At 68.1% G+C, this 455845-nt stretch carries 410 protein-coding genes, 7 tRNA genes and 4 pseudogenes (2 of these 421 running past the window's edge); 193 read left to right on the forward strand and 228 right to left on the reverse strand.

Going from position 1 to position 455845, the window contains the following annotated elements; all coding sequences use genetic code 11:
• Window positions 1–2653 carry the 5' portion of a TonB-dependent receptor domain-containing protein gene (locus tag K8940_RS12755; protein ID WP_223390336.1) on the reverse strand. Its footprint begins 314 nt before the window's first position, so 2653 of the gene's 2967 nt are visible here — the first part of the coding sequence; the start codon lies at window positions 2651–2653; the stop codon falls past the left edge of the window.
• Between the two features lie 277 nt (window positions 2654–2930).
• Between K8940_RS12755 and K8940_RS12760 the strand changes: the two genes are divergently transcribed.
• Window positions 2931–3884 (forward strand): LysR family transcriptional regulator, encoded by a 954-nt coding sequence (locus tag K8940_RS12760; protein WP_223390337.1) that lies wholly within the window; start codon window positions 2931–2933, stop codon window positions 3882–3884.
• Between the two features lies 1 nt (window position 3885).
• Here K8940_RS12760 and K8940_RS12765 read toward each other — a convergent pair whose 3' ends face one another.
• Window positions 3886–5112 (reverse strand): serine hydrolase domain-containing protein, encoded by a 1227-nt coding sequence (locus tag K8940_RS12765; RefSeq protein ID WP_223390338.1) that lies wholly within the window; start codon window positions 5110–5112, stop codon window positions 3886–3888.
• 228 nt (window positions 5113–5340) lie between these two features.
• Here K8940_RS12765 and K8940_RS12770 point away from each other — a divergent pair, with 228 nt between their 5' ends.
• Window positions 5341–5961: a glutathione S-transferase family protein gene (locus K8940_RS12770; protein ID WP_223390339.1), complete on the forward strand. Its 621-nt coding sequence runs from the start codon at window positions 5341–5343 to the stop codon at window positions 5959–5961.
• Here K8940_RS12770 and K8940_RS12775 read toward each other — a convergent pair.
• From K8940_RS12775 to K8940_RS12785, 3 genes are read right to left on the reverse strand one after another with little or no spacing between them, the layout of a single operon-like run.
• Window positions 5958–7250, reverse strand: coding sequence for a M28 family peptidase (locus tag K8940_RS12775; RefSeq protein WP_223390340.1), 1293 nt, complete (start codon window positions 7248–7250; stop codon window positions 5958–5960). The two genes, K8940_RS12770 and K8940_RS12775, sit on opposite strands and share 4 nt — an antisense overlap.
• Window positions 7251–7275: 25 nt before the next feature.
• Window positions 7276–8898, reverse strand: a complete 1623-nt coding sequence (locus K8940_RS12780) for a TonB-dependent receptor (protein WP_223390341.1) — start codon at window positions 8896–8898, stop codon at window positions 7276–7278.
• On the reverse strand, window positions 8841–9551 hold the full coding sequence (locus K8940_RS12785; protein WP_223390342.1) for a Plug domain-containing protein: 711 nt from the start codon (window positions 9549–9551) through the stop codon (window positions 8841–8843). Before K8940_RS12785 ends, K8940_RS12780 begins: the two co-directional genes overlap by 58 nt.
• A 289-nt stretch (window positions 9552–9840) precedes the next feature.
• Here K8940_RS12785 and K8940_RS12790 point away from each other — a divergent pair, with 289 nt between their 5' ends.
• Both K8940_RS12790 and K8940_RS12795 read left to right on the forward strand, forming a co-directional pair.
• The gene (locus K8940_RS12790) at window positions 9841–10557 is read left to right on the forward strand and encodes a GntR family transcriptional regulator (protein WP_223390343.1); all 717 of its coding nucleotides are present in this window, start codon (window positions 9841–9843) and stop codon (window positions 10555–10557) included.
• A gap of 23 nt (window positions 10558–10580) precedes the next feature.
• On the forward strand, window positions 10581–11600 hold the full coding sequence (locus K8940_RS12795) for a serine hydrolase domain-containing protein (protein ID WP_223390344.1): 1020 nt from the start codon (window positions 10581–10583) through the stop codon (window positions 11598–11600).
• 31 nt (window positions 11601–11631) lie between these two features.
• Here the strand turns inward: K8940_RS12795 and K8940_RS12800 are convergent, their stop codons facing one another.
• The 7 genes from K8940_RS12800 to K8940_RS12830 form a co-directional block, all read right to left on the reverse strand.
• The gene (locus tag K8940_RS12800) at window positions 11632–12924 is read right to left on the reverse strand and encodes an MFS transporter (protein WP_223390345.1); all 1293 of its coding nucleotides are present in this window, start codon (window positions 12922–12924) and stop codon (window positions 11632–11634) included.
• A gap of 51 nt (window positions 12925–12975) precedes the next feature.
• Complete coding sequence (locus K8940_RS12805; RefSeq protein WP_223390346.1) at window positions 12976–14154, reverse strand: DUF3089 domain-containing protein; 1179 nt, start codon at window positions 14152–14154, stop codon at window positions 12976–12978.
• A complete protein-coding gene (locus tag K8940_RS12810) occupies window positions 14154–15326 on the reverse strand; it encodes an acetyl-CoA C-acyltransferase (protein ID WP_223390347.1) in 1173 nt (390 codons plus the stop codon). Before K8940_RS12810 ends, K8940_RS12805 begins: the two co-directional genes overlap by 1 nt.
• Window positions 15326–16219, reverse strand: a complete 894-nt coding sequence (locus tag K8940_RS12815) for an SDR family NAD(P)-dependent oxidoreductase (protein WP_223390348.1) — start codon at window positions 16217–16219, stop codon at window positions 15326–15328. The genes K8940_RS12810 and K8940_RS12815 overlap by 1 nt, the downstream gene beginning before the upstream one ends.
• 103 nt (window positions 16220–16322) lie before the next feature.
• Window positions 16323–16958, reverse strand: a complete 636-nt coding sequence (locus tag K8940_RS12820) for a TetR/AcrR family transcriptional regulator (RefSeq protein ID WP_411675601.1) — start codon at window positions 16956–16958, stop codon at window positions 16323–16325.
• A gap of 101 nt (window positions 16959–17059) precedes the next feature.
• Window positions 17060–18619: an AMP-binding protein gene (locus K8940_RS12825; RefSeq protein WP_223390350.1), complete on the reverse strand. Its 1560-nt coding sequence runs from the start codon at window positions 18617–18619 to the stop codon at window positions 17060–17062.
• 11 nt (window positions 18620–18630) lie between these two features.
• Entirely contained in the window at window positions 18631–20283 is a 1653-nt protein-coding gene (locus tag K8940_RS12830) for a carboxylesterase/lipase family protein (protein ID WP_223390351.1), read from the reverse strand.
• A 176-nt stretch (window positions 20284–20459) separates the two neighbouring features.
• Between K8940_RS12830 and K8940_RS12835 the strand changes: the two genes are divergently transcribed.
• Window positions 20460–21794 carry a spinster family MFS transporter gene (locus tag K8940_RS12835; RefSeq protein WP_411675555.1) on the forward strand — a complete coding sequence of 445 codons (1335 nt, stop codon included), beginning with the start codon at window positions 20460–20462 and terminating at the stop codon, window positions 21792–21794.
• Between the two features lie 3 nt (window positions 21795–21797).
• Here K8940_RS12835 and K8940_RS12840 read toward each other — a convergent pair whose 3' ends face one another.
• The gene (locus K8940_RS12840; protein ID WP_223390352.1) at window positions 21798–22472 is read right to left on the reverse strand and encodes a TetR/AcrR family transcriptional regulator; all 675 of its coding nucleotides are present in this window, start codon (window positions 22470–22472) and stop codon (window positions 21798–21800) included.
• A 202-nt stretch (window positions 22473–22674) separates the two neighbouring features.
• Between K8940_RS12840 and K8940_RS12845 the strand changes: the two genes are divergently transcribed.
• Window positions 22675–25719: a TonB-dependent receptor domain-containing protein gene (locus K8940_RS12845; protein WP_223390353.1), complete on the forward strand. Its 3045-nt coding sequence runs from the start codon at window positions 22675–22677 to the stop codon at window positions 25717–25719.
• Window positions 25720–25823: 104 nt separating this feature from the next.
• Here K8940_RS12845 and K8940_RS12850 read toward each other — a convergent pair whose 3' ends face one another.
• From K8940_RS12850 to K8940_RS12860, 3 genes are all read right to left on the reverse strand, one after another.
• Window positions 25824–28361, reverse strand: coding sequence for an HAD-IC family P-type ATPase (locus tag K8940_RS12850; protein ID WP_223390354.1), 2538 nt, complete (start codon window positions 28359–28361; stop codon window positions 25824–25826).
• Between the two features lie 33 nt (window positions 28362–28394).
• On the reverse strand, window positions 28395–29237 hold the full coding sequence (locus K8940_RS12855) for a universal stress protein (RefSeq protein WP_223390355.1): 843 nt from the start codon (window positions 29235–29237) through the stop codon (window positions 28395–28397).
• 222 nt (window positions 29238–29459) lie between these two features.
• Complete coding sequence (locus K8940_RS12860) at window positions 29460–31088, reverse strand: ABC-F family ATP-binding cassette domain-containing protein (RefSeq protein WP_223390356.1); 1629 nt, start codon at window positions 31086–31088, stop codon at window positions 29460–29462.
• Window positions 31089–31272: 184 nt separating this feature from the next.
• Between K8940_RS12860 and K8940_RS12865 the strand changes: the two genes are divergently transcribed.
• Complete coding sequence (locus K8940_RS12865) at window positions 31273–31941, forward strand: Crp/Fnr family transcriptional regulator (RefSeq protein WP_223390357.1); 669 nt, start codon at window positions 31273–31275, stop codon at window positions 31939–31941.
• Window positions 31942–31947: 6 nt separating this feature from the next.
• Here the strand turns inward: K8940_RS12865 and K8940_RS12870 are convergent, their stop codons facing one another.
• From K8940_RS12870 to K8940_RS12880, 3 genes are read right to left on the reverse strand one after another with little or no spacing between them, the layout of a single operon-like run.
• Window positions 31948–33474 (reverse strand): hypothetical protein, encoded by a 1527-nt coding sequence (locus tag K8940_RS12870; protein ID WP_223390358.1) that lies wholly within the window; start codon window positions 33472–33474, stop codon window positions 31948–31950.
• Between the two features lie 52 nt (window positions 33475–33526).
• Window positions 33527–34141, reverse strand: a complete 615-nt coding sequence (locus K8940_RS12875) for a nucleotide synthetase (RefSeq protein ID WP_223390359.1) — start codon at window positions 34139–34141, stop codon at window positions 33527–33529.
• Entirely contained in the window at window positions 34138–35724 is a 1587-nt protein-coding gene (locus K8940_RS12880) for a toll/interleukin-1 receptor domain-containing protein (RefSeq protein ID WP_223390360.1), read from the reverse strand. The genes K8940_RS12875 and K8940_RS12880 overlap by 4 nt, the downstream gene beginning before the upstream one ends.
• Window positions 35725–35892: 168 nt before the next feature.
• Between K8940_RS12880 and K8940_RS12885 the strand changes: the two genes are divergently transcribed.
• The 3 genes from K8940_RS12885 to K8940_RS12895 are packed head-to-tail and all read left to right on the forward strand — an operon-like array spanning window position 35893 to window position 39419.
• The gene (locus K8940_RS12885) at window positions 35893–37113 is read left to right on the forward strand and encodes a hypothetical protein (RefSeq protein ID WP_223390361.1); all 1221 of its coding nucleotides are present in this window, start codon (window positions 35893–35895) and stop codon (window positions 37111–37113) included.
• Entirely contained in the window at window positions 37110–37649 is a 540-nt protein-coding gene (locus tag K8940_RS12890; protein ID WP_223390362.1) for a hypothetical protein, read from the forward strand. Before K8940_RS12885 ends, K8940_RS12890 begins: the two co-directional genes overlap by 4 nt.
• Window positions 37650–37688: 39 nt before the next feature.
• A complete protein-coding gene (locus K8940_RS12895; RefSeq protein WP_223390363.1) occupies window positions 37689–39419 on the forward strand; it encodes a peroxidase family protein in 1731 nt (576 codons plus the stop codon).
• 273 nt (window positions 39420–39692) lie between these two features.
• Here K8940_RS12895 and guaA read toward each other — a convergent pair whose 3' ends face one another.
• The 7 genes from guaA to K8940_RS12930 all read right to left on the reverse strand — a co-directional run bounded on the left by guaA (window position 39693) and on the right by K8940_RS12930 (window position 47441).
• Window positions 39693–41252, reverse strand: coding sequence for a glutamine-hydrolyzing GMP synthase (gene guaA / locus K8940_RS12900; RefSeq protein ID WP_223390364.1), 1560 nt, complete (start codon window positions 41250–41252; stop codon window positions 39693–39695).
• Window positions 41253–41283: 31 nt separating this feature from the next.
• On the reverse strand, window positions 41284–42561 hold the full coding sequence (locus K8940_RS12905; RefSeq protein WP_223390365.1) for an RsmB/NOP family class I SAM-dependent RNA methyltransferase: 1278 nt from the start codon (window positions 42559–42561) through the stop codon (window positions 41284–41286).
• Entirely contained in the window at window positions 42561–42956 is a 396-nt protein-coding gene (locus K8940_RS12910; protein ID WP_223390366.1) for an MAPEG family protein, read from the reverse strand. The genes K8940_RS12905 and K8940_RS12910 overlap by 1 nt, the downstream gene beginning before the upstream one ends.
• Window positions 42957–42959: 3 nt before the next feature.
• The gene (guaB, locus tag K8940_RS12915) at window positions 42960–44423 is read right to left on the reverse strand and encodes an IMP dehydrogenase (RefSeq protein WP_223390367.1); all 1464 of its coding nucleotides are present in this window, start codon (window positions 44421–44423) and stop codon (window positions 42960–42962) included.
• A 158-nt stretch (window positions 44424–44581) separates the two neighbouring features.
• Window positions 44582–45628, reverse strand: a complete 1047-nt coding sequence (locus tag K8940_RS12920) for a potassium channel family protein (protein WP_223390368.1) — start codon at window positions 45626–45628, stop codon at window positions 44582–44584.
• The gene (locus K8940_RS12925; protein ID WP_223390369.1) at window positions 45625–46335 is read right to left on the reverse strand and encodes an RlmE family RNA methyltransferase; all 711 of its coding nucleotides are present in this window, start codon (window positions 46333–46335) and stop codon (window positions 45625–45627) included. The genes K8940_RS12920 and K8940_RS12925 overlap by 4 nt, the downstream gene beginning before the upstream one ends.
• On the reverse strand, window positions 46332–47441 hold the full coding sequence (locus K8940_RS12930; protein ID WP_223390370.1) for a Ppx/GppA phosphatase family protein: 1110 nt from the start codon (window positions 47439–47441) through the stop codon (window positions 46332–46334). Before K8940_RS12930 ends, K8940_RS12925 begins: the two co-directional genes overlap by 4 nt.
• Before the next feature lie 170 nt (window positions 47442–47611).
• Here K8940_RS12930 and hspQ point away from each other — a divergent pair, with 170 nt between their 5' ends.
• Both hspQ and phhA read left to right on the forward strand, forming a co-directional pair.
• Window positions 47612–47941 (forward strand): heat shock protein HspQ, encoded by a 330-nt coding sequence (hspQ, locus tag K8940_RS12935; protein ID WP_223390371.1) that lies wholly within the window; start codon window positions 47612–47614, stop codon window positions 47939–47941.
• 82 nt (window positions 47942–48023) lie between these two features.
• On the forward strand, window positions 48024–48908 hold the full coding sequence (phhA, locus tag K8940_RS12940; protein WP_223390372.1) for a phenylalanine 4-monooxygenase: 885 nt from the start codon (window positions 48024–48026) through the stop codon (window positions 48906–48908).
• Here phhA and K8940_RS12945 read toward each other — a convergent pair.
• A complete protein-coding gene (locus tag K8940_RS12945; protein ID WP_223390373.1) occupies window positions 48863–50077 on the reverse strand; it encodes an acyltransferase family protein in 1215 nt (404 codons plus the stop codon). The two genes, phhA and K8940_RS12945, sit on opposite strands and share 46 nt — an antisense overlap.
• A gap of 135 nt (window positions 50078–50212) precedes the next feature.
• Here K8940_RS12945 and K8940_RS12950 point away from each other — a divergent pair, with 135 nt between their 5' ends.
• Window positions 50213–51007: a LytTR family DNA-binding domain-containing protein gene (locus tag K8940_RS12950; protein ID WP_223390374.1), complete on the forward strand. Its 795-nt coding sequence runs from the start codon at window positions 50213–50215 to the stop codon at window positions 51005–51007.
• Here the strand turns inward: K8940_RS12950 and K8940_RS12955 are convergent.
• The 7 genes from K8940_RS12955 to K8940_RS12985 all read right to left on the reverse strand — a co-directional run bounded on the left by K8940_RS12955 (window position 51004) and on the right by K8940_RS12985 (window position 62614).
• A complete protein-coding gene (locus tag K8940_RS12955; RefSeq protein ID WP_223390375.1) occupies window positions 51004–51498 on the reverse strand; it encodes a GNAT family N-acetyltransferase in 495 nt (164 codons plus the stop codon). The genes K8940_RS12950 and K8940_RS12955 overlap by 4 nt on opposite strands.
• Complete coding sequence (gene astB, locus K8940_RS12960) at window positions 51495–52835, reverse strand: N-succinylarginine dihydrolase (protein WP_223390376.1); 1341 nt, start codon at window positions 52833–52835, stop codon at window positions 51495–51497. Before astB ends, K8940_RS12955 begins: the two co-directional genes overlap by 4 nt.
• Window positions 52832–54283 carry a succinylglutamate-semialdehyde dehydrogenase gene (gene astD / locus K8940_RS12965; RefSeq protein ID WP_223390377.1) on the reverse strand — a complete coding sequence of 484 codons (1452 nt, stop codon included), beginning with the start codon at window positions 54281–54283 and terminating at the stop codon, window positions 52832–52834. Before astD ends, astB begins: the two co-directional genes overlap by 4 nt.
• Complete coding sequence (locus K8940_RS12970) at window positions 54280–55284, reverse strand: arginine N-succinyltransferase (RefSeq protein WP_223390378.1); 1005 nt, start codon at window positions 55282–55284, stop codon at window positions 54280–54282. Before K8940_RS12970 ends, astD begins: the two co-directional genes overlap by 4 nt.
• Window positions 55285–56529 carry a hydrolase gene (locus K8940_RS12975; protein WP_223390379.1) on the reverse strand — a complete coding sequence of 415 codons (1245 nt, stop codon included), beginning with the start codon at window positions 56527–56529 and terminating at the stop codon, window positions 55285–55287.
• 101 nt (window positions 56530–56630) lie between these two features.
• Window positions 56631–60758, reverse strand: coding sequence for a translocation/assembly module TamB domain-containing protein (locus K8940_RS12980; protein ID WP_223395852.1), 4128 nt, complete (start codon window positions 60756–60758; stop codon window positions 56631–56633).
• A gap of 71 nt (window positions 60759–60829) precedes the next feature.
• Window positions 60830–62614, reverse strand: coding sequence for an autotransporter assembly complex protein TamA (locus K8940_RS12985; RefSeq protein ID WP_223390380.1), 1785 nt, complete (start codon window positions 62612–62614; stop codon window positions 60830–60832).
• A 257-nt stretch (window positions 62615–62871) separates the two neighbouring features.
• Between K8940_RS12985 and K8940_RS12990 the strand changes: the two genes are divergently transcribed.
• From K8940_RS12990 to K8940_RS13000, 3 genes are read left to right on the forward strand one after another with little or no spacing between them, the layout of a single operon-like run.
• Window positions 62872–64401: a circularly permuted type 2 ATP-grasp protein gene (locus tag K8940_RS12990; protein ID WP_223395855.1), complete on the forward strand. Its 1530-nt coding sequence runs from the start codon at window positions 62872–62874 to the stop codon at window positions 64399–64401.
• Between the two features lie 34 nt (window positions 64402–64435).
• Window positions 64436–65383 (forward strand): alpha-E domain-containing protein, encoded by a 948-nt coding sequence (locus K8940_RS12995; RefSeq protein ID WP_223390381.1) that lies wholly within the window; start codon window positions 64436–64438, stop codon window positions 65381–65383.
• Between the two features lie 11 nt (window positions 65384–65394).
• Complete coding sequence (locus K8940_RS13000; protein ID WP_223390382.1) at window positions 65395–66381, forward strand: transglutaminase N-terminal domain-containing protein; 987 nt, start codon at window positions 65395–65397, stop codon at window positions 66379–66381.
• Window positions 66382–66385: 4 nt separating this feature from the next.
• Here the strand turns inward: K8940_RS13000 and K8940_RS13005 are convergent, their stop codons facing one another.
• From K8940_RS13005 to K8940_RS13025, 5 genes are all read right to left on the reverse strand, one after another.
• Complete coding sequence (locus tag K8940_RS13005; protein ID WP_223390383.1) at window positions 66386–66742, reverse strand: PilZ domain-containing protein; 357 nt, start codon at window positions 66740–66742, stop codon at window positions 66386–66388.
• A 113-nt stretch (window positions 66743–66855) separates the two neighbouring features.
• Window positions 66856–67875, reverse strand: coding sequence for a sulfate/molybdate ABC transporter ATP-binding protein (locus K8940_RS13010; protein WP_223390384.1), 1020 nt, complete (start codon window positions 67873–67875; stop codon window positions 66856–66858).
• Between the two features lie 17 nt (window positions 67876–67892).
• Complete coding sequence (gene cysW, locus K8940_RS13015) at window positions 67893–68744, reverse strand: sulfate ABC transporter permease subunit CysW (RefSeq protein ID WP_223390385.1); 852 nt, start codon at window positions 68742–68744, stop codon at window positions 67893–67895.
• A complete protein-coding gene (cysT, locus tag K8940_RS13020; RefSeq protein WP_223390386.1) occupies window positions 68744–69628 on the reverse strand; it encodes a sulfate ABC transporter permease subunit CysT in 885 nt (294 codons plus the stop codon). The genes cysW and cysT overlap by 1 nt, the downstream gene beginning before the upstream one ends.
• A 290-nt stretch (window positions 69629–69918) precedes the next feature.
• Window positions 69919–69993, reverse strand: a tRNA-Lys gene (locus K8940_RS13025).
• Between the two features lie 127 nt (window positions 69994–70120).
• Here K8940_RS13025 and K8940_RS13030 point away from each other — a divergent pair.
• Window positions 70121–70870 carry a hypothetical protein gene (locus K8940_RS13030; protein WP_223390387.1) on the forward strand — a complete coding sequence of 250 codons (750 nt, stop codon included), beginning with the start codon at window positions 70121–70123 and terminating at the stop codon, window positions 70868–70870.
• A 9-nt stretch (window positions 70871–70879) separates the two neighbouring features.
• Here K8940_RS13030 and tgt read toward each other — a convergent pair whose 3' ends face one another.
• Both tgt and queA read right to left on the reverse strand, forming a co-directional pair.
• A complete protein-coding gene (gene tgt, locus K8940_RS13035; RefSeq protein ID WP_223390388.1) occupies window positions 70880–72001 on the reverse strand; it encodes a tRNA guanosine(34) transglycosylase Tgt in 1122 nt (373 codons plus the stop codon).
• On the reverse strand, window positions 72001–73101 hold the full coding sequence (gene queA, locus K8940_RS13040) for a tRNA preQ1(34) S-adenosylmethionine ribosyltransferase-isomerase QueA (RefSeq protein ID WP_223390389.1): 1101 nt from the start codon (window positions 73099–73101) through the stop codon (window positions 72001–72003). Before queA ends, tgt begins: the two co-directional genes overlap by 1 nt.
• 132 nt (window positions 73102–73233) lie before the next feature.
• Between queA and K8940_RS13045 the strand changes: the two genes are divergently transcribed.
• Window positions 73234–73926 (forward strand): hypothetical protein, encoded by a 693-nt coding sequence (locus K8940_RS13045; protein ID WP_223390390.1) that lies wholly within the window; start codon window positions 73234–73236, stop codon window positions 73924–73926.
• Window positions 73856–74206: an endonuclease/exonuclease/phosphatase family protein gene (locus tag K8940_RS13050; RefSeq protein ID WP_223390391.1), complete on the forward strand. Its 351-nt coding sequence runs from the start codon at window positions 73856–73858 to the stop codon at window positions 74204–74206. The genes K8940_RS13045 and K8940_RS13050 overlap by 71 nt, the downstream gene beginning before the upstream one ends.
• A gap of 55 nt (window positions 74207–74261) precedes the next feature.
• Here the strand turns inward: K8940_RS13050 and K8940_RS13055 are convergent, their stop codons facing one another.
• The 6 genes from K8940_RS13055 to gyrA all read right to left on the reverse strand — a co-directional run bounded on the left by K8940_RS13055 (window position 74262) and on the right by gyrA (window position 83131).
• The gene (locus K8940_RS13055) at window positions 74262–74729 is read right to left on the reverse strand and encodes a peptidylprolyl isomerase (RefSeq protein WP_223390392.1); all 468 of its coding nucleotides are present in this window, start codon (window positions 74727–74729) and stop codon (window positions 74262–74264) included.
• Between the two features lie 92 nt (window positions 74730–74821).
• On the reverse strand, window positions 74822–75682 hold the full coding sequence (locus tag K8940_RS13060; protein WP_223390393.1) for a peptidylprolyl isomerase: 861 nt from the start codon (window positions 75680–75682) through the stop codon (window positions 74822–74824).
• A gap of 1 nt (window position 75683) precedes the next feature.
• A complete protein-coding gene (locus tag K8940_RS13065) occupies window positions 75684–76514 on the reverse strand; it encodes a peptidylprolyl isomerase (protein ID WP_223390394.1) in 831 nt (276 codons plus the stop codon).
• A gap of 214 nt (window positions 76515–76728) precedes the next feature.
• Window positions 76729–79452, reverse strand: coding sequence for a TonB-dependent receptor (locus K8940_RS13070; RefSeq protein WP_223390395.1), 2724 nt, complete (start codon window positions 79450–79452; stop codon window positions 76729–76731).
• 401 nt (window positions 79453–79853) lie between these two features.
• Window positions 79854–80345, reverse strand: coding sequence for a pantetheine-phosphate adenylyltransferase (coaD, locus tag K8940_RS13075; protein WP_223390396.1), 492 nt, complete (start codon window positions 80343–80345; stop codon window positions 79854–79856).
• A 29-nt stretch (window positions 80346–80374) separates the two neighbouring features.
• On the reverse strand, window positions 80375–83131 hold the full coding sequence (gyrA, locus tag K8940_RS13080) for a DNA gyrase subunit A (protein ID WP_223390397.1): 2757 nt from the start codon (window positions 83129–83131) through the stop codon (window positions 80375–80377).
• Between the two features lie 124 nt (window positions 83132–83255).
• Here gyrA and sodC point away from each other — a divergent pair, with 124 nt between their 5' ends.
• Window positions 83256–83795 (forward strand): superoxide dismutase[Cu-Zn], encoded by a 540-nt coding sequence (gene sodC, locus K8940_RS13085; protein WP_223390398.1) that lies wholly within the window; start codon window positions 83256–83258, stop codon window positions 83793–83795.
• A gap of 313 nt (window positions 83796–84108) precedes the next feature.
• Window positions 84109–84333 carry a hypothetical protein gene (locus tag K8940_RS13090; protein WP_223390399.1) on the forward strand — a complete coding sequence of 75 codons (225 nt, stop codon included), beginning with the start codon at window positions 84109–84111 and terminating at the stop codon, window positions 84331–84333.
• Here the strand turns inward: K8940_RS13090 and K8940_RS13095 are convergent.
• Window positions 84330–85235: a DMT family transporter gene (locus tag K8940_RS13095; protein ID WP_223390400.1), complete on the reverse strand. Its 906-nt coding sequence runs from the start codon at window positions 85233–85235 to the stop codon at window positions 84330–84332. The two genes, K8940_RS13090 and K8940_RS13095, sit on opposite strands and share 4 nt — an antisense overlap.
• Window positions 85236–85278: 43 nt before the next feature.
• The gene (locus tag K8940_RS13100) at window positions 85279–86541 is read right to left on the reverse strand and encodes an adenosylmethionine--8-amino-7-oxononanoate transaminase (RefSeq protein WP_223390401.1); all 1263 of its coding nucleotides are present in this window, start codon (window positions 86539–86541) and stop codon (window positions 85279–85281) included.
• Window positions 86542–86616: 75 nt separating this feature from the next.
• Between K8940_RS13100 and bioF the strand changes: the two genes are divergently transcribed.
• Window positions 86617–87768: an 8-amino-7-oxononanoate synthase gene (gene bioF, locus K8940_RS13105; RefSeq protein ID WP_223390402.1), complete on the forward strand. Its 1152-nt coding sequence runs from the start codon at window positions 86617–86619 to the stop codon at window positions 87766–87768.
• On the forward strand, window positions 87765–88424 hold the full coding sequence (gene bioD, locus K8940_RS13110; RefSeq protein ID WP_223390403.1) for a dethiobiotin synthase: 660 nt from the start codon (window positions 87765–87767) through the stop codon (window positions 88422–88424). The genes bioF and bioD overlap by 4 nt, the downstream gene beginning before the upstream one ends.
• 3 nt (window positions 88425–88427) lie before the next feature.
• On the opposite strand, the gene K8940_RS13115 is transcribed toward bioD, so the two are convergent.
• Window positions 88428–89282 (reverse strand): NAD(P)-dependent oxidoreductase, encoded by an 855-nt coding sequence (locus K8940_RS13115; RefSeq protein ID WP_223390404.1) that lies wholly within the window; start codon window positions 89280–89282, stop codon window positions 88428–88430.
• 115 nt (window positions 89283–89397) lie between these two features.
• On the opposite strand from K8940_RS13115, the gene K8940_RS13120 reads away from it, so the two are divergent.
• Together K8940_RS13120 and K8940_RS13125 are read left to right on the forward strand one after the other, a co-directional pair.
• Window positions 89398–90300, forward strand: coding sequence for a flagellar motor protein MotB (locus tag K8940_RS13120; RefSeq protein ID WP_223390405.1), 903 nt, complete (start codon window positions 89398–89400; stop codon window positions 90298–90300).
• A gap of 125 nt (window positions 90301–90425) precedes the next feature.
• A complete protein-coding gene (locus K8940_RS13125; protein WP_223390406.1) occupies window positions 90426–91265 on the forward strand; it encodes an arginyltransferase in 840 nt (279 codons plus the stop codon).
• Window positions 91266–91289: 24 nt separating this feature from the next.
• Here K8940_RS13125 and K8940_RS13130 read toward each other — a convergent pair whose 3' ends face one another.
• Genes K8940_RS13130 through K8940_RS13145 form a run of 4 tightly spaced genes read right to left on the reverse strand, consistent with a single transcriptional unit; the run spans window position 91290 to window position 95330 of the window.
• Window positions 91290–92057, reverse strand: coding sequence for an SDR family NAD(P)-dependent oxidoreductase (locus tag K8940_RS13130; RefSeq protein WP_223390407.1), 768 nt, complete (start codon window positions 92055–92057; stop codon window positions 91290–91292).
• Window positions 92058–92068: 11 nt separating this feature from the next.
• Window positions 92069–93007 (reverse strand): NAD(P)H-dependent flavin oxidoreductase, encoded by a 939-nt coding sequence (locus K8940_RS13135; protein ID WP_223390408.1) that lies wholly within the window; start codon window positions 93005–93007, stop codon window positions 92069–92071.
• Window positions 93004–93981, reverse strand: coding sequence for a zinc-binding alcohol dehydrogenase family protein (locus K8940_RS13140; protein WP_223390409.1), 978 nt, complete (start codon window positions 93979–93981; stop codon window positions 93004–93006). Before K8940_RS13140 ends, K8940_RS13135 begins: the two co-directional genes overlap by 4 nt.
• Window positions 93982–94022: 41 nt before the next feature.
• Window positions 94023–95330: a serine hydrolase domain-containing protein gene (locus tag K8940_RS13145; protein WP_223390410.1), complete on the reverse strand. Its 1308-nt coding sequence runs from the start codon at window positions 95328–95330 to the stop codon at window positions 94023–94025.
• 203 nt (window positions 95331–95533) lie between these two features.
• Here K8940_RS13145 and K8940_RS13150 point away from each other — a divergent pair, with 203 nt between their 5' ends.
• Window positions 95534–96976, forward strand: coding sequence for a bluetail domain-containing putative surface protein (locus tag K8940_RS13150; RefSeq protein WP_223390411.1), 1443 nt, complete (start codon window positions 95534–95536; stop codon window positions 96974–96976).
• Window positions 96977–97042: 66 nt separating this feature from the next.
• On the opposite strand, the gene K8940_RS13155 is transcribed toward K8940_RS13150, so the two are convergent.
• From K8940_RS13155 to era, 7 genes are all read right to left on the reverse strand, one after another.
• Entirely contained in the window at window positions 97043–97624 is a 582-nt protein-coding gene (locus K8940_RS13155; RefSeq protein WP_223390412.1) for a hypothetical protein, read from the reverse strand.
• Window positions 97625–97682: 58 nt separating this feature from the next.
• The gene (locus K8940_RS13160) at window positions 97683–99086 is read right to left on the reverse strand and encodes a serine hydrolase domain-containing protein (RefSeq protein ID WP_223390413.1); all 1404 of its coding nucleotides are present in this window, start codon (window positions 99084–99086) and stop codon (window positions 97683–97685) included.
• A 10-nt stretch (window positions 99087–99096) separates the two neighbouring features.
• Entirely contained in the window at window positions 99097–101376 is a 2280-nt protein-coding gene (parC, locus tag K8940_RS13165; protein WP_223390414.1) for a DNA topoisomerase IV subunit A, read from the reverse strand.
• A 61-nt stretch (window positions 101377–101437) separates the two neighbouring features.
• On the reverse strand, window positions 101438–103024 hold the full coding sequence (locus K8940_RS13170; RefSeq protein WP_223390415.1) for an alkaline phosphatase D family protein: 1587 nt from the start codon (window positions 103022–103024) through the stop codon (window positions 101438–101440).
• 52 nt (window positions 103025–103076) lie between these two features.
• Window positions 103077–103808 carry a DNA repair protein RecO gene (recO, locus tag K8940_RS13175; RefSeq protein ID WP_223390416.1) on the reverse strand — a complete coding sequence of 244 codons (732 nt, stop codon included), beginning with the start codon at window positions 103806–103808 and terminating at the stop codon, window positions 103077–103079.
• The gene (locus K8940_RS13180; protein ID WP_223390417.1) at window positions 103809–104678 is read right to left on the reverse strand and encodes an arylamine N-acetyltransferase family protein; all 870 of its coding nucleotides are present in this window, start codon (window positions 104676–104678) and stop codon (window positions 103809–103811) included. It abuts the gene before it with no gap.
• On the reverse strand, window positions 104671–105621 hold the full coding sequence (gene era / locus K8940_RS13185; RefSeq protein WP_223390418.1) for a GTPase Era: 951 nt from the start codon (window positions 105619–105621) through the stop codon (window positions 104671–104673). Before era ends, K8940_RS13180 begins: the two co-directional genes overlap by 8 nt.
• A 217-nt stretch (window positions 105622–105838) precedes the next feature.
• Here era and K8940_RS13190 point away from each other — a divergent pair, with 217 nt between their 5' ends.
• Window positions 105839–108022 (forward strand): TonB-dependent receptor, encoded by a 2184-nt coding sequence (locus tag K8940_RS13190; RefSeq protein WP_223390419.1) that lies wholly within the window; start codon window positions 105839–105841, stop codon window positions 108020–108022.
• Window positions 108023–108045: 23 nt separating this feature from the next.
• Here the strand turns inward: K8940_RS13190 and rnc are convergent, their stop codons facing one another.
• The 5 genes from rnc to pyrE all read right to left on the reverse strand — a co-directional run bounded on the left by rnc (window position 108046) and on the right by pyrE (window position 111458).
• Window positions 108046–108741: a ribonuclease III gene (gene rnc, locus K8940_RS13195; protein ID WP_223390420.1), complete on the reverse strand. Its 696-nt coding sequence runs from the start codon at window positions 108739–108741 to the stop codon at window positions 108046–108048.
• A 9-nt stretch (window positions 108742–108750) separates the two neighbouring features.
• A complete protein-coding gene (gene lepB, locus K8940_RS13200; protein ID WP_223390421.1) occupies window positions 108751–109596 on the reverse strand; it encodes a signal peptidase I in 846 nt (281 codons plus the stop codon).
• Window positions 109597–109695: 99 nt separating this feature from the next.
• A complete protein-coding gene (acpS, locus tag K8940_RS13205) occupies window positions 109696–110118 on the reverse strand; it encodes a holo-ACP synthase (RefSeq protein ID WP_223390422.1) in 423 nt (140 codons plus the stop codon).
• Window positions 110115–110870 carry a pyridoxine 5'-phosphate synthase gene (locus K8940_RS13210; protein ID WP_223390423.1) on the reverse strand — a complete coding sequence of 252 codons (756 nt, stop codon included), beginning with the start codon at window positions 110868–110870 and terminating at the stop codon, window positions 110115–110117. The genes acpS and K8940_RS13210 overlap by 4 nt, the downstream gene beginning before the upstream one ends.
• A 3-nt stretch (window positions 110871–110873) precedes the next feature.
• Window positions 110874–111458, reverse strand: a complete 585-nt coding sequence (gene pyrE, locus K8940_RS13215) for an orotate phosphoribosyltransferase (RefSeq protein WP_010919429.1) — start codon at window positions 111456–111458, stop codon at window positions 110874–110876.
• An 81-nt stretch (window positions 111459–111539) separates the two neighbouring features.
• On the opposite strand from pyrE, the gene K8940_RS13220 reads away from it, so the two are divergent.
• The gene (locus K8940_RS13220) at window positions 111540–111950 is read left to right on the forward strand and encodes an NUDIX domain-containing protein (RefSeq protein ID WP_223390424.1); all 411 of its coding nucleotides are present in this window, start codon (window positions 111540–111542) and stop codon (window positions 111948–111950) included.
• Here K8940_RS13220 and K8940_RS13225 read toward each other — a convergent pair.
• The 5 genes from K8940_RS13225 to folK all read right to left on the reverse strand — a co-directional run bounded on the left by K8940_RS13225 (window position 111947) and on the right by folK (window position 118525).
• Window positions 111947–113011: an alpha/beta hydrolase gene (locus K8940_RS13225; RefSeq protein ID WP_223390425.1), complete on the reverse strand. Its 1065-nt coding sequence runs from the start codon at window positions 113009–113011 to the stop codon at window positions 111947–111949. The two genes, K8940_RS13220 and K8940_RS13225, sit on opposite strands and share 4 nt — an antisense overlap.
• 72 nt (window positions 113012–113083) lie before the next feature.
• Window positions 113084–115294: a RelA/SpoT family protein gene (locus tag K8940_RS13230; RefSeq protein WP_223390426.1), complete on the reverse strand. Its 2211-nt coding sequence runs from the start codon at window positions 115292–115294 to the stop codon at window positions 113084–113086.
• A 110-nt stretch (window positions 115295–115404) separates the two neighbouring features.
• Entirely contained in the window at window positions 115405–115764 is a 360-nt protein-coding gene (rpoZ, locus tag K8940_RS13235; RefSeq protein ID WP_047413437.1) for a DNA-directed RNA polymerase subunit omega, read from the reverse strand.
• Between the two features lie 135 nt (window positions 115765–115899).
• The gene (locus K8940_RS13240) at window positions 115900–117954 is read right to left on the reverse strand and encodes a M13 family metallopeptidase (protein WP_223390427.1); all 2055 of its coding nucleotides are present in this window, start codon (window positions 117952–117954) and stop codon (window positions 115900–115902) included.
• A gap of 82 nt (window positions 117955–118036) precedes the next feature.
• The gene (gene folK / locus K8940_RS13245) at window positions 118037–118525 is read right to left on the reverse strand and encodes a 2-amino-4-hydroxy-6-hydroxymethyldihydropteridine diphosphokinase (RefSeq protein ID WP_223395856.1); all 489 of its coding nucleotides are present in this window, start codon (window positions 118523–118525) and stop codon (window positions 118037–118039) included.
• Window positions 118526–118573: 48 nt separating this feature from the next.
• On the opposite strand from folK, the gene K8940_RS13250 reads away from it, so the two are divergent.
• Together K8940_RS13250 and K8940_RS13255 are read left to right on the forward strand one after the other, a co-directional pair.
• Window positions 118574–119170 (forward strand): NYN domain-containing protein, encoded by a 597-nt coding sequence (locus K8940_RS13250; RefSeq protein ID WP_223390428.1) that lies wholly within the window; start codon window positions 118574–118576, stop codon window positions 119168–119170.
• A 1-nt stretch (window position 119171) separates the two neighbouring features.
• Entirely contained in the window at window positions 119172–119849 is a 678-nt protein-coding gene (locus tag K8940_RS13255) for a uracil-DNA glycosylase (protein ID WP_223390429.1), read from the forward strand.
• 2 nt (window positions 119850–119851) lie between these two features.
• Here the strand turns inward: K8940_RS13255 and K8940_RS13260 are convergent, their stop codons facing one another.
• The 4 genes from K8940_RS13260 to glpK form a co-directional block, all read right to left on the reverse strand.
• On the reverse strand, window positions 119852–120691 hold the full coding sequence (locus K8940_RS13260) for an alpha/beta hydrolase (protein WP_223390430.1): 840 nt from the start codon (window positions 120689–120691) through the stop codon (window positions 119852–119854).
• Window positions 120688–121890, reverse strand: a complete 1203-nt coding sequence (locus tag K8940_RS13265) for a Gfo/Idh/MocA family protein (protein ID WP_223395857.1) — start codon at window positions 121888–121890, stop codon at window positions 120688–120690. The genes K8940_RS13260 and K8940_RS13265 overlap by 4 nt, the downstream gene beginning before the upstream one ends.
• Window positions 121800–122849, reverse strand: coding sequence for an SMP-30/gluconolactonase/LRE family protein (locus tag K8940_RS13270; protein ID WP_223390431.1), 1050 nt, complete (start codon window positions 122847–122849; stop codon window positions 121800–121802). Before K8940_RS13270 ends, K8940_RS13265 begins: the two co-directional genes overlap by 91 nt.
• An 85-nt stretch (window positions 122850–122934) precedes the next feature.
• Complete coding sequence (gene glpK, locus K8940_RS13275; RefSeq protein WP_223390432.1) at window positions 122935–124425, reverse strand: glycerol kinase GlpK; 1491 nt, start codon at window positions 124423–124425, stop codon at window positions 122935–122937.
• Between the two features lie 165 nt (window positions 124426–124590).
• Here glpK and K8940_RS13280 point away from each other — a divergent pair, with 165 nt between their 5' ends.
• The 3 genes from K8940_RS13280 to K8940_RS13290 all read left to right on the forward strand — a co-directional run bounded on the left by K8940_RS13280 (window position 124591) and on the right by K8940_RS13290 (window position 127122).
• Window positions 124591–125676, forward strand: coding sequence for a DUF2336 domain-containing protein (locus tag K8940_RS13280; RefSeq protein ID WP_223390433.1), 1086 nt, complete (start codon window positions 124591–124593; stop codon window positions 125674–125676).
• A 71-nt stretch (window positions 125677–125747) separates the two neighbouring features.
• Entirely contained in the window at window positions 125748–126530 is a 783-nt protein-coding gene (locus tag K8940_RS13285; protein ID WP_223390434.1) for an NAD kinase, read from the forward strand.
• 106 nt (window positions 126531–126636) lie between these two features.
• Complete coding sequence (locus K8940_RS13290) at window positions 126637–127122, forward strand: Hpt domain-containing protein (RefSeq protein ID WP_223390435.1); 486 nt, start codon at window positions 126637–126639, stop codon at window positions 127120–127122.
• A 4-nt stretch (window positions 127123–127126) separates the two neighbouring features.
• Here the strand turns inward: K8940_RS13290 and K8940_RS13295 are convergent, their stop codons facing one another.
• The 3 genes from K8940_RS13295 to folD are packed head-to-tail and all read right to left on the reverse strand — an operon-like array spanning window position 127127 to window position 129802.
• Window positions 127127–128533, reverse strand: coding sequence for a D-arabinono-1,4-lactone oxidase (locus K8940_RS13295; protein WP_223390436.1), 1407 nt, complete (start codon window positions 128531–128533; stop codon window positions 127127–127129).
• A 16-nt stretch (window positions 128534–128549) separates the two neighbouring features.
• Window positions 128550–128909, reverse strand: a complete 360-nt coding sequence (locus K8940_RS13300) for a c-type cytochrome (protein ID WP_223390437.1) — start codon at window positions 128907–128909, stop codon at window positions 128550–128552.
• On the reverse strand, window positions 128909–129802 hold the full coding sequence (folD, locus tag K8940_RS13305; protein WP_223390438.1) for a bifunctional methylenetetrahydrofolate dehydrogenase/methenyltetrahydrofolate cyclohydrolase FolD: 894 nt from the start codon (window positions 129800–129802) through the stop codon (window positions 128909–128911). Before folD ends, K8940_RS13300 begins: the two co-directional genes overlap by 1 nt.
• Window positions 129803–129910: 108 nt before the next feature.
• Here folD and K8940_RS13310 point away from each other — a divergent pair, with 108 nt between their 5' ends.
• The 6 genes from K8940_RS13310 to K8940_RS13335 all read left to right on the forward strand — a co-directional run bounded on the left by K8940_RS13310 (window position 129911) and on the right by K8940_RS13335 (window position 133460).
• Window positions 129911–131434: an aldehyde dehydrogenase family protein gene (locus tag K8940_RS13310; protein ID WP_223390439.1), complete on the forward strand. Its 1524-nt coding sequence runs from the start codon at window positions 129911–129913 to the stop codon at window positions 131432–131434.
• An 86-nt stretch (window positions 131435–131520) separates the two neighbouring features.
• Window positions 131521–131595 (forward strand) — tRNA-Thr (locus K8940_RS13315).
• A 24-nt stretch (window positions 131596–131619) separates the two neighbouring features.
• Window positions 131620–132081 carry a YaiI/YqxD family protein gene (locus tag K8940_RS13320; protein WP_223390440.1) on the forward strand — a complete coding sequence of 154 codons (462 nt, stop codon included), beginning with the start codon at window positions 131620–131622 and terminating at the stop codon, window positions 132079–132081.
• Window positions 132078–132503 (forward strand): alternative ribosome rescue aminoacyl-tRNA hydrolase ArfB, encoded by a 426-nt coding sequence (gene arfB, locus K8940_RS13325; RefSeq protein WP_223390441.1) that lies wholly within the window; start codon window positions 132078–132080, stop codon window positions 132501–132503. Before K8940_RS13320 ends, arfB begins: the two co-directional genes overlap by 4 nt.
• A gap of 73 nt (window positions 132504–132576) precedes the next feature.
• Window positions 132577–132882: a PadR family transcriptional regulator gene (locus K8940_RS13330; protein WP_223390442.1), complete on the forward strand. Its 306-nt coding sequence runs from the start codon at window positions 132577–132579 to the stop codon at window positions 132880–132882.
• On the forward strand, window positions 132882–133460 hold the full coding sequence (locus K8940_RS13335; protein WP_223390443.1) for a hypothetical protein: 579 nt from the start codon (window positions 132882–132884) through the stop codon (window positions 133458–133460). Before K8940_RS13330 ends, K8940_RS13335 begins: the two co-directional genes overlap by 1 nt.
• Here K8940_RS13335 and K8940_RS13340 read toward each other — a convergent pair.
• The 3 genes from K8940_RS13340 to K8940_RS13350 all read right to left on the reverse strand — a co-directional run bounded on the left by K8940_RS13340 (window position 133432) and on the right by K8940_RS13350 (window position 134984).
• Window positions 133432–133959 carry a MarR family winged helix-turn-helix transcriptional regulator gene (locus K8940_RS13340; protein ID WP_223390444.1) on the reverse strand — a complete coding sequence of 176 codons (528 nt, stop codon included), beginning with the start codon at window positions 133957–133959 and terminating at the stop codon, window positions 133432–133434. The genes K8940_RS13335 and K8940_RS13340 overlap by 29 nt on opposite strands.
• A 243-nt stretch (window positions 133960–134202) precedes the next feature.
• Window positions 134203–134418 (reverse strand): hypothetical protein, encoded by a 216-nt coding sequence (locus K8940_RS13345; protein ID WP_223390445.1) that lies wholly within the window; start codon window positions 134416–134418, stop codon window positions 134203–134205.
• A 65-nt stretch (window positions 134419–134483) separates the two neighbouring features.
• The gene (locus K8940_RS13350) at window positions 134484–134984 is read right to left on the reverse strand and encodes a GcrA family cell cycle regulator (RefSeq protein ID WP_223390446.1); all 501 of its coding nucleotides are present in this window, start codon (window positions 134982–134984) and stop codon (window positions 134484–134486) included.
• 278 nt (window positions 134985–135262) lie between these two features.
• Between K8940_RS13350 and K8940_RS13355 the strand changes: the two genes are divergently transcribed.
• From K8940_RS13355 to K8940_RS13365, 3 genes are all read left to right on the forward strand, one after another.
• Entirely contained in the window at window positions 135263–135748 is a 486-nt protein-coding gene (locus K8940_RS13355; protein WP_223390447.1) for a c-type cytochrome, read from the forward strand.
• A gap of 158 nt (window positions 135749–135906) precedes the next feature.
• A complete protein-coding gene (locus K8940_RS13360) occupies window positions 135907–136644 on the forward strand; it encodes a nuclear transport factor 2 family protein (protein WP_223390448.1) in 738 nt (245 codons plus the stop codon).
• Window positions 136641–136997 carry a nuclear transport factor 2 family protein gene (locus tag K8940_RS13365; protein ID WP_223390449.1) on the forward strand — a complete coding sequence of 119 codons (357 nt, stop codon included), beginning with the start codon at window positions 136641–136643 and terminating at the stop codon, window positions 136995–136997. The genes K8940_RS13360 and K8940_RS13365 overlap by 4 nt, the downstream gene beginning before the upstream one ends.
• 11 nt (window positions 136998–137008) lie before the next feature.
• Here the strand turns inward: K8940_RS13365 and K8940_RS13370 are convergent, their stop codons facing one another.
• The 5 genes from K8940_RS13370 to K8940_RS13390 form a co-directional block, all read right to left on the reverse strand.
• Window positions 137009–139375, reverse strand: coding sequence for a transketolase (locus K8940_RS13370; RefSeq protein ID WP_223390450.1), 2367 nt, complete (start codon window positions 139373–139375; stop codon window positions 137009–137011).
• Window positions 139376–139390: 15 nt separating this feature from the next.
• Entirely contained in the window at window positions 139391–142534 is a 3144-nt protein-coding gene (locus K8940_RS13375) for an efflux RND transporter permease subunit (RefSeq protein WP_223390451.1), read from the reverse strand.
• Window positions 142534–143667, reverse strand: a complete 1134-nt coding sequence (locus K8940_RS13380) for an efflux RND transporter periplasmic adaptor subunit (RefSeq protein ID WP_223390452.1) — start codon at window positions 143665–143667, stop codon at window positions 142534–142536. The genes K8940_RS13375 and K8940_RS13380 overlap by 1 nt, the downstream gene beginning before the upstream one ends.
• Before the next feature lie 118 nt (window positions 143668–143785).
• Entirely contained in the window at window positions 143786–144496 is a 711-nt protein-coding gene (locus K8940_RS13385; protein ID WP_223390453.1) for a hypothetical protein, read from the reverse strand.
• A gap of 74 nt (window positions 144497–144570) precedes the next feature.
• Window positions 144571–145344, reverse strand: coding sequence for a class II aldolase/adducin family protein (locus tag K8940_RS13390; RefSeq protein WP_223390454.1), 774 nt, complete (start codon window positions 145342–145344; stop codon window positions 144571–144573).
• 149 nt (window positions 145345–145493) lie between these two features.
• On the opposite strand from K8940_RS13390, the gene K8940_RS13395 reads away from it, so the two are divergent.
• The 4 genes from K8940_RS13395 to K8940_RS13410 are packed head-to-tail and all read left to right on the forward strand — an operon-like array spanning window position 145494 to window position 148321.
• A complete protein-coding gene (locus K8940_RS13395) occupies window positions 145494–146153 on the forward strand; it encodes a DUF969 domain-containing protein (RefSeq protein ID WP_223390455.1) in 660 nt (219 codons plus the stop codon).
• Window positions 146150–147088 carry a DUF979 domain-containing protein gene (locus K8940_RS13400; RefSeq protein ID WP_223390456.1) on the forward strand — a complete coding sequence of 313 codons (939 nt, stop codon included), beginning with the start codon at window positions 146150–146152 and terminating at the stop codon, window positions 147086–147088. The genes K8940_RS13395 and K8940_RS13400 overlap by 4 nt, the downstream gene beginning before the upstream one ends.
• On the forward strand, window positions 147085–148080 hold the full coding sequence (locus tag K8940_RS13405; RefSeq protein ID WP_223390457.1) for a DUF2891 domain-containing protein: 996 nt from the start codon (window positions 147085–147087) through the stop codon (window positions 148078–148080). Before K8940_RS13400 ends, K8940_RS13405 begins: the two co-directional genes overlap by 4 nt.
• Window positions 148073–148321, forward strand: a complete 249-nt coding sequence (locus K8940_RS13410) for a hypothetical protein (RefSeq protein ID WP_223390458.1) — start codon at window positions 148073–148075, stop codon at window positions 148319–148321. The genes K8940_RS13405 and K8940_RS13410 overlap by 8 nt, the downstream gene beginning before the upstream one ends.
• A gap of 4 nt (window positions 148322–148325) precedes the next feature.
• Here K8940_RS13410 and smpB read toward each other — a convergent pair whose 3' ends face one another.
• Together smpB and dapA are read right to left on the reverse strand one after the other, a co-directional pair.
• Window positions 148326–148784 (reverse strand): SsrA-binding protein SmpB, encoded by a 459-nt coding sequence (smpB, locus tag K8940_RS13415; RefSeq protein WP_223390459.1) that lies wholly within the window; start codon window positions 148782–148784, stop codon window positions 148326–148328.
• Entirely contained in the window at window positions 148784–149668 is an 885-nt protein-coding gene (gene dapA / locus K8940_RS13420; RefSeq protein WP_223390460.1) for a 4-hydroxy-tetrahydrodipicolinate synthase, read from the reverse strand. Before dapA ends, smpB begins: the two co-directional genes overlap by 1 nt.
• Before the next feature lie 254 nt (window positions 149669–149922).
• Here dapA and K8940_RS13425 point away from each other — a divergent pair, with 254 nt between their 5' ends.
• Window positions 149923–152016, forward strand: coding sequence for a lytic transglycosylase domain-containing protein (locus K8940_RS13425; RefSeq protein ID WP_223390461.1), 2094 nt, complete (start codon window positions 149923–149925; stop codon window positions 152014–152016).
• Here the strand turns inward: K8940_RS13425 and K8940_RS13430 are convergent.
• The 4 genes from K8940_RS13430 to K8940_RS13445 are packed head-to-tail and all read right to left on the reverse strand — an operon-like array spanning window position 152013 to window position 155191.
• Window positions 152013–152765, reverse strand: a complete 753-nt coding sequence (locus K8940_RS13430; RefSeq protein ID WP_223390462.1) for an ABC transporter ATP-binding protein — start codon at window positions 152763–152765, stop codon at window positions 152013–152015. The genes K8940_RS13425 and K8940_RS13430 overlap by 4 nt on opposite strands.
• Window positions 152762–153802, reverse strand: a complete 1041-nt coding sequence (locus K8940_RS13435; protein ID WP_223395858.1) for a FecCD family ABC transporter permease — start codon at window positions 153800–153802, stop codon at window positions 152762–152764. The genes K8940_RS13430 and K8940_RS13435 overlap by 4 nt, the downstream gene beginning before the upstream one ends.
• Window positions 153745–154551 (reverse strand): ABC transporter substrate-binding protein, encoded by an 807-nt coding sequence (locus K8940_RS13440; RefSeq protein ID WP_223390463.1) that lies wholly within the window; start codon window positions 154549–154551, stop codon window positions 153745–153747. The genes K8940_RS13435 and K8940_RS13440 overlap by 58 nt, the downstream gene beginning before the upstream one ends.
• Window positions 154552–154555: 4 nt before the next feature.
• Window positions 154556–155191, reverse strand: a complete 636-nt coding sequence (locus K8940_RS13445; protein WP_223390464.1) for a TetR/AcrR family transcriptional regulator — start codon at window positions 155189–155191, stop codon at window positions 154556–154558.
• Between the two features lie 208 nt (window positions 155192–155399).
• Here K8940_RS13445 and K8940_RS13450 point away from each other — a divergent pair, with 208 nt between their 5' ends.
• From K8940_RS13450 to K8940_RS13460, 3 genes are read left to right on the forward strand one after another with little or no spacing between them, the layout of a single operon-like run.
• Window positions 155400–156818 (forward strand): glycosyltransferase, encoded by a 1419-nt coding sequence (locus K8940_RS13450; protein ID WP_223390465.1) that lies wholly within the window; start codon window positions 155400–155402, stop codon window positions 156816–156818.
• A 17-nt stretch (window positions 156819–156835) separates the two neighbouring features.
• Window positions 156836–157747: a class I SAM-dependent methyltransferase gene (locus K8940_RS13455; RefSeq protein WP_223390466.1), complete on the forward strand. Its 912-nt coding sequence runs from the start codon at window positions 156836–156838 to the stop codon at window positions 157745–157747.
• A gap of 5 nt (window positions 157748–157752) precedes the next feature.
• Window positions 157753–158544, forward strand: a complete 792-nt coding sequence (locus K8940_RS13460; RefSeq protein WP_223390467.1) for a TrmH family RNA methyltransferase — start codon at window positions 157753–157755, stop codon at window positions 158542–158544.
• Between the two features lie 15 nt (window positions 158545–158559).
• Here K8940_RS13460 and K8940_RS13465 read toward each other — a convergent pair whose 3' ends face one another.
• A complete protein-coding gene (locus tag K8940_RS13465) occupies window positions 158560–159042 on the reverse strand; it encodes a hypothetical protein (RefSeq protein ID WP_223390468.1) in 483 nt (160 codons plus the stop codon).
• A gap of 93 nt (window positions 159043–159135) precedes the next feature.
• A complete protein-coding gene (gene hrpB / locus K8940_RS13470; protein ID WP_223390469.1) occupies window positions 159136–161592 on the reverse strand; it encodes an ATP-dependent helicase HrpB in 2457 nt (818 codons plus the stop codon).
• Window positions 161593–161773: 181 nt separating this feature from the next.
• Between hrpB and K8940_RS13475 the strand changes: the two genes are divergently transcribed.
• The 5 genes from K8940_RS13475 to K8940_RS13495 all read left to right on the forward strand — a co-directional run bounded on the left by K8940_RS13475 (window position 161774) and on the right by K8940_RS13495 (window position 167452).
• A complete protein-coding gene (locus K8940_RS13475; RefSeq protein WP_223390470.1) occupies window positions 161774–163339 on the forward strand; it encodes an amino acid permease in 1566 nt (521 codons plus the stop codon).
• Window positions 163340–163413: 74 nt separating this feature from the next.
• Complete coding sequence (locus K8940_RS13480; protein WP_223390471.1) at window positions 163414–164127, forward strand: MBL fold metallo-hydrolase; 714 nt, start codon at window positions 163414–163416, stop codon at window positions 164125–164127.
• Between the two features lie 195 nt (window positions 164128–164322).
• Window positions 164323–165087, forward strand: coding sequence for a response regulator (locus K8940_RS13485; RefSeq protein WP_223390472.1), 765 nt, complete (start codon window positions 164323–164325; stop codon window positions 165085–165087).
• Entirely contained in the window at window positions 165084–166496 is a 1413-nt protein-coding gene (locus K8940_RS13490) for an ATP-binding protein (RefSeq protein WP_223390473.1), read from the forward strand. The genes K8940_RS13485 and K8940_RS13490 overlap by 4 nt, the downstream gene beginning before the upstream one ends.
• A 152-nt stretch (window positions 166497–166648) precedes the next feature.
• A complete protein-coding gene (locus tag K8940_RS13495) occupies window positions 166649–167452 on the forward strand; it encodes a hypothetical protein (RefSeq protein ID WP_223390474.1) in 804 nt (267 codons plus the stop codon).
• On the opposite strand, the gene K8940_RS13500 is transcribed toward K8940_RS13495, so the two are convergent.
• Window positions 167449–168117, reverse strand: coding sequence for a DUF1345 domain-containing protein (locus K8940_RS13500; RefSeq protein ID WP_223390475.1), 669 nt, complete (start codon window positions 168115–168117; stop codon window positions 167449–167451). The two genes, K8940_RS13495 and K8940_RS13500, sit on opposite strands and share 4 nt — an antisense overlap.
• Window positions 168118–168235: 118 nt before the next feature.
• Between K8940_RS13500 and K8940_RS13505 the strand changes: the two genes are divergently transcribed.
• Window positions 168236–168370 (forward strand): hypothetical protein, encoded by a 135-nt coding sequence (locus tag K8940_RS13505; protein ID WP_223390476.1) that lies wholly within the window; start codon window positions 168236–168238, stop codon window positions 168368–168370.
• Between the two features lie 46 nt (window positions 168371–168416).
• On the forward strand, window positions 168417–168623 hold the full coding sequence (locus tag K8940_RS13510) for a general stress protein (RefSeq protein WP_223390477.1): 207 nt from the start codon (window positions 168417–168419) through the stop codon (window positions 168621–168623).
• 84 nt (window positions 168624–168707) lie between these two features.
• On the opposite strand, the gene egtB is transcribed toward K8940_RS13510, so the two are convergent.
• From egtB to K8940_RS13525, 3 genes are all read right to left on the reverse strand, one after another.
• Window positions 168708–170870, reverse strand: coding sequence for an ergothioneine biosynthesis protein EgtB (gene egtB / locus K8940_RS13515; protein ID WP_223390478.1), 2163 nt, complete (start codon window positions 170868–170870; stop codon window positions 168708–168710).
• A 318-nt stretch (window positions 170871–171188) separates the two neighbouring features.
• A complete protein-coding gene (locus K8940_RS13520; protein ID WP_223390479.1) occupies window positions 171189–171824 on the reverse strand; it encodes a cysteine hydrolase family protein in 636 nt (211 codons plus the stop codon).
• Complete coding sequence (locus K8940_RS13525) at window positions 171821–172885, reverse strand: LLM class flavin-dependent oxidoreductase (RefSeq protein ID WP_223390480.1); 1065 nt, start codon at window positions 172883–172885, stop codon at window positions 171821–171823. The genes K8940_RS13520 and K8940_RS13525 overlap by 4 nt, the downstream gene beginning before the upstream one ends.
• Window positions 172886–173060: 175 nt before the next feature.
• Here K8940_RS13525 and lptC point away from each other — a divergent pair, with 175 nt between their 5' ends.
• From lptC to spt, 7 genes are all read left to right on the forward strand, one after another.
• A complete protein-coding gene (gene lptC / locus K8940_RS13530) occupies window positions 173061–173693 on the forward strand; it encodes an LPS export ABC transporter periplasmic protein LptC (RefSeq protein WP_223390481.1) in 633 nt (210 codons plus the stop codon).
• 1 nt (window position 173694) lies between these two features.
• The gene (locus tag K8940_RS13535) at window positions 173695–174822 is read left to right on the forward strand and encodes a glycerophosphotransferase (protein ID WP_223390482.1); all 1128 of its coding nucleotides are present in this window, start codon (window positions 173695–173697) and stop codon (window positions 174820–174822) included.
• Window positions 174819–176222 (forward strand): lipopolysaccharide biosynthesis protein, encoded by a 1404-nt coding sequence (locus K8940_RS13540; RefSeq protein WP_223390483.1) that lies wholly within the window; start codon window positions 174819–174821, stop codon window positions 176220–176222. The genes K8940_RS13535 and K8940_RS13540 overlap by 4 nt, the downstream gene beginning before the upstream one ends.
• Complete coding sequence (locus K8940_RS13545) at window positions 176185–177903, forward strand: fatty acyl-AMP ligase (RefSeq protein WP_223390484.1); 1719 nt, start codon at window positions 176185–176187, stop codon at window positions 177901–177903. Before K8940_RS13540 ends, K8940_RS13545 begins: the two co-directional genes overlap by 38 nt.
• Entirely contained in the window at window positions 177896–178840 is a 945-nt protein-coding gene (cerR, locus tag K8940_RS13550; RefSeq protein ID WP_223390485.1) for a ceramide reductase, read from the forward strand. Before K8940_RS13545 ends, cerR begins: the two co-directional genes overlap by 8 nt.
• 78 nt (window positions 178841–178918) lie before the next feature.
• Complete coding sequence (locus K8940_RS13555; protein ID WP_223390486.1) at window positions 178919–179170, forward strand: acyl carrier protein; 252 nt, start codon at window positions 178919–178921, stop codon at window positions 179168–179170.
• A 3-nt stretch (window positions 179171–179173) separates the two neighbouring features.
• Window positions 179174–180388, forward strand: a complete 1215-nt coding sequence (gene spt, locus K8940_RS13560; protein ID WP_223390487.1) for a serine palmitoyltransferase — start codon at window positions 179174–179176, stop codon at window positions 180386–180388.
• 58 nt (window positions 180389–180446) lie between these two features.
• On the opposite strand, the gene K8940_RS13565 is transcribed toward spt, so the two are convergent.
• The 3 genes from K8940_RS13565 to K8940_RS13575 are packed head-to-tail and all read right to left on the reverse strand — an operon-like array spanning window position 180447 to window position 183297.
• Complete coding sequence (locus tag K8940_RS13565; RefSeq protein WP_223390488.1) at window positions 180447–181328, reverse strand: hypothetical protein; 882 nt, start codon at window positions 181326–181328, stop codon at window positions 180447–180449.
• Window positions 181325–182320 carry a diacylglycerol/lipid kinase family protein gene (locus tag K8940_RS13570; RefSeq protein WP_223390489.1) on the reverse strand — a complete coding sequence of 332 codons (996 nt, stop codon included), beginning with the start codon at window positions 182318–182320 and terminating at the stop codon, window positions 181325–181327. The genes K8940_RS13565 and K8940_RS13570 overlap by 4 nt, the downstream gene beginning before the upstream one ends.
• Window positions 182239–183297: a CDP-alcohol phosphatidyltransferase family protein gene (locus K8940_RS13575; protein ID WP_223395859.1), complete on the reverse strand. Its 1059-nt coding sequence runs from the start codon at window positions 183295–183297 to the stop codon at window positions 182239–182241. The genes K8940_RS13570 and K8940_RS13575 overlap by 82 nt, the downstream gene beginning before the upstream one ends.
• A gap of 158 nt (window positions 183298–183455) precedes the next feature.
• Between K8940_RS13575 and K8940_RS13580 the strand changes: the two genes are divergently transcribed.
• Window positions 183456–184358, forward strand: coding sequence for a metallophosphoesterase family protein (locus tag K8940_RS13580; RefSeq protein WP_223390490.1), 903 nt, complete (start codon window positions 183456–183458; stop codon window positions 184356–184358).
• Here the strand turns inward: K8940_RS13580 and K8940_RS13585 are convergent.
• A complete protein-coding gene (locus tag K8940_RS13585) occupies window positions 184348–184818 on the reverse strand; it encodes a DUF2141 domain-containing protein (protein ID WP_223390491.1) in 471 nt (156 codons plus the stop codon). The two genes, K8940_RS13580 and K8940_RS13585, sit on opposite strands and share 11 nt — an antisense overlap.
• A 109-nt stretch (window positions 184819–184927) precedes the next feature.
• Between K8940_RS13585 and K8940_RS13590 the strand changes: the two genes are divergently transcribed.
• From K8940_RS13590 to K8940_RS13610, 5 genes are read left to right on the forward strand one after another with little or no spacing between them, the layout of a single operon-like run.
• Complete coding sequence (locus K8940_RS13590; protein ID WP_223390492.1) at window positions 184928–185365, forward strand: HIT family protein; 438 nt, start codon at window positions 184928–184930, stop codon at window positions 185363–185365.
• 11 nt (window positions 185366–185376) lie between these two features.
• Window positions 185377–186582 (forward strand): LptF/LptG family permease, encoded by a 1206-nt coding sequence (locus K8940_RS13595; protein WP_411675602.1) that lies wholly within the window; start codon window positions 185377–185379, stop codon window positions 186580–186582.
• Complete coding sequence (locus K8940_RS13600; protein ID WP_223390494.1) at window positions 186579–187640, forward strand: LptF/LptG family permease; 1062 nt, start codon at window positions 186579–186581, stop codon at window positions 187638–187640. Before K8940_RS13595 ends, K8940_RS13600 begins: the two co-directional genes overlap by 4 nt.
• Window positions 187640–188794, forward strand: a complete 1155-nt coding sequence (bcerS, locus tag K8940_RS13605; RefSeq protein ID WP_223390495.1) for a ceramide synthase — start codon at window positions 187640–187642, stop codon at window positions 188792–188794. Before K8940_RS13600 ends, bcerS begins: the two co-directional genes overlap by 1 nt.
• Window positions 188698–189564, forward strand: a complete 867-nt coding sequence (locus tag K8940_RS13610; RefSeq protein ID WP_223390496.1) for a nucleotidyltransferase family protein — start codon at window positions 188698–188700, stop codon at window positions 189562–189564. The genes bcerS and K8940_RS13610 overlap by 97 nt, the downstream gene beginning before the upstream one ends.
• Here the strand turns inward: K8940_RS13610 and K8940_RS13615 are convergent.
• Window positions 189561–190322, reverse strand: coding sequence for an NTP transferase domain-containing protein (locus tag K8940_RS13615; RefSeq protein ID WP_223390497.1), 762 nt, complete (start codon window positions 190320–190322; stop codon window positions 189561–189563). The genes K8940_RS13610 and K8940_RS13615 overlap by 4 nt on opposite strands.
• 439 nt (window positions 190323–190761) lie before the next feature.
• On the opposite strand from K8940_RS13615, the gene K8940_RS13620 reads away from it, so the two are divergent.
• The 6 genes from K8940_RS13620 to K8940_RS13645 all read left to right on the forward strand — a co-directional run bounded on the left by K8940_RS13620 (window position 190762) and on the right by K8940_RS13645 (window position 197269).
• Entirely contained in the window at window positions 190762–191916 is a 1155-nt protein-coding gene (locus tag K8940_RS13620) for a glycosyltransferase family 4 protein (RefSeq protein ID WP_223390498.1), read from the forward strand.
• 14 nt (window positions 191917–191930) lie between these two features.
• Window positions 191931–192923, forward strand: a complete 993-nt coding sequence (locus tag K8940_RS13625) for a flippase-like domain-containing protein (RefSeq protein WP_223390499.1) — start codon at window positions 191931–191933, stop codon at window positions 192921–192923.
• Between the two features lie 99 nt (window positions 192924–193022).
• Window positions 193023–194246: a rhamnogalacturonan acetylesterase gene (locus tag K8940_RS13630; protein ID WP_223390500.1), complete on the forward strand. Its 1224-nt coding sequence runs from the start codon at window positions 193023–193025 to the stop codon at window positions 194244–194246.
• Window positions 194236–195198, forward strand: a complete 963-nt coding sequence (locus K8940_RS13635; protein ID WP_223390501.1) for an alpha/beta hydrolase — start codon at window positions 194236–194238, stop codon at window positions 195196–195198. The genes K8940_RS13630 and K8940_RS13635 overlap by 11 nt, the downstream gene beginning before the upstream one ends.
• Window positions 195195–196583 carry a glycoside hydrolase family 28 protein gene (locus K8940_RS13640; RefSeq protein WP_223390502.1) on the forward strand — a complete coding sequence of 463 codons (1389 nt, stop codon included), beginning with the start codon at window positions 195195–195197 and terminating at the stop codon, window positions 196581–196583. The genes K8940_RS13635 and K8940_RS13640 overlap by 4 nt, the downstream gene beginning before the upstream one ends.
• The gene (locus tag K8940_RS13645; RefSeq protein ID WP_223390503.1) at window positions 196580–197269 is read left to right on the forward strand and encodes a DUF6250 domain-containing protein; all 690 of its coding nucleotides are present in this window, start codon (window positions 196580–196582) and stop codon (window positions 197267–197269) included. Before K8940_RS13640 ends, K8940_RS13645 begins: the two co-directional genes overlap by 4 nt.
• Here K8940_RS13645 and K8940_RS13650 read toward each other — a convergent pair.
• On the reverse strand, window positions 197249–199942 hold the full coding sequence (locus tag K8940_RS13650) for a Tat pathway signal sequence domain protein (RefSeq protein ID WP_223390504.1): 2694 nt from the start codon (window positions 199940–199942) through the stop codon (window positions 197249–197251). The two genes, K8940_RS13645 and K8940_RS13650, sit on opposite strands and share 21 nt — an antisense overlap.
• A 16-nt stretch (window positions 199943–199958) precedes the next feature.
• A complete protein-coding gene (locus K8940_RS13655) occupies window positions 199959–203096 on the reverse strand; it encodes a TonB-dependent receptor (protein ID WP_223390505.1) in 3138 nt (1045 codons plus the stop codon).
• Window positions 203097–203387: 291 nt separating this feature from the next.
• On the opposite strand from K8940_RS13655, the gene K8940_RS13660 reads away from it, so the two are divergent.
• On the forward strand, window positions 203388–205367 hold the full coding sequence (locus K8940_RS13660; protein ID WP_317846994.1) for a rhamnogalacturonan lyase: 1980 nt from the start codon (window positions 203388–203390) through the stop codon (window positions 205365–205367).
• The gene (locus K8940_RS13665; RefSeq protein WP_223390506.1) at window positions 205364–206689 is read left to right on the forward strand and encodes an oligogalacturonate lyase family protein; all 1326 of its coding nucleotides are present in this window, start codon (window positions 205364–205366) and stop codon (window positions 206687–206689) included. The genes K8940_RS13660 and K8940_RS13665 overlap by 4 nt, the downstream gene beginning before the upstream one ends.
• A gap of 25 nt (window positions 206690–206714) precedes the next feature.
• Here the strand turns inward: K8940_RS13665 and K8940_RS13670 are convergent, their stop codons facing one another.
• From K8940_RS13670 to K8940_RS13695, 6 genes are all read right to left on the reverse strand, one after another.
• On the reverse strand, window positions 206715–208433 hold the full coding sequence (locus tag K8940_RS13670; protein WP_223390507.1) for a PAS domain S-box protein: 1719 nt from the start codon (window positions 208431–208433) through the stop codon (window positions 206715–206717).
• Window positions 208434–208562: 129 nt separating this feature from the next.
• On the reverse strand, window positions 208563–211604 hold the full coding sequence (locus K8940_RS13675) for a DUF4982 domain-containing protein (protein ID WP_223390508.1): 3042 nt from the start codon (window positions 211602–211604) through the stop codon (window positions 208563–208565).
• A 276-nt stretch (window positions 211605–211880) separates the two neighbouring features.
• Window positions 211881–212651, reverse strand: a complete 771-nt coding sequence (locus tag K8940_RS13680; protein WP_223390509.1) for a rhamnogalacturonan acetylesterase — start codon at window positions 212649–212651, stop codon at window positions 211881–211883.
• Window positions 212648–213790, reverse strand: coding sequence for an FMN-dependent L-lactate dehydrogenase LldD (gene lldD, locus K8940_RS13685; protein WP_223390510.1), 1143 nt, complete (start codon window positions 213788–213790; stop codon window positions 212648–212650). Before lldD ends, K8940_RS13680 begins: the two co-directional genes overlap by 4 nt.
• A gap of 4 nt (window positions 213791–213794) precedes the next feature.
• Window positions 213795–214556 (reverse strand): SDR family NAD(P)-dependent oxidoreductase, encoded by a 762-nt coding sequence (locus K8940_RS13690; RefSeq protein ID WP_223390511.1) that lies wholly within the window; start codon window positions 214554–214556, stop codon window positions 213795–213797.
• A 22-nt stretch (window positions 214557–214578) separates the two neighbouring features.
• Window positions 214579–215400 (reverse strand): IclR family transcriptional regulator, encoded by an 822-nt coding sequence (locus tag K8940_RS13695; protein ID WP_411675556.1) that lies wholly within the window; start codon window positions 215398–215400, stop codon window positions 214579–214581.
• A gap of 232 nt (window positions 215401–215632) precedes the next feature.
• Here K8940_RS13695 and rhmD point away from each other — a divergent pair, with 232 nt between their 5' ends.
• The 8 genes from rhmD (at window position 215633) to K8940_RS13735 (ending at window position 226319) form a co-directional block, all read left to right on the forward strand.
• A complete protein-coding gene (rhmD, locus tag K8940_RS13700; protein ID WP_223390513.1) occupies window positions 215633–216811 on the forward strand; it encodes an L-rhamnonate dehydratase in 1179 nt (392 codons plus the stop codon).
• A 23-nt stretch (window positions 216812–216834) separates the two neighbouring features.
• Complete coding sequence (locus K8940_RS13705) at window positions 216835–217698, forward strand: fumarylacetoacetate hydrolase family protein (protein ID WP_223390514.1); 864 nt, start codon at window positions 216835–216837, stop codon at window positions 217696–217698.
• Window positions 217695–218462 carry an SDR family NAD(P)-dependent oxidoreductase gene (locus K8940_RS13710; protein ID WP_223390515.1) on the forward strand — a complete coding sequence of 256 codons (768 nt, stop codon included), beginning with the start codon at window positions 217695–217697 and terminating at the stop codon, window positions 218460–218462. The genes K8940_RS13705 and K8940_RS13710 overlap by 4 nt, the downstream gene beginning before the upstream one ends.
• 13 nt (window positions 218463–218475) lie before the next feature.
• On the forward strand, window positions 218476–219384 hold the full coding sequence (locus tag K8940_RS13715) for an amidohydrolase family protein (protein WP_223390516.1): 909 nt from the start codon (window positions 218476–218478) through the stop codon (window positions 219382–219384).
• Window positions 219385–219412: 28 nt separating this feature from the next.
• Complete coding sequence (rhaM, locus tag K8940_RS13720) at window positions 219413–219748, forward strand: L-rhamnose mutarotase (RefSeq protein ID WP_223390517.1); 336 nt, start codon at window positions 219413–219415, stop codon at window positions 219746–219748.
• A gap of 2 nt (window positions 219749–219750) precedes the next feature.
• The gene (locus K8940_RS13725; RefSeq protein WP_223390518.1) at window positions 219751–223533 is read left to right on the forward strand and encodes a beta-galactosidase; all 3783 of its coding nucleotides are present in this window, start codon (window positions 219751–219753) and stop codon (window positions 223531–223533) included.
• Window positions 223534–223556: 23 nt separating this feature from the next.
• On the forward strand, window positions 223557–224666 hold the full coding sequence (locus tag K8940_RS13730) for a glycoside hydrolase family 105 protein (protein WP_223390519.1): 1110 nt from the start codon (window positions 223557–223559) through the stop codon (window positions 224664–224666).
• A gap of 84 nt (window positions 224667–224750) precedes the next feature.
• Complete coding sequence (locus K8940_RS13735) at window positions 224751–226319, forward strand: MFS transporter (RefSeq protein WP_223390520.1); 1569 nt, start codon at window positions 224751–224753, stop codon at window positions 226317–226319.
• Between the two features lie 4 nt (window positions 226320–226323).
• Here K8940_RS13735 and K8940_RS13740 read toward each other — a convergent pair whose 3' ends face one another.
• From K8940_RS13740 to K8940_RS13765, 6 genes and pseudogenes are all read right to left on the reverse strand, one after another.
• Complete coding sequence (locus K8940_RS13740; RefSeq protein ID WP_223390521.1) at window positions 226324–226929, reverse strand: response regulator transcription factor; 606 nt, start codon at window positions 226927–226929, stop codon at window positions 226324–226326.
• Window positions 226926–228089 carry a sensor histidine kinase gene (locus tag K8940_RS13745; RefSeq protein WP_223395861.1) on the reverse strand — a complete coding sequence of 388 codons (1164 nt, stop codon included), beginning with the start codon at window positions 228087–228089 and terminating at the stop codon, window positions 226926–226928. The genes K8940_RS13740 and K8940_RS13745 overlap by 4 nt, the downstream gene beginning before the upstream one ends.
• Window positions 228090–228091: 2 nt before the next feature.
• Window positions 228092–228829 (reverse strand): ABC transporter permease, encoded by a 738-nt coding sequence (locus K8940_RS13750; protein ID WP_223390522.1) that lies wholly within the window; start codon window positions 228827–228829, stop codon window positions 228092–228094.
• A gap of 1 nt (window position 228830) precedes the next feature.
• Window positions 228831–229828 (reverse strand): annotated as a pseudogene (locus K8940_RS13755) (ABC transporter ATP-binding protein).
• A 49-nt stretch (window positions 229829–229877) separates the two neighbouring features.
• Window positions 229878–230804 carry a pyridoxamine 5'-phosphate oxidase family protein gene (locus K8940_RS13760; protein WP_223390523.1) on the reverse strand — a complete coding sequence of 309 codons (927 nt, stop codon included), beginning with the start codon at window positions 230802–230804 and terminating at the stop codon, window positions 229878–229880.
• A gap of 1 nt (window position 230805) precedes the next feature.
• Window positions 230806–231441: a glutathione S-transferase gene (locus K8940_RS13765; protein ID WP_223390524.1), complete on the reverse strand. Its 636-nt coding sequence runs from the start codon at window positions 231439–231441 to the stop codon at window positions 230806–230808.
• Window positions 231442–231544: 103 nt separating this feature from the next.
• Here K8940_RS13765 and K8940_RS13770 point away from each other — a divergent pair, with 103 nt between their 5' ends.
• The 4 genes from K8940_RS13770 to K8940_RS13785 all read left to right on the forward strand — a co-directional run bounded on the left by K8940_RS13770 (window position 231545) and on the right by K8940_RS13785 (window position 238211).
• The gene (locus tag K8940_RS13770; protein WP_223390525.1) at window positions 231545–232444 is read left to right on the forward strand and encodes a LysR family transcriptional regulator; all 900 of its coding nucleotides are present in this window, start codon (window positions 231545–231547) and stop codon (window positions 232442–232444) included.
• A 71-nt stretch (window positions 232445–232515) separates the two neighbouring features.
• A complete protein-coding gene (locus K8940_RS13775; protein ID WP_223390526.1) occupies window positions 232516–234843 on the forward strand; it encodes an acyl-CoA dehydrogenase in 2328 nt (775 codons plus the stop codon).
• An 80-nt stretch (window positions 234844–234923) separates the two neighbouring features.
• Complete coding sequence (locus K8940_RS13780; protein ID WP_223390527.1) at window positions 234924–235871, forward strand: UDP-glucuronic acid decarboxylase family protein; 948 nt, start codon at window positions 234924–234926, stop codon at window positions 235869–235871.
• Between the two features lie 117 nt (window positions 235872–235988).
• Entirely contained in the window at window positions 235989–238211 is a 2223-nt protein-coding gene (locus K8940_RS13785) for a TonB-dependent receptor domain-containing protein (RefSeq protein ID WP_223390528.1), read from the forward strand.
• Window positions 238212–238217: 6 nt separating this feature from the next.
• Here the strand turns inward: K8940_RS13785 and K8940_RS13790 are convergent, their stop codons facing one another.
• Together K8940_RS13790 and K8940_RS13795 are read right to left on the reverse strand one after the other, a co-directional pair.
• Window positions 238218–239327 carry a pectinesterase family protein gene (locus tag K8940_RS13790; protein WP_223390529.1) on the reverse strand — a complete coding sequence of 370 codons (1110 nt, stop codon included), beginning with the start codon at window positions 239325–239327 and terminating at the stop codon, window positions 238218–238220.
• A gap of 61 nt (window positions 239328–239388) precedes the next feature.
• On the reverse strand, window positions 239389–242340 hold the full coding sequence (locus tag K8940_RS13795; RefSeq protein ID WP_223390530.1) for a TonB-dependent receptor: 2952 nt from the start codon (window positions 242338–242340) through the stop codon (window positions 239389–239391).
• A gap of 52 nt (window positions 242341–242392) precedes the next feature.
• Here K8940_RS13795 and K8940_RS13800 point away from each other — a divergent pair, with 52 nt between their 5' ends.
• Together K8940_RS13800 and K8940_RS23950 are read left to right on the forward strand one after the other, a co-directional pair.
• Window positions 242393–242680 (forward strand): hypothetical protein, encoded by a 288-nt coding sequence (locus tag K8940_RS13800; protein ID WP_223390531.1) that lies wholly within the window; start codon window positions 242393–242395, stop codon window positions 242678–242680.
• A pseudogene (locus K8940_RS23950) lies at window positions 242646–242795 on the forward strand (DUF6894 family protein); the annotation flags it as partial. The gene K8940_RS13800 and the pseudogene K8940_RS23950, both read left to right, overlap by 35 nt.
• 57 nt (window positions 242796–242852) lie before the next feature.
• On the opposite strand, the gene K8940_RS13805 reads toward K8940_RS23950, so the two are convergent.
• On the reverse strand, window positions 242853–243374 hold the full coding sequence (locus tag K8940_RS13805; RefSeq protein WP_223390532.1) for a MarR family winged helix-turn-helix transcriptional regulator: 522 nt from the start codon (window positions 243372–243374) through the stop codon (window positions 242853–242855).
• Between the two features lie 567 nt (window positions 243375–243941).
• Here K8940_RS13805 and K8940_RS23855 point away from each other — a divergent pair.
• The 13 genes from K8940_RS23855 (at window position 243942) to K8940_RS13870 (ending at window position 258576) form a co-directional block, all read left to right on the forward strand.
• Window positions 243942–244565, forward strand: coding sequence for a lytic transglycosylase domain-containing protein (locus tag K8940_RS23855; RefSeq protein ID WP_263285775.1), 624 nt, complete (start codon window positions 243942–243944; stop codon window positions 244563–244565).
• Entirely contained in the window at window positions 244565–244873 is a 309-nt protein-coding gene (locus tag K8940_RS13815; protein WP_223390533.1) for a TrbC/VirB2 family protein, read from the forward strand. Before K8940_RS23855 ends, K8940_RS13815 begins: the two co-directional genes overlap by 1 nt.
• Window positions 244874–244876: 3 nt before the next feature.
• Window positions 244877–245164, forward strand: coding sequence for a type IV secretion system protein VirB3 (locus tag K8940_RS13820; RefSeq protein WP_223390534.1), 288 nt, complete (start codon window positions 244877–244879; stop codon window positions 245162–245164).
• Complete coding sequence (locus K8940_RS13825) at window positions 245143–247527, forward strand: VirB4 family type IV secretion/conjugal transfer ATPase (RefSeq protein ID WP_223390535.1); 2385 nt, start codon at window positions 245143–245145, stop codon at window positions 247525–247527. Before K8940_RS13820 ends, K8940_RS13825 begins: the two co-directional genes overlap by 22 nt.
• A complete protein-coding gene (locus K8940_RS13830; RefSeq protein WP_223390536.1) occupies window positions 247524–248714 on the forward strand; it encodes a type IV secretion system protein in 1191 nt (396 codons plus the stop codon). The genes K8940_RS13825 and K8940_RS13830 overlap by 4 nt, the downstream gene beginning before the upstream one ends.
• Complete coding sequence (locus tag K8940_RS13835) at window positions 248711–249469, forward strand: TrbG/VirB9 family P-type conjugative transfer protein (RefSeq protein WP_223390537.1); 759 nt, start codon at window positions 248711–248713, stop codon at window positions 249467–249469. Before K8940_RS13830 ends, K8940_RS13835 begins: the two co-directional genes overlap by 4 nt.
• Window positions 249466–250581: a TrbI/VirB10 family protein gene (locus tag K8940_RS13840; protein ID WP_223390538.1), complete on the forward strand. Its 1116-nt coding sequence runs from the start codon at window positions 249466–249468 to the stop codon at window positions 250579–250581. The genes K8940_RS13835 and K8940_RS13840 overlap by 4 nt, the downstream gene beginning before the upstream one ends.
• Window positions 250578–251576, forward strand: a complete 999-nt coding sequence (gene virB11, locus K8940_RS13845) for a P-type DNA transfer ATPase VirB11 (protein ID WP_223390539.1) — start codon at window positions 250578–250580, stop codon at window positions 251574–251576. The genes K8940_RS13840 and virB11 overlap by 4 nt, the downstream gene beginning before the upstream one ends.
• A 79-nt stretch (window positions 251577–251655) precedes the next feature.
• On the forward strand, window positions 251656–253383 hold the full coding sequence (locus tag K8940_RS13850) for a DUF1800 family protein (RefSeq protein WP_223390540.1): 1728 nt from the start codon (window positions 251656–251658) through the stop codon (window positions 253381–253383).
• Window positions 253384–253388: 5 nt separating this feature from the next.
• Window positions 253389–254753, forward strand: coding sequence for a DUF1501 domain-containing protein (locus tag K8940_RS13855; protein WP_223390541.1), 1365 nt, complete (start codon window positions 253389–253391; stop codon window positions 254751–254753).
• Window positions 254754–254929: 176 nt separating this feature from the next.
• Window positions 254930–255874, forward strand: a complete 945-nt coding sequence (gene kdgD / locus K8940_RS13860; RefSeq protein ID WP_223390543.1) for a 5-dehydro-4-deoxyglucarate dehydratase — start codon at window positions 254930–254932, stop codon at window positions 255872–255874.
• A gap of 150 nt (window positions 255875–256024) precedes the next feature.
• Window positions 256025–256933 (forward strand): LysR substrate-binding domain-containing protein, encoded by a 909-nt coding sequence (locus K8940_RS13865; RefSeq protein WP_223390544.1) that lies wholly within the window; start codon window positions 256025–256027, stop codon window positions 256931–256933.
• A 62-nt stretch (window positions 256934–256995) separates the two neighbouring features.
• A complete protein-coding gene (locus K8940_RS13870) occupies window positions 256996–258576 on the forward strand; it encodes a carboxylesterase/lipase family protein (RefSeq protein WP_223390545.1) in 1581 nt (526 codons plus the stop codon).
• Window positions 258577–258698: 122 nt separating this feature from the next.
• Here K8940_RS13870 and K8940_RS13875 read toward each other — a convergent pair whose 3' ends face one another.
• The 3 genes from K8940_RS13875 to K8940_RS13885 are packed head-to-tail and all read right to left on the reverse strand — an operon-like array spanning window position 258699 to window position 263407.
• Window positions 258699–260222, reverse strand: a complete 1524-nt coding sequence (locus K8940_RS13875; RefSeq protein ID WP_223390546.1) for a right-handed parallel beta-helix repeat-containing protein — start codon at window positions 260220–260222, stop codon at window positions 258699–258701.
• An 18-nt stretch (window positions 260223–260240) separates the two neighbouring features.
• The gene (locus tag K8940_RS13880; protein ID WP_223390547.1) at window positions 260241–262085 is read right to left on the reverse strand and encodes a hypothetical protein; all 1845 of its coding nucleotides are present in this window, start codon (window positions 262083–262085) and stop codon (window positions 260241–260243) included.
• Between the two features lie 5 nt (window positions 262086–262090).
• The gene (locus tag K8940_RS13885) at window positions 262091–263407 is read right to left on the reverse strand and encodes an MFS transporter (protein ID WP_223390548.1); all 1317 of its coding nucleotides are present in this window, start codon (window positions 263405–263407) and stop codon (window positions 262091–262093) included.
• 349 nt (window positions 263408–263756) lie between these two features.
• Between K8940_RS13885 and K8940_RS13890 the strand changes: the two genes are divergently transcribed.
• Together K8940_RS13890 and K8940_RS13895 are read left to right on the forward strand one after the other, a co-directional pair.
• Window positions 263757–266567 (forward strand): TonB-dependent receptor, encoded by a 2811-nt coding sequence (locus K8940_RS13890; protein WP_223390549.1) that lies wholly within the window; start codon window positions 263757–263759, stop codon window positions 266565–266567.
• A 190-nt stretch (window positions 266568–266757) separates the two neighbouring features.
• Window positions 266758–267963: an ROK family transcriptional regulator gene (locus tag K8940_RS13895; protein ID WP_223390550.1), complete on the forward strand. Its 1206-nt coding sequence runs from the start codon at window positions 266758–266760 to the stop codon at window positions 267961–267963.
• Here the strand turns inward: K8940_RS13895 and K8940_RS13900 are convergent.
• From K8940_RS13900 to K8940_RS13920, 5 genes are all read right to left on the reverse strand, one after another.
• Window positions 267960–268868 (reverse strand): ROK family protein, encoded by a 909-nt coding sequence (locus tag K8940_RS13900; RefSeq protein WP_223390551.1) that lies wholly within the window; start codon window positions 268866–268868, stop codon window positions 267960–267962. The two genes, K8940_RS13895 and K8940_RS13900, sit on opposite strands and share 4 nt — an antisense overlap.
• A gap of 94 nt (window positions 268869–268962) precedes the next feature.
• Window positions 268963–270168, reverse strand: coding sequence for an alpha-galactosidase (locus tag K8940_RS13905; protein ID WP_223390552.1), 1206 nt, complete (start codon window positions 270166–270168; stop codon window positions 268963–268965).
• Window positions 270149–271708 (reverse strand): tryptophan halogenase family protein, encoded by a 1560-nt coding sequence (locus tag K8940_RS13910; RefSeq protein ID WP_223390553.1) that lies wholly within the window; start codon window positions 271706–271708, stop codon window positions 270149–270151. Before K8940_RS13910 ends, K8940_RS13905 begins: the two co-directional genes overlap by 20 nt.
• Before the next feature lie 96 nt (window positions 271709–271804).
• Entirely contained in the window at window positions 271805–275047 is a 3243-nt protein-coding gene (locus K8940_RS13915) for a TonB-dependent receptor (RefSeq protein ID WP_223390554.1), read from the reverse strand.
• Window positions 275048–275942: 895 nt separating this feature from the next.
• Window positions 275943–276254: a hypothetical protein gene (locus K8940_RS13920; RefSeq protein WP_223390555.1), complete on the reverse strand. Its 312-nt coding sequence runs from the start codon at window positions 276252–276254 to the stop codon at window positions 275943–275945.
• Between the two features lie 272 nt (window positions 276255–276526).
• Between K8940_RS13920 and K8940_RS13925 the strand changes: the two genes are divergently transcribed.
• Window positions 276527–277240 carry a glutathione S-transferase gene (locus tag K8940_RS13925; protein WP_223390556.1) on the forward strand — a complete coding sequence of 238 codons (714 nt, stop codon included), beginning with the start codon at window positions 276527–276529 and terminating at the stop codon, window positions 277238–277240.
• Window positions 277241–277279: 39 nt separating this feature from the next.
• Here K8940_RS13925 and K8940_RS13930 read toward each other — a convergent pair whose 3' ends face one another.
• Both K8940_RS13930 and K8940_RS13935 read right to left on the reverse strand, forming a co-directional pair.
• Window positions 277280–279598, reverse strand: a complete 2319-nt coding sequence (locus K8940_RS13930) for a TonB-dependent receptor (RefSeq protein ID WP_223390557.1) — start codon at window positions 279596–279598, stop codon at window positions 277280–277282.
• Between the two features lie 103 nt (window positions 279599–279701).
• Entirely contained in the window at window positions 279702–282230 is a 2529-nt protein-coding gene (locus K8940_RS13935; protein ID WP_223390558.1) for a TonB-dependent receptor domain-containing protein, read from the reverse strand.
• 281 nt (window positions 282231–282511) lie between these two features.
• Here K8940_RS13935 and K8940_RS13940 point away from each other — a divergent pair, with 281 nt between their 5' ends.
• The 5 genes from K8940_RS13940 to K8940_RS13960 all read left to right on the forward strand — a co-directional run bounded on the left by K8940_RS13940 (window position 282512) and on the right by K8940_RS13960 (window position 287856).
• The gene (locus tag K8940_RS13940) at window positions 282512–283087 is read left to right on the forward strand and encodes an RNA polymerase sigma factor (protein ID WP_223390559.1); all 576 of its coding nucleotides are present in this window, start codon (window positions 282512–282514) and stop codon (window positions 283085–283087) included.
• Between the two features lies 1 nt (window position 283088).
• Entirely contained in the window at window positions 283089–284072 is a 984-nt protein-coding gene (locus tag K8940_RS13945) for a FecR family protein (RefSeq protein ID WP_223390560.1), read from the forward strand.
• Window positions 284073–284793: 721 nt separating this feature from the next.
• Entirely contained in the window at window positions 284794–286278 is a 1485-nt protein-coding gene (locus K8940_RS13950) for an amidohydrolase (protein WP_223390561.1), read from the forward strand.
• Window positions 286279–286377: 99 nt separating this feature from the next.
• Window positions 286378–286587, forward strand: coding sequence for a hypothetical protein (locus K8940_RS13955; protein ID WP_223390562.1), 210 nt, complete (start codon window positions 286378–286380; stop codon window positions 286585–286587).
• Between the two features lie 246 nt (window positions 286588–286833).
• Window positions 286834–287856: a helix-turn-helix domain-containing protein gene (locus K8940_RS13960; RefSeq protein ID WP_223390563.1), complete on the forward strand. Its 1023-nt coding sequence runs from the start codon at window positions 286834–286836 to the stop codon at window positions 287854–287856.
• Between the two features lie 411 nt (window positions 287857–288267).
• Here the strand turns inward: K8940_RS13960 and K8940_RS13965 are convergent, their stop codons facing one another.
• From K8940_RS13965 to K8940_RS13975, 3 genes are read right to left on the reverse strand one after another with little or no spacing between them, the layout of a single operon-like run.
• Window positions 288268–288945, reverse strand: coding sequence for a hypothetical protein (locus K8940_RS13965; RefSeq protein WP_223390564.1), 678 nt, complete (start codon window positions 288943–288945; stop codon window positions 288268–288270).
• A gap of 39 nt (window positions 288946–288984) precedes the next feature.
• Window positions 288985–290136 (reverse strand): hypothetical protein, encoded by a 1152-nt coding sequence (locus K8940_RS13970; protein WP_223390565.1) that lies wholly within the window; start codon window positions 290134–290136, stop codon window positions 288985–288987.
• Between the two features lie 22 nt (window positions 290137–290158).
• A complete protein-coding gene (locus tag K8940_RS13975; RefSeq protein WP_223390566.1) occupies window positions 290159–291196 on the reverse strand; it encodes a DUF4450 domain-containing protein in 1038 nt (345 codons plus the stop codon).
• A 335-nt stretch (window positions 291197–291531) separates the two neighbouring features.
• Here K8940_RS13975 and K8940_RS13980 point away from each other — a divergent pair, with 335 nt between their 5' ends.
• Window positions 291532–292854, forward strand: a complete 1323-nt coding sequence (locus K8940_RS13980; protein WP_223390567.1) for a mannose-1-phosphate guanylyltransferase — start codon at window positions 291532–291534, stop codon at window positions 292852–292854.
• 87 nt (window positions 292855–292941) lie between these two features.
• On the opposite strand, the gene K8940_RS13985 is transcribed toward K8940_RS13980, so the two are convergent.
• On the reverse strand, window positions 292942–294438 hold the full coding sequence (locus K8940_RS13985) for a phosphomannomutase/phosphoglucomutase (protein WP_223390568.1): 1497 nt from the start codon (window positions 294436–294438) through the stop codon (window positions 292942–292944).
• A 266-nt stretch (window positions 294439–294704) separates the two neighbouring features.
• Here K8940_RS13985 and K8940_RS13990 point away from each other — a divergent pair, with 266 nt between their 5' ends.
• The 3 genes from K8940_RS13990 (at window position 294705) to K8940_RS14000 (ending at window position 297807) form a co-directional block, all read left to right on the forward strand.
• The gene (locus K8940_RS13990; RefSeq protein ID WP_223395862.1) at window positions 294705–296069 is read left to right on the forward strand and encodes a DUF1800 family protein; all 1365 of its coding nucleotides are present in this window, start codon (window positions 294705–294707) and stop codon (window positions 296067–296069) included.
• The gene (locus tag K8940_RS13995; protein WP_223390569.1) at window positions 296066–297340 is read left to right on the forward strand and encodes a DUF1501 domain-containing protein; all 1275 of its coding nucleotides are present in this window, start codon (window positions 296066–296068) and stop codon (window positions 297338–297340) included. The genes K8940_RS13990 and K8940_RS13995 overlap by 4 nt, the downstream gene beginning before the upstream one ends.
• Window positions 297341–297733: 393 nt before the next feature.
• Window positions 297734–297807 (forward strand) — tRNA-Cys (locus K8940_RS14000).
• A gap of 512 nt (window positions 297808–298319) precedes the next feature.
• Here K8940_RS14000 and K8940_RS14005 read toward each other — a convergent pair.
• The 16 genes from K8940_RS14005 to K8940_RS14080 form a co-directional block, all read right to left on the reverse strand.
• Window positions 298320–299348, reverse strand: coding sequence for an acyltransferase family protein (locus tag K8940_RS14005; protein ID WP_223390570.1), 1029 nt, complete (start codon window positions 299346–299348; stop codon window positions 298320–298322).
• A gap of 202 nt (window positions 299349–299550) precedes the next feature.
• A complete protein-coding gene (locus K8940_RS14010; protein WP_223390572.1) occupies window positions 299551–300702 on the reverse strand; it encodes a glycosyltransferase family 4 protein in 1152 nt (383 codons plus the stop codon).
• A 7-nt stretch (window positions 300703–300709) separates the two neighbouring features.
• Window positions 300710–301816 (reverse strand): Coenzyme F420 hydrogenase/dehydrogenase, beta subunit C-terminal domain, encoded by a 1107-nt coding sequence (locus K8940_RS14015; protein WP_223390573.1) that lies wholly within the window; start codon window positions 301814–301816, stop codon window positions 300710–300712.
• Window positions 301817–301878: 62 nt separating this feature from the next.
• The gene (locus tag K8940_RS14020) at window positions 301879–303078 is read right to left on the reverse strand and encodes a polysaccharide pyruvyl transferase family protein (protein ID WP_223390575.1); all 1200 of its coding nucleotides are present in this window, start codon (window positions 303076–303078) and stop codon (window positions 301879–301881) included.
• A complete protein-coding gene (locus tag K8940_RS14025; RefSeq protein WP_223390577.1) occupies window positions 303062–303652 on the reverse strand; it encodes a CatB-related O-acetyltransferase in 591 nt (196 codons plus the stop codon). The genes K8940_RS14020 and K8940_RS14025 overlap by 17 nt, the downstream gene beginning before the upstream one ends.
• Before the next feature lies 1 nt (window position 303653).
• Window positions 303654–304844, reverse strand: a complete 1191-nt coding sequence (locus K8940_RS14030) for a hypothetical protein (protein ID WP_223390578.1) — start codon at window positions 304842–304844, stop codon at window positions 303654–303656.
• Window positions 304834–305865, reverse strand: coding sequence for a hypothetical protein (locus K8940_RS14035; protein WP_223390580.1), 1032 nt, complete (start codon window positions 305863–305865; stop codon window positions 304834–304836). The genes K8940_RS14030 and K8940_RS14035 overlap by 11 nt, the downstream gene beginning before the upstream one ends.
• 8 nt (window positions 305866–305873) lie before the next feature.
• Entirely contained in the window at window positions 305874–306920 is a 1047-nt protein-coding gene (locus K8940_RS14040) for a glycosyltransferase (RefSeq protein WP_317846995.1), read from the reverse strand.
• Entirely contained in the window at window positions 306886–307644 is a 759-nt protein-coding gene (locus tag K8940_RS14045) for a glycosyltransferase family 2 protein (RefSeq protein WP_317846996.1), read from the reverse strand. The genes K8940_RS14040 and K8940_RS14045 overlap by 35 nt, the downstream gene beginning before the upstream one ends.
• A gap of 1 nt (window position 307645) precedes the next feature.
• Window positions 307646–308527 (reverse strand): glucose-1-phosphate thymidylyltransferase RfbA, encoded by an 882-nt coding sequence (gene rfbA, locus K8940_RS14050; protein ID WP_223390582.1) that lies wholly within the window; start codon window positions 308525–308527, stop codon window positions 307646–307648.
• Window positions 308524–309426 carry a dTDP-4-dehydrorhamnose reductase gene (gene rfbD / locus K8940_RS14055; protein WP_223390583.1) on the reverse strand — a complete coding sequence of 301 codons (903 nt, stop codon included), beginning with the start codon at window positions 309424–309426 and terminating at the stop codon, window positions 308524–308526. The genes rfbA and rfbD overlap by 4 nt, the downstream gene beginning before the upstream one ends.
• The gene (gene rfbB / locus K8940_RS14060) at window positions 309419–310480 is read right to left on the reverse strand and encodes a dTDP-glucose 4,6-dehydratase (protein WP_223390584.1); all 1062 of its coding nucleotides are present in this window, start codon (window positions 310478–310480) and stop codon (window positions 309419–309421) included. Before rfbB ends, rfbD begins: the two co-directional genes overlap by 8 nt.
• A 12-nt stretch (window positions 310481–310492) precedes the next feature.
• Window positions 310493–311068 carry a dTDP-4-dehydrorhamnose 3,5-epimerase gene (rfbC, locus tag K8940_RS14065; protein WP_223390585.1) on the reverse strand — a complete coding sequence of 192 codons (576 nt, stop codon included), beginning with the start codon at window positions 311066–311068 and terminating at the stop codon, window positions 310493–310495.
• A 46-nt stretch (window positions 311069–311114) separates the two neighbouring features.
• Window positions 311115–312083 carry an NAD-dependent epimerase/dehydratase family protein gene (locus tag K8940_RS14070; protein ID WP_223390586.1) on the reverse strand — a complete coding sequence of 323 codons (969 nt, stop codon included), beginning with the start codon at window positions 312081–312083 and terminating at the stop codon, window positions 311115–311117.
• A 3-nt stretch (window positions 312084–312086) separates the two neighbouring features.
• On the reverse strand, window positions 312087–313394 hold the full coding sequence (locus K8940_RS14075) for a UDP-glucose dehydrogenase family protein (RefSeq protein ID WP_223390588.1): 1308 nt from the start codon (window positions 313392–313394) through the stop codon (window positions 312087–312089).
• Between the two features lie 166 nt (window positions 313395–313560).
• Window positions 313561–314211 (reverse strand): sugar transferase, encoded by a 651-nt coding sequence (locus K8940_RS14080; protein WP_223390589.1) that lies wholly within the window; start codon window positions 314209–314211, stop codon window positions 313561–313563.
• Window positions 314212–314722: 511 nt separating this feature from the next.
• Between K8940_RS14080 and K8940_RS14085 the strand changes: the two genes are divergently transcribed.
• Both K8940_RS14085 and K8940_RS14090 read left to right on the forward strand, forming a co-directional pair.
• A complete protein-coding gene (locus tag K8940_RS14085; RefSeq protein ID WP_411675603.1) occupies window positions 314723–316087 on the forward strand; it encodes a DUF1800 domain-containing protein in 1365 nt (454 codons plus the stop codon).
• Window positions 316084–317358 (forward strand): DUF1501 domain-containing protein, encoded by a 1275-nt coding sequence (locus tag K8940_RS14090; RefSeq protein ID WP_223390590.1) that lies wholly within the window; start codon window positions 316084–316086, stop codon window positions 317356–317358. The genes K8940_RS14085 and K8940_RS14090 overlap by 4 nt, the downstream gene beginning before the upstream one ends.
• A gap of 27 nt (window positions 317359–317385) precedes the next feature.
• On the opposite strand, the gene K8940_RS14095 is transcribed toward K8940_RS14090, so the two are convergent.
• The 3 genes from K8940_RS14095 to K8940_RS14105 all read right to left on the reverse strand — a co-directional run bounded on the left by K8940_RS14095 (window position 317386) and on the right by K8940_RS14105 (window position 320076).
• On the reverse strand, window positions 317386–318453 hold the full coding sequence (locus K8940_RS14095) for an endonuclease/exonuclease/phosphatase family protein (protein WP_223390592.1): 1068 nt from the start codon (window positions 318451–318453) through the stop codon (window positions 317386–317388).
• A 114-nt stretch (window positions 318454–318567) separates the two neighbouring features.
• Window positions 318568–319809 (reverse strand): tyrosine-type recombinase/integrase, encoded by a 1242-nt coding sequence (locus K8940_RS14100; protein WP_223390593.1) that lies wholly within the window; start codon window positions 319807–319809, stop codon window positions 318568–318570.
• 176 nt (window positions 319810–319985) lie between these two features.
• A tRNA-Ser gene (locus K8940_RS14105) sits at window positions 319986–320076 on the reverse strand.
• 132 nt (window positions 320077–320208) lie between these two features.
• On the opposite strand from K8940_RS14105, the gene K8940_RS14110 reads away from it, so the two are divergent.
• A complete protein-coding gene (locus tag K8940_RS14110; RefSeq protein WP_223390594.1) occupies window positions 320209–321723 on the forward strand; it encodes an exopolysaccharide biosynthesis polyprenyl glycosylphosphotransferase in 1515 nt (504 codons plus the stop codon).
• A gap of 329 nt (window positions 321724–322052) precedes the next feature.
• Here the strand turns inward: K8940_RS14110 and K8940_RS14115 are convergent, their stop codons facing one another.
• Both K8940_RS14115 and K8940_RS14120 read right to left on the reverse strand, forming a co-directional pair.
• Window positions 322053–322331 carry a sel1 repeat family protein gene (locus K8940_RS14115; RefSeq protein ID WP_223390595.1) on the reverse strand — a complete coding sequence of 93 codons (279 nt, stop codon included), beginning with the start codon at window positions 322329–322331 and terminating at the stop codon, window positions 322053–322055.
• A gap of 171 nt (window positions 322332–322502) precedes the next feature.
• Entirely contained in the window at window positions 322503–323228 is a 726-nt protein-coding gene (locus K8940_RS14120; RefSeq protein WP_223390596.1) for a glutathione S-transferase N-terminal domain-containing protein, read from the reverse strand.
• Between the two features lie 199 nt (window positions 323229–323427).
• Between K8940_RS14120 and K8940_RS14125 the strand changes: the two genes are divergently transcribed.
• Both K8940_RS14125 and K8940_RS14130 read left to right on the forward strand, forming a co-directional pair.
• Window positions 323428–323946, forward strand: coding sequence for an RcnB family protein (locus K8940_RS14125; protein WP_223390597.1), 519 nt, complete (start codon window positions 323428–323430; stop codon window positions 323944–323946).
• A gap of 193 nt (window positions 323947–324139) precedes the next feature.
• A complete protein-coding gene (locus K8940_RS14130; RefSeq protein ID WP_223390598.1) occupies window positions 324140–324490 on the forward strand; it encodes a proteophosphoglycan 5 in 351 nt (116 codons plus the stop codon).
• Window positions 324491–324568: 78 nt separating this feature from the next.
• On the opposite strand, the gene gatB is transcribed toward K8940_RS14130, so the two are convergent.
• Window positions 324569–326065: an Asp-tRNA(Asn)/Glu-tRNA(Gln) amidotransferase subunit GatB gene (gene gatB / locus K8940_RS14135; protein WP_223390599.1), complete on the reverse strand. Its 1497-nt coding sequence runs from the start codon at window positions 326063–326065 to the stop codon at window positions 324569–324571.
• Between the two features lie 240 nt (window positions 326066–326305).
• Between gatB and K8940_RS14140 the strand changes: the two genes are divergently transcribed.
• The gene (locus K8940_RS14140; protein WP_223390601.1) at window positions 326306–326905 is read left to right on the forward strand and encodes a hypothetical protein; all 600 of its coding nucleotides are present in this window, start codon (window positions 326306–326308) and stop codon (window positions 326903–326905) included.
• A gap of 63 nt (window positions 326906–326968) precedes the next feature.
• Here K8940_RS14140 and gatA read toward each other — a convergent pair.
• Window positions 326969–328437, reverse strand: a pseudogene (gene gatA, locus K8940_RS14145) (Asp-tRNA(Asn)/Glu-tRNA(Gln) amidotransferase subunit GatA).
• Window positions 328437–328724, reverse strand: coding sequence for an Asp-tRNA(Asn)/Glu-tRNA(Gln) amidotransferase subunit GatC (gene gatC, locus K8940_RS14150; protein WP_223390602.1), 288 nt, complete (start codon window positions 328722–328724; stop codon window positions 328437–328439). The pseudogene gatA and the gene gatC overlap by 1 nt, the downstream one beginning before the upstream one ends.
• 82 nt (window positions 328725–328806) lie before the next feature.
• Between gatC and ruvX the strand changes: the two genes are divergently transcribed.
• The 7 genes from ruvX to K8940_RS14185 all read left to right on the forward strand — a co-directional run bounded on the left by ruvX (window position 328807) and on the right by K8940_RS14185 (window position 335864).
• Window positions 328807–329277, forward strand: coding sequence for a Holliday junction resolvase RuvX (gene ruvX, locus K8940_RS14155; RefSeq protein ID WP_223390604.1), 471 nt, complete (start codon window positions 328807–328809; stop codon window positions 329275–329277).
• A 748-nt stretch (window positions 329278–330025) separates the two neighbouring features.
• Complete coding sequence (locus tag K8940_RS14160) at window positions 330026–331021, forward strand: aspartate carbamoyltransferase catalytic subunit (RefSeq protein WP_223390606.1); 996 nt, start codon at window positions 330026–330028, stop codon at window positions 331019–331021.
• Window positions 331018–332319 (forward strand): dihydroorotase, encoded by a 1302-nt coding sequence (pyrC, locus tag K8940_RS14165; RefSeq protein ID WP_223390607.1) that lies wholly within the window; start codon window positions 331018–331020, stop codon window positions 332317–332319. Before K8940_RS14160 ends, pyrC begins: the two co-directional genes overlap by 4 nt.
• Before the next feature lie 64 nt (window positions 332320–332383).
• Window positions 332384–332821: a hypothetical protein gene (locus K8940_RS14170; protein ID WP_223390608.1), complete on the forward strand. Its 438-nt coding sequence runs from the start codon at window positions 332384–332386 to the stop codon at window positions 332819–332821.
• A gap of 79 nt (window positions 332822–332900) precedes the next feature.
• Window positions 332901–333557 carry a glycerol-3-phosphate 1-O-acyltransferase PlsY gene (gene plsY / locus K8940_RS14175; RefSeq protein ID WP_223390609.1) on the forward strand — a complete coding sequence of 219 codons (657 nt, stop codon included), beginning with the start codon at window positions 332901–332903 and terminating at the stop codon, window positions 333555–333557.
• Window positions 333554–334651 (forward strand): DNA-processing protein DprA, encoded by a 1098-nt coding sequence (gene dprA, locus K8940_RS14180; protein ID WP_223390610.1) that lies wholly within the window; start codon window positions 333554–333556, stop codon window positions 334649–334651. The genes plsY and dprA overlap by 4 nt, the downstream gene beginning before the upstream one ends.
• A 25-nt stretch (window positions 334652–334676) precedes the next feature.
• On the forward strand, window positions 334677–335864 hold the full coding sequence (locus K8940_RS14185; protein WP_223390611.1) for a methyltransferase: 1188 nt from the start codon (window positions 334677–334679) through the stop codon (window positions 335862–335864).
• Here the strand turns inward: K8940_RS14185 and K8940_RS14190 are convergent.
• Together K8940_RS14190 and K8940_RS14195 are read right to left on the reverse strand one after the other, a co-directional pair.
• A complete protein-coding gene (locus K8940_RS14190) occupies window positions 335861–336655 on the reverse strand; it encodes a hypothetical protein (RefSeq protein ID WP_223390612.1) in 795 nt (264 codons plus the stop codon). The genes K8940_RS14185 and K8940_RS14190 overlap by 4 nt on opposite strands.
• A 101-nt stretch (window positions 336656–336756) precedes the next feature.
• Window positions 336757–336927, reverse strand: a complete 171-nt coding sequence (locus K8940_RS14195; protein ID WP_223395868.1) for a hypothetical protein — start codon at window positions 336925–336927, stop codon at window positions 336757–336759.
• A gap of 161 nt (window positions 336928–337088) precedes the next feature.
• Here K8940_RS14195 and topA point away from each other — a divergent pair, with 161 nt between their 5' ends.
• From topA to rnr, 3 genes are all read left to right on the forward strand, one after another.
• Window positions 337089–339788, forward strand: a complete 2700-nt coding sequence (gene topA, locus K8940_RS14200; protein WP_223390613.1) for a type I DNA topoisomerase — start codon at window positions 337089–337091, stop codon at window positions 339786–339788.
• A gap of 38 nt (window positions 339789–339826) precedes the next feature.
• Window positions 339827–340198, forward strand: coding sequence for a hypothetical protein (locus K8940_RS14205; RefSeq protein WP_223390614.1), 372 nt, complete (start codon window positions 339827–339829; stop codon window positions 340196–340198).
• A 68-nt stretch (window positions 340199–340266) separates the two neighbouring features.
• A complete protein-coding gene (gene rnr, locus K8940_RS14210) occupies window positions 340267–342564 on the forward strand; it encodes a ribonuclease R (protein ID WP_223390615.1) in 2298 nt (765 codons plus the stop codon).
• A 17-nt stretch (window positions 342565–342581) separates the two neighbouring features.
• On the opposite strand, the gene K8940_RS14215 is transcribed toward rnr, so the two are convergent.
• Window positions 342582–343613 (reverse strand): SGNH/GDSL hydrolase family protein, encoded by a 1032-nt coding sequence (locus K8940_RS14215; RefSeq protein WP_223390616.1) that lies wholly within the window; start codon window positions 343611–343613, stop codon window positions 342582–342584.
• A gap of 55 nt (window positions 343614–343668) precedes the next feature.
• Between K8940_RS14215 and K8940_RS14220 the strand changes: the two genes are divergently transcribed.
• Window positions 343669–344811 (forward strand): pyridoxal phosphate-dependent aminotransferase, encoded by a 1143-nt coding sequence (locus K8940_RS14220; protein WP_223390618.1) that lies wholly within the window; start codon window positions 343669–343671, stop codon window positions 344809–344811.
• A gap of 35 nt (window positions 344812–344846) precedes the next feature.
• Here K8940_RS14220 and K8940_RS14225 read toward each other — a convergent pair whose 3' ends face one another.
• Window positions 344847–346145, reverse strand: a complete 1299-nt coding sequence (locus K8940_RS14225; protein ID WP_223390619.1) for an amidohydrolase — start codon at window positions 346143–346145, stop codon at window positions 344847–344849.
• A gap of 75 nt (window positions 346146–346220) precedes the next feature.
• Here K8940_RS14225 and K8940_RS14230 point away from each other — a divergent pair, with 75 nt between their 5' ends.
• From K8940_RS14230 to rpmG, 3 genes are all read left to right on the forward strand, one after another.
• Window positions 346221–346949 (forward strand): NUDIX hydrolase, encoded by a 729-nt coding sequence (locus K8940_RS14230; RefSeq protein ID WP_223390620.1) that lies wholly within the window; start codon window positions 346221–346223, stop codon window positions 346947–346949.
• A 46-nt stretch (window positions 346950–346995) separates the two neighbouring features.
• Window positions 346996–347460 (forward strand): DUF6265 family protein, encoded by a 465-nt coding sequence (locus K8940_RS14235; protein ID WP_223390621.1) that lies wholly within the window; start codon window positions 346996–346998, stop codon window positions 347458–347460.
• A gap of 94 nt (window positions 347461–347554) precedes the next feature.
• A complete protein-coding gene (gene rpmG, locus K8940_RS14240) occupies window positions 347555–347722 on the forward strand; it encodes a 50S ribosomal protein L33 (RefSeq protein WP_010920317.1) in 168 nt (55 codons plus the stop codon).
• Between the two features lie 99 nt (window positions 347723–347821).
• On the opposite strand, the gene K8940_RS14245 is transcribed toward rpmG, so the two are convergent.
• The 5 genes from K8940_RS14245 to divK form a co-directional block, all read right to left on the reverse strand.
• Window positions 347822–348070, reverse strand: a complete 249-nt coding sequence (locus K8940_RS14245; RefSeq protein WP_223390622.1) for a hypothetical protein — start codon at window positions 348068–348070, stop codon at window positions 347822–347824.
• 82 nt (window positions 348071–348152) lie between these two features.
• Window positions 348153–349805 carry an alkaline phosphatase family protein gene (locus tag K8940_RS14250; protein WP_223395870.1) on the reverse strand — a complete coding sequence of 551 codons (1653 nt, stop codon included), beginning with the start codon at window positions 349803–349805 and terminating at the stop codon, window positions 348153–348155.
• A 129-nt stretch (window positions 349806–349934) separates the two neighbouring features.
• Entirely contained in the window at window positions 349935–351320 is a 1386-nt protein-coding gene (locus K8940_RS14255) for a glycoside hydrolase family 28 protein (protein WP_223390623.1), read from the reverse strand.
• 101 nt (window positions 351321–351421) lie between these two features.
• Window positions 351422–352804: a PleD family two-component system response regulator gene (locus K8940_RS14260; protein WP_223390624.1), complete on the reverse strand. Its 1383-nt coding sequence runs from the start codon at window positions 352802–352804 to the stop codon at window positions 351422–351424.
• Window positions 352801–353178 (reverse strand): cell-cycle response regulator DivK, encoded by a 378-nt coding sequence (gene divK, locus K8940_RS14265; RefSeq protein ID WP_223390625.1) that lies wholly within the window; start codon window positions 353176–353178, stop codon window positions 352801–352803. The genes K8940_RS14260 and divK overlap by 4 nt, the downstream gene beginning before the upstream one ends.
• A gap of 121 nt (window positions 353179–353299) precedes the next feature.
• On the opposite strand from divK, the gene K8940_RS14270 reads away from it, so the two are divergent.
• The 5 genes from K8940_RS14270 to clpA all read left to right on the forward strand — a co-directional run bounded on the left by K8940_RS14270 (window position 353300) and on the right by clpA (window position 359003).
• Window positions 353300–353947 carry a hypothetical protein gene (locus K8940_RS14270; RefSeq protein WP_223390626.1) on the forward strand — a complete coding sequence of 216 codons (648 nt, stop codon included), beginning with the start codon at window positions 353300–353302 and terminating at the stop codon, window positions 353945–353947.
• Window positions 353944–354834 carry an ROK family protein gene (locus K8940_RS14275; protein ID WP_223390627.1) on the forward strand — a complete coding sequence of 297 codons (891 nt, stop codon included), beginning with the start codon at window positions 353944–353946 and terminating at the stop codon, window positions 354832–354834. Before K8940_RS14270 ends, K8940_RS14275 begins: the two co-directional genes overlap by 4 nt.
• 10 nt (window positions 354835–354844) lie before the next feature.
• Window positions 354845–356101: a DNA polymerase IV gene (locus tag K8940_RS14280; protein ID WP_223390628.1), complete on the forward strand. Its 1257-nt coding sequence runs from the start codon at window positions 354845–354847 to the stop codon at window positions 356099–356101.
• Between the two features lie 229 nt (window positions 356102–356330).
• On the forward strand, window positions 356331–356660 hold the full coding sequence (gene clpS / locus K8940_RS14285) for an ATP-dependent Clp protease adapter ClpS (RefSeq protein WP_013079900.1): 330 nt from the start codon (window positions 356331–356333) through the stop codon (window positions 356658–356660).
• A 12-nt stretch (window positions 356661–356672) separates the two neighbouring features.
• The gene (clpA, locus tag K8940_RS14290; protein WP_223390630.1) at window positions 356673–359003 is read left to right on the forward strand and encodes an ATP-dependent Clp protease ATP-binding subunit ClpA; all 2331 of its coding nucleotides are present in this window, start codon (window positions 356673–356675) and stop codon (window positions 359001–359003) included.
• 94 nt (window positions 359004–359097) lie between these two features.
• Here clpA and K8940_RS14295 read toward each other — a convergent pair whose 3' ends face one another.
• Window positions 359098–359508: a BLUF domain-containing protein gene (locus K8940_RS14295; protein ID WP_223390632.1), complete on the reverse strand. Its 411-nt coding sequence runs from the start codon at window positions 359506–359508 to the stop codon at window positions 359098–359100.
• A gap of 105 nt (window positions 359509–359613) precedes the next feature.
• The gene (locus K8940_RS14300; RefSeq protein ID WP_223390634.1) at window positions 359614–360048 is read right to left on the reverse strand and encodes an HIT family protein; all 435 of its coding nucleotides are present in this window, start codon (window positions 360046–360048) and stop codon (window positions 359614–359616) included.
• A gap of 53 nt (window positions 360049–360101) precedes the next feature.
• Here K8940_RS14300 and K8940_RS14305 point away from each other — a divergent pair, with 53 nt between their 5' ends.
• Both K8940_RS14305 and K8940_RS14310 read left to right on the forward strand, forming a co-directional pair.
• Entirely contained in the window at window positions 360102–360686 is a 585-nt protein-coding gene (locus K8940_RS14305) for a DUF4287 domain-containing protein (protein WP_223390636.1), read from the forward strand.
• Window positions 360687–360747: 61 nt separating this feature from the next.
• Window positions 360748–361236, forward strand: coding sequence for a pyridoxamine 5'-phosphate oxidase family protein (locus tag K8940_RS14310; RefSeq protein ID WP_223390637.1), 489 nt, complete (start codon window positions 360748–360750; stop codon window positions 361234–361236).
• 7 nt (window positions 361237–361243) lie between these two features.
• On the opposite strand, the gene K8940_RS14315 is transcribed toward K8940_RS14310, so the two are convergent.
• The 4 genes from K8940_RS14315 to K8940_RS14330 all read right to left on the reverse strand — a co-directional run bounded on the left by K8940_RS14315 (window position 361244) and on the right by K8940_RS14330 (window position 364216).
• Window positions 361244–362404 (reverse strand): GNAT family N-acetyltransferase, encoded by a 1161-nt coding sequence (locus K8940_RS14315; RefSeq protein ID WP_223390638.1) that lies wholly within the window; start codon window positions 362402–362404, stop codon window positions 361244–361246.
• Window positions 362401–363174 (reverse strand): glycerophosphodiester phosphodiesterase, encoded by a 774-nt coding sequence (locus K8940_RS14320; RefSeq protein WP_223390639.1) that lies wholly within the window; start codon window positions 363172–363174, stop codon window positions 362401–362403. Before K8940_RS14320 ends, K8940_RS14315 begins: the two co-directional genes overlap by 4 nt.
• Window positions 363174–363635: a RidA family protein gene (locus tag K8940_RS14325; protein ID WP_223390640.1), complete on the reverse strand. Its 462-nt coding sequence runs from the start codon at window positions 363633–363635 to the stop codon at window positions 363174–363176. The genes K8940_RS14320 and K8940_RS14325 overlap by 1 nt, the downstream gene beginning before the upstream one ends.
• Window positions 363636–363781: 146 nt before the next feature.
• Entirely contained in the window at window positions 363782–364216 is a 435-nt protein-coding gene (locus K8940_RS14330) for a phasin family protein (protein WP_223390641.1), read from the reverse strand.
• A 308-nt stretch (window positions 364217–364524) separates the two neighbouring features.
• Between K8940_RS14330 and K8940_RS14335 the strand changes: the two genes are divergently transcribed.
• Window positions 364525–365838, forward strand: a complete 1314-nt coding sequence (locus K8940_RS14335) for a D-alanyl-D-alanine carboxypeptidase family protein (RefSeq protein ID WP_223390642.1) — start codon at window positions 364525–364527, stop codon at window positions 365836–365838.
• Between the two features lie 145 nt (window positions 365839–365983).
• Here K8940_RS14335 and K8940_RS14340 read toward each other — a convergent pair whose 3' ends face one another.
• The 4 genes from K8940_RS14340 to K8940_RS14355 form a co-directional block, all read right to left on the reverse strand.
• Window positions 365984–367228 carry a PLP-dependent aminotransferase family protein gene (locus K8940_RS14340; protein WP_223390643.1) on the reverse strand — a complete coding sequence of 415 codons (1245 nt, stop codon included), beginning with the start codon at window positions 367226–367228 and terminating at the stop codon, window positions 365984–365986.
• Window positions 367229–367303: 75 nt separating this feature from the next.
• Window positions 367304–367363 carry a hypothetical protein gene (locus tag K8940_RS14345; RefSeq protein WP_106907314.1) on the reverse strand — a complete coding sequence of 20 codons (60 nt, stop codon included), beginning with the start codon at window positions 367361–367363 and terminating at the stop codon, window positions 367304–367306.
• A gap of 14 nt (window positions 367364–367377) precedes the next feature.
• Window positions 367378–367812 (reverse strand): J domain-containing protein, encoded by a 435-nt coding sequence (locus tag K8940_RS14350; protein ID WP_223390644.1) that lies wholly within the window; start codon window positions 367810–367812, stop codon window positions 367378–367380.
• Window positions 367813–367884: 72 nt separating this feature from the next.
• Window positions 367885–368721, reverse strand: coding sequence for a division plane positioning ATPase MipZ (locus tag K8940_RS14355; RefSeq protein WP_223390646.1), 837 nt, complete (start codon window positions 368719–368721; stop codon window positions 367885–367887).
• A 196-nt stretch (window positions 368722–368917) separates the two neighbouring features.
• On the opposite strand from K8940_RS14355, the gene panC reads away from it, so the two are divergent.
• Window positions 368918–369775, forward strand: a complete 858-nt coding sequence (gene panC / locus K8940_RS14360; protein ID WP_223390647.1) for a pantoate--beta-alanine ligase — start codon at window positions 368918–368920, stop codon at window positions 369773–369775.
• 7 nt (window positions 369776–369782) lie between these two features.
• Here panC and K8940_RS14365 read toward each other — a convergent pair whose 3' ends face one another.
• From K8940_RS14365 to K8940_RS14395, 7 genes are all read right to left on the reverse strand, one after another.
• A complete protein-coding gene (locus tag K8940_RS14365; RefSeq protein WP_125159375.1) occupies window positions 369783–369869 on the reverse strand; it encodes a hypothetical protein in 87 nt (28 codons plus the stop codon).
• 78 nt (window positions 369870–369947) lie between these two features.
• Complete coding sequence (locus K8940_RS14370; protein WP_223390648.1) at window positions 369948–370346, reverse strand: DUF1489 family protein; 399 nt, start codon at window positions 370344–370346, stop codon at window positions 369948–369950.
• Between the two features lie 129 nt (window positions 370347–370475).
• Complete coding sequence (locus K8940_RS14375; RefSeq protein ID WP_223390649.1) at window positions 370476–370787, reverse strand: energy transducer TonB; 312 nt, start codon at window positions 370785–370787, stop codon at window positions 370476–370478.
• A gap of 136 nt (window positions 370788–370923) precedes the next feature.
• Window positions 370924–372885, reverse strand: a complete 1962-nt coding sequence (locus K8940_RS14380; protein WP_223390650.1) for an acetyl/propionyl/methylcrotonyl-CoA carboxylase subunit alpha — start codon at window positions 372883–372885, stop codon at window positions 370924–370926.
• 10 nt (window positions 372886–372895) lie between these two features.
• Window positions 372896–374209, reverse strand: a complete 1314-nt coding sequence (locus K8940_RS14385; RefSeq protein ID WP_223390651.1) for a DUF3667 domain-containing protein — start codon at window positions 374207–374209, stop codon at window positions 372896–372898.
• 23 nt (window positions 374210–374232) lie between these two features.
• On the reverse strand, window positions 374233–375072 hold the full coding sequence (locus tag K8940_RS14390) for an enoyl-CoA hydratase-related protein (protein ID WP_223390652.1): 840 nt from the start codon (window positions 375070–375072) through the stop codon (window positions 374233–374235).
• 24 nt (window positions 375073–375096) lie between these two features.
• Window positions 375097–376689 carry a carboxyl transferase domain-containing protein gene (locus tag K8940_RS14395; RefSeq protein ID WP_223390653.1) on the reverse strand — a complete coding sequence of 531 codons (1593 nt, stop codon included), beginning with the start codon at window positions 376687–376689 and terminating at the stop codon, window positions 375097–375099.
• Window positions 376690–376859: 170 nt separating this feature from the next.
• Between K8940_RS14395 and K8940_RS14400 the strand changes: the two genes are divergently transcribed.
• Window positions 376860–378635, forward strand: a complete 1776-nt coding sequence (locus K8940_RS14400) for a patatin-like phospholipase family protein (protein WP_223390654.1) — start codon at window positions 376860–376862, stop codon at window positions 378633–378635.
• On the opposite strand, the gene K8940_RS14405 is transcribed toward K8940_RS14400, so the two are convergent.
• The gene (locus K8940_RS14405) at window positions 378613–379386 is read right to left on the reverse strand and encodes a methyltransferase domain-containing protein (RefSeq protein ID WP_223390656.1); all 774 of its coding nucleotides are present in this window, start codon (window positions 379384–379386) and stop codon (window positions 378613–378615) included. The genes K8940_RS14400 and K8940_RS14405 overlap by 23 nt on opposite strands.
• A gap of 138 nt (window positions 379387–379524) precedes the next feature.
• Between K8940_RS14405 and K8940_RS14410 the strand changes: the two genes are divergently transcribed.
• Together K8940_RS14410 and K8940_RS14415 are read left to right on the forward strand one after the other, a co-directional pair.
• A complete protein-coding gene (locus K8940_RS14410; protein WP_223390657.1) occupies window positions 379525–379674 on the forward strand; it encodes a hypothetical protein in 150 nt (49 codons plus the stop codon).
• A gap of 88 nt (window positions 379675–379762) precedes the next feature.
• A pseudogene (locus K8940_RS14415) lies at window positions 379763–379848 on the forward strand (hypothetical protein).
• Between the two features lie 116 nt (window positions 379849–379964).
• Here the strand turns inward: K8940_RS14415 and K8940_RS14420 are convergent.
• From K8940_RS14420 to K8940_RS14440, 5 genes are all read right to left on the reverse strand, one after another.
• Window positions 379965–381125, reverse strand: a complete 1161-nt coding sequence (locus K8940_RS14420) for an isovaleryl-CoA dehydrogenase (protein WP_223390658.1) — start codon at window positions 381123–381125, stop codon at window positions 379965–379967.
• A gap of 84 nt (window positions 381126–381209) precedes the next feature.
• A complete protein-coding gene (spmX, locus tag K8940_RS14425; RefSeq protein WP_223390659.1) occupies window positions 381210–382475 on the reverse strand; it encodes a lysozyme-family localization factor SpmX in 1266 nt (421 codons plus the stop codon).
• Window positions 382476–382567: 92 nt separating this feature from the next.
• Window positions 382568–384022 (reverse strand): magnesium transporter, encoded by a 1455-nt coding sequence (gene mgtE / locus K8940_RS14430; RefSeq protein WP_223390661.1) that lies wholly within the window; start codon window positions 384020–384022, stop codon window positions 382568–382570.
• A gap of 148 nt (window positions 384023–384170) precedes the next feature.
• Window positions 384171–384255 (reverse strand) — tRNA-Leu (locus K8940_RS14435).
• Between the two features lie 85 nt (window positions 384256–384340).
• Window positions 384341–384625 carry a FliM/FliN family flagellar motor switch protein gene (locus K8940_RS14440; protein ID WP_223390662.1) on the reverse strand — a complete coding sequence of 95 codons (285 nt, stop codon included), beginning with the start codon at window positions 384623–384625 and terminating at the stop codon, window positions 384341–384343.
• 37 nt (window positions 384626–384662) lie between these two features.
• On the opposite strand from K8940_RS14440, the gene lipB reads away from it, so the two are divergent.
• Window positions 384663–385388: a lipoyl(octanoyl) transferase LipB gene (gene lipB / locus K8940_RS14445; RefSeq protein ID WP_223390664.1), complete on the forward strand. Its 726-nt coding sequence runs from the start codon at window positions 384663–384665 to the stop codon at window positions 385386–385388.
• Window positions 385389–385398: 10 nt separating this feature from the next.
• Here the strand turns inward: lipB and K8940_RS14450 are convergent, their stop codons facing one another.
• Window positions 385399–385803: a DUF805 domain-containing protein gene (locus tag K8940_RS14450; RefSeq protein WP_223390665.1), complete on the reverse strand. Its 405-nt coding sequence runs from the start codon at window positions 385801–385803 to the stop codon at window positions 385399–385401.
• Between the two features lie 85 nt (window positions 385804–385888).
• The gene (locus K8940_RS14455) at window positions 385889–387886 is read right to left on the reverse strand and encodes an acetyl/propionyl/methylcrotonyl-CoA carboxylase subunit alpha (RefSeq protein ID WP_223390666.1); all 1998 of its coding nucleotides are present in this window, start codon (window positions 387884–387886) and stop codon (window positions 385889–385891) included.
• A 22-nt stretch (window positions 387887–387908) separates the two neighbouring features.
• On the opposite strand from K8940_RS14455, the gene K8940_RS14460 reads away from it, so the two are divergent.
• Together K8940_RS14460 and K8940_RS14465 are read left to right on the forward strand one after the other, a co-directional pair.
• Complete coding sequence (locus K8940_RS14460; protein ID WP_223390667.1) at window positions 387909–391826, forward strand: LamG-like jellyroll fold domain-containing protein; 3918 nt, start codon at window positions 387909–387911, stop codon at window positions 391824–391826.
• On the forward strand, window positions 391823–392326 hold the full coding sequence (locus K8940_RS14465; RefSeq protein ID WP_223390668.1) for a GlcG/HbpS family heme-binding protein: 504 nt from the start codon (window positions 391823–391825) through the stop codon (window positions 392324–392326). Before K8940_RS14460 ends, K8940_RS14465 begins: the two co-directional genes overlap by 4 nt.
• Here K8940_RS14465 and K8940_RS14470 read toward each other — a convergent pair.
• Complete coding sequence (locus K8940_RS14470) at window positions 392319–392897, reverse strand: type 1 glutamine amidotransferase family protein (protein ID WP_223390669.1); 579 nt, start codon at window positions 392895–392897, stop codon at window positions 392319–392321. The two genes, K8940_RS14465 and K8940_RS14470, sit on opposite strands and share 8 nt — an antisense overlap.
• Before the next feature lie 53 nt (window positions 392898–392950).
• Here K8940_RS14470 and msrB point away from each other — a divergent pair, with 53 nt between their 5' ends.
• Window positions 392951–393430, forward strand: a complete 480-nt coding sequence (gene msrB / locus K8940_RS14475) for a peptide-methionine (R)-S-oxide reductase MsrB (RefSeq protein WP_223390670.1) — start codon at window positions 392951–392953, stop codon at window positions 393428–393430.
• A gap of 138 nt (window positions 393431–393568) precedes the next feature.
• On the forward strand, window positions 393569–394180 hold the full coding sequence (locus tag K8940_RS14480; RefSeq protein ID WP_223390671.1) for an alpha/beta hydrolase: 612 nt from the start codon (window positions 393569–393571) through the stop codon (window positions 394178–394180).
• A gap of 18 nt (window positions 394181–394198) precedes the next feature.
• Here the strand turns inward: K8940_RS14480 and K8940_RS14485 are convergent.
• The 6 genes from K8940_RS14485 to K8940_RS14510 all read right to left on the reverse strand — a co-directional run bounded on the left by K8940_RS14485 (window position 394199) and on the right by K8940_RS14510 (window position 397132).
• Window positions 394199–394283: transfer RNA gene (locus K8940_RS14485), tRNA-Leu, on the reverse strand.
• A 72-nt stretch (window positions 394284–394355) separates the two neighbouring features.
• Complete coding sequence (locus K8940_RS14490) at window positions 394356–394901, reverse strand: MarR family winged helix-turn-helix transcriptional regulator (RefSeq protein ID WP_223390673.1); 546 nt, start codon at window positions 394899–394901, stop codon at window positions 394356–394358.
• Window positions 394902–395234: 333 nt separating this feature from the next.
• Window positions 395235–395474, reverse strand: a complete 240-nt coding sequence (locus tag K8940_RS14495; protein ID WP_223395871.1) for a hypothetical protein — start codon at window positions 395472–395474, stop codon at window positions 395235–395237.
• A 46-nt stretch (window positions 395475–395520) separates the two neighbouring features.
• Window positions 395521–395769, reverse strand: a complete 249-nt coding sequence (locus K8940_RS14500) for a DUF3297 family protein (protein WP_223390674.1) — start codon at window positions 395767–395769, stop codon at window positions 395521–395523.
• A 104-nt stretch (window positions 395770–395873) separates the two neighbouring features.
• Window positions 395874–396338, reverse strand: coding sequence for an EF-hand domain-containing protein (locus K8940_RS14505; protein WP_223390675.1), 465 nt, complete (start codon window positions 396336–396338; stop codon window positions 395874–395876).
• An 8-nt stretch (window positions 396339–396346) separates the two neighbouring features.
• Complete coding sequence (locus K8940_RS14510; protein ID WP_223390676.1) at window positions 396347–397132, reverse strand: DUF4198 domain-containing protein; 786 nt, start codon at window positions 397130–397132, stop codon at window positions 396347–396349.
• A gap of 155 nt (window positions 397133–397287) precedes the next feature.
• Between K8940_RS14510 and K8940_RS14515 the strand changes: the two genes are divergently transcribed.
• The 6 genes from K8940_RS14515 (at window position 397288) to K8940_RS14540 (ending at window position 403959) form a co-directional block, all read left to right on the forward strand.
• Window positions 397288–399531, forward strand: coding sequence for a TonB-dependent hemoglobin/transferrin/lactoferrin family receptor (locus tag K8940_RS14515; RefSeq protein ID WP_223390677.1), 2244 nt, complete (start codon window positions 397288–397290; stop codon window positions 399529–399531).
• A 190-nt stretch (window positions 399532–399721) separates the two neighbouring features.
• A complete protein-coding gene (locus tag K8940_RS14520) occupies window positions 399722–400330 on the forward strand; it encodes a YqaA family protein (RefSeq protein ID WP_223390678.1) in 609 nt (202 codons plus the stop codon).
• Window positions 400327–400878, forward strand: a complete 552-nt coding sequence (locus K8940_RS14525) for a disulfide bond formation protein B (RefSeq protein WP_223390679.1) — start codon at window positions 400327–400329, stop codon at window positions 400876–400878. The genes K8940_RS14520 and K8940_RS14525 overlap by 4 nt, the downstream gene beginning before the upstream one ends.
• Window positions 400878–401438, forward strand: a complete 561-nt coding sequence (locus K8940_RS14530) for a demethoxyubiquinone hydroxylase family protein (RefSeq protein ID WP_223390680.1) — start codon at window positions 400878–400880, stop codon at window positions 401436–401438. Before K8940_RS14525 ends, K8940_RS14530 begins: the two co-directional genes overlap by 1 nt.
• Window positions 401439–401546: 108 nt before the next feature.
• Window positions 401547–403304, forward strand: coding sequence for a M1 family metallopeptidase (locus K8940_RS14535; RefSeq protein WP_223390682.1), 1758 nt, complete (start codon window positions 401547–401549; stop codon window positions 403302–403304).
• Window positions 403305–403446: 142 nt separating this feature from the next.
• A complete protein-coding gene (locus tag K8940_RS14540; protein ID WP_223390683.1) occupies window positions 403447–403959 on the forward strand; it encodes a VanZ family protein in 513 nt (170 codons plus the stop codon).
• A 16-nt stretch (window positions 403960–403975) separates the two neighbouring features.
• Here the strand turns inward: K8940_RS14540 and K8940_RS14545 are convergent, their stop codons facing one another.
• The 5 genes from K8940_RS14545 to K8940_RS14565 form a co-directional block, all read right to left on the reverse strand.
• A complete protein-coding gene (locus K8940_RS14545) occupies window positions 403976–404260 on the reverse strand; it encodes a hypothetical protein (protein WP_223390685.1) in 285 nt (94 codons plus the stop codon).
• Window positions 404261–404503: 243 nt separating this feature from the next.
• A complete protein-coding gene (locus tag K8940_RS14550; RefSeq protein WP_099576605.1) occupies window positions 404504–405067 on the reverse strand; it encodes an HNH endonuclease in 564 nt (187 codons plus the stop codon).
• Between the two features lie 173 nt (window positions 405068–405240).
• Window positions 405241–405882: a DNA-3-methyladenine glycosylase family protein gene (locus tag K8940_RS14555; RefSeq protein WP_223390686.1), complete on the reverse strand. Its 642-nt coding sequence runs from the start codon at window positions 405880–405882 to the stop codon at window positions 405241–405243.
• Between the two features lie 53 nt (window positions 405883–405935).
• Window positions 405936–406418 (reverse strand): transcription elongation factor GreA, encoded by a 483-nt coding sequence (greA, locus tag K8940_RS14560; protein ID WP_223390687.1) that lies wholly within the window; start codon window positions 406416–406418, stop codon window positions 405936–405938.
• A gap of 195 nt (window positions 406419–406613) precedes the next feature.
• Window positions 406614–406721: a hypothetical protein gene (locus tag K8940_RS14565; protein WP_223390688.1), complete on the reverse strand. Its 108-nt coding sequence runs from the start codon at window positions 406719–406721 to the stop codon at window positions 406614–406616.
• Window positions 406722–406894: 173 nt separating this feature from the next.
• On the opposite strand from K8940_RS14565, the gene K8940_RS14570 reads away from it, so the two are divergent.
• Together K8940_RS14570 and gluQRS are read left to right on the forward strand one after the other, a co-directional pair.
• Window positions 406895–407518 carry a TetR/AcrR family transcriptional regulator gene (locus K8940_RS14570; protein WP_223390689.1) on the forward strand — a complete coding sequence of 208 codons (624 nt, stop codon included), beginning with the start codon at window positions 406895–406897 and terminating at the stop codon, window positions 407516–407518.
• A gap of 8 nt (window positions 407519–407526) precedes the next feature.
• Window positions 407527–408366 carry a tRNA glutamyl-Q(34) synthetase GluQRS gene (gene gluQRS / locus K8940_RS14575; protein ID WP_223390690.1) on the forward strand — a complete coding sequence of 280 codons (840 nt, stop codon included), beginning with the start codon at window positions 407527–407529 and terminating at the stop codon, window positions 408364–408366.
• On the opposite strand, the gene K8940_RS14580 is transcribed toward gluQRS, so the two are convergent.
• From K8940_RS14580 to K8940_RS14600, 5 genes are all read right to left on the reverse strand, one after another.
• The gene (locus K8940_RS14580) at window positions 408363–408677 is read right to left on the reverse strand and encodes a winged helix-turn-helix domain-containing protein (protein ID WP_223390692.1); all 315 of its coding nucleotides are present in this window, start codon (window positions 408675–408677) and stop codon (window positions 408363–408365) included. The two genes, gluQRS and K8940_RS14580, sit on opposite strands and share 4 nt — an antisense overlap.
• Before the next feature lie 7 nt (window positions 408678–408684).
• The gene (locus K8940_RS14585) at window positions 408685–409317 is read right to left on the reverse strand and encodes a hypothetical protein (protein WP_223390693.1); all 633 of its coding nucleotides are present in this window, start codon (window positions 409315–409317) and stop codon (window positions 408685–408687) included.
• Between the two features lie 35 nt (window positions 409318–409352).
• Complete coding sequence (locus K8940_RS14590) at window positions 409353–410570, reverse strand: acyltransferase family protein (protein ID WP_223390694.1); 1218 nt, start codon at window positions 410568–410570, stop codon at window positions 409353–409355.
• Window positions 410571–410699: 129 nt separating this feature from the next.
• A complete protein-coding gene (locus tag K8940_RS14595; protein ID WP_223390695.1) occupies window positions 410700–411440 on the reverse strand; it encodes a GNAT family N-acetyltransferase in 741 nt (246 codons plus the stop codon).
• A gap of 11 nt (window positions 411441–411451) precedes the next feature.
• A complete protein-coding gene (locus tag K8940_RS14600) occupies window positions 411452–412075 on the reverse strand; it encodes a TlpA family protein disulfide reductase (protein WP_223390696.1) in 624 nt (207 codons plus the stop codon).
• Here K8940_RS14600 and argH point away from each other — a divergent pair, their 5' ends adjacent.
• The 3 genes from argH (at window position 412076) to lysA (ending at window position 415225) form a co-directional block, all read left to right on the forward strand.
• Window positions 412076–413494 (forward strand): argininosuccinate lyase, encoded by a 1419-nt coding sequence (gene argH, locus K8940_RS14605; RefSeq protein WP_223390697.1) that lies wholly within the window; start codon window positions 412076–412078, stop codon window positions 413492–413494. It abuts the gene before it with no gap.
• The gene (locus K8940_RS14610; RefSeq protein WP_223390698.1) at window positions 413473–413796 is read left to right on the forward strand and encodes a hypothetical protein; all 324 of its coding nucleotides are present in this window, start codon (window positions 413473–413475) and stop codon (window positions 413794–413796) included. The genes argH and K8940_RS14610 overlap by 22 nt, the downstream gene beginning before the upstream one ends.
• A 163-nt stretch (window positions 413797–413959) precedes the next feature.
• On the forward strand, window positions 413960–415225 hold the full coding sequence (gene lysA, locus K8940_RS14615) for a diaminopimelate decarboxylase (protein WP_223390699.1): 1266 nt from the start codon (window positions 413960–413962) through the stop codon (window positions 415223–415225).
• Here lysA and K8940_RS14620 read toward each other — a convergent pair.
• From K8940_RS14620 to K8940_RS14630, 3 genes are all read right to left on the reverse strand, one after another.
• A complete protein-coding gene (locus K8940_RS14620; RefSeq protein WP_223390700.1) occupies window positions 415222–416118 on the reverse strand; it encodes a beta-1,6-N-acetylglucosaminyltransferase in 897 nt (298 codons plus the stop codon). The two genes, lysA and K8940_RS14620, sit on opposite strands and share 4 nt — an antisense overlap.
• A gap of 548 nt (window positions 416119–416666) precedes the next feature.
• On the reverse strand, window positions 416667–417248 hold the full coding sequence (locus K8940_RS14625; RefSeq protein WP_223390701.1) for a phosphoribosyltransferase: 582 nt from the start codon (window positions 417246–417248) through the stop codon (window positions 416667–416669).
• A complete protein-coding gene (locus K8940_RS14630) occupies window positions 417190–418158 on the reverse strand; it encodes an MJ0042-type zinc finger domain-containing protein (RefSeq protein WP_223390702.1) in 969 nt (322 codons plus the stop codon). The genes K8940_RS14625 and K8940_RS14630 overlap by 59 nt, the downstream gene beginning before the upstream one ends.
• Before the next feature lie 58 nt (window positions 418159–418216).
• Between K8940_RS14630 and ftsE the strand changes: the two genes are divergently transcribed.
• The 4 genes from ftsE to K8940_RS14650 are packed head-to-tail and all read left to right on the forward strand — an operon-like array spanning window position 418217 to window position 421153.
• Complete coding sequence (ftsE, locus tag K8940_RS14635; RefSeq protein WP_223390703.1) at window positions 418217–418936, forward strand: cell division ATP-binding protein FtsE; 720 nt, start codon at window positions 418217–418219, stop codon at window positions 418934–418936.
• Window positions 418933–419826 carry a cell division protein FtsX gene (locus K8940_RS14640; protein WP_223390704.1) on the forward strand — a complete coding sequence of 298 codons (894 nt, stop codon included), beginning with the start codon at window positions 418933–418935 and terminating at the stop codon, window positions 419824–419826. The genes ftsE and K8940_RS14640 overlap by 4 nt, the downstream gene beginning before the upstream one ends.
• Complete coding sequence (locus K8940_RS14645; protein ID WP_223390705.1) at window positions 419823–420446, forward strand: YdcF family protein; 624 nt, start codon at window positions 419823–419825, stop codon at window positions 420444–420446. The genes K8940_RS14640 and K8940_RS14645 overlap by 4 nt, the downstream gene beginning before the upstream one ends.
• The gene (locus K8940_RS14650) at window positions 420443–421153 is read left to right on the forward strand and encodes a lysophospholipid acyltransferase family protein (RefSeq protein WP_223390706.1); all 711 of its coding nucleotides are present in this window, start codon (window positions 420443–420445) and stop codon (window positions 421151–421153) included. The genes K8940_RS14645 and K8940_RS14650 overlap by 4 nt, the downstream gene beginning before the upstream one ends.
• Here the strand turns inward: K8940_RS14650 and K8940_RS14655 are convergent.
• Window positions 421150–421698, reverse strand: coding sequence for a gamma-glutamylcyclotransferase (locus tag K8940_RS14655; RefSeq protein WP_223390707.1), 549 nt, complete (start codon window positions 421696–421698; stop codon window positions 421150–421152). The genes K8940_RS14650 and K8940_RS14655 overlap by 4 nt on opposite strands.
• A 29-nt stretch (window positions 421699–421727) precedes the next feature.
• Here K8940_RS14655 and K8940_RS14660 point away from each other — a divergent pair, with 29 nt between their 5' ends.
• The 9 genes from K8940_RS14660 (at window position 421728) to K8940_RS14700 (ending at window position 433050) form a co-directional block, all read left to right on the forward strand.
• The gene (locus K8940_RS14660; protein WP_223390709.1) at window positions 421728–422738 is read left to right on the forward strand and encodes a DUF2125 domain-containing protein; all 1011 of its coding nucleotides are present in this window, start codon (window positions 421728–421730) and stop codon (window positions 422736–422738) included.
• A gap of 104 nt (window positions 422739–422842) precedes the next feature.
• Complete coding sequence (locus K8940_RS14665; RefSeq protein WP_223390711.1) at window positions 422843–423643, forward strand: chorismate mutase; 801 nt, start codon at window positions 422843–422845, stop codon at window positions 423641–423643.
• Window positions 423644–423673: 30 nt separating this feature from the next.
• Window positions 423674–424795, forward strand: a complete 1122-nt coding sequence (hisC, locus tag K8940_RS14670) for a histidinol-phosphate transaminase (protein ID WP_223390712.1) — start codon at window positions 423674–423676, stop codon at window positions 424793–424795.
• Window positions 424796–425734, forward strand: a complete 939-nt coding sequence (locus K8940_RS14675) for a prephenate/arogenate dehydrogenase family protein (protein WP_223390713.1) — start codon at window positions 424796–424798, stop codon at window positions 425732–425734.
• 97 nt (window positions 425735–425831) lie between these two features.
• Window positions 425832–426248 (forward strand): nuclear transport factor 2 family protein, encoded by a 417-nt coding sequence (locus tag K8940_RS14680; RefSeq protein ID WP_223390714.1) that lies wholly within the window; start codon window positions 425832–425834, stop codon window positions 426246–426248.
• A gap of 609 nt (window positions 426249–426857) precedes the next feature.
• The gene (locus K8940_RS14685; RefSeq protein ID WP_223390715.1) at window positions 426858–427298 is read left to right on the forward strand and encodes a hypothetical protein; all 441 of its coding nucleotides are present in this window, start codon (window positions 426858–426860) and stop codon (window positions 427296–427298) included.
• Between the two features lie 334 nt (window positions 427299–427632).
• A complete protein-coding gene (locus K8940_RS14690) occupies window positions 427633–430521 on the forward strand; it encodes a TonB-dependent receptor (RefSeq protein WP_223390716.1) in 2889 nt (962 codons plus the stop codon).
• Between the two features lie 125 nt (window positions 430522–430646).
• The gene (locus K8940_RS14695; protein WP_223390717.1) at window positions 430647–430994 is read left to right on the forward strand and encodes an EF-hand domain-containing protein; all 348 of its coding nucleotides are present in this window, start codon (window positions 430647–430649) and stop codon (window positions 430992–430994) included.
• A gap of 163 nt (window positions 430995–431157) precedes the next feature.
• Window positions 431158–433050 carry a glycoside hydrolase family 9 protein gene (locus K8940_RS14700; RefSeq protein ID WP_223390719.1) on the forward strand — a complete coding sequence of 631 codons (1893 nt, stop codon included), beginning with the start codon at window positions 431158–431160 and terminating at the stop codon, window positions 433048–433050.
• On the opposite strand, the gene K8940_RS14705 is transcribed toward K8940_RS14700, so the two are convergent.
• Window positions 433047–433688, reverse strand: a complete 642-nt coding sequence (locus K8940_RS14705; protein WP_223390720.1) for a transcriptional regulator — start codon at window positions 433686–433688, stop codon at window positions 433047–433049. The genes K8940_RS14700 and K8940_RS14705 overlap by 4 nt on opposite strands.
• Before the next feature lie 155 nt (window positions 433689–433843).
• Here K8940_RS14705 and K8940_RS14710 point away from each other — a divergent pair.
• Both K8940_RS14710 and K8940_RS14715 read left to right on the forward strand, forming a co-directional pair.
• Window positions 433844–433918: transfer RNA gene (locus tag K8940_RS14710), tRNA-Gly, on the forward strand.
• A 77-nt stretch (window positions 433919–433995) separates the two neighbouring features.
• Complete coding sequence (locus tag K8940_RS14715; RefSeq protein ID WP_223390721.1) at window positions 433996–434589, forward strand: HD domain-containing protein; 594 nt, start codon at window positions 433996–433998, stop codon at window positions 434587–434589.
• 3 nt (window positions 434590–434592) lie between these two features.
• On the opposite strand, the gene K8940_RS14720 is transcribed toward K8940_RS14715, so the two are convergent.
• The 7 genes from K8940_RS14720 to K8940_RS14750 form a co-directional block, all read right to left on the reverse strand.
• Window positions 434593–435471: a TraB/GumN family protein gene (locus tag K8940_RS14720; protein ID WP_223390722.1), complete on the reverse strand. Its 879-nt coding sequence runs from the start codon at window positions 435469–435471 to the stop codon at window positions 434593–434595.
• Window positions 435472–435535: 64 nt separating this feature from the next.
• Complete coding sequence (locus K8940_RS14725) at window positions 435536–436417, reverse strand: alpha/beta fold hydrolase (protein ID WP_223390723.1); 882 nt, start codon at window positions 436415–436417, stop codon at window positions 435536–435538.
• Window positions 436418–436504: 87 nt separating this feature from the next.
• Complete coding sequence (locus K8940_RS14730; protein WP_223390724.1) at window positions 436505–436699, reverse strand: helix-turn-helix transcriptional regulator; 195 nt, start codon at window positions 436697–436699, stop codon at window positions 436505–436507.
• Window positions 436696–437280: a hypothetical protein gene (locus tag K8940_RS14735; protein WP_223390725.1), complete on the reverse strand. Its 585-nt coding sequence runs from the start codon at window positions 437278–437280 to the stop codon at window positions 436696–436698. The genes K8940_RS14730 and K8940_RS14735 overlap by 4 nt, the downstream gene beginning before the upstream one ends.
• 115 nt (window positions 437281–437395) lie before the next feature.
• The gene (locus K8940_RS14740) at window positions 437396–437692 is read right to left on the reverse strand and encodes a hypothetical protein (protein ID WP_223390727.1); all 297 of its coding nucleotides are present in this window, start codon (window positions 437690–437692) and stop codon (window positions 437396–437398) included.
• 148 nt (window positions 437693–437840) lie between these two features.
• Window positions 437841–438719, reverse strand: coding sequence for a TraB/GumN family protein (locus K8940_RS14745; RefSeq protein ID WP_223390728.1), 879 nt, complete (start codon window positions 438717–438719; stop codon window positions 437841–437843).
• Window positions 438720–438831: 112 nt separating this feature from the next.
• Window positions 438832–439857, reverse strand: a complete 1026-nt coding sequence (locus tag K8940_RS14750; protein WP_223390729.1) for a 2'-deoxycytidine 5'-triphosphate deaminase — start codon at window positions 439855–439857, stop codon at window positions 438832–438834.
• 180 nt (window positions 439858–440037) lie between these two features.
• On the opposite strand from K8940_RS14750, the gene metZ reads away from it, so the two are divergent.
• From metZ to K8940_RS14775, 6 genes are all read left to right on the forward strand, one after another.
• Entirely contained in the window at window positions 440038–441222 is a 1185-nt protein-coding gene (gene metZ, locus K8940_RS14755; protein ID WP_223390730.1) for an O-succinylhomoserine sulfhydrylase, read from the forward strand.
• Window positions 441203–441667 (forward strand): Co2+/Mg2+ efflux protein ApaG, encoded by a 465-nt coding sequence (apaG, locus tag K8940_RS14760; protein ID WP_223390731.1) that lies wholly within the window; start codon window positions 441203–441205, stop codon window positions 441665–441667. Before metZ ends, apaG begins: the two co-directional genes overlap by 20 nt.
• 164 nt (window positions 441668–441831) lie before the next feature.
• Window positions 441832–441960, forward strand: a complete 129-nt coding sequence (locus tag K8940_RS23860) for a hypothetical protein (RefSeq protein WP_263285776.1) — start codon at window positions 441832–441834, stop codon at window positions 441958–441960.
• 185 nt (window positions 441961–442145) lie between these two features.
• The gene (locus tag K8940_RS14765) at window positions 442146–442478 is read left to right on the forward strand and encodes a helix-turn-helix domain-containing protein (RefSeq protein WP_223390732.1); all 333 of its coding nucleotides are present in this window, start codon (window positions 442146–442148) and stop codon (window positions 442476–442478) included.
• Between the two features lie 172 nt (window positions 442479–442650).
• Window positions 442651–443304 carry a hypothetical protein gene (locus K8940_RS14770; RefSeq protein WP_223390733.1) on the forward strand — a complete coding sequence of 218 codons (654 nt, stop codon included), beginning with the start codon at window positions 442651–442653 and terminating at the stop codon, window positions 443302–443304.
• A 110-nt stretch (window positions 443305–443414) separates the two neighbouring features.
• The gene (locus K8940_RS14775; RefSeq protein WP_223390734.1) at window positions 443415–444260 is read left to right on the forward strand and encodes a hypothetical protein; all 846 of its coding nucleotides are present in this window, start codon (window positions 443415–443417) and stop codon (window positions 444258–444260) included.
• Window positions 444261–444310: 50 nt separating this feature from the next.
• Here K8940_RS14775 and K8940_RS14780 read toward each other — a convergent pair whose 3' ends face one another.
• The 6 genes from K8940_RS14780 to K8940_RS14805 all read right to left on the reverse strand — a co-directional run bounded on the left by K8940_RS14780 (window position 444311) and on the right by K8940_RS14805 (window position 449895).
• Window positions 444311–445222 carry an Hsp33 family molecular chaperone gene (locus tag K8940_RS14780; RefSeq protein WP_223390736.1) on the reverse strand — a complete coding sequence of 304 codons (912 nt, stop codon included), beginning with the start codon at window positions 445220–445222 and terminating at the stop codon, window positions 444311–444313.
• A gap of 200 nt (window positions 445223–445422) precedes the next feature.
• A complete protein-coding gene (gene argF / locus K8940_RS14785) occupies window positions 445423–446358 on the reverse strand; it encodes an ornithine carbamoyltransferase (protein WP_223390737.1) in 936 nt (311 codons plus the stop codon).
• Window positions 446359–446427: 69 nt separating this feature from the next.
• Window positions 446428–447642, reverse strand: a complete 1215-nt coding sequence (locus K8940_RS14790; protein ID WP_223390739.1) for an aspartate aminotransferase family protein — start codon at window positions 447640–447642, stop codon at window positions 446428–446430.
• Between the two features lie 153 nt (window positions 447643–447795).
• On the reverse strand, window positions 447796–448314 hold the full coding sequence (locus K8940_RS14795) for a hypothetical protein (protein ID WP_223390741.1): 519 nt from the start codon (window positions 448312–448314) through the stop codon (window positions 447796–447798).
• A 4-nt stretch (window positions 448315–448318) separates the two neighbouring features.
• Window positions 448319–448975, reverse strand: a complete 657-nt coding sequence (locus tag K8940_RS14800) for a TetR/AcrR family transcriptional regulator (protein ID WP_223390742.1) — start codon at window positions 448973–448975, stop codon at window positions 448319–448321.
• Window positions 448976–449073: 98 nt separating this feature from the next.
• Window positions 449074–449895, reverse strand: a complete 822-nt coding sequence (locus K8940_RS14805) for an ABC transporter permease (protein WP_223390743.1) — start codon at window positions 449893–449895, stop codon at window positions 449074–449076.
• Window positions 449896–450133: 238 nt separating this feature from the next.
• Between K8940_RS14805 and gcrA the strand changes: the two genes are divergently transcribed.
• The 5 genes from gcrA to K8940_RS14830 all read left to right on the forward strand — a co-directional run bounded on the left by gcrA (window position 450134) and on the right by K8940_RS14830 (window position 454030).
• Window positions 450134–450655 (forward strand): cell cycle sigma 70 cofactor GcrA, encoded by a 522-nt coding sequence (gene gcrA / locus K8940_RS14810; RefSeq protein WP_223390744.1) that lies wholly within the window; start codon window positions 450134–450136, stop codon window positions 450653–450655.
• A 97-nt stretch (window positions 450656–450752) separates the two neighbouring features.
• Window positions 450753–452279 (forward strand): exodeoxyribonuclease VII large subunit, encoded by a 1527-nt coding sequence (gene xseA / locus K8940_RS14815; protein WP_223390745.1) that lies wholly within the window; start codon window positions 450753–450755, stop codon window positions 452277–452279.
• A 28-nt stretch (window positions 452280–452307) separates the two neighbouring features.
• The gene (locus K8940_RS14820; RefSeq protein WP_223390746.1) at window positions 452308–452523 is read left to right on the forward strand and encodes a DUF2093 domain-containing protein; all 216 of its coding nucleotides are present in this window, start codon (window positions 452308–452310) and stop codon (window positions 452521–452523) included.
• Entirely contained in the window at window positions 452508–453374 is an 867-nt protein-coding gene (locus K8940_RS14825) for a M23 family metallopeptidase (protein ID WP_223390747.1), read from the forward strand. The genes K8940_RS14820 and K8940_RS14825 overlap by 16 nt, the downstream gene beginning before the upstream one ends.
• Before the next feature lie 137 nt (window positions 453375–453511).
• Window positions 453512–454030, forward strand: coding sequence for a response regulator (locus K8940_RS14830; RefSeq protein ID WP_223390748.1), 519 nt, complete (start codon window positions 453512–453514; stop codon window positions 454028–454030).
• Here K8940_RS14830 and K8940_RS14835 read toward each other — a convergent pair.
• Window positions 454027–454977, reverse strand: coding sequence for a lysophospholipid acyltransferase family protein (locus tag K8940_RS14835; RefSeq protein WP_223390749.1), 951 nt, complete (start codon window positions 454975–454977; stop codon window positions 454027–454029). The two genes, K8940_RS14830 and K8940_RS14835, sit on opposite strands and share 4 nt — an antisense overlap.
• 184 nt (window positions 454978–455161) lie before the next feature.
• Between K8940_RS14835 and K8940_RS14840 the strand changes: the two genes are divergently transcribed.
• Entirely contained in the window at window positions 455162–455548 is a 387-nt protein-coding gene (locus K8940_RS14840; RefSeq protein WP_223390750.1) for a helix-turn-helix domain-containing protein, read from the forward strand.
• Between the two features lie 41 nt (window positions 455549–455589).
• Window positions 455590–455845, forward strand: partial view of a histidinol-phosphatase gene (hisN, locus tag K8940_RS14845; RefSeq protein ID WP_223390751.1) — the 5' end (the start) only. Its footprint extends 581 nt past the window's final position; the window shows 256 of its 837 coding nt (coding positions 1–256); it begins with the start codon at window positions 455590–455592; its stop codon lies off the right edge, out of view.

Below are 455845 nucleotides of genomic sequence, written 5' to 3' on the forward strand. Positions count from 1 at the left end.
CGCGCGAGGTCCAGTCGGCGACCAGACGGTGACGCCATTCGGGGATCGGCTGGCCGCAGGTGACGCCGAAATGGCCGTCGCAGCTGTACGGGGCCAGGCCCGGCAGGATCTGGACCTCGTACTTGTCGGTCTTGGTGCCCGCGAAGTTCAGGCCGACGCGGCCCATGTCCTTGCCGAACAGGTCCGGCAGGCCGTGCGAATAGCTGACCGCGACATCCAGGCCCTTGGTCTTCAGGTAGCCGGCGTTGACGCTGGTGGTGATCACGTAACCGCTGGTCACCAGTGAGCCGGTGGCCGCGTTGCGCTTGATCAGGTCGCAGGCGATGCCGGCGTTGAGGCACTGGTTCAGCTCGATGCTGGCCGGCACGGTGGTGATCAGCTTCTTCACGTCGATGTCAAAGTAGTCGATCGAGATGCTGAGGCCTTGCACGAAGCGCGGCGTGAACTGGACGCCGAACGACTTGGTGTTCGAGGTCTCGGGATCCAGGTTCGGGTTGCCGCCGACCATGGCGCCGGACTGCTGGCCGGCCGCCGGGGCGATCGAGCCGTACTGGGTGGCCGTCACACCCGACAGCGCGCACTGGGCGGCGGTCGCCTTCGGCGTCGTCCCTTCGCAGGGGTCGCTGATCGCGGCGGTCACGACCCGCTGGGGACCGAACAGCTCGACGAGGTTGGGGGCGCGCACCGCGCGCTGGTAGCTGGCGCGCAGGCGGATGTCGCTGATCGGCGTCCATTCGCCGCCGCCCTTGTAGGCCCAGGTGTCGCCAGCGGTGCTGTAGTCGGAGTAGCGGAAGCCGCCCTCGGCCGACAGGCTCTTGAATAGCGGCTTGTTCTCGACCAGGGGGACCCGGATCTCGCCGTAGACTTCCTTGACGTCGAACGAGCCGGCGATCGGGAATTCGCCGCCCGAATTCCCCGCCACGTCGCGGCTGCTGTAGTAGCTGTCAGGCTGGAAGCTGATCTTTTCCTTGCGGTACTCCGCGCCGATGGCCACGCCGATCGGATACGAGGCCAGCGGGCTGGTCAGGCCCAGGTCGCCGGTCAGGGCGCCGCTAAGGATGCTCTCCTCGGTATAGCCCTTCCGGTAGACGACGTTCTGCACGTAGTTCAGCGCCGCCGAGGTGATGCCGTCGGCCTGGAACAGGTTGATCGGCACGCACGACGGGTCGGTCCCGTTGACGACCGACTCGCAGACGATCTTGCCGCTGCTGTCGGTCACCGCGCGCAGGGCCTTGGCGAACTTGGCCAGCGAGTAATCGCCGGTCAGACGCGAGCTGTAATCGGTGCGGCCGTACTGGGCGTAGACGTCGTAGCGCCAGTGCGAGGTCAGGTCCCCGCGCAGTCCGGCCACGCCGCGATACGAGGTGTGGTCGCTATAGTCATGGCGCGAACCGCCCAGGGCGTTGCGTTGCGAGACGATGACATTGGCGCTCTGCGCGTCGGTCAGGCCGACCGACGTACAGATCAGGTTCTTCTCCTGCGCCGACATCAGCGGGTTGTTGCAGTTGATCTTCTCGGAGACCGTGAACACGGCGGTCGGCGACAATTTGATGTCGGCCTCGTCGTGCATGTACATCAGCTCGCCATAGGCCTCGACCTTGTCCGAGATCCGGTAGCGGCCGAAGAGGTCGGCGTTGTAGCGCTTGTCGGGCGACTGCAGGTCGTAGGTGTTGCCGTTGTTGAAGCCGTCCGTGCTGCGATAGGTGCGCAGCGTATTGCCTTCCAGGGCGTAGCTCCCCCGGGTCGCGCCCGTGGTCGGGTTGGTCAACTGGAACTGCACAGGATAGGTGGCGCTGGACAGCGAGCACGCATAGCCGGTGGCCGTGGCCGACAGGTTGCAGGTCGAGAAGTCGCGGTCCTTGGTGCCGACGCCGTCGATCTTCTTGTAGCTGAAGAAGCCGGTAACATTGCCGCGACCGTCTCCGAAGTTCTTGCCGGCGGTGATCGAATAGCTCTGCTGGCCGCCGTCCAGGCCGCGACCGACCGCCGGGGCCTGGCCCGCCGCCTTCGCCACCGAGGCGATGCTGTTGCGGTTCTCGTGCATGTAGAGGCCGCCCTGCACGTCCAGCTGCACGCCCTCGAAGTCGCGCTTGAGCATGAAGTTGACGACGCCGGCCAGGGCGTCCGAGCCATAGACGGCCGAGGCGCCGCCCGTGACCACGTCGATGCGCTGGATCAGGGCCGCCGGGATGTTGTTGATGTCGGCCGCCTGGGCCGCCGAGCGGGCCGGGTCGCCCTGCATCAGGCGACGGCCGTCGATCAGGACCAGGGTTCGCTGGTTGCCCAGGTTGCGCAGGTTGATGGTCGCCGTGCCGCTGGCGCCGACGGTGCCGCCGCGGTTGCCGCTGCCCTGGTCGGCGAAGGCCTGTGGCAGGGTGTTGATCAGGTCCTCGACCCGCACGACGCCGCGACGGGAGATTTCCTTGTCCCCGACCGTGCTGACCGGGCTGACGCTGGTGGCGTCGGGGCTCTTGATGCGCGAACCGGTGACGACGATCGCCTCGACCTGGTCCCCCGAGGCGTCCTGGGCGCTGGCGACGCCGCCGCAGGCCAGGGCCGCCAGGACGGCGGTGGAAGCGATGCCCAGCCACGACGCCTTGGTGCGATGGCGGACGAGAACAGGATCAGGCGCGAGACCAACTACGGACGACATCGAAGAACCCCCTTGGTTGTTGGCGCGCCTCGCCGACAGCCCTCCCGGCCTTTTCTCTTTATCGTTGTTCACCCCAATAAGTAGAGATGATCAAAATTCGCACTTCTTTGTGCGTAACTTCGACCTTCCCTGCCTTCTATTTATACTGCTGGGTGGAAGCGCGATGAAGGCACGCTAGCGAGCCCCATTAGAAAGGGAAATTCTTTGTAATTATCTCGCTATAGATCGCGCTTATAGCCGTTTCACGGGCGCGATCCAGGCCTTCTGGAACCTTGCCGTGCAAACCTTTTCGACCGCCGCCCTTCCCCGACCGACCGCCCGCACCCAGGCCATTTCGCTCCGCCAGCTGAGGTTCTTCACGGCCCTGGCGGAGTCGGCCAATTTCAGCCGCGCCGCCGAACGGATGACCGTGTCGCAGCCGGCGCTCAGCGCGGCGATCCGGCAGATCGAGGAGCATATGGGCCTGCGCCTGTTCGATCGCAGCACCCACCACGTCGCCCTGACCGAGGCCGGCGCGGCCTTCCTGCCGCACGCCCGCCGCCTGCTGACCACGGCCGAGAACGCCTTCGTCGACATGAGCGACGCGGCCACGCGCGGCAAGTCGGTGGTGCGGGTCGGCGTCATCCCCTCGGTGGTGCCCGCCGCGGCCGAGGCGATCGCGCGCCTGGGGCAGGCGCGACCCGACGTCTGCTTCCACCTGTGCGACGGCAAGAACGACAGCCTGATGGCCGACCTGCGGTCGGGACGGCTGGACATCGTCGTCGGCGTGCTGGGCCGCGTCGAGGACGACGTCGAGGCCAGCCTGATCACCGAGGACGAGATGATGCTGGCCGCCCCCGTCGGCCATCGCCTGGCCTCGCGCGCCGAACTGCCGTGGAGCGCGCTCGAGGACGACGAGATCGTCCATTTCACCGGCGGCAGCATCGGCGAGCTCAGCTCGGCGGCCATGCGCCAGAACAATCTCTCGCCGTCGCAGCGCTTTCGGGTCGACCAGGTCGGCTCGCTGTTCGGGCTGGTCGGGGCTGGCATGGCGCTGGGCGTCATTCCCCGCCTCTACGCGCGCGGCTACGAGACCGACAAGATCCGCCTGATCCCGCTGACCGCGCCTACCATCCGGCGCAAGCTGATGCTGTTCCAGCGCGCCAAGCTGCGCGAAGAGCACCCCACCGCCTCGGGCCTGGTGTCGGCGCTGGCGCCGGCCCTGGCCGGCATCTTGTCGCCCAGCGCTTAGCTCAGGTCAGCGCCGAATAGATCAGGGTCTTCAGCTCGCGGCGGATCGGATAGGTCCACGAAGGGCTCATCTGGGTCATGAACACGACGTGCAGCTTCTCGACCGGGTCGATGAAGAACGAGGTCGAGAACATTCCGCCCCAATAGTACTCGCCCACCGAGCCGGGGATCATCGCCCGGGCGGGATCCTGGGTCACCGCGAAGCCCAGGCCGAAGCCGGTCCCGCCGTTCTGGGTCTCGCTGAACAGCGACCGCGACAGGCTGGACAGGTCGCCCTTGCCTGGCAGGTGGTTCAGGGTCATCAGCTCCAGCGTCTTGCGACCCAGCAAGCGCACGCCGTCCAGTTCGCCGCCATTGGCGCACATCTGGCAGAAGCGGTGATAGTCCAGCGCGGTCGACACCAGGCCGCCGCCGCCCGACAACAGCTTGGGCTGGCGCAGCCACGTACTCTCCTCGGCGCGGTCCAGCATGCCCAGCGGCTTGCGCGGCCCCGTCCACACCCGGCAGTCGGTCAGGCGATCGACCTTGTCGGCCGGCACGACGAAGCCCGTGTCATGCATCTTCAGCGGCGCGAAGATCTTCTCGGCGAAATAGCGGTCCAGCGGCATGCCCGACACCCGCTGGATCACCGCGCCCAGCACGTCGGTCGACACCGAGCAGTTCCACGCCTCACCCGGCGAGAACTCCAGCGGCAGCTTGCCCAGTTCGCCGACGAAGCCGTCCAGGTCGAGATTGTCGTGCCACTCCTCGATCTTGCCCTTGCGATAGGCGGCGTCGACATTGGTGCGGTTCTGGAAGCCGTAGGTCAGACCCGAGGTGTGGCGCAGCAGGTCCAGCATGCGCATCGGCTCGGACGTCGGCCTGGTCATGAACGGCGCGTCCCCGCCGCCGCCGGCATGGACGCCGATCCCCTTGAACTCGGGCAGGACCTGGGCGACGGGCGTGTCGACGGCGACCTTGCCCTGCTCGACCAGCATCATGAAGCCGACCGAGGTGACCGGCTTGGTCATGCTGGCGATGCGGAAGATCGAGCCCTCGTCGATCGGCTTGGCGGATCCGTCGCGCGCCGCGCCCTGGCTGCTGAAATGGACGATCTCGCCATGGCGGCTGATCAGCAACTGGGCGTGGGGCAGCGCGCCCGTGTCGAGGTAGCGTTCCTTCAGGAAGGCGTCGATAGTGTTGAGCCGCGCCGCGTCGAAGCCGTGCTTCTCGGGTGATCTGACCTGCATCGTTCCCTCCGTGGATGTGTCGAAGCCCCTAGCGCGGCCGGCCACCCTTCCTCCGACCCTAGGGCGTACGGCGATCGAGAGGCAAGACGTTTGTCGACCTATCGAAACAGGATTGTTGGACAATCTGTTTGACGCAGCGGCCACCGTGCCGTCTGATCACCCTGGCTCTACAGTGACGACCAAGCGCGACGCCGAAGTTCGCGCCAGCCAGGCGGGAGACGGCCGGGAATGATTGAGCTCTATCACTGCCACGACGCCCGGTCGTTCCGCGCGCTGTGGGCCCTGGAGGAGATGGGATTGCCCCATCGCCTCCACCTCCTGCCCTTCCCGCCCCGCATCCTCCAGCCCGACTATCTGCGGGAGAACCCGCTGGGCACGATCCCGCTGATGGTCGACGGCGACGTGCGGATGACCGAGTCCGCCGCGATCCCGCAGTACCTGGCCACGCGCTATGGGCCGACGCCGCTGGCCGTCGACGTCGACGAGCCGGACTACGGGCTGTGGCTGGACTGGCTGCACCGCAGCGAGGCGACCCTGACGTTCCCGCAGACGATCGTCCTGCGCTACACGAAGCTGGAGCCCGAGGGGCGCCGGCTGAAGCAGGCGGCCGACGACTACGCCCAGTGGTTCCTGTCGCGCCTGCGTCACCTGACCCGCGCCCTGGCTGACCGCGAGTGGCTGTGCGCCGGACGCTTCACCATGGCCGACATCTGCGTCGGCTACGCCCTCCTGCTCGCGCGGGACCTGGGGTTGGACCACAAGTTCAGCCCGGAAATCTCCGCCTACTGGGAGCGTCTGGCCGCCCGTCCCGCCTTCCTCGCGGCGAAGGCGGCGCAGAAGCCGGACTAGGCTTTCAGCGCCGCGTCGATCGCCGCCCGGAACGCCTTGGCCACCGGCGCCACCAGCTCGCCCGACACGCAACGCATGTCATCGCCCGCGGTGTGGAAGAAGCGGTGCCCGCCGTAGAGGCCGATCGCCGAGCCGTAACCCGCCTCGATCACGTTCACCAGCTCGCCGCCAGCATTGGCCTTGTTGGCCTCGTAGACGGCCTCCAACCCGTTCAGGCCCTTGAACGCGGCTCGCGTGCGGTCCAGCAGGTCGGGCGTGGCGGTCAGCACCCGCTGGGAGTCGGCGCTGGGCAGAGGGCGCAGAGTGGCCAGCTCGTGCCAGTCCCGCGCCGCCGCGCTGGCGCCGATATGGACCCAAAGGCGGGTGTCGGCGGGCTTGGGCGCGTGGTGCTCCAGGTACTGCTCGCCGCCGAGATAGATGTACTCGTGCCCGCTGGTGGCGACGAACTCCAGGTTCACGCCGGGCTTGGCCGCCGCCAGCGCGTGGGCCAGCGAAAGCCACACGGCCACCCCCGCCCCGCGCTCGGCCGCGCAGCCGAACCAGCCCGAGCGCGGCGTCGTGACGATCAGCGTCTTGGCGGCGCCGCGATCCAGCCGCCCGATCAGGTTGAAGGTCGGCCGGCGGCCGACCTCCGCATCGACCGTCAGGGTCACCGTCGCGCCGGCCTTGGCGGCGGCCACGAACGGCTCGGCGTCCTTGGGGGCCAGGATGACGACGGGCTTCTGGAAGCCGGGCTTGGTCGCGCTGACATTGAGGCCGATCGCCTCGCCCGTCGGACCGGTGGTGACGACCACGGCCGCCGCCGCGCCGCGATCGAAAACGTCCTTCAAGGCCAAATCCACGGGAGGCTGGGCCATGCTGACCCAGCGGCTGAACGGTAGCACGACCAGGGCGATGGCCCCGTCCAGGCTCCCGCCGGCGTTCGCCGGCTTGAGCGGCAGGGTCAGGCCCTCCACGCCCGTGGTCTTGACGATCGCTTGCGGGAACACCGTCGCCACGCGGTCGCCCGCCGCCACGGTCGCCTTGCGGACCTCGGCATAAGGGACCTCGAACGTCTGGCGCTCGCAGCGATAGCCCAGGGCCGTCAGGTCGCCCTCCAGCCACGCCCCGCTGGCGGTGTCGCCCGACCCGCCCGAGGCCTTGATCCCGAAGCCGGCGAAGCGCTCCAGCACGGCCTGCAGCCAGGCCGCGTCGGGCGGCGCGACGGCCGGAGCCGCCCGCGCCGCGGTCGCCGCGCCCGCCGCGAGCACGCCCCCCCCCAGAAGAAGATCTCGACGCGACGCGCTCATACCGGCTTCTCCCAGGAACCTACGCTTACCAACGATAGACGATGTTCGCCCCAACCGTGCGCGGCGCGCTGTAGCGGTTGGCCAGCGGCTGGCCGGCGGTCTGGAACTGCAGGAGCGCGATCGACTTGTCCGTCAGGTTCTGCACGAACACCGCCACCTGCACCTGCTTGATGTCGACGCCCGCCCGCAGGCCGACCATATCGATATCGTTCAGATAGATCGCCGGCGTGGCCGCCGTCACCGTATCCTGCACGCCGCCGGTCTGGCCCTGGTAGGAGATGTTGCCGAAGGCGGACACGGCCTCGGTCAGGCGATGGCGGTAGTCGATCGTGGCCGACGAGGTCCATTTAGGGATCTGCGCCACCGACGAGCCGATCAGCGGCAGGCCCGAATAGTTGGCCGGCGTCGAGACGTAACGCGCCCGCTGCCGCGCGCCGTTGACGGCCACCGTCAGGAGACCGCCGCCGACCTGGAAACGACCATCGATGGCGGCCGAGACGCCCCGCGCGTGGACACTACCGCCGTTGATGTTGAAGTTCGTGCCGCCCTGCTGGCAGGCGTTCACCACGGTGCAGCCGTCGGTGATGACGGTGATGGCGTCCTCGGTCGTCGACCGGTAGGCGGCCAGCCGCACATAGATGTTCCGCGTCGGATTGCCCTTGAAGCCCACCTCGTAGCTGGTGGTGTCCTCGTTGTCGTAGGTCGGGCGGAACGGGTTCGGCGCGAACGGCGAGGACGTCCGGGCGTTGACGCCGCCGGCGCGATAGCCGGTGCCTGTCTTGGCGTAGACCAGCGCGGGGATCGGCCCGTCGAACTTGTAGCTGGCGGTCAGGGTATAGTTCAGGCGATCGGACTTGAAGACATAGGACGCCGGCGCCACCGACAGGGTGTCGGTATAGAGATTGACCGTCCGCTGGCTGGCCTTCTTCTTGTCGCGCGAATAGCGCAGCTCGCCCGCCAGGGTGAAGGGGCCGGTCCGATAGCGCATCAGGCCGTAGACCGAGTTGGACTGGTTGCGCAGCGGCGCGCGCGACGAGGTGCCGAACACCGCCGGGAACGTCGCCGGACAGGCCGTCGAGGTCGGCAGCGGCAGGTAGCACAGCGGCGCGGTCGGCGTGCCGGCGCAGATGCCCGCGCCGAGTCGGAAGGTGCACGGCGAGGTCGAAAGATCCGTGCCGTTCAGGTCGTGCTGCAGCAGGTAGCCGACGCCGCCCAGCCAGTCGAGGTCGCCGTCCATGGCCTGACCGGCCAGGTGGAAGTCCTGGTAGAAGGTGCGGTCCTTGGCCACGGTCGTGCTCTGGCCGAACGGATAGAGACCCAGCTGGCCCTGCTTCTGCAGCGCGGCCTCGGTCGCGAGGTCGACGGCCGCCGCGTAGTTCTGGCGCGAGATCCAGTGCGAGGCCATGGTGGTCGAGGTCAGCTTGCCCCAGCCCAGGTCATAGTCGGCCAGGATCATGGCGCGTTGCGCCTGCTGGTGGACACCGTCCTTGCCGTCGTGCGGCACGACGTACCTGTCCTGGGTGAACCCCAGGGGCAGCGCGGCGACAAGGCCCGGCTTCACGACATAGCTGTTCAGGAAGCTCGGCAGGTTCAGGTCCTGGCCGTCGACCAGAACGTCGAGATCCAGCGGCCCCTTGCGGTAGCGCACCTGGCCCCGGGCGATCCAGCCGTCGGTGTGGTCGTAGTACTTGCCGCTGTTGGGGTTGTAGACCGGCCCTTGCCCTGGCCGATCGACTGGAAGCCGATCCGCGTGGCGACCTCGTCGGTCAGCTGCTGGTTGACCACGGCCGAGACCTTGGTCTGCTGCAGCTGCTCGGTGTAGTTGGCGCTGACATAGCCGGAATCATTGAACTTCGGCTTGGCCGAAACGATGTTGACGATCCCGTACTCGGAGTTGCGGCCGTAGAGCGCGCCCTGCGGGCCCTCCAGCACCTCGACCCGCTCCAGGTCGAAGAAGTCCATGTGACGGAAGTTGCCGCCGCCCAGGGTGCTAGAGCCCACATAGGCGCCGTTGACGAACAGGCCCACGCCCGAGTCCGCGCCGGTCGCGCGCTGGGTGCCCGAACCCCGGATCGAGATTTCGCTCAGATTGTTGGATTGCAGGTCGTTGAAGCGCACGCCAAGCATGGTGCGCAGCAGGTCGCCAGTGCCGTTGACGGGACCCATGGCGTTCAGCTGGTCGGCGGTGACGGCCGAGATCGTCGCCGCCACGTCCTTGAGGCTTTCCTCTTTCCGCTGCGCGGTGACGACGATCTCCTCGATCGCCGGAATCTCGTTGGACGGAGCCTTCGTCTGGGCCATCGCCGGCGCGGACACCGCCAGCGCGACCGCCGGCGGACATGAACAGGTATCGCACGAAACCCTCCCTTTCGACGCTTTCTTTGGTGCGCCTTTTGACGAGAGGACACACGCGACGTCCGGTAGTGTCAACGAAATTGTACAACAATCTTAAATGAATTATTGGAATATTCTTATTCCATTGAACGGCAATATGATCACTATCCGCTTTCGCGAACCGGATTTCGCCGCCAAGATGGTCACGTCGCCGACAAGCGATCCTCAGCCACAAGACCCAAGGGTTTCCTGCGCCATGCCCGAGCCGCTCGCGCGCTCCCCCACCGCCCCGACGCTCGCGGACTCGCTCCGCCGCCAAATCCAGGACGGCCTGCTCTCGCCGGGCGAATGGCTGCGCGAGGCGCGGATCTGCAACGAGTTCGGCGTCGGGCGCACCATCGCCCGCAAGGCGCTGCGCACCCTGGCCGACGACGGCCTGGTGGTGATCGAGGAGAACCGCGGCGCCTATGTCGCGGCGACCTCGGTGCAGGAGGTGTTCGACCTCTACGAGGTGCGCGCCGCCCTCTACGGCTGCGCCGCCCGCTTCGCCTGCATCCGCGCCACGCCCAAGCACATGGGCGAGACGCTGGACCTGGTCGACAAGCTGATCACGGCGTCGGAGACCGGCGCCTCGGCCGAGGACCTGATCCACCAGAGCGAGGACATCTTCAGCCGCCTGGCCGGCGTCTCAAGCCAGGACGCCCAGAAGATGATCGAGTCCATCCGGCGCAAGACCCGCTGGCACTATTCCTATGTCAGCCTGGCCGAAAGCACCGATGGCGCGCCGTTCAATCACTGGCGCGTCGTGCGCGCCGGCCTGGCCAAGCGCGACGGAGCCATGGCTTCGGAAGGCGCGCGCAACATCCTCTACCACATGCAGAACGAGGCCATGCGCCTGATGATCTCGCGCGGCTACGGCCTGATGCCGACCGAGGACACCCGGCCCGCGCGCGCTCGAAAGGCCTCCGCGTAACCCACAGAAGCGGGACAACCGACATGACCTTCGCGATCTCACGCCGCCGCTGCCTCGCCGGCGCGGGCGCCCTGGCGGCCACCCCGGCCCTGGCCGCCGCGACGCCGCCGGATCTCCAACCCGTGTTGGACTATGTCCAGGGCCAGAGGACGACAGGCTTCCTGATCGTCCAGGACCGGCAGATCCTGGCCGAACGCAACTGGCCCCTGCCGGCCGACGCCGCCGACTTCCGCCTGGCCTTCACCTACGGCCCCGCCCCGGACGGCGCGCTGCTGGAGGACGTCGCCTCGCAGCAGAAGAGCTTCGTGGCCGTGCTGGCGGCGATCGCGATCGACAAGGGCCTGCTGGACGTCGAGAGGCCGGTCGCCGACTACATCGGCGCGGGCTGGTCCAAGGCCTCGCCGGAGCAGGAACAGGCGATCCGCGTGATCCACCTGCTGACCATGTCCTCGGGCCTGAACGAAGCGTTTGGTTATGTCGCCCCGGCGGGAACGCAGTTCTTCTACAACACCCCCGCCTACGCCGTGACCAAGCGCGTGCTGGCGGCGGTCGCCAAGACCCCGCTGGAGACCATTACCCACGACTGGCTGACCAAGCCGACGGGCATGACGAACACCGCCTGGCGCCAGCGCCCCGCCGCGCTCGTTGTCCCGGGCAACGCCACCGGCCTGGTCACCACGCCGCGTGACATCGCCACGTTCGGCCAACTGGTGCTGGATGGCGGCAAGGCCCGCGACGGCCGCCAGGTCGTGTCGCAGGCGTCTCTCTCGACCCTCTTCGCCCGCTCGGCGACCAACTCGGCCTACGGGCGGCTGTGGTGGCTGAACGGCGGCGCCGAGACGGTCCGCGCGGGCGGCGTCCGCACGCCGGGCCAGCTGATCCCCGCCGCCCCGGCCGACCTGGTCGCCGCGCTCGGCGCCATGGACCGTCGCCTGTATGTCGTCCCAAGCCGCAAGCTGATCGTCGTGCGCACGGGCCAGGCGGCGCTGGACAAGGACTTCGACCAGCAGCTGTGGTTGCGCCTGTCCAAGGCCCTGGGCTAGCGGCGGCGGCTCGGGCCGCCGCCGCTCCCCTTCAGGTCTTCTTGGCCCGCCGCGCCAGCGCGATCGTGCTGATCAGCGACACCATGCACATGGCGAACAGGTAGACCGCGATCGAGCCGCTGGACTTGAAGCGCTCGAACAGCGCCGTGGCGATGATCGGCGCGAAGCCGCCGCCGAACACCGAGCCGATCTGATAGCCCAGCGAGGCCCCGGAATAACGGACCTCCACCGGGAACAGCTCGGCGAACAGCGCCGCCTGCGGACCGTACATCAGGCTGATCAGCACCAGGGCGACGCCGATCGCCGTGGTGATGGCCACGGGCGAGCCGGTGTCGATCAACGGGAACATGGCGAAGGCCCACAGGCCGCACAGCACTGCGCCCGCCATGAAGATGCCGCGCCGCCCGAACCGGTCCGAGGCCGCGCCGCACGCGACCAGCACGGGGACCATCACCACGCTGCCGATCATCACCGCCGACAGCATGGTCTCCTTGGGGATGCCGACGGTGGTCGCGCCATAGGCCACCGCATAGGTGATGGCGACGTAGAAACAGGTGTTGTTGGCCACGAACGCCCCGCCGGCCAGCAGGACGTCGGCGGTGTGCTCCTTCAGGATCCGCACCAGCGGCGGCGCCCTGGGATGATCCGCCGCCTCGGCCTTGGCGGCTTCGAACGCCTCGGGCTCCTCCAACACGAACTGGACGTAGAGACCGATCAGCACCAGGGCCAGGCTCAACAGGAACGGAACCCGCCAACCCCAATCGAGGAAATGGTCGGCCGGCAGCAGCACGCCCGCCAGCAGGAAGACGACATTGGCCAGGACCACGCCCAGCGGCACGCCGATCTGCACGAAGCTGCCGTAGAAGCCCTGCTTCCCCGGCGGCGCGCTTTCGATGGCCAGCAGCGCCGCCCCGCCCCACTGCCCGCCCACGGCCAGGCCCTGGACAAAGCGCAAGGCGACCAGCAGCAGCGGGGCCAACGCTCCGACGCGGGCATAGGTCGGCAGCACGCCGACCAGAGCCGTGGCCACACCCATGATCAGCAACGCGACAGCCAGAGCTCGCTTGCGGCCGAACAGGTCGCCGAAATGGCCGAACAGCAGTCCGCCGATCGGCCGGGCGACGAACCCCACCGCGAAGGTGCTGAAAGCCGCGATCTGGGCCACGAACGGCGGCAGATCGGCGGGGAAGAACAGCTTGGGGAACACCAGCGCCGCGGCGGTGCCGTAGATGAAGAAGTCGTACCACTCGATCGCCGCCCCGGCCGAGGCCGTCACGGCGATCTTGATGATCGATGAGCCCGTAGGCGCCCTCTGTCGGGCCATGATGTCCTCCCCGCGCTCTGTCGGCGCGTCGTTGCGTGATGGGCGGCCGGATCAGTTCCGGCGGCGCTCGTAGGTCTCGGCCTGCTGGCCGACGATGCGGATCAAGGCGCCGATCGAATGGTCGACATCGATCAGGTGCAGGCCCCACGCCAGGTCCGGCCCCGCCTTGCGGACGATCTCGCCGCCCAGTTCGTCGGTGCGCGGATCGGCGGGATCGGCGTTCACGTGCAGGGCCAGGTAGTCGAAGTCGCCCCGGCGGACACACTGGGTCGTCACCAGGCCCGGCGTCTTCACGAACGGCGTGCCGATCGGCCGCATGGGCCGCACCCAGTCCGTCGGACGATCGCCGCCCGAGCCGTTCAGGAAGCCCCTGGTCAGGAAGTACGACTCCGGCTGTCCAGGCCCGCCCGCCAAGTTCGCCGGATTGACACAGGCCGCGCGCAGACCGTCCCGAGCCCGGCCAAAACGCGCGGTCTCCGGCGGCGGCAGGCGATCGCGGAAGGTGACATAGGTGATCACGCAGCCGATCTGGCCGGCGTCATGGCAGAGCGGCGTCGACTTGAAGGAGCCGCCGACGTCCTTGTCCGGCGGCACGGCGACCAGGCCGCCCATCAGCAGGGCGGAGACCAGCTGCTTGTGAACCGGCTTGCCCTCGATCTCCTCGGCCAGTAGGCGGGTCAACATGACCGTCCCCTGGCTGTGACCGATCAGGACGACGCCCCGCCCCTTGTTCTCATGGGCGAGGTACCAGGCCCAGGCGTCGAGGACGTCGGCATAGGCTCCGACGCCGGGCGGCGGCGGATCGCCCTCGGGCGCGGGTCCGCCGCTGGCCACGCGCAGGCGGCGCAGCGTGCCCTGGCGATACAGCGGCGCGAACTGACGACACACCGAGCCGAAACGGGCGAATTGCAGCTTGATGTCGTCCCACTCGTCGGCGTTCGGCGAGAAGTCCGAGATCCAGCCCGGATCGTTCGACACGGTCGGATAGACGAAGAAGCAATCGACCTTCGGCGCCTTGGCCGGAACATGGCGTTCGACCGTCAGCTTGCCGCTGGGCGCGACGATGGTGGCAGTCAGGTCGACCTTGCAGCGGTTGTCCTTCAGGTCTGGCCGGCACAGCCACAGCGCCGTGTCGGCGTAGTCGGCGTGCGCGACCGTGGGATCGGGCGCCCGGGCCAGGGCGGCGCCGTGCGCGGCCATCAGCGCCGCCAGCCCGAGCAGCCACCGCATCACAGGACCTCGAAAAGACCCGCCGCACCCATGCCGCCGCCGACGCACATGGTGACGACGACGTGCTTGGCGCCCCGGCGCTTGCCCTCCAGCAGCGCATGACCGACCAGACGCGAACCCGACATGCCGTAGGGATGACCCATCGCGATCGCGCCGCCGTTGACGTTCAGGATCTCGTCCGGAATGCCCAGGTGGTCGCGGCAATAGACGACCTGGCAGGCGAAGGCCTCGTTCAGCTCCCAGAGGCCGATATCGTCCATCGACAGCGCGAAGCGCTCCAGCAGCCGTGGGATCGCGAAGACCGGGCCGATGCCCATCTCGTCGGGCTTGGTCCCAGCGACCGCCATGCCGACATAGCGCCCCAGCGGTTCCAGGCCGCGCTTCTCGGCCAAGCCCGCCTCCATGACCACGCAGGCCGAGGCGCCGTCCGACAGCTGGCTGGCGTTGCCGGCGGTGACCACGCCGCCCGGCCGCACGGCCTTGAGGGCGGCCAGACCTTCCAGCGTCGTCTCGGGTCGCACGCCCTCGTCGCGCTCCAGGGTCACCTCACGATGCGAGATCGCCTGGGTGGCCTTGTCGACGACCTTCATCGTGGCGGTCATCGGCGCGATCTCGGCGTCGAGCCGGCCGGTCTGCTGGGCGGCGGCGGCGCGGTACTGCGAAGCCAGGCTGTAAAGGTCGCAGGCCTCACGGGTGATCCCGTAGCGCGCGGCGACGGTCTCGGCGGTGTCCAGCATCGGCATGTAGGCGTCGGCATGCAGAGCCACGAGACCTGGATCCTGGTCGACCCGCAGCTCGGGCGTCTGGACCAGCGAGATCGACTCCACGCCGCCGGCGACGATCACGTCCATGCGGTCGACGATGATCTGCTTGGCCGCCGTGGCGATGGTCATCAGGCCCGACGAGCACTGACGGTCCATGGTCATGCCGGGGACGGTGACGGGCAGGCCCGCCCGCAGCGCCGCCATGCGGCCGATGGTGTGCTGATAGCCTTGCGGCAGCGAACAGCCGAGGATGCAGTCCTGGACCTCGTCCGGCGCCACGCCCGCGCGCTCGACGGCGGCGGACAGGGCGTGGGCGGCCAGGGTCGGCGACGGGGTGTCGTTGAAGGCTCCGCGATAGGCGCGGCCGATCGGCGTGCGCGCCGTGGAGACGATGACGGCCTGACGCATCACGCGCGCCCTCCCGCGACCTTGGCGACCAGACCGGCGCTGGCCACCTCGCGCTCGGCCTGGGCGAAGCCGTAGGCCGGCACGGTCTCGCCAGCGCGATCGGTGACCTCGTCCCACTGGCGGATCAGCACCTCGCCCGCGTCCGCGCCGCCGCCGATGTAGCGGCCCTCGGTCAGGGTCACGTTGGCGGTCGCGAAATGGCCAGCGCCGGCGCACAGGATGGCGCGGGTCGGGGCGTCGTCATGCACCAGAGCCAGCAGGCCCGGGCTGACCAGGGCCGGGTCGAGGCGTTGCAGGCTGTCCTCCGACAGCACGCCCTCGGTCATGCCCGTCGCCGCCGTCGGGGCCAGGCAGTTGACCCGCACATTGTACTTTTCGCCCTCGATGGCCAGGGTCTGCATAAGCCCGACCAGCGCCATCTTGGCCGCGCCGTAGTTGGCCTGGCCGAAATTGCCGTAGAGGCCCGAGGACGAGGTCGTCATGACGATGCGGCCATAGCCCTGCTCGCGCATGATCCCCCAGACGGCCTTGGCGCAGACCGCCGCGCCCATCAGGTGGACGTCGACCACCAGGCGGAAGTCGTCGAGCGTCATCTTGGCGAAGCTCTTGTCGCGCAGGATGCCGGCGTTGCTGATCAGGATGTCGATCCGGCCCCAGCGGGCCACGACCTGTTCGACCATCGCCCCCACCGCCGTCTCGTCGGTGACCGAGGCCGCCACGCCGATCGCCGCACCGCCGGCGGCCGCGATCTCGGCGGCGACGCGGTCGGCCGCCTCTTGGGTCAGGTCATTGACGACCACCTTGGCGCCCTGGCTGGCAAGATACAGCGCGTGGGCGCGGCCCAGCCCTCCGCCCGCTCCAGTGACGATCGCGACACGTCCGTCCAGCAACATCGAAAATCCCCTTCAAACTCGCGAACCGACGTTCGCATACTTTTTCACTAACTCGACAGTGAGCATCTTAAATAGACCGCCGGCCCGTGAGCGGCGCCCACTTCTAGGTCTTCTCCGGCTCCTCGCGCCCGCAGACGGACAGGAAGCCGGCGGCCATGAAGGCGGCCATCCGCGCCTTCACGGCGGCGAAGTCGTCGGACTGGCAGGCGCCGCGCGACAGCTTGTCGATGCGCCCCGTGCGGGCCAGGGTCAGCATCAGCGCGCCGGTGACGAAGTGGTAGCCCCAGAAGATGTCGGCCTCCGAACACTGCGGCAGCGCCCGCTTCAAGAGATCGATCAGCCGCAGCACCACCGGATCGAAATGCTGGTCCATCAGGGCCGCGCCCCATTCGGGCGTGTTGGCCACCTGGGCGCCGAGGGCGGCGTAGTTTTTCCATCCCTCCCCGCCCTGGATGTAGAGGTCGAGATCGGTGTCGAGAAAGGCGCGCAGCGCGCCCTCCACGGTCGGCGCGCCGGCGCAGGCCGCCTCGTAGTCGTCCAGCGCCTGCATCCGCCGCTCGCTGGTGACCACCGCCCGGCGGGCGAAGACCGCGTCGAACAGGGTCTTCTTGTCCGCGAAGTAGTAGTTCATCAGCGTGTGGTGGACGCCCACCCGCTTGGCGACGTCCTTCAAGGTGACGCCATGCAGGCCGTGCCGCGAGAATAGCTCCTCGGCCGCGTCGAGGATCTGCTCCATCATCTCGGCGCGCTGGTCGGCCTTGGTGGTGCGTCGACGCGGGGTTTCGGACACGGGATGGATTCCCTTTCCTGCCGGCGCGGGAGGCGTGGACGAATGAAGCATCAGCTCCCGCCGTACTCCGACCTCAGCCGCATCTTGTCGATCTTGCCGGTCGCCGCCAGGGGCATGCGTTGCAGGCGGAAGACCGCATCCGGGATCCACCACGAGGCCACGCGGCCGCGCAGGCAGGCCAGCAGCGCCTCGTCGCTGACCTCGCCTTGCGTCTCGACCAGCAGGATCGGCCGCTCGCCCCACTTGTCGTGGGCCCGGCCGATCACGGCGGCCAGCGACACCTCGGGCAGCGCCCCGACCACCGCCTCGATCTCGGCGGGGTTGATCCACTCGCCGCCGGACTTGATCAAGTCCTTGGCCCGACCGGTGATCATCAGATTGCCTTCGCGGTCGATGCGCGCCAGGTCGCCGGTCGCGAACCAGCCGCCCGTGTCGGTCGCCGGCGTGTCGAAGCCGAAATAGCGCTCGATCACCGCCGCGCCGCGCACCCGCAAATGGCCCTCGACGTCGCGCTGCTCCGGCAGGGCCACGCCGTCAGCGTCGGTCAACAGGAAGTCCACGCCCACGGCCGGACGGCCCGACACGGCCGCCTCGCGCGGCGCGCTGAGCGGCGCGACGGTGCCGACGGGCGACAGCTCGGTCATGCCCCAGGTGGTCTGGACGGTGACGCCCAGGCGGCGCTCGATCCGCTCCATCAGGGCCGGCGCGGTCGGGGCGCCGCCGACGACGATGCGCTTCAGCGACGGCAGCTCGCCGCCGTTCGCCTCCAGATGCTCGACCAGGCCCAGCCAGACGGTCGGCACGCCCACGGCGACGGTCACCTCCTCGGCGGCGATCAGGCGCGCCAGGCTGGCGCCGTCGGTGTGACGCCCGGGCAGGACCAGCTTGGCCCCCACGGCCGTGGCGGCGAACGGCAGCCCCCATGCGTTGGCGTGGAACATCGGCACCACCGCCAGCACGGCGTCCGCGCCCGAGATCGCCAGCCCGTCGACCTGCAGAATCCGCAGCGCGTGCAGGTAGCTGGAGCGGTGCGTATAGGTCACCCCCTTGGGCGCGCCCGTGGTGCCGGACGTGAAGCACAGGCCGCACGGCGCGGTCTCGGCGAAGTCGCCCCAGACGACCCCCGTCCCGTCGGCTGTCTCGACCAGGGGCGCCAGCGGCTCGCCCTCGACGGCCTCGCCGTCGATGACCAGCAGCCGCCCGACGCCTGGCGCGATCGCCTGGACCTTGGCGGCCAGCGGTGCGAGGTCGGCCGAGGCGATCAACACGCGGGCTTCCGACTGGACGACCATGTCGGCCAGTTGCTCGGCGGTCAGGCGCGGATTCAGCGTGTGGCACACCGCGCCCATGCCCATGATCGCGTACCAGACCTCGACGTGATCCTGGCTGTTCCAGGCCAGGGTCGCGACCCGATCGCCGGCCCTGACGCCCAGGCCCGCCAGCACGGCCGAGACGCGCCGGGCGCGCTCCATCAGCGCCGCGTAGCCGATCCGGTCGATCCGTCCGTCGCCGCGCGCGGTCGCCACCTCCCTGTCCGACCGCCACTTGGCGGCGTGCTCCAGAAACTTGTCCAGCGTCAGCGGGAACGCCTGCATTTCACCGTCGATCATCGGCACGCAACTCATCGGCATTGGGAGACGGGAGCCGGCAGCGGCGGCGAGACGACGCCCACATTCCAGTTCCAGGAAAGGTCGCCTTGGGCGCGGCGGCGGCAGACCACCGCCTCGTTCAGCTCGTACATGCCGGGCCGCAGGCGGACGCCCGGAGACGGCGCCTCGGTGAAGGCCATGTAGGCGCGCGCGGCGCCGTAGGGCTTCCAGTCCGGCCGGCCGGCCGCCTTGGGCGCGCCCGAACGGGCGAAGGCGGTCCAGTAGTCGATCATCGCGATCGACAGCCCGGCCTCGACCGGCGTGTCGGGGATCTTGGGCCAGGCGGGCGGCGTCTTGTCGGTCGTGCCGAAGACGTAGGGGATCTCGCTGGCGTGGAAGCCGTGCAGTCCCGCCGCCTCGGCCGCCGGATAGCCATGGTCGAAGAGGTAGAAATAGCTAGGCGCGCCGGCAGCGGTCTGCGTGGCGACCAGCCGCTCGGCGGTCCAGCCGTAGAGGGCGTCACGCGTCGTCAGCAGCACGCTCTCGGCAATATCCGTGGACGGATAGAGCTTCAGGAAGTCCTCGGCAAGGTCGCCATAGCGCTTGTGGATCTCGGCCTCATAGGTCGCCGCGTCGGCGGGCGGCGGCGGGGCCAGGATGCGCAGCGAGCGGATCTCGCCGCTGTTGAAGCCGGCCAGGATCGGAACCTTGGCCTGCTCGCCGCGATCGAAGGTCTCGACCAGCTGACGCGGCAGCACCTTGCCGTCGACCGCGCCGAAGGTCTGGAAACCGGCCATCAGGGCCGCGCTGGTCAGGGTCTTGGCGTCCATGGCCCGCAAGGCGGCCAGGTCCTTGGCGCCCAGCTTGGTCGCCAAGGCCGCGCCCGCCGTCTCGGCCGGGACATGGCCGAACCGCGCCTCGCGCAGCTCCGGCGTCGAGATCATGTAGGCGCTCTGAGCGATCGCCTTGTTGAACAGTCCGCGCGCCTGGGGCGAGGCCATCAGGTACATGACGCTGAGCGCCCCGGCCGACTCCCCGGCCACCGTGACATTGGCCGGATCGCCCCCAAAGGCGGCGATGTTCTTCTGGACCCATTTCAAGGCCGCGATCTGGTCGAGCAGCCCATAGTTGCCCGAGACATGGTCGGCCGATTCCGCGCTGAGCTCGGGATGGGCCAGATAGCCGAACACGCCCAGGCGGTAGTTGATCGAGACGACGACGATACCGCCCCGCCGCGCCATGGCCGCCCCGTCGTACATGCTTTCGCTGCTGGCGCCGGAGATCAAGGAGCCGCCATGGATCCAGACCAGCACCGGCGCCTTCCGGGTCTCGACCGGAGTCCAGATGTTCAGCGACAGGCAATCCTCGCTCATCGCCTCGAGCGGGTCGGCATAGATGTTGCCGGGCCTGGGCGGCGGCTGGAAACAGCCCGGACCGAAGGCCGCGGCGTCGCGCACGCCCGACCAGGCGGGCGCTGGAGCGGGCGGTTTCCAGCGTCCCTCGCCCACCGGCGGGGCGGCGTACGGAATCCCCTTGAAGATCTCGAGGCCGTCCTGGACCCGCCCTTGGACCGCGCCGGCCGGGGCGCGGACGATGGGCTGTTGCGCCAGCGCGCCGGCCGGCGCCGCGACCAGACCCGCCAGGATGACGGCGAGGGCCGCGTTCGCGAATAGACCAGTCTTCATGGCAGTTCCCACCTCCAACCCGCCGATCTTTCCCCGTCGGCGTTGAGCCCAACCGTGCCGACGATCAGCCCCCGTGTCAACATTCACTCTCACGCGCGTGAATGTTGACGCAAGCTTCTGGATGGGCGCATGCTCGCGACAAGCCAAGCCCACGAATGGGCGGTCGGGAGGAAGCCTTGGACACCCCACGCGTCACCACGCGGCCGCCGAGCGCGCCGCCCCCCGCCCTCGCCCGCGCGCCGGACGAGACACGCCCGGCGCCGACCGCGAACCGCGCCTGGGTCGTGCTGGCGATGCTCTGGTTCGTCTATGTCCTGAACTTCCTGGACCGACAGCTGATGTCGATCCTGGCCAAGCCGATCCAGGACAGCTTGCATGTCACCGACAGCCAGCTCGGCCTGATCGGCGGCCTCTATTTCGCGATGTTCTACTGCTTCATCGCCATCCCCGTCGGCTGGCTGGCCGACCGGACCAACCGCGTGGCCGTCCTGAGCCTGGCCTGCGGGATCTGGAGCGCCGCGACCATCGCCTGTGGCCTGTCGCGCAACTACGGCCAGTTCGCCGTCTCGCGGATGACGGTCGGCTTCGGCGAGGCCGGCGGCGTACCGCCCTCCTACGCGATCATTTCCGACTACTTCCCGCCCGAGCGCCGGGGCACGGCGCTCAGCCTCTATAACCTGGGCCCGCCGGTGGGCGCGGCGCTGGGCATCGCCTTCGGCGCGGCCATCGCGGCCGCCTTCGACTGGCGTCACGCCTTCGTGGTGCTGGGCGTCATAGGCGTCGCGACCGCCGTCGTCCTGCCGCTGATCGTGCGCGAACCGCGTCGCGGCGCCCTGGACGGGCTCGCCGAGGGCGCCCCGGCCCGCAAGGCCCCGTTCTGGGCGACGCTGCGGATGTTCTTCACCCGTCCGACCCTGATGCTGGCCGCGCTGGGCAGCGGCGCGACCCAGTTCGTGACCTACGGCCTGGGCAACTTCACCACCCTGTTCCTGATGCGCGAGAAGGGCATGGCGCTCGGCGAGGTCGCCGTCTGGTACGCCCTGGTCGTCGGGATCGGCATGAGCGCCGGCATCTTCGTCTCGGGCCGGGTGATCGACCGCTATCGCCGGCGTTCCAAGGTTGTCTACGCCGTGGCGCCGGTGATCTCGCTGACGCTGGCGATCCCGTTCTATCTGGGCTTCGTCTGGGCCCCGACCTGGCCGCTGGCCCTGGCCTTCCTGATCGGCCCGACCTTCCTGAACTACTTCTACCTGTCGTCGTCGGTGGCGCTGGTCCAGGAGGAGGTCCGGCCGGAGGAACGGGTGATGTCCGGCGCCCTGCTGCTGCTGGTGATGAATTTCATCGGCCTGGGCCTCGGCCCTACCTATGTCGGCGCGGCCAGCGACTTCTTCCGGGCCAGCCATCCGGGGAACTCGCTGCAGATGGCGCTCTACACGCTCGTGCCGTTCTACGTCCTGGCGATCGCCCTGTTCCTGTGGCTGGCCCGGATCTTCGCCCGCGAGAAGGCGTGAGACTCAGCTCTTCAGGGCGATGAAGCCGGCGGCCATGAACCTGGCGATCCGCTTCTTGATCGCCGGGAAGTCGTCGGAGTGGCAGATCCCGCTGGACAGCCGGTCGATCCGGCCGGTCCGGGCCAAGGTGTTCATCAGCGCGCCGCTGACGAAGTGGTAGCCCCAGAAGACCTCCTCGTCGGCATAGTCCGGCAGGGCGCGCTTGAGGATGCCGACCAGTTTCAGCACGACGGGATCGAAGTGCTCGTCCATCAGCGCCGCGCCCTCGGGCGTGTTGCTGACCCGGGCGCAGAAGGCGGCGTAGTTCATCCAGTGCTCGCCGCCCTCGTAGTAGAGGTCGAGGTCGGTATCGAGGAAGGCGTGCAGCGCGCCCTCGACGGTCGGGTTGTCGCCGGCGGCCTGCTCGTACTGCTCCAACGCCACCATCCGGCGGCCGGACGTCACGCCCGCCCGGCGGGCGAACACAGCCTCGAACAGGTTGGTCTTGTCCTTGAAATAGTAGTTCAGCAGCGTGGTGTGGATGCCCACGCGCACGGCCACGTCCCGCAGCGTCACGCCATAGAGGCCGTTCTGCGAGAACAGGTACTCGGCCGCGTCCAGGATCTGCTCCAGGCTCTGAGCGCGCTGCTCGGCCTTGGTCCGCCGCGCCTTGGTCTCCCCCGCCGTCGCTCCCGCCAAGCCATCCTCCTGATGCTTTCGACCCCTCGCGTAGTCGCGGCGCGGCGCGCCGCTGTCAATCATTCCCGTGATGGAACCCCGCCGTTTCGCCCAATCCGAATTGGCCGAACGATGATCGATTGACATTGCACGACGTTACAGCAAACACTCACTCTTGTGAGAATGAGCGTTAAGAGACTCATTCAACGGGAGGGTTCGCCATATGAAAGTCGGGCTAAACAGCGCCTCGGGCGTCGCGCTGGTGATCGCAATCGCCGGCGCCGGGCTGCCGGCCTGGGGTCAGGAAAAAGCGTCTTCGGACCAGTCCACCCAGGTCGAGGAAATCGTCGTCACGGGCTCGAACATCCGGGGCTCGGCGCTCGACGCCGCCCTCCCCGTCGAGGTCTATTCGCAAGCGGATCTGGAAAAGCAGGGCGCGCCGACGGCGCTGGAGTTCGCCAAGAGCCTGACGATCTCGGGCCCGACGACAGGCGAGTCCTACTATTTCGGCGGCCCGACCCTGGTCGGCTCGGTGAACTACAACCTGCGCGGCCTGGGGGCCGACAAGACACTGGTGCTGCTGAACGGCCGGCGGATGAACCAGAACACCGCCAACGTCCCCTCGATGGCCCTGGCCCGCACCGAAATCCTCAAGGACGGCGCGGCGGTGATCTACGGCGCCGACGCCACCGGCGGGGTCGTCAACTTCATCACCCGCGACAAGTTCGTCGGGATGGAGGCCCAGGCCCAGTACAAACACATCAAGGGCTCGAAGGGCGACTATTCGGTCGGCGTGATGGGCGGCATCGGCGAGGACCGCGTCAACCTGCTGGTCTCGGCCGAGTACGAACACCGTTCGCGCCTGGGCACCCTGGAGCGCGACTTCAGCAAGGCCTCGCTGAACCCGACCACGGGCTACAACCCCGCCCCCTGGTCCACCCTGACCAACCTGACCGGCTGGCAGGCGCGCGGCCCCCTGCCCGCCACGCCCAGCGCCACCGACGTCGGCGAATGGGGCCCGGCGGTGGGCGGCATCGTCTCCGACTTCACCCCCGCCAGCTGCGCCGCGGTCGGCGGCCGCTACGACAACGCCTTCACCTGCGCCTACAACTACATCTCGTACTATCGGCTGGTGGAAAAGCAGGACACCTATCGGCTCTACGCCCAATTGAAGGCGCAGATCACCGACAGCATGAAATTCCACATGGACGCGTCGTACGGGCGCGTGAACTTGCCGCAAGTGATGGGCTCGCCCGCCCAACCCGTGTCGCGCGGCCCCGCTCTGGCCACCGGGGCCGTCAACCAGTTCTACGTGCCGATCACCAACCCGTTCGCGGCCGATTTCGCCGCCGCCCACGGCATTGTCGGGGCCCAGGGATTCACGCCGATCACCTACCGGCTGTTCGGCCATGGCGGCAATCCGTACTATTCGGGCGGCGACGGCTTCGGCGTGGCCGACAAGATCGACAACAAGGTCTGGCGCGTGTCGGCCGGACTGACTGGCGACCTGGGAGACCTGGCGCCGTTCGCCAAGGCCGTCGGATACGACTTCGCCCTGACCTATAACGACGCCTATAACTACAACACCCACGCCGACACGATCGGCTACCGCCTGCAGGAGGCCCTGAACGGCTTCGGCGGTTCGAACTGCAAGGCCGTGGACCTGGATCCCAGCCGTTTCGGCACCCAGAACGCGGCCGCCGCCGGCAAGAACGGCTGCCAGTACTGGAATCCCTTCTCGACCTCGTTCAAGGGCCAGCCGATGCTGGGCCTCTCCAATCCCAGCTACGTCGCCGGCAAGGAGAACCCCGAGGACCTGGCCCTGTGGATGTTCGATCCGCGCGCGGTCGAGACGCTAAGCCACAACTTCACGGCCGACCTGGTGTTCAACGGCCGCTCCGGCGTCAACCTGCCCGGCGGCGAGATCGGCTGGGCGCTCGGCGCTCAGTACCGCTCACTGGCCAACCGCGTGAACGTGCCCAGCGCGTTCAACAACGGCTCGATCCAGTGCGAGTGGCCCAGCAACACCACCAGCGCCAACGGCGCGGGCTCAGGCAATCTGAGCCCCACGCCGACCTCGACGACCAGCCCCAACTTCCGGGGCTGCACGCCCGACGCGCCCGGCCCGTTCGTGCTGTTCGCCCCGACCCTGCCGAGCCAGGCCGAGCAGAGCCAGTACTCGCTGTTCGGTGAGCTGCAGATCCCGCTGTTCTCGACCGTCGACATCCAGCTGGCGGCGCGCCGCGAGAAGTTTTCCAACGACCTGGGCGCAACGGTCTACAAGGCGTCGGGCAAGTGGAACGTCTGGGGCCCGCTGACCCTGCGCGCCTCGTACGGCACCAACTACCAGACGCCGCCGCTGGGCGTTACGCCGGGGGCCATCACGGTCGCCGCCCGCACCTACACCGTCGCGGCCAGCAACTGGCTGGCGGCCCAGTTCATCACCGACGCCAATCTTAAGCCCGAGACCGCCAAGACCTCGAACATCGGGGCCATCTGGCAGAGCCGCGGCTTCGCCGACGACCACAGGCTGCGCCTGATCGTCGACTATTTCGACATCAAGACCAAGGACCAGATCGGTCAGGTCGCCGATCCCAACCAGATCGCCAGCCTGGTCTTCAACGGAGCCGGCGGCACGATCACCACCTGCGACGTGACCAAGCAGCCCCTACTGGCCCGCATCACCTTCAACAGCGGTTGCGCGGTGGGCATGAGCGGCGTCGGCAGCTTCTCTGCGGTCTCCACACGCTACGGCAACGGCCCCGGCCAGACGACCAAGGGCTTCGACTTCCAGGGCAGCTACGGCCTGCCGTTGGGCCCGGGCGACCTCGACATCAACGTCACCGCCACGCGCGTGACCGAGCTGAAGACCGGCCCGACCACCCTGGACGGCGTGACGATCTCCACGGGCGACGACCGCCTGGGCACGCTGAACTTCGCCACCTTCGCCCAGGCCGCGCCGAAGTGGCGCGCCAACCTCGGCGTCAACTACGGCCTGGGTCGCCAGAACTTCCGCCTGGGCGTCAACTTCGTCTCGGCCGTGAAGGACGAGCGGGCCGGCGTCCAGTACGGCGAGGACGGCGAGAACTGGATCACCACCGACTTCACCTATCGCCTGCAGCTCGACGGCGACATGGCCCTGACGGCGACCGTGGCGAACATCTTCGACCGCGACCCACCGCCGGCCCAGGAGGAGTTCGGCTACGATCCGTGGACCGGGAACCCGCTGGGCCGGACCTTCGAGATCGGCTTCAAGAAAGCCTTCTGATCCTACCTCGCGCCTGGCGGGCGACCTCGTGTCGCCCGCCATTCTTTTCGGCGACCGACGACTGCCCCAGAGGAGACCACGCCCCATACTGTCGGCGTCGTGGACTACGAGATCGTTCGGGTCCTTCCACCCCGGACGAACGATCGCAGGCGCGGCCGGGCCGCCGACCAGCCGCCGCAGAGCAGCGCCGTGAGCAGGACAACGATCATCAGGATCGGATCCGGCGCGGCGATCTTGAAGATCGCCGCCACCGACGGAACGCTCATGATCGCCGCCAGCAGGGCGACGATCGCCGCGGTTATGATCCAGTAGGCTCGCCGATGCGGCGCCAGGAGTTTGCCGGAAGCCGCCGCGTCGGCGAGGGCCAGCACCAGATTGGCCAGGACGAGGGCAGCGAAGGCCGCGCCCCGCGCCTGGGCTTCCGGATACCCGCCGCGCGACCAAGTGTAGACACCCAACACCCCGGCCAGAACCACGAGCCCCTGAACCAGGGCCAGGCCGACCTGGGGCCAGCCGAACAGAGGCTCGTCACGACGACGAGGTGGCCGCCGCATCGCCCGCGCTTCGCTGGGCTCAGCCTCGAAGACCAGGGCGCAGATCGGATCGATGGCCAGCTCCATCAGCACGACGTGCATCGGAAACAGCAATGGCGGCAGGCCCAGCAAGATGGGCGCGAGCGCCAGGCCGGCGATCGGCACGTGGATGGCGGTGATGTAGGTCAGGGCGCGGCGCAGGTTGGTGAAGATCCGCCGTCCCAGGCGTACGCCGCCGACGATGGAGGCGAAGCTGTCGTCCAGCAGAACCAGATCGGCCGCCTCGCGCGCGACATCGGTTCCTTTCTTGCCCATGGCGATGCCGATATGCGCCGCCTCAAGCGCGGGCGCGTCATTCACGCCGTCGCCCGTCATGGCGACGACCTCGCCGTCGGCCTTGAGGGCTTCGACGAGGCGCAACTTCTGGGCGGGGGCGACGCGCGCGAACACGCGTACAGCGCGCACGCGTTCGCGAAGCGCCTCGAACGGCAGAGACTCGATCTCGGACCCGAGCAGAACGCCAGCCGAAGCGTCCAGCCCCGCCGCCCGGGCGATGGCCAGGGCCGTGGCCGGATGGTCTCCGGTGATCATGACGACGGCCACGCCCGCCGCGCGCGCCTCGGCCAAGGCCTGGGGCGCATCGCGGCGCAGAGGGTCGATGAAGCCGATCAGCCCGTCGAACCCGAAGGCGACGGCACTCGGATCCTCGGCGAAATCGCCCTCGACCCGCGCCGAGGCGACGCCCAGGACGCGCAGCCCTTGCCGCGCGAAATCCTCGATCACGCCCTGCAGCCTGGCGATCTCGGCCGCCGGCAGCCGGCACAGCTTGAAGATCGCCTCGGGCGCGCCCTTGGCCGCCGCGATCCGCCGCTCGCCGGCGCCACGCCATACCTGGACGACCGCCAGCAGCTCGGGCCGCAGCGGCCAAGCGCGCTCGGGTTCGGCGTCCGTCACTTCCGTATCGATCACGACACCGGTCGAGAGCCGGCGTACGGCCTTGTCCATCGGGTCGATCGGCCGCACGGCCGAGGCCAGGGCGGCTCGTTCCAGAAGCGCCGCCGCCGCGCCGTCGACGCGATGCTCCGCCTCGAGCGGCAGATCGCCGGCTTGGGTCCACAGGCGGGCGACCCGCATCTGGTTCTCGGTCAAGGTGCCCGTCTTGTCGACGCAAAGCACGGTGGCGCCGCCTAGCGTCTCGATCACGGCGCTTCGCCGCGTCAGCACCTGGTGGGTCGCCAGTCGCCAGGCCCCGAGCGCCAGAAACACGGCGAGAACCATCGGAAACTCTTCGGGAATGAGCGAGATCGCCACGGTCACCCCGGCCAGCACGCCGCCCACCCAGTCATCCCGCAGCCAGCCATAGGCGACGGCGACGAGGGCGCAGAACCCGAGGGCCATGGCGCCGAGTAGCGCGACGAGGCGCCCGGCGGTCTTTTGCAGCGGCGTCGGCTCGTGCTGGATCTCCGCCAAGGATGCGCCGATCTGGCCGAGCGCCGAGCGCGGACCCGTTCGGACGACCCGCGCGACGCCCTGCCCCCGGACGACGAGCGTGCCGGCGAACAGGTCGGGCGTCCCCTCCTGTCCTGGGGATGGATCAGGTCCGGTGGCGCCGGCGTCATCCGCCGGCGGCTTGGTGACCGGCGCTGACTCGCCGGTCAGGGCGGATTCGTCGACGGCCAGGATCTCGCCGCCGATCAGGCGGGCGTCGGCCGGCAAGCGTTCGCCCTCGCCGATCAGGAGCAGGTCGCCGGGCACCAGCTCGCGCGCCGGCGCCTGCCGCTCGACGCCCCCTCGGATCACGCGGGCCAAGGGCTGAGCCAGGTCGCGCAGAGCGCTCAGCGCGCGCTCGCTTCTGGCCTCCTGCATGACGACCAGCCCGACCGAGGCCAGCGCTCCGGCGGTCAGGAACAGGCCCTCGCCCAGGTCGCCGAGGACGAGGTACAGGACCGCCGCCCCGACCAGCAGCAAGAACATCGGCTCGCGCAGGGTCTCGCCGACGATGCGGGCCAGGCCTCGCCCGGGCGCTCTTGGCAGTTCGTTCGGGCCGACGGCGGCCAGGCGCGCCGCCGCCTCCCCTTCCTCCAGGCCGCGCACAAGTTCGACGGTCATGGCGCGACAATCCAAATGGACGGAGGAAGAGGCTCAGTGCGCCAGAAGAAGCGGGACCTGGGGATCGTGCAACATGTGTTCGGTGGCGCCGCCCAGGATGAACTCGCGCGCCCGCGATCGGCCATAGGCGCCCATCACGAAGAGATCGCAGGGCGTTCGGGCCAGATAGGCGTCGAAGCTGTCGCCGATCGACACGCCGATGCCATCGACCTCGTCGATCACGGCTTCGATCCCATGGGCGCGCAGATGGCGGACGGCCTCGGCGGCGAGCCCCGCGACGGCGGCGGGCTTTTCGTTGACGACCGTGAGCACGCGCACCCTTTCTGCATGGGCCAGAATGGGCAGGGCCTCGGCCAAGGCGCGGGCCGCGCCCCGGCTGCCGTCCCACGCGATGACGACCGTTCCGAGCTTGGCGCCCGACAGCCCGCCCGCGCGATAGGCGAGAACCGGCCGCCCGGAGTCGAAGACGGCGCTCGTCACCACCTCGGCCTGGCCGTCCATCGGCTTGCCCAGGGGCGTCAAGCAAAGGTCCCGCGTGCGCGCGCATTTGGCCACGTGGTCGGCCACGGCGTAATATTCGACGGTCTCGCTGAGGGCTTGCCCGAAGACGCCGGCGGCCCGCGCGTGTTTGGCGAAGGCCTCAAGACTGGCCTGCCCGTTGGCCAGGCTCTTGGCCTGCTCCTCGGCCGCCATGCTGCCGAGACCGATGAGGTAGTCGGCGATCCGGTTGCTCTGGACGGGAAACCTCACGCCCACCGCCAGGGCCGAAACCCGGCCGCCGACAAGCTTCACGAAGCGGACCGCGTCCTCGATCGCCTCGGGCGGCGTCGCGTCCGGATAGGTGTCGATGTTGAGCAGGATATCGTTCAGGCCCATCGGTGAAATCCATCTGCTCGAGCCGATCGGATCGGCTGTTCGGTTCCGCGCTCCCAGCCTGCGCTCGAAGCATCACGGTCTCGCGTCGCCAACGCTGCGATCCGGCATCGGCCGGAAAGTCGGACGGGCGATCACGCGGACAGCCTCGCGCCGCCCCCAGGCCGCCGCCTTGATGTCGATCAACCCCATGGACCGGGTTTAGGCGGCTTGGCGCCAATGCCGCTACCCGCCCGGGTGCAGCCCCGGCGCTTCCTGGCCCGTGCGAGCGACATATTCCGTATAGCCGCCGCCGTACTGATGGACGCCCTCGGGCGTCAGCTCCAGCACACGGTTCGACAGGGCTCCCAGGAAGTGGCGGTCGTGCGAAACGAAGAGCATGGTGCCCTCGAAATCCGCCAGGGCCGCGACCAACATCTCCTTGGTCGCCATATCGAGGTGGTTGGTCGGCTCGTCCAGCACCAGCAGGTTCGGCGGATCGAACAGCATCTTGGCCATGACCAGGCGCGCCTTCTCGCCGCCGGACAGGACGCGGCAGGGCTTTTCGACATCGTCGCCGGAGAAGCCGAAGCACCCCGCCAGGGTGCGCAGAGCGCCCTGGCCCGCCTGCGGGAACGAGCGCTCCAGGGACTCGAAGATCGTCTCCTCGCCGTCCAGCAGGTCCATGGAGTGCTGGGCGAAATAGCCCATCTTGACGCTGGCGCCGATGTGGACCGCGCCCTGGTCGGGCTTGGTGTCGCCGGCCACTAGCTTCAGCAGCGTCGACTTGCCGGCCCCGTTGGCGCCGAGGACGCACCAGCGTTCCTTGCGGCGCACCAGGAAGTCGAGGGCCTCATAGATCGGCTTGTCGCCATAGCCCTTGTGGACGTTGCGCAGGCTGATCACATCCTCGCCCGAGCGCGGCGGGCTCTGGAACTCGAACTGCACCGCCTGGCGACGGCGCGGCGCCTCGACGCGCTCGATCTTGTCGAGCTTCTTGACCCGGCTCTGGACCTGGGCGGCGTGCGAGGCGCGCGCCTTGAACTTCTCGATGAACTTGATTTCCTTCGCCAGCATGGCCTGCTGGCGCTCGTACTGCGCCTGCCGCTGCGCTTCGCCCAGCGCGCGCTGCTGTTCGTAGAAATCGAGATCGCCGGAATAGGTAATGAGAGAGCCGCCGTCGATCTCCACCACCTTACCGATGATGCGGTTCATGAAGGCGCGGTCGTGTGACGTCATCAGCAGCGCGCCGTCGTAGTTCTTGAGGAAGGCCTCCAGCCAGATCAGGCTTTCCAGGTCCAGGTGGTTGGAGGGTTCGTCCAGCAGCATGCCGTCGGGCCGCATCAAGAGGATGCGGGCCAGCGCCACGCGCATCTTCCAGCCGCCGGACAGCATGCCGACATCGCCGTCCATGCGTTCCTGGCTGAAGCTCAGGCCAGCCAGCACCTCGCGCGCCCGCGCTTCCAGCGCATAGCCGTCCAGCTCCTGGAAGCGCTCCAGCACCTCGCCATAGCGCTCCATGACGGCGTCCAGCTGGTCAGCCTGATCGGGATCGACCATGGCCGCCTCCAGCGTGGCCATCTCGGCGGCCAGCGCGCTGACGGGACCGACGCCGTCCATCACCGCGGCGACCGCGCTCTGGCCCGACATCTCGCCGACGTCCTGGCTGAAATAGCCGATCCTCATGCCCGGATCGATCGTGACCAGTCCGTCGTCAGGCTGCTCCTGGCCGGTGATCATGCGGAACAGCGTCGTCTTGCCGGCGCCGTTCGGGCCGACCAGCCCGACTTTTTCGCCCTTCTGGATGCCCATCGAGGCTTCGATGAACAGGATCTGGTGGCCGTTTTGCTTGGAGATGTTGTCGAGGCGGATCATGGGCGGTCTGCTAACGCGAGCGGACGCAGAACGCCAGCCTTGGAGCCACGCCAATTCCGCGCGCGATGATTGGGCCCGTCATCTCCAGGACCGGATGTGCGTCCAGGGCGGAGGCGCCTAAGGGCTACTGCGCTCCGGCAAGCTGTGCCATCGTGACGCGCCTGACGCGCCGGGGGAGCCGCGATTGCACGCGAGGACGGAAGCGGGCCTGGCGGTTTTCGTGCGCGAAGCCTTCCAGTGCCAGGAGGATGTGGCCCGCAGTATCGCCGGGGTCGCGATCGAGCGCGCCTATCGGACGGGCGCGGTCATTCTCCGTCAGGACGATCCCTGCGCCGAGACCTATCTGCTGACCTTGGGTCGGGTCCGCGCCGCCGCGGTCGGTCGGGGCGGAGAGCCAGTCCTGCTGCGGGACCTCGCGCCCGGCGACCTCTTTGGCGCGACGGTCCAGCCGGGGACGAAGAGCGAGGCCGAGATCGTGGCGCTGGAGGCGGCCCACGCGGCCGTGTTCGCGGCGCTGGATTTCCTTCGGATGATGGAGCGGCACAGCTGCGTGGGCCTGACGCTGTCGCGCATGCTGCTCCGACAGCTCCGCGAGGCCGCCGAGCGGATGATCGACCGCAACACCCTCAGCGCCGTCGGCCGCATCCACGCCGAGCTCTGGCGGCGGGCCGAGCGCACCGGCTGGACGATCAGTCCCCCGCCGGTGCTGGCCGCCTTGGCGATGGACCTCCAGACGACCCGCGAGACCGTGTCGCGCACGGTGAACGCCCTCGAGCGGCGCGGCATCGTACGCCGCACGCCCGAGGCGCTGATCGTGGTGGCGCCGCGGCGGCTGGAAGGCCTGATCGACTGAGGCTGATCAGGTCCGCAGCGCGTAGGGGCCCAGCTCGTCCCCGGTCAGGTCCGTGACGGGTGAAGGTTGGCTGGGAGGCATGGCCAAGCTGAGGGCCGCGGCGCAGGCCAGACCTAGATGGATCGCTCCGGGCGGCGTGGTCACCAGCAGGCGGGAGACGGCCTCGGCTTCCGCGCCGGTGGCCAGCAGTCCCCCGCCGAAGGGATCGGGCGCCATCGTGGTCAGTCCATAGCTCGCGGACAGGCGGACGCTCTCGCCCAGCGCCGCCAGGATCGCCCGCGCCGCCAGCGCCGCATTCTCCGGCGTCTCGTGAACGAGCAGCAGGGTGCGGCCGGACCAGCTGGGCGCGGTGATTGGCGGGGGGCCGTCCTGGACCGCTAGCGCGAGGGTTTGCAGAATCCGGTCCCGATCGACGCTGGACGGCAGATCCACGGCGCAGCCCAGGAAGGCCGCGAGGCGTGCGGCCGGATCGATCGGCGAGACCGCACGCGCCGTCGGCCGGGGCGCCGTCAGGAGCCGCTGCCGGCGACCGCCGCCGGCCCATCGGACCGCGGCGCGCGCGCTGGCCCCCTTCTCGCCGTCCAGCACCGCCAACTGCACGGCCTCGCCCGCCACGGTCGCCGCCTTCAGCACCGCCAGGCCCATGGCGGTCTCGGCGGCGAGATCGATCGTCGGCGCATCGATCGTCGCTGCGCCAGGCGTGACCACCCGGACGCTCTCGGCCTGAGCCATCAGCCGGTCGAAGCGCGCGCCCCAGGCCTCCCCCCAAGGCGTCACCGACAGCACCCGGAACGCGGCGGTATCGACGGGCAGAAGCACGTGCAGCTCGACGCCCGCGTCCGCAAGCGCCTCGGCGACCACGATGTCCGCCCCTGCGGCCAGGGCGCCATAGCCGAACGCCACGCGCTCCTCGGCGACGATGCGGGCGACCTCGGCGGCCAGGCCCGCGTCGTCGGACGACACGGCCATGTGTCCGGTGAAATGGAGCGACCGGGGCGGCGCCAGCCTCGCCAATCCGGCGTCGTCCTCGCCCAAGGCCTCCAGCAGCAGGCGGAACTGGCGCAGGGTGACGGCATGGTCTTCCCAGGCCTTGGGAGCCGCCGCCACCGCCGCGTCCAGCGCCGCCCAGGCCTCGTCGAACCGGCGCAGCACCAGCAGGGCCTCGGCGCGCGTGGCGGCCTGATAGTAGGGCGCGTCGTCGTCGTTGGCCTCCAGCACCGCCAGGGCATGGACCCGCGCCGCGGCCTCGTCGCCCGCCAAAAGCGACAAGGTGGCGGCGTTGATCAGGGCGTAGGCTCCGCCCCCACCCGGCGCCGCGGCCAGATAGGCGGCGGCGGCCTGGCCGTAGAGCTCGGCGCGCTCCTCGCCCTCCGCCGCCCGCGCCCGCGCCTTGAGGATCCGCCCCTTCAGCGTCAGGACGGCCGGATCATCCGACGCCGCCAGCCCCGCCCCGACGAACAGGGTCCAGGCGTGGTCGACCGCGCCGGCGCGGACCAGGGCGGCGAGATCGAGAAGGAAAGGCGACTGGGACAAGCGCGGCTCGGACTGAGGCGGGAGAAGATTGCGACGGCGAAGCAGCCCGGCCCTACGGCGGGAACTTGGTGCCTTCGTTCTTGACGTCCGGGTCGAAGATCACGTTCAGGCGCTTTTCGACGCCGTTCTCCTCCATGCGGAACTCGGTGTGGAAGTTGAAGAGATCGCCGGCTAGCGACGTGCCACCGGCGTCCCGCGCCACGACGCCGAAATACAGCACCCGACATCTGTCGCGGGGCGCGCGCTCACCGGCCGGTTGGGCGCCGTCGTCGTAGACATGTCGCAGATAGCAATTTCGGTCGGACTCGGCCTTGGTGGTCGCGCCGCGCTCCCCCTTGGCGAATTGCCAGTTTGCGATCTTCGCATCGAGTTCGACCACGACCCAGCACGGCCTATCAACCTTGATGTCGAAGGGTGACGGCACCGGCACCAGATTGATGTCTCTGAACCCCGGGTTCGCTCGTTGCACTGCGTATTCCATCACCTTCTTTTCGTCTCCCGGTGGGATGGTCGGCAATTGCTCGGAGGGCTCCTTGATTGTGAAGTCGAGCGTCCAAGGATCTTCCTCCTTTTTAGGAAGCTTGCCTCTGTCGACTGTCAGAACTACGTGGACGATCTTCTCCGGCAGGAAGTCCGCCGGCCTTGTCGTGGGGATGCGTTCGCTCACTTGCGCCTCCTGGGTGCGGGGTTTTGCTTGACGTACGCGATACTGTTGTCGATCCGGGCCAGCAGACGCCGCGCCCGAGCCTTGTCAGGATCGAAGGCCATCAACTCGACCGCGCGCACGCGGCCGGCGGCCAGGTAGGAAAGCGCCCCTCTGGCGTCGCCGGAGACGTAGGCGAGGCCGCCCTGGGCCTGCTTCAGCGCCACCCAGTCGGCCTGCAGATCCCGATCGTCAGGGTAGCGGGCCATCTCGATGTCGAGCTTCTTCTCTTCCATCGCGCGCTCGGTGACCGCGCGCTCCATGTCGCCGCTCACCTTGTAGGCCTCGGACATCCAGGCGTGGCGGTTGATCAGGTCCGCCGCCTGGACGTGTCGGTCCTCGGCGATGCGAGCATCCACGTCCCGCATCACCCTAAGCGACTCGGCGCAATGCCTCGCGCTCTCCGCCTGGTCGCCGGCATCCACCGCCACGGTGCAAAGATTGCCTTCTGCGTAGCCCAGCTCCCGGCGGTACTCGATGCTGTCGGGCCGGAGTCTGGTCAGACGACCGGCTAAATCCCGATAGCGCCCATAGCCGGCCTTGGCCTCGGCCAGGCGCCCCTTGCGATAGGCCACCGTGGCCAGTCCGTATTCGTTCTGAGCATGGTCGAACAGGCGCTGGGGATTGTCTGGCTCGACCGCCAGGAGACGGCCAGTGATCGCGTAGGCTTGGCGGTAACGCGCGCTCGCCGTCGCCAGGTGGCCGCCCTCTTCGTTGTCCTCGCCCCAAGCGCTCAATACGCGCGCGAAGCGTTCCTGCGAGGTCGGCGCCAAGCGAGCCGGATCCTGCCCGGCGTAGTAGTCGAGCGCGCGCTGGGTGACCGCGCTCTGCACGGCCAGTCGCTGGTTCGGCGTCAATTTCGCCCGCAGGTCGGTCATCATGAATTCCACCAGCGACTCGGATTCGCCCCGTTGGCGTTCGGCTTCGTCACGAGCGTTCAAGGCGAAGGCCGTGAGCAGCCCCATGCCTAGCGCAGTCGCCAGAGACAGACCCGTGACGGCCATCACGCTGCGCAGTCGACGTTGCGCGTCGCGCTGGACCAGCTCGTCCAGCCCTACGCCGGCCACGCCGGCCACCAGCTTCAGCAGAGCCAGCCGCGATCCGTCGCCGGTCGGTCGGAAGTCGGCGGCCAGGGGTTCATGTCCCTCGCACAGCGGCGCGGGAAAGGCCTCGGCAGGCTCGCCTTTGGCCAGGGCCGCCAGGATCGGCCGGTCGGGATGCAAAGCGCGAAACAGCTCGATCTCGCGCGCCACCCAGGGCGAAGCCGCCGCGTTGGGCGTGCAGACCACGATCAGGGCGTTGGAAGCCGCCAGGGCGGCGCGAACCTCGACCGTCAGGTCGTGGGCGGCCGGCAGCTCCTCGCGGTCGCGGAAGATCGGCGTCAGTCGGCGCGGAACCTTGCCGCGCGGCGTCTCGCGGCCGACCAGTCGTCGGGGCAGGACATAGCGCTCCAAACGCGCGTGCAGGCGCCGCCCGAAGGCGGCGTCCCGATGATTGTAGCTGATGAACGCGCGATAGCGCGCAACGCCGGCCTGATCCCCGTCCATCATCTCGCCGCCCCGCCCAGGACGAGAATGTCAGAGGCGCCGGGCCGGCACAACTTTATCGGTTAGCCGCGAAACTTTCTCGGAAGGCGTGACGGCCATCACGCGGCGTCGATACGACACGGGATCAATCTCATGGCGGGCCACGGAAAGGTGGTCGGGAGAAAAGCCATGAAATTCATCAGCTTCGCCAGCCGCCTGGCGATCATGACCGTCCTGGCCGGCGCGACGCCGGTCCGAGCGGAAGACACCACGACGCCTGATCCCAATGCGGCGACGGTCGCGGCGACGGCCAGGCTGACCGCCCAAACGGCCTACATCACCGCCCAGACCGAAAAGGTGAAGGCTCAGGCCGCCGCTCTCGGCCTGCCCGCCGTCACGGGCCAGACCACGCTCACCGGCGACAAGGCCGGCGCGACCGAGGCCTGGATGCTGTCGTCTTCGGCGCTCAACGAGGCGGCGGGCGCGATCGCTCAGGCCGTCAGGGGCGACGGGCCGTTCCTGCTGCTCGCCAAGGACCAGGTCGTGAACCTCGCCCTGGCTGATTCCCTCAAGGACCACATCGACACCTTGTCGACCGCGGCGATCTCGACCTGGAAGGCCTACTGCGACAAGACCGGCGGCCCGGCCGACCTCCACACGTTCGGGCTCGAAGCCGGCGAGAAGGCCATGGGCCTAGGCGCCGCGCCGGCCGCGATCGGCGCCGTCCTGGGCGCCTTCAAGGTCGACACCGAGATCCAGGGCGTCGCCGTCGCCGCCGAGGACGCGGCCTTCGTCAACGCCGTCGCCACGAAACTCAAGACCGATACCGTTATCGTCCCGTCCGAGATCGCCGCCCTGCCGTCGACAGGAAAGGCGCCGCCTTCGCCGGAGGCGCTGATGGGCGGCTGGAACAGGTTGGCCGCCAGCCAGCGGGCGCTCTCAGACTGCCGCACCCGTCTCGCGGGCAAGCCGGAGTCCGATCCGCTGACGGCGCAGATCGCCGAGATCGACCGCCAGCTGATGCGGATCGACACCTTCGCCAGCGATGTGACCGCCTCCAGCACCGACGCCCCCAGCCTGCTCGCCCGCGCCCGTCTGGCGGAGGCGATCCCGTCGAACGTCAAGGTGCTGCGCGTCCGCGTCGAGCACGCCGGCGGCAGCCTGATCAAACGCACCACCGTTCTGACCGCCTTCGGCTATCCCGCCATCGCCCTGACCAGCGGGCTGGTTGTCAGCTACCGGCTGACCGATCCCCGCACGGGCAAGGTCTTGAAGTCGGACCTGCTGGTCTGCCGCACCGCCCGCACGCGACTGGGCAAGGTGCAGGAGGGCAAGGTCGGCGTCGCGGGCTGCGGCCAGACGACCCTGGTCGCTCAAACGGGCGCTAAGACGGGGAGCGGCCAGCCATGAGCCTCAACAGCCTCGCCCGCCGGCACGCGGCCGGCACGAAAGCCGGCCGGATGCTCGCCGCCGCGTCGCCGCCGCTTGCCGGATCGACGCCCGCCGCGAAACGCGAGAAAGCCTTCGAGACCCTCGGGCGCTATCTGCCGGCCGAGACCATGGCCGTGTTCCCCGCCGCCATCGCGGCCATCGTGGCCATCCCCCTTTCGACAAGCCCGGCGGCGCAGCACCTGCGGGAGGTTCTGCCCTGGGCGGCCTATTGGGTTTGCGCGGCGCTGACCCCGGTGATCTACCTCCTTACCGCCCTGGCCAAACAGCGCGAGGCCGAACGGCAAGCCGGGACGACGCCGCAGCCCTTCCGTCCCCATCCCTGGCCGCCGACCGCCGCTTTCATCGCCTTCCTGGTGTGGGCGTTCTCGGTCACGAATTTCATCACCGCGGATCAGACGAAGGCTTGGGACGCGCTGATCGCCTTCGCGGCGGTGTTCGTCTCGTCGCTGCTCTCGCTGGTCGACCGGGCCCTGGGCCTGCCGTCGCCGGACTGACGCCCCCTTTCCCTTTCTCTCATATCCAGGAGAAGTCCCATGCTCTTGTCCCTCGGGCACGGCGAGCGCGTCGTGCTGGTCGACGCCGCCACGCCGGCCGACACCCAACTGCGGATCGCCGCCCAGGCGGAGTCCGACCGCAAGGCCGTCACTGGAGCCGACGCGACCGAGGCGCCGCGCGCCCGGCGCGGAGCCAGCGCCACCGGCGAAGGCGACCGGTTCGGCTATCTCTTTCCCGACGCGGAGCCCCTGCCGGTCATCGAGGCCGCCCGGCTCGACGCCCTGGCCGAAGCCATGGCCGAGGCGGCCGGCGACGTCACGCGGTCGGGCATTCCGCCGCTGATGACCTACTACGGCCAGTTCATCGACCACGACATCACGGCCAACACCGATCGCGACAACGGCAAGACCTTCACCATCGTGGGCGACTCCATCGCGCCCCTCCCCCGCGACCTGGTGGTCTCCGGGATCACCAACCTGCGCAGCGGCGCCCTCGACCTGGACAGCGTCTATGGCGACGGGCCGCTGGATCATCCGCTGGAAGCGGTGTTCCGGGACGGCCCCAGGATGCGTGTCGGCCAGGAAACCGACGTGACCGCCAAGTTCCCACAGATGGAACGCCCGCCCCTTCCCGCCGACAAGGCGTCGGACCTGCCGCGGGTGGGACCGCTGGTGGCGGCGGGGCTGCTGGACCCATCGGCGGTGCCGGCCGAACTGCGGACGCCCGGCCTCGAGCCGATCGACAGCCGCAAGGCCTTCATCGGCGACGGCCGCAACGACGAAAATCTGGTCGTCGCCCAGCTGCACACGGCGATGCTGCGGTTCCACAACGCGGTCGTCGACGTACTGCCCGCCGGTCCCGACCGCGAGCGGTTCCTCGCCGCGCGCCAGTTCGTGCGGCATGTCCATCAATGGCTGGTGTTGAACGACTATCTGCCCACGATCTGCGACCAGCAGGTTCTCCAGGCCGTCCTGGACGCGGGCGCGCCGCTCTACACCCAGTTCCGCCAGGCGCGGGCCGGCCAGGTTCCGCCCGACTCGATGCCTTTGCCGCTGGAGTTCTCGGTGGCCGCCTTCCGGTTCGGGCACTCGATGATCCGCGAAGGCTACGACTACAACCGCAACTTCGGGCAGGAGGCCAAGATCGCGCCCGACGCCAGCCTGGCCCTGCTGTTCCAGTTCACCGGTAAGTCGCCTGACCCGTTCTTCGGCGATCCGACATTGCCCAACAACTGGATCGTCGAGTGGTCGCGTTTCGTCTCGCCCGCCGATGAGCGACACGAGGCCCGGCCTATCGACACGCGCCTGTCGCCAACCTTGCTGCGGCTGCCCAACGAGACGGGAGAACCGGAGGACCTGATGAAGCACCTGGCGCGCCGCAACCTGCGTCGCGGATGGCTGCTGAACCTGCCCAGCGCCCAGTCCCTGATCGCCGCGCTGGCGGCTATGGGCCTGCCGGTCGGCCGGGTCCTCACGCAAGCGGAACTGCTCTCGGGCGCCACCGCGGAAGCCCTGATCGCCGGCGGCTTCGACGCCGCGACGCCGCTATGGTTCTACGTTCTGAAGGAGGCCGAGGTGGTGCATGGCGGCCAACGCCTGGGTCCGTTGGGCTCGCGCATCGTCGCCGAGACGCTCGCCGGCCTGGTGATCAACGATCCAGACAGCTTCTGGAGCCGGAACCCCGCATGGCGGCCGGCTGACGCTTTGCGGCCGGCGGGCGTGGCGGTCGAAAGCCTGAAGGACCTCCTGAAAGCGGCTGGCGTGGCCTGAGACGAACGGGCGCCGCCAGCCTCAATGAAGCCCACCACTCGGTGTGGCTCCACTTTCGGCTCATCCCCGGCCTCCGGGGTGTCGGCCACCCCGCCTTCGGCGCTTCAACGCCGAAGGCGGGTAGGCGCCGTTCCTTGGAAACAGGGGCCGCGTGGCGGTAGCGTCAGTCAGAAGCGGACAGACCTTCGCTGCATCCAAGACGCCTCTCTTCCCCATCACTTCGCGCAAGGATGACGGAAGCAAAAAAGAAGGCGCTGAAAGCGCCCCCTTTGATCACTCCCACTCGATCGTGCCAGGCGGCTTGCTGGTCACGTCGTAGACGACGCGGTTGACGCCGCGGACCTCGTTGATGATCCGGGTGGCCGTCTTGCCCAGGATCGGCCAGGGGAATTCGAAGAAGTCTGCGGTCATGCCATCGGTCGAGGTGACCGCGCGCAGGGCCAGGACGTTCTCGTAGGTGCGGGCGTCGCCCATGACGCCGACGGTCTTGACCGGCAGCAGCACGGCGAAGGCCTGCCAGATCTGGTCGTAGAGGCCGGCATTGCGGATCTCTTCCAGATAGATGGCGTCGGCGTCCTGCAGGACCTTGACCTTCTCGGGCGTGATCTCACCGGGGATGCGGATGGCCAGGCCCGGGCCGGGGAACGGGTGGCGGCCGACGAAGGCCGGCGCCAGGCCCAGCTCGACGCCCAGGGCGCGGACCTCGTCCTTGAAGAGTTCGCGCAGCGGTTCGACCAGCTTCAGCTTCATGTAGTCCGGCAGGCCGCCGACATTGTGGTGGCTCTTGATCACTGCCGAGGGGCCGCCGCGGGCCGAGACGCTCTCGACCACGTCCGGATAGAGCGTGCCTTGGGCCAGGAACTCGGCCCCGTCGATCTTGGCGGCTTCCTTGTCGAAGACGTCGATGAACAGGCGGCCAATGGTCTTGCGCTTGGTCTCCGGGTCGCTGACGCCGGCCAGCTCGCCCAGGAACAGGTCGCCGGCGTCCACGTGGACCAGCGGGATGTTGTAGTGGTCACGGAACAGGGTGACGACCTGGTCGGCCTCGTTCTTGCGCAGCAGGCCGGTGTCGACGAACACGCAGGTCAGTTGGTCGCCGATCGCCTCGTGGATCAGGACGGCGGCCACCGAGCTGTCGACGCCGCCCGACAGACCGCAGATCACCTTGCCGGTCCCGACCTGGTCGCGGATCTTCTGGACCATCTCCTGGCGGAAGGCCGCCATGGTCCAGTCGCCCTTGAGACCGGCCAGCTTCAGGAAGTTCTTGTAGATCTTGCTGCCGTTGACGGTGTGGACCACCTCGGGGTGGAACTGGACGGCGTAGATTTTCTTCTCGTCGTTGGCGATGGCGGCGAACGGCGCGCCGGTCGAGGTGGCGATGACCTCGAAACCTTCGGGGATGGCGGTGACGCGGTCGCCGTGGCTCATCCAGACGGTTTCCAGCTCGCCGACGCCGGCCAAGCCCTGGAACAGCGGGCTCTGCTTGCCGATCGTCAGCTCGGCGCGGCCGAACTCGCCGGCGTGGCCGCCCTCGACCTTGCCGCCCAGCACGTCGCACAGCAGCTGCTGGCCGTAGCAGATGGCCAGCAGGGGCAGACCCAGGTCGAACAGCTTGCGCCCGATACGGGGGCTGTCGTCCTCCAGCACGCTGGCCGGACCGCCCGACAGGATGATGGCGGTCGGCTTGTACGCGTCGACCAGATCCTCGGCCTTGTCGAACGGATGGATCTCGCAATAGACGCCGGCCTCGCGCACCCGTCGCGCGATCAGCTGGGTCACTTGGCTGCCGAAATCGACGATCAGGACGCGCTGGTGGTGGGGTTCGGTGGTCATCGGCAAATCTCCAGCGGTCAGGCGTTCAAGGTCAGGGCGTGTACGAGGATCGCTCGAGCACGGCGGCGAAGAAGCCGTCGGTCCCGGCGCGGTAAGGGGTCAGGCGCAGATAGCCTTCGGGCGTGACGTGCGTGACGCCCGGCAGGGCGATCGGCTTCACGGTGAATTCGGGGTGACGTTCGAGGAAGCCGGCCACGCGGTCCTCGTTCTCGTCGGTCAAGAGCGAGCAGGTGACATAGACCATGCGGCCGCCGGCCTTCACGAAGGTCGAGGCGTCCTCCAGGACCGAGTCCTGCTCGATCTGCCGCTTGGCCAACTGGTCGGGCGACAGGCGCCACTTGGCGTCCGGGTGGCGGCGCCAGGTGCCCGCGCCCGTGCAGGGGGCGTCCACGAAGACGACGTCGATCTTGCCTTCCAGGCCCTTCAGGGGCGTGGCCTCGATCGGTGAGCGGATCTGCAGGTTGCGGACCCCTGCCCTCTGGCTGCGCCGGATGGTGTCGGCCAGGCGGCGGGCGTCGCTGTCGTGGGCGAAGATCTGGCCGGTGTTGCCCATGGCGGCGGCCAGGGCCAACGTCTTGCCGCCCCCGCCGGCGCAGAAGTCCAGCACCTGCTTGCCCTTCACGTCACCCGCCACGGCGGCGGCGATCTGTGAGCCCAGGTCCTGGACCTCGAACCAGCCCTTGGAGAAGGCCGGCACGGCCTCGACGGACGGCGTGCGCTCGGCGGCGGCCGGGGCCGGGATGCGGAAGGCGTTGGGCAGGATCCCGGCCGGCGCGGCGTGGATCGGCGCCAGGGCCTTGGCGGCGCGCTCGGCGTCGGTCTTCAGGGTGTTGACCCGCAGGTCGACCGGCGCGCGTTCGGACAGCGCCCGCATCTCGACGGCCTGGTCGGCGCCGAAAGCGCGGGCCAGACGCGCCTCCAGCCAATCGGGATAGTCGCCCGCCACCGGCGCCGGGGCGCCGTCCAGCGAGACGGGATTGGAGAGACGTTCGCGCTCGGCGTCGGTCAGGGCGCCGAAGCCGTGCTCCTCGGCGGCGGCTTCGCCGATGCGATCGGGCGTCCAGGCCCAGACGAAGCCCAGCACGCCCAGCGTGACGCCGCGCGGACTAGCGTCGCCCATCATCCAGCCCAGCGAGCGCTTGCGACGCAGAGCATCCAGCACCAGGCCCGAGACGAAGGCGCGGTCCTTCGAACCAGCGTAGCGCGCGGCGTCGCCCCAGCGCTTCAGCGCCATCTTGACCGGAAAATGCCGCGTCTCGATCTCGGTCAGAACCTCGATCGCCGCTGAAACCCGTCCTCCGTCGCGCATCAGACCACCAGGGCCAGGAGCAGCATCAGGATCCCGACCATCGACGCCAGCCAGACCAGGCTGCGCGCGTAGGGCACGCCGAGCGCATAGAGGGGGACGTAGACGGCGCGGGCCACGACATAGAGCGCCGCGCCGTAGGCGGTCAGCGCGCCGAGGCGGCCGCCGAGGTAGTCGACCGCCACCAGGGCCACGAAGAACGGAAACGTCTCGCGGAAGTTGGCGAAGGCGCGCTCGAGCCGCCCCGCGACGCCGGTCAGCGCGACCGGCTCGTCGCGGGGGCCCGCATTCCACTTCAAGCCGCGCTGAGGCTGGGCGGCCGCGGCCGCCCATAGCAGGTGGACGATCCCGATGATCACCGCCACCGCCACCATCTGCAGCTCGAAGGCCATCCGCATCGGCTAGACCGCGCTCGGATAGTTGGGGGCTTCGCGCGTGATCATCACGTCGTGGACGTGGCTCTCCCGCAGGCCCGCGCCCGTGATGCGCACGAACTTGGCGCGCTTCTGCAGCTCCGGGATGGTCGGCGCGCCGACATAGCCCATCGCCGCGCGCAGGCCGCCGACCAACTGGTGCAGCACCGGCGAGATCGGTCCCTTGAACGGGGTCTGGCCCTCGATGCCTTCCGGCACCAGCTTGAAGCTGTCCGTGACTTCCTTCTGGAAGTAGCGGTCGGCCGAGCCGCGGGCCATGGCGCCCACCGAGCCCATGCCGCGATAGCTCTTGTACGAACGGCCCTGGTACAGGAACACCTCGCCCGGCGCCTCCTCGGTGCCGGCGAACATCGAACCCATCATGGCGGTCGAGGCCCCGGCCGCGATGGCCTTGGCCAGGTCGCCCGAGTACTTGATGCCGCCGTCGGCGATGATCGGGGTGCCACTCTCGCGACCGGCGCGCACGGCTTCCATGATCGCGGTCAACTGCGGCACGCCCACGCCCGCGACGATGCGGGTGGTGCAGATCGAGCCGGGACCGATGCCCACCTTCACCGCGTCGGCGCCGGCGTCGATCAGGGCGCGGGCGGCGTCGTAGGTGGCGATGTTGCCGGCCACGATCTGGACGCGGTTGGCTTCGCGCTTCAGACGGCTGACGGCCTGGGCGACCTGGCTGGAGTGGCCGTGAGCGGTGTCGATGACGACGACGTCGACGCCGGCGTCCACCAGGCCCATCGAGCGCTCGAAACCGGCGTCGCCGACGGTCGAGGCCGCGCCGACCAGCAGACGACCCTTGTCGTCCTTGGCGGCCAGCGGGTGGGCCTGGGCCTTCTCGATGTCCTTCACCGTGATCAGGCCGACGGCGCGATAGGCCTCGTCGACGACAATCAGGCGTTCGATCTTGTGCTTGCGCAGCAGCTCACGCGCCTCGCGGTGGTCGATGCCCTCCGAGACGGTGATGAGGTTGTCACGGGTCATCAGCGCCGAGGCTGGAACCTTGTCGTCGCCCTCAAAGCGCATGTCGCGGTTTGTCAGGATGCCGACCAGCTTGCCCGAGCCGCGCTCGACCACCGGGAAGCCCGAAATCTTGCGGCGGGCTTTGATCTCGCGGATCTCGGCCAGCGTGGTGTCGGGGTGGATGGTCAGCGGATTGATGACCATGCCGCTTTCGTAACGCTTGACCTCGCGGACCTGGTCGGCCTGCTCCTCGTTGGTGAGGTTGCGGTGCAGGATGCCCAGGCCGCCAGCCTGCGCCATGGCGATGGCGAGCCGGCTTTCGGTCACCGTGTCCATGGCGGCGGACACGAGTGGTATGTTCAGACTGATTTCACGCGTGAACCGGGTCTCGGTCGTCACCTGAGTGGGCATGACGTCGGACGGGCCGGGTTCGAGCAAAACGTCGTCGAAGGTGAGCCCTTCGCGAATCTCCATCGGAGTCTCCATTTTGCGGCGCGGATATAGCCGCGAGGCCGCCGGTTGTCGACCCGCCGCGAAGGCGAAATGGGGATCAATTTTCCGCCGCCAAGCAAAACCTCGCGCCGGACGAGCCCCTCGGGACCCTTCGATCGCCGGCGACAGGTCGCCTGGAGTCAGGTTTCGATCGTCGGCAGTCCCAATCGCCCCAGCTTCGAGACGACAGCCACGCCGTCGCCGGCGTGGATCACCTCGTCCGGCTTGGGCCCGTCGATGACCCGGCCATCGCCTCGGTCGAGACGAACGACCAGCAGGCCGCCGCCTCGGCGCTCGAACTCGCCGACCGTCACGCGTCGCGCCGCGAAGGACGCCGGGGCCGTCACCACGCTGAGATCCAGGCCCAGGGCCGCCAGATCCTCCTCGCGCGCGGCGGCGTCGGGCTGGCCCTCCCGCAGGTAGCTGGCCAGCTTGGGGTAGAGAATGATCTCGGCGATCCGCTCGGCCCCGATGTGGGCCGGCATGACGACCTTGTCCGCACCCGCCTGGATCAGCTTGCGCTCGGTGCTGGGCCGCTCGCCCCGCGCGATGATCTCCAGCTTGGGGTTCAGGCTGCGGGCGGACAGGGTGATGTAGACGTTGGCCGCGTCGTCGGGCAGCACGGTCGCCACGACCTTGGCCCGCTCCACATGCATGGCCCGCAGCACGTCCTCGTCGGTGGCGTCGGCGTGACGGCAGAGGAAGCCGAGCGACCTCGCCTCCTGACAGCGCTCCTCGTCACGCTCGACGACCACGAAGGTCTCGCCGGCGGCGCTCAGTTCGCTGGCCAGCATCAGCCCGATGCGACCGAAGCCGCAGATGACGATGTGGCCGTCCAGCTTGTCGATGTCGCGTTCCACGCGCTTTCCAAAGAAATGTTCGAGTTGGGATTGGGTCAGGGCCTGAACCAGGGCGCCGGTGACGATGATGACTCCGGTGCACCCGAACACCATCGTGGCCATGGTGACGCCGTGCAAGTAGTCGGTGTCGATCGGCCTGACCTCGCCGTAACCCACCGTGAAGATGGTCAGGGTCACCATGTAGAGGGCGTCGTCGAACGACCAGCCCGCATGCATGTAGGCCAGGATCGCGCACGCGGCGACGACCAGGACGAAGGTCACCGCCAGGCCCAGGTTGCGGAAGGGCCGCGCGATCAGCTTCTCGATCACGCCGCTTTGGCCGCTCACTGCCCCTTGAACCCCGTCGCGACCAGGAACACCTCGGAGCTGTCCTGGCGGCTGGCCTTGGGCTTGAAGTGCTGGACCCGTTCGAAGTGGCGCTTCAGCCGACCGATGATCTCGGCAGTCTCGCCGCCCTGGAAGGCCTTGGCGACGAAAGCCCCGCCGGGCTTCAGGACGTCGATGGCGAACTCGGCCGCGATCTCGATCAGGCCGACGATGCGCAGGTGGTCGGTCTCGCGGTGACCGACGGTGTTGGGAGCCATGTCCGACATGACCAGGTCCGGCTTCCCGCCCAGAAGCTCCAGCAGCTTCTCCGGCGCGTCGTCGGCGGTGAAGTCCATCTCCAGCAGGTGCGCCGGCGCCACGGGATCGACCGGCAGGAGGTCGATGCCCACGAGGTCGGTCACGCCACGCTCCACGGCGATCTGCAGCCAGCCGCCCGGCGCGCAGCCCAGGTCGATGACCTTCGCGCCCTTCTTGAAGAACCGGAACTTGTCGTCGATCTCGCTGATCTTGAAGGCCGCGCGGCTGCGATAGCCCAGGGCGCGGGCCTTGGCCGAGAACGGGTCGTTGATCTGCCGCTCCAGCCAGGCCTGCTGGCTGGGCGTGCGGCCATAGGCGGTCTTCAGGCGCGCGGGCTTGCCGCGACCGCCCTCGTTGCCCCCGGCCGGCGGCTTGACCATGCGCTTGCGGGGAGGTTGTTCGTCGCTCATGCGGCTTCAGACTTCTTCGGGGCGCCGCCGCGACGACGCCGGCGCGGGCGTCGCTGCTGATCGGACATCAGGGACATCAGGAGGCCTTCTCTAAGCCCTCGGTCGGCGACACGCACGCGCGAACACGGCCAGAGCTCCTGAACGGCCTGGAGAATCGCCGCGCCCGCCAGCACCAGGTCGGCCCGATCCGCGCCGATGCAGGGCTCTTGGGCGCGCTCGGCGGCGGTCAGGCGCTGAAGGCGTTCGGCCGCCGCGTCGCAGTCGGTCCGGTTCATCCAGAGGCCGTCGACGACGTTGCGGTCGTAGCGCGGCAGGCCCAGGTGCAGGCCCGCCAGGCTGGTGATGGCGCCCGAAGTGCCGACCAGATGCGCCCTGCCCTGGGCGAAGATCTCCCGCATCGGTTCGGCGTGGGGGAAGGCCTCGATCCGCGCCTTGACGTCGTCGACCATGGCCCGGAACCAGCCCTCGGCGGCGCGCTCGCCCTCGGGAAAGCGCTCGGCCAGGGTGACCACGCCCACGGGGATCGACAGCCAGGCCTTGATCGGCAGCTTCCAGGCGGCGAACTGGCGCGGCTTGGCGTCGAGGCCGCCGCCCTTCAGGTCAACCCACGACAGTTCGGTCGAGCCGCCGCCGACATCGACCACCAGGGCCGCGTCCTGCTGGCGATCGAACAGGCTCATGCAGCCGGCGACCGACAACTGAGCCTCCTCGCGCGGGCTGATGATCTGCAGCTTGAGCCCCGTCTCCTCGTGCACCCGGCGCACGAAGTCGGGACCGTTCGTCGCGCCCCGGCAAGCCTGGGTCGCGACGGCCTTGACCCTGATGGCCTTGCGGCGACGGATCTTCTCGGCGCAGACCTTCAGCGCCGCCAGCGAGCGGGCCATGGCCTCCTCGGACAGCTGGCCGCTCTGCGACAGCCCCTCGCCCAGGCGCACGATGCGGGAATAGGCCTCGACGACGCGGAATCCGCGCGGCGTGGGCGTGGCCACCAACAGGCGGCAATTGTTGGTCCCCAGGTCGAGGGCCGCGTAGCACGCGGCGGACTCGTCCTGAGACCGCCGGCGCCGCCCTTGCGGGGCGCCGGGCGCGCGCGGCGCCTCCGACATGGTCTCTACCTGTCTCGCAGACGCCGCGAACGCGCGACGTCCCACTTCGAGTCGACCATAGAGCCTGCGCGTATCGGAGGGAAGCTCGCCCCCGGAAGCGCTGCCTTGTCTTCCGCGTTCTGAGGACTACGTTCAGGTTTCAGTCAGGTGCGACTGATATCCTTAACGCCATGAACTCGAGACTCGCCAAATTCGCGATCGGCCAGGTCGTCCGGCACCGCATCTTCCCCTTCCGGGGCGTGGTGTTCGACGTCGACCCGGTGTTCGCCAATACCGAGGAGTGGTGGCAGTCCATCCCCGAGGACATCCGGCCGACCAAGGATCAGCCGTTCTACCACCTGCTGGCCGAGAACGACGACAACAGCTACGTCGCCTACGTGTCCGAGCAGAACCTGCTGCCCGACGACAGCGGTGAGCCCGTCGGCCACCCGCAGACCTCGGTGATCTTCGAGTCGTTCGACCACGGCCAGTACAAGCTTCGCCCCCGGATCTCGCACTAACTCGCAAAGTCCATCCGCCGACCCGCCCTTTTTGCGCAAACTGCGAACAGCTTTTGCGAAAATCGGGGCGTAGCGTCATCGCATGAGCGGAGATGGCTTTAGCAACGGGCCGCCCCCAGGCGCCCGCCCCGACTGGACGATCGATCAGGGCTGGGAGACCTATTCCCAGGCCGAGCATGACGTCTGGATCACCCTGTACGAGCGCCAGACCGACATGCTGCACGGCCGCGCCTGCGACGCGTTTCTGCGCGGTCTGGACGCGCTGGACCTGCACCGCACCGGCATCCCCGATTTCGCCCGCATCAACGAGGAGCTCCAGCGCCTGACCGGCTGGACCGTGGTGGCTGTGCCGGGCTTGGTGCCGGACGACGTCTTCTTCGACCACCTGGCCAATCGCCGCTTCCCGGCTGGCCAGTTCATCCGCAAGCCGCACGAGTTGGACTACCTGCAGGAACCGGACATCTTCCACGATGTCTTCGGCCACGTGCCCATGCTGACCGACCCCACCTTCGCCAACTACATGCAAGCCTATGGCCAGGGCGGCCAGCGGGCGCTTGGCTTGGGACGGCTGGCCAACCTGGCGCGGCTCTACTGGTACACGGTGGAGTTCGGCCTGATGAACACGCCGGCGGGCTTGCGCATCTACGGAGCCGGCATCGTCTCGTCGCGCACGGAATCGATCTTCGCTTTGGACGATCCCTCGCCAAACCGCATCGGCTTCGATCTGGAGCGCGTGATGCGCACCCTCTATCGGATCGACGACTTCCAGCAGGTCTATTTCGTGATCGACTCGATCCAGACCCTGCAGGAGGTGACGCTGCGCGACTTCGCCGCCCTCTATGAGCGCCTGGCCGGCGCCAGCGACATCGGCGTCGCCGAGATCCTTCCCGGCGACGCCGTCATCAGCCGCGGCACCCAGGCCTATGCGAAGGCCGGCGGGCGCTTGGCCGCGGCCTCAGCGGGCTGACCCTTCAGGCCGAACAGGATCCTCACGCCGGGAATGCGCCGCACGATCTCGTAGGTGGCGAAACAGCCGGCGAAGGTCGCCGCGACCAGGATCGCGCCCTCCAGGCCCTGCGGCAGGCCCAGCTTGGCCAAGTGATGGGCCATGACCACGATCAGGGTCTGGTGGACCAGGTAGAACGGAAAGACGCCCAGGGTCAGGTAGCGCAGGACCGGACCGCCCTTGGTCAGGTGCTTGGCGCCAAAGCCCAGGATGGCGACGATGGCGCACCAGGTGTCTGTCGCGAAGACGAAGCGCATGACGAGCTTCAGCTGCGGCGTCGGGATCGGCGCGTCGTGGCGATAGGTCCAGACATAGACGCTCCATGCCGCCCAGGCGGCGACGGCCAGGGCCAAGGCCGGCCAGCGCGCCGCGATCAGGCGGTCACGCAGGACCTCGGACTTGGCCAGGCCGAAGCCCAGCAGGAAGGCGCTGAACGACACGGCGTGGACATAATGGTCGCCGACCAGGGCGTGGGTCTCGCCATACTTGGCGTAGAGGGTGGCGCGCAGCATGCCCAGGAACAGGACCGGCCAGGCCAGCAGGCCGACGCCGCTCAGCAGCCGTTCGGCGGCGGCCTGGATGTGCTGGCCGGCCTTCTTCCAGACCAGCAGCATCAGCGCCAGGACCAGGGTGTAGAACAGCAGGTAGGCCACGAACCACATGTGGTTCCAGGTCGGGGTGACCAGGCACTCGCCGTCCATCCCGCACCAGTGGCCCGAGGCCGTGACGTAGCGAACCCAGAAGTTGTCGACCGACAGGCCGCTGCTTGGATGCGCGGTGATGTATTCGACCACCTGGTAGTAGGACTGGGGCGGCACGATCACGACCATCGCGAACAGCAGCGGCGGCAGCAGCCGGGCGACACGCGCGCCCGTCAGCTTTCCGACCGTGGTCTTGTCGGCCATGAACCGCGTCGCCGCGCCCGAGACCAGGAAGAGCAAGGTGAGCCGCCAGGGATTGGTCATCAGCATGAAGGGCATCAGCCCCTCGACGACGTGCGGCGTCTTCACGTGGAATTCCCACGGCACGTAGAACATGCCCGTATGGTAGAGGATCAGCAGGAAGAACGCGCCGATCCGAATCCAGTCGAGGTCGTAGCGCCGGTCGAGGGGTAAGGCGGTCGTGGTCATGAAGGGGCGTCCGGCTTGAAAGGCGATGCCAAGGACGTGCCCCGCGACGCCGCCGGCGGCCAAGCGGCCGGGGATCAGCGGTCGCTGGCCGGGACGACCGGAAAAGCATCAGGGACCAGCGGCGCTCTTTTCGGGATGACCGGCGAAGAGCGCCTATGGCTCGGTCGCGCCTGGATTCTCGGCGCCTGCCTTATCGCCGCGATCTCGGTGGTCAATGTGCTGACCATCCAGCACGACGCGCCCCGGCTGGGCGTGATCCGCCCGGCGATCTGGGAGAGCAGCAGCGCGCTGATCACCCTGTTCATCTTCGCCATTCCCGCCGCCATGGCGTTCTGGATGGCCCGGAACCGGCCACGTTGGTGGGTCGCTGTTCCGGCGCACCTGGTCGCGGTTTTCGTCTATTCGGTGCTGCACGTCTCGGGCTTCGTAGCCCTGCGCAAGTTCGGCCACGCCGCCCTCCTGCACGAGGGCTACGATTTCGGGCCGCTGTCGACCGAGTTCCCGTACGAGTTCCGCAAGGACATGATGTCGTACGGCCTGGCCACGATCATCTACTGGTTGGCCCTGCGCCGCAGCGCCCAGAAGCCGGCCGAGACACCGGCCCCACCCGCCACCTTCGACATCCAGGACGGCGCGCGGCTCATCCGGGTTCCCATCGGCGAGATCCTGGCCGTGCGCTCGGCCGGCAACTATGTCGAGTTCGTGCTGTCGGACGCGCGGCGGCCGCTGATGCGCTCGTCGCTGAGCGCTGTGAAGGACTGTTTGGCCATTCACGGCTTCGTACGCACCCACAAGTCCTGGCTGGTCAACCGGAACCGCGTCACGGGTCTGAAGCCCGAAGGCTCGGGCGACTACGCCATCGAGCTTGGCGAAGTCGAGGTCCCGCTGTCGCGGCGTTTTCCGCAGGCCCTCGCCACCCTGCGCGGCTAGAGCAGCATCCCCATCAGGATGTCGTCCTCGAACCGGCCGTCGGGCAGCCGCCCCCGCGCGACCTGCCGGCCTTCGTGCTGGAAACCGAGCCGCTCATAGAGCCGCACGGCGCCGGGATTGCCCGCCCCGGCCGCCAGCTCAATGCGCAGGATCGCCGGCTCCTGGGCTCGCGCCCAGCCGATCAGGGCCTCGAACAGCTTGGAGCCGATCCCCTGCCCTTGTCGGTCGGGATGCACCGCCACGGTCAACCCACCCAGCACGTGGGCGAACAGCGCCACGGTCTCGCGCTTGGCGTGGATCTCGCCGACGACGGTCGCGTCGGCTTCGACCGCGACCAGGCAGATGTCGCAGGCCAAGGCATAGTCGCCATAGTCGGGCGTCACCTCTTCCGGCGTGCGGGCCAGGGCGCCGGGCGTGACGGCGGCGGCCTTGTGCAAGGCGACGATGCCACTGCGGTCGGCCGGCGTGGCGGGTCGGACCGTGTAGCTCACGCGTCCCTCTGGAACGGATAGAAATCGCCGCCCAGGTCCAGGATCTGGCTCAGTTCGTCCAGCGCCTCGCGGCTTTCGGTCAGCAGCAGCGGGTCGGCGAGGTCCGCCGGCGCCAGACTGTCGCGATAGCGGCGCGTGACCCAGTCGGCCAGCGTCGTGTGCAGGCCCGGCGTGAAGCGCTGGGCCGGATTGGCCGCGTCCAGTTCGGCCTCGGTCAGCACCACCCGCAGGCGCAGACAGGCCGGCCCGCCGCCGTTTCTCATGCTCTGGCGGACGTCGACATACTCCACCCGGCCGATCGGGCCATTGGACGAGGCCAGGCTCTCGGCCACGGCGAAGGCGCGCGGATTGTCCCGCGTCTCGGCCGGAGCCAGCAGCACCAGGCGATCCTCGCCGGGCGCGACCAGCAGCTGCGAATTGAACAGGTAGCTGGCCACCAGATCGGCCATCGGCAGGTCGGCTTCGGAGACCTCGACAAAGGCCGGCTCGAACAGATCCCCAGCCGCGGCGCGCACCTGGCGCTCCATGCCGGCGCGATCCTCGAAAGCGCGCTCGTGGAAGAACAGGCACTCGCGCGTGCCGACACAGACGACGTCGTTGTGGAAGGCCCCGCCCTCGATCGCCGCCTTGCCCTGTTGCGGAAAGACCGCGCGCGCCACGCCGTGGCGGCGCTGTATCGCCTCGAAGGCCTCGCGGGTCTGGCGGGCCGGAAACTTGCCGTCCCAGCGCTCCCAGGCCTCACGCCCCCAGACGAACAGGTTGACGCCCGGCGCGCCGTGTTCGGCGCAGAGACGGACGTGGTTGGCCGCGCCCTCGTCGGCGAAGTGTGGCTGGGCCGGCAGTGGATCATGGACGGCGAAGCGGCGCTCGTCCGGAAACAGGCGGCGCAGCGAACGGGTGGTCTGCGGTCCTTCCAGGCTGCGATGCAGGTTGGTCAGCAGGTTGGCCGGCGTGAAGTGGACGCGGCCATCGGCCGTGTCTGCGCTGGGCGTCACCGTGGCGGCGTTGGCGGCCCACATGGGCGAAGCCGAGCAAGCGGCGGCGGCCAGGGCCGGCGCATCCTTCCAGGCCGCCGCGATCACCGCCTCGTCCGGACCCGAAAAGCCCAGAGACTTCAAGAGATTTACATCCGGACGCTCATGCGGCGGCAGCACGAATTGCGGCAGGCCCAGGTCCGACAACCGGCGCATCTTGGACAGCCCTTCCAGCGCCGCGCCGCGCGGGTTGGAGACCTCGCCGGCGTTCCTGGTGCTGGCCAGGTTGCCGGGCGAGAGGCCGACATAGCTGTGGGTTGGCCCGACCAGGCCGTCGCAATTGGCTTCATAGGCCGAGCTCATGCCCGCAGCCCCTTGATGTCCTTGGACGTATCCAGCACCGCCTCGGCCTCGAAGCTGGCCACCGGATAGGCGCAGTAGTCGGCGGCGTAGTAGGCGCTGGGCCGATGATTGCCCGAGGCCCCCAGACCGCCGAACGGCATCGAGCCGGCGGCGCCCGTGGTGGGTCGGTTCCAGTTGACGACGCCCGCGCGGATGCGATTCAGAAACTGCTCCCAACGCTGTGATTCATTGGAAATAAGGCCCGCAGAAAGGCCATAGCGCGTGGCGTTGGCGGCCTTCAGGGCGTCGTCGAAGTTCGCCACGCGGCGTACCTGCAGCCACGGGGCGAACAGTTCCTCGTCGGGCGTATCGACGCCAGTGACGTCCACGAGCCCGGGGGTCACGAACGCCTCGCTCAATCCCTCGATCGAACCCAGCGACCGGATCCGATCGCCGCCCATGGTGTCGGCCGTCGCGCGAGCGGCCCTGGCGGCGCGGGCCGAGATCAGCGGGCCCATGAAGGCCTCGCCCTCGCCGTTCCAGGCGCCGATCGACAAGCGTTCGGCGAGGCCCGCCGTCGCCGCGATCACCGCCTTGCCGAAGGCGTCGTCCGGCACGATCAGCCGCCGCGCGCACGAGCAGCGCTGGCCGGTGGTGATGAAGGCTGACTGCACGACCAGCGCCGCGACGGCCTCCGCGTCGTCGGCGTCCCAGACCACCAGCGGGTTGTTGCCGCCCAGCTCCAGGGCCAGGATCACGTCGGGCCGGTCGGCGAAGTGCCGGCGGAAGAAGGTTCCCGCCGCGGCCGAGCCGGTGAACAGCAGGCCGTCGATCTGCTGGTTGATCAGGGCCTGGCCGGTCTCGCGACCGCCCTGGACCAGATTGGCGACGCCCGCGGGAACGCCGGCCGCTTCCAGGGCCTCGACCATCAGCTGACCGGCCAGGGGCGTCTCTTCCGAGGGCTTGAAAACGACCGTGTCGCCCGCCAGCAGCGCCGGCACGATGTGGCCATTGGGCAGGTGGCCGGGGAAGTTGAACGGCCCGAGCACCGCCATGACGCCATGGGCGCGGTGGCGCAGCACGGCGCGGCCGAACGGCATGGCGGTCTCGGTGACGCCGGTCCGCTCGTCGTAGGCCTTGATCGACAGATCGACCTTGCCCGCCATCGAGGCGAGCTCAGCCTTGGTCTCCCACAGCGCCTTGCCGGTCTCGCGGCTCAAGGCTTCAGCGAAGGCGGCGGTGCGTTCGACCAGGATCTCCTTGTAGCGGCGCAGGACCGCGATCCGCGCCTCGCGCGGCCGGTCGGCCCAATCGGGAAAGGCCCGGTGGCCCGCGGCCACGGCTTCGGCGACGTCGGCCTCGCCAGCCGTCGCCTCACGCCAGACGACCTGGCCTGTCGCGGGATCAGTCGAGACCAGTTCCGGGCCCTGCCCCGAACGCCACTTGCCGTCGATATAGAGCCCGCTCATGCCTTCACCCGCACCATCTCGCCTTCGCCCACGCCCAGGGCCTGCGCCGCCTCTCGCGCCAGGATCGCGGTCTCGCCATCGATCAGCACCGGCGCCCGCACGGCCCGGAAACGGGCGACGGCGCCCGTGGAGACCAGGGCCTCCTCGCCAAAAGCGTCCTCGCCGATCCTCACCCGCAGGCTTCGCGCATCGCGCACGGTCTTGATGTCGTCGCGACGCGCCGCGACGGTGGGTCCCGCGTCGAAGATGTCGATCAGGCCCTCGTACCGGAAGCCCTCGGCCTCCAGCATGGCCCGCGCCGCCTCGCCTTCGCGATGGACGCGACCCAGCACCTGGCTGGCCTCCTGGGGCAACAGCTCGGCATAGATCGGGTGGCGTGGCGCCAGGTCCAGGATGAACTGGCCGTCGGTCGAGGCGCTCATCATGTCGGCCTCGTCGAACTCCAGGCGGAAGAACTTGCTGGCCACATGGTCCCAGAACGGACAGCCGCCGTCCTCGTCGAACCAGCCCCGCAGCTCGGCCAGCACCATCTCGGCGAAACGCTGGGGCTCCAGGCCGATCAGCATGTAGCGCGACTGGGCCAGCAGACGCCCCGCCCCGCCCTTGCGCCGCTCCGGCCGCAGGAACAGCGAACCGACCTCCGACCACCCTGCGCACTCGTTGACCAGCACCAGGGCTCGGTGGTCGAAGCGCTTTTCCAGGGTCGGCGACGATTGGGCCAGGGTGACCACCCGAAACGAGAAGTGCGGTCGTTTGAGACCCACGCCGGCCTTGACCCCGGCGACGCCGATCACGTCGCTGGTCTCCAGGTCCTCCAACATCAGGGTGTACCAAGCCTCGGGTGGCGCGACGCCGGCCTGGAAGCTGGCTTCCGACAGGGCCAAGCGCGCCCGCAGAGTGGGCTCGTCCTCGGGCAGGCTGGTAAAGCCGCGCCCGGACAACATGGCAAGCTCCATCAAGGCGTCGAAGTCAGCGGAACCGGCGGGACGGACGACGAGCATTCAGTGGGTCTCCATAGCCGCGCGGATCGCTCTGGCGTCGATCTCGCCGCTGGCCAGTTTCATCAGGATCAGGGCCGAGAGCTGGGCGCGCTCGACGAAACTTTCGGGAAAGGCGTGCTCGGCCTCGCTGTGGATGTCACCGCCGCGCACGCCCAGGGTATCGACATTGGGCAGGCCCGAGGCGAACAGGTTGTTGCCCTCGCAGACCCCGCCGGACGGCTTCCAGGCGATGTCCTGGCCCAGCAACGCCCCAACATCCTTCACCGCGCCGAACAACCGCTGCTGGGCGGCGTTGAAGGGCTTGGCTCCTCGGGTGATCAGGCCGTGCAGGTGGGCGTGAAGGTCGTCACCGATCTCGCCGACGATCCGGGCGACCTCGCCCTCGAACCAGGCGGCGGCCTCGGCTTCGGGGAAGCGGACGTTGAAACGGACCACAGCAACGTCCGGCACCATGTTCAGAGGCGCGCCGCCATCGATCCGGGCGACATTGATGGTGACGCCGTCGCGCCGGCCGTTCAGCCCATGCAGCTTTTCGGCCACCCGCGCCGCGCCGATCACCGCGTTGCGGCCAGCGGCGAAGTCGCGACCGGCGTGGGCCGCGCGGCCGTGGATGACGATGTGGAAATTGCCGGAGCCTTTGCGCGCCGAGGCCAGGGCCCCGTCGGCCAGGGCCGGCTCGTAGGTCAGGCCCACATGTCCCCGCCGCGCGAAGTCGGAAAGAACCGGACCGGAGGCGATCGAGCCGATCTCTTCGTCGGGCGACAGCAGGACGCGGTAGCCGACATTGGCGGCTTCGGGGCAGCGCTCGAACGCCTCCAGCGCCGCCAGCATGACCGAGATGCCGCCTTTCATGTCGGCGATGCCCGGACCATGCAACGCGCCGTCGGGACGGGTGCGGACGATCTTGAACGGGCTCGTCTCGGGATAGACCGTGTCGTAGTGACCGGTCAGCACGACCTGGACCGGGGCCTCGGGCCGCACGACCACGGCCAGGGACGGCGGATGCTGGAATTCGGTCTCACGGCCGTCGGCGGCGACCTCCCGCGAGGGCGACAGCGGCACGTCGATCGGCGCGGCCGGCAGACGCGCGGCTGCGTCGAGCAGGATTTGCCTCTGGCGCTCCAGGCCCGCCAAATGGCGGCTGCCGGAGTTTATCGCGCACCAGTCCACGGCGCGGTCGACGATCTGGCCGCCGTCGCGCGCGATGTGATCCAGAACCGCGCGATCTTCTGAATTGAGACGCATGACAAGCCGGTCCTCCCTCAGTCACAATAACCAAGGGCCGCGGGCAATTCGTGCTCACCTCGACCGAGGTAACCGATGTCCCGCGCAACAGCCTTGCTGTCTTAGTAGTCTTTTCTCCAGCGGACGGAAAGCTTGGCGTCGTTCTGGCCGCCGATCCGGGAGACCAGCGACAGAGTCCGGCGAATCCGCCACTCGACCTGGGCGGCGGGTCCCTCACGGCCGCCGCCGATGATCTCCAGATAGACGTCGTCGGTCACGTACTTGCCGCCCGACACCGTCATGCCCGTGGCGCTCTCGGCGAAGGCTAGGCGATCCAGGCGCGCGAAGCTCCGCAGGTTGCCGATCACGTCGAAGCCGCCGCCGCCGGCCAGGGACGCCAGCGCGGAAGCCAGCTGGGCGGCCTCGATCGGCGATAGCTGCGCCGCCGACGAGCCGAAGAGCACCTGGCTCAGCACTTCGTCGCTGGGCAGTTCGGGCTTGGAGGTCAGGGTGATCTCGGGCTTGGCCGCCGTGCCTTGGATCTTGACCACCGCCGTCAGCGAGGAGTCCTCGCGAGTGGCCGACAGGTCCAGGCGGATGCGGTCCAGCTGACTGGACAGATAGACCGTGCCGTCGTCGTCGAACTCGAACCGCTTGCCGGCGAAGTCATACTCGCCGCGCACCACGCGGGCCACGCCGCTCAGGGCCGGCGCCAGCGAGGTGCCGCCGACATGGGCGTTGAGCGACAGCTCGACGTCCAGTCCGCGACCGCGCACGAACACCCGGCGCGGAGCCTTCAGGTCCAGGTCCAGGATCATGCCGCCGGTGGTCGCGCGGCGCTGAAGGCCCTGGTCCAGATCCTGCGGGCGGTTGCGCTCGATCACGTCCATCGCCACGACGCCGGCGGGCGTCTTGCTCTGGGCCGAGACATCGGCGCGGTCGATGGTCACCGCCCCGGCCAGCTTGATCTTGCCATCGGCGGAGCGGTTGACGGTCGCCGAACCCGTGGCCACGGCCGAGGCCAGGTCGTTATCGATCAGGCGGAAGCCCTTCAGGTCCAGCTTGAAGCTGCCGACGCCGTCGCGGGCCAGGCTGATCCGCCCCGCGCCCGAGATCGAACCGCCCTGCCCGTCCTCGCCGATGGCCTGGCTGACGTCGATGGCGTTGTCGGCCATGGCCGAGCGCAGGGTGACATTTTTCAGACGCAGCCCCGTCTGGCCGTCCTCGAAGCCGCCGTCGTCCAGCGTCGCCGAGCCGATCAGGCGTGGATCGGCCAGGGTGCCGCCCAGGCTGGCCTGCAGGTTGATGCGCCCCGACAGCGAGCGGTCGGCCCCCATCAGCAGGTTCCACAGCGGCTTGATCTCACCCTGGGCCGAGAACCGCCCTTGCACGCCGCGCTTCTTGTCGACCATCAAGCGCAGCGGCCGGGCGGAGGCCTCGACCGGCAGGACGAGGTTGGCCTCGGCCTTCAGGCCCTGGCTGTTGTCGCCGTCGGCGACGATGGTCAGACGGCTGTCGGTCAAGTCGCCATGGATCTTGGCGTTCAGGGACTGGTCGATCCTGGCGCCGCGCTCGCGGGCGTTGGCCAGGCGCATGTCGAAGTCGCCGGTCAGGGTCTGCCCCTCGCCGCGCAAATTGAACGACCCGTCGATATCGCCGTCCAGATCGGGGTTGAAAGCGGTAATGGCTACGTCCGTCAGCTCCGCCTTGAGCATCGCCGTCGCCCCGCCCAGATCGGCGTCGACATCGGCGCGGCCCTTGTCGATCGCCAGGCGGAGGCGGGCCTGAGTCGGGCCGTCGCCAAAGCGGACCTTGGCCGTCTCGCGGGTCTTGATCTCGGTTCGGCCCAGGCGGCCGGCGGCGTCCAGGGAAAGGTCATAGAGCTTGCCGGTCTGGGCCAGTTGGCCCGTTCCGCCGAACCGCCAACGCCCTCCAGGCGCATCGCCCCGCGCGTCGATCGACAATGGCAGGCGCGCCAGGGGACCGTCGGCCTTGATCCGGGCCGAGCGCACCTTCCAGGCCCCGAACGCCACCTCCTCGGCCGTCAGGTCCAGGGTCGCCGCCGCCGAACCGCCGCCAGGCGCGTCGACCAGCTTGGCCGAGCCCTTTACCTGGCCTTGCGGCAGGAACGCGCCGGGACCGATGGCGACAGCCAGGTCCGCCGTGGCCGGCAGGCCGTCGCGCAGGGACATCGCCCCCTTGGCCTTGGCCCCGCCGGCGTCGACGTCCAGTTCGCTGAGCTCGACGCCGCCTGGCGAGAAGCGGAAGGCCGTGCGGCCCCGCGCCGGACCGTAGGCGCTGTCGGCCTGCAGCGCCGCGACGCCGTCGGTGGCGTTGGGCCCGCGCGCGAAGGTCAAGGTCAGATGCGCCTTGGTCAGCGGCAACCTGGGCAGATCGATGCTGTCGAAGTCGGCGTTCAGTTCGGCTTTCGGGGCCGACAGCGTCCCGCCGACGTGGCCGTCGCCAGCCGCCTTGCCCGCGACCTCGACGGGCCCGGCGCTGAATGGGCCCGAGGCGGTCCAGTCCAGTTTGAAGTCCAGGCCCAGGCCTTGGGCGATCATCCTGCCCGAAGTGCGCAGACTGGCGTTCGTCCCATCCAGCTTGGCGTCGGCGACCGACAGAACTCCGTCGTTCCAGCTGGCCTTGCCGTTCAGGCGCGGGGTCGCGCCCAGCAGGCGGTCGATCTCGGCATAGCCGGTGGCGAAGTTGGCGGCGCGGCTGTCGACCGTGAAACCCCACGGACGATTGGCGAAGCTGGAGGCCGTCCACTTGGCCGTGAGCGAGCCCTTGGCGCCCGGACGCACCGGACCCAGGCTGGCGACCTTCATCTCGCCGTCGAACGACAGGCCGCCCAGCACGCCACGCTCGCCCTTGCCGGTGACGATCAGGTTGGGCGCGTCGATGCGGGCGGCCTTGATCAGGAAACGACCGCCCTTGACGCGCGCGCCTTCAAAGCTCGCCTTGGGGCTGGCGCCCAGCACGGCCAGAAGACCCGTGCCGCCGCCGCCCGAGGTGGTCGCCTGGGCCTTGATCTCCAGTTCGCCCTTGGCCCAGCGGACCAGCGCCGGCCCCTTGGCGCGCTTGAGGCGGTAACCCAGCAGCTCCAGGTCGGCGACATCCGCGCTCCCCTCGACCGAGAACCCGCCGTCCTCCAGGCGGAAGACGCCATCGGCAAGGCCCAGGCCCATCTGCGGGATGGTGACGATCCGCTTCAACGCACCGATGCGGGCCGTGAAGGCGATCCCGTCTGGACCGGTGCGGCGCTTGGCCAGGTCGGCGAGACCGTGGCCTTGCAGCGTCAGGTTCTCGGCCCGGATCTCGAGGTTCAGGGCCGAGAGGCCGTCCTTAGTGGCCTTCTTGCCGTCGATCGTGAAGTTCGCCTCGGGTCCGAACATCCGCTTCAGGCGCTGGGTCCAGCGCGAGGCGCCCAGGTCCAGCCGGCCGCGCGCCGAGCCGCCCTGCTCGTTCCAGGCCCCGTCGGCCTGCAGCGGCGTGGTGTCGCCCGAACGCGCCAGCACGTTGAAGGCCGCGCGGCTGATCGTGCCGTCGGCCTTGGCTTTCAGGTCGAACGACCGGTCGGCGGGTAGGCCCAGCGCGCCGGCGATCGCGCCGCCATTGGCCTCGGTGGCGTCGGCGTTCAAGCGCAGGGTCTTGGAGCGGCCCAGGTCGAAGTCGAGGTTGAGGTGGTCGCCGGCGTGCTGGCGCGAGGCGACGACCAGCTTGCCCTTCTGCCCGCCCAGACGCGCCATCTCGTAGTCGCCGCCGACGTCGAAATCACCGTCGCGGCCGCTGAACGCCGCCCGGGTGATCAGGCGGAACCTGAAGGCGTCCAGGTCAACCGACACCGGCGCGGCGCTGGACTTGGGCCCCTTGGGCGCCATGGTCGGACGGCGCAGCACGATCACGTCGCGGGCGTCGATCCGCTCGGCGTGGAAGCGGCGGCCGAACAGCTCGGTGGCCCGCCAGGCGACGCGGATGTCGTGCGCCTCCAGCCAGACGCCCTTCTCGTCGGTGATGGTCAGGCGGCGGACGCCGAAGTCCTTCCAGATATCGCCCGACAGGCCCTCGATGTGCAGCTTGCCGATCCGGCCCAGCTTCAGGCCCGAGGCGCGGGCCTCCAGGAACATGCGGCCCTGCGGCGTGATGGGGGCGAAACGCAGGCCGCCGGCCATGACGATCAGGATGGCCGCCAGGATCGCCGAGGCGATCAGCAGGGCTCCGCCCCAACCGATCTTCTTGGCGGCCTTCACGGCGGTCTCGCCCGCCGCTTCGGCGGCGTGGACGACCGTCTCGGTCAGGTCAGGCTTGTCCTGCTCCCCGCTCAAAAGCTTTGCCCGATGCTGAGATAGATCTGGAACGCGGGGTCGCCCTTGCGGCGGCCCAGCGGGGCGGCGATGTCGGCGCGGATGGGCCCAAAGCCCAGGTCGTAGCGGATGCCGAAGCCCGCGCCCGCCCGGAAGTCCTCGCGACGCGGGGTCTTGTCGGTGCCGATGGCCCCGGCGTCGATAAAGGCCACGCCGCTCCAGCGCTGGGTGATCTTCTGGCGCAACTCGAACGAGGTCTCGACTAGCGAGACGCCGCCCTGGGGCGTGTTGTCGGAGAGACGCGGGCCGATGGCCTGGTAGGCGTAGCCGCGCACCGAGCCGCCGCCGCCGGCGTAGAAGCGCCGCGACGCCGGGACGTCAGGAATGCTGCCGCCGAGCATCGCGCCCAGCTTCACGCGCGTGGCCAGCACCGTGCTCGCCCCCTTGCCGACGGGCAGATAGACCGAGCCCTGGGTCGTCAGCTTCAGGTAAGGCAGGGTCGTGTCGCCGACGACGTAGGTCGGTTCGCCCCGCGCCTCCAGGCGCCAGCCGCGCTTGGGGTCCAGGATGTTGTCGGAGAAGTCCCAGGCGTAGGCGGCCAGGCCCGCGACGGTGGCCAGGTTCAGCTTGCGGCCGGCGACCGCACCGTTGCTGCTGACCTGCTCCTTGGTCTGGGACAGGTCAAGCGACACGCCGAAGGTGCGATAGGCCGTGGTCTGCCGCCGCTTGGTCAGGTCGACCCCGATCGAGGCGCCGGTTTCGTTATAGGCGTCGGTGTCCTCACGGAAGATCGAGCTGGACAGCTTCAGGGTCTGCTGCGGCCGCCGCCAATGGGGCAGTGAGAGCTCGGCGCCCAGGCTCTGCTCCAGCTTCGCGAAACGCAGCGAATAGGTCGTGGTGTCGGCGCGCTTCAGCCGGTTGTAGCGGCTCCAGCGCACGTCGACGCCCGCGCCTTCGCTCGTGGAGTAGCCGGCGCTGGTCTCGATGGTGCGCGCGCGGCGGTCGGCCAGGGTGACGACGACCGGTCGCAGGCCCTCGGGCGTGGCCTTGTCCGGCCCGGCTAGCGACACCGAGATCGAGTCATAGACGCTGGTGTCGCGCAGGCGACGCTCCAGTTCGGCGACGTCCTCGGGGTCGTAGACGTCGCCCGTGATCCAGGGCGCCAGGTGCGAGACCCAGGCCGGATTGGTCCGCCCCTTGGTGACGACCTCGACGCCGTCCAGATGGACCAGCTCGCCAGAGGCGATCTTGAAGGCAGGTCGAACGGTGTGGTCGGCGTGATCGACAATCACCTCGCGCGGCTCGGCGGCCGCATCGGCGTAGCCCAGCTTGGCGACCTGGGCGACGACCCGCCCCTCGGCCCCGACAACATCGGCGGAGCGCCCCGGCTCGCCGGCGGTCAGGCGCATGGCGGCGGCCGCGCGCTGGCGCGTGCCTTCGTCGGGCGGGCTTCCGGACCAGTCGATGCGGGGATCGGCCAGGACGAAGACCGGGCCAGGCGTGATCTTGACCACCGCGCGCGGCGGCTCGCCATCCAGCACGTCCGGCTCGACGGTGTAGGCGTAATAGCCCTCGGCGCGCAGCACGGCGATGGCGTCCTCGCCGGCCTGGCGGGCGCGTCGACGGGCTTCGGCGCGGCTCTGGGCGGGATGCTTGGATTCGGTCAAGGCGCGTTGAATGGCCTCGCGCAGACCCTTGTCTTCAACGCCTTGGATCTGGGCCATCGGCTCGTCGGCCCACGCGACGGAGGCCGTCAGCCATGTCGCCGCCGTCAAGGCCAGGGAAGTCCGCCCAAGCACCAAATCACGTTCCCCGCGCGAAGCGCCCCCGTCCCTGCTGTAGTCTGGGGTTTCGTCGCTGTCACGACCCGAAATGCACACGACGGACGACGAGCGGCGCTTCTCAAAGCAGGCGAAAGGCGCCCAAATGATAAGCAGCCGTGCGCATCCACGCGGCGAACGTCGAATTCGCCGCGCGAGACAGGCGCGACGTTCTAGAGTCGGGACGGTGTGGCGCCTTCGGCGACGCGCCCAAAGCGAAGAGAAACGTGGACAAAAGCGTGGCGGCGAAGACCCAGACCCTCGAGGACGCACCGACCCTGCCGATGACGGAGGCGGCGTACCTGCCGGGCATCGCCTACGACGAGATGTTCACGCCCGAGGGCGAAGTCCGGCCGCACTACGATCCGCTGCACGGGCGCATGTCGACCTTGGGGGCCGAGGAACTGGCCGGCCGCCAGCGCACGCTGGAACGCTCGTTCCTGCTGCAGGGCATCACCTTCACCGTCTACGGCGCCGAGAACACCACCGAGCGGATCATCCCGACCGACCTCTTCCCGCGCATCATCCCGGCCGCCGAATGGTCGAAGATCGAGGCGGGCCTGACCCAGCGGCTGCAGGCGCTGAACCTGTTCCTGGCCGACATCTACGGCGACCAGCAGATCCTGATGGACGGCGTGGTGCCACGCGAGCTGGTGCTGGGCGCGCCTTCGTACCGCCGCGAGATGCAGCATCTCTATGTGCCCCACAAGGCCTACGCCAATGTCTGCGGCAGCGACCTGATACGCCAGCAGAACGGCGAGTTCGCGGTGCTGGAGGACAATCTGCGCGTCCCGTCCGGCGTCTCATACATGCTGGCCAACCGCGACGCGGCCAAGCGCACCTTCCCGGGCACCTATCGCGCCGCCGGCGTGCGCCCGGTCGAGCGCTATCCCGACCTTCTGCTGTCGACGCTGAAGAGCATGGCCGCGGACTGGCGCAATGACCCCCAGGTCGTGGTGCTGACCCCCGGGGTCTACAACAGCGCCTACTACGAGCACGCCTACTTGGCCCGCCTGATGGGCGTGCCGCTGGTCGAGGGCCGAGACCTCGTGGTGCACGAGAACATGGTCTACATGCGCACCACCACCGGCATTCGGCGCATCGACGTGATCTACCGGCGGGTCGACGACGACTTCATCGATCCCCTCACCTTCCGGCGCGACAGCTCGCTGGGCGCGGCGGGGCTGTTCAACGCCTATCGCGCCGGCAACGTGGTGATCTGCAACGCCCCCGGCACCGGCGTCGCCGACGACAAGGCGGTCTACGCCTATGTTCCCGACATCATCCGCTACTACCTGGGCGAGGACGCCATCCTGCCCAACATCGAGACCTTCTTGTGCCGCGAGCCCCGGCAGCTGCAGCACGTGCTGGGCAATCTAGACAAGTACGTGGTCAAGGCGGTCGGAGCCTCGGGCGGCTACGGCATGCTGGTGGGTCCGCACGCCAGCCAGAAGGAACGCGATGCGTTCGGCGAGGCCATCCAGGCCGACCCCGACAACTATATCGCCCAGCCGACCATCCAGCTGTCGACGGCGCCATGCCTGGTCGACGGCCGCATCGAACCGCGCCACGTCGACCTGCGCCCCTTCATCCTGTCGGGCGAGAAGACGATCGTGACGCCCGGAGCCCTGACCCGCGTGGCGCTGAAGCGCGGCTCGCTGGTGGTCAATTCCAGCCAGGGCGGCGGCTCCAAGGACACCTGGGTGCTGGCCGAGGAGAACGGCCACGCCAATGGGCACGCCAACGGCAACGGGAGCGTCCGTCCATGAGGCTCGTGCTCTTCAAGGCGAAGGGGTCGCTCGCATGATGCTCGCTCGGGTCGCCGACAGCCTCTACTGGCTGGGCCGATACATCGAACGGGCCGAGCACCTCTCGCGCCTGTCATCCGTGATGCTGAACGCCACCCTGGACCAGACGGATTCCGGGACCCAGGCGGTGTGGATCGCCATGGCCGCCGTGGGCGAGCCGGGCGACGGGGCCGGCGTCGGCTCGTTCGAGGCCGCCGAGGCGCTGGTGCTGGATCGGGGCGATCCCAACTCGGTCGTCTCCTCCCTGGCCCGGGCCCGCGAAAACGCCCGCCAGGTGCGCGACCAGATCACCACCGAGACCTGGGAGCGGCTGAACCTGCTGTACCTCAAGGTCACCGACGCCAGGGCTGGCAAAGAGTTCTCGGACGGCTCGGCCAATTTCCTGCACGACGTCATCGCCGACCTGCACCTGTTCAAGGGCGCGGCCGACACCACCATGAGCCACGGCGAGAGCTGGCGGTTCATGATGCTGGGCATCTACATGGAGCGCGCCCAGCTGGTCTCGCGCCTGCTGGAGGTCTGCTTCGCGGAATCGCCGACGCACGGCCGGATCGACGACCATGTGGCCCTGGTCAGCGTGCTGCGCATGGCCTGCGCCCTGGAGCCCTATCTGCGGGTCTACACCGCCGAGATCGAACCCCGGCACATCCTGGAGTTCCTGGTCTTCGACGAGGACTTCCCGCGCTCGATCCGCTTCACCACAGCCCAGATCGAACAGCACCTGTCGGCCATGGCCCGCGGCGGCGTCTTCAGCGAGCGGGCCGGTCCCGAGCGCCTGGCCGGTCGCCTGAAGGCTCGCCTGCAGTTCGCCGACGTCGACGAGCTGGAAGCCGTCGGCGCCGGACCGCTGCTGACCACCGTCGTCAACGAGTGCGCCCGCATCCACGAAGCGATCTACGAGACCTTCGTGGCCTACCCGCTCGAAACGCGCCTGCCCGCCTAGGATTCAAGATCGTGTTGCTCGAAATCCGCCACGTCACCCAGTACCACTACGAGCGCCCCGTCCGGGAAAGCCTGATGGAGCTGTGGATGCAGCCCCAGAAGACCGCCCGCCAGCGCCTGGTCAGCTTCGAGCTGGATCTGGAGCCGGCCGCCCAGGTGTTCTCGTACGCCGACAGCTTCGGCAACGCGGTCTACCACTTCGACGTGCCCCAGCCACACGACAAGCTGACCATCATCGCCCGCTCGGCCGTCGAGACCGAGCCCCCAGGCGAGCGGCCAGATCACCTGGACATGGGCGAATGGGACCGGCTGCGCAGCGAGTTCGTGCGCGGCGAGTGCTTCGACTTCCTGCGCCCGCACGGCTTCGTCCAGCCGACCGAGGCGCTGCGCACCTTCATCGACGAGCACGACCTGGACGCCTTGAAGCGCCGGGACCCGCTGACGGCGGTGCGTACGCTGTCCGAGACCATCTATCGCGCTTTCGAGTACCAGCCCGGCGTCACCGACGCCGATAGCCCGATCGACCTGGCGCTGGGCGTCGGGCGCGGGGTCTGTCAGGACTTCGCCCACATCATGCTGGCCATCTGCCGCGAGTGGGGCATCCCGGCGCGCTATGTCTCGGGTTACCTGTTCACCGACCGCGAGGCCGGCGATCGCTCGGATCCCGACGCCACCCACGCCTGGGTCGAGGTGTTCCTGCCCAGCCTGCGCTGGGTGGGCCTGGACCCCACCAACAACATGATGGCCGGCGAACGACACGTGGCCGTCGCCGTGGGCCGGGACTATGCCGACGTCACGCCCTCACGCGGGGTCTACAAGGGCGACGCGGAAAGCCAACTGGCGGTGGGCGTCACCGTCCGTCGCGCCCGGGCGGCGGTCGCCGAACCCGAATTCCTGCGCATGGCGCGTCCCAGCTTCGCTGGCGGCCGCCGCCGTCCTGACGCGGCCCTGAAACAGGAACTGCACCAGCAGCAGCAGCAGCAGCAGCAGCAGCAGTAGGAGACTACTGCAGGATTTCCGGCTTCAAGGTGGCGGCGAAGCGACGGGCGATGTCCAGCGCTCCGGCCGCGCCACCGGCGCGCGGGCCGATGCGCTGGCTTTCCAGGAACTGGACGCCCGCCTCGGTATCCGAGCGCCAGACGACATGGGCGACATGCACCCGGCGTCCGCCCGCGTCGACGAAGATGAACTTGTCCGGCGGCGCGGCGATGCCCGCCGTCGACAGGCGCGCGCCCTTCTCGGCGACGTCCAGCAGCGAACATTTCCACGAGCGCGGATCGTCCACGATGTAGATCTTGCGCGCCGCCGGCATCCGGGGATGCGAGCGACGTTCCGCGCCTGAGGCCTCGACCATGAGCATGCGAATCCTAGAACTCCCGCCGTATGGACGATGACGATTTTAGCGCAAGTCGACGCGATGCGCGCCCACGTTGAACCGTGTCCGTCCAAAGCCAGCTTAAGCGGTAAAGTTCCTTAGGCGGCGTAAACGTGAGCCTTACGAGCGGCGATCTTCACCGTTCCTTGGAAACGAGCGGCCTCGGCGCGCGAAGCGCTGATCTCGATGTGGCGACCGTCGGCGGCCGTGGCGTTGACGGTGGTCAAGGCCCCCTGGACATGCGCGCGGTCGACGCGGACCTCGAAACCGCCGTCGTCCAGCACGAAGTCGTGCGGTCGGACATAGGCCGTGGCCGAGCCTTCACGAACGCCGCCGGCCGGCAGGCGCAGCACGCCGGCGTTGAACTGGCCGCCGCCGACCTGGCCCTCGAAGCAGTTGGCCTCGCCGACGAAGCCGCAGACGAAGGCCGTCTCGGGCTGATCGTGGACTTGATCCGGGGTGCCGATCTGCTCGATCTGGCCCTTGTTCAGGATCGCCACGCGGTCGGCCAGCTCCAGGGCCTCTTCCTGGTCGTGGGTCACGAAGATGGTGGTGACGCCCGTGGCGTCGTGGACGCGGCGCAGCTCCTTGCGCAGCGACTTGCGGACCGTGGCGTCCAGGGCGCCGAAGGGCTCGTCCAGCAGCAGCACGCTGGGTTGCACCGCCAGGGCGCGCGACAGGGCCACGCGCTGGCGCTGGCCGCCCGACAGCTGCGAGGGATAGCGCTTGCCCAGACCATCCAGCTCGACCAGCTTCAGCAGATCCTCGACCCGCTTGGCGATCTCGGCCTTGGATGGCTTGTCCTTGCCCTTCCGCACGTCCAGGCCGAACGCGATGTTCTTGGCCACGGTCATGTGCTTGAACAGCGCGTACTGCTGGAACACGAAGCCCACGCGGCGATCAGCGGCCGAGGCGAAGGTCACATCCTCGTCGCCGAACAGCACCTGGCCGACGTCGGGGAATTCCAGACCGGCGATCGTGCGCAGCAGCGTCGTCTTGCCCGAACCCGACGGCCCCAGCAGGGCCAGCAGTTCGCCGTCGGCGATCTCGAGGTCGACCTTGTTCAGCGCCGGATAGCGGCCGAACTTCTTTTCGACGGAACGGATGGAGATGGTCATAGGCTCGTGAAGTCCATTCAGTGTCCGCCGCGCCCGCGCATGCCGGGCTGAGCGACTTCCAGCGCCGTCTTCAGCACCAGGGTCACCACGGCTAGCAGGCACAGCAGGGCCGCGACGGCGAAGGCGCCGACGAAGTCGTACTCGTTGTAGAGGATCTCTACGTGCAGCGGCATGGTGTTGGTCAGGCCACGGATATGGCCGCTGACCACCGACACCGCGCCGAACTCGCCCATGGCGCGGGCGTTGCACAGCAGGACGCCGTACATCAGGCCCCAGCGCACATTGGGGGCGGTCACCCGCCAGAAGGTGTAGAGCCCGCTCGCGCCCATCGACACGGCCGCCTCCTCCTCGCTGGTTCCCTGCTCCTGCATCAGCGGGATCAGCTCGCGGGCCACGAACGGGAAGGTCACGAACACGGTCGCCAGCACGATACCGGGCACGGCGAAGATGATCTTGATGTCGTTGTCGACCAGGTATTCGCCGAACCACCCCTGCAGACCGAAGATCAGCACGTAGATCAGACCAGCCACCACGGGCGACACCGAGAACGGCAGGTCGATCAGCGTAATCAGCAGCGGCTTGCCGGGGAACTCGTGCTTGGCGATGGCCCAGGCGGCGCACAGGCCGAAGGCGGCGTTGAACGGCACCGAGATCGCCGCGGTGATCAGGGTCAGCTTCACCGCCGCCAGGGCGTCGGTGTTGTTGATCGCCTCCAGCGCCGCGCCAAGGCCCTTGCGCAGGGCCTCGGCGAACACGGCGGCCAACGGCAGGATCAGGACGAGGGCCAGGAAGGCCATGACCACGCCGATGACGAGGGCCTTGGCCCAGGCTGGATCGTCGGTGGCGCGGCGGCGCGAAACGGTAGCCATCAGTCGAACCTCCGCGCCCAGGCCTGGATGGCGTTGATTACGAACAGCATCGTGAACGAGACCGTCAGCATCACGACGGCGATCGTGGCGGCGCGGGCGTACTCGAACTGCTCCAGCTGGATGATGATCAGCAGCGGCGCGATCTCGGACTTGTAGGGCATGTTGCCGGCGATGAAGATTACCGAGCCGTACTCGCCGACCCCACGCGCGAAAGCCATGGCGAAACCGGTCAGCCAGGCCGGCGCCAGGGCCGGGAGGACGATGCGCAGGATGGTGTCGATCCGGTTCGCGCCCAGACTGGCGGCGGCCTCCTCGACATCCTCGGCGGCGTCGCGCAGCACGGGTTCGATGGTGCGGACCACGAACGGCAGGCCGATGAAGATCAGGGCGATGGTCACGCCGATGGGGTTGTAGGCGGCCTTGATGCCCAGCGGCGTCAGGAACTGCCCCACCCAGCCGTTGGGGGAGTAGAGCGTCGCCAGGGCGATGCCGGCCACCGCGGTCGGCAGGGCGAACGGCAGGTCGACCAGGGCGTTGACGATGGTCTTGCCTGGAAAGTCATAGCGGACCAGCGCCCACGCGGTCAGCACGCCGAACACGCCATTGATCACCGCCGCCACGAACGCCGCGCCGAAGCTCAGCCGATAGGCGGCCATCGATCGCTGCGAGGTCGCCACGGCCCAGAACTCGGCGGGCGACTGGTGGGCCGCCTTCAGGACCACGGCGCTCAGGGGAATCAGGACGATCAGCGACAGCACGGTCAGCGTCACGCCCATGGTCAGGCCGAAACCCGGAATCGCCGAACGCCGACGGAAAAGGGGCCGCTTGCCCGATCCCTGGGGCCTCGGGGCGGACGACCGGCGCGCGGCGGTGTCGGCGGTCATCGTCTGATCGTCGTCCAGGGTCCGGGCTCGCCACATAGCTCAAGGCAAAGGTTGAACGCGTGAGACCGCATCCGGGTCCCGACTGCGTCGAGGAAACTGCGCCGCTTAAATCCCTACAAGGCCTATCGGGCAAATGAGAAAAGTCAGGTCGGCGCCACAGAAAAACTGGCGAGGGGTTCGCGTGGCGCGCTGCGCGGGCAAGCGCTCGGCGCGCCGGACAAGCCGGTAGGATTTTTGGAAGTTCGGCGCGTCTCGCGCCGTGGAACCTCTGACAGATCAGAGGCTTGGTTTGGTAGGCCGGGTGGGGTTCGAACCCACGACCATTCGATTAAAAGTCGAATGCTCTACCACTGAGCTACCGGCCCGCTAACGATCCGGCGGGGGCCGGTGGAAGCGGCGCGGACCATAGTCGGGGGGCTCGTGCGTCGCAAGCATGGTTTCGCCGTTTTTCCGACGGATGACGGTAAAGCTGTGAGCGGGTTAGGGTGAGTCATGCGTGGAACCTTGCTTTTGACGGTCGTCTGCGGCGCGACCCTGGCCGGAACGGCCTTCGCGCGTCAGCAGGAGCCGCCGCCCCCGCTTGCCGCGCCCCCCTCCCCGGCCTCGAATTCAGCTCAGGATTCGCCGGCCCAGCCGGACGATGAGGGGCGCATCAAATCGACCTCGGAAGCCAATCGGGACGGAATCACCGGGGCCATGCAGGCGCCGCTGCGCGACGTGAACATCGTCCGCACCAAGATCCCGCGCGTGCTGCTGGAGGCGATGGACGATCCCTACAAGCGACCGGACAAGGCGGACTGCAAGAGCCTGATCGCCCTGGTCCAGCCGCTGGACGTCGCCCTGGGCGAGGACATCGATCGCAAGCCCCCGGCCGAGAACGAGGATCTGATGGACCGTGGGCGCAAGGCCGCAGGCGGCGCCGCGCTGGGCGCGGTGGCCAGCGCGGCGCAGGACATGATTCCGATGCGCGGCTGGGTCCGCAAGCTGACCGGGGCCGAGCGCCACGATCGCCTGGTGCAGAGCGCCGTCGCCTCGGGCGCGGTGCGACGGGCCTATCTGAAGGGCCTGGGTGAAGCGCGAGGCTGCAATCCGCCGGCGACGCCCCAGCACAAGCCGCCAGTCGCGCCGCCGGTGGTCGATCCGGGCATGCCGCCGCCGCGTGATCCCTATGGTCCGCGAAAGCCCCGCTTCCCGATCAACAAGGAAGAGGTCACGCCCGTGCCCCAAGGGCCTCGCTACTAGGCGACGGCGCTACTGGCCCGAGCCGAGGTGCCGGGCGCGGAAATCGCGCCGGAACTGCTCGAAACGTCCCTCGGCGATCGCGGCGCGCATGGCGGCGGTCAACGCCTGGAAGAAGGCGATGTTGTGCCAGGACAGCAGCACCTGGCCCAGAATCTCCTCGGCCTTGAACAGATGGCGCAGATAGGCCTTGGAATAGTCGCGGCTGGCCGGGCAGTCGCTGTCCGGATCCAGCGGCGACTCGTCCTCGGCGTATTTGGCGTTCTTCAGGTTGATCGGGCCGTCCCAGGTCCAGGCCTGGCCGTGGCGTCCCGAGCGGGTGGGCAGCACGCAGTCGAACATGTCGACGCCGCGCGCGACGGCTTCCACCAGGTCGATCGGCTTGCCGACGCCCATCAGGTAGCGCGGACGATCCTCCGGTAGCAGGCCGGGCGCGTAGTCCAGCACCTCGCACATCGCCTCGTGCCCCTCGCCGACCGCCAGGCCGCCGATGGCATAGCCGTCGAAACCGATCTCGCGCAGGCGGTCGGAAGACTCGCGGCGCAGGGCCTCGAAAGTCGAACCCTGCTGGATGCCGAACAGGGCCTGGGTGTCACGGGCTCCGAAGGCGTCCTTGGAACGCCTGGCCCAGCGGGCCGACAATTCCATGCCCTTGCGCGCCCTCGCCTCCTCGGCCGGCCAGGCGACGCACTCGTCCAGTTGCATGACGATGTCGCTGCCCAGGAGATCAGCCTGGATCTCGATCGAGCGCTCGGGAGTCAGTACGTGCTTGGAGCCGTCGACATGGCTGGAGAAGGTCACGGCCTCCTCGGTCAGCTTGCTGATGCCCGACAGCGACATGACCTGGAAGCCGCCGCTGTCAGTCAGGATCGGCTTGTCCCAGCGCATGAACTTGTGCAGGCCGCCCAGGCGCGCCACCCGCTCGGCCGAGGGCCGCAGCATCAGGTGGTAGGTATTGCCCAGGATGATGTCCGCGCCGGTGTCCTTGACCTGGTCGACGGTCATGGCCTTGACGGTCGCGGCCGTGCCGACAGGCATGAAGGCCGGCGTGCGGATGTCGCCGCGCGGAGTCTTCAGGACGCCCGTGCGCGCCTTGCCTTCCGTGGCTTTGATCTCGAAGGGGAACGCGGCCATCAGCGGATCTCGTCTTTGAACAGCAGACTGCCGTCGCCGTAGGAATAGAAGCGATAGCCCGTCGCAATGGCGTGCTCATAGGCCGTGCGCATGGTCGCCTGGCCAGCGAAGGCGCTGACCAGCATGAACAGGGTCGACTTGGGCAGGTGGAAGTTGGTCATCAGGACGTCGGCGGCGCGGAAGCGGTAGCCGGGCGTGATGAAGATGGCGGTCTCGTCGGCGAACGGCTTCACCACGCCGTCCTCGCCCGTGGCGCTCTCCAGCAGGCGCAGGGACGTGGTGCCGACACAGACGATGCGGCCGCCGGCGGCGCGGACGGCGTTGAGGGCGTCGGCGACATCCTTCGTCACTTCCCCGAACTCGGCGTGCATCCTGTGCTCGGAGACCTCGTCGGTCTTGACCGGCAGGAAGGTGCCCGCGCCCACGTGCAAGGTCACGAAGTGCAGAGAGACGCCCCTTTCCTTCAGCCTTTCAAGCAGATCGGGCGTGAAGTGCAGACCGGCGGTCGGAGCGGCCACCGAGCCGTCCTCGCGAGCATAGACGGTCTGGTAGTCGGCGCGGTCGCGTTCGTCCTCGCCCCGCTTGGCGGCGATGTAGGGCGGCAACGGCATGTCGCCATGACGGGCGACGCCGATATCGAGGTCGGGACCGGACAGATCGAACGCCAGAACGACCTCGCCGCCCTCGTGCTTCTCGGCGACGGTGGCGTCCAGGCGCTCGCCTTCGCAGGCGCGGTCCTCACGAGCGCCGAACGCCACGCGGTCGCCGACCTTCAGCCGCTTGCCCGGCCGCATGAAGGCGCTCCAGTGGCTGGGCGAGACGCGACGGTGCAGGGTCGCCTCGACGGCCACGGGCGTGCCGTCCGCGCCGCCCGTGGTGCGCCCCTCTCGCAGCCCCGAAAGGCGCGCGGGGATCACGCGGGTGTCGTTGAAGACCAGCGCGTCGCCGGGACGCAGGAAGTCGGGCAACTCGCGAACCACATGGTCGGCGAGGTCCTCGCCCGGACGGACCACCAGCAGACGCGCCGCGTCGCGCGGCTCGGCCGGGCGCAGGGCTATACGGTCCTCGGGCAGGTCGAAATCGAAGTCGGAAAGGCGCATGGGCGGGCTTCAAGCGCACGATGGGCCGCGAAGGTCAAGAGACAGGCGGTTTTCGCCCTCCGGACGTGCTTGACCTGGGAGAGGTCAAACTGGGGCGCGCAAATCTTCGCCTCGGCATGCTAAGGGCGGCGCATGCGCCTGATCGTCGATTTGCTCAGCCTGCTTGTCCGCGGCACCGCCCTGATGCTGGGATTAGTCGGCGCCAGCCTATCGGTGGCGGGCCTCGGCGGCCTGTTCAGCGACCGGTTGGACGCCGTAACCCATGCGACCCCGCTCTGGCTGGCCATGGGAGTCGGCGCGGTTCTCTTTGGCGGCCTCTTTGCGCGACAGGCAGAGCGGTGGGTGATGGTCGGTCTCGGCGTCATCGCTATCGGCGCGTGCGGTTTGCTGATGGCGCCCGAGGTGTCGGCCGCCTGGCGCTTCAAACGTGAGGCGGCCGCGCCCGGAGACCTGAAGGTCATCCAGTTCAACGCCTGGCACGAGAACCGCTCACCCGAGAAGAGCCTCTCGTGGCTTCTGGCCCAAAACGCCGACATCGTAGTGCTCGAGGAGGCCGGCGGAACATCCTGGGCCATGGTGAAGGGCCTGAAAGCCGCCTATCCTTTCGCCTCCTGTCCAAAGGGTCGTAGCTGCGAACCTTGGATCTTCTCACGCAGGAAGATTCTCGCCAGCGGGCGTCTCGTCAGGGGCGCGCCATCGGCCTGGGTCAAGATCGAGGATCCGGCGGGCGACTTCACCGTGGCGGGCGTGCATTTTGTATGGCCCGTCCCAGCCGGCGCAGCAGGCGCAATCACGAGACCTGGTCGCCTCGGTGGCCAAGCTTGATCGCCGCGGCCTCATTCTCACCGGCGATTTCAATTCGACGCCCTGGTCATTCACCCTGAAACGTCAGGATAAGGCGCTTGGCATGCGGCGCTGGACACGCGCTCTGCCCTCCTGGCCGTCGGGCCAGTTCTCGCGGGTCGCCGCCGCCCCCTCGCCCTTCCTGCCCATCGACCACGTCTATACGGGCGACGGATGGCGCGCGATCAGCGTCGAGCGGGGCCCCGCCATCGGCTCGGACCATCGTCCCGTCGTCGTGAGCCTGCGCCGATCACCCAAATAGAAACGGCCCCGGAACAGGTCCGGGGCCGTCTCCAGATATCGCTTGCCGCGAAGACTCAGGCGTCGGCGGCGATCTTGGCGCTGACGATCTTGCCCGGTTCGCGCGGCGGCTCGCCCTTGGGCAGCGCGTCGACGTTTTCCATGCCTTCGGTCACCTGGCCCCACACCGTGTACTGCTTGTCCAGGAAGGTGGCGTCGTCGAACACGATGAAGAACTGGCTGTTGGCCGAGTCCGGATTCGGGGTGCGGGCCATCGAGACCACGCCGCGCACGTGCGGTTCGTCGTTGAACTCGGCCTTCAGGTCCGGCTTGTCCGAACCGCCGCGGCCAGTGCCCGACGGGTCGCCGCCCTGGGCCATGAAGCCCGGGATCACGCGGTGGAAGACGACGCCGTCATAGAAGCCCTCGCGCACCAGTTCCTTGATGCGGGCCACGTGGCCGGGCGCCAGATCGGGACGCAGCTTGATCGTGACCGGGCCGGTCTCGAGGGTCAGGATCAGGGTGTTTTCGAGGTCGGCCGACATGGTCTTCCCTTGGATGGCGAGGAGTTGTGACGCGCTTCTAGCGCGGTTCACGCGGTCCTGTGAACCAAGTCCGGCCCGAAATCGGGAATTGATCAGCGAACCTCGATCGGCGGATCGATGTCGCAGACCGAGAAATCCGCGCCCTTCAGCGCCCGCAGACGCTTGGTTTCGGCCGCGAACCAGGCGCTCTTCGGGTCGATCACGCGCACCTTGGGGCGCTCGTTCTCGGGGATGTCGCTCAGCAGGCGGACCTTGGTCATCAGGTCCTGCGGCGCGGACACGGGCTCGCCAGTCTTGATGGCGCGGACGGCGTCCAGGCCGCTGATCACGCGACCAAAGGCCGTGTAGCGCTTGTCCAGCGACGGATAGGGCTGGCGCATCAGGAAGAACTGGCTGTTGGCCGAGTTGTTGTCCTCGTCGCGGGCCATGCCGACCACGCCGGGGCAATAGGTCCCCCAGGCGGCGACCTTCTTGTCGCTGGTCATGTCGCTCCAGCTCCAGGCCTGACTGACGACTGGCAGCGACTTGACGTAGCCGACCTCGAGACCGGCCGGCGCGGCCATCGCCACGAAGCCCGTCTCCGCCGTGCGGCGGAACGTGAACTCGGCCTTGAGATTGGGCAGATCGGACCCGCCCTCGCCCGTATTGGTCGGATCGCCGGTCTGGGCCATGAACCTGTCAATGACCCGGAAGAAGGTGCGGCCGTCATAGACGCCGGCCCGGGTCAGGTCCTGCAAGCGGGCGACGTGGCTCGGCGCGACTTCCGGAACCAGCTCGACCAGCACCCGTCCCTTGTTGGTGTCGATCACCATCACCGTCTCGGGCGCGGGCGTCCGCCAGTCCGCTTCCGTCGGCTTGGCCGGAGCCGCCGCGATGGCTGGAGCCGCCGCGATGGCTGGAGCCGAAATCGCCGCCAGGCAGAGCCCGGCCAGGAGCGCGCGCGAGGACGTCATGTCACTTCACCTGAACCGGCACGTCCACGTCACAGTTGGTGAAGCTGCCGCCCAGTTCGCCCTGGCGCTTGGCGACCAGCGCCTTGAAGGTGGCCGAACCGGTGTTCATCACCTGGATGGTCGGACGCTTGTCCGCCGGCAGATCGGCCAGCAGCTTGACGCTGATCATCTTGTCCTGCGGATCCGGCACCGGCTCGCCGGTCTTGATGTTGCGGACAACATCGACACCCTGAAGGACGCGACCGAAGGCCGTGTAGGTCTTGTCCAGCGAGGCGTTGGCCTGGCGCATGAAGAAGAACTGGCTGTTGGCGCTGTCGGGATCGCCGGCGCGAGCCATGCCCAGCACGCCCGGACAGAAGTTGCCCCAGGTCGCGACCTTGCGGTCGGCGGTCATCACCGCCAGGGCCGAGTTCTGACTGGTCACCGGCAGCGCCGCGACCCAGCCCTGCTCGTTGCTGCCGACCTTATAGCTCTGGGCCACCGGCGTATCGGCGCCGCGGCGGAAGGAGAACTCGGCGGTCAGGTTCGGCTGGTCCGAGCCTCCGATGCCGGTGTTCTGCGGGTCGCCCGTCTGGGCCATGAAGTCGCTGATCACCCGGAAGAAGGTCAGGCCGTCGTAGAAGCCGCTCTTCACCAGCCCGCGCACGCGCTCGACATGGTTCGGCGCGACCTGCGGATAGAGCTCGGCGATGATCCGGCCCTTATTGGTCTCGACGACGATGACGTTGTTGGGGTCGGGCGCGCGCCAGTCCGCGCCAGCTGGAGCGACGGTCTGGGCCGAGGCCGTGGTGGCGGCGAGCGCCAGCGCGGCGGCGGTCATGGCGAGCTTCATTGAGTACCCCGAACAGAATAGGTCGCGGCCGGCGTAGAACGACACGGCCTCCCCGACAAGTGCGGCGGCTGTTGAAGCGCAGGATTTCGACCGGATCGGGGCGGTCGGCCGCGATGGCCTTCGCCCGCCCGATGGCCCCACGCCGACCATTCGGCGTCGGCATGGCTGGAGACGACGCCATGACGGGTCGCCTCCAGCCTCGACATACCGCTCGCTAGAAGGTGTAACGGACGCCGACCAGGATCTCCCGACCGGTGTGGTGGTAGGTCGTGGTCATGTCTTCCGCACCGTTGAATTGATACTGGTATTCGTCAGTGAGGTTCACGCCCTCCAGCGTGAGCTTGAGGTTGTCGTTGACCGTGTATTGCAGCGACGCGTCGACGTTGAAGGTCGAGTTGGTGCCGTCATAGGCGGTGCCCGAGGCGGTCTCGGCGCCCGGGACCTTGGTCAGGTAGCGGTCGCGATAGGCAATCGAGGCCCGCGCGCTCCACTTGGCGTCCTCGTAATAGACCGTGGCGTTGTAGGCGTTGCGCGACAGGCCGGTTAGGTCGGCCGTGGCCACCACCGCGCCGGCGCTGTTCACATAGTCCATTTCCGATTTCACGTAGGTGTAGTTCAGCAGCACGCCGGTATTGGCCAGCAGGCCGGGCAGGAACTTGAAGGCCTGCTGGTAGTTGACCTCTACCCCGGTCAGGGCCCCGCCCTTGGTGTTGACCGGGCGGCTGAACGTCCACAGCGACGAGGCGCTGCAGCTGGTGGTCGTACCGCAGGCGGCGGTGGCGACGCTGTCGGGCAGGCCGTAGCTGTTGCCCGTGAAGGTTCGGCTTTCGCTGACGGTCTGGACGAAGCTGCCGACATCCTTGCGGAACACCGCCACGCCCAGCAGCGAACCAGGCTGGAAGTACCATTCCAGCGACAGGTCATAGGCGTTGGCCCGGAACGGATCGAGGTTGGGGTTGCCCACCGAGACCGTGCGGTTGGCGCCCGAGACGCTGACCGTGGCGCCCGGCGTCAGATTGCCCAGGTCGGGCCGCGACATCACCTTGGCCGCGCCAAAACGGACCAGGAAGTTGTCGGTCGGCTCCAGCACCAGGTTCATCGATGGCAGGGTGTCGTCATAGCTGCGCGACGTCGACAGGGCGACCGGCGAGCCGCTGACATAGGTGTAGCCGTTCGAGCTCTGCTCGGTCTTGACGTAACGGACGCCGAAATTGCCGCGGAACGGCATGTTTGCCAGGCTGGTCTCGAAACTGGCCTGGACGTAGCCGCCGCTGTCCTTTTCCCGGACGCCGCGATTGTTGCCCAGCGCCGGCTCGTCCCCCAGGGCGAAGGCGCCGTTGTAGGCGGTCTGGCTATAGAGGCTGAGCAGGCTGGAGGCCTTGCTCAGATCCGGCGCCAGGAAGGTCACGCCGCCGATCGTCACCAGACTGCTGTAGTCGGCCAGACTGATCGCCGCGACGCCGGCGGGGATCACGGTCTCCTGGTTGGTGGTGGTGCCGACCGAGCGGCGCAGCTCGGTGGTGACGAATTCGTACTTCTTGAAGTCCAGTCCGCCATCCAGCTTGAACACCGAATTGAGCGTGTAGTGGGCGTTGACCTGGGCGGTGTCGTAGGTGTTGCGGGCGGTCTGGGGACGCAGGCGGATCTGCGACAGGGTCCAGGCCGAGGCGCTGGTCAGGTCGGCCGTGCCCCAGTTGAAGGTGGGGTTGGTCTTGTCGGTGTAGTCGTAGCTGTAGCCGTTGACGTTGTTCTGGTCGAAGGTCAGCGTCGTCTGGATCGGGTTCTTGTGGTCGGAGACCGAGTGACCGACCAGGGCGTCGACCTTGAAGCTGTCGCTGAACCGATGCTCGGCGGTCAGCGAGTTCTGGGTGAACTTGGTGCGCAGCTTGTCGAAGCGATCCTCGACGCGCAGGTCGACGCCGTCGAACGTTCCCTTGGTCAGAACGCCATTGTTGATGCTGGCCGAGGTGACGGTCGTGCCGCCGATGCCGGAGGTTCCGCTGGAGCTGAACGAAATGGCCTCGATGTACTGCTCCTCGCGCGTCGAGCGCAGGTCGGCGTACAGGCTGTCGAACGAGACCAGGGTGTCGTCGGACGGACGCCATTGCAGCGCCAGGGTCGCCCCGAAGCGTTCGCTCTTGCTTTGATAGTAGTCGTAGCGCGGGATACGCGGGTGATAGGCCGCGTTGATGTCGGCCAGCGAGGCGTCGCTGGTGGTCGCCGCGCCGAAGCCGCCCTTGGCCCAACGCACGGTGCTGTTGCCTTCCTCGACGATATTGCGCTTGGCGTAGGCGAACGAGAACAGCGCCCCGAAGGTGTCGTCCTTCCAGGTGTTGGAGATCATGAACGCCGCGCGCGGGTTCGTGGTCTTGGCCAGGTCGTTGTAGCTGCCCTGGGCCGAGCCGCTCATCTTGAAGCCCTTGAAGTCGAAGGGCCGGGCCGTGCGCAGGTCGACGGTCGCGCCCAGCGAACCCTCCTCGACATCGGCCGAGGCGGTCTTGCGCACCGTGATGGCGCTAAACAGGTCCGAGGCGAAGATGTTGAAGTCGAAGCTGCGCCCGCGATTGGTGCCGCCCGAGCTGTCGGCGCCGCCGGCGGTGGTCAGGGCCTCCATGCCGTTGATGCGCACGCGGGTGAACTGCGGACCAAGGCCCCGCACGGAGATCTGACGCCCCTCGCCGCCATCGCGCGCGATAGACACGCCGGGAATCCGCTGCAGGGATTCCGACAGGTTCAGGTCGGGAAACTTGCCGATGTCCTCGGCCAGGATCATGTCGACGGCGGCGGCTTCGTTGCGCTTGACGTTCAGCGCCTTGGCCAGGCTGGAGCGGAAGCCGACAACGACGACCTGCTCGACGGCGGTGTCCGGCTCGCCCGCCGACGCGGTGGCGGCCTCCTGCGCGCGGACGGTCCCCGAAACGGCCAGAGCGGCGAGCAACGCCCCCGCCGAAACATGAACTTTGAGCGCGCGACGGCGCGATGGTGACGTGATCATCCCCGTTCCTCCTAATGACGTTCGCCAGCCTTCCAGGGACTGGCTCTAAACAGCCGGAGGCGAGTCTTTTGCCACCGGTGTCATCGGGAGTTAGCCGAGACCTTTAGCAGGATTATCTCTCTGCATAACGGCGGCGCTTCGCGGTGTTGCGGCGCTGAAGACTGAAGCGCCGTCCAAGAAAGCTGGATCGCCTTGGCCCGCGCGAAACGGACGCCTGGCCCGACATTGCTCACGCGAAGGCGCGATGCTCCCTCACGTCGACTCCGCTCGTAGCGGGTTCTAGGTCGGTGATGGGCGACTGCGGATGTTCGGGACGAGACGGGGATGAGCCCTCTCGCGGCGCGCTACGTCTTCCGGACCTTGGCCAGCAGCTGCTCGGCCACGCCGACCGGCACGAACTTGGAGATGTCCCCGCCCAGGGCGGCGATCTCCTTGACCAGGCGCGAGGCGATCGCCTGGTGGCGCGGGTCGGCCATCAGGAAGACGGTTTCGATCTCGCGATCCAGCTGCTGGTTCATCGCCGTCATCTGGAACTCGTACTCGAAGTCGGCCACGGCCCTCAGGCCGCGCACGATCATCTGGGCGTTCACGTCCCGGGCGAAGTGCATCAGGAGGCTTTCGAACGGCCTGACCTCGATCTCGGCGATCTTGGTCAGGTGCGCCGTCTCGCGCTCCAGGATATCGACCCGCTCCTCCAGCGAGAACAGCGGCCCCTTGCCGATGTTCACCGCCACGCCGATCACCAGCTTGTCGACCAGCTTGACGGCCCGCCCGATGATGTCGAGGTGACCGTTGGTGACTGGATCAAAGGTCCCCGGATAAAGCCCGACCCGCATGCAACCCCCTGCTCTAAGGGTTCGAGGGGTTACGGGGTCTCTTCCGCCCCGCTGTCCTCGCCCTGGTTATCGTCTCCGCCGGAATCGGCGAGGCGCTCGACGCTGACGACGTGTTCGTCCTGCGCGGTGCGGAAGATGGTTACGCCTTGAGTATTCCGCGCTGCAACACGAATTTGCGAGACCGGCACCCGGATGAGTTGCCCCTGGTCCGTAACCAGCAGAATCTGGTCGCTTTCCTCGATCGGGAACGAGCCCACCAGACGACCGCCGCGCTTGCTCAAATCCTGCGCGGCCAGGCCCTGACCGCCACGGCCGGTGCGACGGAAATCGTAGGCGCTGGTGCGCTTGCCGAAGCCTTCCGACGACACGGTCAGCAGGATTTCCTCGGCCGCGCCCAGCTCGGCGATGCGTTCCGGCGTCAGGGTGGTTTCGTCGCCGTCCTCTTCGCCTTCTTCCACGGCGGCGGGCGTATCATCGCCCTCCTCGCCGGCGGCGCGCAGCATGGCGCGCTGGTGCTTGAGGTAGGCGGCGCGTTCGGCCGGGGTGGCGTCGACGCTGCGCAGCACGGCCATCGAGATGACGGTGTCCTCGCCCGCCAGCTTCACGCCCCGCACGCCGGTCGAATCGCGGCTCGCGAACACGCGCACCTCGTCGACGGAGAAGCGGATGCAGCGGCCGGCGGCGGTGGTCAGCAGCACGTCCTGGTCCGCGTTGCAGACCGACACGCCGACGATGCCGTCACCTTCGTCCAGCTTCATGGCGATCTTGCCGTTGCGGCGGACGTCCACGAAGTCGCTGAGCTTGTTGCGGCGCACGCTGCCCGAACGGGTTGCGAACATCACGTCCAGGCCGCCCCAGGTCGCCTCGTCCTCCGGCAGGGCCAGGATCGAGGTGATGGTCTCGCCCGGCTCGATCGGCAGCAGGTTGACGAACGCCTTGCCGCGCGAATTGGCGACGCCCTGCGGCAGGCGCCACACCTTCATCTTGTAGACCTTGCCGCCCGAGGTGAAGAACAGCAGCGGGGCGTGGGTCGAGGCCGAGAACACGCGGGTGACCGCGTCCTCGGTCTTGGTCGCCATGCCCGACTTGCCCTTCCCGCCCCGATGCTGGGTGCGGTAGTTGGCCAGCGGGGTGCGCTTGACGTAGCCGCCCATGGTGACGGTGATCACCATGTCCTCGCGGACGATCAGGTCCTCGTCTTCGACGTCGGCGTCGCCGTCGACCATCTGGCTGCGACGCGGGATGGCGAACTTCTCGCGGACCTCGACCAGCTCCTCGCGGACCACGGCCATGATGTTGGCGCGGTCGGACAGCAGTTCCAGGTAGCCGCGGATGGCGTCGGCCAGGGCGGCGGCTTCGTTGCCGATCTCGTCACGGCCCAGGCCCGTCAGGCGCGACAGGGTCAGGGCCAGGATGGCCCGGGCCTGCTCGTCGGTCAGGCGGATCAGGCCGCCGTCTTCCTGGATGGTGCGCGGGTCGGCGATCAGCTCGACCAGCGGCAGCATGTCACCGGCCGGCCAGGACTTGGCCACCAGGCGCTCGCGGGCCTCGGTCGGGTCCTTGGACGAGCGGATGATGTGGATGAACTCGTCGATATTGGCGACGGCGATGGTCAGACCGACCAGCACGTGCCCGCGATCGCGGGCCTTGCCCAGCTCGAACTTGGTCCGGCGGACGACGACTTCCTCGCGGAACTCGACGAACAGCTGCAGCAGCTGGTGCAGGCCCATCTGCTCGGGGCGGCCGCGGTTCAGGGCCAGCATGTTGACGCCGAACGAGCTCTGCAGCGCCGTGAAGCGATACAGCTGGTTCAGGATCACCTCGCCTGAGGCGTCGCGCTTCAGCTCGATGACGATGCGCATGCCGTCGCGGTTCGACTCGTCGCGGATATCGGCGACGCCTTCGAGCCGCTTCTCGCGCACCAGCTCGGCGATGTGCTCGACCAGGTTGGCCTTGTTCACCTGATACGGGATCTCGGTGACGATGATGGCCTCGCGGCCGGCGCGCAGCTCTTCCACGCTGGCCACGCCGCGCATGACGACCGAGCCACGGCCGGTCAGCAGCGCCTGACGCGGACCCGCGCGGCCGATGATCTCGCCGCCAGTGGGGAAGTCGGGACCGGGAACCAGATCCAGCAGTTGGTCGGTGGTGACGTTCGGCTCGTCGATCAGCAGCAGGCAGGCGTCGATGATCTCGCCCAGATTGTGCGGCGGGATGTTGGTCGCCATGCCGACGGCGATGCCGCCCGCGCCGTTGACCAGCAGGTTGGGGATCCGCGACGGCAGGACGGTCGGTTCCTGCTCCTTGCCGTCGTAGTTGTCGGCGAAGTCGACCGTGTCCTTGTCCAGGTCGGCCAGCAGCGACATGGCCGGCGGGGCCATGCGGCATTCCGTGTAGCGCATGGCCGCGGGCATATCGCCGTCGACCGAGCCGAAGTTGCCCTGGCCGTCGATCAGCACCAGGCCCATCGAGAACGACTGGGTCATGCGGACCAGGGTGAAGTAGATCGAGGCGTCGCCGTGCGGGTGATACTTACCCATCACGTCACCGACCACGCGGGCCGACTTCACATAGGGACGCTCGGGCGTCTGCCCCTGCTCGTGCATCGAGAACAGGACCCGACGGTGCACGGGTTTCAGGCCGTCGCGCGCGTCCGGCAGGGCGCGGCTGACGATCACGCTCATGGCGTAGTCGAGATAGGAGCGGCGGAGCTCGTCCTCGATATTGATCGGGGCGACATCCCCGCGCGGACCGTCAGCGGGGATCGTGGTGTGTTCGTCGCTCAAGGGGATTTTTCGCCGTCAGAATCGGACACGGAACAGTCTGAAACTGTTAGCATTGGGATGTGGAAGGCGCCACCTTTCCGGCCGCTTCATCCCCGCTGTTCGCTTGAATCCGAAGGAAAAACGCATGATCCGCCTTCCCGCCGCCACCGGTGTCGCCCTCGCGGCCCTGATCGCCGCCTCGCCCATCGCCACCAGCGCCGCTTGGGCCCAGACCACCGCGACGGCCGTGGTCAAGACCGGCGACGGCAAGGACGCCGGCGTCGTGACGCTGACCGAGGCCCCGCATGGCGTTCTGCTGAAGCTGGAACTGAAGGGCCTGACGCCCGGCTGGCATGCCGTCCACTTCCACGAAAAGGGCGACTGCGGCGCGCCTGACTTCAAGTCTGCCGGCGCCCACGTCCACACCGCCGCCACCACGATCCACGGTCTCCTGAACCCGGACGCCAACGACAGCGGCGACCTGCCGAACGTCTTCGCCGGCGCCGACGGCTCGGCCACGGCCGAGGCCTATTCGCCCCTGGTGTCGCTGAAGGGCGCCGGCGGCCGTCCGCCCCTGCTGGACGCCGACGGCAGCTCGATCGTCGTCCACGCCAGCCCTGACGACCACAAGAGCCAGCCGATCGGCGGCGCCGGGGCGCGCGCCGCTTGCGGTGTGTTCAAGTAGAGCCCTAGGGTCCCGCCACGATTCATCGTCGTGGCGGGAAATCCCATGCGTACCTGGCGCCTGTCGCTCATTGTCCTTGTCCTGGCCGCAACGGCCGCCTGCAACGAGGCCAAGACGCCCAAGGACGCCAAGCCGAGCGAGAAGCCGCCGGCGTCTGTCCCCCCGCCCTCGACGGAACTGGTCTCGCTGGCCTGGAAGCCGGCCGACGGCGACCAAAACCTGCAGTCCTTCGAACTCCGGCTGACCGGCGCGGACATAGTCTCCGTCTGTCGCCCCCCCCCCCGGCTGGGTCCTCAAGGGCGCGGGCGCGAAAGTGAGTGGCTACGCCACGGTCGGCGCCGGCTTCATCAGCGTCGATGACCTGCGGGATCTGGACGGCCTGTTCCTGATCCGCCCCCGCGCCGGAGAGGCGATCGGCGTGAGCGGGAAGCTGCTTACCGGCGTCTATACCGGCGACGAAGGCCAGAGCGAGATCGCGGCCACGCCGGCGCTGTTGCGGCGCCAGCCCGCGACGCAGTGCCCGGCGGTCAAGGGCTAGGCCGTCTCCGCCAAGGCGTCCGTGGCCTTGCCGCGCTTCTCGGTCAGCGCCACCAGAGCCACACCGGCCATGGTGGCGCCGCCACCGATCAGCAGCTGGGTCGACAGGGTGTCGCCCAGGAACATCACCCCGATCGTGCAGGACACCAGCGGCGTCAGCAGGAAGTATGGCGTCACGCGGCCCGGCTCACGGCGCTGGACCAGCCAGAACAGCAGCGCGCTGGCCCCGATCGTCGAAACTACCCCGGCGAACAGAACCGCGGCCCAGGCGATCGGCGGCGCGGCCGCGACCTTGGCCCCGAGATCCTTCTCGAAGGCCAGCGACATCAGTAGCAACACCGGCGTCGCGACCAGGGCCGTCATGCCCTGCATCTTCAGCGGCTTGATCCCAGGCGTCTTGCGCACCAGCACCGTGGCCACGGCCCAGCAGGCCCCCGCCAGCACCACCAGCAGGATCGCCGGCAGATCGCCGGCCGCGTGGGGATCGAGGCTCATCCAGGCCACGCCGAGGAAAGCGACCACCAAGCCCGCCACCGCCGGCGGGCGCATGGTCTCGCCCAGCATTCGCCAGGCGAAGATCGCCGTGAACGGGATCCATAGCTGGCTGGCCACCACCAGCGGGCTCAGGGCGTCGGCCATGCTGAAGGCCAGGTAGATGATCCCGAAATGGATCGGCCCGGTCAGCAGCACGATGACCAGCAGCTTTCTGGGCTCGGGAAACGGCGGCTTGATGAACGGGAACAGGAAGACCAGCGCCGCCAGGAACCGCAGCCCGCCCATCAGCATCGGCGGCAGATAGGCCGTCGCCACCTTGGCGGCGGCGTTGTTGATCCCCCAGGTCAGGATGATCGCCAGGATGGCGAGGTATTCCAGACCGGTCAGCGGGGAGGACTTGGCGGACATGCACGGGCTTGGACCAGACCCGGCCCGTCAGGTCAATGAAGGTTCAGGCGGCGCCGACCACCCTGCGGACGGCGGATGTCAGCAGGTCGAGATCAGCGTCCGGCGTCGTGAAGGCCGGGGTCAGATAGACCAGCTTGCCCATCGGCCGGATCCAGGCTCCCAGATCCGCGAACCGGGCGCAGAGATCACCGACCGCCACCGGCGTGTCGAACTCGACGACGCCGATCGCGCCCAGGGTCCGCACGTCGACGACGCCCCTGCCCGCCCGGCACGGCTCCAGCCCCTCGGCCAGCGCCGCCGAGACCTGCGCCACGTTGGTCGCCCAGGTCCCATCCTCGAACAGGTCCAGCGAGGCGTTGGCCGCCGCGCAGGCCAGCGGATTGGCCATGTAGGTCGGGCCGTGCATCAGGGCCGCGCCGGCGTCGTCGGACCAGAAAGCCTCGAACACCTTGCGCGAGGCCACGGCCGCCGACAGCGGCAGGGTTCCGCCGGTCAGCGCCTTGGACAGGGTGACGATGTCAGGCTCGACCCCCGCCGCCTGCATGGCGAACAGGGTCCCGGTGCGACCGAAGCCCGTGAAGATCTCGTCGAAGATCAGCAGCACGCCGTGCTTGTCGGCCAGGCGGCGCAAGGTGCGCAGCACTTCCGGTGGATGCAGCAGCATGCCCCCCGCGCCCTGGACCAGCGGCTCGACCAGGATCGCCGCGATCTCATGCCCCCGCGCGGCCAGCAACGCGTCCAGCGCCGCCTCGCTCTCGGCGTTGCGCGGCAGATCAGCGATCACCTGGTCAGGCATGACGCCGGCGAACAGACTGTGCATGCCCTCCTCCGGGTCGCAGACCGTCATCGTCGCCAGGGTGTCGCCGTGATAGCCGCCCCGGAAGGCCAGGAACTTGGTCCGCCCACGCACACCCTGATTGATCTGGAACTGCAGCGCCATCTTCATGGCGATCTCGACCGAGACCGAGCCGCTCTCGGCGAAGAACACGTGGTCCAGTTGGCCGGGCAGCAGCTTCGCCAGCCGCTCGGCCAACCGGTAGGCCGGCTCATGCGCCAGGCCGCCGAACATCACGTGCGGCATGCGGTCGATCTGCTCGCGCAGCGCGGCGGCGATGTGGGGGTGGTTGTAGCCGTGGCAGGCCGTCCACCACGAGGCCAGGCCGTCGACCAGTTCGCGACCGTCCGCCAGCACCAGCCGCGAACCTTTCGTCGCGACCACCGGCAGCGGCGGGCGCGCGGTCTTCATCTGGCAGTAGGGCCGCCAGACGTGCGGCGCGCCTTGGGTCAGCCAGGCGGGATCGGACATGACGGCGCTTTCCGTTTGCGGACTCGGGGCGCCTTGCCTATTCCCGCGCACCAGCCACGGCAAACGGGAAACGACATGCACAGCCTGGACGCCTTCGCCGGCGAGAAGCTGGCGGCCCTGGACGCCAAGAGCCTGCGCCGCCGCCTCAAGCCGACCCGCCGCCACGACGGCGCCGTGGTCGAGCGCGACGGCAAGCGGCTGATCTCGTTCTCGTGCAACGACTATCTGGGCCTGTCGCACCATCCCGCCGTCCGCGCGGCGGCGGCCGAGGCGGCGCTGAACTACGGCGCGGGCGCCGCGGCCTCGCGCCTCGTCACCGGCGACCATCCGCTGCTGTCCGACCTGGAAAAGCGCCTGGCCCGACTGAAGGGGACCGAAGCCGCCTGCGTGTTCGGTTCGGGATATCTCGCCAATACCGGCGTCATTCCCACCCTGGTCGGGCCCGGCGACGCGATCTTCGTCGACGCCCTGGCCCATGCCTGCATCTGGGCCGGCGCCCAGCTCTCGGGAGCCAGGATCATCCGCTTCGCGCACAACGACGCCGCCGACCTGGCCCGCCTACTGGAGGCTGAGCGGCCCAGCGTTCGGCACGCCCTGGTCGCCACCGACGGCGTCTTCTCGATGGACGGCGACATCGCCCCGCTGGACCTGCTGTCGGACCTCTGCTACCGCCACGACGCCTGGCTGCTCAGCGACGACGCCCACGGAGTCGGCGTCCTGGCCCAGGGGCGTGGCTCCAGCGCCCTGTTCCCGAATGCGAAGATCCCGCTGCAAATGGGCACACTGTCCAAGGCCCTGGGCTCGTATGGCGGCTATCTGTGCGGCTCCCAGGCGGTGATCGACCTCCTGAAGACCCGCGCCCGCACCCTAGTCTACGCCACCGGCCTGCCGCCCGCCTCGGCGGCCGCCGCCCTAGCGTCGCTGGACGTCATAGAGGCTGACCCTGCCTTCACAGAGCAGCCGCTGGCCAAGGCGCGCCTCTTCACCCGCCGGCTGGGCCTGCCGGACGCCGAGAGCCCGATCGTGCCGGTGATCATGGGCAGCGCCGACGCCGCCCTCGCCGCCTCGGCCGCGCTGGAGGACCAGGGCTTCCTGGTCGTGGCCATCCGGCCGCCGACGGTGCCTGAGGGCACGGCCCGCCTACGCGTGGCCTTCAACGCCCTCCATGCCGACGGCGATGTCATCCGTCTGGCCGACGACATCGCGGCGCTAAGGAACGCCACATGAGAGCGTTCTTCGTCGCCGGGACCGGCACCGATCTTGGCAAGACCCACATCGCCTGCGCCCTGCTGCGCGCCGCCCGCGCGCGGGGCCTCAGCGTCGACGCTTTCAAGCCGGTGGTCAGCGGCCTTGATCCCGACGCGCCGGAGAACAGCGACCCCGCCCGTCTGGCCGCCGCGATGGGCCGACCGGACGCCTGGGCCGAGATCTCGCCAAGACACTATCGCGCGCCACTGGCTCCCAACTTGGCCGCCCGGCTGGAGGGCGAAACCCTGGCCATGACGGACCTCATCGCCAGCTGCCGGACCTGGCTGAACCATCGCGACGTCGACCTCGCGCTGATCGAAGGCGCCGGCGGCGTCATGTCGCCGATGACCGACGACGCCACCAATCTGGACCTGATGACCGCGCTGAACCTGCCGGTCCTGCTGGTCGCCGGCAGCTATCTAGGCACGGCCAGCCACCTGCTGACCGCGCTGGAGGTGCTGCGGGCGCACGGCCTGACGGTCGCCGCGATCGTGGTCAGCGAAAGCCTCGACGCCCCGGATCTGACCCAGACCGTCGAGATGCTGCGGAGTTTCGAACGCCAGACCCAGATCCTCGTCGCCCCAAGGGACGAGGCTTGGAACGCTGACGACCTGGACCACCTGCTGCTGGGCTGAACCTTACTTCTCCAGCCGCGCCACCAGGCTGGACGTGTCCCAGCGGTTGCCGCCCATGGCCTGGACCTCGGCGTAGAACTTGTCGATCAGGGCCGTGCTTTCCAGCTTGGCGCCATTGCGGGTCGCCTCTTCCAGGGCGATGCCCAGGTCCTTGCGCATCCAGGCGACCGCGAAGCCGAAGTCGAACTCGCCGCGCGCCATGGTCGGCCAGCGGTTCTCCATCTGCCACGACTGGGCCGATCCCTTGGAGATGGCGGCCAGCACGTCGTCGGTCGGCAGGCCGGCGCGCTTGGCGAAGTGCAGCGCTTCGGCCACGCCCTGGACGACGCCGGCGATGGCGATCTGGTTGCACATCTTGGTCAGCTGGCCCGCACCCACTTCGCCCATGCGGCGCACGGCCTTGGCGTAGACCTCGATCACCGGCAGCACGCGCTCGTACGCCGTCTGGTCGCCGCCGGCCATGATGGTCAGCTGGCCGTTCTCGGCGCCGGCCTGGCCGCCCGAGACCGGCGCGTCGACGAAGGCTCGGCCGCTCTTGTCCAGCAACGCCGACATCTCGCGGGCCACGGTGGCGGAGGTGGTGGTGTGGTCGACGATCACCGCGCCCTCGGCCAGGGCCGGCAGGGCCTGCGCCACCACGTCGCGGACGTCGTCGTCATTGCCCACGCACAGCAGCACGACCTCGGCCCCGTTCACCGCCTCGGCGATGGTCTCGAAGGCCTGCCCGCCGTGCTTCTCGGCCCAGCGGCGCGCCTTTTCGGGGCTGCGGTTGTAGACGGCGACCTCATGGCCGGCGGCCTTCAGGTGGCCCGCCATCGGAAAGCCCATCACGCCCAGGCCGATAAACGCCGTCTTCATGCGCAGACTCCTTGCAAGAGAAGGAGGGATTACGCGTCCGGCACGCCGTGCGGCAACCCCATCTTAACGACCTTTGGGCAGGTTGCCGGTTCAAGGTTAAGCAGGCTTAAGCGCGATGGCGGTCAACAGCGAACAGCCGATCATCATCAAGAAGGTGAAGAAAGGCGGCGGGCACGGTCACCACGGTGGCGCGTGGAAGGTCGCCTATGCCGACTTCGTGACGGCCATGATGGCCTTCTTCCTGTTGATGTGGCTGCTGAACACGACCAGCCCCGAACAGAAGCAAGGCATCGCCGACTACTTCGCGCCCGCCTCGATCTCGTCGACCACCAGCGGTTCCGGCGGCATCCTTGGCGGCACCTCGCTGGGCGACGACGGCGCCAAGGCCGACGGCAAGATGTCGGTGATCCAGCAGTTGGCCCCCGAGGCTCCGGATCACGTCGACAAGGACGGCCAGAGCAGCACCACGCCCGCCAATCTCGACTCGGCCAGCGAACAGGCCCTGCGCGACGCCCTGGCCAAGAAGGAACAGGACGCCTTCGCCTCGGCGGCCCAGTCCCTGCGCCAGTCGCTGCAGGACATGCCGGAACTGGCGGAGCTGTCGAAGCAGATCATGATCGACCAGACCCCGGAAGGCCTGCGCATCCAGCTGGTCGACCAGGAAGGCCGCTCGATGTTCAAGGAAAACTCGCGCGAGCCGAACGACCGCGCCCGCATCCTGCTGCGCGCCGTCGCCAAGGTGATCAATCAGCTGCCCAACCGTGTGACCATCTCGGGCCACACCAGCGCCAACGCCTACGGCAAGAAGCAGGATGGCGACTGGGCCCTGTCGGCCTCCCGCGCCGACGCCTCTCGCCAGGTCCTGCGCGGCGCGGGCGTCGACGACGACCGCATCTATCAGGTCTCGGGCAAGGCCAATTCGGAACCGCTGTACGCCGACGATCCCACTCTGGCGGGCAACCGCCGGATCTCGATTATCCTGCTGCGCGAAAAACCCGTCCTGCCCGACAACCTGTAGCAGGCGCCCTGTGACCCTTCGCCGCGCGATGCGTCGATGACGCGCCGTGAAGCTTGCGCAACCGGACGCTATGCCCCCTAATCCCATTCAGGGCTGGTCGATAGACGAGAGGGGTTAGGGCTACAGTGACGCAGCATTTTCCGACGCGGCAGCTTCGGTTCTTTCTGACGGCGCCCACGCCTTGTCCGTACCTGCCCGGCCGCGAGGAACGGAAGGTGTTCGCCCACCTGCCGCTGTCCGACGGCCCGACGGTCAATGACAGCCTGACCCAGGTCGGCTTCCGTCGCTCGCAGAACATCGCCTACCGCCCCGCCTGCGAGACCTGTCGCGCCTGCCAGTCGGCCCGCGCGCCGGCTGCCGAGTACGTGTTGTCGCGCTCGGAGCGGAAGATCCTGAACCGCAACGACGATCTCGAACGCCACCTGGTCGAGGCCGAGGCGACGCTGGAGCAGTTCGAACTGCTGCGCCGCTACCTCCTGGCCCGCCACGCCGACGGCGGCATGGCCGAGATGACCTGGCCCGACTACGTGGCCATGGTCGAGGACACCGCGGTCCGCACCCACCTGATCGAATACCGCCGCAAGTCGCAGGACCGCGGTCCGGGCGACCTGATCGCCTGCGTGCTGGTCGACGTCCTCGCCGACGGCCTGTCGCTCGTTTACAGCTTCTACGATCCGGATCTGATCAAGCGCAGCCTGGGCTCGTTCATCATCCTGGACCACATCGTCCAGGCTCAGCAGGGCGGCCTGCCCTACGTCTATCTGGGCTACTGGGTCCCGGGCAGCGAGAAGATGGCCTACAAGGCGCGCTTCTCCCCGCTGGAAATTCTCAAGCCCGGCGGCTGGTCGCTGATGTCGGCCCGCGAACGCGGCGCCCGGCCGCCCAGCATGCGCGGCGGCGCCAAGGACCCTTGCGACCTGCCGCTCAGCGACGCCGAGCCGGCGGAGATCGAGGAACTGGGCTAGCGCCCCGTCCCTCCGCCTCCGCCCTTACCGCGCGAAGCTGACGCCGCCGTCGACGGTCACCGCGCCGCCCATCACATAGTCCCCCGCCCGCGAGGCCAGGTAGATGGCCGCGCCGGCCATGTCCTCTTCCGTGCCGATCCGGCCGGCCGGAATGGCCTTGGAAACAGCGTCGGCGTGGTCGCGGGCGACCTTGTTCATGTCCGAGGCGAAGGCGCCGGGCGCGATGCAGCTGACGGCGATGTTGTCGGCCGCCAGGCGCAGGGCCATGCGCTTGGTCATGTGCAGCAGGCCGGCCTTGGACGCGCCGTAGGGATAGGTCTCGTCCTTGGTCACCGACTGGCCGTCGATCGAGGCGATGTTGATGACCTTGGCCACCCGGTCCTGGGCGGCGGCGCGCAGCTGGCCGATCAGGGCCTGGGTCAGGAAGAACGGCGTCTTCATGTTGAGGTCGACGGTCTTGTCCCAGCCGGCTTCCGGGAACTCGTCGAAGGCCGCGCCCCAGGCGGCGCCGGCGTTGTTGACCAGGATGTCCAGCTTGTCCTCGCGCGCCTTGATGCGGTCGGCCAGGCCCTGGATGCCTTCCATCGTCGAGATGTCGCCTGGCAGCGAGACGCACTCGCCGTACTGGCTGAGCTCCTCGGCGGCCGCGTCGCAGGCGGCGGCCTTGCGGGCGGTGATGTAGACGCGCTTGGCGCCATAGGTCAGGAAGCCCTTGACGATCATCGCGCCGATGCCGCGCGAGCCGCCGGTCACCAGGGCCACGCGGCCTTCGAGCGAGAACAGGTTCTGCATAGGGGTAACTCCTAGAAGCCGCGCGCGGCGGCCAGGGCGCCGAGACGCCCGGTGATGTCGTGGAACTGGGCGACGGTCTCGTCGATGATCTGCTGGGCGCTCTTCACCTCGTCGATCAGGCCGACGGTCTGGCCGGCCAGCGCGGGCGCGGCCTCCATGTCGCCGCCGAAATAGACGTCCAGGATGTTTCGCAGCACGTCGGGCGGCATGACGCCGGCGTCGTGGATCTCCTTGGTCAGCTCGGACTTGATGGCGCGGATGCAGGGGCTGGCCTTCTTGTTCAGCACCCAGGTGCCGGTCTCCTTGGCGCCCGTGATCGCGGCCTTGTAGTTGGCGTGCACCGGGCTCTCGGCAGAGCTGACGAAGCGCGTGCCCATCTGCACCGCCTCGGCGCCCAGCGCGAACGCCGCGGCCATGCCTCGCCCGTCACAGATGCCGCCGGCGGCGATCATCGGCACGTCCGTGCGCGCGCGGATCGCCTGCAGCAGGACCAGGGTCGAGACTTCCTCGGGGTTCTTGAAGCCGCCACCTTCCGCGCCCTCGACCACCAGACCATCGACGCCCGCCTCGACGCACTTCATAGCCGCATCGACGGTCGGCACGGCGTGGTAGACGACGATCCCGGCGTCCTTCAGCGGCCCGACGAACTTGGCCGGGCTGCCGGCCGAGGTCGTCACGAACCTGACCCCACTCTCGCAGACGAAGCGCAGCATGGCGTCGTCGCGCAGGAACAGGATCGGCAGGTTCACCCCGAACGGCAGGCCGCTGACCGCCATCCTGGTGATCTCGGCCTTGCAGGTCTCGGTCTCGCCGGACGAGGTCTCGATGATCCCCAGGCCACCGGCCCGCGATACGGCGCTGGCCAGCGGATAACGGGCGATCCAGCCCATCGGAGCCTGGATGATCGGATACTTGGCGCCGGTGTGCGCCAGAACGCGGTTCTGGCTCATCCCCCTGCCCCTTCGGGGATCAACAGCACCCGGCCGACGGCCTGGCGGCTCTCGATATAGGCATGGGCGGCGGCGGCCTCGGAGAGCGGGAAGGTCTTGTCGATGACGACCTCCAGCTCGCCGCGCGCGGCTTGGTCGATCAGGTCCTGGATCATGTCGTGGACCCGATCGGTCATGATCTCCGCGCCCAGGAAGACACCGGTCAGCGAGCGGTTGCCGCCCATCAGCGAGGAGACGTCGACCTTCATCGGCTCGCGCCCGGCATTGCCGACCAGCGAGATGCGGCCGCGATAGCCCAGCGCGCCGAGGCTCGCCTGCAGGGTCGCTCCGCCGACCGGATCGACGACCAGGTCGACACCCTTGCCGCCGGTCAGCTTCATGACCTGTTCGACAAGGTCGTCGCGGCCGTAATTGATCCCGTGGTCCAGGCCGAACACCTTCAGGCGCTCCAGCCGCTCATCGCTGGAGGCCGAGGCCAGGACCGTCGCCCCCGCCTTCTTGGCCAGCTGGATGGCGGCGATGCCGACCGCCCCCGCCCCGGCCTGGACCAGCACCGTCTCGCCGGCCTTCAGCCGCCCCGCGCCGAACAGGCACTCGTGAGCCGTGCCGAACGGCACCGGGATGGCGGAGGCCTTGCGAATGTCGAAGCCGTCCGGGATCGGCCAGGCGTTGCGGGCCGGAACCGCGCGCAGTTCCGCGTGCGAGCCGAAGGCGTTCACGGTGACGACCTTCTGTCCGACCTTCAGATGCGAGACCTCGGCCCCGACCTCGACGATCTCGCCAGCGGCCTGGTAGCCGACGATGTGCGGGCTGCCCGCCATCTGGCCGCCGCCGCGATTGAGGGTGTCGCCACCCTCGATGCTGACCGCCTCGACGCGGATGACCACGCCTTGCGGATGGCAGACGGGATCGGGAACGTCCTCATAGCGAAAGACGTCCGGCGCCCCGGTCTCGTAATAGACGGCGGCCTTCATCGCGTTTCTCCCTCTTGTTCTTCTCGGCGCTTCGGGGAGCGCTACTTCTTGGGATCGACCAGGGCCTCGTAGACCAGCTTGGCCGAGTCATCGTCGATGTCCTTGATGGCCGGATCGCCGCCCTTGTTCAGGATGTGGATCATGCCCAGGAAGAAGAGGTCGTTCTTGGGATCGATCCAGAACCAGGTGCCGGCCGCGCCGCCCCAGCTGTAGGTCCCCTCGCCTTGCGGCCCGGCCTTGGCGCTGTCCAGCACCACCGCGAAGTCGAGGCCGAAGCCCCGCCCCTTGGCCGTGTTGAAGGGCGGCTCGTCGGAATTCATGATCGCGTCGCTCAGCGCGTTGGTCCGCATCAGGGCGACCGTCTCGGGCTTCAGGATGCGCTTGCCCTCCAGCTCACCGCCGTTCAGCAGCATCTGGGCGAAGCGGGCGTAGTCGGCGCTGGTCGAGACCAGGCCGCCGCCGCCCGAGGCCACGACCGGCGGCTTGCTGATGTCCAGCACCATGAAGCCGTCGGCCGGCGCCAGCTTGCCGGCCTTGCCGTCCCAAACGTACAGCGAAGCCAGGCGATCGGTCTTGGCGGTCGGCAGCCAGAAGCCGGTGTCGACCATCTTCAGCGGCGCGAAGATCCGCTGCCGCATGAAGTCGCCCAGCGACATGCCGGTCAGCTTCTCGATGATCAGCCCCTGGATGTCGACCGAGACGCTGTACTTCCAGCGCGTTCCCGGCTGGGCGACCAGCGGCAGGGCGGCGACCTTCTGGACGAACTCCTGGCGCGACTTCGCCCCCAGCACGCCGGTGTCGACATAGGCCTTGTCGATCGGGTTGTCGGGGACCAGGCCATAGGCGAAGCCGCCCGAGTGGCTCATCAGCTCACGCATGGTCGGCGGGCGGTCGGCGGGGACGGTGTCGAACGAGCCGTCGGGATTGACGCCCTTGAAGACCCGGAGGGACGCGAACTCCGGCACGTACTTGCTGACCGGGTCGTCCAGCTTCCACTTGCCCTCCTCGAAGAGGATCATCATCGCCACGCCGGTGACCGGCTTGGTCTGCGAGTAAATGCGGAAGACGGTGTCCTTGGTCATCGGCGGGCCATCGAAGCCCTTCTTGCCGTGAACCTCGAAGTTCACGATCTTGCCGTGGCGGACCAGCATGGTGATGACGCCCGGCAGGTGGCCGGTGTCGACCAGGCCCTGCATATGGGTGTCCAGCTTCTTCAGCCCCTCGGCCGAGAAGCCCGCGCTCTCGGGCGCCGCGGCGACAATGGCGGGCGTAGCGGCCAGGACGGCGGAAGACCCGCCGCCGAGCACGGTCGCGGCCAACACCGCCGCGATCAAATTGCGAAACGCCAAGCCCCACCTCCCGAACAGATGTTTGAGGCGACCTTAAAGGGCGTCCTTGCGCGATGAAACCCGCTTTTTCAGCGACCGGCGCGGATGCCCAACACCGACCGCTCACGTTAAGGTTTTTTCATTCAAAGCGGGGTTGATCGAACGTCGTTCATGTATATTTTTTACTGCACGAGGGATTACGAAATACATAGGGGACGGCCCACATGGCCACCATCGACAATCTGGTCACGATCTACCGTAACGTTCACCGCCTGCCGGCCAACTCGGACCTGCCCGCCAACGCCTGGACCCAGCTGACGCTGATGGCGCAGGGCATCGACATCTCGCGCGGCGGCCAGCAGACGGGCGACATCTGGACATATGCCAGCGCCGTCAGCTGGATCCATGACAGCGCTAGGGCGACCACCGAGGTGGCGGTGCTCTCCTACGGCTTCCTGGGCGACGTGACCCTGGGCACGGGCGGCATCGACTACCTGGTCTCGAAAGACGGCGGCAACCCGAACAATCTGAACAGCGAGTACTACGCCAAGTTCAGCCTCGAGAACCGTTTCATCAACTTCGCCGTCAACCTGGTGAAATACGGTGAGGCCAAGGTCAACTTCATCCAGGAATACGGCGAGAACGGCACCGCCTACGCCACCTTCCAGAAGGCGTATCTGAAGCTATTGGGAGTCGAGAAACCGATCGAGGACATCATCTCGATCCTCAGCGACGAGATCCCCAACGGTCGCGGCGGGACCTATACGCGCGGCGAATACTTCGCCGAGTTGGGTGGCGATGGCGGCAATGGCCTGGGCACGCGCGCGGCCATGGTCGGTTGGCTGATGGCCGAGGCGGTCAAGGCCGACAAGGGTCCCTATGTCGAGGCCATGAAGGCCTACCTCGCCGACATCGGCCTGGACGGCAAGGCCCTGGCCCTGAACGTCTTCTTCTCGGCCTACGGCAAGGGCGGCGACAATGCGATCGGCGGGCCGTCGGATCCGGGACTGCCCGGCGAGAAGGCCAGCTTCGCCCACGACTGGAACGTCGACGCCTTCAACCAGGAGCCCGACCACAATACCCACGTCCTGGCCAGCGACGGCAACGACGTGATCAAGCCGATCATCACCGACGGTCCTGGCGGCCTGGACGCGGGCAAGCACATCCGCACCGCCGGCGGCAATGATGTGGTCTTCGTCGACAATGGAACAATGCGAGGCTTGATCGACACGGGAGCGGGCAACGACTCCATCTTCCTTGAGAAGCTGGACGGGCGCGTCATCACCGGGGCCGGCTATGACAACATCGACATCGGTTCGTTCGCTTCGCTCCACCTGGCCAATGGCAAGGTAACCGACATCGCCGTGATCGAGGACTTCCAGAAGGGCTTCGACCTGCTCGGCTTCCCCGGCCAGGCCGGCCCAGGGGAGAAGAAGTCGCTCTACTTCATCACCACCGCCACCTTTGACGAAGCCCTGACCGCCTATGCCGGCCTGACGGCCGCCAACAGCAACACCGTCTTCGAATGGGGGAGCGACACCTACATCTTCCACAACAACGGCGTGGCCGGGCTCGATGCGGGCGATGGCCTGATCAAGCTGGCCGGCGTCACCGGCCTGACCGTCGGCAAGTCCAACGAAGCCGTCGACATCGTCTTCGCGGCCTAGAACTTCAGCCCTTCCAGGACCGTGACGGAACTCCCCTCGCCTCGGCGGGGGGAGTTTTCTTTGCGCCTAAGGCTTGCGGGCGGAGCCGTCGCCCATGTCCGGGCACTTGGCTTCGACCTTGCGCGTATCGCAGAGGGCGATGCGCTGAAGGTACGCCATGGTCGGCGGCACGATCGCCGGCGTAGCCTCGCTGCGATGAGCGTATTGCACGGCATAGAGGCTATCGTCGCCGCTGATTACCTTCATCCACGCGTTCTCGGGCCGTTGGGTCGCCGGATTGAGCGGGCAAAGGAACATCCAGATCGAGACCGCATAGCCTCGCTCGACACCCGCATGGACCTTCTGAGCGCCGCCGCCGGGGCAACTCGCGACCCAACCGGCGGCCATGTTCCTGGGCAGACTGTCCGGATCGGCCTTGTGAACACCGAACAGGATCTGGTGCGTGACCATCCTCGACCAATCCTGCACCGTCTCGCCGACAGGCACGTACTCGACGAACAGCATGCGGGGCTGGCGATTGCTCGCGGCGACCTTGAAGCCCTGCGGCAGCGGGGCCAGCAGGTTCTCCCCTTCGGGCGCCCCGCAGATCGCGGGCCCCGCGATGGCGCCGGCGATGAACGCCACGCTCAGAAAGACGCAAAGCCGCATGAAAGCCCCCCGAATTCGCAACCCAAGATAGCGAGTTTCGAATTCAGCTCAACCGAACTTAACGCGCCGTCGTCGCCTTGGTGGTCGCCGCCACCTTGGTCGGCGGTTGTCCCGGAGGCGGAACCACAAGCGGCGGGCGCTCGATGGCTTGGTAGACCAGCGCCCGCGACTGGGCGTCCAGGCCCGGACCGACGCCGCCCAAGCGCTGGATCATGCCGACGAAGAACAGGTCGTTGACCGGGTCGATCCAGAACCAGGTGCCGGCGCTTCCGCCCCAGCTGACCGTGCCGGGGCCGACCGGCGCGCCCGAGGCGGCCGGATCCACCGCCACGGCCAAGTCGAGACCATAGCCCATGCCGGCGGCGAACGGGAATGGCTTGGGGCCCGGCTTCAGGACCCCCGTCGTGCCGTTAGTCGTCACCACGAACCCCGGCGGCAGGTGGTTCTGAGTCATCAGGGCCACGGACTCGGGCCTCAGGATTCGCACACCGCCCAGTTCGCCCTTGTTCAAGATCATCTGGGCGAAGCGGGCGAAGTCGCCCGCGGTCGAGACCAACCCTCCTCCCCCCAGCGGCGCGGCCGGCGGCTTGCTGACGTCGCGCCAGGCGCCCTCCACGGCCGGGACCAGTTGGCCGGTCGCGGGATCGCCATCGTACAGCGCCGCCAGGCGATGCTGCTTCTGCTCGGGAACGAAGAAGGCGGTGTCCTTCATGCCCAGCGGCGCGAAGATGTGCTCTTCCATGAACACCGGTAGGCTTTCGCCCGACAGCTTCTCGACGATGTAGCCCTGGATGTCGGCCGCCACGCTGTAGCGCCACAGCTGGCCGGGCTCGGAGAACATCGGCAGGCCCGAGACCTTCTGGACCAGATCGGTCAGCGAAGCCGACTGAAGCACGCCCGCGCGATAGTAGGCCTGGTCGGCCGGGCTGTTGGGATCATCGGCCAAGCCATAGGCGAAGCCGGCCGTGTGGGTCATCAGCTCGCGCATCGTCGGCGGGCGCGTGACCGGGGCCAGGATCGGCTGGCCGGCCGCGTCGACGCCGGTGGCGATGCGCAGGTTGGCGAACTCGGGCACGTACTTGCTGACTGGATCGTCCAGATCCCACAGGCCCTGCTCGTAAAGGATCATCATCGCCACGCCCGTGACCGGCTTGGTCTCCGAGCGGATCCGGAAGATGGCGTCGAATGGCATCGGCTCGCCGCCCAGGGCGCGGCGACCGAACGCCATGGCGTGGACCACGCGGCCATGACGGGCCAGCAGGGTCACGCCGCCGGCGACCTGGCCATTGGTCACCATCGCCTGCATGTGCTCATCCAGGCGCCTCAGGCGCTCGGCGCTGAAACCCAGGTCCTCCGGCTTGCCCTTGGGCAAGGCCAGAGCCGGGGTCGCGACGATGGCCGCGCAGCCGAAGACACTGGCGAGAACGCTCAGCGCGCGGCGACGCAACCTCCTAACGCTCATTTGGCCAGCTTCATTTCGGCTTGAACCGCTTGTTGGTGGCGAAGCCCCGCGGCGCCAGTTTGCCCGCGCCCGCCCGGCGGCCGACCCATTCCTTCCACTCCGCCCAGTCGCGGCGGCGGCCGGCGGTGTCGATCCAATAGGCGCCGGTCTCGGCGTTGAACGACAGGCCGTCGCGCAAGCCCCCCTCGCGGTAGGACTGCAGCTTGACGCCCTTGCCGCGCGGCATTTCCGGCAGTTCCTCCAGCGGGAAGATCAGGATCTTGCCGTTGTCGCCGATGACGGCCAGTTGGTCGCCCACGGCCTCCATGCAGAAGGCCGCGCCGGCGGCGTCGACGGTCAGGACCTGCTTGCCGGCCTTGCGGTTGGCCAGGGCTTCTTCCTCGGGCATCAGGAAGCCATAACCCAACTTCGAGGCCAGAATGCGCTTGCGGCCGGCCTTGAACGGGAAGACGTCGACGATCTTCACCTTGTCGTCCAGCTCGATCATCATCCGCACCGGCTCGCCATGACCCCGCGCGCTGGGAAGCTTGTCGCAGCCCAGGGTGAAGAAACGGCCGTCGCTGGAGAAAATCAGCAGCTTGTCGGTGGTCTCGGCCGGGACCAGGAAGCCCAGCTTGTCGCCTTCCTTGAACTTCAGCTCGGACGGATCGTCGATCTTGCCCTTTGCGGCGCGGATCCAGCCGCGTTCCGACAGGATGATCGTGATCGGCTCGCGGACGATCATCGCCTCGATGGCGGCGTCGGCGTCGACGACCGGAGCGTCGGCGAAGATCGAGCGACCGGTCACCCCGGTCGGACGGCCGCCCTTGTCCAGCGGGTGCTTGATCTTCAGCAGGGCCTCGCGGACCTGGCTCAGGCCCACGCCCACCAGCTTCCACTGCTTCTCGTCGCTAGCCAGCATGGCCAGGATCCCGTCGCGCTCCTCCACCAGTTCGGCGTGCTCGCGGCGGATCTCCATCTCCTCCAGCTTGGCCAGCTGGCGCAGACGGGTGTTGAGGATGGCGTCGGCCTGGATCTCCGAGAGCTTGAAGGCCTCGATCAGCTTCTCTTTCGGCTTGTCCTCGTAGCGGACGATCCGAATGACCTCGTCGAGGTTCAGATAGGCGATCAGCAGACCGTCCAGGATGTGCAGACGGGCTTCGATCTTGGCCAGGCGGTGGCGGGCCCGGCGGGTCAGCACCTCGCGGCGGTGGGCCAGGAAGGCCATCAAGGCCTGCTTGATGCCCATCACGCCGGGCGTACCGCGCGCGTCCAGCACGTTGATATTGACCGGGAAGCGGCTCTCCAGCGCCGAGAGCTTGAACAGGCTCTCCATCAGCACTTCAGGCTCGACGTTCTTGGACTTCGGCTCGAGCACCAGGCGGATGTCCTCGGCGCTCTCGTCGCGGACGTCGCCCAGCAGGGCGGCCTTCTTGCTGTCGATCAGGTCGGCCAGTTGCTCGACCAGGTCCGACTTCTTCACCTGGTACGGAATCTCGGTGACGACGATCTGGTAGGTGCCGCGACCGGTGTCTTCCTTCTCCCATTTGGCGCGGATGCGCACGCCGCCGCGACCGGTCTCGTAGGTCTCGAGCAAGGACGCGCGGGATTCGACGATCACGCCGCCGGTCGGGAAGTCTGGCCCCGGGACCTTTTCCAGCAGGTCCTCGGTCGTGGCGTCGGGATTGGCCAGCAGCAGGTGGCAGGCGTCGATCAGCTCGGCGGCGTTATGCGGCGGGATCGAGGTGGCCATGCCGACGGCGATGCCGGACGAGCCGTTGGCCAGCAGGTTCGGGAACCCCGACGGCAGAACCACCGGCTCCTCATCCTGACCGTCATAGGTGGGCCGGAAGTCGACCGCGTCCTCGTCGATGCCGTCCAGCAGAAGCGTCGCCGCTTCCGTCATCTTGCACTCGGTGTAGCGCATGGCCGCGGCGCTATCGCCGTCGATATTGCCGAAGTTGCCTTGCCCCTCGACCAGCGGGATGCGCTGCGAGAACTCCTGCGCCAGGCGCACCAGGGCGTCGTAGATCGACTGGTCGCCGTGCGGGTGGAAATTACCCATGACCTCGCCGACCACCTTGGCGCACTTGCGCGCGGCGGACTCGGGGTTCAGGCGCATGTTGCTCATCGCGTACAGCACGCGACGGTGCACGGGCTTCAGGCCATCGCGCACGTCGGGCAGCGCCCGCGAGCCGATCGTCGAGAGCGCATAGGCCAGATAGCGCCGCGAGAGGGCCTCGGTCAGGGGCTCGTCGAGGATGCGGTCGCCGTCGCCGGGGCCGCCAGGAGGAAGGACAGGTTTGTTCATCGAGGGGATTCGTTACTCCGGGTAACGACCCTAGCAGAAATCCCCTCGACGATTCGACCGCTCAGGCCCCAAAGATCCCCGGTTTTCCGGCCTCCAGCGCCCATTTCGCCCGCGTCGACAGCTTTCCATCCTTGCGGGTGACCGCGTCCAGCACCTTGAACTCGGTGACGAAGGCCTTGGGCGTCACGTCGCAGATCGCGTAGCCGCGCTGGTTGTTGTTGAACTTCAGGATCGGGTTGGCCGCCTGGATCTTGGCGAAGTCGTCGCGCTGGTCGTTTCCGTCCCCGCCCGAGCTGATCGAGGTGATCACGAACTCCGAGGCGATCGGCGCGCCCTCGTGCCTGGCCCCGTCGACAAAGAGGTCGCCGGCGAAGTTCTGGTGCTCGTCGCCGGTCAGGACCACGACATTGCCGACCTTGGCGTCGCGGATCTTGGAGAGCAGCCGTCCGCGCGGGATGCGGTAGCCGGCCCAGGAGTCCGAACTAACCTCGACGCCAGGCCCCGGATCGCGGTCCAGGTCCATCATCATCACCTGCTGGGCCAGGATATTCCAGGTCGCCTTCGAGCTGGTCAGACCGCCCATCAGCCACTTCTCTTGCATCGCCCCGATGACCTCGGCCTTGGGCGCGGTAACGGCGTCACACCAAGATTGCTTGTCGTTGCAAGGCTGGTCGGTGCGGAACTGGCGGGTGTCCAGCAGATTGAGGTTCAGCAGCTGGCCGTAGGCGGCGCGGCGGTAGATCTGCAAGGACGTGCCGACCGGGAAGCTGGAAGCCCGCAGCGGCATGTTCTCGTAATAGGCCTGGACGGCCGCCTGGCGACGCAGGTTGAACAGCTTGGGGTCCGTGCCGTCCTGGTCGAGGTCGCCGACCCAGTTGTTGTCGGTCTCATGGTCGTCCCAGACCGTGAACCACGGCGCGGCGGCGTGGGCGGCCTGCAGGTCGGCGTCCAGCTTGTACTGGGCGTAGCGACGGCGGTAGTCGTCCAGGGCGTAGATCTCGTCGCCGAAGTGCTGGCGGATGTTCTCGATCGGTCGCCCGCCGTTGGGCGTGATCCGGCTGCCGCGGCCCTCGTAGATGTAATCGCCGTAGCAGAAGACGAAGTCGGGGTTATCCTCCGCCAAACGGCGATAGGCCGTGTAGTAGCCGGTCTCGTAGTTCTGGCAGCCGGCGACGGCGAAGCGGACGCGGTCCAGCGCCGCCCCCAGGGCCGGCGTGGTGCGGGCTCGGCCCGCCACGCTGCGGTCGCGGCCGGCGGTGAAGCGGTACCAGTAGTCGCGCCCCGGCTGCAGCCCGCCGACCTCAACGTGGACCGCGTGGCCCAACTCTGGCGGCGCGATCGCCGTCCCCTTGGCGACGATGGTCTTGAAATTCGGACTGTCGCCGACTTCCCAATCGACCGCGACCGGGGCCATCGGCATGCCGTAGCCGATCTCGAACGGTTCGGGCGCCAGGCGGGTCCAGATCACGAAGCCGTCCGGCGACGGATCCCCCGAGGCCACGCCCAGCTGGAACGGATAGGTCTTGAACACCGCCTGGGCCAGGGCGGCCCGACTCTCCAGCGGGATCGACAGCGCCGTGACGGCCGAGGCGCCGAAAGCGGTCAGCAGGCGACGACGGCTGAGGGCGTAGCGGTCGAGGACGGACATGGCGGGACTCCGGAACTGAAGTTCCGCCGATAGCGCCCGTATGTGACGGTTCTTAAAGCCTGCCGGCTTCGCTGAGGCGATCCAGCAGCCAGACCCGCGCCGGCGGCAGCGGACGGTTCAGCGGGCCGAATACGAACTGCTCGAGGAAATGGCCGGTGATGTCGAGGCCGGCCTTTACGTCGCCTTCGCTCAGGCCGCCCTGCGAGGACAGCATGAACGGCGGCAGCGGCAGCAGCTTGTCGTGATAGGGCCGGCCGGCCTGGCGGCTGACGGCGCGACCGGTGCGCGGGCTGACATAGACGAGGTCGTCGAAGCTCCCGGTGGCGGCGCACTTGGAGAGATCCAAGCCGAAGCCCAGCTCCTGCAGCAGCCCCGCCTCATAGCGGACATAGACCGCCGGCCAGATCTCGGGGATCTCCAACACGCGGATCAGGGCCTCCAGCGCGTGGAAGGCGCCCGGATGGGCCTCGCGCTCCGGCAGGGCGGACGCCGCGACCGAAGCGGCCGCCGATAGACCGGCCAACGCAAGGCGATCGTCGAACAGGGACGAAGGCCCCTCGCCCATCGGCTCCAGGGTGGCCGAACCCAGCTGGTCCGAGACCCGGGCGCGATAGCGCGCGATGACCCGCGCGCCCGGCTGCAGGAAAGGCTTCACCCGCCGCGAAGCCGCGCCGGCCACGTGGGCGGCGAACTTGCCGCGATCCTGGGTGAGAAGCTCGACGATGGCCCCCGTCTCGCCATGCGAGCGGGCCGAGAGGACGTAGGCTTCGTCCTCCCACTCCATCTAGACGGCGGTCCCCCACGCCACGACCTTCTCCAGCACCGGCCGCCAACCGGCCCCGACCGGCAGGCCGATCACGTCGCGCAGGGTCGCTTCCAGCTCTTCGACAGTGAGGTCGCGTTGCTCGACCAGGGCGCCGGTGACGTCGCGCTGGGTGAAGCGGTTGTTCTTCAGGGCATAGCGGGCCGTCGCCGTGGTGCGTCCGACGGTCATGCTCCAGGTGAAGTGCGAGCTGGGGTGCGTATAGGTGAAGTAGTTGACTTGCTCGTAGTCGATGTCGGTCCAGGCGCCCTGTGCGACCTGGTACAGCGGCGACCAATGGCCCGAGAGGTCGGCTTGAACCTGGCGCTCGACGACACCGCCGGTCTGAACGTCGACGATGCGGAACCGGCCGTGCGGCGTCTCCTGTACTGCATCGGAGAAGAGCCGCAGAGGCGCGGTCAGCACGCAGCCGCCGAAGCCGGCGTCGACCAGCCAGGTCTCCCCCTCCAGCGTCACGCCCAGCACCATGTGCGAACGCGGGCGCGGCGGCGCACCTTTCGGCTGCATCCATTGCACCCGGGCGATCAGGCCCTGAACCTGGAAGCCGACGCCTTCCAGCGAGCGCTTCAGGAGACCGTTCTGTTCGTAGCAGTATCCGCCTCGTCCGGCGGTGATCAGCTTGGCGGCGACATCGGCCGGCGCGAGGCTGATTCCGCGTCCCAGCAGGACGTCGAGGTTCTCGAACGGGATAGCGTCCGGGTGCAGGCGGGTGATGGCGCACAGGGTCGCCATCGTGGGCTCGCATGGGCCGTCGTACCCGATCCGCTCGAAATAGGCGTTCAGGTCGACGGCCGCGGCCGCCCCCTCATTGCCTATCTGGGCGTCAAACATCGAAATCCAGGCCGATGTCGCTGAACAGGCCGCGTTCCTCGGCCCAGTTCTCCTTGACCTTCACGTGAAGGAACAAATGAACCTTGCGGTCGAGGATCTCGCACAGTTCCTCGCGCGAGGCCTGGCCGATCCACTTCAAGGTCTGGCCCCCCTTACCGATCACGATGACCCGCTGGCCCTCGCGCTCGACCAGGATGGTCTGCTCGATGCGGACGCTGCCGTCCTTGCGCTCCTCGAAGGCGGTCGTCTCGACCGTGGCCGCGTAGGGCAGTTCCTCGTGGACGCGCAGATAGACCTTCTCGCGGGTGATCTCGGCGGCCAGCAGGCGGGCCGGCAGGTCGGCGGTCTGGTCTTCCGGATAGAGCCAGGGGCCTTCCGGCATCATCGAAACGAGTTTGGCGGTCAGGTCCTCGACGCCCGCGCCGGTCGAGGCGCTGATCATGAAGACGTCGGTGTAGACGCCGGTGTCGAAGAAGTCCTTGGCCACGGCCAGCAGGGTGTCGCGCTTGATCCCGTCGATCTTGTTCAGCGCCAGAATGACCTTGCGATTGGCGGCCTTCAGGCCCTCGATGATGGTCTGGACGTCCTGGGCCGAGCGGTATTCACCCGGGGTGGCCTTGTCGGCGCGGCTGGCCAGTTCGGCCTGGACGTCGACCAGATGGACCGTGGCCTCGGCCTCTTCCGAGCCGGCCCAGGCCGAGCGGACCATGGCGCGGTCCAGGCGACGGCGCGGGCTGAAGATCCCGGGGGTGTCGACGAGAACGATCTGCGTATCGCCCTCGATCGCGACCCCGCGCACGGGGAACCGAGTGGTCTGGACCTTCTGGGTCACGATCGAGACCTTGGCCCCGACCATGCGGTTGACCAGGGTGGACTTGCCGGCGTTGGGCGCGCCGATGATCGCCGCGAAACCGGCGCGAGTCTTGGGAGTGGTGTCAGTCATTGGGGGTGCGTGTAGCACCGATAGGGGTTCGGCGGTAGCGAGGGCCGGCGCACGACGGTGGCGGATATCCGGATCCGTCGGGCCTGCGCCCCGAAAACGCGAACGCCATACATTCACTCTCGCGAGCGTGAATATTGACGCCCGTTCCGTTTAGTGGGACGGTCGCGTCGTGGGTGCCGTCAGAGCGCCGGAGGAAGCATCCAAGAGGGGAATGACCATGAGACGAGAGCTCTGGTTGTCGGCGTCCGCCGCGATGTTGCTGTGGGCGGGCATGGCGCATGGCCAGGAGGCCGCGACTTCGAAGTCGGAGACGGCGTCCAAGCGGGCCGATGAACCCGCCGTCCTGGGCGAGGTGGTGGTCACCGCCGAGCGACGGACGACCAACCTGCAGACCACGGCCGTCGCGGCCACGGTCCTGAGCGCCGACGACCTGAACAACAAGGCCGTTTCGTCCCTCGATCAACTGCAGTTCGCCGCGCCGTCGGTGACGGTGCAGAACTTCGGCCAGGGCAACTTCTTCAACGTGCGTGGCATCGGCAAATCCGAAGCCACGACCGCCGTCGGCGTGGGCGTCATCACCTATCGCGACGGCGTGGCCGCCTTCCCGGGATACTTCCAGACCGAGCCCTATTACGACCTCGCCAGCCTGGAGGTGCTGCGTGGCCCGCAAGGGACCTTCGCCGGCGCCAACGCCACGGGCGGAGCCGTGTTCATCCGCTCGCAGGATCCCAACTTCCGGGGCGTGAACGGCTACGTCCAGGGCCAGGTCGGCAACTACAAGGACTTCAAGGCCCAGGGCGCGGTCAACCTGCCGATCAGCGATACGCTCGCCGCGCGGGTGGCCTTCAACCACGAGACCCGCGACAGCTTCTGGGACATCACCGGCCCCTACAAGGGCCATCCCGGCGATGTCGACAGCAACAGCGTCCGCCTGGGCCTGCTTTGGACGCCCAGCCAGGCGCTGAAGGTGACGCTGAAGGCCGACTACAACGACATCGATCTGGGCGGCTATCCGGCCGACCCGGCCCTGTCCAAGAACGATCCGTTCAAGATCACCAGCAACGGGCCCAACTCGGCGCACGACACCTTCGTGCGCTCATCGCTGAACGTCAGCTACACGTTCGACAACGGCGTCGTCCTGCGGTCGGTCACCGGCTACCAGAACGGCACGGCCAAGTTCTCGACCGATCTCGACGGCACGAGCGCGCTCAACAACACCTTCTATGACACGGTCAAGGAAGAGGTCTGGTCGCAGGAGTTCAACCTGCTCTCGCGCGGCGACCAGCGCCTGAACTGGCTCCTGGGTGTCTACTATCAGAACGACGAGGTGGAATTCCCCGCCGCGACCTATCCCACCGGCGCCTACCGGATCGGTTTTCCCGAGAACGTCCTGGACATCTACCTGTGGGGCAAGACGCCCAAGGAGACGACGGCGGCGTTCGGCCAGGTCAGCTATGACATCAGCGATCGCCTGCAGCTGCAGGTCGGGGCGCGCTACGCCCATTCGGTCTCGACCAACGACGACGTCTACACGACCTACCCGCAGTTCGGCGTCGTGCTGCTGCAGAACGCCAAGGTCGAGGACAACAAGGTGACGGGCAAGGTCACGCTGAACTGGAAGCTGGACGACAGCAACTTCGTCTACGGCTTCGTGGCCACGGGTCACAAGATGGGCGGCCTCAACGGACCCAACCTCTATCAACCGGCCAAGGCGTTCGCCCCCGAGAACCTGACCGACTATGAGGCGGGATGGAAGTCGACCCTGGCGGGCGGCCGCCTGCGCACCCAGCTGGGCGTCTACTACAACGTCTACAAGAGCTTCCAGGTCAACATCGGCGACCCCCAGTACCCGCAGATCAACCGGATCCAGAACGTCCGGGGCGACACCAAGCTCTACGGCCTGGAGGGCTCGGCCCAGGCGCTGCTGGGCCCGGCGGCCTTCGACGTGGCGGTCTCGGTTTCGCACTCGTCGTTGGGCGACTTCTACGGCGCCGACCCGCGCGTGGGCCGGACGGGGACCTGCGATCCGGCGAGCGGCCCCGCCAGCGCCAACTGCGTCAATCTGAGCGGCAACCGTCAGGCCTATGCGCCGACCTTCACCTTCCACGCCGGCGCGCAGTACACCTTCGTCCTGGGCGGCGGCGCCACCCTAACGCCCCGACTCGACTACGCCCACATCGGTCCGGCCTATACGACCATCTTCAACAACGAAGCGCTGGGCGACCAGCTGAAATCACGCGACATCGTCAACGCGCTGGTCACCTGGGCGAAGGGCGACTGGAAGCTGGCGGCCTACGCCACCAACCTGACCGACCAGACCTACATCGCGGCGATCAATTCGGGCCTGCGCTATGCCGGGCCGCCACGGCAATACGGTCTGAACCTGACCCGGACCTTCTAGTCGGGCCAGGCGGGGGCGGAGCCCTACTCCGCCCCTTCGCGCTCCAGCAGCGTCTTGGCGGCGGCCTTTTCGGCCTCCTGCCGGGACTTGCCCTTGGCGATGGACGGATCGACGCCGACGACGGTGACCTCGACGGTGAACACTGGCGCGTGGTCGGGGCCCGTGCGGTCGAGGACGCGGTAGGTCGGCAGCGGCCGGCCCTTGCCTTGCGCCCACTCCTGCAGCGCGGTCTTGGGATCGCGCGGCCGCCCCTCCCCCGCCCGGTCGAACTCGTCGGTCCACAGGGTCAGGAAGACGCGGCGAGCGGCGTCCAGGCCGCCGTCCTGGTAGAGGGCGGCCATCAGGGCCTCGGTGGCGCCGGCCAGGATGGATTCCGTCTCGCGGCCGCCGATCTTGCTGGACGAGGCCGACAGGCGCAGGGCCGGACCCAGCTCGGCCGCCTTGGCGACACGAGCGCAGGTCTCGCGGCTGACCAGGGCGTTCAGGCGCGGCGCCAGCTCGCCTTCCTTGGCCTTGGGAAACCGCTGGGCCAGGGCCTCGGCGGCCAACAGGCCCAGGACGCGGTCGCCGATGAACTCCAGCACCTCGTTGTCGCGGACCTTCTTGGCGCCATCCCCAACGCTGGCGTGCGTCAGGGCGCGTTCGAGCAGTTCGCGGTCGTTGAACCGATGGCCGATCCGGCGCTCCAGGTCGCCGACGGCGGCGACCCGTCTATCCATGACGCGAGATCACTTCAGCACGTGGAAGAAGCGGCTGGGACGCGCGTTCAGGAACCACGTCCACGGCTTGAACAGGCTGGCCTCGGCGCTCCACGACAGCAGGATGATCTGGGCGCGGCCGACCAGGTTCTCGGCCGGAACGAAGCCGACCCCGACCTCGTCGCCAATGTACTGGTCCAGCTCGTAGTCCCACTTGCAGGCGCTCTCCTTGAACGGCGAGACGCCCGGGTCGAAGCGGCTGTCGGCCGAGTTGTCGCGATTGTCGCCCATGAAGAAGTAGCAGCCGGCGGGCACGGTATAGACGCCCGTGTTGTCGCCCCGGCTGTCCGGACCGAAGTCCTGGGTGTCGTATTGGCGGCCTTCCGGATTGGTTTCCTGGAAGCGCTGGACCTGCTGGGTGAAGCCGTAGCCGGTGTCGACCAGGGCCGGGGCCTGCTCCTTACGCGGCAAGGCCTTGCCGTTGATGTAGACCTGACCGCCGCGAACCTGAACCTTGTCGCCCGGCAGGCCGATCAGGCGCTTGATGTAGTCGGTGCGATTGTCGCGCGGCAGCTTGAAGACGATGATGTCGCCGCGACGAGGCTCATGGCCCAGGATCCGCCCCTTGATGATCGGTGGGCTGAACGGGATCGAGTGCTTGCTCCAGCCATAGCTGAACTTCGACACGATGATGTAGTCGCCCTGGTAGAGGTTCGGCTCCATCGAGGCCGACGGGATCGTGAAGGGCTGGAACAGCAGGACGCGCAGCACCAGGGCGATACCCAGGGCGTAGGCGACGGTCTTGATGATCTCGATCAACTCGGCGACGGCGCCCTTCTCTTCGGGCGGCGTGATGTCGTCGGCGGCGTCGTTCATGCGGGCGCTGGGCTCTTCGAGAATGGATATCCGGCGAACCGGTTCGGCTTTGCTAGACGGGCTTGGCTACAGGAGCAAGTGTGGCGCGTTAGACCGGCTTTACGGCGAAGGTTGGACCAGCTGGCCCGCCGGTAAAGCCTCGATGATCACGAAGGCCTGCGCGTACGGGTGGTCGTCGGTCAGCGACAGGTGGATCACCGCCTCCATGCCGGGCGGGGTCATGTCCTTCAGGCGCTCCAGGGCGCCGCCGGTCAGGGCCATGGTCGGCTTGCCCGAGGGCAGGTTGACGACGCCCATGCCGGCCAAGTGCACGCCGCGCTTCAAGCCCGTGCCCAACGCCTTGGAACAGGCTTCCTTGGCGGCGAAGCGCTTGGCGTAGCTGGAGGCGCGGTCGGGTTTGCGTTCGGACCGCCGACGCTCGATCTCGGTGAAGACCTTGTTGGTGAAGCGGTCGCCGAAGCGTTCGAGGGATTTCTCGATCCGGCGGATGTCGCACAGGTCCGAGCCGATCCCGATGATCACGCCGCGATCTCCAGCCTGGCCGCGTCCATCAGGGCCCGCATCCGCTGGATGGCCTGCGGCAGGCCGACGAAGATCGCCTCGCCGATCAGGAAGTGGCCGATGTTCAGCTCGGCGATCTGCGGGATGGCGGCGATCGGCTTGACCGTAGCGTAGTCGATGCCGTGGCCGGCGTGGACTTCCAGACCCAGCTCGACGGCCAGGGCCGCGCCGGCCTTCAGGCGCTCCAGGATCGCCTCGGCCCGCTCGGCATGGCCCTCGCGGGCAGCGTCGCAATAGGCGCCGGTGTGCAGCTCGATCACCTGGGCGCCGGCGGCGGCCGAGGCGCGGATCTGGGCGGGATCAGGCTCGATGAACAGCGAGACCCGGGCGCCGACGGTGCGCAGCCGGGCCGTGGCGTCGGTGATCCGGTTCAGCCCCTTGACCACGTCCAGGCCGCCCTCGGTGGTGACCTCCTCGCGGCGCTCGGGAACCAGGCAGGCGGCGTGCGGGCGCGCGCCGATCGCGATGCCGACCATCTCGTCGGTCACGGCCATCTCGAAGTTCAGCGGCTTGCCGCGCTTATGGCAGAGGTCGGTCAGGACGGCGATGTCGGCGTCGCTGATGTGCCGGCGATCCTCGCGCAGGTGGGCGGTGATGCCGTCGGCCCCGGCGGCCAGGGCCAGCTCGGCGGCCCGGACCGGCTCGGGGTAGGAGGAACCGCGCGCGTTCCGGATCGTCGCCACGTGGTCGATGTTGACGCCCAGACGCAGCATGGTTCAGCCCTTCAGCCGGCGACTGCCGGGATCTTCGATCGGAATGGCCGCCAGTTCCGGCGGCAGGGCGTCGGCGGGATAGGCCGGCACTTCCAGGCTGGCCAGGGCGATCAGCGGCACGCCGACATCGGCCTTGCCGCCCGAGCGGTCGACGATGCAGGCGGCCGCCACGACGTCGCCGCCGGCGTCCTTGATCGCCTGGATGCACTCGCGCGACGACAGGCCCGTGGTGACGATGTCCTCGACCATCACGACCTTCTGGCCGGGCTCGAGGTGGAAGCCGCGACGGAACTTGAAGCCGCCGCCCTCGCGCTCGACATAGATCGACGGCACGTTCAGGTGACGGGCGGTCTCGTAGCCGGGGATGATGCCGCCGACGGCCGGCGAGACGGCGACGTCGACCTGGCCGACGGTGGCGATGATCTTCTGGGCCAGGGCCTTGCACAGGCGCTCGCAGCGCTCGGGGCGCATGAACACCAGGTTCTTCTGCAGAAAGACCGGGCTGTGCAGGCCGGAGGACAGCACGAAGTGGCCTTCACGGAGAGCGCCGGCGGCGCGGAATTCATCGAGGACGTCGTCGTTGGTCATGAGCGACGGATATAGAAGCTGGAGGCTGAGTCTTCAAACGCCGGCTTGCCTCGCGGCGACGTTTCAGGCTCTACGCGGCGCATGACCGAAGAACTCCAACGTCCCCGCATCGGCTGCGGCGCGGCCGTCCTCGACGCCCAGGGCCGCCTGCTGCTGGTCAAGCGCGTCAAGAATCCCGAGGCCGACCACTGGGGCGTGCCCGGCGGCAAGCTCGATTGGGGCGAGGCCGCCAAGACCTGCGCCGAACGCGAGATCGAGGAGGAACTCGGCATCCGGATCACCGCCGGCCGCGTCCTGGCGGTCACCGACATGGTCGCGCCGGACTATCACTGGGTGGCGATCACCTACCGCGTCGAGGGCTTCACCGGCGAGCCGGCGATCCAGGAAGCCCACGCCATGCACGACTGGGGCTGGTTCCCGCTGGACGCCCTGCCCTCGCCCCTGACGGCGGCGACGCGGGACGCGGTCGACGCCCTGAGCGCGACGCCCTAAGCCAGTTCCCGCTGGATCCGCCAGACCCGCCGTTCTGGCACGTATTCGCGATTGCCGATCTCGTCGGTATCGAGGCCGGCCAGCGTCCTGGCGATGTCCGCGCTCATCGCCGGGCTCCTGACGTAGTAGCTGTGCTCGACCTTGGGATCGGCCACGCCGGCTACCCGGCGGCAGTCGACCATGACGACCTTCTTGGGCAGCAGGTCCACCAGTCGCGCGCCGTCCGCGCCCAACCGATCGGGGTTGGTCTTGGTCTTGTCCGAAATCCAGAGCGCCCTGTCCTTGGGATTGAAATAGACCGTCACCCGCTTGGCCAGACGGGGCAGGAGCTTGAGCTTGGTGTCGTGCTCGAACGTGTCGTCGTCCTCGTCGGGCGACGCCAGCAGGATCTGGTCGAACACCCGCACCAGGGAGTCGGGCTGCTTGGCGATCAAGGCCTGCAAGCCCTGGCGCAGAACGTAGGCGCCCATGCTGTGAGCCATCAGGTGGACGGAGCGCAGACAGTATCGCTCGCGGTCGAGCTGGTGCAGGAACTCGGTCAGCTTCAGGAACGCGCGGGCCAGGGCCGGCCCCGACGCCCGCGCGTCCTCCCGGTCGCTGTAGTAGGACATGTACGGCACCTTCTGGCCTTCCGACGGCCAGCTGAACACCACGATGTTCAACATCTCGCCCGACGCGCCCGCGACTGCGTCGACGCGGATCTCCCGGGCCAGCTTGGCGCCGGCCTCGATCGCTTCGCCGAAGCCGACATTGAAGCCGTGGATGAAGACTAGCGCGTCCTTCTGGGCCTCGCCGCTCATCATCGCGTGGAGCGCTTCCAGAAACTTGCCGCCGCCGGTCTTGGTGATGTCCGGATCGACCTGGGAATCCGGGTCGAGCCGCCCTTCCGGATAGACGTGGACATTGGCGGGCTTGAACGTGGTCTCGGCCTCGGCGAAGTCGACATAGCCGAATCGCAGGGCCGCCACGCCATCGGGATTGAAGTGCGGGCCGAAGTTGCGACCGCCCCCGCTGGTCTCCAGGTTCCGGTTGGTAACGAAATGCACCCGCACGCTAACCATCATCCCTCCCGACTTTCGTCGGCGAGAACGATGCATCTCTAGCGGGAATTCAGCAACTGCTCAGCCGAAGGACTAGCCGCGCGTCCGATCCACGGTCTCGACCGACGGGCAGGCCCGCAGGGCGGCCGAGATGTTGGTCAGGTGCTTGGCGTCTCGCACCTCGACATCGATATCGGTGTCGAAGAAATCGCTCTGCCGATGGTGCATGCGCAGGTTGACGATGTTGCCGCCGGCCTCGCCGATGATCGTGCAGACCTGGCCCAGCACGCCCGGGGCGTTCTGGATCGTGGCGTGCAGGCGGGTCAGGGAGATGGTCGAGCGCTCAGCCTCGGGCGTCCAGTTCAGGTCCCGCCACAGCTCCTCGCGGTCCTCGAACTCGGCCAGGCGCGGGCAGTCGATCGTGTGGACGTCCAGCCCCTCCCCGTCCTCGCGCAGGATGCCGACGATGCGGTCGCCCGGCACCGGGCTGCAGCAATGGGCGAAGTGCAGCGAGACGCCCGGGGTCAGGCCGCCGCCGCGCACATAGAGCTGCGCGGCGTCTTGGCCGCCCTCGATCTTGCGCCGCGCCGTCGCGGCCTCGCGGTCGGCGTCCTTCATGCCCGGATAGGCCGTCTCCAGCACCTGGCTGGGCGATACGCGACCTCGGCCCACGGCGTCGAACAGCGTCTCCTCGGTCTCCAGGGCGAAGCGTTCCAGGATCGGCCGCAGCGACACGTCCTTCAGCCGCTTGCCGGCGCGTTCGAAGACCTGTTCCAGCGAAGCCTTGCCCAGGCGCAGGAACTCTTCCTTCTCGGTCTGGCGGATGTGCCGGCGGATGGCGGAACGCGCCCGGCCCGTCACCGTCAGCGAGCGCCAGTCCGGCGGCACCACGGGTTTGGAGCCGCGCACCACCTCGACCACGTCGCCATTGACCAGCGGCGTGCGCAGCGGCTTCAGCTCGCCGTTGATCTTCACGCCGATGCAAGTGTCGCCCACGTCGGTGTGGACGGCGTAAGCGAAGTCCAGCGGCATCGCCCCGCGCGGCAGGCTGACCAGCTTGCCCTTGGGCGTGAAGACGAACACCTGGTCGAGGAACATCTCGAGCTTGGCGTGCTCGACCAGTTCTTCGCTGTCGCCGCCATGCTCCAGAACCTGGACCAGCTGGCGCAGGTTGGCCAGCGGATCACGACCGCCGGCGGCTTCCATGCCTTCCAGGTCGAGGCCGTATGAGGCGTCCTTGTAGCGGAAGTGGGCGGCGACGCCCTCTTCGTTGACGCGGTCCATGGCCTCGGTGCGGATCTGCATCTCGATGCGCATGCCGCGCGGCCCCACGACCGTGGTGTGCAGCGAGCGGTAGTTGTTCCGCTTCGGCGTCGAGATGTAGTCCTTGAAGCGGTCGGGGACGCTGGACCAGGCTCGGTGCACGACGCCCAGGGCGCGGTAGCAGTCCTCTTCGCTGTCGACGATCACGCGGAACGCGTAGATGTCCGACATCTGCGAGAAGCCGATCGATTTCCGCTGCAGCTTGCGCCAGATCGAATAGGGCGACTTCTCGCGGCCGAACACGCGGGCCGGCAGGTTGGACGATTCCAGGCGCGCCGAGATTTCCTGGCTGACCAGGGCCACCGCCCCGCCCTGCTCCTCGCGCAACGCGTCAAGGCGCCGGATGATGGCGTCGCGGGCGACCGGATTGGTATGCTGGAAGCTGAGCTCCTCCAGCTCCACACAGATGCGATGACAGCCGATGTTGCGGGCCAGCGGCGCGTAGATGTCGCGCGTCTCGCGAGCGATCCGTTCGCGCTTGGCCTGGTTCTTGATGTAATGCAGCGTCCGCATGTTGTGCAGACGGTCGGCTAGCTTGACCAGCAGGACGCGGACGTCCTTGGAGATGGCCAGAATGAACTTGCGCAGGTTCTCGGCCTGGCGGGTGTGCTCGGCCTGCAGTTCCAGCTTCGACAGCTTGGTGACGCCCTCGACCAGCTCGGCGATCTCGTCGCCGAACAGCTTGGCGATCTCTTCCTTGGTGACCGGGGTGTCCTCGATCACGTCGTGCAGAAGGGCCGTGACGATGGTCGCGGTGTCCAGCCGGTACTCGGTGAGGATGCCCGCCACCTCGATCGGGTGGGCGTAGTAGGGGTCGCCGCTAGCCCGGGTCTGCGAGCCATGCATGCGCATGGCGTAGACATAGGCGCGGTTCAGCAGCGCCTCGTCGGCCGTCGGGTCGTAGGCGTGGACCCGCTCGATCAGTTCGTATTGGCGAAGAAACTTGGGCCGCGGCTTAGGCGCGGCGGCGGCCGGAGCCACAGACGAAGACGCGCCCGGCTCCCCTTCCTTGGACGGGGCGTCGGGCGCGCGTTCAGACGGAGCGGTCGGCGTGGCCGCTTCGAGGGTCAGAGGGTCTGCGCCTTCGGGGCTCAGTACCGCTCCTCCTGGCCGCCATCGCGGTCGCTCTGCAGAGCGCGGACCAGTTCCAGTTCGCTCATCTGCATGTGGCTGGGATCGGCCAGCAGGGCCAGGGTCTCGGCCTCTTCCTCGGCCTCGGTGTGCTCATCGACGCGTTGCAGCGTGCTGATGAGGTGTTCCTTCAGGGCCTCGTGGTCGATCACGTCGTCGGCGATCTCGCGCAGAGCGACGACCGGGTTCTTGTCGTTGTCGCGGTCGACCATCAGGGCCGCGCCCGCCGAAATGCCGCGCGCGCGGTGCGCCGACAGCAGAACCAGCGAGAAGCGGTTCGGAACCTTCTCAACGCAATCTTCGACGGTGACGCGGGCCATGAGTTCCTCGGGCTGCGAATTAGCAATCGCAAAATAGGCTTCCGTGCGGCGACACGCAACGCCGCGCACGATCTTCCTGCTTTCGCGAGCGGGCGCTTATGCCCGCTTCGCGAGTCAATGTCTAGGCCTGGGAGGTTACCACACCTTCACCCGCTTCTCCGGCGGAAGGTACATGCTGTCGCCCGGCTTCACGTCGAAAGCAGCGTACCAGTCGTCCAGGTTCCGGACCGTGAAGGCGCGGTACTGGTCCGGGGCATGGCCGTCGGTGATCAACTGCTGACGCAGGGTCGCCGGGCGCGAATAGCCCAGCCAGCTCTGCGCATAGGCCAGGAAGAAGCGCTGGTCGCCGGTCAAACCGTCGATCACCGGCGCGGGCTTGCCGCCAAGGGAGGCGTGGTAGGCGTCCAGCGCCGCGCCCAGGCCGGCGACGTCGGCGATGTTCTCGCTGAGCGTCTGCTTGCCGTTCACGGCCAGGTCGGGGAACGGCTTGTACGCATCGAACTGGTCGGCCAGCGCCTCGCCGGCCTTCTGGAACTGCGCCAGGTCGGCCGGCGTCCACCAGTTGCGAAGGCGGCCCTGGCTGTCGAACTGCGCGCCCTGGTCGTCGAAGCTGTGGCTGATCTCGTGGCCGATCGTGGCCCCAGTCGCGCCGTAGTTGGCGGCCGCGTCGTTGGCCAGGTCGAAGTTCGGCGGGGCCAGGATCGCGGCCGGGAAGTTCAGGGCGTTCAGCATCGGCAGGTTCACGGCGTTGACCGTCTGCGGGGTCATCACCCACTCGCCGCGATCGACCGGCTTGCCCAGCTTGGCCAGGGCCGTGGCGTAGTCGAAGGCCTCCGAGCGCTGGACGTTGCCCAGGGCGTCGCCGCGCACGACCGAATAGCCCGAATAGTCCCGCCACTGGTCGGGATAGCCGACGCCAACCTTCAGGACCGCGACCTTCTTGCGGGCCTCGGCCTTTGTCGCCGGATCCATCCAGTCCAAGCCGTCGATGCGCTTCTCAAAAGCGACCTTCATGTTGTCGACCATGGCCGTCACCGCGGCCTTGGACTCCGCCGAGAAATACTTATCGGCATAGAGCTTGCCGACCGCCTCGCCCAACACGGCGTTGGTCGAGTTCACCGCCCGCTTCCAGCGCGGCGACAGGGCCGGCACGCCCTGCAGCGACGCGTTGTAGAAGGCGAAGCGCTCATCGACGAACGCCTTGGGCAGCACGTTGGAATAGTGATCCAGCAGGTGGAAGGTCAGGTAGTCCTTCCAGGTGTCCAGCGACACGCCGGCGACCGCCTTGCCCAGGCCCGTAACCAGGGTCGGATGCCAGACGATGAAACGCGGCTGGCCAGACAGCTTGGCGGCGGTGAAGAAGGCGCTCCAGTCCAAGCCAGGGGCCTTGGCGGCGAAGTCGGCGGGCGTCCAGCTGTTGTTCGCCTTCTGGACGTCGGCGCTGTCGGCGCGGCTTCCCGAGGCCTGGGCCAACTGGGTTTCCAGCGCCATGATCGCCTTGGCCTTGGCGGCCGCGTCGGCCACGCCGCCCAGGGTCAGGATCTTCTCGACGTGGGCGACGTACTTGGTTCGCGCCTCGACCATCGAGGCCTTGTCCGAGAGATAGTACTCGCGGTCGGGCATGCCGAGACCGCCCTGCAGCAGGAACGGCGCGTACTTGCTGGTGTCGTCGAACGCCGGCGAGACCCACAGGCCCAGGACGTTGTCGGTGTAGAAGTCGGTGGCGTTCAGGGCGTCGACGTCGGCGCGGATATTACCGCCCAGCACGCTGGCCAGCTGCGCCTTATCCTTGATGGCGGCGATGCGGGCGAGGTTCGCCTTCAGCGGCGTCAGGCCCTTGGCCTCGATGCCGGCCTCGTCCATGTAGCTGGCGTAGTAGTCGCCGACCTTCTTGCCGTCGCCGCTTCCGCCCTTGGCGGCGTCCTGGATCAGGTCGACCGTGCGCTTGCTGGCCTCTTCCACCATCACGGCGGTCTTGCCGTAGCGGCCGCGATCGGCGGGGATCGGGTGGGCCTTGATCCATTCGTTGTTGGCGTAGGTCCAGAAGTCGTCGCCCAGCTTGATCGACTTGTCGATCGCGGTCAGGTCGACGCCGCTCTTCGCCCCGCTCTGAACTTGGGCGAAGGCGGGAGCGGCGGTCAGCAGCGCGCCAGCGGCGACGCAGGCGAGCAGCGAGCGGGTCAGGTTCATCGGCATGGTCCTGTGAGCGTCCGGCGGACGCTTGGCGCGGAAATTTGGCCGGACTATGGGCGCCGCTCGCGCCGATCGGGGATTAAACTTTGGCAATGGAGCGCGCGTCGCGCCCCACCGTGGCGTTGGCCGCCAGCCGGAAGGCCGGCTCGCCGCTGACCGGGTGGATCCAGGCCGGGGCCAGCTCGGCCAGGGGCCCCATCACGAACAGGCGCTCGTGAGCCCTTGGATGCGGCACAATGAGGTCGCCGTCCAGAACCGACCGGCCATGGGCCACGAGATCCAGGTCCAGGGTGCGCGGGGCGTTGGCTTCTCCCCTCGCCCGTCCAAAACGCGCCTCGATGCGGTGCAGGGCCGCGAGGGTCTGGGCCGGCGACAGCGCCGTGCGGACGATGGCCACGCCGTTGCGGTATTCCGGCCCCTCGGGGTCTGGCCACGCCGCCGAGCCCCACCAGGTCGAGCGCGCGACTAGCTCCAGCCCCTCGTCCGGCAGGGCCGCCAGGGCCGCTTCCAAAAGCGCCTCGCGACTCGTATAGGCTCCGGCCAGATTGCACCCGAGCGCCACGATCACGGCCTCGTCCAAGTCATTTCGAGCGACCTGATTTTTCAAGGGATTACCGTGACCTTCTATCCGACCGACCGGCTCGCGCTGTTCATCGACGGCGCCAATCTCTACTCCGCCGCCAAGGCCCTTGGCTTCGACATCGACTACCGCAAGCTGCTCGACGAGTTCAAAAAGCGCGGCGTCCTGATCCGCGCCTATTACTACACCGCCATCGCCGAGAACGACGATTATTCGCCGATCCGGCCGCTGGTCGACTGGCTGGACTACAACGGCTTCACCCTGGTGACGAAGCCGGCGCGCGAGTTCACCGACAGCCAGGGCCGCAAGCGCTGGCGCGGCGACATGGACATCGAGATCGCCGTCGACATGCTGCAGATGGCCGAGACGGCCGACCACTTGGTGCTGTTCTCGGGCGACGGCGACTTCCGCGCCCTGGTCGAGGCCGTCCAGCGCAAGGGCCGCCGCGTCACCGTGGTCTCGACCATGAAGAGCCAGCCGCCGATGACCAGCGACGACCTGCGCCGGCAGGCCGACAACTTCGTCGATCTGGCCGACCTCGGGACCATCATCGGCCGCCCGCAGCGGATCCAGCCGAGGCAGCCGACGGACCATCGCACCCCCGCCGAACGCGAAGCCGACGACGAGTACTGAGATGCAGCAACCTTCCAACATCGCCGGCGAGGTCGTTCCCAATCCCGCCGAGCCACCGCGCGACTGCCCGCTGTGCCCGCGCCTGGTGGCTTATCGCCGCGAGAACCAGACGCTCTATCCGGACTGGTTCAACGGCCCCGCCCCCTCGTTCGGCGACAAGGACGCGCGGCTGCTGGTCGTGGGCCTGGCGCCCGGCCGCAAGGGCGCCAACCGCACCGGCCGGCCGTTCACCGGCGACTATGCCGGGACGCTGCTCTACGAGACCCTGATCAAGTTCGGCTTCGCCACCGGCAAGTTCGAGGCGCGACCCGACGATTCCCTGAAGCTGGTCGGCAGCGCCGTGACCAACGCCGTCCGCTGCGCCCCGCCCGGCAACAAGCCCGAGACCTCGGAAGAGAACGCCTGCCGCCCGTTCCTCACGGCGCGACTGGAGATGTTCCCGAACCTGAAGGCCATCGTCACCCTGGGCGACGTCTCGCGGCGCAACATGCTGAAAGCCCTGGGCCTGAAGGCCTCGGCGGGCATCCCGGGCCACGGCTCGGAATTCCAGGCCGGCCCCTACCGGATCTTCAACAGCTATCACTGCTCGCGGCTCAACACGAACACCGGCCGGCTGACGACGCCGATGTTCGAGGACCTGTTCGCGCGGGTGAAGGCCTACCTGGACGAGGCCCCCTAACCCTAGCGGGGCTTCATCCAGCCGTTGTCGTTCAGCCAGTCGACCAGCAGGTTCGGCCAATGCTTGAACGAGGCCTGCTCCTTGCGCAGGCCCATGTTGAAGGCGTGGCCGCCGGCCTGGAACAGATGCAGCTCGACCGGCACCTTGGCGGCGCGGAACTTGGGCAGCAGGTCGACCAGCGGCGCCGAGCAGCACTCGTCGTCGTTGGCCGCGACCATGAAGGCCGGCGGCGCATCGGCCGGCACCTTGTCGGGCACGCCCAGCGGACCGGGATAGACCAGCACCTGGAAGTCGGGCCGCGCGCTCGCCTCGTCGATGGCGTCGACCTTCGGGTCGCCGGGCGCCGCGCCTTGATAGATCTCCAGGTTCGCCGTCTCGCCGCCGGCCGAGAAGCCCATCAGGCCGATCCGCTTGGGGTCGACTCCGTATTCGGCGGCGTGGGTGCGAACCCACCGGACGCCGCGCACGGCGTCCTGGCGGGCGTGCTCGATCGTGTAGGGCGAACCCTCCTCGCGAAAGAGCCGATACTTGATGATGAAGACCGCCACGCCGGCGGGGTTCATCACCTTGGCGACGTCCGCCCCTTCGGAACGGATCACCAGGATCCTGTGACCACCACCCGGCAGCACGACCAGGGCCGCGCCGGTGGCGATCTCCTTGGGCGGCAGATAGACCGTGACCGAAGGATTGTTGATGCTCCTGAGCCAGTAGTCGCCGGGGACCTCGGGCATGTCCTTGCGGCTCTCGAAGCCCGGCGCGCCGTTGGGCCACAGCGGGATTTGCTGCTGGGCCTGGGCCAGTCCAGGCGCCAGCAGGGCCGCGGCCAGGACCAGAGTCCTCACAGCTTCACCGTCCGTCCTTCACGGGCGGCGCGGTAGATGGCCTCGATCACCCGCAGGTCCTTCAGCCCCTCCTCGCCCGACACGATCGGCTCGCGGTTGGCGAGAATGCATTCGGAGAGATGATCCAGTTGGGCCGAGAACTGGTTCGTCGGCTGGGGAGCAGGCTCGCGCGGCGTCGGCGGCCCGCCCAGGGCCGTGCGCATCGCCTGGCCCTGGTAGCTGGTCGCCGGATCGATCTCGATCCAGCCCTTGGGCCCGGTGACCCGGTAGCGGTTGAAGTTGGCGGTGTAGGCCGAGCCGCACTGGGCCGTCGCGCCCGACGGGAACAGGAGCTGGAAGTTGATGATGTCCTCGACCGTCTTGAAGCGCGGGTTGGAACGATCGGTGGACTCCATGGCGTTGACCGCCACCGGCTCCTCGCCGGTCAGATAGCGCGCGGCGTTCAGGCTGTAGATGCCAATGTCCATCAGGCTGCCGCCGCCGGACAGGGCTTTGTTCAGTCGCCACTGGGTCGGGTCGCCGATGGTGAAGCCGTGGTCGGTCGAGATGTGCCGCACGGGACCCACCGCGCCGTCACGGATCAGCTTGATGGCCTCGATATTGTGGGCCTGGAAGCGGCTGCGATAGCCGATCATCAGCTTGCGCCCCGCTTTCTTGCAGGCGGCGATCATCGCCTCACAGTCGGCGGCCGAGGTCGCCATCGGCTTCTCGCACATCACGTGCTTTCCGGCCTTGGCCGCTCGCTCGGTGAAGGTCCGGTGCAGGCTGTTGGGCGTGATGATGTAGACGATGTCGACGTCGGGATTGTCGGCGATCTTGTCGAAGGTCTCGTAGCTGTAGCGGTGGCTTTCCGGGACGCCGTACTGCTCGCCGAACGTCTTCAGCTTCTCCGGCGTACCGCTGACCAGGGCCACCAGCTTGGAATGCTCGCACTCGGCGAAGCGCGGCATGATGATCCGGGTGGCGTAGTAGCCCAGCCCCAGGACCGCATAGCCCAGCTTGCGGCCCGGTTCGGCCGCCAGCACGCCGCGCGGCAGCGTCGCGACTCCCGCCGCCAGACCGGCCGCGAGGAAGGTTCTTTTGCTCATCGGTTCCATGGCGCCCTCTATCAGGCCAGGCCGGACGTCTTGGTGCGGACCCGCGCCACGACGTGATTGGAAGTCAGAAACAGCGTCTTGCCGTCCTCGCCGAACGCGCAGTTGGCGATCGGGCCGCCGGTTTCGATCACACCGAGCAGCTTGGCGTCCGGCGTCAGGATCAAAATTCCGCCCGGCCCGCTGGCGAACAGGCGCCCCTGGGCGTCGACCTTCATGCCGTCCGGCAAGCCGGGACCGCCGGCCGCCTTCAGGTCGGTCGCATCGAAAAACACCCTGGACGATGTCGGCAGGCCGTCCGCGCCCAGCTCGTAAGCCATGATCACCGGCCGCTTCGGGTCCGAGATCGCCACGTAGAGCCGCTTGCCGTCGGGCGACAGGCCGACGCCGTTCGGGAAGCTCAGGGTGTCGTCGACCACCGCTACCTCGCCGTTCGGCCGTCGCAGATAGACGCCGTTGAACGGCTGCTCCTTGGCCGGCGAGGCGTCCAGCCCCTCCAAGCCATAGGGCGGATCGGTGAAATAGAGCGCGCCCTTCAGCGGTCCGTCACGAACCTCGACCAGGTCGTTGGGGCTGTTGAACTTCTTGCCGTTGTAGGTGCTGGCCAGGACCGTCTTCTTCTTGGTCGCCAGGTTGACCTTGGCCAGCCCGCGGTTGCCGCAGTCGGCGACCAGCAGTTCGCCGGCCAGGCTGACGATCGCGCCGTTCGTGCCGGCCTCGCGGAAGATCTTGGTCGGCGGGCCGTCGTAGCCCGACGGCTTCAGGAAGTCCGTCTTGCCGTCCTTGGCGCTCCAGCGGTGCATGACGTTGCCCGGCACGTCCGAGAACAGCAGATACCCGCCCCGCCGGACCCAGACCGGCCCCTCGGCCCAGGTGATCCCGTCGGCCAGCTGCTCGATCGCCGCGTCCGGCGCGATGATCGCGTCCAGCTCGGACGACAGGCGGCGGATGCGGCCGATCCTCGGATAGGCCGGCGCGGCCCGCGCGGTCAGCGATTGTCCTCCGGCGATCAGGGCGGCTCCGGCGCCCAATACGGCGCCCAGAGCGACACGGCGGGTAGTCATGGCGGGTCTCCGCTTCTGATTGGCCAATTCTTGGCTAGCGAGACCTTTATGCGGAGACAGCGATGTCAGGGCAACCGACGTTCGACTAAAGTCGCACCCTGGGCACGGCGTCGAGCCAGCGGGCGTAGGCAGCCTCGCGCTCGTGCGGCTTGATCGACGGCGTCAGGGTCTCGGCCGCCGGGCTGGCCTCGGCGGCCTCCTCGACCGAGGCGTAGAGCCCCGCCCCCACCCCGGCGAACAGGGCCGCGCCCAGGGCCGTGGTCTCCTGGTAGCTGGCGCGACGTACCGGGATGCCCGTCAGGTCGGCCAGGCGCTGCGAGAACCAGACACTCTTGGACATGCCGCCGTCGATGCGCAGCTGCGCCGCCTCGCCAAACGCCGAGGCCGCGTCGGCCCGCATGGCCTCGATCAGGTCGCGGCTCTGCAGGGCGCACGCGTCGAAGGTCGCCGCCGCGATCTCGGGCAGGCCGGCGTCGCGGGTCAGGCCGAAGATGCCGCCCCGGGCGTTGGCGTCCCACCAGGGCGCGCCCAGGCCCGTGAAGGCCGGCACCACGACGACGCCGTGGTCGCTCCTGGCGGCGCGCGCCAGCGCCTCGGCGGCGCGCGGACCTCCGGTGATCCCCAGCCCCTCGCCCAACCACTGAATCGCCGCCCCGGCCACGAAGATTGAGCCTTCCAGGGCGTAGGTCGTCTTGCCGTTCACCCGCGCCGCCACCGTGGTCAGCAGGCGCGAACGGGAGATCGGGCGCGCCTCGCCGGTGTTGATCAGCATGAAGCAACCGGTGCCGTAGGTGGCCTTCATCTGGCCGGGCGCCACGCACCCCTGCCCCATCAGCGCCGCCTGCTGGTCGCCCGCCACGCCCCGGATCGGGACGTCACGACCCAGCACCTGGGCCTGGGCCGCGCCATAGTCGTCGACGCAGTCCAGCACCTTGGGCAGCAGGGCGCCCGGCACGTTGAACAGGTCCAGCATCTCGGCCGACCAGGCTTGCGCCGCGATGTCGAACAGCAGGGTGCGCGAGGCGTTGGTGGCGTCGGTGGCGTGGACGGCGCCGCCGGTCAGTCGCCAGATCACCCAGCAGTCCATGGTCCCGGCCAGCAGCTCGCCCGCCTCGGCCCGGGCCCGCGCGCCGGGAACCCTGTCGAGAATCCAGGCGATCTTGGTGCCCGAGAAGTACGGGTCCAGCAGCAGGCCGGTGACCTCGGTGACGCGCGGTTCGTGGCCCTCTTCCCTAAGCCGTGCGCAGACCTCCGCCGTGCGGCGGTCCTGCCAGACGACAGCCGGATGGATCGGGCGACCGGTCTTGCGATCCCAGATCACCACCGTCTCGCGCTGGTTGGTGATGCCGATCGCCGCCACGCCGTCGGCGCGGCCGGACTTTTCCGTCGCCTCGCGCAGCACCGCCACGCAGGCGGCGTAGATCTCCTCGGCGTCGTGCTCGACCCAGCCGTCGCGCGGATAGCTCTGGCGCAAGGGCCGTGAAGCCTCGGCCAAGGCCTGGCCGGCGCGATCGAACAGGATGGCCCGGGTGCTGGTCGTGCCCTGGTCCAGGGCCAGGATCAGGTCTTGAGCCATCTACGCGTCCTCCACTCGTGCTTGCGGCATCTCGACGCGATAGGCGGCGCCGGCGTGCTTGATCTGTTTAAGCATGTTTTCATTTGGGGGCCGCAAGGTCATCCTCCTCGGGTCTTCGGGATTCGAAGGAGGCGGGCCATCCAAGCCGTCGAGATCGCCGCGCTCATGAAGCTGGCTCGCAGTCGCGAGCCCGGCGACCGTGAACGTCTGCTCACCGGCATCATCGATCTCTGCGAGGCCGGCCAGGCCAGCGGCGAGCCGACCCATCCCGACATCCAGGCCCTACTGAACTCGATCTTCATGACCCTGGTGGTTGAGGCCGAGCGCGACATCCGCCATCGCCTGGCCGAACGCCTGGCCGACGCCGACTGGGCGCCGTCCGCCCTGATCAACATCATGGCGCTGGACGAGATCGAGATCGCCCGGCCGATCATCGCCCGCAGCCCGGTGCTGCAGGATCACGACCTGATCCGCCTGCTGGTCCAGGCGACGCTGGAACACCAGATCGAGATCGCCCGCCGCCCGCGCCTGCCCGGCGCCGTGGTCGAGGCGATCATCAGCCGCGACGAGCCCGCCGTCCTCACGGCCCTGGCCTCGAACGACACCGCCGAGATCTCACCGGCCGCGATGGGCCAGCTGGTCGACCGCTCACGAGACGTCGTCGCGCTGCGCTCGCCCCTCGCCCGCCACCCCAAGCTCTCCACCGATCTGGCCGAGCAGCTTTATCTGCTGGTCGGCCGCGCCCTGCGCGACACGCTGCTGTCCCGGTTCAACCTGGACTCCGGCAAGATGCAGGCGGCGGTCGACGACGCCCTCCGCGCGGCGCATCGCGGCGACAGCGAAGATGACATCGCCCCCGTCGAGCAGGACGAGGACCGCGAGGAGATGGAGCGCTCGCTGATCGAGAAGCTCGACTCCGCCGGACAGCTTCGGCCGGGCTATCTGCTGCGGGTGCTCCGCGAAAGCCGGTTGCAGCTGTTCGTCATGGCCCTGGCGCGGCTGGGCAAGTTCGAATCCGCCCAGGTCCGCCGCGCCATCGACAGCAGCCGCCCTGAACTGCTGGCCCTGGCCTGCTCGGCCGTTGGCATCGACCGCAGCGTCTTCCCGACCATCCTGGAGCACGTCCGTCAGCTGAACGGCGGCCGTCCCGGCGGCGGCGAGGAAGGCGTGCGGCGCGCCGCCAGCGCCTTCGGGCCGTTCACGCCGGACATCGCCGGCATGGCCTTCCGCCAGGCCGTGGGACAGGTCTGACCAGGCAACTCCAAAGCCAGGTTTGACAAGGCCCCTTTGACAAATCTGGGGGCTTCAAGCCTCTTGGCGCCATGTACCAGCCGCAACCGTTCGTGACTCGCCTGGCCTTCAAGTCCAGCGACCGGCCCGAGGCCATCGAGGCGAAGGAACGGCTGACCGCCCGCTATGGCGACGTCGGCGACGAGAACGCCCAGGTCATCGTCGCCCTCGGCGGCGACGGCTTCATGCTGGAAACCCTGCACGAGGCTATCGCCACCCAGACGCCGATCTACGGCATGAACCGCGGCTCGGTCGGCTTCCTGATGAACGAGTACAGCGAAGACGGCCTCCTGGAGCGGATCAACGCCGCAGAGCGCGCCGTCATCCATCCGCTGGCCATGGTCGCCATCGACTCCCGCCGCACCCAGCACCGCGCCCTGGCGATCAACGAGGTGTCGCTGCTGCGCCAGACCCGCCAGACGGCCAAGCTGCGCATCTCGATCGACGGCAAGGTGCGGATGGGCGAGCTGGTCTGCGACGGCGCCCTGCTGGCCACGCCCGCCGGCTCGACCGCCTACAATCTCTCGGCCCACGGCCCGATCATCCCGATCGACGGCCGGGTGCTGGCCCTGACGCCCATTTCGGCCTTCCGTCCCCGCCGCTGGCGCGGGGCGCTTCTGCCGCAGTCGGCGCGGGTCACCTTCGAGATCCTGGAAGCCGACAAGCGTCCCGTCAGCGCCGTGGCCGACAATTTCGAGGTTCGCGACGTCATGGAGGTCCATATTTCCGAGGATCGCGGCACCTCGCTTTCCATGCTCTTCGACGCCGGGCGCAGCCTGGAGGAAAGAGTTCTGGCGGAACAGTTCTCCGCCTGATCTGAAGACCTCGCTGAGCGCATGAGACGTTGGGTCGCGTCTCATCCAATATTAACGCCTGCTATGTTAGCGGTTACCCAACGATCCGCCGCTGGGGGAGGCGCCCGTGACGAATAAGACCGCTGAAGTGATCCAGGTGCCCAACATGCTCAAGCTCAAGGTGGGCGGGCGTGGGGGCATCGACATGGCCGCGATCGCCAAGGCCGAGGCCGCTCTGAAGAGCCTGTCCGGCAACTTCGCCCAATGGCTGAATGACGAGATCGTCAAGCTGGAGGCCGCCCGGCAGGCGGTCCGCGTCGAGGGCATGACCGCCCAGACGGTCGAGACCCTCTATCTGCGGGCCCATGACCTGAAGGGCCTGGGCGCCACGTACGAGTTCCCGCTGATCACCCGCCTGGCCGCCTCGCTGTGCAAGCTGATCGACGAGCCGGAGACCCGTCTCCAGGCGCCGATGTTCCTGGTCGACGCCCACATCGACGCGATCAAGGCCTGCGTCCGCGACGACATCAAGGTCGACACCCATCCGGTGGGCAAGGCCCTGGTCACCGAGCTCGAGGCCCGCGTCACCGAATATCTCGACGCCGCGGCCTGAGGCTTTAGGTCAGGCCGAACAGGCCTTTCAGATACGGGTTCAACATCCGGCCTTCCGGATCCAGCTCCTGGCGCACGGCCAGGAAATCCTTCCAGCGCGGGTAGATCGCCTCCAGCTGCTGTCCCCGCAGCGTATGCAGCTTGCCCCAGTGCGGCCGGCCGTCGTAGCGGCGGAAGATCGGCTCGACCAGCTGGTAGAGGAAGCTGAAGTCGTCGCGATAATAGGCGTGCACCGCCACCGAGCCGCGCGCCCCGCCCTGGAACGGCGACAGCCAGGCGTCGTCCGACGCGATCCGCCGCGCCTCGATCGGGAAGAAGACGTCGGGACGTTCCTTCTCGATGGTCGCCACGACCTCCTCCAGCGCCTTCAGCTGGTTCTCGGCCGGCAGGTGGAACTCCATCTCGTTGAAGCGCACCGGCCGCTCGGTCGACAGCAGCTTCCAGCCCTCGTCGACGGCCGTCTCGGGCTTGGCGATCGACAGCAGCGCCTTGGCGGCGGCCTTGCGCAGCGGCGTGGCGAAGCCCAGCAGGTTGCGCAGCCCCCGAAGGGCCTGCAGGAACTCGGTGTCCTGATCAGGTCCTCGCGCCTGGACCGGCTCATCGGTCTCGTCGTGGCTGATGTTGGCCGCCAGGCCGGTGAACGGCACGGCGAAGAACTCAAAGTTGCGATGCTGGGCCCAGCGCGCCTCGGCGTTCGCCAGGGCCTCGTCGAACGGCTCCAGCCAGACGTGGCGGCGCAGACGACGGTTTGCGCTGGTCCGCAGCCGCACCTGGCTGATCACGCCCAGCGCGCCCAGCGAGACGCGGGCGGCCTGGAAGACCTCGGGGTTGGTCGCCGCGTCGGCGTCGATCACCTGGCCCGTGGGCGTCACCAGCCGCAGGCCGGTGACGTCGCCGTGGAGGGCCACGATCTTTTGGCCGGTGCCGTGGGTCGCCGTGCCCAGCGCGCCGCCCAGCGACTGCTTGTTGATGTCGGGCAGGTTCGGCAGCGCCCGGCCCTTCTGCGCCAGCATCGGTCCCAAGGCGCCCAGCCGCGTGCCGGTGCGGACGATCGCCGCATCGCCCTCCCAGCCGACGATCCCGGCCATGGCGTCCAGCGAGATCAGGGTCCCGTCGGTCGGCGCCAGGGCGGTGAACGAGTGGCCCGCGCCCACGGGCCGGACGGGTCCCTGTGCGACCTTGAGCGCCGTGGCCAGTTCGCCCTCGTCCTTGGGCGCCAAGCGGGCGGCGGGATAGGCGTGCTGAATGCCGGACCAGTTGCGCCAGAGCAGCTTGCCCTGGGGATCCACCGAGGCGGGCGACGGCGGTTCGGGCTTGTCTCCGGTGGCGACCTTGTAGGCCGCCGCGCCGCCGCCGGCGACGACCACGACCCCCGCTCCGCCTGCGATCAGAGCTCCGCGCCTGGAGATCATGCCGCCTACCCCTCGCCTATTTCGCGGAGTCTTCGCGCCCCGCCATGAAGCGTATGAGGGCCTTGAAATCGTCCGGTGTGCAAGTCGCGCACTGCCCCGTCGCTGGCATGGCGTTGAAGCCCTGGATGGCGTGGTCCAGCAACACGGCCTCGCCCTGCTTCCAGCGACCATCCCAGGCGGCGCGGTCGTGAACCAGCGGCGCGCCCGTGCCCGGCGCGGCGTGGCAGGCATGGCACGAGGTCTCGTAAAGCGCCGATAGGCGGGCGTCGGCCGGACGCAGGGCCAGGGCCTGTTCCGGCGTCGGCGGGGGCGGCGCCTTGGGCCCGCAGGCGGCGAGGATCAGGGCGGACGCGAGAACGACGAACGCCCCCCTCATCAGGCGATCCCCGACAGGCGCTTGGCGGCCGTCAGCGTGTTGGCCAGCAGGCAGGCGATGGTCATCGGCCCCACCCCGCCCGGCACCGGGGTGATCGCGCCGGCGACCTCGCGGACCTCGTCGAAGGCGACGTCGCCGACCAGCCGAGTCTTGCCCGCAGCGGCGGCGGCCGGGTCACGGGCCGGATAGCGGGTGATGCCGACGTCGATGACCACCGCGCCCGGCTTGACCCAGTCGGCCTTGACCATCTCGGCCCGGCCGACAGCGGCCACGACGATGTCGGCCTGGCGCACGATTGAGGGCAGGTCCTGGCTGCGCGAGTGGGCGATGGTCACGGTGCAGTCGGCGGCCAGCAGCATCTGGGCCATCGGCTTGCCCATCAGGTTCGAGCGGCCGATGACGACGGCGTTCTTGCCCTTAAGGTCGCCGACCACGTCCTTCAGCAGCATCATGCAGCCCAGCGGCGTGCAGGGCGTCAGGGCCGGCAGGCCGCTGGCCAGGCGGCCGGCGTTGGTCACTGTCAGGCCGTCGACGTCCTTGTCCGGTGAGAGGGCGGCAACGACGTCCATCTGGCTGATGTGCGGCGGTACGGGGAACTGGACCAGAACCCCATGGATCTTGGGATCGGCGTTCAGCTTGGCGACCACGGCCAGCAGTTCGTCCTGGGTGGTCTCGGCCGGCAGGCGGTGGGTCTCGGAGTACATGCCCGCCTCTTCCGTCTGCTGCCCCTTGTTGCGGACATAGACCTGGCTGGCCGGATCCTCGCCGACCAGCACCACGGCCAGGCCCGGCGTGACACCATGCGCGGCCTTCAGCGCCGCGACCTCCTCGGCGACCTTGGCGCGCAGATCGGCCGCGAAGGCCTTGCCGTCGATGATGGTCGCCTGGGTCATGGGGGTTCTCCTGCTTGGCCCGTCCCTACCGGGTCGCGAAGGGACTCGCAACGTCGCCCGCCTCGAGAGGGGGTTGACCGCCTCCGGGCCCCGGCGTGTCCTCCCGCCATGACCCAGCCCTTCCCGTCCCCCGCCGCCCATGCCCGCGAACTCCTGGCCAAGCTGGGCGTCCCCGCCCTGCCCGCCGACGCCGGACAGCCGGTTCGCGGCCCGATCGACGGTCAGGTTTTGACCCATGTGGCCTTCGACGACGCCCGCGAGATCGGGGCCAAGGTCTCGGCGGCATGCCGCGCCCTCGAGGCCTGGCGGATCGTTCCCGCCCCGCGCCGGGGCGAGCTGGTGCGGCTGTTCGGCGAGGAACTGCGGGTGGCCAAGCCCGACCTCGCGGCCCTCGTCACCCTGGAGGCCGGCAAGATCGCCTCCGAGGCGGCCGGCGAGGTCCAGGAGATGATCGACATCTGCGACTTCGCCGTCGGCCTGTCGCGCCAGCTGCACGGCCTGACCATCGCCTCGGAACGCCCCGGCCACGCCATGCGCGAGACCTGGCATCCGCTGGGGCCGGTGGCGGTGATCAGCGCCTTCAACTTCCCGGTCGCCGTCTGGGCCTGGAACGCGTGCCTGGCCTTGGTCTGCGGCGATCCGGTGATCTGGAAGCCGTCCGAGAAGACGCCGCTGACCGCCCTGGCCACCCAGGCGATCCTACAAAGGGCCCTGGACCGTTTCGGGGATACCCCCGACGGCCTGGCCAGCGTCGTCCAGGGCGGCCGCGACGCCGGCGAACGCCTGGCCCGCGACCCGCGCATCCCGCTGGTCAGCGCCACCGGCTCGACCCGCATGGGCAAGGCCGTGGCCCCGCTGGTCGCCGAGCGCTTCGGCCGCTCGATCCTGGAGCTGGGCGGCAACAACGCCATGATCGTCACGCCCTCGGCGGACCTCTCCCTGGCCCTGCGCGCCATCGTCTTCTCGGCGGCCGGCACGGCGGGCCAGCGCTGCACGTCCCTGCGCCGGCTGATCGTCCACGAAAGCCTGGTCGACAAGGTCGCCGACGCAGTCGACACGGCGTTTCAGCGCCTGCCGATCGGGGACCCGCGCGAGGCCAAGACCCTGCTGGGGCCGCTGATCGACAGGGCGGCCTACGACGCCTTCGTCGAGGCCATGAACCAGGTCCGCGCCGAGGGCGGGAGCGTCAGCGGCGGCGAGCGCCTGCTGATCGACGAGCATCCGGAGGCCTACTATGTCCGCCCCGCCCTGGCCCGCCTGCCGGCCCCGGCGCCGTGCATGCAGCGCGAGACCTTCGCGCCGCTGCTGCAGGTCGTGCCGTACACGTCGTTCGACGGGGCGCTGGCGATCCAGAACGATGTCCCGCAAGGCCTGTCCTCCTGCATCATGACCAACGACGTCCGCGAGGCCGAGGCCTTCCTGTCGGCCGCCGGCAGCGACTGCGGCATCGCCAACGTCAATATCGGCCCCTCTGGCGCCGAGATCGGCGGTGCGTTCGGCGGCGAGAAGGAGACCGGCGGCGGGCGCGAGAGCGGCTCCGACAGCTGGAAGCAGTACATGCGCCGCCAGACCGCGACGGTGAACTATTCGGGGGCCCTGCCACTCGCCCAGGGGGTGCGGTTCGACCTGTAAGGCACGCTCCACCGGCGGGTGTTCGCACCCCTTGCCGTCCGCGCCGGCAGACGGCATAAGCCCTGACCTCGGGTCATTGGGCCCATGCCGGCGTAGCACAGCGGTAGTGCAGCGGTTTTGTAAACCGAAGGTCGGGAGTTCGATCCTCTCCGCCGGCACCACTCCCTTCCGGGCGACCAGCCGCGATGACCGCCATCCTCTTCATCGACGCCGACGCCTGCCCCGTGAAGGACGAAGCCTATAAGGTCGCCGCCCGCCACGGCTTCAAGACCTTCGTCGTCTCCAACAGCTGGATCCGCGTACCGCTGACGCCGGTGATCGAGCAGATCGTGGTCGACGCCGGTCCCGACGTCGCCGACGACTGGATCGCCGAGCGGGTGGGTCCGGGCGACGTGGTGGTGACCAACGACATCCCGCTGGCCGACCGCGTGCTGAAGGCCGGCGGCGCGGCCGTGGCGCCGAACGGACGGGTGTTCAGCCCCGACATGATCGGCTCGGCCCTGGCCTCGCGGTCGATCGGCGAGCACCTGCGCTCGATGGGCGAGGTCACCAAGGGCCCCTCGGCCTTCGCCAACGCCGACCGCTCGCGCTTCCTGCAGGCGCTGGACCAGCTGGTGGTCAAGGCCAAGCGCGTGTCTCCGCGATGACGCTGGAGATCACCTCCTGGCTGCGGATCGACGAGGACGAGCTGGTCTGGAAGGCCACGCGCGCCTCGGGCCCCGGCGGTCAGCACGTCAACAAGACCTCGACTGCCCTCGAACTGCGCTTCGACGTGCGCAACTCCCCGTCCCTGCCCGAGGACGTCAAGGCGCGGCTGGAAACCCTGGCCGGCAGCCGTCTCACCCAGGACGGCGTGCTGATCCTGTTCGCGCAGGGCTCGCGTTCGCAGGAGATGAACCGCCAGGACGCCCGCGAGCGCTTGGTCGAGCTGATCCGCCGCGCGACCGAGAAGCCCAAGCCCCGCAAGGCCACCAAGCCCACCTATTCCAGCAAGCTCAAGCGCCTGGAGGGGAAGACCAAGCGCGGAACCGTCAAGTCCGGGCGCGGCCGGGTCAAGTTCGACGACTGATCGTCTCCCCTGCCCCGTCTCCCTCAGCGTGATCGGCCCTTGCGAAAAATCTCTACCTATGTAGAGTTATCACATGACCTCGCGCCAGCGCCGCCCCTCCGCCCAGACCCTCGCCGTGCTCCAGGCCTTGAGCGGCGGCGACTGGTCGTATGGGCTGGAGATCGCCGGCGTCACCGGCCTCAAGTCCGGCAGCCTGTATCCGATCCTGGCGCGGCTGGACGAACGCGGCCTGCTGGAAAGCCAGTGGCTGGAGCCCGAGCGGGCCGGCCGCCCGCCGCGCCACGCCTATCGCCTGACCGCCGCCGGCAAGACCGTGCTGCGGGAGAACCCCGTCCCTACCTCCACCATCCTGGCGCTGTCGCCCAAGGGAGCCGTCTGATGCCGACGATCGTCTCGCTGTCCCGCGCCTTCCTGACCCTGGCCGCTTGGGTCGCGCCGCCGAACCGGCGGACGATGTGCCAGGCGATGCGGGCCGAACTCGACGTGCTGGACGAAGGCCGCCTGTCCTGGGCGCTCGGTGGGCTAGCCAGCGCCCTGGGCTGGCGCATGCGGGTGGATGGGCTTTTCTGGGCCGCCGTGCTGGCCACCGGGTTACTCTGGGACAGGGTGACCTTTTTCGCCGAGGCGCCCGTGTTCGAGACGATCAAGGACGGCGGACAGTCCGCAATCCTGGGCCTCTGGCTCGTGGAAGCCGGACTGGGCTGCGCCCTGCTGGCCGCGTGGCGTCCCGGCGCGACCATCTTTATCGCGCTGTCCTTCTTCACGCTGCGTGCGGCGTCGGCGATGTATGGGCTGCTCTACGTCCTGGGCGCGCCGATGGACGGGAATTTCAACGTCATGAACGCGCCGGCCATCGTCGGCTTCAGCGCCACCTTCTGCTGGTGCCTGATCGGAGCCTGGGCAGGGGCGACGCTGCGGCGGACCTTTGCTAGGCCGTCTCCGGCGGGGCCTGCGTAGAGAAGCCGATCACGTCCTGCTTCCACTCGGGCTCGACGATCAGGCCGGTCAGCATCTTCTGCAGATACAAGGTCATGGCCGCCTGCTCGTCCGGGGTCAAGTTGGCGCAGATGTCGCGGTTCAGCGGCCGGATCTCGGCGCGGATCTTCTCCAGCAGATCGCGACCGATGTCGGTCAGGCACACCACGACGATGCGGCGGTCGCTGGGCGAGGTCTCGCGCGCCACCAGGCCGTCGGCGATCAGGCTGTCGATCGAGCGCGTCAGCGTCGTGCGGTCCGTCGCCGCCAGCTTGGCCAGCCGGGTCATGGACAGGTCCCCGAACCGGCGCAGCGAGATCATCGCCACCCACTTGGCGAAGGTCAGGCCGTGCCGGGCCAGGAGGTCCGCGGCGACCGCGCGGCGATGCTGCTCGGTCTGGTAAAGCAAGTAACTCAGATAGCTCGGCAGCGGCAGCGCGTGGTCCTCGACCACGTCGGCGCGCTCATCCCCCTTACGCATAATCGTTTCCGCCCCCACAAAACGGCGCTCTGTGTCTCATAAGGTTAACGGTCACGCAATCTGCGGTGTCCGTTGCGGAAACGAAAAACCCCGCGAAAGGCTTCGCGGGGTCATCTCATTCAATTTATGCGGGAATTTTGTCTTCCCGCGACGATCGGCCGAGCAGTCGATCGCGCATTTTCTTCGGAGCGTGACCGGCGCCGAACCGGCAGCCACTTTCGGCTGTCACGCTCCCCTCGCCCCTCAGGCGTCGGCGGCGGCGCGGTTGCGGTCGCGGCCGCGGGTCAGCCAGTTGTCCGGATAGGTCTCGCGCACGGTGATCGACTTGAACTGGGTGACCGGGATGCGGGCGTGATCGCCGGGGTTCAGGTCGCGCGACACCGAGTGGCCGGCGAACTCCTCGATGATGGTGATCACTTGGCTGCTGCCGGCGGCGTTCTCGATCAGGACCATGTTCATGGGTTTTGACTCGGTGATCTCGAGGAAAAGGAGGAAGTCGCTTGAGAGAAGGTCTGGAGCCGGCTTCAGATCTGGCTCGGCTGGACCCGTTCCTTCAGGCCCTTCAGGGCCCAGGTCTCGACGGCTTGGCTGGAGCCCAGGCGGCGGAAGGCGCCGGCGCTGTGCTGCTCGCAGTACGACCCGCGCGCGGTCAGCTTGGGGCGGCCGCAGAAGCCGAAGTCGTCGCCCTCGGGATTGCCGATCGGCCAGCGGCACGAGTGAGCGCCCAGCTCCAGGATGCTCGAGGTCGGCAGCAAGTCCTCCTCGGTGCGCTCGAGGCGCGGAGCGACGTGGGGCGCGGCGGTGGTTTCACGGGTCGGGCGGCGAACCTGGATCCGTGACGGCGCGCGGACCGTCGTGGCGCGCTGGCGGGTCGGGATCTCGCGGACGGTGATGCCCAGACGGTGCACCTTGCCGATCACCGCGCTGCGGCTGACGCCGCCCAGCTGGCGGGCCACCTGGCTCGCGCTCAGGCCTTCCAGCCAGAGCTTCTTGAGCGTCGCGGTGCGTTCCTCGCTCCAGTCCATGATCCTGTTTCCCTGCCCGTCGGAGCCAGCCCGCTCCGTGAGAAAATGGGTAGAATTTATGGTTAACGCCCGTCAAACAGTTATGTGCAGACCCACGTTTTGCGATTCCACTTTTCGTGAGAAGAATCACGTAGATACCGGCAATTGTCGCAGGGGCCCGGTCAAGCTCGCCTTAAGGAACATTGTTCCGTGACAGGCCGGGGACCCTGATTTTATAAGGGTTTGGAATGCGTCGCGCCGTCGCAGCCGGTGCGGCGAAACGTCAGTCGGGGACCAGCATGCGTAAGTTGAAACTGGCGGCCGTCGCGGCCCTCTGCTTGACCGCCACGGCCTGCTCCAAGGACGGCGGAAGCTCGGGCGAGCCTCCGGCCTCGGCGCCCGCGCCGACCGACGCCGAGAAGGCCGCGGCCCTGGCCGCCCTGCCCGCCCCCTACAACACCGGCGACCTGTCGAACGGCCAGAGCAAGTTCGCCCTCTGCCGCTCGTGCCACACCATCACCGAGGGCGGCCCGGACCTGACCGGCCCCAACCTCTACGGCGTGTTCGGCCGTCAGGCCGGCTCGAAGGTCGGCTACGCCTATTCCGACGCCGTGAAGGCCGCCGGCTTCGCCTGGGACGCCGAGCACCTGGACAAGTGGCTGAGCAATCCGCGCGAGTTCATGCCCGGCACCAAGATGACCTTCGCGGGCCTGCACGACCCCAAGGACCGCATCGACCTGATCGCCTATCTGAAGGTGGAGACGGGCTACAAGCCGGCCCCCTGACCGATGCGCCCGCCCCCGCCCGAAACCGAAGCGCTGATGGCCTGGAGACGCCTTGGCCGGCCGGTGTCGGGTCTGGGCGTGCGGCATTGTTACACGCTCCGTGACCGGTTGTTCTGGCGCATGGATAAGGTTTCCAACCGGGACCCGGATCCAGGCCCATGACGCCCGACGAGGATCGGATCGCGCAGCTGTACGACGCCTATAACGGCCGCGCCTTCGATCGCTGCGTGGCGATGCTGACCGACGACGTCGAATGGCCCAACGAGGTCGAGAGCGGCGTGATCGAGGGCCGCGAGGCCGTCCGGACCTACCTCACCGAGGTCACCGCCCCGCTGAGGGCCCACTACGACCTCATCAGCCTGCACACCGACGCGCGAGGCCGCGTTAGCGTGCTGAGCCGCCAGGCCATCGCCAGCGCCGTCGACGGCTCGCTGTGGTCCAGCACCCGTGTCGCGCATCGTTTCACGCTCAAGGACGGACAGATCGCGCGGCTGGAGGCCGAGCAGGACGTCCAGGCCACGACCTTCCCCGGCATCGCCGACCTGCTGACGCGCCTGCACGGGGCCATCAACGCCCGCGACCTCGACGCGATCGTCGCCTGCTACGCCCCGACCGCCCGCTTCGCCGACACCTTCGAGAGCGGCGAGGTCCTGGGCCTGGACGGCGTGCGCGCCCATTTCGAGCATTTGCTCGACACCGTCCGGCTGAAGCTGGTGGTCCTGGACCACGCCCTGGAGCCCGACGACCGGGTCCGCGCCCGGATCCAGGTCGAGACGCGCGGCCCCGCTGGCGGGCTCTGGCAGGACGACACGATCACTGTCTGGTATCGTCTGGAGCGGGGGCTGATCGTCGAACAGGACATCGACGACAGCGGTCGGGACCCGGACGCGCCATGAGCACCCTGCAGACCGTGCTGGAAGAGGCCTATGACGCCTTCAACCGCCGCGACCTAGCGGCCATCCGGTCGCTGATGCACCCCAACGTGGTCTGGCCCGACACTCTGGACAGCGGCGCCCCGTATGTCGGCCTCGAGGCCGTCATGGGCCAGTTCGCCCGCATCTTCGCCACCATTGTGCCGAACATCGCGCTGATCCGGGTGACGGCCGAAAGCGACGACGCCCTGACGGTCGAGTCCCAGTACTCGGTCGAGAGCCCCGACGGCCACGTCTGGACCGACACCCGCGCGACCTTGACCTATCACTTCCGCGACGGCCGGCTGTCGGGCCTGACGATCGTCGGCGGGCTCTAGGCCCTCTTTCTCTAAGCGAGCAAGTCCGCGCAGGCGTCCAGCACCGCTTCGGCGTCCAGGCGGTATTTGCCGTAGAGGTCCGGCAGGTCGCCCGACTGGCCGAACGACTCCAGCCCCAAGGCCCGCACCCGCTGGCCCCGCACCGAGCCCAGCCACGACAGGGCCAGCGGCGCGCCGTCGGTCAGGGTGACGAGGCCGGCGTCGCGATCCAGCGGCGCCAGCAGGGTCTCGATGGTCGAGACGCGCACGCCCTCCCCGGTCCAGCGCGCCCGGCCCGAGGCCGTCCAGTCCCGGTGCAGCACGTCGGCCGAGGTCACGGCCAGGAGGCCCGCCTCGGGCATGTCCTCGGAAAGCGCCTCAAACGCGGCCAGGGCCTCGGGGGCCAGGGCTCCGCTGTAGACGATGGCGAGGCGCGTGCCGGGCGCTGGGGCCTTCAGCCAATAGCCGCCGTCGACCACGCCCTGGCGCCAGGCGTCGTCCGCCCGCTCGGGCTGGTCGATCACCCGCGTCGACAGCCGCAGATAGGTCGAGGCGCCGTCCGGGGCCTGGATACGGTCGAAGGCGCGGGCCATCAGCACCGCCGTCTCGTCGGCGAAGGCCGGCTCGTAGGTGTCCAGGCCCGGCTGGGCCATGCCGATGACGGGCGCGTTGATCGACTGGTGCGCGCCGCCCTCGGGGGCCAGGGTCAGGCCGGACGGCGTGGCGACCAGCAGGAACCGGGCGTCCTGGTAGCAGGCGTAATTCAGGGCATCGAGCCCCCGGGCGATGAAGGGGTCGTACAGGGTCCCGACCGGGAAGAGGCGCTCGCCGAACAGCGGCGCGGTCAGGCCCAGGGCGGCCAGGGCGATGAACAGGTTGTTCTCGGCGATGCCCAGCTCGACGTGCTGGCCGGTCTCGGCCTTGGACCAGACCTGGGCCGAAGGGATGCGGCGGCGCTTGAAGACGTCCTCGTGCGCCCGGCGCTGGAAGACGCCCCGCCGGTTCACGAAGCCGCCCAGGTTGGTCGACACGGTCACGTCCGGCGAGGTGGTGACCACGCGGCCGGCGAACTCGTCCTTCCGCGCGGCGATCTCGAACATCACCTTGCCGAAGGCGGCCTGGGTCGACTGTTCGCCGCCCCCCGCCCCCTTGGCGTCCACGGCCGTCAGAAGCTCGTCCGCACTCGGCGTCGGAACGGTCGGCGCGACATGGTTTCGCTCGACCTCGGCGGCGAACGGGGCGCGGGCGACCAAACCCTTCAAGGCCGTGCGCTCGGCCGCCGACAGGCCCGACAGCGGATCCCACTCCTCGCCCTCGACGACACCGAGACGGCTCCGAAGCTCGGCGATCTGGGCCGGGGTCATGAGGCCCGCGTGGTTGTCCTTGTGCCCCTGGAACGGCAGGCGCAGCCCCTTGACCGTATAGGCGATGAAGAAGCGCGGCCGGTCGTCCTGCCCCGCCTTCTCGAAGGCCTCCAGCAGGGTCTCCAGGCAGTGGCCGCCCAGCTCGGTCATCAGCTCGGCCAGGTCGAGGTCCTTGTAGCCGGCGATCAGGGCCAGGGTCCTGGGACTGCCCGCCAGGTCGGCGTTCAGCCGTTCGCGCCAGGCCGCCCCGCCCTGGTAGGTCAGGGCCGAGAACAGGTCGTTCGGCGCGGTCTCGATCCATTCGCGCAGCTTGTCGCCGCCCGGCTTGGCGAAGGCCTCGCGCTGGCGCTTGGACCACTTCAGCGTCTCGACGGTCCAGCCGGCGGCCTCGAAGATCTCGCCATAGCGGGTGAACATCCGGTCCTGGGTGGTCGCGTCCAGGCTTTGGCGGTTGTAGTCGACGATCCACCAGGTGTTGCGGATGTCGTGCTTGCAGGCCTCGATCAGAGCCTCGTAGATGTTGCCCTCGTCCAGCTCGGCGTCGCCCAGCAGCGAAATCATCCGGCCCATCTTCTCCGGCTTCACCGCCCCCCGCGCGGCCAGGTAGTCCTGGGTCAGCGAAGCGAAGGCGGTCATGGCCACGCCCAGCCCCACCGAGCCGGTCGAGAAGTCGACGTCGTCCACGTCCTTGGTGCGCGAGGGATAGGACTGCGCCCCGCCCAGCGCCCGGAAGCGCTTGAGGTTGTCCAGGCTCTGGCGGCCGAACAGGTGCTGGATGGCGTGGAAGACGGGGCTGGCGTGCGGCTTGACGGCCACCCGATCCTGCGGCCGCAACGCCTTCATGTAGAGCGCCGTCATGATCGTGGTCAGCGAGGCGCTGGACGCCTGGTGACCACCGACCTTCAGACCGTCGCGGCTTTGCCGGACATGGTTTGCGTTGTGGATAGTCCACGCCGCCAACCAGAGAATCCGTTCCTCGAGACGGCGCAGCAGAGCTATTTCCTGCCGCTTGGCCGTCAGAGAGCCATCAGCCATGCTTCCTCACCTGCGTTACGCGGGCAAGGTTTGCTCCTCGCCGCTCTTTTCGCGGGCTTCATACTCTTCGATCTGCCGGGCCGTCCACTCCGGCGACTTCGTGAAGCGCGCTAGGAGGTCATAGAACACCGGAACGATGAACAGCGTCAGCAGGGTCGCGAAGATCGCGCCGGTGAAGATCACCGCCCCGATCGTCTTGCGACTTCCCGCGCCGGCGCCTGCCCACAACATCAGCGGCAGGGCGCCCATGGCCGCGGCGATCGAGGTCATGATGATCGGACGCAGGCGCAGGGCCGCCGCCTCGATCACCGCCTCGCGCACCGTCAGGCCCTCGTCGCGCAGCTGGTTGGCGAACTCGACGATCAGGATGCCGTTCTTGGTGGCGATGCCGACCAGGATGATCAGGCCAATCTGGCTGTAGGTGTTGATGGTCGAACCGGTCATCAGCAGGCCGAACAGGCCGCCCAGGGCCGCCAGGGGCACCGTCAGCATGATCACGGCCGGGTGGATCCAGCTCTCGAACTGGGCCGCCAGCACCAGGAACACCAGCAGCAGGGCCAGGCCGAAGGCGATGGCGATGCCGCCCGAGCCTTCCAGATAGTCCTTGGCCTGGCCGCCCCACTTGATGCTGACGCCGGGCGCCTGGCGCTGGTTGGCCTGGTCCTGGAAGAACGTCACGGCGTCGCCGACGGTGTAGCCGGGGTTCAGCTGGGTGGTCAGGGTCACCGAGCGCAGGCGGTCGACGCGCGGACGGTCCGGGGTGTCGCCGCGCAGCTGCGTGGTCACCACGGTCGACAGCGGCACCAGGGCGCCGGAGCTGGTGCGGACGTTCAGCCGGTTCAGGTCCTCGACGCTGCGGCGCTGGTCGAGGTTGGTCTGCAGCAGGACGTCGTATTCCTGGCCGTTCTTGATGTAGGTCGTGACCTGACGGGAGCCGAACATGGTCTCCAGCGCCCGGCCGACCGACTGGGCCGAGACACCGAGAGTGGCGGCCTTGTCCAGGTCGATCTGCACCAGCAGACGCGGCGCGGTCGGCTCGTAGTCGAGGCGCGGACGCGACAGGCCCGGATTGTCCTGGGCCTCGGCCAGGATCGGCTTCAGCCAGTTGGCCAGCTGGACGTAGTCGTTGCCGACGGCGATCAGGTCGACGTTGGTGCCGCCGCCGCCGCCGCCGCCGCCACCCCGCTGGAACGGGCCGCGCACGCTGGCGATGGCGCGCACGCCGGTGATCTTCGAGAGATCCTTGTTCAGTTCGGCGGCGACCTCGTCGGCGGTCTTCTTGCGCTCGCCCCAGGGCTTCATGACCACGACGGCGTTGCCGCTGTTGAACTGGTTCTGGCCGAAGCGCGGGATGGTCAGGATGGTGCGCTCGGCCTCGCCGTCCTGGCGATACTTGGAGATGATCTTCTCGATGCGCGAGCCGATCGAGGCGGTGTAGTCGTAGCCGGCGCCTTCCGGCGCGCTGATCTGGACATCGACCCGGCCCCGGTCTTCCGGCGGCACCAGCTCCTTGGGCAGGTGGCTGAACAGCAGGAAGGCGAAGCCCGCCAGCACGACCACCAGCACGCCGGCGATGGCGGCCGACCAGCCCCCGAGAATGCCTTCCAGCGAAGCCCGGTAGGAGTTCTTCAGGGCGTCCATGGCCTTGTCGACCCGGCGGGCCAGCCAGCCTTCGCCGTGGGCGGGCCGCAGCAGCTTGGAGGCCATCATCGGCGACAGGCTCAGCGCCAGCAGCGCCGAGAAGGCGACCGCCGCCGCGATGGCCACGGCCAGCTCGACGAACAGGCGACCGATATAGCCGGGCAGGAACATCAGCGGCGCGAAGACCGAGATCAGCACGATGGTCGTGGCGACGACGGCGAAGAACACCTGGCGGGTGCCGCGCTCGGCGGCGACCAGGGCCGGTTCGCCCTCGTCCACGCGGCGCTGGATGTTCTCGACCACCACGATGGCGTCGTCGACGACCAGGCCGACGGCCAGCACCAGGGCCAGCAGGGTCAGCAGGTTCAGCGAGAAGCCCATCGGGGCCAGGATGATAAAGGTCGACAGGATGCAGATCGGCGCGACGATCGAGGGGATCAGCGCCGAGCGCCAGCTGCCCAGGAACACCAGGTTGACCAGCACGACGAGGCCGATCGACATGCCCATGGTGATCCAAACCTCGTGGATGGCCTCGGCGGTGAACACCGAGTTGTCCACGGCCACGACCAACTTGGTGCCCGGCGGCAGGCTCTGGTTGATGACGTCCACTTCCTTGCGGACGGCCTCGGAGATGGCGACATCGTTGGCCTGGGACTGGCGGGTCAGGCCGATGCCGACCTGGTCGATGCCGTTGCCGCGGAACATGCGCCGGCGCTCGTCCGGGCCTTCCTCGATGCGGGCCACGTCGCCCAGGCGCAGCACGAAGCCGTTGGCGTCGGCCGCGCGCAGCGGCAGGCGGGCGAACTCCTCGGGCTTGGCGTAGGCGCGGGCCACGCGGATGGTGAAGTCCTTGGAGGCGCTTTCCAGCGAACCGGCGGGCAGTTCCAAGTTCTGGGCGTTGAGGGCGTTTTCGACGTCGTCGACGCTGACGTTGCGGGCCGCCATCTCGTTGGCGTCCAGCCAGATCCGCATGGCGTAGATCTTGGCCCCGAACAGGTTGGCCTGGGCCACCCCGTCGATCGTCGACATCCGCTCGACCAGGTAGCGGTCGGCGTAGTCCGCCAGGGCCAGCGGATCCAGGGTCGTCGAGGTCAGGTTCAGGATGATGATCGGCGAGGCGTCGGCGTTGGCCTTGGCGATCTGCGGCGGGTCGGCCTGGTCCGGCAGGTTGCTGGTCACCCGGCTGACGGCGTCGCGCACATCGTTGGCGGCCGCGTCCAGGTCGCGGTCGAGGTTGAAGGTGATGGTGATCTGCGAGCGGCCGTCGCGGCTGCTGCTGTTCACGCGGTCGATGCCCTGGATGCCGGCCACCTGGCGCTCGATCACCTGGGTGATGCGCTCCTCGATGACCTCGGCCGAGGCCCCGCGATAGGCGGTCGAGACCGACACCACAGGCGGATCGACGCTGGGCAGCTCGCGGATCGGCAGCGAGCTGTACGCCGCCAGGCCGATGACGCAGAGGATGATCGCCGCGACGGCGGCGAATACGGGACGACGGACGGAAAGGTCGGACAGCATCAGCCGGCCTTCCGGTCAGCGCCGCCTTGTTGGCCTTGCTTGCCGCCGGGGCCGCCTTGGCCGCCGCCCTTCCCGCCGCCGACGGGCGCGCCGTCCTGGATGCGGTTCAGGCCGTCGGCGACGATCTTGTCGCCCTTGGTCAGGCCCGAGCGGATCTCGACGAAGCCGGCTTCGGTGATGCCGGTGTCGACGTCGGTGCGGCGAGCGACCATGCCCTTGGGCCCCTTGGCGATGCGGAAGACCGAGGCCTGGTTGCCCTCGAACTGCACGGCCGCCTCCGGAACGGCGACGGCGGTGCGCACGCCCTGGTCGATGGCGACCTTGACCAGCATGCCCGGCTTCAGGCGGCCGTCGGCGTTCGGGAACTCGGCGCGGGCCTTGATGGCGCGGGTGGCCGGGTCGATGCGGGTGTCGATCTGGGCGATGTGGCCCTGGAAAGTCTGGCCGGCCAGGGCGTCGGGACGCGCCGCGATCGGCAGGCCCACGCGCAGGGTCGACAGGTACCGGTCGGGCACCGAGAAGTCGACGCGGATCACCGAGGCGTCGTCCAGGCTGACGATCGGCGTGCCGGCGGCGATCAGCATGCCCGGCGCGACATCCGAGATGCCGACGCGGCCCGAGAACGGAGCGCGCAGCACGCGATCCAGCTTCTGAGCCTGAGCCGTGCCCACCGAGGCCTTGGCGACCTCCAGGGCGGACAGGTACTGCTCGGCCGTGGCGCGCGGGGCGATGCCCTTGTCGGCCAGGGTCTTCCAGCGATTGTAGTCGCGTTCGGCCTGGGCCAGGCGAGCCTTGGCCTCCGAGACGCCGGCGTCCTCCTGGTCGGCCTTGAGGGTGACCAGCACCTGGCCGCGCGACACCGCCTGACCGTCGCTGAAGTGCACCGCGGTGATAAGTTCCGGGGTGTTGGAGGTGATCGTCACCGACTGCCGACCCTTGGCCGCGCCCAGCACCTCGATGCGGTCGGTGAACGGCCGCTCGCCCACCACCAGCTGCGAGACGTTGGTCGCGCGCGCGCCGCCGCCCGCGCCCTTGGCGTCCTTGTTGGCGAAGGCCAATTTGAGGCCGCCCACCACCAGCATCAGGACAACGGCGACCAGGGCCACCACGAGGAAGAAGTGCCTACGGATCAACGAAACGCTCCGGCGCCGAGTAGAGTCGGCGAAGCTATAAGTGCGGCTGATATGCACCGCAGCCTAAAGCGGCGTCCAGTGACACGCGGATGACGGACTATTGCAGACCTGAAACAAGCTATAGTCGCCGCCACAGAGCCAGCACGACGCCATGATCGCGAGCGGTTTCACGGCCCGAGACCGTATCGCGCCAGCCGCCCTGCACGCTCCAGTCGCCGAACGATCGGACGACCGAGATTTCGCTCTTCAGCCAGCGCGAGCGGATCGGCCCGCGATCGGCTTGTCCGGTATAGGTTTGGACCAGAACCAGCCACGTCTTCGCCGGCCTCACGCCCAGGGTCGCGTCCACTCGCGTCTCGTCCGCCAGGCCCTGGCGCTTCAGTCGCGCGGCCTGCAGATCGGCATAGACCTCGCGCCCCTTCCAGACGGCCGAGCGGCCCAAAAGCACCCGCGCCTCCAGGTCCAGGCTGCCCTCGCCCGGCGCGGCGTACCCGGCGTTGCGGCCCGCGCCCGCCTCGCCGGCGCCCAGATAGACGGCAAGGGATGAGCGCTCGCCGCGCAGAACCGCCCACCGCAGGCCCGCTTCGACAGGTCCGCGCCCCGAATAGCGGACCCAGCGATCGTGGCCGCGCGTGACGCCGGCCTTGGCCTGCAGGGTCAGGCGCGAGGTCAGGCCGCGCTCGACGAAGACCGACAGGCTCTCGTCGCGACGCGGATCGATGTCGACCAGCCCGGCGTCGAGATCATAGCCCTGGTCGGCGGTCGTGCGCTCGTACTTGGCGATCAGCTGGGTCCGGCCCGGCTCGAGCGGCCAGGCCCCGGCCAGCACGGCGGTCGCCGGACACGAAAAAGCCGCCGCGGTCGCCAGGACCGCGACGGCTCTCCAAACCTTCGAAACGCCGGCTAGTCCGCGTAGCCCGGCAGCTCGCGATCCAGCTTGCGCAGGCAGCCGGGCCAAGCCAGGCCGCCGATCAGTCCCATGCCCATGCCGGTCTGCTTGCGCACCTCCTCCTGGGCCGCGTCGGGCGCCAGCAGGACGTTGTCGCGTCCGATCGACAGAGCCATCACCTGCTGCGCGCACGCCCGCTCCAGGAAGAACATCCCCAACCAGCACTCCGCCGCCGAGGCGCCCACGGACAGGGTGCCGTGGTTGCGCAGCATCATCAGCTTCTTGTCGCCCAGGTCGGCCACCAGCCGCTCCCGCTCGTCCAAGTTGAGCGCAATCCCTTCATAATCGTGATAGGCGACCTGAGGCAAGACGATCAGCGAATGTTGCGTCAGCGGCAGCAGGCCTTCCTTGTGCGCCGACACCGCCGTGCCCTGGTCGCTATGCAGGTGCATGACGTAGTGGGCGTCCTCGCGCGCGGCGTGGATGGCCGAGTGGATCGTGAAGCCCGCCGGATTGATGTAGTACGGCGTCTTGTCGACGATGTTGCCGTCCAGATCGACCTTGACCAAGCACGAAGCGGTCATCTCGCCGAAGAACATGCCGTACGGATTGATCAGGAAGTGGTGCTCGGGCCCCGGAATGCGAGCCGAGATGTGCGTGAAGATCATGTCGTCCCAGCCGTGCAGGGCGACGAGACGATAGAGCGCGGCCAGATCGACCCGCGCCTGCCATTCGGCTTCGCTGACCTTGCCCTTCAGGGATGAAATCGGCAGAGCGCCATCGGCCATGGTGAGCCTCCCATAGGTTATCATTGTTACCTTGAGGGTCGCGCCAGGGCGGAAAGCCGTCAAGAGGCCCGATTAGGCGCCCTGCGCGCTTGCCAGCCTCGCCCCGGCGCCGGACGCTCTCTTCGAAGTTGAGGGGAGAGTCGCGGCGGATGCTGACCCTGTTGGGCGTCTTGGTGATCGTGCTGGGCTTCGCCCTGCGCTTCAATCCGCTGCTGGTCGTGATCGCCGCCGCCCTGACCTCGGGTCTGGCCGCCGGGCTATCGCCGGTCGAAGTTCTGGCCGCCTTCGGCAAGGCCTTCAACACCAACCGCTATGTCAGCGTCGCCTGGCTGGTCCTGCCGGCCATCGGCGTGCTGGAGCGGGCGGGCCTGCGGGAACAGGCGCGCAGGACGATCCAGAGGCTGCGCGCGGCCACGCCGGGGCGGATCCTGCTGGCCTATCTGGCGCTGCGCCAGGTCTCGGCGGCCCTGGGCATGACCCAGGTCGCCGGCCAGGCCCAGACCGTCCGCCCCCTGATCGCCCCCATGGCCGAGGCCGCCGCCGAGCCGCTGGACGACGACACGCGCCAGAAGGTGCGAGCCATGAGCGCGGCCACCGACAATGTCGGCCTGTTCTTCGGCGAGGACATCTTCCTGGCCATCGGCTCGATCCTGCTGATCGTCGGCTTTCTCGATCAGAGCGGCATCACGGTGGAGCCGCTGCATCTCTCCATGTGGGCGATCCCGACGGCGATCTGCGCCTTCCTGGTCCACGGCGCGCGGCTGCTGCTGTTCGATCGCAGCCTTACCAAGGCCGAGGTCTCAGAATGATCGGCCTGCCGCTCGTCTACCTGCTGGCCGGTCTCACCTTCGGGGCCTTCGCCGGACTCAGCGCCGCCGACCGCGAGAACAGGAAGCGCTTCGGCAACGCCGCCTTCTGGGGCCTGTTCGCGGTCAGCTTCCTGGCCGGCGACCGGCTGGGCGACCTGGGCAACGGGATCCTGGCCCTGGCGCTAGCCTTGATCGCCGGCTTCGGCCAGCTGGGCGTCGGGGCGCCGAAGACCACATCGCCCGAGGAACGCGAGACCCTGGCGGCGACCCATGGCGCCCGGCTGTTCGTCCCGGCCCTGGTCATCCCCGTGCTGGTGCTCGCGGGTTCGCTGACGCTCAAGCGCCTGCCGCTCGTCGATCCCAAGCAGGCGACGCTGATCTCGCTGGCCTTCGCGGCCCTGGTCGCGGCCGTCCTGGCCAAGGTCATGTTCCGCCAACCCGCCGTCGCGCCGCTGCAGGAAGGCCGCCGCCTGATGGACCTGGTCGGCTGGGCGGCGCTGCTGCCGCAGATGCTGGCGGCCCTGGGGGCGGTGTTCGCCGTCGCGGGCGTGGGCAAGACCATCGGCGAGATCGCCGTGCAACTGACGCCCGTTGACAGCCGCTTCGCGGCCGTCGCGGCCTACTGCCTGGGCATGGCCGTCTTCACAGTGATGATGGGCAACGCCTTCGCGGCCTTTCCGGTGATGACCGGCGGCATCGCCCTGCCCCTGGTGATCGGCCGCTTCGGCGGCGATCCGGCCGTCGTCTGCGCCATCGGCATGCTGTCGGGTTTCTGCGGCACGCTGCTGACGCCGCTGGCGGCCAATTTCAATCTTGTGCCGGCCGCGCTCCTACAGTTGAAGGACCGCTACGCCGTGATCCGCGCCCAGGCGCCGACCGCGGTCCTGATGCTGGTCGTCAACGTGGTCCTGATGCACGCCCTCGCCTTCCGATGAGCCTCGCCCGCTCCACCGCCTCGCGCTTCGCCAAGATCGCCCTGGGCCACCTGACCCGCGAGTATCCCAACAAGCTGGATCACGTGATGGCGGGACCGGACGACGTCCGCTCGCCGCGTGACCTGCACCCGATCTTCTTCGGCAGCCTCGACTGGCACTCGTGCGTCCACGGCTACTGGTTGCTGGCCACCCTGCTGCGCCTGCGCCCGGAGATGCCCGAGGCCGACCAGATCATCGCCCTGTTCGACGACGCGTTCACCCCGGAGAAGGTCGCCGGCGAGGTCGCCTATCTGGCCCGTCCCGAGAGCCGGGGCTTCGAGCGTCCCTACGGCTGGGCCTGGAGTCTGATGCTGCAGGCCGAACTGCTGCGTCACGAGCGGTCCTGGGCCCACGCCCACGCGCCCCTGGCCGCCGCGTTCAAGGCGCGCTTCGAGGCCTTCCTGCCGATCGCCGACTATCCGGTTCGCGCGGGCACGCATTTCAACACCGCCTTCGCCCTGGTCCTGGCCTACGAGTACGCCGAGATGACCAACGACCAGGCCTTCTTCGAACTGCTGCAGAACCGCGCTCTGGTCTGGTACGGCCAGGACGCCGCCTGTCCGGCCTGGGAACCGTCGGGCGACGACTTCCTTTCGCCCGCCCTGATCGAAGCCGAAGCCATGCGCCGCCTGCTGCCGCGCGCGAGCTTCGAGCTGTGGTTCCCGCGCTTCCTGCCCGACCTGGCGCGCAAGCAGCCGGCGACGCTGTTCACGCCGGCCAGGGTCAGCGACCGCAGCGACGGCAAGATCGCGCATCTGGACGGCCTCAACCTGTCGCGCGCCTGGTGCTGGCGGACCCTGGCGGCGGCGATGTCCGAGGCCGACCCGGCCAAGCAACCCGCGATCAACGCCGCCCTGAACCACCTGGCGGCGGCCATCCCGCACGTCTCGGGCGACTATATGGGCGAGCACTGGCTGGCCACCTTCGCCCTGCTGGCGCTGGAGAATGGATAACGCCGCCCAAAGTCATCCGCGCCCTGACATTGCGCCAGAACAACGTTATTCCGGCCGGATCGTGCGACGACTTCATGGCGTCGAGGAAGGCGCGGTCACGGGGCCTCACATGGCGCGGATGAAGATGGCGCAGACGCAAACGGACGTCCGGGCGGACGTTCGCAACTACCTCATCGTCAGCGCCATCGGGTTCGCGCTCGGCCTGATACTCGGCTTCCTGCCGCTGTTCGACCTGGGCTAGCGCCTCAGTCGCCCCGGTCGCCCTTCATCAGGCGGGCCTTGTCGCGCTGCCAGTCGCGGGCGGCCTCGGTCTCGCGCTTGTCGTGGTTTTTCTTGCCCTTGGCGAGACCGATCTCGAGCTTGGCCAGGCCCTTCTCGTTCCAATAGAGCTTCAGCGGGATCATCGTCCGGCCGTCGCGCTGCACCGCGCCGATCAGCTTGTCGATCTGCTTGCGATGCAGCAGCAGCTTACGGTGCCGGCGCGGCTCGTGGTTGAAGCGGTTGGCGTGGCCGTAGGGCGGGATGTCGGCGTTGATCAGCTTGATCTCGCGCCCTTCGACCGAGGCGTAGGATTCGGCGATGTTGGCCCGGCCGACGCGCAACGACTTCACCTCGGTGCCGGTCAGCATGATGCCGGCCTCGAAGGTCTCCTCGATGAAGTAGTCGTACCGGGCGCGCCGGTTTTCCGCGATCGGCTTGGTCATTATTCGAGACCGGCCTCGCGCATGGCCTCCAGGATCGTCGGACGGACGCCCTCGGCGCAAGGCGTGATCGGCAGGCGGACGTCTTCCGAGCACAGGCCCAGATGGGCCAGGGCGAACTTGGTCGGGGCCGGCGAGGAATCCAGGAACAGGGCCTTGTGCAGGCGCACTAGGCGATCCTGCCAGTAGAGGCCGGTTTCCCACTGACCCGCCATGCAGGCGTTCATGAAGGCGGCGGTGGCGTCCGGCGCGACATTGGCGGTGACCGAGATCACGCCGTGGCCGCCGTGGGCCATGTAGCCCAGGGCCGTCGGATCGTCGCCCGACAGCAGCACCCAGTCCTCGCCGCACATCAGGCGCTGGAAGCTGATGCGGGTCAGGTCGCCGGTGGCGTCCTTGATGCCGATGATGTTGGGCAGCTTGGACAGGCGCGCCAGGGTGTCGTTAGAGATGTCGACGCCCGAACGGCCCGGCACGTTGTAGACGAACACCGGCAGCTCGACCGCGTCGTTGATCGCCTTGTAGTGCTGGTACATGCCCTCCTGGCTGGGGCGGTTGTAGTACGGCGTCACCACCAGGGCGGCGTCGGCGCCGACGGTCTTGGCGTGGGCGGCCAGTTCGATGGCCTCGTCGGTCGAGTTGCTGCCCGCGCCGGCGATCACCGGCACGCGGCCGGCGGCGGTCTTCACGCACAGCTCGACGACGCGCTTGTGCTCGTCGTGCGACAGGGTCGAGGTCTCGCCGGTCGTGCCGACCGGCACCAGGCCATGGACGCCGCCCGAGATCTGGCGCTCGACCAGGGCCACGAACGCTTTTTCGTCCACCTCACCGTCCCGGAACGGCGTGACGAGGGCCGGAATGACGCCCTTGAACGGAGAATGGACCATGACTTGCAAATTGCCGTGAGGAGACGCCGCTTCGGTTGCGGCAGGATGATGGGGGCGGACAATATGTCGCTGCCCCGCCGTTCCGCAACCGGCGCGCCGACGCGGTTGGTGGGACAGGTGCGGATTTGATGGGGGAAGCCGGTGCGGTCAAGCCCCGCCAACCGCTCTTAAACCTATTAGGGCCTGAATCGTCGCATAGGGCGTGGTCCGAGATTCGGATACAAGCTCTTCGAGGCTTGGTTAAGGAGAGTGTCTTGGCTTCAGTGGCGCGTCGGATTCTGCTTGGGGGAGCTTGCATCGTCGCCCTGGTCGTGGGGGCCGCGGACGCCCAGACGACGGGCTACGCGACGCAGCAGCCCGGCCTGATCAGCACGCCGCCGACCGCCGTCTCGGCCACGCTGTCGGATGTCGACGCGGGCAATCTGCAGACCGCCTTGGCCGCCGCCAAGCGCGGCGACGTCTCGGGCGCGCGCATGGCCATGGACAGCCTGCAGGACCCGGTCGCCCGCAAGATCGCCCAGTGGGCCCTGGTGGACAGCAACGCCGAGGCCCTGAGCTTCTTCGAGCTGGACGCCGCTCGCCGCGACCTGGCTGGCTGGCCGCGCGGCGCTCGCCGCGACAGCGCCGCCGAGAAGGCCATCGCCACCTCAGGCCTCGACCCCGCCCGCGTCATCGCCTGGTTCGGCGGCGCCCAGCCGACGACGGCCGACGGCGCCATGGCCATGGCCGGCGCCTACCAGGCCCTGGGCCGGAACCAGGACGCCACGAACCTCATCCGCCGCACCTTCCGCGACAAGGTGTTCGAGGCCGACGCCCAGCGGGCCATGATCGCCCGCTTCGGGTCGATGCTGACGCCCGACGACTACAACCGCCGCGCCGACATCCTGCTGTACGGCCAGCAGGGCCCGGCCGCGCGCGACATGGTCGCCCTGCTGTCCGACACGGGACAGGCCGCCGCCCGCGTACGCATGGCCTATCGTCAGGGCGCGTCGAACGCCAACGACCTCTACAACGGCCTGACGCCCGACCTGCAGGCCTCGCCCGGGGTGGTGTTCGAGCGCGCCGCCTATCTGCGCCGCAAGGGCATGGAAACCCTGGCCCTTCCGATGGTCGTCAACTTCCCGGCCCCGCCGACGGAAGAGGCCTCCAGCGTCATCTGGAAGGAGCGCAAGCAGTTGGTCGTCGCGGCCCTGAAGGCGGGCGACAGCGCCGGCGCCTACGCGGCCGCCGACAACGTCCAGGCCCTGGCCCCGGCCGACATCGCCGAAAGCGAGTTCTACGCTGGCTGGATCGCCCTGACCCGCCTGCGGAACCCCGACGCGGCCGCCGCCCACTTCGCTCAGATCGCCGCCGTCGGCGCCTCGCCGATCACCAAGGGCCGCGCCCTCTACTGGCAGGGTCGCGCCGCCCAGGCGCAGGGCGACCTGATCGCCGCCCAGGCCTTCTACGCCGAGGGCGCGCGCTACATCACCACCTTCTACGGCCAACTGGCCGCCGAGAAGGCGGGGCTGACGGAGCTGCGGCTGGATCGCGACCCGATCATCACCCAGGCCGACCGCGCCCGTTTCTACGGCCGAGAGCAGGTCCGCGCCGCGCGGATCCTGGCCGACATCGGGCAACGCGACCTGTTCCGCAGCCTGGTGCTCTATATCGACGACACCCTGCCCAACGCCGAGGAGTCGGCCCTGCTGGTCGACCTGGCGCGCAGCTACGGCGACCAGGACCTGGCCATGCGCGCGGTCCGCACCGCCGCCCAGCGCGGCATGACCCTGCCCGAACGCGGCTATCCGCTGCTGGACCACCACTTCACGCCGGGTCCCGGCGCGGCCGAGACGGCCTTCGTCTATTCGATCTCGCGCCAGGAGAGCAATTTCGACCCGGCCGCCCGTTCAGGCGTCGGCGCGCGCGGCATGATGCAGCTGATGCCCGCCACCGCCTCGCTGGTCGCCCGCAAGCTGGGCGAAGACCACAGCGTCGACCGGCTGACGGACGCCCCGTACAACATGCGCCTGGGCTCGGTGTATCTGGGCGACATGGTCCGCAGCTTCAGCGGCTCGTACATCATGGCCGCCGCGGCCTACAACGCCGGTCCCGGCCGGCCCGCCCAGTGGGCGGGCCTGTGCGGCGACCCGCGCGGCGCGGCCACCGACCCGCTCGACTTCATCGAGTGCATTCCGTTCTCCGAGACCCGCAACTACGTAATGCGGACCCTGGAGACGACCATGGTCTATCGCGCCCGCCTGGCCGGCGGCGTCACTCCGTTGACCCTGTCCCAGGACCTCAAGCGCGGCGGCTATGTCTATGCGCCGTCCGTGGCCTCGGCCGACACCGCGACGGCCCAGCCTTAAGGCCTGCGAGCAGCCAGCACCGGCCCCACCTCGGTCTCGATCAGCTCGCCATCCAGGCGGAAGACCTGGTTCAGGATCGAGCGCGACAGGGCCTCGCGCGACGCCCCCTCGGCGACGATGCGACCATGATCGACCACGACGATGCGGTCGCACGATCGCGCCGCCAGACCCAGGTCGTGCAGGGTCACCACCACGGCCGCTCCTCGGCTCGCCTCGGCGCGCAGCAGGTCCAGCGTCAGCAGTTGGGCGTCGGGATCCAGGCCCGCCACCGGCTCGTCGGCGACCAGCAGCGGCGCGCGGGTGGCCAACAACCGCGCCAGCAGCACCCGGGCCCGCTCCCCACCGGACATGTCCAGCACGCCGCGATCGGCCAGGTCCGCCGCGCCGACGCGAGCCAGGCTCTGCAGCGCCAGGACGTCCGCCGCCGCGTCGGGCAGATCGCCCGCGCCCAGGGCCGCGACCATGCGCGCCGGCAGGTTCCAGGCCACGCGGCGGTCCTGCGGCAGGTAGCCGACCAGCCTGGCGCGTTCGTCGGGCTTCAGCGCGGCCAGGGCGCGACCCGACAGCCTCGCCTCGCCGCCGGACAGCGGCAGCAGGCCCAGGCCCGCGCGCAGCAGGCTGGTCTTGCCCGCGCCGTTGGGCCCGACCACGCCCACCACCTCGCCGGCGGCGACGGCCAGGGACGCGGCCTCCAGCACAGTCTTGCGGCCCCGGCGCGCGGAGAGGTCGGTCAGCGTCCAGGCGCTCATGCCCGCCAGCTCCGCGAGGCCCGCCAGGCCAGGATGGCGAAGGCCGGCGCCCCGAACAGGGCCGTGACCACGCCCAGCTTCAGCTCCTGGTCGGTGGGGATCAGGCGGGCGGCCAGGTCGGCCAGCACCAGCAGCAGCGCCCCGGCCAGGGCAGAGGGCCAGAGGATCCGCTTGGGGTCGTCCTTGACCAGGGCCCGCACCAGGTGCGGCGCGGCCAGGCCGACGAAACCGATCACCCCCGCCGCCGCGACGGCCGCCCCGGTAAGCAGGGCCGAACCGGCGACGGCGTAGACCCGCAGGCGCGGCATCGGCAGACCCGACATTCGCGCGGCCTCCTCGCCCAGGGTCAGCATGCGAAGCCCCTGCCCGGCCCGGGCGCAAAGGGCCGCGCCGATCGCCATCGGGACCAGGGCGCGGGCCGCGTCGGTCCAGTCGCGGTTCTCGACCGAACCCATCAGCCAGGCCAGGATCTCGGCCGTCGCCACCGGCGAGGGCGACAGATTGAAGACCAGCGCCGTCAGCGCCCCGCCGAACGCCGACAAGGCGACGCCGAACAGGATCAGCGCTTCGGGCTCGCGGAACCGCGCGGCCAGGGCCACGACCATGGCCCCGGCGACCAGGGCCCCGACCAGGGCCGACAGCTCGATCGCGCCCGGCGCCACGGCCAGGCCCGCCGCGATGGCCAGGGCCGCGCCCAGGCCCGAGACGGCCGAGACGCCCAGCACGCCGGGATCGGCCAGCGGGTTGCGCAGCAGCCCTTGCATGGTCGCGCCCGCCAGGCCCAGCGCCGCCCCGACCAGGGCCGCGACGGCGACGCGCGGGGCGCGGATGGTCCACAGCACCTCGCCCGGCGGCGAGGCAGGATTGCTCAGGGCCTGGACGTACTGGGACAAGGCGAGCGGCGTCTCGCCCAGCGACACGGCCAGGATCGCCGCGCCGGCCAGGACCAGCAGCATCAGCAGGCAGAGGCGCGGCAGGCTCATCGCGCGGCCTTGGCCAGCATCTCGGCCCCGTCGGCGGCGAACCAGCCCGGACAGCCGACCACCGAAGCCGGCAGCGAGGCCACGGTGCGGGTTTCAACCGCCTTGCGCAGGGCCGCGTGGCGACCCGGTCCCCAGCGATCCGCCCCGGCGCGGACGGTGTCGAACAGGCCCAGCACCACCGCCGCCGGCGGCGCCATGACCATCCGCTCCAACGAGACCGGCGCGAAGTACGGCGCGGTGTTGGCGTTCGCATAGCCCGCGCTCTTCAGCATGGCGTCGATCAGGGTCCCCGAACCGGCCGTGTAGCCGCCGGGCGTCAGATAGAGGGCCGGCCGGTCCTTCCCGGCTCCGGCGGCCTGGACCAGTTGGGCGTCCATGCGCGCGATGATCGCCTCGCCTTGAGGACGACGGTCCAGGGCGGCGGCGACCTTGCGGACATTGGCGCGGACCCCGTCGAAGTCGGCCGCGTCGTCGAGGGCCACGGTGGCGACGGCCTTCTTCTCCAGCGCCTTGGAGAGTCGCGCGTCGCCGCCCCACAGCCGCACGACGACGTCGGGCCGCGCCGCCACCAGGCTCTCGAACGTCGCCCGGCGCAGCGGCAGGCCGGCGGCCTTGTCACGCATGTAGCTGTCGCGGGCGATGGCCCGGTGCGAGAGGCCGACGATCGTCTCGCGCGGCGCCAGGGCCAGCACGTACTGGTCGGCGCAGGAGTCCAGCGACATCACGCGGGGCCCGGCGACAGCGACGGTCGGCGCGAGCGCCATCGCCGCCAGAAGGGCGCGCAAGGCCTTGGCGGCGTTCATGAAATCAGTCCGTGACCAGGCCGTACAGCAGGCCGTCCAGCATGACCTTCATCAGTTGGTCGGGCTCGGACCAGCCGCGCGAGGGCTTGGTGATCAGCAGCGAGACCAGGCCATGGCAGCCGCTCCACAGCACCTCGGCCGCCTCCTTGGCCGAGCCCGAGCGCAGGCGGCCCTGGGCGGCGATCTGGTGCACCGGCTCGCTGAACTTCTCGAAGCAGCGGTCGCCCAGCGCCAGGACGTCGGCGGTCTTGTCGGCCGAGATATGGTCGCCGGCGCTGCAGAACACCAGCTGGTAGGTGTTGGGGTTGTCGAGGGCGAACTGCATGTACGCCTCCAGCATCACTCGCACGCGCGCGACGGGATCGATGGGCTGGGCGGCGATCTGGGTGTTGAGCTCCAGCAGACGCTCGATGGCGTCGTTGCTGATCTCCAGCAGGATCTGGTCCTTGTCGCGGAAGTGCATGTAGAGCGCGGTCGACGACACGCCCACGGCGTCGGCGATCTTGCGGATCGTCGCGCCCGAATAGCCCTCGGCGATGAAGATCCTCTCGGCCGCCGCCAGGATCTCGCCCCGACGCAAGTGCCCGTCGCCCTTGGGCTTTCGCGCGGATTTGTGAGGCTTCTTCAGAACGACCGTCACGGACTTGGCTTCCCCTGCATTTCCCCCGAAGGACACTAAACGGGAATCACCCAGCCGTCGCAAGAACATGCGTGACAGGAGAATCCACTGCCCGCATGGGTTCGCGCGCGCGAGGGCCGATCTTAAAACGCGCATTTTTCCATTTGACAGCCTTTGGTTGTGGTTACGTTATTCGCGTCGTTGGGGCGATTGGCGGTCAGGGGCTTCCATGGCGCGCGAAGAAGGACGGCTGGACCTTGTGTCCACGCCGATGGGCGGACCTGCGTCCATCGAACAGCCGGAGACGCGGACGGCGAACGGGCGCGATGGCGCCCACCAGACCCTGTCGACGCCCCAGGCGGCGTTCGTCGCCCTGACCGGCCTGCTCGCCGCGCTCGGCGTCGCGTTGAGGCCGAGCGGCGTCTTCACGGCGATCCACCACCTGTTCTTCGGCGTCTTCCTGCTGGGCGGGTTCACGCGCCTGGCGGCGGCCTGCACGCCCCTGCCCCCGGTTTCGGCGCCGCCGCTGGCCGAAGATGACCTGCCGACCTACACCATCATCGCCCCGCTCTATCGCGAGGCCGAGGTCGTGGCCGAGTTGGTCGAGAACCTGGCCGCCCTGGACTATCCGCGCGACCGGCTGCAGGCCCTGATCGTGCTGGAGGCCGACGACGAGGTCACCAAGGCGGCGGTGCGCGCCATCGCCCTGCCCGCCTTCGTCCAGGTGCTGGTCGCCCCGCCCGGAACGCCCAAGACCAAGCCGCGCGCCTGCAACCACGCTCTGGATCGGGCGCGAGGCGAGTTGGTGGTGATCTACGACGCCGAGGACATGCCCGATCCTGGCCAACTGCGCGAGGCGGCGGCGCGGTTCGCGGCCGCCGACCCGCGCGTGGCCTGCCTGCAGGCCCCGCTGCGGATCGAGGATCCGGGGTTCTCGCTCTTCCTGCCCTCGCAGTTCCGGCTGGAGTACGCCGCCCATTTCGAAGTGCTGCTGCCCGCCCTGGCGCGCTGGGGCCTGGCCTTCCCGCTGGGCGGCACCAGCAACCACTTCAAGACCTCGGCCCTGCGCGCGGTCGGCGGCTGGGATCCCTACAACGTCACCGAGGACGCCGATGTCGGCTTCCGCCTCGCCGCCGCCGGCTTTTCACTGGGCGTGATCGGCCGCCCCACCTGGGAGACCGCTCCGACCACCACCGGCCAGTGGTTCCCGCAGCGCGCGCGGTGGATCAAGGGCCACATGCAGACCCTGGCGGTGCACGCGCGCGGCCCGGTCCCGCGCCAGCCGCGCACCGCCCTGGCCCTTGTCCTAACCCTGGCCCAGTCGGTCGCCTCCTCCCACCTGCACGGGCCGGTCATGCTGGTGGCGATCGTCGCGGCGATGCTCGACTACCTGCCCGACGCCGCCTTCGCCATCCCGCCCTGGGACCTCGTGCTATACGCCCTGGGCTGGAGCTCGGCGGCCCTGGCCGGAGCGCGCGGGGTAGTGCGGGCCGGCGGCAAGCCCAGGTTCCTGCACCTGTTCGGCATGGTCGGCTATTGGCTGCTGCAGAGCGCCGCGGCGGCCAGGGCGCTGCACCAGTTCGTCACCGCCCCTTATCGCTGGGACAAGACGCGGCACGCCCCGCGCTCTGGACGCCCCGGGGCCTAAGGCGGTATGGGCGGGCGATGGCACCGAAGATCGCTCCCGCCCCCATCGTCATGCGCACCACCGGCTGGGCGGACTACGCCCTGCTGGACAGCGGCAATGGCAAGAAGCTGGAGCGCTACGGCCGCTACACCGTGGTGCGCCCCGAGCCGCAGTGCTTCTGGACCCCGCGCCTGGACCAGAAGGTCTGGGACAACGCCGATGCCGTCTTCGACCCCACCGACGAGGACGAGGCCGGTCGCTGGCGCTTCAAGGGTAAGCCGATCGAGAAGTTCGACCTGGCATGGGGCAAGGCCAAGTTCCACGGCCAGTTCACGCCGTTCCGCCACCTGGCGTTCTTCCCCGAGCAGGCCGCCAACTGGGCGTGGCAGGACGAGCGGGTCCGCGCTCTGTGCGCGACCTCGGGGCCTCAGCCCAAGATCCTGAACCTGTTCGGCTATACGGGCGTGGCCTCACTGGTCTGCGCCGCCGCCGGCGCGGCGGTCACCCATGTCGACGCCTCCAAGAAGTCGGTCGGTTTCGCCCGCGAGAACGCCGCCTTCGCGGGCCTCGCCGACAAGCCGATCCGCTGGATCGTCGAGGACGCCCGCAAGTTCGTGGCCCGCGAGGTGCGGCGCGGCAACAAATACGACGGCATCATCCTGGACCCGCCGAAGTTCGGGCGCGGCGCCGACGGCGAGGTCTGGCGCCTGTTCGAGGACTTGGCCGCCCTGACCAAGGACTGCGCCACCCTGCTCAGCGACGACGCCTCGTTCCTGCTGATGAACGCCTATGCCGCCCGCGTCTCGGGCGCGGCGATGTCGGGCCTTCTGGCCCAGGAGCTGGAAGGCCGCGGCGGCGTCATCGACTGGGGCGAGCTGTCGCTGGTCGAGGAAATGGGCGACCGCCAGATCGGCCTGTCGTTCTTCGCCCGCTGGTCTTCCGAAGGCTGATGGACATGAACACCAAGACCGTCACCTCCCTGACCAACAACACCGTCAAGGCCGTCCGCGCCCTGCACATGCGCAAGGAGCGCGAGGAGAGCGGCCTGTTCCTGGCCGAGGGCCTGAAGATCGTCATCGAGGCGATCGACTGCGGCCACGCGCCCAGGATCGTCATGTACGGTCCCGACGCCGCCGACCACCCGATGCTGAAGAAGGCCGTCGCGGCCTGCGTGAAGGCCGGCGGCGAGGTGATCGAGGTCAATCGCGAGATCCTGGAAAAGGTCTCGCGCCGCGACAACCCGCAGGCGGTCGTGGCCGTGTTCAAGCAGGTCTACACGCCCCTGTCGGCCATCGTGCCCGAGAGCGCGCCGTGCTGGGTGGCCATGCAGGCCGTCCGCGACCCCGGCAACCTGGGCACCGTGATCCGCACCGCCGACGCCGCCGGCTGCGGCGGGGTGATCCTGGTCGGCGACTGCGTCGACCCCTACTCGGTCGAAGGCGTGCGAGCGACCATGGGCTCGATCTTCGCGGTGAAGATCGCCAAGGCCACCATTTCCGAGTTCCTGGCCTGGCGCGAGGAATGGCCCGGCAGCGTGATCGGCACCCTGCTGACCGCCACGGTCGACCACAAGTCCGCCGACTACGTGAAGCCCTCGCTGATCCTGATGGGCAACGAACAGCAGGGCCTGCCGCCCGAACTGGCCGCCGCCTGTGACGTCAACGTCAAGATCCCGATGCGCGGCCGCGCCGACAGCCTGAACCTGTCGGTGGCCACGGGGATCATGATCTACACGGTGACGGGGTAGAGTCCGGTCGGAACGCTATTTGGCGCCCGGCTTCTTCGTCTCGGCGATGCCGGCCTCCTTGGCCAGGGCCTCGAACTTCGACGCATCGACATACTCGCCGAGCGTCGCGAAATTCTGAGCGACGTTGGGATCCCCCATGAGCCCGCGCATGGCCACCTGCCCCAGGACGCCGAAGGACTGTTCTATCGCCGACGAGCCTTCGTATTTCAGAGCCTCGACCGTCTCCTTGCGACAACTGGTGATCAGCAGTCGTTCCATCAGGCCCGAGGCCTTCTTGGTGATCTCCGTCCGCTGAGCCTCGGTGACGCTGGCGTAGGCCTTCACCGACGGATGAGCGCTCATCGCCGCGAACACCCAGGTCACTAGATCAGACTGATCCTGCGGCGTCGCCGAGCGTACAAGGCACTTGGACATCTCGTCGGTGTAGATGCCCGCGTGGGCCAAACCCGGCGAGGAAACGACGACAACGGCGGCGAACGACATCAGCAGACGGCGCATGGTTTCGAAGATCCCTCGGCAGCGGAATCAATCCCGCAACCTCTAGTTACACTCGCGGAAAGCGGGGGCAAGCCCGCTCGCCCTTGCGCGTCTTCAAGTCCCGCGCGGCTTCGCCCGCGTCGTCGGCGCGGCCGCCGCCGGGTCGTCCGGCCAGACGTGGCGCGGATAGCGCCCCTTCATCTCGACCTTCACCTCGCGCCACGAGCCCTTCCAGAAGCCAGGCAGGTCGCGGGTGATCTGGATCGGCTTGTGGCCCGGCGACAGCAGCGACAGCACCAGCGGCACCTTGCCGCCGGCGATGCTGGGATGCTCGGTCAGGCCGAACAGCTCCTGCACGCGGATGTCGATGCGCGGGCCGGCCTCGGCGGCGTAGTCGATAGCCACCGTGGTGCCGGTCGGCGCCTTGAAGCGGGCCGGCAGCATCTGGTCGATCTTCTGCTGCAGGTCCCAGGGGACCAGCGCGCGGATCGCGCCGTCCAGGCTGCTCTCGTCGAGGCTGGCCAGGGACGAGCGGCCGTGCAGCAGAGGCTCCAGCCACTCGTCTAGACGCGCGATCAAGGCGGCGTCGGACAGATCTGGCCAGGCCTCGCCGTCCAACCCGCGCAGGAAGGCGACACGGCTACGGAAGCCCTCGACACCCTGCCCCAGCCGCAGGCCCGACAGGCCGTCGGCCCGGACCTGATCCATCAGGGCCCGGGCGATCATGGCCGGGTCGGGGTTCTCGATCAGCCGCTCCTCCAGCACCAGCTTGCCCAGCCGCAGCAGCCGCTTGGCGCGGACCTTGCCGCCGGCGGTCTCCAGGCGGTCCTCGGCCACCAGCCGATCGGCGAAGGCCTCGCGCAGGTCGACCTCGTCGACGGCCGCAGCCAGCAGGATCCGGTCGCGGCTGTCGCCCCCGCCCAGCTCGCCCACCGCCAGCCAGGCCTCCCGCGCCAGGGGATCGGTCGGCTCCAGATAGACGCCGCGCCCACCGGCCAGCTGGAACTCGCCCGGCTTGCCGCGCGCCTTGGCCACCCGCTCGGGATAGGCCTCGGCCAGCATCAGGCCAGTTTCCATCTCGACGCTGCCGGACTTACGGACCGCCGCGCGGCTCCAGCGCTCGACCAGGGCCATGGCGTCGCGGGCGCGCGGCGAGCGGTCGCGGTGCAGGTTCTCCAGCCGCCGGCGCAGGTCGACATCCTTGCCGCCCAGACCCTGCTCGGTCAGCACGGCGGCGATCTCGGCGGCCTCGCGGGCCTGGCCCGAAGCGGCGGCGCGGACGACCATGTGCGCCAGGCGCGGCGGCAGCGGCATCTCGGCCAGGGCCTTGCCGTGGGCGGTCAGATCGCCCGAGGCGTCCAGCGCCTGGATGCGGCCCAGCAAGGTCCGCGCCTCGGCGAAGGCGGCGGCCGGCGGCGGGTCCAGGAAGGTCAGGCCCGAAGGATCGCGCGCCCCCCAGCGGGCCAGGTCCAAAGCCAGGCGCGAGAGGTCGGCCTCCAGGATCTCGGGACGGGCGAAGGCCGGCAACGCGCGGGTCTCGGGCTCGTCCCACAGGCGGTAGCAGACGCCCGGCTCGGTGCGGCCGGCGCGGCCCCGGCGCTGGTCGGCGGCGGCGCGGCTGACGCGGACAGTCTCCAGCCGGGTGATGCCCGAGGCGGGGTCGTAGCGCGGCACGCGGGCCAGGCCGGCGTCGATGACCACGCGGACGCCCTCGATGGTCAGGCTGGTCTCGGCGATCGAAGTCGCCAACACGACTTTACGACGGCCGGCCGGCGCGGCCGAGATGGCCCGGTCCTGGACGGCGGGCTCCAGCGCGCCATATAGCGGCGCGATGTCGACGTCCGGCCGGCGCAGGCGCTCGTTCAGCCAGTTCTCGGCACGGCGAATCTCGCCCTGGCCCGGCAGGAAGACCAGAATCGAGCCGCTCTCCTCGGCCAGGGCGCGTTCGACGGCGCGGCCGACGCGCTCTTCCAGGCCCATTCTTGTTGCTTGGGGGCGCTCGTCACGGCCGAGGTAGCGGGTGTCGACCGGGAACATCCGCCCCTGGCTCTCGACGATCGGGGCGTTCGCCAGAAGCGACGAGATCCGCGCCCCGTCCAGGGTCGCCGACATGACCAGCAGGCGCAGGTCGTCGCGCAGGACGCTCTGGACGTCGCGCGCGAAGGCTAGGCCAAGGTCCGCGTCCAGGCTGCGCTCGTGAAACTCGTCGAACAGCACCGCCGCGACGCCGTCCAGTCCGGGGTCGTCGAGAATCATCCGGGTGAAGACGCCCTCGGTGACCACCTCGATCCGCGTCCGGGCCGAGACCTTCGACTGCAGGCGCACGCGGAAGCCGACGGTCTCGCCAACGGATTCGCCCAAATTGGCGGCCATGCGCGACGCGGCGGCGCGGGCGGCCAGGCGGCGGGGCTCCAGGACGATGATCTTGCGCCCTTGCGTCCACGGCTCTTCCAGGAGGGCCAAGGGAACGGCCGTCGTCTTGCCCGCCCCGGGCGGCGCGACGAGAACGGCGGTCTCCCGTTCGCTCAGGGCGCCTTTCAGCGCCGGAAGGGCCTCGAAAATGGGCAACATCGCGCCCGCTTTAGCCACAGACGGGCGCACGCCTCAAGCATCGCTGGACTAGGCGCCCGCGCGGAGAACATTTACGCGCATCCACCGCTCGGCCTTGACCCCATGCTCATAAAAGGGTCACGGTCCGCAAAATTTTCCAAAGGCGACCCCTGGGGGGAGTCTTGCCTATCCAGGAGGAACTATGTGGCGCGTAAAATCGCTTGATGCGATCCTAGCGACGGCTGAGAAAAAATCCCTTCACCGCTCGCTCGGCGCCTTCCAGCTGACCATGCTGGGCATCGGAGGGATCATCGGCACCGGCATCTTCGTGCTGACGGCCGAAGCGGCCCAGAAGGCCGGTCCGGGCATGATGCTGGCCTTCGTCATCGCCGGTTTCGTCTGCGCCGTGGCCGCCCTCTGCTACGCCGAACTGGCCTCGATGGTTCCCGTCGCCGGTTCCGCCTACACCTACTCCTACGCCGTGCTGGGCGAGTTCGTCGCCTGGCTGGTCGGTTGGGCCCTGATCCTGGAATACGCCGTGGCCGCCTCGGCCGTGGCCGTGGGCTGGTCCGGCTATGTCGTCGGCCTGATCGAGCACTCGCTGCACGTGACCCTGCCCGTGGCGCTGACCTCGGGTCCGTACATCGCGGGCGGCATCGTCAACCTGCCGGCCATCATCATCTCGCTGGCCGTCACCGGCCTGCTGATCCTGGGCACCACCGAGAGCGCCACGGTCAACGCCGTGCTCGTGACCATCAAGGTCGCGGCCCTGGTGGCCTTCATCGCCCTGGCCCTGCCGGTCATCAACGACGCCAACTTCCACCCCTTCGCGCCGCTGGGCACGCCGGGCGTGATCGGCGCCGCCGCCTCGATCTTCTTCGCCTATGTGGGCTTCGACGCCGTCTCCACGGCCGCCGAGGAGACCAAGAACCCGCAGAAGAACATCCCGATCGGCCTGATCGGTTCGCTGGTCATCTGCACGATCTTCTACCTGCTGGTCGCGGCCGGCGCGATCGGCGCCTATGGCGCGCAACCGGTCTTCGGTCCGGCCGGCGAGATCCTGGCGCCCGGCTCCAAGGCCCTGGCCGACCAGTGCTCGACCCTGAGCCAAGCGGGCAACATGCCGCTGGTCTGCTCGCGTGAAGCCCTGGCCCACGTGCTGCGCCAGATCGGCCACCCCGCCGTCGGCAACCTGCTCGGCATCGCCGCCGGCATCGCCCTGCCCTCGGTCATCCTGATGATGATCTACGGCCAGACCCGCATCTTCTTCGTGATGTCGCGCGACGGGCTGCTGCCGAGCGTCCTCTCGAACGTCCACCCCAAGTTCAAGACCCCGCATATCGTGACCATGATCACGGGCGTGGGCGTGACCCTGGCCGCCGCCTTCCTGCCGGTGGGCAAGCTGGCCGACATCTCGAACTCGGGCACCCTGTTCGCCTTCCTGATGGTGGCGATCGCGGTGATGATCCTGCGCGTCAAGCAGCCGGGCCGCGCCCGTCCGTTCAGGACGCCGCTGGTCTGGTTGATCGCGCCGATCGCGGCGGCCGGCACGATCGTGCTGTTCATGTTCCTGCCGCACGACGCCAAGATCCTGTTCCCGATCTGGTCGGCGATCGGCCTGGTCGTCTACTTCGCCTACGGCTTCTGGAACTCGGGCGTCCGCAAGGGCGTGGACGAGGTGCCGGAACTGGATCCGAACGCGCCGGCCACGGGCGTCGCCCCGATGCCGGGCGCCCCGGCCCCGGGTTCGAAGGAAGAACGCGATTGATCTTCGGCCGCTAGGCCTTAGGTCAGAGAGGGCGGGCGCTTCGGCTCCCGCCCTTTTCTTTTGGAGGTCGCCCCATGACCCAGATGCCCATCGGCGCCGTGATCGCCCCGGTCACCCCGCTGCAGCAGAACTGCACGATCGTCTGGTGCGCCAAGACCATGAAGGCCGCCGTTATCGATCCGGGCGGCGAGGTCGACCGCCTGCTCAAGGCCATCGCCGACAAGGGCCTTACGCTGGAGAAGATCTGGATCACCCACGGCCACATGGACCACGCCGGCGGCGCGGCCGAGCTGAAGGTCCGCACCGGCGTCTCGATCGAGGGCCCGCACGAGGACGACCAGTTCTGGATCGACCGCATCCAGCAGAGCGGCGAGCAGTACGGCATGCCCGAGGCCCGGATTTTCGTCACCGACCGCTGGCTGAAGGACGGCGACAAGGTCACCCTGGGCGAGACCGAGTTCGAGGTCTTCCACTGCCCGGGCCACACACCCGGCCACGTGGTGTTCTTCCACCGCGAGACCAAGTTCGCCCAGGTCGGCGACGTGCTTTTCCAGGGTTCGATCGGCCGGACGGACTTTCCGCTGGGCAACCACCAGGACCTGATCGACTCCATCACCCAGAAGCTGTGGCCGCTGGGCGAGGACGTGCGCTTCGTACCCGGCCATGGACCGATGTCGACCTTCGGGGCCGAGCGGCGGAGCAATCCGTTCGTGGGAGACCGCGTCGTCGCGGCCATGCAGGCCCAGGGCTTGGCCTATCAGGCGCCGAAGAACCACTCGCCGGGCTGAGAAAGGCCCCATTCCGGGGTCATCGAGGTCCGACCCGCTCAAGGGGGGCTAAAGCGAGCCGGGCCTCAACGCCGTCGGGCCCGCCTGGGTGGGGGAAAAGCGGCCCGCCGGTGCGACATCAGATCGCATGACTGGGTTGCGTCGCTGTTTCAGAAGTGAAATCTGACCGTGACGGGGGCGTGACAGGAACACCGAATGGAAAATGTCCAGAACACCGCCCAGGGCGACCTCGACACTCCGCGCGGCGCGGCGCCGCGCATCCTGATCGTCGACGACGATCCAGGCATCCGCGACGTCGTCTCCGACTTCCTCACCCGCCACGGCTACGCGGTCGAGACCGCCCAGGACGCCCGCACCATGGAGCAGGTTCTGGCGCGCGGTCCTATCGACCTGATCGTGCTGGACGTCATGCTGCCCGGCGAGGACGGTCTGGCGATCTGCCGCCGCCTGTCGGCCGCCAGCGACGGCCCGGCCATCATCATGCTCTCGGCCATGGGCGAGGAGACCGACCGCATCGTCGGCCTGGAGCTTGGCGCCGACGACTACCTGCCCAAGCCCTGCAATCCCCGCGAGCTGCTGGCCCGCGTCCGCGCCGTGCTGCGCCGCCGTCAGGAGCCGCGCGCCGTCGACGACGCCATGGGCGCGGCCTGCGAGTTCGCCGGCTGGCGCCTGGATCTGGTCCGCCGTGAGCTGCGCTCGCCCCAGTCGGTGGTCGTCAACCTTTCCAGCGGCGAGTTCTCGCTGCTGCGCGCCTTCGTCGAGCGGCCCCAGCGGGTCCTGACCCGCGACCAACTGCTGGACCTGGCCCGCGGTCGCGACAGCGACGCCTACGACCGCGCCATAGACGTCCAGATCAGCCGCCTGCGCCGCAAGCTGGACGACGGCGGCGGCAGCGAGCTGATCCGCACGATCCGCAGCGAAGGCTACATGTTCACCGCCAAGGTCGTCCGCACCCCATGACTCCGTTCCGGCGCGGCGCGCCGCTGTTCGTCCAGGCGCTGGGCCTCGTCATCATCACCCTGGTGGCGGCCCAGCTGATCTCGATCGCGGTCATCTTCAACCTGCCCCCGCCGCCGCCGGAGTTCTACCGGTCCAGCGAGATCGTCCGCGCCATCAAGACCGGCCAGCCGGTGCAGCCGCGCGACGGCCGCCTGCTGGTGATCAAGCAGCATGGCGCGGTCCGGGCGATCGGTCCCGACAATCCCCGCCGCGCCGACTTCAAGGCCGAGATCGGCCGCCTGATCGACGTGCCGGTGAGCCGCATCGAGCTGCAGATCGACAACGGTCCGCGCTTCTTCGTCCGCCGCCAGCCCGTCACCCCGCCCAAGCGCGATGAGGCCCAGCGCGGCGGCCAGCGCGAGCCCTTCGCCCGCGAGCCCGGCGGCCGGGGTCCGGGCGGCCCCGACGGTCCTCCCCGGGGCAAGGACGAGCCGCTGATCTTCGGCGATTTCAAGCTGGGCGTGCGCCAGAGCGACGGCCACTGGCTGGTGGTCGAACCCAAGCCGACCTTCCGCTTCGACAGCTGGCAGCAGCGCGTCCTGCTGATCCTGCTGCTTTCAGTTGCGGCTGTCACGCCGCTGGCGTGGCTGTTCGCCCGCCGCCTGGCCCAGCCGATCACCGCCTTCGCCGACGCCGCCGAGCGCCTGGGCAAGGATCCCCGCACCCCGCCGCTGAACATCTCGGGCTCGGGCGAGGTGGTGGCCGCCGCCACGGCCTTCAACAACATGCAGGAACGCCTGCGCCGCTATGTCGAGGACCGCACGGCCATGGTCGGAGCCATCGCCCACGACCTGCGCACGCCGCTGACCCGCCTGAAGTTCCGCATCGAGGCCACGCCCGACGACGTCCGCTCGAAGCTGGCCGCCGACATCGACCAGATGGAGGCGATGATCTCGGCCACCCTGGGCTTCGTGCGCGACACCAGCCGCCCGGCCGAACGCACGCGGCTGGAGCTGTCCTCGCTGCTGGAAAGCGTGATGGACGAGGCGGCGGAAACCGGTCGCGACGCAACCGTCGAACAGGCCGAGAAGGTGATCATCGAGGGCGACCCCATCGGCCTGAAGCGGATGGTCTCGAACCTGGTCGAGAACGCCCTGAAGTACGGCGGCGCGGCGCGCGGCCGAGTCTACGCCGAGGACGGCATGGCGATCATCGAGATCGACGACGACGGCCCCGGCGTGCCTCCGGCCGAGCTGGAGCGGGTGTTCGAGCCGTTCTATCGCGGCGAGCCCTCGCGCAACCGCGAGACGGGCGGCATCGGCCTGGGGCTGGCGGTCGTCCGCTCGCTAGCCCGCGCCCACGGCGGCGACGTCACCCTGCACAATCTCCCCAACGGCGGCCTGCGCGCCTGCGTCCGACTTCCCGCTTAACCTCGGCCGACTGATATCCGGCGGCAAGCTTCGAGGGCCCATTGCGGCGGAACGGCGGCGAATGTTGCCACGCCGCAAGGCCCGCGGCCGCGCCTGACATCGCCGGGCAATCCGGCCGCGCTTCAAAGCTTGGCTGATTGGAGATTCCCTGGATGACGTTTCGCTCGCTCGGCCTGACCGCCGTCCTCGCCGCCACCCTCGCCGCCTGCGCCAGCGGGCCACCCGACGGTCCTGGCGGCCCAGGCGGTCCCGGCGGACGCGGCGGTCCTCCGGGCGAGGACGGTCCTGGCCCGATGGGCGGCGGCCCGCAGCTGTTCATCAGCCCGGCGGGCGAGCCCTTCCGCGCGCCGCCGGGCGTCCCCTACCCCGTCAAGGCGTGGTTCGACGGCGCCGACGCCAATCATGACGGCGCCCTGAGCCGCGACGAGTTCGTGGCCGACTCTCTGCGGTTCTTCGCCTTGGTCGACACCGACAAGAACGGGGTCGTCGACGGCTTCGAGGTCTCGAACTACGAGACCCGCATCGCCCCCGAGATCGTCGGCCTGCCCGCGCCGGGCGCTTCGACGCGACGAGGGCCGATGGGTCAGGGCCCCGGCGGCGGCATGGGCGGCCCGCCCGACGGCGGCGACGGCGGCGACATGGCTCCGCGCCGGCGCCAGCAGGGAACCAACGTCCTGCAGGGCGCGGCCCTGTTCGGCCTGATCGCCGAGCCCGAGCCGGTGATGGCCTCGGACGGCAATTTCGACCGCCGCATCACCAAGGACGAGGCGACCAAGGCCGCCAAGACTCGCTTCGCGCTGCTGGACACCGACAAGGACGGCGTCCTGAAGCTGGAGGAACTGCCTAAGACCCCAGCCCAGACGGGCTTCCGCCCCGGCGGCAAGGGCAAGGGCGGCGGCATGGGCGGTCGCGGCGGGCGTGGCGGCGGTCCGGGCGGCGGCGGGCGTCCCGGCTAACCGCCGATCAGACTGGCGATGATGTTGATGCCCAGCGCCAGGATGGCGGTGTTGTAGAAATAGGCCGCCGCGGCGTGGGCGGTGACCAGACGGCGCAGCTTCGCCGTCAGGATGTTGTTGTCCGAGACCTGGAAGGTCGCGCCCACGCTGAAGGCCAGATAGGCGAAGTCCATGTAGCTGGCGGGCGGCTCGCCGGGAAACTGGATGCCGCCCTTCCCCTTGCCGTCGCCGAAGTGGCGGTGGGCGTAGTGCAGGACGAACGCCGACTGCAGCACCAGCCACGACAGCACCAGGGTCGCGCCGGCGCAGGTGGCGATGAAGGCCTGAGCCGCGCCGGCAGCGTGCTTGGCGGCGATCATGGCGTCGACCACCGCCCCCAGGCTGGCCAGGATCGCCGCCAGCACGATCAGCAGCAGGACGGGCACGCCCTCGTCCTCCTGGGCGGCGCGAGAGCGGACCTCGGCCTCGTCGGCCTTCAAGAATAACCACCACGTCGTCAGCAGATAGACAATCGCGGCGCAGTCCCAGGCCAGCAACAGGTGCGCGCCGCGCGGCGCGCCGAAGCATTTCGCCGCGATCCACGCGAAAATTCCCGCCGCCAGACCCGCCGCCAAACGCCAATGCGAAGCGGCGCGATCGACCATCTGCTTGGTCTTGCGGGTCATTCTCTGGCGACTCCTCGGCGGCCGGCTCGTCCCGGTGCGGCGTAATTAGTGCGATCTCATGGTGAACCGAAAGCGTCTTCGCTGGTTACTTCACCGGAACGCGCAGGAAACGACGCCAGTGACCGACCCAGACGCCCCGCCGCCGCCCGAGCCCAAACCGCCCGAGTACGAGCCCGGTGTCACGCCCGTCGAGGAGCCCCCCACCTCGCCGCCGCCGGTCGATCCAGGGGACGACCGTCCCTATGACGCCTGATCTCGCACGTACCGCCTTGTGACCTGTCCCGACTAGGAGCCCCCACATGGACATCGATAGCGAACGTCCCCGCGGTCGTCGCGGTTTCGCCGCCATGGACCCGGAACGCCGCCGCGAAATCGCTAGGAAGGGCGGCGCTAGCGTGCCCAGCGAAAAACGCAGCTTCGCCAAGGACCGCGATCTGGCGGCGAACGCTGGCCGCAAGGGCGGTTCGTCCTCGCGCGGCGGCCGTCCCGGCGATCGCGCCCTCTAGGCGATATTCGGATCACCATCCGAGAGACGCGCCGGTCCCGATCTTCGGAACCGGCGCGTTTTCGCGCGTGTATGGCAGCCCCTCTCAGGCCTGGAGGGCGTAGACCGCGAAGGTCGGATCCTCGCTGATCCAGCGCTGGACCACGGTCCAGCCGGCGCGGGCGGCGATCGTCTCGAACGCCTCGGCCGGATACTTGTAGGAATTCTCGGTGTGGATGGTCTCGCCGGCGGCGAACCGGAAGCCGTAGTCGCCGACCATGACGATCTGGTCGCGCATGCTTTCCAGATGCATCTCGATCCGGCTCTCCGCCGCGTTCCACACCGCCTTGTGGGCGAAGGCCATCGGATCGAAGGTCCCGCCCAGTTCGCGGTTGATGTGCACCAGGACGTTGCGGTTGAAGGCCGCCGTCACCCCTTGCGCGTCGTCATAGGCCGGGATCAGCACCGCCGGATCCTTGGCCACGTCGGCGCCGACGATGAACAGCGAGCCCTCGCCCAGCAGGGTCCTGGCCTGGCGCAGCAGGGCCTCGGCCTCGTCCGGCGCGAAGTTGCCGATCGTCGAGCCGGGGAAGAAGCCGACCGGCGTGTGGCCCCTGGCGCCTTCAGGCAAGGCGATGGCCTTGGTGAAGTCCTCGACCAGCGGCGCGACGGCCAGGGCGGGATAGGCCTGCCGCAGGCTGGCGGCGGCCTCGTCCAGGGCCGTGGGGCTGATGTCGATCGGGGCGTAGACGGCGATCTGGGGCGCGGCGTCCAGCACGATGCGGGTCTTGATGCTGGCCCCGCTGCCGAACTCGACCAGCACCGCGCCGTCGGGTATGCGCGCGGCGATCTGGGGCGCGATCTGGCGCAGCAGCGCCGTCTCGGTCCGGGTCAGGTAGTATTCAGGCAGCTCGCAGATCGCCTCGAACAGGCGCGAGCCCTCGGCGTCGTAGAAGTACTTGGCCGGCAGGGTCTTGGGACTGGCCGACAGGCCGGCGATGGCCTCTTCCAGGAACGCATCGCCCGGCTTCACCTCGCTCAGACGGTCGTCGTCGGCCAGGCGCAGCCCGGCGAACATCCAGCGGCTGCCCGGATGGAAGAAGTTGCGGTAGGTCGCCCGCGTATGGCCCGGCGGCGTGGCCTCGCAGCCGCCGCGCAGGGTCATCTGGCTGACCATGAACTTGCCATTGTACTCGCCCAGCGCGCCAGGGCCCGGCTTGAAGCCCGGATAGGCGCCGTAGGCGCTGGCGGTCCACTGCCAGGTCGCGCCGTAGAGCTGGCGCAGAGCGGTCATGCCGCTCGCCGTGGCGGCGGCCTCCCACTCGGCCTCGGTCGGCAGGCGACGGCCCGCCCAGGCGGCGTAGGCGGCGGCCTCGTAGTAGCTGACATGCACGACGGGCGCGTTCGGGTCGACCGGATGGCGGCCGCGCAGGGTCATGGTGGTCCAGGCGCCGGTCTCGTCGCGCCGCCAATAGCCCGGGGCCTCCCAGCCCTCTTCCTTGACCCTGGCCCAGCCTTCCGAGAGCCACAGGTCGGCGCGGCCATAGCCGCCGGCCTCGATGAAGGCCAGCCACTCGCCATTGGTCACCAGACGGTCGGACAGCCGGAACGGGGCGACATAGGTCTTGTGGCGCGGGCGTTCGTTGTCGAACGCGAAGCCCGCCTCGCACGCCCCGATCTCGACCAGACCGCCGGCGAAGCGATGGAAGCGCTGCGGGCCCGGATCCGGACGCGCCGGCGCCGCGCCGGGCTGATAGGCCGGGCTGAGGGGCGACTGGGCGAACAGGTGCAGGATGTCCATCAGGATCAGCTCCTGATGCTGCTCCTCGTGGGCCAGGCCCAGTTCCATCCGCTCGCGGATCTCGGGCGTCAGCGGTGCGGCCAGCAGGCGCGCCATGGCCGCGTCGACATGGGCCCGGTACGCGCCGACCTCCTGGGTCGACGGACGGGTCAGCAGGCCCCGCTGGGGCCGGGGCTGACGGGGACCCACGGTCTCGTAGTAGGAATTGAACAGGTAGCCGAAGCTTGGATCATAGGCCGTGTAGCCCGGAAGAAAGGGCGTCAGCAGGAAGGTCTCGAAGAACCAGGTCGTATGGCCCCGATGCCACTTGGTCGGGCTGGCGTCCGGCATGGACTGGGCCGCCTGGTCCTCGGGCGACAGGGGCGCGGCCAGGACCTCGGTCCGGCGTCGCACGCGGCGATAACGGTCGGCCAGCGCGTCGGCCGACGCGTCGAGGAGTTCCATTGCGGGCAGATCGTCCGGGGTCATGGGCCCTCCTGGCCGAGCGGGACTGTGGCGCAGCCCGAGCGACGACAACGTTCCCGGAACTTCGGTGTTCCGATCCCTGGTTGCAAGCCGAGCCGGCGCGCCTTGCTGCCACATTGTGTCAGGAGCCCGCTTGCAAGGTTCGGCGACCATAAACCTGATTTGAGTTCATGAAGCGCGCGCGCCTGGAGGGAGGCGCTTCGCGGGAACGTCTACCTATCGGAGGACGTCGGTTGCCCCTTACCACCGACGGGCCCGCCGGTCGGAGAATTGAGCAGCTCCGACCGGCCATCCCACCCTCTTTCCAGGATATCTCGCGGCCTAGGCGCTCCAGGCGGCGACGACGCTGGCTGCGTCGGTCAGGATCGCGGTGTTCAGGTCCAGCATCTTCAGCGCCCCGGCGTGCAGGTCCGGTTCGTAGGCTGCGCAGGCGTCGGCGGCGACGAACAGGTGATAGTCGAGGTTAAAGGCGTCCCGCGCCGTGCCGTCGACGCAGCACTCGGTGGTCAGGCCGGCCAGCACCAGGGTGTCGACGCCCATCGCCTTCAGCCGCGCGTCGAGCTCGGTGTCCCAGAAGGCGCTGTAGCGGGTCTTGCGGATGATCAGCTCGCCCGGTCGCGGCTGGGGGCCGACGAAGGCGCTGCCCACCTCCCCCGCCCGACACAGCGCCGCCTCGACCGACGGATCGCCGCCCCGCCGCCGCATCCGCTCGTTCCAGGCCGCGGAGTCGGTCTGCGGCGTCGTGAAGAGGCCGGCGAACACCACCGGGACTCCGGCCGCTCGCGCCTGCTCGGCCAGGCGCTCGGCCGCCGCCAGCGCCGCCGGCACGGTGGAGAGATCCAGGCCCCATCGCCCCGCCAGGCCCTCGGGCGAGGCGAAGTCGACCTGCATGTCGATGATCAGCAGCGCCGTGCGCCCGGGCGCGATCCAGGCTTCCAGGCCCGTCGCCGGGCTCACGCGAACACCGACCGCAGCGCCGGCAGGATCTCGCCGCCGAACATGGCCAGGCCTTCCACGTAGTCGGGGAAGATCAGCATCAGCCCGTCCAGCTCGCATTCGGTCATGAACGCCTCGACCTTCTCGCGGCAGGTGGCGGGCGAGCCGACGATCGTCTCGGTCATGAACGCGCCCTGCTTCGCGGCCACGGCCTGCAGCCGGTCGGCGGGCACGCCCCAGTTGGCCAGCATGGCCAGGATCGCGCCCATGTCCGCCCCCTCGGCGTAGCGGCGGACCAGGGCCTCAGCGCCGGCGTCGCTCTCGGCGTGGACGATCGTGCACATGGCGTAGGTGCGGATCGTCTTGCCCAGGTCGCGCGCCAGGGCCTTGGCGCGGCGGGACGCCTCGCGATGCTCCTGGCGCGTGCGGCCGCCGATGAAGCAGGCGTCGGCCTCGCGCACAGAGAACTGGAAGCCCCGATCACTCATGCCCGCGCAGATCAGCTCCGGGCGCGGCCTCGACAGCGGCTTGGGCCTGGACTGGCAGTCCTTCATCGTGAAGTACCGGCCGACGAAGTCGACGCTGTCCTCGGACCATAGGCGCTTGACGATGGTCGTCCATTCCTCGGCCAGGCCATAGCGGTCGTCGTGGGACAGCGAATCGTCCCAGGCGCTCATCTGGTCGAACTCGGCCTTATAGGCCCCGGCGACGATGTTCAGGCCGGCCCGGCCGCCGCTGATGTGGTCCAGGGTGGCGATCATCTTGGCCGCCACCGCCGGGTTCTGCAGCAGCGGATGCACCGTGGCCCAGATACGGACGTTCTTGGTCGCCTCGGCGATGGCCGCCATCAGCGTCACCGACTCGAGCGAGGTCCCCCAGTGGTCGGTCTCGCCGCCAAAGCCGCGAAACTTGCCCATCGACATCACGAAATCCATGCCGACCTGATCGGCCTTGATCGCGGCCGCGCGGTTCTGGGCATAGAGGCCGTCCAGCGTGGGCGTGGTGCTGGAGACGATCCAGCCGCCGTTGGCCACGGGCAGGAAGACGCCGAAATCCTTGTGCTGCGAGGGTCGGTGGAACATGTCGCGGATCCTATCACGGCGCGAACGCGAGGATCACGCGCTTCGCGTGAGCGAACAACCGCACTTGAAGAGGCGTCAACCGCCGCCATCTGCAAGCCACTTATCCGCGCCACGATCCCGCGCCGGAAAACAAAGCCCTTGGGCGAACGGCGACGTAGGACTATCCATTCCTCAAATGCTCACCCAGACCGACAGCGCCGCCGCTGTCCCCCACCTTCCCAGCGCCGCAGAACGGGCCCGCAACCGCCGCCGGGCGCCGGTCCGTCGCCTGCGCCTGGTCCTGGCCGTCTTCGCGGTCGCCGTCGGCGCCGTCGTGGTCGGCCAGGCGTCGTGGCGCAGCTTTGCGTCCAGCAAGCTCCAGACCCAGGCCGCCTCGACCCCGCTGCTGCTGAGCAAGCCACGCTTCACCGGCGTGCTGAAGGACGGCCGCGCCTTCCTGATCACCGCCGACAACGCCGAACGCGACGCCAAGGACCAGAACCTGGTGCGCTTGACGACGCCGGTCCTGGTGCGCGGCTACGGCGAGCCCAGCCCCAGCCAGGCCACGGCCAAGACCGGCCTCTACCGCGAGGCCGAGCACACCCTGCTGCTGTCCGGGGACGTGAAGATAACCAGCGCCGAGGGCTATGACTTCGACGCGCCCCAGGCCCTGATCGACATGCGCACGGGCGAGGTCAGCGGCGGCGCGGGCATCGAAGGCGCCGGTCCCAAGGGCACGACGCGCGCCAACAGCTACAACGTCACCGACAAGGGTGACCGCGTCGTGCTGAACGGCCGCGTCCGCACCCGGCTGGAGCGGCAGCGCTGACGTGGCCGCCGCCAAACGCGTCTGCTTCCTCTACATCGCGCAACACCATCAGGTTTGGCACAGCCTGTCGGTGGCCGTCGCCATGGCTCGGCGCTGGCCGGCCATCAAGGTCGAGATCGCCGCGACCACGCCCGAGCTGATCGACTATGTCGCCGGCCTGATCGCCGAGCTGGGCGGCGCGCCGATCGAGCTGGTCCTGCTGCCGCCAGCCTGGCTGCGCCGCCTGGGCGGCGGCGGCGCTCCGCCAAAGGCGGCGATGCTGATCGCCAACGCCCTGCGCCTGGCGCGCTACGACGCGGTGATCACGCCCGAACGCACCACCGCCCTGCTGCGCCGCATCGGCGTGCGCCATCCGCTGCTGGTCTACACCCAGCACGGCGCCGGCGACCGCGAGGGTCCGTTCGAGCCGCGCCTGAAGCTGTTCGACCTGGTCATGGCCGCCGGCCGCAAGCAGCGCGACCGGATGCTGCAGGAGGGCTGGGTCACCGAAGACACCTGCGCCATGGTCGGCTATCCCAAGTTCGACCTGGTCGACGAGCTGCCGCCCCGGGCCTTCCCGCGCTTCGAGCGCCCGGGCCCGGTGGTGCTGTACAATCCCCATTTCCACGCCGAGCTCGGCTCCTGGCCCAAATGGGGCAAGCAGGTGCTGGAGTTCTTCGCGGCCAACGACCGCTACAACCTGATCTTCGCCCCGCACATCCGCCTGTTCGAGACGGCATCCATGGAGGAGCGCGCGGCCTTCAAGGTGTTCGCCGAGAACCCGCGCATCCACGTCGACCTGGGCGGGCCGGCGGCGGCGGACATGACCTACACCAAGGCGGCCGACCTCTATCTTGGCGACGTCTCCAGCCAGGTCTACGAGTTCCTGCGCACGCCCAAGCCGTGCCTCTTCCTCAACGCCAGCGGCGCCCGCTGGTGCGGCGATCCCAGCTTCCATCACTGGCTGTACGGCCCCGTGCTGGAGAGCATCGAGGGCCTGGGCGAGGGGTTGGACAACGCCTTCGCCACCCACGGCGACTATCGCGAGACCCAGTCCTGGGCCATCGCCGAGACCTTCGACGTCAGCAACACCCCTGCCTCGGTGCGCGCGGCCCGCGCCATCGTCGACAAGCTGGAACGCGCGGCATGAGCGACGCCGCGCTCCCCGATCCGGCCTCGCCGGAAGCCAAGCCCGCCTCGCCGCTCAAGAAGGTGCTGGGCAACGCCGGCCAGCTGCTCAGCGGCCGGGTGGTCAACGCGGTCGTCGGCCTGGCCTATATCGCCCTCACCTACCGCAGCCTGGGCAAGGAAGCCGCCGGCGTGCTGGTGCTGATCAACGCCTTCGCCCAGTTCCTGGGCGAGGCCGCGCACTTCCAGTCGTGGCAGACCCTGATCACCTACGGCGCCGCGCCGCTGCTGGACAACGACAAGCGCCGGTTCCAGCAGGTTTTGCGCCTGTCGATGCTGCTGGACCTGATCAGCGGCGTTCTGGGCGTGATCCTGGGCGTGCTGGGGGCCTGGTTCTTCTGGCAGGAACTGCGCTGGCCCGAGGGCACGCACGGCTATGGGGCGCTCTACGCCCTGTCGATCGGCGTGATGACCTCGGCCACCGGCGTGGGCCTGCTGCGCCTGTTCGACCGCTTCCGCTTCCTGGCCGCCGAACAGGCGATCAGCTCGTTCGTGCGGATGATCGGCTGCGCGATCTGCGCCTTCACGCACGCGCCCCTGCCCTATTTCCTGCTGGCTTGGGCGGCGGGAACCTTCGCCTCGTTCGCCTATATCGCCGCGATCGCCTTCTGGGATCTCAAGCGGCGCGGCCTCCTGCGGGGCTTCAGCCTGGTCGGCCCGACCAGCCAGGACCTGCCGGGCGTCTGGCGCTTCGCCCTGGCCACCAACTTCTCCGGCACCCTGGACGTCGGCTTCACCCACGTCTTGACCATGATCGTCGGCGCGATGCTGGGCCCGGCCCAGGCCGCCTCGTGGCGGATCGGCAAGCAGGTGGCCGACGGCATGGCCAAGCCCGCGCGGCTGATGGTGCCGGCCCTCTATCCCGAACTGGCCAAGATGCGCGCCTCCGGCAGTCAGCAAGCGATGAACAAGCTGGCCGTCCAGATCGCCCTGATCGGCGGCGCCGCAGCGGGCGTTCTGCTGCTGGTCAGCCTGCTGGCCGGCTATTGGATCCTGGAAAAGGTCGTCGGTCCGGGCTATGGCGCGGCCGCCGGGGTGATGAACTGGCAGGTCGCCGCCGCCGCCATCGGGGTGATGACCCTGCCGCTCGAACCCATGCTCGTGTCGATGCGCGCGGCGGGATCGGCCTTGACCGTGCGCCTCGTCGTGGTCATCGCCTATCTCGCGGCCCTGGGACCGCTGATCCACGCCTTCGGCCTGACCGGCGCGGGCGCCGCGCTGGTCGCGGCCGCTTTGGGGATGGGGATCGGCATGTATTTCATGGCGCGCCGCAGGCTCGCCCGACTCGCGACGGAAGAAGGCTCCGCGCGTACGACCAAAGACGATGAAGGCCCAACTTATGATCACGCCCACGGCGTCTGACCGCACCGTTCGGTTCGCCGACTTTCCGACCCTGACCCAGGCCCTCGATTTCGCCGCCACCGGCGAGACGGGGATCAACCTCTATTCGCTGCGCGGCGAGCTGGTCGAGGCCATGCCCTACGCCAAGCTGCGCGAGGACGCCGTGGTCCTGGCCCGCCGCCTGCTGGCCACAGGGGCCAAGGTCGGTGACAGCGTGGCCCTGCTGGCCGAGACCGACGGCGACTTCGTCCGCGCCTTCTTCGCCTGCCAATACGCCGGCCTGCTGCCCGCGCCGCTGGCCCTGCCGACCCCGCTGGGCGGTCGCGCGGCCTATATCGAGCAGATCAAGAACCTCACCGCCTCGGCCCAGGCCAAGATCCTGATCGGTCCGGTGGGCCTGAAGGACTGGGTCGCCGAGATCGGCGAAGCCGCGAACCTGGACTTCGCCGGCGTCTTGGCCGACCTGCCGGAAGACGGCGGCGCGCAGTTGCCGACGATCACCCCGGAAAGCCCGTGCTACCTGCAGTTCTCGTCGGGCAGCACCCGCACCCCGACGGGCGTCCTCGTCCTGCACAAGGCACTTATGGCCAACTGCGTGGCCATCACCCGCGATGGCCTGCAGGTGAAGCCGCAAGACCGCGCCATCTCGTGGCTGCCGCTCTATCATGACATGGGCCTGATCGGCTTCCTGCTGAGCCCGCTGGCCTGCCAGATGTCGGTCGACCTGCTGCCCACCGGCGCCTTCGTGCGTCGCCCGCTGCTGTGGATCGACCTGATCTCGCGCAACAAGGCCACCATCGCCTACAGCCCGACCTTCGGCTACGAGCTGTGCGCCCGCCGGGTGCAGGGCCAACCGCTCGAAAACTACGATCTCTCGCACTGGCGCAGCGCCGGCCTGGGCGGCGACATGATCCGCATGCCGCCGCTGAAGGCTTTCGTCGAGGCGTTCGGCCCGGCCGGCTTCTCGGACAAGGCGTTCGTGGCCAGCTACGGCATGGCCGAGGCGACCCTGGCCCTGTCGATGGCCCCGCTGGGCAAGGGCCTACGCGCCGAGACCCTGGACGTCGAACGCCTGGAGCGCGACGCCCAGGCCGTCGACGCGCCGGAAGGCTCGGAACGCGCCCGCGACTTCGCCCGCTGCGGCCCCGCCCTGCCCGACCATTTCCTGGAAGTGCGCGGCGAGGAGGGTCAGGTCCTGCCCGAGCGCGGCGTCGGCCGCATCTTCGCCAAGGGCCCCTCGGTGATGAGCGGCTATTTCGCCAATCCGGAGGAGACCGCCCGCGTACTATCGGCCGACGGCTGGCTGGACACCGGCGACATCGGCTTCGTCATCGAGGGCGAGATCGTCATCACCGGCCGCGCCAAGGACCTGATCATCCTCAACGGCCGCAACATCTGGCCGCAAGACCTTGAATGGACGGCGGATCACGAGATCGAGGGCCTGCGCAGCGGCGACGTCTGCGCCTTCGCGATCCCCGCCGAGCCGGAGGACCAGATCGTCGTGCTGGTCCAGGCCCGCGGCGGCGACGCCGACAGCCGCGCCGCCCTCTCGGAATCGGTCGCCACCCTGTTGCGCACCCGCCACGGGGTCGAGGCCAAGGTGAAGCTGGTCGGCGCCCACGCCCTGCCCCAGACCTCGTCGGGCAAGCTGAGCCGCTCGAAGGCCAAGATCGCCTATCTGGCCGGGGCCTACGGTGACTAAACCGATCGTCGCGGTCACCGGCGCCACGGGCTTCCTGGGCCGTCACCTGGTCCAGGCCCTGGCCCGGGACGGCTGGACGCCCCGCGTCCTGGTCCGCCGCGACCCCGTCCACCCGCTCTGGCGCGACATCGAGATCGAGGTGGTCGCGGGCGATTTGAGGACCCCGGGCGCGCTGGACCGCCTCTGCCAGGGCGCCGAGGTCGTCATCCACGTGGCCGGCCTGATCAAGGCCGCCTCGCTGGAGGGCTTCAACGTCGTCAACCGCGACGGCGCCCGCGCCGCCGCCCTGGCCGCCAAGGCCTCGGGGGCCCGTTTCATCCTGGTGTCCAGCCTCGCCGCGCGCGAACCGGGGCTCTCGCACTACGCCGCCAGCAAGCGCGCCGGCGAGGACGCGGTCCGCGAGGCCTATCCCGACGCGCTGATCGCGCGGCCGCCGGCCATCTACGGCCCCGGCGACACCGAGACCCTGGCGTTGTTCGAACTGGCGGCGAAAAGCCCGATTCTTCCGGTGCTGTCCCCGGACGCGCGGGTCGCCATGATCCACGTCCACGACGCGGCGGCCCAGCTTGCGAATTTCTGCAAAAATTTCGTTTCGGGTGTTTTCGAGCTCTCGGATGTGCGGCGCGACGGTTACACCTGGACGGAAATCATGAGCGCGGCGGGGGCGGTAATGGGCGCAAAGCCGCGCCTGGTAAGGCTTCCCGATGGAGCCCTGACTCTGGCCGGAACCCTAGCGGATGCTTGGTCTTTGGCCTCGCGGACCCCTCTGGTGTTCGGTTCCGGCAAGGCCAGGGAGTTGCTTCACGCGAATTGGTCACTATCTAGCGCTCCGATGTCGGAGGGAGTACCCAGCGTGTTCGGCCTGGTCGATGGGTTCGCTCATACCGTCGATTGGTATCGGACAGAGGGTTGGTTGCCCAAAAATATCGGCGCCTAGTTCGAATATGGCGGAAATCTGACAGACTCGCCGTTACAGTAGTGTCACGGGTGGGGCTCCCCGGAGGTTTGATTTAGAATGGATACGGTGACGGATCTCAGCTTGCGCGAGATCGGGGTGGCTGCGAGCAAGGTTCTGGGACGGCCTGTAGAGGTGCGTTCCGAGTCGCATATCGGCCGTGACCTCGCCGTGGACTCCCTTGCCCTCATGAACATCATCATGGAGCTCGAAGACACCTTCGACATCTCCATACCTCTCGATCGCCTCGCTTCCGTCGAAACCGCGGGCGACCTTTCCAAACTGATCAACGATCTCCGGACTAGGGCTTAACTAATGGGGCTGTTTGATAAGCACCTGGCCTATCGCGATGCGTACAAGGCCATCCAGGACGCCGGCGCCGACCCGTTCAAGGTTCGCTTCGACGCCGTGACCTCGCCGACCGAAGGCGTCGTCGAGGGTCGCCCGACCATCCTGCTGGGCACCAACAACTATCTGGGCCTGACCTTTGACGAAGAGGCCATCGCCGCTTCGGTCAAAGCTGTGCAGGAACGCGGCACCGGCACGACCGGTTCCCGCATCGCCAACGGTTCGTTCGAGGCGCACGTCGAGCTCGAGCAGGAACTGGCCAAGTTCTACGGCCGCAAGCACGCCATGGTCTTCACGACCGGCTACCAGGCCAATCTGGGCGTGCTGTCGACCCTGGTCGGCCGCGGCGACCACCTGATCCTCGACGCCGATAGCCACGCCTCGATCTACGACGGCTCGCGCCTCGGCCACGCCGAGGTCATCCGCTTCCGCCACAACGACCCCGAAGACCTGGCCAAGCGCCTGCGCCGCCTGGGCGACGCGCCCGGCGAGCGCCTGATCGTCGTCGAGGGCGTCTATTCGATGATCGGCGACGTCGCGCCGCTGAAGGAAATCGCCGCCGTGAAGCGCGAGCTGGGCGGCTACCTGCTGGTCGACGAAGCCCACTCGATGGGCGTGCTGGGCGCCACGGGCCGCGGCCTGGCCGAAGCGGCCGGCGTTGAAGACGACGTCGACTTCATCGTCGGCACCTTCTCCAAGAGCCTGGGCGCCATCGGCGGCTTCTGCGTCTCGAACCTGGACGATTTCGACGTCATGCGCGTCGTCTGCCGCCCGTACATGTTCACCGCCTCGCTGCCGCCGGCCGTGGTCGCCTCGACCATCACCGCCCTGCGTCGCATGATCGAGCAGCCGCAGCTGCGCGACCGCCTGAACCGCAACGCCAAGCGCCTGTATGACGGCCTGACCGCCATGGGCTTCCACACCGGCCCGACGGCCAGCCCGGTGGTCGCCACGACCATCCCGGACCAGGAGCGCGCCATCGCCATGTGGAACGGCCTGCTGCAGGCCGGCGTCTACCTGAACCTGGCCCTGCCGCCCGCCACGCCGGACAGCCGTCCGCTGCTGCGCGCCAGCGTCAGCGCCGCCCACACCGACGAGCAGATCGACGCCGTCCTGGGCGCCTTCGCCGAAATTGGCGCGGCCCTGGGCGTCATCGAGCCCCTCAAGCGCGCCCGCGCCTGATACCGCTCACGTCGCTGAAATGAAGACGCCCGGGGTTCGCCCCGGGCGTTTTTGTTTGTCAGGCCGCCTTGCGCCGGCTCTTCCAGACCTTCAGCAGCACCGCCGGCGCCGACAGGATCGGATGCCGCTCGCGCCAGGGCGTGACCTCGACGACGACGCCGGTGTGACGCTCGATCTTCCAGGCCGCGTAGCGGGCCGCCCCCTGGAAGGTGAAGGCCGCCTTCATCAGGCGCGCCACGTTCAACGGTTTGCCCAGCAGCCTGCGAACGCCCCAGGCCTTCTTCAGCCGAACCAGTTCGTCCTCGGCCATGGCCCCGCCCTCGTCGGCCTGAACGGCCTCCATGACGTGGTCGTATCGCACGGGATCGAAGGTCAGGATCGAGACCTCCCTGCCCGCTTTCTCAACGCGCAGCTCGGCCTTGTAGGTCTGGCGAAACAGCGCCGTCCAAAGGGCGTGCGGCGCACCGCCCCGTGGCCCCAGGGCGATGGCGAAGCGTCCCGCCGTACGGCAGGCGTCGGTCACGGCGTCCACGACCGTCTCTCCAGCCCCTTCCGCCGACCAGATCAAGGCGCAGGGCTGGACGAAGCGGGCCCAGATGGTGGTGTCCTTGGTCTCGCCGGCGGCGGCCCTCTGGAACTGGGCCAGGGTCATCGAAGCGACCTTGGCCCGCAGCATCCGTCCCTCATGAGCCAACTCGTGATAGCTGACGTCGGGCCACAGGATGCGCGTGAAGAAACCCCGCCAGCCCGTCGGCGGCCGCTCGGTCAGCACATAGTAGTCCAGCACGCCCGACAGGTCGCCGGTGCGCAGGATCGAGCCATAGAACAGCACGGCCCGCGCGCCCGGAAAAACCGTCGTCAGGTGCTCGGCGAAGGCGGTGATCGGCGCGGGGGTCGAAATGGACAGCTCGGCCGCGACCAGGTCGCGCAGACGGCTCATCCGACCAGGAACCTCAGGGCGGGCCCCAGGGCGATCGTCAGTTCGCCGCCCTCGAACACCTCCCCGTCCAGGACGAACGGCGCGCCGCCGCCCAGGCTGACGAGATGAGGGTCGCGACGGCGATAGCCGAGACCTTCCAGCTGCGGCTCCGCCTTGCCGCTCAGAACCAGGGGCAGCGCCTTCAGCAGACGCCGGGGCGGCGCGTCGACGTCCAGAATCTTCAGGCCTTCGCGCGGCGGGCCGAACGGCTTGAGGCCGAACGGCAGGCGCTTCAGCGCCGTGGCGACGATCGCGAAGCGCTCCTCGCCCGGCTGGGTCTCGCCGTCGAAGACCAGCTTGGCCGGCACGCCCTCGCGCCATTCGTCCCGGGCGCCGCCGAACAGCGCGCCGAAGGTGGCGGTGGCGATCGTCACGCCCACCGCGAGATTATGGAAGAAGCCGACCTTGTGGACCTTCTGGGACAGGTTCGTCGCCTTCACGAAGGCGCCGACCCCGAAGAAGAAGCCCTGCAGGCAGGGGCGATGGCCGTCGACCCAGCTGACGCGCAGCGGTGGCCGGGACTTCACGCGCGGCTCGGTCCGCCGGGCGGCCAGCAGGGCCTCCTCCAGCCGCCAGTCGCTGGGCGTGCCCAGGTCGATGGCCAGTACGTTGGTCTTGCCCGACGGCAGCACGGCCAGCAACGGCAGCTGCTCGCCGAAGGTGTGGGGCAGCAGGCTGATGACGTCACGCACGGTGCCGTCGCCGCCGTCGATGATCAGCAGATCCAGGCCGTCCCGGGCGAACCCCTCCAGCTCGGTCCTGAGGGCGTCGCGTCCGAAGGGCTCGACCAGGCGCACGCCCTCGGGCGGCGGACCGGGCGGGTTGGCCCGGTTGCCATGGCTCTTCGGATTGCGGACGACCCCGATGCGCGTCATTTCGACAGCCAGGATTGGATGGAGCCCTTGGGCGCGGCCAGGCCCTGCAGGATCTGGATGGCGTGCACGATGAAGCACACGGCGGTCCAGACCGCCACCAGGGTGAAGCCGACGTCCGGCCGCCCCACGAGGACACAGGCGGTCATCAGGATCAGGTTCGGGTTCCGGCGGGCGGTGATCAGGCGGAAGAAGCTGTCGAACGGCCGCCAGGCGTGCATCTCCAGCTTGAACAGGGAGAGGAAGATCCCCTCCTCGACCCGCTGGGCGACATAGCCGCCGATGACGATGGCCAGGCTGAGGCCCGCATGGGGGATCGACTGGCCGACCGCGTAGACGCCGACGAACCACGCCCACCACCAGAACGGCGGGTGCAGCAGGTCGATGCCGTGGTCGAAGACGTTGCCCCACTTGGACGAGGTCAGGGTCACGCGGGCCAGCTTGCCGTCGACGGTGTCGAGGAAGGTCATGATCCAGGCGCAGACCAGGCCCCAGCCGAACTGGCCATGCCAGAACAGCCAGGTGGCCGCCAGGGTCAGCAGGAAGCCGAGGAAGGTCACCTGGTTCGGCGTCATCTTCGCGACCGCCGCCCAACGGGTGACGATCCGCGCCGGCGTCGGCCAGACGTACTTGGTGACGAGGTCAGTGACGCCCTTGTACGAGCCTTGGAACAGGCGCTTCTCGACCGCGCGGACGGTCTCCGGCGTCAGGCGCTCCAGAACCGGCGGCTCGCGCTTGCGCAGGGCGCTGTTGTAGGCCGAGCCCAACTCCAGCGACGTCAGGCGGGTCAGGCGCGGATCCAGGCCCGTCGGGTCCTGCCCGGCGGCCAGGGCCTCGGAAGCGGCATAGGCGATATCGGCGGGGGCGTGCACGGCCACGGCGCGGCCGGTGTCGTCGACCAGCACCGCGCCCTCGCGGCCGGCCAGCGCCTTGATCAGCGACTCGTCGAACACCCAGCCGGCGTCGACGGCCACCACGGCGTTCGACAGGTCCACGGCCGGCGTCTCGGTCAGGCCCAGACGCCGATAGATCCGCGACAGGCGCTCGGCCGAGGTCATGCCCCAGATGCGCCCGCCGGCCTGCCCCACGGTCAGAGCGCGCGGCCCCGCGTCGGCTCCAGTTTGTGTTTCAGCGCTCAAAGAAAGATATACCTTTTGAAATCCGAGGCGATTGATAAGCAGCTTCGCCCGTTTCGACCAGAACGACCCGAGCCGACTTGTCCATATATCGCATCGCGCACCTCTCCGACCCCCACCTGCCGCCGCCGCCGGGCGCGTTTCGGTGGCGCGACGTCTTCACCAAACGCCTGCTCAGCCGCATCGCCTGGCGCCGCAAGCGCAAGGTCCATCGGCCCGAAGTGCTGGCCGCGCTGGTCGCCGACGTGCGGGCCGCCGCCCCCGATCATGTGGTGATCAGCGGCGACCTCACCAACTTTGCTTCGCGTACGGAAATCGCGGCGGCGCGGACGTGGCTGGAATCGCTGGGAAAGCCCGCGGACTTCACCGTCAGCCCCGGCAATCACGACGCCCTAACCGGCCCCGACGAGGCCGAGCGCTTCGCCGCCTGGACGCCCTGGCTGGGCGATACGGGCGAGACCCGTTTCCCGCAGGTGCGGGTGCGCGGCCCCGTGGCGATCTTCAATCTCTGCTCGGCCGTTCGCACCGCGCCGCACCTGGCCACCGGCCGCCTGGGCGAGGACCAGCTGCTGCGCTTGGACGCCCTGCTGGCCGATCCGACCTATGCCGGCCTCTTCCGCTTGGTCGTGCTGCATCACCCGCCGCACAAGGGCGCGGTGTCCAAGCGCAAGGCGCTGGAGGACCAGGAGGCCCTGCGGGCGATCCTGGCGCGGCGCGGCGCGGATCTTGTGCTGCACGGCCACGCCCACGAATCCCTGGTTGGCTCGGTGCCCGGCCCCGATGGCTCGGCCATCCCGATCCTGGGCGTTCCGTCCGCCTCGGCCCAACGGGGCGGCCATTCGCCGGCGCGCTGGCACGCCATCGAGATCGAGGAGGGGGCCGCGGGCGATCGCCGTGTGCGGATCGTGGCCCGGGGCGTCGAACCCGGGCAGGAGGGCCTGACGGAATTGGGCCGCTACCGCTTGGCCGACGTTATTTCGTAGCCGGGTAGCGCACCTTGACGCGGATGGTCGTCTCGCCGACCGGCTTCACGCCGAAGCGCACCGCGTCGAACGACGGCGCGCCGAACTTGGTCGGCGCGTCGTTCGAGAAGCCATAGCCCTCCATCGGCATGCCGGCCGGGCTGCGGTCCAGGTCGCCGTCGGCGTCGGCGTCGTGATAGACGGCCACGGCATAGGCGTCGGCCGGCGACGGCAGGAAGAAGCAGGCCTGGCTCATCGGGGCCGAGGTCTTGATCCGGGCCCGGGCCAGCTTGCCGCGCGGCGCCATGAAACGGCTGGGATCGCCCGGATAGACCGTGATCACCACATTGCCGGCGTTCGAGCGCAGCGCTCCGACCTGCACGTTCAGCCGCGTGGCGGTCTTGCGGCCCACGCACTCCTTGTCCGTCAGGTTGCGCGCGCTCTGCCCGCCCGCGTTTTGGGCGTAAGCGGTTCCCGCCATCGCGAGCGTCGCGAACATCGCGCCGACGAGAACGGATCGTGCTTCCATGTAAAGGACCGCATCCTTATTGTTACGCGTAGGCGACATCAGCCCCTAGTTCGGCTTTCTCATGACCAATCCCACCGCCCTGGCGTTCGGCTATCCCGGTTCCAAGATCGCGGAGACCGATCACTGGCTGATTCTCGTCCGCCCGAAGCAACCGACATTTGGGTCTTTGGTCTTGGTGTGCAAGGAAGCCGTCCAGGCGTTCTCCGAGGTGAGTCCCGCCGCTTTCGCGGACCTGCAGATCGCCGTCACGGGGATCGAACGTCTGCTGAAGGCGCGCGTAGGCTACGAGAAGATCAATTACCTAATGCTGATGATGGTCGACAAAGACGTCCATTTCCATGTGCTACCGCGCTACGACGGCGCGCGCGAGCATGAAGGCCAGGCCTTCCCCGACGCCGGCTGGCCCGCCGCGCCTGCCCTGGGCGCCGCCGTCGAGCTGACGCCGGACGCCGTCGAGCGCCTCGCCCGGGATTTCGCGCAAGCCTGGATCCAAGCGTGAGCGCCAGGGACATGACCGCCGGCCCGCTGAGGCTGATCGACCGCTACATGCTGCGCTTGCTGTTCTGGCCGCTGGTCGGGTGTCTGGGCGTCACCGTCGTGGCCCTGCTGCTGGAGCGCGTCCTGCGCCTGCTGGACGTGCTGTCCCAGAGCAGCGCCCGCTTTGGCTACGTCACCCAGCTGGCCGCCAACCTGGTGCCGCACTATCTGGGCCTGGCCCTGCCGGTGGCCTTCTTCGTGGCGCTGTTCATCGTCATCGTGAAGCTGTCCGACGGCTCGGAGATCGACGCCCTGCTCGCCACCGGCCAGTCGCTGGAGCGCATCGCCACGCCGTTCCTGATCGTGGGCGTGCTGCTCAGCGTCTTCAGTGTCGGCGTGTTCGGCTACATGCAGCCCTACAGCCGCTACACCTATCGCGCCGTCATGCACGCGGCGATCAACGCCGGCTGGAACGGACGATTGGCGGGCGGGGCGTTCATCGACGACAAGGGCTCGCTGCTGACCGCCGACAGCGCCGACCTGGCCGGCCAGCGCCTGACCCGGGTCTTCATCCGCCGACTGGACACCCACGGCCAGGAAGAGATCATCACCGCCGCCTCGGCCGACCTGAAGATGGATCCGGGCGGCAAAACCATCACCATGGACCTGAAGGACGGCCGCCGCATCGGTCGCGACACCAACGGGGCCTATCGCAACCTGGCCTTCAGCAGCCTGACCACCCAGACGCCGCTGGCCGCCGCCGCGGTGCTGCTGCGCGACCGGGGCAGCGACGAGCGCGAACTGACGATGGGCGAGCTGGCCAGACAGGCCAAGTCCAGCAACCCCGTCGTCCCCAAGGCGACCCTGCTGAGCGAGCTCTACGGCCGCTGGGCGCGGGCGATCTTCCTGCCGTTCCTGCCGCTGCTGGCCTTCCCGCTGGGCCTGGCCTCGAAACGTGGCAACCGCGCGCCGGGCCTGGTCATGGCCGGCCTGCTGCTGCTGGCCTTCCAGCACTCGCTGCTGCTGGGCCAGAGCCTGGCCAAGGCCGGCAAGGTCGCGCCCTTCCCGGCCATCTGGATCCCCTTCACGATCTTCGCAGGCCTGGCGGTCTGGCTGTTCGTCGGCAGCCGCACGCGGCCGGGCGACACGCCGGTTTCGCGCCTGGTGCGCCGGATCAACAACCTGGTCGCGCGCCTGATCCGCGCCCTGCCCAAGCCCAAGAAGCGACAAGCCGCATGAAGCTGCAGCTCTATGTCCTGGGAACCGTCGCCACCCGCATCCTCGGCGCGGCGCTGATCCTGATGTCCATCCTGCAGATCCTGGACCTGCTGGACGTGACCACCGACATCCTCGACCGCGGCCTGGGCGTCGCGGGCGTGGCCTATTACGCCGCCCTGCGCCTGCCGCGCCTGTTCGAGCAGGTCGCGCCGATCGCCGTGCTGGCCGGGGGCCTGTTCGCCTTCTCGCAACTGGCCCGCGAGAGCGCGGTCGTGGCCATGCGCGCCAGCGGCGTCTCGGGCTATCGCATCGTCGGCATGGCCGTCCCCGCCGCCGTGGCGGTGATGCTGCTGGACGCCCTTTGCGGCCAGGTGCTGGCCCCGCGCGCCGACCCGACCCTGGCCGACTGGTGGAAGAACACGACCCCCGTCGCCGAGCGCAAGGTTCCCGCCCCGCGCACCTTCCGCGCCGGCGCGGACCTGGTGATCGGCGCCAGCGCCTCGGCCGACGGCCGCCAGATCAACGACATCGTCGTCTTCCGCCGCGACGCCAAGGGCATCCTGATCGAGAAGGTCGAGGCGCCGAAGGCCCGCTACCATTCCGGCGCCTGGACCCTGGACCAGCCCAAGACCACCCGCTTCACCGGCGACCTGGCCCAGAGCTCGACGGCGGCGACCACCACCTGGCCGACCGCGCTGAAGCCGCAGGACGTGCAGGGCCTGTTCGGGGAAGACGCCATGCCCACCGCCGCCTCGGCCCGCCGGGCGCTGCAGAACGGCGGCTCTGACCGGCCCGAGAGCTTCTACGCCACCCACCTGCAGGCGGCGTTCGCCAGCCCGTTCGTGTCGCTGGTCATGCTGTTGCTGAGCGCGCCGGTGGCCCTGGCGAACTTCCGCAGCGGCCAAGGCGCGGTGCTGCTGACCACGGGCCTCGCCGCCGGCCTGCTTTTCCTGGTGGCCAACGGCATGCTGACCGCCCTGGGCGAGTCCGGCTCGCTGTCCCCATGGCTGGCCGTCTGGGCCGCCCCCGCGATCTTCGGCGCCCTCGCCGTCCGAACCTTCTTGGCCCTGGAGGGGTGATGCCTTTCGACTCCACGAACGCCGACCTGCAGGTCATCCCGGTCAAGACCGCCGATGAGCTGAAGCGGTTCATCGCCCTGCCCGCGCGCCTGAACGCCAAGGATCCGAACTGGATCACGCCGCTGTTCATGGAGCGGACCGAGGCCCTGACCCCGAAGACCAACCCGTTCTTCGCCCACGCCGAGGTCCAGCTGTTCCTGGCCACGCGCGGCGGTCGCGACGTCGGCCGGATCAGCGCCCAGATCGACCAGTTGACGCCGCAGCCCGCGCCGGGCCGCCTGGACGGCCACTTCGGCATGATCGCGGCCGAGGACGACGCGGCCGTGTTCCAGATATTGTTCCGCACGGCCGAGGACTGGCTGCGCGCCCGTGGCCGCACCCATATCGTCGGTCCCTTCAACCTGTCGATCAACGAAGAGGTCGGCCTGCTGGTCCACGGCTTCGACACGCCGCCGATGATCCTGATGGGTCACGACCCGGCCTATGCCGGCAAGCGCGTCGAGGAGCAGGGCTACGCCAAGGCCAAGGACATCTTCGCCTACCGCGCCGACGAGACCGGCGACATCCCCGAAATCGCCCAGCGCCGCGTCAAGCGCGGCCTGCCTTCCGGCGTCGTCCTGCGCCAGCTGGACATGAAGCGCTATGACGAGGAGGTCCAGACGCTGACGGACATCCTCAACGACGCCTGGAAGGACAATTGGGGCTTCACCGCCACCACCGAGGCCGAGACCGCCCAATTGGGTAAGGCGCTGAGGCAGGTCATCGACAAGCGCCTGATCTGGTTCGCCGAGATCGACGGCGAGGCGGCCGGCGTGGTGGTCTTCCTGCCCAACGTCAACGAGGCGATCGCCGACCTGAACGGCAAGCTGCTGCCGTTCGGCTGGGCCAAGCTGCTGTGGCGGCTGAAGGTCAAGGGCGTGAAATCGGCGCGCATCCCGCTGATGGGCGTCAAGCGCAAGTTCTCGACCACCCAGCGCGGCCGCATGCTGCCGTTCTGGATGATGAAGGCCAGCCGCGACACCGCCATGGCGCTTGGCTACAACCGCTACGAAATCTCGTGGGTCCTCGAGGACAACAAGGCCATGTGCCACATCGCCGAGAACGTCGGCGGCACGCACTACAAGACCTATCGGATCTACGAGAAGGCTCTGTGAGCCCAAGAACAGGGAGCCAGCCGTTCAAGGCGCTGATCCTGGCGGGTTCGCGCGGCGGCGAGGTCGATCCGGCCGCCGCCTATGCGGGCGTGAGCCACAAGGGCCTGATCATGCTGCAAGGCCAGACCTTGCTGGCCCGCGTGCTGGGCGCGGTCGAGGCCGCCGGCGCGGAGACGATCGGCGTCTCGGCCAATGACGAGGCGATCCGCGCGGCCCTCGCGGGCTCGAAGGCCGTGATCCTGCCGACCGCCGCTGGTCCCAGCCAAAGCGTCGCCGACGGCGCGAGCACCCTGGGTTTCCCGCTGATCGTCACCACGGTCGACCACGCCCTGCTGAAGCCCGAGTGGATCACCCGGTTCCTGGCCGACACCCCCGCCTCGGCCGACGTCGCCGTGCTGCTGGCGCCCGAGGATCGCGTCCGCGCCGCCGCCCCCCAGACCAAGCGGACCTATCTGAAGTTCCGCGACGGCCGCTATTCGGGCTGCAACCTCTTCCTGCTGCGCAACGAGACCGCACTGAACGTCATCGCCGTCTGGCGCAAGGTCGAGGCCCTGCGCAAGCAGCCCTGGAAGATCGCCGCCATGCTGGGGCCCGGCTTTCTGATCCGTTACGCCCTGGGCCTCCTGACCCTGGACCAGGCCGTGGCGCGCCTGGGCAGGCTGGCCGGCGTCGAGGCCGCCGCCGTGCGGGCGCACGACGGCCTCGCGGCCGTCGACGTGGACAAGCCGTCGGATCTGGATCTGGTTCGAGAACTCGTGGGCGAGGCCTAAACGGCCTCGGCCTTCTTGGCGGCCCACTGCGCCGTCAGGGCGCGGTTGCGGACCAGGTCTTCGGGGAAGTCCATCTCGGCCCAGTCCAGGCCCTCGATCGAGCGCACGCGCACGACGTCGTGGTTCTGGGCGATCTCGTTGATCACGCTGAGGTACCAGCGCTTCAGGCCTTCCGGCGTGCGCATGATCGCCTCCAGGGTCTCCACGAACAGGGCCGAGCCCTCCTCGTCGAAGCGCAGGAAGCCGATCGACTCGGCGTCGTACTCGGTGATCGTCTTGCCGATGGCGCGCAGGGCGTCGCCGTCGGTCAGCACCTTCATGTCGTCGGCGTCGTAGCCGCCGGCCTTGCGATCGACGGTCACGGTGATCGGCGCGCCCGGGGCGCTGATCAGGCGCTCGGCGATCGCCGGTTCGAACAGGGTGTCGCCGTTGAGGATCATGAACGGTCCGCCGCGCATTTCCTCGCGCGCCAGCCAGCAGGTCGCGAGGTTGTCGGTCACGCTGTAGAACGGATTGTAGAGGGTGCGGATCGTCATGCCCGGCAGGGACAGGCCCGCCACCTCGGCCTCGACCAGATCGGCGCGGAAGCCGGTGACGACCACCGCCTCGGTCACGCCCGCCTGATGCAGGTGGCGCAGCTGCCACTCCAGCACCGAACGGCCGGCCAGTTCGACCAGGCACTTGGGGCGATCGTCGGTCAGCGGCGACAGCCGCTTGCCCTGGCCGGCGCTGAGGATGAGGGTCTTGACCGGCTGCATGACGTTTCGAAATCTCGCTGGGTTCGAGGCGGCTTCGCCCCGATTAGGAATCGTTGGACCGCGAACCTGGCGGCCGCGAGCGCATAACTGAGCACGAACCCGCCTCTCGGCAAGTCCGCGCGGATCGTCAAAAGCCGGTCATGGCGTCGCGGCGCAAGCCCCCGCCGCGCTTTTTCCGCGAGCGCGTCCAATCGGTAACGCCGAGGGCGCGCGAAACTCGGCTGCTCGTCATGGTTCAGCTTGGGTTCAGCTTGACCTGAAGATTGTCCGCCTAACGACAGAGGCGCCCCTTCCGGAAACTGAACCATTCCACCATATGCCCATTGTCATGTGGAGGATTGGGCGGGGGCCTCGGAGTGCAATTTACGGAGGCGTCGTGCAGCTCGCGGAAAGATCCATTCGTCAGCCCGCTGAGGGAAAACCAGCCGAAGGCCTGCGCTTGGCCTTGTTCTCCGGGAACTACAACTACACCCGCGACGGCTCTAACCAGGCTCTCAACCGCCTGGCGGCGTATCTGATCGACGAAGGCGCGGAGGTCCGCGTCTATTCGCCCACGACCGACACGCCCGCCTTCGAGCCCGCTGGCGAACTGGTCTCGGCGCCGTCGATCGCGATCCCCGGTCGCGGCGAATATCGGCTGGCCCTGGGACTGACCCGCGCCCTGCGCGCCGACCTCGCCCAGTTCAAGCCGACGGCGGTTCACCTGTCCGCGCCGGACCTGCTGGGCTCCCAGGCCGGCAAGTGGGCGCGCCGACAAGGGCTGCCGCTAGTCGCCAGCCTGCACACGCGGTTCGAGACCTATCTCTCCTACTACGGCCTCGACTGGCTTCGGCCGGGCGTCGAGCGTTATCTGGACGGCTTCTACCGCCGCTGCGACCGCGTGCTGGCGCCCAACGCCCCCATCGCCGACCTGCTACGCCAACAGGGTCTTAGTGGCGAGGGTATGGGCGAGCGAGTCGCCATCTGGGGCCGCGGCGTCGACCGCGAGCGCTTCTCGCCTGCCCGCCGGGACATCGGGTGGCGACAATCGATGGGGATCGCCGACAACGAGATCGTCGTCGCCTTCCTGGGCCGCCTGGTCATGGAGAAGGGGCTGGACGTCCTTTCCGAGACCATGACCCGTCTGCGCGGCCAGCCGATCCGCCCGCTGATCATCGGCGACGGCCCGGCGCGCGGCTTCCTGGAAGAGCGCCTGCCTGAGGCCATCTTCACCGGTCACCTGGACGGCGAGGCCCTGGGCCGCGCGGTGTCCAGCGCCGACATCCTGTTCAATCCCAGCCTGACCGAGGCCTTCGGCAACGCCACCCTGGAGGGCATGGCCGCCGGTCTGGCGGTTCTGTGCCCGCGCGCGCCCAGCACCAGCGCCTTGATCGCCGACGGCCAGGATGGCGTCCTGGCCCAGCGCGCCGACGCGGAAACCTACGCCGCGGCGATCCTCGCCCTGGTCAACGAGCCCATGCGCCGCGTGCGCCTGGGCCGCGCCGCCCGCCTGTCCAGCGCCCGCTACGACTGGCGCGCCATCTGCGCCTCGGTGCTGGACGTCTATCGCGACCTCGGCGCCGCCCCCTCCCTGTGCGCGCGCTCGGCCGCATGACGACAGAAGGCGGCATGGCGACGGAGGCCGGCGCGAAACCCTCGGCCTGGCGAGGCTGGCTGCTGACGGCCGGCATCGGCCTGCTGGCGGTGTTCCTGGCCACGCACGGCGTCGGCGCGGTGCGCGAGATCGTCGCCCAGGTCGGGTGGCAGACCGTCCTGGTCATCCTCGCCCACCTGCCCGTCACCTTCCTGGCCACGGTCAGCTGGCAGGTCCTGCTGCCCCCCGATCGTCGCCCGTCCCTGGCCTTCCTGTTCCGTGTCCGGCTGATCAAGGAGGCGGTCAACGCCCTCCTCCCCGTCGCCCAGGTCGGCGGCGACGTGGTGCGCGCCAAGCTCACGGCCCGCAACGGCCTGACCCTGGCCGAGTCCACGGCCAGCTGCGTCGTCGACGTGCTGGCCGGTACGGTGGGCCTGGTGCTGTTCATCCTGACCAGCCTGGTCGTGGCCATGGTCACCCTGCACGACCCGCGCCTGGCCCAGGCGGGCCTGGCCCTGGTGGGGATCGTCGCGGCCATCGCCGCCGCCCTGTACGTCGCCCACAAGGCCGGCGTCGGTCGCCGCTTCGGCCAGGTCTCCCAGCGCTGGACGGCCATCGCCGGCCGCGTCGGCGAGCTGGGCGACGCCTTTCGGGGCATTGGCCGCCAGCGCGCCAACCTGTTCGCCTCCTGGGCCTGGCATATGGCCGCCTGGATCGCCGGGGCGTTCGAGACCTATGTCTCGATGTGGGCCCTGGGTCTCAATCCCACCTTGCTGCAGGCCCTGATCGTCGAGGGCCTGGCCCAGACGGCCAAGGTCGTCGGCTTCGCCATCCCCGGCGCCCTGGGCGTGCAGGAAGGCGGCTACCTGCTGCTGGGCGGGGCGCTGGGCCTGACGCCCGACCAGGCGCTGGCCTTGTCGCTGCTGCGCCGCCTGCGCGAGCTGACCCTGGGCGCGATCGGCCTGGTGCTGTGGCGCGCGACGCGACCCGAGCCGGTCGCGGCGTCCCCGGAGCCGGCCAACGCTTAAATCCCATATTGCAGGATATTATCCTGTATTTTGGCATTGAACCCCTTCCCCGGCGGCGTTACCAAGCTTCTCGGACTCTGCACGCAAAAGGGAGGCGGCATGATCCTGGATCGGCGCACGCTGCTGGCTGGCCTGGTTCTCGCGCCGAGCGCCGCGCTCGCCAGGGAGGACGCCCCCGTGTGGGCCTTCGATTTCACCACATCGGCCATAGGCCCCTACGACCCCGCCGTCGGCCACGGCTTCGAGCCGGGCCCAGGCCGGCTGTTCTCGGTGAAGGTTCCTGAGGGCGACTATCGCGTCACCCTCGACCTGGGCGGCGACAAGGTCTCCGAGACCACGGTCAAGGCCGAGTCCCGACGGCTGATGCTGGAGACCGTCCGCGTTCACGCCCGCAAGACCGACACCCGGACCATCGTCGTCAATGTCCGTCGCCCCGAGCTGGCTCCGCCGCCGGCCAACGCCCCGGGCGGCAAGCGCGTGGCGCTGAATGCGCGCGAGGACGGCAGCTACGACTGGGACGACAAGCTGACCCTGGAGTTCTGCGGCCCGACCGCCGCCGTGCGCCGGCTGAAGATCGAGCCCGTGACCGTTCCGACCGTGTTCCTGGCCGGCGACTCCACCGTCACCGACCAGCGCTTCGAGCCCGCCGCCGGCTGGGGCCAGATGCTGCCGCGCTTCTTCAAGCCGGACGTCTCGGTCTCCAACCAGGCGGAGTCCGGCGAGACCCTGAAGGCCTTCCTCGTCGAACGGCGGCTGGACAAGATCCTCAGCCGGATCAAGCGCGGCGACTGGCTGCTGATCCAGTTCGGGCACAATGACCAGAAGAGCCAGTGGCCCCAGACCTATGTCGAGGCGGCCACCACCTATCGCGACTATCTGCGGGCCTATGTCGGCGAGGCGCGGCTGCGCGGCGCGACACCGGTCCTGGTCACCTCGATGCACCGCCGCAAGTTCGACGCGGCCGGCAAGATCGTGAACACCCACGGCGACTATCCGCAGGCCGTACGCGACACGGCCAAGGACCTGGGCGTCCCGCTGATCGACCTGCACGCGATGAGCGCGGCCTTCTACGAGGCCCTGGGCCCCGACAACGCCTGGAAGGCCTTCAACGACGGCGGCAAGGACGCCACCCACCACAACAACTACGGCGCCTATCAGCTGGCCCGCTGCGTGGTCGAGGGGATCCGGGCCCATGTCCCCGACCTCGCCGCGCACCTCGTCGCGGATCTTCCGGCGTTCGATCCGGCCAGGCCGCCCGCGCCCGAGACCTTCGCCGTGCCGGCCAGCGCCGCCTCCAGCCAGGAGCTTCCTCGTGGAAACTGATCGCCGGGCCCTCTTGGGCCTCGCCGCAGGCCTGATGGCCGCCCCCGCCCTGGCCCGGACCGCCGAAACCGCCTCTCCCGTAGAGACGGTGGACCTCTGGCCCGGCGCCGCGCCCGGCGGCGAGAAGGTCACCGTCACCGAGCAGGTGATCCTGCGCACCCCCGGCGGTGATCCGAACGACACCGCCTTCCTGAACGTGACCAAGCCTTGGCTGACCATGCGCCGGCCGGCCAAGCCGAACGGCGCGGCGGTGCTGATGATCCCGGGCGGCGGCTATGTGCGCGTGGCCGTGGGCAAGAACGGCGGGCCGATCGACGCCTGGCTGGCCAGCCTGGGGATCACCGCCTTCGTCATGGACTATCGCCTGCCGGCCGATGGCTGGGCCGCCGGACCGGACGTGGCCCTGCAGGACGCTCAGCGGGCCATGCGTCTGATCCGCGCCCGCGCCCCGTCATTGGGTGTCGATCCGGCCCGCGTGGCGGCGATCGGCTTCTCGGCCGGCGGACACGTCGCCGCGCGTCTGGCCACCCAGTTCGGCCGCGAGACCTACGCCCCCGTCGACGAGGCCGATAAGCTGCCCACGCGGCCCTTCGCGGCGGGCCTGTTCTATCCGGTCGTCACGGGAACGGCGCCTTACGCCCACGGCCAGTCGCTGAAGCAGCTGGTGGGCGCCAACCCGACGGACGCCCAGCGCCAGGCGGTCTCGGCCGAGCAGCACGTGCCCGCCGACGCGCCGCCGACCTTCATCGCCGCCGCGGCAGACGACAAGGTCGTGCCGGTCGAGAACAGCGTGCTGATGTGGCAGGCCCTGCGCGCCCGGAAGATCCCGGTCGAGATGCACCTGCAGGAGGTCGGCGGCCACGGCTTCGGCCTCAGGGATAAAGAGGGCCAACTAGCTCCATCGATGATCGCCCTGGACGCCTTCTTCAAGCGCCACGGTCTCTACGCGTGACCGAAAGGCTGGCCACCGACGCGATCAACGCCGCCATCGTCCACGCCCATGCGCGCGGCGGCGGCGAGGTCGTGCTGCCGGCGGGCCGCCACCTGTCGTTCTCGATCCGCCTGCTCAGCGGCGTCACCCTGCGGCTGGAGGAAGGCTGCGTGCTGGAGGCGGCCGATCCGGCCCGGCACGACGGGACCTATGACCCGGCCGAACCCAATCCGCACGACCTCTGGCAGGACTTCGGGCACAGCCACTGGCGTAACAGCCTGATCTGGGCCGAGGACGCCGAGGACATCGCCATCGTCGGCCCCGGCCGCATCGACGGCCTGGGCCTGACCCGCGAAGGCCCCGGCTCGCGCTGGAAGAAGCAGGCCGGCGAATTCCCGCTCAGCATGGCCGGTCTCTCGGCCGAGGCCATGGCCGAGCTGTCGCCCCAGGTCGAGGCGATGGCGGGCCTGGGCAACAAGGCCATCGCCCTGAAGCGTGTCAGGCGGGCCCGGATCGAGGGCCTGACGATCTTCCGAGGCGGCCACTTCGCGGTGCTGGCCACGGGCTGCGAGCACCTGGTCCTGCGCGACCTGGTCGTCGACACCAACCGCGACGGCCTGGACATCGACGCCTGCCGCGACGTGCTGGTCAGCGGTTGCCGCGTGAACACGCCCAATGACGACGCCATCGTGCTGAAGAGCTCCCTGGCCCTGGGCGAACTCATCCCCACAGAGCGCGTGACCATCGAGCATTGCGAGGTCAGCGGCTTCGACCCCGGCACGATGCTGGACGGGACCTTCGGTCGGACCCAGCTGGTCTCGCCCGACCAGGACCGCGTCACCGGCCGCATCAAGCTGGGCACGGAGTCGAACGGAGGCTTCAGGGACATCTCGATCCGAGATTGCCGCTTCGTCCGCTCGCGCGGCCTGGCCCTGGAAGTGGTCGACGGCGGCACGATGGAGAACGTCGTCTGCGAGCGGCTGCATCTCTCGGAAGTGACCACCGCCCCGATCTTCCTGCGCGTCGGCGACCGGCGGCGGGGACCCGAGGGCGCGCCGCTGGGGGCGATGCGCAACATCGTGCTGCGCGACATCGAGGCGTTCGACGTCCTGCCCGACTACGCCGCCACGATCGCGGGCCTGCCGGACTCGCCGATTCAGGACGTCACCCTGTCGAACATCCGCCTGTCCTATCGCGGCGGCGGGCCCGCCGAGTGGGCGCAGCGACGGCCCGGCGACCTGCCCGAGGCCTATCCCGAGCCCAGCATGTTCGGCCCCTCCCCGGTTCACGGCCTGTGGGCGCGCCACGTCGACGGGCTGAAGATCGAGAACCTGACCATTGAGACGACGACGCCGGACGGTCGGCCCGAGCGCCGGTTCGAGAACGTCCGCGAGGTCGCCCAGTGATCCTGGACCGCCGGATGCTGCTAGCGGGCATTGCCGCCACGCCTTTCGCGGGCCAGGGCCGCCGCCTGTTCGCCGACGACTTCCGCCATGGCCTGAAGCGCTGGGCGATCGAGGCCGAGAAGCCGGCGACCCTGACCACCACGGACGGCGTGCTGGACATCGTCGCCCCGGCCGGCTTCACCGCCTGGTTCAAGCCGGAGCTGATCGGGCCGGTGGCGATCACTTACGAAGCCCAGGCGGTCTCGGCCGGCGGGCCGTTCGACCGGGTCAGCGATCTCAACGCCTTCTGGATGGCGCGCGAGGCCGACGGCGGCTCACCGCTGGACCATCCGCGCTCGGGCGCCTTCGCCGACTACGACACGCTGAAGACCTACTATGTGGGCCAGGGCGGCAACACCAACACCACGACCCGCTTCCGCCGCTATGTCGGCAGGCCCGGCGACCGGCCGCTGCTACTGCAACACGACCATGCGGCGGCCGACGAGATGCTGACGCCCAACCGCTGGACCACCGTGCGGCTGATCGCCGATGGCCAGCGCATCGAATACTGGAGCGATGGCCGCCGCCTGTTCGAGCACCGCGATCCGGAGCCCTATTTGCGCGGCTGGTTCGGACTGCGGACCACGCAGAGCCATCTGCGGGTCCGCGACTTCGCCGTCTACAGCCTAGTCCCAGCTGGCGGGTAGGCTCGCCGGTGCGGCGTCGCCGACCAGGGCCAGGAGCTCGAACAGGTTCAGCGCCCACTGCGACGACTGGTTGGTCGAGACATTGGCCATCTCGTCGATCGGCTCCAGCACGGCGGTCCCCGTCACCCGCTGGATCGGCGCGGGGCCGCGCTCCTGCCCGCTCTTGGTCGCGGTGAGGAATTCCTTCCAGGCGCGCTGGGCGAGGGCCGGGTCGTTCAGCTTGCGCGCCGCCCAGGCGGTCAGCCGCGCGTGCCAGACGGGATAGCCGAAATATCGGTCGATGGCGGCCTGACCCAGCGCCGCCTGACGCTCGGCCTGCGGGGCGTTGTAGTAGGCGCAGAAGCGGGCCCAGGCCTTGGTCCAGGCCGGGTCGTCGATCAGGCCGTCCAGTTCGAACACGAACTCGGCCCCGCCCATGATCGTCACCAGGTGGTAGCTGGTCGTGAAGGCCGTGCCGAGGTCGTACAGCGTGGCCGTCGCCGGGTCGTAGCCGAATGGCGGACCGGTGAACATGCCATGGGACGAGGCGGCGATGGCGTCCAGGCCCTTGACGATCTTGTCGCGCCACTGGGTGTCTCCTGTCCGCTCCCAGGCCACCAGCCAGTTGCTGGCGAAGGCGAACCAGTCCGGGCCCGAGCGGGCCTGGGTCGGATAGGTGGTCTTGGCCGCGACCTTGCGGACGGGATTGACCGCGGCCAGGGCGTGGTCGGCGTCGACCAGGCTGGCCATGATGTCGCCGGTCCGCTCGTCGGCGGTCAGGTAGTAATAGTGGCGGCGCAGCAGCGACTGGCTGATCCGCGCCTCTTTGGCGCCGTCGCCCCAGTGGCTGACATTGTGGCGCGAGCCCAGGCCCTTGAACGGGCCCAGGTGATGGATGTCGACCTCGCCGGTGTGGCGGGTCATTGCCTCGGCCATGCGGAAGATGTCGGCGCGGCCGGTGCGCATGAACGCGGTCCACAGCCACAGGTCCGGCACCAGCTCGCTGTTGTCCCAGGCATAGCCGCCGACGTCGTAGCGCCAGACGTGCCGGTCCTGGTCGTAGGTGTGCATCACGTCGCCGTGGTCCCAGAACCCGTACCAGCGGCGCTGCTCGACCTCGCGCTGGTAGAAACCCAGCAGACGCTCGTGCTCGGCTTCCAGCCTGGCCTTCACCGGCGTGGAGCGATCGACCGGGGCCCAGACGCCGAAGGCCCCGCAGCTCTGGTAGTAGGCTGGCGCGGCGACCGGCAGCGGCGGCTCGGACGTCGTCCTGGCCATGGCCGACAACGCCTCGCGCGACGGGGTGGCGGCCACGGGCCACAGGAAGACCTGGTTGGTGCGAGCGATGCCCATCGGGGTCGAGTGCCCTGCCTCGACGTCCTCGTACTGAATCTCCAAGCCGTGGGCGCGATCGCTGTAGTGGCGCAGGTCCATCGGCCCCGCCTGCGGCGACCACAGCCACAGGGTCACGGTCGCGGCGTCGGTCGTCGCCCCTTCGATTTCCAAGCCCGTCGGGTGCCGCTGCCAGAAGTGGCGCAGGCCGAAGGCGACGCCGCCCGAGACGCCGCCGATGTAGCCGAACCCGGGCGAGCGGCCGCCGTGGTCAGCGCGCAGCCAGCTGCTCTTGGTGTTGGTCCGCTTGTCGATCACGAACGCGTCGGCGTCGCCCTGGAACAGGCGATAGCCGTCCCAAGCGGGCACGGTCAGCAATTGGTCGCGGGTCTTGGCGTCCATGGCCGAGAGGTCCGGGACGCGCTCGCCGCGCAACTGGTCCTTGAACTTGCCGGCCAGGGCGAACTTGGCGGGCTGCCAGCCGGGGATGTTGCGGACGGCCTCGCCCCACATCCCCTCGCCTTCGCCGGCGAAGCGGACGTGGCGGTTGTGCGGTTCGTCGGTCAGCGGGACATCGAAGCGGATCCCCAGGCCGGCGATGAAGTCCCTATTGCCGTCGCCATCGAACACGAAGCTGTGGGTCAGGGTCAGCCGCCCCTCGGCGTCGACCGCGACGCGCAGGGTGAACGGCAGCCAGTCGCGGCCCGCGCCGCGATGGCGGCCCTCGAAGCGGACCACCGCCCGCACCGGACCACGCTGCTCGACGGTGACCGTATCGATCGCGCCGTCGAAGACCTGGGTCTCGCGCGGCGAGAGGTCGCCGGGCGGCAGGGTCTGGTTCAGGCAGACGAGGCGTCCGCCGCGCAGGGTCTCGCGACCGGCGAGGCTGACGCTCTCGATGAGATTTCCGCCGGCCCGCGAGAAGCGGCAGACGAAATCACCGGCGGCGACCTCGATCCGCTCTTGTGTCTCGCGCACCTGAACGGGCCTGGAGGGTTGGACCGGCTTGCCAGGCTTGACCTGGAAACCCCCAACCAAGGCGTTAGAGGCCGGCGCGCCCGCCAGGGCGTGCCCGGTCCATTTCAGCGAGCCGTCGGGCCAGTAGGCCAGCGGCCAGGTCTGCAGGGGCAGAGCCTGGCCATCGGCGCCCACGGCCGTCAGGGCGGTCTTGGCCTTGACCGCACCGCGCGGCCAGGGCGCGCCCCAGACCGCCGCGCCGGGCGCGGACGGCGGGACGTCGCCCAGCCAGTGCAGGTCGGCGAAGGCCGGCGCGGGCTTGGCCGCCCGCGCCGCTTCCGGAGCGACGGCCGTGAGCGCCAGGCTCGACACCAGCACGCCGCGACGCGTCGCTCCCTTGGTCACGCTTACGCTCCTGGAACTAGAACTTCAGGCCCATGCCGACGAAGAAGCGGCGACCGAAGTAACCGAGCTCGGTCAGGCGGATGTCGCCCGCGGTCGAACGCTCTTCTTCCTTCGTCAGGTTCTTGCCCTCGACGAAGAACGAGATGTTCTCGACCCCGAACAGCTGCTTCGGCTTCCAGGTGACCTTGCCGTCCAGGTAACCGGTCGCGTCGCGGTACACCGGCTGCAGCGAGGTGTCGGCGGCCGAGACCAGGTACTTGGAGCGGTAGTTGTAGGCCAGGCGGGCGTTGATCGGGCCCTTGTCGTACCAGAGCGTGAAGTTGGCGCTGTCCGAGGATAGGCCCGGGAACGGCAGCGGCGAGCCGTCCAGCTGCGAGAACAGCCGAACGTTCTTGGCCTTCTGGTAGGTGTAGTTGACGTCGACGCCCAGGCCCGACAGCAGGCCAGGCAGGAAGGTGAAGGCTGTCTTGGCGGTGATTTCCGCGCCCGAGATCTTGGCGCCGTCGCCGTTGATGTAGGTGTTGTAGTTGTAGAACGTGCCGTCGCCGTAGACGTCGAGCCTGCCCGCCAGCGAGCGGCTGGAGACGTAGAACGACTTGATGTCCTTCTTGAACAGGCCGACCGACACCTGGGTGTCCTTGTTCGGATAGTACTCGAACGACAGGTCGTACTCGTTGGCGCGGTAGGGCTTCAGGTTCGGGTTGCCGGCGGTGCAGCTCGGCTCGTCGAAGGCCCCGTTGGCGTCGGGCGAGGTGTCGGTGGTGCAGGTCACCGTCGGCATCAGGAAGTCCATCCGCGGACGGGCCAGCAGCTGGGCGAAGCCCGCGCGGGCCGTCAGCTTGTTCGGGATCAGCCAGACGTTCGCGTTGAAGCTGGGCAGCCAGGCGGTGTAGCTCTTCTTCGAGCTGACCAGCTGATTGCTCAGAACATAGGTGGTCGCGGTGCCGCCGTTCGTCGCCGCGTAGCTGGTCTGACGCGACGAGACGCCCTCGCCGAAGTTCTGGGTGTGGACCCTGCGCCAGCCGAAGTTGCCCTCGATGTCGTAGTTGCCCAGCGGGAACTCGTAGTTGAACTTCAGGTACTGAGCGTCGTTCCGCTCGGTCATGTAGTACGGGTACTGGTCGTGGACCTGGCCGTCGCTGCCCAGGGCGCGTTCCAGGCTGTCGGTGTTGAAGTGGCTGGTGTCGAGGTTCGCCGCGACGGCTTCGTAGCTCGGGAACTTCCAGGTCGACGGGATCGAGCCGCCGCCGAAGTAGAAGTCGCTGGGCAGGTTCGTCATCGCCGAAGCGAAGAGCGAGTTCGAGAACGCTCGCGACCAGGTCTCGGTCGTCGTCCAGTAGCCCGTGGTCGTGGCCACGCCGTTGACCGGGTTGGTCTGGTCGACGGTCTGGCCGGCCAGGATCGTCGCCGTCGAATTGATCGAGTTGCCGTAGATGACGGTGTCGTCGGCGGTCGAGTTCGGGTTCGAGCCAGGGCTGATCACGAAGCCGCCGTAGCCGTAGCCCTTGGTCGAGGCCTTGCTCCAGCGACCGCCGAACTCCAGCTTGGTGATGAACGGAAGGCGCGTGTCGTAGTCGAAGTCGACCTTGTACTGGTCTTCCTTCTGGGCGTTGTTCGACGGCCGGTACTGGATCTGCCACTGGCGGATCGCCGAGGCGTCCGACGGGCTGTAGCCCGAGGCGAAGGCAAACGACGGTTGGCCCGACGAATCCAGGCTGACGGTCATCCCGGGGGTGTCGAAGCTGACGCTGACATTGTTCGTCTGGGACAGGACCGAGGTGTCGGCCTTCGACCCGGCGAACTCGATCTGCAGGCGGTCGCCGCGATAGTTGCCGCCGAAGCTGTAGTAGTTGCTGGTGGTGTCGTACTTGAAGTCGCGGGCGCTGATGCCGAAGCCCGAGTAGCCGCCGGCGCCCGACGTCGTCAGGCAGTTGCCCAGCGTATAGGCGGTGACGTTGTGGCCGGCGTCGACCTTGACCGAGGAAGCCGTCGTGTCGGTGCTCGAGCAGGCAGTGGCCGAGGCTGCGTTACGCAGGCGGGTCGTCGACGTGAAGTCGGTGCCGTAGTTGATGTCGTTGAGGGTCTGCTTGCGTTCGTTGCGGTTGTAGCTGACCCAGGCGTCGAGCTTGTCGGTGAAGCGGAACTGGGCCGTGAACTCGGCCGAGACGCGCTCGTCGTTGCGGGTCCAGACGCCGTAGCGGGCGGTGCGCGGCGCGTAGTCGTACCACTGCGACAGACAGGCCGTGCGCAGGTTGGCCGTCGAGATCTGCGCCGCATCGGGCGTGGTCAGGCTGGCGCAGCCGGCCTGGGTCGTCACGTTGCGCGCCAGATCGTTGATCTGCTGGTTGTAGGTCGTGCTGTAGTAAGGGGCGGTCTTGTCGGCCGAGCTGTCGAAGTCGGCGAACCGGCCCCACGAGGTGTTGCGGACATAGTCGCCGCGGGTGTCGACGTTGTCGTACGTGACGTTGGCCATCAGGCCCAGGCGGCCGTCCAGCAGCTTGGTGGTGGCGAACAGGTTGCCGCGCGGCTTCCAGCCGTTGACCGTGTCCAGGTTCTGAGCCGACGCCGTGAGCGACAGGGTCGGCTTCTTGAAGTCGAGGGGCTTGCGGGTCTTGACCGAGACCGTGCCGCCGACGCCGCCTTCGGTCATGTCGGCCGTGAAGCCCTTGAAGACGTCGATCGACTGGACCAGTTCGGAGGCCAGCTCGCGGAAGTCGTTCGAACGACCGCCGCCGCCGTAGACCTGCAGGTTACCGGCGGTCGACAGCGTACTCATGCCGTTGATTTCGACGCGGTTCAGGTCGGGCTCGACGCCACGGATCGACACCGCGTTGCCTTCGCCGAAGTCCCGGGCCAGCTGCACGCCGGTGATGCGGCCCAGCGCCTCGCCGACGTTCTTGTCGGGGAACTGACTGATGTCCTCGGCGACGATCGAGTCGGAGATGGTGCCGGCCCGCTTCTTGCGGTTGATGGCCGACTGCAGGCTGGCGCGCGTGCCGACGACGATCTCTTCGACGGTCGTGGCCTCGTTCGCGCCCTGCCCCGTCGGCGCCTGCTGCGCCCAGGCTTGATCGGCGATCGCGAGCCCGGCGCTGAGCGCGAGCCAAGAAACCGTAGCGGCGGCCGCGCGGCGGCGAGCCTTCGAAAACTGCATTGGGTTGTCCCTCCCTTACCAGTTGGCCTGACGCTCCTTCCCGGGGGGGCGTCGGACGCCTGACGCGCGCGAAACGACCTGAAAGGCTCGCTCGACGCACACCGGCGCATTTTTAATACAAATACCGTAGTGCCATATGTTGAGATGTCAACGCAATTTATGGGAAGACACAACGGAGCTTTCGTGATGTAACCCTCAGCGATCCTGGGAGCGCCTTACGCGGGCGCATGACAGAAGCCGCGCGACGCGGCCTCCGGGATCGCGCAAGGCTTTCAGGGAGGCGCGGCGCTCATGACACCCCCAGGACTCAGGCGACTCGAGGCCAGCGTCTGCGCGGCGGCGCTCCTGCTGGCGACCGGCGCGGCCCAGGCCGCTCCGCGCTGGATGGAATCGCTGGATCGCGGCGTGGTCGCCGTACCGGCCAAGGACGGCGGCGTACTGGTCAGTTGGCGGCTGCTGGGCGACGACCCGGCCGGTACGACCTTCAATCTCTACAAGGACGGCAAGAAGCTGAACGCCAGGCCGCTGACCGGCGGCACGGACTTCGTCGACAAGACCACGGGCGCCGGCGTCTATGCCGTGAAGCTGGTCGCCAAGGGCAAGGAAGGTCCGGCCGGCGCAGCGGCCTCGGTCTGGACCGACGGCTACCTCTCGATCCCGATCGAGCCCCCGCCCGGCGGCGTCACCCCGGCGGGCGAGGCCTATTCCTATACGGCCAACGACGCCAGCGTCGGCGACCTGGACGGCGACGGCCGCTACGAGATCGTCCTGAAGTGGGACCCGACCAACTCGAAGGACAACGCCTTCGGCGGCTATACCGGCGACGTCTATCTCGACGCCTACACCCTGGAGGGCAAGCGCCTGTGGCGCATCGACCTGGGCCGCAACATCCGGGCCGGGGCGCACTACACCCAGTTCCAGGTCTTTGACTACGACGGCGACGGCAGGGCCGAGATCGCCGTCCGCACCAGCGATGGAACGGTCGATGGGACCGGCAAGGTGCTGGGCGATCCCAACGCCGATTGGCGCGAGACTGGCGGCGAGCGGCCCCAGGCCGACCGCACCGGGGCCTTCGTCCAGCCGGACGGGACCAAGGTCGCCAAGGTCCAGGGGCGCATCCTCAAGGGTCCGGAGTTCCTGACGGTGTTCGAGGGCGCGACCGGCAAGGCCCTGGCCAGCGCCCCCTACTCGCCCCCGCGCGACCCGCGCACCGATGCGCCCAGCGTCGAGCAGATGACGGAGGTCTGGGGCGACGGCTACGGCAACCGCTCCGACCGGTTCCTGGCCGGCACGGCCTATCTGGACGGCCAACGGCCCAGCATCATCATGGGACGCGGCTACTACGCCCGCAGCACGATCGCCGCCTGGGACTTCCGGGACGGCAAGCTGACCCAGCGCTGGCTGTTCGACAGCGCCGCGCCGGGCAACGAGGCGTTCGGGGGCCAGGGCAACCACCAGCTCAGCGTCGCGGACGTCGATGGCGATGGCCGTGACGAGATCCTCTACGGCTCGATGGCGATCGACGACAACGGCAAGGGCCTGTGGAGCGCCCGCCTGTTCCACGGCGACACGATGCATGTCGGCGACCTCGACCCGACCCATCCGGGCCTGGAGAAGTTCGGCGTCCACGAGAGCCCAAAGGCCAACGGCGGCATCGGCGCGGCCATGCTGGACGCCAGGACCGGCAAGGTCCTGTGGAGCACGCCGACCGATCACGACACCGGCCGGGGCCTGGCCGCCGACATCGACCCCCGCTTCCCCGGCGACGAAGCCTGGGGCACGAACGCGGACGCGCTCTACACCGCCCAGGGCAAGGCCATCGACGGTGTGAAGCATCCTCGCCAGACCAACTTCGCGATCTGGTGGGATGGCGACGACTTGCGCGAGTTGTTGGACAAGAACCAGATCAGCAAGTGGGACTGGAAGACCGGCCAGGCCGTCCCGCTGCTGACCGCCGACGGCATGACCTCCAACAACGGCACCAAGGCCACCCCGGCCCTGTCGGCCGATATCCTGGGCGACTGGCGCGAGGAGTTGATCCTGCGAGCCGAGGACAACAAGTCCTTGCGAATCTACGCCACGCCCTACCCCACCGACCGACGCCTGGTGACGCTGATGCACGACCCGCAGTATCGCGTCTCGATCGCCTGGCAGAACACCGCCTACAACCAACCGCCGCACACCAGCTTCCATCTCGGCGAAGGCATGAAACAGCCCAAGCCGGCGGCCATCGTCACTCGGCCCAATACTAAGGGGAAGGCGTCCCAATGAAGTCGTTCGTTCTAGGCGGCCTGGCCGCCCTGCTCCTGATCGCCCCCGCCTCGGCGCAGGACATGCAGACCCTGGCCAAGCCCGGCGCGCCCGAAGCCCCGCTGGAATGGGTCGACAAGACCACCGGCCACCGCATCGTACGCCTGTCGCGTGAGCCCGGCAGCTCCAGCCTCTATTTCAACTACAACGGCTACACGCCCAAGGGCGACCGGCTGGTCTTCGCCTCGCCCACCGGCATCACGGCCATGGACCTGAAGACCCGGGCCCTGACCAAGATCGTCGAAGGCAAGGTCCGGCTGCTGTTCGTCGGCCGCAAGACCGGCGCGGTCTATTACGAGAAGGCCCTGACCGCCGATCCGATGGGCCCCAAGGCCGTGATGGCCACCGATCCCTACACGAAAGCCACGCGCGAAGTGGCCAAGATGGATCGCGGGTCCTTGCAGACCCTCAACGCCGACGAGACCCTGCTGGCCGGGGTCGCTGTCCGCACCGACACGCCGATCCCGCCGAACCTGGCCGACAGCCTGCCCAAGAACCCCGACGACGTGAAGAGCGCCGACGGTCGCGAACTGTCCTACGCCGAGGGCCGCGAGGTGCAGCTGAACGCCCGCCTGGACAGCCGCATCCCGATGGAGATCTTCACGATCAACACCGTGACCGGCGAGCGCAAGGTCGTGCACCAGGCCACCGACTGGCTGAACCACCTGCAGTTCTCGCCGACCGATCCGGGCCTCCTGATGTTCTGCCACGAGGGTCCCTGGCACAAGGTCGATCGCCTGTGGCTGGTCAGGACGGACAAGGCCAACGACACGCCGGTCAAGATCCACACCCGCACCATGAACATGGAGATCGCCGGCCACGAATGGTTCAGCGCCGACGGCAAGACCGTCTGGTACGACCTGCAGACCCCGCGCGGCGAGGACTTCTGGGTGGCCGGCTACCAGGTCGACACCGGCAAGCGCACCTGGATGCACGTCCAGCGCAACGACTGGTCTGTGCACTTCAACTCATCGCATGACGGCAAGCTGTTCGCCGGCGACGGCGGCGACAGCGAGATGGTCGCCCACGCGCCGGACGGGAAGTGGATCGTGCTGCTGAAGCCCCGCACCGTACCGGACGTCGCGGGCATCCACGCCCCCGGGGCCGAGCACCTGATCGCGCCGGGCGTGCTCGACTCCGAGCGCCTGGTCGACATGCGCGGCCACGACTACCGCCTGGAGCCGAACGTCAACTTCACGCCGGACAACAAGTGGTTGGTGTTCCGCTCGAACATGCACGGCGCCAACCAGGTGTACGCGGTGGAGGTGGCGAAGGCGCAGTAGCGCCCTCGCGAACATCAGGCGCAGATCAGGCGACGAGCACGGGCAGCGTGGCCTCGACGCCCTCGGGGGCGAAGATCAGCTCGGGCTTGCCGCCCAGATCACCGGCCAGCCCACGCTCCAGCAGCCTGGCGCCGAAGCCGCGATGGGCGGGCGGGCGAACCTCCGGCCCGCCGCGTTCTCGCCAGCGAACCTGCGCATGCCGCTCGTCACCCAACGTCCACTCGACGGTCACCCGGCCGCCCGGCGCGGACAGGGCGCCATACTTGGTCGCGTTCGTTCCCAGTTCATGGGCGGCCAGCGCCAGGGCCAGAGCCGCGCCGGGCTCGACGCGTAAGGACGGTCCCTTGATCGAGATCCGGTCGGGATCCCGGTCGTCCGCGAACGGTCGCAAGGCCTCGTGTATGATGTCGTCGATGACCGCCCCCGACCAGTTCTCCCGGGTCAGGATATTGTGGGCCGCCGACATGGCCATGAGCCTCTCGATGAACTGGTCCCGCGCCCGGGACGGCACCTCGTCCACGCGCAGAGTCTGGCGTGCGATCGACTGGATCGAGGCCAGGGTGTTCTTGACCCGATGGTTCAGCTCGTTGATCAGCAGCTGCTGATGGACCTGCGCGGTCTTGATCTCGGTGAGATCCATCGCCATCCCGACATAGCCGAGAAATGCGCCGCTGGCGTCGATCCGTGGCTTGGCGTTGACCAGCATCCAGCGCCACCCCTCGGGCTGACGCCGGAACCGCGCCTCGAAGGTGTAAGGATCAGGTCCCTTTCGCGCCGCCTCGCGCCGCACCAGGATCTCGGCGACATCGTCAGGGTGGATCAGGCCGATCCAGGCGTGCCCCAGCAGGTCGCCGCGATCGACATTGGCCAGCTGGGCGAAGGCGGCATTCACGAACTCCACCCCTCCCTCGGGCGTGGTCATCCACACGGGCGCCGGCGCGGCGTCCGCCAGGGTGCGGAAAAGCGCCTCGCTCTCGCGCAGCTTCTCGGCGGCGGCCTTCTGCTCGGTGATGTCGGTGTGGACGCCAACCCATTCCCGGATCTCGCCGTTCGCCTCGAACAGCGGAACGGCGCGGATGCGACAGTCCCGCCAGACGCCGTCATGCCGCAGCACCCTGTGCTCGAACTCGAACATGTGCTTGTCCGCGACCGCCGCCAGCCAGGCGCGAACGGTGGGCTCGACATCGTCGGGGTGCACCGCCTTGGTCCACCCGAAACCCTCGTACTCGGCCGGTGTCTGGCCTGTCAGCGCGGCCCAACCGGGTTGCTCGCCTTCCATCTGGCCACGGGCGTTGTTGGTCCAGAGCACGCCCTGCACCGCGTCGATCGCCGCGCGAAAGCGCGCCTCGCTCGCGACCAGCCGGGTCGAGGCCTCGCGACGCCGGGATATGTCGCGGATGAACCCCAGCACGAGATCCTCGTCGCCGGGCTCGGCCCAGCGGGTCATCGACAGCTCGATCTCGACCTCTCGCCCGTCCCGGCGGATCGCGGTCAGCTCGCGGCGCGCGTCGAGCAACGCCGGTCGTCCGGAGGCGGAGAAAAGCTCGGGCTCGTCGGCAGCAGGCCCGCCGCGCGGCGAAAGGATCAGCGTGCTCAGCAGCCGTCCCAAGACATCTTCCCGCGGCCAGCCAAACATCGCTTCGGCGCGCGCGCTCCAATCGACGATCGCGCCCTGCGTGTTCATGACCACGATCGCGTCCAGGGTCGTCGTCAGAATAGGCTGTAGTCTTTCGAGGTCTGACAAGCTGTGCCTCGCAGGGGGCGTTGGTCCGCGATTCAACTGACGAATGCGGCGAGACCCTCAACACACAACTCCACCAGCCGAAACGCAACCGCCAAGACCTCCGACGTGATCGCCGGCTCCGACAGGATCCTATCGCGTCCGCCGGTGCAGCTCGGCCTCGATGATCCCCAGCCGACCGCCGGCCGCCACCTTCTCGGCGCCCGTGTCGAGGCCGGCCCGCGCGCCGGTGATCTCGACGATCTTGCCGAAGGCGTCGCGGTCCACGGTCGGCGCCGTCAGGGCGATGCGCAGGCGCGAGCCCTTCACCGGCTTCAGCGGCAGCACGACATAGCCCAGGCTCTTGGCTGGTTCGCCCTCGTAGACCACCGCCCCGTCCACGGTGATCCGCAGCGGATAGGAGCGCAGGCGCCAGCCGATCAGCTTCAGCTCCAGCTCGTCGACCACCTGGGGCTTGCCCAGGCGGTACTCGATCCAGGCGTTGGCCAGCTGGCCATCGCTGGCCCAGTGGGTCATTTCGTCGTCGTCCATGGCCTGGCCGGCCTCGGCCTGGTTTGAGCCGGCGATGGTCTCCGTCGGGCGCACCGTGACGCGCCAAGTCTTGAACGATGGCGTCGAGGGCGTCGGACCACGCACCAAGCTGACCGGCAGGGCGTCGTCGCCCACGGGCCAGCGGCCGTCGGCCGTGAGCGGTGCGGCGACGTCCAGCGTCAGGGACGCGTCCGGCAGTCCTTCGGCATGCGCCTTGACGACCACCCTCCCCGTTTCCAAGGTCGAGCGCAGCGCCACCCGATTCATCCCCGCCTCGACCGGCAGGGTCTTGGACAGGATGAAGTTGTCGTCGGTGCGCGCCGCGCCGGGGAACTTGGTCACCTGGTCCGCGCCCGCCGGCTTCTGCGGTTCGGCCGAGACCGGCGCGGCGGCCTGGCGCCCCAGGGAGTCACCCTGGGCGATACCGCCCCGCCACTCCACCGGGCCCGTCGTCGAGAAGCTGATCGTGTTCAGCGCCGTTGGCACGCGGCGACCCTGCTTGTCGACGACCTCGACATCGACCAGCGCCAGGTCCGAACCGTCGGCCTTCCAGCCGCCCGGCCCCGTGCGCGGCGTCAGGCGCAGCGCCGCCGGCTCGCCGGTGGTCTCGACGGCGTGGCGCGACACGACCTTGCCCCTAGCGTCGTAACCGATGGCCTCAAGCTTGCCGGGCGCCCACGCAACCCGCGGGAAGGTGAACAGGAAGCCGTAGCTCTTCTTGCCATAGCCCAGCAACCGGCCGTTCAGGCTCAGCGCCACCTTGTCGGCGCTGGAGACGACCAGCACGTCCTTCACCGTACCCGGCGCATAGTTCCAATGGCCGATGATGTGGCTGCGCGGATGCTCGACGTCGACCCAGCCGTCCCACATCACCTGGTGGGCGTAGAAGCCCTCCTTGGGCAGGCGCATGCCGTCGACCTCGCCGCTACGGCGATAGTTGTTGTCGCCGCGGAAGTGGGTGTTGCTGTCGGAGAAGACGATGTTGACGCCGCCCGAGCTGACCCGGTCGCCGCCGCCCGGCCGCGCGCGCCAGTAGTCGTACCAGCGGCGAACGTTCTCGGCGGCGTGGCTGTCCTGGTTGCGGTTGTAGTCGGGGCTGTCCTTGTGGAACGGCGGGGTGAAGTCGTCCTGGAACTTCCGCGCGCCTTCGTCACGGGAATATTCCATGGCCCAGACGGGCTTCGACGCGCTCTTGTTGATGTAGAGCATCTCGCCACCGTACTCGGCGACCTTGCTGGACAGCATCTCGCGCGAGCCGATGGCGCGGCCGCCGTGGGGGTCGAACTTGTCGCGGATGGCCTTCAGCTCGGCCATGTGTTCGTCGCTGATGTTCTCGTTGCCGCCCTCGTAAAAGACGATCGAGGGGTTGTTGCGGAAGCGGACGATGGCGTCGGCCATGACCTCCTTGCGCTGCTCCCAGCGACGGCCGGTGACGTCGCTCTCGGCGTCGCCGGCGGGCATGGCCTGCATCAGACCCACACGGTCGGCCGAGGTCACGTCCTGGCGGGCCGGGGTGATGTGCATCCAGCGCACCAGGTTGCCGCCGCTCTCGACCATCAGGGCGTTGGAAAGGTCGCTGATCCACGGCGGGATGTCCGCGCCCAGGGCCGGCCATTCGTTGCTGGTCCGCTGAGCGTAGCCATGAACCTGGATCACCCGATCGTTCAGCCGGACCATGCCCTGGCCGAAAGCCGTCTTGCGGAAGCCGGTGCGGGTCGTGACCTCGTCGACCGCCTTGCCGTCCTCGATCAGGGCGGTGCTCACGCCATAGAGGTAGCCGTAGCCCCAGCTCCAGAAGTTGAGGCCCGAAAGCCGCGACTTGGCCGAGACCATGCGGGTCTCGCCCGGCGCCAGGGTGACGGTCGGACCGGTGAACTCGCCCACCTGCTTGCCGTCGACGTCGCGGACGACGACGCGGTAGCCGAAGGTGCGCGGCCGGTCGGTCTCGTTGCGCACCTCGGACTCGGCGTGGATCGTCGCCGCCCGGCCCTTGATGTCGAAGTCGTCGGCCCAGATGTAGACGCCCGTCGTGCCCAGGCTGGAATACAGCGGCAGGGTCTGGTGCAGCCCGCCAGTCAGGTGCAGGCGCACGGCGCGGTGGATGCCGCCGTAGTTCACATTGAAGTTGTTGTTGTTCCACTGGAAGCCGCTGCCCGTGGCGCGCTCCTTGTACTTCCAGTCGCTGTCGACGCGGACCGCCACGACGTTCTCGAACGGCGCGGGCTTGAGCAGCTTGGAGGCGTCGACGCCGAAGGCCGTGACGCCGTTCTCGTGGAACCCGGCCAGCACGCCGTTGACATAGACGTCGCCGGCCTGGCGTACGCCCTCGAACTCCAGGAACGCCTTATCGCCCGCCTTGAAATCCGCTGGCAGGACGAAGCGCTTGCGATACCAGGTGATCCCGCCCTTCAGGTCGTGGATGTCGACCCGGAAAGCGTCGTCCTCGTTGAAGGCGCGCGGCAGGGTGACGGGCTTCCAGGCCGCGTCGTCGAACGCGGGGGCCTCGGCGCCGGCGATCTCGCCCGTGGCCATCCGCCAGCCGTCGTTGAAGGTGAACTCGGCCCGCTGGGCCTGGACGGAGACCGGCGCGAGGGCGGCGATGACGGCGCAGGCCAACGGAACGGGCTGGAACAAGCTCGACATGCGACACCTCCCATTGGTCAGGCCACTTTGGGCTCTCCCGCACCTTTGGCTTGACAACCCTGGGGATGTCAAGCAATCTCATTATATCGGATGATATCTCAATATTTGGGATTTATCCGCCAGCGGGCGGTCGCCTCCTCGGACCCCGCTGCGCACTCTTCGCCCGCCATTCCCCCGTGCGGGCCCATGGAGCGTCTCTGCGAGACGCTCCATTTTTCTTTTCGACCAGAGGGGGAGCGTCCTCCTGCGAAGGCGCTCCATTTTCTTGTCCGCCGCCTAACGAGCCGGGCAGCTGGGCCCGCCCAGCCTGGCCTGATTGTCCAGCGGGGCCGGATGAACGTGGCGCGAGATCGGCAGCTTAAGCCGGGCCAGGCTGGTCGCCACCAGGGCCGCGCCCAGGCGAGCGCCCTGCTCGTTGATGTGGGTGTCGTCGCTGATCCCCTCGGGATAGCGGGCGATGTGATCATAGGGCGCGTATTGCAGATACAGCTGGCGCGAGGCCATCTGCCCCCTCGCCTTCAGCGCCCCCATCATGTCGCCGTCCAGGTCGACCAGCGGGACCTTCAGGTCGGCCGACACCCGATGGATCGTCGCCGCGTAGGCCGCGTGGGCGTCCTTGGGCTGGCCGTTCTCCCACAGCCAGCGGGCGATCGGCGTCACCAGCACGGGCGTGGCCTTCTTCGTCCGCACGTCGGCCACGAAGCGGCGCAGGTTGACGTCGTAGGCTCCATTGGGGTCGGTGAAGCGGACGATCTTCTTGGTGTCGGCGTCGTTATGGCCGAACTGGATGAGGACCGTATCGCCGGGCTGCAGCTGGGCGACCAGCTGGTCCCACAGGCCCTCCTCGATGAAGGTCTTGGTCGAGCGGCCGCCGCGCGCCAGGTTCACGACCTGGACGGTCGGATCCAGCGAACACTTCAGCACCATGCCCCAGCCCATCTGCGGATAGCTGCTCTCGCCGTAGTTGGCGGCGGTGGAGTCGCTGGCGATGACGATGCGCGGAGCAGAGGCGGCGACGGCGGCCGCCAGCGCCAGGGCGGCGATCACGGCTTCAACTCCGCCAGGATCGAGCGGTCGATGCTGGCGACGTCGCGCACGCCGGTCAGGGCCATGGCCACGCGCATCTCCTTCTCGATCAGATCCAGCAGCTGGGTCACGCCCGCCTCGCCCCGAGAGGCCAAGGCATAGACGGCGGCTCTTCCCAGCAGGACGCCCTGGGCGCCCAGGGCCAGCATCCGTACGACGTCGAGCCCGGAGCGGACACCGCCGTCGGCCAGGACCGTCAACTTGTCGCCCACCGCCTCGGCGATGGCCGGCAGGGCGCGAGCGCTGGACAGCACGCCATCCAGTTGGCGACCGCCATGGTTGGAGACCACGACCCCGTCCGCGCCGATGTCGGCGGCGGCCTTGGCGTCCTCGGGATCGAGCACACCCTTGATGATCAGCGGGCCCTTCCAGAGGTCGCGGATCCACTCCAGGTCCTTCCACTGGATGGAGGGGTCGAAGTTGGCCCCCAGCCAGCCCATGAAGTCCTCGAGGCCCGAATTCTTGCCCAGCACCGGCGCGACATTACCCAGGGTGTGGGGATGACCCATCACCCCGACGTCCCACGCCCACTGGGGCTTGAACATCGCCTGGACCATGCGGCGGGCGGCGGCGTTGGGGCCGCTCATGCCCGAGTGGGCGTCGCGATAGCGGGCCCCGGGCACGGGCATGTCGACAGTGAAGACCAGCGCGGTCGCACCGGCCTCGCGGGCGCGGACCAGCAGGTCGCGCATGAAGGCCCGGTCACGCAGCACGTAGAGCTGGAACCAGATCGGCGCGGACGAGGCCTTGCTGACCTCGTCGACGTCGCAGACCGACACGGTCGACAGGCAGAACGGCACGCCCTTCTTGGCCGCCGCGCGCGCGGCCTGGCACTCGCCGCGCCGGGCGTACATGCCCGTCAGGCCGACCGGGGCCAGGGCCACCGGCAGCGCCTGCTTGACGCCGAACAGCGTGGTCGAGGGATCGCCGGCCGAAACGTCCTTCAGGACGCGTTGGCGCAGCGCGATGTCGGCCAGGTCCGAGATGTTGCGGCCCATGGTCCGCTCGGCATAGGCGCCGCCGTCGATATAGTCGAACAGGAAGCGCGGCAGCTTGCGCCGCGCCGCCTCCCGGAAGTCCGTGGTGGACGAGACGATCACCGGACTACTGCAGGTTCACGAACGCGCCGCCGTCGACCAGCAGCGCCGCGCCGGTGACGTACTTGGCCAGGTCCGAGGCCAGGAACACGATCGGCCCGGCTAGGTCGTCGGGCTCGCCCAGGCGGCCCAGCGGGATGCGGCCGGCCATGTATTCGCGCTTGGCGACGTCGGCCAGGTCTTCCTTGTTAATCGCCGTCTCGATGGTGCCCGGCAGCACCGAGTTGCAGCGGATGCCGTACTTGCCCAGGGCGATGGCGGTCGACTGCATCAGGCTGTGCACGCCGGCCTTGGTCGGGGTGTAGTGGGTCTGCATGCCGCCGCCGACCAGGGCGCTGATCGAGCTGACGGCGATGATCGCGCCGCCGTGGCCCTGCTTGACCATCTGGTTGGCCGCCGCCTGGACCATGTAGTAGGCGCCGAACAGGTTGACCTTCATCGTCCGCTCCATGACCTCGGGCGGCATGTCGAGGAAGGCGTGGAAGGGACAGATGCCGGCGTTGTTGACGAACACGTCGACCTTGCCGAAGGCGTCGACGGCGGCCTGGACGAAGGACGAAGCGGTCTCGACCTGGGCCACGTCGCCCTTCACGGCGATGGCGCGGCGGCCCAGGGCCTCGATCTGGGCGACGGCGTCGGCGGCGCCGGCCTCGTCGGAGTGGTAGTTGATCGCCACGTCCGCGCCATGCTGGGCGCAGCCGATCGCGGCGGCCTTGCCGATCCCCTGCGAGGCGCCGGTCACCAGCACCACCTTGTCCTTCAGCAGCATCCCTACCTCTTTTTGTCAGTCATCAGCGGGCCAGCCGCTTTCCGTTCCAGCCCAGATCGCGCCCGATGGCGTTGGCCGTGTCGCGGACATCGTCGACCAGCGTCTTCATCCGCTCGTCGTCCATGTACTGGGCCGCGCCCGAGACGCTGATCGCGCCGACGATCTGGCCCGAGGCCCCACGGATCGGCGCGGCGACGCAGCGGATGCGGTCTTCGTTCTCTTCCAGGTCGAAGGCGATGCCGCGCTTGGAATAGTCGCGCATCCAGTCGATCCACTGCTTCTCGTCCGGCGCGCCCGGCAAGGCCGGACCTTCCGCGCGGTAGAGGGTGCGCCAGCGGTCCTCGGTGTCGTCCAGCACTAGCGCCTTGCCCAGGCCCGTCGAGCGGATCGGCTGGCGATCGCCCACGCGCGAGCTGATGTTGATGCGGCGGCGGCCGGTCAGCTTGTCCAGATAGAGAGCGCGGTCGTCGTCGAGCACGCCCAGGTGCACCGTGTCCTCGGTGTCTTCCCACAGCTTTTCCAGGTGAGGACGAGCAATCCGCGGCAGGTCCATCTGCTGGCTGGCCAGATAGCCCAGCTCAAGAAGCTTGGAGCCCAGGCTGTAGCCTTCGCGCGGCGCCTGCGAGAGCAGACGTCGCTCCACCAGGGCCGTGGCCAGGCGGTGAGTCGTGCTGCGGGTCAGGCCGAGCTGCTTGGCCAGAGCCGGCAGGGCGATGGTCCCGGACTCGGCGACCACGTCCAGCAGATCCAGGCCGCGAAACAGGGTTTGGCTACCGCTGGGAGACTTGGTCGTCGCGTTTTCGTCCGCCGCCACCGGTTCCGCTCCCCTTGACGCTGGTTTCATTTTGTAGCACTACCTCTCATATTGTGGAACGCAAGGCAAGCGGAACGACGGCGACTCTCGCAGAGCGCGCCGGCCTCGCGAACCGATAGCGTGTCATAGGTTATGTTGGGGAGGTAGGCGAAGCTCGACGGCTTCGCCACGGGCCTACCGGAGCGCTTCCGGCGGGCGCGCCTCCCTTGTCCCAGGGCGGCGTCCAGGCGCGACCGCCCATCAGGTTGGAGCCTCGTCGTCCATGGCGTTTCCGGTCATCAAGCACGTACGCGCGTTCGTGGTCCGCGGAGGCGGGGCCGACTATCACGATCAGGGCGACGGACACTGGATCGACGACCACATCGCCACCCCGATGTCGCGCTACCCGGAATACCGCCAGAGCCGCCAGTCGTTCGGCATCAACGTGCTGGGCACGCTGGTCGTCGAGATCGAGGCCGCCGACGGCACGATCGGCTTCGCGGTGACCACCGGCGGCGAACCGGCCGCCTATATCGTCGAGAAGCACCTGGCCCGCTTCCTGGAAGGCCGCGATCCGACCGAGGTCGAGAAGATCTGGGACCAGATGTACTTCTCCACCCAGTATTACGGCCGCAAGGGCCTGGTGGTGAACGCCATCTCGGGAGTCGACCTGGCCCTTTACGACCTGCTGGGCAAGCTGCGTCAGGAGCCGGTCTACGCCCTGCTGGGCGGCAAGGTCCGCGACGAGCTGACCTTCTACGCCACCGGCGCGCGCCCGGACCTGGCCAAGCAGATGGGCTTCATCGGCGGCAAGATGCCCCTGCATCACGGCCCGGCCGAGGGTGAGGAAGGCCTGCGCAAGAACATCGAAGAGCTCGCCACCATGCGCGAGCGCTGCGGCGACGATTTCTGGCTGATGTTCGACTGCTGGATGTCGCTGGACCTCAACTACGCCACCAGGCTGGCCCACAAGGCCCACGAGTACGGCCTGAAGTGGATCGAGGAGGCGCTGAGCCCCGACGACTACTGGGGCTATCGCGACCTGAAGAAGAACGCCCCGACCGGCATGCTGGTCACCACCGGCGAACACGAAGCCACCCGTTGGGGCTTCCGCATGCTGCTGGAGATGGAGTGCTGCGACATCATCCAGCCGGACGTGGGCTGGTGCGGCGGCGTCACCGAGCTGATCAAGATCGCCAACCTGGCCGACAGCAAGGGCGTGATGATGATCCCGCACGGCTCGTCCGTGTACAGCTACCACTTCGTCATCACGCGCCATAACAGCCCGTTCGCCGAATTCCTGATGATGGCCCCGAAGGCCGACGAGGTGGTGCCGATGTTCCACCCGCAGCTGATCGGCGAACCCGTTCCGGTGAACGGCAAGCTCAAGCTCTCCGACGCGCCGGGCTTCGGCGTCGAACTCAATCGCGAGGTCGGTCTGCACCGGCCTTACGTCCGCTAGACCTCCCTGAAGGCAAGACATCCATGAAACTGCTCCGCTACGGTCCCAAGGGGGCTGAGAAGCCCGGCCTCCTCGACGCCGAGGGCAAGATCCGCGACCTGTCGGGCCACGTGGCCGACATCACCGGCGCCCAGCTGTCGCCGGCCAGCCTCAAGGCCCTGGCCGCCATCGACCCGACCACCCTGCCGCTCGTCGAGGGCTCGCCCCGCTACGGCGTGCCGGTCAACGGCGTCTCCAAATTCATCGCCGTGGGCCTGAACTTCGCCGACCACGCCGCCGAGTCGAACCTGCCGATCCCGGAAGAGCCCGTGCTGTTCACCAAGGCCGTCAGCTGCCTGCAGGGTCCTAACGACCCGGTGATGATCCCGCGCGGTTCGGTGAAGACCGACTGGGAAGTCGAGCTGGGCGTGGTGATCGGGTCGCGCGCCAGCTATGTCACCGAGGCCGAGGCCCTGGACCACGTCGCCGGCTACGTCCTGATTAACGACGTCTCCGAGCGCGCCTTCCAGATCGAGCGCGGCGGCACCTGGGACAAGGGCAAGGGCTGCGACACCTTCGGTCCGGTCGGCCCATGGATGGTCACCTCGGACGAGGTCGGCGATCCGCAGAACCTGGGCATGTGGCTGGACGTCAACGGCGAGCGCAAGCAGGACGGCTCGTCCAAGACCATGATCTTCCCGATCAGCAAGCTGGTCTCGTACATCAGCGAGTTCATGACTCTTGAGCCGGGTGACCTGATCACCACCGGCACCCCGCCCGGCGTCGGCATGGGCCAGAAGCCCGAGCCCGTCTACCTCAAGGCCGGCGACGAGATCCGCCTGGGCATCGAGAAGCTGGGCGAGCAACGCCAGATCGTCGTGGCCTGGTCCAAGGAAGGCGTCGCGTGAGCCCCATCTCCTCCTCCAAGGTCTACGCCAATCGTTTCGCCGGCCGCCGCGCCGTCATCACCGGCGGCGCCTCGGGCCTGGGCAAGGCCGTGGCCGCCCGCATCGTCGCCGAGGGCGGCCAGGTCGCCCTCTGGGACCTGGACGCCGACGGCCTGAAGGCGGCCGCCGCCGAAGTCGGCGCGGCCCACACCGTGGCGCTGGACGTCTCGGACGAGGCTGCGGTCCTGGCCGCCGGCAAGTCCACCGCCGAGGCCCTGGGCGGCATCGACATCCTGGTCGCCTCGGCCGGCATCACCGGCGCCACGGCTCCGGTGTACGAGTACCCGACCGATAGCTGGAAGCGCGTGTTCGACATCAACGTCAACGGCGTGTTCTACAGCTGCAAGTCGGTGGTGCCGTTCATGCTGGCGGGCGGCTACGGCCGGATCGTCAATGTCGCCTCGGTGGCGGGCAAGGAAGGCAATCCCAACGCCGGCGCCTATTCGGCGTCGAAAGCGGCGGTGATCGGCCTGACCAAGTCGCTGGGCAAGGAGCTGGCCACCAAGGGCGTCATCGTCAACAGCCTGACTCCGGCCACCTTCGAGAGCCCGATCCTGGAGCAGCTGCCGGCCAGCCAGGTGGAATACATGAAGGGCAAGATCCCGATGGGCCGCCTGGGCGAAGTCCACGAGAGCGCCGCCATGGTCTGCTTCATGGCGTCGGAGGAGTGCAGCTTCACCACCGCCTCGACCTTCGACACCTCCGGCGGTCGGACCACTTTCTAAGGAAACTGGAGCCATGGCGTACACGGGCCCCATCGTCGATCCCCACATGCATCTGTGGGACCTCGATCGGCACTACTACGCCTGGCTCCAGGACACCCCGCTGCCGAACAACCCGGCCGGCGACATGTCCTCTATCGCCTACAAATCCTATGGACTCGACGACTATCTGGCCGACGCCAAGGGCTGGAACGTCGTCGAGGTCGTCCATGTCGAGTGCGGCCTGCCGCCCAAGGACCAGCTGTCGGAGACTGATTGGCTGCAGTCGATCGCCGACCAGCGCGGCGTCATCGGCGGCATCGTCGCCGGGGCCAACCTGGACGATCCGGACGTCGAGGCGATGCTGGCGGCCCACGCCGCGCGCCGGAACGTCCGAGGCGTCCGCCAGATCGTCAACTGGCACGCCGATCCGGCCAAGACCTACGGGCCGACCGACAAGCTGCTGGACGCCCAGTGGCGCAAGGGTTTCGCCCTGCTGGCCAAGTACGGCCTGTCGTTCGACCTGCAGCTCTACGCCTCGCAGATGGCGGTGGCGGCCGAACTGGCCGACGCCCATCCGGACATCCCGCTGATCGTCAACCATGCCGGCATGCCGACCGATCGCGACGAGGCGGGCCTGGCCGCCTGGCGCGAGGGTCTGGCCGTCCTGGCCAAGCGCCCCAACGTCGCTTGCAAGATCTCGGGCCTGGCCATGGTCGATCGATCGTGGACGACGGCCAGCCTCAAGCCCTTCGTGCTCCAGGTCATCGAGACCTTCGGGGTCGAGCGCTGCATGTTCGCCAGCAACTTCCCGGTGGAGAAGGTTCACGGCAGCTTCGGCGCCTTCTACGCCGCCTATGATGCGATCACGGCCAGCTTCACCCACGACGAGCGCGAGGCGCTGTTCGCCGGCTCCGCCCGGCGGATCTACCGCCTGGCCGACTGACAACAAGAAGAACTACGGGAGGAAGACGATGAGCACGACGACGGAAAGCCGCCCCCTCGCCTTCCGCATGCAGCTGAAGCCGGGCGTCGCCGCTGAGTACGAGCGCCGCCACGACGAACTGTGGCCCGATCTCGCCGAAGCCCTGCGCGACGCGGGGATCCATGACTATTCGATCTTCCTGGACGAGGAGACCATGAGCCTCTTCGCCGTGCTGCGCCTGCGCCCCGACCACAAGAAGGACGCCCTGCCGCTGCAGCCGGTGATGAAGCGCTGGTGGGACTTCATGGCCGACCTGATGGAAGTCCATCCGGACAACAAGCCGGTCGAGTGGCCGCTGAAGCCCGTCTTCTATTTCGAGGGCTGAGCATGCGCGCCCTGCCCGCCTTCGGCCTGGTCGCCGCCTTGATGGCGACCTCCGCGCTCGCCCAACCCGTCCGGGCCGAGCCCGCCCGCTACACGATGACGGCGTTCACCAACGCCAGCCAGTCGAACATGAGCGTGTACGACTCGGCCGACGGGACGCGCTTCACGCTGAAGAAGCCGCTGGCCTATACGCCGCCCCAGGGCCTCATCCGCGATCCCAGCGTGATGAAGCATACGGACGGCTGGTACTATGTCGCCTACACCACCGGCTGGACGGGTGACACGATCGGCCTGGCTCGCAGCAAGGATCTGGTCGACTGGACCTTCCTGCGCGACGTCAAGATCGACGTCCCGGGAGGCGCGACCAACAGCTGGGCGCCGGAATGGTTCGTCGACCAGGACGGCTCGATCAGCCTGATCCTGTCGGTCTCGACCACCGGCATCGCCGGCCAGTTCCAGGCCTACCGCATCACCGCCTCCGACGGTTCGCTGGCCAGCTGGAGCAAGCCGAAGGTCCTCTCGGGCCTGGGCCCGAACTACATCGACACCTTCGTGGTCCGGCAGGACGGCCTCTACCAGGCCTTCGCCAAGAACGAGACGACCAAGTACATCGAGCTGTGGACCGCCCCCTCGCTGGACGGCCCGTGGGCGCTGAAGGGCGCCGGCGACTGGGCCGGCTGGGGCCGCTTCCTGGAAGGCCCGGCCATGGCCCGCACGCCCGACGGCGGCTGGCGGATCTATTTCGACGAGTACATGGCCAAGCGCTACTGGTACTCCGACAGCAAGGACGGCTTTCGCACCTGGACGCCCAAGGCCGAACTGCCCGAGCTGTCCGGCACGGTCCGCCACTTCACCGTGATGAAGGAAGGCGGCGATCCGCCCGCTATCGCCAAGCCGGCGCAAGCGCACAAGATCACCTGGGACAAGTACTCGCTGAAGGTCGACGACCAGCGCGTGTTCTCGTGGGGCGGCGAGTTCCACCCCTTCCGCGTACCCAGCCCTGACCTGTGGCGCGACATCCTCCAGAAGATGAAGGCCAGCGGCTACAACACGGTCGCGATCTATTTCGACTGGGGCTACCACTCGCCCAAGCAGGGGGTCTACGACTTCAGCGGCGTGCGCGACATGGACCGCGTGCTGACCATGGCCAAGGAAGAAGGCCTCTACGTCATCACCCGCGCCGGCCCCTATGTGAACGCCGAGCTGACCCGGGGCGGCTTCCCCGGCTGGCTGGTCAACCAGCAGGCCCGCGCCCGCACCGACGCGCCGGAATACATCCAGGCCGCTGACGAGTGGCTGACCCAGATCAACGCCGTCATCGCCCGTCACCAGCTGACTACCGGCCAGGGCACGGTCATCGCCCACCAGATCGAGAACGAGCTGGACGTCGTCGGCGCGCCGCAGCAGCGCTACATGCAGTGGCTGTACGACAAGGCCAAGGCGGACGGCATCACCGTCCCGATCTTCCACAACGACAAGGGCCGCAACGGCTACTGGGTGCCCAAGGGCTCCAACGTGCCCGGCACGGTGGAAGGCCCCAACGACCTCTACGCCTTCGACGGCTATCCGGGCGGCAACTGCCGCGTCGACAGCAAGCCTTCGAGCCCCGGCGTCGCGCCCGACTGGGGGATCTATGGCGCGAACGGCGCCAAGGGCGGGGCCCTGGCCAGCCCGAACACCCCCGGCTTCCTGGCCGAGTTCGGCGGCGGCTGGTTCGACTACTGGGGCAGCAACGGCGACTACGACTGCACCGCCATCCACCGCGGCGTCGGCTACCAGCGGGTGTTCTACGGCACGAACGTCGCCAACGGGCTGACGCTGCAAAGCTTCTACATGACCTATGGCGGGACCAGCTGGGGCTGGCTGCCGGCCCCGGTGGTGTTCACCTCTTACGACTACGGCTCGGCCATCGACGAGGCCCGGGGCCTGCGCGACAAGGCCCGGGTCATCAAGCAGATGGGCGAGTTCATCGCCGCCGTCCCCGACCTGACCCGCATGGACAAGGGCGAGGCCGTCGTTCCCTCGAACGACAAGGTCCGCGTCTATCACAACGTCAACGCCGAGACCGGCAGCCACCTCTATGTGGTGGTGCACAATCCCAGCAGCGCCACAGGCGACGAGGCCTTCACCTTCAAGCTGAAGACCCGCGACGGCGAGTACGTGGTCCCCTCGCGCATCAAGGGCCAGGACAGCAAGATGCTGATGGCCAGCTACGACCTGGGCGGCCAGCGGCTGGTCTATTCGACGTCCGAGATCCAGACGCACCTGAAGTGGAACGACGGCGACCTGGCCCTGCTCTACGGCCGCGCCGGCGAGGCGGGCGAGACGGTGCTGCGCTATGCGTCCGCGCCCAAGGTCGAAGTGATCGAGGGCGACGTGACCTCGGCCTTCGACACGGCCAAGGGCGACCTGAAACTGTCCTACCAACACCGGGGCCTGGCCCGCGTGCGGATCACCGGCGGCGGCCGACCTCCCCTGACCTTGCTCCTGGCCGACGCCGAGACGGGCCAGACCTTCTGGAAGCGTGAGAACGCGCTGGTTCGGGGTCCGGGCTTGATCCGAAGCGACGCGATCAAGGGCGGCGTGCTCAGCCTGACCGGCGACACCGAGACCGACAGCCCGCTGGAAGTCTTCGCGCCCAAGGCCGTCACGTCCATCCGCTGGAACGGCGCCAAGGTCGCGGCCAAGACCACCGCCTTAGGAAGCCTGCTGGCCGACAAGCCCCTTGCGGGCCCCGGCGCGGTCGCCCTGCCCGACCTGGCCAAGCTCGACTGGAAGACCGCCCCCGGCTCGCCCGAGGCGGATCCTAAGTTCGACGACAGCGCCTGGCTCAAGACCGAAGGCCGCCGCAGCGGCTCGACCGTGCGCGGTCCCACCGGCCAGCCGGCGCTGGACATGAGCGCCTATGGCTTCCACCAGGGCGACGTCTGGTATCGTGGCCGCTACCAGGGCCAGGCCAACATTGACACGCTGACCCTGCATTACGGGGCCGGCGGCGCGGGAATGCTGCAGGTGTGGCTGGACGGCCGGTTCCTAGGGGAGCACGAGCTGGACGGTGGCCTGCCCCGCCCGATCACCACGGGTGTCGCGACCTTCAAACTGCCCGAAGACCTGCGCGGGACCGGCGAGCATGTGCTGTCGGTCATGGTCCGCAACAACGGCCACAACTGGGACCTGGACGCCGACGACTTCCACAAGGAGGCCCGCGGCCTGGTGTCGGCTTCATTGTCGGGCCCTGGGACCTACAGCTTCGCCGTCTCGATCGCCTGGAAGATCCAGGGCAACAAGGGCGGCGAGGACATCCAGGATCCGGTCCGCGGCAACGCCAACAACGGCGGCCAATACGGCGAGCGCGAGGGCTGGCATCTGCCGGGCTTCCCGGACGCGGCCTGGGCCAAGGCCGATATCGCGGCGACCCAGCCCTACGCTGGCACGACCTGGTATCGGACCAGCTTCGACCTGGCCCTGCCCAAGGACCAGGATACCACCCTGGGCCTTTCCATCGGCGACCCGGACAAGCCGCGCTCGCCGAACAAGCGCTACCGCGTGCTGATCTTCGTCAACGGCTGGAACATGGGCCAGTTCATCGCCCATGTCGGCCCCCAGCGGACCTTCGTCCTGCCCAACGGCATCATCGATCCGCGCGGCAAAAACACCATCGCGCTGGCGGTGACCAGCGACGGCGCCCCCGGTGACGCCCTGGAAGCCGTCAAGCTCGTCAACCTGCGGACCGTGCGCGGCGGGATCCCCGTCGCCCGCGTGCCCGCTCCCGACTTCAAACCCTGATACCGGACTCCTGGAGACTACCCGTGCCCAATCTCGCCCACGGCATCGACGCCAAGGACATCAAGGCCAAGATCGCCTCGCTGATCAGCAATCTGGTCGACATCACCGACGAGACCGGCGAGTTCCTGCTGCGCCTCGACGACGGCCGGGTGATCGACACCAAGGGCTGGAACGACTGGGAATGGACACACGGCGTCGGCCTCTACGGCCTGTGGAAACAGTACGAGATGCACGGCGACGAGCGCGCCTTCGACATCATGACCCAGTGGTTCGCCGACCGCTTCGAGGCCGGCACCCCGACCAAGAACATCAACACGGTCTCGCCGTTCCTGACCCTGGCCTATCTGTACGAGGCCACCGGCGACCACACCTACATCCCCTATCTCGAGACCTGGGCCGACTACGTCATGTACGAGGGCCCGCGCACCGAGGAAGGCGGCTTCCAGCACATCGTCTTCAACAGCGAGAACCCGCAGCAGCTGTGGGACGACACGCTGATGATGAGCGTGCTGCCACTGGCCAAGATCGGCCTGCTGCTCGACCGCCCCGACTTCGTCGAGGAGGCCAAGCGCCAGTTCATGGTCCACATCAAGTACCTGGCCGACCGCAAGACCGGCCTGTGGTTCCACGGCTGGACCTTCCTGGGCCGTCACAACTTCGCCGACGCCCTGTGGGCGCGCGGGAACTGCTGGGTGACGATCGCCATCCCCGAGTTCATCGAACTCTTGGACCTCAAGCCCGGCGACGGCCTGCGCGCCTTCCTGATCGACGCGCTGGAAGCCCAGATCAAGGCGCTGACGCAGTTCCAGGACGCCGAGACCGGCCTGTGGCATACGATCATCAACGACAAGGCCTCGTACCTGGAAGCCTCGGCCACGGCCGGCTTCGCCTACGGCATCCTGAAGGCCGTGCGTAAGCGCTACATCGGCAAGGAGTACGAGGCCGTCGCCATCCGCGCCATCAAGGGCGTGCTGGCCAATATCGACGACAAGGGCGAGCTGCAGCAGGTCTCGTTCGGCACCCCGGTGTTCGACACGATCCAGGGCTACAAGGACATCCCGCTGACCTCGATGCCGTACGGCCAGTCGCTGGCCATGCTGGCGCTGGGCGAGTTTCAGCGCGCCTTCATCTAACCAACCACCGCATCAACCGGTCCGGCGCCAACGCCGGACCGGTCAAAGGGGCGCCAAGACCCCGTCTCGAAGGGAAAGACACACATGGCCACGCCGGACGTCCGCAAACCCACCTGGGTGAACTATTGGGGCTGGGGCTCCGGCGACATGCTGGGGGCTGGCGCCCAGGCCGTGATCACCGGCTGGCTGGCCTATTTCTTCATCACCTTCTGCGGGCTGTCGCCGGTCGAGACGGGCCTGATCCTGGGCCTGCCGCGCCTCCTGGAAGCCATCACCTGCCCGCTGATCGGCTACGTCTCCGACAACCTGCGTCACACCTGGGTGGGCCGGAAGATCGGCCGGCGGAAGATCTTCCTGATCGCCACCATCCCGCTGCTGCCGGCCTTCGCCCTGATCTTCGTGACCGGCCAGACCTTCACCTACTACCTGGTGACCTTCATCTTCTTCGAGTTCGTCTACACGATGTTCCTGATCCCGTGGGAAACCCTCGCGGCGGAAATGACGAAGGATTACAAGGAGAAGGCCAAGTTCGCCGGCGTGCGGATGATGATCGCCCAGAGCTCGGCGATCCTGGCCTCGTACCTGCCGACCCTGATCATCAACAACCTCGGCGGCAAGGACTCGCCCAACACCTTCCTGATCATGGCCGCCATCTTCGGCGTGCTGTTCAGCCTGGTGGTGACCCTGGTCGTGTTCTTCTCGTGGGAGCGCCCCTATACCGAGGCCGAGAAACTGATCCAGCCCGAGCCGATGGACTGGGGCAAGGCGGCGCTGATCCCGGTCAACATGTTCCGCGACCTGTTCTCGACCCTCAAGATCAAGGCCTTCCGCCAGCACCTGTCGCTCTATCTGGGCGGCTATATCAGCCAGGACATCTTCAACACCGCCTTCCCGCTGTTCGTGGCCACGGTGATGGTCGGCTCGACCCTGATCATCTCGCAGCTGATGACGACCATGTACGTGGCCCAGCTGATCTCGGTGATGATCGCCATCCGGGTCATCATCCGCACCGGCCCGGTGGTCGCCTACCGCCTGGCCATCACCAGCGTCGGCGCGGCCCTGCTGCTGTTCCTGGCCTTCTACCTGATCAAGCCGGCGGGCTTCGCGCAGGGCGTCGCGGCTCTGGACGGCGACATCTTCGGCGGCGCGCCGGTCGGCGTGCTGTTCTGGCTGTTCGTGCCGATCATCCTGGCGGGCCTGGGCCGAGGGACGCTGAACTTCGTGCCGTGGGGGGTCTACAACTACCTGCCCGACGTCGACGAGGCGGTCACCGGCCAGCGCCGCGAGGGCATCTTCGCCGGGGTCATGACCCTGACCCGCAAGGTCGCCCAGTCCGGCGCGATCCTGCTGACCACCAGCCTGATCGGCCTGGGCGGCTTCGTCTCGGCGCCCAAGGGCAAGCCGCTCGCGCAGCAGACCCCGGAAGCCATCCAGGCCCTCGTTCTGGTCATGGTCGGCGGCCCGCTGATCGTGATGATCGCCGGCATGCTGATCTCCTGGCGCTTCCGCCTGAACGCCCGCACCCACGCGGTGCTGGTCCACGAGGTCGAGCGCCTGCGCGCCGGCGCGACCGAGGCCGAAACCCAGGAGTCCAAGCAGATCGTCGAGGACCTGACCGGCTGGAAGTGGGAACGCCTGTGGGGCCGCGGCTAACTCGCTATAGCCAGCCGTTGGAGCGGGCGATCCGGCCCGCCTCCACCCGATTGGCCGCGCCCAGCTTCTGGGCCGCCTCGGACAGGTAGTTGCGCACCGTGCCTGGCGAGAGGTCCAGCACCTCGGCGATGTCCTTGTTCGAGCGCCCCTCCTCGGCCAGGCGCAATATCTCGCGCTCGCGGTCGGTCAGCGGATCGGGCTGGGCGTCCCAGACCGCCTCGGACAGCTCCGGGGCGATGGCCCGGCCGCCGGCGGCGATGGTGCGGACGGCGGCGGCCAGCACACTGCTGGGACCATCCTTCAAGAGATAGCCCTTCACCCCCGCCTCCATCGCCCGGCGCAAATAGCCGGGCCGACCGAAGGTGGTGACGATCAGGACGCGCGTCGTCGCGCCGTCAGCCTTCAGCCGCCCGGCCACGTCGATACCGGTCAGGTGCGGCATCTCGATGTCGGAGATCAGCACGTCGGGCTTTTCCGACCGCACCAGCGCCAGCGCCTCGGCGCCGTCCGCCGCGCGGCCGACCACCTGGATGTCGCCCTCCAGCTCCAGCAGCGCGCTGAGCGCCCCCAGCACCATCTTCTGGTCTTCGGCGATGACGACGCGGATCACGAGGCGGACTCTCCAGGAGCGCCTATGGGCGCGATGGCGACCAGGCGCGTCCCGCTTCTGTCCGAGACGATGTCGAGATCGCCGCCGATGGCCGAAAGGCGGGTGCGCATGCCCTTCAGGCCCGAGCCTTCGACCAGGCCGCCGCCCCTGCCGTCGTCGACGATGCTGAGCGTCAGGGCCACAGGGCTGGGCGCCACCCGGATCTGGCAGCGCGTGGCGCCGGCATGGCGGATGACGTTGGTGACGGCCTCACGCAGGGCCATGGCCAGAACCGCCTCCTGGCCGGGATAGGCGTCGATCTCGTCGGCCGAGACCTCGGCCTGGATATTGGCGGCGGTCAGGGCCGTCCTGGCGCGCTCCAGCTCGGTGGTCAGCGAGGCGCCCTTCATGCCCACCACCGCCGTCCGGACCTCCGACAGCGCCTCGCGGGCGGCGGCGGCCACCGACTGCATCTCGCGTTCGGCGGCCACGGCGTCGCGGCTGACCAGCTTTGCGGCCAGCTCGGCCTTGACCGCCACCAGGGTCAGGGTGTGGCCCAAGAGGTCGTGCAGGTCGCGGGAGATCCGCTCACGCTCGGCCATGGTGGCCAGGGCGCGGACCTCCTCGTGGGCGACGGCCAGTTCCTGGTTCTTGCGCTCGACATCGGCCTGCATCAGGCCGGCGAAGCCGGTGATGCCGCCGAACAGCACGCCCGACGCCCAGACCGGCCAGTTGTAGTTCAAAAACAGCGGCCCCATGGCCAGCAGGACCACCTCCATCCCGACCATCGTGCGAACCGCCAACCGGCGCGACCGCAGGCGCGCGGCGAACGACATGGCGTAGATCGTGTAGACGCTCCAGCCGACGTTGAACGACGACAGCGACACCCCGATGCCGAAGATCGCCAGCACATGCCACAGGGTAGGCCGGCCGCGTCGCAGCCAGATCCAGTAGAACAGGACCACGAAGGCCGCGAGTCCCGCGACCGAAGCCGCGATCTCGACCACGCCCGGCCGCCGGAACAGCCAGGAAATGAAGTAGAACGGCAGATACGACAGGAAGATCAGGCTCCAGCGACGACGGTTCAGGCCGTCGGCCAGCGGCGCGCTGTTTTCGTCGTCCTTCGTCCGAGTCGCGGTCTCCTGGTCCATGCCGGCGATGTCGCGCGCGCCGCTCGCCACGGTCAAGCCGCCTGCCGCCGCCAGGCCGCCCAGGCGCCGGCCACGGCGGCCAGGCTGATCAAGGCCAGCACCGTCACGTGGCGCTGGACGTCGGCCATCGGCGTCATGCCCGACAGCATCATCGACAGCCGGCCCAGGTGGTACGACGGGGTGACCTCGGCGACCTTGGCGATCCAGCCCGGCATCAGGTCCAGCGGCATCCACAGGCCGCCAAACAGGCAGAAGCTGAGGAACAGCAGGTTGGCCACCGCCGTCGCGCCTTGCGAGCCCAGGCGCAGGCCGATGTTCAGGCCGATCAGGGCGAAGGGAACCGCCGAGGCCAGCCCCAGCCCCAGGGTCGCGGCCCAGCGCCACGGAACCATCACCACCCCGCCGAACCAGGCCAGCACGCCCAACAGGCCGATGGCGGTGGCGACCAGGGCCAGGGCGGCGGCCAGTCGTCCGGCCAGATAGCCGCCGGCGGGCAGCGGCGCGATCTGCTTCAGCTCGATCAGCTTGGCCTCGCGCTCGGCGGCGACGGCGGCGCCGAAGCCGAACATGGCCGGCGCGATGGCGGCGAAGATCACGTAGTTGGCCAGCATGGCGTGGGCGATCTCCTCCCGCCCCTTGCTCAACCCCAGGCCGATGACGCCGTAGAACAGCAGCGGCAGGGCCAGGCTGGGAATCAGGAACTGCGGGGTGCGCCAGGTCGAGACGATCTGGGCGCGGGCTTCACGGGCGTAGACGGCGAGCGTGTGCATGTCAGGCGACCTCGGCTTGACGGGTTTGGCCAGGCGCGCCGGCCTGGACGAGACGGGTGACGGCGTCCTCCAGCGACGCGCCGGCGACGGTCAGGTCGTCGACGGTCTCGTCGCGGGCCAGCAGCTCGCGCAGCGTGGCGGGGGCCGAGGTGGTCAGCAGCGTGACCCGGCCGCCGTCGCGGCTGACGCCGGTGACGCGCGCCAGGCTCTCCAGCTCGGCGTCGGACAAACGCGTGCGGCAGCGGATGGCGACGCCCGAGACCCGGGCCTTGATCGCCTCGGGCGAGCCGTCGGCGATGACCTGGCCATGGTCGATGACCACGATGCGGTCGGCCAGGGCCTCGGCCTCGTCCAGATGGTGGGTGGTCAGCAGCACGGCGCAGCCCCGGGCGATCTCGGCCCGGACGGCGGTCCACAGGCCCCGGCGAGCGTCGATGTCCATGCCGGTGGTCGGCTCGTCCAGGACCAGGAAGTCCGGCCGGCCGGCGATGGCCAGGGCGAACTGCACGCGGCGCTGCTGGCCGCCCGACAGGGCCCCGCAGCGGCGGCGCTCCAGACCTTCCAGCCCGGCCAGGCGGACGATCTCGTCCAGCGGACGGGGCGCCTTGTAGTAGCCCCGGAACAGGTCGACCTGCTCGCGGACCGTCAGGGTGCGCGGCAGGCCGGCCTCCTGCAGCATGACGCCCATCCGGCCCCTGCCGGCGACGTCGCGCGGATCGCCGCCGAACAGCGCGGCCTCACCCGCGTCGGGACGAAGGCGGCCGGTCAGCAGGGCGACGCTGGTGCTCTTGCCCGCGCCGTTCGGCCCCAGCAGGGCCACGCACTGGCCGGGACGGATGATCAGGTCCAGGCCGTTCAGGGCCAGGGTCGCGCCCCGACGCTTGACGGCCTTGGACAACGCCGCGACGGGCAAGGGAAGGTTGGGCGGCTGCGGAGGATTGGGTGACATGACGGCTCCCTCGATGTGGAGCCAGCATGCCGCCGCGCCGCGCGGCCCATCAGTGCCGGCCGTCACCGGGCCGACATGACATTCGTCACCTTGGCGCCCTCAGGCCGCCGCGTTCCAGGCCTTGGTCATCAGGGTCACCGGCGAGAAATCGCCGAACTCCCAGCGCAGCGGCAGCGCCGCGGGCCGCCGCCAGGCCTTCTCGGGCCTGAACCGCCACTGGCGCTGGACGCCCTCTGGCCAGGCGCGGCCAGGTGGCGGATCCCAGTCGATCTCCACCCGTCCCTGCAGGTGCAGCAGGTCGCCGGTGTCGAAGTCGACGAACAGCAGGGCAGCGCGCGGGTCGGCGACCAGGTTGCCAAGGGTGTTGAAGAACCGGTTGCCCCGGAAGTCCGGCACGACCAGCTCGCCCTTCACGACCTTGACGAAGCCCGGCAGGCCGCCCCGGTGCGAGATGTCGACGCCGCCGTTCTCGGCGCCCGCCGCGCCCGAGGCGGTGGCGACGAAAAAGGTGTCGGCGTCGGCGATCTGGGCCAGGACTTCGGGCGCGTCGACAGCGACCGTCTCGGCCGGAACCATCGACGCCGGCGCGGTCTCGACGTCACGGGTCTGGATGTATTGCGGGCAATTGCCGAAGCTTTGCAGCACCTTGAGGCGCAAACCTCCAGCGTCGGCGGCCTCGATCACGCCGTTGGCGCGGTTGCGGCGGCGCGTGGCGAAGTCCAAACCCAGGGCCCCGAACGGCTGGCCGGCGCTGAAGAATTCGTGACCTGGCTCGCCCTCGCGCGGCGTCGCATGGATCACCAGGGTGGTCGGGTCGGGACTGTCGATAAAGCCCGGCTCGCCGGTCAGCACCGTGGCGATCGGCCAACCTGCCGCGTCGACCGTGGCGACGAACAGGTACGGCAGCATTCCGAAGAAGTCCCGGTGCTGGTCGGGCATGAATGGCCGGATCCCCGTCATGCCGGGCGCGTGCAGGCCCGCTCGCGCCTGGGCGGCCAGCTCGCCGGCGTGGAAGGGCTGGTCCATGTCAGGCGACCTCCTCTTGGGCGGCCTTGGCGGCCTGGGCGAAGTCCGGCATCGGCTGGAACCAGGGCTGGGCCTCGACCCGCGCGAGCCACGCCCGGACGTTCGGATACGCATCCAGCGACACCCCGCCCTCCGGCGCGTGGGCGACGTAGCTGTAGCAGGCCAGGTCCGCGAGCGTGACATGGTCGGCGGCCAGGAACGTCCTGTCCGCCAGGTGGCCGTCCATGAAGATCAGGACCCGGCCAGCGATCCGCGCGGCGCGGACCGGGTCGTCGGGCAGGCCGAACAGCGCGATCATCCGCGCCACCGCCGGGCCGTGCATGACCTCGCCCGCCGCGATCGACAGCCAGCGCTGCACCGAGGCCGCCGCGGCCGGCTCCTCCGGCAGCCAGGGACCGTCCGGGGCGTAGCGGCGCGCGAGATAGACGAGGATGGCGTTGCTGTCGACCAGGGTCAGGTCGCCGTCCTGCAGCACAGGAATCTGGCCAAGCGGATTGCGCGCCAGGAAGGCCGGCGACGCCCGCACGTCCTTCGGCGAGTCCGCGAACACGTAGCTCAGGCCCAGGGCGTTCAGCATCAGGGCCACCCGGTGGGTGTGCCCCGACAGGCCCGTGCCGTGCAGAACGATGGCGGCCATGGGAGATCTCCGGCGCGTTGCGATGACGGCATATTGGCCATTGCGCGCAACGCAATGAATTGAACAAATCCGCAATATATTTTTCCATTTCACGGAATTGCGGATGGATCGCCTCGACGAGCTTTCCCTGCTGGTGGCGGTGATCGACGCCGGCGGCCTGGCCGCCGCCGGGCGGCGCTTGCGGCGTTCGCCCGCCGCCATGACCCGGGCCTTGGCGGCGCTGGAGGAACGGGCCGGCGCGCGCCTGATCGAACGCACCACGCGGCGCCTGGCCCCGACCGAGGCCGGCCGCGAACTGGCCGAGCGGGCCCGCCGACTGCTGGCCGACTACGAGGCGGCGCTGGAGACCTCGGCCCCCGACGCCGTGCGCGGCCTGCTGCGCGTCACGGGCCCGACGGTGTTCGGCGGCCGCTACCTGGCGCCGGTGATCAACGCCTTCCTGGCCGAACACCCGGACGTGCGCGCCGAGGTCACCCTGCATGACCGCAACCTCGACCTGATCGAGTCCGAGCTGCACGTCGCCCTGCGCATCGGAGCGCTGGCCGACTCCAGCCTGGTGGCGCGGCGGGTGGGCGGCGTTCGCCGGGTCACCATCGCCGCCCCCGCCTATCTCGCCCGGCGCGGCGAGCCGAAGACACCGGCCGATCTCGCGCGCCACGAGACCGTCCTGACCACGGCCGTCTCGGCCACGCCGGAATGGCGGTTCGAGGCCGGCGGCCGGCCCCGCGCCGTGCGGCTGGATCCGCGCCTGCGGATCAACGACGTCGAGGCCGCACTGGCCGCCGTGCTGGCGGGCCACGGGATCGGCCGCGCCCTCTCCTACCAGGTCGCCGACGACCTGGCGGCCGGACGGCTGGTGCGCCTGCTGCCCGACTTCGAGCCCCCGCCCCTGCCCGTCCAACTGCTCACCGCTGGCGGCCGCTTCATGCCGCCGCTGGCGCGGGCGTTCCTGGACTACGCCGCGCCTCGGCTGGAACGGCTGGCGGTGCTGCGCGACGCCTGACAAACCGTCGTTTTCTCGGAGCCGTCGCGTCCGCCCGGCGTTGATGCCACGCGTAGAAAAGAGGTGGCGTCATGAGCTCATTTTCCCGCCGGGACACGATCACTCGGCCGATCTTCCAATGGGCCAAGGGCGTGCTGCCCGCCCTGTCGGAAACCGAGCGCGACGCCATCGAGGCCGGCGACACCTGGTGGGACGCGGCGCTGTTCACCGGCGATCCCGACTGGAACGAACTGCTCGCCTTTCCCAAGCCGACACTGAGCCCCGACGAGAAGGCCTTCATGGACGGTCCGGTCGAGACCCTGTGCGCCATGCTCGATGACTGGCGCATGACCTGGGAGACCCGCGACCTGCCGCCTGAGGTCTGGGACTTCCTGAAGCGCGAGAAGTTCTTCGGCATGATCATCCCGAAGGAACACGGTGGTCTGGGCTTTTCGGCGTTCGGCCACGCCGAGATCGTCCGCAAGATCGCCACCCGCTCGACCTCGGCGGCGGTGACGGCGATGGTGCCCAACTCCCTGGGTCCGGGCGAATTGATCCTGCGGTTCGGGACCCGGGATCAGCAGGACTACTGGCTGCCGCGCCTCGCCGACGGGCGCGAGATCCCCGCCTTCGGCCTGACCAGCCCCGAGGCCGGCTCCGACGCCTCGGCCATGACCGACGAGGGCGTGGTCTGTCGCGGGACCTGGAAGGGCGAAACTGTGCTGGGCGTACGCCTGAACTGGCACAAGCGCTACATCACCCTGGGACCGGTCTGCACGGTGCTGGGCCTGGCCTTCAAGCTGCGCGATCCCGACCGCCTGCTGGGCGGCGCGGAAGACATCGGCATCACCTGCGCCCTCGTCCCGACCGACACCCCCGGGGTCAGTATCGGCCGCCGGCACCTGCCGGCCTTCCAGACTTTCCAGAACGGTCCCAACTGGGGCGAGGAAGTATTCATCCCTCTGGGCCTGATCATCGGCGGCGCCGAGCGCGCCGGCCAGGGCTGGAAGATGCTGATGACCGCCCTGGCGGCGGGGCGCGGCATCTCCCTGCCCGCCATGTCCGGCGCGGCGGCGGCCTACAGCGCCCTGACCACCGGCGCCTACGCCCGGGTGCGCCAGCAGTTCGGCATCGCCATCGGCAAGTTCGAGGGCGTGCAGGAACGCCTGGCTCGCATCGCCGGCAACGCCTACCTGGTCGACGGCGCCCGGCGGCTGACCTGCGCCGGCCTCGACATGGGCAAGCATCCGTCGGTGATCTCGGCCCTGTTGAAGTCCGGCGCGACCGAGCGGATGCGCACGGTCGTCAACGACGCCATGGACGTCCACGGCGGCAAGGCGATCATGGAGGGCCCGCGCAACTACATGGGCAGCCAGTACCGCGCCGTGCCGGTCGGGATCACGGTCGAGGGCGCCAATATCCTGACCCGCAGCCTGATGGTGTTCGGCCAGGGCGCGATCCGGGCCCACCCGTACATGCTGCGCGAAATCCTGGCGCTGGGCGAGGATGACGAGGCCAAGGGCCTGGCGGACTTCGACCAGGCGTTCTGGGAGCATGTCGCCCACGCCCTGCGCAATGGGATCAGGGCCACGGCCCGCGCCTGGACCGACGGCGCCCTGTCGCCCGCGCCTGACGCCGGCCGCGCCAGCCGCTTCTATCGCAAGCTGGGCCGCTATAGCGCCGCCTTCGCCCTGACTTCGGACATCGCCCTGCTGACCCTGGGCGGGGAACTGAAGCGCAAGGAGATGCTGTCGGCCCGCCTCGGCGACATTCTCTCCGAGATGTACTTCCTGTCCGGCGCCCTGAAGCGCTGGGAGGACGAGGGCCGGCAGGACGCCGACTTCCCGCTGCTGGACTGGTGCGCCCAGACCGCCTTCGCCACGATCGAGCAGCGCTTCGACGAGATCTTCGCCAACCTGCCCAACCGCCTGGCGGGGTGGCTGCTGCGGGCGGCCGTGTTGCCGCTCGGGGCCCGCCGGCGAGGCCCCTCGGACCGTGTCACCCGCGCCTGCGCCGACCTGATCCTCCACCCCTCGCCCACCCGCGACCGCCTGGTCGAGGGCGTCTATGTCGGCGGCGAGGACGAGGCGATCGGCCAGTTGATCGACGCCTTCGAGCGCGTCGTAGCCACCCAGCCGATCCACGATCGCCTGAAGGACCAGGGTGTCCGGAACTGGAAGGATGGCCTGGACAAGGGATTGCTCACGCCCGACGAGACCAGCGCCCTGGCGGCCGCCGACGAGGCCGTCGCCAAGGTGATCGCGGTCGACGACTTCGCGGCCGAGGAGCTGACGACCCGCGAGGTCACGCCTGTCCAGCCGCGCGTCCTGGCCAGGAGCCCTCGCGCCGCGGCGGCCGTTGAACCGCGGATCGACCGCGAACCCCGCGCGTTCGGCGACGAGACGACATCTCCCACCTGACAAACACCGCCTTGGAGCCAGCGCTCGGCCCGCTGTAGAACTGCGGTACGGCGCTGAGTCTCCGGAAGGTCGGTGGGTCCATGCATACGCAGAGAATTCTGGTCACGGGCGGCGCGGGTTTCGTCGGTTCGCATCTTTGCGACCGGCTGCTGGCGTCCGGCGCGGAAGTGCTCTGCGTCGACAACTACTATACCGGCTCACGCCTGAACGTGGCGCAGAACCTGGCCAATCCGCGCTTTGAGCTGCTGCGGCACGACGTGACCATGCCGCTGTATGTCGAGGTCGACCAGATCTACAACCTGGCCTGCCCCGCGAGCCCCGTGCACTACCAGTTCGACCCGGTGCAGACGACCAAGACCAGCGTCCACGGCGCCATCAACATGCTGGGCCTGGCCAAGCGGGTGAAGGCCAAGATCCTGCAGGCCTCGACCTCCGAGGTGTACGGCGACCCTTCGATCCATCCGCAGGTCGAGAGCTACTGGGGCAACGTCAATCCGATCGGCATCCGCTCGTGCTACGACGAGGGCAAGCGCTGCGCCGAGACCCTGTTCTTCGACTACTGGCGCCAGCACAGGCTGCAGATCAAGGTGGCGCGGATCTTCAACACCTACGGCCCGCGCATGCACCCGAACGACGGGCGCGTGGTGTCGAACTTCATCGTCCAGGCGCTGAAGGGCGAGGACATCACCCTGTATGGCGACGGCAATCAGACCCGCTCGTTCTGCTATGTCGACGATCTGGTCGAGGGCCTGATCCGCCTGATGAACACCGGCGACGACGTCACCGGCCCCATCAACCTGGGCAATCCGGTCGAGTTCACGATGAAGCAGCTCGCGGACCTTGTCGTGGAGCTGACCGGCAGTAAGTCGGTTCTGGTCCACCGCCCCCTGCCCTCCGACGACCCGCGCCAACGCCAGCCCGACATCACCCTGGCCAAGCAGCACCTGGACTGGACGCCGACGGCGCCGCTGAAGGTCGGGCTGATGAAGACGATCGAATATTTCGACGATCTGCTGAAGGCCGCCTAGGTCGCTGCGCCCGCAGCTGATCGCGGGGTGACAAACGTCACCTCGAACGCGTGATCCCAGGCACTGCAACGCTTTGAGTCGTTCCGGCAGGTTCCTCGCAACAGAGGAGACCTCCCTATGACCTTCCCGCCGCGCCGCGCCGCCCTGCTGGCCGCCACGGGCCTGGCCGCGATCAGCGCCAGCGCCCACGCTCAAACAGCGACGCCTTCCGCCCCGGCCAAGAAGGAGCAGCCCAACCAGGTGCAGGGCGTCACCGTCACCGCGCCCTCGGCCCAGGACATCAAGACCTCGATCGACCGCCGCAGCTACAGCCTGGGCAAGGACCTGCAGGCCACCACCGGTTCGGTCGCCGACGTGCTGCGCAACGTCCCCTCGGTGCAGGTCGACGTGCAGGGCAATGTCAGCCTGCGCGGCGACAGCAACGTCACCATCATGATCGACGGCAAGCCCTCGGGCATGTTCAAGGGCGAGAACCGTGGCCAGGTGCTGCAGCAGATCCCCGCCAGCCAGTTCGAACGGGTCGAGGTGATGACCAACCCGTCGGCCGCCTTCAGCCCCGAGGGCACGGCCGGCATCATCAACCTGATCACCAAGCAGCAGCGCGGCGTCGGCACGACCGGCTCGGTCCGCGCCAATGTCGGCACGGAAGGTCGCAAGAACGGCAGCGTCACCCTGGCCCGCAACACCAAGCGCCTGACCCTGTCGGGCGACGCCGGCTGGCGGCGCGACAAGGCCAAGGGCGAGATCACCGACGACCGCCAGCGCCTGGACACCGCCTCAGGCCAGTACGCGACCAGCCGGCAGAAGATCGGCTTCGCCAGCCACGGCCAGTCGCACAACGCCCGCGGCGGGGTCGACTACGACCTGGACAAGCAGACCCGGCTCAGCGCCGAGGTCCGCTACAACGACATGGAGTTCGACTCCAAGGCCGGCGCGACCTATCAGGGCCTGGATCCGGCCGGAAAACCCAGCGTCGCCTATACCCGGCTGGTCGACGGCGTGATGAAGCGCTCGGTGGCCGGCGTCTCGGGAGATCTGCGCCGCAAGCTGTCCGGCGACGAGCACGAGTTCACGCTGCACGCCAGCCTGGAGCGCACCCGCGACCGCCAGATCAACGACGCCGACGGCTTCAACCAGCTTCCCACGGCCTCGACCTATGTCGAGCACGTCAGCATCGGCGACGAGCTGGTCCAGGGCCGGCTCAAGGCCGAGTACAAACGGCCCCTGCCCGGCGGCGCCAAGCTGGTCGCCGGCTATGAGCTGCAGGTCGACGACAACGACTACGACAACTTCGGCGCCCGCGGACCGACCTCGGGGTCGCTGACGGTCGATCCGTCCCTGACCAACCAGTTCAAGTACGATCAGACGGTCCACGCCCTCTATGTCACCTACAACCGGCCGATGGGCGACTGGACGGTGATGCCGGGCCTGCGCGTCGAAGAGGTCAAGATCGACACCAACCAGGTCACCTCGAACCTGAAGGACGGCTATGACTATCTGCGCGCCTATCCCTCGCTGCACGTGCAGTACAAGGTCGACGACGGCCGCCAGGTCAACGCCAGCTACAGCCGCCGCATCCAGCGCCCGACGCCGGGCGACCTGAACCCGTACCGGATCTATCAGGACCCCTATAACTACCGTCAGGGCGACCCGCGCCTGAAGCCGCAGACCACGGACTCGTTCGAGGTCGCCTACCAGATGCGCAAGGGCTTCAACTACTATCTGGGCACGCTCTATTGGCGCGAGGCGCGTGACGGCGTCACCGACGTGCTGCGCGAACTGCCGGGCGGCGCCCTGCTGACCACCAAGGCCAACCTGGCCAAGAGCCGCAGCGGCGGCCTGGAGCTGGTCGCCAACGCCCGGATCACGCCCAAGGTCTCGTACACGATCAGCGGCAATACGGCCTGGACCGAGATCGGCGCCACCGACCTGGGCTTCCCCGACAAGCGCTCGGCCTGGACTGTCTCGGGCTACGCGGCGCTGAACGTGCAGGCCACGCCCAAGGACTTCGTCCAGGTCAGCGGCTTCGCCATCGGCAAGCGCCTGACGCCGCAGGGCTATCGCGAGCCGACCGGTATGCTGAACCTGGGCTATCGCCACAAGTTCAACGACCGCCTGTCGGGCGTGGTGACGGTCCAAGACGCGCTGAAGACCTTCGGCGACAAGCTGGTCATCAACACCGCCGCCCTGAAAGACCGCCGGACCATGGACCTGGACCTGCGGGCGATCTTCGTCGGCTTCACCTACGGCTTCGGCGGCAACGGCGTTCCGAACCCGCGCCGACCGCGCGAACCGGCCTTCGACTTCGGAACGCCGGGCGGCGGCGTCGGCCCGATGTAGGTCGCGCTACGGTCTCCAGCCTTTCAGCAGGTTGGAGACCGTATAGGCCTTGGCCTCGCCCGCCGTCAGCTGGCGACGCCGCTTGGACGGCCTGCCTGCCCCGGGACCCCGGCTGGCGTATTCGAAGAGGCGCGCGTCCTCGGGCTGGTACATGGCCCGGCGCCCGCCCTTCAGATTGTAGTGCATCGGATACCAGGCCTCGGGGACGATGTGGTCGTCCATCCAGCACCGGACGAAGGCGGCCTGGCCGACCGCGTCCGGATTGCCATAGCGGCCGTCCGGGAAGGTCATGGTGTGCCGCCAGGGCCGGCCCAGCGCCATCGTGGCCTTGGGCATGTCTCGGTCCCGCGTCAGGCGGCAATCCAGGAACACCAGGCCGTAGGGCTGGCGGCGGTCGGTGTCGGGGGCGGCGATGAAGCCGTGGAAATCCTTGCCCGGACGGGTGCGCGAGCGGATCTCGCAACGGTCGAACACCGCCACGCCCCGGCCGTAGATGAAGTCGACGCAACCGCTGATGAAACAGTTGCGAAACAGGCTGCGGCCGACGTCGGTGAACAGGGTGTCCTGCCAACCGGTCAGGGCCACGTCCTCGAAATAGGCCCGGTCAGAGCCCTCGCCCAGCTTCAGCGCCGTGGCCTGGGCCCCGCTGGCGCCGGTGCGGTCGTAGTCGACCTCGGCCGGCATGTTGTGGGGATAATCGAAGTCGTTGGCGATGGTCAGGCGCTCGGCGCGGAAACCGGGCGCGAGGACAGTCACCGTGGCGATCTCGGGCGGACCGCCTGGCCGGTTGCGGCCGGCGGCGTACTCGTCGAACACGATGACGCTGGTCGCCCTGCCCTCGCCCACCAGATGGACGTTGGGCTTGCGCACCGTCACCTGCTCGCGCCAGGTCCCGGCCGGGACGAGGATGCGGAAGGGACGCTCGCCCGAGGCCGGCGCGGCGTCCAGCGCTTCGGCCAGGGTCGCGTAGCTCTTGGCCGCGCGTGGATCGGGCTTGGCCGACAGGATGGCGTCGAAGCGCCCGGAAAGGGATCGGGGCATGGCCCAGGCCGGCGCGGCGGTCAGGCCCGCCAGCCCGGCCAGCACGACCGAGCGGCGATCAGGAAGTCTGGACATCGAAAAGCCTCCGCCGACAGCGGAAGCGGCGCGGTCCCGAGGAACCGCGCCGCGCCGTGGACTAGAAGGTGTAGCGGAAGCCGGCGAAGAACTCGCGGCCCGTCTCGTGGTAGAACGACACCAGCTGGCTGCTGTCATAGTACTGGTCCTGGACCTCGTTGGTCAGGTTCACGGCCTCGAAGGTGAAGGCCAGGTTCTTGTTCAGGGTGTAGGTCAGCGAGGCGTCGAAATTCAGCGTCGCCTTGGTGCCTTCCACGTCCGAACCGTTGCGGCCCGGAATCTGCGTCAGGTACTTGCTGCGATAGGCGGCCGAGACGCGGCTGCTGATCTTCTTGTTCTCGAAGTAGATCGTAGCGTTGTAGCTGTTCTTCGACAGGTTGGTCAGCGGGCCGACGGCCGCCACCGCGCCCGTCGACGACAGGTAGGTCACCTCCGACGTCACGTGGGTGTAGTTGCCCAGGAAGCCGAACTTGTCGAACGGCGCCGGCAGGAAGGTGAACGGCTGCTGGTAGTTGATCTCGAAGCCCTTCAGCGGACCGCCCGGCGTGTTGACCGAGGTGCTGAACTGCCAGACCGGCAGGCCCGGCGCGCAGCCCGGGGTGCTGCCGCAAGCCGCGACCGCGGCGCTGTCCGGCAGGTTGAAGGGGTTCTTGTCGAAGGTCGACAGCGGCGACGTGTAGCTCTGAACGAAGGTCGAGATGTCCTTGTAGAAATACGCGAACGACAGCAGCGCGCCCGGCTGGAAGTACCATTCGATGGCCGCGTCGGCGGTCTTGGCGCGGTACGGATCCAGGAACGGATTGCCCGAGGTCACGGTCTTGTTGCTGCCCGTGCCGATATTCACGCCGGGCGTCAGCGACCCCAGGTTCGGACGCGACATCACCTTGGCGGCGCCGAAGCGCAGCAGCAGGTCCTCGGTCGGCTCGACGACCACGTTCATGGCCGGCAGGACGTCGGTGTACGAGCGCGTGGCGGTCGTGGCCGAGATCGTCTGGTAGTTCACGCCGCTGACGGTCGAGGGCACCACGCCATAGCCGAGCGCCTTCTGGCGGGTCTTGACGTAGCGGACGCCCAGGTCGCCGCGCACCGGCACGCCGAACGCGTCGAACTTGAAGTCGCCCTGGACGTAGCCCGTCGTGTCCCACTCGTCGATCGAGTAGTTGCTGCCCAGGCTGGGCTCCCGGCCCAGGTTGTAGATGCCGCAACCGGCGGTGAAGCACGAGTTGCCGAACGGGCTGGTCCACACCGTGCCCGGCGTCGTAGTGACCGTCTTGCCGTAGTTGACGTCGTCCATGTGCAGCATGGAAATCGCCTTGCTCAGGTCCGGCGTGATCCACGAGGTCACGTTGCCGGCCGGCAGGCTCAGGCTCGAGAAGTCGATCGTCTGAGCATAGGATGAACGCGGGATGGCCTTCAGCTCGGCCGACGAGATCGGGTTGATATTGGCCGTCGTGCCGTTCGAGCGGGCGAAGGCGGTGCTGTCGGTGCCGTAGGCCTTATACGACAGGCCGCCCTTGAGCTTCAGGTTGTCACTGAAGTCATAGGCGACGTCGAACTGGGCGGTCTTGTAGCTGTTGTCGACGAAGCCCTGGACCATGCGGATCTCGGCCAGGGTCCAGGCGTCGGCGTTGGTGGTGTCGCCGGTGCCGTACTTGATGACCGGATAGGCGTCGCCGCCGCTATAGTCCCAGCTGTAGCCCTGGACATTGTACTGGTCCCACTGGACCGTGTTCTGCACGGGGTTCGAGAAGGTGGACTTCGAGAAGCCCAGCACGCCCTTGACCTTCAGCTTGTCGGTGAACTCGTGCTCGCCCGACAGGGTGAACTGGCGGAACTCGGTCTTCAGCTTGTCGAAGCGCTGTTCGGTCTTCAGGTCGACGTTGTTCAGCGTCGCCTTGGTCATGACCGGGAAGTTCGAGCGCGGCGTGCTGATCGTGTAGTCGATCACGTCCACCTGGTTGATGCCGCACGAGGCCGGCGAGGTCGCCGTACAGGCGCCGGCCGTCTGGGGCGTGAAGGTCTCCAGGAAGTCCTCGTTCCGTTGGCCCTTGAACAAAGCGTACAGGCTGTCGAACGAGACCGTGGTCTTGTCGTCCGGTTGCCATTGCAGCGACCCGGTCATGCCCAGACGGTCCTGCTTGTTGCGATACCAGTCGAAGCGCGGGATGCGCGGGTGAACGGCGCCGTTGGCCTCGGCGCAGGCCGCGGCGTTGGTGGCGCAGGTCACGCCCTTCACGCTGCGGAAGCCCGGCGAAGTGGCCGTGCCGGTCTGCCAGCGCACAGTGCTGGCGCCCTCGTCCAGCAGGTCGCGCTTGGAATAGGCGATCGAGAACAGAGCCCCGATGGTGTCGTCGCGCCAGGTGTTCGAGATCAGGGCGGCCATGCGCGGCGAGGCCTTCTCGGCCTGGTCGTTGTAGCCCATCTTGCCCGACACCGCGAAGTTGAAGCCGCGCTTGTCGAACGGATGGGCGGTGTTCAGGTCGACGGTCGCGCCCAGCGAGCCTTCTTCCGTCTCGGCCGAGGCGGTCTTCTGCACGGTGATGCGGTTGAAGAGGTCCGAAGCGAAAACGTTGAAGTCGAACGAGCGGCTGCGGTTGGTGCCGCCCGAGGCGTCGGTGCCGCCCGAGGTGGTCAGCGCCTCCATGCCGTTGATGCGCACGCGGGTGAACTGGGCGCCCAGGCCGCGCACCGAGATCTGACGGCCTTCGCCGGCGTCACGCGAAATGGCGACGCCCGGAATGCGTTGGATGGATTCCGAGAGGTTCAGGTCCGGGAACTTGGCCATGTCCTCGGCGTAGATCGCGTCGACCGCGGCGGCCGAGGAGCGCTTGACGTTCAGCGCCTGCGCCAGGCTGTTGCGGAAGCCGGTGACCACCACCGCCTCGACGGTGTCGTCGCTGGCCGGCGGCGCGGCCTGCTGGGCGCTGGCGGCGCCGGCGGCCATGACCGAAGCCAGGGCGGCCGCTCCGCAGAGCAGGCGGGCGCGCAGACGTACCTTTTCCGATGAAGTCATTCTTGTTCCCTCCCAGGACGGCGCTCTTATGACACCGGTATCAATTGCTCACATGCTGCGATTGCTTTCCATTTTTTGCAAGTCACTGTTCATGGGGCGTGCTGTCGCAATCATCGGCGAAAGCCGTTGCGACAAGGGGCTCAACGGCAAAAAGCGGAACGAATACGCGGCTCAAGCCGCAATTGGGCTATCGCGCCATGGGCGAAGGCGCGGTCGCTTTTTCAACCCCTCCTTGCCGGAATGCGGCGCCTTTTTGTCCGAGCTGCGTTTCCGAGTCGACGCATTCAGCGTGATCGCAGGGTGTGATGCGCAGGTTTCGGTTCGAGGTCGTCTCGCCTGAACACTTCCCCGATCCGGAAGGCGCGCTGCTGCGCAACCTCGACGAAGCCCGGCGCGAGGCCCTGAGATTGGGCGCAGCCCTCGTCCGCGACTATCCCGAAGCGTTCGCCAAGCCGGGCCCATGGCTGATGACTATTCTGGACGAGGCAGGCCATGTCCTGGCCGAAGTCGACCTAGGGCCGAGGACGCGATCGTCCCTTCACATCGTTGGCGCGCAGCCGCCCCCGCTCCAGTCGGACGATCGCCTTGGGCCTTGGGCCTTCGACAGCGGCCAGCTTTATCTGCGCCAGCGACCGGGCAAGAAGGACCGATAGCGCGTCCAGATCCTGGCGCGAGAACCCCGCGAACACGCTCTCGTGTGTCGGTCCCAGGCTGGCCAAGACCGCTTCCACCAGGACCTTGCCGTCAGGCGTCAGATCGACGACCACCAGGCGGCGATCCTCGGCCGGCGTCCGGCGCTCGACATGGCCGGCGGCGACGAGGCCATCGATGGTGCGGGTCAGGGTGGTCCGGTCGGCGCCGATCGCGGCCGCCAGACCGGTCATCGACGACAGGCCTTCCTTGTAGAGGGCGTCGAGCACCAGCCATTGCCCGAAGACGATCCCGTGTCGGCTCAACCGATCGCCGACCAGCAGGCGGCGGGCCTGTTCGGTTTGGAAGAGCAGTCGGTTCAGGTCGTCGATATCAAGCGGCAAAAGTCGGTTCCGGCGTCTGGACAAGCTTTCAACGCAGAAGCCGGGCTTTCAGATGACGACGTTCCGTCAGTTTCTCAACCAAGTTGCAAGGGCGCCATAAAGGAAGCCCCGCCGCGGTTGAGAAATCGCCGATCAGCCGTGGATGATGCTCCAGCCCACCACCGCGATCACCAGCCAACCCACCAACAGGCTTCCGGCGAAGTTCCGGATCAGCCACTCCCGTGTCTTGTGCAACGCCAACATGCAACACCCCTCAACGCACCTGAACGTACGCTGCCTAGTGATTCTATCCACAGGCAAGCAATCTTGATCCTCGCGAACGAGATGCTCGCAACGCTGTTATGTATTCGATCACACACCAGTCCAAATTAACCATCGATTAAGAATTTAGATAAGTCTGAAATCCGACTTTATCCGAAGCTTAAGCACAGTAATTCCTCGCACTAAACAGTATTTTTGACAATTAAAACAAAATTAAATGCGATAACCTGCCGCATTACACTCAATCGCCGCCCCGGATACCAATTAACCGTGTCGATTTTGGCATGCGAACTTGAGGGGGCGTCAGTGACGTTTGATACCGCCCGCCAGGCCACGCGACTGGCGCTCGTCGCCATCGGCTGCCTGCTGGCGACGCCGGTCGCCGCCCAGGTGCTGGAGATCGGCGCCGATGGCGCGGTGACGCGCTTCGACGGTCCCTCGATCTTCACGCAGGACGGCGCGCGGGCGATCGCCCCCGCCCCGCAACCGCTTCAACGCGACATGGCGCCGGGCGTTGAGGCCGTGCGCCGACAGATCTCGACCACCGCCACCGCCTACGCCCTCGATCCCGGACTGGTCGACGCCGTGGCCTGGCGCGAAAGCCGTTTCCGCCCGCAGGCCCAGTCGACCAAGGGCGCCATCGGGATCATGCAGTTGATGCCCGGCACGGCTCGCGACCTGGGCGTCGATCCTCGGGACCCCGCCCAGAACATCCGCGGCGGGACGATGTATCTGCGACGCATGCTGTCGGAGTTCGGCGGCGACGTCCGCCTGGCCCTGGCCGCCTACAACGCCGGCCCCGCCGCCGTCCGCAAGCACGGCGGCGTGCCGCCCTATGCCGAAACCCAAGCCTACGTGACCTCGATCCTCGGCCGCATGGCCGCGACCGGGTCCGCCCTCGCCGCCCCCGCCCTCGGAGCCTCCCAGTGATGCGTAAGCCCCTTCTGGCCCTCGCGGCCGCCCTCGCCTCCGCCGCCACCCAGGCCCACGCCCAGGCCGTCCAGGCCGATCCACAGGGCTCCAGCGCCTTGCTGGCCGGCGTGACCTGGCTGCAGGGCACCCTGATGGGCAATGTCGCCACCGCCGTGGCGGTCATGGCCGTGGCCGCCGTCGGCTTCTTGATGCTGACCGGCCGCCTGAACTGGCGCTACGGCGCCACGGTCATCCTGGGCTGCTTCATCCTGTTTGGGGCCACGACGATCGTCAGCGGCATCCGCGTCGCCGCCGGAGCCGCCTGAGCCATGGTCGCCCCGCTGGATCGCGACGTGGTGTTCGGCGCCTTGACCCGCCCGCAGATGTTCGCGGGGGTCACCTACAGCTACTTCGTGATCAACGGCGTGGTCACCGCCGAGCTCTTCCTGATCACCAAGTCGTTCTGGGCCATCGCCGCCGCCCTGGTGATCCACGCGATCGGCTACGCGGCCTGCCTGCGCGAACCCCGCATCTTCGATCTCTGGCTGACCAAGGTCAGCCGCTGTCCCCGCGTACCCAATTTCCGAGCCTGGCGATGCAACAGCTACAGCGCCTGAACCCGCGCCCAAAAGCGAGCAAGGAGCAGACGGCCGGCAAGCGCCTGCCCTATGCCCGCCACCTGGACGACGTCACGCTGGAGACGCGCGATGGCCTGCTGATGCAGGTCATCCACCTGGCCGGCCTGCCGTTCGAGACGGCCGACAGCGAGGAGCTGAACTACCGCAAGGCCGTGCGCGACGTGATGCTGCGCGGCCTGGCCTCCTCGCGCTTCGCCATCTACCACCACATCGTCCGCCGCCAGGTCGACGCCACGACGCAAGGCGCCTTCGGCGACCCCTTCAGCGCCCGGCTGGACGCGACCTGGAGCGAGCGCCTCGCCGCCCGCAAGCTCTACGTCAACGACCTGTTCCTGACGATCGTCCGCCGCCCGCTGCAGGGCCATGGCGGCGTCATCGACGGCCTCCTGCGCGCTCTCAAGGGGACCGGCAAGGCCGAGGTCGCCGCCCTCCAGGCCGCCGACCGCCGCGAGCTGGACAGCGCCCGTGACAGCCTGATCTCGGCCCTCGCCCCCTACGGTGCGCGGGTCTTGGGCGCCTATGACGGCGCGGCTGGCCGCTGCTCCGAACCGTTGGAATTTCTGTCCTGCCTCTACAACGGCGAGATGCGGCCGGTGCTGGTCCCGCAGGGCGACGCCGGAGAGTACCTGCCCTATCGCCGCGCCAGTTTCGGCCTGGAGACGCTGGAGCTGTCGCGCGCCGGCGCCCTGGCGCGCGGCTTCGGCGCCATGGTCTCGATCAAGGACTATCCGGCCCAGACCACGCCCGGGATGCTGGACGACCTGCTGCGCCTGCCGTGCGAGATGGTCGTCACCCAGAGCTTCGGGTTCGTCGACCGCCAGCCGACCCTGGAGCGCATGAACCTCGCCTTGCGCCGCATGAAGGCCGCCGACGATGACGGCCTCAGCCTGCGCGCCGACCTGACCCGCGCCAAGGACGACGTCGTCTCGGGCCGCGCCGCCTTCGGCGAGCATCACCTGACCGTGCTGGTGCGCGGCGAGAGCCTCGAAAGCCTCGACCGCTCGACCGCCGAGGCGATGTCGGCCTTCACCGAGATGGGCGCCATAGCGGTGCGCGAGGACATCAATCTGGAGCCCGCCTTCTGGGCCCAGTTCCCGGGCAACTTCAAGGACATCGCCCGGAAAGCTCTGATCTCGACCGCCAACTTCGCCGGCTTCGCCAGCGGCCACAACTTCCCGGTCGGCCAGGCCGAGAACAACCACTGGGGCCACGCCGTGACCCTGCTGGAGACCACCTCGGCCGGCCCCTATCACTTCAATTTCCACAAGGGCGATCTGGGCAACTTCACGGTCATCGGCCCATCGGGCTCGGGCAAGACCGTGGTGCTGAACTTCCTGCTGGCCCAGGCCCGCAAATACAGCCCGCGCATCGTCTTCTTCGACAAGGATCGCGGCGCGGAGATCTTCCTGCGCGCCATCGGCGGCCGCTACGAGACCCTGCGTCCGGGCCAGCCGACCGGCTTCAACCCACTGGCCCTGCCCGACAGCGCCGCCAACCGCCGCTTCCTGACCGAGTGGGTCGCCAGGCTGGTCGCCGTCCCTGGCGAGCCCCTGTCGGCCGACGACGCCGCGCGGATCAAGGACGCCGTCGACGCCAGCTACGACCAGGTCCACGCCCTGCGCCGCCTGCGCTGGTTCGCCGAACTGTTCCGAGGCGCGCGCCGTCCCGACGCCGCCGATCTGGCCGCGCGTCTGGCTCCCTGGCACGGCGCGGGCGAGCACGCCTGGCTGTTCGACAACGAAGCCGACGGCTTGGACCTGGATCAGCCGACCCTGGGCTTCGACATGACCCAGCTGCTGGACGATCCGGTCCTGCGCACCCCGGCCATGATGTACCTGTTCCACCGGGTGGAGCAGCGCCTGGACGGCCATCCGACCCTGATCGTCATCGACGAGGGCTGGAAGGCCCTGGACGACGACGTCTTCGTCGCACGCATCCGCGACTGGGAGAAGACCCTGCGCAAGCGCAACGGCGTGGTCGGCTTCGCCACCCAGAGCGCCCAGGACGCGCTGGAGAGCCGCATCGCCAGCGCCATCATCGAGCAGGCCGCGACCCAGATCTTCATGGCCAACCCCAAGGCGCAGGCGAAGGACTACTGCGAGGGCTTCGGCCTGACCCAGCACGAGTTCGAGCTGGTCAAGACCCTGCCCGACACGTCGCGCTGCTTCCTGATCAAGCACGGAACCGACAGCGTCGTGGCCCGCCTGAACCTGGCCGGCTCGCCCGAGCTGCTGACCGTGCTGTCGGGCCGCGAGACCACCGTCCGCAAGCTGGACGCCCTGCGCGAACAGCTGGGCGACGACCCATCCAGCTGGATGGAGAAGCTGGTGAGGGCCGCATGACTGTCGCTTCCTGCGCGCAACCGCCCGTCGATGCGCCGATGGTCCAGGGCCTGATCGGCTCGGTCGACTGCCGCGTCCACGACCTGGCCACGAGCGGCTACGCGGCCCTGGCCGGTCCCGGCTCGCCGGTGGCCATGCTGCTGACCGGCCTGATGACCCTGTACGTAGTCTTCATCGGCTATCGCCTGCTGCTGGGACGCGGCGGCGTCCGCATCGGCGACGCCACCGTGATGGTCTTGAAGATCGGCCTGGTCGTGGCCCTGGCCACCAACTGGCCGCTGTTCCAGACCCTGGTCTACGACACCCTGACCAAGGGCCCGGCCGAGGTCGCCGCCCTGCTGCTGGGCGGGCTGCAAGGCCAGTCGGTCCACCCATTCGCCGGTCTGCAGGACGCCTTCGACGGCCTGCAGAAGTCCGCGACCCTGATGGCCAGCCGCGCCAGCCCCGGCGCGGCGGCGATGCAGGGCGGTCCCGGCTTCGGCGCCTTCGCGGTCAATGCCGGCGGCATGACCCTGCTGCTGTCGACCCTGGGCGTCCTCCTGGCCTCAAAGGTCGTCCTGGCCATCCTGCTGGTCCTGGCACCGCTCGTCGCCGGCCTGATGCTGTTCGAGGCCACGCGCGGCCTGGTCGAGGGCTGGCTGAAGGCGATGATCGCCCTGGCCCTGACCCCCTTGGTCGCCGTCCTGACGCTATCGCTGGAACTGGCCATGCTGGCCCCAGCGCTGAAGGCCCTGGCCGAGGCGCGCGCGGCCCAGCAGTTCGCCGCCTTCGACATCGCGCCCGCCGTGACGGTGCTGGTCCTGACCCTGGTCTTCGCCCTGGTCATGATCCTGGCGACCATCGCCATCGGCGTCATCGCCGCCGGCCTGCGCCTGCCGCGCGGCCTGGCCAGCGCCGCCTGGAGCGACATCGCCGCTGCGCCGGAAGCCCCGCGCTACGCCGCCTCGCGGGTCGAGCCGCCGAGCCGCGCCGCCGCCGTCGCCGCGGCGGCTGTCGCCCTGGACCGTCGCGAGGCGGCCTCCGCCCCGTCCGACCCGATCGGTCCGCGCCTACTGACCGTGGTCTCGGATCGCGGCGCGACCGCCGCTCAGGCCGCCTACGCGGCTCCGAGCGCTCCGCTCGGCCACAGCTATCGCCGCTCCCCCGCCCCCCGCCGCGCCGCCTCCAGCGCCCGGAGAGACCAGTGACCCGCGCTTACCCCCGCACGCTGCTGGCCGTCTTGGCCTTAACCTCCATCGGGGCGACCGCCCTGGCCGGTCCCGTGCTGGCCGCCGACACGCCCCGGCCCGGCGCCATCGACTCGCGCATCCGCACCGTCGCCTACGACCCCGATCAGGTCGTGCGCCTGACCGGCTATTTCGGCATCCAGACGATGCTGGAGTTCGCGCCCGACGAGCGGATCGAGAACGTCTCGATCGGCGACGCCCTGGGCTGGCAGGTCACGCCGAACAAGAAGGCCAACCTGCTGTTCCTCAAGCCCCTGGACCGCACGGCCGCCACCAACATGACCGTGGTGACCGACCGCCGCCGCTACGTGCTCGAGCTGGTGGTCGCGGGTCCCAAGGCCTCGAGCAAGGACCTGGCCTATGTCGTCCGGTTCCTGGTCCCCGCCCCCGCGCCGATGGTGGTCACGACCGCGCCGCCGCCGGGCGCGCCCGTGGTCCGCAACAGCGCCTATGCGGTCAAGGGCGACGCCGCCATCCAGCCGACCAAGGTTTTCGACGACGGCGCGGCCACCTATTTCGCCTGGCCGGCCCAGGCCGACCTGCCGGCCGTGTTCGTGGTCGGCGCCGACGGCGTCGAGGGCCTGGCCAACGCCGTGGTCCGCGATGGCTATCTGGTCGTCGACCAGTTGGCCCCGCGCTTCGTGCTGCGCTCGGGCAAGGCCAGCCTGACCGTCGTCAACGGCGCCTTCTCCGCCCATCAGGAGGCCGCCCGATGAGCACCTTCGACCCGCGCCAGTCCGCGGATGTGCGGGACGACCTCGCCGCCGCCGACGCCCACGTCCGCCCCGTGGTCGCCCGCGCCCATGCCGGCCTGCCGACGCCCGTGATCATGGCCGGCTTCGGCGTGCTGGGGATCGGCGTCTTCCTGTGGATGGCCGGCCATCGCGCCGACGCCCAGCCGCGTCCGCATGCCCCCGCCAAGGCCGAGGTCGTGGCCACGACTGCCCTGACGCCCCCACCGGCGCCCGCGCCCGTCATCCCCGGCCCGCAGTTCACCGAGAACAACAGCCTGCCGCCGACCCCCGCCCAGGTCGCGGCCATGAGCGCCGAGCCGCTGCCGCCGGTTCCGGCCGTCGACCTGGAACAGCGCCGTCGCGCCCCGACCCTGGTGGTCGATTTCGGCGGCGCGCCCGCCCTGATCAAGGCCAGCGCCGAGACGACGCCGGGCTTGCCGATGAGCAAGACCGCGCCCGCCGACGTGGGCCTGACCCCCGACGAGATGTTCGCTGGCCGCCTGTCGGCCGGCGATAGCGAGCCGGCTCAGGCCACGGCCATGCGCGATCTGGACGCTGTCATCCCGCAGGGCGCGGTGATCCCGGCGGTGATGGAGACGGCGATCAATTCCGACCTGCCGGGCCTGGCCCGGGCCATGGTCACGCGCGACATCAAGAGCTTCGACGGCTCCACCGTGCTGATCCCGCGCGGCAGTCGCGTGATCGGCCAGTACAGGTCGGGCGTGGCCCTGGGCGCCTCTCGGGTCTTCGTCATCTGGACGCGAGTGATCCGCCCTGACGGCGTCTCGATCCAGATCGCCTCGCCGGCCGCCGACCCGTTGGGTCGCGGCGGCCTGGAGGGCAAGGTCGACCGCCACTTCTTCGGCCGCTTCGGCGGCTCGATCCTGATGTCGGTGCTGAACGCCGGCGTCGCCGCCGTCGGCAACGCGCGCTCGACCTCGCAGATCTATATCGGCTCCGCCGCGCAGGCGGCCAACCTGGCCGGCACGGTGATGAAGAGCGACCAGGTCTCGCCGACCATCCAGACCGCCCAAGGCGCGCCGGTGACGATCTTCGTGGCCCGCGATCTGGACTTCTCGGGCGTGCGCCGATGACCGCCCACGCACCGAAGCTCCCCTCTTCAGGACTGGGCGTCTATCTCGAGGCCTATCTCGCGCCCCTGGCCCCTTGGCTGGCCGATCCGGCGGTGACCGACCTTTACGTCAACCGCCCCGGCGAGTTGTGGGTCGAGCGGCTGGGCGGCGCGGCCGAACGCGTCGAGGTCCCCGCCCTGGACGAGACCAACCTTTGGCGGCTGGCCCGGCAGGTCGCGAGCCTGTCCAGCCAGGGCGTGAGCCGCGAGCACCCCCTGCTGTCCGCCGTATTGCCCGACGGCGCACGGGTGCAGGTCGTGGCTCCGCCGGCGACGCGCGAAGGCCTGGCCATGGCGATCCGCAAGCACGTCGTCAGCGACCTCAGCCTCACCGACTACGCCTCGACCGGCGCCTTCGCCCAAGCCCTGGCCCCGAAGACCAATTCCGACGCCATCCTGCGCGCCTTCCTGGACGCCGGCGACGTCCGCAATTTCCTGGCTGCGGCCGTGCGGGCGGGCAAGAACATCGTGGTCAGCGGCGGCACCTCGACCGGCAAGACCACCTTCCTCAACGCCCTGCTGAAGGAAGTCCCTCTCGACCAGCGCCTGGTGCTGATCGAGGACGCGCCGGAAATCCGCCTGGTCCATCCGAACGCCATCGGCCTGGTGGCCACGCGCGGCGACCAAGGCGAAGCCCGGGTCACGGCCGAGGACCTGCTGCAGGCCTCGCTGCGCCTGCGCCCTGACCGCATCATCCTGGGCGAGCTGCGCGGGGCCGAGGCCTTCTCGTTCCTGCGCGCGGTGTCCAGCGGCCACCCCGGCTCGATGACCACCGTGCATGCCGACGACCCGGCCGGCGCGGTCGACCAGCTGGCGCTGATGGCCCTGCAGGCGGGCGCCAACCTGCGCCGCACCGACGTCGTCGACCACGTCCGACGCGTCGTCGACATCTTCGTCCAACTCCATCGCCAAAACGGCGTCAGAGCGGTTCGGGAGGTCGTCTTCCAGGACCGATAAACCCTCGTTCAACCTCACTCTTTTCCTGGCTTTCCAGCTTCAGGCGCATCGGCTCACACGGCGCGTCAGGGATCTCGTCATGCGTAAACAGTACCTCGGTTCGGTGGCGGCGCTGGGCCTCACCCTCTTCCTCTCCGCCTGCGGCGGAGATTCCAGCGGCGGCGGCCCAGGCGGCGGCGCAAGCAGCGCTTCGGCCAGCCCGGCCTTGCCCGACGCCATCGGCGTGGCGCCCACCGGCGACATCCTGCCGGACGAGGCCGCGCGCTTCGCCAAGCAGGCCAGCTTCGGCCCAACGCCGGAGTTGATCGCCGCCATCGTCGCCAAGAAGTCGGTCGCCGCCTGGATAGACGAGCAACTCACCTTGTCGTCCAGCACCTATGCCGACCTGGCCAGCAAGCCCGTGCCGAGCACCTTCTGCACGGCTCAGTTCGCCTCCGGCACGGTCGACCTGACCAACTGCAACCGCGAGAACTTCTCGGCCACGCCGATGCAGATGCGGTTCTACGCCAACGCCATCGGCAAGGACGATCAACTGCGCCAACGCGTGGGCTTCGCCCTGTCCCAGATCGTCGTGGCCTCGGCCGTCGATGTCGGCAACACCGCCGGCCTGGCGACCTTCGACCAGATCCTGCTGGGCAACGCCTTCGGCAACTATCGCGACATCCTCAAGGCCGTCAGTCTGAACCCGTACATGGGCGACTACCTGGACATGGCCGACTCCAACAAGAGCCAGCCCAACGAGAACTACGCCCGCGAGCTGATGCAGCTGTTCTCGGTCGGCACCGTGCTCCTGAACCCCGATGGCACGCCGCAGACCGACAACACCGGCGCCCCCATCGCCACCTACAGTAATACCGACGTCAAGGAGGTGGCCCGCGCCCTGACCGGCTGGACCTACGCCCGTCTGGACAACGCGGCGCTGACCGACAACAGCAAGCGTGACTGGACCAAGCCGATGGTGGTCTACGCCACGCGCTTCGACACCGGCGCGAAGACCTTCCTGGGCAAGACCATCGCGGCCAACGCCACCCAGGAAGCCAATGTCGACGGCGTCGTCGACGCGGTGTTCAACCACCCCAACACCGCGCCCTACATCAGCAAGCGCCTGATCCAGCAACTGACCCTGGCCAACCCGACGCCGGCCTATGTCGAGCGCGTGGCGGGGGTGTTCGCCAACAACGGTTCGGGCGTGCGCGGCGACCTGAAGGCCGTCGTCCGCGCCATCTACCTGGACAGCGAGGCGCGCACCGTCTCGCAACTGCCGGGCAAGGTGAAGGAGCCAGTGTTGCTGGCGACCTCGCTGGCGCGCGCCATCGGCTTCACGACGGACGGCTACGCCTTCACGACCCGGGACGCCGGCATGGGCCAGGCGCCGTTCCGCGCTCCGTCGGTGTTCAACTTCTATCCCTATGATTTCCCCCTGCCCCAGGGCGCCGGCATGATCAGCCCGGTCAGCAAGCTGATGACCACCTCGACCACCATCAGCCGCCACAACTTCCTCTACGACTGGACCGTCGGCGGCGACGCGACGCGCGGGGAATTCCAGAAGCAGGCGGCGATCACCTACTCGACCGGCGCGGTTCCGAACTGGGGCTCGTGGGAAGCCTACGGGACCGATGACGGCAAGATCGTCGACCGGATCAACCTCGTGCTGCTGAACGGGACGATGACCAAGGCTCAACGCCAGTCGGTGCTGAGCGCCATGGCCGCGATCAAGAACAGCAACGCCGCCCTGCAGACCCGCAAGCGCGCCCAGGCGGCGCTCTACATCGTCGCCTCCTCTCCCCTCTTCCAAGTCGATCGGTAAGCGTGATGACCGTCTCTCGTCGTGAACTCCTGCGCCTGACCGCCGGTGGCTCGGCCGTCGCGGCCCTCGGGCAGCTCGGCCTCTCCAGCGCCCTAGCGGCCGACAGTGGCTCGTACCGCGCCATGGTCGGCGTCTTCCTGTTCGGCGGCAACGACGCCTGGAACATGGTCGCCCCTACCGACAGCCGCTACGCCGACTACGCCAAGCAGCGCGGCTCGGGGATCGCCCTGGCCCAATCCAGCCTGGTCCCGCTGACCGGCACGGCCTTCGGGCTGCACGCCGCCATGGCCCCGCTGAAGACCGCCTGGGACGAGGGCGCGCTGGGCGTCGTGCTGAACACCGGCACCCTGTTCGCCCCACTGACCAAGGCGCTCTACACCAGCCGCCCCGACCTGCGCCCGGTGAACCTGATGTCCCACGAGGACCAGCAGAACCAGTGGCAGGGCATGCGCACCCGCGCGACCAACCGCGACGGTTTCATGGGGCGGATCAACGACCGGGCCCAGGCCGCTTCACTGCCGCCGCTGATCTCGATCGCCGGCTCCAACCTCTGCCTGATCGGCGACCGCACCGCGCCGCTGATCCTGCCGTCCTCGGGCTCGATCGTCCGCAACGGCTATAACGCGGCGACCACCGACGCGGCGGTAAAGGCCCGCCAGGCCGCCCTCGACGTCTTCGCCGACGCCTCGTCCTATGGCGCGATCACCGATCTGACCGGCAAGGGCATGAGCAGCGCCTACGCCCAGGCCGTGGCCGCCAACACCATCGTCAGCGCCACCACCTCGGCGGTGGACAAGTACTTCGTCCACCCAACCACCGGCGCGGCCCTGACCTCGGACATCTCCCGCCAACTGCTGCGGGCGGCGCGAATGATCGAGGCGCGCGGCTCGCTGGGCCACGCCAAGCAGACTTTCTTCGTCAGCCAAGGCGGCTACGACACCCACACCAACGAGCTGAACGCCCACAACAACCTCTACGCCGACCTCGCCAACGCCCTGGCCGGCTTCTACAACGCCATGAAGGCGCTCAGCCTGCAGGACAACGTCACCGCCTTCACCATGTCGGACTTCGGCCGGGTGTTCAAAGGCAACGCCAGCGGCGGCAGCGACCATGCCTGGGGCTCCAATCACCTGGTGCTGGGCGGGGCCCTGGCCAATGGCAAGGTCCATGGCCGCTATCCGGACATGACCTTCGGCGGTCCCGAGGACGCCTCCAACGATGGCCGCTGGATCCCCTCCATCGCCACCGAGGAATATGTCGGCGCCATCGCTCAGTGGTACGGCGTCAGCGCAACAGACCTGCCTTACGTCTTCCCCAACTGGGCCAGTTGGAACGGCGGCGGACGCGGACCCGTGCCGCTGTTCGGGTAGGAACCAAGGCGCCGGCCGCGAACAAAGGCCGGCGCCCGTCCTCGCATCAAGCCAAATTCTGTATCGGTCCATAGCGCCTTTGGCTTAGACCGCGCCCCAAGCCCTCTCTACCGTGACGATCAACAAGCGGCCTCCCGGAAAGACCCGAGACGAGGCCGCCGCTCGGAGAGGACTTCATGAGCCGTATGTCGCCGACGGAAATGGCCCGCCAGCTCGGCGGCGGCCTGCTGTCGTTTCCCGTCACCCATTTCGATGCCGATCACCAGTTCCTGGAAGCGCCCTACCGCGAGCATTGCGGCTGGATGCTGGAACGGGACCTGGCCGGTCTGTTCGCCGCCGGCGGCACGGGCGAGTTCTTCTCGCTGCGTCCCGAGGAAGTCGGTCGGGTGGTCCGCGCCGCGGTCGCGCAGACCGCCGGCAAGATCCCGGTCATCGCCGGCTGCGGCTATGGCACGGCCATCGCCACCGACCTGGCCAAGGACGCCGAGGCGGCCGGCGCGGACGGCGTGCTGCTGCTGCCGCCCTACCTGACCAACGCCACGCAAGAGGGCCTGCTGGGCCACATCGAGGCGGTCTGCAAGTCCACCAAGCTGGGCGTCATCGTCTACAATCGCGACAACGCCATCATCAACGAGGACACCCTCGAGAAGCTGTGCGAGCGCAATCCGAACCTGGTGGGCTTCAAGGACGGCGTCGGCGACCTGGAGCTGATGATGCGGGTCTATGCCCGCATGGGCGACCGCCTGACCTATATCGGCGGCCTGCCGACGGCCGAGACCTTCGCCCTGCCCTATCTGGAGATGGGCGTGACGACCTATTCGTCGGCCATCTTCAACTTCCTGCCGGAATGGGCCCTGGACTTCTACAAGGCCGTCCGCGCTCGCGACCGCGACACCGTGATGGCCGGCCTGCGCGACTTCGTGCTGCCCTACATCGCCCTGCGCAACAAGGGTAAGGGCTACGCGGTGTCGATCGTGAAGGCCGGCATGAAGGCCATCGGTCGCGACGCCGGTCCGGTGCGGCTGCCGCTGACCGAGCTGACCCCGGCCGAGTTCGGCGAATTGCAGGGTCTGATCGCCCGCGTCCACGCCGGCGACCAGCGCCGCGCCGCCAACGCCTAGCGATCGAGGGTCGATGCTCACGACGCATCGACCCTTTCCCCGCTCCAGATGAACGCGTTCACGCCCCTCCCCGGGAAGAAGACGTTGGCGATCGGACCGAACGAGCGTCTAGCTTCACGCCTCCAGGGTGTTGTCGACGGGCGCTTTCCGATGTTCGAACTGAGCCAGCTGCGCTGCTTCGTGGCCACGGCCGAGGAACTGCATTTCGGGCGCGCCGCCCAGCGGCTGAACATGACCCAGCCGCCGCTGAGCCGACAGGTCCAGCTTCTGGAGCGGATCCTGGGCGTCACCCTGCTGGACCGCACCAGCCGCTCGGTGCGCCTGACCCCCGCCGGCCGCGCCTTTCTGCTGGAGGCTCGCCGCATCCTGCGCCTGGCCGAAAGCGCGGCCCTGGCCACCCGCCGCATCGCGAGCGGCGAGGCCGGCCAGATCGCCATCGGCTTCACCGCCGCCTCGGGCTACAACTTCCTGCCGCAGCTGGTGATCCTGTCCAAGGCTCGCCTGCCCAACGCCGACCTGACCCTGCGCGAGATGGTCACCCGCGAGCAGGTCGAGGCCCTGCTGACCGGCCGCATCGACATCGGCCTGGTCCGCCCGCCGATGGAACGGGTCGAGTTCGCCACCGCCCGCGTGCTGTCCGAGCCGCTGGTCGCGGCCCTGCCCACCGGCGACGCGCGCCTGGCCAAGGCCTCACTGACCCTGGCCGATTTCGACGCCGCGCCGCTGATCATGTATTCGCCCGAGGGCGCGGGCTATTTCTACAACATGCTGACGACCCTGTTCGACGCCAACGGCGTGGCCCCGAACTACGTCCAGCACGTCACCCAGATCCATTCGATGCTGGCCCTGGTCCATGCCGGCCTGGGCGCGGCGATCGTGCCCGAGGCGGCCATGAGCCTGCACTTCGACGACGTGCAGTTCCGCCCCGTGGCGACCACGCCCGACCGGCCGGTCGAGCTCTACATGGCCTGGCGCAAGGACAACGAGAGCCCGATCCTGCAGACCTTCATCGACCTTTGCCTGGCCGAGGCCTCGCCGACGGAGCCGGGCGCGCGCTGACGCACGCCATCTCTCCCTCGGTGGATCCCGGCCCAACGACGACAAGACTTGGGAGAGACAAGATGCCCCTCGATCGCCGCGCCGTGCTGGCGGGAACCCTGGCGGCGGCCGCCGCCCCCCTCGCCATTGGGCCTCGCGTGAACGCCGCCGGCCGCGCCGCCCCGGTCGCGACCACCACGGCCGGCCGGGTGCGCGGCGCCGAGGTCGAGGGGATCAAGGTGTTCAAGGGCGTCCGCTACGGCGCCGACACCGCCTCGCGCCGCTTCCAGCCGGCGCAGGCCGCCCAGCCCTGGAAGGGGATCGCCGACGCCCTCGCCTACGGCTCGGCCAGCCCGCAGAGCAAGATCGACGAAGGGGCCAGCGAGGACTGTCTGTTCCTGAACGTCTGGACGCCGGGTCTGGCCGACGGGAAGAAGCGGCCGGTGATGTTCTACGTCCACGGCGGCGCCCACGCGAACGGCTCGGGCTCCAGCCCGCTCTATGACGGGACCTGGCTGGCCAAGACCTATGACGTGGTGGTGGTGACGGTGAACCACCGCCTGAACTGCTTCGGCTACGCCTTCCTGGCGCGGCTGGGCGGGCCGGAGCTGGCCGACAGCGGCAATGTCGGCAATCTCGACCTGATCCTGGCGCTGGAATGGGTGCGCGACAACATCGCCGCGTTCGGCGGAGACCCCGGCAACGTCATGACCTTCGGCCAGTCGGGCGGCGGGGCCAAGTGCGTCACCCTGATGGCCATGCCGCGCGCGGCGGGCCTCTACCACAAGGTCGCGACGATGAGCGGCCAGCACGTCACCGCCATGGGCCCGATCCACGCCACGATCCGCGCCCGCGCCTTCATGGAGAAGCTGGGCCTCAAGCCCGACCAGACCGAGGCCCTGAAAACCCTGCCCGCCGCCCAGCTGGTCGAGGCGCTGAGGATGCGCGATCCCCTGGAGCGCAAGGGCGGCATCGTCTTCTGGTCGGTCGTCGACCACGGCGTGCTGACGCGCCACCCGTTCTATCCGGACGCCCCGCGCGAAAGCGGCCATATCCCGATGATCATCGGCAACACCCACGACGAGACCAAGGCCTTCCTGGGCGGCGATCCCAAGAACTTCGCCCTGACCTGGGAGGAGCTGCCGGGCCGGATGGAGAACGAGCTGGTCCTCGACGTCGCCCCCGAGCACATCATCGCCCGCTATCGTCAGCTCTATCCAAACTACAGCCCCTCGGACGTGTTCTTCGCCGCCACTACGGCCGGCCGCTCGTGGCCCGGCCACCTGATCCAGGCCGAACGGCGGGCGCAGATCGACGCGCCGGCCTGGATGTACCAGTTGGACTTCGGCGCCCAGACCGATCCGAAGATGGGCGCCTATCACAGCTACGACATCGCCCTGGTGTTCGGCACGCTGGGGGCCAAGGGCTCGATGACCGGCACGGGGCCAGCGGCCCAGAAAGTCCGAGATCAAATGAGCGCGGCCTTCGTCAGCTTCGCGCGCACGGGCGACCCGAACTGCGCGGCGATCCCGGCCTGGGAGAAATACACCCTGCCCCGCCGTCCGACCTTGGTGGTCAACGAAACGTCGGCGATGATCGACGACCCGCGCAAGGAGGAGCGCGAGCTGTTCGCCGTGGCTCCCTTCATGAAGGAAGGGACCTGATCCTATTGCGCTCATCCCCGCGAAAGCGGGGACCCAAGCGGGCTTTCAGGATGTGGCGTGAGCGGGGAGCAATCCGCTGCCTCTGCTTGGGTCCCCGCCTTCGGGGATGAGCGATTGTGGGGTTATCGCCCCAACGCCAAAGCTTGGGAGAACGCCGAGCTCGCCCCCGCCGCCGAGGTGGTCGTGGCGGTGATGGCCGAGCCCGCCGCCGCGCCCTCCACCTCGCCCGCGAAGGCGGCCTTGCCGCCGGCGTCCGTCACCGCCTGGATCGCGCCCAGATAGCGCTCGCCCTCGGCGGTCCCGGCCTTGCCGGCGAAGAGTTCGACGGTGACCAACGACTCCGGCGGGCCTGCCAGTACGCCCTTCACGGCCAGCTTGCCGCCACTCGCGCGGACCGAGGCCAGGCTGGGCGGCAGCAGGCCGAACTGCGGCGTCGCGTGGCAATTGGCCGGGTCGCCCTGCCCCGTGCAGGCCACCGCCGCCCCGGCCTTGTCGAACACCACGCCCATGCCGCGTGAACCGACGAAGCTGGCGTGCTCCAGGCCCGGCGGACCGACGACGATACCGCCCCGGACCATCTTGGGATCACACGAGCCGCCGGCCGAGCATCGCATAATCGGCAGGCCGTTGCCGGCGATGGTGTTCTGGCTGATCCGGTTGGCGGCGACCTTGGCCTCGGGCCGCACGGCGACGCCGATCCCGTTGCCGCGGATGTCGTTACCCTCGACCATATTGGCCGCGCCGGTCAGGCTGATCCCGAAGGCGTTGCCCTCGAAGGTGTTGGCGCTGATGTAGTTACGCGCGCCCCAGTTGGATTGCAGGCCGTCGGAATAGCGCACGAAGCGGTTGCGCACGACGGTGTTGTCGTTGCCCCACAGGATCTCGATGCCCTGCGAGGGCTCGAGATTGTCGACCCCGCCGTCGAAGACGTTGTCGGCGATCAGGTTGAAGGCCGCGCCGCGCGTCAGCTCAAGGCCGTCGCCGTTCTCGAGGAAGGTGTTGCGCAGCACCTTGTTGTCCAGCGTGGTGTGCGAGGTCGAGCCGCCCTTGCCGTCGTCGCCGCTGAGCATGACGCCCGCACCGCCGATGTTACGGACGATGCGATTGTCGACGACCACCGCATTCGAGGTGCGCAGGATCAGCACGCCGATGCAGAAGTTTCGGATCTCCAGGCCGCGCAGCGTCACGCCCTTGGTGTCGACCAGGGCGAAGCCCGGATTGCTGGCGGTGCGGACATTGGCGCCGTACTGGCCCTGGACCATGCCCGGGCAGGACTTCAGGTCGCGTGGCAGATAGCTCGAACCGTCGACGACGTTATGGCCGCCCGAGCGGGCGAAGGCGCGGCCCTCGATCGAGACCGGGCCCTTGATCGGCGGCAGGGCCGACCTCAGCACAATGGTCGGGACCGCGATCTCGATGCGGTAGCGGCCGGGCTCGGCGTTGCTCGTGATCACCGCCCAGCGCAGCGAGCCCTGCGCCTCGTCGTCGGCCTCGCGATCGACCAGCAGCAGCGTCGTCTCGGCGCCGGTCGTCGCCGGACCACCGGCGGCGACCGCCGCGATCGGCTTGGGATCAGCGGTCTGGGCCAGGGCCGGAGCGGCCGCCAGCGCCATCAGCATCGCCCAACGGGAAGCCGAGCCGATCATCGATCCCTCCTTGAAGACTTAAGCCCGCTCCCAGGGGAAGCTCAGGGTCGGGGCGTTGGTATAGCGCTTCATCCTCAGCGTCAGCCGCGCGCCGGCGCCGGGAGCCAGACGCAGCGTGAATGCCGAGGACTCGACCACCGTCGGAGCCCCCTCACCCACCGCGGCGCTCAGGATCTGGTGCTCGGCATAGGCGCCGCCCTGCACCGTCACGGTGCGCGCTACGACCTGGTTGGTGTTGATCAAGGTGACGACCGTCTCGTCCTCGCCGAGCTTTTCGACCAGGGCCGAGACGTCCGGCGGAATGCCGGCGCGGCGGCGCTCGGGATCGAACCAACGCAGGCGGGCGTAGTGCAGCGCCCCGCCCTGGGCCGGCGACGTCCCCGACCACGGCGGCCGGGCGATCTGGATGCCGCCCTCCATCAGGTGGATCAGGGCCGTGACGCTGGCCGGATTGATGTCCAGCGTCGCGTCGGCCAGGCGGGTGTCGGGCGAGGTCGTGTCATCGCGCTGGGCCTGGGCGCGCGCGCGGACCCGCTCCAGGTCGGTCCGCAGGGCCTTGACCGGATAGCCGGCGTCCTTGCCCTCCAGATAAGACACCCAGGGATGGTCGGCCGCGCGGGCCCGATCGCTGGCCTTCTGCGACATGTACCAGATCTCGAGGCCGTTCAGCCGATACTCGCCGGGCGCATAGCCGTACCAGCCCTTGGGGCCGTACATGCGCGGCGTCATCAGCTTGCCGTCGACGGTCTTCTTCTGGGCGTTGATCACGTCGTTCTGGCGACGCCAGACGTCCAGATACTTGTCGTCGCCGGTCAGCAGGTAGGCGTTGAGGAAGCCGACCACGGCGCGCGGCACGCGGTTGCGATCCTCGCGCTTGCCGGTCTGCGGCACCACGGGGGAAAAGCCCCAGCCATAGGTCCCGCTCCACCACTGGCCCTTAGGCCCGCCGATCTTGCCGTCCAGGCCGATCTTGCTGGGCAGGACGTCGCCATTGGCCTTGGCCCGCTCGATCCAGGCGTCGACGTAGCTGACGATCCAGTCGCGGTACTTCGGCTCATGGTCCAGCATGTAGGCGTTCAAGACGAGGCTCGTGGCCTGCAGGTTCAGAGGCGCGTCACCGACCACGTCGCCATATTCGTCGTAGTGGTGCAGCGTCTCCTCGTAGGTGCTCTCGCCGTGCTCCATGAAGAAGTTCGTCGGGTCGAACCGGTCGCCGGCCCAGTCCAGCGGCGTGGCCTGCCGCAGCATCGGTCCCTTGCTGCCGGTGATCATGCTGCGGATGATCTTCAGCTTGGGATCGTAGTTCGGGACCGCCTTGTCCTCGCCGGTATAGAAGCCCGAGAAGCGCTTCACCCGGTCGCGGTAGCGCGGGTCGTTCGGGTCCGACAGGCCCAGCAGGTTGAACACCGACAACCCTTCGGACAGGTGCTGCCAGTCGGTCATGACCGGGAACTCGCGGAAGTACATGCCCTCGCGGGCGAAGGGCACTTCCCTGGTCTTGGCCGCCGTGTACTGGGCGACATTGCCCTCGAAGGCCTTCTTGGCCATGGCCAGGACCTGGTCGCCCGCGCCCAGCGCATGCAGGGTCGGCCAGTCGTTGACGTTCTCGATGGCGTCGTCGGGACCGTCATTGGCGCCCCAGCGCTCGACCGCCCGCAGCCAGCCGCGCTCGTCGAAATAACGGGCGAAGAAGGCCGCGCAGGCCTCCTCGTTGGCCTTCAGCAGTTCGCGCTGCAACAGCGCCCACTCGGGTGGGGCCATCGGCGTCGAGACCGTCAGGATCGGAGCCGCCAGGGCCGGGCGCGCCAGGGCGGCGAAGACCAGGGCCGAGGCGCCGGCCAGGACGGAACGTCGGGTCGTCATGTCGCTCAGGCCGCCTTCAGTTCCAGACGCTGGATTTTCCCGACGATCAGGAAGTAGGCCAGGATGGTGATCACGCAGTGCGCGCCGACGAAGATCAGGGCGCCGTCGAACGACCCGGTCGCCTTGACGATGTAGCCGATGACGATCGGGGTCACGATCCCCGCCACGTTGCCGAAGGTGTTGAAGACCCCGCCGGTGACGCCGGCCATCTCCTTGGGCGAGGTGTCGGACACCACCGCCCAGCCCAGCGACGCCACGCCCTTGCCGAAGAACGCCAGGGCCATGACCACCACGACCAGCCACTCCTGCTCGATCCACACGCAGGCGATGATGCAGGTGGCCAGGATCATGCCCAGCAGCAGCGGCGTCTTGCGGGCGATGTCCAGCGAGCCGGTGCGCTTGAGCAGCGCGTCCGAGATCACGCCGCCGAACACCCCGCCGACGAAGCCGGCCAGGGCCGGCGCGGCGGCCGTGAAGCCGGCCTCCATGATCGACATGCCCCGCGCCTTGACCAGGTAGATCGGGAACCAGGTGACGAAGAAGTAGGTCAGCACGTTGATGCAGTACTGGCCCAGATAGACGCCTAGCAGCATGCGGCTGGACAGCACCTGCTTGATGTTGGGCCAGGTGAAGGCCGCGCCGTTGCTGGCCGAGGCCTCTTCCATCCGCACCAGGCCGCCGCCGGCCTCGATATGGTCGAACTCGGCCTTGTTGATCCAGGGATGGACGGTGGGGCTGTGGATCAGCTTGGCGAAGAAGATCGCCGCCACGACGCCGACCGCGCCCATCACGAAGAACACCGAGCGCCAGCCGAACACGTGGGCCAGCCAGCCCATCAGCGGCGCGAAGGCGACCAGCGAGAAGTACTGGGCCGAGTTGAAGATCGCCGAGGCCGTGCCGCGCTCCGAGCCGGGAAACCAGGCCGCCACGATACGGGCGTTGGCCGGGAACGACGGCGACTCTCCCAGGCCCACGGCGAAGCGCATGGCGAACAGCACGGTCGCCGCCATCAGGCCGGTGAAGAAGCCGGCGAAGCCCTGCAGCGCCGTGAACAGCGACCAGACGACCAGCGAGATCACGTAGATCTTCTTGGAGCCGAAGCGATCCAGCAGCGCCCCGCCGGGGATCTGGCCCAGGACATAGGCCCAGGCGAAGGCCGACAGGATGTAGCCCATGGCCACCGGGTCGAGGCCCAGCTCCTTCGACGCCGACTGGCCGGCGATCGAGAAGGTCGCGCGGTCGGCGTAGTTGATCGTGGTGATGATGAAGAGGACCGTGATGATCAGCCAGCGCACCCGCGTTCGCTTGGTGGTGTCGGTCATACGTGTCTCTTCCCTGTTCGAGAGCCGATCTGTCGTCGGCGTCCATCGAGGCGACGCTAGAGGCGCCCGCGGGGAAGGTCTAAGTCAATTCTCCTATCGACCAATCCACGAGAGACATGGATCGAGGCGGTTTCCGTATCGAAACCCAGTCCGGGGGCGCCGATAGACAGCGCTATTTCAGGAAAAACCCAATGAAAATGGTCTTTTCCGCGCGTTTACACCCTTGATCCGTGCCGAAAGCGCATAGGTTCATACCCGATTGGGATTGGCCCTCGACGAAAACCCGCTCCTATCTTGAAGCCAACGAAGAAGGTGGTTCGACCACCTTCGGCACGAAAGAGACCCGCGCATGCGGGCACTGGGAGGGATGATGTCGACCAACCACAAACCCGCTGTGCGCGCCGTTCTGGCGTTGAGCGCCTCGGCCCTGGCTCTGACGCTGGCCGGCGCGGCCGCCGCGCAGGACGCCGCTCCGGCGCCCGCCGCCGACGAGGTCGAGGCCGTCGTCGTCACCGGCTTCCGCGCCAGCCTGCAGAGCGCGATGAACCTCAAGCGCAACTCGAGCGGCGTCGTCGACGCCATCAAGGCCGAAGACATCGCCCAGTTCCCTGACCTGAACCTGGCTGAATCGCTGCAGCGCATCCCCGGCGTCTCGATCTCGCGCATCAACGGCGAAGGCCGCCAGATCACCGTGCGCGGCCTGGGCTCGGAATACACCCGCGTCCGCATCAACGGCATGGAGGCCATCTCCACCACCGGCGGCACCGCCAACAGCGGCGGCACCAACCGCGGCCGCGGCTTCGACTTCAACGTCTTCGCGTCGGATCTCTTCAACAGCATCGCGGTGCGCAAGACCGCCTCGGCCGACGTCGAGGAAGGCTCGCTGGGCGCCACGGTCGACCTGAACACCTCGCGCGCCTTCGACAGCCGCAAGCCCCAGCTCGTGCTGTCCGCCGGCGCCAGCTACAACGACCTGGCCGAAAAGACGACGCCGCGCGTCTCGGCCCTAGCCAGCCGCACCTTCTTCGACGGCAAGCTGGGCGTCCTGATCTCGGCCGCCTACGAAGAGCGCCACCTCAAGGAAGAAGGCGCCAACATCACCCGCTGGTCCACCGGCGGCAGCAACGGCGGCTTCAACGCCGCCTCGACGATCCCGGGCTACACGATCGCCCAGATCAACGAGACCGACACGACCAAGGCCATCTTCGCCCCGCGCATCCCGGCCTATGTCAGCTACGACATCAAGAACAAGCGCACGGGCCTGGCCGGCTCGCTGCAATACAAGCCGGACGCCAACACCGAGATCAACTTCGACGCCCTGTACGCCTATCTGGCCGGCGTGCGGAAGGAAGCCCAACTGCAGGCCATCGGCCTGTCGCGCGCCACCACCGGCAAGCCGCAGACCATCATCCGCGACGGCGTCGTCGAGAACGGCAATCTCGTCTACGCCCGCATGGACAATGTCGATCTGCGCACCCAGTCGGCCTATGACGAGCTGAACACCGAGTTCAAGCAGTTCACCCTGTCGGCCAAGCACAACTTCGGCGACCGCGTGGTGGTCGGCGCCCTGGCGGGCTACGCGGACTCAACCTTCACCCAGCCGGTCTCGACGATCGTCACCTTCGATCGGGCCAACAGCGCCAACTACGTCTACGATTTCCGCAAGGGCCGCGCCCCGCAGATCCTGCTGAACTTCGACGCCACCGATCCGGCCAACTGGTCGGCGATCAATGGCACCTCGGAAGTCCGCATCCGCCCGACCTTCGTCGAGAACCAGTTCTCGACCGCCAAGATCTACGGCGAGTGGGAAGCCAACCAGAACCTGAAGCTCAAGGCCGGCGTCGACTGGCGCAAGTTCGAGTACGACAGCTACGGCCTGTACCGGACCACCGAGACCGTCAGCCAGACCCTGACCCCCGCCGAGCTGGCCTCGGTCTCCAAGGTGTTCAGCGGCTTCGGCAAGGGCCTGGACATGCCGGCCGGCAACGCCACCGCCTGGCTGGTGCCCGACATCGACAAGTACGCCGCCCTGCTGAACATCTACAGCAACACCGGCATCTACGCCCTGACCGGCACCAACAACACCTCGGCCCGCGGCCAGTACGGCGCCGTCGAGGAGCAGGACACCGGCGCCTACGTCCAGGCCGAGTTCCGTTTCGAGGCGCTGGGCCTGCCCTTCCGCGGCGACGCCGGCGTTCGTCGCGTCCACACCGAGCAGGAGTCGGCCGGCTACGCCGCCGTCGCCGGCGTGATCCAGCGCGTCGACGTCAAGCGCGACTACGACCTGACCCTGCCGTCGTTCAACATCGCCGCCGACGTCACCGACACCTTCGTGGCCCGCTTCAGCGCCGCCAAGACGATCGCCCGCCCGGGCATCGGCTCGCTGGCGCCTGGCGGCGACGTGTCGGTGCAGGGTTCGAACCGCAGCTACAGCTCGGGCAACCCGTACCTGAACCCGACCCAGTCCAAGAACATCGACGTCTCGCTGGAGTGGTATCCGGCCTCGGGCACGATGTTCGCCGCGGGCTTCTTCTACAAGAAGATCGACACCTTCGTCGCCAATCTGAGCGAGTCTCGCGTCTACAACACCCTGGGCCTGCCGGACTCGCTGATCGCCGGCACCACCGCCACGCCCGACATGGTGTTTCAGGTCTCCAAGCCGATGAACACCAAGGGCGGCGATCTGAAGGGCTTCGAGCTGAACGCCCAGCAGCCCTTCACCTTCCTGCCGGGCTGGCTGAGCCACTTCGGCGTCATCGCCAACTACACCTACGTCGCCTCCAAGATCGAATACCCGACCACGACGACGGCGGGCGGCCCCGTCATGATCGAGGACCTGATCGGCCTGTCGAAGCATGCCGCCAACGCCACGCTCTACTACGAAACCCCGAAGTGGAGCGTCCGCGGTTCGCTGGCCTATCGCGGCGGCTACCTGACCCAGGTTCCGGCCAGCGACAACAACCTCATCGCCGGCACCAACTCGACCTTGAACGTCGACATGCAGGCCAGCTGGAACATCCGCGACAACCTGAAGCTCTCGGTCGAGGGCGTGAACCTGACCGACGAGTTCAACGACCAGTACGTCGGCTACACCGACCGCCTGAACGTCTACACCCACAGCGGACGCCAGTTCATCGTCGGCCTCCGCTACAACTTCTAGGCCTCCTACTGCCGGTTTCTAGGCGTCCTTCCACTACCCCCCGCCTAGACATCCTCGCGCCGTCCCCACCTCCCGGGGGCGGCGCGTTTTTCTTTGGTGTTCCGGCGCTTATCGAAAACAAAAACAAATCGGCTTTTCTTAAATCCCTTCCGGATGGTATCGCTTCCAATACCAGGGAGTGCGCTCGGCCATGCTCGACGAGACCAACCGGCGGTCGCGCCAATCGCATGACCGCGCCAGCTTGTCCGGCACCAACATCGAGCGCGCTGGCGACTACAATCAGCGCGTGGCGCTGCAGTCCATCCGGGTCGGCCTGGCCAAGACCAAGCAGGAGGTCGCCGGCTATACCGGCCTGACCGTCCCCGCCGTCACCAACATCACCAACCGTCTGCTGGACGAGGGCCTGATCGTCGAGGCGGGCAAGCTGCACGGCCATCGCGGCCAGCCGGCCATGACCTTCACGGTCAATCCGGACGGCTGCTATTCGATCGGGCTGAACATCGACCGCGACCACGTCACGGTCGTCCTGCTGGATCTGGCCGGCCAAGTGCGCGCCCGCGCCACCCGCGAGGTCGCCTTCGCCGGCCCCGAGGAAGTCGCGGCGTTCTTCGACCAGCACGCCAGGGCCTTCCGCAAGCTCAAGGGCGTCCAGGCCGATCGCATCATCGGCGTCGGCGTGGCCGTGCCCGACGACCTGGCCAAGACCGACCTGCCCAATCGCCCCGCCGCCTACGAGGCCTGGAACACCGTCGAGCTGCGCGCCCTGCTCTCACGCGCCCACGACTGGCCGATCACGGTCGAGAACGACGCCGCCGCCGCCGCCCTCGGCGAGCTGCACTTCGGCCACGGCATGCGCAACCGCAGCTTCTTCTACATGCTGGTCAGCTCGGGCCTGGGCGGCGGCCTGGTGATCGACGGCGAGTACTTCCGGGGCGCGCACGGCCGCAGCGGCGAACTGGGCTTCCTGCCCACCGACCCGTCGGGCGAGGCGACGCTGGAGGACTTCTTCTCGCTGTCGTCGCTGTACGAGGCGCTGGGCGACCTGGCGCCAAGCGAGCCGTCGGAACTGGGCGGCCTGGCGCCGGAGGCCCTGGGCCGGATCGACGCCTGGCTGGACCAGGCCGCCGAACGTCTCTGCGATCCGCTGGTTTCGATCAGCTGCCTGATCGATCCGCAGGCCGTGTTCATCGGCGGTCGCCTGCCCGGTCCGCTGATCGACCGGTTGGCCCAGGCGGTGAACGACAAGCTGGCCGCCCGCCGCCTGGCCCTGACCATGGCCCCGGTCCGCCGCGCGGCCCTGTCCACGGACGCCCCGGCCATGGGCGCGGCGATCATCCCGATCATCGCCCGCCACCTGCCCTCGCGCTCGGCCCTGCGGACGATCGATCAGCTTTAGGCGAGCTCGCCCGGCGACCACAGGCGCGCCGCGCCGCGAACGCCCGAGCTGTCGCCCCAGCGGGCCGGCGCGATCCTGGCCGACCAGCCATCCGAGAAGACGCGCGGCGCGATGACGCCCGGCAGGCGTTCGTACAGCGCCTCGACGTTCGAGAGCCCGCCACCCAGGACGAAGACGTCCGGGTCGACGATGTTGCCGATCACCGCCATGGCCCGCCCGAGCCGGTCGACCAGGCGGTCGAAGGCGGCGGCGGCTTCGGGCTCGCCGGCCAGGGCCGCCGCGACAATCTCGGGTCCATCCAGCTCCCGGCCCGTTCGGGCCTTGAAGTCGCGGCGCAGGCCGGTGCCCGACGCCCAGGTCTCCAGGCAGCCCTTCTGGCCGCACCAGCATTGCGGGCCGGGCGACTCCTCGGGTTCGGGCCAGGGCAGCGGCATGTGGCCCCACTCGCCCGCCACGCCGTCGCCGCCCTCGACCAGCCGTCCGTCGACGACCAGGCCGCCGCCGCAGCCCGTGCCCAGGATGATGGCGAAGGTCACATGGGCGCCGGCCGCCGCGCCGTCGGCGGCCTCGGACAGGGCCAGGCAGTTGGCGTCGTTGGCCAGCCGGACGGGACGCTCCAGCGCCTTGGACAGATCCTCGCGGAAGGGGCGGCCGTTCAGATAGACCGCGTTGGCGTTGCGCATGACCCCTGTGCGCGGCGAAACCGATCCCGGCGCGCCCACGCCCACAGTGGCCCGCTCACCCGTCTGCGCCTCGATCCGCTCGACCAGGTCGCGGACGGCGGCCAGGGCGGTGTCATAGCTGGCCGGGGTGGGCGTCCTCAGCCGGGCGACGATCTGTCCGTCGGGCGCCAGGGCGGCCGCCTCGATCTTGGTTCCGCCAAAGTCGACACCGATTTGAATCACGTCTGCACTCGATTTCCGCTGTCGGGGCGCGCCCCTGGGGGCCCGCGTGGATGCAAGGACGCGCCCCTCCCCCGAGGCGCGCGGATTGAGGGAACTAGGGGGTGATGGTGACCATCACGACGCCATGCGACGGCGCGGTCGCGGTGAGGCGGCCCTTCATCGGACCCAGGTCCTTGTGAGCCCACAGGTCGCGGACCCTGGCGTTCAGCGTCGCGGGATAGCCCAGCTCGGTCCAGTCCACCGAGATCGACTTGGCCTCGGCCCCGCGGTTGAACAGGATCACCGCCCGGCTGCCGTCGGCCAAGGGCTTGGACCAGACCTCGAGGTCGCCATCGTCGCGGACCCGGCGGCCCTGGACGCCCAGCCGGTCCTGGTTCACCGCGATGACCTCCGTGTTCAGCAGGATGTCGCGCGTGGCCTGGTCCATGTTGGCCACGTCATTGCCGGCGATCAGCGGCGCGGCCATCAGCGCCCACAGACTGAAGTGCGAGCGGTACTCGGTCGTCGTCAGACCGCCATTGCCGACCTCCAGCATGTCCGGGTCGTTCCAGTGGCCGGGGCCCGCGAACGGATGAAGCGGCTCGTTCAGGTCCAGGATCCGCAGGACGCCCAGGGCGTAGTCGTGCTTGCCGTCCCATTTGTCGGTGATGTCGCCGGTCGTGCGCCACAGGTTGCCGACCGCGCTGGCCCACAGCCACGGCTTGGCCGTGCCCCACTCGCACATGGAAAAGACGATGTCCCGGCCGGTCTCGCGCAGGGCGTCGGCCATCAGGGTGTAGGCTTCCTCGGCGTTGCGCGTGCCCGTCGCGCACCAGTCATACTTCAGATAGTCGACGCCCCAGGCGGCGTAGGTCTTGGCGTCCTGGAACTCGTGGCCCTGGCTGCCCGGACGCCCGCCGCAGGTCTTGCGGCCCGCGTCCGAATAGATGCCGAACTTCAGGCCCTTGGCATGGACATAGTCCGACAAAGCCTTGATGCCGCTCGGAAACCGCTTGGCGTCGTAGGTGATGAAGCCGTCCTCGTCGCGCGGGCCGTGCCAGCAGTCGTCGATCACCACGTACTGATAGCCGGCCTCCTTCATGCCGTTGCCGGCCATGGCGTCGGCCACGCGGCGCACCGTCGCCTCGTCGATCTCGCAGGCGAACTTGTTCCAGCTGTTCCAGCCCATCGGCGGGGTCTGGGCCAGGCCGTTGGCGACACGCGGCGGCGGCTCCTGGTCGGCGGCGAACGTCGCGGCCGGCAAGGCCAGGGCCACGGCGGCCAGCATGGCGATCAGGCGCTCAGACGGCCTGGGGAGCATCGACTTTTCCTTTGTTGGGATCGGGCGCGGCGGCGCGTTCGAGCACGCTGGCGTGGGTTGGCATGCGGTCGGCGGCCTGGCGGCAGGCGATGCGGACATGCTGCAGCCGCTCGGCCACGGCGCGCTCGTCCATCAGGTCGGCCAGCGGATCGTAGCTCTCGGGCTCCCCGCCCTGCCCGATCATGATCGCCAGCCAGTTCGGCTCCTGGAAGATGGTCTGGTTGGGGAAGATCGTCGCGCCGCGCGTGCGGAACAGTTCCATCTTGAGCTTCAGCGAGTCCGGGATGGCCATGTGCCGCATCCGGTCCCACAGCGGTTCGCCGACGCGGCGGTTGGCGTGGTAGTGGTAGATCAGGAAATCCCGGATCTGCTCCATCTCCTCGCCCATGATCTGGTTGTAGAGCGTGGCGACGGCCGGATCGTTCTTGGCGCGCGGGAAGCTGCCGGCCAGCTTGATCAGGCCGTGCTGGATCAGGTGGATCGAGGTCGATTCCAGCGGCTCCAGGAAGCCGCTCGACAGGCCGATGGCGGCGCAGTTCTTGAAGCGCGACTGCTTGCGCCGCCCGGTGGTGAACCGCAGGAAGCGCGGATCGGCCAGGACCTTGTTGTCTGGATGCTCGGCCTCGAGCTTGGCCAGCAGCGTCCCCGCCGCCTCGTCGTCGCTGATGTAGTCGCTGACATAGACGTAGCCGTTGCCGGTGCGGTGCTGCAGCGGGATGCGCCAGCGCCAGCCGGCCTTGTCGGCGGTGGCCCGGGTATACGGGATGGGATCCTGGAAGCGGGCCGACGGCACGGCCACGGCGCGGTTGGCCGGCAGGAACTCCGACCAGTCGTCGTAGCCCACGCCCAGCGCGTCGCCGATCACCAGCCCGCGGAAGCCCGAGCAGTCGATGAAGAAGTCGCCCTCCAGCGTCTCGCCGTCGTCGAGCGTCAGGGAGGCGACGGTTCCGTCCAGCGGATCCAGGTTCACACCCCGGATGGTGCGTTCCAGCCGCCGAACGCCCCGGCTCTCAGCCACCTCGCGCAGCAGCTTGGCGTAGAGCGAGGCGTCGAAGTGATAGGCGTGGGCCATGGCCGCGCGGGGATCGCGCGGATCCTCGACGCGCCAGTCGAACTTGCCGGCCTTGGCCGCCACGCAGCTGAGCGAGAATTCGGAGAGCTCGGCCTTGTAGCCCAGCTTGCGCGCCCGCAGCCAATAGGCGTGGAACGAGACCCCCTCCATCGGCGGGCCATAGTTGCCGAACGGATGGATGTAGGCGTCGCCGGGATCGCCCCAGCCGACGAACTCGATCCCCAGCTTGTAGGTCCCTTGCGTGGACGACAGCATCCGCCGCTCGTCGACGCCCACCACCTGGTTGAAGAAGGTGATCGGCGGAATGGTCGCCTCGCCCACCCCGACCGTGCCGATCTCGGCGGACTCCACCAGGGTGATCCGCATCTGGTGCGGCGCATAGACCTTGGAAAAGAAGGCGGCGGACATCCAGCCGGCCGTCCCCCCGCCCACGATCACCAGGTGTGAAATCTTTCCCGTGTCTTCCATCCCGCCCTCTCCGGATGCCCCGTCTTGTGCGAACCCCGCCGACGCGACCGCCGGCGGGGCTCTGGGCCGGAGCATGACCCCGGCCTTCGTGAGAGGCTAGAACGTCCCGCGGATGATGAACGAGACGCGACGGTCGCTGACCGTCCAGCTGTGGGTGCGGACAAGGGATTTCGAGAAGTTGCCCTGGGTGCCCAGGTACCAGGAATCCCGCTGGTCCATCTCGAGCTCGTAGCGCGAGTTCAGGAGGTTCACGGCCTGCACCCCGATCTTCACCTGGGGCGTCAGCGCGTAGGTCACCGACCCGTCCAGCTGGCCGTACGCCTTGGCGTAGACCGGCACCATCAGGTTCGAGGCCGAGGCGCTCATCAGGTAGCGCGAGCGCCAGTTGTAGGCCAGGCGCGCGTCGATGCCGTACTTACTGTAGAGCGCCGTCGCGTTGTAGGTGTAGCGCGACAGCTGCTCCAGAGGCAGGTCCAGCTTCGAGGCGTTGATCTGCGACGCGTCCGTGGTGCTGCTGGACACGTTCTGCGTGCCCTTGCTGTCCAGGATCGTGGCGTTGAATTCCGTGCCCAGGCCGCCGAAGGGGCCGGGCAGGAAGTCGTAGTACTGCTGGTACTGGAACTCGACGCCGTAGATTTTGCCGTGGCCCATGTTCTGCGGGACGGTGCCGACGGCCTGCACCGTGCTGCCATTGGACGTCGCGATATTCAGCACCGTCGGCGTGGACTGGATGTAGTCGTACACGTCCTTCTTGAAGGCGCCGACCGCCAGCATGCCGCCGCGGAAATACCACTCGCCCGACAGGTCGAATGAGTTGGCCCGCATGGGCTTGAGGTTCGGATTGCCCCCGTAGAACCCGAAGGCGACATCGGTATGGTACTGGACGGCCGACCCTGAAGCCGCCGCCGCATTCAACTCGGCCTGGGTATAGGCGACCCCGGTTTGCTGATTGATGATGCCGTCGGCCACGACGGCGGGGCGCGATTGCAGAGTGCCCGACACCGACATCGACGGATCCAGCTGGTTGAAGTCCGGCCGGACGATGTTCTTGGACGCCGCGAAGCGCACGAACACGTTCTGCTTGGCCTTCAGGCGCAGGTTCAAGCTGGGCAGCACGTCGGTGTATTCGGTGCCGCCGGTCGTGGTGAAGGCCCGACCGTCGGCATAGGTGATCTTGGTCGCGGCGGTGGTGGAGGCGAACCGTCGCTGGCTTTGATCGATCAGGTTGATCGTGCCGAACCCGTTGGCGTCGGTCTTGGTCCTGACGACACGCAGGCCGAAGTTGCCGTCCCAGCTCATGCCCTCGTCGCCCCACGAGAACGGCAGGTCGGTTCCGAAGCGGACCTTGCCGTAGACCGAGGCGGTGTCTTCCCACTGGCGATTGACGCCGCGGCCACCGGTGTTGGTGAAGCTGGTGTGCACGTCGCCCAACGGCTGCCAGTAGCTGATGCTGCCGGTCGGCGCGGCCCAGATGGGCATGTAGCTCATCAGGGTGCCCTGGGTGAACGGGCTGTAGGAGCCGCCCGCCGGCGACCAGGTCGGGATCGTGCCGTTCGGACCGCCCGGCGGATAGTAGCCGTATTCCCCGTCGGTATAGGCCGGGCCGCCGCCCGGGATCGGGCCGTTCCAGACCACCTTGTTCAGGTAGTCGTAGAGCGCCGTCGGGCTTTTGGCCAAGTCGAACGCCGGCATGATCAGCGCGGGAACGGACAGGTCGCCCTTGAAGAAGTTGTCGAAGCTGACCTTGTCCTGGTGCTGGGTGTACTTGTCGGCCGTCGCGGTCACCCGCGTGGCCCATGGCGCCGAGATCAGGTTCCAGTTGTAGGCGGTGTCCCGCGAGGTGGCGTCGCGCGACGTGGCCCGCACGCCCAGCTTGATATCCTTGATGAACTTGTCGTCATCGAACGAATAGATCGCGTCGAACTTGCCCGAATATTCGCGGGCGTCGTTGTCGTCGATGTGGTCCATCGCGGCGTACAGGTTGAACGCCGACGGGGTGTTCGTGACGTTGGCCATGGTGATCTTCGGCAGTTCGCCGGTCAGATCCAGGCCGAAGCCGCCGTTCAGGGTGACGGTGTTGTAGACCGTCAGGTCGGTGCTGCCACGGTGCGAATAGACGTACTGCAGGTCGCCGCTGACCAGCCAATGGTCATTCGACCATTTGAAGCCGGCCGAGATGTCGTTGGTGTTGTCCTTCACCACGCCGTAGCGGGTGCCCAGGTTCAGCAGGAACGAATTGGCCACGCCGTTGCCGCCGCCGCCCCCGTCGACCAGTTGGCCTTTCAGGAAATTGCCGTCGCTGTCGAAGGTGAACGACGTGCCGGTCGCCGGCCCCACCACGAACGACTGGTTGTTGGTCGCCGAACAGCAGGCCGAGGTCTGGGCGAAGCGGTCCTGAAAGGTCTGCTTGGCCTCGGTGCGGAACAGGGTGGTATAGAGCTCCAGGCTGTCGTTCGGCCGCCATTGGAAGGCGGCGTAGTAGCCTTTGCGGTCACGGTCCTGCTCGTTGTTGCGGTACTGGACGCCGACCGGCACGAAGACCCGGCTTTTGCCCTGGCCCGCGATCGAGTTGTCGCCGTTGAAGTTCAGCGTCGCGCCGCCGTCGTAGGACGACTGCACGCCCACGCCGTGGGCGTTGTACGGGTCGACCGCGATCGTGTTGACGGCCGTCTTCAGCTTCGAGTTGGACACGCTGACCAGCGCGCCGAACTCGCCCCAGTTGGTCTGGAAGCGGTCGCTGAGCAGGATGCTGCCCGAGGGCGTCCCCGCCTTGCGCAGGTCGCCACGCGTGTAGTCGGCCGAAAAGGCCATCTGGCGGCCCGCCTGGTCGAACGGCATGCGCGTGCGCAGGTTCACCGTGCCGCCCAGGCCGCCCTCGACGATGTCAGCCGACGGGTTCTTGTAGACGTCGACGCCGGCGAACAGCTCGGGCGTGACGTCCTCCCACGAGATGGCGCGACCGCCCCGGGCCGAGAACATGTCGCGGCCGTTCAGCTCCGAGCGAACCCAGGTCAGGCCCCGGATCTGGATGCCCGAGCCCTCGGCATTCAGGCGATCGACGTCGCGGGGCTGGTTGGTGCGGCCGATGGTGACTCCGGGAACGCGCTGCAGCGCCTCGGTCACCGATCGGTCCGGCAGGCCGCCGATGTCGACGGCGGTGATCGAGTCGACGATCTCCTCGGAGTTCCTCTTCAGGTCCTGAGCCGATTGGATGGCCTTGCGCTGGCCGACGACGACGACCTCCTCGACAGCGCTGTCTTTGTCAGCAGTCGTTTGAGCCTGCGCAGTAGCCCCCCACCCGCCAGACATCACCGAGGCCGCCGCGGAGGCCAACAGCATGCATTTCCGATTTAGAAAATTCACGTTCCCTCTCCCTGTGATGGTCCGCTCGGCCAAGGGCTGATCGAGCGGCCTCGCCGTCCGCGCCACGTTTCCTGACAGCAGGTGTCAGGCCGCAGCGTCAGCGGCATATTTTATTTAATATGGTTTATTTAACCGGCTCGCATTTATCGTACAAGATGCAATTTGCGATAGACGCGGACGTTATTCGACGGGGCCGGTGTGTCCGTCGCAGAAGGTCGGCTTTCGACCCATGGCGGACGTTCACGACTTGAGGCACGATCGGCTTATGCGTGATTATCTGGCTCTGGTCGGTTGCATGCTAGTGGTCACTTCGGCCACGGCAATTTCAGCTGCGCAGGAAGGCGCGAGGCTGAGGGCAATCTTCGGCGCTACCGATTATTTGCCTCTTCGTGTTCCCAGAACCAAAGCAGCAGACTATGTGCGGGAGGGGGAGCGCGTCGTTCCTGCCGCGATCAAACGTTGCGGCGGACGAGACTTACGATACCGCGCGGCGACTGACGGCGCAGCGGCGGTCGAATTCATGTCGTCGATGCCGCTCCCTCGGGTAAGGGACTGCATGGGGAAGGTTCTTCCGCAGGTTTCCATCGAACCAGCCTCTCAACACTAGGTCCGCTCCCCACCCACAGCGGACCTTGCGCGAGATTCAGCTCCACTTATGGTTGAGCGACGAGCCTATCGTCTTCTTCGTCATACGCCATGTGCTGGAGAAGCGGTTCACAGGATTCAAATTAGTCGTTGAGCGTGGAGTCGATAACGGCCCCTAACCACCCTAGTCGGACGCCCCTGCCCCCTTCCCTAAGCCCCGGAACGACAAAACCCCCGTCGACAGAGCCGACGGGGGTTTCTGTTGATGACGCTTAAGCGTGGAAGCTTACGCGCCGCCCGGGAAGCGGAAGGGAACCTTCACCGAACCGGTCTTGGCGCCCATCGGCAGCTTCTCGGCGATGCACATGGCGGCCTTGTCGAAACCCTTGCCCGCTGCGCTGTTGTCCACGACCTTGCAGTCCGACAGCTTGCCGGCGTCCGCCGTGCATTCCAGCATCACCTGGGCGGCGTCGCGCGTGTTGGCGAACTGCTGCAGGCAGCGGCCCATCTGGTCTTCGAAGCCGCCCGCGGCCGAAGCGGCCTGAGCCACGAAGAAGCTGCCAGCGAGACCCGCGGCGAAAGCGATCGAGAGTTTCATACCCACCCGTTCCTATTGGTTCTGAAGAACAAAACTGATGGGAGCTTTCTCGCACGCGCGTCCTAAGGAACAGCCAAGGTTCGCGGTTAATCATTTTTGAAAATGGTGAATGGTCCGATGCCTGACGATGTTCTCTCGGGCGCCTTCACGCCCCGCCCGGCTTGGGTATCGGCCCCTTTCTCCAGACGTATTAAGACTACCGACGCCCCAACTTAGGCTGAACAGGCATTGGACCGGCACGTTGTTGTCGGACGCCCGTCGAGGAGCCTTCCATGTCCGACTATGAGCTCTACTACTGGTCCGCGCCGTTTCGCGGCCAGTTCGTGCGCGCCGTCCTGGCCCATGCCGGCAAGACCTGGACGGAAGGCGGCGACACCGAGATCACCAGGCTGATGGCGCTGTCGGCCAGCGAAATGCCGGCGCCCTTCATGGGCCCGCCCCTGCTGATCGATCGGAAGGCGGACTTCGCCATCGCGCAGACGTCCGCGATCATCCTGTATCTGGGCGAGACGCTGGACCTGCTGCCGGCCTCCCCCGCCCTGCGCGCCCTGACCATGAAGGTGGTGAACGACGCCAACGACGTGATCGACGAGATCACCCTGGACGGCGGTCGCCAGATGTGGACAGCGGCGCGCTGGCGCGACTTCGTCCCGCGCCTGAAGAAGTGGATGTCGTTCTGGGAGGAAACGGGTCGCCGTCACGGCCTGGAGAAGGCGTCCGGCTTTCTGCTGGGCGGCGACGCGACCGGGATCGCCCCAGGGATCGCCGATGTCGTCACGGCGACCCTGTGGTCGACCATGACCGAACGCTTCGGCGCGATCGGGAAGATCCTGGAGGAAACCGCCCCGATGACCGCCGCCTTGAGCCGGCGGGTCTATGAGCTGCCGTCGCTGGCCAGGCTGGCCGCCCGGGCGCGGGAAGACTATGGCGACGTCTATTGCGGCGGCCAGATCGAGGCCTCGCTGCGCAAGGTCCTGGACGCCTAGGGTGGCGGACGGCCGCGAGAGGCCGCCCGCCGTCTGGTCCTAGAAGCGCTTGCGAACCTGGAAACCGACCGTGCGCGGATTGATGCTCACGACCTGCTTGGCGTTGTTCACCGCCGAGGTCACGCTCATCAGCCCGACCTCGTCGGTGACGTTGTTGATGAACAGGTAAGCCCCCCAGTCGGCGCCTTCGACGCCGCCGCGCAGGTTGGCGTAACCGTAGTCGCCCTGCTTCTCGTAGTAGACGTAGGTCGGGCGGAACTGCGAGGCGGACTCGCCGACATAGGCGTAGTCGGCCCGGATCAGGCCGTTCAGGTCGCCCTTGAGCGGCCAGGTGTATTCAGCCGAGGCCGAGCCGCTGAAGTCGGCGACGTTCGGGAACTTGTCGCCGGTCAGGCCCGTCGAGCCGGTGATCAGGATCGTCGAGTTGGCCTGGTCCTCGGTCAGCTTGGCGTCGACCCAGGCGGCCGTGGCCTGCAGGGTCAGGCCGCGCATCGGACGGGCGATGGCCTCGACCTCGAAGCCCTTGATCCGCGCCTTGCCGGCGTTGGTCAGGTAGCTGAAGGCCCCGTTGGCGCTGGTGGCCGAGATCTGCATGTTCGACCAGTCGATCTGATAGGCCGCCGCATTCAGGGTCAGGCGACGATCGAACCACTGGCTCTTGATGCCCGTCTCGTAGTTCCACAGGCTGTCGGGCTGATAGGCCAGCAGGGCGCTGGCCAGGCCCGGGACGTTGTTGGCGCCGCCGGGACGGAAGCCCTTGGCCGCCAGGCCGTAGACCATGATGTCCGAGGTGACCTGGTAGCTGGCGTTGAACTTGCTGACCCAGCCGTCGGCGCTGGCGTCGACCGAGGCGGCCGGACCGACGTACGATTGGGTGATGAAGTTGCTGATCAGGACCTGGCCCGAGACGGTCTTGTCGTACTTGAAGCGACGGACACCGGCGGTCAGGGTCAGCTTCTCGATCGGCTTGTAGGCCACTTCACCGAAGAAGGCGGTCTGCTTGGTGTCCGTGCCGACGTGGCGCCAGGCGGTCAGGTCGTTGGGGTTGATGACGCCGGTCGTGGCGTCGCCCTTGGCCACCTTGCTCTCGATATAGTCCTCGCGCTTTTCGAGATAGGCGCCGGCCGTCCAGTTGACCTTGTCCTCGAACAGCGAGCCGGTCATGCGCAACTCGTGGTTCCACGAGGTCAGGCCCATCGGCTGGTAGAGCGCGCCCGGGGTCCGGCTGTCGGCGTAGGCGGTGTAGGCCGTCAGTTGCGTCGACGTACAGGCCGGGTTGGTGGAGCCCGTCGCGGCCGGACCGCCGGCGACCCAGTTGCGGCACGAGGTGGCGTTGGCGCGGCTGCCCGACAGGGTCGGGCTGTAGTCGGAGTTCCGCAGCAGCGTCCACTTGTAATAGGACGAGGTCGCCGTGACCGTGGCGAAGCTCAGGTTCCACTTACCCGTGACGTTGTACATGCGCAGATTATCGCTGGTCGGCGCGATGACGCGGGCGTTGGTCTTGTAGTCTTCCTTGCCCAGCGCCGGGTACCAGCTGTTCTGGCCGTCCAGGTTGGTCTTCTGGAACAGGCCAGAGGCGTTGATCGTCAGGTTCTCGGTGGGCGTGAAGCCCAGCATCAGGCGACCGCCGCTGGAGTGCTGGTCGTTGATGTCCTTCTTGTTGAGCAGGGCGTCGTCGACATAGCCGCCGCCCTCGGTCTTGTAGAGCACCAGGCGCGCGGCCAGCTTGTCCTCGATCAGCGGCACGTTGACCATGCCCTTCACCGAGTAGCCCGCGCTGCCGCCCTTGGTGTTGGTGCCCTGGGCCTCGACCGCGCCGGCGTAGCGGCTGCTGTCGGGCTTGTTGAGGATCACGCGCAGGGTGCCGCCCATCGAGCCCGAGCCGTACAGCGTGCCTTGAGGGCCGCGCAGCACCTCGACGCGCTCGGCGTCGAACAGGTTGACGTCGGCGCTGGTCGAGCTGGCGTCGGCCGTGGTGCCGGCCGGGCCGGTCAGCGGGGTTTCATCGTAGTAGAGGCCGACCGTGGCCTCGCCGGCGCTGCGCACCCCGCGCAGGGTCAGGCGGCGGCTGGTCGGCGAGTTGCCGTCGACCTGCAGGTTCGGGACGGTGCGGAAATAGTCCTGGATGCCGGAGGCGCCCAGCGCCTGCAGCGACTTCTCGGTCACGGCGCTGATGCTGATCGGCGTGGTCTGGACGGTGGTCGAGCGCTTCAGCGCGGTGACCACGACTTCCTCGATCGTGCCGGCGTCGGCGGGCTGGCTGGCGGCCTCCTGGGCGAAGGCGTGGCCAGCGGCCAGGCTGGTCATGGCGGTGGCGCCCAGGGCCAGGGCCCGAAGGCCTCGGAACTGCAGTCTCATTGTTGATCCCCTCTTGTCGGTCCGCTCGACGGCGGCCTGTAGGATCAGACGCAAGGCCGCGACGCTTCCTCATCGCGGCGCCGCGAAAAAGGCTGACGACGGATCAGAAATGGCGTTCGAGGGTCAGGCGGACCGTGCGCGGCGCCACGCCGAAATACTCGACGGGCCCGGACGTGTTGCGGGCGGCCGAGGCCCGACCGGCGCGGTCCAGCAGGTTCTCGACGGCGAGATCGGCGGTCCAGGCGTCGCTTTCCAGCCCCAGGCTCAGGCCGAACAGCGCGTAGCCGCCCATCTTCAGATAGTCGGCGTTGTCGGCGTTGAAGGCCGACCGCGCCAGGCCCGCATAGGAGCCATCCAGGCGCAGGCGACCGCTCAGCCCCTCGGCGATCGTCCAGCGGCGCTCCATCGAGGCGGCCGCGGCGAGCTTGGGCACGACCGGCAGGCGGTCGCCTTCCAGGCCCAGGCCGATCGCCGTGTTGGTGATCTGGTCGGCGGTCAGGCGCGCGTCGGTCAGGGTCAGACTCCCCGCGAAGTCCCAGCCCCAGACGCGCTGGGCGGTCGCCTCGACCTCCAGGCCGTGGATGCGCGCAGCCCCGATATTGGTGACGTAGGTGAAGGCGCGGTTCTGGGTCTGGGCCGCGTACTGCATGTCCGACCATTCGACGCGGTAGAGCGCGACATTGGCGGTGACCCGCCCGTCGGCGTTCTGGGCCTTCAGGCCCAGTTCGTAGTTGTTCAGGCGATCGGACCGATAGACCGCCAGCGTCTCAGGCAGTCCGGGCACGACGTTCACCCCGCCCGGCCGGAACCCCTGGGATACCTGGACATAGCCGAACACGTCGGGGCCGAACCGCCGGCTGGCCAGGGCCTTCAGGCTCCAGCCGCGCTCCTCCGTCCGCGCGTCGATGGCGTAGTCGGCCCAGGTCCCCGACACCACGTTGGCGATCTGCACCGCGCCCCGGTCGCGCTTGACATAGTCGAAGCGCCGCGCGCCCAGCGTCAGCTCGGTCTCCGGCGCGACGGCGTACGAGAGCTCGCCGAAGACGGCGCTCTGGGACAGGTGGTTCTCGATGTCGCGACGGCCGATCAGCACGGGCGGCTCGGTCAGGGCGCCGGTCTTCGGATCGACATGGCGGACCTGGCTGTCGATGTAGTCGCCCCGGACCTCGCTATAGGCCCCCAGGGTCCATTTCAGGGGCCCCTCGCCCACCGACGAGGCTCGCAGCTCGTGGATCTTCGCCGTCAGTTCGGCGGGCTGGTTCAGGATGGCCGGATAGACGCTGTCGACATAGGCCGAGTAGCTCGACATCTGGGTCTCGCCGCAGGCTTGGCTCAGCGAGAACATCCGCATGCAGCCGGCCGCGTTGGTCCGCTCGCCCAGCAGCACGCCGCTATAGTCGGACCGCCGCGTGAGGCGCCAGCGGTACCAGGACGACACCGCCGTCAGGTCCACCGCCTCGCCCCGCCATTTCAGCGTGGCCGACGCCAGGTCGATGTCGCCGTCGAACGGCGCGCGACCGGCATGGACCGTCCGCCACGGACCGGCCGTGTCGTTCCAGGCCGAGATGTCGTCGCGATGGCTGGTCTGGTGCGTGGCCGAGACCAAGGCCGAGAACGGCGACCCCGGCTCCCACAGCGCGGCCAGCCGCACGCCTTGCACGCGCGAGGCGTCGACATCTTTCAGGCCCAGACGGACATTGTCGATCACGCCGGGCTGATGCTGCTCATAGGCGCTCACGCGGACAGCGAAATGTTCCGGGACCACCACGGTGTTCAGCACCGCCGTCGCGCCGCCGGCCCGTCCGCCATGGGCGGTAGCGGACATCGAGGCGCCGACGGCGGCGAAGTCCTCCGACAGGTCCGGACGCCGGAATAGAATCCGCAGCGCCCCGCCCATGGCGCCCGAGCCGTAGAGCGTGCCCTGCGGTCCGCGCAGCAGTTCGATGCGGTCGACATCGACCAGCGCCAGCTCCGGCGCCATCACGCCGGGGTCGGCCGTGGTGCCGACCGGCCCGGTCATCGGCGTCTCGTCGTAATAGAGGCCCGTAGTCGCCTCGCCGGCGCCGTAGACGCCGCGCAGCACCAGCCGTCGCCCGAACGCGGTGGAGATCAGCTTCAGCCCCGGCAGCAGCGGCGAGGCCTGCTCCAGATCCAGAACGCCCAGGCGCGACAGCTGTTCGCCGGACACCACGGTCATGCTGATCGGGGTCTGCTGGACCAGGCTGGACCGCTTCAGCGCCGTGACGACCACCGAGTCGATGGCGGTCGGCTGCGGCGGCTGCGGCGGCGAAGACGACGACGCAGCGGCGCTCTCGGGCGCGGCCTCTCGCGGCGCGGGCACGACCAGGAAGCTCCGCCCCTCGAGACGCACGGTCAGTCCCGAATTCGCCAGCAGGCGCTCCAGGGCCGCCTCGGCGGTGAACACGCCGTTCAGGGGTGGACTGCGCTTGCCTCGCGTCAGGGCGGGCGAGAACAGGATTTCGCGATCGCTGCGCAGCGCCAGCTGGTTCAGCGCCTGGCTCAGCGGCTGGGCGGGAATGTCGAAACGATAGGCGACGCCGGGACGGCTGGGCGCGGCGCGCGCGGCGTCCGGCGGGCACGCGCCCACCGCGGCCGCGCAGAACAAGGCCAAGACGGCGCCGCGCCTCAACGACGCCCTCGACGCTCCGGACCTCACCACAACGACTCCCGACCTCCCCCGACGGCTCGGACGCACGCCGTCGAGGGCGCGCACCATGCCTCAATTCGCCGGACGACCTTGCCTGGTCTCTTATCCCGGCCCCTCAAGATCGCGTGTTGCATAGGGTTTAGGCAACAGGCCCGTGGTTGAGTTTGGTCGGCTTCGGCGAGACCGCGCGGCTTGACACGAACGAAAGCGCGACTTCACCTGACGGTCATGTCGGGGCGTGAACAATGATTTGGGGCGGTCGATCGTCCAAGCCGCAGGAGCAGGCGCCCAGCCTCTCCGACAGCGGCGCGCGCTTCACGCCGGCGCTAAGAGCCTTCTTTTCGCGCCGCGCGCCGGCCAGCGACGTCGAGGATCTCGTCCAGGAGGTTCTGCTCCGGATCCAGAAGCGCCAACCCGCGCCCGTCGTGAACAACGTCGAGGGTTATCTGTTCGAGGTCGCCGCCAATGTCCTGATCGATCGCGGCCGTCGCGATCGCACGCGCCGGCGGTCCGATCACTGCGAACTGCAAGAAATTCATCACCCCGTTGATGAAATGTCGCCGGAGCGCGTCCTACAAGGACGAGAGCGGATGGCGCGCGCGATGGCGGCCCTCAACGAGCTGCCGGAACGCACACGACGGGTTTTCATCCTCGTGCGCTTCGAGGAGATGAGCTACAAGCTCGTCGCTCAGCGTTTGGGGGTCTCTGTCAGCGCTGTCGAGAAACATGTGATGAAGGCGCTGCGTCATCTGCACGAGCGTCTGCGGGACCAGGATGACGTCGACCACGTCGGGCAAAGAGAGACACGACGACCCGGCTAGCATGGCCGCGACGTGGTTCGCGCGCCTGCAAGGCGACGACGTGTCCCCGCAGGACCGGCGGGACTTCCAGCAATGGCTGAAGGCGGACACGCGGCACGGAACCGCGTGGGATGACGTGCGCGCCGCCTGGGACGATCTTTCGGGCCTGGAAGACGATCCCGCCCTGGCGGCTCTGCGCGCCGACGCCCTGGGCGCCGGTGAAGGCGCCCCCCGCCGCCTCGATCGCCGGACGCTCGGTCTGGCCGCGGCCGGCCTGGTCGCCGCCGTCGGCGGAACCGTCCTCGGCCGCCGTTGGCTGGACGGCGAAAAGGCCGCCTCTCCCGCCGCCGACGAGCCGGTGTTCACCACCGCCGTGGGCGAGCGCTCGACCTTCCGCCTGGCCGACAACTCTGTCGTCACGCTCAGCACCGACTCCGCCGTGCGGGTCAATCACTGGGGCAAGGAACGCCGCCTGACCCTGCTGCGCGGCCAGGCCTATTTCCAGGTCGCCAAGGATCCGTCGCGTCCGTTCGTGGTCGCCGCCGGCGACAAGCGGGTCACCGCTGTTGGCACCGCCTTCGACGTGCGCCTGGAGCCCGGCAAGCTGTCGGTCACCCTGGTCGAGGGCCGGGTGCGAATCGCCGGCGCCTCGCCCCAGGGCGAACGCCGCGTCGAGATGTCGGCCGGCTCACGCTTCGTGGCCGCCGATCGGGCCGACTGGGCGATCGCGACCGTCGACACCGCCAAGGAAGCCGCCTGGCTGCAGGGCCGCCTGGTCTTCGACGGCGAGCCGCTGTCCAGCGTGGTCGCCGAAATGAACCGCTTCTCCGAGCGCAAGCTGTCCCTGGCCGATCCGGCGCTGGCCGCCACGCCCGTCAGCGGCGTCTTCAAGACCGGCCAGATCGACGCTTTCGTCGCCGCGCTCAGGACCTATGGCTTGGCCGAGGTCGGACGTTCGGACGACAAGCAGGTCGAGCTGGTGAGCCCGGCGCGGGCGAATCTTTAGGACTAGCCGGCCAACGTCGCAGCCCCCAACCTGACCACGCTTAGCGTGGTCGTCCGCCCTACCGGAGGGGGAAAGTACGGGTGCTAAGCGCGCTGAATGATCCGCGTTCGCGAGATCGAGTCCAGCGAAATCAATCGCTTGTCGATTTTAGACGCCGCTGAATGATCCGCGTTGGATCCGGACCCCATACTAGCTGCACCTGATGGCTCGGAAGGGACGTCCGGCCGGCGATCGTGACGGCTGTCAGGGGTGGTCGAGCGGGAAGCGCTCGCCGGGGTCTCCTCGGAGACTCGTCTTCGCGACGGATCCAGCACGGGTTCCCTGAAACATCGGGACGAAAGGCTGGCGGCGAAGACTTCGGCGACCGCGGCAGGTCCGGGCTGAAATCGCCCGGGCGTTCCGGGACCGGGGTCGTCGCCTCGGCCCGCCCGTCTGGGGCCTCTCGTGAGAGCGGGTTAAGACCCCGCGCCTCGTGGGCTCATCGGATAACGGCTACGCGGAGCGTCCTGGCTTCGTCGAAACGGTACTCACTACTCACACTCCGGACGATGTCCGGCGCTCCGCAGTCCCTTTCATTCCCTTCAGCGGCCAGCCGCGTGAAGCGGCGAAGCCGTGCGCCGTCGAAAAATCTTGGCGTCGAGGTGAGGTTCGCGCGGGCTCCTGCGTCGTACAGATAGGCGCTTGTTGCCGCCCAACGTCGCTTTCTCGGGGAAACCGTTCCATGAAGCTCTCAGCTCTGAAGCTCGCCCTCCTGTCCGCCAGCATGGCGACGGGTGTGCTGGCGACCCAGGCCCACGCCGCGCCGCTCAACGACGCCGCCCGCGCCCAGATCCTGAAGGCCGTCGACGCCGACGCCCCGCAGATCCAGGACGCGGCCCTGAAGATCTGGGGCTTCGCCGAGGTCGGCTACCAGGAGACCAAGAGCTCGGCCCTGCTGCAGGGCCAGCTGAAGACCGCCGGCTTCGACGTCAAGGCGGGCGTCGCGGGCGAGCCGACGGCCTTCGTGGCCAGCTTCAAGAACGGCGCGGGCCCGGTCATCGCCGTCCTCGCCGAGTTCGACGCCCTGCCCGGTCTGGCCCAGACGGCCACGCCCGTGAAGACCGGCATCCCCGGCCAGATCGCCGGCCACGGCTGCGGCCACAACCTGTTCGGGGCCGCTTCGGTCGGCGCGGCCGTCGCCATCAAGGACTGGATGGTCAAGAACAACATCAAGGGCGAGCTGCGCGTCTACGGCACGCCCGCCGAGGAAGGCGGCTCGGGCAAGGTCTATTTCGTCCGCGACGGTCTGTTCAACGACGTCGACGCCACCCTGCACTGGCACCCGGCCAACTCGAACTCGGCCGTCCAGGGCGTGTCGATGGCCAATATCAGCGGCAAGTTCCGCTTCCACGGCATCTCGGCCCACGCCTCCGGCGCGCCGGAAAAGGGTCGCTCGGCCCTGGACGGCGTCGAGGTGATGGACGTCGCCACCAACTTCCTGCGCGAGCACATCCCGGACAAGACCCGCATCCACTACGTGGTCACCGCCGGCGGCACGGCCCCGAACGTCGTGCCTGACTTCGCCGAGGTCTACTACTACGTCCGCCACCCCGATCCGGCCGTGGTCAAGGACGTCTGGGCGCGCGTCGAGAACGCCGCCAAGGGCGCGGCCCTGGCCACCGGCACGACGGTCGACACCGAGATCACCGGCGGCGTCTACGCCCTGCTGCCCAACGACACCCTGGGCCGGGTGATGGACGCCAACCTGCGCAAGGTCGGCGGCATCACCTGGACGCCGGAAGAGATCGCCTTCGCCCAGAAGATCCAGACCACCCTGGTCAATCCGCCGTCGGTCGACACGGTCAAGACGGTCGAGCCCTACAAGATCGAGCTGGAAGGCGGCGGCGGCTCGACCGACGTCTCCGACATCAGCTGGGTGACGCCGACCGTCGGCCTGGGCACGGCGACCTTCGTCCCGGGCTCGGCCGGCCACAGCTGGCAGAACGTGGCCGCCGCCGGCTCGTCGATCGGCGTCAAGGGCGCGGTCAACGCCGCCAAGACCCTGGCCCTGACCGGCGCGGACCTCTTCGCCAACCCGGACATCGTCAAGAAGGCCAAGGCCGAGCTCGACCAGCGTCGCGGCCCGAACTTCGCCTACAAGGCCATGCTGGGCGATCGCCCGCCGGCCCTCGACTACCGCAAGCCGGCCTCGGCGGCGCGCGAATAACGATCGCCCCCTCTTCCCCGGCGATCGTCAGCGGCCGGCGCCGTCTCCCCCTTTGGGCGTCGGCCGCACACCTTTCCGTACAGTTCCTGGAGTTCCGGCGTGGTTCAGACCGTCATCGTCAGCCGCGAGCGTTTCGAAGCGCTCAAGAAGGGTCTGCCCGCCGTGACCCGCGAGCACCTGACCGACATCTACGGCATCAGCGAGACGACCTGGACCAAACTGCGCAAGGGCGAGCCGATCAAGCTCAACACGTGGGAGCGGATCCAGGCGCGGCTGGCGCGACGCTTCGGGGCGGCGTCCTTCGTCTAGGCCCGCTTCGACCGGCCGAAGCCGGGCCGTCAAGTCCGGCGGGGACTCGACGGCCACTCCAACGCACGCTGCAAAGCCCCCACTCCCGGCGTACGGTGCGCCCCGCTTCTCGCCCAAGGCGACCGGGGCTGTCATTGTCCAGAAATCCACGTTTTATTGTCTGTCGGTTTCACGCCGCCGGCCAGGCCGCCCTGACGGCCGCCCGGCGCCGGTCGTCGACTTTTGATAGGGCTTTCAGGGATTTCCGTGTCCGACCCCGCTTTGCGCAAAGACGTCTGGCCGCTGGACGCCAAGACCCAGCCGGACGCCTTCGAGCAGTATCGCAAGGGCTGCGCGCACCTCTTCGACATCACGCTGCTGTCGCCCGAGGAGACGTTCTTCAACCGTCTCGAAGGCTATCACCTGGGCCCCGTGGTGCTCGCCCATTGCCAGGGCGTGCCGCAGCGGTTCGAGCGCAAGCTCTCCCACATCATGCTCGACGCCGCCGAGTCGGTGATGGCCGTCCTCGAGCTGGAAGGCGGTGACTGGCGCGGCGACTACGACGGTCGGGAGGCCGGCGGCCACATGGGCCAGATCCGGATCATCGACATGACCCGCCCCTTCGACATGTCGACCGGCGCCTACGCCTCGCTCTACGTCATCACCTCGCGCGCTCAGCTGGAAGGCTGCGGCGACCTCGACTTCCATGGCCTGATGGTGACGGAGGACAGCGTCAGCGGCCGCCTCCTGGGATCGCATCTGCGCGCGCTCGCCGAGGTGGTCGACCGCATGACCGTGCGCGAGGCCGGGGCCGCCGCCGCGGCGATCCTCGCCCTGCTCGGCGGCGCGATCATGGCCCACGCCAAGCCCGCCTCGGGCGGTCCCCGGCCAATCGAGAAGATGCTGCTAGCCTCGGGACGTCAGTTCATCGAGCAGCGCCTGGACGACGTCGAGCTCTCGCCGGAGTCCGTCCGCCGTCACCTGGGGGTGTCGCGCAGCCTGCTCTACAAGGTATTCGAACCCCTGGGCGGGGTCAGCGCGTTCATCCAGGGCCGCCGGCTCGACCAGGCCTTCGACTCGATCCTCCAGGACCGCGCCGAGCGGCACACCTTGGGCGAGGTCGCCTATCGTCACGGCTTCCGTTCGGACGCCCACTTCAGCCGGGCGTTTCGCGGTCGGTTCGGCGTCACGCCGGGACGCCTGCGTCGCCTGGGCGAGGCCGCGCGCCGGGAAGGCCTGTCCGCGCTGGAACGACCCGACGATGTCTGGGCCTGGCTGCGCGGCCTGTGAGGCCGCCTCCTTCGGATCGTGCAAAGCGGTTGCAAGCTTGACCATATCCGCCCAGCCGGCGCCCAGTTCACCGCCACCGGCGGTCCTCGGTTCACGCATAGGGCGAGCGGCATTGCCTCGGGCCGCCATCACGGCATACGATGCCCGCCCTCTCGTCACCCCACCGACGAGCACCTAGCCGGCGGCGTTCAGTGAGTGCTGCCGGCCTTCTCCTTCCCTCTCCTCGCAGCCCCTTGGCGAAGGCGACTAGACGCCGACGAGATGCGGGAACTGACGCCTTGCGCCTATCGAGGTAAGCGTAAGGCGGCTCGAGCGTGAAAGAGCAGGGCGTGGCTTGACGGGGCGCGAGAGCGACAAACTAGGGCCTACCACCCAGACTTCGAAGGCCAAGCTCCCTGAAATCTGCCCGTTCTAGAACGTCGCGATCAGGCCGAAGTAGTAGAGACGGCCCATGTAATAGGTGTCGTACACATAGGGCGTGCCGTTACCGATGCTTCGGTACGCCTCCGGCGTGAAACGTGAGACGCTGTCGTCCAGCAGGTTTTTGCCTTCGACGAAGAGCTGCATCGACTTTGTCAGCTTGTAGGAAGCGCGCGCGTCCAGCGACTTGGAGCCACTTTTGAAGATCGGCGTGACAATCTTGTAGTAAGAGGTCGTCGATCCGCCGCCCGCAGCCGGAATGCGGTTGATGCTCGCCGAGGCGTCCGTGCGGTCATAATAGAAGTCGCGGCGCTGATACGCGACACGGGCGTTCAAGCGGCCGTCGTCGTACCAGAGGTTGACGTTGTAGACATAGTTCGACTGCTTGGCTGGCGGCAGCGCCTTGCCAGAGAACAGGTCGATCGGAGTGTTGGTCTCGTTCGACTCTGTCTTAGAGTAGTTGAAGCCCGCGCCGGTGTGCTTCAGACGCCAAGGCAGGAAGGTGAAGGCTGTCCGACCCGCGATCTCGAAGCCCTTCTGCTTCAGGCCACTGGGACCATCCTTGTAGGTGTTAGCGGTGTAAGTGTCGCCGCTGATCTCGTAGTTGGTCACGGTGTCGGTGCCTGGATATCCCGACTTCACGTCGATGGCGTACAGGCCCAGGCTCAACTGGGTATCGCGGTTCGGATACCATTCGGCCGACAGGTTCTAGGTCGTGGCCGCATAGCCCTTCAGCTCCGGATTGCCTATACGGCTGTTGCAACTGTTCACCGCGTCGCCGCGGATCGTGCCGGCCGCATCGTCGTCGTCGGTGGCGGGGTCGTTGAACTGGCCCGGATACTGGCTGATCAGCCTCTCCAACGCCGCGCGCGTCGTAGCGTCCATCTTGCTGCAAGTCACCGCCGAGCTGCCGGTCAGTTGCAGCATATTGGGACGCGCGCGCTGTTTGGCGATCGAATAGCGGACCACGAACTGGTCCTCGAGCGGCCACAGAGCCAGGTTGAAGCTGGGTAGGAAGTCGTTCGACGTCCGCTTGATGTCCGTCATCTTGCGCTCGACGAACGTGCTGGAGACCACCTTGTTGGGATCGACGATCTCACCGGCGTTGAGAGCCGCCAGCGTGGCCGGATCGATGGTCAGGTTATTGACGATGATCGACGGCTGGCCCGCCACGTCCACCTTCTGATAGCGGACGCCGAAATTACCCATGACCGGCATCCAGCCCAGCCGCGTCTCGAAATTGACCATAGCGTAGGCCGAGGTGGTCTTCTCATTGGTGGAATACGACGGGCGCTCATAGGTTTTGCCATCCGAAGCCTGGCAGCGGTACAGGCAGTCGATGTTGTGACGGCCGAGGTCGGTGTTTTCGTCGAGTTGGGCGAAGAACAACCGGTAGTCGAAGGCCGACCAGGTATCGAGCAACGTGCCCCGGTCGGGCATGCCGCCGAAGAACCGACCGCCTGGAATGTCCTGGAGGTTGTTGCCGATCAGGGCCTGGTACTGATCCTGGGTCAGAGTATGGATGCGATAGAGTTGGTCCTGCGCTGTGGTGGTGGGACGGCTCACCGATCCGAACTGGCACGGCGCGGCGGCCGGCGCCGCAGACGGGATGCAGTACTGGACTAGATCCAGAGCGCGCGCCCGATAAAGCGTCACGCCGGGCGCGATGTCGAAGCCAGCCTCGCGCCAGGTCGTGTTGTCATGGTCGCGGCGCTGCAGGCCGAACTTGACGCTCGTGAGCGGGCCGAAGTGGTCAAACTCGCGCGTGACATCGATCTGATAGTTCGCCTCCGTGCTCTTGTCGGCATAGGGCGTGTATTCCAGCTGCAACGTCGCGCTTAGACCGTTGGCCGCCAGCACAGGGTGTACGACGCCGGGCTGTTCAGATCGACCGAGGACGGCGTGAGGATCGTCCAGAGGCCGTTCTCGGGCACCATCTTGAAAGTCGCCGAGCCTCCTCGAACCGGGCCGCCAAAGCATCTCGGGCGAAGGCTGGCGGGCGGATTATCGGCGCAACCGGACCGCCCGCCCGCCCGGCGCTCACCGCCGTATAGTCGGCGAGGTCGCCCGCGGCATTGGGATCGACCCGCTGCAGCGACACGATCAGCGGCGCGTTCGACTCGAGCATCGCCCGGCCGATGGCGACGCCGCCCTGATCGGACGCGGCGCTGGCCGGCAGACGGCCAATGTCATCCCATTTCGCCGCGTCGCCTTTGGCGAACCGCGCCGGCGCGCTCGAGGCGCCGACGATCACCGCCTGCGGCGCGCTCACCTGGAAGCCTTCCGTGTCCGCGAGAACCCGATTTGTTTCCGCGAATGCGGATCTGAACTGGAACCACTCCGAGATCGGAATCTTCTCGGTCCCGATGTCGCCGTCACGCACACCGCGCTGGCCAGTGATTCCGCCGAACGCCCAAATCAATTCCAGCCCAGGCGGCAGCTCGGAGCCCTCGATGCGCAGCGTCAGACCTTCCGTGACCGCATAGGCCAACGCCTCGATGCGCAACACGCCCTTCCCCAGCAACGGATCACGGATTTCGTGGATAAGTTCGCCGGGCCGGTAGCGCGTAACGATCCACTGTGCTGCATGCAACCATAGGGCGCCAGACGGACCGGCAACGCCCAGCCGCAGATTGCCACCGCGCCCCGGCAGGTAGAGAACGAACTCAGGCCTGTCGCCGCCGTCCACGCGAAACGCGGTGTCGCCGCCATATAGGGGCCGGTTGAAGGTCTCCGCCCCGTTCTCGATGACGAAATCGCCGCCCTCGGGACGGTAGCGGATGGGACGTTCGATGCTGCCGGCCAGATTTGGCGTCGGCCCACCGAGCGAAGACGGCGCGGTCTGAGCGAAGCCCCCGGTCGCGAAGAAGCTTGCGCACAAAGCAAGAAGCAGACCAGCGCCGCGGTGCGTTGGCGTCATGGACATCCGCCTCCCGGATCAGGTCGAGCGCCGGTGATCAGCTCGAAATTTCACATTGTGATACTATGCACCACATGTTGCGCGACAGATTTCGCGACCGCAACAGCCTTCTTCATTTTGGACGGGCCTCGACGAGCGGAAGTGCGCTGCGCTGTCTCGAGTTGGCGGGTCGCGCCTTATCGCGAAATGGACGCGTTGGGTATCGGTCGGATACCTCACTGCACCCCAGCGCGCCAGCCGCATGAAAACTCTTCGTTCCTTGACGCTTTACCTTTAAACCCCCTTCGCAATAGCCCCCTATTAAGGGCTAAAACTAAAATGTGGTGGGGTTACTCTTGGCCGCGATCTATCCGGTTATCCTCTGTGGCGGCTCGGGCACGCGGCTTTGGCCAGCGTCCCGGAGCGACCAGCCCAAGCAGTTCTTGAAGCTGGTCGGCGAGCGCTCCTCGTTCCAGGAGACGGTGCTGCGGGTGAAGAACATCCCCGGCGTCGCCGAGATCGTCATCGTCACCGGCGAATCCATGGTCGACTACGTGGCCCAGCAGACGGCCGAGATCGACACCTGGGTGACCATCCTGGTCGAGCCCGAGGCGCGCGACAGCGCTCCGGCCGTGGCCGCCGCCGCCGCCTATGTCGAGCGCCAGGACCCGGACGGCGTCGTGCTGATGCTGGCCGCCGACCACTACATCGCCCAGCCCGAGATCTTCGGCGAGGCGGCCGTCACCGCGGCCAAGGCCGCCGAGAGCGACCTGATCGTCACCTTCGGCGTGCAGCCCACCGTGCCGGCCACCGGCTTCGGCTACATCCGTCCGGGTGAGGCGCTGCTGGACGGCTCGGTGCGATCGGTCGCCGCCTTCGTCGAGAAGCCCGACCAGGCGACGGCGGAGCGCTATCTGCTGGAAGGCTATCTCTGGAACAGCGGCAACTTCGCGTTCAAGGCCGCCACCCTGCTGGGCGAGTTCGAGGCGTTCGAGCCGACGGTCGCCGCCGCCGCCAAGGCCACGGTCGCTCTCCTGGAGCTGGAGGCCGGCATCGGCCGCCTGGATCGCGAGACCTTCGCCCAGGCCAAGAAGATCTCGCTGGACTACGCGGTGATGGAGCGCACCCAGAAGGCGGCGGTCGTTCCCGCCGCCTTCGCCTGGTCGGACCTGGGCGCCTGGGACGCCATCTGGGAGGCCTCGACCCGCGACGCCGAGGGCAACGCCCAGGACGGCGACGTCGACCTGCAGGGCGCGTCCAACGTCCTCGTCCGCACGACCGGTCCCTATGTCGGGGTGATCGGGGTCAGCGACATCGTCGTGGTGGCCGAGCCGGACGCCGTCCTGGTCTGCCACCGCAAGGACAGCCAGGCGGTGAAGACCCTGGTCGACGGCCTCAAGGCCAGGGGCCGTTCGATCGCTTCCCGCAAGAGCGCCCAGCCGAACGGGATCGAGACCCTGGTCTCGACCGACGGCTTCGACGTCGAGCTGCGCCGCGCGCCGGCCGGCGAGACCGTCGTCCTGCCGGTCTCGACCGTGCAGCTTCTGGAAGGCGTGCTGGAGATCGACGGCGACGTCTACGCCGCCGGCGCCATCATTCCGCTGGAAGCCGAGGCGCGGGCCCGCGCCATCGGCGCCGCCACGCTGCTGGTCACGAAAATACTATCGCCGGACCTTTAGGAACGCTACCGCGCCCCGTTCAGCTACGCTTGCTAAAGGGCCGGGATCATTCCCCGGCCCTTTGCTTTATGTAGGCCGCGAGCCGGCTCAAATTTCCTGGTTGTACTTGCCGACGCGGTCGCCCAGCCGCGGCTTCACTTCCTGGCGGAAGAGGGCGCGCATGTCGTCCTCTGACTGGGTGCTCTCGACCACGACCACCACCTCGGGCTTGTTCGACGAGGCGCGGACCAGCACCCACGAGCCGTCTTCCAGGTGGACGCGAACGCCGTTGACGGTGATCACCTCGGTGATCTTGCGGCCCAGGATCGATCCGCCGGCGGCGAACAGGTCCTGGTATTCCTTCACCACCTCGTCGACGACGCCGTACTTCACCTCGTCGCCGCACTTGGGGCTCATGGTCAGCGAGGTGAAGGCCACCGGCAGGGCCTTGCGCATGTCCGACAGCTTCACGCCCGGATTGCGGTCCAGCATGGCCAGGATGGCCGCCGCCGCCGTCAGGCCGCAGTCGTAGCCGTACCCCAGCTCGCCGTTCATGAAGAAGTGGCCGCTCTTCTCGAAGCCGGCCAGGGCGCCCAGCTCGGCGCTCTTGCGCTTGATGTAGCTGTGGCCGGTCTTCCAGTAGATCACCTTGCAGCCATGCTCTCGCAGGATCGGGTCGGTGGCGAAGAGGCCGGTCGACTTAACGTCGACGACGAAGGTCGCGCCCGGATGCAGCGGAGCCAGGTCGCGGGCCAGCATCAGGCCGATCTTGTCGGCGAAGACCTCCTCGCCCTCATCGTCGACCACGCCGCAGCGGTCGCCGTCGCCGTCGAAGCCGAAAGCCAGGTCCGCCCTGGTCTCACGGACGGCGTGGGCCATCGCGTGCAGCATCTCGGCGTCTTCCGGGTTCGGATTGTATTTGGGGAAGGTGTAGTCGAGGTCGGTGTCCATCGGGACGAGGTCGGCGACGCCCATCTTCTGCAGGGCTTCGACCACGAAGGCCCCGGCCGTGCCGTTGCCGCAGGCGGCGACCACCTTCAGCGGACGGGTGATGCTGGCGCGCTTGGCGACGTCGTCGATATAGCGCTGGGCCTCGCCCTCGACGCGGATCAGCTTGCCGCCGTCGCGCTCGACGAACTGGGCGCCCAGCACGATGGCCTTCAGCCGGCTCATCTCGTCGGGGCCGAAGGTCAGCGGCTTCTGGGCGCCCATCTTCACGCCGGTCCAGCCGTTCTCGTTATGGCTGGCGGTGACCATGGCCACACACGGGATGTCGAGGTCGAACTGGGCGAAATAGGCGGTCGGCGACAGGGCCAGGCCGATGTCGTGCACCTCGCAGCCGGCGCTGATCAGGCCCAGGATCAGGGCGTTCTTGATCGACGACGAGTATGAGCGGAAGTCGTGGCCGACCACGATCCTCGACTGGCCCAGCTCGTGGATGTAGGTCCCCAGGCCCAGACCCAGGGCCTGGACGCCCAAGAGGTTGATCTCCGGCCCGAACAGCCAGCGCGCGTCGTACTCGCGAAAGCCGGTCGCCTTGACCAGCGGTTCGTTCTCATAGGCGGCGGTATTGGGAACAAGATCGGCGCGCGGCGCGGAGAACATCGAAAGCTCGCTTCAGTTATTGTCAGGAGGCTTTAGCCGCCCACAAGTCAGGCGGCTAGCGCGTTCACATGACAAAATTCGGTAATCTCAGATGTGACCTAAAGCACGGCAAGAGCAGAAGCCCTCTTTGCGCTGATGGCGCATGAAGGGATGGCCAGTGGTGGCACTGAGGCCGTCCGACGGAATGGCAAGTGACCGGCGTTTGAAAGAGAGAATACGCCTAGTCGCGCAAGGGAGAGCCCCGCTTGAGCTTACCGTCCAAGGACATGATGGCCGCGATCGCCGTTACGCGTTTCGGCCTGGGCGCGCGCCCCGGCGAGATCGACGCCGCCAAGGCCGATCCGCGAGGCTTCCTCACCGACCAGATCCGCCGCGACGGCGCCGACAAGCCCCAGGACGACGGCGAGGACGCCGCCACACGCTTCGCCTGGATGCGCGACTATCAGGAACAGCGAAAAATTGAGCGCCAGCGCAAGGACGGCGACGCCGCCGGCCAGAAAAGCCAAGCCGCCATGGACGCGCAGCGACAGCTGCGCGACAAGATCGACGGCGACTTCCTGGCCCGCGCGCGGCTGGGCGCCAACACGCCGGCCGCCTTCCGCGAGCGATGGGCGTTGTTCTGGGCCAATCACTTCACCGTCTCGTCGACCAAGCAGATCACCTTTGCGATGATCGGGCCGTTTGAGCGCGAGGCGATCCGCCCCAACGTCTTCAACAGCTTCGAGAACCTTCTGGTCGCCTCCTCGACCCATCCGGCCATGCTGACCTATCTAGACCAGGCCTCTTCGATCGGGCCCAACAGCCGCGCGGCCGGGCGGCGGGGCGGCAAGGGCCTGAACGAGAACCTGGCCCGCGAGATCCTGGAGCTGCACACGGTCGGGGTCGACGCCGGCTACAGGCAGGCCGACGTCACCGAATTCGCTCGCGCCCTCACCGGCTTCTCGGTCGGTCGCGACAACGAGGATCGCGCCGGCCAGTTCGTGTTCCGCGACAACGCCCACGAGCCCGGCGCCCGGACGATCATGGGTCGCCGTTACGCCGAGGCCGATATCAAGCAGGGCTGGGCGGTGCTGAAGGACCTGGCCGCCGATCCGCGCACCGCCCACCACGTTTGCAGCAAAATCGCCCGCCACTTCGTCTCGGACACGCCCCCACAGACCCTGACCGCGCGGCTGGAGAAGCGTTGGATGGACACCGGCGGCGACCTCGCCGAAGTGGCCAAGGCTCTGGTCGAGAGTCCGGAGGCCTGGGATCCGACGCCAGCTAAGTTCAAGACGCCCTACGAGTTCACGCTGTCGACCTGGCGGCTGATCGGGGCCCAACCATCCGCCTATGACCGCATCGCTCCGATCCTCACCGGCCTGGGCCAGAAGCCCTTCTCGCCCCCCTCCCCCAAGGGCTGGGCCGAGGACGCCCAGACCTGGGCTTCGCCCGACGGCCTGATCAAGCGCATGCAGTGGGCCCAGGGCATGGCCGCCGCTGTCGCCGACCGCACCGATCCCAACGCCCTGGCCGTCTCGGCCCTGGGCGAGCGGCTGACGCCCGCCGTCGCCAAGGCCGTGTCGCGGGCCGAGACCCGCCGTGAGGCCTTCGCCCTCCTCGTGATGAGCCCGGAGTTCCAACGCCGATGACCGCTCAAATGAACCGCCGCTCCCTGCTGGGCCTGGGCGCCAGCCTGGGTATTTCTGTCAGCTTCCTGGGCTCGCAGGCCTTCGCCGCGTCCGAGGGCGACCTGGCCAAGAAGAAGCTGGTCGTCGTCATCTGCCGGGGCGGCATGGATGGCCTGTCGGTTTCGCCGCCGGTCGGCGACCCCGACTACGCCGCCCTGCGCGGCTCGATCGCCATGAAGCCCGAGCAGGTGTTGAAACTGGACGACACCTTCGGTCTGCATCCCGAGCTGAAGGCCGTCCACGCCCTGGCCCTGAAGGGCGAGGCGCGCATCGCTCCGGCCATCGCCAGCCCCGACCGCGCCCGTTCCCACTTCGAGGCCCAGGACGTGTTGGAGACCGGCGCCTCGGGCGTTTACGGCGCCGACACCGGCTGGCTGAACCGGACGCTGGAGGCCCTGGCGCCGATCCGCAAGGTCGAAGGTCTTTCCGTGGGCGCCACCGCCCCACTGATCCTGCGCGGCAAGGTGCAGGCGGCCAGCTGGTCGCCCGGCAAGGGCGTCGACGAGACCGCGCGCCTGCCGACCCTGCTGCAGGATCTCTACAGGAGCGACCCGCTGCTAGGTCCGGCCTTCGCCCGCGGCCTGGAGACCGAGACCATGGCCCAGCAGGCCATGACCGCCATGGCCGCGACGCCGGCGATGAACGAGATGGCCGCCTCGACGCCGGCCATGGCCCAGCCGGCCGGCATGTCTTCGACAATGGCGAACGATCGCCAGAACCGCGCCGGCAGCGAGGCCGCCCGCAAGCTGGGCTCGACCCTGGGCGGCTTCATGATCCAGGCCGGCGGCCCGCAGATCGCCGCCATCTCGCTGGACGGCTTCGACACCCACGCGGGACAGCCTGGCCAGATCGCCACGCGCCTGTCCTACATGGATGCGGTGCTGGACGGCCTGCACACCGGGCTGGGCGCGGAGTGGAAGAATACCGTGGTGATCGCCGTGACCGAGTTTGGCCGCACCGCCCGCGTCAACGGCACTGGCGGCACCGACCACGGCACGGCCTCCACCGGCCTCATCCTGGGCGGGGCGCTCAAGCGCGGCGGCATCGTCGGCGACTGGCCGACCCTGAAGGAAACGGCCCTGTTCGAGAACCGCGACACCGCCCCCACCGTCGACATGCGCGGCCTGTTCAAGGGCGTGCTGGCCGATCACATGGCCGTCGACCGCGCCCTCCTGGAGAGCAAGGTGTTCCCTGACAGCGCCGGGGCGAAGCCGGTGACGAGACTCGTTTAGCGGCGCCCGCGAAAGACCTAACGACTTAGAACGCGAGGTGAGGCGTGACTTATTTCGCGAGGTTGATCCGCGCTGATCAACCTCGGGGGTACGGGGATCGCCTCATCGGGCATTCCCTCCAGAACCGCCACGGCACCGTGCACGATACACCTGGAGGACTAACCGATATTCGTCGCTTGCTCAGGAGGTCTCTCGTGAGCGCAAAATGCGCTGCTCAGCCTGCACTCACCGCTGAGCAGGATCGAGACGGTCTACTCGTCCGGCCTAGCCCACGGCGCCCAGCCATTGCGTCGGAGAAGCGCGATCGAATAGCGATTTTGACGGTTGCGACCCCGAGGCGGCTCCTGTATCGAACGCCCTCCCCCGCCGACGTAACTGCGTCGACACCCGGATGGCCCGGTGGCGGAGTGGTGACGCAGCGGACTGCAAATCCGTGCACGCCGGTTCGATTCCGGCCCGGGCCTCCATTATTTCCCAGGCACCTAGTTCTTTTGGCGATCGGTCAGTTTGCAGGTCGGTTCGGAGAATTCGTTCTCGTTCAGCCCCGCTCCATGCGTTAACTGATCCGCTTGGCTGTCCCTTCGACGATCGGGAACGGTCCGCATAGGTATCCAGCGAGGCCAGATCGCGCAGCGAATGGCCCGTGCACATGGCAACCTCTTTCCTCGTCCAGCACCCCCGAAAATCGCCGCGCGACGAAAGCGCCCCATGGGTCGTGGAAGGTGCCTGCCACTTTTCGTACTCGAAAGGAGCTCCGTATTAGCGCAGCATCAGGAAACCCGCCTCGACGACAGGGCGTCCCTCACCGTAGGTGATACCCCGATTTCACGGATCGGTCGCAAGCAATCAAGTTATCGAAGCATTAGCGTTCTGTGATCTGGCAAGAGCCTCAATGGCCAAGTTGGGATTGCGGCCACTGCCGGAAATGTCCCGATCGCCGCGCTCCCGCCTGCAATCGCTGACGTGACCCCCAGCTGCATCAACGCCTATCGAGCGCGCCAAGCAACCTATCTCTCATTGGAATGTCGAAGTACCGGTCGATGGCCCAGCAAGCTGGCAGCAAAAGGAAGGCAAAGAGTGGTGCCGTCAGTAGGCCCGAGACGCCGAGGACTTTGGTTGCGCCCTCGACGAACCCAAGAAGCGGATAGTGAACGATATAGACCGCATATGACACCAGTCCGAGCCAAAGCGCCGCCGATGCGGATCTCTTAAGTTCTGCATTCGCGGCTAGCACGACCAGGGCTGGGAACCAGATAAAGACGAATACTAGATCGGCGTAAGCTCGGTAGTTGTTCGGCACCGGAATGATCATGGGGGCGAAAAGCCCAGCCGCAAGGAGCGGAACGGGCAGCGACATGGACGTGAGCCGGTGCCGTGCACGAAATATAATCTGTCCAAAACCGTAGCAGAAGACCGCGCGAAAGAACCCATCCGCGAGATCACTAATGTGAGCGCCGGCTCCCGAGTGACCCTTCATAATGATGAGGATGGCCGTCACAGCTCCCGCGCCCGCTACCACCCATTTGCTGAGCCACGAGACCTTCGATAGCAGCAAGCCTGCAAATGCAATGTTGGCGATCAACTCGAAGAACAGCGACCAGGCCGGAACATTTAGCGGAAACAAATTTCCGTCCGGATCTATGGGGGCCGGCAGAAGAAACAGGTTCAAGAGCGTAGCCACGCCTAGATCGCCGATCGCGAGCGGGTGACCCATCTCGAGCGTCAGGGCGGCCAAGTTCCTTAAAACCCCAAATGCCAAACCCAGCGCGTAGAGGGGATATAGCCGAGCGAACCGTATGACCGCGAAGCGACCGAGTCCAATCGAGTGGATTTTGCCATCGTAGGCGAAGGCCAAAACGAACCCGCTGAGCAGGAAAAAGAAGTCTACGGCGAGATATCCGCCGGGAACTAGCTGCCTTCCCATGATGTCGTCGGCATGAAACAAGACGACGAGAAACGCGGCAAGGCCACGTCCTCCATCGAGAGCCGCAAACTTCCGATTACTCACAGTCGTCCCCTGTCAGTCGAATTTTTCGATACGGCAATAATAATTTTGTAGCAGGGACTAGCAGCACAGCCCCCGCTTCACTGGGGCAAAGTACCCTTCCAGTGAGGACCGCCGCCTAGGTCCAGTTGGTGGACGTCGCGAAGTTCTGGGCGACGCGGTGAGAAGACCTTCAGCTGTAGTTGCGTCGCCTCAACGCCGCACACTATGCAACCGACGACTTTAGCAAATTGCTGTAAATCGTTTCCAACTCGCTCGCCATATTTGCTGACGACCACCGACTTAGGTCGCGCATCGCTGCACGGCGAGCAAAACTGGCCCGCAAATCCTCATCCGAGAGAAGCGTGACCAGCGGAGAAATCATGGCGGCAACATTCGCGACGGGTACGAGGTAGCCGCTCTCACCATCGCCCACGACGGCGTCGACCCCGGGAAGGTCCGTGCTGACCACTGGCCGCCCTCCCAAAACATACTGAATGATTGCCCGCGGAAGCCCTTCGCGCTCGGACGCCAGAACACAAACATCGGCGCGCGCGATCCAGCGTTCCACATCCGCTCGAAAGCCGACCAGAAAAGCACTCTTGTTCAGACCCAGAGCATCAATGCGTTGCTGCAGGCGCGAACGGTCATGCCCCTCGCCAAGAACGATAAGACATGTCTCCGGGCTCGTGCGCCGAACCTCCGCCAACACGTCCAGAAACTCAAAAATACGCTTTCGCGGCTCTAGCGCCGCCACCATGCATATGATCTTACTCCCGGCAAGGGATGTACCAAGCGTCCGAAGCGCCTCGTCATCATCGATTGGGGCCGCCTCCCGGAACTTGGCGACATCCATTCCGCTGGGCACCACATGGTGCTTGCGCGCTGCTCCCACGCGATAACGAAGCCCTTCCTTCATCATCCCATCGCTGACATTTATGTAAGCATGAGTGATGGGCGCCAAAAGACGCTCAAGAAACAGGTAAAGCGAACGTTCGGACCACTTTACGTTCAGGAACGGAAGTATATGAACCCCATGGACGACCCTGCCACCTCCAAAGAGTGCAGCGACCCGACCAAGTATCCCAGCTTTACTGGTATGGGTGTGAACGATGTCAGGCCGCTCTCGGAATAAAATTCTAATGAGTGATATAATTGATCTAGCATCCCTTACTAGATCAATGTTCCTTATCATAGTTTTTACTTGATGTCGCCTCACTCGAATATCAAGCAAGGACAAAATGCCGTGATCCACCTCATCGCCGTAGATGAGCACGACGTCATGCCCGTTCTCCGCCTGAGCATTGCAGGACAAAAGCGTGTTTTCATCCGCTCCGCCTCTAATCATGCGCGTGATGACGTGAATAATCTTCGCCATGTTACTACTAAATCCGCCCCTGCAAACGACGCTTCATAGTCGACAGCACCGCCCGTGCGAACTTTACGGGCCCCGCCTTAATCGCGACAGCATATAGATGCTGTTCCGGATAGCGGGGCGGTTGACCACCAGTCAACTTTACCGCCACACTACGAGCCAACATCGACCGCTTCCGGTTTGCTTGGTACGGCTGCATCAACTCTATATCAGCAGGGTCGACATCTTCAGAACTAATCGCACCTACTCGTTCAGCCTCCGATACGAGAAGGCGTCCAATTTCTGTGCGAACGAGCAACAAACTGCGGCCATCCCGCTCTTCGAAGCTCGGATATCCATCCTTCGACTCGTACCAAGCGTCGCCACAGACGATGTCTGCAGCCTCCCCGGTCCCATCGGCGCATAGCTTACAACGTGGCTGAAGGTGCCGATTCAGGATCCGCCCCCACGCCTCATTGTATGTCAGTTCATATACCTTCCCCTGCTTATCCGTCGCCCTCGTCATACCGGGCCAACCAGCACCACGATACTTGAAGCCAACGACGTCCGACGCGTTCGCGCCCATCTTCTCCAAGATGGCTTCAGTCCCTTTCTGACTAGGAACACCCGCACAGATAAACGAAATCATGAACGGGAAGCGCGAACTCAGGGCTGGATCATTGCGCACATAATGGCGCAGTGCGGCGACGTCGCATGGTTTGCCGACGAAGGCGAACCTTCTCGCGTCATCAGCCTTCAACGCCCTCACCGCCTCTAATGGCGCTGAGGGCGAGTACCTTGATCCAGCGTTGGCCACGAGTTCATGCGAACTCGCATGAACATAGGTGTCATTCAAAAGTGCGAAATCTCGATCCACCCCAACCTGTATTACCGCATCAACCTTTCCGGTCGACAGCAGGTGGGACAAAATCGCTGTGATCACCCCCCCAGAAGATCCCTGGAAACGGATTTCCGGATCAAGGGCGTATGCCGACTTTGTCGAAAGGAGAGGCCCCCAAAGCTCATCGTATTTCGAAATATTATGGTGAAAGACTTGATCCCCTGGGCAAGCCCCATTGATCTCGTTCTGCTCGACATGACGAGTGGGACGGAGATAACCGGCTTCATCCAGCTGCATGTCGCCTTCCTCGCGCGCACAGAGCCCACAACCGGCGCACATTCCGGCTTCCAGGACTGAGTCTATCGAGCGAGACAACTGACAATCTCCGACAGCTCTGAGGTGTATTCCTCGTTTCGTCCCCTTGCCTTCACCAAGGCCCGCTTCTGGGCTTCATTAGAACCCGAAGCGTACTGATCAAATCTCTTCTGAAGCAAAGCGATGGCCTCTTCGTTATTCACCGACTTAGCATCAATAGTGTCACCATGGCCTAGGGAACCGAAGACGCCTTGGAACTTCCGGCTGTAGGCGATCGGCACCGTTGGCACCCCAGCGGAGAAAGCGCCGATCGTCGCGTGCATGCGCGCACCCGTGAAGAAGGCCAGTCCGCTGATATAGCCCTTGGCCGCAAGCGGAGAGGAGAAGCGCGGCGCTACAACCACCCCGTCGTCGTCCTTAAATAACGCCTTCAGCGCCAAACAAGCGCGGTAGTCATCCTCGACAGGGTCCTCTCCACTGATAACGTGCCCAATCAGATGGACCTGCATGCCCCGGGACCGAAGGAATTTAACCGTATCCTGGCAAAGCTTCGGGTAGTCCAAGGTCAGCGCAAACTGATTGTTCCCAGTATAACCGCCGGAATATAGCAGACCGGATACGTTTACTCCCGCTGTATTAGCTTGACGAGGCTGAGAGGCGTAAGGCAGTGCGAAGGCAACATCTGTCGTATCGAACACATCTATGCCTATGGATTTCATATAGGCAGTCGATCGCTCGTCCCTCGAAAACACGCGATAGGCCCGCCGCAGCACAGGATAGGCCAACGCTCGAGACAGAGATTTATCAAACGGGCCAATCGTTTGCGGAGCCAACACCAACGGCACGCCGCTCATCAATGTGAGCACCTTGGTCGCCAAGTGATTGTAGAATCTTCTTGGGCCATAGATGTCCGTGAAGCTGTCACCCTCATCAATGTCTATGATGAGATCATAACCCCTGAACTTTCTGAAGTGAGAAAAGTCTAACCGAGCAACAGCCTTTAACGCCTCTTTAAGCGAGAACACCACGTGAGGGATCGTGCGGTCGAAACTAGCCTCCGCCTCCGCTAGCGAAGACGTTCCGGGCGTAGGCTTGCTGCCGATGGTCGTTAGGTCGAGATCCACACCCACCCGCTTTGCAGCCTCCAAAGTCATCGCGATATTCGCGACCGCGAGCGCAGTAACTCCGTAGTTACTTGACGATAGATTATGCCAAACGAAGCCGATTTTAATCTTCTTTGTCAAAGTACGTCTCCGGATGGAAGCATAATTCGGGCCTCTCGGTAATCATATTCCTGATATCGTCAATATTGCCATCCCACCAACGAGTGCTCTCGATCTTATCAATCACATCAGGTGAGAATCGATACTTAATAACTCTGGCTGGATTGCCGGCCACGATCGAATATCGAGGCACTGGCGCAGTAACCACCGAATTGGCTGCAATCACACTCCCTCGCCCGAGGGTATGCGCCTTAGAAGTGACTGTCACATTATGCCCAACCCAAACGTCGTCCTCAACGACGAATGAGACGTTTTGGATATTATCATGAGACAGAATTCCGAGAGCTGAATTATAAAAATAAGGCGTCAGCCCGATATAACTGACGCCGTGATTGCGAGGGAAGAAATAGCTGCTCGTTGCGAACGAACAATACCTACCAATTCTCATCCCTCTCGGCATACGCTTTGGGTCGAAGCACCCGTAGCTGTATAGTCCGACCTCAACGTCGAACCATTTTTTGAAGAATTTACGCAGCCTGAGACTTTGGAATTCGCTCTCAAACACGCGCAGCAATCTAAAGATGCGACGCTTCATGTTACCTACCAATCCGCCGCGACTTGTAGAAGTACACCGCAGCGGTAGCGGCCTGAGACAAAGTCATCAACATAAGGACTCTCTCTACCGTAGCAAAACCTGTTACGCCTAATATAACCAAAATAATGGTCGTAACCAAAAAGATCCAACTTCCCGCCATCGCGCGAAATTTCTGCCCCCCCATGAGAGTTAGATAAGCGCCGGCCCCTGCGGCTACATACCTAACGAGGAGGGTGAGTGCGATGATTGTGTAAACAGTCGCCGTTACCTTGTACTGCTCCCCAAAGGCAAACTCCGCAAACACCCCCATGAACAGGAGGAAGGCGACGCTGATCGCCCCCCCCGCCGCGGAAAATGCAACAGTAAGAAGGCGAGCCGGATGGGAATAGCCAGGACGCCCTGCGACCGGGATCACTACGCCAGCAACCACAGACGCCAGGGCCAACGCCGAGTAGTAAACACGCGCGGCGGGCTGAAAAGCCGCAAGCGCGAATTGGCCACAGAACAGACTTATTGCGATAGAATCTGCCCGAACCCCCATGTTTGATGTAACCGTATCAAGTAGGTAATATCTAAGCCTGATATAATGCTCCCTAATAACATCAAAACTGAATCCTGATGTCACAATAGAAAGCATACTCCCCATCCCCACAAGTAAGACCAAAGACACCACTCGTGTGGCGAATATGGCCGCCCCCGCCGCCCACGGCGACCGAACGCTGATTAGGTATATGGGGCCGAGCAGAACTATCTGAAACAACGAATGCAGGAACTCTGCCTTCAGCGCGCGACGGGCCCTCAAGCTTACAAAGAATGTATCTATAATCGTATTTAGGAGCATCCCCCCCACAGTCAGAGCAAGGAGTTGGCCGCCAGCGAGCCCCTTCCAAACGCTCCCAATGATCAGTGCAACAACAACAACCCCTGGCAACAGGGCAATACGAACCGACGTCCCCGCGTGCAAGCGATCGCGATGCTCAGCCGCCGTGTCACCGCCGGAACCTCTGAGAAGTTCGTTGTTGAACCCCGCGTCGACCAAGATTGCGATCAACTGGCCATAGAGCATGGCGGTCGACACGGTTGCGAACAACGCGAAGGGCAAGGCGTGCGTAAGCGCCGAGATCAACCCAACGGCCGCGGCAAGACGAAGGAGGGTAGAAACTCCAGTTAGGCCTAGCCCCCTAATGTTCATGGCGAGGCGCGCCGACGAACTGCCGCTGAGGGCCGCCCCGCTTTCCGACGACGAACTCTCCGCCCCCCTGCCTCAAAAGGCCGATTGAGAACAGGATAAGAAGAACGACGCGCGTGTATGCCGTGTCGGGGCCGAGCATGGCGTACAAAAAGCAAAATAGAGATATGGCGATGAATCTGCGCTCGGTCTGAGTGTTGACGATCAACAATGTGACCGCCACAAGTAGAAACGCGACGATTAATCCGTTGAACAAGCCAAAGGCCAGGAACAGATTATGGACCGTTAGCGAAGCGGTATCGTAGGAATACGCGAAAGGCCTAGCGGATACGAAGATTGCATTCTCATCGAGCGTCAGTGGCTGCTTTAAGGTATCCATAAGGGCGGCGTTATTCATGCCCGCCCGTTGCATATTGGATGCACTCGAATAGATGGCGCGCTCCACCCCCATGGCACGCGCGATCGGAAACGCCGCCACATACAGAACGAGCGCCGAAACCGCGAGAGGGACGGCAAAGCGCCGTGTCAGAGTGCTGGGCATATAGAGCGCGGCCAAAGCGGTAAACGCCCCTAGCATTAGCCCTCTCGCCTGAACTCTATTCTGAAGATAGATTTCGACCAGGATGATCAGTGTAGCGACAAGCCGCCCGCGCTTTTCAGGCAGAAAGAACAGAGCCATAAACCAAAGAGGGAAAAGTTTCGGCGTTGAATACTTACTCAGAATGGAAATATTGCTTGAAGAAATCCAGTGTATCGCCAGAATAGATAGAGAAACCCCGATCGGTATAAGCAAAAATTTCGACGACACGTAGGATCGGTGCACCGGTAGAACTGCGTAGATGCCGATCAGGGCAATCAGAGCATGATAGCCGCTCTTAGGATAACCGAGCACCAGCATGGCCATCGCGCCTGCGGCCGCGGTCGCTAGGACCACAGCCAACCGCGAACGGAAAAGCTGCATCGCTAGGACGACGAGCAACCCGCAGAGGATTGACAACTCGGATAGGATCGGCAGCAAATTCATAAGTCGACCTACAGACGCTCAAAAAGGCTCTCGGCAATTCTCGGCCATGCAAAGGACGACAAATCGACGGCCTGATTACCACCCCGCGTAGCCTCGACGATAGCCCGTTGCGCTGCGGCGCGATCATGGAAGTCGACAACTGCTCCGCCGACAGTAAGGCAGAGCTCCCGAAATATAGGGATATCGTTCGCCACAACCGGAACGCCCCTGGCTCGAGCCTCCAGAAGCGGTATGCCGAAGCCTTCTAGCTCGGACGGAAATGCAAAGCACTTCGACGCGTCGTACAGCTCGACAAGCTCGGCTTCCGACAGGTTCTGGAAAAATGTGACGTCTATACCCGCTGCCGATGCATAGGCTTGAACAGCGCCTAGAGATCCTAGGTCCGAGCCGACAAAGGCAACCTTTAGGCCCAGGCCGTTCAACACCGCCAACAGGTTCAGGTGGCCCTTATGCGGAGCAAAATTTGATACGTACAGAACGTCGTACAATTTTGGCGCGCTCTTCGGGAGATCAAACCAGATTTGCGACAATCCGTTGTAGGAAACGAAAATCCGATCCTGCGGCAGCAAAAGAGACTTGGCTATCCGCTCCCGTTCCGAATTCGAAACGGTCACCACACCCTTCGCGAGGCGAGCTGATAGAAAATTCACTAAGTGCGCGAGGCGAGAAAACTTACGGCCATGAGCTGTCGCGAACTTGGCGTCATGGATCATATGGTAAAGGCGATATTTGTTGAAGCTCAGAGGAGCCAGCGCACTCTCACTTACGACGACATCTGGTCGAAGTTGAAGCAGAAGGGCGCTTAGCTTCAAGGTGGTCAGAGCCTTGTAGATCAGGCTTCCATCTAGTGACACGTGGCGATGCTCGACAGCTGCGCCGGGTTTCCACGGAGATACGCACACTACCTCAGCACCGCTTGCGGTAAGCGCCGCCATAAGGTGCTCCGCGCGATTGCGCGCCCCTGAATATGCAGCGCCCTTGTGACTAAAGGGACTGAGAAAGATGATCCGACTCATGTAATTAAAGCCGAATGCCTGATGCAAGATGAAGCGCATTTAAAAAGGCGGAAGGCGCACTGTAGTTCAACAGAGAAAGGGCAATAAAATGCCCCTTAATAGATCTATAGAGCCTTTTATATTTTGCGGAAAAGTTGCTCGATGACTTCCCCCCCGCGTGGCCAACAGATACATCTGCGATCACAACCACCTGAACTCCCATGTCTGAGGCTCGGACGCAAAATTCCAAGTCTTCGCCGTACATGAAGATTTTGTCGTTGAACCCACCGACCGCAAAAAACGTCGCGCGTGACGTCGCCAAACACGCGCCAGAGACGTAAAGCATCGGGATATTCGCATCCCCATTATCTGCCAAATCTATATACACGCGCCTGAAGGCAAGCCCAAAGCGCCCCGGCCGCTTGAGCGTAGGTAATCTCTCCGACCGATCAAGTATGGCAGGAGCCCAAACACTGCGATCCCCAAGAAGGCCGCCGGCCTCGACAATTTCATTCAGGGCTTTCAGCGTGACATCAACATCAGGATTGATGAACACAATCACGTCCGCGTCAGACGAGCGCGCCCCCAGATTGCACGCAGCGCCAAACCCTATGTTCTCGCCACGACCTACGACACGAACCCCCATCGAAAGGGGCTTATAGCCACCACCGTTGTCGACAACGATGAGTTCCACATCGGGGATCTTGGAAACTACATCCTCTAGATTTCTGATCAATCTTTCAGAATGATAATTTACAGTTATTATAGAGGCCCGCATTTTCATGCTATTTACCGAGATAGTTTTGAATGACGGCACCTCTTAGGTACTCGCCGTATGAACTTTTTCCATATCTACTTGCCGAAACTTCAAACTCATCGAGCGATATATACCCCATATTTAGGGATATCTCTTCGAGACAGGCAATTTTGAAGCCCTGCCTCTTTTCCAGAGTTCGCACGAATTCCGCGGCTTCCAGCAAGCTGTCTGGCGTACCCGTGTCCAACCAGGCATATCCACGCCCCATGATCTCGACCGACAGCTTACCCGCCTCAAGATAGGCCCTATTCACGTCCGTAATCTCCAGCTCTCCGCGAGAAGATGGCTTGAGATTACGCGCTATGTTCACGACATTTGCGTCGTAGAAGTATAGACCAGTCACGGCCCAATTGGACTTCGGAAGAGCTGGCTTCTCTTCGATCGAGACCGCACGCCTCCTGCTGTCGAAATCCACTACGCCATAACGCTCCGGGTCGTTGACGTGGTAGGCGAAGACCGTCGCACCGCCAGGACGGCTTATGGCGTTCATGAACAGGTCTGTGATCCCGTGACCGTAGTAGATATTGTCGCCAAGGATCAGCGCCGACGGACTTTCGCCAACGAACTCCGCACCGATGATGTAGGCCTGCGCGAGGCCGTCCGGACTCGGCTGGACGGCGTACTGGATTTCCATTCCCCACTGCGAGCCGTCGCCCAGCAGCGCCTGGAAGTTGGGCGTATCGCGCGGGGTGGAGATGATCAGCACTTCGCGGATGCCGGCCAGCATCAGCGTCGACAGCGGATAATAGATCATCGGCTTGTCGTAGACTGGCATCAGCTGCTTGCTGGTCACCAGCGTCATTGGATGCAGGCGCGTGCCTGAGCCGCCGGCCAAAATAATGCCCTTCATGCGCGGGCTCCTTGCGAATTCAATTCGGCGATGACGTCCGCGACGGCGCTTTGCCAGGCTCTCGGCCGGACGCCGTAGTCGGCAGTGAGCTTGGCGGTCGCCAGGCGCGAGTTCTTCGGGCGGCGCGCCGGGGTCGGATACTGATCGGACGGGATGTCTTCGACCTGCGCCGAAGGGCCGCCGGCCTCGGCGCTGAGACGGAAGATCTCGCGGGCTAGGTCTGCCCAGGCGGCCTCGCCAGCGTTGACGAAATGGTAGACCCCGGTCGGAGCGGTCTCGTCGGCAATCATCCGTAGCACAATCGTCTTCAGCGCGTCAGCGATATCGGCGGCCGAGGTTGGGCAGCCGTATTGGTCGGCGACGACACGCAACGCCGGGCGGTCGGCTGCCAACCGCAGTATCGTCTTCAGGAAGTTGGCGCGATGGGCACTGAGCACCCAGGCCGTACGCAGGACAACAGAACGTGGATTGCCCAGGCGGACCGCCATTTCGCCGGCCAGCTTCGAAGCGCCGTAGATGCCAATCGGGGCGACAGGGTCGCTCTCGACATATGGCTCGATCTTATCGCCATCGAAGACGTAGTCGGTCGAGACCTGCACCAACGGGATGCCCCGCTCACGCGTGATGTCGGCCAACAGAGCCGGGCCACCAGCATTGGCGGCGAACGCGCCGGCGACCTCGGTTTCGGCCTTGTCGACGGCTGTCCAGGCGGCGCTGTTAATCACAGCCGCGAACGCGACCTTCTCGAACAGGGCCTGGATCGACGCCACGCTGGTCAAGTCCAGCTCATCGCGTGTTGGCGCGTGCAGCACGACCCCTTCAGACCAGGCCGCGCGTTGCAGCTCGTGTCCGACCTGGCCAGCCCCGCCGGTGATGAGGATGTGGATCGGATCAGCCATTCACGGCCACACCGAGACGCTGGGTGGCGTAGCGGCCATCCAGGATTTCCTGCCACCAGTCCTGATTCTCCAGGTACCAGCGCACGGTCTGCTCGATGCCCTGCTCGAAGGTCACCGAAGGCTCCCAGCCCAAGGCGGCGCGGATCTTCGAGGCGTCGATGGCATAGCGATGATCATGGCCCGGGCGATCGGTCACATATGTGATCTGGTCGGCATAGGCCTTGCCGTCGGCGCGCGGCTGCAGCGTGTCGAGGATGCCGCAGATGGCGCGAACGACCTCGATGTTCTTGCGCTCGGCATTGCCGCCGACATTGTAGGTCTCGCCTGGCGCGCCGCGCTCGAACACCGCCTGCAGGGCCCGGGCGTGATCGTCGACGAACAACCAGTCTCGCACGTTCGAGCCGTCGCCATAGACCGGCAGCTGCTCGCCGTTCAGCGCACGGATAATGATCAGCGGGATTAGCTTCTCGGGGAAATGATAGGGGCCATAGTTGTTCGAACAGTTGGTGACCAGGACTGGAAGGCCGTAGGTGTGCCCCCAGGCGCGGACCAAGTGGTCCGAACCGGCCTTGGACGCTGAGTACGGCGAGCGCGGATCATAGGCCGTCGTTTCGGTGAAGAAGCCGTCCTCGCCCAGCGAGCCGAAGACTTCGTCCGTCGAGATGTGGTGGAAGCGGAACGCCGCCTTCCCGGCTTCGTCCATGCCGCGCCAGTAGGCGAGCGATTGGTTCAGCATCACAAAGGTGCCGACGACATTGGTCTGGATGAAGGCCCCCGGGCCGTCGATCGAACGGTCGACGTGGCTCTCGGCGGCGAGGTGGGCGACCACGTCCGGTTTGAACGCAGCTAGCGCGTTAGCCACGGCACCAGCGTCGCAGATATCGCCTTGGACGAACGAATAGCGCGCGCTCGCCTGCGCCGACATGAGCGAGCTCAAATTGCCGGCATAGGTCAGTTTGTCGAATACGACGACTTCATGATCGGTGTGTTCGATCAGGCGTCGAACCAAGGCCGAACCGATAAAACCGGCGCCACCGGTGACGAGGATGCGCATGGATAGCCTCCTTTAGGCGCTGGTAAGTGGTTGAAGCGGAACGCCGTCGTAATTGAAGGGGCTTTCGAAACTGGCCAAGGTTGGCAGCACCTTGTCCTTATCGGATAGGACTGCCCCCCCGGATGGCAACGGCCAGTCGATGCCTATCGTCGGGTCATTCCAGACGATCCCTCCGTCGCAGTCCGGCGCGTAGAAATCGGAAACCTTGTAGGCGACCTCGACATCGGCCTCGAGCGTCACGAACCCGTGCGCAAAACCTACGGGAACATAGAGCTGCTCGCCGCCCTCAGCGGTCAGCTTGGCTCCGACCCATTTGCCGTAGGTGGGCGAGCCGCGTCGGATATCGACCGCATAGTCCATTATTGAGCCGCGGACGCAGCGTACGAGCTTGGCCTGCGCATGCGGCGCTCGCTGGAAGTGTAAGCCGCGCACCGTCCCCACCGAGGCGGAAAAAGACTGATTGTCCTGCACGAAGCGTACGTCGATGCCAGCGCTCTCCGCGCTACGTTCGGAGTAGGTTTCACAGAACCAGCCGCGCGCATCGCCGAAGCGCAACGCTTTGATTAGCACAACCGAAGCCAAATTCATTCCCCATGTAAAACGCCACCATATCGGTTGCGCCCGGCCAGCTAGTTTATTTCCACTCGCGCCGCCACTCCACGAATCTGGCCAGGCCCTCAGCCAGTTTGACCTTGGGCTGGTAGCCGCAAAGGGCCTTGAGCTTGTCGATATTGGCGAAGGTGGCGGTGACGTCGCCGGGCTGCATGGGGCGGTAGACCTTGCTCGCCTCAATCCCCAGCGCGGCTTCGAGTGTGGTGATCATGTCCATCAGGCCGACGGGGTCGTTGTCGCCGATGTTGTAGACCTCGTGTCCGCCCTGGGCCGGCGGATTGTCGAGCACGCCCAGGACGCCATCGACGATGTCGTCGATATAGGTGAAGTCGCGGGCCATCCTGCCCTCGCCATAGACCTCGATCGTTTCCCCCTTCAGCATCTTCTCGGTGAAGCCGTAATAGGCCATGTCCGGTCGGCCCCAGGGGCCGTAGACGGTGAAGAATCGCAGGCCCGACTGCGGGAAGCCGTAGAGCTTGGCGTAGCTCTGGCTCAAGAGCTCGCACGAGCGCTTGGTGGCGGCGTAGAGCGACACCGGGCTCTCGGCCGGGTCGCTCTCCTTGAAGCCGTCGCCGTTCAGCGGCCGGTCACCGTAGACGCTGGACGAGGAGGCGTAGACCAGGTGCTCGACGCCGGCGTGGCGGCAGGCCTCCAGCACCGACAGGTGGCCGGCCAGGTTGCTGCGCTCATAGGCGAAGGGGTTCTCGATCGAGTAGCGCACGCCCGCCTGGGCGGCCAGGTGGATCACCCGCCTGGCGCCCGAGGTCTTCACCAAGTCGGCGAGGGCCTCGTGGTCAGCGATGTCCATGCGGATCATCGTAAAGCCGTCACGGCCAGCGAGACGCGAGGCGCGGGCCTCCTTCAGCGCCGGATCGTAATAGGCGTTGAAGACGTCAACCCCGATCACCGCCTCGCCGCGATCGAGCAGGCGCTCGGCCACGTGGTAACCCACGAAGCCCGCCGCCCCGGTGACAATGACCGGAGACGCCATGTCTCAACCCCGACCGATCGAGGCGTAGGTGAAGCCGTGACGGACCATCTCGGCGGCCTTGTAGACGTTGCGCAGGTCGACCACGACGGGAGCCTTGAGCAGACCCTTGATCCGACCAAGGTCCAGGGCCCGGAACTGGTCCCACTCGGTGAGGATGACCAGGGCGTCGGCGCCCTCGGCCGCCTCGTAGGCCCCGGCCTTGAAGTCGACGCCGGCGAGCATGTGAGCGGCTTCCTTGGCGCCTTCCGGGTCAAAGGCCTGGACCTTGGCGCCCATGGCCTGCAGGGCCGGCAGGATGTCCAGGCTCGGGGCGTCGCGCATGTCGTCGGTGTTGGGCTTGAAGGTCACGCCCAGCACCCCGATCGTCTTGCCCGACAGGTCACTGGAGCCGATGGCGTCGGCCACCTTCTCGGCCATGGCCTTCTTGCGGGTGGTGTTGACCTCGACCGTCGTCTCGATCAGCCGGGTCGGCGCGCCGTACTGCTGGGCCGTGCGCACCAGGGCGATGGTGTCCTTGGGGAAGCAGCTGCCGCCGTAGCCGGGGCCGGCGTTGAGGAACTTCGACCCGATGCGCTTGTCCAGGCCGATGCCCTTGGCCACCTGCTGGACGTCCGCCCCGACCTTTTCGCACAGGTCGGCCATCTCGTTGATGAAGGTGATCTTCATCGCCAGGAAGGCGTTGGCCGCGTACTTGATCAGTTCGCTGGTGCGGCGGCCGGTGAAGATGATCGGCGTCTCGTTCAGGCTCAGCGGACGATAGAGGTCGCGCATCACCGCCTGGGCGCGCTCGTCCTCGGCGCCGACCACCACGCGGTCGGGGCGCTTGAAGTCCTCGATCGCCGCCCCCTCGCGCAGGAACTCGGGGTTGGACACGACCGCGAACTGGGCGTCGGGGCGGACCTTCTTGATGATCGCCTCGACCTCGTCGCCGGTGCCCACCGGCACGGTCGACTTGGTGACCACCACCGTGAAGCCGTCGATCAGGCCGGCGATCTCCTCGGCCGCGGCGTAGACGTACGACAGGTCGGCGTGACCGTCGCCGCGACGCGTCGGCGTGCCCACCGCGATGAACACCGCGTCGGCCTCCTTGATCGCCTGGGCGCCGTCCAGGGTGAAGAACAGCCGGCCCTCACGGACGTTGCGGGCGACCAGGTCGTCCAGACCGGGCTCGAAGATCGGGATCTCACCCTTCTCCAGCCGCTCGATCTTGCTCGGGTCCTTGTCGATGCACGTCACCACGTGACCGAAGTCGGCGAAACACGCCCCCGACACCAGGCCCACATAACCCGTGCCAATCATCGCTACGCGCATAGGTTCCCCACCGACTTACCCGCCCAATTTATGCGGGACAAAAAGTTCACAAGATGTTGGCCGCGAGCTCTATCGAATGAGCTAGCGATTTACGATGACAGTTCGAAATCAAAATGCCTGCAGCTGATGTAAAAAGCAGCGCGATTAGCGGAGCCTTTATCACCAATTAGTAAGCGTTCTCGGCCATGAGCAGGTGCGGCACGGTCATCAACAGGATCTTGACGTCGCCACCAAGGGTCCAGCATTCGATGTATTCGTTGTCCGCGTCGATGCGGGCAGCCATCGCTTCGATGGCCCCTGTGCCGCCGCGAAGACCCTTGATCTGCGCCAAGCCGGTCAGACCGGGACGGGCGCGGAAGCGCAGGTGATAATTTACGATCTGAGCGCCATACTGTTCGTCATGCGCCAGGGCGTGCGGGCGTGGCCCGACAATCGACATGTCCCCGCGCAATACGTTCAGCAACTGCGGCAACTCATCAATGCTCGTCTTGCGGATGATTTTGCCAACCATGGTGATCCGGTCGTCGTCACGCTTGGCCTGAACGACCTTCGCACCGTTCTCCTGGCACCGCATCGAGCGGAACTTAAAGATGGTGAAAGCTTGGCCATTCAGTCCGCCGCGCGACTGCCGGAAGAGTACCGGGCCTGGCGATTCGAGCTTGATCAAAATAGCGACGAGGGCGAGGAGCGGGGCGAAAAACAGCAACGCGCCGCCTGCCACCAGAATGTCCATCGCTCGCTTGAGCGGATCTTTGGCGACAGAGGCCTTCACGGCACAGGTTCGCTGATCCGCCGGCGGATTAGAGGCAATCATCACGTGGTCCCCACCAGTGTATGTATCCGGGTCTTTGCCCGTTGATTTAGGAAGCCTTTACTAAATCAGCGTTCCGCAAACAACTGCCCCCGGTGATTGTTAACCAACCTTTTTTCGCGGCGCAGCGATTCTTGCGCGTTCAGGGGACATATCGCGCCCTATTGGCAGGCATCGAACCGACTAATTGTTGGGACCGCCAGACTAAATTGGCGATGATCATCACGCGTAACTGTGACGAAATGCACATGGCCCAAGGCGATCGTCAAAACCATTCAAGCGTCACAAGAAATTACGGCAGCTCTTTAGAAGCCCTCGCAGACGCTGGCCAAGGCGGCTTGGCGTAGGAATGTAAGAGCCGAGTGACCAGGAATGCGAAGGTCGGGCCGCTAGCAATTGCATGGACCTCGCCCGATCTTTCGGATGGCCACCGACGGAATGGCCGACGCTCGGCGTTCAACAAGCAGTTTCGCCAATTCGCCGTGGGAGAGCCGACTTGAGCTTACCATCCAAGAACATGATGGCCGCCCTTGCCGTCACCCGGTTCGGGCTGGGTGCCCGCCCCGGCGAGATCGACGCAGCTAGGTCCGATCCGCAGGGATCTATTACAGCTCAGATCCAGCGTAGCGGCGCCGACAAGCCGGTAGACGATGCCGATACGGCTGCCCAACGCTTTACCTGGATACGCGACTATCAAGACGCCCGCTCCACGGAGCGCGCCCTCAATAACGCCGGAGGAAGTGAGCGTGCGCCCTCAACGCTAATGGACACACGCCTGCAACTGCGTGATAAGATACAAAACGATTTCCTAGCCCGCGCCCGCTTAGGCGCCAACACGCCGGCCGCCTTCCGCGAGCGATGGGCGTTGTTCTGGGCCAATCACTTCACCGTCTCGTCGACCAAGCAGATCACCTTTGCGATGATCGGGCCGTTTGAGCGCGAGGCGATCCGCCCCAACGTCTTCAACAGCTTCGAGAACCTTCTGGTCGCCTCCTCGACCCATCCGGCCATGCTGACCTATCTAGACCAGGCCTCTTCGATCGGGCCCAACAGCCGCGCGGCCGGGCGGCGGGGCGGCAAGGGCCTGAACGAGAACCTGGCCCGCGAGATCCTGGAGCTGCACACGGTCGGGGTCGACGCCGGCTACAGGCAGGCCGACGTCACCGAATTCGCTCGCGCCCTCACCGGCTTCTCGGTCGGTCGCGACAACGAGGATCGCGCCGGCCAGTTCGTGTTCCGCGACAACGCCCACGAGCCCGGCGCCCGGACGATCATGGGTCGCCGTTACGCCGAGGCCGATATCAAGCAGGGCTGGGCGGTGCTGAAGGACCTGGCCGCCGATCCGCGCACCGCCCACCACGTTTGCAGCAAAATCGCCCGCCACTTCGTCTCGGACACGCCCCCACAGACCCTGACCGCGCGGCTGGAGAAGCGTTGGATGGACACCGGCGGCGACCTCGCCGAAGTGGCCAAGGCTCTGGTCGAGAGTCCGGAGGCCTGGGATCCGACGCCAGCTAAGTTCAAGACGCCCTACGAGTTCACGCTGTCGACCTGGCGGCTGATCGGGGCCCAACCATCCGCCTATGACCGCATCGCTCCGATCCTCACCGGCCTGGGCCAGAAGCCCTTCTCGCCCCCCTCCCCCAAGGGCTGGGCCGAGGACGCCCAGACCTGGGCTTCGCCCGACGGCCTGATCAAGCGCATGCAGTGGGCCCAGGGCATGGCCGCCGCTGTCGCCGACCGCACCGATCCCAACGCCCTGGCCGTCTCGGCCCTGGGCGAGCGGCTGACGCCCGCCGTCGCCAAGGCCGTGTCGCGGGCCGAGACCCGCCGTGAGGCCTTCGCCCTCCTCGTGATGAGCCCGGAGTTCCAACGCCGATGACCGCTCAAATGAACCGCCGCTCCCTGCTGGGCCTGGGCGCCAGCCTGGGTATTTCTGTCAGCTTCCTGGGCTCGCAGGCCTTCGCCGCGTCCGAGGGCGACCTGGCCAAGAAGAAGCTGGTCGTCGTCATCTGCCGGGGCGGCATGGATGGCCTGTCGGTTTCGCCGCCGGTCGGCGACCCCGACTACGCCGCCCTGCGCGGCTCGATCGCCATGAAGCCCGAGCAGGTGTTGAAACTGGACGACACCTTCGGTCTGCATCCCGAGCTGAAGGCCGTCCACGCCCTGGCCCTGAAGGGCGAGGCGCGCATCGCTCCGGCCATCGCCAGCCCCGACCGCGCCCGTTCCCACTTCGAGGCCCAGGACGTGTTGGAGACCGGCGCCTCGGGCGTTTACGGCGCCGACACCGGCTGGCTGAACCGGACGCTGGAGGCCCTGGCGCCGATCCGCAAGGTCGAAGGTCTTTCCGTGGGCGCCACCGCCCCACTGATCCTGCGCGGCAAGGTGCAGGCGGCCAGCTGGTCGCCCGGCAAGGGCGTCGACGAGACCGCGCGCCTGCCGACCCTGCTGCAGGATCTCTACAGGAGCGACCCGCTGCTAGGTCCGGCCTTCGCCCGCGGCCTGGAGACCGAGACCATGGCCCAGCAGGCCATGACCGCCATGGCCGCGACGCCGGCGATGAACGAGATGGCCGCCTCGACGCCGGCCATGGCCCAGCCGGCCGGCATGTCTTCGACAATGGCGAACGATCGCCAGAACCGCGCCGGCAGCGAGGCCGCCCGCAAGCTGGGCTCGACCCTGGGCGGCTTCATGATCCAGGCCGGCGGCCCGCAGATCGCCGCCATCTCGCTGGACGGCTTCGACACCCACGCGGGACAGCCTGGCCAGATCGCCACGCGCCTGTCCTACATGGATGCGGTGCTGGACGGCCTGCACACCGGGCTGGGCGCGGAGTGGAAGAATACCGTGGTGATCGCCGTGACCGAGTTTGGCCGCACCGCCCGCGTCAACGGCACTGGCGGCACCGACCACGGCACGGCCTCCACCGGCCTCATCCTGGGCGGGGCGCTCAAGCGCGGCGGCATCGTCGGCGACTGGCCGACCCTGAAGGAAACGGCCCTGTTCGAGAACCGCGACACCGCCCCCACCGTCGACATGCGCGGCCTGTTCAAGGGCGTGCTGGCCGATCACATGGCCGTCGACCGCGCCCTCCTGGAGAGCAAGATCTTCCCCGACAGCGCCGGGGCGAAACCGGTGGCGGGCCTGGTGTGACAAGCAAAATGCGGTGGCTAGGGACGGCTATCTCTTCAACCGTCTGAGAGTAACCACTACAGGCCGATGATCCGATCCAAGCACGGGACCACGCCTCACCTGCACTGCGCGCCAGCCCGAGCCCGCATAGACATGGTCGATCGGCAGCAATGGCGCCGGAGCCGAAAGAACACGGGTGAACTGCCCTGCCGGCCATGACGGAAGAGCACGTGTCCACCTGTATAGACCGAAAGCCTTGTCCTGTCGCCGCAACGCAAACGACCACGGCGTCGAGTTGAAGTCACCTGTGACGATCGTATTTCTTTGGTCAAGTTGCGCGACCGTTTTCACAAGCTGCGCCATCTGGCCTTTCTGCGGCTCTACGGGCAGCGGCCAGGAATAATGAACCCCGACAACGGTAAATACACCGCCAGGACCAACCAACCTCGCCCAGGCCGTAGGCGCACGAGACCCTTCCGCCTGATTTCCTCCGACAGCTATCATGGGATAGCGAGAAAAAATCACTGTCTCGCAGTGCCTGCCCTTTTCACATGAAGCGGACGGAAACGCAGCTCTGAGCTTTTGCAGAATTGGTCCCCGCTCACTTCCTGCCTCCTCAATTACCACCACGTCCGCACGCTCAGCGATAATCCAATCTACTGTCTCCTCGGGCTTATAATTCGACCCCCAGACATTGAATTGAATAATCTTCAGATCATCACGATTCACCACCCCAGGTGAAAATCGCAAAGCCATGACGCATTCCGGCGCTATAATTGCAGAACAAATTAGAAATGCAAACACACTTAAGGCAACAATAGCGCCCCTCTCGAAATCACGAGAGAACAATACCCCTAGAATGAACGCAACAATACTTGAGCACATCCACACAGGAATAACATGACTTAAGGCATCGAGCCGAGGGCTGACCAAGCCCCCTAAACAAAGCGTAACAGCGCCGGCCGAGATGAGACTCAACACAAGCGCAGTACCACGCGCCAGAAGGCCCAGAAGCGAGAGGAGATTTCGAACGAGCAGAGCCTCACTCCAAAAAAATAGACCACTTTCACAGCAAGCGACGCAGACGATTTTGCCTGCGGCCCAGGCGGCTAGCACGGCCCGATGCCAAGCTTCGAAAAACCGAGTGTGACTCAGAGAACTGCGCGGTTCGACAGCCCCAGAATATCGATTTTCGCTTGTTACTAGCGTTGAAGCAGCGATTTAATGCGTTTAGGAGACTGTTTCAGCCCACTTCGTCATCAACGCTCTGCGCTTTTCGAGCAGATCTCCACGGCGATAGGCAGCCTCGACTCTGTTTGCAATCGTATGCGCCAAGGCCATTTCTACCACCTCGCCCGGGAATTCTGTCTCCTCAGCGGCCCAATCGCGGAAGGAGCTGCGAAATCCATGGCTCGTCAGATCGTCCCGCCCCATCCGTCGCAAGACTGCGAGCAGCGACATATTGCTCAGCCCTTTGCCCGGCAGCTTCCCCCAGAAAACAGGACCAAGCGGGCCCTCCTCTCCGGCTTTCAAAGTCTTCCGGTGGCGGCGAGCCTCCACTTCCAACCAAACCGCACGTTGATGCTCTAGAATTTCCATCGCCGGCCTACTGAGCGGTACACTGTGCTCTCGTCCAGCTTTCATCCGCGATGCAGGAACCGTCCAAACTCTGTTTTCGAAGTCGACCTCGCTCCAGTCAGCGCCAATTACCTCACCCGTCCGCGCCGCGGTCAGGATCACAAAACGCAGGGCTAAGACCCCTACCCCGCTCTGTAAGCGCATCTTGGCCATGAATGAGGGCACCTCCCGATAGTCAAGCGCCGCGTGATGCTTGACCTGCGTCACCTTCGATTTGGCGGGCAGAATCATCTCGATATGGCCCTTCCAGCGCGCGGGATTGTCGCCCTGGCGGTAACCTTGCGCCGCGCCCCAGCTGAGCACGGTCTCAATGCGGCCACGCAGGCGGCTGGCCGTTTCGGACTTCGTCAGCCAGATGGGTTTGAGCGCGCTCAGCACATCGGCCGTGTCGATGTCTGCGAGCAACTTTCGTCCGAAATGTGGGACGGCGTAGGTCTCCAGCGTGCTTGACCACTGCTGAACGTGCTTCTCGTTTCGCCAGGCGACCTTGTTGGTCTCGATGTAGGCGACCATGGCCTCCTTGAAGGTGACACTCGCTGGTCGGTCGCTGGTGACCTTGGGCCGCCGCCCGATCCGAGCGCCCAGCGGGTCTTCCCCATTGTATCGCTGCAGGCGGGCAGCGCGGGCCTTCTCTCGGGCTTCGGCGAGCGAGACAAACTCTAGAGGGCCAAGGCCCATCTGCCGTTCGCGGCCAGCCACGCGATAGCGGAAGATCCAAGATCTGGCGCCGGTCGGCGTGATCTGAAGATAGAGACCGCCACCGTCGGGATATCGGCCGGCGCCGCGGAGCTGCCGAACAGTCATCGCCGTGAGTCGCTCATAAACCCGGGCCATCGCTAACCCACACTTTCACCCACGCGGGGCCAACCCCCGCTTTCACCCACGCACTTGTTCATGATAGGGACGGATGAAGATGGACGCGTCGAGACACAGAAACGCGAGTTTTCCGTGATAAATCAACGGCTCATAGACGTCTGCGGACGCCGATGGATTATACTGGAAAGTGATGGTGGCGGAAACGGAGGGATTCGAACCCTCGATACCCTTTAGGGGTATGCCGCTTTAGCAAAGCGGTGCCTTCAGCCTCTCGGCCACGTTTCCTCCTTGAGAGGGAGCGGTTCGATAGCCTGTTCGCTTCGCGATGACAACGCGCTTGTGCGGAAAATCTGCGTGTTAACGTCGCACTTAGACGGCGACGCTAAACCGAACGCGGTTTTCTGAAAGTCGAGCGCCATGCAACCCGTTCCGCAACCCGCCGCCAATGCCGACAAGGCCTCGGCTTTCGTCGCCGCGACGGACGTTCCCCCCCGCGCGGGCGGCGGAGGCGGCGTCGCGCCCGGGCCGACGAGCCGCGGGCCTTTCCGGCCAGGACGACTGGTCCCGACCCGGGCGCGCCTGGAGGCGCGGTGGCTGGCGCGCGCGTTCCAGGTGGCCGATGTCCTGGTCGCCGTCGGCATCGCCCTGAGCCTGGCCCTGGACGGGTTTCCTGCGGCCGCCTGCCTCTGGGGCGTGACTACGCTGATCGCCCTGCACGCCGTCGGCGCCTACGCCTTTCCACGCAAGCAGACCCTGCTCCAGCACCTGGCGCGCGCGGCCGTCGCCATCGGCGCGGGCCTGGCCGTCGCCGGCTCGACCCCGCTGGCTTTCGGCAGGATCGACGCGCCGGTCGTCCGGATCCTGGCGAACGCGGCCCTGGTCTTCGCCGGCTTGCACACGCTGTGGTGGGCCGTCATCAACCACGGTCGACAGCAGGGCCGCCTCACGCCCAACATCGTCGTGGTCGGCGCCACGGCCAACGCCGAGCGCCTGATCGACGCGGCCATGCGCACCGGCGAGGTCAATGTGCTGGGCGTGTTCGACGACCGCCTGAACCGCGCGCCCGAGAACGTCATGGGCGTGCCGGTCCTGGGCGACACGACCGCCCTGCTCGACCATCGCATCATGCCCTTCGTCGACCGCGTGGTCATCGCGGTGCCGGCTTCGGCCGAGAGCCGCGTGCGCCAGTTGGTCGACAAGTTGAGCGTCCTGCCCAATCCGCTGAACCTCTTCATCGAGATGGGCGGACCGGCCGACGACGACGCGGCCCTGGCCCGCATCGCGGCCGGCGGCGAGAACGAACTGTCGGGCGCCACGACGGCCCTGCGCCGCGCCTGGATCAAGCGCGCCCAGGACTTGGCGATCGCCGTCGTCGGCCTGGTAGCGGCCGGCCCGATCATGCTGTTGGTCGCCCTGGCGGTGAAGCTGGACAGCCCGGGCCCGATCTTCTTCCGCCAGCGCCGTCACGGCTTCAACAACGAGGAGATCCTCGTCTGGAAGTTCCGCTCGATGCGCCACGAGATGGCCGACGCCAGCGCCGCGCGCCAGATCAGCGCCGACGACGACCGCGTCACCCGGGTCGGCAAGTTCATCCGCAAGACCAGCCTCGACGAGTTGCCGCAGCTGTTCAATGTGCTGGCCGGCGAGATGTCGATCGTCGGTCCCCGTCCCCACGCCATCGGCATGAAGACCGCTGGCGTCGAGTCGGCCAAGCTGGTCGCCGACTACGCCCACCGCCATCGCATGAAGCCCGGCCTGACCGGATGGGCCGCCATCAACGGCTCGCGCGGCCCCGTCGACACGCCCGAGAGCGTTCGCCAGCGCGTGGCCCTGGACGTCGAATATATCGAGCGTCAGTCGTTCTGGCTGGACCTCTACGTCATCTTCATGACAGTCCCCTGCCTGCTGGGCGACCGGTCGGCGGTGCGCTAAGCCGCGAAGAGGCCGTCCTCGCGCCGTCACGGCGTGAAGTCTTGATGGTCGAGCGTGGACGGGGAGCGTTTCCGGACGCCGGCCTTCATGGCGATCGCGCCAGCGGCCGGCTCTCGCGGGGTTCGTGACCCTGGCGACGCGAACCTCGGGGTCCTGCGCCGCTTCGACGTCGTCCACGCGCCGCTCGGCGGCCAGGTGGAGACGGGTCTCTCTATATGCGGCGGCCTTGCACGGCTCGCCGACAGGCTTCGGCTACGCGATCAACGGCGGCGTCAGCCGATGACGTCCCGCCATTGAATCGCGAAAGGCCTGAACCCGGCGTGCCGGGTTCAGCCGTGGGCGAGCCATTCGCGGGCCTGGCGCTGGGCCTCGGCGACGTCTTCGCTGGCCATCTCCTGCGACAGCTCCTTGCGGTAGACCTTGGCTTCGACCGAACCGCGCATGGCGGCCAGGTTGAACAGCATGTGGGCCGAGACGTAGTCCAGCGGCGCGCCGCCCTGACCGGTCGAATACAGCAGGCCCATGCGGAACAGTTCGTCACCCGTCGAGGTGACGGTCGGCAGCGGCAGCGTGGCGACGATGGCCGGCGGCGCTTCATTCATCATCATGGCTCATCTCCTCTCTCAAGCTCGTCCCGGCGTTTTGCCGTTCTGAGCCCGAGAGCAGAAAAGTCCTGAGCCACTGAACATATAGTTAAGCGCGCGAACATCATAAATGTCGCACCCAATACACCAGTTCTTCAAAGTGATTACCGCGCGTAAACGCCAGTATACGGCGCGTTAACGCGCTCTCTGGCCAAAGAGGACCTTGCGAGCCTCTTCCGCGGCTTTTCCAGACGCTTGCAGCCCTCCGGACCGCAATTCCGCGCCGAGCTTGAAGCCCTTCTGAACCGCCTCGCGAGCGCCGACGCGCTCGAACCAGCCCCTCAGATTGGGGAACTCGTCGAGAATGATGCCCTGGTTTTTCCACGGAACAACCCATGGCCAGCTCATGAAGTCGGCGATGGACAATTGGCCGCAGATGAAATCGCGTCCCTCGAGGCGCTTGTTGAGCACCCCGTACAGCCTGTGGGTCTCGTTGGTGTAGCGGATGGCGCCGTAGGCGATCTGGCGCTGGTCGGCGATGATCGAGGCGGCATACTGGCGGAAGTGATGGGTCTGGCCGGCCATGGGGCCCAGGCCGCCCATCTGCCACATCACCCACTGGTCGATCTCGACCCGGTCACGTTCGGTCTCACCGTAGAACTGGCCGGTCTTGCGGCCCAGATACTGCAGGATGGCCCCGGACTCGAAGATCGAGATCGGCTGGCCGTCCGGCCCCTCCGGATCGACGATGGCCGGCATGCGGTTGTTGGGACTGATGGCCAGGAAGTCCGGCTTGAACTGTTCGCCGGTTCCGATGTTCACCGGGATCATCTCGTAGGGCAGACCCATCTCCTCCAGGGCGATGGAGACCTTCCAGCCGTTGGGCGTGGGCCAATAGTAGAGTTCGATCGGACGGCTCATCGGCCTTCCCTCCCCGGTCATCTTTGTTGCCTCGCAACATGGTCGCGATGGCCGGTCGCGCCAAGGTCCTGGCCCAGAAATCCCTGAAAGCGCCGTTCAGGCCGGGTTCAGCCGACGACGCCCATCGTGCGTTTCAAGGTCGAGGGAAGTTTCTCGGCGGCGCCGCGATAGCGCCGCCCGACCACGAGGAGAAGACGAGATGAAACGTCTGCTGCTGACCATCGCCGCCGTGGCCTCGGTGGCCGCCCCGCTGGCTCTGACAGCGACCGACGCCGCCGCCCAGGATCGCGGCCGCTGGGAGCATCGCGACCGTGACCGCGACTGGGATCGCGGCGGCTGGGATCGCGGCGGCCGGGATCGCGACCGTCACGATCGCGACCGGGGTCACTGGGACAATGGCCGTCACAACGGCTGGGACCGCCACGACCGCTGGGATGGCGGCCGCCATAACGGCTATTATTACAACAATCGTTGGTCCTACGGCCCGCCACCCGTCGAATATTACGGCCGTCCGGGCTTCCGCCCCGGCTATTCCGCCTGGCGTCGCGGCGCCTATCTTCCCGGGTACTATCGCGAGCGCGGCTATGTGGTGAACGATTACTATCGCTATCACCTGCGCCCGCCGCCCCGGGGCTACTATTGGTACCGCACCGGCAATGACTACGTGCTGGCCGCCATCGCGACGGGCCTGATCTTCGACGTCATCGCCAATCACTAGACCTGACTGCCTTTGAGCGGTTCGAGACGGCGTCCTGGGCTTTGCCTCGGGGCGCCGTTTTGCCGCCATGCGCGCCACAACCTCGCCGCGTGTTGGGCGGGATCGCCCGATTGCGAAGTCATTTCGACCGCATTGCCCGGCCAGCGTTGGCCTCGCGTCACACTCCGACGCTGAAGCAACATGGTCCCCCCCGATGAAGACCCTGCGCATCACCACCGCCGCGCTCACTCTGGCCGCCGCCGCTTACGCCGGTTCGGCCCTGGCCCAGACGACGGCGCCGCAGACCACCCCGGCCGATCCCCAGCCGAGCCTGACGACCCCGGCCCCGACGACCGAGACGCCGCCGGCCGCGGATCCCTCGACCCAGGCCGCGCCGCCGACGTCCGAGACCGCCGCGCCGGCCGACAGCGCCGGCACGCCCAGTTCGGCCACCGCGCCGTCCACGGACGAGCAGGCCGCGCCCACCGGCGACAAGGCCGGGAAGAAGGCCAAGAAACACAAGAAGCACGCCGACGACCCGGCGGCTCCGAGCCAACCGCAATAACAAGAAGTTCGCATCAACGAAGAAGGGCCCGTGGCGTCCGCCGCGGGCCCTCGTCGTGTCGGGATGGTCCGAAAGCGCCTATTCGACGCCGAGCTTCTTGCGCAGCAGCTCGTTGACAGTACCCGGATTGGCCTTGCCGCCGGTGGCCTTCATGACCTGGCCGACGAACCAGCCCAAGGCCTGCGGCTTGTCCTTCACCGCCTCGGCCTTGTCCGGATTGCCGGCGATCAGCTCGTCGATGGCCTTCTCGATGGCGCCGGTGTCGTTGATCTGCACCAGGCCGCGCTTCTCGACGATCTCGGCGGGGCGGCCTTCGCCGGCCCACATGTGCTCGAAGACCTCCTTGGCGATCTTCGACGAGATCGTGCCGTTCTCGATCAGCTCAACCAGCTGGGCGATGTCCGACGACGGCAGCGGCGAGTTGGCGATCTCGTGGCCGCCGGCCGACAGCTTCGACAGCAGCTCGTTGGTCACCCAGTTGGCCACCAGCTTGGCGTCGCGACCTTTCGCGGCGGCCTCGAAGTAGTCGGCGCGGTCGCTCTCGATGATCAGCACGCCGGCGTCATAGGCCGACAGGCCGTACTGGCTCTGCAGGCGCGCCTTCTTGGCGTCCGGCAGTTCCGGCAAGGTTTCCTCGATCTGCTTCACCCAGGCCGCGTCCAGGACCAGCGGCAGCAGGTCCGGATCGGGGAAGTAGCGGTAGTCGTGCGCCTCTTCCTTGCTGCGCATCGAACGAGTCTCGCCCTTGGTCGGATCGAACAGGCGGGTCTCCTGGTCGATCTTGCCGCCGTCCTCCAGGATCTCGATCTGGCGACGGGCCTCGTACTCGATGGCCTGCTGGATGTAGCGATAGCTGTTGACGTTCTTGATCTCGCAGCGCGTGCCCAGGTGCTTGAAGCTGCCCGTCTCGCGGAACTTCTCGTAGTCGCCGGGGCGGCAGACCGAGACGTTGACGTCGGCGCGCAGGTTGCCCTTTTCCATGTCACCGTCGCAGGTGCCCAGGTAGACGAGGATGGTGCGCAGCTTCTTGACGTAGGCGGCCGCTTCTTCCGAAGTTCTCATGTCGGGCTTGGAGACGATCTCCATCAGCGCCGTGCCGGCGCGGTTCAGGTCGACATAGGTCGCATTCGGATCCTGGTCGTGCAGCGACTTGCCCGCGTCCTGTTCCAGGTGCAGGCGCTCGATGCGCACGTCGAAGGTCGTGCCGTCATCGCGCTCGACCGTCACCACGCCCTCGCCGACGATCGGCTGGTCGAACTGGCTGATCTGATAGCCCTGCGGCAGGTCGGGGTAGAAGTAGTTCTTCCGGTCGAAGCGGCTCTTCAGGTTGATCTGGGCCTTCAGGCCCAGGCCCGTCTTCACCGCCTGCTCGACGCAGTACTTGTTGAGCACCGGCAGCATGCCCGGCATGGCCGCGTCCACGAGGCTGACCTGCTCGTTCGGCCCCGCGCCGAAGCCGACGGCGGCGCCGGAGAACAGCTTCGACTTGCTGGCCACCTGAGCGTGGACCTCCAGGCCCAGAACGATTTCCCACGGGCCGGTGCGGCCTTGGATCACTTTGGAATCTTGCGTCATGGCCGTCTCTCTACATCAAGCGGACCGTGGCCGAAAAGCTCTGGGACATATCCGGCGAGCATCTTCGACAATCCAGGGCCGGCAAGGCTTTGAAGTTGTTCCCAGGAAGCGGAGCCGTTCGATTTTCGCCCTTCCAGAATAAGGCCAGATTTCGTCAAATCCGGCGCCATTGCGGGGCAAGGGAACCGTCGAGTTATCGCGTCGTTCATTTTCTCGAACAGCTCACTCACGGAGGTAGAAATGCCCACCGCTCGCACCATTCGGTCGACTCTGAACTTCGACGCTCCGGAACCGGTTGTCACGACCGATTCCAATGCTTCGGCTCTGTTTCCGGCCCAGCCGATCTATGCTCGTACGCCGAAGAAGAAGGCGTCCAACAACCTGCCGCTTCTGGTCGGCGTCCCGGTCCTGGCCGTCGCGGCTGGCGCCCTGATCTGGGGCATGACCACCCAGCGCGCCGAGGCCCCGACCGATCCGCAGTCGCTGAAGGTCGCCGCCGCCGAAAGCCCCGCGCCGCTGACGACGCCGCTGCCCCCCGAGACCTCGGCCACGCCGGCCCCGATCCCGCAGCCTACCGAGATCGCCGCCAACGAGACGCCGGCCCCCGCCCCGGTCGCTAGAACGACTACGCCGCGCGCCGCTGCTCCGGCCCGTCGCGCCGCCCCGGTCCGCGAGACCGCGCCGGCCGCCGAGAGCGCCTCGGCCAATGTCAGCGCCACCGTTCCGGCCACGCCGCCGACCGTGAGCGCCCCGATCGCCGAGCCGGCCCCGCTGGTCGTCCCGCCGCCGGCCGCGCCGCAGCCGGTCCAGGCCGTCCCGGAGCCCAGCGCCCCGATGTAACCCGCCAGGGTCCCACACCCCGAAACGAAGAAGGGCGGCTCCACCGGAGCCGCCCTTTTCATGTCACCACCACTTCTCGGCCTTGGCCGAGAAGCCCGCGGCCTTCTCGACCGCCCCGGCGACAGAGAACACCGTGCCCTCGTCCAGGGGCTTGCCGATGATCTGCAGGCCCAGCGGCAGGCCGTTGGCGTCGAGGCCGGCGGGCAGGGACAGGCCCGGCAGACCCGCCAGGTTCGTCGTCACCGTGAAGACGTCGTTCAGGTACATGGCGATCGGGTCGTTGCTGTTCTCGCCCAGGCCGAACGCCGCGACGGCGCGGTCGGGGTGAGGATCGCGTCGCACTTCTCCCACGCCGCGTCGAAGTCCTCGGCGATGCGGCGACGCACCTTCAAAGCCTTCAGGTAGTAGGCGTCGTAGTAGCCGGCGCTCAGCACATAGGTGCCGATCAGAATGCGGCGCTTGACCTCGTCGCCGAAACCCGAGGCGCGGGTGTGCTCGTAGATCTCGGTCAGGTTGGCGCCGTCCTCGCGCAGGCCGTAGCGCATGCCGTCGTAGCGGGCCAAATTCGAGGACGCTTCGGCCGGGGCCACGATGTAGTAGGCCGGCAGGGCGTACTTGGTGTGCGGCAGGCTGATGTCGACGATCTCGCAGCCGGCCTCCTTCAGCCAGGCGACGCCGTCGGCCCACAGCTTCTCGATCTCGGCCGGCATGTTGTCGACGCGGTATTCCTTCGGAATGCCGATGCGCAGGCCCTTGACCGACTTGCCGACGAACTGGGTGAAGTCCGGAACCGGGATGTCGAGGCTGGTCGAGTCCTTGGGGTCGTGACCCGACATCGAGGTCAGCAGCAGGGCCGCATCCTCGACGGTCTTGGCGATCGGCCCGGCCTGGTCCAGCGAGCTGGCGAAGGCCACGACGCCCCAGCGCGAGCAGCGGCCGTAGGTCGGCTTGATGCCGACGGTGCCGGTGAAGGCGGCCGGCTGGCGGATCGAGCCGCCAGTGTCGGTGGCCGTGGCGCCCAGGCACAGGTCGGCGGCGACGGCGGCGGCCGAACCGCCCGAGCTGCCGCCCGGAGTCAGGGCCTTGTTCGAGTTCGCCGCGCGCCAGGGATTGGTGACCGGACCGAAGTAGCTGGTCTCGTTCGACGAGCCCATGGCGAACTGGTCGAGGTTCAGCTTGCCCAGCATCACCGCGCCGTCGCGCCACAGCTGGCTGGTGACGGTCGACTCGTAGGTCGGCACGAAGTTCTCGAGGATCTTCGAGCAGGCCGTGGTGCGCACGCCGTCGGTGCAGAACAGGTCCTTGACCCCGAGCGGCGCGCCTTCCAGCGGGCCGGCCTCGCCTAGAGCCCGGCGGGCGTCGGACTTGGCGGCCATGTCCAGGGCCTTTTCCGGGGTCTCCAGGATATAGGCGTTGAGGCCGCGCGCGGCCTCGACGGCCTCGATGTGGGCCTGGGTGAGTTCGACCGAGGTGAACTCGCGCTTGGTCAGGCCGTCGACGGCGGCCTTCAGGGTCAGCTTCGTCAGGCTCATTATTCGACGACCTTCGGCACGACGAAGAAGTTGTTGATCGACTTGGGGGCGTTGCTGGTCACGCGGGCCGGATCGCCGCCCATGGTGACGACGTCTTCGCGCAGCGGCAGGCCCGAGGCCACGACGCTGGTCAGCGGCTCGCAGCCGTCGGTGTCGACCTCGGCTAGCTGCTCGATCCAGGTCATGATGCCGTTGAGCTCCTGGGCCAGGGCCTCGATGCGCTCTTCGGGTTCGGCGATGCGGGCGAGCCGGGCGACCTTCCGCACCGTGGCGGCGTCAATGGCCATGGGGATCTCCTGAAATTCGAGAGCGTGGGTTAGCGGTCCAACGCGGTTGTTTCAAGCGGCGCGGCTCCTGATAAAGAGAGCCATGCCCGTTCTCGACATCGAAGCCTTCGCCGCCGCCCTGCCCCAGTACGCTCCGATCGTGGGCCTGGACCCGGGCGAGAAGACCATTGGGGTCGCCGTCTCGGACGTCACCCGCACGGTCGCCAGCCCGCTGGCCCTGATCGAGAAGACCAAGTTCACCCAGGACGCCGAGGCGCTGTTCAAGCTGATGGACAGCCGGGGCGCCATCGGCATCGTGGTCGGCCTGCCGATGAACATGGACGGCACCGAGGGCGTCCGCTGCCAGTCCAACCGCGCCCTGGCCCGCAACCTGCTGCGCCTGAAGCCCGACCTGCCGATCACCTTCTGGGACGAGCGTCTGTCGACGGCGGCGGTGACGCGGGTGCTGATCGACGAGCATGACGTGTCTCGCAAGCGCCGGGACCAGGTCGTGGACAAGATGGCGGCGGGCTGGATCCTGCAGGGGGCGTTGGAGCGGCTGCGGTCTCTGTAGCCCCCATCCGCCTTGATGGGGGGGACGCGATCTATCGACCACGCGCCTGAAGCTGCGAGTTGATGGAAAGGGACGCGGAGCGCCGGACGACGTCCGGAGTTGGATAGGGTTGATACCGTTTCGACGAAGCCCGAACGCTCCGCGCGGTCGTTATCCGCCAGCGTCCCGTCAGGTGGCCCTGTTGAGGCCTTAACGGGACCTGGGTTCCTCCGTTTCCGAAAGCGCCCAGAGGTCGAAGAGGACGGGCTTTCAGCCGGACACGCCCTTTGGCCTTCGACCACGCCGGCGGCGGGCGGGCCTGGCCAGCAACCAGGTCCCCGGACCGTCCGAGTATCCCCCTCGGACCTTGGCCCCGCTCGATCGCCCCCCGCCGCCACGATGGTCGCTGGCCACGCGCCCTTTCCTCGCGACGAGGTGGGACCAGTATGAGGTCGGGATTCAACGCGGATCATTCGAAGGCGCGTAAAACTGAGAAGTGGTTGATTTCACGGGGTTCGAGTTCGCAAATGCGGATCATGGAGCGCGCTCAATCCCCTTACTCGCCCCCTCCGCGCCTGCGGCGCTCCTCCCCCGGAGGGAGAAGAAGGAGGGCGCGGCGCACCTTCCGCCCCCTCCGGGGGCGGACGACCGCGTAGCGGTTAGGTGGGGGCCAGCGGCGTCGGCCGATCGTCCCCGCCATAGATCCTCCACAGAGCGTTTCCGCCGCACGCCTTCCCTTCCCCCTCAAACCCGCCTATGACGCGGGCTCATGACGGCTTCAGCCCATGACCCCGCCCGCGCGGCCATCGATGCGATCCGCGCCCGCGTCTTCGCCTTTCCAAAACGCCATTTCCTGTCCGCCGGCGACCTGAACGCGCCTCAGGCGACGGATCTGCTGGACCTGGCCGAGGCCTTCGTCGCCTTCAACCGCCAGACCTCCAAAAGCCTGGACCTGCTGCGCGGCCGGACGCTGATGAACCTGTTCTTCGAGAACAGCACCCGCACCCAGAGCTCGTTCGAGTTGGCCGGCAAGCGGCTCGGCGCCGACGTCGTCAACATGAACCCCAAGACCTCGTCGGTGGCCAAGGGCGAGACCCTGATCGACACCGCCGTCACCCTGAACGCGATGCGCCCGGACCTCCTGGTCGTGCGCCACGCCTCGTCGGGCGCGGCCTCGCTTCTCTCGCAGAAGGTCAGCGGCCACGTGGTCAACGCCGGCGACGGCCAGCACGAGCACCCGACCCAGGCCCTGCTGGACGCCCTGTCGATCCGCCGCGCCTTCGGCCGGGTCTCGGGCCTGACCGTGGCGATCTGCGGCGACGTTCTGCACAGCCGGGTGGCGCGCTCTAACGTCGCCCTGCTGCACACCCTGGGCGCCAGCGTGCGCCTGGTCGGCCCGCCCACCCTGATGCCCGCCCAGGCCGAGCGCTGGGGCGTCACCGTGCATCACGACATGAAGTCGGGCCTGGCCGGCGCCGACGTCGTCATGATGCTGCGCCTGCAGCTGGAGCGGATGCAGGGCGCCTTCGTGCCCTCGACCCGCGAATATTTCCGCTTCTACGGCCTGGACCGCGAAAAGCTGGCCCGCGCTGCGCCCGGCGCCAAGGTCATGCACCCCGGCCCGATGAACCGGGGCGTCGAGATCGACAGCGACGTCGCCGACGATCCGGCCGTCAGCCTGATCCAGGACCAGGTCGAGATGGGCGTCGCCGCCCGGATGGCGGTGCTGACCAGCCTCGCGGCCCGTATCGAGGCAGCCCAATGACCTCCGCCCAACCCCTCGCCCTCGTCAATGCCCGCCTGGTCGATCCCGAAAGCGGCTATGACGGCCCCGGCGGCGTCATCGTCTCGGAAGGCGTCATCGCCGACGTCGCCAAGGGCCGCGAGTTCGGCAAGCTCTCCAAGGCCGTGCGGGTCGTCGACTGCGGCGGCGCCCTGCTGGCCCCCGGCCTGATCGACCTGCGCGTCCGCACCGGCGAGCCCGGGGCCGAGACCAAGGAAACCCTGGCCTCGGCCGCCAAGGCCGCGGCGGCCGGCGGCGTCACCTCGTTCGTCGTCCAGCCCGACACCGCCCCGGCCATCGACGACCCCAGCGTCGTCGACTTCATCCTGCGCCGGGCGCGCGACATCGACAGCGCCCGGATCCTGGTGGCCGGCGCGGCGACCCGTGGGCTCAAGGGCGAGCAGATGGCCGAGATCGGCCTGATGCGCGAGGCCGGCTGCGTCTATGTCACCGATGCGGGCAAGCCCATTGTCGACAGCAAGGTCATGCAGCGCGTCCTGACCTATGCGAAGGGCTTCGACGCCTTGCTGGCCCACCGTCCGATGGATCCGTGGCTGGCCAAGGGCGGTGCGGCGACCGGCGGCGAATTCGCCGGCCGCATGGGCCTGCCCTCGATCTCGCCGATGGCCGAGCGGATCATGCTGGAGCGCGACGTCGCCCTGCTGGAAGCGACGGGCGGAAAGCTGCTGGTCGATCAGATCACCTCGGCCCAAGCATTGGAGACGCTTCAGCGCGCCAAGAAAAAAGGCCTGCGGATCACCGCCTCGGTGTCGATCAACCACCTGTCCTTCAACGAGCTGGACATCGGCGACTACCGCACCTTCGCCAAGCTGAACCCGCCCCTGCGCGGCGAGGACGACCGCCAGGCCCTGATCGAGGCCCTGGCCACGGGCCTGATCGACATCGTCGTTTCGTCGCACAGCCCGGCCCCGGCCGAGGACAAGCGCCTGCCGTTCGACGAGGCCGCGCCGGGCGCCATCGGGCTCGAGACCCTGCTGCCGGCCCTGCTGAGCCTGTATCACGAAGAACGCATCGCCCTGGTCGACCTGATCCGCGCCGTCACCCTGGCCCCAGCCGAGCTCCTGGGCCTGCGCGGCGGCCGCATCGCCCCGGGCGCGCCCGCCGATCTCGTCCTGTGCGACATCGACGCCCCGATCATCGTCGACGCCGCCCGCCTGCTGTCCAAGTCCAAGAACTCGCCGTTCGATGGCCGGAGGCTGCAGGGCCAGGTGCTGATGACGGTGGTCGACGGGCGCGTGGTGCACCGGGCGGAGGGTTAGAGTCCCTCCACTTCCGATTGCGCGATGCACGCGACGCGACCATAGTGCCTTCAAGGAGGCGCGCATGGCTGAAGTTCGTCCGCCTCGAGGCTCCGTCGCCTGGATCTTCGTCCTGCTGGGGCCAACGCTCACCATGGCCTTCGCCCTGGCGGAATCGCCGATCCGGAGCGTCGTGACGCCCGGCGACGTCAGTTTCCTCATCCTGGCCGTCGTGGTGGGGAGTAATCCCCTGGCCCTCGCCACGCCCTGGCTCTTGCTCATGCTGCCCTTCGGGCTGACGGGCGTGGTCGCCTTCAAGCTCGACGGTCGAATGAACGCCCTGCGGTTCGTCGCCGTCTGCACAGCGCTCGGGGCGACGCTTACGCTGTTGAGCGCCCCCTTGTTCAGCGCCTCGCCCGAGCTGTCCATGATCGCGGAGAGCGGCCTCGCGGCCCTGATGTGCGCCCTGGCCGCGCGGATCCGCCTTCCCTTCCACCGCGCCGCCCTTTTGCCCCGCCCGTGAGTCTGCACTACACCTGAGACCCACAACTCTCGCTTGCGCAGCGGTTGAATTCGCGCGCAACTCGCCTTAGGGTCGAAACGTGCAAGATCTCGCCGCCGCCACCTATCTGACGCTCGCCATCACCGTGGTCGGCGGTTACCTGCTGGGCTCGATCCCGTTCGGGCTGATCGCCACGCGCCTGGGCGGGGCTGGCGACATCCGGCAGATCGGCTCGGGCAATATCGGCGCGACCAACGTGCTGCGCTCGGGGCGCAAGGACCTGGCGGCCATCACCCTGCTGGGCGACGCCGGCAAGGGCGTGGTCGCGGTGCTGCTGGCCCGGTTCCTGACCCACGGCAACCCGGCGGTGATCGCCCTGGCCGGCGGGGCGGCGTTCCTGGGCCACCTGTTCCCGGTCTGGCTGAAGTTCAAGGGCGGCAAGGGCGTGGCCACCTTCTATGGCGTGCTGCTCAGCGCCTGCTGGCCGGTGGGCGTGCTGGCCGCCATCACCTGGCTGGCCATGGCGGCCGTGTTCCGCATCAGCTCGCTGGCCGCCCTGACCGCCGCCGTCCTGGCCGCGCCGTTCGCCCTGGCCACCGACCAGCCCTATCCGATGCTGGGCCTGGCCCTGTTCATGGCCGTGCTGATCTTCATCCGCCACCGCGAGAACATCGCCCGCCTGCTCAAGGGCCAGGAGCCCCGGATCGGCAAGAAGAAGGACGCGGAGGTTCCGCCCCCCGTCACCGGGACGCCGTGATCCCGGGCCGGCTCTCGGACATCCAGCGCTTCGCCTGGCTGCGCCTGGCGCGCACCGAGACCGTCGGCCCCGTCGCCTTCGATCACCTGATCGCCCGCTATGGCACGCCCGAGCGGGCCCTTTCCGCCCTGCCCGACCTGTCCCGGCGCGGCGGCCGCGCCGTTCCGCTGGCCCTGCCGCCACGCGAGGCGATCGAGCAGGAGCTCGAGACCGGCGCCAGGCTGGGCGCGCGCCTGATCTGCGGCTGCGAGCCCGACTTTCCGCCGCGCCTGGCCGCCCTGGATCCGCCGCCGCCGGTGCTCTGGGCACTGGGCCGGGCCGAACTGCTGTCCGAGCCCAGTCTGGCCATCGTCGGGGCCCGCATCGCCTCGGCCGCCGGCCAACGCTTCGCCCGCCAGTTGGCGACCGATCTGGGGACCGCCGGCTATGTCGTGGTCTCGGGCATGGCGCGCGGCATCGACGGCGCGGCGCACGAGGGCTCGCTGGCCACCGGCGCCATCGCCGTGCTGGGCGGCGGGGTCGGCGACGTCTATCCGCCCGAACACGACAAGCTACACGCGCGCCTGGCCGCCGAGGGCTGCGTCGTCTCCGAGAGCGCCCCCGACCGCCGCGCCCAGGCCAAGGACTTCCCGCGCCGCAACCGCATCATCTCGGGCCTGTCCCAGGGCGTGATCGTGGTCGAGGCCGAGCTGAAGTCCGGCTCGCTGATCACCGCCCGCCTGGCGGCCGAGCAGGGCCGCGACGTCTTCGCCGTGCCGGGCTCGCCGCTGGACCCGCGCTCGAAGGGCACGAACGACCTGATCCGCCAGGGCGCGATCCTGTGCGAGGGGGCCGAGGATGTGCTGCGCTCGCTGTCGGGCCAGATCCACCTGCGCGAGCGCGACCGGGACTACGAGCCCCGCCCGGACGCCGACATCGACCACGACGCCCTGCGCGAGCGCATCGCCGCCCTGCTCTCGCCCACGCCGGTGTCTCGCAACGACCTCGTGCGGGCGGCCGGCGCGCCGGTCTCGGCGGTGATGGCGGCCCTGGTCGAGCTCAGCCTGGCCGGGCGCGCCGAGCTACTGGACGGAGGCCTCGCGGCGCGGCCATAAGGGGCCGCGACACGGAGCGGCTGAGTTGGACAACCTGCAAGAGACCTTCGACCGCGCGCTGACCGCCGCCGCCGAGGGGCGCTTCGACGCCGCCGAGACCGGCTTCCGCGCCATTCTGGCGGTGAGGCCCGACGAGGGCGGGGCCCTCTTCGGCCTGGGCGTGACCCTGATGAACACCCGCCGGTTCCAGGACGCCGCCGACGCCCTGACCCGCGCCGTCGCCACGCCCGAGGTCGAGCCCCTGTGGCGCGCCTGCCTGGCCCAGGCGCTGTACATGACCGGCGACTTCGCCAGCGCCGCCGGGGCCTTCGAAGCGGTCGGCGAGCCCCTGGGCGACGGCGCCCAGCTGACCTGGGCCCGCGCGGCCGCCTACGCCGCCGTCGAGACCACCGCCGCCGAGACGGCGCTGGATCTCTATAAGCGCATCGCCGGCCCCCTGGCCGAGGATCCGGAGACCTTGTTCCGCGAGGGCTTCTCGGTCCTGGTCGCCTTCCAGCGCCTTCCGGCGGCGCGGAAGCTGGGCGACTGGCTGGCGCGGAACACGCCGGACGACCCGGTCCAGGCGCACGAACGCCGCGTGCTGACCGACCAGACCATCGACCGCGCGCCGTCGGAGTATGTCGAGGCGCTGTTCGACGGCTTCGCCGAGCGCTTCGACCGCCAGTTGGTCGACAATCTGGGCTACGACGCCCCGGCCCTGCTGGTCGAGAGGGTCGAGCGGCGCGGCGGACGGTTCGCGCGCATCCTCGACCTCGGCTGCGGGACGGGTCTGGCCGGACCGCACCTGCGCCGCCTCCAGGGACGGCTGACCGGCGTCGACCTGTCGGGCGGCATGCTGGCCCGGGCCGCCGAACGCGGCGACTACGACACTCTGGCCCAGGCCGAAGCCGTGGACTTCATGAGGTCGGCGCCGGCGGACTTCGACCTGATCTTCTCGACCGACGTCCTGATCTATTTTGGCGACCTGACGCCGCTGTTCGCCGCCGCCGCGGAGGCCCTGGCGCCCGGCGGCCTGCTGGCCGTCAGCACCGAGCTGGGCGAGGACGGCTGGACGCTGCTGCCGTCGGCCCGCTACGCCCACGGCGACGCCTATGTCCGCGCGGCCAGCGCGCCCTGGTTCGAGATCGTCGACCGGGCCGAGATCCCGCTGCGCCGCGACGCCGCCGCCGTCACGCCGGGCTGCCTCTACCTGATGACACTCAAGCCGGCCTAGCCGCCCCGCCGCGCGCCCTTGGCGAACAGCAGGTCCGACCAGCGCCAGTGACCGCCGCCCAGGGCGAAGCGGGCTCCGCCGGGGCCGTCGTTCAGGGAGATCAGGACGAGGCCCCGCATCGGTTCGGCGCGGCAGGCGGCCGGGGCGAAGGCGACCTCCATCATGATCATCTCGCGCAGGCCGGCCAGGCCGTCGCCTTCCTCGCCGGTGACCCGAGCCCAGTCGCCGCTCCACACCAGCGGCGCACGGCCGGCGCCGACGGTGGCGCTGTGGGCGCGCATCAGCGAGGCCCGAGCCCGAGGGTTCTTGCGCAGGCCCTCCTGCAGCAGGCGAACCATGTCACAGCCCGCGCCGCCGCCCCCGCCGCCGGAGCCCGAACCGGCGGTCGCCGCGCCCATCAGTTCGGACTCGCCCAGGCCCATGACCGGGCTGGGCGCGGGATCACGGCTGGCGGTGAAGGTCGGAACATTCCTGGGCGGCGGCGTCTTGGTCACGCGCAGGGGTGAGCGCGGCGCGGACCTGGCCGTCGCCTTGGCCGGCTTTTCGGGCGAAGGCGGCTTGGCCGGTGCCTTCACCGGCGACTTGGGCGCGTCGTGCGGCGCGGGCGGCGGCGGAGGGGGCGGCGGTGGCGGCGGCGGCGGCGGATCGACCAGCGAGACCATCACCGACGGCGGCTCCGCCGGCATGGGCGTCACGTGGGCGGCGAACAGGACCGCCACGGCCGCCACGTGCGCGCCGAGGCTCACGACCAGGGCCACGCCCTTCCCGCCGCGTCGTCTCCAATGCGCCATCAGTCCGCCAAGTCACAGGCCGAAGCGCCGGCCCACGACGTAACTCGACCACGCCCCCGCGTCAGGAACGTGGCGATTGGTCTAGCTTGAGGCGGGGGTCGTCAGACCGACAGGTCGACCAGCAGGCCCGTTCCGGCGGCCGGGGCGGCGCGCACGGCCTCCTTCAGCCGATCGGCGACTTCCGCGCGTTCGGCGTTCGAGACTACGGGCTTGATTTCCCGGATCGGCGAGACATAGGCCTCGGTGGCGATCCGGTTGACGGTCAGATCCATCGGCGTCCGGTCACAAAATGACGCCATGATGCTCTCACAACGATCTTAACGAGCGGCTAAGCGCGGCCGTTTCACAGGGCCTGCGTTGACAGACCCCTAGTGAAGCCCCCACTTTCCGGCGCTCGCCTCCAGGGCGATCCGCTTTCCAGCCCAGAGTCAGAATGAACGTCGTCGTCGTCGAGAGCCCGGCCAAGGCCAAGACCATCAACAAGTACCTCGGGTCCGACTACACGGTTCTCGCCTCGTACGGCCATATCCGCGACCTGCCCTCCAAGGATGGCTCGGTCGAACCGGACAACGACTTCGCCATGAGCTGGGAGGTCGACGCCAAGGCTTCCAAGCGCGTCAGCGACATCGTCGACGCCATGAAGAAGGCCGATCGCCTGATTCTGGCCACCGACCCGGATCGCGAAGGGGAAGCGATCAGCTGGCACGTGCTCGAGGTGCTGAACAAGAAGAAGGCGCTGAAGGACAAGTCGGTCCAGCGCGTCACCTTCAACGCCATCACCAAGACGTCCGTGCTGGAGGCCATGGCCAATCCGCGCGACGTCGACATGGAGTTGGTCGAGGCCTATCTCGCCCGCCGCGCCCTGGACTACCTGGTCGGCTTCACCCTCTCGCCGGTGCTGTGGCGCAAGCTGCCGGGCAGCCGCTCGGCCGGCCGCGTGCAGTCGGTCTGCCTGCGCCTGATCGTCGACCGCGAGATCGAGATCGAGCGCTTCAAGACCCAGGAATACTGGACCGTCGACGCCGACGTCTCGGCCGGCGCCGACCCGTTCCAGGCCCGCCTGGTCAAGCACGAGGGCAAGAAGCTCACCAAGTTCGACCTCGGTAACGAGACCTCGGCCCTGGCCGCCAAGGCCGCCGTCACCAACGCCGTATTCAAGGTCGCCGCCGTCGAGAAGAAGCCCGGCAAGCGCTCGCCCGCCCCGCCCTTCACCACCTCGACCCTGCAGCAGGAAGCCGCGCGCAAGCTGGGCTTCTCGGCCCAGCGCACCATGCAGGCCGCCCAGAAGCTGTACGAAGGCATCGACATCGGCGGCGAGACCGTGGGTCTCATCACCTACATGCGGACCGACGGCGTGTCGGTCGAGCCCGAAGGCATCGCCGAGGCGCGCAGCGTGATCGGCAATGTCTATGGCGCACCTTACGTCCCCGAGACGCCGCGCTACTACAAGGCCAAGGCCAAGAACGCCCAGGAGGCCCACGAAGCCATCCGGCCGACCAGCCTGAACCGCAACCCGGGCTCGCTGCGCCTGGAGTCGGATCTGGGCCGTCTGTACGAGCTGATCTGGAAGCGGATGATCGCCTCCCAGATGGAAAGCGCCCGCATCGAGCGCACCACGGTCGACCTGGAGAGCGCCGACGGCCAGACCGGCCTGCGCGCCACGGGCCAGGTCGTGCTCTTCCCCGGCTATCTGGCCGTCTATGAAGAAGGCCGCGACGACGAGGAAGGCGAGGACAGCGCCCGCCTGCCCGTGATCGAGGAAGGGGCCGCGGCCAAGGTCATCGAGGCCCGCGCCGACCAGCACTTCACCGAACCGCCGCCGCGCTATTCGGAAGCCAGCCTGGTCAAGAAGATGGAAGAGCTGGGGATCGGCCGCCCGTCGACCTACGCCTCGGTCCTGACCGTGCTGCGCGACCGCGAATACGTGAAGATGGACAAGCAGCGCTTCGTCCCCGAGGACAAGGGCCGCCTGGTCACCGCGTTCCTGGAGCAGTTCTTCAAGCGCTACGTCGAGTACGACTTCACCGCCGCGCTCGAAGAGCAGCTGGACCTGGTGTCGGACGGCAAGCTGGACTGGAAGCAGTTCCTTCGCGACTTCTGGAAGGACTTCCACGCCGCCGTCGGCGAGATCGCCGAGTTGCGCACCACCAACGTCCTGGACGCGCTGAACGAGGCCCTGGGCCCGCACATCTTCCCGGACAAGGGCGACGGTTCGGACCCGCGCCTGTGCCCGACCTGCCATAGCGGCCAGCTGTCGCTGAAGACCGGCAAGTTCGGGGCCTTCATCGGCTGCTCGAACTATCCGGAATGCCGCTACACCCGCCAACTGGGCGTGTCGGAAGGCGACGGCGAGGCCGAGAGCGCCGACAAGGAACTGGGGATCAATCCCGCCAGCGGCAGCGCCGTGTGGCTGAAGAACGGCCGCTTCGGCCCCTATGTCGAGGAGCTGGCGGCCGAGGGCAGCGGCGACAAGCCCAAGCGCTCGTCCCTGCCCAAGGGCTGGATCGCCTCGGCCATGGACCTGGAGAAGGCCCTGCGCCTGCTGTCGCTGCCGCGCGAGGTGGGCAAGCACCCGGACGACGGCAAGGTCATCACCGCGGGCCTGGGGCGCTTCGGGCCGTTCGTGCTGCACGACGGCACCTACGCCAACCTGGAGAACCCCGACGAGGTGTTCGACGTCGGCCTGAACCGCGCCGTCGCCATCCTGGCCGACAAGCGGGCCGGCAGCGGGCGTCCGCAGCGCGGCGCCGCGACGGCCCTGGCCGAACTGGGCAATCACCCCGAGGACGGCAAGCCGGTGCGCGTGCTGTCGGGGCGCTTTGGCCCCTACATCAAGCACGGCGACACCAACGCCAACGTGCCCAAGGGCAAGGATCCAGCGGCCCTGACCATCGAGGAGGCCGTGGCCCTGCTGGCCGAGCGCGCCGCCAAGGGCGGCGGCAAGAAGCCCGCGAAGAAGGCGGCCGCGCCGAAGAAGGCCGCCAAGGCGGAAGGCGACGCGCCGGCCAAGAAGACGGCCGCGAAGAAGCCCGCCGCCAAGAAGCCGGCGGCGAAGAAGGCCGCGCCCAAGAGCAAGGCCGGGGCCGCCGCGTCCTCGGACGACGGCGCCGCGCCGTGGGACGACGACGCCTGAATCTGTTCAGGCGCCAGGGAGAAGAGTAGAGTTCGACCATGACGACGCTGGAACGTCCTCTGCCCCTGCATGTCGTGGTGTCCGCGCTAGTGCTGTGCTGCGTGGCCGGTTTCGCCATGGGCCTGACCAACGCCATGAAGATCGACCACGGCGGCGGCGAGGTCTCCAAGCAGCCGCTGGCCGAGGTCTCGGGGGTGCCGGTCAAGGACGCCGCCCCCGCCCTCGCCTACGAGCCGCCGCCGGTCGAGGCCCCCAAGCCCAAGGCCGTCGAGGTCGAGACCGTCGAGCGGGAAGCCCCGGCCCCGGTCATCGAGGCCCCACCCGCGACGCCGGCCCCAGCCGCCGCCGCGCCTGCCGCGCCCAAGCCGGCCGACCCGCCGCCGCCCCGGTCGATCGAGGATTTGTACTGATCCCTCTCCCCCAAGGGGGAGGAGAGTTTCTCTTGGCCATCCGCCCCTGAAGCGCGGTAAGGCAGGACATGGCCAAACCTCGCCCGCCGCACGGCTCCAAGACCAAGACCTTCAAGCCCAAGCCCGCCGCCGGCCTGCCCGACCGCGAGACGCTGCTGGCGTTCCTGCGCGACGCCGGCGAAACCGGCAAGGCCGACATCGCCCGTCACTTCGGCCTGAAGGGCGGCGATCGCCGGGCCCTGCGCGAGATGATCCGCGAGCTGGAAGCCCAGGGCGCCCTGGCCAAGCGCGGCCGGAAAGGCTTCGCCGAGGCCGGCTCGCTGCCGCCGGTCGGTGTGGCCGACGTGGTCGAGCGCGATGGCGACGGCGAGCTCTATGTCAAGCTGACCAAGTCGGACGACGACGTGTCCAACGTCCGCCTGGCGCCCGGCAAGGGCGAGGCCGCGGCCGGCGCGCCGGGCCTGGGCGACCGCCTGCTGGTCCGCTTCGAACGGCTGGAGACCGGCGAGTTCGAGGCCAAGCTGATCAAGAAGCTGGGCCAGAGCGCCCACAAGGTGCTGGGCGTCATCCGCAAGCACCGCAAGGAGATCCGCGTCGAGCCGGTCGACCGCAAGTCCAAGGACGTCCTGGTCCTCGACCCCAGCGTCGCCCACGACCTGAAGGAGGGCGACCTGGTGCTGGCGCAGGTCGGCACGCATGGCGGCCGTTACGGTCCCAAGCCCGGCAAGGTGCTGGAGGTGGTCGGGAGCGAGAACGATCCCCGCGCGGCCTCGCTGATCGCCATCCACAGCCACGGCATCCCGACCGGCTTCTCCGAAGAGGCCGAGCGCGAGGCCAAGGCCGCCGTCGAGCCGACCCTGGCCGGGCGCGAGGACCTGCGCAAGCTGCCGTTCGTGACCATCGACCCGGTGGACGCCCGCGACCACGACGACGCCGTCTACGCCCATCCAGACGAGGACGAGACCAATAAGGGCGGCTGGGTGGTCTGGGTGGCCATCGCCGACGTCGCGGCCTATGTGCGCCCCGGCTCGGCCCTGGACCGCGACGCCCGCGAGAAGGGCAACAGCGTCTACTTCCCCGACCGGGTCGAGCCGATGCTGCCCGAGACCCTGTCGAACGGCCTGTGCTCGCTGCGCGAGAACGAGAACCGCGCCACGCTGGCCGTGCGGATGGTGTTCGACAAGTCGGGCCGCAAGAAGGGCCACAAGTTCGTGCGCGGCCTGATGCGCTCGGCCGCCAAGCTCAGCTACGAGCAGGCCCAGTCGGCGATCGACGGCCAGCCGGACGACAAGAGCGGCCCACTGCTGGAGCCGATCCTGCAACCCCTGTGGGAAGCCTATCGGACGATGAAGATCGGCCGAGACGCCCGCTCGCCCCTGGCGATCGAGAGCGACGAGCGCCGGATCATCATCCGCGAGGGCGAGATCACCTCGATCACCAAGCGCGCCAGCCTGGAAGCCCACAAGCTGATCGAGGAGATGATGGTGCAGGCCAATGTCTGCGCCGCCGAGAGCCTGGAGGCCAAGCGCTCGCCCCTGATCTACCGGGTGCACGACACGCCCAGCCTGGAGAAGGTGCAGAACCTCGCCGACTTCCTTCAGACCCTGGAGATCCGCTGGAACAAGGGCGAGGCCCCGCAGACCTCGCGGTTCAACAAGCTCTTGGAAGAGACCCGCGAGAGCCCGAACGCGGCGATCATCAACGAGGTGGTCCTACGCACCCAGATGCAGGCCCACTACAGCAGCGAGAATATCGGCCACTTCGGCCTGAACCTGGCCAAGTACGCCCACTTCACCAGCCCGATCCGCCGCTATGCCGACCTGATCGTCCATCGGGGCCTGATCCGGGCCCTGGGGCTGGGCGACGATGGCCTCACCGACCAGGACATCGCCCAGATCAAGGACACGGCCGAGGTCATCACCCACGCCGAGCGCCGGGCCATGGCCGCCGAGCGCGACGCCACCGACCGCTACATCGCCGCCTTCCTGGCCGACCGGGTCGGCGCGACCTTCGAGGGCCGGATCACCGGCGTCACCCGCTTTGGCCTGTTCATCAAGCTGACGGATACGGGCGCCGACGGCCTGGTGCCGGTCTCGACCCTGGGCCAGGAGTTCTTCGTCCACGACGACAAGATGCACGCCCTGGTCGGCGAGCGGACCGGCAAGCGCTGGCCGCTGGGCCTGGGCGTCGAGGTCAAGCTGGTCGAGGCCACGCCGGTCACGGGCGGCCTGTTGTTCGAGATGCTCAGCGACCCGCTGCCGCCCGACCCGAAGATGCCGCGGCCCAGGCTGGGCGCGCGGCGGCAGGCGGCGGTGAAGCCGCGCGGCGGGCTACCCAAGGGCGTGCGGCGCGGCAAGCGGCGTTGACGCGCAATCCTCCCCCGCTAGGGGGAGGATTTGATCGCCGCCTCGAGTTTGTCCGCCATCATCTTCTGATCCGCCACGGACGGGTGCCAGTGGCACGCGCCGCGGTCCATGTCGGTGATCCGCACCGCCGTCGCGCCCGTGCGGCTCGCCACCTCGGCCACGTCGTCGGCGAAGGTGTCGCCGGCGATCAGGAACACCCGCGCGCCCGGCCGGCCGGCCTTCAGGCCCTGGACGAAGGCCACGTAGGTTTCGCGGTAGTCCTTGCGCAGCGCCGCCTCGTCGGCCCAGGCCTCGCCCGGATGCAGCGGCGTCGAGAAGTCGTTCGTGCCTAGGCCCACGACCACCACGTCGGGCTTCCACGGGTCGTTCGCCGCCACGCGCGGCTCGGCCTGGCCCGGGATCAGGCGCGGGAACAGCGCCGGCAGCGGTTCGCCGGCCGCCACGCCGTTGTAGTTGCGCACCACGCCCCGGCCCGAGAAGGCCTCGATGCGGTAGTCGGCGTCGAGCCGCCCCGCCAGGATCGGCCCGAAGGCCAGGCTGGTGTCGGTCAGGTCGTGGACCTGGCTCTCGGTGCAGTCGCGACTGGCCGAGCGGACGCCGTAGCCGACCGTATGGGAGTCGCCGATGAACTCGATGCGGCGCGAGCGGGCCGGCGCCGGCAGCGCCCTGCCCTGCGCTCCCACGAAGAAGCCCTCGAACCGCGCCGAACCGGTCTGGCTCTCGGTCAGCTTGTCCAGCCGCACGACGTGCTCGCCCGGGCCCAGGGCGTCGAGCTTCAGCCGCGTCTCGCCGGCCTTCGTCAGCTCGGCCTTGCGCACGCCGTCGACGCTGACCGCCAGGTGCTCGGCGCCCGTGTTCACCGCGACCTCGATCGACGGCCCGGAGAACCGCCCCTCGAAATAGACCCCCGGCCAGCCGAAGTCGTACGCCCCGGCCTGCCCTCCTTTTGGCGCCGGCGCGACGCGGCCGCCGATGTTCAGCGGCAAGGCGGTCTGGCTCCAGGCGGGCGTGGATACGGCGAGAGCGGCGGCGAGGAGCAGGTGGCGCATGCTCTTCTTCTCAAGCGGGATGCGAGTCTCGTCAAACCCCGCTAAGCAGGCGGCCATGCGCGCCGAGATCGAACCCTTCCACGCCATCGCCATCAGCCGCCTGGCCCACCAGCTGAAGATGGAGGGTCGCTCGATCATCCACATGGAGTTCGGCCAGCCCTCGACGGGGGCGCCCAGCAAGGCGATCGCCAAGGCCCACCAGATCCTCGACGCCGAGGCCATGGGCTACTGGGAAAGCCCGCTGCTGCGTCAGCGCATCGCCGAGCGCTACCAGACCCTGTACGGCGTCACGGTCGAGCCCGAGCGGATCGTGCTGACCTGCGGGGCCTCGCCAGCGCTCGTCTTGGCGCTCTCCAGCGTGTTCACGCCCGGCGATCGCATCGCCCTGGCCCGCCCCGGCTACGTCGCCTACCGCAACAGCCTGAAGGCCCTGCACCTGGAGCCCGTCGAGATCGCCTGCGGGCCGGAAGACCGCTTCCAGCTGACGGCGAAGCACCTGGCCGAGCTGGAGCCCGCCCCGGCCGGCGTCATCGTCGCCAGCCCGGCCAACCCGACCGGCACGATCATCGCGCCCGAGGAGCTGGAAGCCATCGCCAAGGTCTGCCGCGCGCGCGGCATCCGCATCATCAGCGACGAGATCTATCACGGCCTGTCCTACACCGGCCGCACGCCCTCGATGCTGGAGTTCGCGCCCGACGCCCTGATCGTCAACAGCTTCAGCAAGTACTTCAGCATGGCCGGCTGGCGGCTGGGCTGGCTGCTGACGCCCAAGGGCGAGGACCTGGACCGGGCGCGGGCCTATGTCGGCAACCTGTTCCTGACCGCGCCGTCGCTGAGCCAGCACGCCGGCCTGGCGGCCATGGACTGCATCGACGAGCTGGAAGCCCATATCGACGTCTATCGCAGAAATCGCCAGCTGATGCTGGACGCCCTGCCGGCCCTGGGCCTCAAGCAGATCGCCCCGCCGGACGGCGCCTTCTACATCTGGGCCAACATCGGCCACCTGACCGACGACTCGCTGAGCTTCTGCCAGCAGTTGTTGAAGGACACGGGCGTGGCGACGGCGCCGGGGGTGGATTTCGATCCCGTCGAGGGCAACCACTTCATCCGCTTCAGCTTCGCGGTGTCCACGGCCGAGGTCGAGGAGGCCCTGCGGCGGATCACGCCGTGGTTCGAGGCGCGGGCGGCGGCTGCCTAGAAATCCTCCCCCGCTAGCGGGAGGATTCGGAGCCCCTATTTCCGCTCCAGATAATCCAGCGCCATGAACACCTCGGCCTTGACGCCGGTCTCCAGCACCGCCTCGTCGACGTCGAAGAATGGCGAGTGGTTGGCCGGGGCTGTCGCGGCCGGGACGTCGGCCTTGCGGCCGCCCAGCTGGACGAACACCGACGGGACCTTCTCGGCGTAGAGCGAGAAGTCCTCGGCCCCAGTGACCAGCGGCGCGTTGTCGTCGACCTTGCCGGGGGAAGCCTTCTCGAGGCTGGCCTTGACCCACTTGGACAGCGCCGGGTCGTTGTAGGTCACCGGATAGGGCTGACTGAACACCGCCTGCGCCTTGGCGCCGTAGCGGTCGCCGATGGCGGCGACGGCCTTCTGGACTTTCAGGACCAGGTCGTCGTGGCGGGTGGTGGAGAAGGTCCGCATGGTCCCCTCCATCTTCAGGTCCTCGGGGATGATGTTCTGGCGCATGCCCATGTTGATCACCGCGATCGTCACCACCGAGGGCGAGGCGCCCACGTCCACCTGGCGGGCGGCGATCTGGTTCATGGCCTGGATGATGTCGGCCGCGACGCTGGCCATGTCGACCCCGGCCCAAGGCCGCGCCCCGTGGGTCTGCTTGCCCTTCACGGTGATCGTCAGCCGGTCGGACGAGGCGTAGAAGCCCTCGGGCCGGTAGTTCAAGAGGTGCGCGTCGGCCGGGCCGATATGCAGGCCGAAGACCGCGTCGACCTTGGGATTGTCCAGCGCCCCGTCGCGGATCATCAGCTTGGCGCCGCCCTCCTCGCCGGCCTGAGGCCCTTCTTCGGCGGGCTGGAACAACAGGACGACCGTACCCTTGATGTCCTTCTTCATGCCAGCCAGCACCGTGGCGGTCCCCAGCAGCATGGCCACGTGGGTGTCGTGGCCGCAGGCGTGCATGACCGGCACCGTCTTGCCCTCCCAGGTCGCCGTGGCCTTGGAGGCGAACGGCAGGCCGGTCTTCTCCTCGACCGGCAGCGCGTCCATGTCGGCGCGCAGGGCCACGACCTTGCCGGGCTTGCCGCCCTTGAGGATCCCGACCACGCCGGTCTTGCCGACGTTCTCACGGACCTCGAAGCCCAGGGCCTTGAGCTCCTTGGCGACCAGGGCCGAGGTGCGGACCTCCTGGTTGCCCAGCTCGGGATGCTCGTGGATGTCGCGCCGCCAGGCCACGACCCTGGGCTGGACGGCCTTGGCCGCCGCGGCCACCTGGGCGGCGGTGGGTGCCGCGAAAGCCGGCGCGCCAAACGCCAGGCCGCCGGCCAGCGCCAGGGTCGAAATCCGTCCGATCATCGTGAAAGCCCCTCAAGAATCCACCTGACGTTACGTCGGTCTTTCCAGGCCGCGCAATCGGTCTAACCTGATCGTATGACCCTGCCGCCGATCGACGCGAAGTTCGACACGATCAACGACGGCGCCGTGCGCGAGACCGGCGCGGCGCTGAAGCCCAAGCACGCGGCCACCGTGATCATCGTCCGCACCGACGGTCCCCAGCCGCGCCTCCTGATGGGCCGTCGCAACCACGGCCACGCCTTCATGCCCGACAAGTGGGTGTTTCCCGGCGGACGGGTCGACAAGACCGACTACGACGCGCCCAGCGCCAGCGAACTGGCCCCCGAGGTCGCCGCGCGGCTGGAGCAGGAGCCCCGCCACGCCCGGCCCGCGCGCCTGGCCCGGGCGCTGGCCCTGGCGGCCGTGCGCGAGACCTTCGAGGAGACGGGCCTGCTGCTGGCCAGGAAAGCCCCTGAGCGCCCCGGCGCGGGGCCCTGGCGGCCGTTCCTGGCCCAGGGCGCCCTGCCCGACCTTCTGCCGCTCAGCTTCGTCGCCCGCGCCATCACCCCGCCCTATCGCCCGCGCCGCTTCGACGCCCGCTTCTTCATGGCCCCCGCCGAGGCGCTGCTCAGCCTGGACCGCCGTCCCGACTGCGGCGAACTGGATGAGATCGCCTGGGTCGACTTCCAGGAAGCCATGGCCCTGGACCTGCCCAACATCACCCGCTTCGTGGTCCACGAAATCGGACAAAGGCTGGCCGAGACTGGACGACCGGCCCCCTTCATGCGTTTCCTGAACGGCAAGCGGCGTCTGACCCACCTCTAGCGTGGGCTCCTCTTCTTCTTAGAGGGGACTGGGGAGGAGATTCGCGATGATCGGTTCGATTCTAGCCTTGGCCCTGGCCGCGACGCCGGCGGCGGCGCCATCCGAGATCGACAAGCTGGCCTTCATCGGCGGCTGCTGGACCCTGACCCGGCCCAACGGCACGAAGATCGATGAGCAGTGGCTGGCTCCGGCCGGCGGCGCGATGATCGGCATGAGTCGCAGCGTCCGCGACGGCAAGCTGCGCGAGTTCGAGTTCATGCGCATCCTGCCCGCCGCCGACGGCAAGCTGCAGTACGTGGCGCTTCCCTCGGGCCAGACCGAGGCGGCTTTCCCGATCAAAGAGATCGCCGAGAACACGGTGACCTTCGAAAACCCGCAGCACGACTTTCCGCAGCGGATTCTGTATCGCCTGGTCGACAAGGACACCCTGGTGGCCCGGATCGAAGGCTCCGTCGGGGGTCAGGCCCGCTCGGCGGACTTTCCGTATAAGCGGTGTCCCGTCGGCAACTGACTCCGGCAATTGACTTTGAGTCACCGATGAGTATGTTCCGCGCCTCTCATTTCCAACGCGCGGGAACCTGCGCGACCACCGCAGGGATTCGACCATGGCCAAACCGGCTTCCATCAAGATCCGCCTGAACTCGACGGCGGACACCGGCTTCTTCTACGTCACCAAGAAGAACGCCCGCACCAAGACCGAGAAGATGGTGCTGAAGAAGTACGACCCGGTCATCCGCAAGCACGTCGAATTCCGCGAAGGCAAGATCAAGTAAGATCGGCCTTTAGCGCTGAAACGACAAAACGCCCGGCTAGCGATAGCCGGGCGTTTTCGATTCCGTCTTCCCCCTGCGGGAAGGATTTAAGCGGCGGACCTACCACCGCCCTCCGGTCCACAGCCAGCGGAGCACCGCGAAGCCGCCCCACAGGACCGTGAGCGCCGCCAGGATCGAGCCGACGCACAGGGCCAGGAACGCGCCCATGACGGCGACGCTGGCCAGGCCGGTCGCTGGATGGTCCCAGGCTTCGCCTCCCACCAGGAAGAGAATGCAGCAAGCCACCAGGCCCAAGAGCAGCCAATGGCCCGCGAACGAGCGCTTTCTGAAACTGATTCCTCTCGCCATCCCCCGCCTCCCTCATAGGATGTATTGAGCACAATGCTCAACAAGGGTGTGGAGAAGGTAAAAAAGCCGCCCTAATCAAAGCTTAGCAATGACTACCGTACGCGAGGGGCCGGCAGGCGCCGTCGATGTCGGCCGGCGGCGTCACGCCGGTAACCGCCGCGATGGTCGGGGCGATGTCCACGGTGTCCAGCGGCAGCACCCGCTCGTGCGGGCTGGCGCCCTTCCACCAGAACAGGATCGGCACGCGACGATCATAGTCCCAGGGGCTGCCGTGGGTCGAGACATAGGTCGTCCCGGCCGTGGCGGGCACGCGATAGGGCTTGAAGGCGACCAGGATATCGCCGACGCGGCCAGGATACGCGCTGCGACGCAGGCGCTCGGCCACCGACAGCTCCTCGGGGAAGGCGTCGGACGGCGCGGCCGCCAGGGTCAGGATGGCGTTGGAGTCATAGGCTTCGGCCACCGCCGGGTCCTTGTTGATCAGCACGAGGGCCGCGGCGGTGATGCGGGCCCGGTCGGTGATCGAGGGCGTCTTGCGGTCGGGACCGACGACATAGACCTGGTCGATGCCGCCATCGGCCATCAGCGGATCCCACGACAGGTTCAGATCCTTGCGCAGCTGGGCGTTCAGCCCAGCGATCCACGGCTTGCCGATCACGCGCTCGCTGTCATAGCCCTCGCCCGCCAGGCGCTCGGCGAAGTCGGCGCCGCCGTGGTCGGCGGCCAACACTACCAGGACCCCGCCCTTGACCTTGTCCAGGCTCTTGAGGAACACGCCCAGGCGCTGGTCCAGGCGGGTGATCTGGTCGCACATCTCCGGACCGCGCGTACCGTAGCGGTGACCGATGAAGTCGGTGGCCGACAGGCTGACGGTCAGAACGTCGACCTGCGGGCCGTCGCCCAGGCCGTAGGTCTCGCGCAGGCCCTGGGCCAGCTCCAGGGTCGCCTGGTCGGTATAGGGGCTGGCGTAGAGGTCGCGCAGCTTGTCGGCCTCGCTGATCGCGGCCGGGACCGGCAGGGCCGCGCGCCACGCGCGGTCGCCGGTCTTGTAAGAGGCCTCCAGGGCCTTGCAGCGCTTGGCCGAGGCCTTGTCGTAGTCCCAGGTGAAGGGATGCTTCTTCAGGTCCGCCGCCAGCCTGGCGTTGAAGGCGGCGACGGGCTTGAGGCGCTGCTCGGCCGTCTGGCCCTCCGGGACCCAGGTCGTGAAACCGAAGCCTGGCTGATACCAGAACTGGCCGTCGGCGTGGTGGCCCGACATGGTGATCGCGCCGCGATCCTTGCCCGAGACGCCGAACACCCGGCTGTTGGGCGAGACGGCCTTCAGCCAGTCGCCATAGGTCGTGGCGACCATGTTGGCGGGCGAGACCGCCCTGCCCTTCGGGTCGTCGGCCGGGGTCACGGTCGGATCGGCCAGGCAGTAGACCGTCTTGCCCGTGGCGCGGTCGTACCAGTCGTTGGCGCTGATGCCGGTCTTGTTGGGATGCTTGCCCGTCAGCAGGGTCGAATGGCCCGGGCACGTCTCGGTGAAGGCGTGCGACTGGTAGCCGTTCGGATAGACGACCCCCTGGCTCAGCGTGGCCAGGCCGCCGGTGAACTCGCCCCGGTGCTGGGCGTAGAGGTTGGCGCTGAACTGGTCGACCGAGATGACCACGACCAGCTTCGGATCCGGCTTCGTCTGGGCCTGAGCCGCGAAACCCGTGGAGACGGCGGCGGCGAGGAGGCCGCTGGTAAGCATCTTCTTCATTCCAGCGATTTCGCCCGAATGGTTCATCCGTGCAAGGATGGAAGGGTTTCGGGTCTGAAATGTAATCCGGCTGGACAGAACGTCAGCTTGGGAAGCTGACGTTCTACGCGAAGGCCGCCCCTAGTTCGGCTTGCCGCTGGTCATGCCCAGCACGTAGGGCGGCTGGGTCGCCACGACGTCCGGCGGACGCACGGTCGGCGCCAGCGGCGCGGCGCCCTCCAGCCCCTTGCCGGTGACGTTGTTGACCGCCAGCAGCGGGCCTTCGGCGACCCTCACGTCGATCCCCTCGAGGGTGACGTTCCGGATGTTGGCCAGGCTGATCCCCTTGCCGGCCGTGCCCGTGACGTCCTTCAGCGTGAAGCCGTCCAGCGGCTTGTCGGGATGGATGTTGACCGCCTCGACCAGCACGGGGACGTCGGTGACCTTGATCCGCTCGAAAACGAAGTTGCGGACGGTGGGGATGCCTTCGAAGCCCGGAACCGGGAACTGGTCCTGCTTGCCGCTGTCCAGGAAGTTCAGCCGCAGGAAGCCGCCGCCGGTCCCGGTGACCTCCAGGTCGCGCATGACGATGTCCTCGATGAACGCCCCGCGCCCCGGCCGGCTCTTGATGTAGATGGCGAAGGTGTAGGCGGTCAGGCACTTGCAGCGCTGGACGACCACGCGGCGGATCCCGGCCGAGGTCTCGCTGCCGATGCCGATGCAGGCCCAGCGATGGTCGCGGAAAGTGCAGTCTGTGATGACCACGTCCTCGGTCGGCCGGGCGATCAGATTGCCTTCCAGCCCCCGGCCCGACTTCAGCGAGATGCAGTCGTCGACGGTGTCGAAGTCGCAGCGGTCGATGACCACCCGCCGGCAGGAGTCGACGTCGATGCCGTCCGCCCGGCCGTTGACCACCAGGTCGCGAAACACGACGTCGTCGCAGAACACCGGATGGATCGACCACATGTCGTTCTGCTGGGTGCGGACGCCGGTGACGCTAAGGGCCTGGACGTCGACGAACTCCAGCAGGGCCGGATGGCGCAGGCCCGTCTCCTTCTGGACGCGGCCCTTGATCGCGTCGGTGGCGACGATGCCGCCCTTACCGGTGATGGCGACATCATGCGCGCCCTGGGCGGAGATCAGGCCGATATAGCCGGGCACGAAGCGGCCCTCCCAGCGCACCTGGGTCACCGGATAGTCCGCAAGGTCCGGCGAGCCCTGCAGCGTCGCGCCGTCCTCGATGTGCAGGGTGGTGTTCGAGCCGATGCGGATGGCCCCGACCACGAAGGTCCCGCCGGCGATCACCACCTCGCCGCCGCCGAACACGGCGCAGCGGTCGAGGGCCGCCTGAACGGCCACGGTGTCCTTGGTCGTCCCGTCACCCTGGGCGCCGAAGTCGCGCGGGTCCAGCCGCAGGGCGGGCCCGGCCGGCTTGGACGTCTTCGAAGGCGCGGCGCTGGCGCGGGCCGTGGCGACGAGCGCTCCAAGACCGGCGACAGCCAGGACGGCGCGACGATTGGCGGACATGGACGAACGCTCCCCAAGGACTGGACCGGCTATGACACCGGTTTCTTCAGGGCAGCATGCGACGGGCGCGACGGGCGCGCCAATCCATAAATTGTCTGGATTCAACCGGCCTGGGCGACCTGGGCGGCCTTGCCGACCACCGTGTTGCGGCCCGAGGCCTTGGCCTCGTAGACGCCTTCGTCGGCGCGCTTGAGCAGGGCCTCGGGCGTGTCGCCCTCGCCGGTCGTGGCCGAGACCCCGACCGAGATGGTCACGGTCAGCAGTTCCTGGCCCTGGGCCACCTTGAAGGGCGAACCGGCGACATTGTTGCGGATCCGCTCGGCGATGCGCAGGGCGGCGGCCATGGGCGTCTCGGGCATCACCACCACGAACTCCTCGCCGCCATAGCGGCAAGGCAGGTCGACGGCCCGGACGTTCGAGGCCAGGCGCAGGGCGAACTCGCGCAGCACCTCGTCGCCGACGTCGTGGCCGAAGGTGTCGTTGATCTTCTTGAAGTGGTCGATGTCGATCAGCAGGGCCGAGACCTCCTCGCCGCCCAGGATCGCGCGCTTGACCAGCGTGTCCAGCTGGCCGTGCATGTAGCGGCGATTGTGCAGCCCCGTCAGCTGGTCGGTGACCGCCAGTTCCAGGCTGTGATCGAGGTTGTTGCGCAGATAGTCGGTGTAGCGCTTGCGCTGGACCTGGGTCTTGATGCGCGCGGCCAGCTCCTGCGGGTCGGCCGGACGCGACAGGATGTCGTTCACGCCGATCTCCAGCGCCTTGACCATCCGGCCGCGATCGTCGGCGTCGACCAGGGCCAGGACCGGCAGCTGGCGGGTGCGCTCGTCCGACCGCAGCGCGGCGGTGAAGCGCAGGCCGTCGAAGGCCTTGGCCGCGGCGTTGACGATGACCAGGTCGACCGGACCGGCGGCGCTGATCTTGGCCTTCTCGGGATCGGTCTCGACCACCGGGCGGTGCTCGACGCCGATCTCGCCGGCCAGGCGTTCGCCCTGGCGCTGGTTGTCGTCGACGACCAGAATCCGGCCGCCCAGGCCGTCCAGGCGGGCGGCGGCGCCGGCGATCACGCCGATGCGGCGGCCCGAGGCCTCGCGCTGGCGCAGTTCGTCGATGACCAGCTTGAAGCGGGTCAGGCTGCGCACGCGGGCGAACAGCATGACGTCGTCGATGGGCTTGGTGAGGAAGTCCGAGGCGCCCGCCTCCAGGCCGTGGATGCGATCAGCGCGGCCGTCCAGGGCCGTGATCAGCACCACGGGGATGTGGCGGGTGTTGGGGTCTTCCTTGAGCTTGCGGCAGACGGTGAAACCGTCGATGCCGGGCATCATCACGTCCAGCAGGATGATGTCGGGAAGGTCACGGGCGGCGATCATCAGGGCGCTGGCCCCGTCCATCGCCGTGGTGACCTCGTAGTACTCGGCCGTCAGCTTGGCTTCCAGCAGTCGAACATTGGCCTCGATGTCATCGACGACGAGGATCCGCGCACTCATGCGGGCTGTCTTTCCAGGAGGCGCTTGATGGTTTCGAGGAAGTGGACCACCGAGATCGGCTTGGAGATGTAGGCCTCGCAACCGCCCTCGCGGATGCGTTCCTCGTCGCCCTTCATGGCGAAGGCCGTGACGGCCACCACCGGAATGTGGGCCAGCTCGTCGTCTTCCTTGAGCCACTTGGTGACTTCCAGGCCCGAGATCTCGGGCAGCTGGATGTCCATCAGAATCAGGTCGGGCTTGTTGTCACGGGCAATGGACAGCGCCGACAGACCCTCGCGGGTCTGCAGGGTCTCGTAACCCTGGGCCTCGAGCAGATCATGAAAGAGCTTCATGTTCAGCTCGTTATCCTCCACGATGAGGACCTTCTTCGTCATCCTTACCCCGACCATACGGTCACGTGGCGACGCCCACGGATTCGCGCCGTCTTCCAGAACCTGATGGCACGAATATCCTTAAGCCCGCGCTAATCGCGTTTAGACCCAACGATCCGAGATCATGGAACCGCGTTACACCGACCTTGAGACCTGCGCCATTTCTCCCGCCGCGCCCCTGGTCATCGTCGATGTCGACGAGGTCTTGGCCCAGTTCATGCGCGGCTTCGGCGCCTTCATCGGACGCCATGGCTTCGAGCTTAGGGTCGACCGCTTCGCCCTGTTCCAGAACATCTATCGGCCTGGAGAGACGGAACACCTCGATCTGATCGCGGGCAAGGCTTTGTTCGACGATTTCTTCCGCGACGGCGCCGATGACCTGCAGCCCGCCCTGGGCGCGGCCGACGCCCTGGCCGATCTTTCAACCCGCGCCGGCGTCGTCATCCTGACCAACGCGCCCGAGCATGGCCGGCTGGCGCGGATCAAATGGCTGAAGACCCACGGCTTCGACTATCCGATGATCATCAACAGCGGCCCCAAGGGTCCGCCTGCCGCGCAACTGGCCGCGCGCACCACCGGACCCGCCGTCTTCATCGACGACCTTTTGCCTCAGCTCGAATCGGTGGCGGAGAAAGCGCCGCGGGTCGGCCGGTTTCAGATGGTCAGCGACGAGCGCCTGCGCCCGTTCGCCCCATCCGCGCCCGATCGTCATGTCCGCATCGACGAGTGGCCCGCCCTGAAGGCCGCCATTGAGGAGCGCCTCTTTACATGATCCGGTTCGGTATCGATTTCGGCGGCACCAAGATCGAGGCCGCCGCCCTCAACGCGGCGGGTGAGTTCGTGGCCCGCGTCCGCAAGCCGAACCCGGGGAACTATCAGGACGCGCTCGAGGTGGTCGCCCAGCTGGTCACCGACGCCGAGACCATGGCCGGCGCGACCTGCGTGCGGCTGGGCGTAGGCCTGCCCGGCTCGATCTCGCCCAGGAGCGGCCTGATCCGCGGGGCCAACAGCGTCTATCTGAACGACAAGCGCTTCGGCGAGGACCTGGCCCAGCGCCTGGCGCGCCCGGTGCGCGTGACCAACGACGCCAACTGCCTGGCCCTGTCCGAGGCCGCCGACGGCGCGGGCGCCGGCGAGCGCGTGGTCTTCGCCGCCATCCTGGGCACCGGCTGCGGCGGCGGCGTGGTGGTCGACGGCCAGATTATCGAGGGGCGCAACGGTTTCGCCGGCGAGTGGGGCCACTTCCCCCTGCCCTGGCCCAAGCCCGAGGAATATCCCGGCCCCGACTGCTGGTGCGGCCGCAAGGGCTGCCTGGAGACCTGGATCGCCGGCCCAAGCTTCTCCCGCGACGCGGGCTTCGAAAACGGCCAGGCGACGATGGAAGCCGTCGCCGCCGGCGATCCCGCCGCCCTGGCGGCGCTGGACCGCTATGTCGACCGCGTCGGCCGCGCCCTGGCGGTGATCTGCGACGTGATCGATCCTGACGTCATCGTCCTGGGCGGCGGCATGTCGAACGTCGACGCACTCTATGAGCGCCTGCCCGCCGCCATCGCCCCGCATGTCTTCTCCGACGTCTTCGAGACGCCCGTGAAGAAGGCCGTCCACGGCGACAGCTCCGGCGTGCGCGGCGCGGTCTGGCTGTGGCCGCAGGAGCTCTGAGGATTCGCCTATGAAGTCCCTGTGCCGCGACTGCGGGTGGACGGGCGAGGCCAAGGTCTCGCGCTGTCCGTCCTGCCACTCGCCGCGCACGATCTTCCACGCGGAGCTGGGGACCCTCTCGATCGCCCACCTGGACTGCGACGCCTTCTACGCCTCGGTGGAGAAGCGCGACGATCCGAGCCTGCGCGACCTACCGGTGATCGTCGGCGGCGGCAAGCGCGGGGTCGTGACCACCGCCTGCTACATCGCCCGCATGAGCGGCGCCCGCTCGGCCATGCCGATGTTCAAGGCGCTGAAGCTGTGCCCCGACGCCGTGGTCATCAAGCCGAACTTCGCCAAGTACAAGGAAGAGAGTCGGCGCATCCACGAGAAGCTGGACAGGCTGACGCCGCTGATCCAGCCGCTGTCGCTGGACGAGGCCTGGATCGACCTGACCGGCACCGAACGCCTGCATGGCGCCACGCCCGCCCAGATGCTGGCCCGGCTGCAGGCCGAGATCGAGCGCGACATCGGCCTGACCGTCTCGATCGGCCTGGCGCCCAACAAGTTCCTGGCCAAGATCGCCTCCGAGCTGGACAAGCCGCGCGGCTTCTCGGCGATCGGCGTCGCGGAAGCCCAGACCTTCCTGGCGGACAAGCCGGTCGGCATCCTGCCGGGGGTGGGCCCCGCCACCGTCTCCAGCCTGGCCGAGATTGGCCTGAAGACCGTCGGCGACATCGCCGCAGCCGACCTCAAGCTGCTGGCCAACCGCCTGGGCTCCGGCGGCCTGCGCCTGCACCGCCTGGCCCACGGCCAGGACAGCCGCCTCGTCGATCCCGACCAGGCCCGCAAGACCATCAGCGCCGAGACCACCTTCAACGACGACCTGCACAAGCGCGAGGACCTCGAGGACGAGCTGTGGCCGCTGTGCGAGAAGGTCGCCAAGCAGGCCCGCAAGGAGGGCGTGGCCGGCCGCGTGGCGACGCTGAAGCTGCGCACCCCCGACTTCAAGATCCACACCCGCCGCCGCACCCTGGCCGTGCCGACCCAGACGGCCCGCACCCTGTTCCAGGTGGCGCGAGAGCTGCTGGCCGCCGAACCCAAGGGCCTCTCCTACCGCCTGATCGGCGCGGGCCTGACCGAATTCGTCGACGCCGAGACCGCCGGGTCGGACATGTTCGCCGACGACGAGCGCCGAACGCTGAAGAACGAGACCGCCATCGACGCCCTGCGCGGCAAGTTCGGCGCCGCGGCGGTGGTCAGCGGGCGGGCCCTGAAGGGCCGCTGAGCGAGTCGCGGCCCTCCCCTCTTGCGCGACGCAATATCGCTAACCATTTGGGCCTCTCCCCCACGGAACCGTTCGTCGGCGGTCTTCGCTCTCCCAAACGTGAAGCCGATTTCCGAGGCGCCCCTGTGCTAAAGCGGCGCAGCGGCGCTTCGGGCTCTTCCAAAGCCGTCGAGTTTCCATATCTAATTCATGCAGGCGGGTGATTTGCCCGCCGGGAGAGAACAAGTCGATGGCCGAGCGGAAGCAAGGCGGACAAAGCAACGGCGCTGGGTCGTCGGTCGTCACGGAAGTGAAGCCGAAGACGCAGAAGCCTTCGCTTTATCGAGTTCTGATTCTCAACGACGACTACACTCCGATGGAGTTCGTGGTCTACGTTCTCGAACGGTTCTTCAACAAGTCGCGTGAAGACGCTACTCGCATCATGCTGCACGTTCACCAAAACGGTGTCGGCGTCTGCGGTGTTTACACTTACGAAGTCGCAGAAACCAAGGTCGCCCAAGTCATCGACTCGGCACGACGCCATCAGCACCCCCTGCAGTGCACCATGGAAAAGGACTGAGGAGCCTCCCCATTGCCCTCTTTTTCGCGCCCCCTGGAAGAATCCCTGCACCGCGCCGTCGCGTACGCCAACCAGCGTAAGCACGAGTACGCCACGCTGGAGCACCTTCTGCTCTCCCTGACCGACGACGAGGACGCCGCCGGAGTTATGCGCGCGTGCGACGTTGATCTCACCGCGCTGAAGAAGAGCCTCTCGAACTATCTCGACGTCGAACTGTCCTCGCTGGTCGTGGACGACGACGAGGACGCAAAGCCGACCGCCGGCTTCCAGCGCGTGATCCAGCGCGCGGTGATCCACGTCCAGTCGTCGGGCCGCGAGGAAGTGACCGGCGCCAATGTTCTGGTCGCCATCTTCTCCGAACGCGAGAGCCACGCCGCCTACTTCCTGCAAGAGCAGGACATGACGCGGTACGACGCGGTCAACTTCATCGCCCACGGCATCGCCAAGAAGGCCGGCGCCTCGGAAGCCAAGAGCGTCAAGGGCGCCAGCGCCGGCTCGAACGCGACCGAGGACGACGGCGAGAAGCCCAACACCAAGACGGGCGGCGAGGCTCTGGAAGCCTATTGCGTCGACCTCAACGAAAAGGCCCGCCAGGGCAAGGTCGACCCGCTGATCGGCCGCGCGAACGAAGTGGAACGCGCGATCCAGATCCTGTGCCGTCGCACCAAGAACAACCCGCTGCTCGTTGGCGACCCCGGCGTCGGCAAGACCGCCATCGCCGAGGGCCTGGCCCGCAAGATCGTCACGCACCAGGTCCCCGAGGTCCTGGAAGGCGCCACCATCTACTCGCTCGACATGGGCGCGCTGCTGGCCGGCACCCGCTATCGCGGCGACTTCGAGGAGCGCGTGAAGCAGGTCGTCAAGGAACTGGAGAACCACCCGAACGCGGTGCTGTTCATCGACGAGATCCACACCGTGATCGGCGCCGGCGCGACCAGCGGCGGGGCGATGGACGCTTCGAATCTCTTGAAGCCCGCGCTCGCCTCCGGCTCGCTGCGCTGCATGGGCTCGACCACCTATAAGGAGTTCCGCCAGCACTTCGAGAAGGATCGGGCCCTGGTCCGTCGCTTCCAGAAGATCGACGTGAACGAGCCGACGGTGGAAGACACCATCAAGATCCTCAAGGGCCTGAAGACCTACTACGAGGACTTCCACAAGCTGAAGTACACCGCCGAGGCCCTGAAGGTCGCGGTAGAGCTGTCGGCCAAGTACATCACCGACCGCAAGCTGCCGGACAAGGCGATCGACGTGATCGACGAGGCCGGCGCCTCGCAGATGCTGCTGCCGGAGAGCCGCCGCAAGAAGATGATCGGCGTGAAGGAGATCGAAAGCGTCGTCGCCAAGATCGCCCGCATCCCGCCGAAGTCGGTCAGCAAGTCGGACACCGAGGCCCTCAAGGAACTCGAGACCGATCTGAAGCGCGCGGTGTTCGGCCAGGAAGAAGCCCTGACCCAGCTGTCGGCCGCCATGAAGCTGGCCCGCGCCGGCCTGCGTGAACCGAACAAGCCGATCGGCTCGTACCTGTTCAGCGGCCCGACCGGCGTCGGCAAGACCGAAGCCGCCAAGCAGCTGGCCCAGACCCTGGGCATCGAGATGCTGCGCTTCGACATGTCGGAGTACATGGAACGGCACACCGTGAGCCGCCTGATCGGCGCCCCTCCCGGCTATGTCGGCTTCGACCAGGGCGGCCAGCTGACCGACGCGGTCGACCAGCACCCGCACGCCGTCGTCCTGCTCGACGAGATCGAGAAGGCGCACGGGGATGTCTACAACATCCTGCTGCAGGTGATGGATAACGGCACCCTGACCGACAGCAACGGCAAGAAGGTCGACTTCCGCAACGTGGTCCTGATCATGACCACCAACGCGGGGGCCTCGGACGCCCAGCGCAACTCGATCGGCTTCGGCCGCTCGAAGGTCGAAGGCGAGGAAGAGGCCGCCCTCAAGCGCCTGTTCACGCCGGAGTTCCGCAACCGCCTGGACGCCGTCGTGGCCTTCAAGCCGCTGACGCCGGAGATCATCCGCCAGGTCGTGCAGAAGTTCGTCATGCAGCTGGAGGCTCAACTGGCCGACCGCAACATCACGATCGAACTGAGCGACGACGCGGCGGACTGGCTGGCCAAGAACGGCTTCGACGAGCTCTATGGCGCTCGTCCGCTGGCCCGGGTCATCCAGGAGCACATCAAGAAGCCCCTGGCCGACGACATCCTGTTCGGACGCCTGGTCCGCGGCGGTCACGTCAAGGTCGTGCTGGAGAACGGCAAGATCGAGTTCGAGATCGAAAGCAACGGCGGCGACGCCAAGCCTAAGGCCGACGAGGCCGAGCCCGAAATGGCCGGCTGAGGCCGTCGGAAAGACTAGCGAAGGGCCCGGAGCAATCCGGGCCCTTTTCGGTTGGATGGGGCCTAGCCCCGGAGGTGGCGCTCGCCAACCTGGGTCAGCAGGCGTTGGGCTCGCTTCGCATCCAGGCCGGTGGGTTCGAGTGTTCCAAGCCCACTTCGGAAAGGAGACCCTGGTCCAAGGCCCCCAGGCGGGGCCGTCCCATGTTCCAGTCGCGAAACACACGCTCCTCCGCCGCGTCGTCAGCGATGGTCACGAGGTCGGTATGGCGCGCGTCTCCCGCGATCCGTTCGAAGGTCTCGCGGACACTGGCCGCCGGCCCTTCAAGCCACTGCAGAAAGCGCCCTTCTCCCGCCAGCAGGAACCCGGTCACGTCAACGAGCCGATTGTTGTGGATCGAGGCGGTGACGATCGTCCGCAACGTCTCGTCTGGGTCCCCGTCGCCGACGTAGCGGCTGGCGTAGATCAGGCGGCGCAGGCCTTCGCGGCCCTCCTCGAATTCAAGCATGCGGTCCCCAAGGCGCGGTGTGATCGCCACTGCCGCTAACGTCCTAGCCCGAAAGCGGCTCCGCCCCCCAAGGCCAAGCCTTCCCGTTCCGGGTATTGGCGCGTTCTACAGCGCCGCCGCGATCTTCGCCGCCAAGGCCTTCAGGTCCTCGACATCGGCCATGCCGCCCTCGCCGTGGCGCCCCAGGACCTGGCCCTCGTAGCGGGGGATGACGTGGAAATGCAGGTGGAAGATCGTCTGGCCGGCCGAGGCGCCGTTGAACTGGGTGACGACCACGCCGTCGGGCTTCAGGGCCGCGACGACGGCGCGGGTCAGCGTCTGGGTGGCGGCGGCCAGGTCGCTCAGCACCTCGGGCTCGACCTCGAGAAGGTTGCGGGCCTGGCTGACCTTGGAGATCACCAGGGCGTGGCCGCGCGACTGCGGAAAGACGTCCATGAAGGCCAGGACCTTGTCGTCCTCGAACACCTTCACGCTGGGGATCTCGCCCCGGATGATCTTGGCGAAGATGTTGTCGGCGTCGTAGCGTCCGTCGAGGCTCATGACCGTCTCCTTTGGATGATCGGTCGTAGCAAACCGAAAGCGACGCGCAAACCATGGCCGAAACCAAGCCGCAAGGCCTGACCGAGCAGCAACAGAAGTGGTTCGCCTCGGTCAGGGCCAACCTGGAGCGCGAAACCGGCAAGACCCTCGACGAGTGGGTCGAGATCGTCCGCCGCGAGTGCAAGGAGACCAAGCCCAAGGCGCGCACCGACTGGCTGAAGGCGACCTACGGCATCGGTCAGAACCGCGCGGCCGCCATCTTCTCCGTCGCCTTTCCATCCGAGATGGGCTGGGACGACGCCGACGGCCTGCGCAAGGCGCTGTGGACTGCCCCCGCGTCGACCGCGATCCTGGAAGCGGTCGAGGCCGCCGTCGCCGATTTCCCCGGCCTGGTCACCGGCCAGCGCAAGGGCTTCACCGCCTGGTCGAACAAGGCCCAGTTCGCGGCGCTGAAGCCGCTCAAGGGCGGCCAGGCGGTGCTGGGGCTGGCGGTGGCGCCCGACGCCTCCCCCCGTCTCGCCGAGCCCGGGAACGAGGGCTGGTCCGAGCGCCTGAAGGCCAAGATCACTCTCGCCTCGCCCGCCGAGGTCGACGCGGACCTGAAGGCGTTGCTCAAAGCGGCCTGGGAACGATCATAGGCGCTCGATGTCCGGAACGGAGGGCGGCCCGGCTCCGTTTTCTCCTGGAAAGGAGCAAGCCATGTCCAAGGAAGCCGATCTCACCGCCAAGTTCTGGAAGGCCCTCAAGGCCGATCGCGTCGTCATGCTGGGCCTGCCCGACATCGGTGGCGGCCACAGCCAGCCGATGAGCGCCCTGATCGAGGGCGACCACAGCGGGCCGCTCTGGATGTTCACCTCGTCGGAGACCGACCTCGTCCACGCCCTGGATGTCGAGGGCCGCGACGCCCTGTTGCACTTCGCCTCGAAGGGCCACGACCTGTTCGCCGTCGTCGAGGGCCGCCTGCGGATCGACACCGACTTCGAGACGGTGGAGCGCCTGTGGAATCCCTTCACCGCCGCCTGGTTTGAGGGCAAGGACGATCCGCGCCTGCGCCTGCTGCGCTTCGATCCGGCCGACGCCCAGATCTGGCTGAACGAAAACAGCTTCTTCGCCGGGGTCCGCCTGATGCTGGGCATGGATCCCAAGGAGATGTACCGCGACAAGGTCGCCGAGGTGCGGCTGCACTAGGCGGCCGCTATCGCTCCTCGCGGAACGGCGAGTACTCCTCGGTCAGCATCGCCATGTCGCTTTCGACCGCCTCGCGCTCACGCTCGAGGTAGCGGGCGACGGGCTCGCGCAGGGCCGGGTCGGCGATCCAGTGGGCGGAATAGACCGCGCTGGGCAGGTAGCCCCGCGCGATCTTGTGCTGGCCCTGGGCGCCGGCTTCGACGCGCGGCAGGCCCAGGCGGATCGCGTGCTCGATGGCCTGGTAGTAGCAGAGCTCGAAATGCAGGAACGGCACGTCCTCGACGCAGCCCCAGTGGCGACCGTAGAGGCAGTCGCGTCCCAAAAGGTTCAGCGCCCCGGCGATCCAGGGTCCGCCTGGCCGCCGGGCCAGGATCAGAAGCACCTTGTTAGCCATCCGTTCGTGCAGCAGCGAGAAGAAGCGGCGATTCAGATAGGGCCGGCCCCACTTGCGGCCGCCGGTGTCCATGTAGAAGGCGAAGAACGCGTCCCAGTGTTCCTCGGTCAGTTCCGCGCCCGTGAGCGCGACGATGTCCAGCCCATCCTGGGCGTCGCGACGCTCGCGGCGGATGGTCTTGCGGCGGTTGGCCGACAGGGCCGCCAGGAAGTCGTCGAAGGTCGCGTAGTTCTTGTTCTCCCAATGATACTGCTGGTCCTGGCGCAACAGCATTCCGCGCTCGCCCATCCAGGCCCACTCATCCTCGATCGGAAAGGTTACGTGCAGGGACGAAGCGCCCAGGCGCTCGCACAGGGTCAGGGCCCCGCCCAGCAGGGCCGAACGCCCCTCGTCGAGATCGACATCGGGCCGGACGATCAGCCGCGAACCGGTCACCGGCGAGAACGGCGACGAGCACTGGAGCTTGGGATAGTACCGCCCGCCGGCCCGCTCGTAGGCGTCGGCCCAGGCGTGATCGAAGACGTATTCGCCCTGGCTGTGAGACTTGAGATACAGCGGCATGACGCCGGCCACGGCGCCGGCCTCGTCGTCCACCGTCAGGTGATGCGGCGCCCAGCCCGTGCGGGCCGAGACGCAGCCGCTGTCTTCCAGGATCGACAGGAAATCGTAACTGACAAACGGGTCGCCGGTCTGGCCGGCGCACGCGTCCCAGGCGTCCCTGCCGATCTCGGCGATCGCGCGATGGACGCGAACCGCCGACTGGACAGATGTCACGCGTGGAAGCCCTCGAAGATCAGGTTGTCGCAATGGTCGCGCACGCCTTCCCACTGGTCGGGCGAGCGGACCGTCCAGGCGACGATCGGCATGCCCTTGGCGCGATATAGGTCGGCGCGCGGGCTGGGCAACATGTCCAGGCCCAGGGCCAGGAAATCGGGTCGCGCGATCTCGACCTGCTCCAGGGCGGCCAGCGACTTGCGCATTTCCGGGGCGAGCTTGCGGGCGCCCTCGTCGTTCCAGCCGTAGCTGTCCAGGCCGCGCAGGATCTGCGGATGATGGTCGGCGAACCAGGCGTGCGAATAGGGATTGAAGCCGATCACAGCGGTCGGACCGTTGTGGTCGACCAGCACCTCTGTCACCCGCTTCTCCAGCGGTCCGACGTCGCCGAAAGGCGTCTTCAGCTCGATGAAGACCATGGCGCGGTGGCCGATCATGGTCAGGGTGTCGGCGAGAGTCGGGATGGTCTCGTCCGTGCCCTTCAAAGTCAGAGCCCCGAGTTCGGCGGCGGTGTGGTCGCGCAGGCGACCTTCCTGTCCGGTCATCCGCTCCAGGCGCTCGTCATGGAAGACCACCGCCTCGCCGTCGGCGGTCAGCTGGACGTCCAGCTCGATGCCGTAGCCGCGCGCGCAGGCGGCCTGGAAGGCGGCCAGGGAGTTCTCCGGCGCGCCATCCGGGGTCCAGAGGCCGCGATGGGCCACCGGCGGGTCGAACAGGCGCTCCCACGCCTCGCCGAAGACATCGGTCGAGGGGCGTTCGCGCGAGCGCATCAGGCGATCTCCACCACCGCATCGACCTCGACCGCGAAGCCGAGAGGCAGCTTGTAGACCCCCACCGCCGAGCGGGCGTGGCGGCCGGCGTCGCCCAGGGCCTCGACCATCAGGTCCGAGCAGCCGTTGACGACCTTGGGAATGTCGATGAAGTCCGGCCCCGCCTGGACGAAGCCGCCCAGCTTCACCACGCGGACCACGCGGTCCAGGTCGCCGTCGCAGGCGGCCTTCATCTGGGCCAGCAGGTTGATCCCGCAGAGACGCGCGGCCGCCTGGGCGGTCTCCAGGTCGACGTCGACGCCGACCGTGCCCTTGACCCCGCCCGAGGCGTCCAGCGAGATCTGCCCGGAGATGTGCACGAGATTGCCGGAGCGGACGAAGGGGACGTAGTTGGCCACCGGCGCCACCGGCTGGGGCAGCTCGACACCAATCGCCTTCAGGCGTTCCTCGACCTTCGACATGCACGCGGCTCCACTGATTTGTCCGGCATGCTTAACGCGACCAGATGGAGCGCAAAAGAAAAAAGGCCCGGACCTCTCGGTCCGGACCTTCATAGGCTGGGCTCGTGCAAGGCCGCCGGCGGGGCGACCAAAACCCGAAGCGGCTCTTAGCGAGCGGCTTGGAACTTCTCGACGGCGGCGCTGACGCGTTCGTTCAGCGGCTTCACCGAGTCCTTGATCGAGGCCGAGACGATCTCCGAGGCCTTGCTGACCTGGGCGATGTAGGCTTCCAGGGCCGACTTGGCCCAGGCGGTCTGCAGCTCGACGGCTTCCTGGACGCTCTTGGCGGCGGCCAGCGACTTGGCGGCGGCGACCTGGTCCTCGGCGGCCTTCTTGCCGTAGGCGAAGGTCTGGGCGCCCAGGGCTTCGGCGCCCTTGGTGGCGGCGGTCACCGAGGCGACCACGGCTTCCAGGTTCTTCTTCGAATGGGTGTTGGCCTCGGCCAGAGCGGCCAGGGACTTCTCGACGCCGTCCTTGAACGCTTGGTTCGAGGCGGAGGTGAATTGCTCGACGGTGGTCTTCAGGGTTTCGGCGGCGGCCATGGGGGCTCTCCTGGGGAGGAAGAAGACGGCGGGGCTGATGGCGAGCCGCAACTCGTCCACCTGCGGTTGGAACACCGTGGTTCTCTCATGTTGCAGTGCAGCAGTCAATGATTTTGTGCAGCGCACCATAACGCAGCGTCATGCCGAGTTAAGCTGCAGCATTGGAAACACGCGCCTGATTTTTTCACGCCTGCGGCATGATCGCTCACCAGTTGTTTACTTTAGCGAAAGGCGTCTTCCATCATGCTACGGGTCACGCGTGTGGCGGCGCCAAGCCGCTTCCCAGTTCAAATGACGGACGCTGCTCGATGTTCGCCAAGCTTATTTCCGCCCGCTCCTTCTTCGCCGCTCTCGGCCTGGCGCTGTCTTGCATGGTCGGCGCGCTCGCCCCGACGACCGCTTCGGCCGCCATACCCTATCTGCAGCTGAACGCCTCGGAGCCGAAGTACGCGGCGATCGTCATCGACGCCAATTCGGGCGAAGTCCTTTACGACAAAAGGGCCGACAGCCCCCGCTACCCCGCCTCGGTCACCAAGGTGATGACCTTGTACCTGACCTTCGAAGCGCTCAGCGAAGGCCGCATGAAGCTGACGGACCGCGTGGTCATGTCGCCTCGCGCGGCCGCCCAGGCCCCGACCAAGATCGGCCTGCGCCCCGGCGACAGCATGAGCGTCGACGAGGCCATCAAGGCCATGACCGTCAAGTCGGCCAACGACGTCGCCGTGGCCATGGCCGAGCGACTCGCCGGCAGTGAGTCGCGCTTCGCCGCCCTGATGACCCTGCGTGGCCAGGAACTGGGCATGCGCAACAGCCGCTTCGTGAACGCCTCGGGCCTGCCCGACAGCCGCCAGATCTCGACGGCCCGCGACCTGGCCATCCTGTCGCGCGCCACCATGCGCGACTTCCCGCAGTACTACAGCTACTTCGCCGTGAAGGGCTTCTACTTCCGGGGCAACTACATCAAGGGCCACAACCGCCTGCTGGACAGCATGGAAGGGTTCGACGGCCTGAAGACCGGCTACACCAACGCCAGCGGCTTCAACCTCGCCGGCTCGGCCGTGCGTGACGGCCGCCGCCTGATCGCCGTGGTCCTGGGCGGCCCGTCGACCGCCTGGCGCGACAACAACATGGAAGACCTGCTGCTGACCGGCTTCGACGTGATGAAGCGCCGGTCGCGTGGCGAGCGCACCTCCATCGCCGCCAACATCTACGAGGACGACCCGTCGGGCCCGATCGAACGTCCGTCGGTCGAACAGGGCGACGGCGACCAGGCCGGCCTGCGCATCGTCCTGACCGAGAACCCGCGCAACCCGGGCCCGGTGAAGGTCTCCCCCACCCTGCGCGGCGCCCAGGAAGCCGCCAAGCCGAAAGCCAGCGCCAAGAAGCCGAAGGGCGAGTACGGCGTGCAGGTCGGCGCGTTCAAGTCCAAGTCGCTGGCCAACGAACAGCTGAAGCTGGTGCGCGGTCGCTTCGCCAAGGTCGTGGCCGAGGCCGAGGCCGCCGTGGAAGGCGCCGGCGGCACGTTCCGCGCCCAGTTCCAGGGCATGACCTCGGACGCCGCCCGCAGCGCCTGCTCGGCCCTGAAGGCTAAGCGCGTCCCCTGCCTGGTGCTGGCGCCGTAACTTAACCCCGACCTCCCCGGCGAAAGCCGGGGTCCAGATCGAACCAAGGGCGCCGAGCGGCTAAGCTCGGCGCCTTTTCGCATTCACGACCAATGCTCAGGATGCATCTGGGCCCCGGCTTTCGCCGGGGAGACGGTGGTTGGGATCAGGCTTCCGCGATGACCCGGCCGATCAACCTGGCCAGCCTCGCCACACCCTCCTCGATCTGATCGTCGGTCGGCAGCGAGTAGCTGAGGCGGATGGCGTTGTGCTTCTGAACCTCGGCGAAGAACGGCGCGCCGGGCACGAAGGCCACCCGCTCCTCCTCGATGGCCCGCGCCAGCAGCGCCGCGCCGTCGACGCCCTCCGGCAGATCGACCCAGACGAACATGCCGCCTTCCGGGCGCGACCAGGTCACGCCCTTGGGCATGGTCCGCTCCAGGGCCGCCAGGATCACCCGGGCCTTGTGGCCATAGGCGCCGCGCAGGCGGTGCAGGTGCTGGTCATAGCCCTCGGAAACCGCGCGATGCGCGACCATCTGGTTGATCGTCGAGACGTGCAGGTCAGCGCCCTGCTTGAGCAGGACCAGCTTCTCGATCACTGGCTTGGGCCCGCAGACCCAGCCGATGCGCAGCGCCGGCGACAGGGTCTTGGACAGGGTGCCCAGGAACATGGTGCGGGCGTTGTCGATGCCGCCCGAGCGGGCGATGTCGAGGGCCAGCAAGGTCGGAGTCGGCTCGCCGATGAAGCGCAGCTCGCGATAGGCCGCGTCCTCGACCAGGGTCATGTCCAGGCGGTCGGCCAGGGCCAGCACGGCCTCGCGCTCGGCCAGGGTCAGGCTGACGCCGGTCGGATTGGCGAAGTCGGGCACGAAATAGCCCAGCGCCCCGTGCGGCAGGTCGGCCTCGGCCGGCGATCGCAGCGCGTCCTCCGGCAGGTCGCGATAGGCCGGCTCGTAGCCGTTGAAGGCCTGCAGCGCGCCCAGATAGGTCGGTCGCGCCACCACGACCGGGTCGCCGGGGCTGATGAACAGCTTGCCGATCAGGTCCAGGGCCTGCTGCGAGCCGGCGGTCAGCATGATGTTGTGCGGTTCGCACGGCATGCCGTCGCGGGTCATGCGCTCGGCGATCCACTGGCGCAGCGGCAGGTAGCCTTCGCTGACCGAGTACTGCAGGGCCTGCCGCGACAGGGCCTGGTCGGCCAGGATGGCGTCGTACCCGGCCTGGATTTGCTCGGCCGGGAACAGGCCCGGGTCGGGTATGCCGCCGGCGAACGACAGGATGTCGGGCTGGTCCAGCAGCTTGAGAAGCTCGCGGATCTCGCTGGCGCGGACGCGGCTCATGCGGTCGCTGAAGCGCGCGGCCCAGTCGCCCGCCTGTTTGGGGGCGCTATCGGTGTTGTGGGTAGTCATGGGGTGATCGAAGTCCGAACTGAAATGACGTTTGGCGGCCGCACGGCGGCGCGCGCCTGAACAGGGGTCAGGGCGTCATACCGAGCAGGTCGGGCCGGACGAACGGCGGCGCCAGAAGCGTTCGCGATTGATCATGCTTCTCTCCTAGCTCAGCTACGCTTGCGGATCAAACGATCGCGCGCCGCATTCAGCTGGGCCGCCAGGCCTTGCGTGCCGCCCTTGTCGGGGTGGGCCATCTGGATCAGGCGCGTATAGGCCGCCTTGACCTCGGCCAGGGTCGCCTCGGGACCAACGCCCAGGATGGCGCGGGCTTCCGAAAGGCTCAGCTCGGGCTTGGGCGGCTGGACCATCTCGCGACGGATGACGGGACGGCGGCGGGCCTCGGTGACGCTCCACAGGGCGATGACGCCCAGCACGATCCCCGTGCCCCACGAGCCCCGGATCGTGGCGTAGGCCGCCGCGGCGAAGGCGGCGATCGACGCCGCGCCCGCCCCGACCCGCCAGCCGTCGCCCTTGAACAGCGAACGCCCCTTCGGCCACAGCAGGAAGACGAGAATGGCCGCGCCCAGCAGCAGGTACAGCATCGGAACTCCGGATACGAAAACGGGCGGCAGGTCTCCCCGGCCGCCCGCTCGTCAAATCATGTAGCGTCTGGACTACTGCGCCGCCAGCAGGGTCTCGCCCGAATAGGCCGCCAGACCCAGCGAGTGCATCAGGGCGCGCAGCTCCTGACGCGCGGCCAGGTGCTGCAGCGACACCGGCACCGGACGCACCTGCGGCGACAGGTCGGCGATGGTCAGGCCGAACGGGAAAAGCTCGCGATAGATCACGCGATCGCGCAGGCCGGGGCCGATGCGGAAGCCGACACGCTTGGCCAGGGCCGTCAGACGGTCCTCCAGGCGCTTGCGGTTACGGGCCTCTGTAGTGGCCAATCGATTGCGCAGCACGACCCAATCCATCGCCTGCCGCTGGCCGGACAGCGCCCGCTGCTTGCGGCCCTCCCAGACGGTCAGCGAATAGAGGCTGGGCTTGGTCAGCTCCAGGGTCACCGGATCGACGGTGCCCAGCATGTCGAAGTCGACGAAGCTGTCGTTCATCGGCGTGACCACCAGGTCGGCGCGGCCGTGGGCCATGCGCGTGATGGCGCTGTCGCCGCCGGGCGTGTCGATCAGGATGAAGTCGCATTCCTCGGCCGCCTTGGCGAAGGCCGCCTCGAAGCCGGCGACCTGGTCCTCTTCCGACTTCTCGGCCAGGACGATGTCGTTGTCGCTGAGGCTCAGTGACAGCGGCTCGGGCAGGTTCAGGTTCTTGCTGGCCAGCCAGGCCCGGCGGTTCTCGAAGAACCGGCCCGAGGTGCGCTGGCGCAGGTCCAGGTCCAGCACGGCGACCTTGGCGCCGCCATAGAGCAGAGCGGTCACGAGATGGACGGCGATCGTGGACTTGCCCGCGCCGCCCTTTTCGTTGCCGACGACGATGACGCGCGTTTCGGCCATGGTTCGATCCCTGATGCGTCGCGACTCGCACGACCTTGGACTGAAGGTTAACACGATGTTACCGCCGCCCTACCGGGTCAACCGTCTCAATCCACAGGCATAATTGTCGCACCCCGAAAGCGGGTTTCCCGCGCGGGATGGTGGACCCGCCGCCGCGCCGGGGCCATAAGCCACGCCTGTCCGCGTGGAGCCCGATATGAGCAGCCCGATCATCGTCCGCACCGTCGCCGAGATGCGCGAGCACGTGCGCGCCTGGAAGGCGGCCGGCCAGCGCGTGGCCCTGGTCCCGACGATGGGCGCCCTGCACGAGGGCCACCTGTCGCTGGTTCGCATCGCCCAGCAACACGCCGAGCGCGTGATCGCCACCGTCTTCGTCAATCCCAAGCAGTTCGCCCCGCACGAGGACTTCGACGCCTATCCGCGCGGCGAGGCCGCCGATGTCGAGAAACTGGCCTCCGTCGGCTGCGACCTGCTGTTCGCTCCCGGCGGCGCGGAAATGTACGCCCCCGGCTTCGCCTCGGCGGTGTCGGTGTCGGGCGTCTCCGAACCGCTGGAAGGCGCGGCGCGGCCGCAGTTCTTCGGCGGGGTGGCGACCGTGGTCGCCAAGCTGTTCAACCAGAGCCAGGCCGACGTCGCGGTGTTCGGCGAGAAGGACTACCAGCAGCTGCAGGTGGTCAAGCGCATGGCCCGCGACCTCGACATCCCCATCGAGATCATCGGCGCCCCGACCGCCCGCGCCGAGGACGGCCTGGCCCTCTCCTCGCGCAACGCCTACCTGTCGACGCACGAGCGCGCCGCCGCCGTGGCCCTGCCCACGGCCATGAAGGCCGCCGCCGCCGAGGTCGTCGCCGGCGGTCGGATCGACGAGGCCGAGCAAAAGGCGACGGCCGCCCTGAAGGCGGCCGGCTTTGGTCAGGTGGACTATGTCGAGGTGCGCGAGGCCGGCGACCTGTCGCGCCTGGGTCCGGGTCCGATCGGCGCGGCTGAAGGCCGGATCCTGATCGCCGCGTGGCTGGGCAAGACGCGGCTGATCGACAACATGGCGGTCGGCTAGCCCTGGCCTAGATGGGTTTGAGGGCGATCAGCAGACCGGCGATCAAGCCCACGAACAGCATCCCCACGCCCAAGGCGGCGAAACCGGCCTTCATCGTCATCCCTCCGCTATCCCTGCGACAAGATGACACCCGTCACGGTTGCCAGTTCACTAACGACACACGCTGAGATCGTTACCAAGCGCCGATTTCCCGTAGTTGCCGCGCCAGTTCCGGCGGCAGGTCGGCGGCTTCGCTCTCGGTGAGGTCCGGCGGCGCGTCCTCGGGCTTGAGATAGCGCCAGCCCTGGAACGCCCGCCTCGGCTGGGGCGCGACGCGGATGATCGGCGGATCCACCGTCACCTCGCAGCGCGAGGCCGGCCCCGAGCCGATCGTGTCGATGGCCAGGATCTTCTGGCGACACAGGATCTGGCCCTTGAACACCCGATACAGCGAGCCGCCGTCCAGGACTTCGTCGACCCGCTTGGGCGTCATGCGGGTGTGCATGACCCAGGGGTGGCCTTCCGTGTGCCAGGCCAGGAGATCCTCGACGGTGTCGCAACCGACGACCAGCTTGATGATGTGCAGCGCCATGGCCGCTAGATAGCGCGGGACGGGGCCAAGACAACAACCCCGGTCGCCCGCGGAGGCCCAGAAACACGAAAGCCCCCGCCGGGTGTCCCGGCGGAGGCTTGCGTTGATAGCGCTTTGGCTAGGCGATGCTTACGCGCCGCCCGGGAAGCGGAAGGGAACCTTCACCGAACCGGTCTTGGCGCCCATCGGCAGCTTCTCGGCGATGCACATGGCGGCCTTGTCGAAACCCTTGCCCGCGGCGCTGTTGTCCACGACCTTGCAGTCCGACAGCTTGCCGTCCGCGGCGTTGCACTCCAGCATCACCTGCGCGGCGTCGCGCGTGTTGGCGAACTGCTGCAGGCAGCGACCCATCTGGTCTTCGAAGCCACCGGCGGCCGAAGCGGCCTGAGCCACGAAGAAGCTGCCGGCCAGGCCAGCGGCGAAAGCGATCGAGAGTTTCATACCCACCAAATTCCCTTTTGGAACCGAACTTGTGAGCATGGTTATCGCCCTTAAGGCCTAAAGAACGGCCAAGGTTCGCGGTTAATCATTCCCGAACGGGGTTCTACCAATTCGGCGCCCGGACCAAGCCGAGCGTCTAGGCGCTCGCCTCCAGCCGCGCCAGCACCACGCCCTCGCTGACCTGACCGCCGGCGGTCGCCGACAGCTCGGTCACCACGCCGTCGAAGGGCGCGGACAGGGCGTGCTCCATCTTCATGGCCTCGAGGGTCAGCAGGGTCTGGCCCTTGCCGACCGCCTGGCCGACTTCCACCGCGACCGAGACGATCTTGCCCGGCATGGGCGACAGGATCACGCCATCGGACGCGGCCCCCTCGCCCGCCCCGCCGACATGGGCCTCGAAGTCGAAGGTCTGGACGTCGCCGCCCTCGAACACCTGGATCGGGCCCTTGCCATAGGTGGTCGGCAGGCGGGTGACCTCGTCGAAGGTCTCGCCGCTCTGGTGGCGGATGTCCCACGACCAGTCCTCGGTCCCACCGCCGATCAGGGCGACGCGCAGCGGCATGGCCTTGCCGTCGGCCGACATCGGCAGATGCATCGGGGCGCGCGGGGCGTTCATGCGGAAGCCCAGCAGCTTGGACGGCGCGCTCTCCCACGGATCGCGACGGGCCTCGGCCTCCAGGAAGCTGTCCAGCCGCCAGCCGATCGCGGCCATGGCCGGCTCGTCGCTGAAGGCGCGCTCGGTGAGCTCGTCCAGCCGCGCCTCGATGAAGCCGGTGTCGACGGCGCCGTCGACGAAGTCCGGGTGGCTGGCGCACTTGGCCAGGAAGGCGGCGTTGGTCTTGACCGGCCAGACCTCGACCAGGGCGCAGGCCTCGGCCAGGCGCTGGGCGGCGTCCTCGCGGTCGGCGCCGTGGGCGATCAGCTTGGCGATCATCGGATCGTAGAAGGGCGTGACCTCGCCACCCTCCTCCACCGCGCTGTCGACGCGGACATCGCCTTCCGGCAGGCGAAAGTGCTTCAGCTTGCCGGTCGAGGGCAGGAAGCCAGTGGCCGGGTTCTCGGCGTAGAGGCGAGCCTCCATGGCCCAGCCCTCAAGGGTGATCTCGTCCTGCTCCAGCGGCAGTTGCTCGCCGGAGGCCACGCGCAGCTGCCACTCGACCAGGTCCTGGCCGGTGACCATCTCGGTGACCGGATGCTCGACCTGCAGCCGGGTGTTCATCTCCATGAACCAGATGCGGTCGGCGCGCAGGCCCTCGCTGGCGTCGGCGATGAACTCGACCGTACCGGCCCCGACATAGCCCACCGCCTGGGCTGCCTTGACGGCGGCGGCGCAGACCGCCTCGCGGGTGGCCTCGTCCATGCCCGGCGCGGGGGCTTCCTCGATGACCTTCTGGTGGCGGCGCTGCAGCGAGCAGTCGCGCTCGAACAGGTGGACGACATTGCCGTACTGGTCGCCGAACACCTGCACCTCGATGTGGCGCGGGCGGGTGACGTACTTCTCCAGCAGCACCCGGTCATCGCCGAAGCTGGCGGCGGCCTCACGGCGGCACGAGCCCAGGGCGGCCTCGAAGTCCTCGGCGCGATCGACCTTGCGCATGCCCTTGCCGCCGCCGCCGGCCACGGCCTTGATCAGCACCGGATAGCCGATCTTGCCGGCTTCCGTGGTCAGGCGCTCGACCGACTGGTCCTCGCCCAGATAGCCGGGCGTCGTGGGCACGCCGGCGTCGATCATCACCTTCTTGGCGGCGTCCTTCAGGCCCATCGCCCGGATCGCCGAGGGCGGCGGGCCGATCCAGGTCAGGCCCGCGTCGATCACGCCCTGGGCGAAGTCGGCGTTTTCCGAGAGGAAGCCGTAGCCGGGGTGGATGGCGTCGGCCCCCATCTGTTTCGCGGCCGCCAGGATCTTGCGGGGATCCAGGTAGCTCTCCTTGGCCGGCGCCGGACCGATCAGGATCGCCGCGTCGGCCTCCAGCACGAACGGGGCGTTCGCGTCGGCTTCCGAATAGACGGCGATCGTCCGCACGCCCAGCTCGCGAGCGGTGCGGATGATGCGTCGGGCGATCTCGCCGCGGTTGGCGATCAGGACGGAGGAGAGCAAACCGAAGGACCTACATCTGGGAAAGGGTGAAGAGCATCAAGGCGAGGAGCAGGGACGCGAACGCAATGATGGTCATGGACCAGACGATCAGCGTCTTCAGCAAGGCGCCGACGATGCTGGAGCCATAGCCGCCGCGCAGCGTCTGGAAGAGGTTGATCGGGGTCCACAGCAGCACGATCGTCAGCACCGGCGCGGCCACGGTCGCGGGCAGGACGAACACCAGCGCCCAGGTCAGGAACGAGAACGACAACAGGTTCGTGGCCACCAGCAGGTGGTCGTAGATGTAGTACTGGCGCTTGTTCAGATAGACGAGGGCCAGGCTGAGCCCGATGATCGGCAGCAGCAGCACCGCCAGGCGGTGAGCCCAGCCGAAAAGCACCAGGATGTAGTAGTCTGGGTTCTCGATCGCCTTGGCGATGCGCTCCTTGAGCCAATCGCCGTTGTAGTATTTGCCGGAATGGCCCGGCTTGGTCGCCTCGGCTTCGATCGCGGCCTTGGTCTTGGCGTCAGGCGCGACGATGTTGACGTGCGCGCCCCCGATCTGGGCCTCGGCCAACTTGTTGGCGCCGGCCTCCAGCTTGTCGGGGCTCTGGAAGTTCAGACCCCGCACGGTGGCGGCGGCATCGCGGCCCTTCCCGTGCAGCTTGGCCAGAGCCTCGGCTCCGGCGTTGGCGTTCTTTTCCAGAGCGTCGGCCTCGGCCATGTGCTCGGCGTAGCGCGCCTGCGCCTTCTCCACGTCGTCGGCGTATTCCTGCGCGATCTTGGCCTTGTCGGCGTCCTCTTCCTTGAGGGTCTCGTCGCGCTGGGCGACGGCGTCGGCCAATCGCTCCTGCCGGCTCTCGGCGGCCTCCTTGCGCATCTCATCGGCCTTGGCCTTGCGGCCCTGCGGCGTGGCGAGCTGGGCGGCTTCCTTCTCCTCCTTCAGCTCCTGCTGATGGCGGACGTTGTGGATGGCGTGCTCGGCCGCGAAGATGAACAGCAGCAGGGCCACCAGGAAGGTGCGGAACGGCGGCACGTGCCGCACGATCCGGCCTTCCATGTAGTCCTTGGCCAACTTGCCGGGCCGGAAGAACAGCAGCGGCAGGGTGTTGGCCAGGCGACCGTCGAGGTGGAACATCCCCTCGATGGCCTCCCAGATCAGGTGCAGGATCGACCGGTGATGCGTGTCGGCGTTCTGGCCGCACGAATAGCAGTACCAGCCCTCCAGAGGCGTCCCGCAGTTCTTGCAGGGCTCGCCCTGATGGGTGAACGGCTTCTTCTTGCCGCCGACCAGGCCGCCGCCCGAGTCCGCCACCGCCGCTTCCAGCTCAGCACCTGTCACCACGCCCCATATCCCCCAGGTTGAATCTATTCAGACCAGGACGGTTTACGACGGGCGAGGAAGGCGCGCACCCCTTCTTGGCCCTCTTCCGACACGCGGCGGCGGGCGATGCGCTTGGCGGTCTCCTCGATCAGGCCCTTGTCGATTTTCTGGCCAGCGAAGTCGTTGACCAGGGCCTTGGCGTCGCCGATCGCGCCGGGGGCGCAGGGAGCCATGTCCTCGATCAGAGCGTCGCGGGCCACTTCCAGGCTGGCGACGTCCTCGAACACCTCGTCGACCAGGCCGTAGCCCCAGGCGTCGTCGGCGTCGAGCACGCGACCGGTGGCGAACAGCAGCTTGGCCGTGCGCGGGCCCAGGGCCTGGATGACATAGGGGCTGATGGTCGCCGGGGTCAGGCCCAGCTTGACTTCCGAGAAGGCGAACTTGGCGTCGGCCAGGGCCAGGGCGTGGTCGCAGGCGGCCACCAGGCCCGCGCCGCCGCCGAAGGCCGGCCCCTCGACCAGGGCCACGGTCAGGGCCGGGATGTCGTGCAGCGCCTTGAGCATATGAGCCAGCTCCAGCGCATCCTCGCGATTGTCGTCCTCGTCCCATTCGACGGCGTCGGCCATCCAGGAGAGATCGGCGCCGGCGCTGAACGCCCCGCCCACGCCGCGCAGGAACACCACGCGCACGCCCTCGGCCCCGTGCATCGTCTCGAAGGCCTGACGCAGGGCCGCGACGGTCGCCGCGTCAAAGGCGTTCTTCTTGTCGGGCCGGTTGATCCAGATCGTCACCGCGCCCTCGGGGGTGCTGTCGATATGGACGAGCGGGCTCATCGCGTCGGTGTCGTTCACCTCGACGATGGGATCGGCGATCGGGTTGGTCATGGGGGGCCCTCTCTTGGCCTGAAGCTACATCCGGAAAACGCCGAAGGTCGTCTCGGGGATCGGCGCGTTGAGACTGGCCGAGATTGCGAGACCCAGCACGTCACGCGTTTGTGCTGGATCAATGATGCCGTCATCCCACAGCCGCGCGGTCGCATGGTAGGGGTTGCCCTCGTCCTCATAGCGCTGGCGGATCGGCGCCTTGAAGGCTTCCGCCTCCTCCGGCGTCCACTTGGCGGCGTCGCGGTGGACCGTGGCCAGCACGCTGGCGGCCTGCTCGCCGCCCATCACCGAAATGCGGCTGTTGGGCCAGGTGAACAGGAAGCGCGGGCTGTAGGCGCGGCCGCACATGCCGTAGTTGCCGGCCCCGAAGCTGCCGCCGATCAGGACGGTGAACTTGGGGACCTCGGCCGAGGCGACCGCCGTGACCAGCTTGGCGCCGTCCTTGGCGATGCCGCCGGCCTCGTACTTGCCGCCGACCATGAAGCCCGAGATGTTCTGCAGGAAGACCAGCGGGATCTTGCGCTTGCAGGCCAGCTCGATGAAGTGCGCCCCCTTCAGGGCGCTTTCGCTGAACAACACGCCGTTATTGGCCAGGATCGCGACCGGCTGGCCCCAGATGCGGGCGAAGCCGCAGACCAGGGTCGTGCCGTACAGCGCCTTGAACTCGTCGAACCGGCTGCCGTCGACGATGCGGGCGATGACCTCGCGCACGTCGTAGGGCGCGCGGACGTCCGTCGGCACGACGCCGTAGATCTCTTCGGGATCGTACAGCGGCGGCTCGGCCTCGGCGACGACCAGCGGCTCGGGCTTGGTGGTGTTGAGGTTGGCGACGATCGAGCGGACGATCTCCAGCGCGTGCTCGTCGTTCTCGGCCACGTGGTCGACCACGCCCGAGCGGCGGCCATGGGTCTCGGCCCCGCCCAGTTCCTCGGCGCTGATCACCTCGCCCGTGGCGGCCTTCACCAGCGGCGGGCCGGCCAGGAAGATGGTGCCCTGGTCGCGGACGATCACCGTCTCGTCGCTCATCGCCGGGACATAGGCCCCGCCGGCGGTGCACGAGCCCATCACGCAGGCGATCTGCGCGATGCCGGCCGCGCTCATCCGCGCCTGGTTGAAGAAGATGCGGCCGAAGTGGTCGCGGTCGGGGAAGACCTCGGCCTGGTGCGGCAGGTTCGCGCCGCCGCTGTCGACCAGATAGACGCACGGCAGATGGTTCTGGGCGGCGATCTCCTGGGCGCGCAGATGCTTCTTCACCGTCATCGGGAAATAGGCGCCGCCCTTCACCGTGGCGTCGTTGGCCACGATCATCACCTCGCGCCCCGACACCCGGCCGACGCCGCAGATCATGCCCGCGCCCGGCGCCTCGCCGTTGTAGAGGTCGCAGGCCGCCAGCTGGCCGATCTCCAGGAAGGGCGAGCCGGGATCCAGCAGGCGCTCGACGCGCTGGCGCGGCAGCAGCTTGCCGCGCGAGGCGTGACGCTCGCGCGAACTCTCCGGACCGCCCAACGCCGCCTCGGCGACCTTGTCGCGCAGTTCGTCGACCAGAGCGCGGTTGTGAGCCGCGTTGCGGGCGAAGGCGTCGCCGGACGCGTCGATAACGGAGTTCAACTTCGGCATGACCGACGCTTAGCCTTTTCCACCCTAGCCCGGAAGTCGGAGTTTTTTGAACCCCTAACCGAAAGGTTCCGAGCCAAATCCGTTCTCGGACATTTCAGCTTCGGGATCAACAGTTGCGCCCAAACGCGCCCCCGTGGTCAAGCCTGCCCGAACAAGCTAGCGTCCGCGCCGTGGAAACGCCCCTGCCCGACGACTCGGCCCTGGCGCGCCTGTTCGCCCGTGAGCGGCGAACCGGGGCGGCCGCCTGGTTTTCCCTGCCCGGCGGGGCGACGCTGTTCGAGCCCGGCGAGGACGCCGACCACCTCTATTTCCTGAAGACCGGACGCCTGGGCGCCTTCCGCAAGGAGGAAGGCCAGGAGCCGCAGTTCCTGGGCGTGATCCGTCCCGGCGAGCCTGCCGGCGAGATGGCCCTTGTCGGCGGCACGCCCCATTCGGCCAATATGGTGGCCCTGCGCGACAGCGAGGTCCTGGCCCTGCCCCGCGAGGATTTCTTCGAGGCGGCCGAGGAAGACCCGACCGTGATGCTGGAGCTGTCGCGGTTGATGATCCGCCGCGCCCGCCAGGCCCAGACCCAGGCGGCGATCGGCGATCCGTCGGTGTTCGGCTTCATCGCCGTCGAGCCCGGCGCGGCGATCCGGCCGATCGTCGAGCGCCTGGCCCGCTGCATCGAGAGCCTGGGCTACTCCGCCACCGTCGAGGGCGGCGAGTCCCTGCTGGCGCCGACGGAATGGTTCAGCAATGTCGAGCGCGAGCACGACTTCGTCCTCTATGTCGCCGAGGCCGACGAAACCGCCTGGAAGCATGTGGTCGGCCGCCAGGTCGACCGGCTGTTCCGCGTCGGTCGTGGCGACCGGGCGCCGCCGGCCGCCGTGCCGACCTACGCCTCGGGTCCGCTGCAGGCCCAGCGCCTGGTCGACCTGATCCTGCTGCAGTCGGCCAGCCTGGCGCGGCCCAGCGGCTCGGCGGCCTGGATGGAGGCCACCCAGGCCGCGCGGCTGTTCCATCTGCGCGAGAACGGCGTCGCCGACCTGCAGCGCCTGGCCCGCGTGCTGACGGGGCAGTCGGTCGGCCTCGTGCTCTCGGGCGGCGGCGCGCGGGCCTACGCCCACATCGGCGCGATCCAGGCGATGCGCGAGCGCGGCATCCCGATCGACTTCGTCGGCGGCGCCTCGATGGGCGGCATCGTGGCGGCCGGCATCGCCATGGGCTGGGACGACGGCGAGCTGGAGGACCGCATCCGTCGGGCCTTTGTCGACAGCAGCCCGCTCGACGACATCGCCTTCCCCATGATCGCCATGACCCGAGGCGAGAAGGTCAAGGCGCGCCTGGACGAGCATTTCGGCACGGTCGACATCAGCGACCTGTGGCTGCCGTTCTTCTGCGTCTCGTCGAACCTGACCTCGGGCGCCTACCATCTGCATCGCACGGGCGACCTGCAGACGGCGCTGCGGGCCTCGATCTCGCTGCCCGGCGTGTTGCCGCCAGCCACCGAGAAGGGCCAGGTGCTTGTCGACGGGGCGGTGATGAAGAACTTCCCGGCCGACGTGATGCGGTCGTTCCAGCTGGGGCCGATCGTCGGCGTCGACGTCACGCGCGGCCGTAGCATAACCAGCGACGACATCGTCGCCCCGCCGTCGCTCTGGAGCTGGATCCTGTCGGGCGAATGGCGCAAGGGCCCGCCGATCGTGGCCTTGCTGATGCGCGCCGCGACCGTGACCACCGGCCGCGACCTGGCCGCCGCCCGCGAGGCCACCGACGTCTTGATCACCCCGAAGCTCGAGGGCATCGACATTCGCGACTGGCGCGCCTTCGAACCGGCGGTGAAGGCCGGCTACATCGCCGCGAGCTTCGCGCTGGAAGGCCTGCACATTCCGGTGACCGAACTGCGCCGCCGTCCCAGCCTGGCCGAACGGCGCGCGGGTCTCAGCCCTTTCGCGCCACGATGAACAGCCGCTTGAACGGGAACAGCGTCACCCCGTCCTCGCGGCGCGGATGGTCGCGGGCCAGCCGCGCCCGCCAGGCGTCGAGGAACGGCTTCTTCTCGTCGTCCGGCAGGGCGTCGAGATAGGGGCGCAGGGTCGTGCCCATGGTCCAGTCGACGATCGGATCCTGGCCGTGCAGGGCGTGCAGGTAGGTGGTCGTCCAGATGTCGATCGCGGGGCAGAACGGCGCCAGCCAGGCGTAGTAGTCCTGCGGATCGTGAGCGGCGCGCACGCCCTCCACGCCCGTGAAGCGTCCGGCCCACGCGCCATCGGCGGCGATCTCCAGCAGGCTGGCCCGCCAGCCCAGCCCCTCGACGACCGGCATCTGGATCGCCAGCACGCCGCCGGGCGTCAGGCTCCCGGCCAGGCGCGGGATCAGCGCGGCATGGTCGTCCACCCACTGCAGGGCGGCGTTGGAGAAGATCAGGTCGGCCGGAGCGTCGGGCGCGAAGCCGGCGATGTCGCCCAGCACCCACTCGACCCGCGCCGGCAGGGCCTTGGCGCGCGCCAGCATCTCCGGGCTGGAATCCAACCCCCTCACCCGCGCCGCCGGGTGGCGCGCGGCCAGCAGGGCGGCCTGTTCGCCGAGGCCGCAGCCGAGGTCCCAGATCTCTCGCGGATCCAGGTCGCGCGGAATGGCCGTCAGCAGGTCCAGCGCCGGTCGTTCGCGGTAGCCCCGGTAAAGGGCGTAGACGTCAGGATCCCAGCTCGCCATCCGAATCCCCTCCCCCGCGACAATTCGCGCTGATGCAACCTGCGCCTTCGCGAAGAATTCTTCTCATAGGCGAAGATTCAGCATACGGTCCATGTCAGGTCTCCGACAGAGGGACTACTAGGGAAGGATTCACGCGGTATGCCCACGCGCATTCATCTAGCGCCGAGCGGCCCTTCGGCCCCGGTTCCCAGTATTCGTCGCATCAACTTCAACCGCCCGCTCGCGATCGGCGCGGCCCTCGTTCTGTGGGCGGCGATCCTGGTGGGCCTCAAGCTGCTGACGGTCTGATCAAAAAGGCCGCGACGTCGCGTCGCGGGCGGTTCCCTCTTTTCAACCGCGCGATCAGACCCATATGCTGACTGTGTTGTTCAACCAACTGAAAGGAGGTGACCAGTGTCTCATTGTCTCCAACCGCGGTCGCAAGTCGTGACCTGGAGCCTTAAGAGCGAGGTTTCCGCCTAAGGCGTTGAACGCCAAAGGTTTCTAAGTCACGTGCTGCGAAAGCGGCTACGACGATGGAGGGTCGTCCCGAGCAATCGGGACGACCCTTTTTCATGTCCGTCACGCGTGTCGGAGCGCTACGCCCCGATCAGCTCGCGGCCGATCAGGAAGCGGCGGATCTCGTTGGTGCCTGCGCCGATGTCATAGAGCTTGGCGTCGCGCAGCAGGCGCTCGACCGGCCACTCCTTGGTGTAGCCCGCGCCGCCCAGGGCCTGGATGGCCTCCAGCGACACCTTCACCGCATTCTCGCTGGCCATCAGGATCGCGCCGGCCGCGTCGAAGCGCGTGGTCTTGCCCGCGTCGCAGGCCCGCGCGACGGCGTAGACATAGGCCCGGGCCGAGTTCAGGGCGACGTACATGTCGGCGATCTTGCCCTGCATCAGCTGGAACGAGCCGATCGCCTGGCCGAACTGTTTGCGGTCGCGCACATACGGCAGGACGATGTCGAGGCACGCCTGCATGATGCCCAGTGGGCCGGCGCTGAGCACGGCGCGCTCGTAGTCCAGGCCGCTCATCAGCACCCCGACGCCGCCGCCGACCGGGCCCATGACGTTCTCTTCCGGGATCTCGCAGTCCTCGAACACCAGTTCGGCGGTGTCCGACCCGCGCATGCCCATCTTGTCCAGCTTCTTGGAGACGCTTAAGCCCGTCATGCCCTTCTCGACGATGAAGGCGGTGATGCCGCGGCTGCCCTCGCCCGTCTTGGCGTAGACCACCAGGGTGTCGGCGTGCGGGGCGTTGGTGATCCAGAACTTCGTGCCGTTCAGGACGTAGCGGTCACCGCGCGGCTCGGCGCGCAGCTTCATCGAGACGACGTCCGAGCCCGAACCGGCCTCGCTCATGGCCAGGGAACCGACATGCTCGCCGCTGATCAGCTTGGGCAGGTAGCGCTGCTTCTGGTCGGGCGTGGCCCACCGGCGGATCTGGTTGACGCAGAGGTTCGAATGGGCGCCGTAGCTGAGGCCCACCGAGGCCGAGGCGCGGGAGACCTCCTCCATGGCCACCACGTGCTCCAGATAACCCAGGCCCAGGCCGCCGAACTCTTCCTCGACGGTGATGCCATGCAGACCAAGGTCGCCCATCGGGATCCACAGGCCGCGCGGGAACTCGTTGGTCTCGTCGATGTGGGCGGCCAGGGGCGCGATCTTGTCGGCGGCGAAGCGGGCCGTGGTCTCGCGGATCGCGTCTGCCGTCTCGCCCAGGGCGAAGTCCATCGAGGGTGCGAAATTCATCGTCATAGCGGCCTCCCATAGCACAAACGCCCGCAGGTCACCGGGACCCGCGGGCGTTCTTGCTCACCTTCCCCGAGGGAAAGAAAGGAACTATTTCTTGCGGCTCGTCTCGGGCCCGGCCAGGCGCCGAAGCAGAAGATAAGCCGAAACCACGAAACAGATCGCGCCGATCGTGCTGGCGCCATAGCCGAACAGTTTCACGTTTTCGTCGGCCCCCGCAGCCACAGTCAGGATCCACAGCACTCCGCCGCCGAACAGGGCCAGACCCAGTATGCCCAGCACGAGCAGCAGGCTGGCGTTGCCGAAGCGCGGCGGCTCGGACTTGACCGCCGGCGCCGCCATCGAGTCCAGGCCGGCCTCTTCGCTGGTCGAGAAGCCATCGAGGTTGAACACCGACGCCCCGTTGGCGGGGTCGAACAGGGTCGGCTCGCTGGGCGTAGCGGTCTCGACCGTCGTCTCTTCGTTGGCCGGGGTCGGCGTCAGCTGGAACGGCGTGAGCTCGACCGGGGCCGCCTGCGGCGCCTCGGCGGGCATGGGCTCGACCGGCGTCGTGGTAGTCGCGTCCTGGAAGAGGACCGGCGCCGGATCGGCGGCGGCCGGCTGGGCCGGGACCGGCGGCTCGGGCAGGCCCAGCTCGTCCTGGCGCGGGATCACCGGCGACTCGGACAGAATGGCCTCCAGGCGCGCGCCGACCGCCGCGGCCGACTGCTCGGTGGCGGTCGGAGTGTCCTCTTCCGGGACAACCACGTTCAGCGGCAGGCCTTCCTCACGCGCGGCGACGACCCGGTCGCCTTCCATGCGGGTGTTGACGGTCGTCGGCGTCTGCTTGGGGATGGCGCAGCTGGCGTCGTAGTCGACCTTGGGGCGCAGCACCGGGCTGGGCGCGGGCACCCACTCGCCGTTGGCCGGCGTCAGGAACAGGGTCTTCTCGGCCGAGCGGCGACGGACCAGGGCGTCGATGACGATCCGCTCGCCCTCGAAATCGGCCTTGCGCCACATCTCCATCGCGCAAGCGGCCTGCAGCAGCGAGCCCTCGTTGATCCGGCGCAGCACGCCCGAACGCAGGAAGTTCTCGAGGCCGATGTTGAAGGCGAAGCAGACGAGCGCGTCGAACTGGTTCTGGTTCAGCGGCGCGTAGGTGTGCTCGTTGACCGAATGGGCGACCGAGATCAGGTCGTACAGCAGCAGCGCCTCGGCGTCCTTTTCCGAGACGGACGCCCCCGCGCGGGCGGTCAGGGTGTGGCCGTAGCCGACGGTCCAGCGACCGTCGGGCAGCCTGGCGGCGTGCTGACGGTAGCCCTCGAACCTCTTGATGAGATCGACGGCAACCCGGGAGACCTGATGACGCGGTTTCATCGCCTAGTTGACCCAGTTTGAGACACACACGGATGTATTCGCCTGTCCCGGCGCAAGGTCGGCGCCAGTTTCGCCGAAAAGGCGAATATCCCTCAGTGGAGCAGCAGAGACGCGATCAGCAGCACGGCGAAGAAGCCCGTGAAGTCGGTCAGGAAGGTCACGAAGATCGACGACGACACCGCGGGGTCGCGCCCCATCTTCTCAAGGGCCAGGGGCGCCAGGATGCCGCCGACCGCCGCGGTGAAGATGTTGGCCACCAGGGCCGAGCCGACGATGATCGCCAGCTTGCCGTGATGGTCGGCGGGGCCGAAGAACAGATAGGTCGCCGTGCCCATCACCAGGGCCAGGCACAGGCCATTGACCAGACCCACCAGCAGTTCGCGCAGGACGATCCGGCGGGCGTTGGCCGTGGTCAGCTCCTTGCTGGCCAAGGCGCGCACGGCGACGGCCAGGGTCTGGGTGCCGGCGTTGCCGCCCAGCGACGAGACAATCGGCATCAGGATGGCCAGGGCCACCAGTTGGGCGATCTCGGCCTGGAAGATGGCGACGCCGCTGACCGCCACGGTGGCGGTGGCCAGGTTCAGCATCAGCCACGGCAGGCGCGACTTGACGATCTCGACCACCGAGGCGTCGCGGCCGGCGTCGGACACGCCGGCCAGGGCCAGGATGTCTTCCTGGGCTTCGTCGCGAATGACCTCGACGATGTCATCGACGGTGATCTGGCCGACCAGGCGCCCGCCCGGCTCGATCACCGGGGCGCTGATCAGGTGGTACTTGTCGAAGATGTAGGCGACCTCTTCCTGGTCCATCTCGACCGGGATTTCGGTGACCGCTTCCATCAGCTCGGCCAGCGGCGTGTCGCGGCGGCTGCGCAGCAGGATGCTGATCGGGATCGCGCCGACGGGCTTGAAGGTCGGGTCGACCACATAGACGTCGAAGAACAGCTCGGGCAGCGTCTCGCCCGCCTCGCGGACATGGTCGATCGTCTGGCCGACGGTCCAGAATTCCGGCGCGGCCAGGAACTCGCGCTGCATCAGGCGGCCGGCGGTCTCGTCCTCGTACGACAGGGTCGTCTCGATGGCGGCGCGGTCGGTCTCGCCCATGGCGGCCAGCACCTGGAAGCGCTTGGTGTCGTCCAGGTCGTCGATGACGTCGGCGGCGTCGTCGGTGTCCAGCTCCTCCAGCGCGCGGGCCAGGGTCACCGACGGCGTGGCCTCCAGCACCTCCTCGCGGAGGTTCTCATCCATCTCCGAGATGATCTCGCCCAGGGCCTCGGGGTCGAGCAGCGGGATCACCTGCTCGCGGTAGTCGGCCGTCAGGAAGCCCATCAGGTCGGCGACGTCGGCCGGCTCCAGGGCCCCGACCAGCTCGCGCAGGCGCTTGGCGTCGCCGCTGTCGGCGGCGTCGATCACCATCTCGACGTATTCGGGATTGAGGGCGTAGTCCTCGCCGAGAGCGAGATCTTCCAGCTCCTCGGGGGTCTCGGACTTGGCCAGCGGAATGTCGTCCAGCATTTCGTCGGTCAGTTCGGCGGTGTCCCGGGTCATGGGGGCCTCCTCTGAGCTCTAGAGCTGCTGGTTCGTTGGCGTTGGTCCGATGAAGCGACCCTGAGGCGAAATCAGGGCCTGGAAACGATTAGAGCGCCCCTGGCGAGTCGGAAACCGATTTCGCCGGAGCGCTCTACTCAAGTTCACCTGGTGCGGTCGAGAAGACTCGAACTTCCACGGGTTGCCCCACAGCGACCTCAACGCTGCGCGTCTACCAATTCCGCCACGACCGCTCGTGGTGAGGGGCGGCAGGTAGCAAACTGAATCGGCTTTGGGAAGTCGGAAGTTCGCGATGTGCGAACTTACAAGGTGCGGCTTTTACGCCCCGCCCGCCATGTAGTCGTAGACGTCGGCCGCGCGGGTCACCTGGATGGCGATGCGGTCGTCGCTGATCTGGATCTCGCCGCGGGCGATAGGGTGGTTGTTGGCCAGGATCCAGACCTCGTCGTTGGTCTTGGCGTCCAGCGGGATCACCGCGCCACGACCCATGCGCAGCAGTTGCTGCATCGGCAGGATCGAGCGTCCGAGAAGGACGGAGATCTCGACATTGACGGCGTTGACCTGGCTCACGAAGTAAGGCCCCTGAAACTGACACGCGACCAACCGGGTCGCCGTGTCTCGATTGCAAGATTAGGGCCGTATGCTTGCGCTCCCGTTAAACGCTGAAAATACTGAGATTCCGCACATGGGGCGCGAGGACGCCGCCCCTGTGGGGTGGGCGGTTTCGACCGACTACGTGGATTACCCGGCAGCCGTTGCCGCCATGGAGGCCCGCGCGGCCGCCATCGCCGAGGGCGCGGCGGGCGAGCTGGCGTGGCTGCTGGAGCACCCGCCCCTCTACACCGCTGGCGTCTCGGCCAAGGCCAGCGACCTGATCCAGCCCGACCGCTTCCCGGTGTTCGAGAGCGGGCGCGGCGGGCAGTTCACCTATCACGGCCCCGGCCAACGGGTGGCCTATGTCATGCTGGACCTGACGAAGCGTGGTCGCGACGTGCGCGCCTTCGTGGCGGCGCTGGAGGCCTGGATCATCGACGCCCTGGCCGCCTTCAACGTCACCGGCGAGCTGCGCGATGGCCGCGTCGGTGTCTGGGTCGAGCGCAAGGGCGCCGGCTGGAGCCGCGAGGACAAGATCGCCGCCATCGGCGTGAAGCTGCGCAAGTGGGTCAGCTTCCACGGGATCAGCCTGAACGTGGAGCCGGATCTTTCCCACTTCTCGGGCATCGTGCCGTGCGGCCAGGTCGAGCACGGCGTGACCAGCCTGGTGGACCTGGGCCTGCCCGTGACCCTGGACGAGGCCGACGCAGCGCTGAAGGCCAGCTTCGCGAAGGTGTTCGGGCCGGTCGAGGACGCGCCCGCGCCCGTCTAGGCCCGCCCGTCTAGATCGAAATCGTCTTCAGCGGGTTGGCCCCGTAGCGGTTGGCGCCCTGCTCGCCCCCCATCACGCCCAGCTCGACGATCGCCCAGATCAGGACCAGGCTGAACAGGAAGTCCAGGAAGTGCTCGGGCTGCGGCCAGACCGCGACCACGGCCACCAGGATCAGCAGCGCCCACCAGCCCGAGCGGCCACGATCGTGCAGCCGTTTGGACAGCACGCAGGCGCCCGAGAACAGCAGGGCCGGATAGACCAGCCAGCCGGTCAGCCAGTGCAGGGTGTAGCCGGCGATGGCCTCGTACAGCACCGCCACGCCGATCAGCACGCCGGCCGCGATCAGGAACGGCGTGCGCGCCAGCCTGCCGTTCGACGACAGGAACAGCTCCGCCCATTCGCTACGATCGCTCATGCCCGCCCTTGCCGTCCTTCGAGTCGGCCGTTCGCCGACGGACGCAATCTAGAGCCTGCGCCGTGACGGAGAAAGAGCCGCCGCCTTACGCGAACTCCACGAGGACTTCGTCGGCGGCGACGGGGTCGCCGGGCTTGGCGTTGACGGCCTTGACGGCGCCGTCGCGCTCGGCGCGGATGATGTTCTGCATCTTCATGGCCTCGAGGACGCAGACGACCTCGCCCTCGCGGACCTGTTGGCCGGGGGCGACGTCCATGGAGACGACGAGGCCCGGCATGGGCGAGAGCACCAGCTTGGAGGTGTCGGCGGCCTGCCGGGCGGGCAGCTTGTCGTGCAGCTCGGCGCTGCGCGGGGTCAGCACCAGCACCCGGGCCTTGGCGGCGCGGTGGCGGATGGTGAAGCCCTCGGCGGCTGGAGCGACCTGGACGGTGAAGGCCTGGCCATCCAGCCGGGCCCGGAACACCGGCTGGCCCGGCCGCCAGACGATGTCGCTCAGGGTCAGGGCGCGGTCCGCGTCGAGCAGATCGACCGTGACCTCGCCGTTCTCGCCCGAGACCTTGACCCGGCGCTTGGCGTGACCGACGGCGACGACCCATTCGTCGCGCGGCTGGCCCATGAGACCCGAGGCCGAGGACCGGGCCCGGGCGGCATAGACCCGCTGCATGGCCGCGCCGACGGCGGTCAGGATGTCCAGCTGCGCCTGGGTCGGCTCGGTCCCCTGGAAGCCGTCGGGAAACTGGTCCTTGATGTAGCTGGTGGCCAGGTCGCCCGACCGGAAGCGATCCTCGTCCATCACCGCGGCCAGGAACGGGATGTTCTGGCCCAGGCCCTCGATGTGGAAGTCCTCCAGGGCCCGGCCCATGCCGTCGATGGCCGCCAGGCGGGTCGGGGCCCAGCTGCACAGCTTGGAGATCATCGGGTCGTAGTACATCGAGATCTCGTCGCCTTCGCGGACCCCGGCGTCGTTGCGGACCGTGTAGCCTTCATGCTGGCCCTCCGCCGGAGGGGCGTAGCGGACCAGGCGCCCGATGCTGGGCAGGAACTTGCGGTAGGGATCCTCGGCGTAGATGCGGCTCTCGATGGCCCAGCCGTTGATCTTCAGGTCCTTCTGCGCGAAGGCGAGCGCCTCGCCCCAGGCCGAGCGGATCATCTGCTCCACCAGATCAAGGCCCGTGATCAGCTCGGTGACCGGGTGCTCGACCTGCAGGCGGGTGTTCATCTCCAGGAAGAAGAAGCTCTTGTCCTGGCCGGCCACGAACTCGACCGTGCCGGCGCTGTCGTACTTGACCGCCTTGGCCAGGGCGACGGCCTGAGCGCCCATGGCCGCGCGGGTGGCCTCGTCGAGCAGGGGCGACGGGGCTTCCTCGATGACCTTCTGGTTTCGGCGCTGGATCGAGCACTCGCGCTCGAACAGGTGGACGACGTTGCCGTGCTTGTCGCCCAGCACCTGGATCTCGATGTGGCGCGGGCTCTCGATGAACTTCTCGAGGAAGATGCGGTCGTCGCCGAAGCTCGACTTGGCCTCGGCCCGCACGGCCGGGAAGCCTTCCTCGACGTCCTGCCGGCTCCAGGCCACCCGGATGCCCTTGCCGCCGCCGCCGGCCGAGGCCTTGATCATCACCGGATAGCCGATCTCTTCGGCGATCCGCACCGCCTCGACCGTGTCGGCGATCTCGCCGATGTGGCCGGGCACGCAGGACACCCCGGCGGCTTGGGCGAACTTCTTGCTCTCGATCTTGTCGCCCATGGCCGAGATGGCCCCGGGGTTGGGGCCGATGAACACGATGCCCTCGTCGGCGCAGCGCTGGGCAAAGCCGGCGTTCTCCGACAGGAAGCCAAAGCCCGGGTGCACGGCCTGGGCTCCGGTCGACTTGCAGGCGGCGATGATCTTGTCGGCGACCAGATAGCTCTGGGCGGCTGGCGAGGCGCCGATGTGCACCGTCTCGTCGGCCATCTCCACCGCCAGCGACCCGGCGTCGGCGTCCGAGTACACCACCACCGTCGCGATCCCCAGCCGACGGCACGTCTTGATCACACGAACCGCGATCTCGCCCCGGTTGGCGATCAGGATCTTCGTGAACATCGGCAACGTCCGCCCGTGGTTTTTGTGCTTTGCAGCATGGCGTATCAGCCCCCGGCGGGTTTGCAAGCATGCCCTTACGGCGCTAAACCTGCGCCCAGGCATGACACCGGTTACCAAGAGCCGCGATGTCCGCCATCGGGAGGAGACGGTTCACATGAAGGCGATTTTCCTGGGCTCGGCCTGCGCGCTGATCCTGGCCAACGCGGCCGTCGCCGCGCAATCGGCCGAGCCGGCGCTGCTGTTCCAGGTCTCGGGCGACAAGGGCCTGGTCGCCGACGTCGCCGCCGGCGATCCCGTCCCCAATTTCGCCGACAAGGTCACGCCGATCGACGGCAAGGCGGGCAAAGGCTTCCACGCCGAGGACGACGGGATCGTCTCATGGAACGCGCCCGGCAACATCCAGGCCCAGCGCGGGACCCTCTCCTTCTTCTGGCGCTCGGGCTACCCGGTCGGCGTCGCGCCATTCGTGATCTTCCGCGTCGGCTATGCCGATCACAGCAGCTGGGACATGGCGTTCCTGCGCATCGACTGGAACGGCCACGGCTTCGACGCCTTCGTCACCGACAACGGCCTGGCCCGCACCCGCGTGTCGTTCAAGGTCGACAAGAACCCGGCCGCCGACGCCTGGACCCACTTGGCCTTCACCTGGGACGAGACCACCGGCGTCCAGCTGTATGTCGACGGCAAGCTGGCGGCCAGGAAGGAAACCAAGGCGGTCTATGACGCCGGTCTGGACCAGTTCGGCGTCGCCGGCCGCGTGATCGCCCCGCACCAGGTGCAGAGCCGCTACAACTTTACCCGCGGCGGCGACCTGGACGAGCTGCGCGTCTACGATCGCCCGCTGGCCGCCGACGCCATCGCCGCCCTGGCCCGCAACGAAGCCCCGGCCGCGCAGGCGCCGGTCCCCACGCTCGCCGATCCCGCCGTCCGCGCCGCCTGGAAGCAGCGCTACGGCTGGACCCTCGCCGCCCCTCCGTTGCTGACCGACGCCCAGACCACGATCCGCAAGGTCGAGTTCGCCGACGCCAAGGACATCAAGGAATGGATGTGGCGGGCCAACGACGGCATCCCGGAAACCACCTGGCCCGGCGTCTACAACCGCTCGCGCCTGGAAGGCCGTAATGACTACTTCCAGCTGCCCGACTGGAACGTCTATGTCGACGGCGGCAAGGCCCTGACCCTGGCCCTGCCCGACGAGCCGATCAACCGCCTGGAGATCCAGGGCCCGGCCTATGGCGACCTCTCCTGGGCCGCCCCGGGGACAACGAAGGCGGGTGACAAGGGATCCAGCGTCGCGACCCGCGCCAAGGATCAGGCCCGCACGGTCACCACCCTGGCCAAGCCGCTCAGCGGCGGCGTCCTGACCTTCACCAACGTGGCCCAGGAGACCCCGATCCAGGAGATCTGGGCCTACAATGTCTCGGTCGGGGCCGAGCCGAAGGACGCCTTCAAGATGACCTACACGGTCCGGGCCGACGTGGCGCCGGACTATCTGAATCTGGCCGACCTCAACGCCTATGTCGCCGGCCGCCACCCGGCGGGCGAGCGCGCCACGGTCGTGGCCATTCCGGACGCCGCGCCGACCCGGCCGCGTCCCGCCTCGGACCTGACCGCGCCCGGCCTGCCGATCGTCCACGTGCTGATCCCGTCGGGCTTCGGCGACGCCCCGGCCGCCAAGCCGCTGGCCCGCAACTGGGCCTATGGCTGGGAGAACGCCCGCGACGGCCTGGACGGCGTGGCCATCGACATTCCTGCTCTGCCCGGCGCCGCTGGCGTCACGATCCCGCTGAACATCCAGGTCAAGGACCCGATCTGGCCGGGCCGCAACATGATCGACGTCAGCGTCTCGGTGAAGGCCGGCGAGGCCCGCACCGTCTGGCTCGATATGCGCGACCGCATCCTGACCGCCGACAGCCTGTACCTGACCATCGCCGCCGACAGCGCCGAGTTCGGCCCCAAGGCCCTGGACGGCGCCAAGATCCGCCTCGTTCTGAAGGATCGCGACAAGGCCAAGGCCGAGCACATCGCCGACCGCCTGAACCAGGTGAAGGACAACTGGGCCTTCCTGGTCGAGGAGCACACCACCTCCAAGCGCCAGGGCCTGTATCGCCGCCTCTACGCCGACATCTCCGACCTCCTGAAGGTCGATCCCGACAATCAGGTCGGCCGCGAGTACTGGGGCGACATCACCTATGGCAGCCAAGGCTGGCCAGCGTTCGAGCAGCCCAAGCCGACGGACGGGACACCCCTGTGGGCCTTCCGTCAGACCGAGGACCTGAAGCTGGTCGCCAAGTTCATCAACTGGTGGATCGACGAGCGCCAGGCCGACTTCGGCGACTTCGGCGGCGGCCTGTCGGACGACACCGACCTGTTGCAGCAATGGCCGGGCGTGGCGCTGATGGGCGTCCAGCCGGACAAGCTGACCCACTCGCTGAACCGCCTGACTGACGCGGTCTACAAGAACGGCATGTTCACGGACGGTCTCTCGACCATCGTGACCGACGAGTTGCACGCCTACGAGGAAGGCATCAATTCCAACTCCGAGGCGATGTACGTCAACTACGGCGACCCGCTGGCGGTGGAGCGGCTGTTCACGACGGTGAAGGCCCTGCCTCGGGTCGTCGACAAGAACCCGGCCGGCCACGTCCACTTCAACACCAACTGGTACAGCGGCAAGATCTCGTACCGCGAGGGCCCGTGGGAGTGGCAGAAGCCGTATTCGTTCGGCGTCGTCCATCCGTCGATCCTGATCAGCGATTACAACGGCGACCCGACCGCCCGAGACACCGTCATCGGCCTGGCCGACGGCTACCTGGCCCACGTGGCCAAGGACGGCTCGTATCCGAACGAGATCAACTGGCGCACCGACGCCGTGCGCGGCGGCACGGTGCTGCAGGGCTCGGGCGCGGACGGTCCGTTCCAGATCTTCTGGTCGGCCTGGCGCCTGACCGGCGACAAGAAGTACCTGGCCCCGATCACCTGGCGGATCTCCAAGAGCGGCCTCAAGTCGCTGCAGAGCATCAACGACAACGCCCTGACCGAGATGGGCCTGGCGGCGGCCAACAAGGACGCCCTGGTCAGGGCGGCCGCCAAGGGCGGCGCGTTCGAGCGCTACGCGGCCTGGTCGCTGACCGGCGACAAGACATATCTCGAGGACCTCTACGCCGACGAGATCCAGTGGAACGCCCAGCACATGTACATGCACACGGAAGGCCACTGGTGGTCGGACCGTGTCGAGCTGCCCAGCGACTATCTGCAACGCTCACGCCTGGGCGGCATCGCCAACAAGCGTAGTCAGATGACGCCGGGCCACGTGGTCAGCTGGCGCTTCGACAACGCCGACGGCGCGGACGTGGCGCTGCTGGTCAAGGACGCCACCAAGACCAGCTTCAAGGTCATCGCCTACAACCGCACCGACAAGCCGGTGACGGGCGTGATGACCGGCTGGAACGTCGCGCCGGGCCTGTGGAGCCTCAGCCAGGGCGTCGACACCACCGGCGACGACCTCATCGACGGGACGCCCGAGACGGCCACGTTCGAATTCGAGCGCAGCCTGGGGGTCAGGATCGCCCTGTCGCCTCGCCAGACGGTGATCATGGACCTTAAGCTGGTCAAGGCCGGCGATGATCCGGCCAAGCGCGCCGATCTCGGCGTCGGCCGGGGCGACGTGACGGTGAAGGGCTCGACGCTCACCGCCAAGGTCCACAGCCTGGGCGCCCAAGACACGCAGGCGGCCAAGCTGGAGCTGGTCGACACGGCGTACAAGGTCGTGGAAAGCGCCCCGATCCCGGCCCTGAAAGCGCCGCTCGACTTGCTGCCCAAGACCGCTACGGTGAAGCTGAAGATCCCGGCGGGCGTGAAGGCCTCGGGCCTGCGGGTCCGGATCGTCACCAGTCAGCCCCAGAACACCCGCCTGAACGACGAGGTCGTGCTGCCATGAAGAATACCCTCGCCCTGATCGCCGCCGGCCTGCTCCTGGCCGGCGGTTCGGCCCTCGCCCAGACCGCCCTCGCGCCCGCTCCGGCGCCCGCGCCCCAGCCGCCCTACGCGGCTCGCGTCGTCACCCTGGCCGAGGCCAAGACCGTCGCCGCGGCCGCCGAGGCCGAGGCCCGCAAGAACGGCTGGACGATGGTCATCGTCGTGCTGGAGTCGAACGGCGCCCAGGTCTTCGCCGAGAAGATGGACGGCACGCAGTACGGCTCGAACGAAGTCGCGCTGAAGAAGGCCCAGACCTCGGCCAATTTCCGTCGCCCGTCGTCCTTCTTCCAGGAGCAGGTGAAGTCGGGGACGCTGAACCCGATCTTCACCGGCGCGACGGCGGTCGAGGGCGGCGAGCTGCTGCTGGTCGACGGCAAGATCGTGGGCGCGATCGGCGTCTCAGGCGGCTCGGCCGCCCAGGACGGGATGGTCGCCCGCGCCGGCCAAGCCGCGCTCAAGTAGCCGAGAACTCGCGGGCGAACATCGCCTCGTAGCCCGCGATCATCTCTTCCGCCTCCGGAGCGACCAGGCGCGCGACGGCGGCGGCGAAGGTGACGGGCGCCAAGCCCGATGCGCTGACCAGCTTGCCGTCGGTCACCGCCCTGGGCGTATCGACATAGTGGTCCGCGCCCGCATAGCCGGGGACGACGCCCTCCAGCCAGTCCTTGCCGTTCGAGGTGTGCTTGCGACCGTCGAACAGGCCCGCGCGCGCCAGGGCCGTCGTCCCGGCGCAGATGCCGGCCACCGGCTTGCCATCGGCGAAGGCCTGGCGGATCAGCGCGCTGATCGCCGGGTTCTCGCCTTCGGACCATGCGTCGCTGCCGATCAGGATGAAGACGTCCGCGTCGCTCAGCACCGGATCGTCGAAGCGGTAGTCGGCGGCGGCCAGCACGCCGCCGATCGAAGTCTCGGGATCGCCCGTCGGCGTGGCGATCTCGATCTGGACCTTCAGGTGTTCTCGCAGCAGGGCCAGCACGGCGCCGGCCTCCCAATCGGCCCAGCCCGGCTGCAGGAAGGCGACGGCGACAGTCATGGGAAACTCCTAAGTCCTACCGGAACAGCGCCCGAGCGCCTACATTGGCTGTCATGACAGACGCAGCCATCCTTTCAACCATCGGCTTCGACCTCACGCCGCCGACGGAAGCAGAACGCGAACGCCTGGAGGCCGACCTGACGGCCGAGGAGGCCCGCGTCCTCCTGCATCACGGCACCGAGGCCCCATTCTGCGGCGGCCTGCTGGGCGAGAAGAGCCCCGGCGCCTATTGCTGCCGCCTTTGCGGCCTGCCGCTGTTCAAGCACGAGACCAAGTTCGAGAGCGGCACCGGCTGGCCCAGTTTCTACGCCCCTTACGCCGAGGACCACGTCGTCGGCGTGCGCGACACCTCGTACGGCATGGTCCGCATCGAGACCCGCTGCGCCCGCTGCGACAGCCACCAGGGCCACGTGTTCCCGGACGGCCCGCCGCCGACGCGCCTGCGCTACTGCATCAACTCGGTGTCGCTGCAGTTCGTGAAGGACGGCGATCCCCTGCCCGATCCGCTGCACCGCGGCGATCGGCTCGGCTGACGCCCGGCTCGAGATCCGCGCCGAAACCGCCGTCTCGCCCCAGCTTTTCTCAATTCCTATCCAATTGATATGAATTGAGCGGGACGGCGGAACCGGGCATCTGCGGCTCACTGGCTCCACGCCATCCGAGTACGTCTGATGACCCCCGCCTCCTCCGCCTTCGAGCCGGCCCGCCGCCGGCGTGACGACTCCGACGGTCCGCCGATCCTGATCGTGCCGGGCCTCTACAATTCCGGCCCCGATCACTGGCAGACCCATTGGGAGCGCGAACTGCCCAACGCCCAGCGGGTCGAACAGCAGGACTGGGAGCGCCCGTTGCTAGGCGACTGGACGATCAGCCTGGCCGAGGCCGTCCGCCAGCGGCCCGGCGCGATCCTGGTGGCCCACAGCCTGGGCTGCGCCCTCGTGGCCCACTTCGCCCAGGTGACGGGCGGACGCGGCGTCGGCGGCGCCATGCTGGTGGCCCCGGCCGACGTCAATCGCGAGGGTCCGGCCGGCCGCCTGCTGGTCGGCTTCTCGCCGATCCCCCGCCAGCGCCTCCCCTTCCCCAGCCTGGTCGTGGCCAGCCGCGACGACCCCTATGTCGAGATCGAACGCGCCGAGGCCTTTGCGCGCGGCTGGGGTTCGGCGTTCGTCGACCTGGGCCGCGCGGGGCATATCAATGTCGACTCGGGCCACGGGGCTTGGACCAAGGGACGCAGCCTGCTGCGCGGCCTGATCCAGCGCGTCGAGGCGGCGGATCGGTTGTAGGACATTCTGGAAGGAAGTTGGTGCGGGCGGTCGGGGTCGAACCGACACTCCTTTCGGAACCGGATTTTGAGTCCGGCGCGTCTACCAGTTTCACCACGCCCGCAGGCTTCGCGTCGCCGCGAAGGGTGGACTTCCTAGCAGGCGTCGCGAACGAACGCCAGCCTCGCGAACACGCTCAATCGACGTCGACGGAACCATCCGGAGAGCCGTCCGGACGAGGCGTGATCGTCTCCCCGCCGGTCAGCTGGATGGCGGCGGTTTCGAGGTGGTCCAGCAGGCGCTTGAACATCGCCACCTCGCTGGGGGCCAGGCCCGCCAGCAGGGTCGCTTCGTAGGCCAGGGCCAGCGGGGCGATCTCGGCGAACAGGCGGCGGCCGGCGGCCGTCAGCTCCAGGGTGTGCGAGCGGCGGTCCGAGCGGACCGTGGTGCGGGCCACCAGGCGGCGGACCACCAGCTCCTGCGCGGCGCGGCTGACCCGGACCTTGTCCATGGCCGTGCGGGTGACGGCCGTGTGCTGGGTCAAGGCGCCCTCGGCCAGCACCGACATCAGCCGCCATTGCGGGATGGTCAGGCCGAAACGGTCTTCATAGGCGCGGGCGATCAGGCGGCTGACCGCCGCCGAGGCCGTGGCCAGACGGTAGGGAACATAGTCCGAGAGGCTGACGCCGGGCTCGGGCGCTTCGGACGCGCCAGGGGTAATCGGAGAGACCGTCGCGGTCATGTCCTTCCTTTCGTCCTCCCATGGCGTGACCGCCTTGAGAGGAGCGGCCTTCGCCAATCCGTTTCGCGTTTCTCGACCCTTTGGCGTTCGGGTCACGCGTACTCTTGGTGTGAGCGCGCCCTATCCAAGGCTCAACGCCCCGAGGAGTTCACTCGAACGATGGGGCAGTTTCGCACGCCGCTTGGGCAGCGAATAGTCGTCTCGCCTTCCTGAATGGCGTTCTTATGCCTCAGGAACGCCCTTGGGACGTCAATCTCGCTTCGGGAGACCCCGCGTCCGGCGTCGATGGCGACCGACGGCGACGCCCCGACCGCGCGAATCACGCCCGGGGGCTCAGGCGCGCGGAATGATGCTGGAGACGCGCTCGCCGGCGTCGTAGCGCGACGGGCCGCCATAGACGGTCACCTCGCAGAGGATGTCGCCGCCCGCCTCCGAGGCCCAGATGTAGCTGCGCTCGACCTCGACATAGCGGCCGGCCGGCGAGATGCCCTCGAAGGTGTCGCCCCAAGGCACGATCGCCTTCAGGTCCTGCCAGCGCAGGGTCACGGCGCGCGAAAGCTCGTCGCGCGCCATCGCCTCCAGGTCGGGATCGCTCCCGGGAATGCTCACCGCCTCGACCTCAGCCTTCGGCGGCGTCGCGGAAATAGGCCTCGACCTCGCCCTGCAGCTTGATGGTCATCGGGTTGCCCTTGCGGTCCAGGGTCTTGCCGGCCGCGACGCGCACCCACTTCTCGGAGACGCAGTATTCCTCGACATTGGTCTTCTCGACGCCCTTGAAGCGGATGCCGATGCCGCGTTCCAGCAGGTCGGCGTCGTAGAACGGGCTGTCGGGATTGTTGGAGAGGCGGTCGGGAGGCGTGTCGCTCATGGTCTTCAGGCTTTCGGTCTGGGCCGCGCGGCCCCTGTGTCTTGGCCGGCGGTCATAGCCACGAAACGCCGAAAGTCAAAATAAGGCGACGCGCCCCCTCCCTCCTAGTCTTGCTGGTCTTCCTTGATCGGGTCGGCGGCCGAGACCGTTCCGTCGTTGTTGGTGTCGTGGTGACTGAACATGCGCCAGCCGGAATAGTCGAACTCGGCGCGAGTGATGGCGCTGCTCTTGTCGCTGTCCAGCACGTTGAAACGGACGTCGGCCTGGCGCATCTGGCGGACGCGCTCCTCTTCCTTCTTTTCGGACGCGCGCTCGTCGGCCGCCAGCTTCTTCTCGAGGCGCGCCTTGAACTCGCCGACATACTCGGCCTGCGACAGCGTTCCGTTCTTGTCGGCGTCGGTCTTGGCGAACTGGATGGCGCGGGTGGCGGCGAACTCGTCCTTGGAGACGACGCCGTCGCCGTTCTGGTCCTGCTCCTTGATGAAGGTGTCGCGGGCGTGCGAGGCGGCGTGGGCCGAACCCGCCAGCGCGGCGACAGCGAAGGCGGCGAGGATCGTGCGGGTCTTCATGGGATGTCCTAGCGGAGGGATTCGAAGGTCAGGGCGTAGGTGAAGCTGTAGCCAGGCTGGCCGGCGGCGGCCGGGCCCAGTCGGTAGCGGGTCTGGATGTGATAGAGGCCCGAGTGATCCGGCTTCACCGCGAAGCGCCCCTTGGCGTCGCTGGTGACGGTCTTGGGCGCGGGCTTGGCGTCGGCGTAGCGGTCCTCGGCGGCGACGAACTCGATCGCCTGGTTGGCCACCGGCTTGCCGTCGAACAGCACCTCGAACACCGCGTCCTGGCCGGTGACGATCTTGCTGGGATGGGTGATCGCCTTGAACTCGATGCCCTTGCCGGTCGGGGCCAGGGCCGAGTCGCTGGGCGCGCCGCGCGTGACATAGACCTCGGCGGTCGTCAGGCTCTGCATGTCGATGGCGTCGGCCGGGGCCTTGGCGCCCTCGAAGAACTCCCACTGCCCCTTGACCAGGGCGGCTTTGGCGGTGCGGCCGCCGCGCTGGCCCGTGGTGATGCGATAGGTGCCGGGCTTTTCGGTCGCGACCTCGAACACGGCCACCTGGCGCAGATAGGTCGGGGTGATCGGCGTCCGTACGCCGTCGGGATCCACCACGGCGTAGGCGTCGGACTTCATCACCACCTCGGGCGTGAAGAAGCTCTCTGTGAAGGCCCCCTCCACCGTGACGATCTTGCGGTCCGAGGCGTCGAAGACGGTGGGCAGCAGGTAGGGCGAATGGGCCTGGGCCGCCGGGACGGCGAGGCTGAGCAGGAGCGCGCCGCCCATCAGGCCTGCGCGGAGAGAACGGATCATCAGGAACACCCCAGGCGCCGCTCCAGCGCGGCGGATCGGAGATATTGCTATTAGTTCTGAGAATCAATTGCAAATAGCTTGACCAGGTCGATGGCTGGCTCTAGGCCCTCCTCATCAATTGCGAACAAGTCGCAACAACCATCGAGGGGATATCGATGTCTCGCCTGAAGCTGGCCGCGCTCGCGGCCGCCTCCACCGCAGCCCTGCTCGGTTCCGCAGCACCGTCGCTGGCCTGGGCCGCTGACGCCACGCCGGCCGCCGACGACGCCGCCGCCGAGGTCGACAAGGTCACCGTCACCGCCACGCGCTCGGAAAAGACCGTATCGCAGGCCCCGGTGACGGTCAGCGTCATCTCGTCAGAGGAGATCGAGGACGGCCTGGTCCGCGACGTGAAGGACCTGGTCCGCGACGAGCCGGGCGTCTCGGTCCGTAGCGCCCCCGCTCGCTTCACCGCCGCCGGCGCCTCGACCGGCCGCGACGGCAACGCCGGCTTCAATATCCGCGGCCTGGAAGGCAACCGCGTGCTGATCGTCGTCGACGGCGTGCGCGTGCCCGACGGCTTCGCCTTCGGGGCCCAGTCGACCGGTCGCGGCGACTATGTCGACCTCGACATCCTGAAGTCGGTCGAGATCGTGCGCGGCCCCGCCTCGGCCCTGTACGGCGCCGACGGCCTGGCCGGATCGGTCACCTTCATCACCAAGGACCCGTCCGACATCCTGAAGCCGGGCGACACGTTCGCCGGCCGCGCCCGAGTCGGCTACGCCTCGGCCGACGAGAGCTGGACCGAGAGCCTGGTCCTGGCCGGCAAGTCCGATCGCTGGGAGGCCCTGGTCGCCTATACCCGCCGCGACGGCGAGGGCCAGAAGACGGCCGGGACCAACGACTCGGCCAATACCGACCGCACCACCGCCAACCCCGAGGACAACACGTCCAACTCGGTGCTGGGCAAGCTGATCTACACGCCCAACGACAAGAACCGCTTCCGCCTGACGGTCGACCACCTGGACCGCCAGGTCGACTGGACGGTGCTGTCGGCCATCGCCAAGCCGCCGCTGGCCTCGACCAGCGCCATCGGCCTGACCGCCTTCGACAAGGTCAAGCGCGACCGCGTCAGCCTGGACCACCGCTTCGATGGCGGCGAGGGCGTGATCAGCGCGGCTCGCACCTCGCTGTACTGGCAGAAGAGCACGACCCGCCAGTTCTCGGCCGAGGATCGCTACACCGCCGCCGACCGCACCCGTGACGCCACCTTCGACAACCGCGTGCTCGGCGCGGCCGTCGAGCTGCACAGCGTCTTCGACAGCGGCGCGCTGAAGCACGAGATCGTCTGGGGCGGCGACGCCTCGATCACCCGTCAGCAGGGCACGCGCGACGGCACGGTGCCGCCGGCCGGCGAGACCTTCCCCGCCAAGGCCTTCCCGACCACCGACTTCACGCTCGCCGGCCTCTACGCTCAGGACGAGATCACGGCCGGTCCGGTGACGATCTATCCGGCCGTGCGCCTGGACTACTACAAGCTGGATCCGAAGGCCGACGCGCTGTTCACCACCGCGACCTCTGGCCAGAGCGACACCCACGTCTCGCCCAAGCTGGGCCTGGTCTGGGACGCCACCGACCTGGTGACCGTGTTCGCCAACGCGGCGGCGGGCTTCAAGGCCCCCTCCCCGTCACAGGTCAACACCGGCTTCGCCAACCCGGTCTCGAACTACAAGTCGATCTCGAACCCCGACCTGAAGCCCGAGACCAGCAAGACCCTCGAGGCCGGCTTCCGCCTCCACCGCAACGGCTGGCGCGTCGCCGTCACCGGCTTTACCGGCGAGTACGACGACTTCATCGAACAGGTGCAGGTGGCCGGGAACTTCACCGCCGCCAACCCCGCCGTCTACCAGTACGTCAACCTGTCGGGCGTGAAGATCAGCGGGGCCGAGGCCAAGGGGTCGTTCGAGCTGGGCGCGGGCTTCACGGCCAGGGCCGCCGTCTCGTACGCCCGCGGCGCCTCGCGCAGCAATGGCGTCAACACGCCCCTGACCTCGATCGATCCGGTCAAGCTGACCGGCGGCGTCACCTATCGCGCCCCCTCGGGCAAGTTCGGCGGCGATCTCAGCGTCGTCCATTCGGACCGCAAGACCGCCGGTCGCTCGGGCCTGTCCTGCACCGGGGCCATCGCCGGCAGCTCGCCCTACAACTGCTTCATGCCCCCGTCCTTCACCGTCGGCGACCTGACGGCGTGGTGGGCGGCGACAGACGCGGTCACCGTCCGCGCCGGCGTCTTCAACCTGACCGACGAGAAGTACTGGTGGTGGAGCGACGCACGCGGTCTCGCCGACAACTCGGTCGTCAAGGACGGCTACACCCAGCCCGGCCGCAACTACAGCGTCTCCCTTGCGCTGAAGTTCTAGGCCGCAGGCGCGGGACGCGCGGGCGGGAAGCCGCGCGTCCCGACACCCTTGCGGACAAGCTGGCACCGCCCTCGACCCAATCCGCCTGGATTGGGTCGTTTCATGCCTAGACGCGAGATAGCCGCCAAAACCGCTTACACTTTTGGCTATCTCGCTTTAGCTACGGGCTCTCACATCTCTCGGAGTTCGCATGCTGCGCCGTATGTACGACTGGGTCATGGGCCTGGCCGCTTCCCGTCACGCCCCGCTCAGCCTGTTCGCGGTCTCGTTCGCCGAGAGCTCGTTCTTCCCGATTCCGCCGGACGTGATGCTCGCGCCGATGTGCCTGGCCAAGCCGGAGAAGGCCTGGCGCTACGCCTTCATCTGCACCCTCGCCTCGGTGCTGGGCGGCTGCCTGGGCTACGCGATCGGCTACTTCCTGCGTGACTTCGGTCTGTGGATGATGGCCGCGACCGGCCACGCCGGCGGCCTGGCGGAGTTCCAGTGCTGGTACGCCAAGTACGGCGTCTGGGTGATCCTGGCCAAGGGCCTGACCCCCATCCCCTACAAGCTGGTGACCATCGCCTCGGGCCTGGCCGCCTTCAGCTTCCCGATGTTCATCGCCGCTTCGGCCGCCACCCGCGGGGCGCGCTTCTTCCTGGTCGCCTTCATCATCAAGAAGTTCGGCCCGGCCCTGCTGCCGGTCGTCGAGCGTCGCCTGGCCTTGTTCGCCGGAATTTTGATCGCCCTCGTTGTCATCGGCCTCACGGCCAGCCATTTCATCGGTGGGGGCGGACACGGTGGAGCTTGCGCCGCATGACGACGACTGAACAACCGAAGGCCGAGGGCTTCATCGGCCGGGTCTATGACCTGGTCACGCGCCACTGGCCGCTGATCGCCTTCCTGTCCAGCGCGCTGATGCTGGCCATCGCGCACGGCTTCGAGACCTTCGGCCATCTCGCGCCCTGCAACCTGTGCCTAAAGGCGCGCGAGGTCTACTGGGTCGCCGGGACCGTCGGCCTCGTGGCGTCCATCCTCCAGCGCACGCCTCTCTGGCCGCGCCTGCGTCAGCCAGCCAACCTGCTGCTGGCGGCGATCTTCCTGTACGGCGCGGGCCTGGCGGTGTTCCACGCCGGCGTCGAATGGAAGTGGTGGCCGGGCCCGACCACCTGCACGGGCGGCGGCGTCGCCCAGGCCTCGAACCTGGAGGCCATGCTGAAGGGGACGATGAAGATCAAGCCGCCGGCCTGCGACAAGGCCGCCTGGGTGTTCCTGGGCCTGTCGATGGCCGGCTGGAACGCGCTGGTCTCGCTGAAGCTGGCTGTCTGGTCGGGGCTGGCGGGCCTGCGCAAGGCGGAGACCCTTTGATGACCAAGCCGGTCCCCCCGCGCCCTGGTCAGGGAGCGCAGCGTTCGCGTCTCGCCGAGATCCTGCGCGTCGACCAGGCCGGCGAGTTGGCGGCGGTGCACATCTATCGGGGCCAGGCCGCCGTGATGCGCAACGCGCCGGGCCGCGAGCGAATCGCCGACCAACTGAAGGAGATGGAGGGCCACGAACAGGTCCACCTCTCGCGTTTCAACGAGCTGCTGACCGAGCGCAATGTGCGCCCGACCCTGATGTCGCCGGTCTGGCGCGCGGCCGCCTTCGCCCTGGGCGCCGGCACCGCACTGCTGGGCGACAAGGCCGCCCACGCCTGCACCGAGGCGGTCGAGACGGTGATCGAGAAGCACTATGCCGGCCAGATCGAGGAGTTGAAGGACCGCGACCCGGCCCTGGCCGCCGAGCTGACCCAGTTCCGCGACGACGAACTGGCCCACCGCGACCTGGCCATCGAGGAAGGCGCCCACGAGGCGACTGCCTATCCGCTGCTGACCGCCGTGATCCAGGCCGGCTGCCGCGCGGCCATCAAGATCAGCGAGAAGATCTGAGGCAGCCGCCCGGTCGGCGAGCGCTTTCAACTGTCACGCTCTTGGCGTCCGCCTCGCGCGGGCCTACCGATACGCCCCAATACGTCATCGCGTTGGGGAGTCTCCCGCTTGTCCTTCCGTACCCTCGCCGCCTGCGCGGCGTCGCTGCTGGCCCTTTCGGCCGCTAATGTTCACGCCGCCGAGCCGCTGAAGACCAGCGCCCAGTCCCTGGAAACCGGCGGCCCGATGCCCGCCGAACAGGCCGCGCTGGCCTTCGACCACGCCGACCTGAAGTTCAAGATCCTGCCCGACAAGAAGGCGATCGAGGGCGAGGCGACCCTGACCTTCACGGCCAAGGCGCCGCTGGACAAGCTGGTGCTGGATTTCGACCGCGTCTTCGCGATCAGCAAGCTGACCGTCGACGGCCAGGCGCTGAAGCCCTCGGCCTGGACCAATCCCGAAGGCCGCATGACCATCACGCTTCCGAAGAAGGTCGCCAAGGGCAAGTCGGTCACCGTGGTCGTCGCCTATGCGGGGGCCCCGCTGGAGGCCAAGCGCGCCCCCTGGGACGGCGGCTTCGTCTGGAGCAAGACCGAGAGCGGCGAGCCCTGGATCGCCACCGCCGTGCAAGGCGACGGCTGCGACATCTTCTGGCCCTGCATCGACTATCCGACCGGCGAGCCCAAGCTGGTCGATCTGCACATCACCGTCCCCGCCCCGCTGGTCGCCCCAGCCAATGGCGTCTTCAAGGGCATGACCGAGAAGGACGGCTGGCGGACCTACAACTGGCAGGCCAAGACCCCCAACACCTACGCCATCGCCCTGGACGTCGGCCCGTACGAGGAGATCTCTGGGACCTACAAGAGCCGCTTCGGCGACACGATCCCGATGACCTACTGGCACCTCAAGGGCAACGCCCAGCAGGCCAAGGGCCTGTTCGACGAGTTCGGTCCGATGCTGGACTTCTACGAGCAGATGATCGGCCCCTACCCGTTCCGCGACGAGAAGATGGGCGTGGTCGAGACCCCGCACCTGGGCATGGAGCACCAGACGATCAACGCTTATGGCAACAAATACCGCAAGGATGTCTACGGCTTCGACTGGCTGCTGCAGCACGAGTTCGCGCACGAGTGGTTCGGCAACCAGCTGACCGACGTCGACAACGACGACATGTGGCTGCACGAGGGCTATGGCAGCTACATGCAGCCGCTGTTCTCGCAGTGGCTGCACGGCGACATGGAATACATGGCGCGCCTGAACCAGATGCGCGCCGACACCAAGAACAGGTTCCCGATCGTCTCGGGCAAGCAACTGAAGGAAGACGACGTCTACAACGGCGATCGCGGGCCGGGGAACGACATCTACTACAAGGCCGCCAACGTCCTGCACACCTTGCGGACGCTGATCGGCGACGAGGCCTTCTTCAAGATCACCCGCATCGCCGTCTACGGCACGCCCGACCCCAAGCCGGGCAATTTCAAGCCGCTGTACCTGGGCACCAAGGACTACATCAAGATCGTCAACCAGGTGACCGGCAAGGACTACGGCTGGTTCTTCGACGTCTATCTCTACGAGGCCCAGCCGCCGGAACTGGTCGAGACCCGCGAGGGCGGCGACCTGGTGCTGACGTGGAAGACGCCCAAGGACAAGCCCTTCCCCATGCCGCTCGACGTCAAGGTCGGCGACAAGGTCGTCACCGTGGCGATGGCTGACGGGACAGGCCGCGTGGCCGTGGGCGACACCGTGCCGGTGATCGTCGACCCGGCGTCGAAGGTCCTGCGCCGCCAGCCCTATATCGAACGGTTCCAGGCCTGGAAGAAGGCCCAGGACGACGCGGCCAAGGCGGCCGAGGAAGCCAAGAAGAAGGCTGAAGCCGAGAAGAAGTGAGCGGATCTGATCCGCTCATCCCCGCGACGGCGGGGATCCAAGGACAAGACAGGGTTGGTGACCTCTCGCTAACCCTGTCCGTTCACCGGATGGCGCGATCTTCGCCGTTAGGACCCAAGAGTCCTTCCGGAGATCGCTTTCCATGTTCAAGCCCGTCCACCTCGTCGCCGCCGCGCGCGTCACGCTGCTGCTGGGGGCCCTGACCGTGGCGGTGTTGACCCTGGGCCCGTTCCAGGGGGCGGAACGGCTGGTCGGCCTCAGCGACAAGGAAGCCCACGCCCTCGCGTTCGGCGGCCTGCTGGCGGTCTCGTTCCTGGCCTTCCCCCGCATGCGCCGCAACGACCTGGCGCTCGCGGCCCTGATCCTGGGCGGCGCCACCGAGATCGCTCAGATCATCGGCCATCGCGATGGGAATTTCCTGGATTGGCTGGCCGACGCCGCCGGCATCCTGGTGGTGCACGGCGCCAGCCTGATCGAGTCGGTTCGCAAAATGGCCCGCGAGCAAGGCCACCTGACCTTCGCCCAGATCGCGGCCATGGACCAGCGTCGGATCCGCCGCCGTTCCGTCGTGGCCTTCGAACCGGGCGCTGCTGCTCAAGCGGGCGTCGCGCTCAGCTTCGCCAAGCGCGCCGCCCGTCGCTTCCCGCCTCGCTAGCCTATTGGCGCCTTAGTCAGGTGATGCGCTTGACGCTGACCGGGTCGCTGCCCGGGAAGCTCTCTTCCAGGCCCTCGTCCAGCAGGGCTTCCTGACGGCTCTCCGACGTCTTCACCTTTCCAGCAAGCTGGTCGTGCTTTTCGCCTTCGGCCAGCGGCCGCTTGGCCTCGCGGGTGTGCGGCGCGTCGATATGGCGGTCCTCGGCCCTGACCTTGCCTTCCGAGGCCATGTCGGCCGTGGACGCGGCGGTGCCGTGGGTGAAGTGACGCTTGTCGCCGTGTTCGGTCTGATTGCGGTTCATGGTTGTCTCCCGTGGCTTTTGCCTCGGATAAGAAAACCCTCCGGCCGAGGTTCGGGTTGCATCCTCCCGCCCCATGGGCGCGCGGCATGACGGCCCGGAACATTTCCGCGGAAAGCCGGAACCTTCGCCGTGAGGCCGCATTCTAGGTTCAGCTTGGCGGTCTGATCCCCTTCCGCCTCACAGCCACGGCCCGGGACAGCCATTCCTCAAATCGTTAGCCCGGGCCGTTTGCTGTCTGGAGCCTCAGGCCTCCAGCTCGATATCCCAGTACAGATAGTCCAGCCAGCTGACGTGCAGCCTGCCCGGCGGGAACCGCCGTCCTCGCTCCTGCAGTTCGTGCATCGACGGCCGCCGAGCATTGTGGAACGGCTGCATGCCCGCCTCGCGCGGCGTTCGGCCGCCCTTGGACAGGTTGCAGGGCGCGCAGGCGGTGACGATGTTCTCCCAGGTCGTGCGGCCGCCGCGCGAGCGGGGGATCACGTGGTCGAACGTCAGGTCCTCCGGCGAGCCGCAATACTGGCAGCTGAAGCTGTCGCGCAGGAACAGGTTGAAGCGGGTGAAGGCCGGCGGTCGCTCCTGCGGAACGTACTGCTTCAGCGCCACCACGCTGGGCAGGCGCATCTCGAAGGACGGCGAATGGACGACTTGGTCATAGCTGGCCACGACGTCGACGCGGTCCAGGAACACCGCCTTGATCACCTCCTGCCAGGGCCAGAGGGACAGCGGATAATAGCTGAGCGGCCGGAAGTCGGCGTTGAGCACCAGGGCCGGCATGCCGGATGGTGGGCGCGTGAGGACCTGCATCAAAGTCCCCCCTCGAAGCGGGCGTCGGAACGCTCAGCGCTTCGGCTGATGAAGTACGCGACAGGACTGAAGACGGGCCTCCTTCCTACGCAATTCTGGGAATCGCCATTCATTCCCGAACGCACGAGAAGGATGGGCCGAGTCAGCGACAGAACCAAGACATCTCGCGAACAGATCTAGAAAGGCGCGATCTCGCGTCTCTTGACGGCGCCGTAGCAGGCCCAGAGCAGATGGGCGGCGACGCCCCGATAGGGTCGCCAGAGTTCCGCGCGCCGGTAGGCCTGTTTCTCGGTCGGACGGACCTGCGCCCTGTCGGCCCAGCGCATGGCTTCCTGCAGGGCCACGTCGCCGCCGGGGAACATGTCGAGACGCCCTTGCGTGAACATCAGGTAGACCTCGGCGGTCCAGCGGCCGATGCCGGTGATGGCGGTCAGGGCGGCGATGGCCGCCTCGTCGGAGAGCCCCGGCAGGGCGTCGAAGTCGCAGGTGCCGGTGACGTGCGCCTCGGCCAGCGCCCGGGCGTAGCGGGCCTTCGGCCGCGACAGGCCCAGCGACAGCAGATAGGCGTCCTCGTGACCCATCACCGCCTCGGGGGTCATCTCCGGTAATCCCGCCTCGACCCGCGCCCAGATGGCGGCGGCCGAGGCCAGGCTGACCTGCTGCTGCACGACCATCTTCAAGAGGCCCGGAAAGCCGCCTAGGCTGACGCGCCACGCGAACGGCGGCGTGACGGCCTCCAGCGCGGCCAGGGCCGGGTCGACGGCGGCCAGGCGCTTGCGGGCGTCGAGAAGGGCTTCGGCGGTCGGCGGAACGAACATCGGCGGCAAGGGACCCTGCCCCGCCGCCTCTGACAATCCGGTTCTTGCTGAACTTAGGTGATCGACGTGATCTCGATCTCGCCGCCGGGCGCGGGCGAGGTGTCGCCGACGGCCTTGCCCAACAGGGCTCGGGCGATCGGGGCGACGTAGGAAACCGAGCCCTGGGCGGGATCGGCCTCGTCCTCGCCGACGATGCGGAAGGTCTGCACGCGGCCGTCCTCGCGCTCGAAGGTCACGCAGTCGCCGAACTGCACGACGGTCTTCTCCGGATCGCGCTCCATCAGCTGGGCGGTCGCGCGGCGAGCGGACCAGTAGCGCAGGTCTCGGGTGGCGCGGGCCATGGCCGTGCGGTCGCCATCGGCCGCGCCGCCAGCGCTTTGGGCGGCGGAATAGGCCGCGCGCGCCGAGGCCAGCTCGGCCTCGATCCGGTCCAGACCCTCGGGCGTCACCAGGTTCGGATGGGTGGAGATCGGGCGATCGGGCAGGTCGGCCGCGAAGGCCTCGCTGTCGCCTTCCTTGGTGAAGGCGACGCTCATCGGAAGATGTCTTGGATCATGGAGAAAGCCTGCGACGCATACGGATCATCGGCGTCGAAAGCCTAACGCGTCCTGGCCTGGTTAGCTCCCCGTCGAAGGGCGATCAAGGCGGGAGGCGGGCCGAACGCGGCGGCGGGCGGTTGCGGCGTCTCCGGGAGACGCGGCGCCGGGCCCGCCGGTCGCGAGCAAGCGATCTTACAGCACCACGCCGACGATGGCGGCGGCGACGCCGAGGGCGATCACGAGGAAGTAGCCGCCAGCCAGGCGGTCGAAGGCGTTTTCAAAGGCGTTTAGCGTGCGCATGACGATGATTCTCACTCTGTTTTTCGTGTCCCCAACCCCCTATGGGTCATTGGCCGCCTCAGGAGCCGAGCCAATCTGGACGATGCTTAGATAGCATCAATCTGAACGTCGTCAAGATGATCTTTACAGCGTTTGGATGAAATTTTAGAAAGGTGTGGTTAGAGTGAGGGCCGATGAGCACCGCGACCGCCGAATCCCGCCCCTACCACCATGGCGACCTGAGCCGCGCCCTGGTCGACGCCGCGCGCAAGATCCTCGAGACCGACGGTCCCGCGGCCCTGTCGTTGCGGGCCGTGGCGCGCGAGGCCGGGGTCAGTCCTGCCGCGCCCTATCACCATTTCAAGGATAAGGCCGAGCTGCTGGAAGCCGTGGCCCACGAGGGCTGGCACGAGCTGGATCTGGCCCTCTCGAAGGCCCGCGCCTCCACCGAGGATGCGCGCGTCCGGATGACCAACCTCGGCGTGGCCTATGTCTGCTTCGCGCGCGACAACCCGGCCCTCTATCGCGTGATGTACGACCGCTCGCGCGACAAGGACGCCCTGCCCGACCAACTGAAGGACGACGGCGCCTACTGCCAGGTGCGCAACACCATCGACGAGAACGCCGGCGGCCGCGCCACCGAGATCGACCTGGAACTGGCGACCATCGCCGCCTGGTGCGCCGGCCACGGCCTGGCCGAGATGATCGGCTTCAAGCAGTTCGCCCCCCTGAAGGCGCAGCTGGGCGGCGAGGAGGCCTTCCTGCGCGCGGTGTTCGAGCATCTGGGCATGTTCGCGAAGTTCACCGACCGGGACTGAGACCGAGCGTGACCTTCGTCACCCGGTTCGCCCCGTCGCCGACGGGCTACCTGCATCGCGGCCACGCCTTCTCTGCGCTGACGGCCCATCGCGCGGCGCTGGACGCCGGCGGTCGTTTCCTGCTGCGCATCGAGGACATCGACGCCACCCGCTGCCGGTCGGAGTACGACGCCGCGATCCTCGAGGACCTGACCTGGCTGGGACTGGCCTGGGAGACGCCGGTCCGCCGGCAGTCCGAGCACCTGACCGACTATCACGCGGCCATCGACGTCCTGCGCGCGCGCGGCCTGGTCTACCGCTGCTTCAAGACCCGCAAGGAGATCGACATCGGCCGCGCTCCCCATGAGCCTGCGGCTCCCTATGTCGGCGCGCCCCTGCCCGCCGACGAGGAAGACGCGCGCTTGGGCCGGGGCGAGGCCTTCGCCTGGCGGCTGTCGCTGGCGGCGGCGCGCGCGGCCCTGGGAGGGTTCGAGACGCTGACTTTCGTCGAGGACGGCGCTGGCCCGGACGGCGAGACGGGCGTGATCAAGGCCCGGCCCGAGACCGCCGGCGACATCGTCCTGGCCCGCAAGGACGTCGGCGTCGCCTATCACCTGGCGGTCGTTCACGACGACGCCCTGCAGGGCGTCACCCACGTGATCCGCGGCCAGGACCTGTTCGAGGCCGCCCACATCCAGCGCCTGCTGCAGGCCCTGCTGGACCTGCCGACGCCGACGTATCGCCATCACGGCCTGCTGCTGGGCCCCGACGGCAAACGTTACGCCAAGCGGGACAAGGCCGAGACCCTGCGCGAACTGCGGGCCGCCGGAATGGCCGCCGAAGCGCTCAGGGCGGATCTGGGCTTCTAGCTTCCGCCCCCCGCCTGCTCCACCAACTGCCCCATCGCCCGCAGGTAGCCGGCGAAGGCCGCCCGGCCCGTCTCGGTCAGGCGCACGCGAGTCAGCGGCTTGCGCCCGACGAAGCTCTTGTCGATGGCGACATAGCCAGCCTCCTCCAGTTTGCGCAGGTGGACCGACAGGTTGCCCTGGGTGACCTCCAGCAGGTCCTTCAGCTCGGTGAAGTCGGCGACCTCGGCGCTGGCCAGGTAGGCGACAATCCCCAGCCGCACCCGGCCGTGGATGACGTCATCGAGCCCGCTGATGTCGAACTTGCCCGCCACGATCGTCTCAGGCGGTCGGCCGCATGGCCTGGCGCATCATGTAGAAGCCCGGGACCATCATGAAAGCGAGGAGACCCAGGGTCGAGACCAGCAGATAGAGGTCCGCCCGGTCGATCAGCAGTCCCAGGGCCACGCCGGACGCCAGCCAGCCGATGGCGACCAGCGCCATCCAGGCCCGCTTGCGCAGCATGAAGATGACGTACCAGACCGCCCCCTGGATCACGAACACCACCGCTGGATGGAACAGCCAATAGCGGAAGTCGTGGTTGCGGACGGCGGCGGCGGCGAAGATCAGCACCAGCGCCAGGTTGGCGATGCCCGTGCCCGCGAAGGCGGCGTTGACCGCCCGGTTGGCGACGCCCCGCCGGGGCTGCTTGCGGTCGACGATGATGACGATGGTCATCAGGATCAGGAAGATCACCGTGGGAGCCCAGGCCATCACCAGGTTGCCCAGCGGCGACAGATGCATCAGGCCCTTCTCCTGGAGAAAATAGGTCAGGGTCTGGATTCCGTAGAGCAGGCCGGCCGAGCCGTAGAGCGCGCCGCCGGCCACGCCCAGGCCGCCCCGCTCGTTCCCGCCCTCGGCGAGATCGCGCAGGAAGGCCAGGTCGTCCTGGACCGTCTTCAGCTTGTCGTTCATGGGCAAAGCCCCCTTTGGCGTCGCATCATGGATGGTCACAGGATTCGTCCCAACAGCGGCGTACGGCGCAGGACCATGGTCGTCAGCCAGCTGATGACCACCGCCCCGCCGAACACCGCGCAGCCCTTGGCCAGGCCGCCCCAGGCCTGGGGCAGCAGCATCCAGCCCAGCCAGGCGGTGAAGACGTAGTGGGTCAAGTACATGCCGTAGGCGTTGGCCTGCAGGCTCTCCGCGATCGGACCCGTCTTGCGGACAAAGCGCAGGAAGATGGCCATGACCGCGAACGAAAGGGTCGCGCAGGCCAGGGCGAAGGCCGCGCCGCCGACCAGGTCCAGGACCACGCGCGGCGGCGGACTGGGCGAGAAGGCTACGATCATCGTCGCCACCGCGCCGATCACAGGCACGACGGGCGCCAGCTGCCAGGCCCACCAGCGCTTGGCCAGCTTGCCTTCCGGATCGGTCAGCCCCTGGCCGACCCCGGCCGCGCCGACGGCGATCCCCGCCAGGAAGTAGATGAAATAGTGACCGATCCGGGCGGTCTGGACCAGGAACGGCCCGACCATGGTCCAGTGACCGAACGGCGTGGTCATGGCCAGCGGCAGGTAGGCCAGCAGGCTGGCGGCCACGAGCCCCCAGAAGAACCGGCCCGGCCTGCGCTCCGCGCCTTGCGCCAGTCGGCCCAGTGCGTCGACCACGCCGGGAAACAGCGCATGGACGGCGGAGACGATCGCGCCGAAGGCCAGCAGCACCCACAGGAACCAGGCCGGACCGCTGGGCCAGAACGGCAGGCGGATCCAGGTCTCGGCGAAGGCCGCCAAGGACGGCGCGCCGCCCGACTGCAGCCAGGCCGGATAGTAGGCCAGCGGGGCCAGCAGGCCCGCGCCGATCACGAACGGGACGCCCAGCCGCAGCGCCCTGCCCTTCAGGAATCCGCCCGCGCCCTTGCCCCGCAGACCGTCGGCGACGAACAGACCCGAGATGAAGAACATCAGCGACATGAAGAACAGGTCGTTGACCAGGGTCAGGATCCCGAAGCCGCCGAACCGCTGCGGATCCACGACCGGGAAGGCCGTCCAGAGGATCGGCTGGGCGTCGAACGGCTTCGGGGCCGGCGCGTACGGGTGATAGGTCAGCACCGCATGGTGGGCGATGACCAGCAGGGTGACGAAGGCGCGCAAGGCGCCGATCGGGGCGTTGCGCCCGCCGACCTCGGCGAGCGTCGAACGTTCGGTGGCGCTGAGCAGCGCATGCATGACTGGGCCTCCCTCTTTGGATGGCGGCACGATGCATCAACTAGTTTGCTTTGTAAACTTGTCTATCAGTGCGGATTTTCAGAACGCTTCCGGATGATGTGGATTGGAATTGGAAGCCTGGGGAGCGCCTCAGCGTTCCCAGTACCGATACCGATACCCCGGCTCGAAGCCCTCGTCGGCATAGAGCGCGATGGCTGGCGCGTTCTCGGCTTCGACCTGCAGCCAGGCGCGCTCGGCGCCCAGGTCCTTCGCCTCGGCCAGCAACGCCCGCAACACCCGGCGGGCCAGGCCCTTGCGGCGATGATCGGGCGCGGTGCGCATGCCGAAGACGCCGACGAACGGGCCGCCGATCGCGGCGCAGCCGATCGCCGCCGGCGCGCCGTCGATGTCCAGCCGCGCGAAGCGGGCCGGCGCGGGGATACGGCCTAGGGCCTCCAGACGCTCGCGGCCGTCCTCGGGATCGCCGGCGGTGGCGGTGAACACCGCCCCAAAGGCCGCATCCGGCGACGCGGTGACACGGATCGCCGGATCGCCCTCCCCTCGCACCAAGGCCTCCAAGGGGCCTAGCATGACCACGGTCTCCTTGCCGGAGGCATAGCCCCGCGCGGCCAGACGCTGGGCCAGATCGACCGGCGCGGTCAGGCCGTCGGTCAGCTTGAAGCGGGGCGGCAGACCGCGCGCGGCGAACCAGGCCTCGACGGCGTCCAGCGCCGCCTCGGGATCGCGGTCCGGCGCCGCCAGCGGCCAGCAGGCGTTGATCCGCATCGAGCGGCCCGACGAGGCGTTCAGCCGCCAGCCGCCCAGCCGTTCCCGCTCGCGCGCCGGCCAGGCGTCGTCGGCCAGCGGCTCCAGAAGCGCGGGGTCGATCACGTCTCGGCCAATCACTTCTCGGCCAGCAGCTTTTCGACGATGCCCCGGGCCTCGGGGCCGGACCAGTCGGCGGGGCCGCCCATGCGGGCGCGTTCGCGGCCCTGGCGGTCGTAGATCACCGTGGTCGGATAGCCCTGGGCGCGGGGCTGCAGCGCGAACGAGATCTTGTAGCCCGGGTCGCGATAGGTCTTCAGCGGCGGGTTGGCGGCCATCTCCTCGTTGACCAGGTTCAGGTCGCCGTCGCGGTCGACGGTGATCGGCAGCACGGTGACCGGCTGGGTCGCGTAGGCGGCCTGCAGCTTGGCCAGGGTCGGCATCTCGGCCTTGCACGGCGCGCACCAGGTGGCCCACAGGTTCATGACCACCACGCGGCCCTTGAAATCGGCCAGGGTCGCCGGCTTTCCGTCCAGCGACGTGAAGACCGTATCGGGCGCGGCGCGCGGCGTGGCGGGCACGTCGAGCTTTTCCAGCGTCCCCTTCTTGAATTCTGTGAGGTCGGCGGGACCTGAGGGTTTGAACGAAGCCGATGCGATGACGTATAGAACCGCCGCCACGCCGACGAGGACGACGCCCCCCAGCGCCAACCTCACAGGGTTGCGCTTCTTGGCCGCTGCCTCCGATTGGACTTCGCTCATATGACCGACAACGCCTCCGATACGCCCAAGCCCAAGGGCCAGGGTCAAGCCATGTGGGGCGGTCGGTTCTCGGCCAAGCCGGCGGAACTGATGCAGGCGATCAACGTCTCCATCGGTTTCGACAAGCGCCTCTGGGCGCAAGACCTGGCGGGTTCCCGCGCCCACGCGCGGATGTTGATGAACCAGGGCGTGATTTCAAGCAGCGATGGCGAGGAAATCCTCGGCGGCCTCGCCAAGATCGAGGACGAGATCGCCACGGGGACCTTCCCGTTCCGTGACGAGTACGAAGACATCCACATGAACGTCGAGGCGCGGCTGCGCGAGCTGATCGGCGCGACCGCCGGCCGGCTGCACACCGCCCGCTCGCGCAACGACCAGGTGGCCGTCGACTTCCGCCTGTGGGTCCGCGACGCCGTCGACCGTTCGGCCGCGCAGCTGGAAGCCCTGCAGAAAGCCCTGCTGGCCCAGGCCGAGACCCATGCCGACGCCCTGATGCCGGGCTTCACCCACCTGCAGCCGGCCCAGCCGGTGACCTTCGGCCACCACCTGATGGCCTATGTCGAGATGTTCGGCCGCGACGCCAGCCGCTTCCGCGACGCCCGGGCCCGGATGAACGAGTGCCCGCTGGGCGCGGCGGCCCTGGCCGGTTCGCCCTTCCCCATCGATCGCCACCAGACGGCGGCGGCGCTGGGCTTCGACCGCCCGACCGCCAACTCGCTGGACAGCGTCTCCTCGCGCGACTTCGCCCTGGAGGCCCTGTCGGCCGCCTCGATCACCGCCACGCACCTGTCGCGCCTGGCCGAGGAGATCGTGCTGTGGACGACGCCGATGTTCGGCTTCATCAAGCTGACCGACGCCTTCACGACCGGCAGCTCGATCATGCCGCAGAAGAAGAACCCCGACGCGGCCGAGCTGATCCGCGCCAAGGTCGGCCGCATCCTGGGCTCGCTGACCACCCTGACCGTGGTCATGAAGGGCCTGCCGCTGGCCTATTCGAAGGACATGCAGGAGGACAAGGTCCCGACCTTCGAGGCCTTCGACGCGCTTGAGCTGTCGCTGCTGGCCATGGCCGGCATGGTCGCCGACCTGACCCCGAACACCGAAAACATGGCCAAGGCCGCCGGCGCGGGCTTCTCGACCGCCACCGATCTGGCCGACTGGCTGGTGCGGACGCTGAACATGCCTTTCCGCGACGCCCACCACGTGACAGGCTCGGCCGTGAAGACCGCCGAGGGCCTTGGCGTCGACCTGGCCGATCTTACCTTGGAACAGTTCCAGGCGATCGAGCCCCAGATCACCCAGGACGTCTACGCCGTTCTGACTCCGGCCGCCTCGGCGGCCAGCCGCATGAGCTATGGTGGGACGGCTCCCGCCCAGGTCCGCGCCCAGATCGCGCGTTGGAAGGAACTGCTCGAATGACCTTGCGTCCGATCTCGATCCTCGCCCTGGCGGCCCTGGCCGTCACGGCCACAGCCTGCGGCAAGCAAGGCGCCCTGGAGCGCCCCGCGCCGCTGTGGGACGCCCAGAAGAAGGCCGCCTGGCAGGCCGAGCGCCGCGCCGCCTCGGCCCAAGCCAACCAGCCCGCCCGCGCCGGCGGCGCGCAGGAGGTCCGCGACCCGGCCTCCAGCAACCGCACGATCCGCGCCGCTCCGCTGCCGGGCACCAACGATCCGTTCGGCGGTCCGTCCGCGGCCGGCTTCCCCGGCGCCACGCCCAACTGACGGCGAACGCCGCACTCCAGTTTGAACTTGGCGAGGCCGCCGTCATCCCGGCGAAGGCCGGGATTCAGATGACGCCCCGCCACCGCTCCGGATGAATCTGGATCCCGGCTTTCGCCGGGAAGTCGGAAGGAGGGGCTGTGATGATGAGAAAGCCCGAAGACCTGTGAATCACTTCGAGTACGGCCCAGAGGGCCTGGCCTGCGAGGGCGTGGCCCTGGCCAAGATCGCGGCCGAGGTCGGCACGCCCGTCTACGTGTACAGCCGCGCCACGCTGGAGCGGCACTTCACCGTGTTCCGCGACGCCCTGGCGGCGGCAGGCGTCGTCGACCCGCTGGTCGCCTACGCCGTGAAGGCCAATTCCAACGTCGCGGTGCTGAAGGTTCTGGGCGACCTGGGCGCCGGGGCAGACACGGTGTCCGAGGGCGAGGTTCGCCGCGCCCTCGCCGCCGGCATCCCGCCCGAGCGCATCGTCTTCTCCGGCGTCGGCAAGGCCCGGCGCGAGATCGAATTCGCGCTGAAGACCGGCGTCGCCGAGATCAACGTCGAGTCCGAACCCGAGCTGAACCTGATCGCGGAAATCGCGGCTAGTCTGGGCGTGAAGGCCAAGGTCGCGTTCCGGGTCAATCCGGACGTCGCGGCCGGCGGCCACGCCAAGATCGCCACCGGCAAGTCCGAGAACAAGTTCGGCGTCTCGTTCGCCGAGGCCGCGCGCCTCTACGCCAACGCCAGCAACAACGCCAATCTCGAGCCCATCGGCGTGGCCTGCCACATCGGCAGCCAGATCACCGACCTCTCCCCCATGCGCGCCGCCTTCACCAAGATGCGGGGCCTGGTCGAGCAATTGCTGGGCGAGGGCCTGTCGGTCGAGCGACTGGACCTGGGCGGCGGCTTGGGCGTGCCCTATTTCAACAATCCCGAACCGCCCTCGCCCGCCGAGTTCGCCGCCATGGTCGGCGAGGTCACGAAGGGCCTGCCCGTGAAGCTGGCCTTCGAGCCGGGCCGGGTGATCGCCGCCAACGCCGGCGTTCTGGTGTCGGAAGTGATCCACGTCCACGAGCGTCCGGAAGGCCGCAAGTTCCTGGTCATCGACGCGGCCATGAACGACCTGGTCCGCCCGGCCATGTACGACGCGTTCCACGACATCCGCCCGGTGATCCAGCGTGCGGGCGAGACGGTCTATGACGTGGTGGGCCCGGTCTGCGAGACGGGCGACACGTTTACACGTGATCGATCCATGCCGCCGTTGGCGGCAGGCGACCTGGTGGCTTTCATGTCGGCCGGCGCCTATGGCTCGGCCATGGCCAGCGAGTACAACACCCGGCCGCTGGTCCCCGAGGTCCTCGTCGACGGCGACCGCTACGCGGTGATCCGCAAGCGGCCGACGTACGAGGAGATGTTGGCCCGGGACATCGTCCCGGACTGGGTCTAGGCCCCGACCAGGAGCGCGTCACGCGGCTCGGCGAGCGGGATCTCGTCGGCGTTCGCGGCCTCTTGCGCCAACAGGTGGGCTTCGAGGACGTCGAGGATCTTGCCGTCGACCTCGGCGTCGAACTTGCGGGCGAAGAGGTCGCCGCTCGCGATCAGGGCGGCGGCGTCCTGGGCCGTGAAGGTCCGGGGCCGCAGCTTGATGTGGCCGTCCGGGATCCAGTCGATCATCCGCTTGTCGTCATTGACGATCTGACCGTGCGGCGCGCCGTTCATCATCACCGTCTGGAAGAAGCCTTCGTCGGCGATGAAGGTGTTGCGATAGAAGGCCTTGAACCGCGCGGCGGCCGGGTCCCGGCAGGCGAACGCGCAGAAGGCGCGGCTGACCATCATCCACTGATTGCCGATATAGGGCTTGGCGCCGGCCAGGAACCGACGGGTCATGGGCGTCTCGACGATGCGACCGCCCAGCTCGACCACGTACTTGCGCACCCGGTCCAGGGTGTCGGGCCGCGCGACGGCCTGGTCCAGCACCTTGATGAACTCCTGGCCGCGATGGCGCGCCAGGAAGGCCTTGATGTTCTTCTGGGTCATCAGCGGGAAGTCCTGGCCGCTGAGGTTGATGAACACCTCCCAGTCCGCGCCCATCTGCAGCAGCTTTTCCATGCCCCGCAGCTCGGCGTCGACCAGGCTGTAGCCGCCCCACAGCGCCTTGCGGCTCTCCAGGATCGCGGCGTTGGGATAGGGCTTCAGGAACGCCCGGATCTCGGCCTCCAGGGCCGGTCCCGCGTTCGCGTCGACATGGACGACGTAGTGGTTGTCCGGATCGTGGATAGCCTGGAAGAGCCGCTTGAATTGCTGAGGAAAGCGGTGAACCAGAAGAAGATAGGCGATCAAGCGAGCACTCCTGACGAGCCGCAGGCCTCGCGGCCGGCGACCTTCGTCGAATGGCGATGAAGAGGGGCCGGCCGGGGCCGGTGTCACTGGACCTATCGCCGCGCGGCTCGACATCGAGGACGTCGAGGTCGCTCGGCGAGCCGGCTATTTCTTCCGGGGCAGCGCGCTCGCCAGGGTCGGCGCGGCGGCGGCGATCACCTTCGGCTTGACGGTCTTGGGCTTGCGGGTCTCACGATTGCCTTTGGACAACGGACTTCCTTTGCGGACGGAACATCCCGCGCGCGCCATCGCGCGGGCGAAAGCCCGGCGTGAGAGGCCGCGATCAGGATGTCTTGAGGCTGGAGCGCCAGCGGGCGTTTCGAAGGAACAAGGCGGCCCCCTTCATTCGGGGGCTTGGCGAGCTGTTCCGCGCGTTGGGCGGACCGCCAATGGCGCTTCGTAGCGCCTTGTCTTCACACTAGCACGTCACGGAGCCCGGCAGGGATAAATCGCCGCCGGACCAAAGGGTCGCTCCCGGGAGGTCGTCCCGGGGGCGATCGTCGGTCGTCCTAGTCCAGCGCGCCGATGTACGGCAGGCCCCGGCTCTTGCCTTCGTCGTCGAGGCCGTAGCCGACCAGGTAGCGCGCAGGGGCTTCCCAGGCGACGAAGTCCGGCTCCATGCCGCGATCCTTGGGCCAGGGCTTGCGGGCGAAAACGGCGGTCAGCACTTCGCTGGCGCCGGCGTCCTTGACCAGGCGGGCGGCTTCCGACAGCGACAGGCCAGTGTCGAAGACGTCGTCGACGACCAGGGCGCGGCGGCCGACCAGCGGGCGCTGCAGGTCGGCGCGGACCTCGCAGCGGCCCGTGCTCTTGCGCTCGTCGTGGTAGGAGGCCAGCCACAGGGCGTCGAACCGCACGTTGCGGCCGGCCTTGTAGAGGGCGCGGGTCAGGTCGGCGGCGAACCACAGGCCGCCGGTCAGCAGGCAGACCACGACGGTGTCGTCGTCGATGCGCGGCGCGATGGCGTCAGCCAGCTTCTGGACCCGTTCGGCGATCTCGGCTTCCGAGATCAGGACTTCGGGTTGGATCTTGTCATTCATGATGCGCGGGTTCGTGAGAGGTCGGAGGGGAGGTTGCGTCCCCGCTCTCATGTCCCGGGGGTTCCTGTCCAGCCGCTTCGTGCTCGACGGGGGCGTCTTGAGCCCCACGCAGCGACAATTCCGGTTCGGCGCCGTGCTCGTCCGGCTTCTTCAGGGCCGTTTTCACCGCCTTGGCCGCGCCCGGTTCGGTGGCGAAGCCGATCTGCAGATCCTTGGCCGTGCGGGGTGGGTTCAGGAAGGTGATCGAGAAGTGGCGCACCTCGCCTGGCGGGATCTTGGCGTTGGCGGCGCCGGCCAGCTGACCGGCCACGCGCTTCTCGTCCTTGTTGAGCAGTTCGACGCGCAGCGGCGGCGCGGTCACCTCATGCTCGGTGATGTTGCGGATCGTGCCGGTCACGGTCACGACGGCATGGCCGTCCTGCATCGAGGGCTGGGCCTTGATGCTGTCGCGATCGATCACCAGGCCGACGGTGTTCACCGGCAGGCCGACGGCGGCGTAGGCGCCCGCCGCGCCCGGCAGGATGCGCACCACGTCGATGCGGAAGATGAGGGCGGCCACGACGACCACCGCCATGGCGGCGGCCATGCCGGCCCAGATCACGCCGGTCGTGGTGGCCTCGCGCAGGCGGCGCTCGGCGTTGGCGCGGGCGCGGAAGACCTTGGGAAGCTCCTCGCCCGGCAGCGCGCTAACCGGGGGCTCCTCGGTTTCGGCGTCGCCAGCGGCGGCCGCGGCGGCGGCTTCGGGGTCCTGTTCCGCCCCCCCGGGCTGGCCGGCGAGGGAGGACGCCTCGGGAGCCTCGAACAGGTCTCCGGCCTCTTCGTTACGGGCGGTCCAGCGGTGACCGCACGACGCGCAACGCACGACGCGACCCGCCGCACCGACCTTCGAGTCGTCGACGAAATAGCGGCTGGCGCACTCCGGACAGGTCAGTATCATGGCCGCGAATCGAACGCTCCCCACTCACCCAATTGGGGTCGCTGATTTTAACTCTGATGTCCAGAAAGCCCAGTGACGCGCCTTGCGGATCGACACACAACAGGGCGATGACGCTCTACCGGTGGTCCGCTTCGAAGGCGTCTCGATGCGGTACGGGCGAGCGCCCGAAACCCTAAGAGACATAAGCTTTTCCCTCGACCAGGGCTCGTTCCATTTCCTGACCGGCGCCTCGGGCGCGGGCAAGAGCTCGCTGCTCAAGCTGATCTACCTGGCCCATCGTGCGTCACGCGGTCGCGTCGAGCTGTTCGGCCGCGACGTGAGCCTGACCCACGCCTCCGACCTGCCGTTCCTGCGCCGGCGCATCGGGGTGGTGTTCCAGGAGTTCCGGCTGCTGGAGCACCTGTCGGTGTTCGACAACGCCGCCCTGCCCCTGCGCATCCTCAAGCGCAAGCCGGCGACCTATCGCGAGGATGTCGCCGAACTGCTCAGCTGGGTGGGCCTGGGCGACCGCATGCACGCTCTGCCCGCCACCCTGTCGGGCGGCGAGAAGCAGCGCCTGGCCATCGCCCGCGCCGTCGTCGACCGTCCCGACGTGCTGCTGGCCGACGAGCCGACCGGCAATGTCGATCCGGCCATGTCGCTGCGCCTGCTGCGGCTGTTCGTCGAGCTGAACCGTCTGGGCACCACCATCCTGATCGCCACCCACGACGAGGAGCTGGTCGCCCGCGCCGCCCGTCCGACCCTGCACCTGGAACAAGGCCGCCTGGTCGCTCCGGCGCGCGCCCCGAGGGAGGGACCATGAGCGAGTTCTTCCAGGTCGCCCGCTGGAAGCCCGGCCCGCTGCTGCCGCCGCGCGACAGCCGCGACGGGGCGCTGGTCTTCGTGGTGGCGGTGCTGTGCTTCCTGGCCTGCCTGACCGCCTTCGCGGCCCTGGCCGCCAATCGCGCCGCCCACGGCTGGACCGCCCAGCTGACCGGCTCGGCCACCGTGGTCGTCCGCGCTCGCGCCAACGAGACGCCCGACAGCGCCGCCGCCCGCGCCGCCGAGACCCTGGCCGGGATCAAGGGCGTGGTCGAGGCCCAGGCCCTGACCCGCGAGAAGGCCGAGGCCTTGCTGGAGCCGTGGATCGGCAAGGAGGCGCTGGTCGACGAGCTGCCGACGCCGCGCCTGGTCACCCTGGACCTGGATCCCAAGGCCCCGCCGACCGCGCAGACCCTGGACAAGGCCCTGAAGTCGGCCGGCGTCGACGCCACGGTGGACGACCACAGCCGCTGGATCGCCGACATCGAGCGCGCCGCCAACCTGGCGCGGCTGGCGGCCCTCGGCGTCTTCGCCCTGATCGCCGCGGCGACGGCGGCGGTGATCGCCTTCGCGACGCGAGCGGGCCTGGCCGCCCGGCGCGACGTGATCGAGGTGCTGCACTTCTCCGGGGCCGAGCAGGGCTTTATCGCCGCCCTGTTCCAGAACCGCTTCGCGACCATGGGCGCGCTGGCGGGCTTGCTGGGCGGCGCGAGCGCGGCCATCATCGGCGCGGTCGCGCGCTATTTCGGCGGCGGCGCGGGGTTCGCGCCGTTGCTGCCCTTGGCCTGGATCGATCTGGCGGCCGCCCTGCCCGCGCCGGTGATCGCCGCCCTGATCGCCGGCCTCTCGGCCCGCCTGGCGGCGTCGCGCATCGTGGGGGAGATGCCGTGAAGAGCTTGGCGGCGCTGCTGATCGCGCTGATGATCTGGGGCCTCGGCCTCCTGGCCTTCACCGGACGGGTGGACCAGTCGACGCCCGCCCCCGAACCGCCCACCGCCGACGGCGTCGTCGTGCTGACCGGAGCCTCCAACGTTCGCCTGGAGGCCGCCACCCGGCTGCTGGAGGAAGGCAAAGGCAAGCGCCTGCTGATCTCGGGCGTCAACCGCGAGGCCACCCGCGCCGACGTCCAGACCGTCACCCGGGCCGTCAAGCCGATCTATGACTGCTGCGTGGACCTGGGCTTCGCCGCCGCCAACACCGTGGGCAACGCCCTGGAGACGGCCGAGTGGGCCAAGTCGAAGGACTACAAGAGCCTGATCGTGGTCACGGCCGACTATCACATGCCGCGCTCGATGCTGGAGCTCGACGCCGCCATGCCGGGCGTGAAGCTCTATTCGTATCCGGTGAAGACCGATCTCAACGCCCGCCGCTGGTGGAAGACCTCGCTCAGCGCCCGGCGAATGATCGTGGAATACTGCAAGTACCTGGCGATCCTGGGCCGCGAAGCGTTCCTGGGCCTGGGTCCGAAGGACAAAGACAAGGCCGCCCCGGCGGCGAAGGAAGCCTCTTGATCTATCTGCGTTCGTTCCTGTTCCAGCTGTTCTTCTGGCTGTGGTCGGCGGCCTGGGCGATCGGCATGGTCGTCACCTTCCCCCTGCCCCGCGCCGCCAACACCTGGTGCCTGGCGACCTGGTCCAAGGGGCTTATCGTCGCCCTGCGCGTGATGGCGGGCATCAAGGTCGAGGTCCGCGGCCAGCAATACCGCCCGACCGGCCCGGCCCTGGTCGCGGCCAAGCACCAGTCGATGTTCGACGTCTTCAGCCAGTTCGCCCTGCTGCCCGACGCCTGCTTCGTGATGAAGAAGGAGCTGCTGATGGTGCCGCTCTTCGGTTGGCACGGCGTGAAGGCCGGCATGATCGTCGTCGATCGCGGCGGCCACTCGGCCGCGCTGAAGAAGCTGGTCCGCGACGCCGTCGAGCGCATGCGGGAGACGCGGCAGGTGGTGATCTTCCCGGAAGGCACCCGCGGCGACGTCGGTCAGCCCGGCGACTACAAGCCCGGCATCGCGGCCCTGTACCGCGAACTGGACATGCCGGTGACGCCCCTGGCGCTGAACTGCGGCGTCCATTGGAACAAGGGCTTCCTGCGCAAGCCCGGCACGATCGTCTTCGAATATCTCGAGCCCATTCCCGCCGGCCTGAAGCGCGGCGAGTTCATGCGCGAACTGCAGACGCGGATCGACACCGCGACCAAGGCGCTGGAGGACGAGGGGCTTTAAGACGTCTCGATCGCCTCGACCATCTTCAGCAGCTTCTCCATGGCGTGGTCGCGCACGCCGTCTTCGCGCAGATGCATGACCAGGTCGCGGAGATAGTCGATGTTGGGGCCGGACAGGCCCGTCGCGCCGGCGATCAGCTGGGCCTGCTGGTCCAGGGTCAACGCCCCGGCCCACTGGCTGTGCTTCATGTCCGAGAGGAAGACCAAGGCCTGCGCCTTTCCATTTCCGTCGACCTTCACGTCGCGCCAGGTCTCGAAATAGGTCTCGGTCGGCTGTTCGCGTTCGCGCAGATAGGCGTAGACGTCGTCCCACGCGGACGCCGCCACGCGATAGGCCATGCCGCGCACCGCGCCGCCGGGGGCCAGGCCCAGCACCAGGCCGGGGCGCTCGTAGGTGCCGCGATGATGCACCGAATAGATGCAGAAGGCCCGCCGCCGGCCGTGGAGCACGGCGGTTCTTCGGTCTATGAACGGGAACCCGGGCCGCCACATCAGCGATCCGTATCCGAATACCCAGCGATCCTCGCCGCCGCCCTCTAAGCTCATCACCGATCCCGACTGGACGCGCCCTTTACATGACCCATAACGACGCCGCCTCGTCCCGCAAAGCCCGGCGCAGCCGTCTGTTCACGCCTTTCGTCCTCGCCGCCCTCGTGGCGGGCGGTTGGAGCTACGGCTGGTTCTGGCTGCGCGGCCAGGCCGAGCAGCGGATGGACGAGCAGGCGGCGGACCTGAAGTCGCGCGGTTACGACCTGTCCTGGAGCGCCCGGACCTTTCACGGCTTCCCGTTCCGGATGAACGTCGACCTGGCCGACGCCCGCGTCGCCGAGCCGACCGGCTGGGCCGTCCGCGCGCCGGTGCTGAAGGGCGAAGCCGAGATCTTCGACCTGACCCACTGGGTGCTGGTCGCCGAGCGGGGCGTCGTCCTGACCCGCCCCGAGGCCGGCGATGTGACGATCACCGGCCAGGCGCTGCGGGCCAGCATCTCGCACGTCTCGGAATATCCGCCGCGCGTCTCGGTCGAGGGCGCCAAGCTGATCTTCGTCCCGGCGCCGAGCGCCAAGCCGTTCGAACTGGTCTCGGCCGAGGACATGCAGCTGCACCTGCGCGCCGGCCCCGACGACCAGGGCGCGATCTTCTTCAAGGCCGGCGGCGCCAAGACCGCCTTCACGGGCCTCTTGGGCCGCATCGCCCAGGACAAGACCGCGTCGATGGTCCTGGAGACGCGGCTGTCGCACGTCTCGTACCTGCGGGGCCGCAACTGGGAGGCGGCGGTTAAGCGCTGGAGCCAGGCCGGCGGCCAGATCACCCTGCAGCAGAGCCAGATCCTGGCCGGCGACGCCGTGGGCAAAGCCAAGTCCGGCGTGCTGTCGGTCGACGACCGGGGCCGCGTGACCGGCTCGTTGAACGTGGCGATCAAGGAGCGCCCCGACCTGTCCCAGCCGATCCGGACGCCGGAGCAGGCCGTGGCCGCCGCCGCCCAGGCCATCGGCCAGGAGCCGGTGATCGAGGCGGACCTCAACTTCCGCAACGGCCGCACGATGCTGGGGCTGTTCGACACCGGGCCGGCGCCGACCGTGTATTGATCGACCACAGATCTCTCGAAACGCAATTTTCTTCCCCGCGAGGGCTGGCTATTGCGTGTTCGGCGGCAAAGACTATGGTCCCGCCTCCAATTTCGGGGAAGAACATGGGCAGCGACGCGACGGCCGCCACGCCGTCTCTCGAAGAGGTCCGATGGCGGCTCGACGCCATCGACACTGAACTCCTGAAGCTGCTGGACGAACGCGCCAGCCTGGCCGGCGCGGTCGCGGCCGCCAAGCGCGCCTCGGGCGACACGGGCTTTGGCCTGCGCCCCGGCCGCGAGGCCCAGATCGTCCGCAAGCTGCTCGAAACCCCACGCGACGGCGCCTCCGACGCCCTGGTCATCCGCATCTGGCGCGAGATCATGGCCGACAACCTGGCGCGCCAGGGCCCATACCAGTTGAGCGTCTTCGGCGGCCGCGATGCGGCTCGCGCCGTCGAGCTGACCCGCCTGCGCTTCGGCACGGCGCCGCGCCTCTCCGTCGCCCCCACCGCCCAGGACGCCCTGGCCGTCGCCCGCGCCCCCTGGGGCGTGGCCGTCCTGCCGCTGGCGTCTGAGACGCCCTGGTGGGGTCGCCTGCTGGCCGAACCCAAGCTGAAGGTCTTCGCCGCCCTGCCCTGCCTGTCTCGCTGGGGATCGCAGGCCGCCCTGGCCGTGGCCGAGGTCGAGGTTGAGCCCACCGGCGGCGACCAGACCTTCTGGGTCACCGACTCGCCCAAGAGCACGGCCGCCATCGTCGAGGCCCTGGGCCAGGACGGCGTCGCCGCCGAGCAGATCGCCGAGGCCGGCGGCCTGAAGCTGTTCTCGCTGTCGGGCTTCTTCCAGTCGGAAGACGAGCGCCTGGCCCGCGCGCCGGGCCAGCTGACTGGCGTCATCGGGGCTGCGCCCGAGCAGTTCGACGTGTAAGAGACGCCCGTTCGTTAGCCGAGTACTTCGATGACCGCCGTCCCCACCGACCGCTTCGCCGCGCCCCGTCCTGTCCCGAAGCCCGGGATCCTGGACATCCACGCCTATGTCGGCGGCAAGTCCAAGGTCGAGGGCGTCGCCCATCCGGTGAAGCTGTCGAGCAACGAGAACATCCTGGGCAGCAGCGACAAGGCCAAGGAGGCCTATCGCAACGCCGTCGACCGGATGCACATCTATCCGGATGGCAAGGCGGGCATCCTGCGCGCCGCCGTGGCCGAGCGCTTCAAGCTGGAGCCCGAGCGCCTGACCTTCGGCGACGGCAGCGACGAGATCTTCGCCCTGCTGTGCCAAGTCTATCTGGAACCCGGCGACAACATCGTCCAGGGCGAGCACGGCTTCGCCGCCTACGCCATCGGGGCCCGCGCCTGCCAGGGCGAGGTGCGGATGGCCAAGGAGATCAACCACCGCATCGACATCGACGAGGTGGTCAAGTGCGTCGACGAGCGCACCCGCCTCGTCTTCATCGCCAATCCCGCCAACCCGACCGGCACCTGGCTGACGGGCGAGGAGATCCGCGCCCTGCACGCGGGCCTGCCGCCGTCGGTGATCCTCGTTTTGGACGGTGCCTATTCGGAGTTCTGCAGCGATCCGCGCTTCGAGGACGGCCTCGACCTGGCCCGGACCGCCGAGAACGTCATCGTCACCCGGACCTTCTCGAAACTGCACGGCCTGGCCGCGCTGCGCGTGGGCTGGGGCTACGCCCCGACGCACATCATCGAGCCGCTGGAGCGCATCCGCCCGCCGTTCAACACCTCGATCCCCGGCCAGGAAGCCGCCGTCGCGGCCCTGTTCGACGACGAGTTCCAGGCCCGCTCGCTGGCCCTGGTCGAGCAGTGGCGTCCGTGGCTGGCCCAGCAGCTGGGCGGCCTGGGGCTGGAAGTGACGCCGTCGGCGGCCAATTTCGTGCTGGCCACCTTCCCGACCACGCCGGGCAAGACCGCCCGCGAGGCCGAGGCGTTCCTCGCCTCCAAGGGCTATCTGGTCCGCGCGGTGGCCAATTACGGCCTGCCCGACGGCATCCGCATCACCATCGGCCTGGAAGAGCAGAACCGCGCCGTGGTCGAGCTGCTGGCCGAGTTCATGGGGCGCTAGATGTCGGCTCCCGGTATCCTGTACCCCAAGATCACCGTCATCGGCTGCGGCCTGATCGGCGGCTCGGTGATCCGCGCCGCCCGTGAGCACGGCGTCGTCGGCGAGGTCACCGTGGCCGACGCCAGCGAGGCCAACCGCGCCCGCGTCGTCGCGCTGGGCATCGCCGAGCACGTGACCGGCGACATCGCCCAGGCGGTCAAGGACGCTGACCTGGTGGTCATCGCCACCCCGGTGCTGTCGATCCCGGACCTGGCCGCCGTCGTGATCCCGGCCATGAAGGCGGGCGCCACCCTGACCGACGTCGGCTCGACCAAGGGCAATGTCGCCGAGGCCTTCCGCGCCCAGGACCTGTCGAAGATCTACGCCATCCCCGGCCACCCGATCGCCGGCACCGAGCAGTCGGGGCCCGACTCCGGCTTCGCCGAGCTGTTCGAGAACCGCTGGACGATCCTGACCCCGTTCGAGAGCGACGACGAGCACTACGCCGAGGCCGTCGCCAAGCTGTCGGCCTTCTGGCGCGCCTTCGGGGCCCAGGTCGAACTGATGGACGAGAAGCACCACGACCTGGTGTTGGCCGTCGTCAGCCACCTGCCCCACCTGATCGCCTACACGATCGTCGGCAGCGCGGCCGACCTGGAGAACGTCACCGAGAACGAGGTCATCAAGTACTCGGCCTCAGGCTTCCGCGACTTCACCCGCATCGCCGCCAGCGACCCGACCATGTGGCGCGACATCTTCGTGGCCAACAAGGACGCGGTGCTGGAGATGCTGGGCCGCTTCACCGAGGACCTGCAGGCCATGAGCCGCGCGATCCGCTGGGGCGACGCCGACACCCTACACGCCCACTTCACCCGCACCCGCGCCATCCGCCGCGGCATCGTGGCGGCGGGCCAGGAAAGCGCCCTGCCGAACTTCGGGCGCGATCGCGGGAAGAGCTGACCCACGCAAGACGCGTCCCCCGCAAAATCTTCGCGCGGACCTTGCATTCGAAATCGAGCAGGCGGACCTTCCTCGAACTAACTTGAGGGAGGTCAGCATGGACAGCGTCAATGTATCGATCGTTCGTCAAGCGTATGAGCACTATCGCGACGGCAAGATCGGCAACGTCACCGAGGCCCTGACGAACGACGTAAGCTGGAGGGTCATCGGCGAGCCGAACTCGTTCGCGCCATTCGGCGATTTCGAGAACCACAGCGGCGCGCTCGAATATTTCGATCGTCTGTCGCAGGTGCTGGAAACCGACAGGTTCGCACCAGAGGAGTTCGTGGCGAGCGGCGACACCGTCGTTGTCACCGGACGCACCTTCGGCAAGATGAAGGCCTCGAAACAACCGATCGAGATCGAGTGGGTTCACGTTTTTAAGCTCAAGGACGGCAAGATAAGCCAGTATCGAGAGTTCCTTGACACGGCCCGGATCCTCGCCGCCGCCAAAGTCCCCGAGCCCGCGCACTGAGCTCGTCTTGACCGCCAAAGCCGGGGCGGCCCGGACTCTTTCTGCGTGCTCGCATGGCTCCGGGCGTCCGGCGAGTGTTTCGGACATGGAATCGGCCATGCGCTCTCCGCTTCACGCGGCTGACCGCTGAAGGTGTGGGGAGGCGACGGAGCGGCCGGGCGAACCCGGAGACCGTGAGCGTGTGTTTGCGTTTCAGCTCGACCGCTCGCTCCGCCAGGCTGTTGTTTCCATGAGGACGGCGCGTGAGCGTTGTCTGCTCGGGCCTCCGTTCCCCCCGGACGGGCGTGGACCCCACCGCCTTGGCATTGCCAAGGCGGCGTCTTTACGTCACGCATGACGGCCTTCGGCCGTCATGCGGGATCGGCTCTACCGTCTCCAGCTCGGCGATCCACGATAGGCGGCTTTATGCGATCTTCGCGCAGGTTCACCCCGTGAACTCCGAGGATAGAACGCGCCAGATCCCCGTAAGCGCCACTCATCAAGAGCAGGGGCCATGCGAAACCCGGGAAGGTGAGGAATTACACCGATCTTGATTGCGGGACGTCGTTCGATGAGCATGCAATCCTTTTCAGACCCGCCCAACGCGCCGCCCACCAGACCGAGTCACCGATGTCAGATCAGCCCAACCATGCTCGCGCAGCCTCGCGCTATGCGGCGGACTACGTCCTGCGCTGGGTCGAGATCGCCAACGCGGTTCACGGCGCGGACCTGCTCTACGCCCTGGTCTTCACGGCCCTCTGGTCCGGCAACTACTCGCACGTCCGCGACGGCGGCCACGCGACCCCCGAAGACCTGTCGCCGGACCGCCAGCCCCGCCCGTTGACGGTGCGCCAGGTCGCCGATTCCCTGGCCCTGCCCTATGAAACCGTCCGCCGCCGGTTCCTCGAGATGATCGAGAAGGGCGCGATCCAGCGGGTGGGGCGCAGGGGCTTCATCGTCTCGCGCTCGGCCCTGTCCAGCCCCGAGGTCGCGCACGGCCACCAGCGGACCCAGTCCAGCCTCGCGCGCTTCCTCAAGGAATTGAAGTCGATCGGCGTGGAAGCGGCCTAGGTCGGATCGGCAATGCCAACTAGGCTTCGCGTCCTATCACCGCTCATCCCCGCGAAAGCGGGGATGAGCGGATTGGGGATTTCTCACGGCTAAATTGGCTCCACCCCGTGGCCGCTTCCAGCCCCTTCTGCAAATCCCCCCCCAAACCTTTCGGCGAGCGTTGTTACCAGAGCTTGCGACTCCGTCATTTGTCGGACATATAATATCTACGTTGTGAGATTTTATCCCGAAATGTGGGACTTCCGCAACATGGAGAGCTGAACCGGGAAAACCGGGAGCCTCGGGTTGGAAACATCGGAGGGTGCGGCGGGGCCGGCCCTGTCAGGAGGGTCGCATGTCGTCGTCCAAGCACGGCTGGAATTCGGGTTGCTCGCTGCTGGCCCTGGCATTTGTCGGAGCGATGACCGCCATCGGCGCGCACGCGCAGACCCAGCCAGCGCCGGACAACACGGTCGAGGAAGTGGTCGTCACCGGCTTCCGCGAAAGCCTGAAGAGCGCCCTCAACGTCAAGCGCCAGTCCTCAGGCGTGGTCGACGCCATCAAGGCCGAGGACATCGCCGACTTCCCCGACGCCAACCTGGCCGAGTCCATCCAGCGGGTCCCCGGCGTGTCGATCACCCGCGTGGCCGGCGAAGGTCGGACCATCACTGTGCGCGGCCTGCCGCCCGCTTTCACCCGCGTGCGCATCAACGGCATGGAAGCCCAGTCGACCAGCGGCGCGACCACCAGCGACCGGGGCGCGAACCTGGGTCGGGGCTTCGACTTCAACACCTTCGCCTCGGAGCTGTTCAGCGGCATCACGGTGCGCAAGACCGCCCAGGCCGAGGTCATCGAGGGCTCGCTGGGCGCGACCGTCGACCTGGAGACCGCCCGCCCCCTGGACCAGAAGGGCCTGACCTTCGTGCTGGGCGCCGCCGCCGGCTACAACGACCTCTCCAAGCACTCCGACCCGAAGGTCACCGCCGTGCTGGGCGATCGCTGGGACACCGCCTGGGGCGAGTTCGGAGCCCAGGCCTCGCTGGCCTGGAGCAAGCGCAAGTTCCTCGAGGACCAGTGGGGTTCGGGCGGCTGGAACCCGGCCACGGTCGACGGCGGCTTCTGCACGCCCGTGGGCCGTCCGGTGCAGAACCCGGTGAGCAACGCGGCCAACGGCACCGACGCCCTGAACTGCGCCACCGGCGTCCCCCGCCCGGCGGCGACCGACACGGTCTTCGACCTGGCCAACCGCTCGACGGTGTTCTTCCCGCGCCTGCCCCGCTATGGCCGCTTCCACCACGACCAGGAGCGCACCGGCGCGACCCTGGCCCTACAATGGAAGCCGACCTCGCGCACCTCGCTCAGCTTCGACGCCCTCTATTCGAACTATGACGTCAAGCGCGAGGAGAACTGGCTGGAAGGCTTCTCGTTCGCCCGCGCCATCAGCCAGAACGGCAAGCCGCAAACGGCCGTGCGCGAGCTGGTGCTGCGCAACGCCGGGACCAGCCATACGGCCGGGACCAATTTCGGCCAGACCGTCCATGACGTCGACTTCGCCCGTTTCGACGGCGTCGACGTGCGCTCCGACACCCAGCACGACGAGTTCCAGAACGTCTTCCAGCAGTACACCTTCGCCGGGACGCACGAGCTGACCGACAGGATCACGGTGAAGGGCCTGATCGGCTATTCGAAGTCGGACTACGACCAGCCGATGACGACGACGATCATGTTCCAGCGGCCCAACACCAGCATGACGATCGACTTCCGCAAGAACCGCGACCAGCCGACCATCACCCATGGCTTCGACGTCACCGACGCCGCGCAATACAGCTTCGCCGCCCCCAACGCCGAGGTGCGGCTGTCGCAGACCTTCACCACCAACATCTACAAGACCGTCGACCTGAACCTGGCCTGGGCGGTCGACGACGCCCTGACCGTCAAGGTCGGCGGCCATTATGACGAGTTCTCGTTCGACACCTCTGCCTTCCAACGGCCGAACAACTTCCTGGTCCCGAGCTTCACCTCGGCCGAGCTGAAGAACCTCACCAAGGTGGTCAGCGGCTTCGGCGGCCACGGCATCGACGCGGGCGTCTTCCCCAGCGCCTGGGCGACGATCGACTACGACAAGTTCGTCGCCAACCAGAACCTCTACAGCCAGTCGGGCCTCTACAACCTGGTCAACAACTACGGCGGCATCCGGCGCGTCGACGAGAAGGTGACCTCGGCCTATCTCCAGGCCGACCTGCGCACCGAGATCGCCGGCCTGCCGGTGCGCGGCGACGTCGGCTTCCGCTTCGCCAAGACCGAGCTGGAATCACGCGGCTACCAGATCGGCCTGACGCCGCAGCAGGTGACCGCCGACCACAGCTATCACGACGTCCTGCCGTCGATGAACGTCTCGGTCGACGTCACCGACGACCTGGTCCTGCGCTTCTCGGGGGCCAAGACGGTGTCGCGGCCCGAGCTGGGCTTCCTGACGCCCGGCGGCAGCCTGAACCTGACCGGCACCCCGTCGATCACCTCGGGCAACCCGACCCTGGACCCGATCCGCGCCTGGACCGCCGACCTCGGCGCCGAGTGGTACTTCGCCCCCGGCGCGATCCTGGGCGTGGGCCTCTTCTACAAGGACATCGAGACCTATGTTCAGAACCAGTCCCAGCAGCTGACCTTCCGCCAGACCGGCCTGCCGATGGCGCTGCTGGGTTCGTCGGGCGTCGATCCCGACAACACTCCGATCACCGTCACCCGGCCGCTGAATACGCCCGGCGGCCCGCTGAAGGGCTTCGAGATCAACTACCAGCAGGCCTTCACCTTCCTGCCGGGCTTCCTGCGCCATACCGGGGCGCTGGTGAACTACACCTATGTCGACAGCCAGATCGACTACTTCCTGGCCGCCGGCGGCATGACCACCAACGACCTGATCGGCCTGTCCAAGAACGCCTACAACGCCACCCTCTACTACGAGGACAGCAAATTCAGCGCCCGCGTCTCGGCCTCGTACCGCGATAAGTCGATCGTCGCCCTGCCGGCCAACAACCCGCTGCAGGACCTGGAGGGATACTCGCCCAACCTGACCTTCGACATGGCCGCCTCGTACCAGATCAACGAGCACTTCAAGCTATCGCTGGAGGGGCTGAACATCCTGGACCGCTTCAACCGCCAGTTCATCGACTCCGACCGTGACAGCACCTTCGTCTACACCCACACCGGCCGACAGTTTAACCTGGGCCTGCAGTACAAGTTCTAGGCTGAGACTAAACGGACGCGCTTCGGCGCGTCCGTCCTTTCCCGCCGTATTCGCGAAATAAGCCGGCAACAATCGAGGGTCATTTCAGCGATCCAGGGACATCACCCCGGAAGGAAACACCCTCAATGCGCCGCACGCTCCTCGTCGCGCTCGCCTCGCTCACCACGGTCGCCGCCGCCGGCGTGGCCATGGCCCAGGACGGCCCGCCGCCCGGACCGCCGCGCCAGATGCCGGCCCCGGAAGACATCTTCAAGCGCTGGGACGCCAACAGCGACGGCGTGGTCGACAAGGCCGAATGGACCAGCGCTGGCCGTCCGGAAGACCGCTTCGCCATGATCGACGCCGACAAGGACGGCAAGGTCACGCTGGACGAACTGAAGAGCGCCTTCGAGAAGATGCGCCAGCGCCGCGCCCAGCAAGGCGATGGCCCGCCTCCCGGCCCGCCGCCGGAAGGCCCGCCGCCCCAGAACTAAGCGCTCGTTCGAGCCGCTTCGAACGCCGCCCGATCGCCTCGGGCGGCGTTTTCGTTAGGCGGCCACGCCCCGCCGGATACCGGTAACAAAGACCGTGACAACGCTGTCGCCGTTCCGCTAGCTTCGCCCGCAAGGCGCGCGCCCGACGGCTGCGAGACGCGCCATGGAGGACGCGTTGATGACCCGCCTGGCCACCCTGTCGTTCGTCGCGCTGCTGACCCTTTCTCCTTTGGCTTTGGCGGGCGCCGCAGGCGCCGAGGACGCGCCCCGCCCCATCCGCCTGAACCAGACCGGCCTCGAAGCCGGCGGCCCCAAGCGCGCCATCCTGGCCGATCCCTCGACGGCGCCGCTGGACTGGACCCTGCTGGACGCCGCCGGCGCGACTGTCGCCGGCGGGAAGACGAAGGTGTTCGGCGACGATCCCGCCTCGGGCGAGCATGTCCACCAGATCGACTTCTCGACCTTCCACAAGGCCGGCGACGGCTATCGCCTGAAGGTCGGCGCGATCGAGAGCCGCCCCTTCGCCCTGCGCGCCAAGCCCGATGGCAAGCTGACCAAGGCCGCCCTGTCGTTCTTCTACCAGCAGCGCGCCAGCGTCCCGATCCTGGCCCGCTTCGTCGAGCGTCCGGACCTGGCCCGCCCCGCCGGCCACGCGCCGGACAAGGCCACCTGCTTCGATCTCGCCGACGAGCGCGGCCAGGTCTGGCCGGGCTGTGACTATACGCTGGACGCCAGCGGCGGCTGGTATGACGCCGGCGACCAGGGCAAGTACGTGGTCAATGGCGGCATCTCGGTCTGGACCCTGGTCAACGCCTGGGAGCGCGCGACCGTGCTGAGGCGCCCGCGCGCGCTGAAGGCCCTGGGCGACCGATCGCTGGCCCTGCCCGAGCACGGCAACGGCGTCCCCGACATTCTCGACGAGGCCCGCTTCGAACTGACCTTCCTGCTGGCCATGCAGGTCCCGGACCGCAAGGCCCTGCAGGTCCCGGTCGGCAAGCAGAAACCCGTCGACGGCAAGCTCACTCTGACCGCCATCGACGCCTCGGGCATGGCCCACCAGAAGATCGCCGACCGCTACTGGACGGCCCTGCCGACCGCGCCGGCCGACGACAGGCAGGTGCGCTATCTCTACTACCCGACGACCGGCGCGACCCTGAACCTGGCCGCCGTCACCGCCCAGGCGGCGCGGGTGTGGAAGAAGATCGACCCGACCTTCTCGGCCCGCTGCCTGGACGCGGCCCGCCGCGCCTTCGCCGCCGCCCGGCGCAATCCGGAGATCTATCAGTTGGGTCCGTTCACCGGCAGCGGCGGCTATGGCGACGGCGACTTGGCGGACGAGGCCTACTGGGCCGCCGCCGAGCTCTACGCGACCACGGGCGAGCCCGAATACGAAAAGGCCCTGCGCGCCTCGCCGCTGTTCTTAGCCGCGCCGTCGGTGGGCGGGCGGCCAACCGGCGACCTGGGCTGGAGCTCGGTCGGGGCCCTGGGCACCATCACCCTGGCCCTCGCGCCCAATCGCCTGAAGCCCGCCGAGGTCGCCCAGGCCCGCGCCAACCTGACGACCAGCGCCGGCAAGTACCTCTCCGACGACCTCGGCCAGGGCTACGCCCTGCCCTACGCCGCGCCGGGCTATCCCTGGGGCTCGAACAGCGCGGTGCTGAACCGCGCCGTGGTGCTGGGCCTGGCCTACGACTTCACCGGCGAGGTCGCCTATCGCTACGGGGCGGTCGACGCCATGGACTACGTGCTGGGCCGCAACCCGCTGGACCGGTCCTACGTCTCGGGCTTCGGCGCGCGGCCGATGCGCAATCCGCACCACCGCTTCTGGGCCAGGCAGGCCGATCCGGCCTATCCCGCGCCGCCGGCCGGGGTGGTGTCGGGCGGTCCCAACTCGACCGCCATGAACGACCCGGTGGCCGAGACCATGAAGGGCCAGTGCAAGCCGCAGACCTGCTGGACCGACGACTACCGCGCCTTCACCCAGAACGAGGTGGCGATCAACTGGAACGCCCCGCTGGCCTGGGCCTCGGCCTTCCTCGACGACACCGCGCGCTAACGCTGGACGAAGGCCCGCGCGATGGTCGCCTGGGCGCAGCCCGGCGACGAGGGCCTGGGCGGGGCGTGCTGCTTCGTCGAGGGCGTCCCTTCGCCCCGGATGACCTGGACCTGCGGCTGGCAGCGTCCGTCGGCCGTCCGCTGCATGCGCATCTTGCGGATCTCGAAGCGGCTGGGCTCGACGCCCTGCACCCAGGTGTAGGCGCCCACGCCCCCGGCCGCCCCGACCGCGATCGCCAGCACCGCGCCGGCCGCCACCCAGGCCGGGCCCTGGATCCAGCGCTGCGTCGGCGGCAGGCGGCCCGGCGGCTCCTCGAAGATCCAGCGATAGCCCAGGTCCGGCACGGTCTCGATGAAGCGCGGGGCCCGCGCGTCGTCGCCCAGCGCGCGCCGCAGGTCCGCGACGGCCTGGGTCAGCGTCTCGTCCGAACCCCGGGCGTCGGCCCAGACCGTCTCGATCAGATAGCCGCGCGAGGCGGTCAGGCCAGGCCGCTCGGTCAGGGTCAGCAGCAGGTCGAAGGTTCGCGGCTCCAGATGGCTGGCCCCGGCCGGAGCTCGCACGCGACGGCTCTCGACATCGATCGAGACCTCGCCGAACGCCAGGCGCGGCGGGCTAGAAGGCTGCGTCCGAACTTCCACGCGACGATAGACTCCCATCCGGCTCGGCCGCGCATGAAGCGGTTATTGTGCGGCGCAATTAGGTCCGAACGTTGCCTTGGGAGCCGGCGCGCGACGTGATCGCAAGCCGCCGCTTGAGTACGCGAGCGAGGCGGGCTAAACGGAGCGTCCCTTTGGCGGGCGTAGTTCAGAGGTAGAACGTCAGCTTCCCAAGCTGAATGTCGGGGGTTCGATTCCCCCCGCCCGCTCCAAGGTCCCCTCCCCTTCGTTGACCTTCGCCGGCTTCGAGCGCACGATCGCCTCAAACAGACGTTTGGGGAGAAGCGCCATGGCCGACGGCGAGGATCATCCGCGCGCCAAATTCCATGCGATGACCGAGGGCACGCCTGAGGACTGGGGCATCATCGCCGGGGCGTCGGTGGAGTTCGGGCGCGAACTGCCCACCCGCCTGATCGCCCACCTGAACCTGCTGAAGGGCGACTGCGGCGGCTTCGCCATCGACCGGCTGGAGCACAGCCTGCAGACCGCCACCCGCGCCCACCAGGCCGGCGAGGACGAGGAATATGTCGTCTGCGCCCTGCTGCACGACATCGGCGACATCCTGGGCCCGCGCAATCACGCCGACATCGCCGCGGCGATCCTGCAGCCCTTCGTGTCGGAACGGAACCACTGGATGGTGGCCCACCACGCGATCTTCCAGGGCTACTACTTCTTCCACCACCTGGGCCTGGACCGCGACATGCGCGACCAGTTCCGGGGCCATCCGGACTTCGAGCACACGGCCAAGTTCTGTCACCTGTACGACCAGGAGGCGTTCGACCCGAACTTCAAGTCGATGCCCCTGGACGCGTTCGAACCGATGCTGCAGCGGGTGATGAGCGTTCCCAAGCGCTCGATCTACCTGCGGGCGGCGGCGGAGTAGGCCCTACTCCACCCGCTCGGCCTTGATACCCAGCTTGGCCAACTGGGCCTGGACGCTGTCGGGACCGACCAGGTGGCCCGAGCCGACGGCGACGAAGCTGACGCCCGCGCCGGCCAGCTTGGTCTTCAGCTGACGGGCCCAGTCCTCGTTACGCTTGACGATCAGCAGGTCGTAAAGCTCGGGATAGTCGCCCTTCATCTCCGAGATGAACTCGGCCTCCAGTTCGGCGATGTCGCCGGCGGCCCAGGCGGCGACCATCTTGTCGATCTTGCCGACGCCCTCGTCGACATCGTCCAGCGTGACGCTGAGGAAGTCGGCCTCGGTCTTGGCCGGCAGGTCGGCGAAGAAGCGGATCTGCTGCTCGGGCGTCTCGAAGGCGCTCTCGGGTTTGCCGGCGGCCTTGACCTCCTTGGCCAACACCTGCTCGACGCCGCTCTTGGGATCGTAGCCGGCCTTGATCACTGGCAGCATCGACAGCGACACCGCGGCCAGCCACGGGCGCATCATGTTCAGGGCCTGGGGCGGCACGCCGCCAGCCTGGGCCAGCGCGCTGGCATGCTGGAACGCCTCGGGCGTGATCTTGGCCGACAGCGGGTTGGAAGGATCCAGGCCGTACTTCAGGACCAGGGGCTGCATCACCGCCGGATCGTCGGCGCCGATGATCTCCAGGGTCAGATCGCCGCTGGTGGTCAGCGCCTTGTCGATCTTGGCCGAGCGCCATTGGGTGTCGGGCCGCAGCACGTGGATGGTGCCGAACAGATAGATGGTCGAGTCGTGGTCCTTGATGGCCCACAGCGCGGGTTCGGCCAGGGCGGAGCCCGCGAAACCCAGGGCCAGGACCGAAACCAGACCCGCCGCGGCGCGGCGCAATTGACGAAGCATGTAACCCCCGAAGGACTATGGATTGAGACTTGGAACGGCGTGCGCGCGGGCGCAAGGCCGGCGGCTATTTCAGGAAGGCGGCGACCGCCTCGGCGAAGGCCTGGGGCTGGTCCAGCATGATGAAGTGGCGGGCGTCGTCGACCCGCTTCAGGGTCACGCCCGGCAGGGCCGCGTAGGCGTCGGCATAGGTCTTGTCGATCGCCGCGACCGGCGCGCCCATGGCCGGATCATAGGGATAGAGCAGCGTGACCGGCGTCCGGATCGCCGCCAGCTCGGTCCGGGCGTCGGTCGTCAGCAGGTCGTACATGGCGCGCCCGACGACCGATTGCGACGAGGCCTTCGACCAGTCCAGGACCAGCTTCTGGCCCTCCGGCGACCTGGAAAAGCGCGGCGCGGTCATGGCCTGCTGGCCGGCGAAGGCCTCGGGGCTCATGGCGATGACGCCGTCGCGCATGGCCGCGGCCTGCGGCTTGACGGTCTCGACCGTGGCGGCCGGCGAGAACAGCACGGCGAAGAACGGCAGGCTGTCGACGATCATCAGCCGGCTCACGTCCTCGGGATGGCGGCGGGCCAGCAGCAGGCCCGAGAAGCCGCCCATCGAGTGGCCGATCACGGCCGGCGACTTCAGGTGGTTTGCCCGGATGTAGCCGTCCACCGCCTCGACCAGCGGTTCGACGATCGGCCCCTCGGCGTTGCCGCCGACCGGCGCGCCGGCGAAGCCCGCCACCTGCACCACATGGACGCGGTGCGTGGCCGACAACTGCTTGACGGTGGCGTCCCAGACCGCGCCGGACGAGGCCAGGCCCGGGATCAGGACGACGTCAGGACCCTTGCCGGAGACGGTGACCTTGATCCGGTCGGCGGCGTGAGCGTGATTGCCGCCGAACACGCCGAGGGCGGCGGCGATGGCCATGAAAATCACGAACAGGTGGAAGCGTTTGCGCATGGGATGTCCCTTTGGACGAAGGCGTGCGGAAGGCTTCGGCGCCGAGAGCGCCGAGCGGCGGGCGGTTCGGTTGGCGGATGGAGAGGCTTACGCCTCGTCCTGGAAGATCGCTTCGATGGACTGGCCGAACAGTCGGGCGATCTTGAAGGCCAGCGGCAGGCTGGGATCGTACTTGCCCGTCTCCAGGGCGTTGATGGTCTGTCGGGAGACCTGGAGCGCCTCGGCGAGGTCGGCCTGGCTCCAGTCGCGCTCAGCGCGTAGGACCTTGAGGCGGTTCTTCATTGGTAGCGTCTGCGGATGAAGGGCTGACTTAGGCCCCAGCACAGACAGAACAAGGGAAAGATCAAGAACAGCGGTGGCGCGGGGATCACCTGGGCATTGCTGAGGAAGCCCCAGACCGTGGTGACTGCCAGAACCGCGCCTAGCCCCCACAGCATGGCTTCGACGTGGATCATGCGCTCGAACTCGTCGGGCTCTTCCTTGAGATAGAGACCCATCACCACCAACACGCCCAGGATCGGGATGGCGGGCGCGACGGCCACGATCCACAGTAGCGGCCCGGACAGCTTGGCGCCGTCCAGCAGGGCGATCGAGCCCATCAGGATCAAGAAGTAGGCGATCATCGTTACCGCCAGCCGGCGACGATAACGCTGCATCGCGGGACCCAGCTTACCCGTCTGCAGTCGCGCGGAACCTATGAAGGCGTAAGCCATGTAAACAATGGCCCAGATCAGCATCGCGACCAGCATCGCCGGTCCTTTGAGCACATGAGAAAAGGCCAGGAGGAACGGAACGGTCGACAGAGCCGCCGCACCCACGCCGAAGAGCACCCACCTAGGCCAACGTCGATTGGCGACTTCCATGACAAGCACCCCACTCCAAATGACAAGGAGAGTTGTCATTTCTGGGCGAGATATGTCAAGCGACATTGTCATTATGTCTAGCGACGATGACTAAATGGCGGACGAGATCGATGTTTCAGGCGGCCTCGCGGCCCAGGAAGGGGTCGGCCGACAGCGCATCGCGAGTCACGCCGCGCCAGTGGATGGCCTCCAGACGCTTGAGCGCGCGGCCCAGCAGGCCGGGGCGCGGTCGACTGACCGCCTCCCAGCCATAGCGCGAGAAGCGGTCGCCGAAGTCGGACCAGCGGATCACCCGCCCCGCCGCATCCTGACGCCAGACGGCCTTGTCGCAACCGGGAATGCGCGCGCACCGCTCCCAGGCCTCGACGCGGCCTTGCAGGATCAGGAACGGGTCATGTGCGATGCGGGCCAACAGGGCCTCCATGGACTTTCCGCCGTCCTCCGCGCCGGGCGAGACTGAGTCGCGCCTCAGGAGGACAGAGACTAGGATTTGTGTAGCAGCACGGACTGTCCACCAAATGTGGTGCGGCGCGTTGCCGCGCGACAGGCGCCGCGACAGGTCACTGGATCCTTCGGACGGCATAGCCGCGCGCCTTCATCAGGGCCGGCAGGCCCTCGTCGCCGGCCATGTGCAGCGCGCCGACGACGACCAGATCGGTCCCCCCGCCCTGCCGCATCTCGGCGTCCAGGCGATCGGCCCAGGCCAGGTTCCGGCGGCGCAGCAGGGCGTCATAGAGCGCGGGACGCTGGACCCGCATGCGGTCCGCCAGCCGGCCGCCCAGCCGCCCCATGTCGCCCCTCAGCCAGGCACGCTCCAGGGCGACGCCGTCGCGGGGCGGCGACAGCTGCTCGCGGGCGACGTCGTCCAGATAGTCCAGCTCGGCCTGTTCCGGCAGCTCGGCGAAGACGCGCAACTGCTGCTCGAAGGTCTCGAAAGTGGCGATCGGCTTCTCGGCCGCGCGGGCGCGGCGCGTGGTCGCCGCATCGACGCCGCTGGCCGCCTCGCCGCCCTCGCGGGCCATGGGCGCGACCGACAGCATCATCGCCGCCGCCCAGGGCCGCAGGCGCTCGACCCGCTCCAGCGGGACGCCGTCGCGGTCCAGCACCGGGCGCAGGGTGGCCAGGGCCGTCGGCGAGAGCTTCTGGGTCAGGGAACGATCGGGATCGACGCCATAGCGGTCGACCAGGGCCCGCACCTGGTCCGCCGGCAGGTCCGCGCGGGTCTCGAACCAGACGCGGTCGGCGGCGGCGTAGGCGCGGTCGAAGGTCCGGGTGCGCCAGCGGACATCCGGGCGCAGCACGTGCATCGAACCGAACAGATAGACGACGGAGTCCCGGTCGCGGACTTCCCACATGGCGGGCGCGGCGCTGACCGCGCCGGCGGAAGCCATCCAGACCAGGCCCGCCGCGATCGCCCCGCGCGACAGGCGCCTCACCACGCCACGAAACATCTCTTCAAGGCCCGACCGAAACGAGGCCCTGAGGTAAGCGCGAGTCCGCCCAACCGTCAGTGAACGATCGCCGCGACCTAACGCCTCAGCGTCGCCCTGCCTAACTCCAGGGCTTGAAATGCTTGGAGAGTTTCAATCCCTGGCGCTGGTAGTGCGACCCGCCCTCGCCATACAGCCGCACCGGCCGTGAGGTCAGGGGCTCGTAGACCAGCCGCGCCACGGTCTGGCCGTCCTCCAGCAGGAACGGCGTCTCGTGGCTGCGCACTTCCAGCACGCCTTTGGAGCCGACGGCGGCGGCCTCCTCGGTGCCGAAGCCAGGATCGAAGAAGCCGGCGTAGTGGACGCGGAACTCGCCGACCGACGGGTCGATCGGGGTCATTTCGGCGGCTTCCAGCACCGGGATCTCGATGTCGTCCTTCGAGGCCAGGATGTAGAACTCGCCCGGATCCAGCAGCAGCTCGCCGTGGCGGGCCTCCAGCGGCTCCCAGAAGTCGCGCGGGTCGTGGCCGTCCTCGTGGTCCAGGTCGACGACGCCGGCGTGGCGGCGGCCGCGGAAGCCGACGACGCCGTTCTCGGACAGCAGGTCGACGCCGACGCTGCGGGTGGCCAGCTTGGCCGGCTCGCCGCGCTTGAGGCGCAGCTGGTTCAGGCGCGTGCCGGCGCGGACCAGCACCGAGAAGGTCTGTGGCGCGATCTCGATATAGAGCGGGCCGGTATAGCCGGCGTCGACGTCGTCGAAGGCGCGGCTATGGTCGGTCAGCAGGCGCACGAAGACGTCCACCCGGCCGGTCGAGCTCTTGGGATTGCCCCGCGCCGAGATTGTCATCGGCAGGGCCAGGCGTTCCTGGATCTCGGCGATGTAGACGCAGCCCTTCTCCAGCACCGCGCCCTTGGTCAGGTCCAGCTCGTGCATGGCCACGTCGCGCAGGCGCTCGGGCACCTTGCGGGTCAGGCCCGGCAGGAACGAGGCGCGGACGCGCCAGGCGCGCGCGCCCAGCCGCAGGTCGAGGCTGGCGGGCTGCACCTGGTCGACGTCGAACGGCGTGGCCGAGGTGATCGCCTCTTCGGCGATCAGGTCTTCGATGTTCTGGCAGGGCAGAATCCCTGCGGCGTGGGCGTCGGTCATCGGCGCGACACTCGCCAAACCGGACCGCAAAGGCAAGGCGGGAGGTCAACGAGTTCGCCCGTGACAATGTGATTTTCGCCCGTGACAATTCTCCGATCGCGGAAGGGGCGTTCGCGCTTGACCAAGACCCCCTCGCCGCTCCTTATGCCGGCGGTTTTACGCGTAAGGAGGGCAGGCCCGATGGCCGAGGATCCAAAAGACTGGGACGTCGCGACGAAGCTCATTCGTGGGGGGATCGCGCGCTCGCAGTTCATGGAGACCGCCGAGGCGCTCTATCTGACGCAAGGCTTCACCTATGACAGCGCCGAGGGCGCCGACCGCCGCTTCTCGGGCGAGGATCCCGGCTTCGTCTATTCGCGGTTCAACAATCCGACCGTGAAGATGTTTGAGGACCGCCTGGCCCTGCTGGAGGGCGCGGAAGTCTGCCGCGCCCAGGCGACCGGCATGGCCTCGATCCACTCGGCCCTGATGGGCCTGGTCCGCGCCGGCGACCACGTGGTGGCCGGCCGCGCCCTGTTCGGCTCGTGCCGCTGGATCGTCGCCGAGTGGCTGCCGCGCTTCGGCGTCGAGACCACCTTCGTCGACGCCACCGACCTCAAGGCCTGGGAAGCGGCAATCCGCCCCAACACCAAAGCCGTGCTGATCGAGACGCCCTCGAACCCCGTGCTGGAGATCACCGACATCCGCGGCGTGTCCGAACTGGCCCACGCGGTCGGCGCCAAGGTCATCGTCGACAACGTCTTCGCCACCCCGATCTTCCAGAAGCCGCTGGAGCTGGGCGCCGACGTCGTCGTCTATTCGGCCACCAAGCATATCGACGGCCAGGGCCGCGTGCTGGGCGGGGCCATCCTGACCAGCGAGGCGATCAACGAGGAGTTCTACCGCGACAGCCTGCGCCACACCGGCCCGTCGCTGTCGCCGTTCAACGCCTGGGTCATGCTGAAGGGCCTCGAGACCCTGGACCTGCGCGTGCGCCGCCAGACCGACAGCGCCTTGACGCTGTCCAACACCATCGCCGAGCACAAGAAGGTCCAGCGGGTCCTCTACCCCTTCCGTCCCGACCATCCGGGCCACAACGTCGCCAAGTCGCAGATGACCGGCGGCGGCACGGTGATCGCCCTGGACCTCGGCACGCGCGAGGCGGCGTTCAAGTTCCTGAATGCGCTGGAGATCGTCGATATCTCCAACAATCTGGGCGACGCCAAGTCGATGGCGACCCACCCGCCGACCACCACCCACCGCTCGGTGCCGGAAGAGGAACGCCCGCTGCTGGGCGTGACCGAGGGCGGCGTGCGCCTGTCCGTCGGCCTGGAAAGCGTCGAGGACCTCAAGAGGGATGTGATCCGTGCGCTCGATCAGGCGTGAGACCTCGCCCTCGCTGCAACGAATGCGCCGGCGCCGCGGCCAGGACGGCGCGGCGTACGAGGCGCGCACCCGCGACATCGTCGTGCGCGTCTTCCCCACCTACGCGGCCGAGGAGTCCTCGCCCGAGCAGGGTCTCTACCTGTGGTCCTACACGGTGGAGATCGAGAACCACGGCGTCGAGACGGTGACCCTGATCTCGCGTCGCTGGACGATCGTCGACGGCTTCAACCGCGTGAACGACGTGGAAGGCAGCGGCGTGGTCGGCGAGCAGCCGGAACTCAAGCCGCGCGAGGCGTTCCGCTACGTCTCCAACTGCCCCCTGCCCACGCCCTCGGGCGTGATGAAGGGCAGCTATTCGATGGTCACCGACGAGGGCGAACTGTTCGACGTCGAGATCCCGGAGTTCTCGCTGCATCTGCCGGGCGCGATGCTGAAGCTGAACTGATTATACTCGCGATACGTGTTTACGTCGTAATTTTATCATAGGTTGCAAATCCGATTGATTTCGCGACTAATGCTTTCGCTTGGGAAGCAGGCGCGCGAAACGGCCGGCATCGGGGCCCTCAATCCGCCGTTCGCGTTCGTCGCATGGTCACGGGAGCGAAACCGATGGCGACCTACACGATCCGCATCTGCAAGCCGTTTCAACTCGGCATGAGTTGCGCGGCCGACGGCCGCCGCGCGCCGGACCATGTCATCCAGGGCGCGAACGACGCGCTCGGCGTCACCGAAAGCTGATCTCAACGCCCGCCAGGCGCTGCCAGGGCGGATCGTCGGACCGGGCGCGCTGGCGACGCTCCGAATGCGGAGACATCCGCGCGCGCCGTGTCCGCGCGCCCAGACACCGACCATGGTGGTCATTCGACTTTCGCTTCGGGTGGGCGCGGCCCAGTACGGTCCCGCCCTTTGAGTGGACCGAGTGAATGGAGTCCAGGGGGGAACGGCTGAGCCGCGCCATCAAGGGACGCGGCATCTCCAAGATGATGGCCTTGGCGCTGGATCTCGACGTGCACGAGAGCGCCATCAGCCGCTGGCGCAAGGACGGCCCGATGTCGCTGGAGAACGCCGCGCGCATCTCCGAGGTGCTGGACATCTCGCTGGACTGGCTGGTCCTGGGCCGAGGCGAGATGGACGCCCATTCGGCCGAGAGCCTGGCCTCGGAAGAGTTCGAACTCGTCCAGATCGCCCGCAAGCTGAGGCGCAACACGCTGCAGCGCCTCGTGGCGCTGCTGGACGACATGACCCAGTCACCTTGAGCCCCGCGCAAGATCGGGCCGGCTGACTTGAGCGCCGCTCAAGTTGCCGAATCTATAAATACAACCAAAATTAGAACATTGTTAACTATCGGAGAGACCAAGGGATTTCAGGCCAAGACCGACGATCGGGCGGTCTCTCTCGATACCCGCCACACCCACAGGGAGAGAGAAAATGGCTACCTACACCATCCGGATCTACAATCAGTCCCTCGTCGACAAGTCCTATGTCGTGTTCATGCAGGCGCCGATCGTCACCTCGAACGGCGGCACGACGCCGATCTTCACCAACGCCTGGGCCACCTTCGAGAACATCACCAACGGCGGCTGGGATCAGGTGGTCTACAACCAGACCTCCTACGCCTACTGGTCGCAGCCGGCGGAATCCCTGAGCCCCGGCGTCACCATCGACTCCGGCGGCGTCATGCCGGTCAACACCGCCACCACCGACACGGTCACCTTCACCAACACCGACGTGACCGGCTTCAACAGCCTGACCAGCCCCGGGCAGGCCCAGAACGGTTCGTTCCAGATCGTCGGCGGCAGCGACTTCTCGCCGCTGAACAACTTCGTGTTCGGCCTCGCCAGCGACAATGGCGGCGCCATCCCCTCGCCGGTCGCCAGCTTCTCGGCCGCGCCGAACGAAACCTACAACGTCACGCCGGTGGTGCAGTTCTACGTCGCCGACGGCGCCTACACCGCCGGCCAGGTCATCGATGTGACGGCGGTCTCCAGCCAGAACAAGCTGATCAACTTCACCGGCACGCCCTACACCAACGCCACGGTGGTCCAGGGTTCGAACGGTCTCTTCACGGTCAACTACGACTGATCCGAACGTCGCCGCGATCACCGTCCGATCGCGACGCCGGGCGCGGTCGCCCGCCCCACCACGGGCGGCCGCGCCACCCTTTCCCAAATCATCGAAAACGGGAGAACGCCATGCCCAGCGTGCTCAGCTTCACCACGCCCGCCACGCCCATCACCCCGGTGCTGGCTAGCGGAAATTTCACGGCCCAGTTCAACGTGACCGCGACCTTCCAGCCCGACACGCCAGGCGGAAGCTGCGCGGCCCTCGTCTACCGGCAGTATCTGTACGGGAGCTACACCGTCGATGGCGTGACCATTCCGCACTATCTGTGCCAGGCCACGAACATCGTGATCAGTCCGACGGTCCCCCAGGAGGACGGCTGCCCGCCGGTCGGCTCCAACTGCACCGGCGCCAGCGCCTACGGCTATCGCCAGTGCAACATGACCAACCAGTACTACAGCAACCCGGACCAGGCGACCGGCGCGAACTTCTGGATGTCCGACACGCCGGGCTTCTACAATGTCCAGCCCGGCCACATCTATGGGCTCAACCTGAACTTCAACGGCCAGATCCAGAACGCCGGGGCGACCCTCAGCCAGGCCAACTGGCAAGTCCTGGGCAGCGCCACGACGCCCCCGACGGCGACGCCCCCCTCGACCGCCGGCGGCTGCACGCACAACGAAACGCCGGTCGGCCTGAGCGTGGCCGACCATCCGGACGGCGGAAGGGTGGCCATACTGAGCCTCGCCCGCGACGCGGGCGCGCCCGCGGTGGACACCGCCGCCGTCAAGCTTCGCCTGTTTGACAGGCTCGACCGCCAGATCCAGGCAGGTCCTGCGACCGCACACGAGATCGGCGACGGACGCGCCGCCACCGCGCATCTCATCCATGCCTTGCCGGCGGACGCCGCGCCCGTCAAAGGCTTGGTGTCGATGGATGGCGTTCTCTGGGGGGAGCTGCCGGCGTTCTTCATCTAGCCGGCGGGACGACGCCAGCCTCCGCGTGCGGGAGGCTGGCGTCTGTTACGTCACGCCGCTTCCGGCGCGTCCAGCTTGTAGACCCGCGAGCAGTACTCGCATGTCACGTGTATCTTGCCGTCCGGCTCGATCATGTCGGCCACTTCCTGCGCCGAGAACGAGTCCAGCACCACGCCGATCCGCTCCTCCGAGCAGCGGCAGAAGGCGCGCAACGGCTTTTCGTCCAGCAGGCGCACGCCGTCCTCGTTGAACAGCCGCCACAGCAGGGTCGGGGTCGAGACGGTCGGGTCGATCAGCTCGTCCTCGCCGGTGGTCTCGAACAGGGCCTGCGCGTGGGTCCAGGCGTCCTGGGTGTCGCCACGCGCCTGGTCGCCCGCGATGACCTGAATCAGGATGCCGCCGGCCCGCCACTTGGGGCCCTCGCCGGTGTCGACCTGGCCGACGGCCAGGCGCACGCGGGTCGGGGTCTGCTCCGACTGCTGGAAGTACTGCTCGGCGCACAGGGCCAGGGTCTCGCCCTCGATCGGCGTCACGCCCTGGTAGCGGTCCATGTCCGGGCCCTGGTCCAGGGTCATGATGAAGACGCCGCCGCCCAGCAGGGTCTTGGCCCCCGGACGCGCGAAGCCTTCCGAAGCCTTGGCGACCTCTTCCGGATCGAACCGGCAATAGCCGCGCAGGCCGCCCGAGGTGTCGTAGTCGACCACGACATAGCGCACCGGGCCGTCGCCCTGGGCCTGGATGATCAGGCGGCCCTCGAACTTCAGGCTGGAGCCGACCAGGGCGGCCAGGGCGCAGGCCTCGCCCAGCAGGTTGGCCACCGGCTCGGGATAATCGTGACGGGTCAGCACCTCGTCGACGGCGGCGCCGAGGCGAACGACGCGGCCGCGCACAGGCAGGCCTTCGATCTGGAATGCGGAAACGACGTCGTCGAGGACGCCGGGATTAGGGGCGATGTCGGTCATGGGGAGGCTAGATAGGATGATGGCGGGAGAATTGCGAGAGTGGGGCGGTTCTCCTCCCCACTAGGGGAGGTAGATCGCCGCGGATACGCGGCGAGACGGAGGGGGTCGCGAAGCGATGCAACGCCTCCCTCCCCAAAGCCCCCTCCACCGCCGTTCGGCGGTCCCCTTCCCCCAGAGGGGGAGGAGAGAAGCGAGCAACCTCAGCCGATCGCGCCGAACGCCCAGGCCAGTACGGACTTCTGGGCGTGGATGCGATTCTCAGCCTCGTCCCAGACCAGCGAGCGCGGCCCGTCCAGGACGGCGTCGGTGACTTCCTCGCCCCGGTGGGCCGGCAGGCAGTGCAGGAAGACGCCGTTGGCGGCGGCCAGGTCCATCAGCCGGTCGTCGACCTGGTACGGCTCCAGCGCGGCCAGGCGCTCGTCATGGTCGGTGTCGCCCATCGAGACCCAGGTGTCGGCCACGACGACGTCGGCGCCGGCGACGGCCGCCTTGGCGTCGGTGGTCATGCTGACCTTGCCCTGAAGGCTCTCGGCGCGCGCCAGGTCATGCAGGTCGGCGTGATAGACCGCCGGGCAGGCGATCTTCAGCTCGAAGCCCAGCAGCGGCGCGGCGTGGATGAAGCTGGAGCAGACATTGTTGCCGTCGCCGACCCAGGCGATCGTCTTGCCGGCGATCGGGCCGCGATGCTCCTCGATGGTGAGGATGTCGGCCATGATCTGGCAGGGATGGCTCTTGTCGGTCAGGCCGTTGATCACCGGCACGCTCGACACCTGGGCGAAGCGCTCGACGTCGGCGTGGCTGTTGGCGCGGATCATCACCGCGTCGACCATGCGCGACAGCACCTTGGCGGTGTCCTCGATGGTCTCGCCCCGGCCCAGCTGCATATCCGACGAGGTCGAGATGATGGCGCTGCCGCCCAGCTGGCGCATGGCCGCGTCGAACGAGAAGCGGGTGCGGGTCGAGTTCTTCTGGAAGATCATCGACAGCACGCGATCCTTGGCCGGCGCGTCGGCGTCGACCTTGCCCTGCGGCCAGCCCTTGCGGGCGGTCTTGCGGGCGTGGGCGTCGTCCAGCATCAGGCGCAGGGTCGCGCCGTCCAGCTTCCACAGGTCGATGAAGTGCCGGGGGGTGGTCATGTTGGCCATGTCCCTAACGGTTCCGCCCGCCCCGGTGTCCTGGAGCGGGCGGCCAATGCGTTTTGTTGCTTAGGCGGCGGCCTTGGCGCGGGCGGTTTCGCAAGCCTTCTCGAGCTTGGCGATCGCTTCGCTGGCTTCCTCGACGGTCAGGTTCAGCGGCGGCAGCAGGCGCACGCAGTTGTCGCCGCCGCCGGCGATCAGCAGCTTCTGATCACGGGCCATGACCATGAACTCGCGGTTGTTCGGGACAACCTTGATGCCGATCAGCAGGCCCTTGCCGCGGATGTCGACGATGACGTCCGGGAAGCGGTCCTTCAGGCCGTTCAGCTGCTGGGTGAAGTAACCGGCGACGGTCTTGACGTTGTCCAGCAGCTCTTCGGTGTTGATCGCGTCGAAGGCCGCCTTGCCGACCGCCATGGCCAGCGGGTTGCCGCCGTAGGTCGAGCCGTGGGTGCCGGGGGTCATGCCCTTGGCGCCCTCGTTCGTGGCCAGGCACGCGCCGACGGGGAAGCCGCCGCCCAGGGCCTTGGCCACGCACATGATGTCCGGCTCGCTGCCCGGGGCCCACTCGTGGGCGAACAGCTTGCCGGTCCGGCCCATGCCGCTCTGCACTTCGTCGTAGATCAGCAGGACGCCGGCGTCGCGGGTGATCTGGCGCAGCTCCAGGAGCTGAGCCTCGGTCAGGGCGCGCGCCCCGCCCTCACCCTGCACGGGCTCGATGATGATCGCCGCCGTCGTCGGGCCGATCGCGGCCTTCAGGGCTTCCAGGTCGCCGAACGGCAACTGGATGAAGCCCGGCAGGCGCGGGCCGAAGCCGTCCAGATAGCCGGCGTTGCCCGAGGCGTTCACCGCCGCGTACGAGCGGCCGTGGAACGAGCCGTCGAAGCCGATCACGTCGATGCGCTCGGCCTGGCCGTTCACCACGTGATAGCGGCGGGCGGCCTTCAGGGCGCACTCGATCGCCTCGGTGCCCGAGTTGGTGAAGAACACCACGTCGGCGAAGGTCGCGGCGCACAGCTTGTCGGCCAGCACTTCCTGCTCGGGGATCGTGTAGATGTTCGAGACGTGCCAGAGCTTCTCGCCCTGGGTCTTCAGGGCGTCGACCAGCACCGGGTGGGCGTGGCCCAGGCCGCAGGTGGCGATGCCCGCCACGCAGTCCAGGTATTCGCCGCCGTCCGTCGAGAACAGGCGCGCGCCTCGGCCTCGTTCGAACGCCAGCGGAGCGCGGTTGTACACGCCCATGATGTGGTGCTGCGAGGAGTTGGACGACGTCGCGGTGCTCAAGACCGGCCCTCCTAAAAGGCAAGAAGCCCCCGCACTGTGAGTGCGGGGACCGGAAGGCCGCAGGTTGTCGCCGTGGAACGACGTCGTGTCAATCAAGGGACTGTGAAAAAGCCCCTGAAAAACCGGCGAAAATCGCGGGTCTTGGCGAGAAGGTCACACTGCTCCGGGCGGCGGACCCGCGAACATCTTGCCGGCGACATGCGGCGTGTAGAACGCATGGTACCGCTCGCTTCCCTTGGGCGGCAGGACTTCGACCAGGAAACGGTTGTCGATCCACAGCTCCACGAGGTCGAAGACGCCGCCGCGGTCGCAGTGCACGGCGCGCCAGCGTTTCTCGGCGCCGAGGGCCAGCAGGTCGTCGACCGACAGCTTGGTAGTGATGGCCACGTGGAAGCCGCTGGCGTCCTGCGGCGCGCCGTCCTGGCGGATCTGGGTCTCCCACGGCATGACGAACGGACCGTTCGAGACACGGCCGTCGGGCGCGCCCTCGCCGGGGTGGTGGGCGCTGGCGTCGGGCACGACCTCGACGCCCAGCCCCGAGCCGTCGCGGGCGATGGCGACCCAGGCGCCCGGCACGACCGGGAACGGCATGACCTCGCCGTCGATGATGCGGCCGAAGACCTCGGCCGTGGCGCGGGGATCATGGGCGGGGATGGAGATGTGAGCGATCATCGGGTCAGCTTTCCGGCTGCAGGGCGCTTGGGTCGAACTGGGCGAAGGGGTCGGGTGCGATGGACGCCGCTCCCCGAGACTTGAGGTCGGCCAGCAGCGCCTCGGTCGCCCAGCCCAGGGCGTCGACGGCGGGCTGGCCCGCGAGATTCCACTGCTCGCGCAGGGATAGCCACGCATAGGCCGAATAGAGCAACTGCAGGACGGCGGCGGCCTTGGCCTGCTCGCCTTCCGGCAGGGCGGGCGCGGCCTGGGCGACCACCGCCAGGAAGGCCTCGCGGCGCTCGGGATCCAGGCTGGAGCGCGCCGCCCGGCCCTGCTGGGTGGTGATCCTGGCGATGATCTGGGCCGGACTGGCGTCGAAGCTGGCCATCAGCGGCTTGATCTTGGCCAGCAGGTCGGCCGGTCCCTCGGGCATGCCGACCCGCACCCCGTCCTTGCGGTTCAGGTGCTCCCACAGGCCCTTGAGCAGCAGCTCGCGGCTGGGGAAGTGGCGATAGACGGTGACCTCGGTGACCTGGGCGCGTTCGGCGACGGCGCGGTTGGTCGGCTCCTGGCCGCCGCCCTCCTCCACCAGCGCCGCCATGGCCGCCAGGATGCGCTCCCGCGTGGCCTCGGCCTGGTCGCGCCGCAGCGCCGAATTATAGGATCGAACGGATGACATGATGTAATCATGTATTACATCAATTATGTCTTCACAACATGAAAAAGCCCCAGGCCTTGCGGACCGGGGCTTCCAAGCGGCTAAACCGTTGTTCGGGATCAGCTCTTCAGGCGATAGCCGGTGACGAACAGGCGCCAGCACCACAGGAACAGCGCCACCGTCAGCGCGCCGGTGCTGACCACCCCGATCGCGATCGAGCCGTCGGCATGGCCGATGAAGCCGTAGCGGAAGCCGTCGATCAGATAGAAGAACGGGTTGAAGTGGCTGGCCGAGCGGAACGGCTCCGGCAGCTTGTCGACCAGGTAGAAGGTGCCCGACAGGAAGGTCATGGGCATGATCAGGAAGTTGGTGACGGCCGCCAGCTGGTCGAACTTCTCCGACCACAGCCCGGCCAGGACGCCGGCCAGGCCCAGGATCAGCGAGGCCGCGACGCCGAAATAGAGGATCGCCCACAGATGCGCGATCGACAGGCCCGCGCCCGGCAGCACGCCGATCACCAGGGCGGTGACCGCCCCGACCACGACGCCGCGCGTCGCCGCGCCCAGGGCGAAACCCAGCACCTGTTCCAGCGCCGACAGCGGCGGGGTCAGGAAGTCCGGCGTCAGCCCCATCATCTTGGCCTGGATCAGCGAGGACGAGGAATTGGCGAAGGCGTTGTTCAGGATCGCCATCATGATCAGGCCGGGGGCCACGAAATGGCCGAAGGTCACCCCGCCCACCGCCGGGCGGCTGGCGCCCACGGCGACCACGAAGACCAGCATGTAGAGCAGCGTGGTGACCACCGGCGCGGCCACCGTCTGAGTCCCGACCTTCCAGAACCGGCGGATTTCACGCTGATACAGGGTTACGAACCCGCTCCAGTTCCAGCCGTGATAGTCGCGCGGCTGCGGCGGAATGACGCTTTCGGCCATGTCTCTCATAGGCTCAACCCGTTGTTCTGCTTGGCCATGTGCGCCTTGGGGCGCCTTTCCGCAAGCTTGGGCTTGCCTGAATCAACATCTTGTTTCTGTGGACAGAGTCGTTGGCGCCTATTGTGCGCTTTAACACATTCTTTACGATATCTAGTAGGACGACCGCCGGCGGGGCGGTCCGATCACCAGATATGGGGTGATGGGCGTGGGGACGCCCTTCCCTCCCATCGAACGGCGGAGACGGGTTATGAGCTGGACCGACGAACGGGTCTCGACCTTGAAGAAGCTCTGGCTGGACGGCCTGTCGGCCAGTCAGATCGCCAAGCAACTGGGCGGCGTCACGCGCAACGCCGTCATCGGCAAGGTGCACCGCCTGGGCCTCTCGGGCCGCGCGGCCCCTTCGCAACCGGCGCGTCCGGCGTTCAAGGCCCCGCGTCCGGCCCGTCCGGCCGCCCAGGCCATGCCGTCGGCCCCGCGCCGTGTGACGCCGATCGAGGCGCCTTCGGCCCCCGTGGCCGCCGCGCCGGCGCCACTGCCGGCTTTCCGCCACGAGGAACCGGGCTCGGCCACCGTGCTGACCCTGGGCGCGCACATGTGCAAGTGGCCGATCGGCGACCCGTCGTCGGAAGGCTTCACCTTCTGCGGCCGCCGCTCGTCGGAAGGCGCCCCCTACTGCGTCGAGCACGCTCGGGTCGCCTACCAGCCGCAGCAGACCAAGAAGAAGGGCGGCGCCACCGAGCTCGCCCGTTCGCTTCGCCGCTACATCTAAGAAGAACAACAAAGTCTCTCAGAGCGGCGAGTCCCGGGACGGTCAGGCGATCGTCCCGGGATTTTCCATTTCTGGAGGACCGCACTAGATAGGGCGCATGACGGACCTCGCGCCGAACGATTCCAACGCGCCGCCCTATTCGGTCTCCGAGCTGGCCTTCGCCCTGAAGCGCACGCTGGAGGACCGCTACGGCTTCGTGCGGCTGCGCGGCGAGCTCAGCAAGGTCACGCACCACAGCAACGGCCACGTCTACCTGACCATCAAGGACGACAAGGCCGCCATCGACGGCGTCGTCTGGAAGGGCAATGTCCGCAGCCTTGGGGTGCGGCCCGAGCACGGGCTCGAGGTCATCGTCACCGGCAAAATCACCACCTATCCGGCCGGCTCGCGCTACCAGATCGTCATCGACAGCATGGAGGCCGCCGGGGTCGGCGCCCTGCTCGCGCAGCTGGAACGGCTGAAGGCCAAGCTGGCGGCCGAGGGCCTGTTCGCGCCGGAGCGCAAGCGCCCCCTGCCCACCATGCCGGCCGTGGTCGGCGTGATCACCAGCCCGACCGGCGCGGTGATCCGCGATATCCTGCACCGCATCCGCGACCGCTGGCCCTGCCAAGTTCTGGTCTGGCCGTGCGTGGTTCAGGGCGACGCCGCCGCCGGTCAGGTCAGCGCGGCCATTCGCGGCTTCAACGCCATCCAGCCCGGCGGCCCGGTGCCGCGTCCCGACATCCTGATCGTCGCGCGCGGCGGCGGCTCGGTGGAAGACCTGTGGGCCTTCAACGACGAGAGCCTGGCCCGCACGGTGGCCGAGGGGACCATCCCCCTGATCTCGGCCGTCGGCCACGAGACCGACACCACCCTGATCGACTTCGTCTCGGACCGCCGCGCCCCGACGCCCACGGCCGCCGCCGAGATGGCCACGCCGGTGCTGGCCGAGCTGCGCGCCCTGATCTCGGACTTCGACCGCCGCCTCAACCGCTGCGGCGCGCGCACGATCGAGGAGCGTCGCAGCCGCCTGCTGGGCGCGGCACGAGGGCTGCCCCGCCCAAATGACCTGCTGGCCCTGGCCCAGCAGCGGTTCGACATCGCCTCCGGACGCCTGGACGCGGCCCTGCATCGCAACACCACCGTCCACGCCCAGGATCTGCTGAAGGTCACCGCGCGCCTCACGCCGGACGCCCTGCGCCGCCAGCACGCGGCCAAGGCCGACCGCCTGGCGGACCTGGGCGCCAGGCTGAACGCCTGCGGAACCCGCGCCCCGGAACGCGCCAGGACCCACGCGCGCCTGCCCGTGCTTTGGGAGCGCCTGCGTTCGGCCGGCGCCCGCCGCCTGACCCGCGCCGAGGATCAGCTGGCCAATCTGGACAAGCTGCGCCAGTCGCTGAACCCGCGCCGGCCGATGGAGCTGGGCTTCGCCCTGGTCCGCAAGGCCGATGGAACCATCGTCCGGACGTCCGCCGCCCTGGCCCTGGGCGATCACGTCTCGCTGCAGTTCGCCGACGGCGAGCGCGAGGCGGTGATCGGCGACGAGGGACCCGCGCCCTCTTCCGCTCCGCCGGTCCGTCCGCCGCCCGCGCCGCCGCGTCCCAAACCCGTTCCACCCAAGACCGATCAGGGCGATCTGTTCTGAGGCCCCACACTGGCGTAGAGTAAGAGCCATGAACGCTTTCGATCGAGATCTCGGCAAGTCCGACGGCCTGGCCGTCCTGCACTATGGCGACGGCGAATACGCCGTGCTCAGCCCCGGCCGCTTCGTGCTGTGCGCCGTGACCAACAAGCAGATCCCGCTGGAGGCCCTGCGCTACTGGAGCCCCGAGCACCAGGAAGCCTATGCCGGTCCCGCCGAGGCGCTGAAGCGTTGGCAGCAGGCCTGAGCCGCCGCGCGGTCCTGGCCGCGCTTCCGCTCTCCACCACCTTCGCCGGCCTGCCCCCTCCTGGCGGAGCCCGGGCCGCGACGCCGGCGCTTTCCTTGTCTGGCGCGTTCGTCCAGGGCGGCTACGCGGTCGGCCGCACCACGCCCCGCGCGCTGGTCGATGTCGACGCACAGGTGCTGACCACCGCCTCGGCCGACGGCTGGTTCGTGGTCGGCTTCGATCGCGACGCTCCGCCCGCCAGCACGCTGACCGTGACCACCCTGGATGGCTCAGCCGCGCGCGAGGCGACGATCGCGGCGGGCGACTTCGACATCCAGCGCATCGACGGCCTGCCGCCCGAACAAGTGACGCCGACCGATCCGGCCCTGCTGGAGCGCATCGCCGCCGAAAACCTGCGCAAGCAGGCCGGCTTCGCCAGCCTCGCCGACATCGAAGGTTTCCGCAGCGGATTCATGCTTCCGGTTGTGGGCGCCCGACGCTCGGCCCGGTTCGGCGGCCAGCGCATCCTCAATGGCGAACCCAAGCGTCCCCATTTTGGGGTTGATCTGGCGACGCCGGTAGGCACGCCGGTGAGCGCCCCGGCCGACGGCCTGATCGCCTTCGCCGAGACCGGACTGCACTACGAGGGCGGTCTGGTCCTGGTCGGTCACGGCCAAGGTCTGATTACCGCCTATCTGCACCTGTCGAAAATCCTTGTTTCAGCAGGGACTTACGTTCGACAGGGCCAGCTGATCGCCGAGACCGGCCAGGAAGGTCGGGCCACCGGCCCACATCTGTGCTGGCGGATGAAGTGGCGCGGCCGCAACCTAGACCCGTCGCTGCTGGTCGGCGCGGGGCCGTTCCAAAGCTGAAATTCCACGAATTCGCCCCTGGCGAGAATTACAATCATTCGCTAGCTATGCCGTCGTTGTCGGAATGGGGACGTCGCAGGGGAGCGACGCTCGCGGTTCCGATCTTCCCGCGAGATCCTTGAGGAGGCGGCTCCCGCATGTCGGCGGCGCTCGAAAAGCTGCGCTTTTTGCTGGTGGACGACAACCAGCACATCCGGTCGATCGTCGCGGCGATCCTGAAGGGTGTGGGGGTCAGGCACATCCGTGAAGCCATGGATGGGGCCGAGGGCCTGCAGATCCTGCGCGACTGGCAGACCGACATCGCCATCGTCGACTTCAAGATGGCGCCGCTGGACGGGGTGCAGTTCACCCAGCTGGTCCGCAACTCGCCCGACAGCGTCGACCCGTTCCTGCCGATCATCATGCTGACCGGCTTCGCCGAGCGTCACCGCGTGTTCGAGGCCCGCGACGCGGGCGTCACCGAGGTGGTCGTCAAGCCGGTGACCGCCCGCTCGCTGCTGGATCGGATCAACACGGTGATCTATCACCCGCGGCCCTTCATCCGGTCGCCGGACTATTTCGGCCCGTGCCGTCGCCGCCGGGTCGACCCCAGCCACACCGGCCCCTTCCGCCGCGCGGGCGAGAAGGACGAGCCGAACGACATGGTCGAGATCTAGGCGCCCTCGCCCGCCCCCGCCGCGCGCTCGCGTTCGGCCAGTTCCGCATAGACCTCGTTGGGCCAGCGGCGGTGGACCCAGAACCACTCGGCCGGCCGCTCGCGGATGCGCTCTTCCATGAAGGCGTTGATCATCCGCACGCCAGCCTCGATGTCGGCCGTGCGGTCGCCGGTGCTGGGCGGGACGATCGGATCGTGGACCACCGCCCGGAAGCGCGCGCCCTTCAGGCGCTGCACCGACATCGGCTGCAGCACCGTGCCAAAACGGATCGCCAGTCGCGTCGGCCCCGGCGCGGTGCGGGCGTCATGGCCGAAGAACGGCGCGGCCACGCCGCTGTTGAACTTCTGGTCGTTCATCAGGGCCACGGAACTGCCCTTCTTCATGCCTTCCAGCAGCTCGCGGGCCCCGTCGCCGCCCTTGGGCGCGAACAGGCGCACGCCGTAGCGGAAGCGGCTGTCCTTGATGCGCTTGTCGACATAGGGATTGTTGGCCGCGCGATAGGTCATCTCGCAGACCACGCCGCTGTCGACGATGGCCGCCGGCATCACTTCCCAGTTCGACAGGTGCCCCGAGACGAACACCACCGGGATCTTCTTCTCGGCGATCTCGGCCAGGCGCTCCTTGTTGACCACTTCCACCCGGCCGGTGGACGGCAGGATCTTGTCCATCAGCGGAAACTCGGCGAACGAGCGGCCCAGGCCATCCCACTGCTCGCGCAGCATGGTCGCGCGCCAGGCCGCGTCCTTTTCCGGGAAGGCCAGCTTCAGGTTCCGGGTGGCGACCTTGTGCGCGCCGCTCAATGGCCCGAAGGTGCGGCCCAGCCAGCCGCCGAAATCCGAGGCGCGGTCCACGCCCATCAGGCGCACGGCCCCGATGAAGAGGTCGAAGCCCAGGGCCTCCAACCGCCACAGCAGATCCTGAACCCAAGGCTGACGCTTATCCGACATGCCTCCTTACTAGGTTAGCTGGCCCGTATCGCGCAACGGCGCCCGGAACCCCTGAGCGCGCGTCAGCCGGCGAAACCGCGCGCGCGTTCACTAAACCCGCCCCCGCGCGGCACGTGAATTGCGGCCGAGGGCTCAGGCCGTTCCGTTTCGGGACGGCCCGAGTTGAACTAGGGGGCACGGCTTCATGAGTAGCAATATCGACGTCCATCTCGGTAAGCGTCTTCGCCGCCGCCGGCGTCTGCTGGGCCTCACCCAGCAACAGTTGGCCGGCACGGTGGGCGTCCGGTTCCAGCAGATCCAGAAGTACGAGTGCGGCGCCAACCGCATCTCCGCCGCGCGCCTGTGGCAGCTGTCCGAGGCCCTGGAGGTGCCGGTCGGCTACTTCTACGACGGCCTGTCGGACGCGCGCCAGGAAACGACCGGCGAGGCGGCCGAGGGCGGCGAGATGTTCGCCCGCAAGGAAACGCTGGACCTGATCCGCGCCTACTACCTGCTGGGCGAGCGTCCGCGCCGTCGCCTGCTGGACCTGGCCAAGTCGCTGAACGGCGGCCCCGAGCATGCCGACGCCTGATCACGGTAGCGCCCCCGAGGCGGGGAGGCTAAACCCCGCCCATGACGCTTTCCGCTGATCGGCTCACGGCGCTCGACGCCTTCATCATCGACCTAAACCGGGCCTCGGCGGAGGTGATCCTGCCGCTGTTCCGGGCCGACCACGGCCTGGAGGACAAGGGGGCGGGCAAGAACCTCCCGCGCGACACCCACGCGGCCTTCGACCCGGTGACCGAGGCCGACCGCGGCGCCGAGGCGGCGATCCGCCGGCTGATCGGCGAGCGGTTCCCCGAGCACGGCGTGATCGGCGAGGAATATG

The organism is Caulobacter segnis (assembly GCF_019931575.1).
Taxonomy (GTDB): Bacteria; Pseudomonadota; Alphaproteobacteria; order Caulobacterales; family Caulobacteraceae; genus Caulobacter; species Caulobacter segnis_C.

What these genes read in the sequence shown, in the direction of transcription:
- rfbD (WP_223390583.1), bottom strand. Translation starts at nt 309,426, where the DNA reads ATGGCTGATCCGATCCACATCCTCATCACCGGCGGGGCTGGCCAGGTC.
- K8940_RS14495 (WP_223395871.1), bottom strand. Translation starts at nt 395,474, where the DNA reads ATGGCGCGCGACGAGCTTTCGCGCGCCGTGACCCTGCGCTGGCAGGAC.
- phhA (WP_223390372.1), top strand. Translation starts at nt 48,024, where the DNA reads ATGAGCGGAGATGGCTTTAGCAACGGGCCGCCCCCAGGCGCCCGCCCC.
- K8940_RS13210 (WP_223390423.1), bottom strand. Translation starts at nt 110,870, where the DNA reads ATGCTGCGTCTGGGCGTCAACATCGACCACGTGGCGACGATCCGGAAC.
- K8940_RS13140 (WP_223390409.1), bottom strand. Translation starts at nt 93,981, where the DNA reads ATGAAGGCCGCCGTCTATTACGAGACCGGGGCGCCGGACGTCTTTCGC.
- kdgD (WP_223390543.1), top strand. Translation starts at nt 254,930, where the DNA reads ATGAGCCGTATGTCGCCGACGGAAATGGCCCGCCAGCTCGGCGGCGGC.
- K8940_RS13430 (WP_223390462.1), bottom strand. Translation starts at nt 152,765, where the DNA reads ATGAGCGCCTGGACGCTGACCGACCTCTCCGCGCGCCGGGGCCGCAAG.
- panC (WP_223390647.1), top strand. Translation starts at nt 368,918, where the DNA reads ATGAGCAGCCCGATCATCGTCCGCACCGTCGCCGAGATGCGCGAGCAC.
- K8940_RS13940 (WP_223390559.1), top strand. Translation starts at nt 282,512, where the DNA reads ATGATTTGGGGCGGTCGATCGTCCAAGCCGCAGGAGCAGGCGCCCAGC.
- K8940_RS13405 (WP_223390457.1), top strand. Translation starts at nt 147,085, where the DNA reads ATGAGCCTCGCCCGCTCCACCGCCTCGCGCTTCGCCAAGATCGCCCTG.
- astD (WP_223390377.1), bottom strand. Translation starts at nt 54,283, where the DNA reads ATGAGCGGGCTCTATATCGACGGCAAGTGGCGTTCGGGGCAGGGCCCG.
- lptC (WP_223390481.1), top strand. Translation starts at nt 173,061, where the DNA reads ATGCTCACCCAGACCGACAGCGCCGCCGCTGTCCCCCACCTTCCCAGC.
- K8940_RS14675 (WP_223390713.1), top strand. Translation starts at nt 424,796, where the DNA reads ATGTCGGCTCCCGGTATCCTGTACCCCAAGATCACCGTCATCGGCTGC.
- K8940_RS12850 (WP_223390354.1), bottom strand. Translation starts at nt 28,361, where the DNA reads ATGACCGTCGAACTTGTGCGCGGCCTGGAGGAAGGGGAGGCGGCGGCG.
- K8940_RS12830 (WP_223390351.1), bottom strand. Translation starts at nt 20,283, where the DNA reads ATGAAGACTGGTCTATTCGCGAACGCGGCCCTCGCCGTCATCCTGGCG.
- K8940_RS14565 (WP_223390688.1), bottom strand. Translation starts at nt 406,721, where the DNA reads ATGCGCACGCTAAACGCCTTTGAAAACGCCTTCGACCGCCTGGCTGGC.
- K8940_RS13930 (WP_223390557.1), bottom strand. Translation starts at nt 279,598, where the DNA reads ATGAGACTGCAGTTCCGAGGCCTTCGGGCCCTGGCCCTGGGCGCCACC.
- K8940_RS12905 (WP_223390365.1), bottom strand. Translation starts at nt 42,561, where the DNA reads ATGCGCGACGGAGGACGGGTTTCAGCGGCGATCGAGGTTCTGACCGAG.
- K8940_RS14695 (WP_223390717.1), top strand. Translation starts at nt 430,647, where the DNA reads ATGCGCCGCACGCTCCTCGTCGCGCTCGCCTCGCTCACCACGGTCGCC.
- K8940_RS14110 (WP_223390594.1), top strand. Translation starts at nt 320,209, where the DNA reads ATGCAACCCGTTCCGCAACCCGCCGCCAATGCCGACAAGGCCTCGGCT.
- K8940_RS14215 (WP_223390616.1), bottom strand. Translation starts at nt 343,613, where the DNA reads ATGCGCCACCTGCTCCTCGCCGCCGCTCTCGCCGTATCCACGCCCGCC.
- K8940_RS13410 (WP_223390458.1), top strand. Translation starts at nt 148,073, where the DNA reads ATGGATAACGCCGCCCAAAGTCATCCGCGCCCTGACATTGCGCCAGAA.
- K8940_RS13300 (WP_223390437.1), bottom strand. Translation starts at nt 128,909, where the DNA reads ATGAGGGGGGCGTTCGTCGTTCTCGCGTCCGCCCTGATCCTCGCCGCC.
- K8940_RS13060 (WP_223390393.1), bottom strand. Translation starts at nt 75,682, where the DNA reads ATGACGTCCTCGCGCGCGCTCCTGGCCGGGCTCTGCCTGGCGGCGATT.
- K8940_RS14170 (WP_223390608.1), top strand. Translation starts at nt 332,384, where the DNA reads ATGGCTGAAGTTCGTCCGCCTCGAGGCTCCGTCGCCTGGATCTTCGTC.
- K8940_RS14500 (WP_223390674.1), bottom strand. Translation starts at nt 395,769, where the DNA reads ATGAGCGACACGCCTCCCGACCGCCTCTCCAACAATCCCGACAGCCCG.
- K8940_RS13135 (WP_223390408.1), bottom strand. Translation starts at nt 93,007, where the DNA reads ATGAGCCAGAACCGCGTTCTGGCGCACACCGGCGCCAAGTATCCGATC.
- K8940_RS13220 (WP_223390424.1), top strand. Translation starts at nt 111,540, where the DNA reads ATGACCGAAGAACTCCAACGTCCCCGCATCGGCTGCGGCGCGGCCGTC.
- K8940_RS14545 (WP_223390685.1), bottom strand. Translation starts at nt 404,260, where the DNA reads ATGAACCGCAATCAGACCGAACACGGCGACAAGCGTCACTTCACCCAC.
- K8940_RS12805 (WP_223390346.1), bottom strand. Translation starts at nt 14,154, where the DNA reads ATGCGGTGGCTGCTCGGGCTGGCGGCGCTGATGGCCGCGCACGGCGCC.
- K8940_RS12815 (WP_223390348.1), bottom strand. Translation starts at nt 16,219, where the DNA reads ATGTTGCTGGACGGACGTGTCGCGATCGTCACTGGAGCGGGCGGAGGG.
- K8940_RS14310 (WP_223390637.1), top strand. Translation starts at nt 360,748, where the DNA reads ATGTCCAAGGAAGCCGATCTCACCGCCAAGTTCTGGAAGGCCCTCAAG.
- K8940_RS14490 (WP_223390673.1), bottom strand. Translation starts at nt 394,901, where the DNA reads ATGACCGCGACGGTCTCTCCGATTACCCCTGGCGCGTCCGAAGCGCCC.
- K8940_RS12770 (WP_223390339.1), top strand. Translation starts at nt 5,341, where the DNA reads ATGATTGAGCTCTATCACTGCCACGACGCCCGGTCGTTCCGCGCGCTG.
- glpK (WP_223390432.1), bottom strand. Translation starts at nt 124,425, where the DNA reads ATGGCTCAAGACCTGATCCTGGCCCTGGACCAGGGCACGACCAGCACC.
- K8940_RS13355 (WP_223390447.1), top strand. Translation starts at nt 135,263, where the DNA reads ATGCGTAAGTTGAAACTGGCGGCCGTCGCGGCCCTCTGCTTGACCGCC.
- K8940_RS13840 (WP_223390538.1), top strand. Translation starts at nt 249,466, where the DNA reads ATGAGCACCTTCGACCCGCGCCAGTCCGCGGATGTGCGGGACGACCTC.
- K8940_RS14600 (WP_223390696.1), bottom strand. Translation starts at nt 412,075, where the DNA reads ATGAGCGAAGTCCAATCGGAGGCAGCGGCCAAGAAGCGCAACCCTGTG.
- K8940_RS13310 (WP_223390439.1), top strand. Translation starts at nt 129,911, where the DNA reads ATGACCCAGCCCTTCCCGTCCCCCGCCGCCCATGCCCGCGAACTCCTG.
- K8940_RS14585 (WP_223390693.1), bottom strand. Translation starts at nt 409,317, where the DNA reads ATGAACGACAAGCTGAAGACGGTCCAGGACGACCTGGCCTTCCTGCGC.
- K8940_RS13475 (WP_223390470.1), top strand. Translation starts at nt 161,774, where the DNA reads ATGTGGCGCGTAAAATCGCTTGATGCGATCCTAGCGACGGCTGAGAAA.
- K8940_RS14130 (WP_223390598.1), top strand. Translation starts at nt 324,140, where the DNA reads ATGAAGACCCTGCGCATCACCACCGCCGCGCTCACTCTGGCCGCCGCC.
- K8940_RS12790 (WP_223390343.1), top strand. Translation starts at nt 9,841, where the DNA reads ATGCCCGAGCCGCTCGCGCGCTCCCCCACCGCCCCGACGCTCGCGGAC.
- K8940_RS12825 (WP_223390350.1), bottom strand. Translation starts at nt 18,619, where the DNA reads ATGATCGACGGTGAAATGCAGGCGTTCCCGCTGACGCTGGACAAGTTT.
- rfbB (WP_223390584.1), bottom strand. Translation starts at nt 310,480, where the DNA reads ATGCGCATCCTCGTCACCGGTGGCGCCGGTTTTATCGGTTCGGCCTTG.
- K8940_RS13335 (WP_223390443.1), top strand. Translation starts at nt 132,882, where the DNA reads ATGCCGACGATCGTCTCGCTGTCCCGCGCCTTCCTGACCCTGGCCGCT.
- K8940_RS13320 (WP_223390440.1), top strand. Translation starts at nt 131,620, where the DNA reads ATGACCGCCATCCTCTTCATCGACGCCGACGCCTGCCCCGTGAAGGAC.
- K8940_RS13880 (WP_223390547.1), bottom strand. Translation starts at nt 262,085, where the DNA reads ATGACGACCCGACGTTCCGTCCTGGCCGGCGCCTCGGCCCTGGTCTTC.
- K8940_RS14120 (WP_223390596.1), bottom strand. Translation starts at nt 323,228, where the DNA reads ATGAGCCGTCCGATCGAACTCTACTATTGGCCCACGCCCAACGGCTGG.
- rpoZ (WP_047413437.1), bottom strand. Translation starts at nt 115,764, where the DNA reads ATGGCCCGCGTCACCGTCGAAGATTGCGTTGAGAAGGTTCCGAACCGC.
- lipB (WP_223390664.1), top strand. Translation starts at nt 384,663, where the DNA reads ATGCTTGCGCTCCCGTTAAACGCTGAAAATACTGAGATTCCGCACATG.
- K8940_RS13030 (WP_223390387.1), top strand. Translation starts at nt 70,121, where the DNA reads ATGCGTGGAACCTTGCTTTTGACGGTCGTCTGCGGCGCGACCCTGGCC.
- divK (WP_223390625.1), bottom strand. Translation starts at nt 353,178, where the DNA reads ATGACGAAGAAGGTCCTCATCGTGGAGGATAACGAGCTGAACATGAAG.
- cysW (WP_223390385.1), bottom strand. Translation starts at nt 68,744, where the DNA reads ATGGCTACCGTTTCGCGCCGCCGCGCCACCGACGATCCAGCCTGGGCC.
- K8940_RS12925 (WP_223390369.1), bottom strand. Translation starts at nt 46,335, where the DNA reads ATGAGCGACGAACAACCTCCCCGCAAGCGCATGGTCAAGCCGCCGGCC.
- K8940_RS13800 (WP_223390531.1), top strand. Translation starts at nt 242,393, where the DNA reads ATGCTGCGATTGCTTTCCATTTTTTGCAAGTCACTGTTCATGGGGCGT.
- guaB (WP_223390367.1), bottom strand. Translation starts at nt 44,423, where the DNA reads ATGGAGATTCGCGAAGGGCTCACCTTCGACGACGTTTTGCTCGAACCC.
- K8940_RS13790 (WP_223390529.1), bottom strand. Translation starts at nt 239,327, where the DNA reads ATGTCCAGACTTCCTGATCGCCGCTCGGTCGTGCTGGCCGGGCTGGCG.
- tgt (WP_223390388.1), bottom strand. Translation starts at nt 72,001, where the DNA reads ATGGCCGCGTTCCCCTTCGAGATCAAAGCCACGGAAGGCAAGGCGCGC.
- K8940_RS13585 (WP_223390491.1), bottom strand. Translation starts at nt 184,818, where the DNA reads ATGGCGGGAACCGCTTACGCCCAAAACGCGGGCGGGCAGAGCGCGCGC.
- pyrE (WP_010919429.1), bottom strand. Translation starts at nt 111,458, where the DNA reads ATGACCAACGACGACGTCCTCGATGAATTCCGCGCCGCCGGCGCTCTC.
- K8940_RS13395 (WP_223390455.1), top strand. Translation starts at nt 145,494, where the DNA reads ATGCTGACCCTGTTGGGCGTCTTGGTGATCGTGCTGGGCTTCGCCCTG.
- K8940_RS12765 (WP_223390338.1), bottom strand. Translation starts at nt 5,112, where the DNA reads ATGCAGGTCAGATCACCCGAGAAGCACGGCTTCGACGCGGCGCGGCTC.
- hrpB (WP_223390469.1), bottom strand. Translation starts at nt 161,592, where the DNA reads ATGTTGCCCATTTTCGAGGCCCTTCCGGCGCTGAAAGGCGCCCTGAGC.
- K8940_RS13480 (WP_223390471.1), top strand. Translation starts at nt 163,414, where the DNA reads ATGACCCAGATGCCCATCGGCGCCGTGATCGCCCCGGTCACCCCGCTG.
- rfbC (WP_223390585.1), bottom strand. Translation starts at nt 311,068, where the DNA reads ATGAATTTGGCTTCGGTTGTGCTAATCAAAGCGTTGCGCTTCGGCGAT.
- K8940_RS14305 (WP_223390636.1), top strand. Translation starts at nt 360,102, where the DNA reads ATGGCCGAAACCAAGCCGCAAGGCCTGACCGAGCAGCAACAGAAGTGG.
- K8940_RS14160 (WP_223390606.1), top strand. Translation starts at nt 330,026, where the DNA reads ATGACGGCTTCAGCCCATGACCCCGCCCGCGCGGCCATCGATGCGATC.
- K8940_RS14270 (WP_223390626.1), top strand. Translation starts at nt 353,300, where the DNA reads ATGGAACCGCGTTACACCGACCTTGAGACCTGCGCCATTTCTCCCGCC.
- rpmG (WP_010920317.1), top strand. Translation starts at nt 347,555, where the DNA reads ATGGCCAAACCGGCTTCCATCAAGATCCGCCTGAACTCGACGGCGGAC.
- K8940_RS14750 (WP_223390729.1), bottom strand. Translation starts at nt 439,857, where the DNA reads ATGACCGACGCCCACGCCGCAGGGATTCTGCCCTGCCAGAACATCGAA.
- K8940_RS13270 (WP_223390431.1), bottom strand. Translation starts at nt 122,849, where the DNA reads ATGACTACCCGCCGTGTCGCTCTGGGCGCCGTATTGGGCGCCGGAGCC.
- K8940_RS14250 (WP_223395870.1), bottom strand. Translation starts at nt 349,805, where the DNA reads ATGCTTACCAGCGGCCTCCTCGCCGCCGCCGTCTCCACGGGTTTCGCG.
- K8940_RS14030 (WP_223390578.1), bottom strand. Translation starts at nt 304,844, where the DNA reads ATGAACATTAGGGGGCTAGGCCTAACTGGAGTTTCTACCCTCCTTCGT.
- K8940_RS13095 (WP_223390400.1), bottom strand. Translation starts at nt 85,235, where the DNA reads ATGTCCGCCAAGTCCTCCCCGCTGACCGGTCTGGAATACCTCGCCATC.
- K8940_RS12885 (WP_223390361.1), top strand. Translation starts at nt 35,893, where the DNA reads ATGAAATTCATCAGCTTCGCCAGCCGCCTGGCGATCATGACCGTCCTG.
- K8940_RS14765 (WP_223390732.1), top strand. Translation starts at nt 442,146, where the DNA reads ATGGAGTCCAGGGGGGAACGGCTGAGCCGCGCCATCAAGGGACGCGGC.
- K8940_RS13180 (WP_223390417.1), bottom strand. Translation starts at nt 104,678, where the DNA reads ATGTTTGACGCCCAGATAGGCAATGAGGGGGCGGCCGCGGCCGTCGAC.
- K8940_RS14395 (WP_223390653.1), bottom strand. Translation starts at nt 376,689, where the DNA reads ATGCCGAAGTTGAACTCCGTTATCGACGCGTCCGGCGACGCCTTCGCC.
- K8940_RS12975 (WP_223390379.1), bottom strand. Translation starts at nt 56,529, where the DNA reads ATGCGTCTCAATTCAGAAGATCGCGCGGTTCTGGATCACATCGCGCGC.
- K8940_RS14835 (WP_223390749.1), bottom strand. Translation starts at nt 454,977, where the DNA reads ATGTCGGATAAGCGTCAGCCTTGGGTTCAGGATCTGCTGTGGCGGTTG.
- K8940_RS12810 (WP_223390347.1), bottom strand. Translation starts at nt 15,326, where the DNA reads ATGCGTCAGGCCGTCATCGTCTCCACGGCGCGCACGCCGATCGGCCGC.
- K8940_RS13885 (WP_223390548.1), bottom strand. Translation starts at nt 263,407, where the DNA reads ATGACCGACACCACCAAGCGAACGCGGGTGCGCTGGCTGATCATCACG.
- K8940_RS14190 (WP_223390612.1), bottom strand. Translation starts at nt 336,655, where the DNA reads ATGGCGCATTGGAGACGACGCGGCGGGAAGGGCGTGGCCCTGGTCGTG.
- K8940_RS13575 (WP_223395859.1), bottom strand. Translation starts at nt 183,297, where the DNA reads ATGACCTCGGCCGAGCGCCTGTCGCGGATCTATCGGCGTCTGGGCCTG.
- K8940_RS12845 (WP_223390353.1), top strand. Translation starts at nt 22,675, where the DNA reads ATGAAAGTCGGGCTAAACAGCGCCTCGGGCGTCGCGCTGGTGATCGCA.
- K8940_RS13565 (WP_223390488.1), bottom strand. Translation starts at nt 181,328, where the DNA reads ATGAGCCGTCTGCGCGACCTGGTCGCGGCCGAGCTGTCCATTTCGACC.
- ruvX (WP_223390604.1), top strand. Translation starts at nt 328,807, where the DNA reads ATGCCCGTTCTCGACATCGAAGCCTTCGCCGCCGCCCTGCCCCAGTAC.
- K8940_RS13500 (WP_223390475.1), bottom strand. Translation starts at nt 168,117, where the DNA reads ATGACCCGCAAGACCAAGCAGATGGTCGATCGCGCCGCTTCGCATTGG.
- K8940_RS13365 (WP_223390449.1), top strand. Translation starts at nt 136,641, where the DNA reads ATGAGCACCCTGCAGACCGTGCTGGAAGAGGCCTATGACGCCTTCAAC.
- K8940_RS12820 (WP_411675601.1), bottom strand. Translation starts at nt 16,958, where the DNA reads ATGATGGAGCAGATCCTCGACGCGGCCGAGGAGCTATTCTCGCGGCAC.
- K8940_RS13190 (WP_223390419.1), top strand. Translation starts at nt 105,839, where the DNA reads ATGAGACGAGAGCTCTGGTTGTCGGCGTCCGCCGCGATGTTGCTGTGG.
- K8940_RS13770 (WP_223390525.1), top strand. Translation starts at nt 231,545, where the DNA reads ATGGATCGCCTCGACGAGCTTTCCCTGCTGGTGGCGGTGATCGACGCC.
- K8940_RS14295 (WP_223390632.1), bottom strand. Translation starts at nt 359,508, where the DNA reads ATGCTTGAATTCGAGGAGGGCCGCGAAGGCCTGCGCCGCCTGATCTAC.
- topA (WP_223390613.1), top strand. Translation starts at nt 337,089, where the DNA reads ATGAACGTCGTCGTCGTCGAGAGCCCGGCCAAGGCCAAGACCATCAAC.
- K8940_RS13280 (WP_223390433.1), top strand. Translation starts at nt 124,591, where the DNA reads ATGAAGCTGGCTCGCAGTCGCGAGCCCGGCGACCGTGAACGTCTGCTC.
- bioF (WP_223390402.1), top strand. Translation starts at nt 86,617, where the DNA reads ATGCACAGCCTGGACGCCTTCGCCGGCGAGAAGCTGGCGGCCCTGGAC.
- K8940_RS14690 (WP_223390716.1), top strand. Translation starts at nt 427,633, where the DNA reads ATGTCGTCGTCCAAGCACGGCTGGAATTCGGGTTGCTCGCTGCTGGCC.
- K8940_RS12970 (WP_223390378.1), bottom strand. Translation starts at nt 55,284, where the DNA reads ATGCTCGTCGTCCGTCCCGCCGGTTCCGCTGACTTCGACGCCTTGATG.
- K8940_RS13995 (WP_223390569.1), top strand. Translation starts at nt 296,066, where the DNA reads ATGACCGCTCAAATGAACCGCCGCTCCCTGCTGGGCCTGGGCGCCAGC.
- K8940_RS14205 (WP_223390614.1), top strand. Translation starts at nt 339,827, where the DNA reads ATGACGACGCTGGAACGTCCTCTGCCCCTGCATGTCGTGGTGTCCGCG.
- hspQ (WP_223390371.1), top strand. Translation starts at nt 47,612, where the DNA reads ATGAACTCGAGACTCGCCAAATTCGCGATCGGCCAGGTCGTCCGGCAC.
- spt (WP_223390487.1), top strand. Translation starts at nt 179,174, where the DNA reads ATGGGGCTGTTTGATAAGCACCTGGCCTATCGCGATGCGTACAAGGCC.
- K8940_RS14370 (WP_223390648.1), bottom strand. Translation starts at nt 370,346, where the DNA reads ATGGCGCTGCACATCATCAAGCTGGTCGTCGGTTGCGACACCGTCGAG.
- K8940_RS13630 (WP_223390500.1), top strand. Translation starts at nt 193,023, where the DNA reads ATGATCCTGGATCGGCGCACGCTGCTGGCTGGCCTGGTTCTCGCGCCG.
- K8940_RS13115 (WP_223390404.1), bottom strand. Translation starts at nt 89,282, where the DNA reads ATGAAGACGGCGTTTATCGGCCTGGGCGTGATGGGCTTTCCGATGGCG.
- K8940_RS14015 (WP_223390573.1), bottom strand. Translation starts at nt 301,816, where the DNA reads ATGCAGCTGGATGAAGCCGGTTATCTCCGTCCCACTCGTCATGTCGAG.
- coaD (WP_223390396.1), bottom strand. Translation starts at nt 80,345, where the DNA reads ATGCGGGTCGGGCTTTATCCGGGGACCTTTGATCCAGTCACCAACGGT.
- K8940_RS12795 (WP_223390344.1), top strand. Translation starts at nt 10,581, where the DNA reads ATGACCTTCGCGATCTCACGCCGCCGCTGCCTCGCCGGCGCGGGCGCC.
- K8940_RS12785 (WP_223390342.1), bottom strand. Translation starts at nt 9,551, where the DNA reads ATGGCCCAGACGAAGGCTCCGTCCAACGAGATTCCGGCGATCGAGGAG.
- rhmD (WP_223390513.1), top strand. Translation starts at nt 215,633, where the DNA reads ATGGCGTTTCCGGTCATCAAGCACGTACGCGCGTTCGTGGTCCGCGGA.
- K8940_RS13440 (WP_223390463.1), bottom strand. Translation starts at nt 154,551, where the DNA reads ATGAACGCCGCCAAGGCCTTGCGCGCCCTTCTGGCGGCGATGGCGCTC.
- bioD (WP_223390403.1), top strand. Translation starts at nt 87,765, where the DNA reads ATGAGAGCGTTCTTCGTCGCCGGGACCGGCACCGATCTTGGCAAGACC.
- K8940_RS14625 (WP_223390701.1), bottom strand. Translation starts at nt 417,248, where the DNA reads ATGAGAGCGGGGACGCAACCTCCCCTCCGACCTCTCACGAACCCGCGC.
- K8940_RS14325 (WP_223390640.1), bottom strand. Translation starts at nt 363,635, where the DNA reads ATGTCGAAGGTCGAGGAACGCCTGAAGGCGATTGGTGTCGAGCTGCCC.
- K8940_RS14320 (WP_223390639.1), bottom strand. Translation starts at nt 363,174, where the DNA reads ATGCGCTCGCGCGAACGCCCCTCGACCGATGTCTTCGGCGAGGCGTGG.
- K8940_RS14795 (WP_223390741.1), bottom strand. Translation starts at nt 448,314, where the DNA reads ATGATCGCTCACATCTCCATCCCCGCCCATGATCCCCGCGCCACGGCC.
- K8940_RS13855 (WP_223390541.1), top strand. Translation starts at nt 253,389, where the DNA reads ATGACCGTCTCTCGTCGTGAACTCCTGCGCCTGACCGCCGGTGGCTCG.
- K8940_RS14510 (WP_223390676.1), bottom strand. Translation starts at nt 397,132, where the DNA reads ATGATCCGTTCTCTCCGCGCAGGCCTGATGGGCGGCGCGCTCCTGCTC.
- K8940_RS14280 (WP_223390628.1), top strand. Translation starts at nt 354,845, where the DNA reads ATGAAGTCCCTGTGCCGCGACTGCGGGTGGACGGGCGAGGCCAAGGTC.
- K8940_RS13665 (WP_223390506.1), top strand. Translation starts at nt 205,364, where the DNA reads ATGAAGTCGTTCGTTCTAGGCGGCCTGGCCGCCCTGCTCCTGATCGCC.
- K8940_RS14350 (WP_223390644.1), bottom strand. Translation starts at nt 367,812, where the DNA reads ATGCTGTACCTGCTGCTGGGCGCGGCCATTCTCGTCTTCCTGCTGTGG.
- K8940_RS14450 (WP_223390665.1), bottom strand. Translation starts at nt 385,803, where the DNA reads ATGAGCGATCGTAGCGAATGGGCGGAGCTGTTCCTGTCGTCGAACGGC.
- K8940_RS14335 (WP_223390642.1), top strand. Translation starts at nt 364,525, where the DNA reads ATGTTCGCCAAGCTTATTTCCGCCCGCTCCTTCTTCGCCGCTCTCGGC.
- K8940_RS13615 (WP_223390497.1), bottom strand. Translation starts at nt 190,322, where the DNA reads ATGCAGCCGGTCAAGACCCTCATCCTCAGCGCCGGCCAGGGCAAGCGG.
- K8940_RS14800 (WP_223390742.1), bottom strand. Translation starts at nt 448,975, where the DNA reads ATGTCATCCGTTCGATCCTATAATTCGGCGCTGCGGCGCGACCAGGCC.
- K8940_RS13100 (WP_223390401.1), bottom strand. Translation starts at nt 86,541, where the DNA reads ATGTCCGATCCCGCCTGGCTGACCCAAGGCGCGCCGCACGTCTGGCGG.
- K8940_RS14125 (WP_223390597.1), top strand. Translation starts at nt 323,428, where the DNA reads ATGAAACGTCTGCTGCTGACCATCGCCGCCGTGGCCTCGGTGGCCGCC.
- K8940_RS14730 (WP_223390724.1), bottom strand. Translation starts at nt 436,699, where the DNA reads ATGAAGAACCGCCTCAAGGTCCTACGCGCTGAGCGCGACTGGAGCCAG.
- K8940_RS14700 (WP_223390719.1), top strand. Translation starts at nt 431,158, where the DNA reads ATGGAGGACGCGTTGATGACCCGCCTGGCCACCCTGTCGTTCGTCGCG.
- K8940_RS13120 (WP_223390405.1), top strand. Translation starts at nt 89,398, where the DNA reads ATGGCGGTCAACAGCGAACAGCCGATCATCATCAAGAAGGTGAAGAAA.
- K8940_RS13950 (WP_223390561.1), top strand. Translation starts at nt 284,794, where the DNA reads ATGAAGCTCTCAGCTCTGAAGCTCGCCCTCCTGTCCGCCAGCATGGCG.
- K8940_RS13130 (WP_223390407.1), bottom strand. Translation starts at nt 92,057, where the DNA reads ATGCAGAACCTGTTCTCGCTCGAAGGCCGCGTGGCCCTGGTGACCGGC.
- K8940_RS13870 (WP_223390545.1), top strand. Translation starts at nt 256,996, where the DNA reads ATGCCCCTCGATCGCCGCGCCGTGCTGGCGGGAACCCTGGCGGCGGCC.
- K8940_RS14355 (WP_223390646.1), bottom strand. Translation starts at nt 368,721, where the DNA reads ATGGCCGAAACGCGCGTCATCGTCGTCGGCAACGAAAAGGGCGGCGCG.
- K8940_RS14115 (WP_223390595.1), bottom strand. Translation starts at nt 322,331, where the DNA reads ATGATGATGAATGAAGCGCCGCCGGCCATCGTCGCCACGCTGCCGCTG.
- K8940_RS13975 (WP_223390566.1), bottom strand. Translation starts at nt 291,196, where the DNA reads ATGACGCCAACGCACCGCGGCGCTGGTCTGCTTCTTGCTTTGTGCGCA.
- era (WP_223390418.1), bottom strand. Translation starts at nt 105,621, where the DNA reads ATGACTGACACCACTCCCAAGACTCGCGCCGGTTTCGCGGCGATCATC.
- K8940_RS14375 (WP_223390649.1), bottom strand. Translation starts at nt 370,787, where the DNA reads ATGAAACTCTCGATCGCTTTCGCCGCTGGCCTGGCCGGCAGCTTCTTC.
- K8940_RS14390 (WP_223390652.1), bottom strand. Translation starts at nt 375,072, where the DNA reads ATGACCAACCCGATCGCCGATCCCATCGTCGAGGTGAACGACACCGAC.
- K8940_RS14780 (WP_223390736.1), bottom strand. Translation starts at nt 445,222, where the DNA reads ATGACCGACATCGCCCCTAATCCCGGCGTCCTCGACGACGTCGTTTCC.
- K8940_RS13525 (WP_223390480.1), bottom strand. Translation starts at nt 172,885, where the DNA reads ATGTTCCACCGACCCTCGCAGCACAAGGATTTCGGCGTCTTCCTGCCC.
- K8940_RS13510 (WP_223390477.1), top strand. Translation starts at nt 168,417, where the DNA reads ATGGACATCGATAGCGAACGTCCCCGCGGTCGTCGCGGTTTCGCCGCC.
- sodC (WP_223390398.1), top strand. Translation starts at nt 83,256, where the DNA reads ATGATCCGCCTTCCCGCCGCCACCGGTGTCGCCCTCGCGGCCCTGATC.
- K8940_RS12775 (WP_223390340.1), bottom strand. Translation starts at nt 7,250, where the DNA reads ATGAGCGCGTCGCGTCGAGATCTTCTTCTGGGGGGGGGCGTGCTCGCG.
- K8940_RS13830 (WP_223390536.1), top strand. Translation starts at nt 247,524, where the DNA reads ATGACTGTCGCTTCCTGCGCGCAACCGCCCGTCGATGCGCCGATGGTC.
- K8940_RS13735 (WP_223390520.1), top strand. Translation starts at nt 224,751, where the DNA reads ATGGCCACGCCGGACGTCCGCAAACCCACCTGGGTGAACTATTGGGGC.
- K8940_RS13920 (WP_223390555.1), bottom strand. Translation starts at nt 276,254, where the DNA reads ATGAAACTCTCGATCGCTTTCGCCGCGGGTCTCGCTGGCAGCTTCTTC.
- K8940_RS13005 (WP_223390383.1), bottom strand. Translation starts at nt 66,742, where the DNA reads ATGCTCATGGTCGAGGCCTCAGGCGCGGAACGTCGCTCGCATCCCCGG.
- rnc (WP_223390420.1), bottom strand. Translation starts at nt 108,741, where the DNA reads ATGGATAGACGGGTCGCCGCCGTCGGCGACCTGGAGCGCCGGATCGGC.
- K8940_RS14235 (WP_223390621.1), top strand. Translation starts at nt 346,996, where the DNA reads ATGATCGGTTCGATTCTAGCCTTGGCCCTGGCCGCGACGCCGGCGGCG.
- K8940_RS13660 (WP_317846994.1), top strand. Translation starts at nt 203,388, where the DNA reads ATGACACCCCCAGGACTCAGGCGACTCGAGGCCAGCGTCTGCGCGGCG.
- parC (WP_223390414.1), bottom strand. Translation starts at nt 101,376, where the DNA reads ATGAACAAACCTGTCCTTCCTCCTGGCGGCCCCGGCGACGGCGACCGC.
- K8940_RS13545 (WP_223390484.1), top strand. Translation starts at nt 176,185, where the DNA reads ATGAAGGCCCAACTTATGATCACGCCCACGGCGTCTGACCGCACCGTT.
- K8940_RS12880 (WP_223390360.1), bottom strand. Translation starts at nt 35,724, where the DNA reads ATGGACGGGGATCAGGCCGGCGTTGCGCGCTATCGCGCGTTCATCAGC.
- K8940_RS12945 (WP_223390373.1), bottom strand. Translation starts at nt 50,077, where the DNA reads ATGACCACGACCGCCTTACCCCTCGACCGGCGCTACGACCTCGACTGG.
- K8940_RS14465 (WP_223390668.1), top strand. Translation starts at nt 391,823, where the DNA reads ATGAAGAATACCCTCGCCCTGATCGCCGCCGGCCTGCTCCTGGCCGGC.
- K8940_RS14085 (WP_411675603.1), top strand. Translation starts at nt 314,723, where the DNA reads ATGATGGCCGCCCTTGCCGTCACCCGGTTCGGGCTGGGTGCCCGCCCC.
- K8940_RS13490 (WP_223390473.1), top strand. Translation starts at nt 165,084, where the DNA reads ATGACTCCGTTCCGGCGCGGCGCGCCGCTGTTCGTCCAGGCGCTGGGC.
- K8940_RS13890 (WP_223390549.1), top strand. Translation starts at nt 263,757, where the DNA reads ATGCGGGCACTGGGAGGGATGATGTCGACCAACCACAAACCCGCTGTG.
- argH (WP_223390697.1), top strand. Translation starts at nt 412,076, where the DNA reads ATGACCGACAACGCCTCCGATACGCCCAAGCCCAAGGGCCAGGGTCAA.
- K8940_RS12930 (WP_223390370.1), bottom strand. Translation starts at nt 47,441, where the DNA reads ATGTCGGAGGCGCCGCGCGCGCCCGGCGCCCCGCAAGGGCGGCGCCGG.
- virB11 (WP_223390539.1), top strand. Translation starts at nt 250,578, where the DNA reads ATGACCGCCCACGCACCGAAGCTCCCCTCTTCAGGACTGGGCGTCTAT.
- K8940_RS13595 (WP_411675602.1), top strand. Translation starts at nt 185,377, where the DNA reads ATGACCGCCGGCCCGCTGAGGCTGATCGACCGCTACATGCTGCGCTTG.
- K8940_RS13590 (WP_223390492.1), top strand. Translation starts at nt 184,928, where the DNA reads ATGACCAATCCCACCGCCCTGGCGTTCGGCTATCCCGGTTCCAAGATC.
- K8940_RS13460 (WP_223390467.1), top strand. Translation starts at nt 157,753, where the DNA reads ATGAACACCAAGACCGTCACCTCCCTGACCAACAACACCGTCAAGGCC.
- K8940_RS13780 (WP_223390527.1), top strand. Translation starts at nt 234,924, where the DNA reads ATGCATACGCAGAGAATTCTGGTCACGGGCGGCGCGGGTTTCGTCGGT.
- K8940_RS14680 (WP_223390714.1), top strand. Translation starts at nt 425,832, where the DNA reads ATGGACAGCGTCAATGTATCGATCGTTCGTCAAGCGTATGAGCACTAT.
- K8940_RS13255 (WP_223390429.1), top strand. Translation starts at nt 119,172, where the DNA reads ATGCAGCAACCTTCCAACATCGCCGGCGAGGTCGTTCCCAATCCCGCC.
- K8940_RS14685 (WP_223390715.1), top strand. Translation starts at nt 426,858, where the DNA reads ATGTCAGATCAGCCCAACCATGCTCGCGCAGCCTCGCGCTATGCGGCG.
- K8940_RS13150 (WP_223390411.1), top strand. Translation starts at nt 95,534, where the DNA reads ATGGCCACCATCGACAATCTGGTCACGATCTACCGTAACGTTCACCGC.
- K8940_RS14420 (WP_223390658.1), bottom strand. Translation starts at nt 381,125, where the DNA reads ATGACGATGAATTTCGCACCCTCGATGGACTTCGCCCTGGGCGAGACG.
- K8940_RS14275 (WP_223390627.1), top strand. Translation starts at nt 353,944, where the DNA reads ATGATCCGGTTCGGTATCGATTTCGGCGGCACCAAGATCGAGGCCGCC.
- argF (WP_223390737.1), bottom strand. Translation starts at nt 446,358, where the DNA reads ATGACCACCCCCCGGCACTTCATCGACCTGTGGAAGCTGGACGGCGCG.
- K8940_RS13155 (WP_223390412.1), bottom strand. Translation starts at nt 97,624, where the DNA reads ATGCGGCTTTGCGTCTTTCTGAGCGTGGCGTTCATCGCCGGCGCCATC.
- clpS (WP_013079900.1), top strand. Translation starts at nt 356,331, where the DNA reads ATGGCCGAGCGGAAGCAAGGCGGACAAAGCAACGGCGCTGGGTCGTCG.
- K8940_RS14540 (WP_223390683.1), top strand. Translation starts at nt 403,447, where the DNA reads ATGTTCAAGCCCGTCCACCTCGTCGCCGCCGCGCGCGTCACGCTGCTG.
- K8940_RS14660 (WP_223390709.1), top strand. Translation starts at nt 421,728, where the DNA reads ATGACCCATAACGACGCCGCCTCGTCCCGCAAAGCCCGGCGCAGCCGT.
- K8940_RS14405 (WP_223390656.1), bottom strand. Translation starts at nt 379,386, where the DNA reads ATGGCGAGCTGGGATCCTGACGTCTACGCCCTTTACCGGGGCTACCGC.
- K8940_RS12800 (WP_223390345.1), bottom strand. Translation starts at nt 12,924, where the DNA reads ATGGCCCGACAGAGGGCGCCTACGGGCTCATCGATCATCAAGATCGCC.
- lepB (WP_223390421.1), bottom strand. Translation starts at nt 109,596, where the DNA reads ATGAACGACGCCGCCGACGACATCACGCCGCCCGAAGAGAAGGGCGCC.
- K8940_RS12890 (WP_223390362.1), top strand. Translation starts at nt 37,110, where the DNA reads ATGAGCCTCAACAGCCTCGCCCGCCGGCACGCGGCCGGCACGAAAGCC.
- K8940_RS14075 (WP_223390588.1), bottom strand. Translation starts at nt 313,394, where the DNA reads ATGCGCGTAGCGATGATTGGCACGGGTTATGTGGGCCTGGTGTCGGGG.
- K8940_RS12860 (WP_223390356.1), bottom strand. Translation starts at nt 31,088, where the DNA reads ATGATCCGCCTCGACAACATCTCCAAGCAAAACGGCCACCAGATCCTG.
- K8940_RS13915 (WP_223390554.1), bottom strand. Translation starts at nt 275,047, where the DNA reads ATGCTGTTGGCCTCCGCGGCGGCCTCGGTGATGTCTGGCGGGTGGGGG.
- K8940_RS14830 (WP_223390748.1), top strand. Translation starts at nt 453,512, where the DNA reads ATGTCGGCGGCGCTCGAAAAGCTGCGCTTTTTGCTGGTGGACGACAAC.
- K8940_RS13985 (WP_223390568.1), bottom strand. Translation starts at nt 294,438, where the DNA reads ATGTTCTCCGCGCCGCGCGCCGATCTTGTTCCCAATACCGCCGCCTAT.
- K8940_RS14340 (WP_223390643.1), bottom strand. Translation starts at nt 367,228, where the DNA reads ATGACTACCCACAACACCGATAGCGCCCCCAAACAGGCGGGCGACTGG.
- msrB (WP_223390670.1), top strand. Translation starts at nt 392,951, where the DNA reads ATGACAGACGCAGCCATCCTTTCAACCATCGGCTTCGACCTCACGCCG.
- K8940_RS12995 (WP_223390381.1), top strand. Translation starts at nt 64,436, where the DNA reads ATGATGCTCGCTCGGGTCGCCGACAGCCTCTACTGGCTGGGCCGATAC.
- K8940_RS13715 (WP_223390516.1), top strand. Translation starts at nt 218,476, where the DNA reads ATGGCGTACACGGGCCCCATCGTCGATCCCCACATGCATCTGTGGGAC.
- K8940_RS14300 (WP_223390634.1), bottom strand. Translation starts at nt 360,048, where the DNA reads ATGAGCCTCGACGGACGCTACGACGCCGACAACATCTTCGCCAAGATC.
- K8940_RS14225 (WP_223390619.1), bottom strand. Translation starts at nt 346,145, where the DNA reads ATGATCGGACGGATTTCGACCCTGGCGCTGGCCGGCGGCCTGGCGTTT.
- K8940_RS13455 (WP_223390466.1), top strand. Translation starts at nt 156,836, where the DNA reads ATGGCACCGAAGATCGCTCCCGCCCCCATCGTCATGCGCACCACCGGC.
- K8940_RS14725 (WP_223390723.1), bottom strand. Translation starts at nt 436,417, where the DNA reads ATGCGCAAACGCTTCCACCTGTTCGTGATTTTCATGGCCATCGCCGCC.
- K8940_RS13625 (WP_223390499.1), top strand. Translation starts at nt 191,931, where the DNA reads ATGGCGACGGAGGCCGGCGCGAAACCCTCGGCCTGGCGAGGCTGGCTG.
- K8940_RS13905 (WP_223390552.1), bottom strand. Translation starts at nt 270,168, where the DNA reads ATGCTCCCCAGGCCGTCTGAGCGCCTGATCGCCATGCTGGCCGCCGTG.
- K8940_RS13240 (WP_223390427.1), bottom strand. Translation starts at nt 117,954, where the DNA reads ATGAACCTGACCCGCTCGCTGCTCGCCTGCGTCGCCGCTGGCGCGCTG.
- rnr (WP_223390615.1), top strand. Translation starts at nt 340,267, where the DNA reads ATGGCCAAACCTCGCCCGCCGCACGGCTCCAAGACCAAGACCTTCAAG.
- K8940_RS14515 (WP_223390677.1), top strand. Translation starts at nt 397,288, where the DNA reads ATGTCTCGCCTGAAGCTGGCCGCGCTCGCGGCCGCCTCCACCGCAGCC.
- K8940_RS14715 (WP_223390721.1), top strand. Translation starts at nt 433,996, where the DNA reads ATGGCCGACGGCGAGGATCATCCGCGCGCCAAATTCCATGCGATGACC.
- egtB (WP_223390478.1), bottom strand. Translation starts at nt 170,870, where the DNA reads ATGACCCCGGACGATCTGCCCGCAATGGAACTCCTCGACGCGTCGGCC.
- K8940_RS13400 (WP_223390456.1), top strand. Translation starts at nt 146,150, where the DNA reads ATGATCGGCCTGCCGCTCGTCTACCTGCTGGCCGGTCTCACCTTCGGG.
- K8940_RS13785 (WP_223390528.1), top strand. Translation starts at nt 235,989, where the DNA reads ATGACCTTCCCGCCGCGCCGCGCCGCCCTGCTGGCCGCCACGGGCCTG.
- K8940_RS14805 (WP_223390743.1), bottom strand. Translation starts at nt 449,895, where the DNA reads ATGAGAGACATGGCCGAAAGCGTCATTCCGCCGCAGCCGCGCGACTAT.
- K8940_RS13865 (WP_223390544.1), top strand. Translation starts at nt 256,025, where the DNA reads ATGTTCGAACTGAGCCAGCTGCGCTGCTTCGTGGCCACGGCCGAGGAA.
- K8940_RS14330 (WP_223390641.1), bottom strand. Translation starts at nt 364,216, where the DNA reads ATGGCCGCCGCCGAAACCCTGAAGACCACCGTCGAGCAATTCACCTCC.
- K8940_RS13285 (WP_223390434.1), top strand. Translation starts at nt 125,748, where the DNA reads ATGTACCAGCCGCAACCGTTCGTGACTCGCCTGGCCTTCAAGTCCAGC.
- astB (WP_223390376.1), bottom strand. Translation starts at nt 52,835, where the DNA reads ATGAGCTCGGCCTATGAAGCCAATTGCGACGGCCTGGTCGGGCCAACC.
- K8940_RS14840 (WP_223390750.1), top strand. Translation starts at nt 455,162, where the DNA reads ATGAGTAGCAATATCGACGTCCATCTCGGTAAGCGTCTTCGCCGCCGC.
- K8940_RS14260 (WP_223390624.1), bottom strand. Translation starts at nt 352,804, where the DNA reads ATGAGTGCGCGGATCCTCGTCGTCGATGACATCGAGGCCAATGTTCGA.
- gatB (WP_223390599.1), bottom strand. Translation starts at nt 326,065, where the DNA reads ATGACGCAAGATTCCAAAGTGATCCAAGGCCGCACCGGCCCGTGGGAA.
- K8940_RS13675 (WP_223390508.1), bottom strand. Translation starts at nt 211,604, where the DNA reads ATGTCGAGCTTGTTCCAGCCCGTTCCGTTGGCCTGCGCCGTCATCGCC.
- K8940_RS13160 (WP_223390413.1), bottom strand. Translation starts at nt 99,086, where the DNA reads ATGAGCGTTAGGAGGTTGCGTCGCCGCGCGCTGAGCGTTCTCGCCAGT.
- K8940_RS14100 (WP_223390593.1), bottom strand. Translation starts at nt 319,809, where the DNA reads ATGGCCCGGGTTTATGAGCGACTCACGGCGATGACTGTTCGGCAGCTC.
- K8940_RS14455 (WP_223390666.1), bottom strand. Translation starts at nt 387,886, where the DNA reads ATGTTCACGAAGATCCTGATCGCCAACCGGGGCGAGATCGCGGTTCGT.
- K8940_RS14590 (WP_223390694.1), bottom strand. Translation starts at nt 410,570, where the DNA reads ATGCATGCGCTGCTCAGCGCCACCGAACGTTCGACGCTCGCCGAGGTC.
- K8940_RS14245 (WP_223390622.1), bottom strand. Translation starts at nt 348,070, where the DNA reads ATGGCGAGAGGAATCAGTTTCAGAAAGCGCTCGTTCGCGGGCCATTGG.
- K8940_RS14010 (WP_223390572.1), bottom strand. Translation starts at nt 300,702, where the DNA reads ATGGCGAAGATTATTCACGTCATCACGCGCATGATTAGAGGCGGAGCG.
- K8940_RS13360 (WP_223390448.1), top strand. Translation starts at nt 135,907, where the DNA reads ATGACGCCCGACGAGGATCGGATCGCGCAGCTGTACGACGCCTATAAC.
- K8940_RS14035 (WP_223390580.1), bottom strand. Translation starts at nt 305,865, where the DNA reads ATGAATTTGCTGCCGATCCTATCCGAGTTGTCAATCCTCTGCGGGTTG.
- K8940_RS13895 (WP_223390550.1), top strand. Translation starts at nt 266,758, where the DNA reads ATGCTCGACGAGACCAACCGGCGGTCGCGCCAATCGCATGACCGCGCC.
- arfB (WP_223390441.1), top strand. Translation starts at nt 132,078, where the DNA reads ATGACGCTGGAGATCACCTCCTGGCTGCGGATCGACGAGGACGAGCTG.
- K8940_RS13600 (WP_223390494.1), top strand. Translation starts at nt 186,579, where the DNA reads ATGAAGCTGCAGCTCTATGTCCTGGGAACCGTCGCCACCCGCATCCTC.
- K8940_RS13340 (WP_223390444.1), bottom strand. Translation starts at nt 133,959, where the DNA reads ATGCGTAAGGGGGATGAGCGCGCCGACGTGGTCGAGGACCACGCGCTG.
- K8940_RS13555 (WP_223390486.1), top strand. Translation starts at nt 178,919, where the DNA reads ATGGATACGGTGACGGATCTCAGCTTGCGCGAGATCGGGGTGGCTGCG.
- K8940_RS13655 (WP_223390505.1), bottom strand. Translation starts at nt 203,096, where the DNA reads ATGCAGTTTTCGAAGGCTCGCCGCCGCGCGGCCGCCGCTACGGTTTCT.
- K8940_RS13690 (WP_223390511.1), bottom strand. Translation starts at nt 214,556, where the DNA reads ATGCTGCTGAAGGACAAGGTGGTGCTGGTGACCGGCGCCTCGCAGGGG.
- K8940_RS13540 (WP_223390483.1), top strand. Translation starts at nt 174,819, where the DNA reads ATGAGCGACGCCGCGCTCCCCGATCCGGCCTCGCCGGAAGCCAAGCCC.
- K8940_RS13820 (WP_223390534.1), top strand. Translation starts at nt 244,877, where the DNA reads ATGGTCGCCCCGCTGGATCGCGACGTGGTGTTCGGCGCCTTGACCCGC.
- K8940_RS13925 (WP_223390556.1), top strand. Translation starts at nt 276,527, where the DNA reads ATGTCCGACTATGAGCTCTACTACTGGTCCGCGCCGTTTCGCGGCCAG.
- rfbA (WP_223390582.1), bottom strand. Translation starts at nt 308,527, where the DNA reads ATGAAGGGCATTATTTTGGCCGGCGGCTCAGGCACGCGCCTGCATCCA.
- K8940_RS13765 (WP_223390524.1), bottom strand. Translation starts at nt 231,441, where the DNA reads ATGGCCGCCATCGTTCTGCACGGCACGGGCCTGTCGGGGCACACCCAC.
- K8940_RS14665 (WP_223390711.1), top strand. Translation starts at nt 422,843, where the DNA reads ATGGGCAGCGACGCGACGGCCGCCACGCCGTCTCTCGAAGAGGTCCGA.
- K8940_RS13850 (WP_223390540.1), top strand. Translation starts at nt 251,656, where the DNA reads ATGCGTAAACAGTACCTCGGTTCGGTGGCGGCGCTGGGCCTCACCCTC.
- K8940_RS14655 (WP_223390707.1), bottom strand. Translation starts at nt 421,698, where the DNA reads ATGAGCTTAGAGGGCGGCGGCGAGGATCGCTGGGTATTCGGATACGGA.
- K8940_RS14040 (WP_317846995.1), bottom strand. Translation starts at nt 306,920, where the DNA reads ATGCGCTTCATCTTGCATCAGGCATTCGGCTTTAATTACATGAGTCGG.
- K8940_RS13065 (WP_223390394.1), bottom strand. Translation starts at nt 76,514, where the DNA reads ATGAAGCTCGCCATGACCGCCGCCGCGCTGGCGCTCGCCGCCACCACG.
- K8940_RS13295 (WP_223390436.1), bottom strand. Translation starts at nt 128,533, where the DNA reads ATGATCTCCAGGCGCGGAGCTCTGATCGCAGGCGGAGCGGGGGTCGTG.
- K8940_RS13750 (WP_223390522.1), bottom strand. Translation starts at nt 228,829, where the DNA reads ATGCACACGCTCGCCGTCTACGCCCGTGAAGCCCGCGCCCAGATCGTC.
- K8940_RS13045 (WP_223390390.1), top strand. Translation starts at nt 73,234, where the DNA reads ATGCGCCTGATCGTCGATTTGCTCAGCCTGCTTGTCCGCGGCACCGCC.
- K8940_RS14195 (WP_223395868.1), bottom strand. Translation starts at nt 336,927, where the DNA reads ATGGATCTGACCGTCAACCGGATCGCCACCGAGGCCTATGTCTCGCCG.
- K8940_RS12895 (WP_223390363.1), top strand. Translation starts at nt 37,689, where the DNA reads ATGCTCTTGTCCCTCGGGCACGGCGAGCGCGTCGTGCTGGTCGACGCC.
- K8940_RS14410 (WP_223390657.1), top strand. Translation starts at nt 379,525, where the DNA reads ATGCCCACGCGCATTCATCTAGCGCCGAGCGGCCCTTCGGCCCCGGTT.
- hisC (WP_223390712.1), top strand. Translation starts at nt 423,674, where the DNA reads ATGACCGCCGTCCCCACCGACCGCTTCGCCGCGCCCCGTCCTGTCCCG.
- K8940_RS13910 (WP_223390553.1), bottom strand. Translation starts at nt 271,708, where the DNA reads ATGGAAGACACGGGAAAGATTTCACACCTGGTGATCGTGGGCGGGGGG.
- K8940_RS13450 (WP_223390465.1), top strand. Translation starts at nt 155,400, where the DNA reads ATGGCGCGCGAAGAAGGACGGCTGGACCTTGTGTCCACGCCGATGGGC.
- K8940_RS13345 (WP_223390445.1), bottom strand. Translation starts at nt 134,418, where the DNA reads ATGAACATGGTCCTGATCGAGAACGCCGCCGGCAGCAGCCAAGTGATC.
- K8940_RS14820 (WP_223390746.1), top strand. Translation starts at nt 452,308, where the DNA reads ATGAACGCTTTCGATCGAGATCTCGGCAAGTCCGACGGCCTGGCCGTC.
- K8940_RS14090 (WP_223390590.1), top strand. Translation starts at nt 316,084, where the DNA reads ATGACCGCTCAAATGAACCGCCGCTCCCTGCTGGGCCTGGGCGCCAGC.
- K8940_RS13330 (WP_223390442.1), top strand. Translation starts at nt 132,577, where the DNA reads ATGACCTCGCGCCAGCGCCGCCCCTCCGCCCAGACCCTCGCCGTGCTC.
- rhaM (WP_223390517.1), top strand. Translation starts at nt 219,413, where the DNA reads ATGAGCACGACGACGGAAAGCCGCCCCCTCGCCTTCCGCATGCAGCTG.
- K8940_RS13485 (WP_223390472.1), top strand. Translation starts at nt 164,323, where the DNA reads ATGGAAAATGTCCAGAACACCGCCCAGGGCGACCTCGACACTCCGCGC.
- K8940_RS13010 (WP_223390384.1), bottom strand. Translation starts at nt 67,875, where the DNA reads ATGACCATCTCCATCCGTTCCGTCGAAAAGAAGTTCGGCCGCTATCCG.
- K8940_RS12855 (WP_223390355.1), bottom strand. Translation starts at nt 29,237, where the DNA reads ATGGGCCTGAACGATATCCTGCTCAACATCGACACCTATCCGGACGCG.
- K8940_RS14520 (WP_223390678.1), top strand. Translation starts at nt 399,722, where the DNA reads ATGCTGCGCCGTATGTACGACTGGGTCATGGGCCTGGCCGCTTCCCGT.
- K8940_RS13815 (WP_223390533.1), top strand. Translation starts at nt 244,565, where the DNA reads ATGCGTAAGCCCCTTCTGGCCCTCGCGGCCGCCCTCGCCTCCGCCGCC.
- cysT (WP_223390386.1), bottom strand. Translation starts at nt 69,628, where the DNA reads ATGACCGCCGACACCGCCGCGCGCCGGTCGTCCGCCCCGAGGCCCCAG.
- dapA (WP_223390460.1), bottom strand. Translation starts at nt 149,668, where the DNA reads ATGGTCCATTCTCCGTTCAAGGGCGTCATTCCGGCCCTCGTCACGCCG.
- K8940_RS13375 (WP_223390451.1), bottom strand. Translation starts at nt 142,534, where the DNA reads ATGCTGTCCGACCTTTCCGTCCGTCGTCCCGTATTCGCCGCCGTCGCG.
- K8940_RS14045 (WP_317846996.1), bottom strand. Translation starts at nt 307,644, where the DNA reads ATGAAAATGCGGGCCTCTATAATAACTGTAAATTATCATTCTGAAAGA.
- metZ (WP_223390730.1), top strand. Translation starts at nt 440,038, where the DNA reads ATGGCCGAGGATCCAAAAGACTGGGACGTCGCGACGAAGCTCATTCGT.
- K8940_RS13775 (WP_223390526.1), top strand. Translation starts at nt 232,516, where the DNA reads ATGAGCTCATTTTCCCGCCGGGACACGATCACTCGGCCGATCTTCCAA.
- K8940_RS13760 (WP_223390523.1), bottom strand. Translation starts at nt 230,804, where the DNA reads ATGGACCAGCCCTTCCACGCCGGCGAGCTGGCCGCCCAGGCGCGAGCG.
- K8940_RS13225 (WP_223390425.1), bottom strand. Translation starts at nt 113,011, where the DNA reads ATGGTTAGCGTGCGGGTGCATTTCGTTACCAACCGGAACCTGGAGACC.
- gcrA (WP_223390744.1), top strand. Translation starts at nt 450,134, where the DNA reads ATGAGCTGGACCGACGAACGGGTCTCGACCTTGAAGAAGCTCTGGCTG.
- K8940_RS13945 (WP_223390560.1), top strand. Translation starts at nt 283,089, where the DNA reads ATGGCCGCGACGTGGTTCGCGCGCCTGCAAGGCGACGACGTGTCCCCG.
- K8940_RS13465 (WP_223390468.1), bottom strand. Translation starts at nt 159,042, where the DNA reads ATGCGCCGTCTGCTGATGTCGTTCGCCGCCGTTGTCGTCGTTTCCTCG.
- K8940_RS13795 (WP_223390530.1), bottom strand. Translation starts at nt 242,340, where the DNA reads ATGACTTCATCGGAAAAGGTACGTCTGCGCGCCCGCCTGCTCTGCGGA.
- mgtE (WP_223390661.1), bottom strand. Translation starts at nt 384,022, where the DNA reads ATGACCCGGGACACCGCCGAACTGACCGACGAAATGCTGGACGACATT.
- K8940_RS14735 (WP_223390725.1), bottom strand. Translation starts at nt 437,280, where the DNA reads ATGGAAGTCGCCAATCGACGTTGGCCTAGGTGGGTGCTCTTCGGCGTG.
- K8940_RS14480 (WP_223390671.1), top strand. Translation starts at nt 393,569, where the DNA reads ATGACCCCCGCCTCCTCCGCCTTCGAGCCGGCCCGCCGCCGGCGTGAC.
- K8940_RS14140 (WP_223390601.1), top strand. Translation starts at nt 326,306, where the DNA reads ATGCCCACCGCTCGCACCATTCGGTCGACTCTGAACTTCGACGCTCCG.
- K8940_RS14025 (WP_223390577.1), bottom strand. Translation starts at nt 303,652, where the DNA reads ATGAAGCGTCGCATCTTTAGATTGCTGCGCGTGTTTGAGAGCGAATTC.
- K8940_RS13390 (WP_223390454.1), bottom strand. Translation starts at nt 145,344, where the DNA reads ATGGCCGATGGCGCTCTGCCGATTTCATCCCTGAAGGGCAAGGTCAGC.
- guaA (WP_223390364.1), bottom strand. Translation starts at nt 41,252, where the DNA reads ATGACCACCGAACCCCACCACCAGCGCGTCCTGATCGTCGATTTCGGC.
- K8940_RS13705 (WP_223390514.1), top strand. Translation starts at nt 216,835, where the DNA reads ATGAAACTGCTCCGCTACGGTCCCAAGGGGGCTGAGAAGCCCGGCCTC.
- folD (WP_223390438.1), bottom strand. Translation starts at nt 129,802, where the DNA reads ATGACCCAGGCGACCATCATCGACGGCAAGGCCTTCGCGGCCGATCTG.
- K8940_RS14555 (WP_223390686.1), bottom strand. Translation starts at nt 405,882, where the DNA reads ATGTTCGTTCCGCCGACCGCCGAAGCCCTTCTCGACGCCCGCAAGCGC.
- K8940_RS12950 (WP_223390374.1), top strand. Translation starts at nt 50,213, where the DNA reads ATGACCGGCGAAGAGCGCCTATGGCTCGGTCGCGCCTGGATTCTCGGC.
- K8940_RS14255 (WP_223390623.1), bottom strand. Translation starts at nt 351,320, where the DNA reads ATGTCCGCCAATCGTCGCGCCGTCCTGGCTGTCGCCGGTCTTGGAGCG.
- K8940_RS13370 (WP_223390450.1), bottom strand. Translation starts at nt 139,375, where the DNA reads ATGGCTGATGGCTCTCTGACGGCCAAGCGGCAGGAAATAGCTCTGCTG.
- K8940_RS13725 (WP_223390518.1), top strand. Translation starts at nt 219,751, where the DNA reads ATGCGCGCCCTGCCCGCCTTCGGCCTGGTCGCCGCCTTGATGGCGACC.
- K8940_RS14770 (WP_223390733.1), top strand. Translation starts at nt 442,651, where the DNA reads ATGGCTACCTACACCATCCGGATCTACAATCAGTCCCTCGTCGACAAG.
- K8940_RS13875 (WP_223390546.1), bottom strand. Translation starts at nt 260,222, where the DNA reads ATGATCGGCTCGGCTTCCCGTTGGGCGATGCTGATGGCGCTGGCGGCC.
- K8940_RS13990 (WP_223395862.1), top strand. Translation starts at nt 294,705, where the DNA reads ATGATGGCCGCGATCGCCGTTACGCGTTTCGGCCTGGGCGCGCGCCCC.
- K8940_RS13695 (WP_411675556.1), bottom strand. Translation starts at nt 215,400, where the DNA reads ATGAAACCAGCGTCAAGGGGAGCGGAACCGGTGGCGGCGGACGAAAAC.
- greA (WP_223390687.1), bottom strand. Translation starts at nt 406,418, where the DNA reads ATGAGCGTCGCCTTCACCAAGGAAGGCGACAGCGAGGCCTTCGCGGCC.
- K8940_RS13170 (WP_223390415.1), bottom strand. Translation starts at nt 103,024, where the DNA reads ATGTCCGTCCTCGACCGCTACGCCCTCAGCCGTCGTCGCCTGCTGACC.
- K8940_RS12910 (WP_223390366.1), bottom strand. Translation starts at nt 42,956, where the DNA reads ATGCGGATGGCCTTCGAGCTGCAGATGGTGGCGGTGGCGGTGATCATC.
- K8940_RS14070 (WP_223390586.1), bottom strand. Translation starts at nt 312,083, where the DNA reads ATGGCGTCTCCGGTCATTGTCACCGGGGCGGCGGGCTTCGTGGGTTAC.
- K8940_RS14775 (WP_223390734.1), top strand. Translation starts at nt 443,415, where the DNA reads ATGCCCAGCGTGCTCAGCTTCACCACGCCCGCCACGCCCATCACCCCG.
- K8940_RS14640 (WP_223390704.1), top strand. Translation starts at nt 418,933, where the DNA reads ATGAGCGAGTTCTTCCAGGTCGCCCGCTGGAAGCCCGGCCCGCTGCTG.
- K8940_RS13350 (WP_223390446.1), bottom strand. Translation starts at nt 134,984, where the DNA reads ATGGACTGGAGCGAGGAACGCACCGCGACGCTCAAGAAGCTCTGGCTG.
- K8940_RS14525 (WP_223390679.1), top strand. Translation starts at nt 400,327, where the DNA reads ATGACGACGACTGAACAACCGAAGGCCGAGGGCTTCATCGGCCGGGTC.
- K8940_RS13055 (WP_223390392.1), bottom strand. Translation starts at nt 74,729, where the DNA reads ATGTCGGCCGACCTCGAAAACACCCTGATCCTGACCCTCGAGACCGGC.
- K8940_RS14505 (WP_223390675.1), bottom strand. Translation starts at nt 396,338, where the DNA reads ATGAAGACCCGCACGATCCTCGCCGCCTTCGCTGTCGCCGCGCTGGCG.
- xseA (WP_223390745.1), top strand. Translation starts at nt 450,753, where the DNA reads ATGACGGACCTCGCGCCGAACGATTCCAACGCGCCGCCCTATTCGGTC.
- K8940_RS14365 (WP_125159375.1), bottom strand. Translation starts at nt 369,869, where the DNA reads ATGAAGGCCGGTTTCGCCGCCTTGGGCGTGGGGATGCTGTTCGTGGGC.
- K8940_RS13825 (WP_223390535.1), top strand. Translation starts at nt 245,143, where the DNA reads ATGCAACAGCTACAGCGCCTGAACCCGCGCCCAAAAGCGAGCAAGGAG.
- K8940_RS14530 (WP_223390680.1), top strand. Translation starts at nt 400,878, where the DNA reads ATGACCAAGCCGGTCCCCCCGCGCCCTGGTCAGGGAGCGCAGCGTTCG.
- K8940_RS14570 (WP_223390689.1), top strand. Translation starts at nt 406,895, where the DNA reads ATGAGCACCGCGACCGCCGAATCCCGCCCCTACCACCATGGCGACCTG.
- queA (WP_223390389.1), bottom strand. Translation starts at nt 73,101, where the DNA reads ATGCGCCTTTCCGACTTCGATTTCGACCTGCCCGAGGACCGTATAGCC.
- recO (WP_223390416.1), bottom strand. Translation starts at nt 103,808, where the DNA reads ATGGAGTGGGAGGACGAAGCCTACGTCCTCTCGGCCCGCTCGCATGGC.
- K8940_RS13495 (WP_223390474.1), top strand. Translation starts at nt 166,649, where the DNA reads ATGACGTTTCGCTCGCTCGGCCTGACCGCCGTCCTCGCCGCCACCCTC.
- pyrC (WP_223390607.1), top strand. Translation starts at nt 331,018, where the DNA reads ATGACCTCCGCCCAACCCCTCGCCCTCGTCAATGCCCGCCTGGTCGAT.
- K8940_RS23860 (WP_263285776.1), top strand. Translation starts at nt 441,832, where the DNA reads ATGGCGACCTACACGATCCGCATCTGCAAGCCGTTTCAACTCGGCATG.
- gatC (WP_223390602.1), bottom strand. Translation starts at nt 328,724, where the DNA reads ATGGCCATTGACGCCGCCACGGTGCGGAAGGTCGCCCGGCTCGCCCGC.
- bcerS (WP_223390495.1), top strand. Translation starts at nt 187,640, where the DNA reads ATGCCTTTCGACTCCACGAACGCCGACCTGCAGGTCATCCCGGTCAAG.
- K8940_RS14220 (WP_223390618.1), top strand. Translation starts at nt 343,669, where the DNA reads ATGCGCGCCGAGATCGAACCCTTCCACGCCATCGCCATCAGCCGCCTG.
- K8940_RS14230 (WP_223390620.1), top strand. Translation starts at nt 346,221, where the DNA reads ATGACCCTGCCGCCGATCGACGCGAAGTTCGACACGATCAACGACGGC.
- K8940_RS14720 (WP_223390722.1), bottom strand. Translation starts at nt 435,471, where the DNA reads ATGCTTCGTCAATTGCGCCGCGCCGCGGCGGGTCTGGTTTCGGTCCTG.
- smpB (WP_223390459.1), bottom strand. Translation starts at nt 148,784, where the DNA reads ATGACCAAGCCGATCGCGGAAAACCGGCGCGCCCGGTACGACTACTTC.
- spmX (WP_223390659.1), bottom strand. Translation starts at nt 382,475, where the DNA reads ATGAAACCGCGTCATCAGGTCTCCCGGGTTGCCGTCGATCTCATCAAG.
- K8940_RS14470 (WP_223390669.1), bottom strand. Translation starts at nt 392,897, where the DNA reads ATGACTGTCGCCGTCGCCTTCCTGCAGCCGGGCTGGGCCGATTGGGAG.